Genomic DNA, 449,752 nt, shown 5'->3' on the forward strand with positions numbered 1-449,752 from the left:
CCCGCTCCGAAACACGCCGCAGAACGATAACGGCAAAGGGACCGAAGAGAATAACAGGTTCCGAAAGCAGCCGTACGATCTACAATTTCGTCGGCGACGCTTTTGCTCGGGCGTGCCTCGGCGTACTTGCTGTATTGACTTGGTTCGAACGGGCGCGTCGCTCCCGCACTCCATGAGCGTAGTAGCTAATCTTTCCTGGAACTGCCTGTTGGAAGCCAAGCTATTTTCGCATGATCGAACGGCGGGAGTGCCAAGCTCAGGGCATTCAACAGCCGACATGCAACACATGGCGTGCGACGTCGTATCAACTGATTAAACGCGGCAGCGAGCCGGCAGCGAGCCGGCTCGCCGTTCTTTTCACGCCAGCGTTCGTACGCCTGCCTCTCGCGCGTAGAAGCGCCGGCTCGCCGCCGCCACGAAGGCGTCGCCCAGTTCCGTCACACCGTCGTCCTTCTCAACCCCAGCTTTGTCAATCAGCGGTTGAGCGGCATCGCTGGCGCCGATGGCCTTCAGGTGGCCGAAAGCGTCCATCACGAACTGCACAGCCGCTGCTTCCTTCAGTAGCGCCGCGCAGCCTTCGTCGGATAGTACCACCGCGACAGCGTCGAAGATCTGGCTCGGTGACCCTGCAAGCTGGCCATCCGCCTTACGCTTCGATCCATCGGCAAGCGTCGTACCGCCAACCTTTGGCGCGACCAGCACGGCCTTACCCCCAGCGGCTTCGACAGCCGCGACCACAGCGTCGATCGCTGCACCGTCACTGCCGTCGTTGAACAGGACACCCACGCTGCGCCCCTTCAGCGTGTCTTTCATGTTCTTGTGGATCGACAAGGCATCGGAAGGCGCCATGTCGATCGGGTTGCGTGCCGCCGCAGCCTTCTGCGGCAGGTCGATGCCCAAGCCATCGGCGACGCGCTTCGCCAGATCTTCATCGACGTTGCGCAGGTTGGCGACCATGCGCGGCGGCACCTGATCGAGCACGCCGACCTTCGACAGCTCGAACACGAACGACGAAGCGATATGCGCCTGCTCGTTTTCGGTCTGGGACCGATAGAAGAGCCGCGCCTGGCTATAGTGATCCGCGAACAATTCCGCGCGGATGCGCAGCTTGTCGCCCTGCTCGTCCGGCCCGGTGGCGGCGTTCACCGTCGCGAAGCCGCGCTCGATGCTCTCGCGCGGGCCGCCGTCCTCGCCGTGCGCGGCGAGGCTGTTCGGCTCGTAGTTGGCACGGCCCTTCGGTACATGCGTCTGCATTTTCCCGTCGCGCTGAAAGTTTCCGAACGGGCACCGCGGCGCGTTGATAGGGATCTGGTGGAAGTTCGTCGTTCCCAGCCGCGAGTTCTGCGTATCCAGGTAGCTGAACAGCCGCCCCTGCAGCAGCGGATCGTTCGAGAAGTCGATGCCTGGCACGATATTGGTCGGCAGGAATGCGACTTGCTCCGTCTCGGCGAAGAAATTGTCCGGATTGCGGTTCAACGTCAGCGTGCCGATGATCCGCACGGGCACGTCGTCTTCCGGGATCAGCTTGGTCGCGTCCAGCACGTCATAAGGCTGTGCTTCGGCAAATTCCTGGTCGAAGACCTGGATGCCGAGATCCCATTGCGGGAACGATCCGGTGTCGATCGCTTCCCACAGATCGCGGCGCTGGTAGTCGTTGTCGGCCGCCTGGAGCTTTAATGCTTCGTCCCAGATCGTCGATTGAAGGCCGAGGCGCGGCTTCCAATGGAACTTGACGAAGCTTGCCTTCCCACCTGCATTGACCAGCTTGAAGGTGTGTACGCCGAACCCCTCCATCGTGCGGAACGACCGCGGCAGGGTGCGATCCGACATCGCCCACATCAGCATGTGGGTCGTCTCAGGCATCAGGCTCGCCCAGTCCCAGAAAGTATCGTGTGCGCTTCCCGCCTGCGGATAGGCGCGGTCGGCTTCCATCTTCACGGAGTGAACAAGATCGGGAAACTTGATCGCGTCCTGGATGAAGAAGACTGGGATGTTGTTGCCGACCAGATCCCAATTGCCTTCGCGCGTGTAGAATTTGACGGCGAAGCCGCGCACGTCGCGCGGCGTGTCGACCGAGCCAGCGCCGCCCGCGACGGTCGAGAAGCGAACGAATACCTCGGTCTGCTCGCCTTTGGTGAAGACGGCGGCCTTGGACAGGTCGCTGATATCGTCGGTCGCCTCAAAGACGCCGTGCGCGCCGGAGCCGCGCGCGTGCACGATGCGCTCGGGAATACGCTCGTGATCGAAGTGGAAGATCTTTTCGCGCAGGACGAAATCTTCGAGCAGCGTCGGGCCCCGCGCGCCGGACTTCAGGCTGTTCTGATTGTCGCTGATGGGCATGCCGTGATTGGTCGTCAGCACAGGCGCATCGCCCGCCGCACGCTGATGGGTCTCGCCGCCGTTGCCGGTAGCGGTGGTCATGTCGCTCATGCAGATTTCCTTCGTCGCCAGATTTGGCTCGTCATAGGAACGAAGCTGGACGCCGAAGGTCCCATGCACATTTTTTTGAAGGGGCAGGTGGATAGCCGGATGGCGGAGTTTGTTAGCCAGGCAAAGGTGGCAACGTCACACGTCGAACCGTCCTTGAGGTCGAGCGTGTCTGCAGAACCTGACTGTCCAACGTCGCCTATTATGGGCGTCCAACTGCAGAAGGTACGACGGCTTTCGATCCCCGGCCGGTAAACCCACTAGCGGGCAGGGCAGCTAATCTACCCGAACGCCCTTCCAAAATGCTATGCGACCGCGAATTTGGTCGGCCGCTGCTTTGGGTTCAGGGTAGTACCATGCGGCATCATGGTTCTCGGCGCCATTCACGCGCAAGCTGTAGTAATGAGCCGTCCCTTTCCACGGGCAGAAACTTGTCGTGCTGCTTGGCAGAAGGACTACCGCGTCGACGCTGTCGGCAGGAAAATAGTGGTTGCCTTCCACGATTACCGTATCATCGCTCTGCGCGATCAATGCACCGTTCCAACGTGCTTCGACCACATCCATTCTCCTACCGCCGACGCCGTAAGTCGGATTGCATCTTTCTCCCGTCAAGCAGCAACAAAGCGGTGAACGGACGTCTGCTTCAGGTAAGCACGATGGATGCCGTAACTGACCAGTGTTTTGGCCGAGATCCCTTAGGATTTGCCGTCCACGCTTTCTGCCGCTTTCGTCCACCGCAAAGGCGCGACAGCGGCGTTAGATTGATTGAGGTTACATAGAATTCGCGGAACGGGCGTCGAGTCGCCCTCGTTGGATCAGCATTCCCGAGGAGAAGGTAATGGCGGATCCAGCCCACACGACGTCGGCGGACGATGCGCCGCTCGCCACGTCGAAGCATCGCGCGGCGGCGGTGGCGGCGGCAACGAACGGCTCGATCGATGTCCCTGCGGACGGCGATGCGGATACGCTGGTCGCCCGCAGCGTCACGATCAATCGACCGCGCGACGAGCTCTACGCCTATTGGCGCAATCTGCCGCAGCTCGCCACCTTCATGGAAAATGTCGAGCGGATCGAGATGCTCGACGATCTGCGCTCGCATTGGGTGGTCAAGGCACCGGCGGGTCGCGATGTCGAATGGGTTGCGCAGATCACCGAGGATCGTGCGGGCGAGGTGATCGCCTGGGCGTCCGAGGAGGGAGCGGAGGTGCCCAACAGCGGTCGCGTCGAGTTCCGCGACGCCTCCGGTGGACGTGGCACGGTCGTCACCGCGACGATCCTCTATGATCCGCCGGCGGGCGCGATCGGCAAGCTGATCGCCAAGCTGTTCCAGCGTGAGCCCGCGATTCAGGCGCGGCGTGACCTGCGCCGCTTCAAGCAGTTGATGGAGACGGGCGAGATCGCCACCGGCGCGCGCAACACGCGCCTCCTAGAGGAAGGAAAAAACTGATGCGCGCGCTCACCTGGCACGGCAAGCACGACGTGCGCGTCGACACGGTCGACGATCCCGAGATCCTCAATCCGCGCGATGCAATCATCAAGATAACGTCGACCGCGATTTGCGGATCGGACCTGCACCTCTACGACGGATATATTCCGACGATGCAGTCGGGTGACATTCTTGGCCACGAGTTCATGGGCGAAGTGGTCGAGATCGGTGCCAAATCGACCTTGAAGAAAGGGCAGCGCGTCGTTGTGCCCTTCACCATCTCGTGCGGATCATGCTTCCACTGCGGCAAGCACCAATATTCGGCGTGCGACAACGGCCTGCCGGCGGATAACCAGGATATCGCACAGACTTTGTACGGCCAGCCGATGGCCGGCCTGTTCGGCTACAGCCACATGACGGGCGGCTATTCAGGTGGGCAGGCCGAATATGTCCGCGTGCCGTTCAGCGACGTCGGCCCGATCGTCGTTCCGGACGGCGTCGAGGACGAGAAGGTTCTGTTCCTATCCGACATCCTGCCGACCGGATGGATGGCGGCGGAGAACGCCGATATCGAGCCCGGCGATACCGTCGCGGTATGGGGCTGCGGGCCCGTAGGGCTGTTCGCGATCCAGTCGGCGTTTCTGATGGGTGCGGAGCGAGTGATCGCGATCGATCACTTCCCGCATCGGCTGGAACTCGCCAAGCGCTTCGGCGCCGAGACGATCAACTTTGAGGAGAGCGCGGCCTACGAAGCGCTGATGGAGATGACCGGTGGGATCGGGCCCGATGCCTGCATCGATTCGGTCGGCCTCGAAGCGCACGGCCTGTTCGTCGACAACATCGTCGACCAGATCAAGGCATCAACCTTCCTCGGTACCGATCGTCCGCACTCGATCCGTCAGGCGATCATCGCGTGCCGCAAGGGCGGACGCGTGTCGATGCCGGCGGTGTACGGCGGCTTTGTCGACAAATTCCCGCTCGGCGCCTTCATGGAGAAGGGGCTGACGCTCAAGACCGGGCAGACGCACGTCCAGCATTACCTACCGGGGCTGCTCGCCGCGATCATGGAAGGAAAGATCGATACGACCTTCCTCATCAGTCACACGCTGCCGCTCGAGAACGCCCCGGACGGATACCGGATGTTCCACGATCGCCAGAACGAGGTGACCAAGGTGGTCCTGAAGCCCGGCCTGGACCGTATCCAGCTCTGATCCACCAGCGAGGCGTGCCGCGGACGGTGCGCTAGGAGATATCATCATGGCCGACAAATTGGCGATTATCACCGGCGCATCGACCGGTATTGGGTTCGAGCTTGCCAGCATCGCGGCGCGCGAAGGCTATGACATCATCGTCGTCGCCGACGAGCCGTTGATCGATGCTGCCGCCCGCGATTTCGAACAATTCGGCACGAAAGTGCAGGCGATCGAGGCCGATTTGTCGACGATCGACGGGGTCGATCGCGTGCTCGACGCGGCGGCGGGGCGACGGATCGACGTCGTCTGTGCCAATGCGGCGATCAGCAAGGGCGGGCCGTTCCTCGACGAGAGCGTCGCCGATTGGCGGCGATCGGTCGACACCAACATCACCGGTACCGTCTACCTGCTGCAGCGCACACTGCGCGATATGGTGGCGCGCAACTCGGGCAAGATCCTCGTCACGGGATCGATCGCCGGATACATCCCGGGCGCTTTCAATGCGATCTACAATGCGACCAAGGCGTTCATCGACAATTTCACCGAGGCGCTGCGCAACGAGATCAAGGACGTCGACGGCGTCACGCTGACGACGCTGATGCCAGGGCCGACCGACACCGAGTTCTTCGCGCGTGCCGACATGCTCGACACGCCCGTCGGCAAAAGTGAGTCGAAGGCCGATCCGGCCAAGGTCGCGCAGGACGGATGGGACGCGCTGATCGCGGGCAAGGGGCACATCGTGTCCGGCCTGTCGAACAAGCTGCAGGTGATCGGCTCCGGGCTGCTGCCGCAGTCAGTCCTCGCGCAGATGCATCGCGGCATGGCGGAGCCCGAAGGCGGCGAGGAGTGATCTCGTAGCAGGTTACTAGGGCGATCGGCCCGAGCTTCCCTCCCGGGCCGATCGCCTAAGCCTGACCAACGTGTCAGGCTGCGTCATCCGAATGTCCTGCTAGGCGTGCAGCGGTGCGGCGATCGCAAGCGTGAAAAGTGCTGGCAAGCCGCAGCGGGCGTCGGCACACTCGCCGATGAACCATCGGGATCGCGCGCATAGCGCGGCGACGGGTGAGGGGAGGGAAGGATGAGCAACCTGCCGCCGACATTCGGCGAAGCGCTGGCGCGGCACGCCGTCGAACGGCCCGATCAGGTCGCACTGCGCTTCGAGGATCGCGTCACCGATTACGCGACATTTGATCGACATGCGAGCCAGATTGCCAACGGGCTGATCGCGATGGGGATGCGCAAGGGAGATCGCGTCGCCTATCTCGGAAAGAACAGCGATTGGGCGGTCGAGCTCGCACTCGGCGTTGCGCGCGCGGGGATGATCCTGGTGCCCGTTATCTGGCGGCTGGCGCCGGCGGAGGTCGACGGCATCCTCGCCGATTCAGGCGCCAGGACGCTATTCGTCGAGCCGGCGTTCAATCGCGCGTTTCCAATGGCGAACGTTGTCATCCTCGATGAAGGCTTCGCACGGTGGCGCGACGCGCAGGGCCCGGTACCGCCAGCGATTGCCGTAAACGAAGACGATGTTGTCCTCCAACTCTACACTTCGGGCACCACCGGCGCGCCGAAGGGCGTGATGCTCAGCCACGCCAACGGCATTCGCCAGCGCCAGGCGCAGCTCGACGCCCAGGTCGACTGGCTGCTCGCCAACCCGGGCGACGCGACGATTATCGCCATGCCCTACGGTCATATCGGCGGGGTCGGCGTCGCGCTCGGCGCGGTGAACAGTGGGCAGGAGCTCATTATCCACGCTGAATATGACGCGAGCGCGGTGATGGATGCGATCGCCGCGCATCGCGTGCGCCGGCTGTTCCTCGTGCCAGCGGCGATCGGGCTGATGCTGCAGCATCCCAAGGCCGCAACCGCCGATTTCTCGTCAATCGAGACGTTGTCCTACGGCGCTAGCCCGATCCCGCTGCCGCTGCTGCAACAGGCGGTGGCGCGTATCGGCTGCGGTTTCGTCCAGGTCTACGGTATGACCGAGACGTGGGGCTCGATCGTCGCGCTGCCGCCCGAGGATCACCTGCCCGGGCGCGAGCACAAGATGACCGCGGCGGGTAAGGCGCTGCCCGGCGTCGAGCTGCGCATCCTCGACGAGGACGGCAACGAGGTGCCGCCAGGGACGATCGGCGAGGTCGCGATCCGCAGCCCGAACAACACGCGCGGCTATTGGAACAAGCCCGAAGAGAGCGTCAAGGCGCTGGTCGGCGACGGCTGGCTGCGTACCGGCGATGCCGGCATTCTCGACGAGGACGGCTATCTCTTCATCCAGGATCGCATCAAGGACATGATCATCACCGGCGCGGAGAACGTCTATCCCGCGGAGGTGGAGAGCGCGATCTACGGCCACCCGGCGGTCGCCGACGTCGCGGTCATCGGCGTGCCCGATCCCAAATGGGGCGAGGCGGTGAAGGCGATGGTCGTCCTGCATCCGGGGGCCGATGCCGATGCCGCGGCGATCATCGGCCATGCGCGCGAACGCATCGCCGGTTTCAAATGCCCCAAGAGCGTCGACTTCATTGACGCGCTCCCGCGCAACCCGTCTGGCAAGATCCTGCGGCGGACGCTGCGCGAGCCATTCTGGGCCGGTCTCGATCGAAAGGTGAACTGATGGATTTCGCACGCACCGAAGAGCAGCGGATGCTTGGTGAGACGCTCGACGGGATGCTGACGGTGGCGAGCAGCGATTGGCGGATCGTCGACGAGGCGGGTCTCGGCGCGCTCGGCGTCGCGGCGCAGGACGATGGCCTTGGCGAGGAGGTGCGCGATGCCGCCGTCGTCGCGGCCGCCTTCGGTCGCGCCAACGTCACGCTTCCCTGGGCGGAGCACTGGATCGCGACGCGGCTCGGCGAGCGCGGCAATGACGGCCCCCGCGCGACCGATCCCGCGCGAGCGCTCGATTGCGCTGGCAATCAGCGGGCGTGGGCGGAGGACGCGCTGACGGTGCTGCACTGTGCGGAGATCGTCGGCTTGTGTCGTACCATGCTGCGCGATGCCGCGCGTTTCGCCAAGGAACGGCGTCAGTTCGGTGTCGCGATCGCCAGTTTCCAGGCGCTGCGCCACCGCATGGCAGATATGGCGATGCAGCTCGAACTTGCCGCGGCAATGACCGACGTCGCGATCGACGTGCTCGACGCGGACGCGGCTGAGCGCGTGAACGCCGTCTCCGCCGCGCGCGTGACGTGTGACGATGCCGCGCGACTCGTTGGCGAGGGCGCGGTGCAGATCCACGGCGCGATGGGGCTCACCGCCGAACTCGCGCTCGGCGGCTACTTTCGCCGCGCCCGTACGCTGGCACAGGGCGATGGCACCGCCCAGGCGCACCTGCGCCGCTACGCCGCTTGATCGGGGACGCTGCGGAACTGATGCGGATCAATGCCGTTGAATAGGTAAGCGGTCGCTTAAGCGGTCGCGCCCCTCGAACCAACGGAGCGCCATCATGGGTGAACTCACCGACAAGCTGTCCGCCGCGGGCAACAAGATCGCCGGCAACGTCAAGGAAGCCGTCGGCAAGGCGACCGACAATGAGCGTCTGGAAGCCGAAGGCGAGGCGCAGCAGGCGAAGGGCACCGGTCAGGACGTCAAGGGCAGCGTCAAGGGCGCGCTTGGCGACAAGATCTGATCGATTGACCGATCTGACGACTGACGGCCGCTCCCTCCCCGGGGCGGCCGTTTTCGTTTGGCCGTCAGGCGGCCTAGTCGACGACGACGCGCGCGATCAGATCGCGCTGGATCTCATTCGAGCCGGCGTAGATGCTGCTCGCGCGGTTGTTGAGATATTTGGGCATCGCGGTTACGATTGCGTCGGGCGCCTCGTCGAGCGGCCCGTCCCATCCGGCAGCGACGTCGAGTGCGAGCAGGTCGATCCGCTGCGATGCCTCGGTCCCCAAGACTTTCAGCATCGACGGGCGCACACTGTCTGCCGGCCCACGACCTTCGAGCACGGCGAGCTCGATCGCTCGCAACGCGTCGATCGCGATCGCCTCGCGCGCCAGCCGCTCGCGATTGCTGTCGTGATCGAGCCAGCCGGTCGCCTCGGCCGCCTCACGCACCAGCGCCAGATGCGAGGCCAGCCCCGGCGCGTAGCGGCCGCCACGCTCGAACGTCAGCAGGTGCTTGGCGACGGTCCATCCGTCGTTCTCCGCGCCTAACCTACCACTCACCGGCACGCGCGCGTCGTCGAAGAACACCTGATTGAACTCGTGCTCGCCGGCCAGCGTGGTGATCGGCGCTACGGTGATCCCCGGCGTGTTCATCTCGAGCAGGACGAACGAGATGCCCGTCTGCGGCCGCCCCTCCGTGCTGGTGCGCACCAGGCAGAACATGCGGTTCGCGAAATGCGCGTGCGTCGTCCAGATCTTCGAGCCGTTGAGGACGTAATCGTCGCCGTCGCGCACCGCGCGCAGCTTGAGGGAGGCGAGGTCGGAGCCCGACCCCGGCTCGGAATAGCCTTGGCACCAGTAATCGTCGCCCGACAGGATGCGCGGCAGCAGCTCAGCCTTTTGCTCCGACGTGCCGTAATGCATGATGACGGGGGCGACCATCTTCAGCCCCATCGGCGACAGCGACGGCGCATGCGCGCGGGCATATTCCTCCGCCCAGATATAGCGCTGGATTTCGTTCCATCCCGTACCGCCGTGCTCGACCGGCCAGTCGGGCGCGGCCCAGCCCTGTGCGTGCAGGATCTTCTGCCACGGCACGGCGATATCGGGGTGGAGGAACACGCTGGTCCCACGCCGCGCGCCGCGACGCAGCTCTGGCGTCAGCTTCTCGTCGAGAAAGGTGCGCACCTCGTCGCGAAAGGTGCGCGCGGCGGCGCTGTTCAGGCTCTCCATCGCGCCATCATGCGCAATGCCGCGCCGCTGTCCACCCTGACGCTCCTGCCAGGTCGGCCGCATCACTTACGCATCGGGGCCGAGGAAGCCGTGCCCGGTGGCGATCTGGATCATCCGCGCGCGCGTCGTCGCCCCCAGCTTCTCGGCGGCGTTGCGCAGGTGGAAACGCACCGTCGACACCGACAGCGTCAGGATCGTGCCGATCTCCGCGTTGGTCTTGCCCGCCGCCGCCCAGCGGACGCATTGCGCCTCGCGCGCGGACAGCTGACCAGGCTGCGGCCGGGCCCTGCTCGACGCCGCCTCGCGATGCGCCGCGAGGAAGCGGTAGGCCAGTGCGAACAGCCGCTCCGCCTGTGCGGTGAAGATCGCGGCGATATCGACCGGTTCGCTCGCGACCCACAGCACCACGCCGACCTGCCCGCCGGGCAGGTGGACGGGAACGATCAGCGCCGCAGCGAAGCCGAACTGCCGCGTCACGCCGGTGCAGTCGATCGCGGCGAGCGCGTCGGTCGGTCGCCATGAATGGAGCCGATCGTCGGCGAACCAGATCGGCTCGGCAAAGACGCGCGCGGCGTGAAGGAAGCTGGCGCGCAGCGCCAGGCCGCGGTTGAGCCAGTAATTCGGCGCGCTGCTCACCCATGGCATTCGCTCGGCGTAGGGGCGGCCGGCGCGATCGGCCATCGGCGCGGCGTCCCCGATATCGCTCTGCGCCGCGACGAATGGCAGGCCGATCTCGGCGCCGACGGCGACCACGGCCTGCGCCAGCCGATCCACTTCATCCCATGCCGCCATCGGCTAATCCGTCGCCCTGTTCGAACGCTCCGCCACGCCGCTACCGATCGACGGATCGGGCGGCAAGGCCAGCCTTGCGCAACGGGGCGGATCAGGGCATCGCGGCGCCGTAACTGATGTTATGGTAACAAAAGGGAGAGGGTGATGGCCGGTCGGTATGCAGGCAAGCACGTATTCGTGGCGGGGGCGTCGAGCGGGATCAACCTGGGCATCGCGCATGCCTTTGCCGCCGAAGGCGCCAAGGTAACCGTGCTGAGCCGCAGCGCGGACAAGATCGAGGCGGCGGCGGCCGGGATCCGCGACACAGGCGCGGAGGCGATCGGCATAGCGTGCGACGTGCGCGACTATCCGGGGCTGGAGGCGGCTTATACGCAGGCGACCGACAAGTTCGGGCTGATCGACGTCCTGATCTCGGGCGCGGCGGGCAACTTCCTCGCGCCCGCGGTCAAGCTGTCGGCCAACGCGTTCAAAACCGTCGTCGATATCGACCTGCTCGGCACGTTCAACGTGTTCCGGGCGAGCTACGATCACCTGGTGAAGCCCGGCGCGTCGCTGATCGCGATCACCGCCGGGCAGGCGGTTCACCCGTCGTCGTTCCAGATCCACGCCTGCGCCGCCAAGGCCGGCGTCAACATGGTGACGAAGTGCCTCGCGCTCGAATGGGGGCCGGCCGGCGTGCGCGTCAACGGCATCTCGCCCGGCCCGATCGGCGATACCGAGGGCATGAAGCGGCTCGGCGGCGATCCAGCGCGCGAGCAGCAGATCAAAGGCCGACTCGCGCTGCGCGACTATGGCACCAAGGCCGACGTGGCAGAGGCGGCACTGTGGCTGTCGAGCCCCGAGGCGAAATACGTCACCGGCGCGATCCTCAACGTCGACGGTGGCAGCGATCTGGGTGACGCGAGCGCCAACGCGCTCGGCTGACCCGCCTTCGATGGCCGGCGATCAGGTGGAGCGGTTGACGCCGATCCCCAGGTCCGCCGGCCCGAAGGCGTCCGGCAGCAGATCGGACAGGCGGTAACGCGCGATCGCGTCGCCCTGCGCGCCGACGCAATAGACGCGAACGTCGCGCCCGCCGATCTGCGCCGCCTCATTGATCACCTGGCGACAGCGGCCACAGGGCCGCACCACGTCCTCGCCGGTGATCGCGCCCGATCGGATCATCCCACCAACGACACCGATCGCGACGATGTCGCCTAGCCGGCCGCTTGCGCTCGCGGTGGCAATCGCCACCGTCTCGGCGCACAGCGACAAGCCGTAGCTCGCATTCTCGAAATTCGCGCCCGGCACGATCGTGTCGTCGGTGAGCAGCACCGCCGCGCCGACGCCGAAATTGGAATAGGGGGCGTGCGCGTGTCTCGCCGCCGCGCGCGCCGCCGCAATCAGCCGCGGCGCCTCATCGCCATGTTCCACAATATCGTTCATTGCGCCGCCACGTCCCAGTTGATCGTTCCGTCCACCCCGTCGATCCGCCGCCGGTCGCTTGCCCGCCACATCCGCCACGGGCGCGAGGCGTAATCGGGCGCAAAGAAATTGCCTTCTGCCCACAGCGGACGCGGAATCGCACTCGCCAGATCGTAGCGCCGCTCGATGGCGCGCGACACGCGCAGCATCACCGGCTTGCCGGTATGCGCCTCGATCATGCTCGCCGCCTGACGGACGGCGTCGACCAGCTGTTGCCGCTCGGGCTGGGCGTCGCATCCCTCGACCGCGTCGATGTCGATCGCGGCGGGCAGTGCCTCATCATCGCGCGGGACGACGGTGTTGAACGCATTCGCCTGCGCGACCGCCGGCTGGCACATCGACCAGACGTGAACCGCCCCGCGCCGCATGCCCGCGGCGGCGATCCCCTGCCAGTTCGCCTCGAATTGCCAATCACGCTGCACCGCGCCGTTGGTCGCGACGGCATAGGCGAAATCGGCGCCACCGCCCGCCACCACCGGCCACTCGACCGCGCCGTTCGCCTCGCTGACGTCGACGCCCTGCACTGGGTAAGTCTCGGGGGAGGGCCGCCAGTGCGCAGCATATCGCCATCCGGCGACGCCAAGCACCGCCACGGCGAGCGCGATGACGACGAAACGGCCGATCCCGTACATCGCGTCAGCCCTTGATGTGCAGCACGCAGATCAGCGTGAACAGCCGCCGCGCGGTGTCAAAATCGACGTCGATCTTTCCCGCCAGCCGCTCGCGCAGCAGCTCGGCGGCCTCGTTGTGGATGCCCCGCCGCGCCATGTCGACCGTTTCGATCTGCTGCGGGGTCGCCTGACGTATCGCCTGGAAGTAGCTGTCGCAGATCGCGAAATAGTCGCGGATCGGCCGGCGGAAGCGGCCCATGCCAAGGATGTGCGCCTCAAGCGGCGTCCCGTCCTCGCGCTTGATCTGCATCGCCAGCCGCCCTTCCTCGACCGACAGCGCCAGCCGGTACGGCCCGGCATAGCTGTCGGGGTGCTGCTTCTGCGGGGCGAAGTGATTGCCCTCGATCAGATCGAAGATTGCGATCCGCCGTTCCTGCTCGATATCGGCCGAGCGCCACAGGATCGTCCGTTCGTCCAGTTCGATGTCGATGATCCGCGGATCGGCCATCTGGTCGCGATAGAGACCAATCGTCGCTGCGACAATTCTCGTTATCCACACACGCCGGCGGTTCCCGTCCGTGCCGCGCGACGGTACAAGCCGGCGCCTGATGGCAACCCTGGCATTCCCGCACACGGCCCCGGCCGAACCCGTCCACCTGCCCCGCAACGTCGAGGCCGAAGCCGCGATGCTCGGCGCGATGATGATCGACAACCGGCTGGCGGACGACATCGCCGACCAACTCGATCCGCAGCATTTCTACGAACCGGTGCATGGCCGCGTCTTTGCGGCGATCAAGACACTGCGATCGAACGACATGCTCGCCACCCCCGTCACGCTACGTCCGATGTTCGAGGCGGACGAGGGGATGCGCGAGCTCGGCGGCCCGGCGTATCTCGCGCAGCTCACCGGCTCGGGCGCGGGGCTGATCGGCGCACGGCAATTTGCCAAGCAGATCTACGATCTCGCGATGCTCCGCGCGCTAGTGACGGTGGGTCGCACGCTGGTCGATCGTGCGATGGACACGTCGGAGGAGGTCAACCCGCGTGCCCAGATCGAGCTCGCCGAGGAGGAATTGTTCAAGGTCGCCGCCGACGGGACGACGGAGAATGCGATCAAGAGCTTCGCGCAGGCAACGAAGGTCGCGCTCAAGATGGCGGAGACCGCGCTCAACTCGGGCGGTAAGGTCTCGGGCATCACCACCGGCTTCGATACGGTCAACGGCCGGATCGGCGGCATGCACCGCTCGGATCTTATGATCCTCGCTGGGCGCCCCGGCATGGGCAAGACGTCGCTTGCCACCAATATCGCGTTCAACGCCGCGCAGCGCTGGATGATGGACATGAAGGCGGGCATCGCGCCGAGCGAGTCGATCGGCGCCAAGGTCGCCTTCTTCAGCCTCGAAATGTCCGCCGATCAGCTCGCGACGCGTATCCTCGCCGAACAGTCGCGCATCACGTCGGAGAAGCTGCGCCGCGGTGACATCAGCCGCGCCGAATTCCACCAGCTCGCAGCCGCGGCCGCCGACCTAGAAAGCCTGCCGCTGTTCATCGACGATACCGGCGGCTTGTCGATCAGTGCGCTGCACACGCGCGTGCGGCGCTTGCAGCGGCGGCACAACAACGAAATCGGCCTCGTCATCGTCGATTACCTCCAGCTCCTCAGCGGCAGCGGCAAGTCGAGCGATGGCAATCGCGTGCAGGAGATTTCCGAGATCAGTCGCGGGTTGAAGACACTCGCGAAGGATCTTCACGTTCCTGTACTGGCGCTGTCACAGCTCAGCCGTGCGGTCGAGCAGCGTGAGGACAAACGCCCGCAGCTCTCGGACCTTCGCGAATCCGGCTCGATCGAGCAGGACGCGGACATGGTGTGGTTCGTATTCCGCGAGGATTATTACGTCGCCGCAAAGGAGCCCAAGCGGCCGACTGAGGGCGACAATTCGAAGATCTTCGAGGATCATGCGGCGTGGGCGAGCGACATGGAGCGCGTCTACGGTCTCGCCGAACTCATCATCGCCAAGCAGCGTCATGGTGCCACGGGCAAGGTGACGATGAAGTTCGATCCCAGCGTTACGCGGTTCAGCGACTACGCCGGCTATTGATCGGAAGAGGTTCGTGTCGCTGCTGGACAGGCCTGAAGAGCGGTGCGTCTTCAGCCGCCACGCGGCGGATCAGAACGCCGGCTCTTCGCCCGGCTTCTCAGGCACGTGGATCCCGCATTCCACCTTGTCCCAGCCGCGCCAGCGTCCGGCGCGTGGGTCCTCGCCGGGCAGGACCTTCGACGTGCACGGCTTGCAGCCGATCGACGGATAGCCGTTCGCCTCCAGCGGGTGCCGCGGCAATTCGTGCGTGTCGAAATAGGCGTCGATCCGCGCCTTGTCCCAGTCGGCGAGGGGATTGAGCTTCAGCCGCCCCTCGTCGATCTCGAACCGCGGCAGTGCGGCGCGGGTCTTCGACTGGAACCCCTTGCGGCCGGAGATCCAGGCGTCGAACGGCAGCAGCGCGCGGCGCAGCGGCTCGACCTTGCGTAGGTCGCAGCAGCCGTCGGGATCGTAGGACCAGCGCAACCCGGTCGCGTCCTTCGCCGCCAGCAGCCGTGGATCGGGGCGATAGACGCGCAGATCAGTGAACCCGAGCTGCTCGGAAAGTTCGTCACGATATTCAAGCGTTTCGCCGAACATCTTTTGCGTATTGGTGAAGATGACCGGCACGTCCTTGTCGACCTGTGCGATCATGTGCAGCAGTACCGCTGATTCGGACCCGAACGAGGACACCGCCGTCACCCGCCCAGCGAGATCGCCGGTTAGCAGGATGCGCAGCATCTCCTGCGTCTCGACCCCCGCAAAGCGCGCCTCCATCGCCGCCGCGTCCGCCTGGGTGAAGGCGGGCGAGACGTCGATCGTATCGAGGCGCAGCGCGGCCTCAGCCATGGCGCAGCTTCCACACCGGCACGGCCGCGTCGGCGGCCGACTGATAATGGTAATCGTAGCGATCGAGGCTGCGCTTCAGCGTGTCCGGGTCGATCGGCGTCTCCGGGGCGAAGCTGTCGAACCCGCAGCGGCGCATGAACGGCAGCTGGTCGACCAGCACGTCGCCCGCGGCGCGCAGTTCGCCGGTATAGCCCGCCTCGCGCAGCACGCGCGCTGCCGAATAGCCGCGCCCGTCACGGAAGGTGGGGAAGCTCACTTCGATCAGCGCGAGCTGGCCGAGGTGCGGCAGCAGCGCGCGCGCGTCGTCGCCCGCCTCGATCCGCACCGCGCCGGCGTTGGTCTGCCCCTCAAGAAACGAATCGAGCGTCACCGCCGGCTCGTCGTGCGCCTCGTCGTCACGGAAGCGCAGCAGCGCGTCGGTGTTGCCGGCCAGATCAGCCATTGTAGATCGCCTCCTTGAACGCATCGAAGCCGACGCGGCGATAGGTATCGAGGAAGCGCTCGCCTGGCTCGCGCACCGCGACAAACTTGTCGGTGACGCGCTCGATCGCGTCGACGATGCCATCCTCGTCGAAGCCGGGGCCGGTTATCTTGCCGAGACTCACATCCTCCGCGCCCGAACCGCCGAGCAGCAGCTGGTAATTCTCCTTGCCCTTACGGTCGACGCCCAGGATGCCGATGTGCCCGGCGTGGTGGTGGCCGCAGGCGTTGATGCAGCCCGAGATCTTGAGCTTGAGCTCGCCCAGGTCGCGCTGTCGATCGAGATCTTTGAAGCGCGTCGCGATCTTCTGCGCGACCGGTATCGAGCGCGCGTTGGCGAGGCTGCAGTAATCGAGGCCGGGACAGGCGATGATGTCGCTGATGAGGTCGAGGTTCGCCTCCGCGAGCCCGGCGTCGGTCAGCGCCTGCCAAACGGCATAGAGGTCCGCCTTGCGCACGTGCGGCAGGACGATGTTCTGCGCGTGCGTGACGCGCAGCTCGTCGAACGAGTAGCGCTGCGCGAGATCGGCCATCACGTCGATCTGGTCGGCGCTCGCATCACCGGGAATGCCGCCCACAGGCTTCAGCGAAATGTTGACGATTGCATAGCCGGAGGCCTGGTGCGATTTCACGTTCTGGTCGAGCCACACCGCGAAATCAGGGTCGCTGCGGTCGACCGCGTCGGCCGCGCCTGCCTCGAACGCGGGCGGCGCGAAGAAGGCGCTGATCCGCTCGAACTCGGCAAGCGGGGGATCGATCCCCAGCGTCTTGACGTGTGCGAACTCCGCCTCGACCTGGCGTCGGTATTCGTCCGCGCCCAGTTCGTGGATCAGGATCTTGATCCGCGCCTTGTAGATGTTGTCGCGCCGGCCGTAGCGATTGTAGACGCGCAGGCACGCCTCAAGATAGCTCAGCAGATCGTCGGCGGCGACGAAGTCCTTGATCTCGGGAGCGATCATCGGCGTACGGCCCATGCCGCCGCCGACGAACACGCGTCCGCCGAGAACGCCGTCACGCTTCACCAACTCAATGCCGATATCGTGCAGCCGCATCGCCGCGCGATCCTCCGCGCTAGCGATGACGGCGATTTTGAACTTGCGCGGCAGGTAGCTGAATTCGGGGTGGAAGGTGCTCCACTGGCGCAGCAGCTCGGCCCAGGGACGCGGATCGGCGACCTCGTCCGCGGCGGCGCCAGCGTATTGATCCGAACTGATGTTGCGGATGCAATTGCCGCTGGTCTGGATCGCGTGCATCTCGACCGTCGCCAAATCGGCGAGGATATCGGGCGCGTCCTCCAGCTTGATCCAATTGTACTGGATGTTCTGGCGCGTGGTGAAGTGGCCGTAACCGCGGTCATACTTGCGCGCGATATGCCCGAGCATCCGCATCTGCCGGCTGTCGAGCGTGCCATAGGGCACTGCGACGCGCAGCATGTAGGCGTGAAGCTGCAGATAGAGGCCGTTCATTAGCCGCAGCGGCTTGAACTGGTCCTCGCTGATCTGCCCCGCCAGGCGGCGCTTCACCTGATCGCGAAACTCGTCGACCCGCGCGTCGACGATCGACTGGTCGTATTGATCGTATTTATACATCGCGACTTTCGTCCAAATCTGCGGTTCGCGGAAGGCCTGGAGCGGCGTTACGCGAGAAGGGAAAGCGGAAGGGCAGGGCGGCGTGGCAGCCCCACCCGACGAAACATCATCAAATCACCCAGCTGCCGGCATCGGCATCGGCGGGCTTCAGCGTCAGGTCGGGGCGGACGGTCGGGCCAAGCGCACGGATACGATCCTTGATGTGCGCAGGTCGCGGGCCTTCCGCGGTCGCCGTCGCATCGATGACATAGGGGCCGTTGACACGCCGCGCGCCTTCTTCGGCCTTTGCAATCGCCTCGCCCTTGTCGGCGACGTCGACGGCGTCTTCGACGTGGCGCGACCAGCCGTTGCCCGTCCACCACGTCACGTCGCCGGTCGGCAGATCGTTGCCCGTCAGCAGTTTCATGCGTTCATTCCCTCCGCGGCGCGCGCCCACGCGACCAGCTTGTCCTCGGCGTCGGACAGTTCGACGACCTCGCCGACGACGATGATCGCCGGGCTCGCCACCGCCTCGCGTTCCACCATCGGGCCCAGATCGGCAAGCAGCGTCTTGAGCGCGCGATGCCCCGGCAGCGTACCCTTCTCGAGCACGGCGACAGGCATGTCGGGCGCGACGCCGTCGGCCATCAGCTTGTCGGCAATCGCTTCAGCGGTCGCAACGCCCATGTAGATCACCAGAGTGCGACCCTGGCCGGCGAGCCCGGCCCAGTCCTGCTCGGTCAGCCCCTTGCACTGGCCGGCGACGAAGCTGACCGCGCTCGAATGGTCGCGGTGCGTCAGCGGCAGCATCGCCTCCGCCGCGCAACCGAGGGCCGCCGACACGCCCGGCACCACTTCCACCGCAAGGCCGGCGGCGCGCACCGCCTCGACCTCCTCGCCGCCGCGTCCGAAGATGAACGGATCGCCGCCCTTCAGTCGCACAACGATGCTGCCCGCGCGGACGTGCGCGACGATGAGCGCGTTGATCGCCTCCTGCGGCAGCGTGTGGCGCGCGCGCCGCTTGGCAACCGAGATACGGTGCGCGCCAGCCGGCGCGATATCCAGCACGCGCGGATCTATCAGCCCGTCGTGCACAACGACGTCGGCAACGTGCAGCGCCTCGACCGCGCGCACCGTCAACAGGCCAGGATCGCCGGGGCCGGCGCCGACGAGGATGACGCGCCCGCGCGCGTCCGGATCGAGAAGGCTGGTCATGCCCGAGGAAATGGGCGAGCCGCGGATGAGCGGCAACCGAGCGATGCTTCGCGTCGGCGTAGGTTAGCTATCGGTGGAGCGGCAGTCAGATTTGGCGGCTTCCAGGCATGTCGAGCCGGTGCCAACGCGCGCTACGAACAGGCGGCGATGCCGCGGGCGCGGATTACAGCTCGGCGAGAGAGGCGCCGACGGTCGCGCAAAAAGAAGGGGCGACCCGGGGGCCGCCCCTTCGACAGATCAGTTGCTGTCCGAATCGTCGTTGTCGTCGACGATGAGGTAGATGCCGCCCGCGATGATCAGCGCGCCGAGGATCGCCGGAACGATCGACACGCCGGCTAGGCGATCGGCCTTCGCGGTTGCGGTGCCCGCACGCGCCGACTTGGCGACCGAGAGCTTGGCGGCAGGCGAGGTCGCCGGCGCGGCCGAAGCGGCGACAGGCGCGAGGACGAGCGCAGTGGCGCTGAGGCTGGTCAGGAACTTGGTCATCATATCTTTTCTCCTGTTGATGCAGGCAGCGAGAGGCGCGAACTGCGAAGAGCGTATATTTGGACGCGACTTTGCCGCACTGCGACACCCCTGTTGTCCGACCCGGGCGTTTTTCGCGATGATTGTGCCATTTGTGCCACGCCGGGGGCCTGCTGCCTGATCGCCGCCGGTGGCGCCTTCAGCCGTCGCGCAACCCGATCCCGATAGAGGCACGCGCGGCGTCGGCCTCGTTCGAGACGACGGGATAGGCGCAATAGTCGGCAGCGTAATAGGCGCTCGGCCGGTGGTTGCCCGACCAGCCGATCCCGCCGAACGGCGCGGCGGACGAGGCGCCGTTGGTCGGCCGGTTCCAATTGACGATGCCTGCGCGCGCGCCGGCCCAGAAGCGGTCGTAGAGCGCCGGCGTCTGGCTGATCAGCGAGGCGGAGAGACCGTAGCGCGTGTTGTTCGCCTCCGCGATCGCCGCCTCGAAATCGGACAGGCGAACGACCTGCAGGATCGGCCCGAATAGCTCGAGATCGGGTCTGTCGGCGACGTCGGTCATGTCGATCAGCCCGGGGCTGAGGAACGGCCGGTCCGCCACCGGGCGTTCGAGATGCCGGATGACCTTGCCGCCGCGCATCAGCAGTGCAAGGAAGCTCTCCGTCAGCTGATCGGCGGTATCGTTGTCGATCACCGGACCCATGAACGGCGAGGGGTCGTCGTGCGGCGCACCGATGATCAGGCGTCCGAGCAGCCGGTTGATCTGATCGAGCAACGGCTCCGCCAGCCGCTCGTCGACAATCAGCCGCCGCGCCGCGGTGCAGCGCTGGCCCGCGGTGGTGAACGCTGATTGGATGACGAGGACGGCCGCGGTGTAGATCTCGGGCGTGTCCCACACCACGATCGGGTTGTTGCCGCCCATCTCCAGCGCCAGGATCTTCTCCGGCTTTTCCGCGAAGGCGCGATTGAGCGCGATGCCGGTGCGCGCCGATCCGGTAAACAGCAGCCCGTCGATGTCCGGGTGTGCGGCGAGCGCGCGGCCCTCGTCGGGTCCGCCGATCACCAGGCGGATGCACTCCTCCGGTACGCCCGCCGCGCGATAGCATTCAACCAGGAACGCGCCAGTAGCCGGCGTCTTTTCCGATGGCTTGAAGATCACCGCGTTGCCCGCAATCAGCGCGGGGACGATGTGGCCGTTGGGCAGATGCGCCGGGAAGTTATACGGCCCGAGCACCGCCAATACGCCATGCGGCTTGTGTCGCAGCGCCATGCGCGATCCCATTGGCGCGTCGAGCCGCCGCTGTGCAGTGCGATCGGCATAGGCCGAGACCGAGATGTCGACCTTGCCGATCACGGTGTCGACTTCGGTGCGCGCTTCCCACAGCGGCTTGCCCGTTTCGCGCGCGATGATGTCCGCCAGCGCGTCCTGCCGCTGGCGCACCACGTTGGCGAAGCGCCGCATCGTCTCGATACGATACGTCAGCGGGCGCGCCGCCCAGGTGGCCCAACCGCCGCGCGCCGCCGCCACCTCCGCATCGACGTCGCCGATCGGCCCGCGCCACAGTTCCGCGCCGGTCGCGGGTTCGAAGGAGACGATCTCGCTCAAGGGCAAACCTCTGGTACGCTGCCCGTACGCGATGGGCATTCGCCCGCCCTTACGAGACTTGCCCGGCGCGAGACAAGCCGCGGCCGCGAGCGCCGCATGAGCGAGCCGAACGGGCGTGTCGCTTGCGGGGTGAGCAACGCACGGCGATAGGGGCGCGACGCGACACGGGAGGACGGGCATGGCCGCGTGGCAAGATCTGTTTTGGTGGTCGGGAGACGGGCTGCGGCTGCACGCGCGCGACTATCCGGGCGACGGTGCCAGCGGCGGCGAGGCGTTGCCGGTACTCTGCCTGCCTGGGCTGACGCGCAACGCGCGTGACTACGACGCGCTTGCCCGCCGCCTATCGGGGCGCCGCCGCGTGCTCGCGATCGACCTGCGCGGGCGCGGTGAGAGCGCCTATGCCAAGGATCCGATGAGCTACGTCCCGCTCACCTACGCGCAGGACATCGCCGCGTTGCTCGCCGATCAGGAGATCGATCGCTTCGTCGCGGTCGGCACGTCGCTCGGCGGAATCGTGGCGATGCTGCTCGCCGGGATGCTGCCGGGGCGCATGGCGGGCGCGCTGCTCAACGATGTCGGGCCCGAGATCGAAGCCGCCGGGCTGCACCGCATCCGCGGCTATGTCGGCAAGTCGAGCGCCTGGCCGACATGGATGCACGCCGCGCGCGCGACGCAGGAGGCGAATGCCGACATCTATCCTGATTGGGGGATCGAGGAGTGGCTGGCGATGGCGAAGCGGCTCTATCGCCTCAACAGCGCCGGCCGCATCGTGCTCGACTATGACCTCAAGATCGCCGAGCCGTTCCGCGTGCCGGGGAACGAGGCGGGGCCGGACATGTGGCGCGCGCTCGCCTCGCTTGCATCCGCGCCCGTGCTGATCGTGCGCGGCGGCCGATCGGATATCCTGAGCGCCGCTACCGCCGACCGCATGGTCGCCGCGCTCCCGCAGGCCGAGCTCGTCACCTTGCCCGGCATCGGCCACGCGCCAACGCTTGCCGAGCCCGGCGTGCAGGGCGCGATCGACCGGCTGCTGGAACGCGCCGGCAAGGAACCGCCAAGCCGCTGAAACGTCGGGGCTTCGACCAGACGGGAGCCATGATGACCGACTTTTCCGACGCGCATACCGGCGCGACGCCGCTTGCCGGCCGCCGCGTCCTCGTCACCGGCGGAACGACCGGGATCGGCCGCGCGATCGCGGTGCTGCTCGCCAGCGAGGGGGCGAAGGTCTTCATCTGCGGCCGCGATCAGCAACATCTGGCCGACGCGCTCGCCCGCATCCGCGAGGTGGGTGAGGGGGACGGCCTATCGATTGACCTGGCTGAGGCGGACAATGTCGATCGGCTGTTCGCGGCGGCGACGGAGTATCTCGGCGGGCTCGACGTCGCCGTCGTCAACGCCGCGCGCCACGCCGAGGGGCTCACCGAAATGAGTGAAGCCGATCTGCGCTACGCGATCGGCAGCAACTTCACCGGCTATCTCCTGTCCGCACAGGCCGCCGCCAAGGCGATGGGCGCCTATGGTGAGGACGCAAAAGGCCAGGGCGACATCGTTCTCGTCGGTTCGATGAGCGCCTATGTCCTCGGGCCCGGCTCCACCGTCTATGCCGGGATCAAATACGGCATCCAGGGCTTCGCGATCGCGCTACGTCGCGAGCTCGGCAAGAAGGGCGTGCGTGTCTCGCTGGTCGAACCGGGCCTCACCGGCAGCGACATGGTGAAGGACGGCGAGGACCAGGTCGATCGCATCAACAAAGAAGAGATGCTGCGCGCCGAAGATATCGCGGTCGGCGTCCATTATCTGCTGACACAGCCGCGCCGCGCGGTCGTGCAGCAGATCACAATCTCGCCGCGCATGCAGGATCAGGAATGACGTTCCCGCTCGACCACCTCGTCTTTGCCCCCGACGATGTCGACCTGTCGCGCTCGCCGCTCGCCGGGCGGATCGACGAGGAGACCTACGTCCTCGGCGCGTTCAATCCGGGGATGACGCGGCTGCCCAACGGCAACCTCCTCTTGATGGTGCGGATCGCCGAGGCGCTGCGCACCCCGATCCGCGACGGTCACGTCCGCGCGATCCGCTGGGAAGGCAGTACCACCGGCGGCGGCTACACGCTCGACCCTTGGCCGCTCCAGCTCGTCGACACCGCCGATCCGCGCAAGTTCATGATGCGCGGCGGCGGGTGGAAGGTGATGGCGCTCACCTCTCTATCATGGCTGCTGCCGGTCGAGCTCGACCCCGAGGGGCGCCGCGTCGAGGCGGTCCACTACGACCATGCGATCGCGCCGCGCGCCGGCTATCAGAATTACGGCGTCGAGGATGCGCGCATCAGCCGCGTCGGCGAACGCTATTTGATGACGAGCTGCTCGGTCAGTCCGGAACGGCATTCGACCACGCTTTATACCAGCGCGGATGGCCGCGACTGGCAGCTCGAAGGCATCGTTCTCGATCACCAGAACAAGGACATGCTGATCTTCGAAGGAATGATCGGCGGCAAGTTCTGGGCACAGACGCGGCCGCTGGGCGATCTCTACTTCGCCTATCCCCCCGGCAGCGAGTGGCGCGCCGGCCCGTCGATCAACCTCGCCTCGTCGCCCGACGCCTTGCACTGGAAGCCGAGCGACCACCCCGGCATCCGACCGCACGCCGCCACCGTAGCGACGGCGCGGATGGGCGGCGGCGCGCAGCCGGTGTTGACCGAGGTCGACGGGCAGGAAGGGTGGCTGACGCTGTGGCACGGCGTCGAGCCGTCGGGCGTCGTCGGCATCTACCGCACCTATTGGACGCTGCTCGACAAGGACGAGCCGTGGCGCGCGCTCGCCACCAATCACACGGCGCTACTCGAGCCGAACCCAGCGTTGACCGAACCGCTGAAGCACCAGCTCTATCTCGATAACGTCGTCTTCACGACGGGGCTGGTCGACGGCGGGGATCACTGGATCGTGGCGAGCGGTGAGGCCGATCTCGCCTGCCGCATCACGCACATCCCCAAGACGGCGATCACCGCTCGCGGCTGATGCCCCCCGCCGCCGGCTCAGTCCAGCGGTGGTCCGAACACCGACCAGCCGGTCCGCGCGCCGAACATCTCGAGCGCGCGCACGCCGAGCATCGAATTGCCGTTCTGATCGAGATTGGGTGACCAGACCGCGATTGCGCCTCTCTCGGGCGCGACCGCGATGATGCCGCCGCCGACCCCGCTCTTCGCCGGCAAACCAACGCGTACCGCGAAATCGCCCGATCCGTCGTAATGCCCGCACGTCATCATCAGCCCGAGCAGCTTGCGCATCCGCACCGCGGTCGCCTCCGCCGCATCGTCGCTTCGCGAGCGACGGGTGCGCGCGAGGAACAGCCCTGTGCGTGCCAGTCCGCGGCAATCGAGCATGATCGCGCACTGATTGACGTACGCCTCCATCACCGCGTCGAGCGAGCCGTGGAGGTTGCCGTGATGGCGCATGAAGCTCATCATCGCACGATTGAGATCGCCGCCCTCATGTTCCGATGCCAGCACGTCCGGATTTAGCGGGACGGTGTCGCGCCCGGCATGATGGCGCACGAAATTGACCACTGCGCTCGCCTGTTCGTCGTCGCCGAGCTCTTCGACCAAGATATCGACGATCGCCAGCGCGCCGGCATTGATGAACGGATTGCGCGGGATGCCGTGCGTGCGCTCCAGATCGACGATCGAGTTGAACGGATCGCCCGACGGTTCGCGCCCGACGCGGTCGAACACCTTGTCGCCGATCGCGCACAGCGCGAGTTCGAGCGCGAATACCTTGGCGATGCTCTGTAGCGGGAAGGGTGTCGTCGCTTCGCCGGCGGAATAGATTTCGTCGTCAACGGTGGCGACGGCGATGCCGAACGCGCCGGGCGCCTTGCCTTCCTCCTTCGCATCGCCCGCTGCCTCGATCTCGGCGGCCTTGTCCGCGACCTCCGCCGCGATGTCGTCGACGATTTGCTGCACGCTCTTCTCCAATGGCTGACAACCCGAACGGGTGACGTCGGTCATGTGTCCGGCCGCCCGGGAACGCGGCTGACGCATGAATCGCGCTGGGTCTCAACGCGCGCGGCTTTTTCGCCTAGACGTCGCGGCGCCATGCCTCAGCCGATCAACATCCTGCACCTCCATTCCACCTTCGATCTCGGCGGCAAGGAGGCGCGCGCGGTGCGGCTGATGAACGCGTTCGGCGATCGTGCACGCCACACGGTCGTTTCCGGCATGGACGGCCACTATGGCGCTCGCGACCGCATCGAGCGGCACGTGAAGTACGAGATCGCGCAGGACCCGCCGCCCCTGCAGGGCCGCCCCTCGGTCCAGCGCTACGATGCGATTGCGCGCTACATGCGGTGCTTCGATCTGGTGCTGACGTACAATTGGGGCGCGATCGACGGCGTCATGGCGCGCCGCGTGTTCGGCCGCGGCGTGCCGCCGGTGGTGCATCACGAAGACGGCTTCAACGAGGATGAGGCCGGCGGGCTGAAGCGGGAGCGCAACCTTTATCGCCGCCTCGCGCTCGGCGCGGCGCGCGCGCTCGTTGTGCCCTCGACAACGCTCGAACGCATCGCGCTCGATACGTGGAAGCAGCCGCGCACCAGGGTTCACCGTATCGTCAACGGCATCGCGACCGATCTCTACACGCGTCGCCCCGAGCCGAAGGCGATCCCCGGCTTCGTCCGCAAGCCAAAGGAGATCGTGATCGGTACCGTTGCCGGCCTGCGCACCGTCAAGGATCTGCCCGCGCTGGTCCGCGCCGTAGGCGGACTTTCGGGCCGCTTTCGCCTCGTCATCGTCGGTGAGGGGCCCGATCGCATCAACATCGAGCGGACGGCGCTGGCGATGGGGATCGAGGATCAGGTCCTGCTTCCCGGCTTCCTCGACCGGCCGTATCGCTTCATGGGGCATTTCGATCTGCTCGCGCTGTCGTCGCGTTCGGAGCAATTCCCAATCGCGGTGATCGAGGCGATGGCGGCAGGGCTGCCGATCGTCGCGCCGCCGGTCGGCGACGTGCCCGCGATGGTCGCGCCGGAGAACGCGCCGTTCATCACCGATCATCCCGGCGAGATCCGCCTGCGCGACGCAATGCAGGCGCTGATCGCCGATTCCGATCTGCGCGCGCGTGTCGGCGCCGCCAACCGTCGGAAGGCGCAAGCTGAATATGACGAACAGCAGATGATCGCGCGCTACGCTGCGCTCTACGAGGCCGCGATGCGCCGGCCGGGCGCGCTGTCGTGACGCGCAAATTGCTCGCGCGCTGCAACCTTTCGGGCTAGGGCGCCTTATTCTGTCCACAATATAGGTGATCGACGCTCGTGGCATCCGCCGTGTTCAAAGGGCTTCAACCCATCAACTACGCCGGCCGCGAAGTGTGGCCGCTGGTGGAGGGCGGTAAGGGTGTGGCAGCGACGAACCACGCCTCGGCCGGGGCCTGGGCAGCGGCCGGCGGCATCGGCACGGTCAGCGCGGTCAACGCCGACAGCTACGATCCCGACGGCAAGATCATCCCGCAGATCTACCGCGCGCTCACGCGGCGCGAGCGTCACGAGGAACTGATCGCCTACGCCATCGAGGGCGCGGTGCAGCAGGTACAGCGCGCGTGGGACATCGCCGGCGGCAAGGGCGCGATCAACATCAACGTCCTGTGGGAGATGGGCGGCGCGCAGCGCGTGCTGCAGGGCGTGCTCGAGCGTACCAAGGGTCTCGTCGCGGGCGTTACCTGCGGCGCGGGCATGCCGTACAAGCTGAGCGAGATCGCCGCATCGTACAATGTCAACTATCTCCCGATCGTCTCTTCGGGCCGTGCGTTCCGCGCGCTGTGGAAGCGGGCCTATTCAAAGGTCTCGGAGCTGCTCGGCGCGGTGGTGTACGAGGATCCGTGGCTTGCCGGGGGCCACAACGGCCTGTCGAACGCCGAAGATCCGCTGAAGCCCGAGGATCCCTATCCCCGCGTCAAGGCGCTGCGCGAGACGATGCGCGAGGGCGGCATTCCGGACAGCACGCCGATCGTGATGGCCGGCGGTGTCTGGTACCTGCGTGACTGGAACAACTGGATCGACAATCCCGAGCTCGGCGCGATCGCCTTTCAGTACGGCACGCGGCCGCTGCTGACGCAGGAGAGCCCGATTCCACAGGAGTGGAAGGAACGGCTGATGACGATCGAGGAGGGTGACGTCCTGCTCCATCGCTTCTCGCCGACCGGCTTCTACTCCTCCGCCGTGCGCAATCCGTTCCTACGCAGTCTCGAAGCGCGTTCGGAGCGCCAGATCGCCTTCTCGACCCAGGAGGCGGGCGATCACGTTTTCCAGCTCGACGTCGGGGTCAAGGGCAAGAACTTCTGGGTCACCAAGGGTGATCTGATGCGCGCGCGCGAGTGGTTCGGCCACGGCTTCACCGATGCGCTGAAGACGCCGGACAACACGCTCGTGTTCGTCACCCCGCTTGAGAAGGCGGAGATCCGCAAGGACCAGGCCGATTGCATGGGCTGCCTCAGCCAATGCCTGTTCTCGAGCTGGGCGGATACGGAAACGAACTCGACTGGGCGGCTGGCCGATCCGCGCAGCTTCTGCATCCAGAAGACGCTGCAGGAGATCGCGCACGGCGGCGACACCGAGGCGAACCTGATGTTCGCCGGCCACGCGGCCTATAATTTCAAGCGCGATCCCTTCTACTCGAACGGCTTCGTGCCGACGGTGAAGCAGCTCGTCGACCGCATCCTGACCGGCGACTGAGCTGCCGGTCGGCGCGGCCGGCTATTGGTTGATCGTCCGGCGCCCTGGAAACGAGGCGTCGTCAGGGATCGCATCGGCGACGCCGCGATGATCCGCGCCACCATATGGAGCGCCTTGGACTCCCGCGCACGCAAAACGAGAGCCACAGGCGCGGGCGATCGGCACTGCCAAGGCTGACTTCTTGCCAGCACGCCGCGTGTACACTGAAGCAGCACCGTCGAAGCCTCGCAGTTCGATCGGTCTGGCGACGCAACGGCGCCAATCGGTAACGATCGGCGGCGTCCCCGATCAGGCCCAGCCTTCGAGCACCTGATCGGGCGGGCGATGGCCGTCGGCCCACATGCGGATGTTGGTGATCACCTTCTCGCCCGTCGCGAGCCGCCCCTCGTAGGTTGCCGAGCCCATGTGCGGCGTCATCACCACATTGGGCAGCGCGAGCAGCCGCGGATCGATCGCGGGCTCGTGCGCCCATACGTCGAGCCCCGCGCCGGCGAGGCGCCCTGCCTCGAGCGCGTCGACCATCGCCTCCTCGTCGACGATCCCGCCGCGGCTCGCGTTGATCAGGAACACGTGCGGTCGCAGCAGCGCGATGCGGTTCGCGTCGATCAGATTCTCGCTGTCAGCGTTGCGCGGCGTGTGGATCGTCAGGATGTCGACCCCGGCCAGCATCTCGTCGAGGTTGGGGTGCCACTGCGCCTGCAGTTCGGCCTCCACCACCTTGGGCAGTCGGTGACGGTTGTGGTAATGGATCGACAGGCCGAACGCGCGCGCGCGCCGCGCCACCGCCTGGCCGATCCGCCCCATGCCGACGATGCCCAGTGCCTTGCCGCCGATGCGATGCCCCAGCATCCCGCCGGGCGACCAGCCCTTCCACTCGCCTGAGCGCACCAATTTCTCGCCCTCCGCCAACCGCCGCGGGACGGAGACGATCAGCGCCATCGTCATGTCGGCGGTGTCCTCGGTCAGCACGCCGGGGGTGTTGGTGACGATGATGCCGCGCGCCCGCGCCGCCTTCAGGTCGATGTGGTTCACGCCCGCGCCGAAATTGGCGATCAGCTTCAGCCGCGGCCCCGCCGCCGCGATCAGCGCGGCGTCGATCGTGTCCACCACGGTGGGCACCAGCACGTCGCAGTCGCGCACCGCCGCCTCGAGCGCCGAACGGCTCATCGCCTGATCGCCGCGGTTATTGACCGTGTCGAACAGCGTATCGAGCCGATCCATCACGGCATCGGGCAGTTCGCGGGTGACGACGACGCGGGGCGTTGCCTTCGGCTTTGCGGTGCGCTGGCTGTCCATCGTGGTGCCGACTTGGCGAAGCGCCGCGCAAGCGTCAACGATCGGTTGAAGCAACGCCCCGCGCGCGGCTACAGCAGGCGCATGCGACGGGGGCAGGCAATGCGGCGAACAGGTAGCGTAATCATGGCATTGGCGGCCGCGACGCTGGCGTTCGCCGGCAGCGCCGGCAGTGCCGGCGCACAGGCAGGCAAGGACAAGCCCAAGCCGCCGTATTTCGCCTCGATCAGTGCCGGCAAGGCACGGATGCGCTCGGGCCCCGGGCGCACCTTTCCCGCAACGTGGCTCTACGTGCGTCCCGACCTGCCGATCCGCGTCGTCGACGTGTTCAAGGAATGGCGCAAGGTGGAGGATCCCGGCGGCACGCAGGGGTGGATGCTCGGCGCGCTCGTCAGCGGCACGCGCACCGCAATCGTCCAGGGCTCGGTCGTCGAACTGCGTGAGCGCCCGGCCTATGGTGCGCGCGTCCTGTGGCGCGCCGAGCCCGGCGTGGTCGGCCGCGTTAGCCAGTGCGCGCGCGGCTGGTGTCGCTTCGACGTGAAGGGGCAGGCGGGCTACGCCGAGGCTACGCGCCTGTGGGGCGTCACGCCCGACGAGACGCTGCCGTGACGGCGAGCCCCGGCTTCGATCAGGACGCCTTCGTCACCGCGACGCTGGCCGAGGATCTCGGCAACGCGGGTGACATCACCTCCGCCGCGGTAATCCCCGCCGACGCTCGCTTCGTCGCGGCGATGAATACGCGCGACGCGATCACCGTCGCGGGGCTCGCCGTCGCCGCCGCCTTCTTCCGGCGGCTCGATCCCGCCGCGGCGATCGACATACTCGTCAGCGACGGCACGCGGGCCGCACCCGGCACGCGGCTGATGACGATCGAGGGCAGCGCCCGTGCGCTGCTCACCGCCGAGCGGTCGGCGCTCAACACCGTCCAGCATCTGTCGGGGATCGCAACGCTCACTGCGCATTATGTCGCCCGGATCGCCGGCACCGGCGCGGTACTGCTCGACACGCGTAAGACGCTCCCCGGCCTTCGCCATCTGGAGAAATATGCGACACGCACCGGCGGTGCGCAGAACCACCGCATGGGCCTGTGGGATGCGGCGATGATCAAGGACAATCACGTCGCGGTCGCCGGCAGCGTCGGAGAGGCGGTGCGCCGCGCGCTTGCCGCCGGCATCGCCGAGGTGATCGTCGAGGTCGACCGCGTCGACCAAATCGAGCCCGCGCTTGCCGCCGGCGCGACGCGGCTGCTGCTCGACAACATGCTGCCCGCCGTGTTGCGCGGCGCCGTCACGCTGGTCGGCGGCCGCGTGCCGACCGAGGCATCGGGCGGCGTCAACCTCGATACGATCCGCGCCATCGCGGAGACGGGGGTCGATTTCATCAGCGTCGGCCGGCTGACGCAATCCGCCCCCGCGGCCGACATCGGCCTTGATTTCGCGCTCATCTGAAGGACCTGCGGATCGTGCTTCGCCCGCCATCGATCGTCCGCTTCGAGCAGCTGTATCTCGCTGCCGTCGTCATCGGCCTCGCCAATACCGGGTTCGGCTGGGCACAGTCGTTGCGCGGTTTCGCGCGCAACCCGATGCTCGCCGAGATGACGTGGCTGTTGCCCACGCTCGTCGCCGTCGGCCTCGTGCTTCGGCTGACGCTCTGGTACTTCACCGCGCGTCGACCGAGCCTCGTCGCCAAGTGGATCGTCGTCGCGCTCGCCGCGATCGCGGCTGTCGGGCTGCTGCTGCTCCTGTTTGCGCTGGCAAGCGGATCGTCGCCGTCGCTGGCGGCGACGATCACCGGTGCCCTGTCTGGCGTGCTTCACATCGCCGCGGCGGCCTATCTCTTCCGCGACGACGCGCGGCAATGGTTCGGCGAAGCCGCCGACGACGATCTGGAGAACGAAGAATGATCCGCGCCGCCTTTGCCGTGTCGATGCTGCTGCCGGGGGTGGCGACCGCGCAGGCGCTGCAATGTTCGGTATCGCCAAATACCGCGCTGTCGGTCCGTCCCGATCTGCCCAGCGAGCGCGAGCCGCAGCGGTTGCTGCCGATCGGCCATTACACGCTCGCGATCAGCTGGGCGCCGCAATATTGCCGCAACAAGCAGGACGATCCGCGCGCCAGCTTCCAGTGCGGCGGCGACAATCGCTTCGGCTTTGTCCTCCACGGCCTGTGGCCCGATGGCGTCGGCAAGGAGTGGCCGCAATATTGCAAATCCACGCCGCTGCTCTCCCCGGCGACGATCCGCACGAACCTGTGCGCCACGCCCTCGGCGCAGCTCCTCCAGCACGAATGGGCGAAACACGGCACGTGCATGGCGGGTGAGACACCGGAGAGCTATTTTGGGCGCTCCACCGGGCTCTACCGCAAGCTGCGCTATCCCGACATGATGGGTCTGTCGCGCCGCCCGCTCACTGCCGGGCGCTTCGCGCAGGCGTTCGCGCGCGTGAACCCCGGTATGCGCCCCGACATGATGCGCGTCACCACGACGCGCGAGGGCTGGCTCGACGAGCTGTGGATCTGCATGGATAAGAGCTTCCGCTACGCGCGCTGCCCGGCACACCAGGGCGGCGTCGCGCCGAGCGCCAAGCTGCGCATCTGGCGCGGGCGCCGCTGATCGGCGGCGCGAACCGCCCCCGCAACGCTAGCGGGGGCGAGCATCGGGGCTAGCGTTTGCGCGTCAGCTCGCGCATCGCATCGTCGAGCCCGGCGAGCGACAGCGGGTACATGCGGTCGTTCATCAGCTCACGGATCACCTTCACCGATTGCGAATAGCCCCATTGCGCCTGCGCGACGGGGTTCAGCCAAACCGCGGCGGGATAGGTGGTGGTCAGACGCTGCATCCACACCGCGCCCGATTCCTCGTTGAAATGCTCGACCGAGCCGCCGGGGTGCGTGATCTCGTACGGGCTCATCGAAGCGTCGCCGACGAACACCAGCTTATAATCGTGCGGGAACTTGTGCAGGACGTCCCACATCGGCGTCCGCTCGGAGAAGCGGCGCTTGTTGTCCTTCCACACGCCCTCGTACGGGCAATTGTGAAAGTAGAAGAATTCGAGGTTCTTGAACTCGCTGGTTGCCGCGGAGAACAGCTCCTCGCACAGCTTGACGAATGGGTCCATCGATCCGCCGACGTCAAGGAACAGCAGCAGCTTCACCGCATTGCGGCGCTCGGCACGCATGCGGATGTCGAGCCAACCCTGCCGCGCAGTGCCGTCGATCGTGCCGTCGATGTCGAGCTCGTCCTGCGCGCCCTCGCGCGCGAACTTGCGCAGCCGGCGCAGCGCGATCTTGATGTTGCGAGTGCCGAGTTCTTTGGTGTTGTCGAGATTGCGGAACTCGCGCTGGTCCCACACCTTCAGCGCGCGCTTCTGCTTCGATTCGCCGCCGATCCTGACGCCCTCGGGATTGTAGCCCGAGTTGCCGAACGGGCTGGTGCCGCCGGTGCCGATCCACTTGTTGCCGCCCTGGTGGCGCTTCTGCTGCTCTTCGAGCCGCTTCTTCAGCGTCTCCATGATCTCGTCCCACGAGCCGAGCGACTTGATCGCTTCCATTTCCTCTGGCGTCAGGAACTTGTCCGCGACCGCCTTCAGCCAGTCGGCCGGGATCTCGGCGCCCTCCTGCGCAAAGCTCGTCTCGATCCCTTTGAAGACCTTGGCGAACACCTGATCGAACTTGTCGAGCAGCCCCTCGTCCTTCACGTACACCGCGCGCGACAGATAGTAGAAATCCTCGGGCGTGCGGTCGATCACCTCGTGCTGCAGCGCCTCGAGCAGCAGCAGATGCTCCTTCATGCTGGCGGGGATGCCGGCGACGCGTAGCTCGTCGAGGAAGTTCAGGAACATCGGCTCTCCGCCCTATCGTCTGCTTTGACGACGGCTGATGCCAGAACCGCGCCGAAGCGGCCAGCCTGAACTTCGGGTATGGTGCAGGCAGTTCAGCGGCGGGCCGCGGCGGCGCCGGCGCCGGGCACGTAGGCGTCGATGAGTGCGCCGACGTAATCGGGGTCGCGCCCCGTCAGCTCCGCGGCGGGGCGGGCAGGGGAGTAGATGAAACCGTGTACGCGATACGTCGTCCCGCCCAGCCCGTCGGCATCGCGGTACCACACCTTCACCTCGCTCCAGTCGTTGCGCTTGCTGACGTCGAACACCGTCACGTCCTGCTCGGCATGGCCGCGCACGCCGTTCTGCCGCGACCAATTGGCGTGCGTCAGCATCAGCACGCGATCCTCGACGATCCGGCTGACAACTGCGACATGGCCGAGCGGCAGCCGCGCTTGCTTGGCGAAGGCGATGACCGAACCGACGACTGGCTTCTCACCGCGGCGATACTTGCCGTCAGCCTGGTCCCACCAGGTCCAGGCATCGCCGTAGATCTGGATGCCCGATGCCTGCCGCGCGAACGGCACGCACTGACCAACATAGTCGAGCAGCGATCGGGCCTGCGCCGGGGCGGAGAGCAAACACGCAAACGCTGCGACGATAGCGAGGGGGGAGCGCTTCATCACCCCGCGAACCTACCCCCGCCCGGCTGAGCGGCAGGTTGCGTGTCATGGTTAGCGAAGCGTTAGCGCGCCCTCGTAGGAGCGGCACCGCGAGCGTAACGATCGTGGTTTGCGATCAACGGGTTACGCGAATCGGTTGGCTGGGGGGGGGGCGGCGCGTCGATTCCCTGCGCCGCCCGCCGGTACGATCAGTTCTTGTTCGCCTGCCGCTTGGCCATGAACGCCAGCCGCTCGAACAGCATCACGTCCTGCTCGTTCTTGAGCAGCGCGCCGTGCAGCGGCGGGATCGCCTTGGTCGGATCGCGGTTCTGCAGCACGTCGAGCGGCATGTCCTCGTGCAGCAGCAGCTTGAGCCAATCGAGCAGCTCGCTGGTCGACGGCTTTTTCTTCAGGCCCGGCACGTCGCGCACGTCGTAGAAGATATCCATCGCCTTGCTGACGAGCATCTTCTGAATGCCGGGGAAATGGACGTCGACGATCGCCTGCATCGTCTCGCGGTCAGGGAATTTGATATAGTGGAAGAAGCAGCGGCGCAGGAACGCGTCGGGCAGTTCCTTTTCGTTGTTCGACGTGATGACGACGATCGGGCGCTCGGCCGCGCGCACCGTCTCCTTCGTCTCGTAGACGTGGAACTCCATCCGATCGAGTTCCTGCAGCAGATCGTTCGGGAATTCGATGTCGGCCTTGTCGATCTCGTCGATCAGCAGCACGGGCAGCTCGGGCGCGGTGAATGCCTCCCACAATTTGCCCTTGCGGATGTAGTTGCCGATGTCGTGCACGCGCTCGTCGCCGAGCTGGCCGTCGCGCAGGCGAGCGACCGCATCATATTCGTACAGGCCCTGCTGCGCCTTGGTCGTCGACTTGACGTTCCACTCGATCAGCGGCGCGCCCGTCGCCTTGGCGATCTCATAGGCAAGGACGGTCTTGCCGGTGCCGGGTTCCCCCTTCACCAGCAGCGGCCGGCGCAGCGAGACGGCGGCATTCACCGCGACTTTTAGATCATCGGTCGCGACGTAGCTCTGCGTACCTTCGAAACGCTTCATGCCCTCACCCCGTCTTCTTCGAATATCGGGTAGGGCGATGCGGGAATTTTGGCCGCGGTGCAAGCGGCGCTGCGTCGCCTGCGTCAGTCGGTGCGCGCACTCGCGCGGGCGTCGAGCAGGTGCCACAGCCCGCGATGCTGCGCGACGAGTTGCTGCGCGCCGAAGCGCATCGCGCGTTCCGCCGCCGGGGTTGTCGCCGCACGATCGGCGATGCGTGCGATATCGGCGAGCCGCGGCAGCGTGCTCGGCGCGATCGGCGTGCTGGCGCGCTCGGCGGCGGCGTCGAACATCGGGCGGATGCGCTGCCAGTCGGCGAGGAAGGCAAGCGCCGCGCCGACGGCGCAGCCCAACCGATCCGATCGCGCCAGCGTCGCCAGTGCGTGGCGTTGCCCGATAATTGCAGTCGTCGCCTCCGTCTGCCCTGGCGTCGATGGGACCGGCCCAATCGCGACGGTAAGCGCGATCAGCCGCTCGCGCTCCTGATCGAAGGCGAGCGCGGCGTCGCCGAGCCACAGGCGCACGTCCGCGTCAGCGGTCGCCGCCCGCGCCAGCGCGACGATGCTCGGCGCGGTGCCGTGCAGGCTGCAGAAGGCGTGAACTGCATCGGCGAGATCGCGTCCACTCGCGCCCGGCTGCATCATTCGCCGGGCATGCGCGGCGGAAAGGCTGCCGTCGTCGGTAACGATGTCGACGATCGACGGGCCCAGCGCTGTGGAACCTGCACTGGAAATCATCGACACGCCCATTTCCCCAAACCGGTGAGCGAGCGGTTTACAGGCAGGGGTGTAAAGAGGGAGTTTATGCCCTCCCGTCGTTCGGCACGATGACGGCGGACACCCCGGTGATGCGCCCGCCCGCGGTCAGCGGCACGAGCCCGATCGTCGACGGCGATATCGCGGCGCCGCCGACGAGGAGGGAGGCCGAGAGCGACATCGCTGCACCCTGCTCGATCACGGCTTCCAGCGCATCGCCGACGCGCGTGCGATCGGCGACCGCGATCAGCGATACCAGCCGGGCCGCGGCAAGCGCGTCGAGCGTCGCCCCGGTCAGCGCGGCCAGTGCCGGGGTGGGCTCCTCGATCCGGCCGCGAAGGTTGAGGCTGACGGCGGCCGACCGCGTCGCGGCGAGCGCGGCCGACAGCGCCTCGTGTCGCTCGCGCCAGCGCTGCCCCTCCTCGGTCGTCGTCGTGTCAGCGATCTGGACGACGCATCCCTCGGGCGTCGCGATCACGGTGCAGGCGAGGCGCCGGTCCGCAACGCGCGGCGAGCGGCACTCGATCGTTTCCGTCTCGCCCGATGCAAGGACGCGGCGCACGGTGGCGGGCAGTGTCGTATCGCCCGGCGCGGCGCAGCCGGTGATCGGCTGGCCCGCGCTCGCCGCGGCCCCGAAATAGCGTCGCGCGCCGCGGCTCGCACCGGTGATGACGAGGTCGCGATCCGTCACCAGCATGATCGTCTCGACGACATCGAGCAGCGTGTCGCCCGAGGTGTCGGCGGACGCGGCCGCGAAATGCGGCGTGCACAGGGCGTCCATCACGTCGAGCGACGTGAGCACCAGCCGCGGGCGCCCGCGATGCAAGATATAGACCGGCGCGCGCGTCGCCCGCTCCTGCCAGACGCCGAAATGGCGGACGAGATCGGAGGCGGTGACGCGCTGTTCGGCGCCGGGTTGCGCGGGCGAGAGACTGACCATGCGCCCGTTTCGCCAAACCCTCGTCACGGCGACAACCGATCAGCGTCGGAGCGGATCAACCCGCAGCTTTTAGGCCCGAAACGAAGGTTCCGATCACTAGGTGGCGTAAGACGGACGGCGTGATGGATCGCGCCGCCGCGCCTTGCCCCTTACTGGTCGAGGAAGCTGCGCATCTTTCGGCTGCGGCTCGGATGCTTCAACTTGCGCAGCGCCTTCGCCTCGATCTGGCGGATGCGCTCGCGCGTCACGCTGAACTGCTGGCCGACCTCTTCCAGCGTATGATCGGTGTTCATGCCGATGCCAAAGCGCATCCGCAGCACGCGCTCCTCACGCGGCGTTAGGCTGGCGAGGACACGGGTAACCGTTTCCTTGAGGTTCGCCTGGATTGCAGCGTCGACCGGGATGACGGCGTTCTTGTCTTCGATGAAATCGCCGAGGTGCGAATCTTCCTCGTCGCCGATCGGCGTCTCGAGGCTGATCGGCTCTTTGGCGATCTTCATCACCTTGCGCACCTTCTCCAGCGGCATGGAAAGGCGCTCAGCCATCTCCTCCGGGGTCGGCTCGCGACCCTGCTCGTGCAGGAACTGGCGGCTGGTGCGCACCAGCTTGTTGATCGTCTCGATCATGTGAACCGGAATGCGGATCGTGCGCGCCTGATCGGCGATCGAGCGGGTGATCGCCTGACGGATCCACCACGTGGCGTAGGTCGAGAACTTGTAGCCGCGGCGATACTCGAACTTGTCCACCGCCTTCATCAGGCCGATGTTGCCCTCCTGGATGAGATCCAGGAACTGCAGCCCGCGGTTGGTATATTTCTTGGCGATCGAGATCACGAGGCGCAGGTTCGCCTCGACCATCTCCTTCTTGGCGATCCGCGCCTCGCGCTCGCCCTTCTGCACCATGTTGACGATACGGCGGAACTCGATCAGCGCCATGCCGGTCTGCTGCGAGATCTCCGCAATCTCGGTGCGGATACGGTCGACCGCCGCCGCCTCGTTGGTGGCGAACGCCGTCCACTTCTTGTCGAGCCCGTTGACGCTCGCGAGGAACGTATCGTCAAGCTCATGGCCCATGTAGCGGTCGAGGAAGTCCTTGCGGTTCACCTTGTGGCGCTCGGCGAGGCGCAGCATCTGCCCGCCCAGCGCGGTGAGGCGCCGGTTGTAGCTGTAGAGCTGGTCGACGAGATACTCGATCTTGGCGTTGTGGAACTGGACGCTCTCGACCTCCGCGGTCAGCTCCTCGCGCAGCTTCTGATACTTGCGCTCGTCCGCCGCGGTCAGCTCGGTCCCGCCGCCCATCGCGTCGAGCCGGCCCTGCTGCATCTTGGAGAATTTCTTGTAGATTGCCGTGATGTTGGCAAACTTCTCAAGCGCCATCGGCTTGAGCGTCTCCTCCATCTGCGCGAGGCTGAGGGTATTGTCCTCTTCCTCGTCGTCCGACGGCCGCGGTGTGCGGCGCTCGGTCAGCTCGTCGTCCTCATCGGCCGACGCTTCCTCGGGCTCTTCCTCTTCCTTAAAGCTGGTGCCCGCGGTCTTCTCGCTGATCTCGCCGCTGTCCTCCTCGGCGCCCTCGACCTGCTCGGCGGACGGCCCCTTCGACAGCATCGCGTCGAGATCGAGGATCTCACGCAGCTGCATCGTGCCTTCGTTGAGCTGCGTCGACCAGTCGATGATCGCGTTGAACGTAATGGGCGATTCGCACAGCCCCATGATCATCGTGTCGCGGCCGGCCTCGATGCGCTTGGCGATCGCGATCTCACCCTCGCGGCTGAGCAGCTCGACGGCGCCCATCTCGCGCAGGTACATGCGCACCGGATCGTCGGTGCGATCAACGGTTTCCTTTTTCTTCTCGGGCGCGGGCGCATTATCCTGGTCCGCGTCGACGGTCTCGACCTCGTCCTCGGCCTGCTCTTCGCTCTCGCCGTCCTCGCCCGCTTCCTCGTTCTCGACGATATTGACGCCCATCTCGTTCAGCGCGGACATCACGTCCTCGAGCTGATCGGACGACATCTGATCCTGCGGCAGCGCGGCGTTCAGCTGATCATAGGTGATGTACCCGCGCTTCTTGGCACGAGCGACCAGCTTCTTTATGTCCGCGTCATTGAGATCGATCAGCGGGGCATCGGCCACTTCCGCGCCTTCGTCTGCACCGCTACCGTTCACCTTCGCCATCAATCGTCCTCGGCATCAAAAGCGCGGGCGTCTTCGTTCGACTGCACCAGATTTGCAAGTCGAAGCTCCAACGCCTGTTTTTCCCTCACCAGCGCGACTTGCCGTTCGAACGCTTCGTCGGTGAAGCGCGCCTGCATGGCACTTGTCGCGTCGGCCAACGCCGCATCCACTTCGGGCCGCGTGACGAGGATAGCGATCGCCTCGTCCAAGTCTTCCCTGGCGCGCGTCACATCCCCCGTCGGTTGGGTGAAGGAATAGGGCATCGTATCGGCTCTCAGCAGATCACGGGCGACTGCCTCGAAACCGCTTTGTGCCAATATGGTAACGAGGCGCGCGCTATCAAGCGTCTGATCCTGCAGCGCGCGATCCTCGAGTGCGACGTCGACCACCGCCTCGAACAATCGGCCGAGCGCGCCGTCCGCCATCCTGAGCGATCCGAGCACCTCGACGTGCCGGGCGATCTCCACCGGATGGCGGATCAGTCCGGCGAGCACCGCCTTGGCCAGCACGCGATCGATCCCTGCGGCGCGTACCTCCTTGGCGTCCTCGGTGACGGGGGGCGGGGGGGGCGACCATTTCTGCCCCGGCTTGCGCGGGACGAACGGCTGCCGCGGCTCGAACGCGCGGCGCGGCGCGGCGGCGAACTGCTCGTCGTACCGGCGGCGGAACTCGCTGTGATATTCCGACCGGACCACTGGGTCGCCGATCGATTTCGCCAGTTCGGCCAGACGCCCGCGCAGCCCGGCGCGCTCCTCGGGCGTCGTCAGCGGCTCGGCCGCCACCTCGTGCGACCACAGCCGATCGACGAGCGGCGTCGCCTCGCGCACCAGCGCCTCGAACGCGCCCGCGCCCTTGGCGCGCACCAGATCGTCGGGATCCAGCCCGTCGCGCAGCGTCACGAAGCGGAGGCTGCGACCCGGGGCGAGCATCGGGAGCGCACGGTGCGCGGCGCGCATCGCCGCCTTCTGCCCCGCGGCATCGCCGTCGAAGCAGAGCGTCGGCACGTCGGCGATCCGCCACAGCCGCTCTAGTTGATGCTCGGTCAGCGCGGTGCCGAGCGGTGCGACCGTCTCGCCGATCCCCGCCTGAGCGAGCGCGATCGCATCCATATAGCCCTCGACGACGAAGACCCGGTCCGACTTGCGCGCGGCGGGCAGCGCGCGATCAAGGTTGTAGAGCGTGCGCCCCTTGTCGAACAGCGGCGTGTCGGGGGAGTTCAGATACTTCGGCTCTCCGTCGCCGATGATCCGTCCGCCGAACGCGATCACCCGCCCGCGCTGGTCGCGGATCGGGATCATAAGCCGACCGCGGAAGCGATCGTACGGCTCCTTGCCGTCGACGCTGATCAGCAGCCCCGCCTCGATCAGCATCGCGTCGCCGAACTGTTTCAGCGCGGCGCGCAGCTTGCCGCGTGTGTCGGGCGCAAAACCGAAGCCGAAGGCGCGCGCCGTCGCGGTCGATATGCCGCGCCGGTCAAGCAATTCGCGCGCCGCGGCCCCCTCCAGGCCCCCCAATTGACCGGCGAACCACTCGCTCGCCGCCTGCATCACGCCGTGCAGCGACAGCGCTTTTTCCGCCCGCTCGGCCGATCTCTTGTCGGGCGCGGGCACGTCCATCCCCGCCGCCTGCGCCAGTTCCTTCACCGCATCGATGAACGGCAGCCCGCGCTGATCGGTCATCCAGCGGATCGCGTCGCCGTGCGCCGAGCAGCCGAAACAGTGGTAGAAGCCCTTGTCGTCGTTGACGTAGAAGCTCGGCGTCTTCTCGTTATGGAACGGGCAGCAACCCTTGTACTCGCGCCCCGCCTTAGTCAGCTTCGTCGTCTTGCCGATTAACGCGCTCAGCGAGGTGCGCGCGCGCAATTCGTCGAGGAATGCGGGGCTCAGCGACATAGACTGTCTGTTTCGGGCCGGTGCTCCACGGTCAGCCCGCCAGTGCCGCCTTCACCAGCCCGCTCGCCTTCGACATGTCGAGCACGCTGCCATGGCGCCCCTTCAACTCGGCCATGACACGGCCCATGTCCTTCATGCCCGCCGCGCCGATCTCCGTCTTGATCGCCTCGATCGCGGCGCGCGTCTCCGCCTCGTCCATCTGCCGCGGCAGGAACCGGTCGATCACTGCCACTTCGGCCTCTTCCGCCGCCGCCAGCTCCTCGCGCCCGCCCTTGCGATACATCTCGATCGATTCGCTGCGCTGCTTCTTCATCTTCTGCAGCACCTCAACGACGAGCGTATCGTCGTCCGGGGGCGTCGCCTGCGTACGCACTTCGATGTCGCGGTTCTTGATCGCCGCCTGGATCAGGCTGATCGCCGCGCGGGCTTCCTTGTCGCCGGCCTTCATAGCGGCGATCTGGGCTTGCTTGATGTCGTCTCGAATCATGGTGCGGCGGCCCATATCAGATTGACGCGGCGGGGGGGCGGGTTTAGCGCGCCGCTCTTAACACACATCGCCGATCACCCAGGAGTGCCCGCCCCATGGCCGACGCCAAGCCCTCGCACGCGCCTCAACCCGACGGCGCCACCGGCGCCCTCGTGCTGGCGTCCGGCGACGTTCTGTGGGGGCGCGGCTTCGGCGCGGAAGGGCAGGCGGTCGGCGAGGTGTGCTTCCACACCGCGATGACCGGCTATCAGGAGATTATGACCGATCCCTCCTTCGCCGGGCAGATCATCACTTTCACCTTTCCGCATATCGGCAACGTCGGCGCGAACCCCGACGACGTCGAGGCGGACGAGCCGCACGCGCTGGGTATGATCGTACGCGAGGACGTGACCGCGCCGTCGAACTTCCGCGCGGTGGAGCGGCTCGACGGGTGGATGAAGCGGCACGCGCGCATCGGCCTGTCCGGTATCGACACCCGCGCGCTAACGCGGCGCATCCGGCAGGGCGGCGCGCCCAACGGCGTCATCGCACATTCCGCGAGCGGCACGTTCGACATCGATTTCCTACTTGAGTTGGCGCGCGCTTGGCCAGGTCTCGAGGGCATGGACCTTGCCAAGCAGGTGACGCGCGAGACGCACGGTAGCTGGGGCGAGGATCGCGCGGGTGGCATCTGGCGGCTCGGCTTCGGCTACGGCGACAGCGTGGACGACGATCGCCCGCACGTCGTCGCGATCGATTACGGCAGCAAGCACAACATCTTCCGCAATCTGGCGCAGGCCGGCGCGAAGGTGTCGGTCGTCCCGGCGGAGGCGAGCTACGACACGATCATGGCGCTGCAGCCTGACGGCATCTTCCTGTCGAACGGGCCGGGCGATCCGGCGGCGACTGGCGAGTATGCCGTGCCGGTGATCCGCCAGCTTTTGGATACGGGCAAGCCGATGTTCGGCATCTGCCTCGGCCACCAGCTGCTCGGACTGGCAGTCGGCGCGCGCACGACCAAGATGTTCCAGGGCCATCGCGGCGCGAACCATCCGGTCAAGCGCCTCGCCGATGGCGTGGTCGAGATCACCAGCATGAACCACGGTTTCGCGGTCGAGCGCGAGAGCCTGCCGGCGAACGTGCGCGAAACGCATGTCTCGCTGTTCGATGGTAGCAACGCCGGGCTGGAGCTGACCGACAAGCCCGCGTTCAGCGTGCAATATCACCCGGAGGCAAGCCCGGGACCGCAGGACAGCCTGTATCTATTCGCGCGCTTCGTCGGCTCGCTGTGATAATGGAGGTGATGGCCGCCGGGCGAACCCGCCGGCCATCCACCAGTGATCAGAAGACGAAATCGCCCTCGACCGGTGCCGTGCTGGTGCCGGCGAACTGAATAGTGAAGTCAGCGACGTCATCTGCATTGGTGTCGACGCTGGCGAACGTTACACCACCGACCGACGAAAAGCTGACATCGTCGGCGGTGATACCGAAGGCGCTGAGATCGACCTTGTCGGTGCCGGACGCGAAGTCGAGGATCGTGTCGTTTCCAGGCCCAGTGGTGAAGACGAAGATGTCTGCGCCGGCGCCGCCGATGTGCTGATCGTTGTTCGCGCCACCGTTCAGCGTGTCGTTGCCGGCGCCGCCGACAAGGAAATCGTTCGCACCACCGCCGGTGATCGTGTCGTTCCCCGTACCGCCGTTGATGTAGTAGCTGATCGTCGCCGCGCTGTTGTCGAGCACGTCGTCGGCCTGCGTGCCAAGCTGTACCGCGGCGAATTGATCACCGCGTGCCGTGCCACTGACGAGGTCGCGGACATCGAACGTGACGCCGGCCGACGAGAAGAAGGTGATCCCCTCATCGTCGAAGCGGCTGATCGCGCCGGTGAGCGCCCCGACACCATCTTCCGCCTGCAAACGTACGGCGAGGCCGCCATCCTGATTGGCCGCCGTGCCCGCGTCCTCGGCGCTGCCGTTACCGACTTCCGCGCTGGTGAACGTCAGCCGAACCTGCGTCGTGCCGGCCGCGGCCGATACGTTGACGCGATCATCCCCGATGCCGAGGTTGACGGCATCCGCGCCGTCGGTGGACACGTTGAAGATCGCGATATCGTTGCCGATCCCGCCGAAGATCGTGTCGGCGCCGCCGCCGCCGATGAAGCTATCGTCACCGGCGGAACCGATGAGCCGGTCGGATCCTGCCCCACCGACGAGGAAGTCGTTCGCGCTGCCGCCGGTGATGATGTCGTTGCCCGCGCCGCCGTTGACGTAATAGCTGATGGTCGTCGCGCTGTTGTCGATCACCTCGCTCAGCGCGGTCCCGAGCTGCACCGCCGCGAACTGATCGCCGCGCGCCGTGCCGCTGACGAGATCGCGCACGTCGAAGGTGAGGCCGGCGGTGGAAGCGAAGAAGGTGACGCCTTCGTCATCGTAACGGCTGACACCGCCGGTAAGTGCGCCAGAGGCATCTTCCGCCTGGACGCGCACGGCAAGACCGCCGTCCTGGTCGGCAATCGCGCCGCCGTCGCTGGCATTGCCGTTGCCAACTTCCGCGCTGGTGAACGTCAGTCGCACCTGCGTCGTGCCCGCTGCAGCCGATACGTTGACGCGATCGGCGCCTGCGCCCAAGTCGACGGTGTCGGAACCGTCGGTCGACACGTTGAAGATCGCGGTGTCGTTGCCCTGGCCGCCGCTGATCGTATCGTTGAGCGCGCCGCCGATGAAGCTGTCGTCACCCGCGCCGCCGACGAGGCGATCCGCGCCTGCGCCGCCGACGAGGAAGTCGTTCGCGCTGCCGCCAAAGATCGTGTCGTTGCCCTGACCGCCGTTGACGTAATAACTGATCGTCGCCGTACTGTTGTCGATCACCTCGCCCTCGCGCGTGCCGAGCTGCACGGCGGCGAACTGGTCACCCCGCGCCGTGCCGCTCACCAGATCGCGCACGTCGAACGTCAGCCCGGGTGTGGTGGACAGGAAGGTAACGCCCTCATCGTCGTACCGGCTGACCGCGCCAGTCAACGCGCCTGTGCCATCCTCCGCCTGCATCCGGACGGCGAGCCCGCCGTCCTGGTTGGCGAGCGTTCCCGCATCGGTGGCGCTGAGGTTGCCGACTTCAGCGCTGGTGAACGTCAGCCGAACCTGTGTCGTGCCGGTGGCCGCCGCGACGTTGACACGGTCATTCCCCGTCCCGAGATCGACGCTGTCCGATCCGTCGGTCGAGATGTTGAAGATCGCGAGGTCGTCGCCTTGACCGCCGCTGATCGTATCGTCGCCTGCACCGCCGATGAAGCTGTCGTTGCCTGCACGCCCGCCGAACAGAATGTCATTTCCCGCACCCCCGACCAGGAAGTCGTCGCCCAGGCCGCCGTTGATGTCATCGTTGCCGCGGCCGCCGTTGATGTAGGTCGCAACGGTCGAGCCGCCTTCCGCATAATAGTCATCTCCGGACGTGCCGAGCCGGACGACACCAAACTGCGTGCCGCGCTCGACGCCGCTGACAAGATCACGCACGTCGAAGGTATAGCTACCATCCGAAACGAAGCTGATACCTTCGTCGTCGAACCTGCCGATCGGTCCGGTAAGCGCACCCGACGCGTCTTCGCCTTGCACGCGAACGGCAAGGCCGCCATCTTGATTGGCGAGCGTGCCGCTATCCGTTGCCGTTCCATTGCCGACTTCTGCGCTGGTGAAGGTTAGCCGCACCTGGGTGTAGAGCTGTTCGCGATTACCAAGAAAAACAACGTCGTAGCCAGCACCGAAATCGCGCGCCACGCCTGCGAGCGCTGCCAGGCTATACCCGGCCTGATCATCACGAACCCTGCTGCCGTTCACCGTTGCCATGTCCACTCTCCCTTCGATGTTCGGAGCAGCTACGAACAACTGCGTGGCAAGATGCGCTGTAACAAAAAGAATTAATCCAGTACTTACCATGGCGACTGGCGGTTGCATTGGCCCGGCGACGTGGCATAGGGCGCGGCTTCGATGCATCAGCGATACACCCCCTGGCGCGGCGCCGTCGCGCCCGTTCGCGCGCGAGCGCCTGGGGTAACTAGAAACGTTGATCATAAGCGCGGCGCGCGTGTCCTCCTGCGCGCCACCTCTCCATTGCACGAGCGCCGCCGGCCGATCCGATCGATCGTCCGGCTTGGCGGCACTTCCAGCGAGTAGACCCAGATGCCCAAACGCACCGACATCTCCTCCATTCTCGTCATCGGCGCTGGTCCGATCGTGATCGGTCAGGCGTGCGAGTTCGATTACTCGGGCACGCAGGCGATCAAGGCGCTCAAGGAAGAGGGCTATCGCATCGTCCTGGTCAATTCGAACCCGGCGACGATCATGACCGATCCCGAGCTCGCCGACGCTACCTATGTCGAGCCCATCACGCCCGAGATCGTTGCCAAGATCATCGAGAAGGAGCGACCCGACGCGGTCCTGCCGACGATGGGCGGGCAGACCGCGCTCAACACCGCGCTCGCGTTGTTCCGCGACGGTACGCTGGAAAAGTATGGCGTCGCCATGATCGGCGCCGATGCCGAGGCGATCGACAAGGCCGAGGACCGGCTCAAGTTCCGCAACGCGATGGACAAGATCGGCCTTGAGAGCGCCCGCTCGGCCGTGGCGCATACCGAGGCGGAGGCGCTGGAGGGATTGGAGAAGGTCGGGCTGCCCGCGATCATCCGCCCAAGCTTCACCCTCGGCGGCACAGGCGGCGGGGTCGCGTACAATCGCGAGGAGTTCATCGAGATCGTCCGCAAGGGGCTTGATGCCTCGCCGACGACCGAGGTCCTGATCGAGGAGTCGCTGCTCGGCTGGAAGGAATATGAGATGGAGGTGGTCCGCGACCGGGCGGACAATTGCATCATCATCTGCTCGATCGAGAACGTCGATCCGATGGGTGTTCACACGGGCGATTCGATCACCGTCGCGCCGGCGCTGACGCTGACCGACAAGGAATATCAGATCATGCGCAACGCCAGCATCGCGGTGCTGCGCGAGATCGGTGTCGAGACGGGCGGGTCGAATGTCCAGTTCGCGGTCAATCCGAAGGACGGCCGCCTGATCGTGATCGAGATGAACCCGCGCGTGTCACGGTCGTCGGCGCTGGCCTCGAAGGCGACCGGCTTCCCGATCGCCAAGGTCGCGGCGAAGCTCGCGGTTGGCTACACGCTCGACGAGATCACCAATGACATTACCGGTGCGACGCCGGCGTCGTTCGAGCCGACGATCGATTATGTCGTCACCAAGATCCCGCGCTTCGCCTTCGAGAAGTTCAAGGGCGCCGAAGCCGTCCTGTCGACGGCGATGAAGAGCGTGGGCGAGGTGATGGCGATCGGGCGCAACATTCAGGAGTCGATGCAGAAGGCGCTGCGCGGGCTCGAGACCGGGCTCAGCGGCTTCAACCGCGTCGAGCGTCTGATGGGCGCGCCGCGCGCGGAGATCGAGGCGGCGCTAGCCGTGGCGAGCCCTGACCGGTTGCTCGTCGCGGCGCAGGCGCTGCGCGAGGGATTCACCGTCGCCGAGGTTCACGCGATCGCCAAATACGATCCGTGGTTCCTGGAGCGGATCGCCGAGATCGTCGCGGCGGAAGAGGATGTGTGCCGCAACGGCCTGCCGATCGACGCCGCGGGCATGCGGCGGCTGAAGTCGATGGGCTTTAGCGACAAGCGGCTAGCGTGGCTGGCGCTGCAATCGGCTAATCTGCGCGGCATGCAGCGCGGCATCGCACGGGGCAGCGGGCTGATCCACGAGGCGGTCAAGGCGATGACCGGCGGGGTGACCGAAGAAGAGGTGCGCACGCACCGCGTCAAGCTGGGCGTACGTCCGGTGTATAAGCGGATCGATACCTGCGCCGCCGAGTTCGACGCTAAGACGCCTTACATGTACTCGACGTACGAGGGGCCGAGCTTCGGCGAGCCGGAGTGCGAATCGCAGCCGAGCGAGCGGCGCAAGATCGTCATCCTAGGTGGTGGGCCGAACCGGATCGGGCAGGGGATCGAATTCGATTACTGCTGCTGCCACGCCTGTTTCGCGCTGGCGGATGCCGGTTTCGAGACGATCATGGTCAACTGCAATCCGGAGACGGTGAGCACCGACTACGACACGTCGGACCGGCTGTACTTTGAGCCGCTGACGGCGGAGGACGTGCTCGAGATCCTGCACGTCGAGGCGAGCCGCGGCGAGCTCGTCGGCGTCATCGTCCAGTTCGGCGGGCAGACGCCGCTCAATCTTGCGCGCGCGCTGGAAGTGGCGGGCATTCCGATCCTGGGAACGTCGCCCGCCGCGATCGATCTGGCGGAGGATCGCGAGCAGTTCGCCGCGCTCGTCAATCGGCTGCGGCTGCTGCAGCCCAACAACGGCATCGCGCGCAGCCGCGACGAGGCGCTCAACGTCGCCGAGCGCGTCGGCTACCCCGTCCTGATGCGGCCGAGCTTCGTCCTCGGCGGGCGCGCGATGGAAATCGTCGACGGTCCCGCGCAGCTCGACGACTATATCCAGACGGCGGTGCAGGTGTCGGGCGACGCGCCGGTGCTGATCGACCAGTATCTACGCGACGCGATCGAGGTCGACGTCGACGCGATCTGCGACGGTGAGGACGTGGTGGTCGCCGGCGTGCTCCAGCATATCGAGGAGGCCGGTGTCCATTCGGGTGACAGCGCCTGCTCGATCCCGCCCTATTCACTGCCCGACGACATCATCGCCGAAATCGAGCGCCAGACCGAGCTGCTCGCGCGCGGGCTCGAAGTACGCGGCCTGATGAACATCCAGTTCGCGGTGAAGGACGGCGCGGTCTATCTCATTGAGGTGAATCCGCGCGCAAGCCGTACGGTGCCGTTCGTCGCCAAGGCGATCGGTGCGCCGATTGCCAAGATCGCGGCGCGCGTGATGGCGGGCGAGAAGCTGCGCGACTTGCCCGCGATCGATCGCCGGATCGACTATTTCGCCGTCAAGGAAGCGGTGTTTCCCTTCAACCGCTTTCCGGGGATCGATCCGGTTCTGTCGCCCGAGATGAAGTCGACCGGTGAGGTGATGGGGATCGACCGCGATTTCACCACCGCCTTTGCCAAATCGCAACTGGGGGCAGGGACGGTGCTGCCCGAGGCGGGCGCGGTGTTCGTCAGCGTCAAGGACAGTGACAAGGCTGCGATCGTTCCGGCGATCCGCGATCTTGCGGATGCGGGCTTCACGATCGTGGCGACGGGAGGGACGGCGGATCACCTGCAGCGCGCAGGAATCGATGTAGAGCTCGTTAATAAGGTGGCACAGGGTCGGCCGCATATCGTCGACCGGATCAAGGACGGCGGGATCGCGCTGATCTTTAATACCACCGAAGGCTGGCAGAGCCTGAAGGACTCGCAGCCGATCCGCGCGTCGGCGGTCAATCAGCGTATTCCCTATTTCACCACCGCACAGGCGAGCATTCAGGCGGCGAAAGCCGTTACCGCCGCTACGCGCAACCTTGAAGTGCGGCCGCTTCAATCCTATTATTCGCGGCTGCACAATTAATCCCCGGCATCGATGTTGAGATGTGCGGCGATCCGAAGAGGAGGATCGCCGGGGGACAGGGTTTCGGGAAGGAAAAGGCGCGATGGCGACGGTCGACAAGATGCCGATGCTGCAGGAAGGCTATGATCGGCTGACGGCTGATCTGAAGCGGCTCAAGATCGAACGGCCGACGATCGTCGATGCGATCGAGGAAGCGCGGGCGCACGGCGATCTTTCGGAAAACGCCGAATATCATGCCGCTAAGGAGCGCCAGGGCCAGATCGAGGCGTCGATCGCCGATATCGAGGACAAGCTTTCCCGCGCGCAGATCATCGACCCGCGCGATCTGTCGGGCGACAAGATTGTGTTCGGCGCGACGGTGACGCTGCTCGACGAGGACGACAAGTCGGTCCGTTACCAGATCGTCGGGCAGACCGAGGCCGATGCGAAATCGGGGCGCATCAGCTACAATTCGCCGATGGGGCGGGCGCTGATTGGGCGAAGCGTCGACGACGAGGTCGAGGTGTCGGTGCCGGCAGGCGAGCGCTACTACGTCGTCTCGAAGATTGAGTTCATCTGACCGCAGCGCGGTGGAGCGCCGATGTGCCGCCGCGATCGCCGCGGCACATCGTTGATCTGATTATTCGGACGTGCCAGGCTTGAGCAGGTCGGGCTCAAGCAGGCGGTGCATATGCACCACGACATATTTCATTTCGGCATCATCAACGGTGCGCTGCGCGGCACCGCGCCACGCCTTCTCGGCGGAAGCATAGTCCGGGAACACGCCGACGATATCGATCGACTTCAAGTCTGCGAAGTCGAGGGTGCGCGGGTCGGAAACCCGCCCGCCGAATACGAGATGGAGCTTGCTCATGCCGGCTCCTTACCGTGTTGGCGGACGGGTTTGAAGCGCCTTACTGCGGCGCCTTGATCTGTTCACGGCCGGCCTGCGCGGCGGCGGTCCCGGCATGCGACGCCGCCTTGGCGACGCCTTGGAACAGCGACTTCGCCTGATTGCGCGCGGCGTCCTTCGTGAGGCCGAGTTCATCGAGTTCACTGCGACCGACGTCCTTCGCCGCAGCGAGAGCCGCAAGCGCCGCGGCGCCGACGCGCTTTCCGACCGGCGCCAGCAGTTCCTTCTCACGCGCACTGCGCGGGACGAGCGCGCCAACAAGCGCGCCAACCGCAAGCCCGCCGACCAGCACGCCCAGCGGGTTATCCTGGACGACATCACCCGTCTGATGCGCCGCCTCGCGCAGATGCTCCTTGGTCGAGGTCGCGGCGTCCTCGGCACGCGCAAGCGCATTGTCGTAGGCGTGGGTCGCGCGATCGCGCAGCGTCTCGTGATCGGTCGAAGTGCGATTGTCGGTCATATCTCGTTCCTCTCGGCCTTTTCCGGCCAGTCACCAGGGATCGAACGCGCTAGCGATAGCGCGGTTTCGCCGGTCTTTTCAGTTGGGTTGCGCGGGCGCCGTTTGAACAGGCCGGCGATGCGACGACGGGCGAGCAGTGCGGTGGCAAGAGCCGTCGCCCATACGACGATCTCGGGATTTTGGCGCGCGGTCTCGACACCACTGCGCAATGCCTTCTCGCCACTTTCGGTCAAGCCATCGACCGCGTCGCGCACCACGACGCGCGGGTCGAGCTTGGTCTGCAACGCCCCGACAGTATCGCCGAAACGTTTGCGCGCCTCTGCGACGCGTGCTTCGGCACTGTGCACATCGGTCGGGTCGCTCATGCAGCTGTCCCCTGCGTCAAGCGCGACTTGCCGACTATCGCGAGCACACCGGCGATGACGAAGACGACGCCCACAACGGCCAGCGTGGCTAGACCCGGACCGATCAGCGTCGCGAGGCTCAGGATCAACCCGACAAGCAGCGCGATTAGCCCCGCGAGGCCGAGCACCGCCGCAATCGCGAAGAATATCGCGGCCGAGCGGTACCGCGTGATCGACGCGCTCGCGCGCGCTTTGACGAGACCGATCTCGGCCTGCGCCATTTCGCGCGCGTCGACGACCAGTTGCGAAACCAGTTGTCCGACGCCCGCCTCGCTATGACGTACGGGGGTACCCGTCACCGAAATCAGCCTTTGTCGCGCTGATCGAGACCGGCGGAGAGCAGGCGGGCGACGACGAAGCCGGCGGCGGCGGCAGCGCCGATCGCGACGGCCGGGCTCTTGCGTACCAGCGCGCGCGCGTCATCGAGCAGGTCGTCAACTGACCGTTCGTTGAGTGACGAGGAGAAGCCCTGTACGCTCTCGGCGGCGTTGCGGGCATATTGGCCGTATTGCGCGCCGAGCTTGTCATCGACTTGCGCGGCCGCATCGTTGAGCATTTGCGAGAGCTGGTCGAGCGCACCGCTTGCCCGAGCCTTTCCTTGGTCGGCGAGCCCGAGCACGCGGTCGGCGGCCTCGCCCTTAAGCTTCGTCACATTCTCGCTGATCGTCTGACGCGCGCCGGCCGATCCTTCTTCGCCGCTCGTCGCCTTATCTGCCTCGTTCACGGTAGCGTTCGCGCCATTCGACGATGATGCGAAATCGTCTCCAGCACTCTTCAGCGGGTCGGCCGGCGCGAAAGCGTCGGCGGCGGCGGGCGAGACATCCTGATCGGTCATTGGTTTGGGCGTTTCGTCGGCCATCACGTATCTCCTTGGTCGAACCCAGAAACCCCGCGGCGCTGGCCCCGGTTCCATCGTCATTTGCCGCTGGGGCATTGCGTCGTTATCGCACGCGTCGAACTCGTCACCCGCCATCGTAGAAGGATCGTTACGTGACCGCAATTATCGACCTGCAAGGCCGCCAGATCATCGACAGCCGGGGCAACCCGACCGTAGAGGTCGACGTGATCCTCGAAGATGGCAGCTTCGGGCGTGCGGCGGTGCCGTCGGGGGCGTCGACCGGCGCGCACGAGGCCGTCGAGAAGCGTGACGGCGACAAGGCGCGCTGGCTCGGCAAGGGCGTCGAGCAGGCGATCGACGCGGTGAATGGCGAGATCGCCGACGCGATCCGTGGTCTCGAGGCGGAAGACCAGATCGAGATCGACGCTGCGCTGATCGATCTCGATGGCACCGAGAACAAGGGGCGGCTGGGCGCCAACGCGATCCTGGGCGTCAGCCTCGCGGTGGCGAAGGCCGCGGCCGATGCGCGCGGCCTGCCGCTTTACCGCTACGTCGGCGGAGTCAACGCGCATGTCCTGCCGGTGCCGATGATGAATATCATCAACGGCGGCGAACATGCCGACAATCCGATCGATTTCCAAGAATTCATGATCATGCCCGTCGGCGCGGACAACATCATGGACGCGGTGCGCTGCGGATCGGAGATCTTCCATACGCTGAAAAAGGGTTTGCACGACAAGGGGTTGGCGACGTCCGTCGGCGACGAGGGCGGTTTCGCGCCGAACCTCGCGAGCACCACCGACGCGCTCGACTTCATCATGAGTTCGATCGAGAAGGCGGGCTACACGCCGGGCGACGATGTGATGCTCGCGCTCGACTGCGCGGCGACCGAGTTCTTCAAAGACGGCAAATACGTCATCTCTGGCGAGAATCTGACGCTGGAGCCCGGCGCGATGGCGGACTATCTCGCCGATCTCGTCGCGCGCTACCCGATCCTATCGATCGAGGACGGGATGGCGGAAGACGATTTCGAGGGCTGGAAGGCGCTGACCGACCGGATCGGCAGCAAAGTGCAGCTCGTCGGCGACGATCTGTTCGTGACCAACCCGGCGCGGCTGCGCGACGGGATCGCGCAGGGGCTCGCGAATTCGCTGCTCGTCAAGGTCAACCAGATCGGCACGCTGTCCGAGACGCTTGAGGCGATCCGCATCGCCGAGCGCGCGGGCTATACGGCGGTGATGAGCCACCGTTCGGGCGAAACCGAGGATTCGACGATCGCTGATCTCGCGGTCGCGACCAATTGCGGGCAGATCAAGACGGGCAGCCTCGCGCGGTCCGACCGGCTCGCCAAGTACAACCAGCTGATCCGGATCGAGGAAGAGCTCGGCTCGATCGCGATGTACGCAGGCCGTGACGTGCTGCGCACGCGCTGAAACCGCTTGTAACTAAGGGGGGCTTGGGCGAGAATCACGGCACGATGCGACGCAAGCCCTCTAATTTCCGATCGGTCATGAAGCGCGCCGCCTGGCCGGCGGTCGCGCTGGTCGTCATGGCGTTTTTCGGCGGCTACGCTGTGCTGGGCGCCAACGGGCTGCTCGCGTTCGGCGACTACAAGCGCCAGTTGGTGAAGCGCGAGCATTATTTCGCAGCGCTCGACCAGCGGCGCGAGATGCTGCGTAACCGCGTGGCGCTGCTCGATCCGCGCCACGCCAATCCGGACATGGTCGACGAATTGGTGCGCCGCGAGCTCAACGTCGCGCATCCCGACGAGGTGATCGTCCCGCTGCGCTGATTGGTCGTGATACGGGGCCGGGATCGCCGGCCCCACATGCGTCAGCGGAGGAAAGTCAGCAGATCCTGGGTCAACCGATCGCTTTCGGTCGCGAACAACCCGTGCGGCGCGCCGTCATATTCGACGAGTTGGCTAGCGGTGATCCCGGCCGCGGCGGCGCGACCCGTTGCGTCGATCGGAACGGTCTTGTCGCCAGTGCCGTGGATGACCAGCGTCGGCACGCGGAAGGCCGGCAGATCGGGGCGGAAATCGGTATGCCCAAAGCTGTCGGCGCATTGCAGCGTCGCGCGCAGCGATGCCTGCATCGCAAGCCGCCACGCCCAGTCGAGCGTCGCTTCGCTGACCGGACTAGTGACATAGCCGACGCCGAAGAAATCCTTGAAGAACGTGCGGAAGAAGTCCGGCCGATCCTTCTTGATGCCGGCGGCGATCTGCTGGAGCTGATCCTCCGGCACGCCGTTGGGATTGTCGTCGGTCTGGAGCATGTACGGCACGACCGATCCGACCAGCACCGCCGAAGCAACGCCGCGGCCCTCATGGCGGCTCATGTAGCGCGCCACCTCGCCGCCACCCATCGAGAAGCCGACCAGCGTCGCGTCAGCGCCGATCTCCGCCGCCTTCATGACGTCAGCGAGATCGTCGGTGAGCGAATCGTAGTCGTAGCCATCCCACGTCTGGCTCGATCGACCGAAGCCGCGACGATCGTAGGCGATGACGCGGTAACCCGCCTCGGCGAGTGCGACGGCCTGCGGATCCCAGCTGTCGGCGGAGAGGGGCCAGCCGTGAACCAGCACGACCGGCCGGCCACTGCCCCAGTCCTTGACGAAAAGGTCGGCGCCGTCGCGTGTCTTTACATAGGGCATCGTCATCTCCGGGCTTCGAAGATGCGAGAACGATGCTCGTTCGGCGGCGTTCCGATTGTCGACGACACCGCCCGGAAGCGTACGTTCAGCGCGGCTGGCGCAACGTCGGCACTTCGTCACGCACCTCTTCGACACTCGGATTGCGGATCGAGGGACGCAGCCGAGCGACGCTGCACAGCCCGGCGAGCAGCGCGAGGCCGGCAGCGACGAGCGGTGGAATCGCACCCGCGCCGATGCCCGCCGCCAGCAGCGCCGCAGCGAGCGTCGCGCCGATCGTCTGTCCAGTGAGCCGCACCGTCGACACGAGCCCGCCGGCCGCCGCAGCGCGCGCCTTCGGCGCCGATCCGACGATCAGTCGTGCATTGGGCGGAAGGTAGAGGCCGAAGCCCGATCCGCACAGCGCCATCCGCCACGCGACGTCGACATAGCTCGGATCTGCCGGCATCGTCGCGAGCAGCGCGAGCGCCACCAGCGTCACCGCCATGCCGAGGCCACCGAGTATGCCGGCGGGCACGCGATCGGACAGAAAGCCCGAGAGCGGCGCGACGATCATGTTGGTCAGCGGCCACGGAGCGATGCAGGCGCCGATCTGTGTCGCGCTGAAGCCGAGTGCCGAGAGGCGGAAGGGGGTGGAGACGAGAAGCGTCATCGAAGCGGTGAAGGCGGTGAGGCTGCCGAACGCCGACAGGGCGATGATCGGCCGTGCGAGCAGATCGACCGGCAAGATCGGGGCGGGCGCGCCTATTTCGCGCCGAACGAAGACCCAGCCGAGCGCGGCACCGGCAAGGATGATGGCGGCGCTGACCACCGGGCTGTCGCCGTGGACGAGGCTTTCGGCGCCGCCGATGATCAGCCCGAACATCGCCGCGCACATAATCGCGCCGGCGAGGTCGAGCTGCGCAAGCCGCGGCGCCGGATCGGGCAGCGCGCGACCAAGCGCGATGCTGATGACCGCGAAGGGAATGGCGCTGGCAAATACCCACGGCCAGGGCGCGACGGCGAGCACGAGGCCGCCGATTGTCGGCGCCGCCGCTGCCGAGCTGGTGACGATCACCGAATTGATGCCGAGCCCGCGACCCAGCTGCCGTGCGGGATAGGTCTGGCGGATGAGCGCGGAGGAGACGCTGAGCACGCCCGCCGCGCCGATCGCCTGTACCGCGCGGACGATCAGCAGGAACGGCAGGCTTTTGGCGAAGAAGCACAGCAGCGTCGCCGCGGCGAAAACCATCTGCCCGGCCTGGTAGGTGCGCTTCAATCCGATCCGCTCGCCTAGCCCCGCAAAGGGCAGCAGCAGCATCACCAGCATGACCTGGTAGACGGTGACGATCGACACCACCGAGCTAGGCGCCACGCCCAAGTCGCGCGCGATCGTCGGCAGCGCGACGTTGGCGACGCCGCCATCGATGATCACCAGCGCCGATCCGCATCCCAGCGCAGCGATCGCACCGTAGCGGCGGGGTAGGGGAAGGCCGTCCGACATCGCGGTCCGCCATACGCCCCACGGCGCACGCGGCAAGCATTGCCGATGCCCGGCGCAAGCGGCACAGGCGGTGTGACCTTCCAGTGGAGCGAAGCGGATGAGGCGGTTGGCGGTCGGGGCGGCGTTGGCTGTGCTTGCGGCAAGTGGCGGCATCGCGCAGACGGCGGCGATGACCGATGCCGCCCCGCCTGCCGCCGCCGATCCGCATATTTGGCTAGAGGACAAGGACGGCTCTGCAGCGCTCGCCTGGATCGAGGCGGAGAACAAGCGCACGCTCGCGCGGCTCGAGGCGGATCCACGCTTCACCACGTTCAACGAGGAGGCGCTGGCGATCGCCGCGGCCGACGATCGCATCCCGATGCCGGAGCTGATCGACGGGCGGATCATGAACATGTGGCGCGACAAGGCACACCCCCAGGGTATCTGGCGATGGACGAGCGAGGCGGATTATGCCGGCCCTGCGCCGCGTTGGACCACGCTGATCGATCTCGACGCGCTGTCGCGGGCGGAGGGCAAAAAGTGGGTCTGGAAGGGCGTCACCTGCCGGCAGCCCGACGAGAAAAGTTGTCTCGTCGCGCTGAGCGAAGGCGGGGAAGACGCGACTGAGCTGCGCGAGTTCGATCTCGTCACGGGGCGCTTCGTGGACGGCGGCTTTGTCCTGCCGGCATCGAAGCAGAATGCCGACTGGATCGATGCCGACACGCTGATCGTATCGCGCGATTGGGGCGCAGGAACACTGACGAAGTCGGGCTATCCCTTCGTTGCGAAGATCGTGAAGCGGGGCCAGCCGCTGTCTGCCGCGCAGGAAGTCTATCGCGGGACGGCCGAGGATATCGGCGTCTGGCCGTTCGTCGCCGTAGACGGACGTGGCAATCGCGCGGTCGTGATTACGCGTGCGAAGACCTTCTTCACGTCCGAGAACTTCCTGTGGGACGGCGCGGAGGCGCGGCGGATCGCGATGCCCGACAAGGCCGACATCAAGGGGCTGGTCGATGGGCAACTGATTGTCCGCGTCAGCGAGCCTTGGGGCGCGATCCCGGAGGGAGCACTCGCATCGCTGCCGCTTGATGCCGCCCGCATTGGCGAAGGAACGCCGACGCTGATCTTCGCACCCGGGCCGCGGCAGTCGGTCGAGCGCGACAATATACGCGTCACCGGCAACGCGGTGATCGCCGCGATCTACGACAACGTCCGCGGGCGCGCGATGGCGTTCCGCCGCGCTGGGGACGGGTGGCGCGCGACGACGCTGGCGCTGCCCGACAATCTCTCCGTCGATCTCGTCGCGACCGACCTGCGGCACGATCGCGGCTTCCTGACCGTGTCGGGCTTCACCACGCCGACGCGACTGATGGCGTTCGATCTCGCCGAGGATGCGGCACCGCGCACCGTGAAGGCGTTGCCTGCGCGCTTCGACGCGACGGGTTTGGCGGTCGACCAAATCGAGGCGGTCTCGTCCGACGGCACGAAGATCCCGTATTTCGTCGTCCACCGCGCAGGCGCTGCGACGGACGGCGCCACGCCGACGCTGATGACGGCATATGGCGGGTTCGAAGTGTCGATGACGCCTTATTATTCTGGCGTCACCGGCAAGCTGTGGCTCGAGCGCGGCGGCGCGTTCGTGCTCGCCAATATTCGCGGGGGCGGCGAGTTCGGCCCGGCGTGGCACGAGGCGGGGCGAAAGACCAAGCGCCAGCTGATCTTCGACGACTTCGCCGCGGTGGCGCGTGACCTGTCGCGGCGCGGCATCACGCGCGCAGACCGGCTCGGCATCTTCGGCGGATCGAACGGCGGCTTGCTGATGGGCGTCGAGCTGACGCAGCACCCCGAGCTGTGGGGCGCGGTGACGATTCAGGTGCCGCTGCTCGATATGCTACGCTACGAGGGGATCGCAGCGGGGGCGTCGTGGGTCGATGAATATGGCTCTATCGCCAATCCGGACGAGCGCGCGTTCCTCGCGCGGATTTCGCCGTATCACGTGCTGCGGCGCGACGGTCGCTACCCGGAGCCGTATATCTGGACCACGACCAAGGACGACCGGGTCGGCCCGCAGCATGCGCGCAAGTTCGCGGCACGAATGAAGGAGTTCGGCCTGCCGTACATGTTCTACGAAGACACCGCCGGTGGGCATTCGGGCGATGCCGACATTGCACAGGGCGCGCGGCTGCAAGCGTTGCAAACGGTGTATTTGGCGCAGAAACTGATGCCGGCGGCGGGCCAATAATGAGGAGGACGGGCGCCCTGCGACGACGCCGCGGGGTTGACGTGCAATTGCGGAACGATGCGTTGCATAAACGCTTATTGCTGCAACGCAGCGAGATTTGTTAATTGACGGGCATGGAACTGACAATGGACGCTGATCGGGTGCACGCGCCGCCATCGCCGCCGCCGGCCTCGATGCCGGTCGTCTTCGAGGCGATCGTCAAGCAGCAGGCGCTGGCCGCGACCTATAATCTCGGCTCCGTCACGCTCGCGCCGCACGTCGTGTACACCAAGCACGGTGAGTTCTACGTCGATGCCGTGACGCTCGAGCGCGACGGCAAGCCGCCCAAGGAGCCCAAGATCGGCGCGTTCAAGATCGCCGGTCTCGGCGGCATTCGCGTGACGCCGCGTCGTTTCACGCCAAGCGAACTGTTCGACCCGTCGGAAGCGCGATACGAAGGCGTGACGCTGCTGGCGATCGACCGGTAATCGACCAGAAGGCCGGTCGAGCTGGCGCGAAACCTTTTTGCGCCAGACTCCGTAAGGCAACGTCGACGTAACATGAGCGCTTTGGCGCCACCCGCCGCTGGTCGCCTTCGTCACTGCAACGGCCTGCCGTCAGGTTCGTCGCCTCGGAAAGGGCGTCCCGCGAGCGCCCTTCCGAGGTATGCAGATCTCGCCCTAGCGGCAGCGGATTTGGCTGTTCTGATCCACCGAGCGGCCGGCGAGCGCGCCTGCGGCACCGCCGAGCAACGTGCCGACGATCCTGCTGCGGCCGCCGTCGATGACGTTGCCGAGCACACCGCCCAGCGCACCGCCGACGATCAGCCCCGTCGTGCCATCGGATCGGCGGCAGTAATATCGTCCGTCTGATCCCGAATAGACGCGGTCGTTCGCCGAAAGTACGCGCTCCTGATAATTGCCTTGACGATAATAGCGCGAGGGATCGTAGTCGCCCTCGTCGCGCCACTGATCGTCATCGTAGCGCGTCACCGGGCCGGGCGCTGTACGCCCATCATCCCAGCGCGGATCTCGATAGCCGCCGCCGGGAACGCGCCGTACCGATTGGTAGCGATCATATTCGCTGCGAAAGATCTGCATCTCGCGTTCGAAGCGATCCTGCGCCGCCCGGAAGCGTGCGTCGTCAGCGCTCGACTGGGCGAACGCGGGGGATCCAACGGCGATGCCGATCGTGGCCAGGGCGATACCGATGCGACGGGTAAGCATGTCACTATCCTCTCACTGCCCGTAAGCGGGCAATGCTGGATACGGTTACGCTGTCGTATCGTTCCAGCATGATGACACAAAGCGATATCGCCGCCAGCACGGAAGGACGCGGTCGGCGCATCGCCCGGTTCGGCCTGATCCTGTTCTACGCCATCGCCGGCGTCGGGCATCTCATCTTCACCGACGCGATGGTGCGGATCGTGCCTGGTTGGGTACCGCAGCCGCGCCTCGTCGTGCTGGCGACCGGCATGGCCGAGCTTGCCGGTGCGGCGGCGCTACTGAGCGTGCGCACGAGACGGGCGGCGGGGTGGGCGCTCGCCGCCTACGCGCTGTGCGTGTGGCCGGCGAACGTACAGCACGCGATCATCGACCTCGGCAGCGGACGCGGCCTGCCGATCGCCTATCACGCGCCCCGCCTCCTGCTGCAGCCGCTGATCATTTGGTGGGCGTTGTGGGCGAGCGGCGCCGTGCCGCCGCGCCGCCGCGCCGCTCAGCCCTGATCGACCATCGCCGGCCCATAGGAGTCGATCGCCTCGAACAGCTGCGTCAGCTCCGCGCGCTCATCCGCGCTGATTTCAGGGCGCCAGATCTCGAACAGCAGCACGGTGCGGGTGCCGCTGCCCCGGTTCCACGCCTCGTGCTCGAACGAATCGTCGAAGATCACCAGCTGTCCCTCACGCCAGACGTGCGTCTCCGCGCCGACGCGCAGTGCGCAGCCATCGGGCACGACGATCGGCAGGTGACAGATAAGCCGCGTGTTGAGCAGGCCGTGATGCGGCTGGATATGCGTACCGGGTGTCAGGCGCGAGAACAGCGCCATCGGCGAGCGACCGGCGACGCGTGGGATCGGCAGATCGGCCAACGCCGCCATCGTGCGCGGGAAGTTGCGGGCGTTGTCCGCAACGATCTCACCGCCGCGCCACAGGTACAGCGCGCTCCAGCTCGGATCGTCCAGCAGCGGATTGTTGGGACGCGGGCGATCACCGCTGCCCTCGACATACGGGCGGAAACCCGCGCCGGCGGACGCCGCTGTCAATTCCTCGCGGATCGCGGGGGTGGCCGCTTCCAACGCTTCGGCCCAGTCGAATTCGCGCCGGTCGTAGAATGGCCGCTGCGGCAGGCCAGCGAAGTAGAACATCGTCGGCTGCTGAAGATACAATTGCCGGCGGCCGAGCAGCAGATCGACCGACTCAGCGACGCGCGGCGACACGCCCGAGCCGACGGCGCGGGTCAGATGATCGGCAAAGCGCGCGGAGGCTTCGGCGCAGTGGCTTTCCGCCTGGCGCAGCAGCGGGTGCAGCGCTGCCGGAACCTCGCGCATCACGCCCGCCTGATTGAGCGCGGCGCGATAGAAGGTGATCGCCGCACGGTCGTCGCCGTCACCGCGCTTGCGGTCGCCCATCAGCAGCAGTCCGGCGAGGTGCCGCGGTTCCGCCTTGAGCAGCGCATCGAGCGCGCGCGTTTCGCCGGCCGCGTCCGCCATCAGCCGGCACGCCTGCGCCAGCGCGAACCACGGTCGCGGCGCATCGGGTGCGTCGGCCAGGATCCGCTCGAACGCGCCGCGCGCCGCCGGGCCATCGCCCCGCCGCAACGCGTCGAGCCCCTGGCGGGCAAGCAGATCGGCGTCGGCACGGGACAGCGTCATCCCCGCTTCCTATCGCGCGTACGGGCGTGAGGTAAGAGCGGGGTTCAGGGCAGTGAAACGAAACTGTCCATCACACGCTTGCGACCGGCCTTCTCGAACTCGATCTCGAGCTTGTTGCCCTCGATCTCCGCGATCGTGCCGTAGCCGAATTTCTGATGGAAAACGCGCAGGCCGAGCGACAGATCGTCACGCCCCTTGTTGCCGAGGCTGACCGACGGGGCGCGACTTTCCACGATACGCGTCGGCTCGCGGCTGAAGGTGCGCGCCTGCCACTCGCCGCCGGGCTTGCCGCCCGCCGGCTGCGCGAGCGTGCCCGCCGCGCGCTGCCATCCGGGTCCGCGCCCGGTGCCGCGGCCGACATCCGCGAAGGGATCGGCGCGTTCGGACCAGTTCGCGCGCCACAGACTTTCGCCGCCCGACATCGTCGTCTCGGTATCGACATGGTCGGCGGGCAACTCGGTGACGAAGCGCGACGGGATCGACGACGTCCACTGGCCGTAGATGCGACGATTGGCGGCGTGAAAGATCACCGCGCGGCGCCGCGCGCGCGTGATCGCGACATAGGCGAGACGGCGCTCCTCCTCCAGGCTGCGCGTGCCGCCCTCGTCGAGCGCGCGCTGCGAAGGGAACAACCCTTCCTCCCAACCGACCAGGAAGACGGTCTCGTATTCGAGTCCCTTCGCGGCGTGGATCGTCATGATCGTTACCTTGGGATCCTCGCGCGTTCCCTCGTTATCCATGACGAGGCTGACGTGCTCGAGGAACGCGCCGAGGCTCTCGTACTCCTCCATCGCGCGGACAAGCTCGGTAAGGTTCTCGAGCCGGCCGGCCGCCTCCGCCGACTTCTCCGCCTGCCACATCGCGGTGTAGCCGCTCTCGTCGAGCAGCTGCCGCGCGAGTTCGGGATGCGGCAGCTCGCGCGCCATCTGCCGCCAGCGCGCGATATCGCCGACGAGGTTGCCGAGCGCGCGGCGCGCCTGCGGCGTCAGCTCGTCGGTATCGAGAATGCGCGCCGCCGCCGCCGTGAGCGGCAGCTGCTGCGATCGGGCGAGCTGGTGCACCTTCGCCACCGCCTTGTCGCCGAGCCCGCGCTTGGGCGTGTTGACGATCCGCTCGAACGCCAGATCGTCCGCCGGCTGGTTGACGACGCGCAGATACGCGAGCGCGTCACGGATCTCCTGCCGCTCGTAGAAGCGGAAACCCCCGACGATGCGATACGGCATGCCGATCGCGATGAAGCGGTCCTCGAACTCGCGCGTCTGATGCTGCGCGCGGACGAGGATCGCGATCTCGTCTAGCGACTTGCCGGCGCGCTGGCATGCTTCGATCTCGTCACCGACGCGGCGCGCTTCTTCCGGCCCGTCCCACACGCCGATTACGCGGACCTTCTCGCCAACGTCGATCTCGGTCCAAAGCGTCTTGCCGAGCCGCCCAGTGTTGTTGCCGATCACCCCGCCGGCCGCGCCCAGGATATGCGGGGTGGAGCGGTAATTCTGTTCGAGCCGGATGACCTTGGCGCCCGGAAAATCTTTCTCGAACTTGAGGATATTTTCGACCTGTGCGCCGCGCCATGAATAGATCGACTGATCGTCGTCGCCGACGCAGCAGATGTTGCGCCGCTCCTGGGCAATCAGCCGCAGCCACAGATATTGGACCGAGTTGGTGTCCTGATATTCGTCCACCATCACGTAGCGAAAGCGCTGCTGATAATGCGCAAGCACTTCGCGATCGGTCTTGAGGATCGTCAGTACGTGCAGCAGCAGATCGCCGAAGTCACAGGCGTTCACCGCCTTCAGCCGCTGCTGATACTGCTCGTACAATTCGCCGCCGCGGCCGTTGGCGTAGCGCTCACTCTCGCCCGCATCGATTTCGCGCGGGGTAAGCCCCTTGTTCTTCCACTCGTCGATCAGCCCGGCAAGGCTGCGCGCGGGGAAGCGCTTCTCGTCGATGTCCGCCGCGAGAATCAGCTGCTTGAGCAGCCGCAGCTGGTCGTCGGTATCGAGGATGGTGAAGTTGCTCTGCAGCCCGACCAGTTCGGCATGGCGGCGCAGCATCTTCGCGCCGATCGCGTGAAACGTGCCGAGCCACGGCATCCCCTCGACCACGTCGCCGACCAGCCGCCCGACGCGTTCGCGCATCTCGCGCGCCGCCTTGTTGGTGAAGGTGACGGACAGGATCTCGCTGGGATACGCCTTGCGCGTGTGAAGGAGGTGCGCGAGGCGCGCGGTCAGCGCCGCGGTCTTGCCTGTGCCGGCGCCGGCCAGCACGAGCACTGGCCCATCGGTCGTTAGCACCGCTTCACGCTGCGGCGGATTGAGGCCGCGCAGATACGGCGGGTCGGCAAGCTGGGTATCGGTCACCGGGGACAGGTAGGCAGGGTTGCACGATGGCGCAATCCATGAGAACAAAGGCGAAACAATAACGGGAGAGGATCGATGGCGACAACGGGAAGGTGCCATTGCGGGGCGGTGAGCTGGTCGGCCGAGGGGCCCTGCGAGCATCACGCGCTGTGCCATTGCAGCGATTGCCGCCGCTGGTCCGGCGCGCCGATGGTCGGCTGGATCGCGTTCAAGGCCGATCAGGTCACGGTGACGGGCACACCCGTGGTGTACCGATCGTCGGAGCATGGCGCGCGCGAGTTCTGTGGCGCCTGCGGAACGGGCCTGTTCTATCGCAACGAGGCGTTCCTGCCGGGGCTCATCGACATCCACTCGGGCACGCTCGACGATCCCGAGAGCCAGCCGCCGGGGGCGCAGATCATGGTCAAGGATCGGCTGAGCTGGACTTCGACGATGACCGAGCTGCCCCAATTCACGACCTATCCCGGCCTGGGCGAATGATGCGCGATCCGATCGATGCGTGGCACGGCTATATGGCGGCGCCACGCGCCGACCTGCTCGACGCGCTGATCGCTGACGAGTGCGTATTCCGCTCGCCCGCCGTGCATACGCCGCAGGCCGGCAAGGCGCCGACGATCAAGTATCTAACCGCCGCGGCCGAAGTGCTTGGAAAGGACGGCTTCCGCTACGTTGGCGAGTGGCGCGGCGAGCGATCGGCGGTGCTCGAATTCGTCTGTCGGATCGAAGGCGGGATCGACGTCAACGGGGTCGATATTATCGCTTGGAACGACGCGGGGCTGATCGTCGATTTCAAGGTAATGATCCGGCCTGTGAAGGCGCTGAACGGCGTCATCCCGCTGATGGGCGCAGTGCTCGCGCGGGAAAGCCGATAAAATCGGGGCAGCACGCAGATCGCGCGCTGCCCCGTAGTTCAGGGAGGTGCGGGCAGGGGGGAACCTGCCCGACAGACGACGCTCACAGGGGGGAAGAAGCGTCGTCGCATCCGATCTAGGCTCGCGATGTTGCCGTAGTATGTCAGGCGTGGGTGTTGTTGTTGCGCGCCGGAAACATTGACGGCGGCGGTCGGGGATCGGATGGAACGCCGATGTCGACTGCCGCATCCTCCAATTCGCACCGCCGCGTCCTGCTGGCGAGCTTCGTCGGCACCGGCGTCGAATTCTACGATTTCTATATCTACGCGACCGCCGCCAGCCTCGTCTTCGGCCAGATCTTCTTTCCGGTGGCGGCGCCGGGCATGCAGCAGATGGCGAGCTTCGCGACGCTGGCGGTCGCCTTCTTCGCGCGGCCGGTGGGGGCGGCATTCTTCGGCCACTTCGGAGACCGTATCGGGCGCAAGTCGACGCTGGTCGCCAGCCTGCTGACGATGGGCCTGTCGACGACGCTGATCGCCTTTCTACCGACCTATGCGCAGGCGGGCTGGTGGGCGCCGTTCATCCTCTGCCTGCTTCGGTTCGGCCAGGGATTCGGCCTCGGCGGCGAGTGGGGCGGCGCGGCGTTGCTGGCGGTGGAGAATGCCCCGCGCGGCTGGCGCGCGCGGTTCGGCTGCGCGCCGCAGATGGGCGCGCCGGCGGGGTTCATCGCCGCCAATGGCCTGTTCCTCCTGCTCGGACTGTGGCTGTCACCGGAGCAGTTCCGCGACTGGGGTTGGCGCATCCCGTTTCTGGTCAGCGCGCTGCTCGTCGGGCTGGGGCTCTGGATCCGTCTCAAGCTAACTGAGACGGCGGAATTTGCCGCCGCGCTGGCAGAGGCGCCGCCACCCGCGGTGCCGCTGGCCGAACTGCTGCGCCACCATGGCGCGGCGGCGCTTGCCGGAACGATCGGGGCGATCGCGTGCTTCGCGCTTTACTACATCGCGACCGCCTTCACGCTCGGCTACGGGACGAAGACGCTCGGCTATTCGATGCAGGCGATGCTGCTCGTCCAGCTCGGCGCGATCCTGTTCATGGCGATTGGCATCTACGCCTCGGCGTGGCTCGCTGACATGCGCTACGACGAGCGGCGGGTGTTGGCGGCCGGGTGCGTGGGCGTGATCGGCGCCGGTTTCCTCCTCGGACCGATGATGGGGTCCGGATCGCTCGTGCTGGTGTTCGCCTATCTGGCGCTGTCGCTGCTGCTGATGGGGTTCGTCTACGGCCCGCTCGGCGCGTGGCTGCCGGGGCTGTTTCCGCCGCGCGTACGCTACACGGGCGCGTCGATGGCGTTCAACCTCGCCGGCGTCCTCGGCGGCGGATTGACGCCACTGGTGGCGCAGGCGCTGGCGGGCAACTTCGGGCTCGGCGCGGTCGGCCTGTACGGCAGCGCCGCCGCCGCGCTCAGCCTGGTCGCGTTGATCGCGGTCCGGCCGGCGCCGCATACGCACGCCGTTGTGCTCGAGCCGTAGCGACTTGGGCGCGCCGCAGCGGCGCGATCAGGCGCGGCGCAGGATCGTGATCTTCGCCTTGCCGTAGATCCGCTCGGCGGCGATCGCGAAGCCGTCGACCGCTACGTCCTCCGTCCGGCCCGTCTCGACGCTTATCCAGGTGGCGGGCGACACCCAGCCCAACCGCGCGAGCTTGTCGAGCGCGACCGCGCCTGCGCCGCTCGCATAGGGCGGGTCCATCAGCATTACGTCGAGCGGCGCGCGTGCCGGCCCGAGCGCCAGGACGCTGCCCGCACGCACCTCGGCACCCGACGCACCCAGCGCGGCGACATTGGCGCGCAGCGCATCTAGTGCGGACTTGTCCTGCTCGACGAACAGGCATGAGGCTGCTCCGCGCGACAGTGCTTCGATGCCGAGCGCGCCCGATCCGGCAAAGAGATCGGCGACCGCCAGCCCTTCGAAGCTGCCGACGCGGCTCGCCAGCATCGAGAACAGCGCCTCGCGCGTCCGATCTGCGGTCGGCCGCGTCGCATCACCTTTTGGCGCGACGATCGGGCGACCGCGCCAATGCCCGGCGATGACCCGCATCAGCGTTTGCCCCGCGGGCTGCCCGGCCGCGGCTTGCCGGGCTTTGGCGTGCTTGGACGCGTTCGCGCTCCGGGGCGCGAACCGCCTGTGCCGGAGGCGGGGCGGCGGTCATTGTCCGCCGAGCGCGACCCTCCCGCGCGTACCGGCCTCTCGGTGTTGCCGCTCGGCGCGCTCCGATCGGTTCGACGGCCGGCTCCCACCCGCTGGTTGTCTTCCTGTTTGGCGTTCGATGTCGGCCGCTCGGCCGAACGCGTGGGGCGACCGCGCGATACGCCGGTCGTGCGACCGGCGCCGGCTTCGTCCCGAGATCTTGCGACCGGTATCGACGAGTGCGCGCCGCGCGCCGCGGCGGGGGGGCGATCGGCTTCGTCACCACGCGCTGCGCGGAACGAACGGGTGCGTGCCGATGGTCCCTTTGCGCCGCGCGTCGCGACCGTGCCGTCTGCCCGGCGGCGCGGCTCGTCCTTCGCGGGCGGCTTGCCGCCACGCGCTGGTTTGGCGACCCGCGATTTCTCGCTGCCCGCGGGCGGCGTCGGTTTGAGAACGGCATCGGCCGGCAGTTCGACCGGGGTCACCGCGCGACGGCGTGCGGGTTGCGGGAGGTCGCGGCGTACCGGATCGGCGCGGAAGCTCTCAACGTCGTGGCGCCGCACTTCGCCGATCTGGCCCGGCTGGAGATCGCCGAGCAGGAACGGCCCGTAGCGCGTGCGGATCAGGCGGCTGACCTGAAGCCCGAGATGCTCAAGCACGCGGCGCACCTCGCGGTTCTTGCCTTCCTTGAGGATCATCTCGATCCATACATTGGCGCCCGTACGGCGTTCGATATTGGCGTCGATCGAGCCGTAGCGGATGCCCTCGATCTCGATCCCGTCGATCAGCTCCTCAAGCTGCGGTTGGCTGATCTGACCGTAAGCGCGAGCGCGATAGGCGCGCTCGACCCCTGTCGCGGGTAGCTCGAGCTGCCGCTTGAGCTCGCCGTCGGTGGTCATCAGCAGCAGGCCTTCGGTGCTAAGATCGAGCCGCCCGACCGGCATTAGCCGCGGCAAGCCCTTGGGCAGCCGATCGTAGATCGTCGGGCGACCGGCGGGATCACGCTCGGTCGTCAACAGGCCGGGGGGCTTGTGGTAGAGGAACAGCCGCGCAGGTTCGGCCTCGGCGACGGCGTTGCCATCGACGGTGACGCCGGCCAGCGACGGCAGGATCGTCGCCGGGGTGTCGACTACCGCCCCGTGGAGCGACACGCGGCCTTCGGCGATCATTCGTTCCACTTCGCGGCGCGAGGCGACGCCCGCGCGGGCGAGCAGTTTGGCGATCCGGTGCGTAGCGGACCGATCGGGGGACGTCTTGGGCATGGCGCCTGATACATGCGATGCGCCGCGCGCGAAATTAAATGCGACCGGGAAGAGGCGGCAGCGTTATCGCTGCGCAGGCGTTACGATGCCGACGCATGGCTCGTACAAACAGGATGTTCGGATGATCTTCGGCCGACGGAAAAGATCGATCGTTCGGCTTCTCGTCGTCGAGGACGAGCCGCTGGTCGCGTTCGACGTCGAGCACATGCTGACCGAACAGAAGTTCGAGATTGTCGCGACGGTCGATCGCGTCGCCGACTCGCTCGCGATCATCGCCTCCGGCACCGATATCCATCTGGTGCTGGTCGACGTCGTACTGGCCGATGGTAGCGGCGTCGACGTGGCGCGCGCGGCGCAGGCGCGCGGCATCCCCGTCATGTTCGTTACCGGTCATTGTCCGGGGGAGGCGGAGGCCGTCGCGAACGGATGCCTCTCAAAGCCCTATTCGGATCGCGACCTTGTCGGAGCGATCCGCGCCATCGAGGCAAACCATGAAGGGCGAAAGCCTCCGCGACTGCCCGGTGGGTTCCGTTTGTTCGAACACGCAAGGGCTGCCGCCGGCAACGGCGCTATCGCCACTTAGGCGAAACGTCCGAGTGTCAGTCGATTAGGGGATCGCTGTCGGCTCCCGGCGCTAGGTCGACGTCGGCGAAAGGTGCCGACCCGCTGCTTCGATCGCCGGCGGCACCTTCGTCAGCGGCGTCGGCGTCGGCCCCTGCGGTCCGCGTGGCCGCATGCTGATCCGCCTCGGTGCGGGCCGCGTCGTCCTGCGCGGCAGGCGGGCTATCCGGTGCGACATCGCTGTCGTGCTCCGGCACGCTATCTGGATTGGGGTCGCTGCCGCGCTGATCCGTCATGTCGGATGCCGCCTCCTTATAAGCTTGGCTGACTTGGCGCGGGGTCGCTGCTCGGCGTGCCGGGTGCCGGCTGATCGATGTCGGGCGCGGGCGGCGTGATTTCCGGCGGCGGCGTGTCGGGCTGGCCGGGCTGCGTGGGCTGCGGGACTTCGTTGGGGGGGACGGATGCCATCGGTGGTGTTCCTCTCGCCCGCTCAACGCGCCGCGCGGATGCAAGTTGCCGGCGCGGCTTGCCGTGCGCTCGCGTGCGGTATAGAGGCCCGCGACCGGCGGTGCCTAGATGCGGGCGTGGCGGAACTGGTAGACGCGCTGGATTTAGGTTCCAGTATCGCAAGATGTGGGGGTTCGAGTCCCTTCGCCCGCACCAGTACTCCGCGGCATGTTCGCGGACAGGCACCATCCACGAAATTTCAGTTGAAGGCACGAAGATGCAGACTGTCGAGACGTTGAACGAGGGCCTGAAGCGCGCCTACACGCTGACCATCCCGGCCAAGGACATCGAGGGCCGGGTGGATGCGGAGCTGAAGCGCGTCGCGCCGCAGGTGCGCATGCCCGGCTTCCGCCCCGGCAAGGTGCCGGCGAACCTCGTGCGCAAGATGCACGGTCCGGCGCTGCTTCAGGACGCGCTCAACACCTCGATCCAGGAGGGCATCCAGTCGCTGATCGCCGAGCAGCAGCTGCGCCCGGCGATCCAGCCGTCGGTCGAGCTCGTCGAAGGATATGAGCCCGGCAAGGATGCCGAGCTCAAGATCGAGCTCGAAGTGCTGCCGCAGGTGCCGGCGCCGGCAATCGATGGGCTGAAGCTGGAGAAGCTGACCGTTCCCGCCGATGACGCGACGGTCGACGCACAGCTGCAGAAGTTCGCCGACCAGTCGAAGCGCTGGGACGATACCGAAGAGGGCTATGCCGCGCAGCCCGGCGACCTCGTCACCGTCGACTTCGTCGGCAAGACGATGGACGGCGTCGCCTTCGAGGGCGGTACCGGCAGCGACATGGCGGTCGAGCTCGGCGCGGGCCGTCTGATCCCCGGCTTTGAAGAGCAGGTGGTCGGCGCGAAGGCTGGCGAGGATCGGCAGATCAAGGTGACTTTCCCCGAGGACTATCAGGCGAAGGAACTCGCCGGGCAGGACGCGACGTTCGATCTGGTCATCAAGTCGGTGAAGACCGCCGGCGAGGCGACGGTCGACGAGGAATTGGCGAAGAACCTGGGCCTCGAGAGCCTGGAGCAGCTGCGCGGCCTCGTCCGCGGGCAGATCGAGCAGGAGCTCGCCGGGCTGACGCGCACCTACATGAAGCGCAAGCTGCTCGACCAGCTTGCCGCGGGGCACGATTTCGAAGTGCCGCCGTCGATGGTCGAGGCCGAGTTCCAGCAGATCTGGAGCCAGCTCGAGCACGAGGCGACGCACGAGCCCGATCCCAAGGCCGCGATGGAAGAGATGGAGAAGGAGCGCGACGATTATCGCGCGATCGCCGAGCGCCGCGTTCGCCTCGGCCTGCTGCTCAGCGAGATCGGCCAGGCGAACGGCGTCGAGGTGTCGAGCCAGGAAATGAACCGTCTGATCGCACAGGCCGCGCAGCAGTATCGCGGTGAGGAGCAGCAGCGCTTCATTCAGTACATCCAGCAGGAGCCGATGGCTGCCGCGCAGCTGCGTGCGCCGCTGTACGAGGACAAGGTCGTCGACTTCCTGTTCGACAAGGCCGAGGTAACCGAGCGCGAGACGACGCGCGAAGATCTGGAGGCGGCGATCGAGAGCGAGGACGGCTTCGCGACCGGTACGCACCATCACGATCACGACAACCACAAGCCCAAGCAGAAGGCCAAGAAGGCCGACGACGCGTCGTCGACGGACACCGACGCGGCAGCGGACGCGCCGGTCGAGGCAATCGAGGGCGAGCAGAAGCCGGCCAAGAAGCCTGCTGCCAAAAAGAAGGCGGCCGAGCCGCAGGACGGCGAGGGCGAAGCGGCACCGGTGAAGAAGCCGGCGGCGAAGAAGGCCAAGCCCGTCGCGCAGGATCAGAACGCGGCGGCCGAGGCTCCGGCAGGCGACGAGGCGGCCAAGCCCAAGAAGGCCGCCGCAAAGAAGGCGCCGAAGACCGAGGCCTGATCGCGTCACGGCCGTCCGGCGCGTGACCGGCGTCCACTGTTCCGCAAGAACCTTGTCGTAGAAGGCAGTGACAGTGGACCCGCGCGGCCGTTGCGCGGTGACGATAGGAAGAACCCGTGCCCGAGCCGACGATCGCCGTTCTTCTGCCGTGTTACAACGAGGAAGCGGCGATCGCGCAGACGGTCGCGGGGTTTCGCGCGGCGCTGCCGTCCGCGACGATCTACGTCTACGACAATAATTCGCGCGATCGCACGGTCGAAGTCGCGCGCGACGCGGGCGCGGTGGTGCGCACCGAGCGAACGCAAGGCAAGGGCGCGGTGGTGCGCCGCATGTTCGCCGATGTCGATGCCGACATCTACGTCATGGCGGACGGCGACGCGACCTACGATGCCGCGTCAGCCCCGACGCTGGTGCAGCGAATGGACGACGAGCAACTCGACATGGTGGTCGGCTGCCGGATCGGCGAGGCGGCGGCGGCGTATCGGCGCGGGCATCGGCTCGGCAACGCGATGCTCACCGGCATGCTTGCCCGGCTGTTCGGCCGCAGCTTCAGCGACATTCTGAGCGGCTACCGTGTCTTCTCGCGACGGTTCGTGAAGAGCTTCCCGGTGCTCTCGGTCGGTTTCGAGATCGAGACGGAGATATCGGTCCATGCGCTCGAATTGAAGATGCCGGTGGCGGAGATCGAGACGCCCTATTTCGCGCGTCCCGAAGGCTCGGTGTCGAAGCTCAGCACCTATCGCGACGGCTGGCGCATCCTTGGCACGATCGCGACGCTGTATCGCATCGAGCGTCCGCTGTGGTTCTTCGGCGCGTTCGGCGCGGCGCTGCTGCTGCTCGCCGTCGTGCTCGCGATTCCGCTCGCCATCACCTACGCGCAAACGGGGCTGGTGCCGCGCTTCCCCACCGCGATCCTCGTCACCGGGCTGACGATCCTCGCCGCTTTGTGCGGTTTCGCCGGGCTGATCCTTGACACCGTCGTACGCGGGCGACGCGAAGTTCGGCGCCTCGCCTATCTGGCCCATCCGGCACCGGGAAGCCGCTGATCGCAGCGCGCCGTTATCGTGCTGGCGGCTGCGTCTGACCTGGGCTAGCGTTGCCGCATGATCGTTCGTCTTACCCGCCCGCTTGCCATTGCATCGCTTGCTGCGATTGGGCTGTCTTCCCCCGTACAGGCGCAGGACGTGCAGCCGCCGCATCGTTACCGCGTGACGCTAGGGCCGCAGGTCGGGCCGCGCTATCCCGGGGCGGACGGGGCTAACATCACGCCGTTCTTCGATCTGGCGCGCGCACGCGGCGACGAGCAGTTCGTCTTTTCGGCGGCGGACGAGAGCTTCGGATTATCGCTGTTCCAGGCGAACGGCTTTGCTGCGGGCCCGGTGCTCGGGCTCGAGGGATCGCGGCGCAAGCGCGATGCGCTGGGCCTGCCACGCGTCGGCTTCACCTTTGAGCCGGGTGGCTTCGTCCAATATAACTTCGGCGAGCCGCTGCGCGCCCGCGTCGAGGTGCGCCAGGGCATCGGCGGGCACAAGGGGCTGACGAGCTACGCCGGCGTCGACTATGTCGCGCGCGATCGTGACGAGTGGCTGTTCGCGATCGGACCGCGACTGACGGTGTCGAACGGGCGTTATCAGCGCGCCTATTTTGGCGTGCCGGCCGACCGATCGATCGCGAGCGGGCTGCCCACCTATCGTCCTTCGGGTGGCGTCCAGGCCGTCGGCGGCACCGCGAGCTTCATCAAGCGCCTGACGCCGCACTGGGGCGTCTATACCTACGGCAAGTACGATCGGCTGGTCGACGATGCTGGTCGTTCGCCTGTCGTACGCGCCTATGGCTCACGCAACCAATGGTCGGCCGGACTTGCGGCGTCCTACACCTTCGGCGGCGGGAACTGACCGCGCGCAGGTCTTGAAGTCGCTCGTTGCGCGGGCGACATAGGTGACCTCCAGGGCATAAGAGAGACTTTCAATGCATAATCCGTTCGAGACCGGTGACTTTGCAGGGGCCCTGGCGCGTGCCGGTGTCGGCATGCAGCAGACGCAGGCCGGGCTCGTCCCCATCGTGATCGAGCAGTCGAACCGCGGCGAGCGCTCGTTCGACATCTTCAGCCGCCTGCTGCGCGAGCGCATCGTGTTCGTGACCGGCGGCGTCGAGGACGGCATGGCCAGCCTGATCACCGCGCAGCTGCTGTTCCTTGAATCGGAGAACCCGAAGAAGGACATCTTCATGTACATCAACTCGCCGGGCGGTGTCGTCACGGCGGGCATGGCGATCCACGATACGATGCAGTACATCCGGCCGCGCGTCGGCACGGTGTGCGTCGGCCAGGCGGCGTCGATGGGCAGCTTCCTCCTTGCCTCGGGTGAGCCGGGGATGCGCGTCGCGCTCACCAACTCGCGGATCATGATCCACCAGCCGTCCGGCGGCGCGCAGGGCATGGCGGCGGACATCGAGATCCAGGCGCGCGAGATCCTGCGCATGCGGCATTTCCTCAACACGCTGTACGCCAAATACACCGGCAAGCCATTGGAGGAGATCGAGCGCGCGATGGATCGCGACAAGTTCATGAGTGCCGACGAGGCCAAGGAATTCGGCCTGATCGACGAGGTGTTCGACAAGCGGCCCGCCCCGGCCGATGATGTGGCAGCGGCGGCCTGAGCCTCGTTAGCCTTTTTCCGGCATTGCCGGATCGAGATTGGCCGGGTTACCATGCCCGGCCGAAAAGGAAGTGATTGAATGACCAAGCTCAGCGGCGGTGACTCGAAGAGCACGCTCTACTGCTCGTTCTGCGGAAAGTCGCAGCACGAGGTCCGCAAGCTCATCGCCGGCCCGACCGTGTTCATCTGCGACGAATGCGTCGAGCTGTGCAACGACATCATCCGCGAGGAGACCAAGTCGGCGCTCGTGTCGAAGAAGGACGGCGGCGTACCGACGCCGCAGGAGATCTGCGACGTCCTCGACGATTACGTCATCGGGCAGAAGCAGGCCAAGCGCGTGCTCTCGGTGGCTGTGCACAACCACTATAAGCGGCTGAATCACGGCGCCAAGGGTGCCGACGTCGAGCTCGCCAAGTCGAACATTTTGCTCGTTGGCCCGACCGGCTGCGGCAAAACGCTGCTGGCGCAGACGCTGGCGCGCATCCTCGACGTGCCGTTCACCATGGCGGATGCGACGACGCTGACCGAGGCCGGCTACGTTGGCGAGGACGTCGAGAACATCATTCTCAAGCTGCTCCAGGCGTCCGATTATAACGTGGAGCGGGCACAGCGCGGCATCGTCTATATCGACGAGATCGACAAGATCAGCCGCAAGGCCGAGAACCCGTCGATCACACGCGACGTGTCGGGTGAGGGCGTGCAGCAGGCGCTGCTGAAGCTGATGGAGGGCACCACCGCCTCCGTCCCGCCGCAGGGCGGGCGCAAGCATCCGCAGCAGGAATTCCTGCAAGTCGACACGACCAATATCCTGTTCATCTGCGGTGGTGCCTTCTCGGGCCTCGAGAAAATCATCGGCGACCGCTTGCAGGGCAAGTCGATCGGGTTCGGCGCCTATGTCGCCGCGCCGGAGGAGCGCCGCACCGGCGAGATGCTGCGCCAGACCGAGCCGGAGGATCTCCTCAAGTTCGGCCTAATCCCCGAGTTCGTCGGCCGTCTGCCGGTGATCGCGACGCTCGAGGATCTCGACATCGCGGCGCTGGTGAAGATCCTGAGCGAGCCGAAGAACGCGCTCGTCAAACAGTATCAGAAGCTATTCGACATGGAGGAGGTGAAGCTTGGCTTCACCGACGACGCGTTGGTGACGGTCGCCAAGAAGGCGATCGATCGCAAGACGGGCGCGCGCGGGCTTCGCTCGATCCTCGAGGCGATCCTGCTCGACACGATGTTCGAGCTGCCGGGCATGGATTCGGTCGACGAGGTGATGATCGACAAGGACGTGGTCGACGGGCGCAAGGAGCCGATCCGCGTCTATGCCGACAAGAAAAAGGCGACCAGCGGCGCGGCGTGACCGTTTTCGCCACTTGAATCCTTACGGAGGGGCGTCGGGAAACCGGCGCCCCTTTTTGTTGCGCATCCGCGCGGACCCAACGCGCGCCCGCGACATTTGTCTTACGTAGCCCAACGGAGAAATAATGCCGGAACAAGCCAACAACGTCGACGCGATCGTGCCGCCTGCCACGCAGCGCGCGCTTTTGAAACGGCTCGCGCTGCCGTGGTGGACGATATTGTTCCCTTTCCTTGCCGCCGTCGCCGTGCTCGTATCGCTTTACACGATGGGCACCGTGGGGACGATCGGTGCCTCGGTTGTGCTGATCGGCGCGGTGCTTGCCGCCGTCCATCATGCCGAAGTCGTCGCGCACCGGGTCGGTGAGCCGTTCGGCACCTTGGTGCTGGCGATCGCGGTGACGGTGATCGAAGTGTCGCTGATCGTCAGTCTGATGCTATCCGATGCCGGCGACGCGTCGGCGCTGGCGCGCGACACCGTCTTCGCCGCGATCATGATCATCATCAACGGCATCGTCGGCCTGTGCCTGATGGCCGGGGGGCTCCGGCATGGCGAGCAGCGCTTCACGTTGCGGGGGGTGAGCGCGGCGCTGGCGGTGCTCACCGCAATGGTCGTCCTGTCGCTGGTGCTACCAAACTTCGTTACCAGCGCGCCGGGGCCGACCTACGCACCGCCGCAGCTGATATTTGTCGCGATCGTCTCGCTGTTCCTTTACCTGATGTTCGTCCTCGTACAGACGGTGCGCCACCGCGAATACTTCCTGCCCGACGAGGAACTGCCCGCCGACTCGCATGCGGAGCGACCGTCGGTGCTGACGACCTGGACGTCCGTAGGCCTGCTTCTCGTGGCGTTGGTTGGCGTCGTGCTACTCGCCAAAGGGCTATCGGGCATCGTCGAGCGGGCGGTGCTCGATGCAGGCTTGCCGCTGGCGATCGTCGGCGTCGTGATCGCGGCGCTGGTGCTCGCGCCGGAGAGCCTGGCTGCGTATCGCGCGGCGAAGCGCAACCGCTTGCAGACCAGCCTCAACCTCGCGCTGGGTTCTGCGCTGGCGACGATCGGGCTGACGATCCCGTCGGTGGCGATCGTCTCGCTGATCCTTGATCTACCGCTAGCGCTCGGCATCGGATCGAAGAACATCACGCTGCTGATCCTGTCGATGTTCACGATCACGCTGTCGCTCGGCACCGGGCGCACGACGATCCTCGGCGGTGCGGTGCATCTGGTGATCTTCGCCGCCTATCTGTTCACGACGATCGTGCCGTGAACCTCGTGCGGCTTGCCGGGAAGGCCGATCGCATGCGTGTCGCCGCGATGTTGGCGCGCGCGTTCGACGATGATCCCGCGATGCGCTGGATTTTCCCCAATGCGGAGGAACGCGCCCGCCGATTGCCGCGGCTGTTCGCGATTCTGTTCGACGAGGACGCCGCGGGGATGCGGCTGGTGGCGCCGCAAGCGCAGGCTGCGACGCTGTGGTGGGCGCCCGGCTGCGCGAGGACCAACGTGGTTCAAATCGCTTGCAGCTTGTGGTCTTACTGGCGCGCGCTCGGGCCCGGCATTCCACGCGCGCTCGCGCTGTCCGGGGCGATCGCGGCGCATATGCCGACCGGCGCCTTTTGGTATCTACACGTCGCAGGCTGCGATCCAGCGGCGCAGGGGCGGGGGCTGGGCGGCAACGTGATCCGCGCTGGCCTGTCGCGCGTTGCGGGGCGCTTCCCGGTGTACCTCGAAACAGCGACCGAGAAGAACATCGGCCTCTATCAGCGGTTCGGCTTCGTCGTCACCGATGAATGGCAGGTCAGCAGCGACGGGCCGGTCTTCTGGTCGATGCTGCGCCCGGCCGACTAGAAGACCTGTGTCATCGCGATTAGCGTCAGGCCGATTAGGCAGGCGGTGGACAGCACGAACAGGATGAAGCGCGGCTTCACCTTGTTGACGGTCGCCTGCACCAGGCTGTGGGCGATACGGATAAGCGTGTAGCCCCAGGCCAGGGCCACGCTGCCGGCGTGGTTCCCCGTACCGGCAAGCACCAGCGCGCCGCATACCGCATAGAACAGCGTCGGCTGCTCCATCAGGTGATTATAATTGTGCGCCTTCCACTGCGCGGCGGCGGGTAGCGAACGATCGGCGTGCGCCGCCTTGGTCCCGACCAATCCGGCCATGCTGATCCCCGCGTTGCGCAGCGCGGGCAGGCGAGTCGCGAGCATCCAGCCGAACATGACGAGCGTCCACGCGATCAGCGTGACGACGGGTTGGAGCAGCGCGATCTTTGCCATGGCGACAGGCTAGCGCGCCCGCTGCCGCATGTCAGGCGGATGTTTTACGGCAAAAGAAAGCCCTCCCGCAGCAGCGTCACCGAAGCGACGTGGCGCGGGAGGGTGATGGTTCAACCCGGTTGCAATGGATCAGGCGAACAGCTTCGCCCAGCCGCGCTTGGCGCGATCCTTCCAGTGGCCGCGGTGATAGGCGTCGGATGCCAGCAGCGGCATCACCGACCCCGCCTCGGCAAACACCATCTGTTCGATGCCGGTGTTCACCTTGCCCCAAGAGGCGGCCTCCTGCAGCGTCGAGGACGAACAGGCGCCGTCGCGCACGTCGGCGACGGTGATCTGCACCGCGTACTTGTGCACCTCGACGTCCTCATGGCCGAGGATCTCGGCGCAGACGACGGTGTCCTGGATGAAGTTCTTCGGCACGCCGCCGCCGATCATCAGGAGCCCGGTGGTGCCGGCCTCGATCTTGATCTGCGTCAGCTCACGAAAGTCGGCAATCGCGTCGAGCACCATATACGGGCGGCCCTCCTTGGCGGCGTCGACCTGGTGCTTCACCAGACCGAAACCGGCCGACGAGTCGACGAACGCCGGGCAGAAGATCGGCACATCATGCTCATAGGCGAGCTTGACGAGGCTGTTGTCCTTCTTGCCGTGTTCGACGAGATACTTGCCCATCTCACGGATGAAGGCACGCGAGCTGTACGGCTTGGGCTCAAGCGACTCGGCGATCTTGTTGATCGTGAAGTCGCAGTCCTGCAGCTGCTCCTCGTCGATGTACGTATCGTAGATGCGATCGATGTAGAGCGAGCGCAGCGTGTCGTCGTCGGGCACTTCGAGCGCCTGGTAATGCTTGTGGCCGAGCCCCTCGAAGAAATCCATGTCGACGATCGTCGCGCCGGTCGCGACGATGCAGTCGACCATGTTGTTGCGGACGAGCTCGGCATAGAGATCCATGCAGCCTCCGGCGGAGGTCGAGCCTGCAATCACCAGCACGACGGTGCAGTCCTTGTCGGCCAGCATGTCGTTATAGATCTTGGTCGCGCGGCCGAGATCGCGGCTGGTGAAGCTCATGTCGCTCATCGCGTCGACGATCGGGCGCGCGTCGAACGAGCGGATGTCGATATGCTTGACCTGCTTCGAGAGCAGTTCCGCCTTGCGGGTGTCGTTGATCGGCGCGTTCGCCGCTGCGGTCTTCGTGAGGGTGTCAGTCATGAGGATGCTCTCGCATGATTGCACAGTCGTTCGAATGGGGACGCGCTAACCCGTAGGTGCGGCGGCACCCGAGGGCGCCGCCGCTATTCGATGATGTAGGCCGTGCGTTACAGCTTTACGACGTTGGATGCGGCTTCGCGTTCCACGGTCGTGTACATCGAGACCATCGGTTCGTCGGCGACGATCACCGTCTCGTCCGATCCGAAGCCGTTGAAGGCGGTGCGCATCGCCGAGCCGTAGGCGCCGAGCATGCCGATCTCGAAATAGTCGCTGGTCTGGATGTCGGCCGGCAGCAGGAACGGGCCCTGCATGTGGTCGATATCGTCGCAGGTCGGTCCGTAGAACGAGAAGGGGTGATCGCGCACGGTCGACTCCGGCTCACGCAGCAGCGCGACGGGAAAGCGCCAGCCGATATGCGCCGCGTCGAACAGCGCGCCGTAGGCGCCGTCGTTGATGTACAGCTCGTTGCCACGACGCTTCTCAACGCGCACGACGATGCTGCTGTACTCGGCGCACAGCGCACGGCCGGGCTCCGCCCACAGCTCGGCCGAATAGCTGATCGGCAGGCTCTCGAACGCGCGGTGGATCGTCTCGAAATATGCCTCGAGCGGCGGCGGCTCCATGCCCGGGTAGGACGAGGGAAACCCGCCGCCGACATCGATCACGTCAACCGTCACCGCCGCCTCGACGATCGCCGCGCGTACGCGCTCCATCGCATCGGCATAGGCGTCCGGCGTCATCGCTTGGCTGCCGACGTGGAAGCAGATGCCGAGCGCATCGGCCGCCTGGCGAGCAGCGAAAAGCAGCGGCTTCGCCTCGTGCGGCGCAACGCCGAACTTCGACGCAAGGCTGAGCTTCGAGTGTTCCGACGACACACGCAGGCGGACACACAGCGTCAGGTCCGCCGCATTGCGCGTCGCGCGCATGATCTTCTCGAGCTCTTCGAGCGAGTCGAGGCTGAAGGTGCGCACGCCATGCGTGAAATACGCCTCGGCGATCGCTTCCTCGGCCTTCACCGGGTGCATGAAGCACAAGGTGGCGTCGGGCAGCGTGCGCGCGACGAGCCGCACCTCGGCGATCGAGGCGACGTCGTAATGCGTGATGCCGTTATCCCACAGGATCCGGATCAGCTCGGGCGAGGGATTGGCCTTGACGGCGTACATCGACCGGCCCGGGAACTTCTCCACGAAGAACCGGGCGGCGCGTGCCGCGGCGTGCGGACGCACGAGCGTGACCGGCTGGACCGGCTTGCCCTGTGCGATGTCGATGGCGCCCGAAACGGTCGGGACGTCGGTCGAGAGGGGCGCTAGCCCCAGCGCGCAATGATCCTGGTGCAATTCAAGGGACCTCCAATGCCAGAGGGCAAGCCCCCGGTCTTCAGTTGCGAAAACACTGCCTTGCGGTGGAAGTCCCATGGGGCAGCGGAGGCGCGAGTTAGGGTCCGCCGGGGAGCATGTAAAGGGTTTTTGATACCGCGCTCTTGGCGCTAGGATGAGATGTGACGATTATACGACAGCCGACCCGCGCTGGGGTGCGCGACGCCGCCGCCAAGGTAGCGGCGACCCTGCCGCCAACGCCGCTTTTCACCGCCGAGATCCACGGCAAAACCGTAGCGTTGAAGGCGGAATCGCTGCAGCCGATCGGCGCGTTCAAGATCCGCGGCGCGTGGCATCGGCTGACGGCGCTCGACGAGGCGACGCGGCGGCGCGGCGTGGTCGCTTTTTCGAGCGGCAACCATGCGCAGGGCGTCGCCTGGGCGGCGCGGCGGCTCGGCATGGCGGCGACGATCGTCATGCCGGCCGATGCGCCGCGCGCGAAGGTCGAAGGCACGTTGGCGCTTGGCGCCGAAGTCGTCAGCTACGACCGCGAACGCGAGTCGCGCGAACTGATTGCAGCGCGGCTCGCGGAAGCGCGTGGTGCGACACTGGTGCCGAGTTTCGACGATCCGTGGATCATTGAGGGGCAGGGATCGACCGGAATCGAGGCCACCACGCAGATGCAGGAGGCTGGTTTGGGCCAACCGACGCGGGTGATCGTGCCGTGCGGCGGGGGCGGGCTCGCGGCAGGGATCGCGCTCGCGCTACCCGACGCCGCGATCACGGTCGTCGAGCCTGAGGGCTGGGACGACATGCGCCGCAGCCTAGAGGCGAGCTGGATCGAGCCGGTGGGCGACTCGCCGCCGCCGACCGCGTGCGACGCGCTGCAGACCAAGATCGTGTCGCCGCTGACGTTCGACGTTCTCTCGCGGCGCGATGCGACGGGGGTGACTGTCAGCGAGAAGCAGATCGCCGCAGCGCAGCGCTGGGCGGCGGAGACGCTGCGGCTGGTGGTGGAGCCGGGGGGCGCGGTGGCGCTGGCCGCGGTGCTGTCGGGCGCGGCCCCGGTCACCGACGGGACGCTCATCATTTTGTCCGGCGGAAACGTCGACATCGCCGCCTATGCGCGCGCGCTCGCGGCACGCTAGGGCGCAGGCATGAATGACGCTTACACCGGCATCGCCGCCGCCGCCCCCGCGATCGCGATGATCGCTGCCTTCGCCTGTGCGATCGGCGGTGGCTGGATGATCGCGTCGCGGCGCGATGCGCGGAAGGGCTGGCTGCTGATCGTGATGGCGACGGTGCTCGTCGGCAACGTCGCCATCTGGAACCTGTGAACCGGCGTTCGCGTCAGCGGATCGGCGAGTTCGGGTCGAGCCGCATGTCGAGGTAATTGTCGACCGACTTCATCAGGTCGTCCATCTCGTGCTCGAAGAAATGGTTCGCGCGCGGGATCGTGTCGTGATGGATCGTGATGTGCTTCTGCGTGCGCAGCTTGTCGACGAGCTTCTGTGTCGCAGGCGGCGTCGCCACCTCGTCCTCGGCGCCCTGGATGATGATGCCCGACGACGGGCAGGGCGCGAGGAAGGTGAAGTCGTAGAGGTTGGCGGGCGGCGCGACCGAGATGAAGCCGCGGATCTCGGGGCGGCGCATCAGCAGCTGCATACCGATCCACGCGCCGAAGCTGAAGCCCGCAATCCAAGTCGTCGATGCTTCGGGGTGGAAGCTCTGCACCCAGTCGAGCGCACTCGCCGCGTCGGAAAGTTCGCCGACGCCGTTGTCGAACGTGCCTTGGCTCTTGCCCACGCCGCGAAAGTTGAAGCGCAAGGTGGCGAAGCCGCGGCGCTGGAAGGTCTTGTAGAGCGCCTGAACGATATGATTGTTCATCGTGCCGCCCGCCGTCGGGTGCGGATGAAGGATCATCGCGACCGGCGCGCGCGGCTTCGGGGCGGGGGCGAAACGCCCTTCGAGACGGCCTTCGGGGCCGGGAAAGATCACTTCGGGCATCGATACTCTTGTCGTTTTGCGCACGCCGGATGTGGCGCGGGAACTGCGGGACTATATAGGACGGGCTTTCGTTTAGGGAACGACTTTTGCCCGACCGGCTCTATCTCGACCATGCCGCGACCACGCCGATGACCGCCGCGGCACGTGCCGCGATGGCGCATGGCATCGATCTGTGGGCGAACCCGTCGTCGCCGCATCAGGAGGGCCGCGCAGCGCGCGCGGCGCTCGAGCAGGCGCGAGGGGCGATCGGCAGGGCCTATGGCTGGGAACGCGAGGTACTGCTGACGAGCGGGGCGAGCGAATCGCTGGCGATCGCGCTTGGGCGTGCGATCGTGACGCGGCAGCTGGTGTCGGCAGTCGAGCACGATGCTGCGATCCGAGCCGCGAGCGACGCGGCGGCGACGGTGCCCGTCGGGGCGGACGGAATCGTTGATTGCGCGGCGCTAGAAGCGGCGCTCACCGCGGAGGCCGGCGCGCGCGCGCTCGTGTGCGTGCAATGGTGCAACAGCGAGACCGGGGTGCGTCAGCCGATCGCCGCGATCGCCCGCATTGTTCACGCGGCAGGCGGCCTGTTGCTGGTCGACGCAGCGCAGATGCCCTCGTCGGCGGAACTGGCGGACCATGCCGATTTTGTCGCGCTCTCAGCCCACAAGCGCGGCGGGCCGCCGGGGATCGGGGCGTTGCTGGTGCGCGATCTGGCGACGCTTCGCCCGACCGGTGGGCAGGAACGCGGCTATCGGCCGGGTACCGAGAACCTGCCCGCCACGCTCGGCTATGCCGCGGCGCTTGCCGAGCCCGAGCCTGATCATGTCGGCTTGCGCGCGCGCCTTGACGACGCGATCCGGCGGTCGGGCGGCTACGTCGTCGCCGAGGTGTCGCCGCGCCATCCGGCGATCGCCAGCTACCGACTGCCGGGCACGCCGGCGAGCGCGCAGCTCATCCGGCTCGACCTTGCAGGTATCGCAGTCTCTGCCGGCAGCGCGTGCGCGAGCGGGAGTCTGAAGCCGAGCCACGTGCTGCGCGCGATGGGCTGGGACGAGGAAGCGACGCGCGCGGTGATCCGGGTGAGCTTCGGCCGCACGACGAGCGCCGCCGACGTCGATCGCTTTATCGTCGCCTGGCGCGACTTGGCGCGCGCCGTCCGATCGCTCGCCGCATGATCTACCTCGATTACCAGGCAACGACCCCGCTCGCGCCCGAGGTGTTCGACGCGATGGTGCCGTGGCTGCGTGACCAGTTCGCCAATCCACACTCGCCGAGCCGCATCGGCCGCGCCGCAAAAGCCGCGATCGAGGTGGCGCGCGACCAGGTAGCGGCGCTGCTTCCGCCCGGGGGACGCGTCGTCTTCACCAGCGGTGCGACCGAGGCGCTCAACTGGGCGATCAAGGGCACGCGCGGGTCGATCGTGTCGATCGCGAGCGAACATGCCGCGGTGATCGACACGCTGCGTGCCGAGAGCGCCGCCGGGCGCGAGGTGACGGTGCTGCCGGTGCGGCCCGACGGTCGGCTTGACTTGTGGGTAGCGCGACGCGTGCTGGGGCAGGGGGCGGGCCTGCTCGTCGCGATGCTCGTCAACAACGAGATCGGAGTGACGCAGCCGATCCGCGAGCTCGCCAGCCGCGCGCGGTCGGTCGGCGCGCTAGTGCTGTGCGATGCCGTCCAAGGGTTCGGCCGTGTGCCGATCCCCGAGCAATGCGACCTGATCGCGGTATCCGCACACAAGATCCACGGCCCCAAGGGGATCGGCGCGCTGTGGATCCGCGACGGCGTGACGCTCGAGCCGCTGCTGCACGGCGGCGACCAGGAGGACGGGCGGTCGGGCACGCTGAGCCCGGCGCTGTGCGTCGGCTTCGGCGTCGCCGCGCGACTGATGGCCGAGCGGCAAGATGCGGATCGGGCGCACGTGGCGCGGCTGTGGAATATCGCGACCGAGCGGCTGCCCGGCTGGACGCTCAACGGATCGGCCGAGCACCGCTACCACGGGAACGTCAACGTGCGACGCGCGCGGCTCGACGTGAACCGGCTGATGAGCGAGTGCCGCGACATCGCCTTCTCGGCCGGATCGGCCTGCGCGAGCGGATCAGGGCGGCCGAGCCATGTTTTAAAGGCAATCGGGCTGCTCGATGCCGAGGCCCGCGCCTCGATCCGGCTCGGGTTCGGCCGCTACACGGGCGAGGCGGAGTTGCGCGCCGGGCTCGACCAGATTGTCGCTGCGGCCGATCGGCAGGTCGTTCGATGAGGATCGTCTTTCGACAAGCGGACGGCGACGAGATCGTCGCCGATGGTGCGCCGGGCGAGCGCTTGCTGCACGTCGGCCAACGCCATGGGCTGCCGCTGGAGGGTACGTGCGAGGGCGAGCTCGCCTGCGCCACTTGCCACGTCATCGTCGATGCCGACGACTTCGCGCGGCTACCGCCGGCGCGCGAGGAGGAGGAAGACATGCTCGACCTGGCCTACGGGGCAACGCGCACCAGCCGCCTGTCGTGCCAGATCGTCCTCGACGAGACGCTTGCCGGGCTGCGCGTCACGGTGCCGCGCTGAAGGCACAGCCGGCGTTCATCTTGCGCTCCTTACCCCTTCGTCTTGTGCGAACGTGTGAAGGAGTAACGAGATGAAGCTGATCGCTCTCACCGCCGCTGGCCTGCTCGCTGCCAGCGCGCTGACCCCCGTTCCCGCCGATGCGCAGCGCCGCGGCTGGCATGACGATCGTGACTGGCGTGGCGATCGTGACTGGCGCGGCGACCGCAGGTGGCGCGGCGATCGGCGCTGGCGCGGGGATCGCCGCTGGGGCCGCGGCCCAAACCGCCACTGGCGCGGTGATCGCGGCTACGGCTACGGCTATCGCTACCGGCCGCGCTCGCGCGTCGTGTGCCGCGTCGTGCGCGGCTATTACGGGCCGGTACGGCGCTGCTTCACCATCCGCCGATAGGCGCACCGAGCCCTCTTGAACCCCGCCTCGCGCTCGGCCATATGGCCGCGCGGGAGTCGGGCGGACGTGGTCGTCGCCAACCTGGTCAGATCCGGAAGGAAGCAGCCACAACGATTTCGCCGCGGGTCGTTCCGGCTCCCACCGCGCCTCCTTTCCGATATCGATAGATTTGTGAGCGCACGCGCGACGGCGGTCGGTTATGGTCGCTTAACCGTCATCGCAGGCGTCGGGCGCGCGATACGGCTTCCGCGAAATCGCCCACTGACTCTGCGCGGTCCTGCGCCTATGTTGGCACGGTGCGTTACCGTTCCCTCCTAGTCACTCCGTCGATCCGGGTATGACCGATACTCTCCTCGGCCTCGACGAACCCGTGCAACCGGCGCGTGGCGGCGAGGCGTATCGCGTGCTCGCGCGCAAATACCGGCCGCAGACGTTCCAGGCGCTGATCGGCCAGGAGGCGATGGTCCGCACGCTGGAGAATGCGATCAAGCGCGACCGTATTGCACACGCCTTCCTGCTGACGGGTGTGCGCGGCGTCGGCAAGACGTCGACCGCGCGGCTGATCGCCAAGGCGCTGAATTGCATCGGGCCGGACGGGCAGGGCGGGCCGACGATCGATCCTTGCGGCGTCTGCGAACCGTGCCGCGCGATCGCCGAGGGCCGGCACATCGACGTGATCGAGATGGACGCCGCGAGCCACACCGGCATCGACGACATCCGCGAGATCATCGAGGCGTCGCGCTACGCCGCGGTCTCCGCGCGCTACAAGGTCTATATCATCGACGAAGTTCACATGCTGTCGAAGGCGGCGTTCAACGGCCTGCTGAAGACGCTTGAGGAGCCGCCGGGACACGTGAAGTTTCTGTTCGCGACCACCGAAGTGAGCAAGGTTCCCGTGACGGTGCTGTCGCGCTGCCAGCGCTTCGACCTGCGGCGCATTCCGGCCGAGAAGCTGGCCGAGCATTTCGCCGCCGTCAGCGTGAAGGAGAACGCCTCGGCCGAACCCGAGGCGCTGGCGCTGATCGCACGCGCTGCCGAGGGATCGGCGCGCGATGGATTGTCGATCCTCGATCAGGCGATCGCGCATGCCGATCTCGAGGGCGGCGGCGTCACCGCGGCGGCAGTGCGCGAGATGCTCGGGCTGTCCGATCGCGGCGCGGTGCGTGATCTGCTCGGCCTGCTGCTCGCCGGCGATGGGCCGGGAGCGCTCGCCGCAATGCGGCGGCAGTATGACTTCGGTGTCGACCCGCAAGGCGTGCTGCGCGCCTTGCTGGAGGCGGTGCACGGCGTGACGCTGGTCAAGGTCGGGACGGCAGACGATCCGGCGCAGCCCGCCGAAGAGCGCGCCGCGTTCCACGAATGGGCCGGCAAGCTCTCCTTTCCGCTGCTGCACCGCCTGTGGCAGCTGCTGCTGAAGGGGCACGACGAGGTCGCACGGGCCGCGCTGCCGATCGAGACGGCGGAGATGGCGCTGCTGCGCGTCGTTCACGCGCGCAGCCTGCCCGATCCGGCTGAGTTGATGCGCGCGCCGCCCGAGGCGGGGGCGCCCACGCCGGCGCCAGCAGCCGCACCATCTCCAGCGTCCCCGGCGCCGTCTCGCGAAGCGGTTTCGGCGCAGGATGCGCTGCCCGCGAGCTTCGCTGCGGTGGTGGAGCGGCTGGAGGCCGAGGGGCATCACCTGCTTGCGGTGCGGTTGGCGCATGGCGCGCGCGTCGTACGCTATGCGCCGCCCGAGATCGTCTTCAGCGGATCGCGCCCGATTGCCGCGGATACGCTGAACGATGCGACGGTCGCGCTGCGCGCCGTTACGGGCACGGCCTGGAAGCTGTCGATGATCGACGCCCCGGGCGAGCAGACGTTGAAAGAAATCGCCGATCAGGCGGCGGAAGCGGAGCGCCAGGCTATCCTGGCATCGCCGCTGGTCAAGGCGGCGATCGATGCCTTTCCCGATGCCGAACTGATCGACTGGCCACAGAAAAGGAACAACGCGTGAAGGATATCAACGAACTGCTCGCGGCCGCGCAGAGTGCGGCGGAGAACGTGCAGAAGCAGATGGATCAGGCGCAGGCGACGCTCGGTCAGATCGAGGTCGAAGGCGCGGCCGGTGGCGGCCTCGTCAAGATCAAAGCGACGGCGAAGGGGCGTATCCTGTCGGTGGCGATCGACGACTCCCTGATCGTCCCGGCCGAGAAGCAGATGCTCGAGGATCTTGTCGCGGCGGCATTCAACGACGCGCGGGCGAAGGCCGACGCCGTCTCCTCGCAGGAGATGGCGAAGATGACCAGCGGACTGCCGCTGCCGCCGGGCTTCAAGCTGCCGTTCTGATCGACCGCGGCAAACGGGCTCGGCGGCCTGCGGTCACCGCAGGCAGGCGTCGAGCCCCTCGCGCCTAACGGTGCCGACGTAGCGCGCGAGCGTGTTGCCATGGCGGCGGACGAAGCCGTGCGGCGCGATCGCCGCGCGCTTCTTGGGCAGCGGCAGGACCGCGGCGATACGCGCCGCCTCGGTCGCGGTCAGCCGGTCGGCCGAATGGTTGAAATAACGGATCGCCCCCGCCTCGACGCCATAGGTGCCGATCCCGGTCTCGGCGACATTAAGATAGACTTCCATGATCCGCCGCTTGCCCCAGATCGCCTCGATCAGGAACGTGAACCAGGCTTCGAACGCCTTGCGTACGTAGCCGCCGCCTTGAAACAGGAAGACGTTCTTCGCCGTCTGCTGGCTGATCGTCGAGCCGCCGCGGATGCGCCCGCCCTTGGCGTTGCGATAGGCAGCGCCGGCGATCGCGCGGAAATCGAAGCCGTTGTGGCTGCAGAAGCGCGCATCTTCGCCGGCAATGGCAGCGCGCGGCATATCGGCATCGATCTCGTCGAGCGGACGCCACTCCTTGGTGATCGAATGGCCGGACAGCAAGTCGCCCAGCATCGTGAAGGTGAAGGGCGGCGGCACGAAGCGCAGCGCCACGACCCACAGCAGCGATAGCGCCACGAAGATGATGACGACCTTCAAGCCGACACGAAGGAAACGCTTGCCGAAGCCGTGCCTGCTATGCCCAGGACGACGAGTACCTGCAGGAACCCTGGCCACCGGTTAAAGCCGATCAATGGCAGTTGCAGAGTGCGTGACTGCGTCCGTCGGCAATACGCCCTCAAAGATCGATGCGTAGCGAGCCGCCATCTGCGTAGGCGATAGAACGGGCGGGATACCGCCTTGCAACCGCTCGTAAAGGTTGGGATCGGCTGCCTCGGCAATACGATCCGCGAGATCGGCGGGATTACCGCGGATGAAGTGAAGCCCATTGACCTGATCGCCGACCTTCTCGGCCATCCCCCCGATATTGGTACACAGGACCGGGCGCCGTGCCTGAAATGCTTCCTGAATCACGACCGGCGAGTTCTCCCACCAAGTACTGGGAAAGACAACATAGTCACAGGCGGCCATCAACTCGGCCACGCTGCTATTATCGTACGCGCCGGCGTAACGCAGAAAAGGATAACGCTCGCACGCGGTATGGAAGCGTTCAATGAAGGCGGACGATTGGCCGACCATGTTACCGTGGATGACGATGCGGATAGTATCGGAGAGCGCTTCGTCGCGCACGATGATCGGACAAGCATCGAGTAGGACGTCCACGCCCTTGAACGGGTTGATCTGGCCGAAATAGCCGAAGGTCCAGAGCCGCCGTCGCGCGTTTGATCTCGCAATCTGCGGGCGGCTCTGCTCGACGCCGTTTTCGACGACGTGCATCCGCTCAGCAGGCAATCCATTGCGAACCATCGTGTCGGCCAGGAAGCGGCTGGGCGAAACGAAGGCCGCTACCGGCGCCAAGGCATCAGCGAAATACTGCTGGCGCACCGCGAATTGCTGACGGCTTTGCTCCGGATAGCAGGCGCGGCAGCCGGCAGGCGTGGGGCCGTCACACAATGCATTGCTCTGCCGCTTCACCAATTGCCCGTGGTTGTGGCAGATCGCGAGGAACTCGTGGATGGTGAAGACCACCGGTATCCCAGCTTCCGCGACGTCGCGAAAGATTCCGCCGCCGACATTGAGAAAGTGATGCGCGTTGAGCAGCGAAACTCGTTCACGCTGCAGCAGTGCGACGAGCGAGCGCCGAACGTCGATCGAGGAGAGATGGTAGAAGTGATCGTATAGCGCCCCGCGATAGGGCAGCGCGAATTCCTGCGGGTCGAGATCGATCCGGCCCAGCGCTTCTTCCTCGCACGCGCTGATCAGAATCGCGTCGATGCCGATCGACCGCAAACCGCGGAATAGCGTTCGCGCGGCAATTTCGGCGCCACCCTTTGTCAGCGACGGATGCGTATGACTGAAGATCGCCACGCGGCGACCGACGGCGGAAGCGATCGCCGGCGAGGATAGTGCGTCAGACATGAGCGAACCCCAGCGCCCGATCGATCCGTGCCGCGAGCGGTGAGACAGGCGGGCGGCCAAGCGATACCGCCGCCCCCCTAATAATGGGATGGGTGTCGGCTCGTATCAGCGGGGTTCGGGAGAACGCGCCTGCAGTCAATGAAGGATTGGCGGCAATCTCCGCCTGCCATGCAGCAAGCGCGGCAACGACGGCGTCCGCAGAGATCGTAGGCGCCGCTGTCGTGTCGGCCGGATCGTCGACCGCCAGCAGCGATATATCACTAGCCGGCGTGCCGGCTATCGACCAGCCCCGTTCGGTCAAGCGTACGTGCCCGGCGATGAACGCAAAGGTCGTGGCGCCGAGTGCCGTCGCGATGGGGTCGACAGCGTCGGATGTCGGACGGCTTTGCCCCGAAAAATAGAGGCTGCAGGGAAGGCCGCTGTGTCGTTGGAGTTCGGTGAACGACGAGAGCAGCAGCGACCGTTCGATATCGGCGCCGGCGACGAGAACGATACCCGTCGTACTTGCCACACGTCGTGCGTTGCGGACGATATCGTCGACGAGAAGCAGATAGTCGGATCTGGAAGACGGCACGACGAAGATCATCGCGTGCTCGACCGGCTCGACGGCGTGGGATCGCAGATCTAGTGCACGGGTACGATACGTCGTCGCTGCGTGGCGGGCGAAGCTCGCGAAAAACCGTTCTGCCTCGATCGCTGGATAGTAGCGTTCGACGGTCTCAATCGGCGCGGTGCGCCCGATCACGCGGACGGCTGTCGGAGCGATGGCGGCGGCGGTGCTCTTGCCGTCATTCCACGTTGTTTTGACGATCATCTCGTCGATCGACGCATCATCGAATGTGCCGCGAAACAGCGCAATGAAACCGGCCGGCGCGAGCGCCTGATCGACGTGTCGATACATCGCGTCGAGATCGGGGCGCCGGTAGCGAACGATGCTGCTCTCTTCCGCACGCGCGATCGTCGTTCCAGCCTTCAGCATGAAGCCATGCGCCGCCTTGCGCGGGCTGAGCGCCCAGCCGTTCACGAAGACACCGAAACCGGGCAAGACAGCGGCTTCATCGATCTGGACGCGCTCCGCACTGGCGCGCTCCTGATCGACAGACCAGCCGCCGTCGAAATGAAAAAGGGCGTGAAGATGCGCGCGGTGCGGCCCGGTGCTCTGATCGACGACGTCGCGCACGACCGGGGCGATCGTCGCCCGCGGCATTAGCCGAACCGGATCGAGCGATTGGAGGATACGTGCGCTGCCGTCCGCCATGAACATGCGGAACGGGGGCCCGGGGCGCGGACGCCACGCCGAATGGACGACGCCGGCGAACGCGAGGCAACCGACCGGCAGATCGTCACGCGGCGCGAGCGCGTAGGCAAAACTGCCAGCGTATTCCCCATCGTCGAGAATGACGATCGGGCGATCGGCGACGCCATCGTCGACCATCCAACCCGTCACCCAGATCAGCCCCGATTCATCGACACAAATCGCTTCGATGAAACCAGTCGCGTGCTGCGTCGCCCATTGCTTCGCAAGTTGGCGCGCACCTTCGGCCTCGCCGATCTGCTGTGACAGTCGTTCGAATAGCGCGTCGACGGTGGCGGGGCGACTTGTGGCGGCGTTGCGACGGACGGCCTCAAGTGACCGCGGCGGCGCGAACGACTGCAGAGTGATGGCCGGGTCTCGAACCCGTACGGACAGCTCGCCCTCGGCACCGCTAGCTGCAATATCCACGATCTGATCACAGACTGATGGATCGAAGCAGAAACCAGGCCGCGATACGATCCCGCGGTCGCGTGCAACGTCCGGTCGGTCGATGCCGCTGGTGGTGACCGCGATAATCTCACCGCCAGCCCACAGTTCCACGTCTAAGGCGCGCGATGGATCGTCCTGATCGAGCACCCAGCCTTCGGTGCCGAAAATCTCACCTAGCTTTTCGACATGGCCGACGATGGTGCCGTGCGACAATGACATATCGGCAACCATGAACGCGCTTATCCCGATGTACGAGACGACAGTAAACAGACACCATGTGAGCGATTGTCAACGCTGGTGGACGCGCCATCCGGTGCAGCTACAAAAGAAGAAGAGTAAGTGGTCGGGGAAAGAGGATTCGAACCTCCGGCCCCCACGTCCCGAACGTGGTGCTCTACCAGGCTGAGCTATCCCCCGACCAGGGGGCCAACCGGCGCTTCGGCCGGCGGCAGGTCGCGGTGTATAGCAGCCAAAATCGCCGCCGCAAGGGTGGATTCGCTCGGCGATCTCAGCCCGTTCGCGCGGCCAGCATTGCGTCGATCGCCGTGAATTTCTCACGCGGCGAGCCATCGCGCGCGGCGGCAATCTCGGCCTCCTCAATGCGCTTCCAGTCGCGGAAGGTGACGACGTCAGTACCGCGCGCCGCGAACAAGGCGTCGAGGCCGTCGCGACCCGCCTTGCCGCTGTCGTCCGCCGTCTCGCCGGCGATGCGCTCGGCGATCATGAACCCGTCGGGCCGGTTGGTTCCAATCGTGCCCGTGGGCCCGCGGCGCGCCCACCCCACGGCGTACAGGCCGTCGTCGATGCGCCCGTCGACATTGGCGAAGCGGCCGAGCTTCTGATCGTAGGGCACGCCGTCGATTGGCGGGGTACGATAGCCGATGCAGCTGACGACGAGATCGGCGGGAATAGTGTAGAGGTCGCCGCTGCCGATGGCACGCCCCTCCGTATCGAGCATCGTCCGCTCGATCGTCAGCCGTTCGACGCGGCCGTCGCCCTCGATCGTCGTCGGCATGGCAAAGAAATCGAACGTGATCGTGACCGGCTTATCGCGCTCGCCCGCAGCCGCGAAGCTACGCAGGTGCGCGACCGATTTGCGCATTCCGGGGTCGAGCTTCTCGTCTGCCTCGACGGGTGGCAGGTCCGCCGGGTCGACGCGCGGCAGGGCGCGGCCGAGATGCGCGAGCTCGCCGAGCTCCTTGGGCGTCATCGCAATTTCGTGCGGGCCGCGACGTGCGAGGATCGTGACCGAGATGATCCGATGCGTCCCGAGCGCGTCGAGCGCATGGCCGACGATGTCCGAGCCGGCGAACTCGCCTTGCGTCTTGGCGAGGATGCGTGCGACGTCGAGTGCCACGTTGCCCGCGCCGACCACCACCGCGTGCGGGCCGGCAAGCGGCGGGTCGAGATCGGCGAAGTCGGGGTGGCCGTTGTACCAGCCGACGAACGCGGCGGAGCCGATCACGCCGGGCAGGTCGTCTCCGGGGATGCCGAGCGGGCGGTCGGCCGGCGCGCCCGTCGCCAGGACGACCGCGTCGTAGAACCCGCGCAGCTCGTCGATCGTCACGTCGACGCCGACGGTGACGTTGCCGACGAAACGCACGTTGTCGCTGAGCGCAGTCGCCTCGTAGCGGCGCGAGACCGCCTTGATCGACTGGTGATCGGGCGCGACGCCGGTGCGGATCAGGCCATAGGGCACGGGCAGCCGATCGATGATGTCGACGCGGACAGCGTCGCCGAACTGCTTCTGGCACGCCTCGGCGGTGTAATAGCCTGCCGGGCCCGAGCCGATGATGGCGACGTGACGCATGTTCGCTCTCCCTCCCGTCACGCTAGCGGGTTGGCGCGCGGGGGCAAGCGCGGTTATCCGCCCCGGCATGTCGCACCTCGAATGGCTTGCCACCCTGCTGGGAATCGCGTGCGTTTGGCTGGCGGCGCGGCGGCATATCTGGACGTTTCCGACCGGAATCGCGTCGGTAACGCTGCTCGGCATCGTCGTCTTCGAGGCGCGGCTCTACAGCGACGCGCTGCTTCAGGCGTTCTTCGTCGCCGCCAATCTCTATGGCTGGCGCGAGTGGTTGCGCGCGCGAGGTGCCGCCGGCGAGGTTCGCGTCGAGATGCTGAGCGGGCGGTGGCGCGCCTTGGTGACGATCGCAATCATCGTGGCGACGCTCGGCTGGGGCGCGGCGATGCGGTTCCTCACCGACGCGTCGTTTCCGTGGTGGGACGCGGCGATCGCGGCGGCGAGCGTCGCTGCGCAGCTGCTGATGGCGCGGCGGCGGCTCGAGAACTGGCACCTGTGGATTGCGGTGGACCTGGCCTCGATCCCGCTCTACCTCGCCAAGGGATTGTACCTGTTTGCGGGACTTTATCTGATCTACCTTGCGCTCGCGATCATCGGCCTCGTGCAGTGGCGCCGCGCGCTGCACGCGGAGCATCTGGTTTGACGCTGCGGTCGGTCTGCCTGCACGGCCCCGAATCGACCGGCAAGTCGACGCTGGCGCCGCGGCTCGCGCGGCATTTCGATACCGAATGCATCGCCGAGTTCGGCCGTACCTATTGCGAGCGCTACGGCACCGATCTGTCGATGGCCGATCTGGTGATGATCGGGCACGCGCACGATCTGAAGATCCGCGCTGCGCTGGCCAAGGCGGTGCCGCCGCTGATCCTCGATACCGATCCGCTGATGACCGCGGTGTGGGCGGACATGATGTTCGGCCGGCGCGATCCATGGTTCGATCGCTGGACGAACACCGCCGACCTCTATCTCCTATTCGACATCGATCTGCCATGGGAAGCGGACGGCACGCGGATGTTCGGCAGCCCGGCCGCTCGCCATCGCTTCTTCGATCTGTGCCGCCGCGAGCTCGACCGCCGCCAGGTCCGCTGGGTGACGATCAGCGGGCAGGGATCGCAGCGCTATTTCGCCGCGGTGGATGCGATCCGATCGCATATGGCGTGATCGGCCGACTACGCATGGTAGGCTCCGCCTGAACAGCTTCGCGCTGCGCCATCCTTTGGCATCGGCCGCATCCGGTGCTAACGGCCGCGACAATCCCCTTTTGCTGGCAGAATTTCGTGGCGACCGAGCTTTCCAAGATCCGTAACTTCAGCATCATCGCGCACATCGATCACGGCAAGTCGACGCTCGCCGACCGGCTGATCCAGCGTACCGGCGGCCTGTCCGAACGCGAGATGAGCGCGCAGGTGCTCGACAACATGGAGATCGAGAAGGAACGCGGGATCACCATCAAGGCGCAGACGGTGCGCCTCGAATGGAAGGGCCACGTTCTCAACCTGATGGACACGCCGGGGCACGTCGACTTTGCCTATGAGGTGAGCCGCAGCCTCGCCGCGTGCGAGGGCGCGCTGCTGGTCGTCGACGCGGCCCAGGGCGTGGAGGCGCAGACGCTCGCCAACGTCTACCAGTCGATCGAGCACGATCACGAGATCGTTCCGGTCATCAACAAAATCGATCTTCCCGCCGCCGAGCCCGAAAAGGTACGTGCCGAGATCGAGGACGTGATCGGGCTGGACGCGAGCGGCGCTGTGCTGGCGAGCGCCAAGTCCGGCATCGGCATCGACGAGATCCTCGACGCCGTCGTCGAGCGTATCCCGGCGCCAAGGGGCGATCCCAACGCGCCGCTGAAAGCGATGCTGGTCGACAGTTGGTACGATCCGTACCTCGGCGTCGTCATCCTGGTGCGCGTCGTCGACGGCATGCTGAAGAAGGGCCAGCAGGTGACCTTCATGCAGGCGGGCACGCAGCATCTGGTCGATCGCGTCGGCTGTTTCCGCCCCAAGATCGAGCAGCTGGCGGACCTCGGCCCCGGCGAGATCGGCTTCATCACCGCGCAGATCAAGGACGTGGCGCAGGCGCGCGTCGGCGACACGCTGACGGACACCAAGAAGCCCGCCGCGGAAGCGCTGCCGGGGTTCAAGGAGGTGCAGCCGGTAGTGTTTTGCGGGCTGTTCCCGGCCGACGCGAACGATTTCGAGAAGCTGCGCGAATCGATCAGCAAGCTCCGGCTCAACGATGCGTCGTTCAGCTTCGAGATGGAGACCAGCGCGGCACTGGGCTTCGGCTTCCGCTGCGGCTTCCTGGGGCTGCTCCACCTCGAGATCATCCAGGAGCGGCTGACGCGCGAATATGATCTCGACCTCATCACCACCGCGCCGAGCGTGGTGTACGAGATCGAGCTGACGCACGGCGGCGGGCAGATCGAGCTGCACAATCCCGCCGACATGCCCGATCCGAACAAGATCGAGCTAATCAGCGAGCCGTGGATCGAGGCAACGATCTACGTTCCCGACGAATATCTCGGCTCGATCCTGAAGCTCTGCCAAGACCGCCGCGGCATCCAGAAGAACCTCACCTATGTCGGCGGGCGCGCGCAGGCGACGTACGAATTGCCCCTCAACGAAGTTGTGTTCGACTTCTACGACCGGCTGAAGAGCATCAGCCGCGGCTATGCCAGCTTCGACTATCACCAGATCGGCTATCGCGAGGGCGACCTCGTCAAGATGAGCATCCTCGTCAACAACGAGCCGGTCGATGCGCTGTCGATGATCGTCCACCGCGGCACGGCGGAGACGCGCGGACGGGGCATGTGCGAGCGGCTGAAGGACCTGATCCCGCGCCACCTGTTCAAGATTCCGATCCAGGCGGCGATCGGCGGCAAGGTGATCGCGCGCGAGACGATCGCGGCGATGCGCAAGGATGTGACGGCGAAATGCTACGGCGGCGACGCGAGCCGCAAGCGCAAGCTGCTCGACAAGCAGAAGGAAGGCAAGAAGCGGATGCGCGAGTACGGCTCGGTCAGCATCCCGCAGGAAGCCTTCATCGCCGCGCTTCGCATGGGTGACGACGCGTAAGCCAAAGCGCGTTGTTGAGGCGAGCGTTGGTCTCCGGGCTCAAGGTTATCTGCCGGATCGTGAGCCTGCCCGGTGCCGCCAACGCGGGGCGCCGGGCGGAGCGGATCAGCGCCGCTCGGCGGCCGTCTTCTGTCGAACCGACACGAATTCCGACGTTGGACGCCACGTGGGCCATGTGCCCGCCTTGGCCAGCCGCGCGCCCATTGCGTGGAACAGATCGACGTCCTCAGCCGCGCCGGTGAAGTTCCAGCTCGGCGCCCAGACGTCGCACGTCTTGTGGTAGCAGGCCATGTAGCCGTCGAGCCACTGCTGGCCGGCGGGGCGGCCGCCGACGCGCATGTCGCTCGCTCCCCCCAATGCCATCAGCTGGAGCGAGGGCACGCCGCGGCGGACGACCGAGAAATGGTCCGCGCGGTAGAACAGGCCGCGCTCGCTGGCGGTCTCTGGGGTCACCGTCCGTCCCTGCGCCCGCGCCGCCTCGGTGAGCAGGTCCTCGAGCGAGGACTGGCCCGCGCCGACGAGGATCACGTCCTTCGCGCGGCCCGCCGTTTGCAGGCTATCGAGCGTGAGGTTCGCGGCGGTGGTGGCGAGCGGCGTGACGGGATGCGCGGCATACCATTCGGAGCCGAGCAAACCGCGCTCCTCCGCAGTCCACAGCGCGAAGACGAGCGTGCGATCGGGGGCGGGGCCGGACTTGAACAGGCGCGCGAGTTCAAGCACGCCGGCGACACCGAGCGCGTCGTCGTTCGCGCCGGGGCGGATCGTCTTGCCGGCGGCGTCGGCCGGGCCCTCGCCATAGGCGTCCCAATGCGCGGCGAACTGCACCGTTTCCTGCGGCCGGGCGCGGCCGGTGATCTTGGCGAGGACGTTGGCGCTCTCGATCCGCTCGACGGTGACGGGCAGACGCGCCGAGAAGCGGGCCTTCATCGCGACCGGCTGAAACGACGCGCTGCGTGCCTTTGCGCGCAGATCGGCGAGGTCGAGCTTCTCGGCGGCGAACAGGCGGGCGGCGGCGTCAGCCGAGAGCCAGCCCTGCAGTGCAATGCGCGGATCGTCCGCGCCGCGGACGATGTCGTAATTTTCACCGTTCGAGGCGTTGGCGGTCGACCAAGGGTAGCCGGCACCGGCGGTATCGTGGATGATCAGCGCGCCGATCGCACCGCGTCGCGCGGCTTCCTCGTATTTGTACGTCCAGCGGCCGTAATAGGTCATGCGCTTGTCGCCGAAGCGGCCCTTGGCATCGTCACCCGCGACAGCTTCGAAATCGGGATCGTTGACCAGGAAGACTGCGACCTTGCCCTTCAGGTCCTGCCCCTTGAAATCGTCCCACTTCGCTTCGGGTGCGCTGACGCCGTAGCCGACGAAGACGAGCGGCGCGTCGGCGATCGCGACGGCGGGATCGGGGCGCACGGTGGTGAGCGCGACGTCGGTGCCCTGCGCGAGCTTGAGCGCGCCGGCCGATACCGGCCCGTCGCCGAGGCGCGTGTGGATCAGCGGCACCGCCTGCGTCCACGCGCCGTTCGGGCCAGCAGGTTCGAGGCCGAGCGCCTTGAACTGCGCGATCGACCAGGCGATCGTCTTCTTTTCACCCTCAGTGCCCGGCGCGCGTCCGCCGAACTCATCCGACGCTAGCGTCTTCACCATCTCCGACAGGCGGGCGGGATCGGTTTTCTGCGCGGTGGGGGCGGCGCGCTGCGCGGTAGCGGGAACCGCCAGCACCGCCGCCAGTGCCGCGGACACGAGAAAGCGGGTCATGATTAGTCCTTCCACCGAACGAATACCTGATTGTCGCGCCGGTCGATGTCGATCGAGGGGATCGCGTCGACGAGGTCGGAGAGACGCTTGTAGCCGTAGTTGCGCACGTCGAAGCTCGAACGGTTTGCCGCGCGCTGGCCGAGCGCGGAGAGGCCGACGAAGCCCTTCGCGTCGGGCTTCAGCGATTCGTACGCGTCGAACAGCAATTGCAGCAGTTCCGGGTCGTCGACGGTACCTGCGAGTGACTTTGCCGCGGCGGGCGGTGCTGCGCCAATCGATGGCGGAACCGATTGATCGATCGGCACGTCGACCTTCTTGACGCGCTTCGGCTTGCTCGTTTCGAGCAGCGCGTTGACGTCGATGAAGCGGGTGCACGCAGTGCGGAAGCCCTCGGGCGTATTGCCGTTGCCGAAACCGTAGACGGGCAGGCCGTCCTGCCGGATGCGCGTCGCCAGCGGCATGAAATCGCTGTCGGATGACATGATGCCGAAGCCTTGGACGCGCCCGCGGAACAGCAGGTCCATCGCGTCGATCGTCATCTTCATGTCGGTGGCGTTCTTGCCCTTGGTGAGATCGAACTGCTGCTGCGGTTCGATCCCGTGCTTCACCGTCATGTCTTGCCAGCCCTTGAGACCCGGCTTGGTCCAGTTGCCGTAGACGCGGCGCACGTTGACGCTGCCGAGCTCGGCAAGGACGGTGAGCACGGGATCGATGGCATGCCAGCTGGCATTGTCGGCATCGATCAGCAGCGCGATGTTGCGGGTGGGGAAGTCGTCGCTCATCCGCGCCGCATCGGCGCTGGATGTGCTGCCGTCAATCAGTCCGCGGCCAATCGCGCCCGCGCCGATCAGTCGTTGCCGCGGCGATCGCTGCGATACGCTTGGCCGGCATCGATGTCGTCCTGTTTGGTGGCGCGCGTCGTACCGTCCGGATCGTCGACTTGCTTGAGATCAGCGGCAGAGCCGATGTCGCGCCCGAGCGCGCCGCCGCTGGTACCGGTATCGGCGGCGCCGGTGGGGATCATGCCTTCGATGACATCCTTGTCGTCGTGATCGCGCGCGCTTTCGGTGCGGGGATTTTCGTCCATTACCTCAACTCCTTGTACGGGAAACCAAAGAACGGGCGGGCGGCGCGTCGGGTTGCGTTCAGGAAGTGGGATAGCTGACGGAGATCACCTCATATTCGCGCTCGCCAGCGGGAAGCGCGACGCGGCGAAGGTCGCCAATCGCGGCGCCGCGCAGCGCGCGCGCGAGCGGCGCGTTCCAGCCAATGCGCCCGGTGCCCGCATCGGCTTCGTCGTCGCCGACGAGCGTCAGCGTGCGATGCTGGTCGTCCTCATCGGCGATCGTCACCGTCGCGCCGAAATAGACGCGCGAGCGGTCGGGCGCCTGCGCGGGATCGACGACCTTCGCCGCCTTCATCCGGCGCGACAAGAAGCCGAGCCTGCGGTCGATCTCGCGCAGGCGCTTGCGGCCGTAGATATAGTCGCCGTTCTCCGACCGATCGCCGTTGCCGGCCGCCCAGGCGATCGTTTCGACGAGCGCCGGGCGCTCGGTGGCGAAGAGGTGGTCATATTCCTGGCGCAGCGCGGCATAGCCGGCGGGCGTGATGTAGTTCGGGCGATCCATCGCGTCGTTCTACGCGCTGCGTCCGCAGCCGTCATGCCGTGCGGTCGTCGCCGGGTCGCAAAGTCCCCTCGAGCCGGCTCCGCGCTGGCTTACCCCGTGCGATTGCGGCCGAGGTACCAGCTGAGGTTCGCCGGCCCGCGGCTGCGCGCGCGCGACGGGTTCATCAGATCGTAGACGACGGCATTCTCGAGCACGCGCTGAACGTAGTTGCGCGTCTCGGTGAAGGGGATCGCCTCGATCCAGTCGACCATGTCGACGCCGCCGATGCGCGGATCGCCGTTGGCGCGCAGCCACTTGTTCACGTTGCCCGGCCCGGCGTTATAGGCGGCGACGGCGAGCGGATAGCTGCCGTAGCTGTCGAACACGCGGCTGAAGTAGCTCGACCCGAGCTGCGCGTTATAACTCGTGTCCAAGATCAGCCGGCCGGTATCGTAGGGCAGGCCGATCTTGCCCGCCTGCTCGCGCGCGGTGCCGGGCATCAGCTGCATCAGCCCGCGCGCCCCGGCGGACGAAATGGCGGCGCGATCGAACTGGCTTTCCTGGCGGGCGATCGCGTGAATCATCGTCCACTGATTGTCATACCCCGATGGCACGGCGACGGTCGGAAAGGCGATCGCGCTGTAATCGGTGAGGCCATTCTGCATCGCGGCGCGACCCACCATCACCGCGAGGTCGGGGCGGCGGATCGTCCGTGACAATTCGTCGGCGAGGAAGTGGTCAGCATCGGAAGAGACCGATCCCGCAATCACCTTCACGAACGCTGACTGATCCTGATATTGCCCGATCGCGCCGAGGAACTGCGCCGCGCGGACGGTCTCGCGTGCGAAGAACGCCTGGCGCGTCGCAGGATCGATCGCGCGCGGGGCGAGCGGCGGCGGCGCCGCAAGCGGGCGACGCAGATGCTCGATCGCGAGCTGGCCGTAGAACTGATCGCGATAGCCGGCGGCGCGGTTGAAGAAGGCGTCGCGATCCGCCGCGCGCCCCGCCGCCTCGGCAGCGCGGCCGGCCCAGTAGAACCCCTTCGCGCGGGTCTGCGGCGACTGGCTCCCGCGCCCGTAGCGATCGAACATCGTCATCGCATCGGCGGGACGGTTCAGCTTGTTGAGCGCGGTCTGGCCGGCAAGCCAGACGAGGCTCGTATAATCGTCCCGCTCGCCATATGGCTTCTTCGACACGTCGGTGCCGAGCGGGTAGGCGTCGTCGACCTGACGCGCGATGTCGTAGGCGGTCTGATGCTGATTGTCCGACGCCGCGCCGCGCGCGTTGACGAGCAGCACCTCGTAGAATTCCTCGACATTGCCGGGCCTGATCATGCCGGGCGCACGGGTGCGGGCGAGCCAGCTGCGCGCGCTGGGCGAGGCGCCGCTGTTGCGCAGCCACACCGCCTTGTCGGCGACATAGCCCGCGTCACTGCTGCCGATCGCGTCGTTCGCTGCGGCAAGCGCGGAAGCGGTCTGGGCGCCGGTGCGGAACGCCAGCCGCGCCTCGAACAGCGATCGTCGTGCGGGCGAGGTGAGCGCGATCTGCCGCGCCGCGAGCCCGGTTGAGCCCTGCCACAGCAGCGCATCCATGCGCGCGTCGTGATCGTCGGGGCGCAGCGCGCCGGCGAAGCTCGTCAGCAGCGTGGATTCGTCGGTGGGCGACAGCGCGCCGCGGCGCCATGCATTGCGCGCGGCCTCATAGGCCTCGGCAGGCGCGCCGCTTGCCTGCAGCGCGCGCGCGAAGGCGACGCCGCCGGCGGCGGTCTGCGGCGGGAAGCGGCGAAAATAGGCGACGACGTTGCCGGGCGCGGCATAGCCGTTGCCCGCCTGTTTCTCGGCCGCGCGGCGGTTCGCCGCCTCGTTGGGCCAGCCAGGGTGCGCCATCAGGAAGCCGGCATAGCTGTCGAACGGCAGCGAATCGGTTTGCTGCAGCGCGCGCCACTGCGCGACGGCGGCGGCGATCGCGCCATTGTCGGTGTAGCTCGGCGTGGGCTGAACGTTCGCCGATTGCTGCCCGAGCAGGTTCGCCGCCCGCGTGCGGGCGGCCTCGTCCTGATCCTGCGCGACGAACAGCGCGCCGCCCAGCCCAAGAGCCATTCCGATGATCGCGCCCGATTTCAATCCTGTCACCATGTGGACAGAATAGCCGGCCAACCCGTATCTGTCCTGAACAGATCAACGCATCTATCCGATTTCAGGAGCATCCCCCATGTTTTCCGGTTCGATCCCGGCGCTCGTCACGCCGTTCGACGCCGATGGCCGCTTCGTCGAGGCGGCGTATCGCGAGCACATCGAATGGCAGATCGCGGAAGGATCGTCGGCGCTGGTGCCGTGCGGCACGACCGGGGAGGCGGCGACGCTGACCAAGGACGAGCAGTTCGGGATCGTGAAGGTGTGCGTCGATCAGGCGCGCGGACGCGTGCCGGTGATCGCGGGGGCGGGGTCGAACGACACGCGCGTCGCGGCGGAGAACATTGCGGCGGCGAAGGCGGCGGGCGCCGATGCGGCGCTGATGGTGCCGCCCTATTACAATCGCCCGTCGCAGGAGGGCATCTATCAGCATTTCGCCGCGCTGGGGCCCACCGCCGCGTTGCCGATCGTGCTGTACAACGTGCCGGCGCGGACGGTGACCGATATCCTGCCCGAGACGCTGATCCGCATCGTTTCCGTCTTTCCCAAGGTGTTCGTGGCGGTGAAGGACGCGAGCGGGGTGCTGCAGCGCGTGTCGCAGCATCGCGCGGCGCTGGGTGACGATTTCTGCCAGCTGTCCGGCAACGACGATCTGGCGCTGGCGTACAATGCGGTGGGCGGCGCGGGATGCATCTCGGTCAGCGCCAACGTCGCGCCGCGGCTGTGCGCGGATTTCCAGGCGGTGGGGACCGGCGCAGACGCGCTCGCGCTGCACGACAAGCTGTTCGCGCTGCATACCGCGCTGTTCACCGACGCGTCGCCGGGCCCGGTCAAATATGCGATGACGAAGGTCCGGCCGGGCTTCCCGGCCGGTTTGCGGCTGCCGATGACGTGGCCGGGGGAAGCGGCACGGGCGGCGGTAGATGCGGGCCTCGCGCGCGCCGGGCTGGCCTGACGCGGCACGCCGCAATGCCGCCGCAATAGCCGCGCAGCGTAGCGCCGGAAGCATGGCGGGAGGCGGCAGTGGCGGGTTGGGTGATGCTCGCGCTGCAGGTGGTCGCCGGCCCACCCGCACCGGTGCCGCCGCGGCGCGCATCCGAGCGGCCGTGTCCGGTCGCGCAGCCCGGTGAGGACATCGTCGTGTGCGCGCGGCCGAACGACGAATTCCGGCTGAAGCCGCTGCCCGACCGTTTCGTCGCCGAGCGCACGCCACCTAAGGCGGAGACGTCGATCGCCGGCGTCGGGCGGGTCGCGGCGGAAGTGGAGCAGGGGGCGGACGCGCAGGGCGGCGTGATCAACCGCGCCATGATCCGGCTGCGTATCCCGCTGGGCCGCGCCGCGCGCTAGAAGGACGCGGCTTCCCACGCGACATGCGACGCCCTACATCGCCCGTCCCATGTCGCGTCCCAAGCCAGCCACCTTCGACAAGAAGAAGATCGTCGCGGAAAACCGCCGCGCGCGTTTCGATTATGAGATCGACACCAAGTACGAGGCGGGGATCGTCCTGACCGGTACCGAGGTGAAGAGCCTGCGCTTCGGCGAGGGATCGATCGCGGAGAGCTACGCCGAGGTGAACGACGGCGGCGTGTGGCTGGTCAATTCGAACATCCCCGAATTCAGCCACGGCAACCGTTTCAATCACGAGCCTAAGCGGCCGCGTAAACTGCTGCTTCACGAGCGCGAGGTAAACAAGCTGCACGGCGCGGTGGCGCGCGACGGCATGACGCTGGTTCCGTTGATGATCTACTTCAACGGCCAGGGGCGCGCCAAGGTGGAGCTGGCATTGGCGAAGGGCAGGAAAGCGCACGACAAGCGCGACCATATCAAGGAGCGCGACTGGAAACGCGACGCGGCGCGAATCATGCGCGAGCGCGGCTGATGGCGGCGCGGCCGCCGTCAATCTGGCAGCGGTTCGCGGGTTGGTGTCACCGGAACCTGCCGACACGCGAATCGATGGAGCAGAGCCGGATGCTGCGCCCCGTGGCGCACCGCGTGCTCGCGCCGGCGCTGTGGCGCTTCACGCGGCGATCAGTGCCGCGCGGTGTCGCGCTCGGCATGGTGACGGGCATCCTGTTTCCCGTGGCACAGATCCCGTTCTCCGCACTGCTCGCGCTGCCGGTGCGCGCCAACATCCCCGCAGCGGCGCTGACGACGTTCATCACCAATCCGCTAACGACGCCGCCCTTGTGGGTAGCGGCTTATTACATCGGCAAATGGTCGCTGCGGCTCGATCAGGCACTGCCGGGCGATCCCGTCAGCAAGGCGGCGCACGATGCCGCGCAGTCGAGCTGGATGCAGTGGCTGATGTCCGATGCGGCGCCTGCGACCGCGCTGGGGTTGCTGATCGTCACGGTGGTCCTTTCGGCCGCCGGTTACGGCTTGTCCGCGCTTGGCTGGCGGCTGTGGATCGCGCGCAAGTGGCGGCATCGTCACATCCGCAACCACATTGACGAGGAGTCTTAAGCGGATAGAACACGCGCCTTCCCCAACGAAGGCATCGTATCCATGCGTTCATCGTACATCGTCGCGGCCATCCTCTCGACCACCGCCGTGGCCGCCATTGCCCAGACCACGACGCGGGCGTCCGCCAAGGCGCAGACCGCCGAGCAGACCGCGACCGTCGGCGAGGCAACCGCCGGCCCGGTGACGCCCGCCACCGCGGGCAAGCCGCAGATCGGCACCTTCGGCTTCGACATGGCGGGCCGCGACACCAGCGTCGCGCCGGGCGACGATTTCTATGACTACGCCAACGGTACGTGGGACCGCACGACGCAGATCCCGGCGGACCGCTCAATCTACGGCATGTTCCACGCTTTGCAGGACCTGTCGCGCGAGCAGACCCGCACGATCCTGGAGGAGCAGAGCCGCCAGCCGGGCAGCAAGTCGGGCGATTTCTACGCGAGCTTTCTCGACGAGGCCGGCGCGAACGCCAAGGGCGTGACGCCGGTGAAGCCGTGGATCGCAGCGATCAAGGCGGCGCCGAGCAAGGCGGCGCTCGCTGCAGAGGCAGGGCGGATGCAGCGGCGCGGCGTGGGCACGCTGTGGAGCACCTACGTCACCCAGGACGACAAGGCGCCCGACACCTACGCGGTAGCGTTCAGCCAGTCGGGGCTCGGGCTGCCCGACCGCGACTATTATCTGAAGGACGACGCCAAGCTCGCCGCCAACCGCACCGCGTACCAGGCGTATCTGGCGCGGATGCTGACGCTGGCGGGCGAGCCGAACGCCGAGGCGCGTGCCGCAGCGGTGGTCGCGATGGAGAAGGGGCTGGCGACCGCGCACTGGACGCGCGTCGAGAGCCGCGATGCGGACAAGACGTACAACAAGCTGAGCTTCGCCGATCTCAACACGCGCGCACCCGGCTATCCCTGGGCCGAGCATTTCAAGGCAGCGGGCATTCCGACCACCGCGACGCTGCTCGTCGCACAGCCGAGCGCGTTCACCGGCGAGGCCAAGGTGTGGAACGACACGCCGCTGCCGGTGCTCAAGGATCACCTGATGCTGCGCATGCTGTCGAGCTATGCGCGGTACCTGTCGAAGGACTTCGACGATACCCGCTTCGCCTTCTACGGCACCGAGCTTGCCGGTACGCCGCAGCAGCAGGCGCGCTGGAAGCGCGGTGTCGACCTCGTCAGCGACCAGCTGGGCGAGGATGTCGGCAAGGCCTATGTCGCGCGCTATTTCCCGCCCGAGGCGAAGGCAGCAGCGGATGCGCTTGTGCGCAATGTCATCGTTTCGATGGGCGATCGGCTGAAAAAGCTGGAATGGATGGCGCCCGAGACCAAGCAGAAGGCGCTGGCGAAGCTCGCCGCGTTCACGCCCAAGATCGGTTATCCCGAGACGTGGCGCGACTATTCGGCGCTTGAGGTCCGTCGTGACGACCTTGTCGGCAACGTCGCACGCGCGACGGAGTTTGAATTCCAGCGCAACCTGAACAAGCTCGGCCAGCCGATCGATCGCGGCGAGTGGTTCATGACGCCGATGACGATCAATGCCTACGCCAACCCGACGATGAACGAGATCGTCTTCCCGGCGGCGATCCTGCAGCCGCCGTTCTTCGATCCGAAGGCCGACCCGGCGGTAAACTACGGCGGGATCGGCGCGGTGATCGGCCACGAGATCAGCCACCACTTCGATGATCAGGGCCGCAAGTACGACGCGACCGGCAAGCTGACCGACTGGTGGACCGCGCAGGACGTCGCGCGCTTCAAGACCTTCACCGATCGGCTGGTCGCGCAATACGATGCCTATGAGCCGCTGCCGGGCCAGCACGTGCAGGGTGGGCTGACACTGGGCGAGAACATCGCCGATCTCGCGGGGCTGACGGTGGCGATCGACGCCTATCACCGGTCGCTGAACGGCAAGCCGGCGCCGGTGATCGACGGGGTCAGCGGCGATCAGCGTTTCTATCTCGGCTGGGCGCAGGTGTGGCGAACAAAGTATCGCGAGCCGATGCTGCGCCAGCTGCTACTTTCCGATCCGCACTCACCGGGGATGCGACGCGCCGACATCGTGCGCAATCTCGATCCTTGGTACGCGGCGTTCGACGCCAAGCCCAGCCAGAAGCTGTACCTGACCGATCAGCAGCGTATTCGCATCTGGTGATCGATCGATCCCCGCCACCCGCTTGACCGCGGGGCGGCGGGGGCGGAAGGACGGGGAAGCGATGGCGACGCTTCCCCCTCCCGAGCTGCACCGACTGACCCCGCGGGGGGCGCTTGCCGTCGCGCTCGGCGCTGGCATGATCGCCGCGCTGCTTGTCCTGTGGCTGGTCGGCGACGCGGTCGTCGCGCTCGGCTTCGTCGCGGCGGCGATCGTGCTTGGCGGCGGCGTGATCGCCCATCATCTGCTGGCGCCGGTCGCAGGGCCTGCCCCGGCCGAGATCGACTGGCATCTCGTCCGCGCGCTGGCGGAAGAAAGCGGCGACGCGATCGCGATCACCGACCGCGCCGGACGCCTGGTCTGCGCCAACGACCGCTACGAAACGCTGTTCGATGGGCTGCCGACCCCGCCGGCGCTGCCGATCGACGAGGCTGGGGTCGGCGCGCTGTCCGACATCGGGCGCGCGGCGTGGCGCGACGGCCGGGCGCGGCTCGACCGCATCGACGTCGGTACGCGCTCGGTAGCGATCGAGGTGGTGCGTACCGGGCAGCAGCAGGATCTCCTGCTGTGGCGCGCAGCATCGACTGTCGAGGCGGACGACAGCCGAGCGCTCGCCGCCGCGCTGTCCGGGCCGCTCGGGCGCCGCCTCGCGGAGGCGGGGATCATGGCCGCGCTGATGACGCCCGAGGGGCGGGTGCTGGCGGCGGATCCGGTGTTGCGCACCCGCGCCGCCGGGCGCGCCGATGCCGCATTGCTCGGCCAGGATTTCGCGCGCTGCCTGATCACCGACAGCCGAGGTCTGATCCGCTTCGAGCGCGAGGGGCTTGACGGCAATCCGCTTCGCCTCGTCCAGGTGCCGTTCGCCGACCGCCCGGACGCGCCGATCCTCGTCGCGCTGCTCGACGAGGAGGAGGCACCGCGCGCGATCGCCGGGGGGACGACCGACCATATCCGCACGCTGGTGCAGATGATGCCGCTGGGCATCGCGCTCGTTGATCGCGACGGCCGCTTCCTGGAGATGAACGACGCATTCCTGCGCGCTGCGTCGGTCGACAAGGCAGCACCACCGCTCTACCCCGGCGACCTCGTCATGCGCGAGGACAAGGCGGCGGTCGCCGATGCGGTACGGCGCTTCGCCGGCGGGGGCGCGGCGCACGCGGCCGACATGGCGGTGCGGCTGCGCGATCATCCCGACGAACCGGTGGTGCTCTCGATCGCCGGTGCGCGCGGGCTCGGCGAGGCGGCGGTGGTGCTGAGCCTCAAGGACAATAGCGAGGAGTCGCGGCTCAAGCGCGAAGTGGCGCAGGCGACGAAGATGCAGGCGGTGGGGCAACTAGCCGGTGGCGTCGCGCACGATTTCAACAATATCCTGACCGCGATCATCGGGCACTGCGATTTGATGCTGATGCGCCATTCGCCCGGTGACAGCGACTACGACGATATCCAGCAGATCCGAAATAATTCGAACCGCGCGGCGGGACTGACGCGGCAGCTGCTCGCCTTCTCGCGCCAGCAGACGCTGCGCCCGCAGGTGCTGCAACTGCCCGACGTCGTGTCGGAGGTGTCGAACCTGTTGAAGCGGCTGCTGGGCGAGACGGTGACCCTGGAGGTGCGCCACGGCCGCGATCTGGGGCCGGTGCGCGCCGATCCCGGGCAGCTCGAACAGGTGGTCGTCAACCTTGCCGTCAACGCGCGCGACGCGATGCTCGCCAAGCATCCGCACGGCGGCGGCAAGCTGACGATCCAGACGCGTTCGGCGACGATCGCCGAAGTGCGCCGACGGGGGCCGGACATCATGCCGGCGGGCGATTACACCGCGCTCGAGATATCGGACACGGGATCGGGCATTCCGCCGGATATTCTGCCGAAGATCTTCGAACCGTTCTTCACCACCAAGGAAGTGGGCAAGGGAACCGGGCTCGGGCTGTCGACCGTCTACGGCATCGTCAAGCAATCGGGCGGCTATATCTTCGCCGATTCGAAGCCGGGGCAGGGGGCGAGCTTCACCATCTATCTGCCGGTGCACGCGCGCGGTGAGCCGATCGCGCCGCGCAAGTCGGCGGCCAAGCCAAAGCCGGCAGAGATGTGGGGCACGGGAACGGTGCTGCTGGTCGAAGACGAGGACATGGTACGCGCGGTCGCCGAGCGCGCGCTGACGCGGCAGGGCTATACCGTGCTGACGGCGGAGAACGGAGAAGTTGCGCTGGAGCTTATCGCAGAGCATCCGCGCCCCGACCTGCTCGTCTCCGATGTCGTGATGCCGGCGATGGACGGGCCAACGATGGCGCGCCACGTGCGCGCCCGCTATCCTGATCTGCCGATTCTGTTCATGTCCGGCTACGCCGAAGAGCAGCTGCGCAAGTCGATCGATCTCGACAATGTCGCCTTCATCCCCAAGCCGTTCTCGGTGCAGCAGCTGGCCGCGGCGGCGCGCGAGGCGCTGTCGGCGCAATAGCCGCGGCAACTGCCCCGTATCGCGACGGATCGAGCCGCTAACGAGCCGTTGCGAGGATGGAACGGCGCCTTTAAGGGCGGGGCATGAATAGTCGCGTACTGCTCGTCGAGGATGAGCCGCTCATCGCCATGATGCTCGAGGATTTTCTCGAGGCGCTCGATCGGCAGTGTGCCGGAACCGCGGATAGCGTGTCGGCGGCGCTGCCGATGATCGAGGCGGGTGCGATCGACTGTGCGATCCTCGACGTCAATCTGCGCGGCGGCGAGAAGAGCTGGCCGATCGCTGCGGCGCTGGCCGAGCGCGACATCCCCTTCGTCTTCGCCACCGGCGGGGCGGACGACATGATTGCCGATGAATATCGCGATCGTCCGATCCTGCAGAAGCCCTTCACGATGGACGGCGTGGAAAAGGCGCTCGACGCGCTGGCGTAAGCGGCATAGGCGCTAAGGCGCCATGACCAACACGTTCGACAAGTCGCGGTTGCCGAGCCGCCATGTATCCGTCGGTCCCGAGCGGGCGCCGCATCGCAGTTACTATTACGCGATGGGGCTGAGCGAGGAGGAGATCGCGCGGCCGTTCGTCGGGCTAGCGAGCGCGGGGAACGACAGCGCGCCGTGCAACACGACGCTCGACGCGCAGGCCGATGCTGCGCGGCGCGGGGTGGAGCAGGGCGGCGGGATGCCGCGGCGCTTCAACACGATCACCGTGACGGACGGGATCGCGATGGGCCACCAGGGGATGAAGGCGAGCCTCGTCAGCCGCGAGGTGATAGCCGATTCGGTCGAACTCTCCGTGCGCGGGCATTGCTACGACGCGCTGGTCGGCTTTGCTGGGTGCGACAAGTCGCTGCCGGGCATGATGATGGCGATGCTGCGGCTGAACGTGCCGTCGATCTTCGTCTACGGCGGATCGATCCTGCCCGGCCGCTTCCAGGATCGCGACGTGACTGTCGTCGACGTGTTCGAGGTGGTCGGCCGTTACGCGGCCGGCACCTGCCCGATCGAGGAGGTGCACGCGCTGGAGAAGGTCGCGTGCCCCGGGCATGGCGCGTGCGGCGGGCAGTATACCGCCAACACGATGGCGTGCGTCGGCGAGGCGATCGGATTGTCGCTACCGAACAGCAACATGGTCCCCGCGCCGTACACGACGCGCGAGCAGATCGCCGTCGCAGCGGGCGCGCAGGTGATGGAACTGCTCGCGCGCAACATCCGTCCGCGCGACATCTGCACGCGCGAGGCGTTCGAGAATGCCGCGCGCATCGTCGCCGCGACCGGTGGCTCGACCAACGGCGCGCTTCACCTGCCGGCGATGGCGCATGAGGCGGGGATCGAATTCGACCTGTTCGACGTCGCCGAGATCTTCAAGTCGACACCCTATTGCGCTGACCTGAAGCCCGGCGGGCAATATGTCGCGAAGGACATGTACGAGGCTGGCGGCGCGTACATGCTGATGAAGTCGCTGCTCGCCGAAGGTCTGCTGCACGGCGAGTGCATGACGGTCACCGGCAAGACGCTGGGCGAGAATATCGATCAGGTGACGTGGAACCCCGACCAGAAGGTGATCTACGACGCGAAGACGCCGATCATGCCGACGGGCGGCGTCGTCGGCCTGCGCGGATCGCTCGCGCCGAACGGAGCGATCGTCAAGGTCGCGGGCATGCACCGGTTGGAGTTTGAGGGGCCGGCGCGCTGCTTTGATTGCGAGGAGGATGCGTTCGAGGCGGTCGAGCATCGCCAGATCCGGGAAGGTGAGGTGGTCATCATCCGCTACGAAGGGCCGAAGGGCGGGCCGGGCATGCGCGAGATGCTGTCAACCACCGCGGCGCTCTACGGCCTTGGCATGGGCGAGAAAGTGGCGCTGATCACCGACGGGCGTTTCTCGGGCGCGACGCGCGGCTTCTGCATCGGCCACGTTGGGCCAGAGGCGGCGGAGGGCGGGCCGATCGCGCTGGTCGAGGACGGCGACACGATCCGTATCGATGCCGAGGCGGGGACGATCGATCTGCTCGTCGAACCTGCCGTGCTCGAGCAGCGCCGCGCGGCATGGCAGCCGCGCGTGTCCGAATATGGGTCAGGCGCGTTGTGGCGCTATGCGCAGAATGTCGGGCCGGCGTACAAGGGGGCCGTCACCCATCCGGGAGCTGCTGCCGAACGCCATGTCTACGCGGATATTTGACGCACGGTTGCTCGTGCCGCTGGTGGCCGCGCTCGCGGCGTGCGGGCCTGCGAAGACCGACACCAAGGTGCTGGCGAAGGTGGAGGCCAACCAGGCTGCCGAAGCGGTCGACGACGGGCGTGTGCAATGCGCGCCGGCCGGCGCCGACGCCTTCGCGCGGGTGTGCGAGATCGAGCGCGCGGAGACGGAGCGCGGCATGGTGCTGACGGTGCGCCACCCCGACGGCGGATTCCGCAGACTGCTGGTGACCACCGACGGACGCGGCGTCGTCGCTGCCGACGGGGCCGAGCCGGCGCAGGTGACGCTGGTAGGGAAGGACGAGATCGAGGTGGCGCTGGGCGACGATCACTATCGCCTGCCGGTGACGACGCGGACGGTCGCCGCCAAGTGACGCGGATCGACGGGCAGCCGATCGTCCGTGCAGCGGAGATGCGCGCCGCCGAGGCGTCGGTGATGGGGGTAGGCACGACGGCGCAGGCGCTGATGACGCGCGCCGGGCAGGCCGCGGCCGAGCAGGTGCGGCGGCTCGCGGCCGGCGCCGAGGTGCTCGTGCTGTGCGGACCGGGCAATAACGGCGGCGACGGCTACGTCATCGCTACCACGCTGCGCCAAGCAGGCCTGCCGGTCCGCGTCGCCACCAGCGACCAGCCGCGAAGCGAGACGGCGATCGCTGCGCGATCCGGCTGGGTCGGCCCGATCGAGACCCTGGCTGCGGAGCCGGCACCCGTCGTCGTAGACGCCTTGTTCGGGATCGGTCTCACCCGGCCGCTCGACGATGCAATCGCGGCACCGCTCGCGCGGCTGCTGCGCGGTGCACGACTGTCGATCGCAATCGATCTGTCGAGCGGCGTTGCCACCGACGATGCGCACTGCCTGAACGATCTGCCGCCGGTCGACCTTACGCTCGCGCTGGGCGCGGCCAAACCGGCTCATGTGCTTCAGCCGGCCGCCGCGCGGTGCGGCACCGTGCGCGTGGTCGATATCGGCGTATCGGTGCCGGATTCGATCCGCGCTGCGGCCCGGCCGACGCTCAAAACCCCGTCCATGAGCGCGCATAAATATTCGCGTGGGATGGTCGCGGTGGTCGCGGGATCGATGCCCGGCGCAAGCGCACTCGCGGCAACGGCGGCGGCGCATGCCGGTGTGGGTTACGTCCTGCTGCTGGGTAGCGCGACCGATCGGCTGCCGCACGCGATCGTTCGGCGGCGCTTTTCCGCCGAGGCATTGGCCGACGCGCGGATCGGCGCAGTCGTGATCGGGCCGGGGCTGGGGAGCGGCGACGCGGCGCAGGCGCGGCTCTGCGCGGCACTCGAGAGTGGACGCCCGCTCATCGTCGACGGTGATGCGTTGCGACAGATCAACAGCAGGCGTTTCGACGGTCGAGCGATCCTAACGCCGCATGCGGGCGAGTTCGCGCATCTGTTCGGCGAGGATGGTGGCAGCAAGCTCGACCGGGCGCTCGCCGCTGCGCGGAAGGTGGACGCCATCGTCGTCTTCAAGGGCGCTGACACGGTCATCGCGGCGCCTGATGGTCGTGCAATCGTTCATGCCGATGCGCCGACTTGGCTATCGACCGCCGGGACGGGTGACGTGCTGGCGGGAATCATCGCGGCGCGGCTCGCCGCGGGCCGCGATCCGCTCGATGCGGCGAGCGAGGGGGTGTGGCTGCATGCCGAGGCTGCGCGCCGCGCCGGCGCGGCGTTCATTGCCGACGATCTGGCGCACCATTTGCCGGGAGCGATCGCCGCATGTCTGTAACCGATGCCGCAACGATCGTGCGTGTGGCCGCGCGCGGTGAAGGAATAACTGGCGATGGGCGACCGGTGCCCTTCGCCGCGCCGGGCGACCGAATCGATGCGGGAGGTGCGCTCGAATGGGGCGCACACCACCAGGTGCCGCCGTGCCGCCACTTCCCCGAGTGCGGCGGCTGCCAGTTGCAGCACCTCGACGACGTGAGCTGGAGCGCGTTCATTGTCGACCGGATCGCGGGCGCGCTCGAGGCGCAGGGGCTGTCGGCCGATATCCGCCCGCCGGCGCTGTCGCCGCCGCGCACGCGCCGCCGAGCGACGCTGCACGCCGAGCCGTCGGGCCGGATCGGCTTCTCGGTCGAGAAGAGCCACGCGATCGTCGATCTGCAGGAATGCCACGTGCTGGCGCCCGAGTTGTTCGCGCTCGTCGCGCCGCTGCGGCGCCTGATCCATGTGCTGCGTCCTAAGCGGCGGCTCGATATCCACCTGACGCTGGCTGATCAGGGCGTGGACCTCCTGATCATCGGGATTATGCCGCAAGGGCTGAAGGCGGCGGAGGCGATCACTGCCTTTGCCGAGGCGAACCGCCTCGCGCGGATCGCATTCGACGAAGGCTATGGCCCCGAGGTGCGCTGGGAGCCCGAGGCGGTGACGGTTACGCTCGGCGGCGTTCCCGTGCCTTTACCGCCTGCCTCATTCCTGCAGGCTACGCGCGAGGGCGAGGCGGCGCTGGTCGGGGCCGTGCGTACGATCGTCGGCGAGGCTGCAATCGTCGCCGATCTGTTCGCGGGCCTTGGCACCTTCGCGCTCGCGCTACCGGGGCGTGTCTATGCCGCGGAGGGCGGACGCGAGCCAGTCAGCGCGCTCAAGGCGGCGGCGGCGCGCGCGCAGCGGCCGGTATTCACGGAGCATCGCGACCTGTATCGCCGGCCGCTGACGGTTGCCGAGCTCGACCGGTTCGGCGCGATCGTCATCGATCCGCCGCGCGCGGGCGCGAAGGAGCAGGCGGCGGCGATCGCGGCGGCGCGTGGCCCGAAGCTCGCCTACGTATCGTGCAATCCGAGCAGCTTCGCACGCGACGTCAAGACGATGGTGGCTGGCGGCTGGGCGATCGACTGGATCCAGCCGGTCGGGCAGTTCCGCTGGTCGACGCATGTCGAGCTGGCGGCGAGCCTCAGCAAGCCTGCCTAATCGGGGTAGGTCGCGGCGATGAAATAGAGCCCGTCGGGCGGCGCGTTGAGTCCGAGGCGGGCCCGGTCGCGGGCCTCAAGCGCCGCGGCAAGATCGTCCGCACTCCAGCGTCCGAGCCCAACCTGCGCGACGCTGCCCACCATCGAGCGTACCTGATGGTGGAGGAACGAGCGTGCCGCCGCCGCGATCGTGATGCGATCGCCGGCACGCGTGACCGTTAGCCGGTCGAGCGTCTTGACCGGGCTCGCCGCCTGACAGTGCGCAGAACGGAAGGTGGTGAAATCGTGCAGCCCCACCAGCGCCTGCGCCGCGGTGTGCATTGCCGCGGCGTCGAGCGGCTGCGCGACGTGCCACGCGAGCCCCTTCTGCCAGGTGAGCGGCGCGCGGCGGTTGACGATATGATATTCATACGCGCGTCCGGTGCAGGAAAAACGCGCGTGCCAATCGTCGGCCACCTCGTTGCAGGCGAGGATCGCGACCGGGGCGGGGCGCAGCCGCGCGTTGAGCGCTTCGCCGAGGCGAAACGCGCCGATCGGCTTGGCGATATCGAGGTGCGCGCGCATCGCCACGCCGTGGACGCCGGCATCGGTGCGCCCCGCCGCGTGGACGGTCGTGCGCTCACCGGTAACGGCAAAGGCGGCGTCCTCGATCGCCTGCTGCACGCTGGGGCCGTGATCCTGCCGCTGCCAACCCATGTAGGGGCGGCCGTCGAACTCGACCGTCAGCGCGTAACGCGTCACAGTTGCGTGCCGATGGGGATCGCGAAGCCGCGCAGTAATTCGTCGACCGGCATCACACCGCGACCCGCGCGCTGCACAAGCGTCGGCCGGATGGCGCCAAGCGCGCAGGCGATGGTGAGACGCTCGTCGATTACGGTGCCGGGCTCGGTGGTGTCGCCGCTCGACGGCTCGACCGCGTCGGCGGCGAGCAGGCGAATCCGCTCGCCCGAAACGTCGATCCACGCGCCGGGCGGATTGAAGGCGCGCAGCTGCCGCTCGACCGCGGCGGCTTCCCGGTCGAAGGCGACCCGCAATTCCTCCTTGGCGACCTTGGCGGCATAGGTCACTTCTTCTTCGGGCTGCGCAACCGGCGGATAGGCATCAAGGTCGGCGAGCACCGTCACCATCAGCGCTGCGCCCATTGCGGCGAGCTCTGCGCTTAGCTCGCCGGTCGTCTTGCCGCCGATCGCGGTGCGGCCCTCGAGCCGTACCGGACCGGTATCGAGCCCCGCTTCCATCTGCATGATGCCGACACCAGTCTCGACGTCGCCGGCGAGCACCGCGCGATGGATCGGCGCCGCGCCGCGCCAGCGCGGCAGCAGCGAGCCGTGGATGTTGAGGCAACCGTGGCGCGGCGCGTCAAGAATAGGCTGCGGCAGGATGAGACCATAGGCGGCGACCACCGCGACGTCGGCGCCTAGAGCGGCGAACGCCTCCTGCTCCGCCGCACCGCGCAGCGACGTGGGCGTGCGAACCGGAATGCCGAGCGCCTCAGCGCGCTGATGGACGGGGGAGGGGACGAGCGCGCGGCCGCGCCGGCCACCGGGGCGCGGCGGCTGGCTGTAGGCAGCGACGATGTCGTGCCCCGCCGCGACCAGCGCGTCGAGCGCCGGCACAGCGAAATCGGGCGTACCCATGAAGACGATCCGCATGGCGCGCGCTTCAACGCGCTGGCGCGGCCCGGCGCAACCCCCTATCTGTTCCTTCGATGGCATCACAGGAGATCGAGGCGCTGACGGGCGCGCTGGCGCGGCTGCCTGGCCTTGGGCCGCGGTCGGCACGGCGCGCAGTCCTGCACCTCGTCAAGAAGCGCGAGGGCGCGTTGATTCCGCTGCTCGCGGCGCTTCAGGCGGTTGACGAGCGGCTCACCACCTGTTCGATCTGCGGCAACGTCGATACGACCGATCCGTGCGCGATTTGCGCTGATATGCGGCGCGACACGCGCGCACTGTGCGTGGTTGAGGAAGTGGCGGATTTGTGGGCGCTCGATCGCTCGCGCCTGTTCCCTGGGCGGTTCCACGTGCTCGGTGGGCGGCTGTCAGCGCTGGAGGGCGTGCGGCCGGAGGATCTCGCGATCGATCAGCTCGTCCGGCGGATCGAGGCGGGCGGGATCGACGAGGTGGTGCTGGCGATGAATGCGACGCTCGAGGGACAGACCACCGCGCATTACATCGCCGAGCGGCTCGAGCGCTTCCCGGTGCGCCTTACCCAGCTGGCGCATGGCCTGCCCGTGGGGGGCGAGCTCGACTATCTCGACGAGGGGACGCTGGCGCAGGCGCTGCGGGCCCGACGTCCCGTCGCTTGATTCGCCGGCGCGCGGCCAATATCTGGCGCGCATGGCCGTACTTTCCATCGTCGAGATCCCTGATCCCCGCCTTCGCCTCGTCTGCGCCCCCGTCGAGACGATCGACGATGAAGTGCGTCAGCTTGCCGATGACATGATCGACACGATGTACGACGCCCGCGGGATCGGACTAGCCGCGATCCAGGTCGGCGTCTCGCGGCGTGTGGTGGTGATCGACCTGCAGGAGCGCGTCACCGAGGACGAGGAGAAGCCGGAGGCAATCCGCGATCCGAAGGTGTTCATCAATCCGGAGCTCGTCTCGGTATCCGAGGAAACATCGCGCTATAGCGAGGGGTGCCTTTCGATCCCCGAGCAATATGCCGAGGTCGAGCGGCCCGCGAGCTGCCGCGTCGCGTGGCTCGATCTCGAAGGGGCGCGTCACGAGGAAGAGATGAGCGGGCTGATGGCGACGTGCATGCAGCACGAGATCGACCATCTGAACGGTGTTCTCTTCATCGACCATATCACGCGTCTGAAGCGCGACATGCTGCTCAAGAAGCTCGCAAAGATGCGCAAGAACGCCGCCTGATCGCGCTTGCCCGCGCGCTGAGCGGCGGGTAGGTTCGCGCTTCGTTCTTGTGCGGGGTGCGGTGTGGACTCGGTCGTTCTCGTTCTCGTGATCCTCGCGCTGCTCGCCGGTCTCGCGGCGGGTTGGTGGCTCGCGAACCGCGGCGTTGCCGTGCTGCGTGCCGAGCGCGATGCGCGCGCTGAGGAGGCAAAGCGCGCGATCGTCGATCTCGCCGGCGCGGAGGAGCGTGCAAGAACGGCCGACAGCCTCCGCGCCGAATTGGCGGCGGTTCGCGCCGACCGCGACGGCGCGCGTGGCGACGTTGCGCGGCTCGAGGCGGAGGCGCGCGGGTTCGATGCGCGACTGGCGGAGCTGCGCGAGGCGAAGGATGCGCTAGCGGCGCAGTTCAGCCAGGTCGGCCAGACATTGCTCGCCGAAGCGCAGGACCGCTTCCTGCAACGCGCCACCGAGCGGTTTCGCGAATCGGAGGAGACCGCCGGGCAAAACCTTCGCGCGATGCTTCAGCCGGTCAGCGATCGTCTGCAACGCTACGAGGAGGGCGTCGCCAAGGTCGAGGCCGAGCGGCGCGATGCGTTCGGGGAGCTGCGCGGCCAGATTGAGCAGATGCGCGTCGGACAAGAGTCGGTGCGCAGCGAGGCCGCCAAGCTCGTCAACGCGCTGCGCAATGCACCTAAGGCGCGCGGCCGCTGGGGCGAACAGCAGCTGCGCAACGTGTTGGAGAGCTGCGGGCTGTCCGAACATGCCGATTTCGCGACCGAAGTGTCGGTGACCGATGCCGACGGTGCGCGCTTCCGCCCGGACGTGATCGTGCGCATTCCGGGCGGCAAATCGCTGGTGATCGACGCCAAGGTGTCGCTCAACGCCTATCAGGATGCGTTCGGTGCGGTCGACGACGCCGAACGGCTCGCGGGATTGACCGCGCATGCGGCGGCGATGCGCGCGCACGTAAACGGACTTGGCGCCAAGGCCTATTGGAACCAGTTCGACGACGCACCCGACTATGTTGTGATGTTCGTGCCGGGCGAGCATTTCTTGTCCGCCGCGCTCGAGCACGATCCGGTGCTGTGGGACTATGCGTTCGAGCGCAAGGTGCTGCTCGCCACGCCGACCAACCTGATTGCGATCGCGCGCACTGTCGCAGCGGTATGGCGGCAGGAGATGCTGGCGAAGGAGGCGCGCGAGATCGCGCAGCTCGGCAAGGACCTGTATGCGCGGCTGGCGACGATGGGCGGGCACGTCGCGAAGCTCGGCAAGAACCTCGACACCGCGATGACCGCGTACAATCAATTCGTCGGCAGTCTCGAATCGCAGGTGCTGACGCAGGCGCGGCGCTTCGAGACGCTCAAGATCGATACCGCGGGCAAGAGCATCGAGTCGCTGCCGGCCGGCGAGCAGAATGCGCGCGCGCTGACCAAGCTGGTCAGCGGCATGGACGAGGCAGCGGAGTAGGGGGTCCTCCGATTCGCCGTCAGAGTGCCGACGGCGTCGACGGCAAGGGTGTTAGCCGCGCAACGCAGAGGCGGCGCGCGCCTTGGCCTCGATCTCCGCCGGCGTGCCGCCGGCGACCCAGCTGCCACCCACGCACAGCACGCGATCGAACGCGAGCCACGTCGCGGCGGTGTCCTCAGTGATACCGCCGGTCGGGCAGAAGCGGCATTGGTAGAAGGGAGCGGCGAGCGCCTTGAGCGCCTTCAGCCCGCCCGACGTTTCCGCCGGGAAGAACTTGAAATGCGTCAGCCCTAAGTCGAGGCCGCGCATGATGTCACCTGCCGTCGCAACGCCGGGTAGGTACGGGACACCGCTGGCGACGATTGGCGCGGCGAGCCGCTCGGTCAGTCCGGGCGATACGATGAATTCGGCGCCGGCGTCCATCACCGCCTCGAACTGCTCGGCCGAGACGACGGTGCCGGCGCCGACGATCGCGCCTGGCACGCGCTTCATCTCGCGGATCGCGTCAAGCGCGGCGGGGGTTCGCAGCGTCACTTCGAGTACGGGCAGCCCGCCGGCAACCAGTGCCTCCGCGAGCGGGCGCGCCGTCGCGACGTCGTCGATCACCAAAACGGGGATGACCGGCGCGGTGCGCATGATGTCGTCGATCGTGGTCATGCGCCATGCTCCTGCGCAAAGGCGGCTGCGGCCCCGAACAGACCCGGCTGCGGATGGGTGATGAGCTTGACCGGGATGCCGGCCATCATCGACTGGAACCGCCCCTTGGCAACGAAGCGCTGGTCGAAGCCCGATCGGATCAGCCGGTCCTTGATTCGCAGGCCGAGCCCGCCGGCAATGACGACGCCGTTCGCACCGTGCGCCAGCGCGAGATCCCCGGCGGTGGCGCCGAGCGCGAGGCAGAAGCGATCGAGGGCGGCAAGCGCGATCGAATCGGTGCCCTCTAGCGCCTCGCGCCAGATCGCCTTGTCGTCGCGCGTCGGCACGGGCCGCCCCTCCATCTCGGCGAGCGTCTCGTAGATTGCGACGATGCCGGGCCCGGCACAGATCCGCTCGGTGGACACGCGCGTGAAGGTGCGGCGAAGGCGCTTCAAGATCGCGTCCTCGATCGGATCGAGCGGCGCATAGTCGACGTGCCCGCCCTCGGTGGGCAGGACGTGGTAGCCGGCATCGATTCGGAAAACCTGCGCAACCCCTAGCCCGGTGCCAGGGCCGCACACCGTGATGACACCGCGCGCCGGAAGTGCGGTATCGGGGCCGCAAAGATGCTCGAAATCGTCGGCGGGTAATTGCGCCACCGCGTGGCCGATCGCGCCGAAATCGTTGACGATCGTGTAGGTGTCCGCGCCCAGCCGCTCGGGGATCAGCGATGGGCGGATCACCCACGGATTGTTGGTCATCCGGATGACGTCGCCAGTGATTGGCGAGGCGACCCCGATCGCCGCCGCGCGCGGTACGGGCCGGTCGAGCTTTTTCTCGAACGCCTGCCACGCCGTCTGCAGGCTGGCGTGTTCGGCCGTCTTGAGCGTGACCGGCTCGCCGAGCGCGACGACACGGCCGTCGGCTACTTCAGCGATCGCGAAGCGGGCGTGCGTTCCGCCGATATCAACCGCTATGACGTCCATTGCATCCCCTTTCGGTCTAAAGCGCCGCGCCGGCAAAAATGGCGGATGCGCCGCGTTCTGCCTCGTCCGCTTGTGCGCGGAACAGGCCGAACAGCTCGCGCCCGAAACCGTCGGCTGCCGCCGGAGCGGAGGCTGGCAGCCGGGCCGCCCACTCGTCGGCGTCGACCAGCGCATCGAGCGTGCCCGCGACCGCGTCGACGCGGATTATGTCACCGTCGCGGATCAGACCGATCGCGCCGCCCGTGCCATCGGCGCCGGGCAACGCCTCGGGCGACACGTGGATCGCCGCCGGCACCTTGCCCGACGCGCCCGACATCCGGCCGTCGGTGACGAGGGCGACGCAGTAACCCTTGTTCTGCAACACACCGAGTGGTGGCGTGAGCTTGTGCAGTTCGGGCATGCCGTTAGCGCGCGGGCCCTGAAAGCGGACGACCACGATCACGTCGCGATCGAGTTCGCCGCGCTGGAACGCCGCCAGCACCTCGGCCTGATCGGCGAACACGGCGGCAGGCGCTTCGACGATCCAGCGATCGCGCTCCACTGCCGACACCTTGATGCAGGCGCGGCCGATATTGCCGGCGAGGATGCGCATCCCGCCATCGGGTGAGAACGGATCGGCCGGGGTGCGCAGAATGGTATCGTCGCCGCTCGGGCCGGGATCGCGCCAAGCGAGGGTGTCGCCTTCCAGCATCGGCTTGGAGGCGGCGTCGGCGAGCGTGCCGCTGCCCGCCGTCAGGATATCGCCGTGCAGATGCCCGCTCGCCAGCAATTCGCGGATCACGAATGCCATGCCGCCCGCCGCTTCGAAGCCGTTCACGTCCGCCGCGCCGTTGGGATAGACGCGCGCGATCAGCGGCACTGCGCTCGACAGACGGTCCATGTCCTCCCAGTCAATTACGATCCCGGCAGCGCGCGCGATTGCGGGCAGGTGCAGCAGGTGATTCGTCGAGCCGCCGGTGGCGAGCAGCCCCACCGCGGCGTTGACGATCGAGCGCTCGTCGACGCAATGGCCGATCGGGCGATAGTCCGACCCGCGCCAGCCGAGCTCGGCGACGCGATGCACCGTGGCGCGCGTCAGCGCCTGGCGCAGCTTGGTGCCCGGATTGACGAAGGCGGCGCCGGGAACGTGCAGCCCCATCACCTCCATCATCATCTGATTGGTGTTGGCGGTGCCGAAGAAGGTGCAGGTGCCCTGCGTGTGATAGGCGGCGATCTCGCTGTCGAGCAGCTCCTCGCGGTCCGCCTGGCCGCTGGCGTAGCGCTCCCGCACCGTCGCCTTGGCCTTGTTCGACAATCCCGACGGCATCGGCCCGCCCGGTACCAGCAGCATCGGCAGGTGGCCGAAACGCAGCGCGCCCATCAGCAGGCCGGGGACGATCTTGTCGCAGATGCCGAGCAGTAGCGCGCCTTCGAACGTGCCGTGGCTGAGCGCAATCGCGGTGGACAGCGCGATCGTGTCGCGGCTGAACAGCGACAGCTCCATCCCGGCATAACCCTGCGTTACGCCGTCGCACATCGCCGGTACGCCGCCCGCGACCTGTGCCGTCGCGCCGATCTCGCGCGCCCAGACCTTCATCTGCTCGGGATAGCGATAATAGACCGCGTGCGCGGAGAGCATGTCGTTGTAGGCGGTAACGATGCCGATGTTCATCGCCTGACCGGCCTTCATTGCCGGCCGGTCCTCCTCCGTCCCGGCATAGGCGTGCGCGAGATTGGCGCAGCCGAGCATTGGGCGCCCGATCCACTGCTCGCGCTCGCGAGTGAGCAGGTCGAGGTAACGCGTGCGCCCCTCGCGCGAGCGCGCAATGATCCGATCGGTGACGGCACTGACAATGGGGTTCATCGTTCCCACTTCCGTTCACCCCGTTCGAACGCCGGATCAGGCCAACTGGTGCCCGCGGCGGCTATGCCTGGCGAGCGACCATCACTTCAGCCCCAGCGTGCCCGATGACGCAATGCGAATACGTATGTGCCGGCGTCGTCCTTCCCGTGCGTCACTCCGCCCAGTGGATGTCGACCGGCAGCTCGGCATCGGCCAGGACGCGGCCGATCGGATAGCGCGAGCCTGCGCCCTGCTTGATCGCATCCTCGATAACCTTGCGCTTGGCGGCGCCGGTGACCGCGATCATCAGCGCCTTCGCCGAGATGATCCCGGCCCGCGACAGCGAGACGCGCGGCACCGGCGCTTCCTGTGGCAGCGGATCGGGCATCACGCCGAGCGCGCGGCGCTCACGTGGGCCGTTCAGCGCTTCCTCGAAATCCGGTCCAGGGAAGATCGATGCGGTGTGGCCGTCGCCACCGACGCCGAGCAGGCACAGATCGAGCGGCCAGTGCAGGTCCTGCATCAGTGCATCGGCCGACCGGCCCGCCGCCTTGTAGTCGGCGGTCGCGGAAGGGACGATCGGCATCACACGTGCGCCCTTTGGGATGAACGTCTTGCCTATCATCGTCACGTTGCTGAGCGGATCGCCCAGCGCCACGATCCGCTCGTCGGTCGGCACGATGGTCACGCGCTTCCAGTCGAGCTTGGCGGCGGCGAGCTTCTGATAGATCGGCACCGGGGTCTTGCCCCCCGCGAGCGCGACTACCGCGGCACCGCGCGCTTCGATCGCGCTCTCGATGATGAACTGCACGTCACCCGCGACTGCCGCCGCCATTTCGGCCGCGTCGTCATATTCCCACCATTCGATCTCGTCGCTCATCACTCTGCTTTCAAAAAATCCGTCGGATCATGCGCTGCGAAGCGCCGGCACGTTCGAGCCTCAACGCTTCAAACGGCCGATCGCGGCGAAGGTTCGCTGGCTCAATCGTCCTGCCAGCTGACGCCGTCGCGCTCGGTGAGCGCGATCGAGGCGGCCGGGCCCCAGGTGCCGGCGCTATAGTGCTTCGGCTTCATATCGTTCGCCTTCCAGCCCTCTCGGATCGCGTCGATCCAGGTCCACTGCGCCTCCACCTCGTCGCGACGGACGAACAGCGTCTGATCGCCCTCGATCAGGTCGAGCAGCAGGCGTTCGTAGGCGATGCGGCGGCGCGTGCCGGCGAATTCGGCATCAAGGCTGAGGTTTAGCGGCACCTCGCGCAGGCGGATGCCGTCGCGGTCGAGCCCCGGCTCCTTCGCCATCACCAGCAGCTGGATATATTCCTCGGGCTGCAGGCGGATGACGAGCATGTTAGGTTGCAGCAGGCCGCCGCGCCCCGAGAACATCGAGTGCGGGACCGGCTTGAACTGGATCGCAATCTCGCTGCGCCGCGTCGGCATGCGCTTGCCGGTGCGCAGGTAGAAGGGCACGCCCTGCCAGCGCCAATTGTCGAGGTGCGCCTTGATCGCGACGAACGTCTCGGTGTGCGAATCCTTGCCGAGCTCCTCATCATAGCCCTTGACGATCTCGCCCTTCACCGCGCCGCCGAGATATTGGCCGATGACGGTGCTGCCGGGTACTTCCTCCGGCTTGAGCTGGCGCAGCGAGCGGAACACCTTGGCCTTCTCGTCGCGGATTTCGGTGACGTCGTAGCGCGCGGGTGGCTCCATCGCGATCAGCGCGACGAGCTGGAGCATGTGGTTCGCCACCATATCGCGGAGCGCGCCGGCGCCGTCATAGTAGCTCGCGCGATCCTCCAGCCCGACCGTTTCGCTGACGGTGATCTGGACGTTGTCGATGCCCTGCGCGTTCCACACCGGCTCGAAGAAGGAATTGCCGAAGCGCAGCGCGAGGATGTTCTGCACCGTCTCCTTGCCGAGATAGTGGTCGATGCGGAAGGTGCGCTCTTCCGGGAAGGCGGTGGCGACGGTGTCGTTGATCTCACGGCTGGAGGCGAGATCATAGCCGAGCGGCTTCTCCAGCCCGATCCGCACCGTCTCACCAGCGAGCCCGGCCTTGTCGAGGCCGTGGATCACCTGTTCGAACAGCGACGGCGCGGTCGAAAGGAAGATCGCAAGCCCGCCTGAGACGTCGCCAACCTTCGCCGCCAGCTGATCGTAGTGATCGAGATCGGTCGCATCGAGCGGCTGGTATTGCAGCCGCTTGAGGAAGGACGCGATCTTGCCCTTGTCCTTGCGGTCGTCCGGCAGGAATTCGTCGAGCGCGTCGCGCGCGAACTTGCGGTAGCTTTCGTCGTCGTGGTCCGAGCGTGCCGTGCCGGTGATCGTCAGCGCGTCTGGCAGCAGATTGTCGGCGTCGAGGCCGTACAGCGACGGCAGCAGCATACGCTTGGCCAGATCGCCCGTCGCGCCGAACAACAGAAGCTTGGCTACCGGATCGCGTTGCATGACTGCTCCTTAGGTCGTTCGATCAGGGTCGTTCGGTAGGCCGGCCACCATGGGCAGCGGCGTCAGACCACCAGCCCGGTCATCGGATCAGCGCCGATCATCAGGTTCAGATTCTGCACCGCCGCGCCGGCTGCGCCCTTGCCGAGATTGTCTAACATCGCGACGAGCCGCGCCTGTGTGCCGCCGGAATCGGTGAAGGCCCACAGGTCAAGCCGGTCGTTGGGCACGGCATGTTCGGCCAGCAGCAGCTCGTCGGGCTGATCGTCGTGGACGGTGACGAGCGGTGCGGCGTCGAACGTGGCGTGTAGCGCGCCAAGTATCGCGTCGCGCGACGGCGGAACGGGGAGGGCGGCGATCGGCAGCGGCACTTCGACGATCATGCCGCGGAACGCACGGGTGACATTGGGGGCAAACAGCGGCGGGTGGGTGAGCCCGGCGTGGCGCTGCATTTCCGGTATGTGCTTGTGCGCGAGTGAAAATCCGTAGCCGCGATAAGCGAGATCTTCCTCCGCTGCGAAGCGCGCGATGAGCGCCTTGCCACCGCCCGAATAGCCCGAGACGGCGTTGACGGTGAGCGGCCAATCGGCGGGCACGAGCCCCGCGCGAACCAGCGGCGCGACGAGCGCGAGAAAGCCGGTTGGGTAGCAGCCGGGATTGGACACGCGCGTGGCATTCGCGACATCGAAACCGAGTTCGGGAAAGCCGTAGGTCCACCCGTCGGCGACGCGGTGCGCGCTAGACGCATCAATCACGCGTGTTGCGGGATTGTTGATCAGCGCCACCGCCTCACGCGCAGCATCGTCGGGCAGGCAGAGGATCACCACATCGGCGTCGTTGAGCGCGGCGCGGCGCGCGTCGGCGTCCTTGCGACGATCATCGGGAAGCGTGCCCAGCGTCAGGTCCTCGCGTCCCGAGAGTCGCTCGCCGATCTCGAGACCAGTGGTTCCGACCGCTCCGTCGATGAAGACGCGCGTCATGCCGGCTGGCCGAGTGCGTCTGCGTCGAGATAGCCGACGAAACCGCTTGCCGGCGCCACGCCCCAAGCGATGGCGCCCGTCACGTCGAGCAGCTCGAACACGTCGCCGGCGTGCAGCGTCACGAGCACGCCGCCGTCGGGCTTGCGGTCCGCGCGCAATGCCGCGTCGTGGACGAGACGGAAGGGGACGGCTTCGGCATAGTGCGGCGCGAAAACTTTCTCGGCGAGCCGGACGTCGGCGATATCGGGGCGGATCGCCTCGCGCGTCGGATCGAAGGCGCGCGATCGCCCGGTGAGCGCGAACGACCTACGCGCTGGCGCGGCGCTGGGGAGCTTCCTCTCCCTCGCCGATGAACTGACCGAACTCCTCAAGAAAATCTGCCCCTTCGGATGTGCGTGCGACGAAGATGTTGCGTTTGTCGCTGTCGTCACGCTGACGCCGCAGATAGCCGAGCGCGCCGAGCCTGTTCAAGGCGCGAGTAACGACCGGTTTTGAGACGTTGAGAATACGCGCCAACCCGCGCACCGTGTGCGGCCCGGGTTTTAGGTAGACGACGAGCAGCAGCGCCATTTGACGGTTGGTCAGATCGGGTTCGCCGGAGCGGACGTAATCGACCAACGTCTTCATCCATGAGCTCAGCTCTGTATTCATGAAGCTCGCCACGGTTTATCTTCCGGGTTCGGGGCTCGGATGGTCCGGCCGTTCGCGAGAGTTAACGTCCTCCCGCGCCACTGGTTTCAGTCCCGTGACGAATTCGCGACCGGTTGCGGCAGGGCGCGCGCAGTGCCGGCGGGTCGACGGCGGCAGTTGATCGCGCGGGGGGCTCGCCCTATGTGCGCGCATCCGCTTCGGGCGGCCGGCCAACAATCGAGATTTGCATGTTCACCTTCCTTCTCGTCCTTCAGGCGATCATCGCCGCCGCTCTCGTGACGGTGATCCTGATGCAGCGGTCGGAGGGCGGCGGCCTCACTAGCGGTGGCAGCCCCTCGGGGCTGATGTCGGCGCGCGGTGCGGCCGATTTCCTGACGCGCGCGACGGCGGTCCTAGCGAGTGCGTTCGTGCTACTGTCGATCGGGCTGGCGGTGCTCGCCGCGACTCGCGGCGGTACCAGCGTCGATACCTCGCTTGAGCGGACCGTGCCCGTCGCCGCACCGGCGCCCGCCCCCAAGGCTGACGGCGCGCCCTTCGCGGGGGCGCAGGATGAGGCCGCGCGGGCCGCGGCGAATGCGACAACGCCGGCCGACAACGGCGTGCCGCTCGCCAACTGATCGTGCCGCTTCGCCGGTTTCGCGGCGCCTGCGGATGCGCAGGCGCTTGTTTCCCATGCCTGTTAAAGAGTAGTCCGATATCCCCATGGCGCGGTTCATCTTCATCACCGGCGGCGTGGTCTCCTCGCTCGGCAAAGGCCTGATGGCGGCAAGTCTGGCAGCGTTGCTGCAGGCGCGTGGCTATCGCGTGCGGATCCGCAAGTTCGATCCCTATCTCAATGTCGATCCGGGGACGATGAGCCCGTATCAGCACGGTGAGGTCTACGTTACCGACGACGGCGCCGAGACCGATCTCGATCTTGGCCATTACGAACGCTTCACCGGCGTAGCCGCACGACAGAGTGACAACGTGACGTCGGGCCGCATTTATCAGCAGATCATCCAGCGCGAGCGGCGCGGTGATTATCTGGGCGCAACGGTGCAGGTGATCCCGCACGTCACCGACGCGATCAAGGCGTTCGCCAAGGATCAGACCGACGATCTCGATTTCGTGCTGTGCGAGATCGGCGGCACGGTGGGCGACATCGAATCGCTGCCGTTCATCGAGGCGATCCGTCAGCTCAAGAACGAGGTCGGCCGCGGCAACGCGATCAGCGTCCACGTGACGCTGGTGCCGTATATCGCTGCGGCGGGCGAGCTGAAGACCAAGCCGACGCAGCATTCGGTGCGCGAACTCGCCGCGCTCGGTGTGCAGCCCGACGTGCTGGTTTGCCGCTGCGAGAAGCCGCTGCCGCCGTCGGATCGCGCCAAGATCGCGCTGTTCTGCAACGTGCCCGAAACCGCCGTCATCCCGGCGTTGGATGCAAAGAGCATCTACGCCGTTCCGCTTCAATATCATGGCGAGGGGCTCGATACCGAGGTGCTGCGCGCGTTCGGCATCACGCCGTCGTCGGCGCCCGACCTGTCGCGCTGGACCGAGATCGTCGATCGTCTGACCAATCCCGAGGGCGAGGTGACGATCGGGGTCGTCGGCAAGTATGTCGGGCTGCAGGACGCGTACAAGTCGCTCAACGAGGCGCTGGTGCACGGCGGCATCGCCAATCGCGTCAAGGTCAACATCCGCTGGATCGACGCAGAGCTGTTCGAAAACGACGATGCGGAGATCGCCGCGCATCTCGAGCCGTGCGACGCCATCCTCGTGCCCGGTGCCTTCGGCGAGCGCGGTGCGGAGGGCAAGATCGCCAGCGTCCGCTTCGCCCGCGAGCGCGAGATCCCGTATTTCGGCATCTGTTTCGGCATGCAGATGGCGTGTGTCGAGGGCGCGCGCGACCTGGCGGGGATCAAGGACGCGTCGTCGACCGAGTTCGGGCCGACGAGCGAGCCGGTCGTCGGGCTGATCACCGAGTGGATGGGACGCGACGGGCTCGAGAAGCGCGAGGCGGAGGGCGACCTCGGCGGCACGATGCGGCTCGGCGCGTACGAGGCGAAGCTCGACGGGAACAGCGTCGTCGGTTCGATCTACGGCGACACGACGATCTTCGAGCGGCACCGCCACCGCTACGAGGTTAACACCGGCTACAAGGAAGCGCTCGAGAAGGGCGGACTGGTCTTCTCCGGCATGTCGCCAGACGGCACGTTGCCCGAGATCGTCGAGCGACCAGACCATCCGTGGTTCGTTGGTGTGCAATTCCACCCCGAGCTGAAATCCAAGCCGTTCGACCCACATCCGCTATTCGCGAGCTTCATCGGCGCCGCGGTGAAGCAGAGCCGGCTTGTCTGACGACATCGACCTGCCGCCGTGGCGGGTCGAGGCGTCGCGCTACGTCATCGACGATCGGTGGTTGCGCGTGCGCGCCGACGATTGCGTGACGAGTGATGGGGTGCGGATCGCGCCGTTCTTCGTCACCGAACATCCCGATTGGGTGATCGTCGTGGCGATCGACGATGAAGGATGTTTGCTGCTCGTCGATCAATATCGCCACGGCTGGGGCGTTGTCTCGCGCGAGCTGCCGACCGGCGCGATCGATCCGGAGGATGCCGACATCGTCTCTGCAGGCCAGCGCGAGCTGCTCGAGGAGACGGGATATGGCGGTGGAGCGTGGCGACTTGTTGCGACGCTCGCTCCCAATCCCGCCAACCAGTCTAACCGTTGCCACGCGGTCCTCGCGACCGGTGTCACCAAGTTCGCGGAGCCCGAAGATGCGCCGACCGAGCGGCTGCGGTTGGTGCGGAGCGAGATTTCCACAGCCATGGCGCTCGGCAGGAACGGCGGCATCGTTCAGGCGATGCACGTAGCGGCGCTTGCGATCGCGCTACCTGATCATTGGTCGTCGGCTGGCGCTGTAACTGGGCGGCTATCGACATGACGAAGGCGCCCGAGCCGATCGGCCCGGACGCCCCACGACGCCTCTCAAGGGAGCAAAAAGGCGCCGAACCGTCGCGCCGACGTTACGCCGCCTGAGCGGTGTCCGTGTCGCGCTTGTCCTCGACCACCGTCGGCTTCTGCCCGGTCTTGATCGAGATGCTCTTGGGCTTCATCGCCTCGGGCACTTCGCGGACCAGATCGACGACGAGCAGGCCGTCATTCAGCCGCGCGTCCTCAACGAAGACGAAGTCGGCGAGCTCGAAGCGGCGCTCGAAGCTGCGCGTGGCGATGCCGACATGCAGGAAATTCGGACCGTTCGCCTTGTCGTCCTTCTTGCCGGCGACGAGCAGCAGATTCTGCTGCGCCGTGATTTCGATTTCATCACGCGAGAAGCCGGCAACCGCGAGCGTGATGCGGTAGCGATCCTCGGCGAGCCGCTCGAGATTGAACGGGGGATAATTTTCGGTCGTCGCACGGGTATTGGCTTCGATGAGGTCAAACAGACGGTCAAAGCCGATGGTCGAACGACGATAGGGGGTAAGATCCAGACGCATCTTCCAAGTCCTCCAATGAGCGAGTTGAAAAGCAGCAACGTGCACGGCGGCCCCGCTGCTGTCTGCGCGGCCCGAAGCAGCGCCGCACGAGAGGGATTTGGTACCGACAAAACCGTTTTCAAGGGTCGCGGCATGCCGACATCTGGGCTCGTAGGACGGGCGATGCCATCCCTCGGTTGATCAGTTGCCGATGGGCAAACAACGAGGTGGCCCCGCAAGAAGATCGCAAGCATCAGGAGGCAGGTACTGTCGGCTGCAAAAGCAAACGCCCGGGTCGTTTCCGACCCGGGCGCCTGCGTGACGATCACTCGTCAGCCCCCTTTATTGCTCCCGCCCGCACGCCTTTACAGGCGGAGCTGAAAGCTTTTTCCCCGAACCACGGCCGTTGCCTGTGTGCCAGTGGCTTGTTGCTAGGTCGGGGCTCTGCTCGTGTCCACCAAAATGAACGGGAGCTAAACCGAATGCGGCGAGCGTGTGACGATTCCGCAACAGCGCCGTTGCCAGCGAAAGGCGGCGTGGGTAGAGCCCGCGGCATGATCCTGTCGCGCTACGAACGAATGATCGCGCGGCGCTATCTGCTTCCCGGTCAGGGCGAACGCTTCATCGTTCTCGTCGCAGGCTTCAGCCTCGGCGCGGTGATGCTGGGTGTCGCGGCGCTGGTGATCGTGATGAGCGTCATGAACGGCTTTCGCGCCGAACTGTTCGACAAGATCGTCGGGCTGAACGGCCATGCGGTGGTGCAGGGCATCGGCGGCCGGCTGACCGACTGGCGCGACGTCGTGCGACAGGCGGATGCGACCCCGGGGGTGACGCGCGCGGTGCCGCTGGTCGAGCAGCCGCTGATGTCGACCTACAACGGACGGGTCGAGGCGGTGTTGGTGCGCGGCATGCGCGTGTCAGACATTCGCGGCAATTCGGCGATCGGCCGCAACGTCATCACTGGCAGTATCGCGTCGCTGACGCCGGGATCGAACCGCGTCGCGCTCGGCTCGCGGCTGGCAGAATCACTCGGCGCCACCGTCGGTTCCGAGATTACGCTGATCAATCCGGCGGGTCAGACGACGCCGTTCGGTACCGTACCTCGCTACGTCAACTATACCGTCGCCGCGGTGTTCGAGATCGGCGTCTACGATTACGACAAGGCCTATGTCATCATGCCGATGGAGGATGCGCAGACGCTGCTTCTGCTCGGCGACGCGGTGGGGATGATCGAACTCGACACGGTCGACGCCGATCGCGTCGGCCAGATCCTCGCGCCGCTGGCGGAGAAGGTCGGGCGGTTTGCGGTGGTGAGCGACTGGCGGCAGATGAACGCGCAATTGTTCGAAGCGCTGGCGGTCGAGCGTGTCGCGATGTTCGTGGTGCTGTGCATCATCATCCTCGTCGCGGCGTTCAACATCGCCTCGTCGCTGATCATGCTGGTCCGTGCGAAAACGCGCGACATCGCGATCCTGCGTACCATGGGTGCGACACGTGGCGCGATGATGCGGATCTTCATGTCGGTCGGCGTCGCGATCGGTCTGCTCGGCATCGTCGCCGGGCTCGCGCTCGGCGCCATCTTCCTGTTCTATCGCCAGGCGGTGGTAAATTTCGTCCAGCTCGTCACCGGGCAGAATTTGTGGGACCCCTCGATCCGCTACCTTACCGAGCTGCCGTCGAAGCCGGATCCGGTAGAGATCGTCGCGATCGTGCTGATCACCGCTTTGATGACTTTGCTTGCTACGGTGTATCCCGCGTACAAGGCGGCGAGCACCGATCCCGTTCAGGTGCTGCGCTATGAGTGAGCCGGTTCTCGCGACGCGCGGCCTGTCGCGCAGCTTCACGCAGGGGGGAGAGACGATCGCGGTCCTGCGCGGTGTCGATTTGGCGGTTCAGCCGGGCGAGATCGTTGCGCTGCTCGGCCCGTCTGGGTCGGGCAAGTCGACGCTGTTGCAGGCCGTCGGGCTGCTCGAGGGCGGGTTCGACGGCTCGATCCGCATTGCCGGCGCGGAGGCGGCCAAGCTCGACGCGCATGGGCGCACGGTGGTGCGGCGCGACTCGCTCGGCTTCGTCTATCAATTTCATCACCTGCTGCCCGATTTCGACGCACGCGAGAACGTCGTGCTGCCGCAGCTTATTCTCGGGGCTACGCGCGAGGCGGCAGAGGCGCGGGCGGCGACGCTGCTGACCGCACTTGGGCTGGGACACCGCCTGTCGCATCGGCCGAGCCAATTGTCGGGCGGCGAGCAGCAACGCGTTGCGGTGGCGCGCGCACTCGCCAATCGCCCGGCGCTGGTGCTCGCCGACGAGCCGACGGGCAATCTCGACGAGAATACCGCCGACCGCGTGCTCGCCGAATTCCTCCGGCTGGTGCGCGAGGAAGGCTCCGCCGCGCTCGTCGCGACGCACAACGAGCGGCTTGCGGCGAAGATGGACCGCGTCGTTCGCCTGCACGAGGGCGTGCTGCAGTGAGCGCGTGGCGTGACGCGCCCGTGCTCATCGGCCGTCACGTTCGCCTGCGTCCGCTCGCGGCGGCGGACCGCGACGCGCTTTCCGCTGCGGCCGCGGGGCTCACCGATCTGTTCTTCGCCAATGTTTCGGGGCTAGCGGACCCCGATCGCTTCATGGCGGCGGCGCTGAAGGAGCGCGACTATGGCCGCGCGATGCCCTTCGCCGTCGAGACGCCCGATCGCGCGATCGTCGGGCTCACGCGTTTCATGCGGATAAGCGAGGCGCACCGCCGCGTCGAGATCGGCGGCACCTTCTACGCTCCTTCCGTGCAGCGCAGCGGCGTCAATACCGAAGCGAAGCTGCTGCTGCTCGGCCACGCATTCGACGTGCTCGGCTGCAACGTGGTGCAGATCCGCACCGACTGGTTCAACCGCGCCTCGCAGCGCGCGATCGAGCGGCTGGGCGCAAAGCGCGACGGCGTGCTGCGCTCGCATCAGGTAATGAACGGGCGCGTGCGCGATATCATCGTCTACTCGATCATCGCGGGTGAATGGCCGGGGGTGCGTCAGAACCTGCAGCATCTACTGGCGCGGCATGAAGGGGAGGGGCGATGAGCGCGATCACCGATTTTGAAGTCAGAGCGGCCAACGGCAGCGCCGCCTCGCTGGCTGAATATCGCGGCAAGGTGCTGCTGATCGTCAACACCGCCTCGAAATGCGGGTTCACGCCGCAATACGCCGGACTGGAAGCGCTGCACCGCGACTATGCCGATCGCGGCTTCGAGGTGCTCGGCTTCCCGTGCAACCAGTTCGGCGCGCAGGAGCCGGGCGACGCGGCGGAGATCGCCAACTTCTGTTCGCTGACCTACGACGTGACCTTTCCTGTCTTCGCCAAGATCGACGTCAATGGCCCTTTGGCCGATCCGCTGTTCGAACGCCTCAAGGCCGAGGCGCCGGGGCTGATGGGATCGAAGGCGGTGAAGTGGAACTTCACCAAGTTCCTGGTTGATCGTAATGGGCAGGTGGTCACCCGCTATGCGCCGACGACCAAGCCCGAGGACATTCAGCGCGACATCGAGAAGCTGCTCTAGCGCCTTGTCCGCTCGGCGCGTCTGATCGGCACGCATCCGAGGGGCGCGCAACTCGCGCTAATCCACAGGCTTTGCGCGCCCGGCGCTGGCGGAATCAGCGGCAAGTCCCTAGCCTATGGGCATGTCGCATTCCGGGTTCGTGCCGCTTCGTATTTTCTCGTCCTACACTATGCTCGACGGTGCGATCGAACCGAAGGCGATCGCCAAGCAGGCTGCCAAGCTCGGCTTCCCCGCCGCCGGATTGACCGATCGCAACGGGCTGTACGCAGCGATGGCCTTCTCCGACGCGTCATTCGATGCAGGCGTGCAGCCGATCATCGGGACGATGCTGGGCGTGGCGCGGCCCGACATGCCCGAGGGCGTCGCACCGATCGTCGATTGGATCGCGCTCTACGCGCAGGACGCGCGCGGCTACGACAACCTCTGCGAATTGGTCAGCCGCGCGCATCTCGACCGGCCGATCGATCTCGCGCCGCACGTCGCATTCGAGGCGCTGGCGCAATGGTCCTCCGGCCTGATCGCGCTGACCGCAGGCGGGGAAGGCGGGCTCGCGCGCCTGTTCGCCGAGGATCAGCCCGATCGCGCGCAGCGCTATGCCGATCGGTTGTCCGTGATTTTCGACGATCGCCTCTATGTCGAATTGTCGCGGCGTGGCGAATTAATCGAGGAGCGAGCGGAGGCGGCGCTGATCGATCTCGCCTACCAGCGCGATCTGCCGCTCGTTGCGACCAACCCTTGCTGTTTCTCCGAGCGGGCATTCGGCGACGCGCATGATGCGATGCTGTGCATCGCCAATTCGACCTACGTCGAGAGCGAAGACCGGCCCCGCAGTTCGCCCGACGCGTGGATGAAACCGGCCGACGCGATGCGCGCGCTGTTCGACGATCTGCCCGAAGCGATCGAGAACACGCTGGTCGTCGCCCGCCGCTGCGCGATCGCTGCCCCCAAGCGCGCGCCGATCCTGCCGAGCCTGGCGGGCGATCGCGAGGGCGAGGCGGCGATGCTGCGCACTGAGGCGCACGCCGGGCTCGACGCGCGGCTGGCGCGGATCGCCGAGCTCGCGACCGAACCGCTCGCCGACGGGTGGCAGGCGGCATATCGCACGCGGCTCGATTTCGAGCTCGACGTCATCATCCAGATGGGGTTTCCGGGTTACTTCCTGATCGTCGCAGACTTCATCAAATGGGCGAAATCGCACGACATTCCGGTTGGCCCAGGGCGCGGATCGGGCGCTGGCTCGGTGGTCGCCTGGGCGCTGACGATTACCGATCTCGATCCGCTCCAGCTCGGTTTGCTGTTCGAGCGCTTCCTAAACCCCGAGCGCGTCTCGATGCCCGATTTCGACATCGACTTCTGCGAAACGCGGCGCGGCGAGGTGATCCGCTACGTGCAGGAGAAATACGGTCGCGATCAGGTGGCGCAGATCATCACCTTCGGTAAGCTCAAGGCACGCGCGGTGCTGAAGGACACTGGGCGCGTTCTGCAGATGAGCTACGGCCAGGTCGATCGTCTCGCCAAGCTCGTGCCCAATCATCCGACCGATCCCTGGACGCTCAAGCGCGCGATCGACGGGGTTGCCGAACTGCACCGCGAATACGCCAACGACAATCAGGTGCGCCACCTGCTTGACCTCGCGATGCAGCTCGAAGGGCTGCCGCGCCACTCCTCAACGCACGCGGCGGGCGTGGTGATCGGCGACCGCCCATTGTCGCAGCTCGTGCCGCTGTATCGCGATCCGCGCTCCGACATGCCCGTCACGCAGTTCGACATGAAATATGTCGAGGGCGCTGGGCTGGTGAAGTTCGACTTCCTCGGCCTGAAGACGCTGTCGGTTCTGAAGCGTGCGCTGCAACTGCTTACGAAACGGGACATTCACGTCGATCTCGATGCGCTGACGTGGGACGACGAAGCCGTCTACGCTCTGTTGCAGAAGGGCGATACCGTGGGCGTCTTCCAGCTAGAATCCGAGGGCATGCGCCGCACGCTGTCGGCCGTGCGACCGACCAACTTCGGTGACATCATCGCGCTCGTCTCGCTGTACCGCCCGGGCCCGATGGACAACATACCGGCTTTCGGGCGGCGCAAGCAGGGGACGGAAGCGATTGAATATCCGCATCCGCTGCTCGAACCGATCCTGGCGGAGACGTACGGCATCTTCGTCTATCAGGAGCAGGTGATGCAGGCCGCGCAGGTGCTGGCCGGTTATTCGCTCGGCGGCGCCGATCTGCTGCGCCGCGCGATGGGCAAGAAGATCAAGGCTGAGATGGACGCGCAACGTGCCACGTTCGTCGAGGGCTGCGCGGCGGCGAACCAGATCCCGGCCGATCGCGCCAACGCGCTGTTCGACTTGATCGACAAGTTCGCCGGCTACGGCTTCAACAAGAGCCACGCGGCCGCCTATGCGCTGCTCGCCTATCAGACGGCGTGGCTGAAGGCGCATTACCCGCACGAGTTTTTCGCCGCGTCGATGGCGTACGATATTCACCAGACCGACAAGCTCGCGATCTTCTGCGACGATATGCGAAGAATGCAGGTCAAGTGCCTGCCGCCAGACATCAATCGTAGCCAGGCCGACTTCGATGTCGAGGTCGACGCGGAGGGGCCGGCAGTGCGTTACGCGCTTGCCGCTCTCAAATCGGTCGGCGAGGGTGCGATGGAGAAGCTGGTCGCTGAGCGAGCGGCGAGCGGCGCGTTCGCGAAGCTCGATAATCTGGCGCACCGCGTTGATCCCCGACTGATCAACAAGCGCCAGCTTGAAACCCTCGCCGCGGCGGGCGCCTTCGACTCGATCGAGCCTAATCGCGCCGGCGTTTTCGCCGTGGCCGAAACGATGCTGGCGGTTGCGGCGCGGACGCACGATGCACGCACCAGCGGGCAGGGTGGGCTGTTCGGCGATGCCGAGCCAGCGGGAGATGCGATCAAGCTTCCCGCCTCGGCGCGCTGGACCATGGCCGAGCGGATGGAGCAGGAGAAGGAGGCGTTCGGCTTCTATTTCTCGGCGCATCCGGTCGACCGACACGCGCATCTCGCGAAAAGCCACGGCGCGCGCCTCTACACGGCGCTTGCCGAACTCGCGATTCCGGACGACGGAACGCGCGCCGGCGCGACGATGGCGGTGCTGGTCGAGGAAGCGCGCTGGCGCACCTCGGCGCGCGGCAAACGATATCTGATGGCGACGCTGAGCGACCAGAGCGGGCAATTCGTCGCGACGTGCTTCGACGATGCAGTGGCCGGCGATCTTGAGGAAGCGGCGCGGGCGGGGGGCTGCGGACTCGCGACCGTCGAGCTCGACCGGCGACCGGGAGAGGAAACGCCGCGCGTGACGGTGAAGCGTATCCAGCCGTTCGAGACGCTGGCGTCGCTCGCTCGCTTCGTCGTCGAGGTGGTGATCGATGCGCCCGTGGCGATGCCGGCGCTCGCGGCGATGCTCGAGCATCAGCGCGGCGCGCGTGGTGAGGTGATCGTACGCGCTCCGGTGGCGAACGGCGAAGCAACGGTGCTGCTCGGGCGCGACTTCCTACTCGACATCGAGCTGGTTCAGCAGATCGAAGGGCTGCCGGGCGTCACCGAGGTGACGCTGCGCCAGTCGGAGACGCGGCTCGCGCTGGTGAGCTGAAGACAGTCCGGTCGCCGCTCAGAACAGCTCGCCCTGCGGCCCGCGCGGCGGGTGGAAGAGATCGGTGCGCAGCTGCATCTTCTCGCGGTTCTGATCGATGCCGTGCTTGCGACGCGCGATCAGGAAGCGGGTACGCAGCAGGTCCGCCCACGGCCCCTGTCCGCGCATCCGGGTGAAGAAGCCAGGATCGTTGTCGCGTCCCCCACGCAGCGACTGGATCGTCGCCATCACCTTGTTCGCGCGATCGGGGAAATGCGTGTCTAGCCAGGCGCGGAACAGCGGCGCGACCTCCCACGGCAGCCGCACGGGGATGAACGAGACGCCGCGTGCTCCCGCCGCTGCGGCGCGTTCGACCACCGCCTCTACCTCGTTGTCGGTGATAGCGGGGATGATCGGCGCCATGTTGACGTAGACCGGCACGCCGGCGTCGGCGAGCGTACGCACCGCCGCCAGTCGGCGCTCCGGGTGTGGCGCGCGTGGCTCAATCGTCATCGCGATCCGCGGATCGAGCGACGTAACCGAGATCGCAACCCCGGCAAGGCCCTTTGCCGCCATCGGGGCGAGCAGATCGAGATCTCGCACCACCCGGTTCGACTTGGTGGTGATCATCACCGGATGGTTGCATTCGGACAAGATCTCGAGCAAATCGCGCGTGATGCGCCACGTTGCTTCGATCGGCTGATAGGGATCGGTGTTGGTCCCCATTGCGATCGGCGCGCAGCGATAACCCGGCTTAGATAGCTCGACGCGCAGCAATGCCGCCGCATCGGGCTTCGCGAACAGCTTGGTTTCGAAATCGAGCCCAGGCGATAGATCGTGGAAGGCGTGGCTTGGGCGCGCGAAGCAGTAGATGCAGCCGTGCTCGCAGCCGCGATAGGCGTTGATCGAACGGTCGAACGGTACATCCGGCGACGTGTTGCGCGCGATGATTGTCTTGGGCCGCTCTACCGTAACCGTGGTGCGAATGGGCGGCGGGGCGCCGTCGATCGCCTCGCGCTCATCGAGCCAGTCACCGTCCGCCTCGGTTTGCGGCAGGTTGAAGCGCGCGCTTTCCGCGTTCAGCGTCGCGCCGCGCGCGACTCGTTTGAATGGCTGCGCCATGCGCAGGAACGTATCAGGAACATATGTGGCGTCAACGCGAGTTGCCAGTCTCCATCCAGCGAAGCAGCGGCTTGAGTGGGGTAATCCACACGATGCCGGTGACGACGTAGAACACGAGCTGCGCGATCCAGTGCCAGCCGCCGATCACGTTGGAAAAGCTGACAATGACGATGCACCAGACAAGGATCAGCGTGAGGATCGCGAGCATGCCGACCGGTTTGCGCCACGATGGCGTCATGCTTCTATCCAATCGTTCTCGGTGATGATGGCGTGGAGCGGAACATCCCACGGATCCGTGGGGATGTGTTCGACGTGCTGTACGGCAAAGGCGATGCCGATCCGCCGGGCGTTCGGATAGGCCGCGAAGGCGCGATCGTAGTGGCCCGCGCCTTGGCCCAGTCGGGAGAGGCGGCGATCGAACGCGACGAGCGGGGTCAGAATGATATCGGGAGCGACGGGTGCCGCGCTGTCGGTCGGTTGGGAAAGCCCGAAGGGGCCGACACTGAGCGTCTGCCCGATTTGCCAGGTGAGGAAGCGCAACGGCGTCACCTTGTCCACCACATACGGTAGCGCCAGCGTGCAGCCAGCGGCCCGTGCCGCTTCGTGCAGCGGCGCAGGATCGGCTTCGCCGCCGATCGGCTTGTAGCTCGCCACCGTTAAATCCGGCGCGAGCAACGCCCGAAAGGACGCCGGAACGCGGAAGGCCGGGCGCTCGTCGCCCAGGGCGGCGCGTGCAGCGCGGGCCGCGCGTCTGATTGCCTGCTTGTCGATCACGTTCGGCTCAGCGGAAGAGGGTGACGGGACCGCCGTGGCCGTTTGCCGGGATATCCACTGACGCCCAATACGTCAGGTGGGGACCATGTACGTCGGACCAGGGTCCGGGCAGGGACAGCCCCCTAGGATGATGAATAGCCTCAGGGATAGTTGCTGGCTCGCACCGGGCAGTACCCGTCACGCACAATCTAGTCATTGTCGGGCAGATGCTCAAGGGCGGCGGCGAGCGCCTCGAGCCGATCGGCGACATAGGCGAGCGGGGCATCGTCCGTCGCCGGCGGCGCGCTCTTCGCGTCGTTCAGCTCGTCGGCGAGCATCAGCGCGATCAGCAACATCGCGCGCGCGACGTTGGCATCGCCGGCGGCGCGCTGCGCACGGTCCCACCGCGCCTCGATCATCGCGCCGAGCTTCTGCACCTGCGCTTCCTCGCCGTCGCGGCAATTGACCGGCCAGCGACTGCCGCCGATCTCGAGCGTCACGCGCGCCATCAGCCGGCATCCTTTTCGAACGCGGCGAGCGTCTGGTCGATCGCGGCGACGGTGGCGGTGACTTCCTGGCGCAGCGCTTCGTGCCGGGCGCGCAGCGCCAATTCGTGACGGGCACGCCGATCCAGCGCCGCCTCGATGCGCCTGATCGCGGCATCAATCCGCGTCACAGCGTCGTTATTTGTCATGATGTTGGATTACGGTGCTGCCACGGCGTCGGCAAGCCCCGATCCGGCAGCAGGGCAGGGGCGGCCTCGCGGGCGTGGTTGACGCGTGGCGCATCACTCGCGCAAAGGCGCGCCTATTATTCGGGACGAGCGGAGAATCGGGCGGCATGACGAAGGTTGCGATCAACGGTTTCGGGCGCATCGGCCGCCTGGTGGCGCGGGCGATGCTGGAGCGCGGCGGCGATCTGGAACTGGTGACGATCAACGATCTCGCCGACGCGAAGTCCAACGCGTGGCTGTTCAGCCGCGACAGCGTCCATGGCCGCTATCCCGGTACCGTGGTGGCGGAGGGCAACGATCTCGTCATCGACGGCAAGCACATCCGCGTCACCGCCGAGCGTGATCCCGCGAACCTGCCGCACAAGGAACTGGGCGTTGACTTGGTGCTCGAGTGCACCGGCTTCTTCACCGATCGCGCGAGTGCGCAAAAGCACATCGATGCCGGCGCGAAGAAGGTGCTGATCTCGGCGCCGGCGAAGGGCGTCGACCTCACCGTTGTCTACGGTGTGAACCACGACAAGCTCGAGGCGAGGCATGCGATCGTCTCGAACGCGTCGTGCACCACCAACTGCCTGGCACCCGTCGCCAAGGTGCTGAACGATGCGATCGGCATCGAGCGCGGCCTGATGACGACGATCCACGCCTACACCAACGATCAGAAGATCCTCGACCAGATCCACCCCGATCTGCGTCGCGCCCGCGCCGCGGCGATGAACATCATCCCGACGACGACCGGCGCCGCGCGCGCGGTGGGAGAGGTGCTGCCCGAACTGAAGGGCAAGCTCGACGGTTCGGCAGTGCGCGTTCCCGTCGCCGACGGCAGCCTCGTCGACCTCACCTTCACGCCGAAGCGCGACACCAGCGTCGAGGAAGTCAACGCGCTGCTCAAGGCCGCCGCGGAAGGCCCGATGGAAGGCGTGTTGTTCTATTCGGACGAGCCGCTGGTCTCGATCGACATCGTCCACACACCCTATTCGTCGACCGTCGACAGCCTGGAGACGGCGGTGATCGACGGCAAGCTCGTCCGTGTCGTCAGCTGGTACGACAACGAATGGGGCTTCTCGAACCGCATGGTGGATACCGCCGCGCTGATGGCGAAGCTGGGGTAATGCCGATTGGCCGCCTCGCCGGGATCGCGCGTCATGCGTTTCCGAAATCGCCGATGGAGGTGATTGAGGCGGCCGAGGTGACGCTCGAAGGCGGCATCGCGGGCGATTATCGCGGCGCGATGAAGGGTAAGCCGTACAAGCGGCAAGTGACGCTGATCGAGCGCGGGGACTGGGACGCAGCCATGGCCGACGTTGGCCATGCGCTGCCTTGGCAGGAGCGGCGCTCGAACCTGCTCGTCGACGGGCTCGATCTGCCGCAGGTCGCCGGTGCGCGGCTCCGCATCGGCGCCGACGTGATCCTAGAGGTGACGCGCGAGACCGATCCGTGCGAGCGGATGGAAGCACTCGCCGACGGGCTCAAGGCGGCGCTTGCGGGCGATTGGCGCGGCGGTGTGTGTACAAAGGTGGTGCACGGCGGCCGGATCACGGTCGGCGATGAGATCAGGATCGAGGAATCATGGCTAAGTCATTCCGCACGCTCGACGATATCGGCAGCGACATCCGCGGCAAGCGAGTCCTCGTCCGCGAGGATCTGAACGTCCCCTTCGCCGATGGCGTGGTGACCGACGACACGCGGCTGCGCGCGACGCTGCCGACGGTGCTCGAACTCGCCGACAAGGGCGCGATCGTGCTGATCCTGGCGCACTTCGGCCGTCCCAAGGGCGTGCCGACGCCGGAGATGTCGCTGGCGCAGATCGTCAAGCCGTACGAGGCGGTGCTCGGCCGAGCCGTCCGCTACGTCGACTGGGAAGGCGACGCGGCGAACGTCGCGACGCTTCAACCGGGCGATATCGCCGTGCTGGAAAATACGCGCTTCTTCGGTGGCGAGGAGAAGAACGCCGGCGACGTGATCGATCGCTTCGCCGTGCTGGGCGACTTCTACGTCAACGATGCCTTCTCGGCCGCGCATCGTGCTCACGCCTCTACCGAGGGGCTCGCCCACCGGCTTCCGGCCTTCGCGGGCCGCGCGATGGAGGCAGAACTCGATGCGCTGCAGAAGGCGCTTGGCGAGCCCGAACATCCCGTCGCCGCTGTCGTCGGCGGCGCCAAGGTGTCGACCAAGCTCGATGTGCTCAAGCACCTTGTCGGCAAGGTCGATCACCTCATCATTGGCGGCGGCATGGCCAACACCTTCCTCGCTGCGCGCGGCGTTAATGTCGGCAAGAGCCTGTGCGAGCATGATCTGACCGGCACGGCGGAAGAGATCCTCGATGCCGCCGATCGCGCCGGCTGCACGGTGCATCTGCCGTACGACGTGGTGGTGGCGAAGGAGTTCAGGCCGAACCCGCCGACGCGCACCGTCAACGTCCATGAGGTTGCGCCTGACGAGATGATCCTAGACGTCGGCCCCTCGGCGGTTGAGGCCTTGGGCGACGTGCTCAAGAATTGCCGCACGCTCGTATGGAACGGGCCGATGGGCGCGTTCGAGACGGCGCCGTTCGATACCGCCACCGTCGCGCTCGCCAAGACGGCGGCAGCACTGACGGTCGACGGCAGCCTCGTATCGGTCGCGGGCGGGGGCGACACCGTCGCCGCGCTCAATCACGCCGGCGTGGCCGACGACTTCACCTTCGTCTCGACTGCGGGCGGCGCCTTTCTCGAATGGATGGAAGGGCGCGAGCTACCCGGCGTCGCGGCGCTGGCGCGCTGAGCCGTCCGCGCACCGACTAGCCAAAGCGCCGTGCCCCGCGTACGAGGCGCCGCATACGTATGCATGATGCGAAGGGGACTGCCACGATGACGCCTGCCGAGATGACCGCCAAGATCGCTACCGGTGAAGGTTTCATCGCCGCGCTCGACCAGTCGGGCGGGTCGACGCCGAAGGCGCTCAAGGGATATGGCATCGAGGAAGGCGCCTGGTCGAACGACGAAGAGATGTTCGGCCTAATCCACGACATGCGCGCGCGGATCATCACCTCGCCGTCGTTCACCGGCGACAAGGTGATCGGCGCAATCCTGTTCGAGCGCACGATGGACGGCGAGGCCGGCGGCAAGCCGGTACCGCAGGCGCTGCAGGATCGCGGCGTGGTGCCGTTCCTCAAGATCGACAAGGGGCTCGAGGACGAAGCCAACGGCGTGCAGCTGATGAAGCCGATGCCCGGCCTCGACGCGCTGCTCGATCGCGCTGCCAAGCTCGGCATCTTCGGCACCAAGGAGCGCTCGGTGATCAACCTCGCCAATCGCGAAGGTATCGCCGCGGTTGTCGCGCAGCAGTTCGAAGTGGCGCAGCAGGTGCTCGGCCACGGCCTCGTCCCGATCATCGAGCCCGAGGTGAACATCAAGAGCGCGGAACGTGCTCAGGCGGACGAGATCTTGCGTGACGAGCTGCTCAAGGCGCTCGATGCAATGCCGGGTGAGGCGAAGGTGATGCTCAAGCTGTCGCTCCCGACCAAGCCCGATCTGTTCCTGCCGCTCGTGCAGCACCCGCGCGTGCTCCGCGTCGTCGCGCTGTCGGGCGGGTACGAGCGGCCCGAGGCGTGCGTCGAGCTGGCGAAGAACCAGGGCGTAATCGCCAGCTTCAGCCGCGCGCTGCTGCAGGATCTGCGCCACGGCATGAGCGACGCCGAGTTCGACGCGTCGCTGGGCTCGGCGATCGACGAGATCTGGCGCGCGTCGGCGCGCAAGGCACCCGTCGCCGAAGCAGCGTAACCGCGCGTGGTCGAGCGCAGAGCCGACCCTGATGAAGCATGGGCGGCGGTCGACGAGTATATCGTCGATCGCCTGATCCCCGACGATCCGTCGCACGTGCGCGAGGCGAATGCCGCGGCTGGCCTGCCGGATATCGATGTGTCGATACCGCAGGGCAAGATGCTGCATTTGATGGCGCTTGCGTGCGGCGCCCGTCGCGTGCTCGAGATCGGTACGCTTGGCGGTTATTCGACCGTATGGTTGGCGCGTGCCGTCCCGGCGGACGGAGCGGTCGTCACGCTCGAGATCGATCCGCATCATGCGGAGGTAGCGCGCGCCAACCTCGTCGCAGCCGGGCTCGCCGATCGCGTGAGGGTGGTCACCGGCGATGCGCATGCCAGCCTTGCCACGCTGACGGGCACGTTCGATCTGGTTTTCATCGACGCCGACAAGCCGTCGAACGTCGCCTATCTCACGGCTGCGCTTCGGCTGTCGCGCCCGGGCACGATGATCATCGTCGACAATGTCGTGCGCGAAGGCGACGTGCTCGATCCCGCCAGCGACGATCCGCGCGTCCAGGGAACGCGCGCGTTGTTCGATGCGATAACGGCCGAGCCGCGCCTCAGCGCGACCGCGGTACAGACGGTCGGCGCAAAGAAGTGGGACGGGTTCATCGTCGCGCTGGTGGACTGACCCGGTGATCGGAAAAGCGTGGAGCGGGTAACGGGAATCGAACCCGTGTATTCAGCTTGGAAGGCTGCTGCACTACCATTGTGCTATACCCGCGCACGGTGACGCTTGCCGAGCCCTGCCACGATCGCGCGCCCTTGGTCAACCGTGCTCAATCGGCGTCTTGCGCGTCCTCCTGGCGCTTCAACCGGCGCTCGAGCGCGCCGATTCGCCGGTTCATTGCGACGATCAGATCAAGCAGCGGCGCGATCGCGGCCGCAGGTGCCGGGGTGACAGCATCCGGCGCTGGTCCCATCCGGGGCGGGATAAGTTGCAGCCCGAAGTCGTTCGCGAGCGCGGCATTGGTATCGGCGAACGAGGCGACAAAGCCTGACCAGTCCGCGCCCTGCGGCAGCGTCGACCGCGGGTCGACATCGCGGTAGCGGCGTGTGGCGACCTTGTTGTCGCTTAGCGCGCGCTGCAGCGGATCGGGCAGCGCCTCGCCGTCAGCCTGCCCTTGATAGAGCCGGAACAGCGTCATCAGCGCCGGATCGGGCGTCTCATAGTGCCTCGTCGCGTCGCCACCCTGCGGCACGCTGCCGAGACCGGTGACGGCCAGGAAGTCAGCGACGACATCGGGCGCCTGATCGTAGGAGCGGAGGTGAAGGCGCTCGGCCCCGATAGCAGTCAGCCATGCTTCGATGACAGCGCGATAATCGCCGCCGCGCGCGTCCGCCAGCGGCAGCCACTCGGTGAACGCGCGAAGCGGCCCTGGGTAGGTCTTGTGCTTGACGCCCCATTGCAAATACGCCGACACGAGCCAGCTTGCCTGGTGGCGGAAATAGAGGATCACCTCGGCATCGCAGACCGGCCGAAGCCGTTCAACGACCCGCCCGACGACGCCTGCGTGGCGAGCGAGCGCGATCTGGCTCCAGATGAACGTCTGAACGCCGGGCCGCGCTTCGATCTTCTCCTGCAGCAAGCTGATCAGCCGATCCTCGACCTCAGCGTCGCCGGACAGTGTATCCTCTAGCGCTGCGGACGAGGCGAAGTCGTGCGGCGACGGTGTGCCGCGTTCAAGAAACATGCCCAGGTACGCCGCGCCGTGATCCCGCAACGCAGCCGAATTCTCACGGCAGTATTTCTGAATCGCCGACGAGCCGGATTTGCCGAGCCCTGCGTGGATGACCAGCCGCCTGCGCGGAGGCGGCGCTGTGCTGCTGAGGCCCGGTTCTGCCGTCATGCATGCCTTGTAGAGGCGCGAACTTGCCAAAGGAAAGATCTGCGGCGTTGTTGGGCGCTAAGCGCAGGAACCCTGCGCCGACATGCACGAAGGATCGCTAAAAAACACAGCGGCGTGACGGCGAGATCACGTCAAGGCGGCGAAAAGCCGTCCCAGGTCCGGCGATGTCACGCTGAACCCGTCGCGCAGGAATAGATGGTGGAAGGGACTGGATTCGAACCAGTGTACACTTGCGTGGGCAGATTTACAGTCTGCTGCCTTTAACCACTCGGCCACCCTTCCACAGGGCCGCTTTCGGAAGCGAGGGGGCCCAATGCCGAAGCGGGCGCCGCGTGTCAACGCGCTGTTGCACATCGCGTTCGCGGTTGCGCGCGCTTCCTACCGCGCATAGCAGCACGGCGACGATTTTGTCGCAGAGGTTTCGATGCAGGCACATCCGCAGCACGTCCGATCCACCACCGCCGGCACCCGGCTGGCAGCGCACGCAGGACGACGCTGATGGCGGGGCGGGGACATCGACCGAGCAAGGCGCCGGCGGGCCGTCCGCGTTTCTGGGGGCGGCACGCGGTGACGGCGGCGCTCGCCAATCCGGAGCGGGTCGTGCGCAAATTGTGGGGCACACGTGAGGCGTTGGCGAGCCTTTCGCTGCCGCCGATCCTTCCGGTCGTCTATGCGGAAGCGCCCGATCTTGGGCGAATGGTGCCGGCGGATGCGCCGCATCAGGGATTGGTGATCGAGGTCGATCCGCTCGAGGAGATCTGGCTGGGCGACCTGCTTGAACAGGGGCGTGACGATCGTCGGCCACTGGTAGTGCTCGATCAGGTGACCGATCCGCACAACGTCGGCGCCGTGTTGCGGTCGGCCGCGGCGTTCGACGCGCTCGGCATCGTCACCCAGGATCGCCATGCGCCGCCCGAATCGGGAGCGCTGGCGCGCGCTGCATCGGGCGCGCTCGAGACGGTGCCGTGGGTGCGGGTGGTGAACCTCGCGCGGGCGCTTGATGAAATTTCTGAGGCGGACTTCTGGCGAATCGGCCTGACGGGCCATGCGGACCAGACGCTGGGCGCGGTGATGGGCGAGGCGAAGGTCGCGATCGTGCTCGGCGCGGAAGGCGAGGGGATGCGCCAGAATACCGAGGCGCATTGCGACCAGTTGGCGAAGCTGCCGATCAGCGCGAAGGTTGAGAGCCTGAACGTCTCCAACGCCGCGGCGATCGCGCTCTACGCCGCGACCACCCGATAAGGCGTGCGGCTCCCCGGCGTTTGGCAGGGGAGCCGACCGATCAATCCTCCTCGGCGATCCGCACCTTTAGGCCGTCGAGTGACGCGTCAAAGGGGACCTGGCACGACAGGCGCGAATATGCGTCGCGGCTGCTCGACGAATCGAGCAGGTCGTTCTCGTCCTCGCTGATCGGCGACAGTTTGTCGGCAAAGGCGGGATCGACGTGAATGTGGCACGTCGCGCAGCTGCAGCAGCCGCCGCACAGCGCGAGGATCTCGTCGATCCCTGCATCGCGGATGACTTCCATCACCGACAGGCCCGCCTCGCCGGTGATCTCGCGTTCTTCCCCGTCGCGCAGCGTGACGATAAGCTTGGGCATGATGATCCTCTCGCAGATTCGCTTGCCCAATGCCTTCGATCGCGGCGTGTCGCAATGGGGCTGAGCGAGGCGCAACTGCGCGCCGATCTCGATGCGCTCACCGCGATCGAGCCGCTCTTCGCTGCCGCGGTGGAGCGCGTCGGCTATCCACCGACGCGGATACGGTCGCGCGGTTATGCGACGCTGCTGCGCACGATCGTCGGGCAGCAGGTGAGCGTCAAGGCGGCCGATTCGATGTGGCGCAAGCTCGACGCGGCGATCGGCGACGCCGGCGACCCGGCGCGTGTGCTTCAGGCGAGCGACGAGGAGCTTCGCGCGGCAGGGTTGTCGCGGCAGAAGTCCGGCTACGCGCGCAGTCTCGCCGAGGAGGTGACGAGCGGGCGACTCGATTTCGCGGATCTGCCGGCGGACGACGAGCAGGCGATCGCTAACCTCGTCCGCGTTAAAGGGATCGGACGCTGGTCGGCGGAGGTCTATCTGCTGTTCGCGGAAGGGCGCGGCGACATCTGGCCGGCTGGCGATCTGGCGGTGCAGATCGAAGTCGGCCGCATCCTCGGCCTCGAGGCGCGGCCGAGCGAGAAGCTGACGCGTGAGCTTGGCGAGCGGTGGCGGCCGTATCGCGGCGCGGCGGCGATCTTCACGTGGCACCATTACGGTGCCGGGGCGGACGCCGCGCCGGTTTAACGCACCGGTCGGTCGGCGTGCCGCTAATCAGCGGCCGCCTTACTCAGCGTGCAGGCTTCCAGGTCTGCGTCTGGCACAGGAAGGCGATACAACCCTTCACCTTGAGCGTGCCATTCGCCTCGCGCGAGACGATCGACTTGTAGCTCTTGCCCGTACGCGGATCGTAGATTCGACCGCGCCAATCGCTGCCCGAATCACTGAAGCCGGACAGGATGGGCAGGCCGACAATCGGCCGCGAGCGCAGCTTGGCGTCGGGATTGTTGGCGTCGGTTGTCGGCGCGCCGGGACGGGCCTTGAGCACCGTCTGGATCCGGCCGCAGGTCGATCCACCGCACGGCCCGACGAGCACCATCGCGCTGCCGTCTTCCGTCAGCCACCGCCCCGCGATTGGCTGCGCCGCCTGCGCAGTACCGGCGATGGTAAGGGCGAACAGGGCGGCAGCGGCGCGAGCAATGATCATGCGCGCTTCTGTAGGGGAGGATAGGTCGCGCGGGCAATGGAGGATCGCCGAGGAGGACCGGCCGGAAACGATCGTCCTGAACGGCTGCCTCAACGAAGTGCTGATCCCATCAAGACGGGGGAAGCGCGGCAACGGTTGAAAGCGCCCGCGTCGTCCCGCATGGCGGGGTGGATGAGCACGCCCGCACCCAACCTCATGCGATCCCTCCCGGAAGTGCACGGTTCGATCCGCGTGCCCGAAGGGGCGGGGTTCTGGCGGCGGTTGCTGGCGTTCGCCGGGCCCGGCTGGCTGATTGCGGTCGGCTATATGGATCCGGGCAATTGGGCGACCGACATCGCCGGCGGTTCGGCGTTCGGCTACACGCTGCTGTCAGTGGTGCTGCTGTCGAACCTGATGGCGATCGTGTTGCAGTCACTCTCGGCGCGGCTGGGCATCGGTGCCGGGATGGATCTCGCGCAGGCGTGCCGTCGTAACTATTCGAAGCCGGTCGTGATGGTTCTATGGGTGCTGTGCGAGGTGGCGATCATCGCGTGCGACCTGGCGGAGGTGCTCGGCACCGCGATCGCGCTGAAGCTGCTGTTCGGCCTGCCGCTGATCGCCGGCGTCTGCGTCACCGCGCTTGACGTGTTCCTGATCCTCGCGCTGCAGCGATACGGTTTTCGGCGGCTCGAGGCGTTCGTCGCGGCGCTGCTGGTGGTGATCGCCGCCTGCTTCGCACTCGAGCTGTTCTGGGCCGGCCCGGACTGGTCGGCCGCGGCGGCGGGGCTGGTGCCGTCGGCGCAGATCGTGACCAACCCGGCGATGCTGTACATCGCGATCGGTATCCTGGGCGCGACGGTGATGCCGCACAATTTGTACCTGCATTCGGCGATCGTGCAGACCCGGGCGGTCGGTGAGGGTGCGGCGACGAAGCGCGACGCGCTGAAGATGGCGACGATTGATTCGACTGTCAGCCTGGGACTCGCCTTCTTCATCAACGCGGCGATCCTGGTGCTCGCCGCCGCGACCTTCCACGTCGCCGGGCAGACCGAGATTGCGGACATCGAGGACGCGCATCGGTTGCTTGCGCCGATGCTGGGCGTCGGTGCGGCGAGCGCGGTGTTTGCGATCGCGCTGCTGGCGAGCGGGCAGAATTCCACCGTCACCGGCACGCTCGCCGGCCAGATCGTGATGGAGGGCTTTCTCGATTTGCGACTGCCGATGTGGCTGCGGCGGCTGATCACGCGCGGCCTCGCGATCGTGCCGGCGGTGATCGGCGTCGCGATCGCGGGCGACAGCGGCGCGACGCAACTCCTCGTGCTCAGCCAAGTGGTGCTCAGCCTGCAGTTGCCGTTCGCCGTGCTGCCACTCGTCGCCTTTACCGCCAATCGGCGAATGATGGGGGAGATGGCCGCGCCGCGCTGGCTCGCTGCACTTGCCTGGGCGATCGCGGCGGTGATCCTTACCCTGAACGGCTGGATGCTGTGGGGGCTGATCGCGGGTTAGGCGATCAGCCGTTCGCGCAGCGCCTCCCGGCGCGTCGCATCGACACCGAGCATCGCCTCGGCATAGGCTTCCGTAGAACCGAACCGATCGTTGATCGACCCGGTGGCGGTGTGGAGATACCCAGCGTCGACACCCACCAGCGCGACGATCGCGTCGTCGGTGATCTGCGCGCCGTAGCGTTCGCGGATCGATCCGCCGGCGGCGGCGATGCGTTTCTGCGGATCGCCAGCGGTATTGGTGAGGAGATAGTCCGCCATGACGTCGTCCTCGTGCACGCCGAGCAGCCGGTGGAGCAGCGCGACCCCGAGCCCGGTGCGATCCTTGCCCGCGAGGCAGTGCAGCAGACTGGCGCCGTCGCGCGTAGCGAGCGCCTCGAAATACAGCGTCAGCGATCGGACGAGCACGTCGCGGAACGGCATGTTGACGTAGAGCTTGGTCATCGCCGCGCGCGCCTCGTCCGCCGTGGTGATGCCGCGACCAGCTTCCTCGTGTGGTGCGAGCTCGGAACCTGCCGTCTCGCCCGGTGCGAACAGCACCAGCCCATCGAAGTCATCGTGGCGCAGGCACGGCATCATCTGCCGCTCGCTATCGCCGCGTAAATCGATCACCGTCCGGATGCCGAGTTCGGACACCGCCGCGAGATCCGCCGGGGTTGCGCCGCCATGCTGGCCTGAGCGCCACAGCACCCCCTGCTTGAGCCGGCCGTCGCGCGCGGCATAGCCGCCGTGGTCGCGAAAATTGTGGATGCCTTCGAAGGCGCGGACACGATCGTTCATGCGCGGCTGGTTAGCCCATCCATATGACGATGTCGCGTCGATTAAGCGATCGGGCTTAGTTGTCGCCGTCCTTGTACTTCATCTCGAGGAACCGGCCACGCGTCTCGAGCGAATCGAGATCGCCGCGCGCGAGTTCCTCGCTCATCTGGCCGATCTCGCGCTCGATCAGCTCGAGCCCTTCGACCAGCTGGCGATCGGGCGTCTTGCCATTGCGCTCGGTGCCGCGCAGCGCTGCCGGTACGCGCTGATAGTCGCGGACGAATTCGGGAAGCTGTTCGCCGACCAGGCGGCGAATGTCCGCGCCGGCGGGCGTATCGTCACCGACCGCCTGAAGTTGCTTGCCGAGCGTGTCGAGGCGCAGCCCGATACGGTCCGCCACCTGCACCGCCGGCGCGGGCAGGGCGGGGCGCTGCGCGTCGAGCCAGCGCGTCGTCTGCAGCGGCAGCGTCTTCAGGTCGCTGCGCGCGAGCTTCTCCTGCGTGACGGGACGGGGGCCGGGGGCGAAGGCGATCGCGATCGTCACTGCCAGCATCACCATCAGCACCGCGAGCGCTCCGAAGATGCCGAGCGGCACGACGGCAAGCCCGATCACCATCGCGGCAACGAGGACTGCTGCATTGGCGGCACCGATCGCCGCTAGCCGCTTGCCGAGGCTGCGCTGCGCCCGCGGGCGACGCGCTGGCGCTACGCTCTCAAAGGATTGCAGCCTTACGCGATCGAGCGCGCCGCGTGCGCTCGCCAGCGCCTGATCGGTATCGTGCGAGGTCACAGCGACTCCAGCTTGAAGGTCTCGGGCGCGGAGCCGATGCGGTTCTGCGCCGCGCCTTCGGCACGCGCGATATAGCCGCGTGACTTTTCGACCTCGGTCGACAGCGTCGTCACCGTCGTCTTCATCGAATCGAGTGCCTTAAGCTTGAACGTGTCGATCGCGTCCATTGTCTCGTAGATGTTCTGGAATGCGCGCTGCAGCGTTTCGACCGGGATCGCCGAGCTCGCCGCCTGCTCGTGGATACGCGCGGTATTCTCGCGCAGCAGCTTACCCGTCGAATCGATGATGTTGGCGGTGGTGGTGTTGAGCTGCGTGATCTGTTCGAGAACCAGCTTCTGGTTGGTCATCGCCTGCGCGACGGTGACGGCGGTGCGCAGCGCCGCGACGGTGGTGGTCGACGCGCGATCGACGCCCTTGATCAGCTCGACGTTGTTCTTCTTGACCAGATCGAGCGCGAGATAGCCCTGCACCGTTACGGCCATCTGCGTCAGCAGATCCTGCGTACGCTGGCGCGCATAGAACAGCGCACTTTCGCGGATCGCCTTGGCCTTCGCCGGATCGGTTGCATCGAGGTCGTTCGCTTTGTCCTCGAGCTTCTGGTCGAGCATCCGCGACATCTGGATCATCTGTTCGAGCTTGCCCATCGCCGACCATAGATTGGCGCGCTCGGTATCGATCGATGCATTGTCCATCAGCAGCTCGTCCTTGCCCGACGCGAGGCTCTTCAAGATCGAGGCGATATGTGTCTGGCTCGATTTGTAGCTGTCGAAGTAGTTGCGCGCCTTGTTGCCGAACGGGATGAGGCCGAACAGCTTCTGCGGCGCGGTGAGGTTGCCCTTCTTGCCCGGATCGAGATCCTCGACCACGCGGCGCAGCTGCGCCAGATCCTTGCCGACGCCGGTCTCCTGATCCATCGCGCGCACGGGACGATCGAGGAAGCGGTTCGACTGGCCGGCGGCGTCGCGGATCTCCTTCGCGCCCATGTTGGTGATCGCATCGACGACCTTGCCGAATTCGGGGCTGTTCGCATCGCGCTCGACGAGCTGCTGCACGGCATAGTCGGCGCGCTCCTCGAGCTTCGATTTTGTGCCCTCGTCGACCGGCACGAGACCGGCGGCGCGCTCGGCGGTGACGCTGGGCACCGGATCGGGCGGGGTCAGCTTCAACGCCGGTTCGGTGGCCGTGATCGTCTCGGATGTGGTCGCCATATATGTCCTCCAGCGTCGGCGCCACGATGGCGGCAGACGATGTTCGGTTCAAGTGTATCAGCTATATAATACGCTATCCCGGTCAAGCAAAGCGCGCGGGAGAGGGCGGTCGACCGGCTCTAGCCGCAGCGCAGCAAATAGGCTAACGGCGCGCGAACGCCGCGAGGACCGCGGCCATTCCAGGAACTCCGATGCAATTGCGCAATATCGCCATCATCGCGCACGTCGATCATGGCAAGACCACCCTCGTCGACCAGCTCTTCCGCCAGTCCGGCACCTTCCGCGACAACCAGCGCATCGAAGAGCGCGCGATGGATTCGAACGATCTCGAGAAGGAGCGCGGGATCACGATCCTGGCGAAGCCGACGTCGATCGAGTGGGAAGGCACGCGCATCAACATCGTCGACACGCCCGGCCACGCCGATTTCGGCGGTGAGGTGGAGCGCATCCTGTCGATGGTCGACGGCGTGATCCTCTTGGTCGATTCGTCGGAGGGCGCGATGCCGCAGACGAAGTTCGTGACCGGCAAGGCGCTGGCGCTCGGGCTGCGGCCGATCGTCGTCGTCAACAAGGTCGACCGGCCTGACGAGCGCATCCAGGAAGTGCTCGACGAGGTGTTCGACCTCTTCGTCTCGCTCGACGCGTCGGACGAGCAGCTCGATTTCCCCGTGCTCTACGCATCGGGTCGCAACGGTTACGCCAGCGAGGATCCGTCGCGCCGCGAGGGGACGCTGACGCCGATGTTCCAGAAGATCGTCGATCACGTGCCGCCGCCGGCGCTCGACGTCGACGCGCCGTTCACGTTTCTCGTCACGCTGCTCGACCGCGACAACTTTCTTGGTCGCGTGCTGACCGGGCGCGTCAATTCGGGTACGCTGAAGGTCAATCAGCCGATCCACGCGCTCGACATGGATGGCAAGGTGATCGAGACGGGTCGCGCGTCGAAGATCATGACGTTCCGCGGCCTCGAGCGCGTGCCGACCGACGAGGCGCGCGCCGGAGACATCATCAGTCTTGCCGGCCTGGCGGTCGCGACGGTGTCGAACACCATCGCCGACACGAGCGTGACTGAGGCGATCCAAGCGCAGCCGATCGATCCGCCGACGCTGTCGATGCGCTTCGCGGTGAACGACTCGCCGATGGCGGGGCGTGAGGGCAGCAAGGTGACGAGCCGCATGATCCGCGACCGCCTGTTCCGCGAGGCGGAATCGAACGTCGCGATCAAGGTAACCGAATCGGCCGACCGCGACAGCTTCGAAGTCGCCGGCCGCGGCGAGCTTCAGCTCGGCGTACTGATCGAGACGATGCGCCGCGAGGGCTTCGAGCTCGGCATCAGCCGCCCGCGCGTGCTGTTCCGCGAGGACGAGGACGGCAAGCGTACCGAGCCGTACGAGACGGTCATCATCGACGTCGACGAGGAATATTCGGGCACCGTCGTCGAGAAGATGAACCTGCGCAAAGCGGAACTCACCGACATGCGTCCGTCGGGCGGCGGCAAGACGCGCATCACCTTCTCCGCGCCGTCACGCGGCATGATCGGCTATCACGGCGAGTTCCTGTCGGACACGCGCGGCACCGGCATCATGAACCGGCTGTTCGAGAAGTACGGCCCGTACAAGGGCACGATCGAGGGCCGTAAGAACGGCGTCCTCATATCGAACGGCGCAGGCGAGGCGAACAGCTACGCGCTCGGCCCGCTTGAGGATCGCGGCATCCTGTTCGTCGGCCACGGCGAGGCGCTGTACGAGGGCATGATCATCGGCGAGAACGCCAAGACGGATGACCTCGAGGTCAATCCGATGAAGGCGAAGCAGCTGACCAACTTCCGCGCGTCGGGCGGCAAGGACGATGCGATTCGCCTGACCCCGCCGAAGAAGATGACGCTGGAGCAGGCGATCGCGTATATCGACGACGATGAGATGGTCGAGGTGACGCCCAAGACGATCCGTCTGCGCAAGCGCTTCCTCGATCCGCACGAGCGCAAGCGCCATCGGCGTACCGCCGAAGCAGCCTGATCATAGCGCGATTCCGACCGGCGTCAGTGACGTCGGTCGGGGTGGCCGTGAAGGGGCGTATTAGACTGGTCGCGCGCGCGCGCCGGTGCTTCGTATCAACGAGTGGCGATTGCGACGCGATCAGCTGGCAGCGGATAGGCCGCCCAGCTCCATAAGCACGTGCCATTCGTCTTCGCGTACCGGCGTTACCGACAGCCGGCTTTGCCGCAACACCTCAAGCGACGCGAGCCGCGGATCGGCCTTCATCGTTGCGAGGGGAACGGGCGTCGGCAGCTGGTCGAGCGGGCGCACCGCGACCGACGCCCACTCGCCCTTCTCGCCGTCCGGCCGCCAGGCGCGGGTGATCTCCATCGTCCCGACCGCGGCTTTCTCCTTGTTCGAATGATAGAAGATCGCGCGGTCGCCCGGCGTCATCTCCTTCAGGAAATTACGCGCGGTGTAGTTGCGCACGCCGTCCCATTCGGTGTCCCCATCCGCGATCAGGTGATCCCAGCCGTAGACATCAGGCTCTGATCGCAGCAGCCAATAACGCATCGAAAGTTCCTAAACGCCTCATGAACGCCACATTCCGGGCCGGTTCAGCCCGAATCGCTAAGACCGGGGCATACGCTCGCAGCCTCATGCGTTTCCCCTTTCGAGCGGACCGAGCGTAACTGTAAAGAGGAGGTTCGAGATGAACGGTCTTTTGATGAAGGCAGGGCTGGGAACAGCGATGGCGGCTACCGCGCTCGCGGCGGCGGCGCCGGCGGATGCGCAGCGCTGGCGTCACCGCGGCTATGATCGTGGCGGCGACGTCGCGGCGGGTGCGATCATCGGCGGCGTGGTCGGGCTGGGCCTGGGCGCAGCGATCGCGTCGAATAATCGCGGCTGGCGCGGCGGTTATGGCGGGTACGGCGGCTACGGGTACAATGGCTGGAACGGCTATTACGCACAGCCCTACTACAATGCGTATCGTCCCCGCTGGCGTGGGCCGCGCTGTTTCCGCACCTGGCAGTACGATCCCTATTACGGTGGGCGTGTGCCGGTACGCGTCTGCCGCTGATCGCGGCGGCGAAGCAATGAGGAGCGGCGTGGGAGATCTTCTCCCGCGCCGCTTTTTTGTTGGGGCCGGCCCGCGGATCGGTTAGGCGCGCCGGCCATGAACGACACGCCCAATCCCACGACGCCGCCCGATCACCTGGCGATCGATCCCGCAAGCCCGCATTTCGACCGATCCGCGCTCGAGCGCGGGGTCGGGATCCGTTTCAAGGGTGTCGAGCGGACCGATGTCGAGGAATATTCGGTGTCGCAGGGTTGGATCAAGGTTGCCCTAGGCAAGAAGGTCGATCGTCATGGTCGGCCGCTGACGATCAAGCTTACCGGTCCCGTCGAAGCCTTTTTCCACGACCGCGCCGGCGAGCCGGCGGAAACTGGCGACAACGAGAGCCACGAGGGCTGAACCGCCGTTCTTAGCCTTGCGCAGGCATCGACAAAAAAAGGGGCGGCCGCGGCCGCCCCTTTTCGTATCGGTAACCGGCCGGATCAGGCGGTCGGCGGATTATCGAGATAGAGCGTCCACAGCGAAGCGATATCGGCGCGCGGCGCCGTCTTGACCGCGGCGAACGCGGTCTTCGCGCCGGCCTTGTCACCCGAATTGGCGAGTGCGATGCCGAGCCGCGTGTTGACGGTGTCGGCGTCGACCCCGCCCTTCTGCAGCGCGACGCGATAGAGCTCGATCGCCTTGGCGTAGTTGTTCATGCCGAGATACGCGTCGCCGGTGTTGGCGGCGATACGTCCGTTCGCGCCGGCCTTCGCCTTCGCCTCGACGCCCGACAGCGAGCCTTCGGTTGCGATCGCCTGGTTGGCGACGCGCATCAGGTCGTTCGCCGACGCGCTACTCGCCGGGATCTTGCCCGATGCCTTGCCCTCTTCGAGCACTGCCTTGGTCTCGTACGGCAGACCGAGATCGTAGGTCCACTGCGCGTAGGTCTCGTAGTCATACTGATCGGCGAGCGACTTGGTCGCGCGCATCAGGCGATACATGTCGACCTTCTGGCCCTTGTCGAGCGTGACGGCGCTCGACTGCGTCATGCCGTAGGTGACAAGGCCATCGCGCCAGTTCTTCGCCGAGGGATAGGCGACGACGTACTTCTTGATCCAGCCGGCGGTCTGCGGGCCCATCTTCTTCTGGTTGGTCTTGGCGATCGCGTAGCGATAAAGGTCTTCCGACGGCTTCTGGCCAGCAGCGACCTGCGCGTCGATCGCCTTTTCGAGCTCGGCCGAACCACCGGCGACGTCGCCCGCGTCCATCTTGAGCTTCACCATCTGCAGCGGCAGATTGGGATCGTTGTAGCCCAGCTGCTGCGCGCGCTGGAAATAGTTGATCGCGCCGGCATTGTCCTTGGCGTTCGCCGCCATGATGCCGAGCTGGTAATTATACTTCGCGACGTCGACCGCCGGGGTCTTCGGATTGGCGATGAGCACCTCGAGCGGAGCCTTCAGCCCGGCTTCGTTCACCGGCTGGTTCGCGGCGCGCGCGTCCTGGATCTTGGTGGCTTCCATCTGCAGCTGGAGCGCGGCGACGATGTAGCGATCGTCGTCGGTCTTCGCGCCGGCCTGCGCGGTCGCGAGCTGCGTCCCGGCGGTGGCGAAATCCTTCGCCGCGATCGCGGCCTGCGCGGCGGCGGCGGCGCCCTGAACTTCCTTGCTGAGCTTGAGCGCGGGGCCCTTCTGCTCGGCCTTCTTTTCCTTGGCGATCGCGGGGGTCGAGACGGCAACGCCCGCCACGCCGGCCATCAGCGCGGCTGCCACCGCGACGCGGGAAATGGTCTTCATCGAAACTGCTCTCCTCATGGGGCGTCAACGCCTCGGCGACGCGCTTACCGCCGTACGCGGGCTCCATCAAGGAACGGCGCTGAACGGACATTGAACGTAACGCCCCACACGCCTAGCGGGTTCGCGCATGAAGACGGTCATCATCGGCGCCTCGGGCGGGATCGGCGGCGCGCTGGCGGACGCGATTGAGGAGGAAGGCGAGGCGGTGCTTCGCCTCTCGCGCCCGACACTCGACCTGACCGACGAGGCGTCGATCGCTGCGGCGGCCGCCGCCGCCGGGAAGATCGACCGCGTCGTTGTGGCGACCGGCGTCTTACACGAGGGGGAGCGGGGCCCCGAGAAGGCGCTGCGCGATCTCGATCCGGCCTGGCTCGCCCGGCAATATGCAGTGAATGCGATCGGGCCGGCGCTCGTCGCGAAGCATTTCCTGCCGATCATGCCGCGGACAGGCAGGTCGATCTTCGCCGTCCTGTCGGCGCGGGTCGGCAGCATATCGGACAATCGACTGGGCGGCTGGTACGGCTACCGCGCCTCCAAGGCGGCGCTCAATCAGCTGGTGCGGACGCTGGCGGTGGAGGAAAGGCGGCGCAACGATCGCGGCATCGTCGTCGCGCTGCATCCCGGCACGGTCGACACCCGGCTGTCGAAGCCGTTCCAGCAGGGCGGGCGCGATCTGTTCAAGCCCGATCGCGCCGCGGTGCAGCTGCTCGACGTACTCGACGGATTGCGCCCGCAGGACAGCGGCAAGCTGTTCGCGTGGGACGGCGCAGAGATTACGCCGTAGCCCTCAGTTATGCGGCACGGGTGGGCTGAAGCCGCCGGCGGGCGGCGCACCGGTGCGATCCGTCCGCCGCAACCGAGCGGCTTCGAGGAACAGGCGCTGCCCCTCGGCAAGCGATGGCGCGCTGCGTGCGCGGCGTTCGAGGTCGGCGATGAGGTCGGCGTTCTTCTGCATCGACTGGCTCCTGCTGAACGCCTGCCATCAAAGCAGCGCGCGAACGCCGGCGCATTCACCAGGGTTAGCTTTCCGCCACGTACACGTACGCGGGCATGACAATCGGCCTTCGCGCGCACGTACGCGCGCGTGACAATCGGGTTGCAGCGTCCTAGACCATTGCAACCGACAAATCCCATTTCGAAAGTGACGTTTTGACCGACGAGACCGTCCTCGCCGACCCTTCGGATATTCAGCCGATCTCGATCGTCGAGGAGATGAAGACCAGCTACCTCGATTACGCGATGAGCGTGATCGTGGCGCGCGCGTTGCCCGACGTACGCGACGGGTTGAAGCCGGTGCACCGGCGCATCCTGTTCTCCGCGAACGAGAGCGGCTTCACCTACAACCGGCCGTACCGCAAGTCCGCGCGCATCGTCGGTGACGTCATCGGTAAATATCACCCGCACGGCGACACGGCGATCTATGACGCGTTGGCGCGGATGACGCAGGACTGGTCGATGCGCGCGCCGCTGATCGACGGCCAGGGCAACTTCGGCTCGATGGATCCCGATCCGCCCGCCGCGATGCGCTACACTGAAGCGCGCCTCGCCAAGATCGCCGATTACCTGCTCGACGACCTCGACAAGGACACCGTCGATTTCCAGCCCAATTACGACGGCTCGGAAAGCGAACCGCAGGTATTGCCGGCGCGCTTCCCGAACCTGCTCGTCAACGGCGCGGGCGGCATTGCGGTCGGCATGGCGACCAACATCCCGCCGCACAATCTGGGCGAAGTCGTCGACGCCTGTCTGGCGTTCATCGATAACGGGGCGATCACCACCGAAGAGCTGATGCAGATCGTGCCGGGGCCCGATTTCCCGACCGGCGCGATGATCCTCGGCCGGGCGGGCGCGCGATCGGCGTACGAGACCGGGCGCGGATCGATCATCGTGCGCTCGCGCTACGTGATCGAGGAGGGGCGCGGCGACCGGCGCTCGATCGTGCTGACCGAAATTCCCTATCAACAGGGCAAGAACGCGCTGGTCGAGCGGATCGCGGAGGCGGCGCGCAAGAACGGCAGCGAGCCCGCGCGCGTCGAGGGTATCAGCGACATCCGCGACGAATCGAACCGCGAGGGCGTGCGGATCGTCATCGATCTGCGCCGTGACGCGACGCCGGAGGTGGTGCTGAACCAGCTGTGGCGGCACACGCCGGCGCAGGGCAGCTTCCCCGCCAACATGCTCGCGATTCGCGGCGGCCGGCCCGAGCTGCTCAACCTGCGCGACATCATCGCGGCGTTCGTCCAGTTCCGCGAGATCGTCATCACGCGACGCTCGAAGTTCGAGCTCGCCAAGGCACGCGACCGGGCGCACATTTTGCTCGGGCTGGTGATCGCGGTCACGAATCTCGACGAGGTCGTGCGGATCATCCGTGGATCGTCGTCGCCGGCGGAGGCGCGCGCGGCCTTGATGGCGCGCGAGTGGCCGATCGCCGAGATCGCGGGCTACATCAAGCTGGTCGAGGCGGTGGAGACCGAAGTCACGGGCGACACCTATCGCCTGACCGAGATCCAGGTGCGCGCGATCCTCGACCTGCGCCTCCACCGGCTGACCGCGCTCGGCCGCGACGAGATCGGCGACGAGTTGAAGACGCTCGCCGGTTCGATCGCCGAACTATTGGCGATCCTGGCGGATCGGGCCAAGCTCTACGCGGTGATGCGCGACGAGTTCACCGAGGTGCGCGCGCTGTTCGCCACGCCTCGCCGGACCGAGATCGCGGCGGCCGCCGACGGGATCGACGACGAGGATCTGATCGAGCGCGAGGACATGGTCGTCACCGTGACCATGCAGGGCTATATCAAGCGCACACCGCTAGAGGCGTTCCGCGCCCAGGCGCGCGGCGGCAAGGGCCGCAGCGGGATGGCGACGAAGGACGAGGATGCCGTCACCAGCCTCTTCGTCACCTCGACGCACACGCCGGTGCTGTTCTTCTCCACCGCGGGCAAGGTCTATCGCATGAAGGTGTGGCGCCTGCCCGAGGGCGGCGCGAACACGCGCGGACGTCCGATGATCAACCTCCTGCCGCTGCAGGCGGGGGAGACGATCTCCACCGTACTGCCGCTGCCCGAGGACGAGGGCGACTGGGGCAAGCTCCACGTCATGTTCGCGACTGCTAAGGGCAACGTGCGGCGCAACTCGATGGACGCGTTCACCAACGTGCCGTCGAACGGCAAGATCGCGATGAAGTTCGACGGTGAGGATGCCGACGACCGGCTGATCGGTGTCGCGCTGCTCGAGGAGGACGACGACGTGCTGCTCGCGACCCGGCAGGGCAAGGCGATCCGCTTCGCCGGCGACGAGGTGCGCGAGTTCCAGAGCCGCAATTCGACGGGCGTGCGCGGCATGCGGCTGGCGGCGGGCGACGAGGTGATCTCGCTGTCGATCCTGCACCGCGCCGGAATCACCGACCAGGAAGAACGCGACGATTATCTGCGCCACGCGCCATGGAAGGCCGAAGGAGTCGATCGCCAGCCGCGCGTGATGGACGATATCCGCTTCGCCGAATTGCGCGCGAAGGAGCAGTTCATCCTAACGGTGTGCGCCAACGGCTATGGCAAGCTGTCATCGGCGTTCGAATATCGCCGCACCGGGCGCGGCGGGCAGGGGATCACGAACATCGACAACATCGCGCGCAACGGCGCGGTGGTGGCGAGCTTCGCCGCGAGCAAGAGCGACCAACTGATGCTGGTGACCGATCAGGCCAAGCTGATCCGTATGCCGCTCGCCTCGCTGCGCGTGATCGGCCGCGGATCCGCCGGCGTGCGGCTGTTCAACGTCGCTGATGACGAGCACGTCGTCGGCTGCGCGCGGATCGACGAGGAGCCTGAGCCCGAGAATGCCGCCGAGGCAGCCGTGGCGCAAGAGCTTTCCCCGCCCGAACGCGAGGCCGATGCCGGGGCGACGATCGGAGATGACGCGGCGGCCGGCCCGGAGGATGGCGAATGAGCCGGCCGACGACCGCCTACAAGGTGCTGACCGCGGCGCAGATGGCGGCGCTGGAGCACGACGGCCGCTTCGCCGGCGCGCCGGTGGATCTTGCGGATGGTTACATCCACTTGTCGACCGCCGCGCAGCTAACCGAAACCGTCGACAAGCATTTCGCGGGGCAAGACGATCTACACGTCGCGGCGGTCGATCTGGACGCGGTGCGCGAGCAGGTTCGGTGGGAAGAGAGCCGGGGCGGGCAGCTGTTCCCGCATCTCTACGGCGTGCTGACGCTCGACGTCGTGGTGGCCTATGGGCCGCTCGAACGCGACGAGAGCGGCGCAGTGCGCCTGCCGGTGACGGGCTGATTGACCGTCAGACGTAGAGGTCGACGACGTCCATGCCGCTGCCTTCCGCCTCTAGCAGCAGCGTGCGATGGCAGTGGCAGGGATCGCGCTCGTAGCACAGCAGCGCGCTCGGCCTCTCGCCGGCGAGATCGCGCATCTTGGCGACTGCGGCTTGCGCCTCGGGTAGCTCGAGCTGCTCGTCGTACACCGCGCGCAGCGTCGCGACGTCACCCTTCTTGGCGGCATCGCGGCCGCGCTTCGGCGTGCCGAGCGCCTTCAGATGGACGTATTCGATCCCCGCGGCGGCGAGTGAGGCAGCGAGGATCGACTTCGAGAAGCCCGGACGGCGCGATAGTGGCAGTGCGCGCACGTCGATCACCCGCTCCACGCCTGCGGCCGTAAGCGCGGCCAGGAACGCATCCATCGTCGCGCCCTCGTAGCCGATCGTGAAGATGCGCCCGCTCACGAACTGTGATCCGTGATGATCTGCCACCCTGCCTTGCGCCGCTCGAAAACCAGCGTCGTCATACCGGTCTGTGGTGCGGCAGGGCCGGCCAGTGTCCACCGGGCGACGAGTATGACGTGCACGGCGCTCAGCGGGCGCCAGGCAATCGGCTGAAGGCGCAACGTGCCGCGGGTGTTCGCTCCCGCAGCGAAGCTCTTGACATAGCGCTGCGTGATCTCGGCCTTGCCGCGCGCCACCGTCGCGTCGGATACGTAGACGGCATCGTCGGCGTAGAGCGCCATGAAGCGATCGATGTCGCCGCTGTTCCAGCCGTTTGCGCTCGCCGTCAAAGCTTGCTCGATCGCTGCCTGCGGCGATGCGACGGTGGCGGCCGCAGCGACAATCGGGATCAGCAGTGCCGGCATCATCCGTCCTTCATTTCGATCAGCCGAGCAAGCTCGCGTTCGTCGAGCGGCCCCGCGCAGAGAAAGCCCTGATACAGATCGCAGCCCTCGTCGGCGAGCAGGCGGCGCTCTTCCTCGCTCTCGACCCCCTCCGCGATCGTTCGCAGGCCGAGCCCCGCGGCGATCGCGATGATGCCGCGTACGACGATCCGCCCGCGCGGCGCGCCGGCGATGTCCTGCGTCAGGCTGCGGTCGATCTTGAGGTAGTCGAGCGGCAGCGCTTTGAGATAGGCGAGGCTGGAATAGCCGGTGCCGAAATCGTCGATCGCGACGCGCAGCCCGGCGCCGCGAAGCGCGTCGAGCCGGGCGGCGGCGATCGGCAGATCGTCGACGAGTCCGCTCTCGGTCACCTCCGCCGTCACGCGCGACGGCGCGATCCCGGAACGCGTGACCAGATCAAGGAAGTAGCTGGGGAAGTCGCCGCGCGCGAGATCGGCGGCGGTGACGTTCACCGCGACGCGCAGCGCACCCATCGCACCGCGCCAAGTGGCCGCCCGGCGGAGCGCGAGCGCCTGGATATGCTCGGATAGCGCGGTCGCAAGCCCCGCGCGATCGGCTGCGGCGAACAGCGTTGCCGCGCCGAGCACGCCGTGCACCGGATGTTCCCAGCGCGCCAGCGCTTCGACGCCGAGCACGTGCCCCTCCCGCAGCGAGACCTGCGGCTGGAACAGAATGTCGATCTCGTCGCGGTCGATCGCGCGGTGGAGATCGGCGGCAAGCCGAACGTCGGACGCGGTCTGCGGGTGCGGCGCGATCCGCACCGCCGCGCCGTCGCTGCCGATGGCACGGTCGAGTGCCTCGCGCGCACGGCGGATCAGCGCAGCGCCGTCCTCGCTGCCCGCACGATGTGCGACACCGATGCGGACGCCGAGGCTCGCCTCCAGACCATCGACGACGAAGCGGCGGTTGAGCGCCGCCTCGATCGAGGCAATCCGCGCGGGAGACGCATGATCCTCGGCATCCATGCTAAATGCGACGATGAAGCGTGCGCCCTCGTCGCGTTCGATGACGCCGCGCGTCGGCAGCAGCGCGGCGATCCGCGCCGCGGCTTCGCGCAGCAATGCGTCGCCGACGTCGCGACCGAAGGCAACGTTGACGGTGTCGAATCGCGTGATGGCGATAACGGCTACGCTCGCGCTCTCCGCTCTGCCGAGCGTGGCGAGGAACCGGGCTGCCGCACCGTCGCTGATCTCGCCGGCGCGGCGGGTTCGGCCTGCGCCGCGCAGTCGGCGGGCGTAGCGCCCCGCAAAGGCCAGCGCATCACCGAGCGCCATGGCATCGGGATCACCCACCAGGATGTGCGTCGCGCCTCGGGCGTAAGCGGCGCTCGCGTCCGTCGCGTCGGGTATCAATGCGAGCAGGGCGGCACGATCGGCAACCGCGCGCGCCTCTTCGGCCGCGATCAGGGCGATGTTGGCACGCGCATCGACCAGGCGGATTTCGGCTAGTTCCTCACCGATTGCCCATCCGGCCGCGCGGACGCGATCCGCCAGCGCTCGCGCGCTGCTACCGCAGGCCACCGTGCCGATCTTCGTCGCTCCGTCGCTCACCGGCAGGTTGGTACGGCGGGTGTCGACCGGCAGCAACACCGCACGGGCCTTGCCGAGGGGATGAGCAGCGCCTAGCTGTCCCTCAATGGGAGTCTCGCAGGCCGCCGCGGATGATCTGGTCGACGGCTTCGGCCGGACGATCCGCTATCTGCGCATCTCGGTGACCGATCGCTGCGATCTTCGCTGCCGCTACTGCATGGCGGAAAAGATGACGTTCCTGCCGCGTGACCGGCTGCTCGCGCTCGAGGAGATCGCGATCATCGCGGAGCGCTTCATGGCGCTGGGCGTGCGCAAGATCCGCCTGTCGGGTGGCGAGCCGCTCGTCCGCCGCGACGTGATCGAGCTGACGCAGCGCCTTGGCAGCCACGTCGGCGGCGCGCTCGACGAACTCACCATGACGACCAACGGCACACGGTTGGCCGAGCATGCTGAGGCGCTTGTTGCGGCGGGGATGCGGCGCATCAACGTCAGCATGGACAGCCGCGATCCCGACAGGTTCCGCTTCATCACGCGACACGGCGATGTGGAGCAGGTGCTCGGCGGGATCGCCGCGGCAAAGCATGCAGGCCTTTCGATCAAGATCAACATGGTCGCGCTCAAGGGGCTGAACGAGGACGAGATCGCGCCGATGCTCCACTGGTGCGTCGCCGAGGGGCACGATCTCACGCTGATCGAGACGATGCCGCTCGGCGCGATCGACGAGGACCGCACCGATCGCTTCGTGCCGCTGACCGCCGTGTTCGAGCAACTGTCGGCACACTTCAATCTTAAGCGCGACCTCGCCGGCACGGGCGGCCCAGCGCGGTACTGGCGGGTGGGTGATAGCGGAACGCGGCTGGGCCTGATCTCGCCGCTGACGGCGAACTTCTGCGACGGCTGCAACCGCGTGCGACTGACGACAGAGGGTCGCTTGTACAGCTGTCTCGGCCATGACGATCAGGTTGATCTGAAGGCGGCGCTGCGTCAGGGCGGCGTACCCGCGCTCGACGCGGCGATCCGGCTCGGCATCGCGGGCAAGCCGGCGCGTCACGATTTCCGCATCGGCGTCGGCGAAGCGCCGGCGGTGGCGCGACACATGAGCGTCACCGGCGGATGACGCATTTCGCGCGGCGGGCACTCGTCGCCTCGCCTACCGCCCCGGCTCAGGCGGCGCGTGCGGCGCTGGCGGACGCATGGGACTGGTGCACGATCGACGAGGCGGATGTGGTGATCGCGCTCGGCGGGGATGGCTTCATGCTGCAGACGCTGCACACGATGCTCGATGCCCGCCGCGCCAACGTGCCCGTGTTCGGCATGAACCTTGGCACGGTCGGCTTCCTGATGAACGAGTGGCGGCGCTACGATCTCGACGAGAGGCTGTCGAACGCGCGCGCATTCAAGGTCACCCCGCTGCTGATGACCGCCACTGGGCAGGACGGCCGTGTGCACACGATGCCGGCGATCAACGAAGTGTCGCTGCTGCGCGAGACGCGGCAGACCGCCAAGCTGGAAGTGACCGTCAACGACCGCGTGGTGATGGACGAGCTCGCGTGCGACGGCATCCTGGTGGCGACGCCGGCAGGTAGCACCGCGTATAATCTCTCTGCGCATGGGCCGATCCTGCCGCTGGGATCGGCGATGATCGCGCTGACCCCGATCAGTGCGTTCCGTCCGCGGCGGTGGCGCGGTGCGATCTTGCCCGACAAGGCGCGGATCAAGCTGCGCGTGCTCGATCCCGCGAAGCGTCCGGTGTCCGCGGTCGCCGATCAGCGCGAGTTCCGCGAGGTGGCGGAAGTGGAGATCGCGATCGATCGCGCGCGCGAGCTTACGCTGCTGTTCGATCCCGAGCACGCGCTCGATGATCGCATCACGATGGAGCAGTTCGTCGCCTGATTGGCGCTAGAGCCGCGCGCTCGTAGCTGCGTTGCCGCCTAGCCTACGGTGTTGAAGGTCCCGCTGGCTCCCTGAGTAGGATTCGAACCTACGGCCGCTCGATTAACAGTCGAGAGCTCTACCGCTGAGCTATCAGGGAACGCTGCGGGAGGCGCGTCTTTAGCTGGATTTCGGGCGGGTGCAACCCCCGCCAAGCCGAAAAAGCCGCGGCAAAAGAAAAGGGGCAGCCGGAGCCGCCCCTTCTTATGCGGATGGCGCTTGTGCGCTCAGGCTGCGTCGAAGCGCTTGCCCGCCTCGTCCCAGTTCACGACGTCCCACCACGCCTTCAGATAGCCGGGACGATCGTTCATGTAGGTGAGGTAATAGGCGTGTTCCCACACGTCGTTACCAAGGATTGGTGTGCCCGGCTCCTTCGCGTCGTCCATCAGTGGATTGTCCTGGTTGGGCGTCGAGGTGACCTTCAGCGCGCCCGAACTGTCCTTGATCACCCATGCCCAGCCCGAACCGAACTGGCCGGCGCCCTTAGTGTTGAAATCTTCCTTGAGCTTGTCGAGCCCGCCATAGGCGTCGATCGCCTCGGCAAGCTTGCCCGACGGCTGAGTCGACCCCTTGGGTGCCATGATCTTCCAGAAGAAATCGTGGTTCCAGTAGCCGCCGCCGTTGTTGCGGACGAGCGGCGGAAGCTGCGAGATCATGCCCAGGATCTCCTCGATCGACTTGCCCTCGAGCTTGGGATCGGCGGCGACGCCCTCGTTCAGCTTGTTGGTATAGGCGGCATGATGCTTGTCGTGGTGGAAGGTCATCGTCTCCTTCGAGATGACCGGCTCCAGCGCATCGTAGCCGTAGGGCAGCGGCGGGAGTTCGAAAGCCATGGGATGCTCCTTCAGAGAATGCGCCTTGCGGAACGCGACGCTGCCCAAATGGCTCCGGCGAGATCGTTACGCAACCGCTCCGACGCCCGGGAACGCGTCAGCCGGTCGCGCCGATCATGTCGTGGCGCCGCAGGGCATGCCGCAGCTGATCGTAGCTGAGGCCGAGCGCGTCCGCAGTCGCGCGCTGGTTGAAGCGATTGTCGGCCAGCGCGCGCGACAATAGCTCCTTCTCGAACAGCGCCACGCGGCTCTTAAAATCGGACGGGCCGACGTCGCACGCGGCCACTTCGTCGCCGTCGTTGGGTGGGACCTGCGGTGTGGTGCGTGAGGGGTTTGTGGGGGCTGGCGAGGGGCTGGAAGCGGCGGCGCTGCCCGGCCGGTACGGCGACTGGAAGGGATCGAACTCGATCGACTCGATCGGGCCGTCATAGTCCCAGCGATACACCGCGCGCTCGACGACGTTGCGCAGTTCGCGCACGTTGCCCGGCCAGCGATATTCGCGGAGCGCCTCCTGCGCCTCCGGCGCGAACCCGGGCCAGCGATCGCGATGCAGTTCGGCCGCCATGCGCCGTCCGAAATGATCGGCGAGGATGACGATGTCGCTACGCCGCGCGCGCAGCGGGGGCAGGGTCACGACTTCGAACGATAGCCGGTCGAGCAGATCGGCGCGGAACTCGTGGCGATCGACCTTGTCGGGAAGATGCTCGTTGGTGGCGGCGACAATGCGGACGTCGACGCGGATCGGCCGCGACGACCCGATCCGGGTCACCTCGCCATATTCGACCGCGCGCAGCAAACGCTCCTGCGCGCCCATCGACAGCGTGCCGAGCTCGTCGAGGAACAGCGTCCCGCCATCGGCCTCCTCGAAGCGACCGACGCGCGCCTTGGTCGCGCCGGTGAACGCCCCCGCCTCGTGCCCGAACAGCTCGGCCTCGATCAGCGTCTCGGGCAGTGCGGCGCAGTTCATTACGACGAGCGACTGGTCCCAGCGCGGGCTCAGCCGGTGGAGACGCTCGGCGACGAGCTCCTTGCCGGTCCCGCGCTCGCCGATCACGAGCACCGGGCGATCGAGCGCCGCGGCGCGGCTCGCGCGTTCGAGCGCGTCGAGGAACGCGCCCGATTCGCCGATCACTTGTGTCGCACGTTCCGCCATGCCGCCTCGCTTCGCCTGCCCAAGCCTTGGCGCATTCTCCCAATGCTTGGCAAGGCGTGTGTAGCGCTCACATATCACTGAAGGCCAAAGGCACAAGCGGGCGACGCCGGTCTAAGTGACTGTAGTTAGGCCGATTCTATAAAGTCGCATGTCGCCACCATCCCGTCGCCAACCTTCCGCGAGACTTGGCACGCTGTCTGCAAAGCATTGAGCAACCCCGACAGACGGGGACACGCAATCAGATCGAGGAGACATCGCCATGAACAAGTTTGAAAACATCGGCCGCACGCTCGCCGCCATCGCCTGCACGATCGTCTTCAGCACCACGATGGTGCTCGGCGCGGTCGGCCCGGCGCAGGCGGGCACGGCCGGCGCCATCGCTCGCGCGATCGCGTGAGCGAGGCGGCCAGGGCGCGGCTTTCCCTCGCCGTGTCCCGGCGCCGAGCGTATAAAAGGGCGTCACCCAGGAGTTTTCGTTGATGGGCATCTTTTCCCGAACCCGCGACATCGTCGCTGCCAACATGGCGGAATTGATCGAGAAGGCGGAAGACCCCGCCAAGATGATCCGCATGATCATCCTCGAGATGGAAGAGACGCTGGTCGAAGTGCGCGCCTCGGCGGCGCGGACGATCGCTGACATCAAGGAGATGCGCCGCCACGTCGCCAAGCTGTCCGATATCGAGGCGAATTGGACCGAGAAAGCCGAGCTGGCGCTGTCGAAGGATCGCGAGGATCTCGCCAAGGCGGCGCTGATGGAGCGGCAAAAGGCCAGCGACATGATCGACCAGCTGCGTGCGGAGATCGGCGTGCTCGACGATTCGCTGCGCGGATCGGAGGAGGACATCGCCAAGCTGCAGAACAAGCTGCGCGAGGCGCGGACCCGCCAGAACAGCATCGCGACGCGGCTGGAGAGCGCGAACAACCGCACCAAGCTGCGCGAGATGTGGAACGGCCCGCGCACGCACGAGGCGTTCAGCCGCTTCGACATGCTCGAGCGGCGCGTCGACGAGGCCGAGGGACGCGCCGACGCACTGGGCCTGGGCGCGCTGCCCAAGAGCCTGGACGAGGAGATCGCCGAGCTGAAGGCATCAGACCGCGTCGATGCCGAACTGGCTGCGCTGAAGGCCCGCCTCAACAATCGCACCAACGGGAACAATTGAGATGGAAGACATCATCGTCCCGATCACCATCGTCCCGACCCTGTTCATCGGGTTGCCGTGGCTGATCATGCATTACGTGACGAAGTGGAAGCAGACACCCGGCTCGATGACCGCGGAGGACGAGACGCTGCTCGACGATCTGCACTCGCTGGCGCGGCGGCTTGAGGACCGGGTGAACACGGTCGAACGCATCGTTGCTGCAGACAATCCGGATTTCCGCCCCGGCATCGCCGATTACCGATCCGATCCCGACTACCGGCTCGAAGACCGGACCCAGAGGAGGAACTGATGGCCGACAACAGCCGCACCAAATTCTATCTCAACCGCCAGGAGCGCAAGTGGAAGGGCGTGTGCGCCGGGATCGCTGACTATACCGGGATCGAGGTGCTGTGGGTACGGATCGCGATGATCCTGCTGACGCTCGCCGGCGGGTTTCCGTGGACGCTGGTCGCGTATCTGCTGATCAACTGGATGGCAGATGATCGCCCGGCAGGGCTATACGGATCGGCCGAGGACGCCAAGTTCTGGCAGGGCGTGCGCTCCAATCCAAAGCGGACCACCGCCGAAGTGCGCAGTAAGTTCCGCGAGCTCGATCGCCGGCTAGCCGACATCGAGACGCATTACACCAGCCGCAACACGCAGCTCGCCGACGAGATCGAGCGCCTGCGCTGATCCCAATCCCGGGAGACATACGATGGATTTCCACGGACCGTATTTCGTCCTCGCCATCATCGCGATCTCCTGCGGTGCCTGGCTGATCAACAACTGGATCCGCGCCAAGCACGGCTATTCGATCAGCGACGACTGGGGCCGCAACATCGGCAAGGCGGACGCCCCGGCAAACCGGCAGGTCGAGCTGCTGACAAGCGAGAACGAGCGGCTGGCGGGGATGGTCAGCCGGCTGGAGCAGCGCCTGTCGGTACTGGAGCGGATCGCCACCGATCCTGCGACGCGCACCGCGCACGAGATCGAGCAGCTGCGCGACCGCTGACGAACAAGAATTCGAGAGGGAGGATAGGGCATGACTGCCGCCGAGAAGATCCAGTTGTTCAGCGCGCTCGCCCCGATGATCGGAACGCTCGGCGTCGCCGGGATGCTGGGATGGGTCGCGACGACCTGGATGCGCATCCGCAACGGCTATCCGCTCGACGGCCAGTGGGGACAGGCGCTGTATCCCAAGCGCGACGACGAGACGATCCAGCGGGTCAAGCTGCTGACGCAGGAGAACGGGCAGCTGCGGGCCGAATTGGGCGCGATGAAGGACCGGCTGCAAAACGTCGAGCGGATCGTCACCGACAGCGGTCACCTGCTCAGCCAGGAAATCGAACAGCTGCGCGATCGCGCGAATTGAGGGGCGCAACCGATGGATAAATATGGCTTCGTGATCGCGTTCTTCCTTATAGTCGTCGGCCTTCCGACGGTGTTCGGGATCGGCGGCGAGATGTTCAAGCGCTGGCTGAAGCACAAAGAGCGGATGGCCGAGGCGCTGAGCGCGCAGACCGCAGAAAAGGCGGCGCAATATGCCGCGCATACCGAGCGGTTGGAGCAGCGCGTGCGTGTGCTCGAGCGGATCGTCACCGACCACGGCGTGTCACTGGCGGCGCAGATCGAGGAACTGCGCACGCTGCCCGACGCGGGCGCGACACCCGCGCGGCCGAACTGAACCATCCGATCATTCGATCAACAGGAGTAATCGATGCCCTGGTCCGTCGTTTTCATGGTTATCGCGATCGTCATGATCACCTCGATCGCGCGCGTTTCGAAGGAAAAGTACCGCGCGATCGGTCGTGCCGAGGAGGGCGGGGCGCTGCCCGCAGACGCGATCGCCGGGCGCGAGGAAATCCGCCAGCTGAAGGAGCGGATCGCGGTGCTCGAGCGCGTCATCACCGACAATCACGGTAGCGCCGATCTGACGCGTCAGATCGAAGAACTGCGCAACCGCTAAGTGGAGCCGACGATCATGTCCGATCCGAGCCTTTACCTCACCATCACCACCGCGGCGCTCGCCGGCCTCGTTATCCTCGTCCAGGCGATGCTGACTGGGTGGCGCGGCTGGCTCCAACTCAAGCAGCAGGAGCTTCGCCACGAAAGCGATGCACGCGCCGTCACCCCCACCGGGACGACGGCGCGGATCGAGATTGCGGACCTGAAGGAGCGTATCCGCAAGCTCGAGGCGATCGCCGCCGGCGTCGACCTTTGATCGTGCCGGTTGCCGCGTCGTCGGCCAGTCGTTAGGCGCCGCGGCGATGGCCGACACCACCTCCGATCTCGCGGCACTGCGCGACGAATATGAATTCCTAGAGGTCGATGATCGCTATCGCTTGCTGATCGATCTCGGCCGGTCGCTCGAGCCGATGCCCGAGGCGCTGAAGACCGACGCGACTCTGGTGCGCGGATGCTCCGCCTCCGTCTGGGTCTATCCGACGCGGCGCGACGACGGGACGCTGCACTTCCTCGCCGACAGCAACGCCGCCATCACGAAGGGCATCATCGCGCTGGTGCTGCTGACGGTGCAGGATCGCAATCCAGCCGCGATCGCCGCGACCAACATCCCAGACGCGCTGGCGCCGTTCGATCTCAAGAACCAGCTTAGTTCGAACCGGACGCAGGGCATTCCCAACATGATCGCGCTGATTCGCGAAACGGCGGCGCGCTACCTCTAGGCCGCGATCATTCGAGCAGCTTGGGCGCTTCCTGCTGCAGCTTGAGCCGAATTTTGTCGGAAAACAGCGCCATGAAGGCGGGCAGCTCGAAGCTCGCGTGAACATTGGTCTCGCGGACGTCGAGCTTCACCGCGACGCGCTGGCCAAGCCCCTCGACCGTGAACAGCAACGTATCGCCGCTCCAGCGATGTTCGGTCACCGCGCCGCCGGGTACAAAATCGGCGAGCTTGCCGAAGCTGCCGGCGATCCGCGTCTTCGCCTGCGCGGTGCCGAGCTTGTGGGGGATGTCGATCTCGATCGGGGCGGTCATGCGCTGACCTCCGTGGCGAATAGCTGAGCGTCGTCCGCGAACGCCTTGAATTCGAGCGCGTTGCCCGATGGATCACGGAAGAACATCGTTGCCTGCTCGCCGGCCTGGCCCTTGAAGCGGATGTGCGGCGCAATGCCGAAGGGCACGCCGGCCGCCTCCACGCGCGTCGCGAGCGCCTGCCAGTCCGCCATCGTCAGCACCACGCCGAAGTGCGGCACGGGTACGTCATGGCCATCGACCGGGTTGCTCGATCCGGCGGGGCGCGCGGCGTCGTCGAGATGCGCGACGATCTGGTGGCCGCCCAGATCGAAGTCGATCCAGCGATCGCTCGAGCGCCCTTCGCGGCATCCGAGCACGTCGCGGTAGAAACCGCGCGCCGCAGCGAGATCATGAACCGGAAACGCGAGGTGGAAAGGGCGTAGTGTCATGGGCGAATGATACACCGTAGAAGGGCAAGCGTCACTATATGTCTTGCCACGGGCTTGTCGCCGCCGATGGGCTGCCGCAAGAGAGCCGGCGGTCGCCCGTATCGGGCGGGGCGCCGCGAACAGCGGGCGGGGCGATGAGGATGCGGTTGCCAGCGTTTGTTTCCGATCACCGGTCATTGTGGGCGTCGTTGCTGCTGGGCGCAGCGGCGGCGTGCGGGTTTGCGCCGCTGCAATGGTGGCCGCTGACGCTCGCCGCTGTCGCTGCCTGGATCGCGCTGGTGCATCGGGCGCCGACGATGAAGGCCGCACTGTGGCGGGGCTGGGTGTTCGGCGTCGGGCACTTCACGATAAATAACAACTGGTTCCAACACGCTTTTGACTTTCAGGACAAGATGCCGCCGGTGCTCGGCTATGCCGCGCCGCTTGCGCTGGCTCTGTACCTGGCGGTCTATCCAGCGCTCGCGGCGGGTGCCGCGTGGCGTGTACGACGGCGTGACGTGGACGGAGGGTTCGTGCTCGCCTTCGCCGCGGCTTGGATCGTCGCCGAGTGGCTGCGCAGCGTGATGTTCACCGGCTATGCCTGGGATCCGCTGGGCGTCGTCTGGGTGCCCGTGCAGCCCGTTGCGGCCATCGCCGCATGGATCGGCACCTATGCGCTGTCCGGTTTGACCGTCCTGCTCGCAGGGTCGATCCTGTTGGTGCCGCGGCGTTCGACGACGATCGCGGTTGGGGTGGTGGCGCTGGGCGCGCTGCTGTGGGCGCAGCAGGCCAGTTACCGCACCGTGCCGGCGGGCAACGCATCGGCGGTCCGCGTCCGCGTGGTGCAGCCTAACGTGCCGCAGGACGCGCGCGGGGAGAGCGACGGCGAGATGATGCTCGCCAAGCTTTCGGCGCTCTCGGGACAACCAAGTTCGACGCCGCGACTGGTTGTCTGGCCCGAAGGCGTGGTGCGCGACTATTTCGAGGACGGCTATCCGACGCAATATTATGCCACCGATCCGTTCTGGATCCGCTGGCGCATGGCGCGGCTGCTCGGCCCGCGCGATTTGCTGCTGACCGGCGGGACGGCGCTGCAGTTCGATCGCCGCGGCGAGCCGGTGACGGCGACCAATTCGGTGTTCGCGATTGATCCGCGTGGACGCATCCGCGGGCGGTACGACAAGGCGCATCTGGTGCCGTACGGCGAGTATCTGCCGATGCCGTGGCTGCTGAAGCCGCTCGGACTCGATCGGTTGGTGCCCGGATCGATGGACTTCGCCGAGGGGCCGGGGCCGCGTGCGCTCGACCTCCCCGGTTTCGGCGCGGTGGGCATGCAGATCTGCTACGAGATCATCTTTTCGGGTCAGGTCGTCGATCGGACGCAGCGCCCGCGCTTCCTATTCAACCCGTCGAATGACGCGTGGTTCGGTAAATGGGGTCCGCCGCAGCATCTGGCGCAGGCGCGCATGCGCGCGATCGAAGAGGGGCTGCCGATCGTTCGCGCAACGCCAAACGGCATATCGGCGGTGATCGCCGCCGACGGTGCACTGGTGGCGACCATCCCGCACGAGCGGGCCGGCGCGATCGAAGTGCCGCTGCCCCCGGCGCAACCGGCGACGTTGTTCGCGCGCGTCGGCAACTGGATGGCGGCGATCGCCGCCGCAACGCTGGCTGCAGCGGCCATTGCCATCCGCCGCCGCCGCAGATAAGGCATATAAAGCTATCTTTATATCGTTATCTCTTCAACAATTCTGCCGGAGCGATCATGCGCCAATCGTACCTCTTCACCAGCGAATCGGTCAGCGAAGGGCATCCGGACAAGGTCGCCGATCAGATTTCCGACGCGATCGTCGACCTGTTCCTCTCGAAGGATCCTGAGGCGCGCATCGCGTGTGAGACGCTGACGACGACGCAGCTCGTCGTGCTGGCGGGCGAGATCCGCTGCAAGGGCGTGTACGAGAACGGCGCCTGGGCGCCCGGCGCGGAGGAGGAGATCGAGGCCACCGTCCGCGATACGGTGAAGCGCATCGGCTACGAACAGGACGGCTTCCACTGGCAGACATTCCGCTTCGAGAACAATCTCCACGGACAGTCGGTGCAGATCGCGCAGGGCGTGGACGCGAGCGGCAACAAGGACGAGGGCGCTGGCGATCAGGGCATCATGTTCGGTTTCGCCTGCGACGAGACGCCTGAGCTTATGCCAGCGACGCTTTATTACAGCCATCGCATCCTGCAGCGCATGGCACAGGATCGTCACGCGGGCACCGCGCCGTTCCTCGAGCCCGACGCCAAGAGCCAGGTGACGCTGCGCTTCGAGAATGGCGTGCCGGTCGCCTGCACCGCGATCGTCGTGTCGACGCAGCATGCGAAGGGCTATGACGAGGGCGAGAAGGAGGCGCAGCTTCACGCCTATGTGAAGCAGGTAGTGGCCGACATCCTGCCCGCGCCGCTGCTGTCCGACGCGACTGTCTATCACATCAACCCGACGGGCAGTTTCGAGATCGGCGGACCCGATGGCGACGCTGGGCTGACCGGGCGCAAGATCATCGTCGACACCTATGGCGGCGCCGCACCGCACGGCGGCGGCGCGTTCAGCGGCAAGGATCCGACCAAGGTCGATCGTTCGGCGGCGTACATCACGCGCTATCTGGCGAAGAACATCGTTGCGGCGGGGCTCGCCAAGAAGTGCACGATTCAGCTCGCCTATGCGATCGGGGTCGCCAAGCCGCTGTCCCTCTACGTCGATACGCACGGCACGGGCACCGTCGCCGATGACCGGATCGAGGCGGCGATCGCCGGAATCGGCAAGCTCGGTGGCATGACGCCGCGCGGCATCCGCACGCACCTCGGCCTCAACAAGCCGATCTACCAGACGACCGCTGCCTACGGGCATTTCGGGCGCGCGGCGGAGGGTGACACCTTCCCGTGGGAGAAGCTCGACCTGGTCGAAGATCTGAAGGCCGCGCTCGACGCCTGATGCGACCGCGGGGCGCGTCCGTCAGCTCGGATGCGCCTCCGCCTCGGCCAACGCTTCGTCCGTCGTACCCGCTGGCCGTGCACGGCCCAGCATCTGCCCGGCGCCATCGATCAGCGCGCCGGCAGCTTGATCGGCGACGTAACCGATGACGGCGCCGACCAGCACGTCGCTGGGATAATGCGCGCCGCGCGGAAGCTGGAGCGCGGCGACGGCGAACGCACCGCCGCGCGCCGTTACCGCCAACTGCGGCTGGGTCGCAGCGACCGCCTGCGCGACGGCGACCGCCCCGGCGGTGTGGCCCGACGGGAACGAGTTGAAGTCGGTGTCGCCGCCGCCCTTGCCGGTGCCGGCGTGATGCTTACCGTCGCGCAGCGCGCGCTGCGGCCGCGTCCGATCGATCGACCGCTTGAGCATCGTCTTGCCGCCGGTGGCGAGTGCGTGCGCGAGGAGCATGCGCAGCCCCGTGCGCGCGACGGCGGGCCGACGCATCACCAGACCCGATCCCAGCGTGACGAGCGACAGCGCGACCATCGGCGGTTGATCGGCGACCTCGCTCGCCGCGCCGAGCAGCGCGACCGGCTTCATTCGACGCAGCGCCGCGACGTCACCGACCAGGCGGTGTTCGGTGCTGGCAGCCTTCTTGGCAACGTTCGCTTTTCCCATTCGGCTCGAACATTCGTGCACCGGCTTTGCTCCCGCCGATGCGCGCGGTATGCGCCCGCCCGCATGAACGACCCAGCTACCATCCGCCGCCTGTACGGCCGTCGACAGGGCCACAAGCTGCGCCAGGGACAGGCGGAGCTTGTCGAAACGCTGCTTCCGGCCGTCGAGGTGCCGGCGCAGGGCGCGATCGACGCGCCCAGCCTGTTCGGCGACAATCGCGCGTTGCGGCTCGAGATCGGCTTCGGCGCCGGCGAACATCTCGCGGCGCAGGCGGGGGCGGCTCCCCACGTCGGCTTCATCGGCTGCGAGCCGTTCCTGAACGGCGTCGTCGGCGCGCTCGGCCATATTCGCGATGGTGCGCTGGACAATGTGCGGTTGCACATGGGCGACGCGATCGACGTGATCGAGCGCTTGCCCGACGGCGCGCTTGACACGGTGTATCTCCTGCACCCCGATCCGTGGCGCAAGGCGCGGCACGCCAAGCGGCGGATGGTGAACCACGGCCCGCTGGACCTCATCGCGCGCAAGCTCCGGCCGCGCGGTGTCTTCCGGTTGGGGACGGACGATCCAACCTACTGCCGCTGGGCGATGATGGTGATGAACCAGCGGCGCGACTTCACGTGGACGGCAGGCGCGCCAGCCGGCTTCCTTGTCCGCCCCGACGACTGGCCCGAGACTCGATACGAGCGAAAGGCGAGACGCCAGGGGCACGAGGTGTGGTATTTCACTTATATCCGCGCCGGATAGCTGCCCAACAGACACCCACCGCGGCGAGATGTTCTTTGCGTCGACAGCACGTACGCGTTGCGCCGGATGGGCGGCTATGCAAAGCATATCGATAGTGACGTTCACCTTATTTCTTCGAGGCCCCATGCTACAGCGGTTGGCGTTGCTTTTCGGCTTTTTGTTGCTGACGGTCGGTTGTGCCGAGAAGGGGGACGGGCCGATCCTGTCTTCAGGCGATCGTTACGCCGCGGCTGATATCGCAGGCGACTACCGCCTGGGGGTCGGCGACAAGGTACGCATGACGGTCTATAACGAACCCAATCTGACGGGCGAGTTCTGGGTCAATCCGGATGGCACATTGGCCCTGCCGCTGATCGGCAGCGTGCCGGCGCGCGGGATGGTGGTCGCCGACATTGCCCGTGATGCGACCGCAAAATTTGCTGATGGTTACCTGCGCCAACCCAAGGTCAGCATGGAGGTCATCACCTTTCGCCCGTTCTACATCTTGGGCGAGGTGAGTGCGCCCGGCGAATATCCTTATGCGTCGGGACTGACGGCGCTAAATGCGATCGCCACGGCAAAGGGCTTCACGCCACGCGCCAACCGGGACGTGATCCGCATCCGTCGCCAGGGCGAGGCTAGCGAAGTCAACTACAAGTTGACGCCAGAACTGGTGATTTATCCCGGCGATACGATCCGGATCGGCGAGCGGTTCTTCTGATCTGCGCGAAGACGAGGCATAATGCCTTGCCTAGCATGGTGAATGGCGACACAACGCTTTGGTCTATGGGGGGCAGTTCACTCTTTGCGCGTGGTCGCGCCGGCCTGGTGGCTGTTGCGATCGGCGCTGTCGGCTTGCCGACGGTGTCGTTCGCGCAGAACGGGCTGGTCGTACAGGCAGCGGTGCCACAGGGGTTCGATCGCAATCGTAACGTTGGCGTGCTCCAGCGCTCGCGACCGTCGTACGATGCGCTTGGCATTAGCGTTGGAGGCCTGCTGTTCTTTCCCAGCGTCGAGGTCGGCGGTGGCGGCACAACAAATGCTTATTTGACGCGCGATAACGAAACTGCCGTTCCCTTCGTGTTCGTTGAGCCGGCAGTGACGATGCGCTCGATCTGGTCGCGTCACGCGATCAGCGCACAGGCTTCCACTGCGCGACGTGACTATATCGGTCAGTCGCGCCGGAACGAGCGGACGTGGGATCTAGGCGCCAGTGGCCGGCTCGACCTTGGCCGGACGATCGAGGTCACGGGCGAGGTGCAATCCTCGCTCGATTTTGAAAACCAGTTCACCGGTGAGATCAACTCCGCCGTCGCCGCCGTGTCGCGGTTTCGGCGCAACTTCATCTCGCTGCGTGGTGAATATACGTCGGGGCGACTGCGTGCGTTTGTCGTCGGCGATTACACCGACTTTCGCTTTCGGCCGCTGCCGCTTGGTGATGGAACGTTTCGCGACCAGAGCGTGCGCGATCGGAACCTCGCCCGCATCACTGCACAGGCGGAATATGCCCGGACGCCGAGCGTGTCGCTGTTTGCACAGCTCAATTACACGTCGACGAGCTTCGTCAATCAGCTGGCCGGCGTAGGCAGTCGCGATTCGCAAACGGTTCGCGCCAGCGCAGGCGCCAATGCCGATATTGCGGGACGGCTGCGTGGTTCAATCGCGATCGGTTACAGCATCCGTGACTATGCGTTTGCAGGCTTCGAGACGATCCGCGGGCTGGTTGCTGAGGGACGGTTGGATCTTTTCCCGTCCGAGCAGTTCACGATCACCGCGACTGCGCGTCGCACGATCGAAGATTCGACGTTCGGCAATCGCCAGCCCTTCTGGGACAATCGCTTCGGGCTTCGCGGCGACTATGAGGTGCGGCGCAACCTTATCGTTTCAGCTACCGGCGATTACGCCTTTCAGAACTACCTCGGTTCGGATCGCGAGAACTCCAGCTACCGCGCTTCGGGTGGCGCGCGGCTACTCGTATCGCGGCGCCTGTCGTTGGACGGATCGATCAGCTACGCGCGGCGGCGATCGAATGCCGATCGCGCGGCAAACAATTCGGACGAGGGCCGCATCCAGGCGGGCCTTACCTATCGTATTTAACGTATCGCGCTGCCGATCAGCGGCGAATCACGGGAAGTCAGACGAGCATGGAAGTCAGACACGAAGCCGATGAATATGAGGCCCGGCTCGCCGATGTGATCAGCATCGTGCGCGATACGGTGCGCCGGCGCTGGAAGATCATGGCTGCGGTGACGGCTGCGATTTTCGTCGCTGGCGTCGTGCTCGTGTCGCTGATGACCCCGCAATATACGTCGACGGCGAAGGTTCGCCTCGATCCATCGCGTAATCCGCTTGCGACCAACGCGAACCAGACGCGGGCCGAATTGACGCCAGAGGCAATCGAGACCGAGGTCACCGCGATCCGATCGCTCGATCTGGCGCGACTGATCGTTCGGCAAAATAAGCTCGACAGCGATCCCGAATTCGCCGGTAATCTGGATAAAAGTGGCGAAGCGCTGAACAATAGCGAGGCGCGCGCCAATGCGATCGCTGCCGCGGTCCTGTCACACCTGTCGGTCGATCGCGAAAAGCTGACCTACGTCCTCAACGTCCGCTTCACCTCGACCGACGCGTTGAAGGCGGCGAAGCTCGCGAATGCGTTCGCGGACGGGTACATCGCTACACGGACGACCAACAAGATCGGCAATGCCGAGCGGCAGAGTGCGTGGTTCGAGCAGCGCTTGAACGAGTTGGCCAACGAAGCGCGCCAAGCCGAAGCGCGCGCGGCCGATTTCCGCGCGAGTTCCGGCGTCGTTGAGAGTGCGGCCGCCAACAGTGCGGCCGGGACGGTTGTCGATCAGCAGGTCGCACCCCTCGCCGGAGGGCTTGCGGCGGCAGAGTCGGATGCCGCTGCAGCCCGTGCCAATCTGGAGGCCGCCCGCAGCCAGACACGTCGCGGCGGGCTCGACGCCGTCTCGGAAGTTCTCCGGTCGCCTACCGTCGTCCAGCTACGTGCCCAGCGAGCCGAGGCGTTGCAGAACAAGGATGCCGTCGAGGCGCGTTACGGGGAGCGGCATCCGGAAAGTATCCGTGTGCGCGAGCAGCTGAGCTCGATTGACGCACAGATCGATGCCGAAGCGCGACGGACAATCGGATCGTTGCAGGCGACGGCGGCGGCAGCCGACGCGCGCGCATCGAGCCTGCGCAGCTCCCTCAGCCAGTTGGAGCGCCAGCGCGAGCAGACCACCCGCGCGTCGGTGGCGGCGGACAGCCTCGAGCGCGAGGCGGCAGCGAAGCGTGCGCTGTACGACAAGATGTCGCAGATGTCGCTCGAGAGCATGCAGGCAGCGCGCCTGTCGATCGCGCAGGCAGAAGTGATCGATCGTGCCGAGCCGCAGAGCCGCCCGACCTCGCCCAACAAACCGCTGCTCTATGCCTTGTCGCTGTTGGTCGCGCTGGCGGCCGGCGCCGGTACGATTGCGGTGATGGAGATGACCAGTGGCGGGTTCCGATCGGTCGAGGACGTGCAAACCCAGCTCGGCGTGCCGGTGCTGGCTGTCGTTCCAAAGGTCGCGAAGTCGGAAAACCCGAACGATCTACTGCTCGAACGGCCGACATCGATGTTCTCCGAGTCGTACCGCATCGCGCGCGCGGCAATCCTCGGTGTGCGTGGAACGCGTGCGCCGAAGGTTATCGCGATCACCTCGTCGTTGCCCGCCGAGGGCAAGACAACGTCGGCGGTCGCGTTCGCGCGCACGCTGGCGACCGCTAACGCGCGCACGCTGCTACTCGAATGCGACATCCGGCGAGCCGCGGTTCGTCAGATGGTTCGTACTCCGGCACCGACTGTCGGCCTTGTCGAGGTGCTCCATGGCGAGGCCAGCTTGGACGAGGCGATCCAGCGGGGTGACGTTGCCAACCTCGACCAGCTGCTCGTCGTCAGTCCGTATTTCTCGGCGGAAAACCTATTTGGCGAGGGACGAATGGAGCAGCTCCTGACGACGCTGCGCGACCGGTACGATCACATCATTCTTGATCTGCCCCCCCTGATGGGGTTGGCCGATGGCCGGTTCCTCGCGGTTCTCGCGGATGCGACGGCACTTGTCATCAAATGGAACAGTACGCCGATCTCGGCGGCGCAATCCGCACTCAACTGGCTCAAGACTGACGGCAGCAACCCGGTTGGCGTCATCTATACGCAGGTTGATCCCTCAGCGCATTCGGTCGGCGGGCTATATTATTACTCCAAACAATATTCTGATTATTATCAGGCGAATTGATTTCGGGCGCGCCGAAGCGGCCAGGCGGCAAGCGCCAATGGTGAGAGGCGACGCCTTTTCACATCGATCAGCGTAACGGGCCCCGCTTCGGCCAAGGTATGACATCCCGCGCCGAACGGAGCGGCGCGGGATGGCGTGCTAAGTTCGGCGACCTTTTCCAAGCGCACCGAGGTTGGAGAGAGCGATTGGAAGCGCAGCAGGCGAAGGCCGCTGCCGTAGCTTCCCGTGCAGCGCTGCACCGGCAAATGGATCATGCCATCGTACATGATTGGCGTACCGCCAGGACGCGCGCCGGCCGGATCACGGAAGATCGGTCCACCGCCGTATTCGATCCACGGCCCCGCTAGGCTGTGGGCGTGCGCGGCATAGAGTGCCGTTAACCGTTCGTGCGCTGGCTCACTTGCGGCGTAGAACAGCCACCAGCGATCGTCATGGCGGGCGATCGTCGCATCGAGCGGAACGCGCGGTAACACGATCTCATGTGATCGGATCCACTGGTCGGGGAATGCCACCGCGCGATACAGCCAGCTAGTGCCTGAACGATGCGCTTCCGGCAGCATCCAAGTGTCGCCGTCGGCTTCGAAAACATACGGATAGGAGAGATGCCAAGGCTCGCGCACTACGGTTTTGCGCGACAGCAGAACGAAGTGCTCGTCAAATGTCAGCACGTCGATCTGCCCGACGCCGCCAATATAATCGTATTTTTCCACAAATACGTGAAGTCGACCGTCACGCCACAGTCCGAAAGGATCGGCTAGATAGGTGAGGCCGCGTGTTCCGGGCAGCCAACTTATTGCCAAGTGATCGAGCGAGCCGCGCGCGATGATTGATGCTGCATCCGCATGCACGATGCCGCAGCGCCAGAAATCCTTGATCCATTCCATTGGTACGACCTTTACATGGTTGGCAAGGCCGACGCGACCATTCCATGCCTGTCGATGCTGTGCGTCCAGCTTGCGATATCAACACCGCTCGCGTACCCGTGACGACAGGCTAATTCGGGGGCTATCAAGCGTCGAGGCAGGCTGCACGCGCGGTGCGTTTGGCACCAACCAGGGGGCTCGAACAACCGGTGGCAGGTGCTAGCAGATCGGGCTTCACGGTTCTCGCCGTCGCCTCGGGCGGTGGGCATTGGGAGGAGCTGATGCTGTTGCGCCCGGCGTTCGATGGTCAGGATATGGTGTTCGCGACCAACAACCGCGAACTGGCTGATCGCGAAGGTCTCACGCGCGTTCACATCCTGCCCGATGCCAATCGCGACGTGCCGATCCAAGCGCTGCGATGCATGGTCGCTAGTGCTAGGCTGATCTGGCGTCTCAAACCCCGCATGTTGGTGACGACAGGCGCTCTACCAGGCCTGTTCTGCCTGGTTTTCGCGCGATTGCTCGGTGCGCGAACAGTGTGGATCGACAGTATCGCCAATTCGGACCGGCCGTCGCTGAGCGGGATCTGCGCCATACCATTTGCAACGCAATGGTTCACTCAGTGGCAGCATCTGGCGACGCCTCGTCGTCGCTACGAGGGTGCCCTGCTGTGATCGTGGTGACCGTGGGCACGCAGCTACCGTTTGATCGCTTTATTCGCATCGTCGATGAATTAGCCCCGCTCGCGGGTGAGGAGGTGTTCGCCCAGACCGGTCGTGGGCAATATCGACCGGTCAACATGCGATGGCAGAGTGTCGTGCCGCCGATCGAGTTCGAGCAGATGATCCAGCGGTGCTCGCGGATCGTATCGCACGCCGGGATCGGAACGATCGTTATGGCGCAGAAGCATTCGAAGCCGCTTATCCTTTTCCCGCGACTGGGATCGCTCGACGAACATCGTAATGATCATCAGCTTGCCACCGTCCGAGCGCTGGACGGACGGGCGGGAATCTACACCGCGCTCGATCACGAGGATTTGGCAGCGTTGATCACACGGCCGCTTGCCGCGCCGGCGCCGGTCGAACGCCATCCGGAGCGGGATCGCTTACGCTCGGCGCTGCACGCGGTGTTGCAGGAAGAACGCGCGCGCTTGATCGGCCAAGCTCATCCGCTTGTCTAAAGAGGCGGGTGACGTGAACGATCTACCTGAAGAGGGCGGCGGGGCGCTGCTGCTCTTGGGCGGGTCGATGTATCACCCTGGTGGATTGGAGTCGTTCTGTCAGCGTGCTGCTGCCGCGCTGAATACGAACGGGGGACGCTGGCACGCCGATTGGTATGCGACCGACAACGCCTATCTCTCGCTGGTTCGCCTGCCACGCGCGATCCTGCGATTGGCGCAGAGCGTGAAGATGGCACGACGATACGACGTCGTATGGTTGCAATGGAGTACGCTGCTCGACCTGCTTTACCTGCCTCTGCTCCGCGCTCGCGGGGTGCCGGTGATCGTCACGCCGCATCTTGGTGCAAATGCGCGGCTGCAGAGGATAGCAATTCTGCGTGAGACGGCGCGCTGGCTGCTCGCCAGCGCCGATTGCCTCGCGCTTTTGTTTGCGGGGCAAAAGGAGGAGATCGCGCTTCCACGTAGCGTTCCTTGTACGACGATCCAGAGCTTTCTACCGGCTGCGGCGCTAACCGATGGCGGTATCGGTGAGCGCGAAGGCCCATTGCGGCTAATCCATGTCGGCCGGTTCTCCGAGGCGAAGGGCAGTTTCCGGGCGATCGCTTTGTGCGCTGCGCTGCAGGAAAGGGGCGTCGCGTGCAGGGCTACGATGATCGGCCGGGCCGATCGGGTTACCATGGCCTCGTTGCAGGACGCCGTTGATCGCGCGGGTCTGCGTCAATCGATCAGGTTTCTGGACTGGCTGAACGAGCCCGGCCTCATCGAGGCTTATGAAAAAGCGGATGTTCTCGCGCATTTGTCATTGAGCGACAGCTATCCCCTTGCCGTGCTGGAGGCGATGGCGCGCGGTGTCGTGCCAGTGGTAGGACCGATGCTTGGCGCCCAATCGATGGTGGACCGGTACGGAGGCTATGTCGCGGAGGGCTCGATGGTCGAGGCGGCGGCAGACTGGCTCACACGTCGTTCGATCGAAAACCTGCGCGGCCTGGGCGCTACCATCTCCACCGCTGTTCGTGCCGACTTCGCGTGGGACGCCTGTGCCGAGCGCATTAGCGCCGTTGCGGACTCCATACGGCGGCCAAGGACACACGAGCGGTGCGCGCGCGGAAGCGGTACAGCATGAAGGCGACTGATCGGCTCCTTGGGTTCGGAAGGCAATTCGATTACGCCAGGCGAGTTGGCGATGACTGGAAGAGAGTGAAGCGCGCCGATGGTTGACCCGTCAAGGACGCCAACCGTGACCATTGGCATCAAGGCACTCAACGAGGAGCGCCATATCGCGGCGGCGATCGAGAGTGCGATCGCCGCTGCCGAGTTGGCCGACGGTACCGTATTGCTCGCCGACAGTGGGTCTGACGATCGCACCGTTGGGTTTGCCGGCGCGTATCCGGTGCGTATCGTCCAGCTCGCCGATCGGGCAGCGCGATCGTGCGGCGCCGGCGCCCAACTCGCATTCCAGGATTGCGAGACCGAGTTCTTCTGCCTGATCGACGGCGATATGGTCTTGCAGCCGGCGTTTGTGCTCGCAGCGATCCGCTACCTGCGCCAGCATGGAGACATTGCCGGTGTCGGTGGCCGCGTGATCGAACGCAATCTGGAGACAGAGGAGTTCCGGATCCGTGCCGCCGCCATGGCGACTGAGCGTCACCGCAGGGAGGGTATCGTCGATCGGCTCGACGGTGGCGGCGTGTATCGCGTCGCTGCTCTCCGCTCGGTCGGTTATTTCTCGGATCAGAACCTCAAGTCGTTCGAAGAATATGATCTCGCGGCACGCTTGGCCCAGGGCGGGTGGAAGCTTGCGCGCATCAGTGTCGACGCCGTTGAGCACAATGGACACGGCGGAAACGGGTATCGCCTCTTGTGGCGGCGGCTACGATCAGGGCAGTTGAGTGGGGCAGGGCAGGTACTGCGCGGTGCGATTGGCCAGGGTCACCTGCCGATCGTGCTGCGCCAGCTGAAGCATCTGCACGTCGCAATGGCGATTTGGCTGTGGTGGGCGATCTTGGTGCTCACCGCGGTCGAGATGCCTGCCGCGTTGCTGCCGCTGCTTGTCCTGCCGGTCGCGTTTCTGGCCTATCGCCGCCGTTCAGTCGTACTCGGCATATTCTCGTTTGCGCTGTGGAATGCCACGGCGCTTGGTGTTGTTGCAGGGTTGTTCCGGCGCCGGGTCGACCCGCGGCGACGCTTGGAAGCGAGCGTACTGAAGTAAGCGTCAGAACGCGTTGCGGTGAACGACGACGCGCAACGTTGCGAACAGGATGACGATATCGCGGCGTAGGCTCCAGCCGTTGACGTATTCCAAATCAGCATCGAGCCGATTCACGAGATCTTCGCGCTGATGCGTCGCACCGCGGAAGCCGCGCACCTGCGCCAGTCCGGTTAGTCCCGGCTTGCAGACGTGCCGGTGATGGTAGCGGTGATCGACTTCCCAAAACAGTTTATCGCCAGCCAGTGAACCGATAGCGTGCGGGCGGGGTCCAACGAAGCTCATGTCGCCACGCAGGATGTTGAGAAGCTGTGGCAGTTCGTCGATGCTGGTCGCGCGGATGATCCTGCCGACCCGGGTAATCCGTGCGTCGTTCCGTGCGGTCGAAACGTGACCGTCGTGATCCAGCAACGCGTGATGCATGCTGCGGAACTTGAACATCGAGAAGAGTTGGTTGCCCTCGCCGACACGGCTCTGAACGAAGAACACAGGACCCCGCGAGTCGAGCTTGATCAGCAGCGCGACCACCGCGAGCAGTGGGGCGAGGAAGAATAGGGCGGGGACCACGATAGCCAGATCAAGCACTCGCTTTTGGATCCGGTCGCGCAGTTGCAGCCCCCCGGCCGAAACCAATACCGAGGCGATGCCGGCGAAATGCTTGTTTCCGATGACCCCGATCGTGTCGAGTTCCGGGATCAGCATTTCCGTTTTGACGCCGCCGCCCTTAAGTATCGTGGACCAGGTTGCTCGGCGGGCAGGGGGGCAGGCGACGAAGACCTCGTCGATTCCACGAAGATGGCGCGCCAGTCGATCGAGGGCGAGTGGGTGGATCGCAAGCTCGGTTTCCGCGAGCGGCTCGCACGCTACGATCTTTAGCCCGTCCGGTAGCGGGATATTGACCCCATCGACGATCAGCATCCGGCTGAGCGCCGATCCCCTGAACGTGCGATCACCCACCATGCCGATCACAGCGCGGCAGGCGAGCAGCAGCCCTGCGGAGCAGATGAACGCAATTACCGTGCTCAAGCGCGAGATCAACGAAACCTCTTTCAGGAAGAAGAGGACGAAGACCGTGAGGAAGAACGCGGTGACGAGGCCCGCCATCGCCCGCCACGCCGAGGCCCGCCACCGTTCTATCGCATCGGCGGTGAAGTTGCGCGTGCTGAGCAACAGATAGATAGGAACGATCGCGGCGAGCAGCGTGAAGCTCTCCGACGGCAAACCGCGCGCGGCCGCAAGCAAGCGACCCGCGGCAAACCCGATCGCCAGTGAGGCCAGATCGCAGATGAAGATCGCCAGGTAGAAGCGCAGCCGCAGTGCGCGCTTGCCTTCCGCTGGCGCGCTTGGCGTCGCGATCGGCGTCAACCATTCATGCGCTGCGGAGATATCAGCCATGCGCGCGCGCTCGTCCCTACTCGCTTCGTCTCGCCGGTACCGGCACCTTACACGATCCCCGTCGAGGAACCGTACTGCCGGCTCCTCGTCGTGCGATTTCTGCATGAAGCCAATATGGCGCGCCCTGCAATAGCTTGTTTTTGCAAGTCGGTCGAAAAGAAGCGAAAACGTCCTGCGCTGATGCGACTTTCCTTGACGCGGCGACGAAAGGTGAGCGTGTTGAAGCCGAACAGGATATTGCGCCGGATCGCTGAAGAGGGGAGTCACCAGATACTAAAGAACGTCTGCACCTATTCAGATGCGTCGGCCTTTTGCGAATGCCTTAACGTACTATCCCGTGGTCGAAATGCCTCTGTCAAAATATGCGTCACCATCATGCGATCTTCGCATCTTGGGTCGACGACGGTGTTGCCGCTAGTCGTAATGCCGCAAGAATCCCGCAGTGTGGCTTGAAGACCAACAGACAGTTAGATCTTGGTCTGGGAAGCCGGCGCCAATGCGCTGTTCTAAACCATCGATGTCCCGGCTAAGGCCGATCGCAACGTCGCGTCGCGCGCAAGCCGCCGAGTCGTGGCAAACAACACTGGCTGCTCGTCGTAGTAAGCGATGAGTTGATCGACATCTATCGGCCGTGCCGCCTTGCGGCCGAACATGAACATTCCCACCGACGCGTCGAGCGCTCGGCGATCCCAACAGAAGCGATCAAGAAGGCGTAGCGCGACGAACGGGAAGGCGGCGATTTGACCCAGTTTGGTGCTGCGCAGCAGTGATTGGAAGAGATAGCGGATGGCGAGCGCCGCCATCGTGCCTGGGCCGGTCGATTGGCCCGACGCGACTACTGTGAAGTCGCGAAACAGCCAGCGCAGGCCACTTGGCGACCAGCGATTGAAATCATACGCTCTCTCGCACAGAGGAAACATGAACGACGTATCGGTGAACATGAAGCCGCCCGGCTTCACGATCCGCGATGCCTCCGCAACGACCTGGCGCGGGTCGACGACGCACTCGAGCACGCCTTGCAGCCAGACACCATCGACGCTGGCGTCCTTCAGCGGAACGTTATGGGCATCGGCAACGAACGTGACCTCGGGTGAGGCGTAGATGTCGAACGCCACGATCCTTACATCCGCGTCCTCGTAGAGCGGTTCGGTTCCGTATCCTTTCTCTCCGGCACCAAACATCACGATCGTCTTCGGGCCCGAGCCCTGATCACGTTTCACGCCATCGAGCATCATGCGGGCAAACATCGCCACATAAGGATTCGTGCCATCTACAACGCGACGCATCACGGTACGCCACGAACCGCGCTCAACGACGCTGCTCGCTTCGCTCGCCAGCGTCGTTTCGCGATCGAGAACGCTCTGGTCGAAGTCGACGAGGACGTCCTTGCCGCCGAGCCGCGGCAGCACGAGAGAGTGCTCAGGGCAATGCTCGTCACCGCATCGGAATCGACCGATCGACGTACGTTCCATGTCCGCCCCACACCGTGGGCATGTAAGCAAATCTGCGATGTCGGCGATTTGCTCAACTAGCATCCATCATTTCCATTATTCGGCAGGGACACCGTACAAGACGTCGGCCGCTTTCGCTGCCGAAGCTCGAACAGCGTGGGATCAGGCGGTCGCGCTGTTGCGCAAAGGAGCGGCGGAGCGCAAGGGCGACCAGTGAAGAACGCTATCGGCCGTAGCGGGGCGGGGCACACCGCGGGAACTTGTCGACATAACAACCTCCTGTACCGCACAGACCTTACAGCGGATGTAGCGCCGATTGGCATCATGGTAAAAGCTGAAGAACTCAAGCAATGAAACATTACGATAAGCGTGGATAAGTTCGCCGTTCGCAATGCACGCAGAACCCGCTTTTCATTGTCGCAGGCTGTAGTGCCGGTCGTTCTGCGAGAGGGACCAGTTTGTATTATCTGCTGAAGATCAGGCGGTATGCGTTGGCCGGCATCGGACCCGTTGCGCTAGCGGGTACGCATTTCGCCTTGTCGTTTGTGATGCTGCGGCTCCACACACCTGCCGCGTTCGGTACCTTCACCTTTCTGTTCGTGGCTGCGCAATTCACCGTGGCATTGTCGAGCGCGCTTTTCGGCGCGCCGCTTCAATCCTTCGCATCGACGCGAATGAGTGGCGCGGATGGCCGGGGCGCAGCCGTTTTTGCGGTGGCAAATGCCCTGGCCATGGTGGTGGCAATGAGCTTCCTAGTGCTTGGTTTGGCGATGGAGCTGCCAGGCGCGGCTGCCGCTTGCTATGGCGTCTATACCGGTTCGATGATCGTGCGATGGTTGGGAAGGGCATGGTGCTATGCCGCTGATCGGCCGGGACGGGCGGCTTCGTCAGATATCGTCTATGCTGGGATAACGCTGGCCTGTCTGGCGGCCGCGACGACTGGCGATTTGCTGTCGGCGGACAGCGCCATCTACGCCGCACTGTCGGCTGGCGCGCTCACGAGCCTGCTGCCATTTGGTAAAGAATATTTCGCGTTGGCCTGGCGTCGGCCGACACGAAGGCTCTGGGAAACGTACCGGACCATCTGGCAGGACCATTCACGCTGGTCGTTACTGGGCGTGACGGCGACCGAGCTTGCCGCCAACGCGCACGTCTATCTCGTGACGCTGTTCGCGGGGACGAGCGCGGTCGCGCCGCTCGCGGCGGCGGCGCTGCTGCTTCGGCCGATGAACGTCGTTCAGAACGCGCTGTCGGAATATGAGCGGGCGCAAATGGCTGGCTTGCTCGCCGACCAGGCGTTCGCCGACCTGCAACGATCACGCCGCTTTTTTTTGGCCGTGCTGCTGCTGGCCTGGTGTGCCACCGGCGTGATTGCATGGACCATTCTGCACGTATCGCCTGAAATCGTCCTCTCCGGTCACTACGATGTGACGACGATTCGCTGGGCCGCTTTTGGATGGTTCGTCATCGCACTGCTAATCGTTCTGCAGATGCCGTCGAGCGTTATGCTTCAAGCCGCCGGTCGCTTTCGCGCGCTCGCAAAGGCGACGTTGTTTTCTTCTGCTACCAACGTGGCCGGTGTCGTGATCGTGCTGATGATCGCGGCTCCGATCTGGACGGTTGGCGTGATGGTAATCGGCTGGGGCGTCGAGCTTGTGCTTGTACGCCGCGCCGCCCGACGCCTACTAATCGAAGAGATCGGCGTGGCGACGGGCTGAACGACACGCAGAAAATATGCCGATGTGGTGCCCGTACGGTTCTACAGCACGGGGTCAGCGGGTGGCGGCAGGCGTTGCCAACACTTCGACTTCGGCGTTTTCGAGGTACACGGCGCTGAGGACGCCGGTAGCGTACGCTCCCGTATCGACACCGATACGATTACCCCGCATCTCGACGGCGGCCGAGATCGTATGACCGTGAACGATGACGGCGCCATGATCGCGCGGATCAGCAAGGAATTCTTCGCGGATCCAAAGCAGATTGCGGCGCTGCTGCCGGCGCAGCGCAACGCCGGGACGGACACCGGCATGGCAAAGGAAATAGTCGCCTGAAGTTGCTGTCAGCGGCCATGTGCGGATCCAGTCGAGCCGCTCCGGCGTCACTGCTGCGCGCAGCTGCTCGATATAGTCGCCGATATCGTCGCCGTCGAACGGTGGCAGCCCAAAGCTCGCAGCCGCTTCTACGCCGCCGTTGCGCAGCCAGTTCGAAAAGGTCATCGGATCACGCTCGCAGGCGCGAAGCAGCATCTCCTCGTGATTGCCGAGCAGCGTCATGATGCCTGGCACCTCGTGCCGCTTGCGATCGAGCCAATCGAGCGCCCCGCGCGTATCGGGGCCGCGATCGACAATGTCTCCGAGGAAGACGAAGTGAGTCGTGTGCGCAGGCGGGCGGGTGGCGTTGTGCGCCATGATCCGGGCCCAAAGCCCTTCGAGCAGCTCGACACATCCGTGCACGTCACCAATCGCGTAGATCCGCTCGCCACGGGCGGTGGCGGGAGCGCGGCTTCGGCGGCCAAGGTTGCGCAATGCCTTGAGGATCGGTCTGGCTCGCCATCAACGCGCGGCGGGGCGCCGCATCGGCGTGCGGTGCCACAAACCGCCGGCGCCGACAATCGGGTTAGGCGAGCAACCCCATCGCGCGCTGTGCGGCGGCGAGCGTTGGCGCGGCGAGGTCGCGCGCCCTGGCCGCGCCGCGCGCCAGGATCGTGTCGATCGCGCCGCGGTCCGCCAGCAATCGCACCATCTCGTCGCGGATCGGTGCGAGCTTGGCAACGGCGAGATCGGCGAGCGCCGGCTTGAACTGGCCGAACCCCTTGCCGGCAAAGTCGGCGACCACATCATCGGGCGTACGATCGGCAAGCGCGGCAAAGATCGTGACGAGATTGCGCGCCTCGGCCCGACCCTCCAGCGCGGCCCAGCTATCGGGCAGCGGATCGGGATCGGTCTTTGCCTTGCGGAACTTGTCGGCGATCGTCTCGTCGCTGTCGATCAGCTTGACGACCGATTGTTCGGACGGGTTCGATTTCGACATCTTCGCCGACGCATCGCGCAGGCTCATGATCCGCGGCGCGGCGGCACTGATCAGCGGATCGGGCTGGGTGAAGAGGTCGATCTCGTAATCGAGGTTGAACTTTGCCGCGATGTCGCGCGCAAGCTCGAGGTGCTGCTTCTGGTCCTCGCCCACCGGCACGTGCGTCGCATTGTACAGAAGGACGTCCGCCGCCATCAGCACGGGATAGTCGTAGAGCCCGACGCTGGCGCCCTCGCGGTTCTTGCCCGCCTTGTCCTTGAACTGCGTCATGCGGTTGAGCCAGCCGACGCGCGCGACGTTGTTGAGCAGCCAGGCAAGCTCACTATGCGCGGGAACGCGCGTCTGGTTGAACAGGATCGAGCGTTCGGGATCGATGCCTGCGGCGACCAACGTCGCGGTCATCTCGATCGTGTTGGCGGTGAGCTCGGCCGGCGCGATCCACTCGGTGAGACCGTGGAGATCGGCGATGAAGTACATCGTCTCCCCGCCGGCCGCCTGGATCTCGTCCTGCATCGCGACCCACTGCTTTACCGCGCCGAGATAATTACCCAGATGGAGATTACCGGTCGGCTTGATGCCGGAAACGACGCGCATGAACGATCCTATCGACGAACGAGGCTTCGCACGTCGGCGGGCCGGAACGCGCCGAACAGGAAGGTGGCGGCGACGTAGACCAGCGCGCCGGTGGTGACCAGCACCAGCATCGACCCCCAGCGTTCGAGCGCAGGGCCGGTGGTGTAGGGGCGGAACAGATCGGCGGTGAACCACATCACCGCGCCCATCAGCAGCGCGGCGAGCGCGAGCCGGCCCGCGCGGCGCTTCAGCTGCGCGTCCGCGACGAAATGGCCGCGCGCGGTAAGCGTGCGCCACAGCAGCGCGACGTTGACGGTGGAGGCGAGCGCGGTGGCGAGCGGCGGGCCGACATGGCCGAGCGGCACGATCAGCGCGAGATTGAGGACGAGATTGACGACCATCGATACGGTGGCGAACTTGACGGGGGTGCGCGTGTCCGAGCGGGCGTAGAAGCCGGGCGTCAGCACCTTGACGAGGATGTACGACGGCAGGCCGATCGAGAAGGCGGCGAGCGACTGGGCGGTAGCCGCTGTGTCCTCGGCGGTGAAGGCGCCGTGCTGGAATAGCGCCGCGACGATCGGCGTGCCGCAGACGATCAGCGCGACGGTAGCGGGCAGGGTGAGGAACAGCGCGAGCTCAAGCCCGCGGTTCTGCGTCGTCATCGCCGCCGCCTCCTCGCCGCGCCCGAGCTGCGCCGAGATCGTCGGGAGGAGTACGGTGCCGAGGCCGATGCCGATCAGCCCGAGGGGCAGCTGGTTCAGGCGATCGGCGTAGTAGATATAGCTGACGGACCCGGCGGAGAGCAGGCTGGCAGCGAGCGCGGTGGATACAACGAGGTTGATCTGAACCGCGCCGGCGCCTGCCGCGGCGGGCCAGATCAGCGACAAAAGCTTCTTCACCTCGGGACTGAGCGTCGGGCGCTTCAGACGCAGCGCGACGCCGGCGCGCCGGCAGGCCCAGATCAGCCAGAGCAGCTGCAGCGCGCCCGATATGGTTACCGCGAACGCCTGATTGCGCGCGGTGAACAGCGGCTCGTGATCGTGGAACAGCAGCAAGGCGGCGATCAGCGTCGCATTGAGCAGGATCGGGGCGGCCGCCGCGACCCAGAAACGGTGCAGCGAGTTGAGCATCCCGCCCAGCAGCGACACGAGGCTGATGAGCATCAGATAGGGAAAGGTGATCCGCGACAGATCGACCGCGAAGGCGAATTGCGCGGGGCTAGCCGCGTTGAAGCCGCCCGAGAGTAGCCACGTGACCGGCCAGGCGGCGAGCTCCATGACAACCGTGAAGACGAGCAGGACGGGCAGCAGCACCGACAATGCGTCGCTGGCGAAGGCCACGCCGTCAGGTAGGCCGCGCCCCCCCTTGTCCGCCACCTTGCGGTTGAACATGGGAATGAAGGCGGCGGAGAAGGCGCCTTCCGCGAACAGCGCGCGGAACATGTTGGGGAGGCGGAAGGCGATCAGGAACGCATCGGACGCGAAGCCCGCACCGACGAAGCGTGCGAACAATGAGTCGCGCACCAGCCCGAGGATGCGGCTGGCGAGCGTGAGCCCACCGACGGAGCCGAGCGCGCGCGTAAGGTTCATCGCTGTGTCGGCTTTCCGGTGGGCGTCACGCGCTCAGCGAAGCCTGCTTTTGCCCGCGCGTGGCGAGGCGGCATGACTTCGACGAACGCGCGACGAACGGACCGGGGCTGCTCTTACGCGTTGCCGAAATTGCCGGCGGCAAGCTGCGCGTCGCGCTGCTCGGCCTGCTGCATGTAGAGCGCGTTGAAGTCGATCGGCTCGAGCAGCAGCGGCGGGAAGCCGCCGTCACGGATCGTGTCGGCGACGACGCGGCGCGCGAACGGGAACAGGAGGCGCGGCCCTTCACCGAGCAGGAACGGCTGAAGCGCGTCCAACGGCACGTTGCGCACGCCAAACAGCCCGGCATAGGCCAGCTCGACGAGGAAGGTGACGCGGCCCTGCGTTTCGGCACGGACCTCGATCTTGAGCACGACCTCGTGCGCGTCGTCGGCGATCTGGTTCGCCGCGATATCGAACTGGACGTTGATCTCGGGACCCTGCTGGTTCTGGAACACGGCCGGCGCGTTCGGATTTTCGAACGACAGATCCTTCACATATTGCGAGATCAGCCCGACGGCCGGCGCATTGTCCTCGCCGTTCGGCTGCGGCGTCGTGTCGAAACCGGTGCCGGTGTTCTGCTCGTCCATCGTGCGTCTTTCCCTGAGAAGATGGTGGGCGCATGCGGAGCGCCGGACCGGCGCGCGCCTAGCAGGCGGCATGATCGGTTTCAACGGCGGCACCCATTTGAAACATGGGGCGTTGCGGACTATGTTGAGAGCTTAGCGTATCGGAGGCCTGGTGTTCTACATTATCGTGCTCGCCATGGTTGCCGCGTTCCTGGCGCTCCGGCTCTACTCGGTGCTCGGAAAGCGGACGGGACATGAGCAGCCCCTGCCCAAGCCCGCCGAGGATCGGGTGGCGCCGCAGCCATTGCCCCGCGCGGTGGAAAAGGTGGCCGAACCTCGTGAGCCGGTAGCAAAGCCGTTCGAAGGCAATGCCGAACCGGGCATTCGCGCGATCGTCGGGGCCGAGCAGGGTTTCGATGTGGCGCGGTTCCTCGACGGCGCGCAGGCGGCCTATCGCATGATCCTGGAGGCGTTCTGGCGCGGCGATCGTGCGACGCTCGACGATCTGGTCTCGCCGGACGTCGCCCGCGCTTTCGGTGACGCGATCGCTGCGCGCGAGGCGGCCGGCCACACGCTCGATAATCGTCTGGTGTCAATCGAGAAGGCGGTGATCACCGGCGCCTCGCTCAATGGCAAGGACGCGCGCATCACGGTGCGGTTCGACGCCGATATCGCGGCGGTGACGCGCAACGCCGACGGTGAAGTCGTCGCGGGATCGACCAGCGACGCCGTCGAGACGCATGACGTGTGGACGTTCGCGCGGACGCTGCGCAGCGCCGATCCGAATTGGAAGCTTTCGGACACCGACGAAGCGTGAGCCTGCGTTCGGGGGTAGTGGCGCTGGCCAGCGCGCTGGCGCTGTCGGCATGCGTCGGGGGCGTGGAGCCGCCGCGAACGTCATCAGTGCCGTCGCTGCCGTCCCGACTGCCCGTGCGCCAACCCGTTGCCGCGACGCCGATCCCGCCGGTTCCGGTGGCCGTCAACGGCAGCGCGACGACCGCGGTGGCGGCTGGGCTGATGGCCGGTCCGCCGGTGGCGAGCCTGCCGATCGTTGGCGACACGGCGGCGCGTGCCCTGGCGGCATTTCGGATCAGCTGCCCCTCGGTCGTACGGCGCGCCGACCCGACGGGACTGACGCGCGGCGAGGACTGGCGTGCCGCATGCGACGCGGCCGCCGGCGGCGCGGGCGATCCTCGCGACTTCTTCGCTCGGCATTTCGAAGCGGTGCAGGTGGGTGACGGAAAAGCGTTCGCTACCGGCTATTTCATCCCGGAGATCGCGGGTACGCGCGAGTATCGCGACGGGTACGCGCCGATCTACGCGCGGCCGAGCGACCTCGTCGATGTCGACCTCGGGCTGTTCTCGACCGACCTAAAGGGCAAGAAGATCCGCGGGCGTGTCGAGGGGACGAACTTCGTGCCCTATTACGATCGGACCGCGATCGAGCGCGACGCGCTGCGCGGCAAGGCGCGTATCCTCGGGTATGCGGTCGATCCCGTCGAGCTGTTCTTCCTTCAGGTGCAAGGCTCCGGCCTCGTCCGTCTGCCCGATGGCGAGGTGCTGCGGATCGGTTACGACAGCCAGAACGGGCGCGATTACACCGGGATCGGCAAGCTGATGCGCGACCGCGGACTGCTCGGGCCGGGGCAGGCGAGCATGCAGGGCATCGTCGCCTGGTTGCATGCCAATCCCGAGGAAGGCCGCGCGATCATGCGCGAGAACAAGAGCTACGTCTTCTTCCGCCTGCTCGACGGCCCGCCGCTCGGCGCTATGGGGCTGCCGGTGAGTGGAGGCGCCACGGTTGCCGCCGACACGCGCTTCGTGCCGCTCGGCGCGCCGGTGTTCCTGTCGATGGACCGGACCGACGCGACGGGGCTGTGGGTGGCACAGGACACCGGCGGTGCGATCAAGGGCACCAACCGCTTCGATACCTTCTGGGGCGCTGGCGACGAGGCGCAGGCGATCGCGGGCGGGATGAGCGCGCGCGGTACCGCCTTCGTCCTGGTGCCGCGCGGTACGCTGGCTCGGCTCGGTGTCGCGCAACCTCGCCCCTGACGAAGCCGCGCTGTGGGCGCGCGTGATGGCGAGCGTCCGCCCGCTGCGTGCGATCCGGCCGGTGGCAGCCGCCAAGATCGCGCCGGCGACGCTGCCGCCGCCCGGCACGCCAAAGGTCCGTGTCTTGCCCGTCCGCCCTGTCCCGCAGCCTAAGCCCGAGCCGCGCAAAGTGCCGCAACCCGGCGTCACGCTCGACGGGGGGTGGGACAAGCGGCTCGCGCGCGGGATGATCATCCCGGACGCGACGATCGACCTGCATGGGCACACGCTGCACTCGGCGCACGATCTGCTCGACGCGGCGCTTGATCGCGCGATCCGGCGCGGCGACCGCGTGATCCTGCTGGTGACGGGCAAGCCACCGCGGCCGGATAGCGAGCGGCCGCACGCGCGCGGCGCGATCCGTGCGGCGACCGGCGATTGGCTGGCCGCATCCCGGCACGCCGGCGCGATCGCGGCGGTGCGCGGCGCACATCCGCGCCACGGTGGTCAGGGCGCGCTGTACATCGTGCTGCGCCGCCCGCGCGGCTGACGCGCGGTCAACCGCGCGGATCGAGTGCGCGGCCGAGAATGTCGGCGTAGATATCGGCGAGCAGGTAGAGGTCGGCGACGGCGACCGCCTCGTCGAGCTTGTGCATCGTCGCATTGACGAGGCCGAACTCGACTGTGGGGCAGAGCGCAGAGAGGAACCGCGCGTCGGACGTGCCGCCGGTGGTCGATAGTTCGGGCACGATGCCTGTCCGGGCGGTGATCGCATCGGCCACGCTGGCCGATAGCGCGCCGGGCGGAGTGAGGAACGCCTCCCCCGATACCTTGCCCTCGACGCGGGTTTCGGGAGCATGACGCCGCACGACAGCGGTGATGCGGTCGATGAGCGCGGAACCTTGGTGGCAGTCGTTGAAGCGGATCGAAAGGCGCGCGGACGCCTTGGCGGGAATGACGTTGGTCGCCTGATTGCCGACCGCGAGATCGGTGATCTCGATGTTCGACGGCTGGAACCAGTCGGTGCCCTCGTCGAGCACGATGCCGTCGATCTCGGTAAGCGCGGCGACGAGGCGCGGGATCGGATTATCGGCGAGATGCGGGTAAGCGACGTGGCCCTGGCGGCCAGGAACGTCGATCCAGATATTGACCGAGCCGCGCCGCCCGATCTTGATCATGTCGCCGAGCCGCGTGGTCGACGTCGGTTCGCCGACGAGGCAGGCGTCGGGACGCAGCCCGCGCGCCGCCATTCGATCGATCAGCGCGCGCGTGCCGTAGGTGGCGGGGCCTTCCTCGTCCCCGGTGATGATGAGGCTGGTCGTTCCAGCCGTTTCCACCCGCGCGGCGGCGGCAACGAAGGCGGCGATCGCGCCCTTCATGTCGACCGCGCCGCGGCCGTAGAGGAGATCGCCGCGAACCTCCGGCGCAAAGGCGCCGCTCGTCCAGCCATCGCCCGGTGGCACCACGTCGAGGTGACCGGCAAAGGCGAAATGCCGCCCGCCGCTGCCGCGCACCGCGAGCAGATTCTCCACGGGGCCGTCGGGCGCGGCCCCCGCGACGAAGCGATCGACCGCGAAGCCGAGCGGTACCAGCGCCGCCTCGAGTACGTCGAACACGTTACCGCGCGCGGGCGTGACGCTCTCGCAGCCGAGCAGCGCGGCGGCGAGCGCGAGCGGATCGGTCACGGTGTGGAGCGGGCGGGGGCGGGCTGTTCGAACTGCTCGATCACCCATTCCTCCTCCTGCGCAGCCGCGATCCAGTCCTGCATGTAGGGATGCGTCAGCACCGCCTCGATGTACGGCCCCGCGAAGCGCGCGACGGGAAGCGAGTAGGTGATGATCCGCGTGCAGACGGGCGCGAACATGATGTCCGCCGCGCCGAAATCGCCGAACAGGAAATCGCCGTTGCCGCCGAAGCGCGCGCGGGCCTGTGCCCACAGCTCCATCATTCGTGAGAGATCGCGCAGTACCGCTTCGGAAGGCGGCACCGGGGGATAGATCTGGCGGATGTTCATGCTGTGCTCGCGCCGGAGCGCGGCGAAGCTCGAATGCATTTCCGCCGCCATCGATCGCGCCATTGCGCGTGCCGCCTCGTCTGCCGGCCAGAAACGATTGCGGCCGACCTTGTCGGCGAGATACTCGATGATTGCGAGACTATCCCACACCACGGCGTCGCCGTCCCACAGGATCGGCACCTTGCCCGACGAGGGCGCGAACTCGTCACCCTCGCGCCGCTTGTCCCAATCCTGGTCGTAGAGCGGCACGACCACCTCCTCGAACGGCAGCCCCGCCTGCCGGCAGGCAAGCCAGCCGCGCAGCGACCAGGAGGAATAGGCCTTGTTGCCGATGATCAGTTTCATGGCGTCGGGGGTAGAGGCCAGACACGGGGCGTGCAACCGCGCGTGCGTGACTGACCGTGCTTCGGAAACGAGCGGCATGTCTTTAGCTCGATAGGCCGCGCTTTATGCGGCAGGCGACGGGGACGATAAAGGAAGGCGGCTGAGAGCCGACGACCCGGGCAGTGCCGTCAGCCGATCGCCTCGATCACCGCGGCGCGCAGCTCGGCGATGCCCATGCCCTTTTCCGACGAGGTCGCGATGATCTCGGGATGCGCGGCGGGGCGCTTGCGCGCCTCGGCAATCGTTCGCTCGGTCACCTCGGCGAGCTCGCTCGCCTTGATCTTGTCCGCCTTGGTCAGCACCATGCGGTAGCTGACCGCGGCCTTGTCCAGCATCTCGAGGATTTCGCGGTCGACATCCTTGATGCCGTGGCGCGCGTCGATCAGCACCAGCGCGCGCTTCAGCGCCTGGCGCCCGCGCAGGAAATCGTTGACGAGGAAGCGCCACTTTTTGACGACGTCCTTGGGCGCCTTGGCAAAACCGTAGCCGGGCATGTCGACGAGGCGGAAGGCGAGCGGATCGCCGACGTCGAAGAAGTTAAGCTCCTGCGTCCGCCCCGGCGTGACCGAGGTGCGGGCGAGCGCCTTGCGCCCGGTGAGCGCGTTGAGCAGCGACGATTTGCCGACGTTCGACCGGCCGGCGAAGGCGACTTCGGGAACGCTGGCGTCAGGCAAGAACTGCAACGAGGGCGCGGACTTTAGGAAGCTGATCGGTCCCGCGAACAGCTTGCGCGCCGCCTCGATCTCCGCCTCGTCGCGGACCGTATCAGCGACGCCGGCGTCAGCGCCCTCAGCGGCGTCGAAGGAGGAAGCCTCGTCGCTCACTTGGCGGCCGCCTCCTTCAACGCGGGGTGGCGGGCGTAGAGCAGCCGCTGCTGGAGGATCGTCAGCACGTTGGAGGTGATCCAGTAGACCTGCAGGCCGACCGCGAACGGCGCCATGACGAACATCAGCACCCACGGCATCAGCGCGAAGACCTGCTTCTGCGTATCGTCCATCGGCTGCGGATTGAGTTTGAATTGGAAGTACATGCTGATGCCGAGCAGGATCGGCACGACGCCGATCGCCAGGAAGTGCGGCGGCGTGAAGGCGAGCAGGCCGAACAGGTTGACCGGCGTCAGCGGATCGGGCGCCGACAGATCCTTGATCCAGCCGACGAACGGCTGGTGGCGCATCTCGATCGTCAGCATCAGGACCTTGTAGAGCGCGTAGAAGATCGGGATCTGCAGCAGCGTCGGCGCGCAGCCAGCGAGCGGATTGACCTTTTCCGTCTTGTAGAGCGCCATAATCTCCTGCTGCTGGCGCGGCTTGTCGTCCTTGTAGCGTTCCTGGATCGCCTTCATCTTGGGCTGGACGGCGCGCATCTTGGCCATCGAGGCGAACTGGCGCTGCGCGACGGGGAACATCAGCAGGCGAATGGTGAGCGTGAGCAGGATGATCGCAATGCCGAAATTGCCGAGCATCACGAACAGCCAGTCGAGATAATAGAAAATCGGCTTCTCGACGATGCGGAACCAGCCCCAGTCGATCGCGTAATCGAGCCGGTTGACGCCTTCCTTGTCGGTGTAGCGGTCGAGCAGACGCACTTCCTTCGCGCCAGCGAAGAAGCGCGTGGTCTGGCTGAGCTGGCGGCCCGGCGGCAGCAGCTGCGCGGCGGCGGTATAATCGGCCTGATAGGCCTTGTTCGCGCCGGCGCGGAACTGACCGTCGAAGCTGCGTGCCTGATCGGGGATCAGCGCGGTGAGCCAGTATTTATCGACGAAGCCGAGCCAGCCGGCGCTGGTGGTGAAGCGCTGCGCCCCCTCATCGACATCCTTGAAGTCGACGTCGTAATCGGCCTTGTTGTTGTGCACCGCCATCGGACCGGTGTGGATCGTCCAGCTGTCGGGATCCTTCGACATGCCGGCGCGGTTGACGAGACCGTAGGCGGCGACCGGAACCGCGCCCGTGCCGCCGTTCGCCACCGTCTGCTTGATGCTGAACATATACCCGTCATCGACCGACAGCTCGATCGCGAAGCGCTGGCCGGTCGCGTTGGCGGCGGTGAGCGTTACCGGGCGGCCGGGGGCGAGCAGCTGCGACGAGGCGGTCCACGTCGTATCCGCGGCAGGCGGCGCAAGGCCTTCGTTGCGCCAACCAAAGGCGGCGAAATAGGCGTCGGCCGCACCGGCCGGCGAGAGCAACCGCACGGGAGCGGCGTTCTTTGCGATCGTTTCCTTGTAGTTCTTGAGCACCAGATCGTCGATCCGCGCGCCCCTCAGATTGATCGATCCCTGCATCGTCGGTGTGTCGATCCGCACGCGCGGCGCTTCGGCTAGAACGGCCGCACGGTCGCGCACCGCAGCGGGGCTGTCCGCCGTCGGATCGGCCGCGGGGTTCGGCACGACCTTGGTCTTGCCGCCCTCGATCTTCGTCACGGGCGGGTTGGCGGTGGGGAAGAACTTGTTCTGCACGACCGGCCAGCCGAACAGAATCAGCGCCGCGAGCACCGCGAACAGCACGAAATTCTGATTGTCTTTGTTCACGTGCGCCAACTTCCCTTACGGCACCGGATCATAGCCGTGCCCGCCCCACGGGCCGCAGCGCGCGATCCGTTTCGCCGCCAGCCAGCCGCCCCGCGCGGCTCCATAGCGGCGAAGCGCCTCGATTGCATAGGCGGAACAGCTTGGCTGATAGCGGCATGTCGGCGGCAAGATCAGCGACGGCCCAAGCTGCCAGCCGCGCGCGACGAGGATCAGCAGCCGCGCGATCATCGCGGCGCCGCGTCGCTCCGCGCTACCTTGCGCAGCGCCTTGCCGAGTTCTGTGCGCAGGCTGGCGAAATCGCGCTCGATCCCGCCGTTGCGCCCGATCAGAACGTGATCCGCACCCACGACGCCGTCCGCTGGCAGCAGTTCACGCGCGAGCGCGCGCAGCCGCCGCTTCATGCGGTTGCGGACGACCGAATTGCCGATCTTCTTGGTGACGGTATAGCCGATCCGCATCGTTGGATCGCCATCGTCACGAGGCCGCACCAGCAGCACGAAGCCGGGCATCGGTGCGCGCCGCCCGGCGTTCGCCGCCAGGAAATCCCGGCGGCGCGTCAACGTCCGGATTTCGGTCCGAATTAGGCCGACAGCTTCTTGCGGCCGCGCGCGCGACGCGCCCGGATCACCAGCCGGCCGCCGACCGTCGCCATCCGTGCGCGGAAGCCGTGACGGCGAGCCCGCACCAGGTTGCTCGGCTGAAAGGTCCGCTTCATCGTTCATTCCCGAATCTGAAAAAACAGGGCCGCCCCGCAGGACGGCCCGAATGGTGCGCCGCATAGGCGAGGGGGCATGCGAAGTCAACGCGAGGCGGCTCATCGCGCGCCGAGCACGCGGCGACGCGCGCGGCGGCGAAGCGCACTGCGCCGCCGCATCGCGCGGTGGACGAGATCGGCGACGCGCGGCCAGCGCCGCATCAGCCGCGTCCAGCGGATCTGCGCGCGGCGCGAGTTGCGCAGGATCAGGATCATGCCGCCGGCGAACAGGAAGATGCCGCCGGGCCCGGGCAGTGGGCCAAGCAGCGCCGCGCCGATGAGCAACAGGCTGCCCAACGCCAGCTGCGCGATACGGGCGACGGGGTGGCGCTGCGACATCTGCGGCATGTGGCTCCGGTGTGTTGGTTATGCAAGACGCCTGCGATAAGCGCCTGCATCGCTTGGGCTTTGCAGCGCTGGCAAAGCAGCTATGAACGCAAGCGTAACGACGGCGTAGACGGGCGGGGGGTGCATGGCGGCGATCGTTGCGACGGTGGCGTATCTCGGGCTGGAGGCGCGCGCCGTCGAGGTGCAGGTGCAGCTGATCGCCGGGCTGCCGGCGTTCAACCTCGTCGGGCTTGCCGACAAGGCGGTGGGCGAGAGCCGCGAGCGGGTGCGCGGTGCGATCGCGGCGATGGGACTGGCGCTGCCGCCGAAGCGCATCGCGGTGAACCTGTCGCCTGCGGACCTGCCCAAGGAAGGATCGCACTTCGATCTACCTATTGCGCTGGGGCTGCTCGCCGCGATGGGTGTCGTCGATGCCGAGGCGCTGGCGGATTACGTCATCGTTGGCGAGCTGACGCTCGACGGGCGGCTGGCGCCGTCACCGGGCGTCCTGCTCGCAGCGCTGCACGCGGCGGAGATCGGCAAAGGGCTGATCTGCCCGGCCGCGCAAGGTGCAGAAGCGGCGTGGAGCGGCTCGATCGAGGTGCTCGCCGCGCCCGATCTGCTCGCGCTCATCAACCACTTGAAGGGGCATGGTCAGCTCGCCGCACCGGCCGAAGGCGCGGTACAGGCGGCGGGACAGGGGCCCGATCTGCGTCAGGTCCGCGGGCAGGAGACCGCCAAGCGTGCGCTCGAGATCGCGGCGGCGGGCGGGCATAACCTGCTGATGATCGGGCCGCCGGGGGCGGGCAAATCGCTGATGGCGTCGTGCCTGCCGGGTATCCTGCCGCCGCTCGATCCCGGCGAGGCGCTGGAGGTGTCGATGGTGCAGTCGGTCGCGGGCACGCTCGACGGCGGGCGGCTGACGCGTACGCGCCCGTTCCGCGCGCCGCATCACTCGGCATCGATGGCGGCGCTGACCGGCGGCGGGCTGAAGGTGCGGCCGGGCGAGGTAAGCCTCGCACATCTAGGGGTGCTGTTCCTCGACGAGCTGCCGGAATTTCAGCGCGCGGTGCTCGACTCGCTGCGCCAGCCGCTCGAATCGGGCAACGTCAGCGTGGCGCGGGCGAATGCGCACGTCACCTTTCCGGCACGCGTCCAGCTCGTCGCGGCGATGAACCCGTGCCGCTGCGGCTATCTCGGCGATCCGGGGCTCGCCTGCGCGCGCGCACCGAAATGCGCCGCCGACTATCAGGCCAAGGTGTCGGGGCCGCTGCTCGACCGGATCGATCTGCACGTCGAGGTGCAGGCGGTGAGCGCCGTCGATCTGATGCTGCCGCCGCCGATCGAGGGCTCAGTAGAGGTGGCGGCGCGCGTCGCCGCCGTGCGCTCGATGCAGGCGGAACGATACCGCGACCACGCGGTGCGGACCAACGCGGAAGCGGAAGGCGAACTGCTCGAAGCGGTGGCGACGCCCGACGACGCCGGACGCTCACTACTTGCGCACGCGGCCGAGACGATGCGGCTGTCGGCGCGCGGCTATACGCGCATCCTGCGCGTCGCGCGGACGATCGCCGACATGGCGTGTAGCGACGCCGTTACCCGCATCCACGTCGGCGAGGCGTTGAGCTACCGTCGGCAGCCGCCGCGCAACTAGCCTGCACGTCGCTGGTCGGTGGCGTTCATCGCCGGCGCGCTGCCGAGCAGGCGGCGCTCGGCGAGCAGCCGGCGGGCGTTCGCACCGCTCATCGGCCGACCATAGAGATAGCCCTGGCCGCGCGCGCAGCCGAGCGCGCGCATCCGCGCCTCGATCTCCTTGTCCTCGATGCCTTCTGCCGTGACGGGCAGATTGAGGCTGGCCCCGAGGCTGGTGATCGCATCAACGATCGCCGCGCTGTCGGGATTGTCGGCGACCGCCTGGACGAAGCTCTTGTCGATCTTGATGCGATCGAACGGCAGCGCGCGAAGGTGGGCGAGGCTGGAATAGCCGGTGCCGAAATCGTCGAGCGCAATGCGGATACCCTGGTTCTTGAGGCTGCCGACGATCGATTGAGCGAGCGCGAGGTTCTCGAACAAGGCGCTCTCCGTAACTTCGATCTCAAGCCGCTGGGCCGGAAAGCCGGTTTCGAGCAGCAGCTTGATGATCTTCTGCGGTAGCCAGGCGTCGCGCAGCTGGAGCGGAGAGACGTTGATCGCGAGCGATAGCTCGGGGGCCCAGTCGCGCGCGGCGATGAACGCCTGGCGCATGATCGACAGCGACAGATCGGCGATGAGCCCGGTCTGCTCGGCAATGGGGATGAAGCGATCGGGCGCGATCGTGCCGTGAACGGGATGCTCCCAGCGCGCGAGCACTTCGAACCCGTGCAGGCGGCCGGTGGCCAGGTCGATCTGCTGCTCGAAGTACGGCACGATGTGCCCGGCGGGGATAGCATGGCGCAGGCCGTTCTCGAGCTCGTTACGGACATGCAGCGCGTGCGCCATCGCAGGATCGAACCAGACGTAGCGGTTCCGCCCGCCGTCCTTGGCGGCGTACATTGCGATGTCGGCGGCGCGCATCAGTGCGTCGATCGAGCCGCGTTCGAGATCTGAGCGCGCGATGCCGATCGAGGCGGAGACATGAATTGCGGTGCCGGCGACCTGAGCCGGCCCGGCGAGCCGGCCGACGAGATCCTCCGCGATGCGCTGCACCACCGAAGGCTGCCGCGGATCGAAGACGAACGCGCAGGCGAATTCGTCGCCGCCGAGCCGTGCAGCGAGCGCGGCGGCGGGCAGCACCGAGGTAATGTCCGCCGCGACGCGGGAAAGGACTGCATCTCCGGCGGCATGGCCGTGAAGATCGTTGATCGTCTTGAAGCGGTCGAGATCCAGCAGGAGCAGCGCTACCGCCTGACCACGGCGGGCTGCTTCCTGCAGCATTGACGCTCCCTCTTCGACTAGCGTGCGCCGATTGAGGAAGCCCGTCAGTGGATCGCGCGTGCTGAGCACGCGGACGCGTTCATTGCTTTCGACATGCTGCTCGAGCGCGCGGACGAAGTCGCGGTGCCGCCGCCAGCCGATCAGGATCAGCGCGATGTTGAGCATCAAGGCGATCAGCAGCGATCGATCAAGGGCCTCGGTGCCGCCGAACCATTGCCGCACGAGCGTGCTGCCGAGCGTACCCGCGATCGCAACGAAGAGCAGGATCGCGGCGCCGGTGACGAGCGTCGTTGCCGTAGCACGCCGGCTGCCGCATGCGTCCTCCGGCCTTCGGTTGCCCCGCTGCATCAGTAACGCCTCCACACCGGTGCAGCTGTGCGCGGCGGGAGTGTAGAAGGCGTTAAGAGCGCGGTGGGTTGCCCTGGACGGGCGATTGGCGTAGGGACCGCGCCACGTTCCGTGTTGAACGCTGAAGGAAAGCGCCCACGTGGTGCACGCTGGCCGGCGAGGTTTCGCCCGCCGGCGCTTTTGCGTTTGGCGCGGAAAGATGGAGTTTGATACGATGTTCGACAGCCTGAGCGATCGTCTTGGCGGCGTGTTCGACCGTCTGCGCGGTCGTGGCGCGCTGACGGAAGCGGACGTGCGCCAAGCGATGCGCGAGGTGCGCATCGCGCTGCTCGAGGCGGACGTGGCGCTGCCCGTCGCGCGCAAGTTCGTCGACGAGGCGACCGAGAAGGCGATCGGCCAGAACGTGCTGCGCTCGGTCACGCCGGGGCAGCAGGTCGTCAAGATCGTCAACGACGCGCTGATCGCGATGCTTGGCGGCGAAGATCCGCAGGCGGCCGAACTGAACCTAGGCGTGACACCCCCCGCCGTCATCATGATGGTCGGCCTCCAAGGGTCGGGCAAGACGACGACGACGGCCAAGATCGCCAAGCGCCTGTCGGCCGGGCAGACCGTGCTGGGCGGCAGCGGTGCGCGCGATCGCAAAAAGGTGCTGATGGCGTCGCTCGACGTCAATCGCCCGAACGCGCAGGAGCAGCTGGCGACGCTAGGCACGCAGGTCGAGGTGCAGACGCTGCCGATCATCGCCGGGCAGCAGCCGGTGGATATCGCGCGGCGCGCGTTGCAGGCAGCGAAGTTGCAGGGCTTCGACGTGCTGATGCTCGATACCGCGGGCCGCCTCCACGTCGATCAGGCGCTGATGGACGAGATGAAGGCGGTGGCGGAGATTTCGCGGCCGCAGGAAATCCTGCTCGTCGTCGACAGCCTGACCGGTCAGGATGCCGTCAACGTCGCGCAGAACTTCTCCGAGCAGGTGCCGCTGACGGGCGTGGTGCTGACGCGGATGGATGGCGATGCGCGCGGCGGCGCGGCGCTGTCGATGCGTGCGGTGACGGGCAAGCCGATCAAGTTCGCGGGCACGGGCGAGAAGATGGACGCGCTCGAGGCGTTCCATGCGGAGCGTGTCGCGGGCCGTATCCTGGGCATGGGCGACGTCGTCAGCCTCGTCGAGCGGGCCGCCGAGTCGATCCAGCAGGAAGACGCCGAGCGGATGGCGGCGAAGCTGTCCAAGGGGCAGTTCGACCTCGACGATCTGCGCAGCCAGCTGGCGCAGATGCGCCGCATGGGCGGGCTCGGCGCGCTCGCGGGCATGATGCCGGGCATGAAGAAGGCGCAGGCGGCGATGGCGTCGGGCGCGGTCGACGAACGCATCCTGCTGCGCATGGACGCGATGATCACGTCGATGACGCAGAAGGAGCGGTCGAAGCCCGAGCTGATCAACGCCAAGCGCAAGATCCGCATCGCAAAGGGCAGCGGCACGACGGTGCAGGACGTCAACAAGCTGCTTAAGATGCATCAGGAAATGTCCACCGCGATGAAGAAGATCCGCAAGATGGGTGGCCTCAAGGGCATGCTCGCGATGCTGGGCAAGGGCGGGCCGGGCGGCGGCATGGGCGGGATCGGCAATGCCATCGGCGGCCCCGAGCTGGGCGAGATGCTGGGCAAGGCGGGCGGCGGGCTGCCGGGGCTTCCCGGCGGCGGGCTTCCGCCAGGTTTTCCGAAGTTCAAGAAGTAAACGTTTTCATCTATTTGGAAGGAAGAGAATACAATGGCACTCAGCATTCGTCTGTCGCGTGGTGGCTCCAAGAAGCGTCCCTATTACCGCATCGTCGTTGCCGATGCGCGCAGCCCGCGTGACGGCAAGTTCATCGAGAAGATCGGCAACTACAACCCGCTGCTGGCGAAGGACGATGCGCAGCGCATCGTGCTCGATTCGGATCGTGCCAAGCACTGGCTGGGCGTCGGCGCGCAGCCGACCGATCGCGTCGCGCGCTTCCTCGATCTCGCCGGCGTGAAGGAGCGTCCCGCGCGCAACAACCCGAAGAAGGCCGAGCCGGGCGAGAAGGCCAAGGAGCGCGCCGAAGAGCGCGCCGAGAAGCTCAAGGCGCAGCAGGAAGCCGCCGCCGAGGCGAGCAATGACGGTGCGTCGAGCGAGGCCGAGACGACGGACGCGTCGGCCGAATAAGCATCCGATCGGGTTATGGCGCGTTGCTTTCCCTTGAAAGGAATTCGCCATGACCAACGATCCCGATCCCCGGACCGCGAATGACGACGACGAGAAAGTCGCCAGCAACGAAGGCGTCTCCGCGACCGAACCGGTCGAAGGCGCCGACGACACCCCCACCGGAGACGAAAACTCTCCCGAGGGATAGGACGCGCGTCGTCGTCGCGGCGGTTGCCGGGGCGCATGGCATCGCCGGCGAAGTGAAGCTGAAGCTCTTCGCCGACGATCTCTCCGCGTTCAGCACGTTCAACGACGGCGCGCTGACGCTGCGCGCGGTGCGTGGTAATATCGCGCGCTTCGCGGAGATCGGCGATCGCACCGCTGCCGAGGCGCTGCGCGGGACCGAATTGACAGTGCCGCGCGCGTCGTTGCCGCCGCTGGCGGACGGCGAATACTATCATGCCGATCTGCTCGGCCTGCCGGCAGTCTCCGATGCCGGCGACCCACTCGGCGAGGTCGTAGCGGTCGAGAATTTCGGTGCGGGCGACGTGATTGAGATCGAACGGCCGGGCGGCAAGCGCTTCATGGTGCCGATGTCGCCGCAGGCGGTTCCGGAGTGGAATGCCGAGCGCATCGTCGTATCCGCGGCATTCGCGGCGGATTGAGCGAAATCAGCGGCGCAGCGGCCTGCGCTCCGCGAGATCGTTGCGGATCGTCGTCGCCGCGACCCCGGCTTGCCCCATCGCGTGGCTGATCTGATCGAGCCCGCGCACCACATCCCCAGCGGCGTAGAGGCCAGGCAGCGTCGTGCGCTGATGCTCGTCGGTGACGATGCAGCCATCGTCGGTACCGCGTGCGCCGGCGGCTAGCGCTAGCTCTGAGCGGATGTGCGAGCCGAGCGCCGGATAGACGCTGTCGAACGCCATCCGCCCGCTAGCCGTGTCGACGGCCAACCGGTCGCCCTCGATCGCATAGCCGCCGCACGGTCCGTCGACGCGCGTCACGCCCGCAGCATCGAGCGCGGCGGCGCAATCAGGATCGAGCATGTGCGCGGCATCTGGCGCGATCAGCGTCACGTCGCGCGTGTAGCCGCGCAGGAACAGCGCCTCCTTCATCCCGTGCTGGCCGGTGCCGATCACGCCGACGCGACGATCGGTGACCTCGTATCCGTCGCAGATCGGACAGTAGCGCAGCTTTCCGGCCGCGAGCGCGGCGTCGTGCAGCGCATCGTCCATCTTCGGGCGGTTGTTGACGACGCCGGTCGCGAGAAGGATCGTTCGCGTCTCGAACCGTTCCTCACCGGCGTGAACGGTGAAGGCGTCTCCCGATTGCTCGATCGCCGTCACGGTGAGCGGTCGGCGATGGAGACCGAAGGTCTGCGCCTGCTCGCCCATGCGCGCGAGGAGATCGCGTCCGCTGATCCCGCCGGGATAGCCGGCGTGGTTGTGCGTGCACGGGATCAGCGCAGCGCGGCTCGATCCGTTGTCGAACAACGCGACATCGAGGTGAAAACGCGTCAGATAGATAGCGGCGGTGAGCCCGGCCGGGCCGCCGCCGATGATGATGCAATCCTTCATGCGCAGCGGGACGTTCGCCGCGGCGAACGGTTCCGAGAAGGGAGCGACAAGTGATTTGGCTGTTGATGACCATAGCTGCCGTTGCAGGTACGACTGCCGGCGCCGCGTATCTGATCGTCGGTCGGGGGATAGCGACGTCTACGATCGGACAGGTGCTGCTGTCGGCTGCTGCCTTCCCGATCGTCACCGCAATCGTCGCTGCGCTGCTGATCGCGGTGCAATTCGCGCAACGTACGCCGCAGACGCACGGCGGTAGCTTCGGCATGACGATCTTCGCCATCTGCATGTTCTGGTTCTACGGCGTGATGGCGAGCGCGGTGATCGGCGTGCCCGCGGCGGTGATCGCGGTGCGCACGTTCCGCGGTTGACGCCGGGTGGGGCGCGGCTAACCCGGCTGGCGTAGAAGGGATGCCGATGATCCGCGCACTGACTGCCGCCCTGATGATCGCGACACCGGTCGCGGCGCAATCGCCAGCCGCGGCCACAACGCCTGCCGCGGCGGGCGCCGCGTCGGGTGCTGTGTCGGTGCAGGCGATCGAGCCGCGGGCGACGGCGGTATTTGATGCGTGGATGCGCGAAGCGCACGTGCCCGGCTTGGTCTACGGCATCGTCAAGGACGGCCAGCTCGTGCTGGTACGCGGGCTGGGGGTGCAGGACACCGCAAGCAAACGGCCGGTGAAGGCGGACAGCCTGTTCCGCATCGCTTCGATGTCGAAGGCGTTCACCGCGCTCGCGATCCTGAAGCTGCGCGACGAAGGACGCGTGTCGCTGGAGGCGTCGGCGGAGACGTACGTGCCCGAAATGCGCGGCTGGCGATATCCGACGACGGACAGCCGGCGCGTGCGGGTTGCCGACCTGCTGCATCACAGCGCAGGCTTCGTCGAGGACAACCCGTGGGGCGATCGGCAGCAGCCGCTGTCAGAGGCGGGTTTCACCGCGATGCTGAAGGCGGGCGTGCCCTTTGCGCAGGCGCCGGGGCTAAGGATGGAATATTCCAACTTCGGCTATGCGACGCTCGGTCGGATCGTCAGCAACGTTTCCGGCCAGCGCTACCAAGACTATATCCGCAGCGAGATCATGACGCCGCTCGGCATGACGGCGACGGGCTATGACGTGCTGCGTGTCGCGCAGGCCGGGCGGGCGCTCGGCTATCGCTGGCAGGACGAGCGCTGGGTGCGCGAGCCAGATATGGCGGACGGGGCGTTCGGCGCGATGGGCGGCGTGCAGACCAGCGCGAACGATTACTGGCGCTGGGTCGCCTATCTCCTGTCGGGCTGGCCGGCGCGCTACGGCGCCGATGCGGGACCGGTGAAGCGTGCAACGCTGCGAGAGATCGTCGAGGGATCGAACTTCGTCACGGTGCAGGAGCGCCGCCGGGCGGACGGCAGCATCTGCCGCGTGCCGAGCGCCTATGCGATGGGCTGGTCCGTAGTGGAGGATTGCGATCGCGGACGCATCGTCCAGCACAGCGGCGGCTATCCCGGCTATGGATCGATCGTGATGCTGCTGCCCGACGCCGGGGTGGGCGTGTTCGCGTTCGCCAACCGTACCTATGCCGCGCCGTCGCAGCCGGTTTCGCAGGTGTTGCTGATCCTGCGCGAAGCCGGGCTGGCGGTCGATCGGACGGTACCCGTCTCGCCTGACCTGGCGCGTGCCTACGGTGTCGCGCAGCAAGTGTGGCGGACGGGTAGCCTCGACGCGGCACCGCTGGCGGAGAATGTTGCGCTCGATCGCGACCTCGCGCAGCGGCGGCGCGATATCGCCGAGCTCAAGCAGCAGGTCGGGACCTGTCGCACCGACGCGCCGATTGCGCCTGTCTCGGCGATGGAGGGTCGGTTCCGTTGGTCGTGCGAGCGCGGCACAGTGGCGGGACGGGTGCAGCGCGCGCCGATGCCGGCGCTGAGCCTGCAAGTGCTGGCGTTCGAGGCCGCGCCGCAGTGACCTTCGCCGCCACTGTCCTGACGCTCTACCCCGAGATGTTCCCGGGTCCGCTCGGCCATGCCATCGCGGGGCGCGCACTCGCCGAGGGGCGCTGGTCGCTCGACGCAGTCAACATCCGTGATTTCGCCACCGATCGGCACCGCACCGTCGACGATACGCCGGCTGGCGGCGGAGCGGGCATGGTGCTGCGTGCCGACATCGTCGCGGCGGCACTCGATGCGCAAGGGGCGGGGCGCCCGGTGCTGGCGATGACGCCGCGCGGGCGGCCGCTGCGCCAGGCGCGCGTGCGCGAACTGGCGGCGGGGCCCGGCGCGATCATCCTGTGCGGCCGGTTCGAGGGCTTCGACGAGCGGATCTTCGAAGCGCGCGCGATCGAGGAAGTGACGATCGGCGACTATATCCTGTCGGGCGGCGAGACCGCGGCGCTGGTGCTGCTCGACGCTTGCGTTCGGCTGCTGCCCGGCGTAATGGGCGCCGCTTCAAGCGGGATCGAGGAAAGCTACGAGAGCGGCCTCCTCGAATATCCGCATTATACCCGACCGCAACAGTGGGAAGGGCGCACGATCCCCGAAGTGCTGCGATCGGGGGATCATGCGAAGATCGCCGCTTGGCGCCAGCGCCGGGCGGAGGACGATACACGGCTACGGCGGCCGGACCTGTGGGAGCGCCATGTCGGCGCTCGGGTCGACCGCCCTCTGGCGCGCAGCGACGAACGGGACTGAGTTGACATGAACCTGATCCAGACGCTCGAAGCCGAGCAGATCGCGAAGCTGACCGCGAACAAAAAGCATCCGGAATTCCGCCCCGGCGACACGCTGAAGGTCGGCGTGAAGGTGGTCGAGGGTGAGCGCACCCGCGTCCAGAATTACGAGGGCGTGTGCATCGCGCGCGCGAACAAGGGCATGGGTTCCTCGTTCACGGTGCGCAAGATCTCGTTCGGCGAAGGTGTCGAGCGCGTCTTCCCGCTCTACTCGCCGAACATCGATTCGATCGAAGTCGTCCGCAAGGGCGCGGTGCGTCGCGCGAAGCTCTATTATCTGCGTGGTCGCACCGGCAAGTCGGCGCGTATCGCCGAGCGTCGCGACAACCGTCCGAAGGCTGCCGTCGCCGCCGAGTAATCGGACGGAAGATCGCCGGATAACGGAGGGCGCTGGCGGGAAACCGCCGGCGCCCTTCTCTTTTGCGGCTCAGGTGATGGCGGCGCCGCGCACGATCTCCACGATACGGTCGCCGGGTTCGACCCGCGCTGCCTCGGGCTGATCGTAGCCGATGCAGCGACCGGCGCGGAACAGGCGCACACCAAGGCCTGTGGCAAGCCCGGTGAGCGGGCGGCCGACATCCTCGGGCGTCGCATCGCGCTCGCGCAAGGCAACGCGGCCGTAGGCGGCGGCGAGATCGGTCAGGTAATCGGCGACATGCGGGCCGTCAGTCGAGCCGGCGAGGAGCAGGCCGGCGAAGCTCGCGGGATTGATGACGACGTCAGCGCCCGCCTGGCGTGCGAGCGGCTCGTTGTCGTCCGACCGGATCACCGCGCTGATCCGTACCTTTTCCGACAGACGCCGGGCAGTGAGGACGATCAGGATCGTCGTATCGTCGCGCCCCGCCGCGACCATCAGCGTGCCGGCCTGGGCGATGCGCGCGGCCTCGAGCGTCGCGTCGCGCGTCGCGTCGCCGTCCAGCACCACCGCGCCGCACTCCTCGGCATGGTCGAGCGCGTCGCGGCTACGATCCACGACGACGATCGTCGCGGGATCGACGCCGCGGCGGATGAGCTCGCGCAGCGCCTCGGTGCCGCTGCTGCCGTAACCGGCGATGACGACGTGGTCGGTCAAGTGGCGCTGGATCACCGACATGCGCCACCGCTGCCACGTGCGCCGAAGCAGGAAATCATAAGCGGTCCCCAGAAAGATGAGCCACACGAACAGGCGGATCGGCGTCACCACGAACGTGTCGAACATCCGCGCGCTGTCGGTGACCGGCACGATATCGCCGTAGCCGACCGTGGTGACGGTGATCATGGTGAAATAGAGCACGTCGGTGAAGCTGATGTGGCCGTCGATATTGTCGCGCAGCCCCTCGCGATCGAGCCAGTGCCCGCCAAGAGCGATACTGACGAGCGCCAGCGCCAGCACGACGCGCAGCGCGAGGCTCGCCCAATCGGGCAGGCGGCTGCGCCGGCGCAGGTGCAGATCGTGGCGAACGCGAAGGCGGCGCAGCATCGGGGTATCTTGCCGGCTCGCCGGGCGCGTGTCACCCGAAGACGCGCTTTGCGCCCGCGCGCGTCTCCAGCTAACCCCCCGAACCTTCACATCAGCCGGGACGAGTGAATGCGGATATGGGTGGCGGTGATCGGGGCGGGGCTGGCGATCTGGGCGAGCGGCGCGGTGGCTGAGCCGGGGACCAACCGCTCGGCCGGGGCAGCGGCGGGGCTGACGCTGGAACGCGTGTTTGCGAGCCCGGACCTGAACGGCGATCAGCCGCAGGCGCTGCGCCTGTCGCCCGACGGCACGCTGCTGACGTCGGTGCGGCCGCGCGCCGACGAGCGCAACCGCTTCGACCTTTGGGCGACCGACACGCGCACCGGCGCGTCGCGGATGCTGGTCGATTCACGCAAGATCGGCAGCGGGGCGGAGCTCTCCGAAGCGGAGAAGATGCAGCGCGAGCGCGACCGTTCGAAGACCGGCAAGGTCGGCATCCTCGACTACGACTGGTCACCCGATGGCCGGACGATCCTGGTCCCGATCGACGGCGAATTGTTCGTCGCGACGCTCGACGGTGCGGTACGCAAGCTCGAGGGGACGAAGGGCGCGCTCAACCCGGTGATCAGCCCGCGCGGCGGGCACGTGAGCTTCGTGCGCGACCAGAATCTGTGGGTGCGTGGCGCCGATGGCGGCGAAGCGCGCGCGATCACCACCGGCGGCGGTGGCACGGTCCATTTCGGCGAAGCGGAGTTCGTCGCGCAGGAGGAGATGGGACGGCGCACGGGCTATTGGTGGTCGCCCGACGATCGCCTGATCGCCGTCGAACGCTTTGACGAGGCGCCGGTGCAGGTGTTCACCCGCGCGTCGATCGGCGCGGCGGGGACGAGCATCTATCAGCAGCGCTATCCGGCGGCCGGCGCGGCGAACGTGCTGGTCGATCTGTTCGTTTCCAAGCCCGACGGCAGCGGGCAGGTGAAGGTCGATTTGGGGCCGGACCGCGACATCTATCTGGCGCGCGTCGATTGGCTGCCCGACGGGTCGGCGCTGCTCGTCCAGCGCCAGTCGCGCGACCAGCGGACGCTCGACATGCTGCGCGTCGATCCGGCGACCGGCAAGGCGACGGTGATGTTCACCGAGCGGGCAGGCGAGAAGAGCTGGGTGAACCTCACCGACGCGTATCGCGCGCTGCGCGACGGCAGCTTCATCTGGCGCTCCGAACGCGATGGCTTCGGGCATCTCTACCGCTGGAAGGCAGGGAGTTGGGCTCAGCTGACGAAGGGTGACTGGTCGGTCGAGCAATTGGTCGCGGTCGACGAGCAGGCGGGCCGGCTGTTCTTCACCGGCAATCGCGACGGCGTGCTTGAGCGTCACCTCTACGTGCTCGACCTTGATAGGCCGGAAACGATCACGCGGCTGACCGAGTCCGGCTGGTGGCTCGCCGGCGCGACCGCCGATGCCACGGGCACGCGCTTCATCCTCTCGCGCTCGAACCCAAATCAGCCCAAACAGACCTATCTGGCCGATGCGAGCGGCAAACGAGTGTCGTGGATCAACGAGAACTCGCTTACCGGTGCGCATCCCTACGCCCCCTATGTTGCGGCGCATCGGCCGACGCAGTTCGGAACGATCAAGGCCAAGGACGGCACGACGCTGCAGTGGCAGATGATCACGCCGGTGATGGAGAAGGGGCGCCGCTACCCCGTTTTCTTCCAGCATTATGGCGGGCCGCATAGTCAGGACGTGGCACGCGACTGGCCGGGCACGATGCCGCTGCGCCAGTATCTGGTGCAGCAGGGCTGGATCTTCTTTCAGATCGATAATCGCGGTTCGGCCAACCGCGGCAAGGCGTTCGAGGACGCGATCTGGCACGCGATGGGTTCGGTCGAGGTCAACGATCAGCTGGCGGGCGCGGCGTATCTGAAGACGCTGCCGTTCGTCGATGCGAGCCGGCTCGCGACCTATGGCTGGTCGTACGGCGGCTATATGACGCTGAAGATGCTGGAGGCGCATCCCGGCGTCTTCGCGGCGGGCATCTCGGGTGCGCCGGTGACCGATTGGGCACTGTACGACACGCATTATACCGAACGCTATATGGGCGATCCGACGCGCGACGCAGCGGCCTATGCCGCGTCGAGCGCGCTGCCCGATGCGGCCAAGGTCAGCGATCCGCTGCTGCTGATGCACGGCATGGCGGACGACAACGTGTTCCTCGACAACAGCACTGCGTTCGCGGCGCGGATGCAGGCGGCGAACCGGCCCTTCGAGATGATGCTCTATCCCGGCAAGGCGCACGGCGCGGCGCGTGACATCCATCCGTGGACGACGATGCTCGACTTCCTCGATCGCCACGTGAAGGCGAAGGGCACGAAGTAAAGCTTGTTGGCACCGCCGCCGCGGCGGCGGTAAGGCCGCGCACGATCTGAGTGAAGGACGGGTTCGATGGGTTACCGGGTGGTGGTCGCAGGGGCGACGGGCAATGTCGGGCGCGAGATGGTCAACATCCTCGCCGATCGCGAATTTCCGGCGGACGAAATCGCGCTGCTCGCCTCGTCGCGCTCGGTCGGCGAGCAGGTCGAATATGGCGACAGCGGCAAGATGCTCAAAGTGCAGAACATCGAGCATTTCGATCCCGCCGGCTGGGACATCGCGCTGTTCGCGATCGGCAGCGAGGCGACCAAGGTCTATGCGCCCAGGTTCGCCGCCGCGGGCTGCACCGTGATCGACAATTCGTCGCTCTACCGGATGGATCCGGACGTGCCGCTGATCGTACCCGAGGTGAATCCGGAAGCGATCGACGGCTACCGCGCGCGCAATATCATCGCCAATCCCAATTGCTCGACCGCGCAGATGGTCGTCGCGTTGAAGCCGCTGCACGATGCGGCAAAGATCACGCGCGTCGTCGTCTCGACCTATCAGTCGGTGTCGGGCGCGGGCAAGCAGGGGATGGACGAGCTGTTCGAGCAGAGCCGTAACATCTTCGTCGGCGACCCGGCCGAGCCCAAGAAGTTCACCAAGCAGATCGCGTTCAACGTGATCCCGCACATCGACAGCTTCCTCGAGGACGGATCGACCAAGGAAGAGTGGAAGATGGTGGTCGAGACGAAGAAGATCCTCGATCCGAAGATCAAGGTGACCGCGACGTGCGTGCGCGTGCCGGTGTTCGTCGGCCATTCCGAAGCGATCAACATCGAGTTCGAGAACGAGCTGTCGGCGGAGGACGCGCAGAAGATCCTGCGCGAGGCGCCGGGTATCATGCTGGTCGATAAGCGCGAGGACGGCGGGTACGTGACGCCGATCGAGTGCGTCGGCGAATATGCCACCTATGTCAGCCGCGTGCGCGACGATTCCACCGTCGACAACGGCATCGCTCTGTGGTGCGTCAGCGACAATCTGCGCAAGGGCGCGGCACTCAACGCGGTGCAGATCGCCGAGCTGCTGGGGCGGCGGCATCTGCAGAAGGGCGACTGAGGCCCGCAGGGGGCGATAGGGCGGGGGTACGGTGCCGCTTCGGCGGCGGCATCGCGCTACTCGCTGTGGACGACTTCGACCTTGCCCTTGGGCTTCTGGAGCAGGAGCACCAATGGGACGGCAGCGAACGAGATCCAGCTCATCAGGTAGAAATCGTCGAGATAGGCGATCATTGCCGCCTGCTTGTTGACCATACCATCGGCGAACGAGACTGCCGCGTCGGCGAGTGAGCCGAACCGGTCGAGCTGACCGAGGTCGAGGCCTGCGACGACGTTGCGCGTCACGTGCTGCGACAGATCGGCGTGGCTCGTCTGGATATTGCGCGCGAGCAGCACGGTAACCATCGAGATACCGGCGGATTGGCCGATCGAACGGAACAGGTTGAGCAGGCTCGCGCCGTCGGTGCGGTACTTGCCGTCGAGCGTCGCGAAGGCGAGCGCGTTGAGCGGCATGAAGACGAGCCCCATGCCAAGGCCTTGGACGAAGCCCGCCGTGACGACCGGCCAGTAATCCATCTCGAGCGAGTAGCTCGCCATCTGCCGCAGCGAGATCGCAAAAATGACGAGGCCGGTCATGATGACGAGCCGCGTGTCGACCTTGCCCATCAGCTGCCCGGCAAGCCACATGGTGAACAGCACACCGACGCCGCGTGGCGCCATCATCATCCCGGTGTCGACCACCGGATAGCCGAACAGGTTCTGCAGCATCGGCGGTAGCAGCGCCATCGGCGCCATCGTCGAGATGCCGACGACGAGCATGAAGAACAGCCCGGTGACGAGATTGCGGTTGTGAAACAGCGCGCGATCGAACAGCGGCCGTGGCGCAGTGGCGAAATGAACGATCGCCATCCAGGTGAAAGCAAGCGCGAGCAGCGCCTCGACGATCACCTCCCAACTGTCGAACCAGTCCTCGCTCTGGCCGCGGTCGAGCATCAGCTGGAACGCCGCGACCGCGACGCCGAGATAGACGAAGCCGGCGAAATCGAACGATCGGCGCGCCTTGGGCCGGCTCGGCAGCAGGAACCACAGGATCGCGAAGGTGAGGATGCCGACCGGCACGTTGACGTAGAACACCCAGCGCCAATTGTAGCTCTCGGTCAGCCAGCCCCCGAGCACCGGGCCCATGATGGGTCCGACCATGACGCCCATGCCCCACACGCCCATCGCCTTCGCTGCGCGCTCGGGCGGGTTGATATCCAGCATCGAGGTTTGCGAGAGCGGGTTGATGAATGCGGCAAACACGCCTTGGAAGACGCGGAAGACCACCATTTCTTCGAGGCTGGTAGCGATGCCGCAGAGCATCGAAGCGATGATGAAGCCACCCACCGCGACGAGGAACAGATTGCGGCTGCCGAACCGGTCGGACAGCCAGCCCGTCGCGGGCAGCGCGATCGCCGTCGCGACGATGTAGCTCGTCAGCACCCAGGTGACGGTGTCGACCGTCGCGCTAAGGCTGGTCTGCATGTGCGGCAGCGCGACGTTGGCGATCGTGGTGTCGAGGATCTGCATGATCATCGCACCCATGATGCCGATCGTCAGCAGCCCGCGGTTTTTCGTCGCGAGCAGTGGCTGCCCCAGCGCGGGGGCGGCTGGCGTCGCCGCGCGCGGCGTGGTGGAGGACGCGGCGGCGCTCGCCATGTCAGCGGGCTCCGGTGTCGATCTTAACGTCGGTCGACAGGCCGGCGATCAGCGGCCGCGCGGGCTTGCCCTCGATCGCGATCCGGACCGGCACGCGCTGCGTCACCTTGACCCAATTGCCGTTGGCATTCTGTGCCGGCAGGACCGAGAATTCGCTTCCCGTGCCCGCTCCGATCGACTGGACGCGCCCGCGCACCGTCATGCCGGGATAGGCGTCGAGGGTGAGCTCGGCAGGCTGGCCGACGCGCATGTGATCGAGATCGGTCTCCTTGAAGTTCGCCTCTACCCACGCCGCGTCGCTGACGACGAGGCTGAGCGCCGGAACGCCCGAGGGCGTGATGTTGCCGATCTGCAGCCGGCTGGTCTGGCTGACGACGCCGTCCTTGGGCGCGCGGACGGTGGTGCGCGCGAGATCGAACGCCGCCTTCTCACGCTTCGCCAGCGCGACCTGGATCGCGGCGGGCTGGCCCGAGCCACCGCCCGAGCCGAGCTGCTGCCGCGCGCGGGCGGCGGATGCCTCGGCGGTTGCGATCTTCGCCCGTGCCGCCGCGACATCCTGCACCGCGGCGTCGAAGCTGGCGCGCGTCGTGAAGCCGCGCTTCATTAGCGCGTCCTGCCGCGCATAGGTCGCCTGCGCGAGCGTCAGTTCGGCGCGCGCGCTCTGGATGTCGGCGGCGGCGCTGCCCGTGTCGGTCGCCATCGTCGCGACCTGGACCCGCGCGGTGGCGAGATCGGCGTCGGCCTGCGCGAGCGCGATGCGATAGGGCTCGGGATCGATGCGGAACAGGACGTCGCCAGCCTTCACCCGCTGGTTCTCGCGCACGTTCACCGCGACGATCCGTCCCGACACGTCGGGGCTGACTGAGACCATGTCCTGCTGCACATAGGCGTTGTCGGTCGAGATGTAGCGACCGGAGGTAAGGTAGAAGTAGCCGCCGAGCGCCGCGATCAGGATCGGTACCACGAACATCAGCGCGAGCCGCAGCCAGCGCCGGCGCGGCGGCGATGCCGCAGCGGCGACGGGATCGAGCGTCATCGGCTTGTCTGCGACGAACTCGCGGGTGGGATCGGCATCAGCCATTGGCAGCCTCCATCGCGTCGACCGGATCGATCAGGTTTTCGCGAATTTGGTTGAGCATCGCCGTCATCTCGTCGACCTTGGCAATCGGGATGCCACGCAGCGTCTGCTTCATCAGGTCGCTCGCCGTGGCGTGCAGTTCCTCGATCACGGGATGCGCCTTCTCGGTGAGGAACAGCTGCCAGGCGCGACGATCGCGCGGGTCGCGGCGGCGCTCGACGAGCCCAGCGTCCTCCATCCGGTCGATCAGGCGGCAAAGCGTGATCGGCTCCACCTCGAGCAGATCGGCGAGCCCGCCCTGATTGATCCCCTCATGCCGGCTGATGCCGAGCAGCGCCTTCCACTGCGCACGTGTTGCGCCATGCTGGCGCGCGCGCTCGTCGAAGCGGCGGCGTAGCAGACGCGCTGTATCACTAAGCAGGAAACCGAAGGTATCTGTCATGCGCCGACATATAATAAGCAGGCTTATCGAGGGAAAGAGGTTTGACGTTGTGGCGTGACCGTCGCAGCGTGGCGCGCGACAACAGCAGGGCAAGCGGAGAGCGGCGATGGTGGCGATGACAGGGGGGTGCCAGTGCGGCCGCGTGCGCTACACAGCCGACGTCACCGACGACGACGCGTATCTGTGCCATTGCCGGATGTGTCAGCGTGCGACCGGCGGCGTTTCGATCGCGTTCAAGAGCGTCCCCGCCGCGGCACTGCGTTGGGAAAGCGAACCCGACTGGTACCAATCGTCACCGATCGCCCGCCGCCCGTTCTGCGCGCGATGCGGCACGCCGCTGGGCTTCGCGTTCCTGGCCGACGCCGAGAACGTCGACATCACCGTCGGCAGCTTCGACGATCCCTCGCGCCTCCGCCCGACGCACCATTATGCCGCCGAAAGCATGCACGAGGCATGGATCGACACACGAGACTTGCCACGGACGCGTAGCGACGAGAATGTGGCCGTCAACGAGCGCTGGATCGAGGCCTGTGGCAGAATACCCGATTGAAAAGCATGTGTTCGCAAGCTTCGACGGTGTCGAGCTAGCCTGGCAGGAGATGGGGGCGGGGCGCCCCGTGATCCTCATCCACGGCTATTTCTCCGACGCGGACACGAACTGGATCCGCTACGGCCATGCGGCGGCCGTGGCGGCGAAGGGCTGCCGCGTCATCATGCCCGACCTGCGCGGGCACGGCGCGAGCGCCAAGCCGCACGATCCGGCGAGCTATCCGCCCGATGCGCTGGCGCGCGACGGCCATGCGCTCGTCGCGCATCTCGGGCTCCAGGATTATGATCTTGGCGGCTACTCGCTCGGCGCGCGCACGACGGCGCGGATGCTGGCGACGGGGGCAACGCCGCGCCGCATCGTCTTCTCGGGTATGGGGCTCGAGGGATTGACGATGGCGGAACGCCGCGCGGGGCATTTCCGCCATATCCTTACCAACCTCGGCAAGCACGAGCGCGGCAGCCCTGCCTGGCTGGCGGAAGCTTTCCTCAAGACGACTGGCGGCGATCCGGTGGCGCTGCTCGGCGTGATCGACACGTTCGTATCGACGCTGCCCGACGTCGTCGCCGGGTTCGATCGGCCGGCGATCGTGGTCAACGGTGTCGATGACGACGACAATGGTTCCGCCGCGGCGCTGGCGGCGCATCTGCCCGACGCCACGCTGGTCGAGGTGCCGGGTAACCATATGAGCGCGGTGGTGAAGCCCGAACTGGGGCAGGCGATCGCGACGTTCCTCGCGGGTTGACCGCTGATCACGGCGGTTCCAGTGTGTCGGCATAACGACACACCGAGGTTCTTCATGAAGCGTCACATCGTATCGGTCGCCGCACTCGCGGCGGCGCTCGCCGCGCATTCGGCGATGGCCCAAGGGCAGGAGCAGGCGCAGCCGGCGACCGCATCGCGGACGTCCGCGCCCGTCACGGCGGCGCAGGCCGACGCCTTCGTCGCTGCGGCGGAAAAGGAACTCGCCGACACCAGCGTCGAGCTCGCGCAGATCAGCTGGGTCAACGCGACCTATATCACCGACGATACCGACGCGCTTGCCGCCAAGGCCGGCGGCCGCTTCACCGAGCGGCAGGTCGCGCTGGCGACCGAGGCGGCGAAGTATCGCTCGGTGCCCGGGCTGTCGGCGGATACCGAACGAAAGCTGATGATCCTCGCGAGCGGCATCACGCTGCCCGCGCCGAACCGGCCGGGAGCGGCGGAGGAGCTGTCGACGCTGACGACGCGGATGTCCTCCGCCTATGGCAAGGGGCGCGGGACGCTCGACGGCAAGCCGATCAACGGCTCCGACATCGAAGCGGCGATGGGTGACAGCCGCGATCCGGCCAAGCTGAAGGAGATGTGGGTCAGCTGGCATGACAATGTCGGCGCGCCGATGCGCGGCGATTATGCCCGCATGACCAAGCTCGCCAACGAAGGCGCGGTTGGGCTGGGCTACCAGGACACCGGCGCGCTGTGGCGCGCGGGTTACGACATGAAGCCCGACGATTTCGCCGCACTGACCGACAAGCTGTGGGGCGAGGTGGAGCCGCTCTACAAGGCGCTGCACACCTATGTGCGCGCCAAGCTCAACGAGAAGTACGGCGATGCGGTGCAACCCAAGACGGGGCCGATCCGCGCCGATCTGCTGGGCAACATGTGGGCGCAGGAATGGGGCAACATCTACGATGTCGTCGCTCCGGCCGGCGCCGGCGATCTCGGCTACGACATCGGCGATCTGCTGAAGGCGAAGCAGTACGATCCGATCAAAATGGTGAAGACGGGCGAGGGGTTCTATTCGTCGCTCGGCTTCAAGCCGCTGCCCGAGACCTTCTGGCAGCGATCGCAGATCGTGAAACCCGCCGACCGCGAAGTGATCTGTCACGCCAGCGCGTGGGACGTCGACAATGTCGACGACATCCGCATCAAGATGTGTACCAAGGTGAATGCCGACGACTTCGTGACGACCCACCACGAACTCGGCCACAATTACTATCAGCGTGCCTACAATCAGCAGCCGTTCCTCTACAAGAACGGCGCGAACGATGGCTTCCATGAAGCAATCGGCGATTTCGTCGCGCTGTCGATCACGCCGGACTATCTGGTGAAGATCAACCTGCTCGATCCCGCCAAGGTGCCCGCGGCGGACAAGGATATCGGGCTGCTGCTGCGTCAGGCGATGGACAAGGTGGCGTTCCTGCCGTTCGGCCTGCTGGTCGACAAGTGGCGCTGGCAGGTGTTCTCGGGCGCGATCGCCGAGGGGCAGATGCAGGCGGGCTGGGACAAGCTGCGGCTGCAGTACCAGGGTATCGTGCCGCCCGTGGCGCGCGACGAGACCAAGTTCGATCCCGGCGCCAAATATCACGTGCCGGCATCGACACCGTACACGCGCTACTTCCTCGCGCGGCTTCTGCAATTCCAGTTCTACGAGGCGGCGTGCCGGCAGGCGGGCTGGAAGGGGCCGCTTCACCGCTGCTCGTTCTACGGCAACAAAGCGGTGGGTGCGAAGCTCGACGCGATGCTGAAGATGGGCCAGTCAAAGCCGTGGCCCGACGCATTGCAGGCATTTACCGGCTCGCGCGAGATGTCGGGCAAGTCGATGGTCGCCTATTTCGCGCCGCTCAAGACGTGGCTTGATCAGCAGAACAAGGGCAAGCCGAGCGGCTGGTGATTGCTGGACCAAAAAGCGTATAGGGGCGCCGAGACAAGGTGGGCGCCCCCGCGGGAATGACTGCGCGGCATCACGCGCGACGGTTTATTCCGGGATCGTATTCTCGTCGGCGATGCCGGCGTTGAACGACTTGGTCGCATCGGTGCCGTCGGGCGTGTGCGCATGATCAGCAGTGTTGTCGACCGGCTTGGCCTTTCCGCCATCCTTGCCCGCAGCCGTTGATCGCGGCGTCGATCCACGTAGCGACAGGAGCGCCGCTGTCGCCGCTGCGCCTACAGCGGCCAGGCCACCGGCGATCGCGGCCTTGTTCTTCCAGCCGGCGCTCTTCTCGGGCGTGGCCGCGGCTTTCGGGCGCGTGGGGCGCTTGGGGGCCGGGGTTGCGCGCTTGCTCGACCGCGGCTTCGGGGGCGCGACGGCAGTTTTCTTGGTCGTCGATGCCGTATCGGACGCGGCGGCTGCGGCAGGCTTGCGGCGCGGCTTCGGCGCGCTGGCCGTGGGCGTGCCGGCGGACGACGCCGTCGCTGGCTTGGCCGGGCTCGTCTTGCGCGGCGCGCGGCGGGCACGCGGCTTGGGCGTGTCGGCGGGCGGTGTATCTTCGGTATCGGCCATCACTTGCTCCCCTTTTCGAGCTTCGTCGGCGGGGTAACGCAACGGCACGGCGAAACGTTTCCTGCGGTGCGTGCGTGGGAACCATCCGCGCCCGCACCGCAAGGCCCGATCAGCGGAACGGCGGCTCGTTGAACGCGCGCAGCTTGCGGCTGTGCAGCTTGGCGCCCTCGCGCCGCAACTCCTCGCACGCCTGGATGCCGATCCGCATATGTTCGGAGATCGCGCGCTCATAAAAGCGGTTCGCCTGGCCGGGCAGCTTGAGTTCACCGTGGAGCGGCTTGTCCGATACGCACAGCAGCGTGCCGTAGGGGACGCGGAAGCGGAATCCCTGCGCCGCGATCGTCGCCGATTCCATGTCGATCCCAACCGCGCGGCTCAGCGAGAAGCGCAGCGCCGAGCGGCTATAGCGCAATTCCCAGTTGCGATCGTCGGTGGTGACGATCGTGCCGGTGCGCAGCCGGCGCTTGAGTTCATCGCCCGACTGGCCGCTCACCGCCTCCGCCGCGCGCGCCAGCGCCTGCTGGACCTCGGCAATCGCGGGCACGGGGATTTCGGGCGGCAGCATGTCGTCGAGCACGTGATCGTCGCGCAGATAGGCGTGCGCGAGAACATAGTCGCCGATCCGCTGCGACGGGCGCAGTCCACCACAATGCCCGATCATCATCCACGCATCGGGGCGCGTGACCGCGAGGTGATCGGTGATCGTCTTCGCGTTCGACGGGCCGACGCCGATGTTGACCAGCGTAATCCCGGTGCGATCGGGCGCCATCAGGTGATAGGCCGGCATCTGCAAGCGGCGCCACGCGGTATCATCGAGGATCGCGGGATCGTCGCCCGGCTGGAACAGCACGCCGCCCGGGCCCGACAGCGCTGTGAATCGGCTGCCCTCGTTGACCTGCGCCGCCGCCCAGCGGACGAACTCGTCGACGTAGCGGTGATAGTTGGTGAACAGGACGTAGCGCTGGACATGCTCGGGCGGCGTGCCGGTATAGTGGCGCAGCCGTGCGAGGCTGAAATCGGTGCGCAGCCCGTCAAATAGCGCGAGCGGGCGTGTGCCGTCGATCGAGGCCCAAAGCCCGTCGGCGATCTCGTCGCCGATATGCGCGAGCTCGGTCGCCGGGAAGTAGCGGGCAAGCTGCGCCGCCGATACTTCGTCGAGGCTGAGCGCATGGCCGGCGTCAAGCACGTAGGGGAAGGGGATCTCGGTCGCGCTCGGCGCGGCGGTGACGGTGACGTCGTAATCCTCGATCAGCAGTTCGAGCTGTTCGATCAGGTAATCGGCGAACAGTCCCGGCTTGGTGACCGAGATGCGATATTCGCCCTGCGTCACCAGCCGGCCGAACGAGCGAAGCGGGGTCGGCCGATCGTCGCCGCCGCGGAAGCTGAGCCGGATTTCCGGGTAAACGAACGAGCCGTCGCGCCGCATCTCGGCTGGCGGTGGGGTGCCGGTGGAGAGGTAGGTGTCCAGCGCGGCCTGGAGGCGCGACACGGCGCCGGTATACAGCCGATCGAGTTCGGCAACGATGTCCTGTGCAGTCATCGCGGATGGTTAGGTCGCGTCGATGACGCTGGCAAGACGCCGCTTCGCGCGCGACGGCGAAGCGGCGTCCGACATTTCCGGAGCGTTACTGTGCCGACTTAGGCTTGCTGCCGGGGCCGTCGTCGGCCGAACCGCCGAGCTTTGTCGCGGCATAGGCAGCACCGCCAACCGCGGCCGTAACGCCGGCGACGATCCCGGCGGCGGCATAGGGATGGTCCTTTGCCGCCTCGACCGTCGATGACGCTGCGGCGGCGACCTTCTCGCCGGCGCTGCTTGCCGCCTCGCGTGCACGCTCGGTCAACGATGCGGCGTCGTTCGCGCCACCGGTTTTCTGCGCGTTGGTCATGACTAAACTCCTTGCGTTACCGTCACGACCAACGCGCTCTTTCGTCAGAGGTTGCCGAGCAGGTGGTCGGCGGAGCTGACCTTGAACTCGCCGGGTGCCTCGACGTTGAGCTGCTCGACGACGCCATCGTTGACGATCATCGAGTAGCGCTGGCTGCGCTTGCCCATGCCGAACTTCGACCCGTCCATCGTCAGCCCGAGCTGCTCGGCGAAATCGCCGTTACCGTCCGCCAGCATGGTAATGTCGCCCGCGTTGCTCGACTTCGACCAGGCGCCGAGCACGAACGGATCGTTGACCGAGGTGCAGGCAATCTCGTCGATACCCTTCGCCTTCAGGTCCGCGCCCTTCTCGACGAACCCGGGAAGATGCTTGGCCGAGCAGGTGGGGGTAAACGCGCCCGGCACCGCAAACAGCGCGACACGGCGGCCGGCGAAATACTCTTCCGAGTCGATCGCTTCCGGACCGTTCTCGGTTGCCTTGACCAGGGTTGCCTTGGGCAGCTTGTCGCCGACGTTGATCGTCATATCGAAATCTCCTGAAGCACGCGAAGGTGCGGCGCGGGGTACCTCGCAAGGCCGGCGGGCGTTTTCAAGCGTGGCGACCGTGCGCAGGGCAACCTAGATGGAGGCAATGGAGACCGCGACCTTTCTTACCGGCCAGTTCCTTCTCGCGATGCCCGGCATCGGGGACCCGCGTTTCGCCCAGGCGGTGATCGCTATGTGCGCGCACGACGAGCAGGGGGCGCTCGGCATCGGCATCGGCGCGGAGATCGCCGGGCTTGGGCTGCACGACGTGCTGAAGCAGGTCGATATCACGCCGGGCGACGTGCCGAATGCGCCGATCCACTTCGGCGGCCCGGTCGAGACGCGGCGCGGCTTCGTACTGCACAGTCGCGATTGGGCCGGGCAGGACACGATCGACGTCGCCGGCAAATGGTCGCTGTCGGGTACGCTCGACGTGCTGCGTGCGATTGCGGACCGCAAGGGGCCGGCGCGCTGGCTGGTTGCTCTCGGCTATGCCGGCTGGGGCGCCGGACAGCTCGACGCCGAGATGACGCGGCATGGCTGGCTCAACGTCGACGACGACGAAGGCATGCTGTTCGACAGTGCGGCCGATGGCCGGTGGACGCGCGGCTTCGCCTGCGCCGGCATCGACCCGCGGCTACTGGGATCGGAAAGCGGACACGCCTGAGCGTCTAGCGTACTTCCCGAAAGCCGGTTTTCTCTCGCGCGCGCCGTATGATGATCGCTCTTGCGCGCTTGTCTTCGAAGTGACACACTCCCGTCATAAAACTGAAACCTCGACGTCACGAGGTTGTCATGTGGGAGATGTGGCATGCGCAAAATGGCACTGGCGGTGGCGATCGTTTCGGCAGCGGTCGCAGCACCGGCGATGGCAGCGGATCGGGCAGCGTATCAGGCGATCGCGGCCGGCGATTACGCGACGGCCGAGCAGGCGCTTACGACCGAGCGGCGCATTTTCCCGCGTCGGCCCGAACTGATGATCAACCTGGCGGCGGTTTATGCGCGTACTGGTCGCTCGACTGAGGCGGCGTCGCTGTATCGGGCCGCGCTCACCGCCGAGGACGTGGAGATGGCGATGCCCGATGGCGCGGTTGCTTCGTCACGCGCGGTCGCGCAGCGCGGGCTTGATCGTCTCGGCGGCGTGGCGCTGGCCGGGCGCTAACCCAGGATCGAGGGCGCGCGGCTTCTGCCGCCGCACAACCCGGGCGTCACAAGCGCGGCAACGTGACGCCGCGCTGGCCCATGTATTTGCCCGCGCGGTCAGCGTAGCTGGTCTCGCACGGCTCGTTCCCCTGAAGGAACAGGAACTGGCACGCGCCCTCATTGGCGTAGATCTTGGCCGGTAGCGGCGTGGTGTTCGAAAATTCGAGTGTCACATGGCCTTCCCAGCCCGGCTCCAAGGGGGTGACGTTCACGATGATGCCGCAGCGTGCATAGGTCGATTTGCCGAGGCAGATGACCAGCACGTCGCGCGGCACACGAAAATATTCCACGGTGCGCGCTAGCGCGAAGCTATTGGGCGGGATGATGCACACGTCGGTCTTGCGATCGACGAAGCTGTTGGCCGCGAAATCCTTGGGGTCGACCGTCGCCGAATCAACGTTGGTGAAGATCTTGAATTCGTCGGCGACGCGCGCGTCATAGCCGTAGGAGCTGAGCCCGTAGCTGATGCATCCGTCGCGCCGCTGCGCCTCCACGAACGGCTCGATCATGCCGTTGGCGAGCGCTTGCGCGCGGATCCAGCGATCGGATTGGACGGACATGATGGGCGGCTCCCTTTCGCCGCTCCTCTTCGCGATCCGTCGGTCGCTTGGCAAGCAGTGCCGTCAGCCGACCGCGCTGCGTCGGGGGAGCGCGATCGTCGCGGCGAGGCCGCCGCCTTCACGGTTGGCCAGCGTCACGTCGCCGCCGGCATCGTGCACGATCGCCCGTGCGAGCGCGAGCCCCAAGCCGATTCCACCGGTGTCGCGGTTGCGCGACGCTTCCAGCCGGGTGAACGGATCGAACACCGCTGCCAGCTTGTCAGGCGGAATGCCGGGGCCGCGATCGGCGATGCAGACGAGGACACGCGCACCCTCGTCCGCCACCGATACCTCGACAGCACCGGCGTATTTGACCGCATTCTCGATCAGGTTGCGCACGGCCCGCCGGAACAGCGTGGGCCGCAATCGCATGCGAAGCCGCGGCGCCTCGTCGAACGAAACGGCGGCGCCGAGATCGCGAAAGTCGTCGACCACGGCGTCCACCAGCGCGGCGAGATCAACCTCCGTCACCGCCTCGCTCGGCCGGCCGAGTCGCGCCAGCGAGAGGATATCGTCGAGCGTGCGGCTCATCTCCGCAATCGTATCGGCCATGCGCGCGCGATCGTCCTCGTCGTCGACCGATTCGATCCTGACGCGCAGCGCGGCGAGCGGGGTGCGCAGATCGTGCCCGATCGCGCCGAGCATGCGATCCTTTTCGTCGAGCATCGCGGTCATCCGCTGCGTCAGCGCGTTGAACGCGACGATCAGGTCGCGAACGTCGCCCGGCCCCTCGACGGCGAGCGGCGGCGGCGTCGTGCGCGGCGTGAACTCGCGCGCGGCGGTGGCGAGAGCGCGCATCGGGCGCGCGATGCGGCGTGCGATCCACAGGACCGGCACGAGGATCAGCGCGTAGATGATCAGCGTCTGCCCGAGCAGCACCCAGAACAAGCGCCCTTCTCCGCGTGGCCAGGGCGCGTTGGTGACAATCCAGCCGTCGGCGCGTTCGACCGCGATCATCAGCGTATCGCCGTTGCCATGCGACGGCCGGGGCGACGGGGCCGAGGACGATCCTCGAGCGGGCGGACGCCGGTATCGATCCGGCGCGCGCTGACGCCAAGCTCGGCGAGCTGGCGCCGGAGTTCGGCGGCGACCTCGGGATGACGCTCGAGCGAAGCGGGGATCGGGTTGGCGGCGCGACGGCGTACCCGCCCGCGATCGGGCGCGAGCGGGCGATCGCCGGCGCGCTCGATCGCGTCGGCGATCCTGATGGCGGCGGGCCGCGTCGCCTGCGCCAGCCGGAAATCGGCGCGGTCGCGCAGCACCAGCGCGAGGTTGATCGCCTGCGCGACGAATAGCGCGAGCGCGAGCAGAAGTGCGAGCTGCCCCGACAGGTTGCGGGGAAAGGGCAGCCTCACAACCGCGTGACTTCGGACGCCAGCGTGTAGCCGCCGCCCCATACCGTCTTGATGAGCTGCGGGTTCTTGACGTCGGGCTCGATCTTCTTGCGCAGCCGGCTGACCTGATTGTCGATCGCGCGATCGAACGCCGCCGCCTCGCGCCCCTGCGTCAGATCGAGCAGCTGATCGCGGGTGAGCACCTGCCGCGGGCGCGTGACGAGCGCGTGGAGCAGATTATATTCGCCCGTCGACAGCGGTACCGCCACGCCCTCGCGATCGACCAGCGTGCGCTCGCCGCTCTTCAGGACCCAGCCGGCAAAGGCGTAGGCGCCGCCCTCCGGCGCATGCTGGCGGGTGCCTCCGGCCTGGACGCGCCGCAGCACGACCTTGATCCGCGCCGCGAGCTCGCGCGGCGAGAAGGGCTTCACGACGTAATCGTCGGCGCCCATCTCCAGCCCGACGATGCGATCGGTCTCCTCCGTTCGCGCCGTCAGGAGGATCACGGGCACCTCGCTCGTTTCGCGGATGTGGCGGCACAGACTAAGCCCGTCCTCGCCCGGCATCATGATGTCGAGCACGACAAGGTCTATGGCATAGGCGCCGAGCCGCGTCCGAGCCGCCGCGGCATCGCCGACCTGCGTGACGCGAAAGCCCTGTTTGGTGAGATATTGTGCTAGCGGCTCACGGATCGAACGCTCGTCGTCGACGAGCAGCAGATGGGGCACATCGGTCATGGGATCGATGTCTAGCATGTCGCTTTCCCGCAGGAAGCGCCGGACGGCGCGGATGGCCGCCCGGTGCGATATGGCTCCTCAGAGCCCGGTATCGGCCGCTGCCGGATTCGCGCCGCGCCGTTGCTTCATGCGGTCGGTAACCGCGCCACGTTCGGCCTGATCGATGCGCCCGTCGCGGTTGGTGTCGATCCGGTCGAACATCGTCTGCGTCGCTGCTACCGCCTCTGCCTTGGTGATGACGCCGTCGCGGTTGGCATCCGCCATCATCAGCATGTGGCCACCGCCGCCGCGCATTCCGGGTCCGCCGCGCCGGCCGCCCTCGGCCATGCGCTTGCCGCCGCGGCCGCGAAGCCCGGCGCGCTCGCTCTGCTCGATCTTGCCGTCCTTGTTAACGTCGGCGCGATCGAAGCGTGCGACCATGCGCTGGCGCAGCTGCTCGCGCGTCATGTCGCCGCCGCGCATGTTCGGCCGCTCGCTGGCGGAGACGGTGCCGTCGCGGTTCTTGTCGAGTGCCGCGAAGCGGGCATCGGCCGCCTGCAGCACCTCCGCGCGCGTGATAACGCCGTCCTTGTCGAGATCGAGCGCCGCGCTGCCGCGCTGGGCGCGATCCGACGTGGCGGGCTGAGGTTGCGGCTGCGCGGCGGCGATGCCGGCGAGCGTGGTGCCGGCGAGCGCCGCAGCGAGCAAGAAGCGGTTCATGGACAGATCCTTCCGTGGTGGCGGGTTGATCCCCACCGTCACGTCCGCTTTTCTACGCCCGATGTCACGATATTGTGCCGTCCCGGCAGCAAAGTGTCGCAAATTGTCTTCGGATCGTTCCGGCTAGGCGAAGACCGCGACGGACTGCATCTGTTCCGCGACCATCTCGCCGCGGCTGTTCCAGATCCCCATCAGCTGCGACGAGCTGCCGGCGCGCGCGTAATCGGCGTTCGATCGCAACAGCCACCAACCGTCCTCCGTGGACGGCGTTGGGCCTAGGACGTTGAGGATCCAGGTGAGCGAGCTCATCGGCACGTTGCGGCCGATCAGGCGCAGCGCCGCGGGGGGCAGGCAATCGCCCACCGCCATCAGCTCGACGATTGGATCGAGCCCCTCGCGCTCGTTGAGCCGCGTCCAGCGCAGCCATTCGGCGGGCTGCAGATCGGGCCCGTCGCGGCGATCGAGGAATTCGAAGTTCTGCGTGAAGGCGACGTGCGGGTTGCCCTTGAACGTCTGCTCGCCGGGCTGCGGCTGCGCGAAATTAGGCACCGTCGTCACTGCATAATCCAGCTCGCTCTCGATCGCGCGCATGAACACGAAGGTGCAGCGCAGCCCGAGCCCCGCCTCGCTCTCGATATCGGCCTGGATGAAGGCGGCGTTCTTGCCGCGGCGCAGGCGGTGCGCGGTGACGAGGATCGGTCCGGCGAGCGGGCCGATGAAGCTGACCTGCGCCGAACGCAGCGGGGGCAGATCGGTGTCCGACTGCATCGCGCAGTGCAGCGCGATCGCGGCGGAGAGGCCGCCATAGCCGGTTCGACCCTGCAGCCACCCATCCGGGATGGTGCCGCGCCATCCTGGGCCGTCGCCGAGCGGCTCGAGCCCGTCGAGGATTTCCTTCAGGCTGGTCATGCAAATTCCCCCGCGGCGATGCGATCGCGCAATTCGCGCTTCAATACCTTGCCGATTGCGCTGCGCGGCAGTTCATCGGCGACGTAGAGCTTCGACAGGCGCTGCGTCTTGCCGAGCTTCGCGTTGACCGCGCTGCGTACCTCCTCCGCCGTTTCAGACGCGCCGGTGCGCGGGACGTAGAAGCCGACCGGCGTCTCGCCCCATTCCTCGCTCGGCACGCCAACGACGGTGCAGTCGGCGACGGCGGGGTGCTGCGCGAGCACGGCTTCGAGATCGGACGGGTAGATGTTGAATCCGCCCGAGATAATCATGTCCTTCTTGCGATCCATCAGGATCAGAAAGCCGTCCTCGTCGATCCGGCCGACGTCGCCGTGGCGAATGTAGCGATTGCCCTCGGCATCGTAATATTCGGCGTCGCGCGTGGCGGCCTCACGCCCGTGATAGCCCGTCATCATTGTTGGTGAGCGACCGACGATCTCGCCCATCTCGCCCGGCGCGACCTCCTGGCCGTCCTCGTCGATCAGGATCGCCTGGTGCCCGGGCGACAGCTTGCCGACGGTGTGGAGCTTATCGGGGAATTCGTCCGCGACGAGGATGAACGACGCGCCGCCCTCGGTCATGCCGTAATATTCGACGAGCTTGCCCGGCCAACGATCGAGGATGTCGCGCTTCAGCGTTGCCTTGAACGGCGCCGATGTGCACGTCTTGAAACGGAACGCAGACAGGTCGAAGCTGTCGAAGTCGGGCAGCGCCATGATGCGCTGATACTGCACCGGCACGAGCATGGTGTGCGTCGCGCGATATCGCTCGGCCAGCGAAAGATAGGTGCGCGCGTCGAACTTCTTCATCAGCACCACGGTGCCGCCCCAGGCCAGCGTCGGCAGGAAGCTGACGAGCGTGGTGTTTGAATACAGGGGCGTCGCGAGCAGCGTGACCGCGGTATCGAAGCCCGCGCCGGTGTTGCGCGACAGATGCTGCCAGCGCATCGCGTGGCTCTGCACGATCCCCTTCGGAATGCCGGTGGTGCCCGACGAATAGATGATGTTGAAGCCGTGCTCGGGCGCGATTTCAGCCGGCGCCGGCTCCGCGCCGGCAGCGGCGAGCCAGTCGTCGAGCGCCTCGAGCATCACGACGCGCGCGGCAAGCTGCTCGCCCTCGAGCGCTGCGGCGTTGGCGGCGTCGAGGAAGACGAGGTTCGCGCCACTGTCGCCGATCATCCCGGCGATCTGATCGGGCGTGGCCGACGGCTGGATCGGTGCGGCGATCGATCCGGTGCGTAATGCAGCGAGGAAGATCACCGACTGCGCGACGCTGGGGTAGCTCACCATCGCGACCGCCTGCTGCGGCTGTGTGCCGTCGCGCTGTAGCGCCGCGGCGGCGCGATCCATCAGGGCGTCGAGTTCCCGGTAGGTGACTTGCGCGTCGCCATCGGCGATCGCGATCTTGTCCGGCTGGACGGCGGCGTGGTGGCGGATCAGATCGGGCAGGGTGCCGAACGGTTCCGCCAGCAACTCGTCAATGCGCTTCATGAACCATGTCGCTAGCCGCCCGGTCCGGCAAATGCCATACGCGACCTTCGAGATTTAAGGAGCGTCAAAATGGACGGAGGGGTTGCGATCGTCACCGGCGGCGGGACGGGGATCGGTGCAGCGGTGGTGCGGCGGCTGGCGGCGCGCGGCGTGCGATCGGTGATCAACTACGCGCACAGCCGTGACGAGGCCGAGGCGCTGGCGGCGGAGGTCGGCAACGGATCGATCGCAGTGCGCGCGGACATCGCGGACGACACGGCATGCCGTGCGCTGGTCACCGCGGCGATCGACGCCTTTGGGCGGCTCGACTTCCTCGTCAACAATGCCGGCCGCACCAAGCATGTGGCGCACGAGGATCTTGACGGGCTCGAGGCGGACGACTTCCTCGACATCTATCGCCTGAACACCGTCGCCGCGTTCCAGATGGTACGCGCGGCGGCGCCGGCGATGCGCGCGGGGCCGATGAGCGCGGTCGTCAACGTCGCGTCGATCGCCGGGCTGCATGGGGTGGGCTCGTCGATTGCCTATGCCGCGTCGAAGGGCGCGCTGATCACGATGACGCAGAGCCTGGCGCGCGTGCTGTCGCCTGCGATCCGCGTCAACGCCGTCGCGCCGGGCTATGTCGGCACCGGCTGGTTCGAAAAAGCGCTTGGGGCGGAGGGCAAGCTGAAGCTCGACGCGACGATCGCCAAGCGGACGCCGATGGCGATGGCGCCGCAGGCGGAGGATATCGCCGGGCCGATCGAAATGCTGCTCGATCCCGCGGCGCGCGCGATCACCGGCGAGACGTGGCGCGTCGACGCCGGCTTCCACCTCGATACCGGGGGCAGCCGGCGGCCGGGACGCGAAGGCTAGCGGCGGTCGGTCGACAGGCGGGTGTGCGCCGTCACGCAAGCTGTCCGCGGCGCAGGACGACGCCGAACAGGAAGATTGAAAAGGTGACGACGCATAGCGCCGCGGCGAGCGAGAAGGCGCCGCCGCCGAACGACCGCTCTGCACCGAAGGCGAGCGCCTGCGTCATCGCCAATGGGCCGACGATCGCCGCAACGCTCGCAAGGCTCGCCATCCCACCCTGCAGCGCGCCTTGGTTCGATGCGTCGACGCGCGCGGACAGGATCGCATTGATCGACGGGAAGACGAGCCCGGTAAGCGCACCGGCCGCGATCAGTGCATAGATCTGCCACCCCTCGCGCGCGACCGCATAGCCGGCGAAGACGATCGCGCCGGCGGCAAGCCCGATCAGCACGGTGCGCTCCTCGCCGAAGCGCCGGATCGCGCGCCCGGTGAGGAAGATCTGCGCGAGCATCATCGACACGCCCGACGCGGCGAGCGACCAGCCGATCGCCCGCGCGTCCCACCCGAGCGCGATCTCGGCGAAGAACGACCAGGTCGAAGGGTAGACCATGTGCGCGATCTGCCACACCACCGCGCCGGCGAGTAGCGCTTTGGCACCGCCGGCGCGGAGCAGCGGGGCGAACGCGCCGATCGCATTGGCGCGTCGCCACTCGAACGCGCGACGGTTCGCCGGCGCCAGCGTTTCGGGCATGAAGGCGAGGATGACGAGTGCGTTGACGAAGGCGAGCGCGGCGGCCGCGACGAACGGCGCGCGCGCGCCGAAGTCGACGAGTAGCCCGCCGATCGCGGGGCCGATGATGAAGCCGCCGCCGAAAGCCGCGCCGAGCAGCCCGAAGGCCTGGCCGCGTCGTTCGGGTGGTGTGACGTCGGCGATCACCGCGTTCGCCGGACCGTAGGTCGCGCCCGCGACCCCCGCGATCGCACGGCCGAGGAACAGCCAGGCGAGCGTGGGAGCCACCGCCATCAGCGCATAGTCAATGCCGAAGCAGGTGAGGCTGATTAGAAGGACGCGGCGCCGACCGTACCGGTCCGACAGACTGCCGATCACGGGGCCGGCGAAGAAATGCGTCACGGCATAGACCGCCAGCATGTAGCCGCCGATCCGCGACGCTTCCGCGAGCCCGACGTTGCCCAGCTCGACGATCAGCGAGGGCAGGACGGGCAGGACGATCCCGAACCCGACCGAATCGATCAGCATCGCGATAAGTGCGATCGGTACGGCGCGGTGATCAAATCGCATCGGCTAATCTCCCCCTGGCATCAGCCTAGCCGATCGCCGCGATGTTGTCGCTTTGCTTCGCGTCCGGAATGTGCGATGGCGCGGCCATACCCGATCTTCAGAATCGGTTTCGGAGAAGCACCAGATGGCAACTGCCGCCGAACTCGACCGCCCGACCGACACCCTGGACACCTTCCGCCAGGAAGCGCGTGCGTGGCTTGAAGCCAATTTCCCGCAGAGCCTGCGCGGCAAGGACAATGCGATGTCCGCCGTTGATGGCCCGACCGACGAGACCGCCGAGCAGAAGCAGTGGCGCGAGGCGATGGGCGCCAAGGGCTGGGGCGTGCCGACCTGGCCGAAGGAATATGGCGGCGGCGGACTGAACCGCGCCGAGGCGCGCGTGCTGGGCGAGGAGATGATGCGCATCGGCGCCTGGAACCCGATCGGCGGCATGGGCGTGATGATGTTCGGCCCGACGCTGCTCGAATACGGCAACGAGGCGCAGAAGCAGCAGCATATCCCCGGCATCGTGCGCGGCGAAGTGCGTTGGTGCCAGGGCTATTCCGAACCAGGCGCCGGATCGGACCTCGCCTCGCTGCAGACCTTTGCTGAGGACAAAGGCGACCATTATGTCGTCAACGGTCAGAAGACCTGGACGAGCGGCGGACAGTGGGCGGACAAGTGCTTCGCACTCGTGCGCACCGACAAGACGCAGAAGCACGCGGGCATCAGCTTCCTGCTGATCGACATGGACGCCGAGGGCGTCGAGACGCGGCCGATCAAGCTGATCTCGGGCGCATCGCCGTTCTGCGAGACGTTCTTCACCAACGTGAAGGTGCCCAAGGAGAACCTCGTCGGGCGTGAGGGGCAGGGCTGGGAAATCGGCACGCGCCTTCTGCAGCACGAGCGCAACTCGCTGTCCGGTGGTGGCGGCTCGCAGGGCCGGATGAATCAGGGCGAGCCGATCGTCTCGATCGCCAAGAAGTATCGTGACGTCGATGCGGACGGCAAACTGGCCGACAGCGATCTGCGCACGCGCATCATCAAGCACGAGATGGATCAGCGCGCCTTCGCGTTGACGCTACGCCGTGCAGCGCTCGAGGCGAAGGGCAATGCAGGCCCGTCCGCGGCGACCAGCGTGATGAAGAACGTCGGCGCGCGCATCACGCAGGATCGTGCCGAATTGGCGATCGAGATCATGGGGATGCAGGGCCTCGGCTGGGAAGGCGAGGGCTTCAGCAACGAGGAACTGGCGCAGACCCGCACGTGGCTGTGGGGCAAGGCGGTGTCGATCTACGGCGGCTCGTCCGAGGTGCAGAACAACGTGATCGCCAAGCGCATCCTGGGCATGCTCGATCACCAGTAAGTCATACGAGATCATCGGTTAGGCGCGGCGCAGACACGCGTCGGAGAGGGCCGGGTCGAGGAGGAGCGCGCAACGACGCTCCTCCTCCCCGGCAAGTCCTTCGAAAAGGGGTTGGGTTACATGGCAGCGTTGAACGACGAACAGGTGATGCTCCGCGACATGGCGCGCGAGTGGGCCGATAAAGAATCGCCCACCACCGCGTTTCGCAAGCTTCGCGACGCGGCGCCGGCGAAGGGCTTCGATCCGGAAGCTTGGAGCACCATCGGCCAGATGGGCTGGGCCGGCGTCGTCATTCCGGAGGAGTTCGGGGGATCGGCGTTCGGCTATCTCTCGCTCGGCCTCGTCGTCGAGCAGCTCGGGCGCAATCTGGCGGTGAGCCCGCTGTCGTCCACCGCGGTCGCGGCGACGGCGATCGCGATGGGCGGCGTCGATGCGGCAAAGAGCGAGTGGCTGCCGAAGCTCGCCTCGGGCGAAGCGGTAGCGACGCTCGCGATCGACGAGGGTCCGATCCACGACGGCAAGGTGACGACGAGCGCCTCGGGCAGCACGATCAGCGGCACCAAGAAATTCGTGGCGGAGGGTGATGGCGCCGACGTGTTCGTCGTCTCCGCGACCGACGGGCTTTACCTCGTCGCGAAGGGTGACGGCGTCACTGTCTCCACCCGCAAGATGGCCGACAGCCGCAGTCATGCCGATGTTATCTTCAGTGATGCGCTGGGGCAGAAGCTGGGCGGGACCGACCTGACGCAGGCGATCGTCGATCGCGCGACCGCGGTGACGACCGCCGAGATGCTCGGCATGGCGGAGAGCGCGTTCGAGCAGACGCTCGATTATCTCAAGCAGCGCGTGCAGTTCGGCCAGGTGCTGTCCACCTTCCAGGCGCTGCAGCACCGCATGGCAAAGATGAAGACTGAGCTCGAGCTGATGCGGTCGGCGGTCGAGGGTGCGCTCGAGGCGATCGATGCCGGGCGCTCGGACGTCGATCAGGCGGTCAGCCTTGCCAAGGCGACTGCGAACGATACGCTTCGCCTCGTCAGCCGCGAGATGGTGCAGCTCCACGGCGGCGTCGGCATGACCGACGAATATGACGCCGGCCTGTACCTGAAGCGTGCGGCAACGCTTGAGACGATGTGGGGCACCGCGTCCTACCATCGCGATCGTTTCGCCAAGCTCAACGGTTACTGACACTCGTTTCATTAGGAACGGTATGGCGGCGGACATCGGGCGATGTCCGCCGCTTTTGCTGTTGCCGCCTGCAAATCGACACGAACCCGCTTGACGCGGCGAGAAGGCCATCGTCTATTCGAGGAACCGGTACGGCACGCATAGATGCTGATCGGCAACGGGAGAGTGATGATGGCGAAGGCGACTTTCGCCCGAGCGAGCGCGTCTGCTGCGCTTGCCTGGGCTCTGGCGATCGGCACGGCACACGCGCAGATCGGTGGTGATCCCCAACCGGCACAGGCTGCCACGGATCAATCCTCAAACGCCGACATCGTCGTCACCGGCACGCTGATCCGCGGTACGCCGGAAAATCTCGCGGTGCCGGTCGACGTTATCTCGAGCGAGGAACTGTCGAAGCAGGGCGCCCCGACTGTGGTCGACCTCCTCAAGAACCTGACCGTTGCCAATGGTACGGTGGGTGACGCGAACCAGTTCGACACTCGCGCGCAAGGTTCCGAAGGCGTTGCCTCGGTCAACCTGCGTGGCCTCGGCCCGCAGCGCACGCTGGTGCTGCTCAACGGTAAGCGCATGGTGCCGTCGGGTCTCGGCATCCCGATCGTCGACGTCAACATGTTCCCGGCGGGCGCGATCGGACGGGTCGAGATCCTTAAGGACGGCGCGGCGGCGACCTACGGCTCGGATGCGATCTCGGGCGTGGTCAACTTCATCACGCGCACCGATCAGGAGGGCTTCCTGGTCTCGGGCGACTATCGCTACATCGACGGCTCAAAGGGCGACTACGGCGGCGCGGCCTCGTTCGGGCACAAGCAGGACGGCTTTCGCGTATTCGGCGCGGTTGGGTATCAGCGTCGATCGGAGCTGCGCTTTACCGATCGCGACTTCGCCGTGCAGCCGTATCAGGCGAATCCGCAGGGCGCGTGGACTGGCGGCGGCAATCCCGGCAACTTCGACTTCAATGGCACGGTCGGCGGGATCAATCTGACCACCGATCTCGGCTGTACCGGTCTGGGCGGCTTCCGCAGCGCGCCGGGATCGAACACCGACCGCTGCTTCACCAATTTCGGCCAGTTCGACAATCTGGTCGAACCCGAAGAGCGGTTTCAGGCTTATCTTGAGACCGAGTTCGACGTGACCGACGACGCGTCACTGCGCTTCACCGGACTGTACTCGTTCACGAATACGCGGGTAACGAGCTCGCCGAGTTATTTGCCGACGTTGCCGCCGTCGACCAATGCAGCATTCGGCAACGGCGCCTTGTTCATCATCCCCGGCTACTCGCCCGCACTGCGAGACTATTGCACGCTATATGGTGCGCAGGCGGGATGCACACGGAACGCCGCCGGTGCGCTCGACAGCGCTGCGGGCCTGCCCGTGCTTTTCCGCCCATTCCTGCTGGGCGGCAATCCGCTGTTCGACAACGGCAGCAACGATCGCGGTTCGGCGGTATCGAAGCGTGATACGGAGGCGCTGCGCTTCACCGCGGAAGCCAACGTGCGGCTGACCGACAACCTCGACTTCTCGACGGGCTTCACGTTCAGCGAATATCTTCGCGACTACGACGGCACCGATACGTTCGGTGATCTTTTGCAGAACGCGCTTGCCGGTTTCGGCGGGCCGACCTGCGCCTATGCGTCGACAGCGTCCCGCGCGGGGCTCAGCGCGGCGCAACTCGCGGCACTGGCGGGCACCAACGGGTGCACGTACTTCAACCCCTTCTCGACCGGCGTGCCGCGCAACGCTGTCACCGATGTCGCAAACCCAAATTATGCTGGGACGCGCAATCCGGCCGGGTTCAACCTGGCGCCGGGGGCAGGGCTCATCAACGATCTTTCGACGATCGATCTTTTCTTCCGCACGCCCAACACGCAGATCCGCACGCGTCAGTTCGTCGGGGATTTCGCGCTGTCCGGGCGTACGGGGCTGCGGCTGTGGGCGGACAAGGATATCGGCTTCGCGATAGGTGCCCAATATCGCAAAAACACCTTCAGCACGCAGTTGAATGCTGACGCTAACCTTGCGACCAATCCGTGTCCGGGCACACCGCTCAATCCCAATGCGACGTGCAATCCGCTAACGGGCGCGCTCGGCTTCTTGGGCACGAACTTCCAGCGTTTCGCCCAGGCTGACGTCTATGCGCTGTTCGCCGAGTTGCAGGTCCCGATCATCGATGCGATCAATCTTCAGCTGTCGGCGCGTTACGAGGATTATCGCGGCAACGTGGGTTCGACCTTCGACCCACAAGCGCGCGTGAAGATCGAGCTCACCGATTGGCTCGGGCTGCGCGGCGGCGTGGGCAGCAGTTTCCGCGGCCCGCCGCCGCAGAACCTGTCGGGATCGGGCGTGTCGCTACAGGTGATCGGCACCGGCTTCCGCGCCGTCGAGGTATTCGGCAATCCCAATCTGGAGCCGGAGAGCGCGACGACCTACAATGGCGGCGTGCTGATCGACAGCGGCCCGTTCAACGCCAGCCTCGATTACTGGCGCTACGACTTCAAGGGGCCGATTGAATCGGAGCCGGTGTCGGGTCTTGCCACGGCGCTATTCGGCGCCAGCGGCACGGCCAATTGCGGCAATCCCGCGTTTGCTGCGCTGCAATCGCGTTTCACCTTCAACGCCGCCGGCTGCGGGATCAACAACGTCAGCCGCCTGCGCACGCAGGTCTTCAACAGCGCCAATGTGAAGACATCGGGCCTCGATTTCACCGCCAGTTACCGCGGCGAGCTGGGCCCAGCGCGTATCACTGTCGGCGGGGCCGCGACCTACGTCATCGATTATAAGATCGATGACCTGATCGTGGAGAACATCCTGGTGCAGCCGGCGTTCAACGCGGTCGGCCTGTTGAACTTCCAGACGACGGCGTATCCGATTCCGCAGTGGCGTGGCAATTGGTACGTCCAGGGCGATGCGGGTCCGCACTCGCTGCGCCTGCAGTTCAACTATGTCGACGGCTACACCGATCAGCGCGGCGCCGCGATCTACGGCCCGAACCTTGGCGCACTCGGCGGCGCGTCGGTGACGCGCGGCAAGGAGATCGGTTCGTGGCGGACGTTCGACGCGACCTATCGTCTCGCGCTCGAAAGCGGCACGACGTTCACGCTTGCGGCGGTCAACATCTTCGATCGCGATCCGCCGTTCGCGCGGCTCGATCCGAACTATGACAGCTTCACCGCGTCGCCGCTCGGCTTCACGCTGAAAGCGGGCGTGTCGCAGGCGTTCTAATGCGCGGGCGGGGCGGCATCGTGACGAAACGTTGCCGCCCCCTCGATGCATACTGACGATCGGGCGGGCCGCAGATAGGCTAGGCCGAACAAGACGTTGAGTTAGGAGAGATCGCATGGATGCCAGCACCACGTTGTCGCCCGAGGGGCGCGACGCGCGGGCGCTCCGCCGTCGCGGCTGGACCCTGGCGCTCCTGACCACCGCCTATTTCTTCAGCTTCATGGACCGGCAGATCCTCTCGATCCTGCTCGAATCGATCAAGGCCGACCTCAAGCTCTCCGACACGCAGCTGGGGCTGCTGTCGGGTCTCGTCTTCGCGCTGTTTTACGCGACACTCGGCCTGCCGATCGCGCGGCTCGCCGATCGGTCGAGCCGCAGCAACATCATCGCGATCAGCCTCGCGTTCTGGAGCCTGATGACCGCAGTGTGCGGATTGGCGCAGAATTTCGTCCAGCTGATGTTCGCCCGCATCGGCGTTGGCATCGGCGAAGCGGGGTTCGGCCCCCCGAGCCAGTCGATCATCGCCGACCTCTATCCGCCCGAGAAGCGGGCGAGTGCGATGGCGATCTACTCGCTCGGCGTGCTGCTCGGGGGCGGTCTCGGCATCGTCATCGGTGGGTTCGTCGCGCATTCCTATGGCTGGCGCGTTGCGATGATGGTCGTCGGGCTGCCGGGCGTGGCGCTCGCCATCATCATGAAGCTTTTCGTGGTCGAGCCGCGTCGTGGCTTGTCCGACGGGCCGGCGGCGGCGCCGATCGCCGATCAGCCGGCGGTGAGCCTGTGGCAGGGGATCGGCGAGATGTGGCGCAACCGCGCGGCGTTCCACCTGGTCGCGGCGATCACCGTCACCTCGCTGATCGGCTATGCCGTGACTGGCTGGGGCCCGAGCTACATGCAGCGCTCGCTCGGCATGTCGATGCTCGACGTGTCCAAATACGTCGCATTGCCCGCCGCCTTTGTCGCCGGCGGCTCGGCGCTGCTCGGCGGGTGGCTGTGTGACCGCGCGGCGAAGCGCCATGGCATCTTCGCGCAGAGTTACGTCGTCGCGATCATGAAGGTCGTCGCGTTCCCCTTCGCGCTCGCCTTCTACTTCGTCGATGACCTGTGGCTCGCGCTCGGCTCATACTTCATCGCCGCAATCTTCGCCGGCGCGTACATCGGGCCGACCTATGCGATGATCCAGCACCTCGCACCGCTGCGGCTGCGGTCGACCTGGGCGGCGCTGACGCTGCTCGCGACGAGCCTGCTCGGACTGGGGCTGGGGCCTTTCATCGTGGGGCAGGTCAGCGATATCCTGCGACCGACCTATGGTGCGGAGTCGCTGCGCTGGGCGATGTTCTCGGTCGCGATGCTGACGCCGCTCGGCATCTTCCACTATTGGCGTGCGGGCGTGCTGATGCGTCGCGCGAACGTCTGATCGATCGGGAGGCGGGCGGATCACCGCTCGCCTCGTTCGCACGCTGGCGAACCCTCGCCCGTACGGTGACTAGCCGTCGATCACGCGATCGTCGAACATGCCGAACGCCAATGTCGAGGCGTAGAGCGCGATCGCCCGATCGGTCGGCATGGACCAGGCCCATTTCCGCATGTCAAAGGCGGCGTTGAGGAACGCCATGACGAGCTGGCTCGCGACCAGCGGGTCGACCGCGCGCACCGTGCCCTCGGCAACCCCGTCGGAGATCGTACCGGCGAAACGGCGTGCGATACGGTTGGAGCGATCGACCATCGTCGCGCGCTCCGCGGTCGGCAGCCCGCTGAGCGCCGTCGTGCGCAGCAGCGGGCCCAGTTCGGAGAATTGCACGCCGAGCAGCGTCGCGAACATCGCGGACAGCCGTTCCCATTGGGTGCCGCCTTGCTCGTCTGCGAGACGCTGCGCCGCGGAGATCGTATCGAAGCTGCGCCGATAGCAGGCGATGACGAGATCATCCTTCGCGTCGAGGTGATGGTAAAAGCTGCCCTTGGTGACGTTGAGCGCGCTGGCGATCCGTTGCACCGATGCGCCGCGATAGCCTAGCTCGTTGATCAGCCGCGTAGCGGCGAGCAGGAAGGCATCGCGCCCCTCGGCGGGATCACGTGGCAGTTCGACAGGGCGGGGCGCCCAGCGCGCATTAGGTGTCGCAAGGCCGTGGCGGAACACTTCCATCACGCGCGCCTCGACACGGCCAAGTTGGTCAGGTTCGTAGCGCGGCAGCCAGACGGGCAGCCAGAAGGTGTTTTCCATCAGCACGTGCGCACGCGCACCGTTGAGATCGGTCTGCGCGCGGCCGTGCACTGGTCCCCATAGCCCGCGGGCGCGCCGGAATACCTCGCGCCAGCCGGCCATCAGCCGCCCGCGGACAGGTTCGTCCATGGCGCGCAGGTCGGACAGGCCGGCGATCTGTCGTTCCTCGCCGCGACGCACGCGTGCGAGCCGCGCCATATTGAGCGCCAGATACCGCTCGACGCGTGCCTCAGGCGTCGGCGCCTCCATCGCGGTGTCGAGCATGACGAGAAGGTAATCGAGCGTATGCTCGAATGCCGCTGCCGCCAGATCTTCCTTGCGCTTGAAATAATAGGTGACGCTGGTGGTATTCAGCCCGACGCGACGTGCGACGTCGGCGAACGTCATGCCCTTCGCACTTTGTTCGTTGATCGCGTCTGCAGCGGCGGCAAGAATGGCTTCGCGCTTCGCCCGGAAGCGGCGCGTGCCGATCTCCTCTCCGTCGCCGCCCGGTTCCCCCTGAGCCTGCATCGCGCGATCGTAGCAGTGATTTTTCGAAGAACCAGTCCCTTTCGCATGTGCTTGCGGCAAAGCGCTTGCCACGGCGATCTAGCCTAAATCAGGTGCTTTACCGAAGATGCGGTACGCTTTACAGCCGCGTCAAACAGCGAGCGGAGGGATGCCATGGATTTCACCCTGACCGAACGCGAGACCTATTTCCGGGATCGCGTCCGAGCCTTTATCGAGGCGGAAATCGCGCCGCGTCAGGCCGAATATCACGAGCAGGCGCATCATGGCGATCGCTGGAAGGTGATCCCGGTGATCGAGGAAGTGAAGGAAAAGGCCAAGGCCGCCGGGCTGTGGAATTTCTTCATGCCGCCGCATTCGGGACAGCAGCATGTCGACGACACGTTCGAGTTCGAAGGCACGCAGCTCACCAACCTTGAGTACGCACTGTGCGCCGAGGAGATGGGCAAGATCGGCTGGGCCAGCGAGTGCTTCAACTGTTCGGCGCCCGATACGGGCAACATGGAAGTGCTGCACCGCTACGGTACGCTCGAGCAGAAGGAGAAGTGGCTCCGCCCGCTGATGAACGGCGAGATCCGCTCGGTCTTCTTCATGACCGAGCCGGCGGTCGCCTCGTCCGATGCGACCAACATCGAGACGCGGATCGAGCGTGACGGCGATGAGTACGTCATCAACGGCCGCAAGTGGTGGTCGTCTGGCGTCGGCGATCCGCGCTGCAAGATCGGCATCCTGATGGGCAAGACGAGCTTCGAGGGCTCGCGCCACCAGCAGCAGAGCCAGATCCTGGTGCCGATGGACACGCCCGGCATCAAGATCGAGCGCATGCTGTCGGTCTACGGCTACGATCACGCGCCGCACGGGCACGGCGAAGTGAGCTTCACCAACGTCCGCGTGCCGGTGGAGAACGTGCTGCTGGGCGAGGGACGCGGCTTCGAGATCGCGCAGGGGCGGCTCGGGCCGGGCCGCATCCACCATTGCATGCGCACGATCGGCGTCGCCGAGGTCGGCCTCGAGAAGATGGCCAAGCGGCTGCTGAGCCGCGTCGCCTTCGGCAAGCGCATCTCGGACCATTCGGTGTGGGAGCAGCGGATCGCGCAGGGCCGCATCGAGATCGAGATGACGCGCCTGCTGTGCCTCAAGGCGGCGCAGACGATGGATCACGCCGGCAACAAGGCGGCGCTGCAGGAAATCGCGATGATCAAGGTCTTCGCGCCGAACATGGCGCTGCGCATCCTCGACGACGCGGTGCAGGCGCACGGCGGCGGCGGCGTTGCGGAGGATTTCGGTCTTGCGCACGCCTGGGCATCGCAGCGCACGCTGCGCCTCGCCGATGGGCCCGACGAGGTTCACGCGCGAACGATCGCGCGCAACGAGTTCGGCAAATACGGTGACTGGAAGGCCGAGATCGCCAACGATCGCGGCGCGCCGCGCACCGCGGAGGTGTCGAGCGGCGATATCGGCGTCTCGCGCTGAGCCGGAGGAAGTAAGCGCCGTCGTTCCGAACCGTTCAGCGACCTGCTCTTCCCGCTCATCGAGGCGACGGAGAGCAGATCGGCGGCAGGTTCTCTAGGACGGCTTCGAAGGGGAATGAGGGTGAAGGCCGCAGTAATTTTCGAAACCAAGGCGCCGCTTCAGATCGAAGACGTCGTCGTCTCCAAGCCCGGCCCGCACGAGGTGCTGATCCGCACCGTCGCGTGCGGCGTGTGCCGATCCGACCTCCACTTCGTCGACGGCGCCTATCCGCATCCGCTGCCGGCCATTCCGGGCCACGAGGCAGCCGGGATCGTCGAGGCGGTGGGCGACGAAGTGCGCACGGTGAAGGTGGGCGATGCGGTCGTCACGTGCCTGAGCGCGTTCTGCGGCCACTGCGAATTCTGCATCACCGGCCGCATGTTCCTGTGCGTCAGCGCGGAGACGAGGCGCGGGCAGACCAGCGAACCGCGCCTTCGCCTCGCGAATGGCGGCAACGTCAACCAGATGCTCAATCTGTCCGCCTACGCCGAGCAGATGCTGGTGCACGAGCATGCGTGCGTCGCGATCGATCCGGAAATGCCGCTCGATCGCGCCGCACTGATCGGCTGTGCGGTGACGACGGGGGCGGGAGCGGTGTTCAACACCACCGACGTGACGCCGGGCGAGACGGTGTGCATCGTCGGCTGCGGCGGTATCGGCCTTGCAGCAGTCAACGCGGCGAAGATCGCCGGCGCTGGCAAGATCATCGCGCTCGATCCCGTGCCCGAGAAGCGCGCCGTCGCCGAGAAGCTGGGCGCAACGCACACCTTCGATCCGATGGCGAACAACGTCGTCCAAGAGGTGGTGGAGCTGACCAAGGGCGGCGTCCATCATGCGATCGAGGCCGTCGGGCGTCCGCAATCGGCGCAGACGACCGTCGACGTGCTTCGCCGCGGCGGCACCGCGACGATACTGGGCATGATGCCGCTCGATCAGAAGGTCGGCCTTTCCGCGATGGAGTTGCTGTCAGGCAAGAAGCTCCAGGGGGGGATCATGGGATCCAATCGTTTCCCGGTCGATATCCCGCGGCTGGTCGACTTCTACATGCGCGGGCTGCTCGATCTCGACACGATCATCGCCGAGCGCCTGCCGCTTTCGCGGATCAACGACGCATTCGACGAACTGCGCAAGGGCGACGCGACGCGCAGCGTGATCGTGTTCGATCAATGACGACGGCGACGGCGCAGGACACCAGCCTGCAGACGGAGGTTAGCGAGCGCGATCGGCTGGATACCGATCGCCTGTCGGCATGGATGGCGGATCACGTCCCCGACTTCGCCGGCCCGCTGAGCTACGCGAAATTCGCGGGCGGGCAGTCCAACCCGACGTACAAGCTGATGACGCCGGATCGCAATTACGTGCTCCGGCGCAAGCCGATGGGCGAATTGCTGCCATCGGCGCACCAGGTCGATCGCGAATATCGCGTCATGGCCGCGCTTCACCCGACGGGCTTCCCGGTGCCGCGGCAGTACGGCCTGTGCGAGGACGATAGCGTCATCGGTTCGGCCTTCTACGTGATGGAGATGGTCGACGGCAGGACGATCTGGGACGGATCGTTCCCGGGCATGGATGCCGACACCCGGCGCGCGCACTATCACGCGATGATCGATACGCTGGCAGCGCTGCACAACGTCGATCTGAAAGAGACGGGCCTCGAGGATTTCGGGCGACCGGGCAATTACTTCGAACGGCAGGTGAGCCGCTGGACGAAACAATATCGCGGCGCCGAGACCGAGCATATGCCGGCGATGGAGCGGCTGATCGAGTGGCTGCCGCGGACGATCCCCGAGCAGACGCGCAGCACGATCGTCCACGGCGACTATCGCTGCGACAACATGAAGTTCGCGCCAGGGCTCGAGCCGCGGGTTGCCGCGGTGCTCGACTGGGAATTGTGCACCACGGGCGATCCGCTGGCGGACCTCAGCTATTTCTTGATCAGTTGGGTCACGCAGCCCGAGGGACGATCGGGCGTGATGGGGCTAACCGGACCTGAAACGGGCATCCCGACGGTCGACGAAGTCGTCGCGCGCTACTGCGAGAAGACCGGACGCGATGGCGTTCCCGATCTAAACTGGCTGCTGGCGTTCAACCTGTTCCGGCTGGCGTCGATCGTTCAGGGGATCCGCAAACGCTTCCTGATCGGTACGGCCTCCAGCGCGAGCGCCGAGGCAACCAGCGCGCGGGTGCCGATGCTCGCCGACGCCGCGTGGGACTCCGCGGTCAAGGCAGGCGCCTGAGCGGCAGGCGGGGGAAGGCGCAGCCTCGCACGGCGCGCCCGTTCCCGCGTCGCCATCCGTTACAATCAGCTAGGGAACAGGGTTGATGAGCCTATTCGATCTGACAGGCAAAGTCGTCGTCATCACCGGATCGTCGCGCGGGATCGGCAAGGCCAGCGCGATCGCCTGCGCCGAGCAGGGCGCGAAGGTGGTGATATCGAGCCGCAAGCAGGATGCGTCGCAGGCGGTGGCGGACGAGATCAACGCGCGCTTCGGCAATGGCACCGCGATCGCGGTCGCCGCGAACATCTCGGACAAGGCGGCGCTCCAGAACCTCGTCGACGAGAGCCGGCGCGCGTTCGGGCGGATCGACTGCCTCGTCTGCAACGCCGCGTCCAATCCCTATTACGGGCCGCAGGAAGGGATCGCGGACGAGCAGTTCCGCAAGATCCTCGACAACAACATCCTGTCGAACCACTGGCTGATCACGATGGTCGCGCCCGAGATGAAGGAGCGCGGGGAGGGATCGATCGTGATCGTCTCCTCTATCGGCGGCCTCCGCGGATCGACGGTGATCGGCGCCTATTGCATCAGCAAGGCGGCCGACATGCAGCTCGCCCGCAACCTCGCGCACGAATATGGCAAGCACGGCATCAGGGTGAACTGCATCGCGCCGGGCCTGATCAAGACCGATTTCGCCAAGGCCCTTTGGGAGGACGAGGCGGCGGTGGCCGAGCGCAACCGCACCACGCCACTGCGGCGCATCGGCGAGCCCGACGAGATCGCGGGCGCGGTCGTCTATCTCGCGTCCAAGGCGAGCGGGTTCATGACCGGGCAGACGCTCGTGATCGACGGCGGCGTGACGATCTAGCATCGGGCCGGCGCGGCGGGCGCGGGACAGAGGATCGGCGAAATGGAGGGTGGAATGGCAAGGTTCGAAGGCAAGTCGATCATCGTCACCGGCGCAGGGTCGGGCATCGGTCGTGCCGCCGCGACGCTGTTCGCCGCCGAGGGCGGACAGGTGATCGTCGCCGACAAGACCGGCGCCGAGGCGACGGCGGACGCGATCCGGGCGAGCGGTGGCGCAGCCCATGCGATCGAGATGGACGCCGGCAGAGAGGAGGATGTCGTACGCACCGTCGCGGCGGCGTGCGAGAAGTTCGGCGGGCTCGACGTGATGTTCGCCAACGCCGGGATTTCGGGCGGCATGGCCAACATCTTCGACACCGATGTCGCGCTGATCACCGAGGTGCTTCGCGTCAACGTGATCGGGCCGTTCCTGGCGATCAAGCATGCCGCGCCGCGGATCGCGGAGCGCGGCAAGGGCGCGATCATCCTCACCGCTAGCGTTGCCGGCATTCGGTCCGGCGCGGGATCACCGGCCTATTCGGCGTCCAAGGCAGGCGTGATCAATCTGGCGCAGGTTTCGGCGCAGCAATTGTCGGGATCGAACGTGCGGGTGAACGCGATCTGCCCGGGGCTGACCGAAACCGGCATGACCAAGTCGGTGTTCGACTATGCGCGCGATGCGGGGAAGATGGATCGCGTCGGTCGACTCAACCCGCTGCGTCGCGGCGCGCAGCCCGAGGAACTGGCGCGCGTCGCGCTGTTCCTCGCGTCGGACGAGGCGAGCTACGTCAACGGGCAGGCGATCGCGGTCGACGGTGGTCTGTCATCGAGCCATCCGGTGACGCGGCAGGAGTACGGTCGCACCACCGCCTGACCGCAACACGGGGCGGGTGATCGATCACCTGGCCCGGTTGCCACACGTTCGTGAAGGCGCCGTCAGCGCGCCTGTGACGCGACCCAGCGGTCCACGATCTTGCCGAGCACGCCGAGCGGCATGCCGCCCGCTTGCACCACAACGTCGTTGAAGCCGCGCACGTCGAAGCGGGCGCCGAGCCGCGCTTTGGCATCGTCGCGCAACCGATTGATCTCGTTGTGCCCCATCTTGTAGCCGAGCGCCTGGCCGGGCCACACGCAGTAGCGGTTCACCTCGGACCGCGCGCGGCTCTCGGTGAAGCCGGTCGCGGCCATCAGCCAGCGCGTCGCTTGGTCCGCGGTCCAGCGCTTGTGGTGCAGCCCGGTATCGACGACGAGACGTGCGGCGCGGAAGTTCATCGACTGGAGATAGCCAATCCGGCCGAGCGGATCGTCGGCGTAATAGCCGAGCTCGTCGCCGATCTGCTCGGCATAGAGGCCCCAGCCTTCCGAGTAAGCGTTGAAGCCGAGCAGCGTGCGGATCAGCGGCAGATCGAAGGTATATTCGCCCTGCCAGATATGCCCGGGGATGCCCTCGTGGAAGGTCAGCGAGGGGAGGCCCAAGCGCGGCCAGTTCGCCATGTCACGCAGGTTGATATAATAGATACCGGGCGTCGATCCATCGAGCGCGCCAGGGCCGGCATAGCCATTCGGCGCGCCGTTCTGGATCGCCGGCGGAACGCGCTTGATGACGAGATTGCCGCGCACCAGCTTGCCGAACGCCTGCGGCAGCCGTGGGCGAAGTCGCGCCACGATCTGTTCCAGATAGGCAAGCAGGGCGGCGCGCCCGTCGTCGCTGTCGGGGAATAGCAGATCGGGGCGCTGGCCCAGTGCGGCGAGCCGCTCGCCGGCGGTGCCCTTCGACAGGCCCTGCGCGCGGAGCAGCGGGTCGAGCTCGGCGGCATAGGCGCGGCACTGGTCAAGCCCCGACTGATGGATTTCCTCGGGCGTCCGCTTCGTAGTGGTGCTCGCCTCGACCAGCCATGCGTAGCGGGATGCGGCATCGGGCTGACGCCACATGCCGACATCGGCAGGTGCGCGGGCGCGCAGGGCCGCGATCGCGTCGGCCTGTGCCGCCAAGGCAGGCGCGATGCGGCGCTCGACGATCGTCGTGGCGCGTGCCTGCCAGTCGGAGCCGAGCCCGGCAGCGGCGGTCTTCTCGCCGAAGCTGCGGATCATGCCCTGCTCGCGTACCGGCTGCGCGGCGCCCGCGCGCAGCTGCGCGACGGTGATGTCGTTGAACGCCGCGGGAAGCAAAACGCCGCGCGCCGCATCGGCACGCACGCGCTCGGTCTCGTCGGCGAGCTGGACGGCATAGGCCTCGAGCCGCGCGATATAGGCCTCCGCATCGGCGCGGCCGGCGACCTGGTGCTTGTTCTCGAGCAGATCGGGCGTGTCGACGAACGCGCCGTTGCCCTGTGTCACGATATAGGGTGTCGAGCGGAAGTTGTTGTTCGACAGCAGCGCCATGTCGCCCACCGGCATCCGGCGCCAACCCTCTACCCCGATCTCGTGCGCGGCCATGACTGTCTCGACGTGAACCGCGACCGCGGGGCTGAGGCCGCGCAGGTCGAGCCGCCTGAGCTCTGCGAGCCGCTTCACCGCGCGGTCGCGTCGCGCGGCGTCGGCGCGCGCGCTGCGATCGGTAAGCTTCGCCTTGAGCGCGGCGCGCTTTCCGCTGTCGAGGCCGAGGTAGGCGGCGCTCTCGGGATAGTCCGCCAGCAGCGCCTCGGCGTGACGATCGAGTGCCGCCAGCGCCTTCGTATCGGCAGTTGGAGCGGCGGCCTGCGCGCCAAACGGCGTCGTCGCGGCGAGCGCTGCCGCGCCGCCGAGGAAGCCGCGTCGATCGAGGCTCATGCGCTCGCCTCGGGCTTGGGTGCGCGCTGGCGGATCAGCCCTTCCTGCGCGACCGTCGCGACAAGGCGCCCATCGCGGGTGAAGATCTGCCCGCGGTTCATGCCGCGCGCGTGGCCGGCCCAGGGACTGTCGGTGGCGTAGAGCAGCCATTCGTCGGCACGGAACGCCTCGTGCAGCCAGATCGAGTGGTCGAGGCTCGCGCTCTGGAAGCCGGGGGTCGTCCAATTGACGCCGTGCGGCAGCATGCACGTGCCGAGTAGCGCCATATCCGAGGCATAGGAGAGGATCGCACGGTGCATCGCGGGATCATCGCCGATCGGCGCGACGACGCGGAACCAGCTGTGCTGGATCGGCTCGGTCGGCGTCGGATTGAACCATTTGCGCGGATAGACCGGACGTATCTCGATCGGACGTGGGCGGGTGACCATGCGGCGCTGCTTCTCGGGCAGATGCACGGCGTCGCGCGCGCGCAGTTCCGCCTCGGTCGGTAGGCTCTCGGGCGCTGGCACGTCGGGCATCGCATCCTGGTGATGAAAGCCCTCCTCCGGCGTTTGCAGCGAGCAGGCGAGATTGAGGATTGGTGCGCCGCGCTGCATCGCGATCACGCGCCGGGTGGCGAAGCTTCGGCCTTCGAAATCGCGCACGACACGGTAGATGATCGGGAAGTTCTCGTCGCCCGGCCGCATGAAATAGGCGTGCAGCGAGTGCGCAACCTTTGGCTCGTCGGTCGAGCGCTGTGCCGCCTGCAGCGCCTGCGCGATCACCTGGCCGCCGAAGACCCGCCCGACGCCGCCGCGCGATCGGCGGCCGCGATACAGATCGGTGTCGATCTCTTCGACGTCGAGCAGGTCGACGAGATCGGCGGCGAGCGCCTCGACGGTGGGCGGCGTGTCGTTCAAGTCTTCTTCTCCCCGATACGGGGAGGGGTACCACGCGAGGCAGGGTGGTGGGGAGCCGCCACGAGCGCTTCGCCTGGGGACAGCCCCTCCACCGTTCCCTGCGACTGCGATCCTTCCGCCCGGATGCGGGAAGGAGGATCGATCACGATCAGTAGCCGGCAGCCTGTGCGAGGCGATCGGCGTGGTAATTGGCATCGCCGAACAGCTCGGCGAGCACGCGCTGGCGCTTCATGTAGAAGCCGATGTCGTACTCGTCGGTCATGCCGATGCCGCCGTGCATCTGAATGCCTTCCTGAACGCTGAGCATCGTCGCGAGCCCGGTCATCGCTTTGGCGACCGAGACAGCGGCATCGGCCTTGTCGTCACCAGCGTCGAGCAGCTGCTGTGCCTTAAGGACCGCGGCGCGCGCCACTTCCATCTCGCTGTAGAGGTGGGCGGCGCGGTGCTGCAGCGCCTGGAAGCTGCCGATCAGCGTGCCGAACTGCTTGCGCTCCTTGATGTAGCCGATCGTCATGTCCATCGCGCCAGCACCGACACCCAGCATCTCCGCCGCGGCACCCGCGCGGCCGGCGCGCAGCAGGCGATCGAGCGGATTGCGCCCGGCGTCGACCTCGCCGATCACCGCGTCGGCATCGACCTCGACGCCGTCGAACTCGATGCGGGCGGCGAGGCTCGCATCCGCCAGTCGCTCGGCGCGCGCCGTCATTCCGGCGGCGTCCTTGGGCACCGCGAAGAGCGTGACGCCGTCCTGATCGTCCGCCGCGCCGGCGGTGCGCGCGGAGACGATGACGAAGTCCGCAACATGGCCGTGGTGGACGAACTGTTTCGCGCCGGTGAGCTTGAAGCCGTTACCCGAGCGCTCTGCCTTCAGGCCGACCGAGGCGCGGAACTTGGCGCCCTCGTCGAGCGCGAGCGCCGCGACGGTCTCACCTGCGACAATGCCAGGGAACCATCGCTCCGCGTGCGGCGTGCCCTTCAGCGCCTCGACCGCGGCGACGGCGGTCTGCAGGAAGGGCGACGGCGAAAGGTTGCGGCCGATTTCCTCGAGCACCACGCCAGCCTCGACGTGGCCGAGGCCGAGCCCACCGTGCTCCTCACCGACGAGGATGCCGGTGAAGCCCATGTCGGCGAACTGCTTCCACAGGTCGCGGCTGAAGCCGGTCTCGTCCTTCGCATCGCGCAGCTTGCGCATGTGGCTGACGGGAGCGGCATCGGCGACGAAATCGCGCGCGGTGTCGCGCAACATGGTCTGATCGTCGTTCAGGAAAAGAGGCATCTCGCACTCCGAAAAAGAGAATGTACCAATCAGCCGTTCGTGCCGAGGAGGGCTGAGCGAGAGCGAAGAGGCGTCTCGAAGAACATGCTCTTCGAGACGCTACCGCGCTGCGCTCGGCACCTCCTCAGGCCGAACGGAAAAGTTCAGGCCCCTGGCAGCTCGAGGATGCGCTTCGAGATGATGTTGAGCTGCACCTCGCTGGTGCCGCCCTCGATCGAATTTGCCTTGGTGCGCAGCCAGTCGCGCGCCGGGGCGCCGCCGCGCGAACGCTCGCTCTCCCATTCGAGAGTGTCCGAGCCGCCCGATGCCATGATGAGCTCGTGGCGCGACTTGTTGAGCTCGGTGCCGTAATATTTCATCATTGATGGCTGGGCGGGATGCGCGCGACCGGCCTTGAGCTCGTCGATGAAGCGCTCGGACTGCGCCGCGAATGCCTTCGAGCGCACCTCGAACTCGGCGATCTTGGCGCGCAGCAGCGGATCGGCGAGCCGGCCATCGTGGTCGAGACCAATCGTGGCGATCGCGCCGTCGATTAGCGGGTTCTTGCCGCCGCCGCCGAGGCCCATGTTCGAGATCATCTCGCGCTCATGCCCGAGCAGATACTTGGCGACGTCCCACCCCTTATTGAGTTCGCCGACGAGGTTCTCCTTGGGCACCTTCACATTGTCGAAGAAGGTTTCGCAGAAGGGCGAGTAGCCGCTGATGAGGAGGATCGGCTTGGTCGACACGCCGGGCGTCTGCATGTCGAACAGGACGAAGCTGATGCCGTTGTGCTTGTTCGTCTTGTCGGTGCGGACGAGGCAGAAGATCCAGTCGGCGTAGTTGGCGTAGCTGGTCCACACCTTCTGGCCGTTGACGAGGAAGTGATCGCCCTTGTCCTCGGCCGACGTGGCGAGACTGGCAAGGTCCGAGCCGGCGTTGGGCTCCGAATAGCCCTGGCACCAGCGGATTTCGCCGCGCGCGATCTTGGGCAGATGCTCCTTCTTCTGCGCTTCGGTGCCGTATTTCAGCAGCGCCGGCCCGAGCATCGAGATGCCGAACGAGGAAAGCGGGTTGCGCGCGCGAATACGCGCCATTTCCTCGCGCAGCACCTTGGTTTCGGCCGCCGAGAGGCCGCCGCCGCCATATTCCTTGGGCCAATCGGGCACGGTCCAGCCCTTGGCGCCCATGGCGTCCATCCACTGTTTCTGCGCCGGCGTCATCGCGCTCTGGTCGCGGCCGCCCCACACGCTGTCCTTCTCGCTGCGGATCGGTTCGCGCATTTCGGGCGGGCAATTGGCTTCGAGCCAAGCCCGCGTCTCGCTGCGGAAGGTTTCGAGATCGCTCATTGGGTCGCTCCTTTTCGGGATGGGTCCCGTACGTACTGGATGAGTTCTAGCGTATGTCCCTCGGGGTCGTCGAGGAAGGCGATGCGCATGCCGGGCAGTTCTTGCGGCGGACGGACCGCGATGGCGCCGGCAGCGATCGCGCGGTCCCACGCCGCCTTGATGTCGCGCGTGGAAAGGCCGAGCGGGCCGTGCTGATCACCAGGCGCCAACGCGCGACCATCGGTGTGATGGTAGAGGACGAGCGTGAAGGGATCGTCGGGGAGGCCGATCATCACCTCCTCCATTCCCGGCAGCACGATACGGTTGCGCTCGACGAAGCCGAACGCCCGTTCGTAGAAAGCGAGTGCGGAGGGGAGGTCCGCCACGACAAGCTTGACGAACAGGATGCGTCCGACGCTCATCGTGCGTCACCAACGGCTGCGTCGTGCGCTGCGCGCGCCACGGCGATCGCGGTGCGGTCGGCGTAGAGGTCGGCGATCACCTGCACGCCGATCGGCATTCCGTCCGCATCGCGGCCGATCGGCACGCTGGTGGCGGGCAGCATTGGGAAGGTGGCGAGGCCGGGAAAGGCGAACTGGTGGAAGAATTGCGTGTCCTGCCCGTCGACGTCGAGCCGGCGGGTGGCGAGCGGCGTATCGTCGTGCGGGAAGGCGGTCATCCCGACGGTGGGGGCGATCACCGCGTCATAGGTATCGAACAGACGACGCCACTGTCGCTGGATGCGCGCCTGCTCGTCGTGGAGGTGGAACCAGCTTTCGAGCGGCGGCGGCTCCTGGCCGGGTGGCAGCGTGGCGCGGCGCGACATCGCGATGTTGAGCATCTGCCAGTAGCCGGCATGCTGGCGCTCGAGATCGGGCATTGCGTTGCTCGTCGTGTCGATCACGGCACCCTCCGCGGCGAGCCGCTGCCCGAGCGTCTCGAGCGCGGTGACGATCGCGCGCTGCACGCTCGCCATCGGGTGGCTCGTCAGTAGCAGGACGCGCCAAGCGTCGCCGTGCCGCTTGGCGGGGGCGAGCGGGTGATCGGCGACAAGGCCGAGCGCTGTTTCGAGATCGTCGGGATCGCGCGCCAACGGGCCGAGCACCGACAGGACGGTACGTGCGCTGTCCGTACCGGGAAAATAATGCCCCTCGGTCGGGATCACGCCCCAGGTCGGCTTGTGCCCCCAGACGCCGTTGAACGCGGCCGGCACGCGGATCGAGCCGCCGATGTCGGAGCCGAATTCGAGCGGCACCATGCCCGCGGCAAGCGCCACCGCCGACCCACCCGACGACCCGCCCGCGACGCGATCAGGGTTCACCGCATTGTTGGTGCGGCCGTAGACCGGATTGTTCGATTGGAGATCGGACAGGGCGGGCGGCACGTTCGTCTTGCCGAGGAAAACCGCGCCAGCCGCCTTCAGCCGCTGAACGACAACGGCATCCTCGCCTGCGACAAAGTCACGGTGCTCGGCGAAGCCGAACGTCGTCGGCAACCCGGCGACATCGTAGCTTTCCTTGATCGTCATCGGCACGCCGAGCAGCGGCGCATCGAATCCGTCGGCGATCCGAGCATCGACCGCGCGTGCCGCCTCGCGCGCGCGGTCGAAGTCACGCACGACGACCGCGTTGAGCGCACTGTCGCGCTCTTCGATACGCGCGATCGCCGCCTCGGTCTCCGCAAGCGCCGACGTGGCGCCACTGCGGATTGCCTCGGCGGTTTCAAGCGCGGTGCGTTCGGTCATGCAGCCGTCCCTTCTCTAACCGGCAGCCGCACGATCGCGCGTGGACCGGGGCGTACCCCGGACAGCGACGATCGTGCGGTGCCGCGGCAGATCACTTCAGCGCGGTGCCGCTCTCGGCGGCGCTCTTGAGGCTGTCGGCGACCTTGAAGCCGTGCTTCTCCAGCCCTTCGACGATCTTCTTGAGGCCGACTTCGTGCTGCGCCCAGAACATCGGGCCGCCGCGATACACCGGCCAGCCGTAGCCCATGATCCATACCACATCGATGTCGCTCGCGCGCTGCGCCTTGCCCTCGTCGAGGATCAGCGCGCCCTCGTTGACCATCGGATATAGCGTGCGCTCGACGATTTCCTGATCAGTGATCTCGCGCTTCGGCAGGTTCGACTTCGAGCGGAAATCCTCGATGATCTCGAGCGCGCGGGGGCTCGGCGTCGCGTTGCGCTTCTCGTCATAGTCGTAATAGCCGGCGCTCTTCTTCTGGCCCCAGCGTCCTTCGGCGGCGAGCGCGTCGCGAATGCTTTCAACGCGGCTCGGGTCACGGTGCCAGCCGATGTCGATGCCGGCGAGGTCGGCCATTTGGAACGGGCCCATCGGCATGCCGAAATCGAGGTGCACCTTGTCGATCTGCGCCGGAGTCGCACCTTCCATCAACAGCTTGTTCGCCTCGATCTGCCGCGGCGAGAGCATGCGGTTGCCGATAAAGCCGTGGCAGACTCCCGCAACGACCGCGACCTTCTTGATCTTCTTGGCGAGCGCCATGACGGTTGCGAGCACGTCCTTGGCGGTCTTCTCTCCGCGCACCACTTCGAGCAGGCGCATGACGTTGGCCGGCGAGAAGAAGTGCATGCCGACGACGTCCTCGGGCCGCTTCGTCACCGCGGCGATCTCGTCGACGTTAAGGTAGCTCGTGTTCGACGCGAGGATCGCGCCGGGCTTCGCGATGGCGTCGAGCCTAGTGAACAGCTCCTTCTTGACGTCCATGTTCTCGTACACCGCCTCGATGATGAGATCGCAGTCGGCGAGGTCCTCTAGGTTGAGCGTCGGGGTAACGAGCCCCATCGCCTTTTCCGGCGCGTCGGGCTTGATCCGCCCCTTGGCGGCCGACGCCTCGTAATTCTTGCGCATCACGCCGGTGCCGCGGTCGAGCGCCTCCTGCTGCATTTCGACGATCGTGACGGGGATGCCGGCGGACAGGAAGTTCATCGAAATGCCGCCGCCCATCGTGCCGGCGCCGATCACGCCGACTTTGTTGATCGGGCGAAGCGGCGTCTTGGGATCGACGTCGTCGATCTTGGCGGCCTGGCGCTCGGCGAAGAACAGGTGGCGCTGCGCAGCGGACTGCGTGCCCTCCATCAGCTTAACGAACTCGGCGCGTTCGAACTTCATGCCCTCGTCGAACGGCAGTTCGCTCGCCGCGACCACGCAGGCGATGTTCGCCGCCGGCGCATCGAAGCCGCGCATCTTGCGGCCATGCTGCTTCTTGAACGCCTCGACCGCGTCGGGATCGGGCGCCACTGTCTTGTCGCGCACGCGCGGGATCGGCTTCTTGTCGGCGACTTCGCGCGCGAACGCGATCGCATCGGCCTCCAGGCTGTCCTCGCCGACAACGCGGTCGACCAGGCCGACCTCGGCAGCCTTCTTCGCTGGTATCGGATCGCCGATCGCGACCATCTCGAGCGCGGCCTTCACGCCGACGATGCGCGGCAGGCGCTGCGTACCGCCCGCGCCCGGCAGCAGGCCAAGCTTGACTTCGGGCAGCCCCATCACCGCCGAGGGGACGGCAACGCGATAGTGGCAGGCGAGCGCGACTTCGCAGCCGCCGCCCAGCGCGGTGCCGTGAATCGCCGCGACGATCGGCTTCTCGCTCGAATCCATCATGTTGATGACTTCGTGGAGCGATGCACCCTTGGGCGGCTTGCCGAATTCGGTGATGTCGGCGCCAGCGAAGAACGTCTTGCCGTCGCAGCGGATCACCATCGCCTTGATCGCGGGATCGTTGATCCCCTGGCTCACGCCCTCGTTCAGCCCGTCGCGCACCCCCGCGCCGAGCGCGTTCACCGGCGGCGAATCGGAGATGATGACGAGGACATCGTCGTGGCGTTCGAAGCGGACGGGGGAGGTCATGTGGGTAAGTCTCCAATCAGATCGTCAGGGTCGCACCGCGCGCAGCCGTAGTCGGCCGGCGAGAGCGATGGTTTCAGGTCATGGCCGAGTAGATCATCGTCTTGAGCTCGCGGCGGATGGGATAGATCATGCTGGGTGACAGCTGGGTCATGAACACCATCGTCACGCGCTCGACGGGATCGATGAAGAAGGCGGTCGAGAACATCCCGCCCCAGTAATATTCGCCGACGCTGCCCGGCATCATCGAGCGCGCGGTGTCGATCGTGACGGCGAAGCCGAGGCCGAAGCCGGTGCCGGCGTTCTGCGTCTCGCTGAACAAAGACTTCGACATCGCGGAGAGATCCGCCCCGCCGGGCAGATGGTTCTGCGTCATCAGCTCGATCGTCTTGCGACCGAGCAGGCGCACGCCGCCGAGTTCGCCGCCATTGAGGCACATCTGACAGAACTTCTGGTAATCGAGCGCGGTAGAGACGAGGCCGCCGCCACCCGAAACGAGCTTGAACGGCGTCGACCACATGCTCTCGCTCGCGCGGTCGAACATCACGCGCCCCTTGCCGGGCACGAGCGTGTAGCAGTCCACCAGCCGGTCGAGCTTGTCGGCGGGAACGGTGAAGCCGGTGTCGTTCATGCCGAGCGGCGTGAAGATGCGCTGTTCGAAGAATTGCGGCAGCGTCATGCCCGACACGCGCTGCACGACGGCGCCGAGCACGTCGGTCGAAACCGAATAATTCCAGCTGGTGCCCGGCGAGAATTCGAGCGGCAGCTTGCCGAGCGCGGCGACAAAGCTGTCGAGATCGTGGTTGCCGTGCCAGTTCTCGAGCTTCAGCTCGCGGTGCGCGGCATCGATGTTCGACCGGTTCTGGAAGCCGTAGGTGAGGCCCGAGGTATGGCGCAGCAGATCTACCATCCGCATCGGCTCGTCGGTCGGCTTCGTCATGAACGGCACGCCCGCGCCGCCGCCGGCATAGACCCCGACTTTCTTGAATTCGGGCAGCACGTGATGGACGGGGGTATCGAGCGCGACCTTGCACTCCTCCACCAGCATCATGAACGCGACGGAGGTGATCGGCTTCGTCATCGAGGCGATGCGGAAGATGCTGCCCTCGTCGATCGTCTTGCCGCCGCCCTCGCGCGCGGATCCTTGCGACGAGAAGTGGACGATTTCGCCATCGCGCGCGACGAGCAGCTGAGTGTGCGGCAAATTGCCTGTATCGAGGTACCGCTCTTTCAGGAACGTATCGATGGCTGCCAGGCGCTTGCCGTCGAACCCGTGCTTGTCGGGTCTCGCGATCTTCATGGCCCCTCCGTACCCCCGTTTCTAATTCCGCGACTTCCCTATCGCTTGAGCGGCGGCAGAATCAATCCTAACATGCGGCTTCCGCTTGTTCGACTTTCCAGTCGTTCGACTCAAAAGCTCAAGAGAGGATCGCTGTGGCGACGCAACCTTCGGCCGCATCGTGGCCCGCGATGACCGTCAAGCAAGCCGAAGCGGCGCTTACCGCGCCCGGGGCCAAGTTCGAGATGGAAACGATCGACATTCGCGGCGTGCCGACGCGCGTGTGGAAGAACGCGCCGCCGCATATGGCTGCGCTGGTCGCCTTGTCGCGTACCCATGGCGATCGGCTCGCGACGATCTACGAGGACGAGCGCGTGAGCTACGACGCGCAGTTCCGCGCGATCGCGACGCTCGCCGCCGATCTCGCCGCCGGCGGGGTGGGGAAGGGTGACCGCGTCGTGGTGGCGATGCGCAACCTGCCCGAATGGATCGTCGCTTTCTTCGCCACCACCGTGCTCGGCGCGATTGCGGTGCCGCTCAACGCGTGGTGGACGGGTGAGGAGCTTGCCTACGGTCTCGCCGACTCCGGCGCCAGGGTGCTGATCGCCGACGAGGAGCGGTGGCAGCGGATCGCGCCGCTGCGCGATACGCTGCCAACCTTGGAGCGTGTCCTTGTCAGCCGCGCGGCGAGCGCACTCGGCGGCGCCGAGAGGCTGGAGGACGTAATAGGGACACCGCACGATTGGGCGGGGCTCCCGGCGGGCGACCTGCCCGTGGTCGGCCTGCTACCCGATGACGACGCGACGATCCTCTATACCAGCGGCACCACCGGCAAGCCGAAGGGCGCGCTGGGCACGCACCGCAACTTCATGACCAACATTCTGTCGACGGGCTATGCCGCCGCGCGCACGATCCTGCGTCGCGGCGATCCTTTGCCCGAGCCGACGCCGAAGGTCGCGCTGACGGTGATCCCGCTGTTCCACGCGACCGCCCTGTCCGCCGGGCTGATGGGGTCGATGGCGGGCGGACACACGATCATCTACATGCGCAAGTTCGAAGCCGTCCGCGCGATGGAGATCATCGAACGCGAGAAGGTTAACTCGACCGGCGGCGTGCCAACGATCGCGTGGCAGCTGCTCGAGCATCCCGAGCGCCACCGCTACGACCTGTCGAGCCTGGAGACGATCGGCTACGGCGGCGCGCCGTCGGCACCCGAGCTCGTGCGCAAGATTGCGGGCGAACTCAAGTCCGCGCCCGGCAACGGTTGGGGAATGACCGAGACCACGGCGACGGTCACGACGCACTCGGGCGAGGATTACATCAACCGGCCGGAGAGCTGCGGCCCGGCGGTGGCGGTGGCCGATCTCAAGATCATGGATGCCGACGGCAAGCACGAGCTTCCGGCGGGCGAGGTCGGCGAGCTGTGGGCGCGCGGGCCGATGATCGTGAAGGGATATTGGAACAAGCCCGACGCAACCGCGGCGACGTTCGTCGACGGCTGGGTGAGGACCGGTGACCTTGCGCGGCTCGACGAGGAAGGATTTTGCTTCATCGTCGATCGCGCCAAGGACATGGTAATACGTGGCGGCGAGAACATCTATTCGAGCGAGGTGGAGAACGTCCTCTACGATCACCCCGCCGTCACCGACTGTGCGCTGATCGGCATTCCGCACCGCACGCTGGGCGAGGAACCGGCGGCGGTGGTGCATCTCGCGCCGGGTACGACCGCGAGCGAGGCGGAACTGCAGCAGTGGGTGCGCGACCGGCTCGCGGCGTTCAAGGTGCCGGTCGCGATCCGCTTCTGCGATGAGATGCTGCCGCGCAACGCCAACGGCAAGATCCTCAAGCGCGATCTGAAATCGTATTTCGAGGATCGCGCCGCCGCCTGAAGCGTTGCAAGCGCGTAACGAAAAGGGATTGATCGTGCGAACCAGAGATTTCCTGCGCGGACGGCGTCGTTCCGAATTGTCGGAGGAAGAGCTCGGGATCCTGGAACGCGCGATCGAACGGACCGAGACGCTACCGGCGCGGCGCGTGCTGTCGCGGCGCGGCGAGGTATTGCGGCAGAGCACGCTACTGATCGACGGTTATGTCTGCCGCTACATGGATGCGCGCGACGGCTACCGCCAGATCCTGTCCTATCAGGTGCCCGGCGACTTCGTCGACCTGCACGGCTATCCCACGCGAATCATCGATCACGATATCGCGACGATCACCGAGGCGACGCTCGCCTATGTCCCGCACGAGCGGCTCGACGAGATCATGGCGTCGCATCCGCATTTGGCAAAGATGCTGTGGTTCAGCACGCTCCTCGATGCGGCGATGCACCGCGAGTGGATATTCCGCATCGGCCGGCTCGATGCCGTCGGGCGGCTCGCGCACTTCCTGTGCGAGACGCACGGCCGCATGCAAGCGATCGGGCGCGCAGAGGGCGGCAAGTTCGCGCTGCCGATGACGCAGCAGGATATCGGCGAGGCGTGCGGCCTGACCAGCGTCCACGTCAATCGCGTGGTTCGCCGGCTGCGCGAAGATGGCCTCGCGGCGGTCAGCCGCGGGATGGTCGATATCGCCGATCTCGAACGGCTCGCGCGCGTCAGCGAGTTCGATTCGAGCTACCTCTATCTGCAGGACGGGCCTTGGCAGGGTCAGATGGCGGCATGATCCCGGCGTAACGCGCGCTGGCGGCGCGAAACAAGCGCGGCTAGCATCGTTGCATGGCCGAAACTCCGCCCTCGGGCCCACCGCCGCTACCGCCCGTGATCGCGCCATCGGCCGATCTACCGCCGGAAGATCCACGCATCGCGCTGCGCCGCGATCGACTGCTCGCCGCCTTGACGCTGATTGCGGGTGCCGGGCTGACGGTCGGGCTGCCTTTCGCGCTCAAGTCCGGCGCCGAGTTCTTCGTGCCGACGACGACCGCACTCGTCGTGTCGATCGCGCTGATCCCACTGCTCGAGTGGCTGGAAGCGCGACACATACCCTCGGCGATCTCGGCGCTCTTCTGCGTCTTGCTCTTCCTTGTCGCCGCCAATGTCGCACTCGCGGCGATCGTCGTGCCGGCGACCGACTTCTTCCAGCTGCTGCCGTCGCGGATCGGGCGCATCCAGGACAATCTGGCGCCGCTACTTGATCTGTATTCGAACCTTGAACGCTACGCGAACCGGACGCTCCGCCAGCTCGCGTCGACGCCCGTCCGCCAGCCGGCAACCGCCGCGGTATCGCCGCCAAGCTCGATTCTCGAACTCGCCGCGACCTCCGCCCCCGCGGTCATCATTCAGGTCCTCTACGCCGTTCTCGTTACCTTCTTCTTCCTCTCGGGGTGGACGGCGATTCGCAAGAAGCTGATCACAAACCGAGAGAGCTTCGGTGGCGCGATGGCGACAGCGCGCGTCATTCAGGACGTCGTTGACGACGTGTCGAGCTATCTCGGCACGATCACCGCGATCAACATCGTCCTCGGGCTGGTTACCGCCGGGGCGCTTCATCTGCTGGGCATGCCGTTCCCGCTGATGTGGGGCGGGATCGTCGCGCTGTTCAACTATATTCCCTATTTCGGGCCGGTGATCGCTGCGGTGCTCGTCGCGGTCGGCGGGCTGATGACATTTTCCGACATCTGGACCGCACTTGCCGCGCCCGCGATCATGTACGGCCTGCACCTGTTCGAGGCGAACGTCGTGACGCCGCTGATCGTCGGGCACCGGCTCACGATCAATCCGGTGATGATCCTCGTCTCGCTCAGCTTCTGGGGATGGGTGTGGGGCACCGTCGGTGCGCTACTCGCCGTGCCGCTGCTGATCATCATCCAGACGATCATCAACGCGGCGGGCAAGCCAGACATCGCCGGCTTCCTGTTCGAACACGGCACGTTGGTGCGGCCGACACGCGGCCGTTTCGCCAGAAGCGAAAAAACCGACGGATCGAGCGTTGACAGCCCCGCGCCGGTCGCATAGTGGCGCGCCTCCACGATGATCCAAGCGATCTACGCGGGTGTAGCTCAGTTGGTTAGAGCGCCGGCCTGTCACGCCGGAGGTCGCGGGTTCGAGCCCCGTCACTCGCGCCACCCTTTACCAAAGGGTGGCGCATTTGGTGGTCAAATCTTCAATTGAACATGCCTTTTCGATGCGTACGGCGTGTCTCGTTGCATCTACAGCGCGTCGTTGATCGGGCTCCCGCAGGGGCTTACCTCAAACGATTTAGCCGCTAGGGTTTGGGCGTCGGGGCGGCGGGAGTTTGCGTATCATGGCCGATGCAGTGGCGCGGGGCGGGTTCGGCGCGACGGTGGCGCCGTACCTCAGGCCGCGGCCGGTCGCGGCATTCCTGCTCGGCATATCGAGCGGCTTTCCGCTGACGCTGCTGCTCGGCACGATGACCTTCTGGCTGGCGAAGGTCGGCATCGACAAGAAGACGATCGGCTTCGCGATCGGGCTGACGACGCCTTATACGCTGAAGTTCCTGTGGGCGCCGCTGATCGATCGCATCCGCCTGCCCGGATTGACCGCGCTTGTCGGGCAGCGCCGGGCGTGGCTGTTCGTCGTCCAGGCGCTTCTCTTCGTCTCGGTGTGGATGCTGGGCGCGAGCCAGCCCGAGCTGCATCTCGGTGTCTTCGCCTTCTGGGCGATTGCCACCGCCTTCCTGTCGGCGACACAGGACATCGTGATCGACGCGTACCGCATCGAGATCCTGCCTGACGCCGAACTCGCGCATGGCACCGCGATGAACCAGTTCGGCTATCGCACCGGAAATTTCATCGCCGGCGTGGGCACGATCGCGCTGGCGTCGTCGGAAGGCTTCGGGCTCGGCTGGGCGCTGGGATACGGACTGACGGCGCTGTGCGTGCTGCCGGCCATCCTCGCCGCGATATGGGCCGGGCCGGGGCTGCATGAGAAGGCCGTGCCGCGCGATCGCGCCGGATGGTTCGCCAACACGGTCGTCAGCCCGTTCCGCGAGTTCTTCCGGCGGCGCGGCGCGGTCCTGATCCTACTGTTCGTGCTGATCTACAAGCTCGGCGACGCGATGGGGCAGGGCATGCTCAACCCGATGATCGTCGAGCTTGGCTTCTCGGACACCGAGTTCCTTGCGATCAACAAGGTCGTCGGGTTGTGGGGGCTGCTGCTCGGTACCGCGCTCGGGGCGCCGTTCCTCGCGTGGCTGGGCATGGGGCGCGCGCTGTTCGTGTCGGGGGTGCTGATGATGCTGTCCAACGTCACCTTCGCGATCCTCGCCGCGAAGGGCCATTCGAACACCTGGCTGTTCATCGCGGTGGCGACGGAGCAGGTGACGAGCGGGATTGGCCTTACCGTGTTCGCGACGTATCTGTCCGGCCTCGCCAATCTCGCCTATACCGCGACGCAGTTCGCGCTGCTGACGTCCTTCGCCGCGGTGGGGCGGACGTGGTTGTCGACGCCGTCGGGCTATGTCGCGGAAGCCTATGGCTGGGTCGGATTCTGGGTGGTGACGATGATCGTGGCGTTGCCGGGGCTGGCGCTGCTGTGGGTGTTGTGGAAGCGCGGATTCGTGGTCGATCGCGCCCGGCAGGTGCCGGCTGGCGCCGGCGAGCGGGCGGCGGACGCGGACGCGCGCTAACCCACCCGAACGCTCAGGCGCAGATCGGCCGCCCCCCGTCGGCAAAGGCCACCGCGACGGCGGCGGCGCTAGCCAACACGCCGTCGACCCGGCGCAAGCCGAGCATGTCGCCGAGCAAGAAGCGCGCTGCCTCCGGCGCGGTCTCCACGCGGCTCAGGACCGTCAGTAGCGCGTCTTCGGCATGCGTCACGCGCGGGCAGCAGCACGGCGCGATCGCGATCGGATTGGCCGCCGCGCCGGCCATATCGGCCATCAGCGCGCGGATCAGCATCAGCGGCCGCCGAAAGCCCTCGCCGAACGCCGTGAACAAGGCGTGTGCCGCGCGCGCATCGGCGAGGCCGTGACCGCCCATCCGCCGGATCGCGAACAATGAAAGCCGCGCGTTGGGGCAGGCGGGAAGCGAATGCGGCAGGGCGCTGAGGCTGATGGTAGCCGGCATGGTCATGGGTCACTCCTTCGACGTAACCAATCATGCCCATGCGCTATTGCAAGTCAATCGCAACTTTCGTTAGGTCGGGATCTCGTCGTTCGCGGCGAGCACTTCGCCGGCAAGGTAGAGCGATCCGGCGATCAGCACACGATCTACGGCGAGGGTATCGACGAGACGCATCGCTTCGGTGATCGAAGATGCCGCCAGCGCCGATGCCGCTCCCTCGCTCCGTGCCAGGTGGGCGAGTGCGACGGGATCGTGATGGGCGTGGCGCGGCACGGGAATGGCGATGACGTGAACCTCCCGTGCGATGCGGGTAAGATGGCTCAGGACACCCGCGGCATCCTTGTTGGCGAGCATACCGAGAATGACGACCGTGGACCGCCCCACGGGCCAAGCAAGGGCTATGGCGGCGGCGGCCGATTCGTTGTGTGCGCCGTCGAGCCATATTCCTCTCGCCGGCGGGTGCGGCAGGAGGGCAGTGAGCGGCCCAGGCCGCAAACGCTGAAGCCGACCCGGCCAGTGCGCTATCTGTAGGCCCCGCCCGAACGCCTCGTCTTGAACACAAACGATCTGCTGCTGGCGAAACATCGCGATCGCGAGGCCGGCATTGTGTGCCTGATGCGGCCCAAGGAGCGATGGCAGGGGAAGCGCCAATCGTCCGCTGGTATCGGCGTAGGTGAGCGTCTCGGCACCCTCTGCGACGTGCCAGTCGCTGCCTTCGGCGATCAGCGGTGCGCCGCGCTCGCGGGCTACGGCAGCGATTGAGGCGGCGGGGACGTCCGAATAGCGCTGCGTCACGAGCGGTACGCAAGGCTTGGCAATCCCGGCCTTTTCGAACGCGATGCGCGCCATCGGCTCAACCGGCGTGCCTGCTTCCTCGGCAAGTAGAAATGCCTCATGATCAATGCCGAGACCTGCGATCCCCGTCACCAGCGGATGGACGACGTTGGTCGCGTCGAGCCGCCCGCCGAGCCCGACCTCGACAATGCAGGCGTCGGCCGGCGTGCGCGAGAAGGATAGGAAGGCGGCGGCGGTCGTCACCTCGAAAAAGCTGGCGCCGAGATCGCCCCCTGCGTCGAGCACTTCTTCAAGCAGCGCCGCCAGCGTCGGGTCGTCGATCAGCGTGCCGGCCACGCGGATACGCTCGTTGAAGCGGACGAGATGGGGGCTTGAGTAGACGTGAACGCGGCGTCCGTCGGCTTCGAGGATCGCGCGCAGGAACGCGCAGGTCGAACCCTTGCCGTTGGTGCCCGCGACGTGGAACACCGGCGGCAACCGATCCTGCGGATTGTTGAGCCGGTCGAGCAGCGCGGTGATGCGGCCGAGCCCAAGCACATCGGCGCCGGGCGATAGCGACCATAGACGGTCGAGTTGCCGCTGCACCGCGGCGTCGGTCGAGATCGCGTGATCGGGCATCAGCTCAGCTGCTCTAGTTCGACACGCCCCGGCGTGCTGTGCAGGCGAGGGAGGCTAGGCCGCCTTCCGCTCCCCGCACAGATAGCCGATCACCGTTGCAAGCTGGTCGCGCAGATCCTTGCGGTGGACGACCATGTCGATCAGTCCGTGCTCGAGATAATATTCGCTGGTCTGGAAGTCCTCGGGCAGCTTCTCGCGGATCGTGCTCTCGATCACCCGGCGACCGGTGAAGGCGAGCGTCGCGCGCGGCTCGGCGATGTGGATGTCGCCGAGCATCGCATAGGCTGCCATGACGCCGCCCGACGTCGGATCGGTCAGCACGACGATGTACGGCAGCCCGGCATCGTGCAGCATCTGGATCGCGACGGTGCTGCGCGGCATCTGCATCAGGCTCAGAATGCCCTCCTGCATGCGCGCGCCGCCGCTCGCGGTGAAGACAACGTAGGGCGCGCGATCGGCGATCGCAGCCTCGACGCCCTGGACAAAGGCTTCGCCGACCGCCTGACCCATTGAGCCGCCCATGAACGCGAAGTCCTGTACGCCGATCACGACGCGGCGATCGTGGATCCGGCCGCGGGCGTTGACGAACGCGTCCTGCTCGCCCGTCTCGGTCCGCGCCGCCTTAAGCCGATCGGCGTAGCGCTTCGAATCGCGGAACTTGAGCGGGTCTTCCGCAGCCTTCGGCGGCGTCAGGATCTCCGCACTACCGGCGTCGAGCAGCTGCTCGAACCGCGCCGCCGGGCCGATCCGCCCATGATGGTCGCACGTCGGGCAGACGGAGAGGTTCTCCTCCCACTCCTTGGTGAAGATCATCGCGCCGCAGCCCTTGCACTTGTGCCAGAGATTGTCGGGCGTTTCCTTGGTCGTGGGAACGACGAAGGACAAAGCGTTGCGAACGCTGGAAAGCCAGCTCATGCGTCTTCCTTCTGCGCGGCGCGGATGGCGGCCGCCAAGCTCTCAACATAAGCGCGGACGTGCTGCGGCGCATCCGCGCCGTGCGCGGCGACGAGCTCGACGATCGCCGAACCGACGACGACGCCGTCCGCCACCTGCGCGATCGCCGCGGCCTGATCTGGCGTGCGGACGCCGAAGCCGACCGCGATCGGCAACTGCGTCGACGCCTTCAATCGTGCCACCGCGTCGACGATCGAGGCCTGTGCCGCCTGCTGCAACCCGGTGATCCCGGCGACGGAGACGTAGTAGAGGAAGCCCGACGCCCCGTTCAGCACCTGCGGCAGGCGTGCCGCATCGGTTGTCGGCGTAGCGAGGCGGATCGGATCGATCCCCGCATCGCGCAGCGCCGGCCCGAGCGCGTCGTCTTCCTCCGGGGGCACGTCGACGCAAATCACGCCGTCGACGCCGGCATCGCGTGCTGCCGTGGCGAACCAGCGGGCACCGCGGCGAAGCATCGGGTTGGCGTAACCCATCAGCACGAGCGGTACGGCGGGATGGCGCGCGCGAAAGCCCCGCGCGATCGCCAGAATGTCCGCGGTCGTCGTGCCCGCCGTGAGGCTGCGGATGTTCGCCGCCTGGATTGCCGGGCCGTCCGCCATCGGGTCGGTGAACGGCATGCCGAGTTCGATCACGTCCGCGCCGCCCGCGACGAGCGCGTCGAGGACGGCGCCGGTATCGCCATCACCCGCCGTCACGAAGGTGACGAGCGCAGGCCGGCCCTGGCCGAACGCCGCCGCGAGCCGGCTCATATTGCGACGCCTAGCGCATGTGCGACGGTGAAAATGTCCTTGTCACCGCGCCCGCACAGGTTGGCGAGGATGATCTCGTCGCGGCCCATGTCGCGCGCCTTGCGCGTCACCGCCGCGATCGCGTGCGACGGTTCGAGCGCGGGGATGATGCCTTCGGTACGGCAGAGAAGCTGAAACGCGTCGAGCGCTTCGTCATCGGTGACGGCGGTGTAGGTAACGCGCCCGATGTCCTTCAGCCACGCATGTTCCGGGCCAATGCCGGGGTAATCCAGCCCCGCCGAAATCGAATGCGCCTCGGCGATCTGCCCATCGTCGTCCTGCAGCAGATACGTCTTGTTGCCGTGGAGCACGCCGGGAAAACCGCCCGCAAGGCTGGCCGCATGGCGCCGGTCGAGGCCTTCGCCGGCTGCTTCGACACCGAGCATCGCCACCGATGCATCGTCGAGGAACGGATGGAAGAGGCCGATCGCATTTGATCCGCCGCCGATCGCCGCGACGAGCAGGTCGGGGAGGCGCCCGGTACGCTTGAGCATCTGCTCGCGCGCCTCCCGGCCGATCACGCTTTGGAAATCGCGGACAAGCTCGGGGTAGGGGTGCGGGCCCGCGGCGGTACCGATGATGTAGAAGGTATCGTGGACGTTGGCGACCCAATCGCGCATCGCCTCGTTCATCGCGTCCTTGAGCGTGTTCGCGCCCGACGTCACCGCACGCACCTCCGCGCCGAGCAGCTTCATACGGAAGACGTTGGGCTGCTGTCGCTCGACGTCCTTCGCGCCCATGTAGATGACGCACGGCAGGCCGAAGCGTGCGCAGACCGTCGCGGTCGCGACACCATGCTGGCCCGCGCCCGTCTCAGCGATGATCCGCGTCTTGCCCATCCGGATCGCGAGCAGGATCTGGCCGATGCAATTGTTGATCTTGTGCGCGCCGGTGTGATTGAGCTCGTCGCGCTTGAACCAGACTTCCGCACCCTTCCTATCGTCCGCGTCACGCCGCAGCGCCTCGGTCAACCGCTCGGCGTAGTAGAGCGGGGAAGGACGGCCGACATAATGTTCGAGCAGATCGTCGAACTGCGCCTGGAACGCGGGATCGGCCTTTGCCGCGCGATACTCGCGCTCAAGATCGAGGATCAGCGGCATCAGCGTCTCGGCCACGTAGCGGCCGCCGTAATCGCCAAAATGGCCGCGATCGTCGGGCTGGGCCCGGAAGGTATTCGGAGCGTTCATGATGCGGCGACCGATTGCAGGAAGGCGGCGATCTTGTCCACGTCCTTGATGCCCGGCGCGGTCTCGAGCCCGGACGAAGCATCAACTAGAGGCGCGCCGGTGCGGCGGATTGCCTCGGCGACGTTCCCGGCATCGAGGCCGCCGGAAAGGCCCCAGGGCATCGTGTGTCGGTAACCGTCCAGCAGCGACCAGTCGAAGCGGATCCCCATGCCGCCGGGAAGGGTGGCATCGTCAGGTGTCTTCGCATCGAACAGGATCGCGCTTGCCGCCCCGTCATAAGCCGCGGCCTGCGCGACGTCGGCGCGCGTCTTCACCGCGATCGCGGCCCAGGTTTCAAGCCCGGTCGTACGACGAAGATGCGCAACGCGGGTGGGCGCGGCCTTGTGGATTTGAAGAGCGGTGAGGCCAGCTGCGGCGATCGCTCGCTCGACCAGTTCGTCGTCAGGATCGACGAAGACGCCGACGCGCCCGACATGGCCCGGTATCGCGCGACACAGGTCGGACGCCTGTTCGAAGCCGACCGCGCGCGGCGAGGGCGGGAAAAAGACGAAGCCAAGGTGCCGCGCGCCATTCGACACCGCCGCCGCGACCGTCGGATGCGTCGACAAGCCGCAGACTTTTGCCTGCGTCATCGACCCACCCGACCCGCCGGTTTTCTAGCAATCTCGCACATGCCGGTCGCCATGCGCCGACACGCGCGCGGCCGCAAGCATCGCGCTAAAGCGTCGCAGCGATCGCCCGTGCGGCGGCATCGGGATCGTCGGCTTGGGTGATCGGTCGTCCGATCACGACGATCGAGGCACCGCCATCGAGCGCCTCGCGCGGGGTGACGACGCGCTTCTGATCGCCGACCTCACCATCTGCCGGGCGCACGCCGGGGACGACGAAGAACCCTTTGGGCCAGATCCGGTGCGCCGCCGCGACCTCCGCGCCCGAACAGACGATACCGTCGATGCCCGATGCCATGGCCAGCTCGGTCAGCCGCAGCACCTGATCGTGCGCGCTGCCGCTCACCCCGGTCGAGCGCAGGTCGCCCTCGTCGAGACTGGTCAGCATCGTCACCGCGACCACCTTGGTTCCCGTCGCGGCTGCCGCCTTGGCATCTTCCAGCATTGCGCGCCCACCGGCCGCGTGGACGGTGAGGATTGCTGGTGCCAAGCCGCGAAGCGCCTGCACCGCCTTGGCGACCGTATTAGGAATATCGTGCAGCTTGAGGTCGAGAAACACGGGCAGGCCGAGCTCCGCCATTTCTCGCACGCCGTGGCGGCCGTTAGCGGCGAAGAACTCTAGCCCCAACTTGATTCCGCCGACGTGGTGTCGAATGCGCGTCGCAATTGCCTTGGCGCGGTCGAGATCGGGCGTGTCGAGCGCGACGTAGATGCGGTTCGACATCGTTCAGGCGACCCCTGGCGGCACCGCGATCGGCGCGGCTACCGGAGGCGGGGCTGGCGCCACGGCAACGTCGGTCACCGCCGACGATCGCAGATCGGCAACCGAGCGCTCCACAACGCTAAGCCTCTGTCGCAGCCGCCAACGGATCGTGCGCTGATAAAGGAAGGTCGGCACGAAGCCGAGGAGAAAGGTCACCAGCAGCAGCAGCGGCAGATTCACTTCCGCCACGAGGTTGCCGAACAGCTGAATCGGCACCCACTTCCAATTGCCGAAGGTAAAGACCGCGGCGACGAAGGCGATCAGCGCCCAGAAAAGGATCTTCAGGAACTGCATCAATAACGCTCCGCCATGCCGCCACGCTATCGCCGATGGACGGTTTTGGCCAGCCTCAGCCGATTTCGGTGCGCAGCTGCGCGATCAGCGCGGCCGCGGTCGACAGGCGCGGCTCTTCCTCGTCGAGGATCGCAACGAACGCCGCGCGCTTCGCCGCCGCCACCCGGCCCGGCCGCAACCGCATGTCGGCCGGCAGCGCGGAGACGATGATGTCGATCATACGCTCGGCGCCGTGCAGTCGGCCCCAGAGATAATCATTCTCGCGATAGGCGCGGCTGAAAAACGCGCCGAAGTTGCTGAACTGGATGCCCTTCAACGTCGCTTCCGCCCCGCCGCTCCTGATCGCCGTCGCGTCATCGGGCGAGATACGGTCGACCTTGATCGGATCATATTCGTCGATCCCTTCGCCTTGCAGCAGCGGCAGCGTGGCGAGGTCGAGGTAGGGAAAGCCGAGGTAGCGCAGCAGCAGGGCGCGTCGCGGGTGACGGGGCAACGCGGCGAGCGCAGCGGCGAGACGTTCGTCGGTTTCAGCATCGAGGCGGCTCAGGTCCATCGATGCGGCGAGGCGATCGAGCAATGCCGACATATCGCCGCCCCGCCGCCGCACGGCGCTGCGCAGTCGCTTGTGGCTCGAGGCGAGCTTGCAGTCGAGATACGCCGACAGCGACTGATAGATCGCGTCGCGGATCGGGCGCAGCGCCGCCTCGTCATGCTCGCCTTCGAGCTCGACCAGTCGGCGGGCGAGCAGGCGGAGGCGGCGGATGCGGAAATTGAGATCGAAGGTGCGCAGAAATGCGATCGACGCGTCGCTCGATGCATCGGACGGCTGCGCCTCGTCATAGCCGCGTACGAGCAACGCCGCCTCGATCCGTGTGCGGATGCCGCGCCACCGCTCGGGCCCCGGCTCACCGCCGATGGCGTGGAGCAGCGCGGTGACTGTCTCGATGACGCCATTGATCTTGAGATGCGCATATCCGGCATAGCTGAAGCCGGCGCGCTCGGCAGCGGCGATCTGCGCACGCCGACGCCACGCAACGAGCCGCGCGGCGGTTGGCCGATCGAGGAAAAAGGTGCGGCCGAACAGCGCCTCGACCTCGCTCTCGACCTGCGGGCGGATCGCAGCGGTGATCGCGCGCATCCGCTCGATGCGGCGCGAACGTGCGGCGATCGCCTCAAGATTGTCCCGGATCGGCTGCTTGCGCGGCAGCTCGCTGATCGCGCCGAGGATCGTCTGGAAGAAGCCGGGCGGCGCATCACCCCCGCTCGTCAGGCGGAACTTCATGCCGGGCGAGGGATCGACGTAGACGAACCGGCGATCGACTTGACGCCGCGCCGGGCGCTGCTCGAGCGCGTCGATCGCCGGGCGGAACGGCGCGTTGGCCAGCACCGACCCGTCGATTAGCACGGCCTTCTCCGCGGCATTGGCGGCGGCATGGCGCGGCAGGGCGGTGCGCAGAAACTCGCGACGCGATGGCCAGTTTCCATCGCGATCGGCAAGAACGCCGTCGAGCTCGGCGACGGTGAAGGCAGGGAAGGCACCGGGGAAGCTCGATGTCGCGCGCGCCGCAAAGGCGAGTTCGGGTATAGGCGCCAAGCTGTCGCTCACCATACCGTGATCACTGAACGACAGCACGACGCGGTGCTCGGTCTCGACGACTTCGGCGGGCGAATGAAGTTCGAGCCGTTCGGGATGGCCGGTGAAGTCGGTGACGGTGACGAACAGGTCGAGCGGTTGCCCGTCGGGTAGCAGGCGTGGGCCGCGCGGGGCGGCGGCCATCGCGTCGAATGCGTCGAGCAGCATCGCGGTGAAGCCGGGGCCGTCGAACGGCGGCTCGAACCAGCGCGAGCGGACGAAATGCGAAAGTTTGGCCCGCACTTCGTCGCGCGTCTGTTCGTCGAGTGTCTCGAGCTTGTCCGCGCTTCGTCCCGCCGCCATCCAGGCGATCGGAATCGCCCACGCCTTGGACAGGCGCGACGCCGGCGCTGCGTCGGGTGCGATCAATGCCTCGACATCGGCGCGCTCGAGCCACAGGTCGGTCAGCGGATCGAGCGACTGGCCGGCGCTGAGCGCCTGCGCGAGGAAGATGCCGTTGATCCCGCCCGCGCTAGCGCCGGCGATGATATCGGGGAGGAGGCGTAGACGCGCCGCACCATCCTCGGCGATGCTGTCGAGCAGCGCAGCGTAGACCTGTGCGCTGCCCGTTAGCGGCGTACCTTCGTGGCTGGCGCGGCTGGCGCGCGCGGCGTGCCATACCTCCTTTGTGATGCCGTGCATGTAGACGGCGAGGCTGATGCCGCCGTAGCAGACGAGCGCGAGCCGCAGTTCGATCTCGCGCATCATGCGGGCGACAGGTCGGCCCAGATCGGCAGGTGATCGCTGGCCTTGCGCGCCGCCGCGGTCATGTGCACGCCGCAGTCGACGATCCTTAGCCCGGACGACACCATGATGCGGTCGAGCCGACCCACCGGCCGCCGCGCGTGGAAGCTGGGCCCGGTATCGGCGAAGGCGTAGTCGCGCGCGAAATCGCGCAGGCATCCGGCCGCGCGAGTCCATTCGTTGAGATCGCCCATCATCACCGTCTCGCAGGGCCGCGTACACCCCTCGACGTGCGAGAGCACCGCAGCGGCCTGTTTGCGCCGCCAGAGCCCCGACAGGTCGAGGTGCATGCCAATCGCGCGCAGCGTGACGTCACCGACCTTTAGGTCGGCCGACACCGCCCCGCGTGGCTCCAGCGCGGGAAGGTGGATCGTCTGGCAATCGAGCACGGTCGACGATTTGCGGACGAGCAGCGCGTTGCCATGCCACCCCATCGAACCGTTCCGCATGCCGAAGGCGATCGCCTTCCAGTCGCTATGCTCGTCGAGAAGGTGCGGGGTGATCACCGCCGCGCGCGCGCCGAAGCGGCGATCGGCCTCCTGAAGCGCGATCACATCGGCGTCGATCTCGCGCAATACTTCAAGGATACGTTCGGGGTTGCGGCGGCGATCAGTGCCGATCGCCTTGCGCATGTTATAGCTCGCCACCCGGATCATTGTGACAGGAAACGCCGTCGCGGCTGGCTGGTTGCCGCGAGCCACAGTTGGGAAGACAGTCACCGGGCCGATGCTAGTGCGCTAGGCTGGTGATAGGGGCCGATGGGCAAGCTGGGTGGAGACAACAGTGCGGCTGGATTATTTTACCGGAGCGTCGGATCGATGGCGCACCGAAGCGAAGATCAGGGCGCGTCAGGTGATCGGCGACCATGCCGACGATCCGATGGGATATGTCGATCGTCGCCTCGGCATTGCGCGTTTCGGCTCGTTCGAACAACGACGGTGGCGGTACATCCGCACGCTGATCGCTGCGCATCGCGAGGCGGAGGCCCGGCGGCTCGCCCCGCCCTCGCGCAAGCGCTGATGGTGCCGGTTGCAGGAATCGAACCCGCGACCTTCGGTTTACAAAACCGCTGCTCTACCAGCTGAGCTAAACCGGCGCTGGGCGTGCCATGCGTCAGCCGACGCCGAAGGTCCAGCCTTCTGTTCGTCTGACCGCTTCGGTGAGCCCCGGCGGGTTCCACAACGCCTGATCGTTCGTATGAGCACGGAGCCAGGCGGCGGCTAGGATGGCGTCCGTAGCGTGATCGTCGTACGCTGACAGCGAGACGTGGGGTGCGCTGCCGAGTGCGGCAAGCGCCTGATCGAGCGCCTCGGCCGATCGCAGCTTGCTGCGTCCACGCGGCACCCCGGCGGCACGCGCCGCGATGGTGGTGTAGATCTCGACCAGTAGGGCGCCGGTGTCCGGGCGCGGATCGAACGGCCACACCGGGACACGGCCGGCGAGATGGTGAAGCAGCCGCATGCCGGCGAAGCTCGCCTTCGCCACCTGCGCCGCCCCGATCGCGTCATAGACCGAAGTCGGCTTGGTGGCGCCTTCCGTCACGAGCTCGCACATACGCCAGTGCAGGAAATCGCGCTTCACCCCGTCTGCCGCGCCAAGGTAGAAGTGCGTGCCGCGCCTTTGATCGAGAAAGGACGCGGCGCCGATATCGTCGTCGCTGCTGTGCGCATCGACATAGGCCCACAGTTCGCGCGCGCTAGCCGTCGTCGTTTCGCCCGGCAGGTGCGCACCGCGCGTAACAAAGGGCGCGGAGAAGCTGCAGTCGATGCCGATCAGCAGTGGCTCGTGCGCCCGGTCCACAAGCCAGTCGAGAACGGCACGGCGCGACCAGTAGCGGCCGGGCGGCGAGACGAGTTGCGGCGCGTCCGATCCCACCGCGCAGATCGCGACCGCAATCCCCTTGTGCGCATTTCCCTTGGCACCCGACCAGTCGATCGCGGCGAATTGCTCGGCATGGGTCACCGCTGCGGTCAGGGGCTTTGCCGCGTGATGACGGGCGACGGACCCAGATCGCGGATTACGTCGGCAGTGAAGCGCGCGATGTCGAACCGCGCGGTGCCCGGATCCTCGCCGCGCCGCACGACGACCAGGCGTTCGGACGGCACGACCATGACATATTGGCCGCGATTGCCCTGTGCGGAATAACTTCCGGCGGGCAGCTGCTGACCAGGCCCAAAGAGCCACAGCGTCGCGCCATAACCGGGCCCGCTCGGCGGCTGCGGCCCCGCCGGTGTGGTCATGTAGCGCATCCACCCGGCGGGCAGCAGACGCTTGCCCTGCCACACCCCGTCCTGCAGCCAGAACTGGCCGAGCCGCGCGAGATCGCGCGCCGTTGTCCAAACCTGGCTCGACAGCATGAAGTTGCCGCGCCAGTCGGTTCCGGCGGTCGTGTGGGCCATTCCCAAAGGGGCGAAAAGCTGAGAGGTCGGCCAGGTGGCGTATCGCGCGTCGTCGTTGAACGCGCCACGGATGGCACGGATGGCGAGCAGAATGTCGTTATTGGCGTAGCGGAAGCGGGTGCCGGGCTTCACCTCGATCGGCCATGCGGTCGCCTGCTCGGTGACCGTCGTCCCGCCGAAATACAGCGCGTCGGTGCGGTTGCCATAGTGATCGCTGTGCAGGCCCGAGCTCATCCGCAGTAGGTTGTCGAGCGTGATCGACTGGCGCGGATCGCCGGGCGCGCGCCATTCCGGCACGGAGGCTGGTCGCTTAGGATCGATCCGCAGGTCACGCACCGCAATGCCCGTCAGCGTACCCGCGATGCTTTTGGCGACTGACCAGGTGCGGTTGGGCACGAACGGGCCGAAGCCGTCGGCATAGCGCTCGCCAATGATCTTCCCGTCGCGCATCACAATGACGCCGATCGTCTCGCCCTTGCCAAAGCTCGTCCGATCGAACGCGCGCTGGATCGTCGCCGCGAGGGCGGGGGAGGGGCGCGGCGCGATGCCGGCATCACCCAGCGGCCAGTTCCGCGGATCGGGGCCGAGCGGCGTCTTCGCGTCCGCCGGCCGGACAGAGCCTGGCCGCGCCGGCTGACCGATCGGCGCCAAGACGCAACCGACGCGCGGTCGCCAGTCGGCGCGGCGCGGCGGCAGATCGGCGCCGAACGGAACGGTAACGGTGCGGCGCGAGCGATCAACCGTGGCGCGCAGCCGCGGCACGATCGCGTCATATTCGGGGTAGATGCCGCGCAGCTCGACCCCTGCGATCTGTGCCTCGCTGCGGCCTGCGGCGAAGATGCCTTCGCACAGGGTGAGTGCCTTGTAGCCGGCGGCGAGAGCATGCTGGTACGACGTCGACGTCTCGGCTGCGATCTGCTGCGCCGAGGCCGGCGTCGCTACCCAGGTCGCTGCGAGGCTAACCGCCGCTGTTCTTAGCAGCGCGCAGATCGTCCCAGTGCGCCATCCGCTCCGCGATGCGGTGTTCGAAGCCGCGCCCGGTTGGCGTGTAATAGGATTGCGGGGAAAGGCCGTCGGGCCAGTAGCGAGCGCCGGAGAAACCATCTGCATCGTCATGGTCATAGGCGTAATTCTTGCCGTAGCCGATATCCTTCATCAGCTTCGTCGGCGCGTTCAGGATCGCGGCGGGCGGCATCAGCGACCCCGTCTCGCGCGCGCTGCGCCACGCTGCCTTCATCGCGGTGTAGGCAGCATTCGATTTGGGGGCCGTCGCGCAATAGAGGCACGCCTGCACGATCGCGAGTTCGCCCTCAGGCGACCCGAGGAACTCATAGGCGTCCTTGGCGGCGAGGCACTGTTGCAGCGCCTGCGGATCGGCGAGCCCGATGTCCTCGCTGGCGAAGCGTGTGATCCGCCGGAGGACGTACAGCGGCTCTTCGCCGGCCGTCAGCATTCGGGCAAGGTAGTAGAGCGACGCTTGCGGATCGGAGCCGCGCATCGCCTTGTGCAGCGCGCTGATCAGGTTGTAATGCCCCTCGCGATCCTTGTCGTACACCGCGACGCGGCGCTGCAGAAAGGCGGACAGGCCGGCCGGATCGAGCGGTACGGTGATGTCGACCGAGAACAGCGTTTCGACCTGATTGAGCAGGAAACGGCCGTCGCCGTCGGCACTGGCGATCAGGGCATCGCGGGCTGCCTGATCGAGCGGCAAGGCGCGTCCGACCGCCGCCTCGGCACGGGCGATCAGTTCCGCCAAAGCCGCCTCGTCGAGCCGCCGCAGGATCAGTACCTGCGCCCGGCTGAGCAGCGCCGCGTTGATCTCGAACGAGGGATTCTCCGTCGTCGCGCCGACCAGCGTCACGGTGCCATCCTCGACATAGGGGAGGAAGCCATCCTGCTGCGCGCGATTGAAACGATGGATCTCGTCAACGAACAGCAAGGTGCGCCTGCCTGAACGCGCCGCGTCGCGCGCCTCGGCGAACGCCTTCTTCAGATCGGCGACACCGGAGAATACCGCAGAGATCGCGACGAAGCGCAGATCCACCGCTGCGGCGAGCAGCCGCGCGATCGTCGTCTTCCCGGTGCCGGGCGGCCCCCACAGGATCATCGACGACAAGCGGCCGGCCGCCACCATCCGGCCGATCGTGCCCTCGGGACCGGTCAGATGCTCCTGGCCGACGACCTGAGCGAGATCCGCCGGACGTAGCCGATCCGCCAACGGGGCGTCGGATGCCGGCGGCGGCAAAGGCGGTTCGAGCGCGGCGAAGAGATCGGCCATCGTCGGAAGATAGGCGACGGCAGCGATATTCATAGAACGGGATTGAAAACGGTGCGCTAAGATATATCTTGGATGCAACTAAGGAGACGAACATGAGCGACGAAACAGGCGATACGCCGCGCGGCGGCGGACGGCTCGGCGGGGCAGGCGCGGGTGTGGGCGCGGGCGGAGCACGTCCCGGCGGACCGCGTGCCGGCGGCCGAGCGGGCAATGCCGGTGCGGGCATGGCGGGTACTGCGAATCGCATGGGTCGCGGGCCCAGGGGAGGTGCCGGCGCCGGTACGGGCGCAGGGGCTGCCGCGCGCGCGGGCGCGGGCGCCAAGGCGGGTGCGATGGGGCTTGGCCGCGGGCCGGGTCGGAACGCTGGCGGCGGCGCGGCTAAGGCGGGTGCGGCGGCCGGCATGGCAGGCGCGGGTCGTGCGCGAGTCGGCGCCGGGCAGGGGCAGAAGCGTCCGGGCCAGGCGGGCGTGGCGCAGCGGCGTAAGCGCATGTTCGATCCGGGCGAACTGCGGCTCGTCCTGCTCAAGCTGATCGGCGAGGAGCCGCGCCACGGGTATGACGTCATCAAGTCGCTCGAGGAGCTGACGAGTGGCGGTTACGCGCCTTCGCCCGGTGTGATCTATCCCACGCTGACGATGCTGACCGAAATCGGTCATGTTTCCAGTGCGGAGGATGGCGAAGGCCGCAAGCGCTTCACCATCACCGATGCGGGGCGTGCGCATCTTGACGAAAACGGCGACGCCGTGGGCAAGCTCATGGCGCGGTTGTCGACGTTCGGCGAGCGCCATCAGCAAGGTGGCGGCATGACGGTGCGGCGCGCGATGATGAAGCTGCGATCTGCTGTGCAGGATCGGCTTGACCGCGGCAAAGCCGACGATCAGATCGTTCAGCAGATCGCTGCGCTGATCGACGACAGCGCTAAGAAGATCGCCGACATCGCGTGATCGGCAATGGCGCGGCGCTGCGACGCGCCGCGCTATTCCTGCGGCGGCACGGCCGACACCGCATCTGCCGGTTGGAGTCCGTGCCGCATCAGCATCGGCACGTTTGCCAACGCGAAGCCGAAGGTGAGCGGGATCGCGCCCCATAGTTTGAAGCCGACCCAGAAGTCCGTGCTGGTCGAGCGCCAAACCGCCTCATTGAGCAGCGCCATCGCGACGAAGAACAACGCCCAGTTGCGCGTCAGCTTGCGCCAGCCGGTCGCCGTCAGTCCCGGATAGGCGCTTTCGAGCAGCATCTGGAGCAGCGGCCGTCCCGTCGCCAGCCCGAACCCGAGCGTGGCGGCGAAGATGCCGTAGACGAAGGTGGGCTTCATCTTGATGAAGCGCTCGTCGTGAAACCAGATCGTCAGCCCGCCGAAGACGACCACCAGAACGGCGGAGATCAGCAGCATCGGTGGCAGATGCCGCGTTTTCCACCACGACAGGCCGAGCGCGGCTACCATCGCAACCATGAACGTCGCGGTGGCCGCGACGATGCGCGCGATCGCCGGCCCCGGCGCGAGGAAATTGACCGCGAAGAAGACCAGCAACGGCCCGTAATCGATCGCCAGCCGAAGGCCGGGCGACGGCTTGTTCGCTACGCTCACATCATACTCCGTTCGCCGTCTTGCCAGAACCATGCAGGGCGTCTGTCCGAACGATCAGGCCCCGCCCGGGTTCACCGGCGCTCATCGACCCCAGCGATGATCCGGCTGACCTCATTCGCATCGAACGGACGCAGATCGGTCATGCCTTCGCCGACGCCGATCGCGTGGATCGGCAGGCCGTAACGCTCGGCGGCCGCGACGAGGACCCCGCCGCGCGCCGTACCGTCGAGCTTGGTCATGACGAGCCCGGTCACCCCGGCGACCTCCTTGAAAACTTCGATCTGGCTCAGCGCGTTCTGACCCGTCGTCGCATCGAGCACGAGGACGACATCATGCGGTGCGGCCGGATTGATTCGGCCGAGGACGCGGCGGATCTTGGCGAGCTCGTCCATCAGCTCGCGCTTGTTCTGCAGCCGCCCGGCGGTGTCGACGATCAACACGTCGATGCCAGTCTCGGTCGCCTTCTTCACCGCATCCCACACCACGCCCGCCGCGTCGCCGCCCTCCGGTCCGGTGACGATCGGCACGCCGACGCGGTCCGCCCAGGTACGCAACTGACCGATGGCGGCCGCGCGGAAGGTATCCCCCGCGGCGAGCATGACGCCGTAATCCTGCTCCATCAGCAGATGTGCGAGCTTCGCGATCGTCGTCGTCTTGCCAGAACCGTTGACGCCGATGACGAGGATGACCTGCGGGCGGGGAAACGCCTCGATCTCGAGCGGACGCGCGACGGAGGCGAGCACCTTCTCCACCTCCTCGGCGACGACGAGGCGGATGCCGAGCTCTTCCATGTTCCGCTCGAAGCTGCCTTCCGACAAGCGCTCGCGGATCCGCCCGGCCGTCTGCGGGCCGAGGTCTGATCCAATCAGCGCCTCCTCGATATCGTCGAGCGTCTGCTCGTCGAGGCGCGCGGTGCCGAGGCCGGCGAGATTGCCGACGAGCCGGTCGGACGTGCGACGGAAACCGCCGATCAGTTTGTCGTGCCAGGAACGATTGTCGGTCATGCAGGGATTCCGATCAGGTGATCGTCGGCCGCCGCGACGATGCGTACGTCGGCGCAGGCGCCGATATGGGGAAGCGGGCGGGGCAGGCGGACCGCGGCGAATGCGGGGGTGTGGCCGCGATCGCCGGGCTTTTCCACCACGATCGTTTGCGTGGAGCCGACAAGCGTGTCGAGCCACGCGCGTCTGCGATCCGCCGCGTGGCTGCGCAGGGTGGTGGCGCGCGCCCGCACGATCGACGGATCGACCTGCGGCATGCGCGCCGCGGGCGTGCCCGCGCGCGGCGAAAAAGGAAAGGCGTGCGCGTGGACGATCGTGCAATCGTCAAGCAGCGCCAGCGTGTTGGCGAAGGCGGCCTCGCTCTCGGTTGGGAAGCCGGCGATCAGGTCCGCGCCGATCGCGATGTCGCGCCGCGCCTTCAGCCGCGCGACCATCGCGACCGCGTCGGCGCGCGCGTGCCGACGCCGCATGCGCTTGAGGATAAGATCGTCGCCGGATTGGAGCGAGAGATGGAGATGCGGCATCACGCGCGGCTCCCCCGTGATCAGGTCGAACAGACGATCGTCGATTTCGATCGTGTCGAGCGACGACAGGCGAAGCCGCGGCAACGCCGGCACTGCAACTAGGATGGACTCGACCAGGGTGCCCAGACCACCCTCGTAGCTCGTCAGATCGACTCCGGTCAGGACCACTTCCTGCACGCCGGCGTCGGCGAGCGCCGCTATCCGCGCCACCGCCTCACCCACAGGACTGGATCGGCTCGATCCGCGGCCGCGCGGAATGGCGCAGAAGGTACAGGCGTGGTCGCAGCCGTTCTGGACGCCGACGAAGGCACGCGCATGGCGACGCGGCGGCTGATGATTGGGAAAGCCGCCCCACGTCGCAGGAAGCAGCTTTGCGGCATTGGGGACGATGCGGTCGACCTCGGGCATCGCCGCGAACGCCGCCCGATCGATATCGGAGGCGCAGCCGGTGACCACGATTTCGGCGAGCGGGCGCTCGCGCCGTACGCGGCGCAGCGCCGCTCGCGTTTGCCGCATCGCCTCGTTCGTCACGCCGCAGCTATTAACGACCACCATGTCGCGATCGCCAGCCAGCGCGCGGATAGACTCGCTTTCTGCGAGGTTGAGCCGGCAACCAAGCGTGATCACATCGGTCGAACGGGAGGCGAGCATCGCGGCGATCTAGGGGTCGTGCGACCGTTAGTCCACGCCAGGGTGACGATCGCCAAGGGCGTCGAACGTCGCGCTTGTCGATCGCTGATACGGCAGCCGACCACTAGTCGGCTGAGTGGCGTATCATCGGCCGCGGAACACCGCGTCGCGCTTCTCGAGCAACGCATTCACGCCCTCGCGGTGATCGTCAGTCGCGTGGCTCACCGCCTGTGCGGTGGAGGCCGAATCGAGCGCCTGATCGTAGCTGCTCGTCTGCCCCTGGCGCAGCAGCGACTTGGTGAGGCGGAGCGAGTGCGGCGGTAGCGCGGCGATCTTGGTGGCGAGCGCGAGTGCCTCGTCCATCAGCGCGTCGTGCGGCACGACGCGGCTGACAAGACCCCAGTCCGCCGCCGTCGCTGCATCGATCACGTCGCCAGTGAAGAACAATTCCGCCGCGCGGCTCATGCCGATCGTCCGCGGCAACAGCCACGATCCGCCGTCGCCGGGGACGAGGCCAAGTTTGAGAAAGGTGACGCCGAACTTCGCCTTGTCCGACGCGATGCGAATATCGGCCATGCACGCGACATCGCAGCCGAGCCCGATCGCCGCGCCGTTGACTGCCGCGATCACCGGCATGTCGAGCGAGAAGAGGGCGCGCGCGATCCGGTGGATGTTGCGCTGATAGTGGCTGCGAATGCCGATCCCGGCGCCAGCGAACGGCCCTTCCGGATCCGCCATCTTCTTGACGTCGCCGCCGGCGGAGAAGGCGCGTCCTTCGCCGGTCAGGATGACACAGCGGATCGACAGGTCGGCGTTCAACGCGTCGCACGCGGCGCGCACCGCCTCACCGTCACCGTCTGCGCCGAGGGCGTTCATAGCATCGGGGCGGTTGAGGCGCAGGATCGCGATCGGGCCGCGGATTTCGGTAGTGACGACAGTCATTTGAATATCTCCGGATCAGCGAACCCCAAGCCCGCGGGCGATGATGCCGCGCAGGATCTCGCGCGTGCCGCCACGCAGCGAGAAGCTGGGCGCGTTTACGACGTTGTGGCCGAGCACGGCGAGGAAATCGGACGTCGCGGTATTGCCGGGCGCGGTATCGACCAGCGTGCGCGCGATATCGGCAATCTCCTGCTCGAATGTCGCACCCAGATCCTTGACGATCGCGGCATGGGTATTGGGGTTCTCCCCCGCCTCAAGCATCGTCGCGACCCCGCGCGACAAACGGCGCAAGGTGACGAGGTGGGCGGTCAGCCGCCCGATCGCGAGCTGCGCTGCCTCGCTATCGGTACCTTGCAGCACGCCGATGAGTTCGATCAGCAGTTGCATTGAGGACAGGAAGCGTTCGGGGCCGCTGCGCTCGAAGGCGAGCTCGCTCATCACCTGTTCCCAACCGGCGCCTTCGCTGCCGATCAGCGCGTCGGCGGGGATGAAGGCGTCTTCGAAATGCACCTCGTTGAAGTGATGCTGCCCGGCGAGATCGATGATCGGCCGGATGGTGATGCCGTCAGTCGCCTTCAGATCGACGAGCAACTGGCTGGTGCCCGCCTGCCGTGATTCCACGCCGCCACTCGTGCGGCAGAACAGGATCATATAGTCGGCGTGATGCGCGCCCGTCGTCCACAGCTTGGTGCCCGTGACACGCCAGCCGCCGTCGACCGGCACCGCGCGCGTGCGGGTGGCCGCGAGATCCGATCCCGAGCCGGGTTCGCTCATGCCAATGCAGAACACCGTCTCGCCGGCGGCGATGCCAGGCAGGATCGCCTCCTTCTGCGCTTCGGTGCCGTATTTGAGCAGGCTCGGTCCGCTCTGCCGATCGGCGATCCAGTGCGCGGCGACCGGCGCGCCAGCGGCAAGTGTTTCCTCAACGACGACGTAGCGCTCGAATGCGCTGCGCTCGTGCCCGCCGTAGCGCTTGGGCCACGTCATGCCGAGCCAGCCCTGCTGTCCAAGTTGACGGCTGAAATCGCGATCGAACCCGTTCCAGCTTTCCGCCCGCGACAAGGGGCCGCGGCTCGCCAGTGCGTCGGCGAGGAAGGCGCGAACTTCGCCACGCAACGCTTCGGCCGCTTCATGTCGCGGCGGACGGGGAAAATGCAGGTTCGTCATGCCGCCACCACCATCGGCCAATAGCCATCCCGTCCGCTACGAAAAGCGTGCTCGCCCAGCTTGAGCGTCCAGTAGCGCTGCGAGCCAAAGGCGTCGCGCCACGTCCACAGCGCCTTAGAGTAGCGATGCAACTGATGCTCTTGCGTGAAGCCAATCGCGCCGTGAAGCTGATGCGCGATATTGGCGGACTTCCCCGCTGCCTCACCGATCCGCGTACGCGCAACGGCGATCGCCAGTGAAAGGTCACGGCCGTCCTCGAGCGCGTCGGCCGCGTGGTCCGCAGCGGCGGAGGCTGCGGCCACCTCGCCGGCGAGCTTGGCGAGTTCCTGCTGGATCGCCTGGAACTTGCCAAGCGGTCGGCCGAACTGCTCGCGCGTCGACACGTGCTCGACCGTGAGGTCAAGCAGCCGCTCCAGCGCGCCCGCCATCTGCAGCGCACGGGCAAGCGCGCCATATTCACGTACCGTCGGGACGCCGGGCGTCATCCGGTGCGAACCGCCCTCCGGAATTTCGAGCTGATCGCTGGGTCGATCGGCGAGGTCGCTGCCCTTCTGCCGCATCGCCGGGCTGGCGACGCGGATCAGCCGATCACCATCCTCGATCACTGCGACTCGCGCGTGCCGCCCCCAGGCGATCGGCTCGCCCGCGAGACCGATCGCGGCTGGACCCTCGGCGAGCGGGAGGTTCGCCGCGGCAAGCAGCGCGTTGGCAACGATCGTATCGGCAAGCGGCAGCGCGAGCGCGTGACGGCCGGTCAGGCGGATCAGCGCGAAGGCGTCGTGCGCCGGAACGCCGAAGCCGCCGGCCGCTTCAGGGACCAGGACGAGCGGCAGGCCGCTCTCCTCGATCATCGCCCATGCGTCGTGAGGCCAATGCCCGTCACGCGCCGCGTGCTCGATTGTGTCGCCATGGGCGGTGAAAATCCGCTCGGCGGTATCCGCCAGCATCGCGCCGATATCGCTCATCGCCTTGGCGCCCGCTCGTCCGGTGTGCGCATGGTGTTCCTCTCCACTCCGCGAATGCCGCTAGAGCAGAAACGACCGCCTTGTCCACGCACGATCCCGCCGTGCGCGGCATCGTGCCGCTCGCGCGAGCTTGAGAGAAGGGGGTGGTGGACGCACTTGGGCTCGAACCAAGGACCCGCTGATTAAGAGTCAGCTGCTCTACCAACTGAGCTATGCGTCCGTGACCGGGAGGGCTGCTGCCCGCGATCGGGAGGCGCCGGGTACCATCATCAGCGCGCGATGCAAGTGCTTTTTTGCGCCTACCGTCGCCGATCGCCGCGATTTGCCCGATCGATCGACATCAGGATCCCGAGGCACAGGAACGTCGTCATCTGCGCCGAGCCGCCGAAACTGACGAGCGGGAGCGGGATGCCGACGACCGGCGCCAGCCCCATCACCATCATCAGGTTAATCGCGACGTAGAAGAAGATTGTCGTGGCAAGTCCCGCGGCGGCGAGCTTCGCGAAGCGGGTACGCGCGCGCATCCCGACGTCGACGCCCCAGCGGATCACCAGCAGATACGCACCGATGATGAAGAGGCCGCCGAACAGGCCCCATTCCTCCGCCATCGTGGCGAAGACGAAATCGGTATGGCCTTCAGGAAGATAGTCGAGATGGCTCTGCGTGCCGTTGAGGAAGCCCTTGCCGGTGACGCCGCCCGATCCGATCGCGATTTTCGACTGGCTGATATGGTAGCCGGTGCCGAGCGGATCGCTCTCCGGATTCATGAAAATGAGCACGCGATTGCGCTGATAATCGTGCAGCGCGAAATTGACCGCGAGCGGTATGCACACCGCGAGCGCTAGCCCGCCGCCGACGAACAGCCGCAGCGGTATCCCCGCAAGGAACATGACGGTGAGGCCTCCCGCGGTGATCATCAGCGCGGTGCCGAGATCGGGCTGGAGCATTACCAGCCCCGCCGGCAATCCGATCAGCAAGGCCGCCGGCCAGATCGCTCCGAACCGCCGGGTCTCGTTTGGCGGCAGCATATCGTAGAAGCGCGCGCAGGCGAGCACGATCGCCGGCTTCATGATTTCCGACGGCTGCAAGCGGATGAAGCCGAGATCGAGCCAGCGCTGGCTACCACCGCGCACAGCGCCGAGCAGCTCGACCGCGAACAGCATCACGACGATTACGACGTACGCGGGCAGCGCGCCCTGACGCCAAACGTCCTCGCGTACGCGCGACAAGGCGATCGCCCCGACGAAGAAGACGAGGAAACGGATACCCTGCGAGAAGGCCCACGGCCGCAGATTGCCGCCCGCGGCCGAGAATAGCACAACGAGGCCGAAGCCCGCGATACCGATTACGAGCAGCAGCATCCGCCACGGCAGCGCCGCGAGCGGTGCAGGGATGATGGAGGGTCGGCTCATAGCGGATCCGAAGGTTCGGTGGTGCCGACGCTCGCGGGCCCTGCGCCGTTGGCGATATCGCTCACGGTTGCTTCCTGCGTCGCGTTCGACGCGTCGGTCGCACTCTCGACCGCAGGCGCGCTGGTTGGCGCGGGTACATCCGTTTCGGTTGCAGCGGCCTGCGCGGGCGGCGGCGCTTCGGTCGCGGCGCGATACGCCGCTTCCTGCGCCGCCATGCGCGTGCGGATATCGCCGCCCCACGTCGGCTCGACCTCCTCGAGCGATTTCAGCGCCCGCGGCTTGTCGAACAGATATGTCATGATGTCGCGACCGATCAGCGGCGTATCAAGATTGCGCACCGTGTGGCCATTGTGCTCAAGGACGACGGCTGCCGCATATCGTGGGTTGTCCGCCGGGGCGAAGCAGACGAACAGCGCGTGATCGCGCAGCTTGAAGGGCAATTGCGCGTTGCCAAGCACACCCGAGCGGCGTTCCGCCATCGTGATCCGGCGAACCTGCGCTGTGCCCGTCTTCGCGGCGAGCTGAACTCCGGGGATTTGCAGCCGCGACGCGCCGCCGGTGCCTCCACCGTTGACGACCTTCCACATTCCCTCGCGAACGACGCGCAGATTGGCCTCGTCGAACGGAAGCGGCGGCGCGCCGCGCGGACGGCGATCCATCAGCAGGCTCGGCTTCAGCATGCGGCCGGAGCCGAGCCGCATCGCCATCACGGCGAGCTGAAGCGGATTGGCGAGAACATAGCCCTGGCCGATTGACGCGTTGAGCGAATCGGCCACGGTCCAGTTCGTCTTGTATTTCCGCTCCTTCCAGGCGCTGTCGGGCACCGTGCCGTAGCGTTGGGTCGAGAAGGGCAGATCGAACTTCTCGCCCAGTCCGACGGCGCGCGCGACCGGTGCGATCCGATCGTAGCCGAGCCGCCGAACCATCTCGTAAAAATAGATGTCGCAGCTCTGCGCGATCGCGCCGCGCAGATCGAGCGGCCCGTGGCCGCGCCGCTTGTGGCAGTGGAAGATTCCGGTGCCGACGCGCATCGCGCCGCTGCAATAGACGCGGTCGTTGGGATCAACGCCGGCTTCGAGCAGGGCAAGTCCGTTCATCGGCTTGACCGTCGATCCCGGCGGATAGAGGCCCTGCGTCACCTTGTTCATCAGCGGCACGTGGTCGTCGCCAGACAGCATCTTCCACTCGAAGTGGCTGATGCCGTCGGAGAAGCTGTTGGGATCGTAGGCCGGCATCGACACCATGCACAGCATCTCGCCTGTCTGGCTGTCGAACACGACGGCGGAGCCCGAATTGGTGCCGAGCCGGCGTGCGGCATATTCCTGCAAGCCGACGTCGATCGTTAGCCGCTGCGACTTGCCCGGTACGTCGGGCCGCGTCGCAAGCTCGGCAACCAGCTTGCCGCGCGCGGTTACTTCGATCCGCTTCGCGCCGGGTTGGCCGCGCAATTCGGTTTCCAGTGTCTTCTCAAGCCCGTCCTTGCCGAGCTTGAACCCGGGTGTCAGCAGCAGTGGGTCACGCGTTTTGCTGAACTGCTCCGCCGTCGCGCCGCCGACATAGCCGGTAAGGTGCGCCACCGCGGCGCCCGCCGGATAGTTGCGCGCAAAGCCGCGTGTCGGCGCGACCCCCGGCAACTCGGGCTGGCGGACCTGGACCGCGGCGAAGCGTTCCCAACTGACGTTCTCGGTCACCTTGACCGGCTGGAACCCCGCCGCATGCTTCAGATCGGCGCGGATACGCAAGATATCCTCGTCGCTTAGCGCAAGCAGCTGGCGCAGCGTGGCAAGCGTTTTGTCGGCGTCAACGATCCGGTCGGGGATCAGATCAACCCGGAAATCAGTGCGGTTGTCGGCAATCGGGTGGCCGTGGCGATCGAGCAGCCAGCCGCGGCGCGGCGGGATCAGCGTCATGTTGACGCGATTGCTCTCGCTCAACAGGTTGTAGCGCTCGTTCTCGGCGATCGACAGCCACGCCATCCGCCCTGCGAGGAGCCCGCCGACGCCGAGTTGCGCGGCGCCGAGCAGCCAAGCGCGGCGCGAGAAGGTGTAGCCCTGCTGCGCCTCCGTGGCGATCCGCGGCGGCCGCTTCATTCGGCGACGCGCTTGCGATCGATCCACGCGACGACGCGCGCGGCGAGGGGGAAGAGCAGAACGGTCACGATGATTTGGACCAATAGCACGGCGTCGACGTGCGCGCCGAGCGGCGTCGCAAGCAAGCGCCCACCGATCAGGCAAAAAGCACTGATCGCCGCGGCGATCAGCCAATCCTGAATGAAGCCACGCACCAGCGTGCGCTGATCAAACAGGTCGATGAGAAAGAAGCTCAGCGTCCACAGCAGCATCGCGCTGCCGAGCGGCTGGCCGCTGAGGCAATCGTCGAAAAGGCCGAGCAGCGCGGGTGCCCAGCGCCGCAGCGAGAGCGGGGCGAGCAGCCGCCAGGCGAGCAGCATCAGAAGGCCGCACGGCGGCAGAAGCGGGAGCGTCGCGCCGACCGGGACGACCGTCACCAGCGAACCTGCCATCACGCTGATCCACGGCAGCGCGCGCGCGCGGGCGGGGGGCAGGGGGGGCTGGAACGCCTTGCGGACGACGATCACGGCGTGATTCCTGCGGCGCTCGTTGACGATCTGGCGGAAGGCGGGGGCGGCGGCGGCGGAGGAAGGAAGGGGGCGCTGACGATTGCGAAGTCGAATGTGTCGGGGTGAGCCAGAGGCGCGGCGGGCGCGCTGTCCGACCCGGCTTGCTCGACCCGCGCGACAAGGACGCCGGGCGCGAAGATGCCGCCAGTGCCCGAGGTGACGAAGCGGTCGCCCGGCTTGAACGACGCGTTCGCGGTGCCGACCGAGCGGATTTCGACCATGCCGTCGCCGCGACCGGCGGCGAGCGCCGGCAGCCCGTCACCGATTCGCCGCACGGGGATGACGCTTTCGGGATCTGTAGCGAGCAGTACGCGCGCGCTGTTGGGGCCGGTTTCGATCACCCGGCCGATCAGCCCATCGGGGCCGCGCACCGGCATGCCGGGCCGAACGCCCTGCCAACGGCCCGCATTGAGGACGCCGAAGCGGCGCGTACTGGCCGCGCTTGAACTGACGATGCGTGCAGTGGCGACGATCTGCGGCGTTACGTCGCGCAGCTTGACGAGCCCGCGCAGGCGGCGATTGTCGCGCACGATGATCCGCGCCTGGACGAGCGCCTGATGCGTCCGCGCGACTTCGGCACGCAGCGCCGCATTCTCGCCGTGGACGCGGAAATAGGTGCCGATCGTTTCCGGAACCGCGGCAATCCCGCGAACCACGCCCGCCGCGCCGCTGGAAACAGGCGCGGTCAGCTCACTCGTCGCGGCGCGCAGCGCGGCGAACGCCGGCGGATTGAATTGCGACAGGACGAGCAACACCGTTCCCACGACCGCGCCGGCGATCGCCAGGATGTAGCTCAAGAAGAGCGAATATTGCGCCCGTCGCGAGAAACCCGGGCGCCGATCCCGCGACGCCGCCATGCGCTAGACCCCGATCAGCCGCTCTGCAGGACGCCGCGATACAGCGGATCCTCGAGCGCGCGACCGGTACCGAGCGCGACGCAGGTGAGCGGATCTTCCGCCACCGTAACCGGCAGACCGGTCTCGTCGCGAAGCACCTCGTCGAGCCCCTGGAGCAGCGCCCCGCCGCCGGTGAGCACGATGCCCTGGTCGACGATGTCGGCCGCGAGCTCGGGCGCGGTGTTCTCGAGTGCGACACGCACGCCCTCGACGATCGTCGCCACCGGCTCGGACAGCGCCTCGGCGATCTGCCCCTGGTTGATCTGAATCTCCTTCGGCACACCATTGACCAGGTCGCGGCCCTTGATGTGGATCGTCACGCCGATGCCGTCGAGCGGCGGCTTGGCGATGCCGACTTCCTGCTTGATCCGCTCGGCCGTTGCCTCGCCGATCAGGAGATTGTGATTTCGACGCACGTAACTGACGATCGCTTCGTCCATCTTGTCGCCGCCGGTGCGCACGCTGGTGGTGTAGGCGAGCCCGCGCAGCGACAGCACAGCGACTTCGGTCGTGCCGCCGCCGATGTCGACCACCATGCTGCCGATCGGCTCGGTCACCGGCATGTCCGCGCCGATCGCCGCTGCCATCGGCTCCTCGATGAGCCACACCTGGCTGGCACCGGCGTTCGACGCCGCGTCGCGAATCGCGCGCCGCTCGACCTTGGTCGAGCCCGACGGCACGCAGATCACGATCTCCGGCCAGCGCATGAACTTGCGCTGCCCGTGCACCTTGCGAATGAAGTGCTTGATCATCTCTTCGGCGACGTCGATGTCGGCGATCACGCCGTCACGCAGCGGCCGGATCGCCTCGATCGAGCCGGGCGTCTTGCCCATCATCAGCTTGGCGTCCTCGCCGACGGCCTTGACCTTCTTGATCCCGTTCACCGTCTCGACGGCGACCACCGACGGCTCGTTGAGCACGATGCCGCGGCCGCGCAGATACACCAGCGTGTTCGCGGTCCCGAGGTCGATCGCCATGTCGTGTGACATGAACTTGAAGTAACGCGAGAAGGCCATGTTCAGATAGATTCCGTCCCCGAATCGCCAGAGGCGATTACGCCACATTCATCCCGCGGCCTCGGCCGCAAGTCGCTTCTTGGGCGGGTATTGCTGCTATCACGGGGTCGCGGGATGGCGCCGATTGGGCTAGGGCACCGGCCGTGTCAATACGCCGCCTGCCCGAACAACTGGTCAACCGCATCGCTGCCGGTGAAGTGGTCGAAAGACCGGCCAGCGCGTTGAAGGAACTGGTCGAGAATGCGATTGACGCCGGCGCGACGCGGATCGCCGTGCGGCTGTCCGACGGAGGAGTCGGACGGATTGAGGTGGTCGACGACGGCTGCGGCATGGCGCCCGCCGACATGGCGCTCGCGCTAGAGCGCCATGCGACCTCGAAGCTGCCGACGGACGATATCGATGCGGTGGCGACGATGGGTTTTCGCGGCGAGGCGCTGCCGTCGATCGCGAGTGTCGCGCGGTTGACGCTGGAAAGCCGGGTGCGGAGCGCCGACGGCTGGTCGCGCATCGTCGACAACGGCGTGCTCGTCGCGGAGGGTCCGGCCGCGCTGCCGCCGGGGACGCGGATCCTGGTGGAGGATCTGTTCGCGCGCGTGCCGGCGCGGCGCAAGTTCCTGCGCTCTGCCCGCAGCGAATATGCCGCGTGCCTCGATGCGGTGCGCCGGCTCGCGATGGCCCGGCCCGACATCGTCTTCACGCTTGAGCACGACGGGCGGCGCGCGCTGGCCGCGTTGCAGGCGGAGGACCGGCCGGCGCGCGTCGCGGCGCTGACCGACCGCAATCTGCGCGACAATGCGGTGGCGATCGATCTCGAGCGCGCAACCGACGCTGGCACGGTGGTGCTCGGCGGCGTCGCCGGCCTGCCGACGTTCCACCGGGGCGTGGCGGATCACCAGTATCTGTTCGTCAACGGGCGGCCGGTGAAGGATCGCCTGCTGATCGGCGCGATCCGCGGTGCCTATGCCGAGATGATGCCGCGCGATCGGCACGCGGTGGTGGCGCTGTTCCTCGACGTGCCGCCCGCGCTGGTCGACGTGAACGTGCATCCGGCGAAAACCGAAGTGCGCTTCCGCGATCCCGCGATGATCCGCGGGATGATCGTGAGCGGGCTGCGCCGCGCACTTGATGCGGCAGGGCACCGGGTCGCGCATCGGGCGCCGGCGGATGCGCTCGCGATGTTCCAGGCCGAGCCGATAGCCGCCGGTGGGGAAGCAGCGACAAGCGGCTGGCCGAATGCCGCGGGCGGCGCATCGTTCGAACATGGCGAGCCGCCCCGCAGCGCATCGTTCGCAGCCGTGCACGAGCGCCGACCGAGTTTCTTCGCGCCCCCGCCGCAGGCACGCGCCGAGCCGGCCTGGGCGCCGCCTCCGACGAGTGTTGCGCATCCGCTCGGTGTCGCGCGCGGCCAAGTTGCGAAGACCTATATCGTCGCCGAGGCCGAGGACGGGCTGGTGATCGTTGACCAGCATGCGGCGCATGAACGGTTGGTGCTCGAACGCATGCGCGCGGCGCTCGCGGACGGGCGTGTCGCAAGCCAGGCGCTGCTCATTCCCGAAGTCGTTGAGCTCGACGAGCCGGCGTGCGACCGGCTCGACGGGCGGCTCGCCGAACTCGCTGATCTTGGGCTTGAGATGGAGCGTTTCGGGCCACGAGCGATGCTCGTGCGCGCGACCCCCGCGCTGCTGGGGGGCGGCGATCCAACGGGACTCGTTGTCGACCTGGCGGACGAACTGGCCGCCTACGATGATGCGCTGTCGCTGCGCGAACGGCTCGATGCGGTAGCGGGCACGATGGCATGCCACGGATCGGTACGCGCCGGCCGGGTGCTGTCGGTCGTCGAGATGAACGCGCTGCTGCGCGAGATGGAGGCGACCCCGCATTCGGGCCAGTGCAACCACGGCCGACCGACGTGGGTGAAACTGGCACTTGGCGATGTCGAGCGGCTGTTCGGGCGGCGCTGAATCACGGGGTTACGAGTTCGGCTCGAAGCCAAGCCATTCAGCAAGCGGAAACCTTCGAACGACGCGCTCGTTTGTTTCGCAACGTTTCTGCAAGGCCGTACCATGAAGCACATCGCCCCGCTCGTCTTCGCTCTGATCCCGCTCTGCGCCGTGGTCGGCGCCTGCGTGACGGTGCCATAAGCGCTTGAACCCCATGGCGGGGACCGCCGTGCCCGGAAAAGCGAAAGGCCCGCCCGGCGTGGTTGCCGGGCGGGCCTTGTCGTTACCGTCGGTATCGTCGCCCGCAGCGGGGAATCAGCCCTGCGCCGGCTCCTGACGATCTTCACGCTCCTCGGCGCTGGCGCCCGGCTCCGCATTCGGATCGAACGCTTCGACGAAGCCGCCTTGGTCGCGGCCTTCCTCGAAGACCTGCGCCATGACGTCGACGCCCTTGGCCTGCATGTCCGCCTCTTCAGGCGAGCGCGCGACGTTGACCTTGACGGTCACGGCGACCTCGGGGTGCAGCGCGACCTTCACGTCGTACACGCCGATCGCCTTGATCGGCTTGTCGAGCACGATCGCCGACTTGGCGACCTTGTGGCCGGCGTCGTTCAGCGCCTCGACCAGATCGCGCACCGCGACCGAGCCGTAGAGCTGGCCGACGTTCGACGCCTGGCGGATGATCGTGACCGACGCGTCCTTGAAGGACTTCGCTTCGACCTCGGCCTCGCCGCGACGGTTTGCGTTGTCGGCTTCGATGCGGGCGCGGTTGGCCTCGAACACCTTGCGGTTCGATTCGTTGGCGCGCAGCGCCTTCTTGTTCGGCAGCAGGTAATTGCGGGCGAAGCCGTCCTTCACCTTAACCACGTCGCCGATGGCGCCGAGCTTCTCGACGCGCTCAAGCAGGATGACGTCCATCTGCTTCTCTCCTTACTTAACGACGTAGGGCAGCAGGCCCAGGTGACGGGCGCGCTTGATCGCCTGGGCGAGCTCGCGCTGCTTCTTGGCGCTCACCGAAGTGATGCGCGACGGCACGATCTTGCCACGCTCGGACACGAAGCCCTGCAGCAGGCGCACGTCCTTGTAATCGATCCGGGGCGCGTCCTTCGCGGAGAAGGGGCAGCTCTTGCGGCGGCGGAAGAAGGGGCGGGCCATTATGCGTTCTCCTCTTCGCGGCGGCGACCACGCTCGCGATCGCGCTCCTGCTTGCGCATCATCACCGACGGGCCCGCCTCGTGCTCGTCAACCTTGACGGTCATGTAGCGGATCACGTCCTCGCTGATCGAATGCTGACGCTCGATCTCGGCGACGGTGTCGCCCGGCGCGTCGAACTCGATCATCACGTAATGCGCCTTGCGGTTCTTCGCCATGCGATACGCCATCGACCGCAGCCCCCAGGTCTCGGTCTTGACGACCTTGCCCTTGTGATCGGTGACGATCTTGCTGACGGCTTCCGCCATCGTATCCACCTGCGCCTGTGCCAAATCCTGGCGCGCAAGGAACACGTGCTCGTACAGAGCCATGTGCTTGTCCTTCCTTGGCCGATCGCTGACATGGCCCCGTGCCATGCCCCTCCGGCTGTCGTCCTCAAACGGCAAAGGGCGGGGAGACGCTGCTCCCCGCCCGTGCTGCCGGCTCCCATACGCGGGGGCCGGGAAAATGCAAGCCTTACCGCAGCGCGTTCGCGATGACGCTGAGGATCAGGCCGTTGTTGCCGATCAGCACCGCGTCGTTGCCCGAGCGGACCCACTGCTGCCCGCGGCCCGGCGCGTACAGGCGACGCTGGCGGTACTGGCGATAGTCGATCACGCGATAGTTGGTGGCGTAGCGGCGATCGAAGCGCTGGCCCTTGCGCCAGGCGCGGTAGTTGTTGCGGTTGACCGTCTGGCGCTTGACCACGGTCTTGCGCACCACCGTGCCGTTGGGCCGCTGCTTGACCGTCGTCACCGTCTCGCGGCGCTGCTGCGCCTCGGCGCTCGCGGCGATCATCGGCGTGGCGACGAGCGTGGCGGCGATGCCGGCCTGGATCAGCTTCTTGAACATTTCGTGGCTCCTTGATGAACTCGATACTGGCGGCGCCGTGACCGCGGCGTCGACAACCTATCTGGGGACCGGTTGTATCCGGCACGTGGCACAGACGCCGGCAAATGGTCGCGAATTGTCGCAAACGTCGCCCCGCGATGAACCGTGGTTCAGGAAGCAAGCATTTCTACACGTGCGGATGGTACGCCGCAGGCATGACGACCATGTATCACCCGACCCTGCAGTCTGATCCGGCACAACGCCTGCGGCTGCGCCGCGGGGGAGAGCGACCCGTTGCAACCTCAATGTGGCTCGCGATCGTGACGGTGGCGATGCTGGCGTCGCTCTACGTTGGCTGGGTCGGCTTCATCGCGTCGGACGATTCGCTCTACCATCAAGGTGCGATGCGCTGGCTGACCGATCCGCCGTTCGCCGGCAGCGATCATTGGTCGACGCGCTTCCCGCTGACGCTGACGTTTGCCGCGGTACTGGCGGTTCTGGGGCAGGGCTACGTCGCGTTCGGGGTGACGGCGATCCTCTTCTACGTCGTGCTGGTGGCGATCACGGGACGGTTCGCGGCGAGCGTCGCCGGCACGCGCGCAGGCTGTATCGCGGCGCTGCTGACGGCGACACTACCCGTCGTGGTGAGCCATGCGACCACCGTCAGCGTCGACCTGCTCGAAGCCGCGGCGCTGCTCGCCGGGGCGCTGCTGATCGGCCGAGCTGGGGACGATCGCGCCGGCTGGCTGCGCGCGGCGGCGGGCGGCGGCTTGTTCGGTGTCGCGATCCTGTGCCGCGAGACGAGCGTGCTCGCGCTCGCGATCCTCGGCCCGCTGCTCGTCATCGGACGACCCATCCCACGCCGCGTGCTGATCGCCTGTGCCGTCGGTGCCGGCGCCGTACTGATCGGTGAGGCGCTGTTCCAATATGTGATGACGGGCGATCCGCTGCGGCGCTACACGATCGCGTTCAATCACGACGAGCACATCGATCGTGCCGCCAACAAGGAAGGCAACTTCCTGCTGTGGCCACCGATCGATCCGCTGCTTGTGCTGATGGTGAACGACGACTTTGGCCTGCTGTTCTGGCTCGCCGGTGCCGCAATCGCGGGCGGTACGTGGCGGTCGATCGATCCGTCCCGCCGCCGTCCGCTTGCGCTACTCTTGTGCATGGCCGCGGCAGGTTTCGTGCTGGTATCGGTGCTCTATTCGAAGCTGGTGCTCAACCCGCGCTATTTCATGCTGGCGGCGCTCGCGGCGATCGTCGTGCTGGCGATCTGGCTTGATCGGCTTGAGGCGCAATGGCGCGCCCTGATTCTCGCCGCATTCGTCGCGAGCAACCTCTTGCTGATGAGCGTCGGCAACGCGCACCCGCGCTGGGCAATGGAGGCGCTGGTCGACGCTGCCGCACGGCATCCGGGCGAGACGGTGGCGGGCGAGGCGAGCGACGTGCGCCGCGCCGATCTGCCGATGGCGATCCTGAACCAGACGAACCTTCGCTCCCTGCCGACGGCGCCCGGCGGACTGGCGATCGTGCCCGCCGATGCCGCCCCGGCGCGCGGCGTGATCGCGCATTATCCGTCGCCGCCGACGCGGCTCGGCGCGCTGCTGCGCACGCTTGGGCTGGAGCCGCTCGTGCCGGCGCCGATCGCTAGGCGCATGTTCGCGCCCAGCCCGGAACAGGTGCTGATCCGCACGACGGGCGGTTGACCACGACGCATCGTCGCGCCTACCGCGCGCCTCTTTGCAATGGGAGAGGCCGGTGCGCGCGTTCATCTTTCCGGGTCAGGGCAGCCAGGCGGTCGGCATGGGCCAGGCGCTCGCCGCCGCCAGCCCGGTCGCTCGCGAAGTGCTGCAGGAAGTCGACGAGGCGCTCGGTCAGAACCTGTCGCGGCTGATGGCGGAAGGGCCGGCGGACACGCTGACGCTGACCGAGAATGCGCAGCCCGCGATCATGGCGAATGCCATCGCGACGGTGCGCGTGCTCGAGCGGGAGGGCGGGATCCGGTTGGCGGAAAAGGCCGACTTCGTCGCCGGCCACAGCCTTGGCGAATACACCGCTTTGTGCGCTGCGGGCGCGATCGACCTTGCGACGACGGCGCGGCTCCTGAAGCTGCGCGGGCAAGCGATGCAGGCCGCCGTGCCGGTGGGCGAGGGATCGATGGCAGCGCTGCTCGGCGCTGACCTTGCCAAGGCGCAGGCGATTGCGGGGGCAGCGGCCGAGGGCGACGTGTGCAGCGTCGCGAATGACAATGATCCGACGCAGGTCGTGATCTCGGGTACGACCGCAGCAATCGACCGCGCGATCGCGATCGCCAAGGATCACGGCGCGAAGCGCGGCCTCAAGCTACCCGTTTCCGCGCCGTTCCATTGCCCACTGATGCAGCCCGCCGCCGACGCGATGCGCGATGCGCTGGCGCAGGCGCGGATCGATGCGCCGCTCGTTCCCGTCTACGCCAACGTTATCGCGGGGCCGGCGAGCGACCCCGACACGATCCGGCGGCTGCTCGTGGAGCAAGTGACCGGCATGGTGCGCTGGCGCGAATCGGTGCTGGCGATGGCCGAGGCAGGCACGGGCAGCTTCGTCGAATTCGGCGGCAAGGTGCTGGGACCGATGGTGAAGCGGATCGTGCCCGATGCCGAGGCGATCAGCGTCGTCACGATGGACGACATCGAAGCGCTGCTGAAGGCGCTGTAATCCAAGCCTGCATCAAGGAGCATTAATGATGTTCGACCTTACGGGCATGACCGCGCTGGTGACGGGCGCGTCGGGCGGTATCGGATCGGCGATCGCCAAAGCGTTGGCGTCACAGGGGGCGCGGCTCGCCGTCTCCGGCTCTAATGCCGAGAAGCTTGACGCGTTTCGCGATACACTGGGCGGCGATCACGTCGCCGTGCCCGCCAATCTCTCCGACCCCGCGTCGGTCGATGCGCTGGTGCCGGCGGCGGTCGCGGCGCTTGCCGGGCGGCTCGACATCCTCGTCAACAACGCCGGGGTGACGCGCGACAATCTGGCGATGCGGATGAAGGACGACGAATGGTCCGACGTGATCCGCATCAACCTCGAGGCCGCGTTCCGGCTGGTGCGCGCCGCTGCCAAGCCGATGATGAAGCAGCGCTTCGGCCGCGTCGTCTCGATCACGTCGGTCGTCGGGCAGACGGGCAATCCGGGTCAGGCCAACTATGCTGCGTCGAAGGCGGGGCTCGTCGGCATGTCCAAGGCGCTCGCGCAGGAACTGGCGAGCCGCGGCATCACGGTGAATTGCGTCGCCCCCGGCTTCATCCGCTCGGCGATGACCGATGTGCTGCCCGACGCGCAGAAGGCCGCTTTGCTGACCAAGATCCCCACCGGTAACCTGGGCGCGGGCGAGGACATTGGCGCCGCCGTCGTCTACCTCGCATCGCGCGAGGCGGGGTATGTGACAGGACAGACGCTGCACGTGAATGGCGGGATGGCGATGATCTGATCAGGATCAGGCGCCTTGGCCGCGGGGCCGAACCACCCTTGTCACGAAACGAACCCCGTTCTACCTGCGTTCAGGAATACCAACCCCCCGATCGAAAGAGGGACTGATTTTATGAGCGAGACCGCCGACCGCGTTAAGAAGATCGTCGTCGAGCATCTCGGCGTCGAGGCCGAAAAGGTCACCGAGGACGCCAGCTTCATCGACGATCTGGGTGCGGACAGCCTCGACATCGTCGAGCTGGTGATGGCGTTCGAGGAAGAGTTCGGCGTCGAGATCCCCGACGATGCCGCCGAGAAGATCACCACTGTGCGCGACGCGATCACCTATATCGACGAGCACAAGGGCTGATCTTCGGATACGGGGCGTGCCGGCCAGCCGCCCCGGCCTGGATTTTGAACGGCTTCCCGTCCCCGGCTAGAGGGCGGGGAGCCGTTTCGTTTTCGATTGTTCATGGAGTAGCGCGATGCGCCGCGTTGTCGTCACCGGTCTTGGCCTAGTCACCCCGCTGGGGGCAGACGTCGAGACAGCCTGGGCCAATATCATCGCCGGCAAGTCGGGCGCCGGCCCGATCACGCATTTCGACGCGAGCGAGTATAAGTGCCGCATCGCGTGCGAGGTGAAGCCGGCGGATCACGCCTACGGCTTCGACCCGGGTAAGCGCGTCGACCACAAGATCCAGCGCCAGGTCGATCCGTTCATCGTGTTCGGCATCGACGCGGCTGGCCAGGCGCTCGAGGACGCCGGGTTGACCGAGATGAGCGAGGCCGAACGGCTGCGCGCAGGCTGCTCGATCGGATCGGGCATCGGCGGGCTGCCGGGAATCGCGAGCGAATCGATCGTTCTGCACACCAAGGGGCCGGGCCGCGTCAGCCCGCACTTCGTCCACGGCCGGCTAATCAACCTCATTTCGGGGCAGGTCAGCATCAAATACGGGCTGATGGGCCCGAATCACGCGGTGGTTACCGCCTGCTCGACGGGCGCGCACTCGATCGGCGACGCCGCGCGGATGATCGCGATGGACGACGCCGACGTGATGCTCGCGGGCGGCGCGGAAGGCGCGATCTGCCCGCTCGGCATCGCCGGCTTCGCACAGGCGCGCGCGCTCAGCACCAACTTCAACGACACGCCTGAGAAGGCGAGCCGCCCGTACGACCGCGACCGCGACGGCTTCGTGATGGGCGAGGGCGCCGGTGTCGTCGTGCTTGAGGAATATGAGCGGGCGAAAGCACGCGGCGCGAAGATCTATGCCGAAGTCATCGGTTACGGCCTGTCGGGCGACGCCTATCACGTGACCGCGCCGCATCCCGAAGGGTCGGGCGCTTACCGCTCGATGGAAATGGCGATGCGCAAGTCCGGGCTTCGGCTCGAGGACATCGATTATGTCAACGCGCACGGCACCTCGACGCCGCTCGGCGACGAGCTCGAGTTGGGCGCTGTGCGGCGCTTGTTCGGCGACCACCTCGGATCGATGTCGATGTCGTCGACCAAGTCGGCGATCGGCCACCTGTTGGGCGGCGCAGGCGCAGTGGAAAGCATCTTCTGCATCCTCGCGATGCGCGATCAGATCGTGCCCCCGACGCTCAACCTAGACAATCCGAGCGACAATTGCGTCGGCGTCGACCTCGTGCCGCACGTCGCCAAGAAGCGCGAGGTACGCGCCGTGCTCAACAACAGCTTCGGCTTCGGCGGCACCAATGCGTCGCTCGTCATGCGCGCGATCTGATTGATCGCGCGAACAGGCGTGATGCGCAGGATCGGGTGCCTCGGGCTGCTGATTGGCGTCGTGGCGGTCGCGGCGCTGTTCTGGGCGGCGCGCGATTGGTCGGGCGCAGGGCCGTCGAACAAGCCGGTCACGCTCGTCGTGCCGCAGGGCGCGAGCCTCGCGCGCGCGGCCGCGACGCTTGAGGAACAGGGCGCGATCCGCTCGGCGTGGCGCTTCCGCGGCTACGCCCGCGTGTTTGGATCGGGCACGCCGATCAAGACCGGCGAGTATGAGATACCGGCTGGCGCCAGCGCCGCCGATATCTTGGCGCTGCTCGAATCGGGCAAGGTTCGGCAGCGGCTGGTGCCGGTACCCGAGGGGTACCCGTCCGTCCTTGTCCACGATGCGTTGATGCGCGCTGAGGGACTGACGGGTACGGTTGCGGTGCCGCGCGAGGGCTCGGTACTGCCCGACAGCTACGCCTACCAGCTCGGCGACACGCGCGCCGCGGTGCTCGGCCGCATGCAGAAGGCGATGCGCGACTATCTCGCGGCGGCGTGGAAGAAGCGCAAGCCGGGCATCGCGGTGACGACGCCCGATCAGGCGATCGTCCTTGCCTCGATCGTCGAGAAGGAAACCGGCAAGCCGAGCGAGCGCCGCACCGTCGCCGCCGTCTATTCGAACCGGCTGAAACGCGGCATGCCGCTGCAGGCCGACCCGACCGTGATTTACCCGATTACGAAGGGGCGGCCGCTGGGCCGGCGCATCCTGCGGTCCGAACTTCAGGCGCGCAACGGGTACAACACTTATGCGAGCGCTGGGCTGCCGATCGGCCCGATCGCGAACCCCGGCCGCGCCTCGATCGACGCGGTGCTTGATCCGGCGGCTAGTTCCGCGCTGTATTTCGTGGCGGACGGGACGGGCGGGCACGTGTTCGCCGACACGCTCGACCAGCACAACGCCAACGTGCGCAAATGGTATGCCATCCGGCGCGCGCGCGGCGAGATGTGAGGATAAGCTGTTCCCTTTGTGGGGCGGCAGCGTAGAACAAAAGCGTTCGTTCACGGAAGCGCCCCGTCCTTGCTGACCACCCCCATGTTGATCGCTGCCGGCGTCGTTCTGCTGCTGCTGATCGTCGGCGCGGTGATGGCGTTGCAGCGCGGCCTCGCGGCACAGGGGGCGGCGGCGCGCGAGCAGCGCGCCAGGATCGAGGCGCAGGCGCTGCTCGCGGGCGCGCCGATGCAGGCGATGCTGGTCCGCGCCGATCGGCGGATCGAAATGCCGCCGCGCGTCGCCGATCTGTTCGGCCTCGTCCAGCCGGCGACCGATCTCGACGGCTTGAACGCCGGCCACTGCGGGCTTTCCGCGCTCGACGCCGGACGGCTGACGAGCGACGTCATCGCGCTTCAGCGCTCTGGCCGGCCATTCGTGCGGCAGGTGCGGCCACTCGGCGCGTCGCGCACGGTGACGCTGCGCGGCGAGCGCGCCCCGCTCGGCATGAGCAGCGGCGACGTCGTCGTATGGGTGAACGACGCCAGCGAGGAACATGCCGAGGTTGAGCGGCTGGCGGGGGAGGAGGCGCGGATCCGCGCCGCGTATGATTCGCTGACCGGGCTGATCGAGGCGGCGCCGCTGCCGATGTGGTACCGAGGTGCCGATCTTCGGTTGGCAATGGTCAATACGGCGTACGTGCGAGCCGTCGAGGGCAGCGACGCCGCCGATGTTGTCGGGCGCGGGCTGGAGCTGATCGAGGGGTCGGGGCAGGGCGGGCCGCTGGCGGGCGCGACCAGCGCGCGCGACGCTGATCGGCCGCAGGTACGCACGCTGCCAGCGACCATCGGCGGCGCGCGACGGACGCTGCAACTCCACGACGTGCCGCTGCCGAGCGGCGGCGTCGCCGGCTTCGCGATCGACATCGAGGAGCTGGAACAGGCGCAGGCACGCGAGAAGCGGTACGCCGCGGCGCAGCGCGCGATGCTCGACCGCCTGTCGGCCGGGGTGGCGCAGTTCGGGCGCGATCGCGCGCTCGTCTTCTGCAACCAGCCGTTCCGGCGCTTGTTCGCGATGCGCAGCGAGTGGCTGTCCGATCGACCGGAGTTCGACCGCATCCTGGAGCGGATGCGTGAGGCGAACCGTCTGCCCGAGGTGCGCGACTTTCCCGGCTGGAAGAGCGAGCGGCGCGACTGGTTCGTGCGTACCGACGTTGAGACGGAGGAGACATGGCACCTGCCGGGCGGCGCTTATATCCGCGTCGTGCCGCAGCTTCTGCCCGACGGCAGCTTGCTGCTGATTTTCGAGGATCGTACCGAACAGGTGCAGCTGGCGTCGGCGCGCGACACGCTTCTCCGCGTGCGCACGGCGACGTTCGACAACCTATTCGAAGCGCTCGGCGTATTCGCCGCCGACGGGCGGTTGCAGCTGTGGAACAATCGATTCCGCGCCTTGTGGGAGCTGGAGGAAGAGTTTCTCAGCGGCCACCCGCGTGTCGGCAGCGTCGCCGAGAAGATCGCGCCAAAGCTGCGCACGCCGGAACGGGCAAAGCTGATCACCGAACTCGTCCGATCGGCGACGACCGATCGCCAACAGCGTGGCGGGCGGGTAGCGCTAGCTGACGGGCGCCACTTCGAATTCGCCGCCGTGCCGCTGCCCGACGGCAATGCGCTTTTCACCATGCTCGACATTACCGACAGCCGCCGCGCCGAGCAGGCGCTGCGCGACCGGGCGGCTGCGCTTGAGGCGGCGGACAAGGTGAAGACCGCGTTTGTCGCCAACATGAGCTACGAATTGCGTACCCCGCTGACGTCAATCAGCGGCTTCGCCGAGATGCTCCAGGCGGGCTACGCCGGCAAGCTGCCGAAGCAGGCTGACAGCTACGTCGACGCGATCCTCGAGTCGGTGGGGCGGCTGGGGCTGCTGATCGACGATGTGCTCGATCTGACGCAGCGCGACGATGCCGCCCCACTGGCGCGCGTCGACGTCGATCTCGCGGCGACGGTCAAGGCGGCAACCGAGCGCCTGCGCGCCGTCGCCGAGCAGCGGCGCATCAACCTTGTCGTCGATAGCACGCCAAACGCCGGCAGCATGATCGGTGATGCGCGTCGCCTGCAGGAGCTGGTGGAGCACCTGCTGCGCCATGCCTTTGACGCCGCGGGCACGGACGGGCGCGTGCTGCTGCACGTCGAGGGTGATACTGCGCGGGTGCGGATCGTCGTGTCGGACGATGGGCCCGGACTGGACGCCGACACAGCGCGGCATGCGTTCGATCGCTTCGGACGGCACGGGGCCGATGCGCGTAGCGAGCGACCGACCGATCTGGGACTACCGCTCGCCAAGCAACTGGCCGAAGCGCATGGTGGTTCGATCTCGCTGGTGAGCGAAGTGGGTGCGGGATCGCTCGTCACCGTGGATCTGCCACGGCGATGAGCGGCGGTCTCCGGCTCGGATCGCTTGCCGACACGATGGCCTTCGGCGCACGCCTCGCCGCATTGGTCGAGGCAGGCGACGTCGTCACGCTTGAAGGCGCGTTGGGCGCGGGCAAGACGAGCATCGCGCGCGGTCTGCTAGCGGCGCTGGGCCTTCAGGGCGAGGCGCCGAGCCCGACTTTCGCGATCGTCCAGCCCTATGCGCCGCCTGAGACGCGTCTGCCGGTGCTTCACGTCGATCTCTATCGCCTCGACGATCAGGCGGAGCTCGACGAACTCGGCCTCGACGATGCCGGTTATGATTCGCTGCTGATCGTCGAATGGCCCGATCGCGCCGGCGGCGATGCGTGGCCCGACGCGCTGCGGCTCACGCTGGCGACCGAACCGGACGGCGCGCGGCGCTTGACTTGGATCGTCCCGGCGGCATGGGAGCGGCGATGGCCGTTTCGATGACCCCGCCCACCGGTATGGACGAATTTCTGGCCGGTTGCGGCTGGGGTAATGCCGACGTGCAGCCGCTGGCCGGCGACGCGTCGTTCCGCCGCTACTTTCGTGTCGCCCATGGGGTAAAGCGCGCGATTTTGATGGATGCGCCGCCGCCGCACGAGGATCCAAGGCCCTTCCTCGCGGTGGCGCGCTGGCTCATCGAACGCGGGTTTACCGCGCCCGCGATCCTCGCGGCCGATTCCGAACGGGGTCTCGTGCTGCTCGAGGATTTCGGCGACGCTCGGATGCGCGAGGCGATCGACGCCGACGGAGCGACGGCGCCTGGCTTCTATGCCGCAGCGGTGGATATCCTCGTCTCGTTGCGCGATCATCCGGCGGGCAATTGGCGGCCGTACGATCGCACCGAGCTTCAGCGCGAAGCCGCGCTGTTCGTTGATTGGTATTGCCCGGCGATCGGGCTCGCGGTCGATACCGATGGCTATCGTGCGGCATGGGACGCCGTTCTCGGCGAGGTGGATTCGGATCATCCCGTCACCGTGCTGCGAGATTATCACGCCGAGAATCTGATGCTGCTCGGCGACGAGCGCCGGCTTGGGCTGCTCGACTTCCAGGATGCGCTGGTCGGCCACCCTGCCTATGACCTGGTGTCGCTGCTGCAGGACGCACGGCGCGACGTCGATCCGGCAATCGAGGACGCGATGCTCGCGCGCTATCGCTCAGCGACCGGGGAGGGCGAGCGCTTCATGCGAGCCTATCACGTGCTCGGCGCGCAGCGAAACGCCAAGATCATCGGCATCTTCACCCGGCTGTGGCAGCGCGACGGAAAACCGCGCTATCCAGCGCTCTGCCCGCGTGTCTGGGCCTATCTCGAGCGCGACCTGAGCTTCCCCGTCCTCGCGCCGGTTGCGCGCTGGTTCGATGCCAACGTACCGCCCAAATATCGCGGCGACCCGCTGATCCTGTCCGCCCGATGACCAAACCGCGCGCCATCCGACCGGCGCCCGCCGCCGCCGTGCCGAGCACCGCGATGGTGATGGCAGCGGGGCTGGGCAAGCGCATGCGGCCGCTTACCGCGACGCGGCCGAAGCCGCTGATCCCGGTTGCAGGCAAGACGCTGCTTGATCACACGCTCGATCATCTACGCGCGGCGGGGGTGAAGCGCGCCGTCGTCAACGTGCATTATCTGGCAGATACGCTCGAAGCACATCTGCGCTCGGTCGACGGGCTCGACATCGCGGTGTCGGACGAGCGTGCCGAGCTGCTCGAGACGGGCGGCGGGCTGATCAAGGCGCGACCGCTGCTGGGCGACGCGCCGATCTACGTCGTCAACAGCGACAATTACTGGCTGGACGGTCCGGTCGACGCGCTCAGCCTGCTCGCGGCACGCTGGAACCCGGCTGAGATGGACGTGCTACTGCTGGTCGTGCCGCTAGCACGCGCGCATTGCCACCGCGGGCAGGGCGATTTTCACCTCGCGGCCGACGGTCGGATCGTGGGGCGCAGGCGGCACGGCCGCATGGCACCATTCGTCTATATCGGCGTTCAGATCCTCAATCCCGCGATCCTCGTCGATGCACCGGACGGGCCGTTTTCGACGATGTTGTTCTGGGAGCGTGCGATCGCCGCGGGCCGCGCCTTTGCCGTCGTGCACCAGGGCCTGTGGGTCGATGTCGGCACGCCGGAGGCGATTGCCCGAGCGGAGGCGCTGCGCCAGGATGGCTGAACCGCGCGGGCCGCGGCTCTACACGATTCCCGCGCACCGCGCCTTTGCCGATGCGCTGGTCGCGGGACTGATCCGACGCTTCGGCGACGAGCCGCTGGCGCTGGCACGCGGCCTGGTGCTGCTGCCCAACAACCGCGCGCGCCTCGCGGTGACCAACGCCTTCGTCCGCGCGAGCGGCGGCGCGCTGGTGCTGCCGCGCCTCGTCGCGATCGGATCGGACGATCTAGGCGAGGCGATCGGCGCCGCGCTCGATCCGATCGATGCGCCCGATTCGCCCCCGCCGGCGATCGCACCGCTCGCGCGACGGTTGCGGATCGCGCGACTGGTGCAGGCGGCGCAGCCATCGCTCGATGCGGTCGAGGCGGTGCGGCTGGCGGGCGAACTCGCGCGCGTGCTCGACCAGCTGATCGTCGAGGAAGTCGATCCGGCGAGGCTCGCCGATCTCGATCTGGGCGAGCTGACCGAACATTGGCGCGCGGCGCTGGCGCTGTTCCAGACGGTGATTGATCGCTGGCCGCGTGAACTCGCCGAGGCAGGCCTGATCGATGCCGCGTCGCGTCGCGCGTCCTTGCTGCGGCGCTTAGCCGGGCGCTGGCGCGACGATCCGCCCGCCGGCTTCGTCTGCGCGGCTGGCATCACCGATGCCGCGCCGAGCGTCGCCGCGCTGCTCGCGCGCGTCGCCGCGATGCCGCGCGGTCTGGTCGTGCTCGCCGGACTCGATCGATCGATGGCCGATGAGGAGTGGGACGAGCTCGGCCCACACGCGCCGGACCCGGTCACCGGCCGGACAAAGCGGGCGATCGAAGTGCACCCGCAGTTCCACCTCAAGCAATTGCTGCGACGCATGAACCTGCGCCGCGAGGACGTGTCGCTGTGGGCCGACGGCAGCGAGCATGACGCGTCCGCCGCGCGCGGACGGGCGATTGCCACAGCGCTCGCGCCCGCCGCCTATACCGCGCGGTGGACGCAACTGCGCCCGCAGCAGCGCCAGCTCGCCGGCGTGCGGATCGCGGAACTCGCAACGCCGGCACAGGAGGCGCAGACGATCGCGCTGGCGCTGCGTCAGGCGCTCGAAACGCCTGAACGCACGGCGGCGCTGGTCACGCCCGATCGTGCGCTGGCACGGCGGGTGGCGGCGCATTGCGCGCGCTGGGGCATCGAGGTCGATGATTCCGCCGGTCGGCCGCTCTCGATCACGCCGCCGGGAACGCTGCTGACAGCGATCGTCGACGCGGCGGCGGACGGCTTTGCGCCCTTGTCGCTGCTGACTCTGCTCAAGCATCCGCTGGTGCGCGCGGGTGAGCGGCGGGGCGCGTGGCTCGAAGGGGTGCGGCGGCTCGATCGGCGGCTCCGTGGCCCGCGGCCGGTTCCCGGCCTTGACGGTGTCGCCATGCGGCTGGGCGATCACGGCGGCGACTGGTGGTTGGAAGTCCGCACGCTGCTCGATCCGCTGGCAGCCACCTTCGATGGTGCTGATCGCCCGCTCGGGGCGCTTGTCGCCGGCGTGCGCGATGCCGCGAGTGCCCTGGCAGGCGACGAAGCTTGGCGCGGGGCGGCGGGGCGCGCCGCGGCGGATCTGCTGACCGAGCTGGAGGCCGAGGCGGCGAGCGGCCCGGGTGGCTTTGCGGCGGATAGCCTGTCGGCGCTGCTCCGGCTGCTGATGGACGGCGTGGCGGTGCGGCCGCCGCAGGGCGGGCATCCGCGTGTGGCGATCTACGGCCTGATCGAGGCACGGCTGCAATCGGCGGATCTGATGATCCTGGGCGGGCTCAACGAGGGCGTGTGGCCCGCGCGTGCGGCGCCCGATCCATGGCTGGCGCCGCGCATCCGCTCGGCGCTTGGCCTGCCAGGGCTCGAGCAGGCGATCGGCGTCGCGGCGCACGACTTCGGTCAGGGGCTCGGCGCGCCGGAGGTTCTGATCACGCGCGCGCGCCGCGATGCGCGCTCGCCGGCGATCGCCTCGCGACTATGGCTACGACTCGCCGCGATGGCCGGTGACGAGTTCGAGCGGGTGCGCGACACGGCGCTGGTCGACTGGTCGCACGCGATCGACGACGGCGGCACGCCGCAACCCGCCGAGCAGCCCGCGCCTAGTCCGCCGGCGGCGCTGCGTCCGCGCGAGATCTCGGTCACGCAGGTCGATCGACTGAAGGCCGATCCCTTCGCTTTCTATGCGCAACGCGTGCTCCGGCTGGCCTCGCTCGACGCGGTCGATGCCGATCCAAGTGCGGCCTGGCGCGGCGATGCGGTTCACAAGGTGCTGGAGGCGTGGGCACGGGAGGACGGCTGCCGTGTCGACGCGCTGCAGCCGCGTGCTGCGGCGATGCTGGGCGCGCCAACGACGCACCCCCTGCTGCGCGCGCTATGGCAGCCGCGGCTGTTCGCGGCGATCGCGTGGATCGCCGAGCGGATGCGCGCCGAAGGCGACGCGGGGCGCGCCGTGCTCGCCGCGGAAGGGTCGGGCGCGATCCAGCTCGCCGGCGTGACGCTGTCGGGGCGCTTCGACCGCATCGACCGCTTGGCCGATGGCACGATCGGCGTCGTCGATTACAAGACGGGCAAGGCGCCGTCGCCCGCCGCCGTGCGCAACGGCTTCGCGATGCAGCTCGGCCTGCTCGGCGCGATCGCCGTGGCGGGCGGGTTCGCGGGGATCGATGGCGACGCGACGGCCTTCGAATATTGGTCGCTCGCCAAGCAGCGCGACACGTTCGGCAGCGTCACCTCACCCGTCGATCCGGCGGGGCGGAACGACCGGATCCCGACGGCGGAGTTCGTTGGCCGCGCGCGTGCCGTTTTCGCCGAGGCGGCGGGCCGCTGGCTCACCGGAGACGCGCCGTTCGAGGCGAAGCTGCATCCGGAATACGCCCCCTATGCGGATTACGACCAGCTGATGCGGCTCGATGAATGGTACGGCCGCGATGGCTGACGCGTTGCGCCCGCTGCCGCCGCTGCGCGGCAATCAGCGCCGCGCGAGCGCCCCCGATGCGCACGTGTGGCTCTCCGCCTCGGCGGGTACCGGAAAGACGCAGGTGCTCGCCGCGCGCGTCTTCCGCCTGCTGCTGCGGGGCGTCGACCCGTCGGCGATCCTCTGCCTGACCTTTACCAAGGCCGGCGCCGCGGAGATGGTGCATCGCATCAGCCAGCGGCTTGCCGCGTGGGTGCGGATGAAGGACGCCGCACTGTTCGACGATCTCCAGGCGCTCGGTGAGCCTGCAGATCCCGTGCAGCGCGATCGGGCGCGCACGCTATTCGCGCGCGTGCTCGATTCGCCCGGCGGCGGCCTGCGCATTCAGACGATCCACGGCTTCTGTCAGAGCCTGCTGGCGGCGTTCCCGAGCGAAGCGCGGCTGACACCGGGCTTCCGGCCGATCGAGACGCGCGAGGAGGCGGTGCTGCTGCGGTCGACGCTTGCGGACCTGCTGGTTCAGGCGGAACGTGAGGGGCGAACGACGCCAATCGAGGCGATCGGCGAGCTGAGCATGCGGCTGGGGGAGGGCGGCGCGGAGCGCTTCCTCCAGCAATGTGGGCGCGCCGGGCGTGCGCTCGACGCGCTGCCGAGCGGCATCCAGCCGTGGCTGCGCCGCGCGCTCGATCTGCCGGCGGGCGATATCAACGCGCATGTGCGGGCGGCGTGTGAGGACGCGGCGTTCGACGTCGATGCGTTGCGTGGCCTCTCCGACCGGAACCGAGCGTGGGGGACAAAGAGCGGGATCGCACGCGCCGAGACGATCGGCGCGTGGCTCGCGGCCGACGCCGACGAGCGGGCGGCGACGCTGGCGCAGCTCCATCTCGTCTGGGCGAAGGCCGACGGCGAGCCGCGCTCGTTCGTCAAAGGACAGGCGCCGGCCGATCCCGACTATGCGGATCTCGCCGGCGGACTGCATACGCATTGTGCCGCGCTGCTCGCGCTGAGAACACGTGCGGCCTATGCCGATCTGCTCGCGGCGGGACTCGCCGTCGGGCGGGAGTACGCGCGCGCCTACGCCACGGTGAAGCATCGCGCGGGGCTGGTCGATTTCGACGATCTTATCGCCGCGACGGTCGATCTGCTCGAGACGCCGGGGATCGGCGAGTGGGTGCGCTTCAAGCTCGACCAGACGACCGAGCACGTGCTGATCGACGAGGCGCAGGACACCAACATCGCGCAGTGGCGAATCGTACGTGCGCTGGTCGACGAGTATTTCGTAGGCCGCGGCATCTACGCGCCTTCGGTGCGCACCCTGTTCACGGTGGGCGACCACAAACAGGCGATCTTCGGTTTTCAGGGCACCGATCCGATCTATTTCGCGGCCGCCGAGCAGCATTTCGCGGGCAAGGCGGCCGAAGTCGCCGGTGATGACCGGATGCCTGATGCCGAGCGCGGGCTGCCGTTCGAGCAATTGTCGCTCGTCTCTTCGTTCCGCTCAACCCGCCCGGTATTGCAGTTCGTCGACGCCGCGATCGAGGCGCTCGGCGGTGACGCGCTGGGGCTAGGCGACGACGCACCCGCGCACGCGAGCGAGGTGTCGGGGCCGGGCACGGTCGAGCTGTGGCCGCCGATCGCTTCGGGCGTGGCGGACGACGATGGCGGTGCGGAGGAGTGGATCGACGACGCCGTGCGCGCCAACGCTACGCGTATCGCGCGGCGGGTGCGTGCGTGGCTGGATCGCGGCGCGATGCTGGAGAGCCAAGGGCGGCCGATCAGGCCCGAGGACATCATGATCCTCGTCAAGCGGCGCGGGGAGCTCGCGCGGCTGATCGTCGCGCGGCTCTATGCTGAGGGCGTGCCCGTCGCTGGCGTGGACCGGCTGCGCCTCAACGCGCCGCTCGCGGTGCAGGATCTGCTGGCGGCGATCCGCTTCGTGCTGCAGCCGGACGACGATCTGAGCCTTGCCAGCCTGCTCGTGTCCCCGCTGATCGGATGGACGCAGGACGAGCTGCTGGCACGCGCCGTCCCGCGTGCCGGCAGCCTGTGGCGGCACCTGTCGGCGGAACATCGCGACCTGCTGGCGCCGCTTGACCGGATGCTCGCGCGCGCCGATTTCACGACGCCGTATCGCTTTCTGGAAGAGATCCTGTCCGGCCCGCTCGACGGAAGGCGCCGGCTGCTGGCACGGCTCGGTGAAGAGGCGCGCGATCCGATCGAGGAATTGCTGAGCGCGGCGTTCGAATTCGAGTCGACCGCGACACCCTCGCTCCAGCGCTTCCTCGACTGGTTCGATCGCGGCGAGGTGGAAGTGAAGCGCGAGGCGGAGGGCGCACACAATGCCGTGCGCGTCATGACCGCGCACGGCGCGAAGGGCTTGCAAGCCCCCGTCGTCATCCTCGCCGACGCGACCGCCGATCCCGACGCAACGCGCAGCAGCATCCTGATGTGGACGCCCGAGGATATGCCGCTGCCGATCCCGGTGTTCGCCGCGCGCGCCGCGGAGCGGATCGGGCCTATCGAGCAGGTCGTCGCCGATGTCGCCCAGCGCGAACGGCAGGAGCATTGGCGCCTGTTCTACGTCGCGGCGACGCGGGCGGAGGAGCGGCTGGTGATCGCGGGCTCGCTCGGGGTGCGGCATCGCGGTACGCCGCCGGAGAGCAGCTGGTATGCCGCCGCCGATCGCGCGTTCGGCCTGCTCGGTGTTGCGGGGGAGGGCGAGCGGGCGTTCGTCGGCGATCCGCCCCCGGATCCGGTGCGGATCGCGCGATCCGTGCCGGCTGCATCCGCGCCGCGGGCCGCGCTACCCGACTGGGTTCGCCAGCCGGCGCCGGAGGAGGCGCGGCCGCCGCGTCCGCTGGCACCGTCTGCGATCGGTGACGATGAGGTCGCCGATGCGCCGCCGACCCCTGCGATGCGCGCCGCGGCGGAGCGCGGGCGGCTGCTCCACGGTCTGTTCGAGCGGCTGCCCGCGCTCGCGCCGGCGGACCGCCCGACTGCTGCCGACCGCTGGCTCGCGACGGCGGGACGGCTAGCGGACGCGCGCGAGCGCCGGGCGCTGATCGACACGGCATGTGGCATCCTCGCCGATCCCCGCTTCGCCGACCTGTTCGGCCGCGATTCGCTGGCCGAGGCGCCGATCAGTGCGGTGATCGAGGGTGGGCTCGTCATCTCAGGGACGGTCGATCGCCTGCTCGTCGAGGAGGCGCGGGTGCGCTTCGTCGACTTCAAGACCGCGCGACAGGTGCCGGCGGGGATCGATGACGTACCCGCCTATCACCTGCGCCAGATGGCGGCCTACGGCGCCGCGCTCGGCGTGATCTTTCCCGGTCGCTCGATCGAGGGCGCGCTGCTGTACACCGCCGGCCCGACGCTGATCGCGCTGCCACCCGACGTGCTCGCCGCATACAAGCCCGCCTATCGCGGCGCGGAGCAAAGCTTGGCGGCGGGCCGTTGAGGCGGAAGCACCAGCCCCCTAGATTGGCGGCAAGAGGAGAATAGAGCGATGGCTACCAAGAAGATTACCGACGACAGCTTCCACACCGACGTCATTCAGTCGGACAAGCCGGTTCTGGTAGATTTCTGGGCGGAGTGGTGTGGCCCGTGCAAGATGATCGGGCCGAGCCTCGAGGAGATCTCGGACGAGCTCGGCGAGCAGGTGACGATCGCCAAGATCAACATCGATGAGAACCCGGACGCGCCGGGCCGCTACGGCGTGCGTGGCATCCCGACGATGATCCTGTTCAAGGGCGGCAACCCGGCCGCGACCAAGGTCGGCGCCGAGCCCAAGGGCCGGATCAAGGCATGGCTCGAGGGCGAGCTCGCTTGACCACGATCGGCGGCGTTTAGCTCCCGAAAACTGCCGCGGCGCGTGCCCAGAGTTCGGGCGACGCCGCGGCGAGCAGGCCGGTCGCGGGATCGTCGATGCGATACGGACGGCCGTCGAGCCGCGCCACCTTGCCGCCGGCTTCCTGGACGAACAGCGCCCCGGCGGCGTGATCCCACGGATAGACGCGTTCAAAGAGCGCGGCATCGTAGCGACCATCGGTGAGCGCGGGATATTGCGCGGCTGCGCATTTCATGCCGGGGCAAAGTTCGAGGATGCCTCCCGCGCGTTGCTCCAGCCGCGCCGACGTTTCCGCGTCCATCCAGTAGCGTGAAAATGTGGTCACGGGCAGCGCGCTTCCGGTCCCGGTAGCGCTGATCCCTACGCCATCGACGAACGCGCCGTCGTCTCGCGTCGCGTGGCACAGTCGGTCTGCGACCGGATCGTACAGCCAGCCCGACTCGACGACCCCATCCTCAACGAGCGCGACGATCATGCCGAAAGGCATGCGGCCGGCAGCGAAATTGTTCGTGCCGTCGAGCGGGTCGACCAGCCACAGGCGGCCGGTTCCGATATCGTCGAGCAGCGACGGGTCGAGCGCGCACGCCTCCTCGCCGATCACACGCGCGCCGGGATCTATCGCGCGCAATCCCGCTTCGAGCAGCGCTTCCGCCTCTCGATCGGCGACCGTTACCCAGTCGCCGGGTGACTTTTCCTCCCGCTCGGCGTCGGCGAGCAGGCCGAACCGCGGCAGGATCGCCTGACGCGCGACGTCGGCGAGCAGGGCACGGACCTGGACGTCAAGCGAGGTCAACTGCGGTAGTCGGCATTGATCGAGATGTAGCCGTGCGTCAGATCGCACGTCCACACCGTCGCGCGCCCGTCCCCGATGCCAAGATCGACGCCGATCTCGATCTCTTGCCCCTTCAGGTGATCGGCGACGGGGCGCTCGTCATATCCATCGACCGCCAATCCGTCGCGCGCCACCTGCGTCGCGCCGAAGCGGATCGCGAGCTTGTCGCGCTCGGCCGGTTCGCCCGCCTTGCCGACTGCCATCACCACCCGGCCCCAATTGGCGTCTTCACCCGCGATCGCCGTCTTGACGAGCGGCGAGTTCGCGATCGAGAGCGCAATGCGATGTGCGGAGCGATCGCTGTCGGCGCCCTCGACCGAAATCTCGATGAGTTTGCTCGCCCCTTCGCCGTCACGCACGACCAATTGCGCGAGCTGGTGACACAGGTCAGTAAGAGCGGCGGCGAAGGCGTCGGCGCCCGCTGCACCCTCGGAGAGAGGTTCGTTGCCGGCCGCGCCCGTGGCAAACGCGAGCACCGTGTCGCTCGTCGACGTATCGCCATCGACGGTGATGCACGAGAAGGAACGCGCGTTCGCGGCGGATAGCGCTGCCTGCAGATACGCCGGCTCGACCGCAGCATCGGTGAAGATGAAGCCGAGCATTGTCGCCATGTCGGGCGCGATCATGCCCGATCCCTTGATGATGCCGACCAGCGTTACGCGGCGCCCATCGACGATCGCGGTCGTCTGCGCACCTTTCGCGAAGGTGTCTGTGGTGCCAATCGCATCCGCCGCGTCGCGCCAGCTGCTCGGCGAAGCGGCGAAGGCGGCGTCGAGCCCGGCTTCGGCCTTGTCGATCGGCAGCGGAACACCGATCACGCCGGTCGACGCGACGAAGACGTCGGAGGGAAGGCAGCGGAGCCGCGCGGCGGTGCGCGCCGCGATCGCCTCCACCGCCGCGCGCCCGCGATTGCCGGTGAAGGCGTTCGAATTGCCGGCGTTGACTACCAGGGCGCGCGCGCGCCCGAGCACCAGCGCCTTGCGGCACCATTCGACTTCGGGCGAGGGGCATTTTGACTGCGTCAGCACGCCGGCTACCGCCGTGTCTGCGGGCAGGCTGACGAACGTCAGGTCGCAGCGATCCCAATCCTTATAGCGCGCGCGGGCGATACGCGGTTCGACCCCGGCGACGGGGGGAAGGTCGGGAAAGGGGAGGGCGAGCGGCGAGACAGTGGTTGACATGCCTCCCGCTTAGTTCGGCATCGTCGAACCACAAGGCCGTTCGGACGCGCCGGCCGCATCAACGCGGCGCGGCTTTGGGGTTGGCCCGCTCGACGCATCACCCTATGTCGGCGGCGATGAGCCTGTTGCTGCTTCTTTCTGCGCTGCTTTCCGCGCTGACCGGCGTCGGCGCGGGCGCGCGGGCGCCGGATCGGGCACAGACGGTCGCCGAAGCGTCGGTGAAAGCGGTGCAGGCCGCGACCGTGCGGCGTTCGCCCGCCGAACGTCCGCTCGCGGTATTGCCCTCGATCGTAGCCGTCGCCTCGCTGCGCGCAGCGTGTGCCATTCCAATGGTCGCTGCCGAGCCAATCTTCGCGACCCGCCGGCGCGAATAGCGCGCGTCGCTCCGCTTCGGGCGGACCTCCTTCGTTTATTCATGCGCGGTGCCGAATAGTGGCCGCGCGCTCTCTGTATCAGGAATCCGCCCATGTTCGGCAGCATCGCGAAATCGCTCTTCGGCTCGTCCAACGAACGCTACGTCCGCTCGCTTAACCCGATCCTCGCCAAGATCGCCTCGTTCGAGCCTGCTCTCCAGGCGATGGACGATGCGACGCTAGCCAACCAGACGGTGCTGTTCCGCGAGCGTCTGGCGAACGGCGAGAAGCTCGACGCCCTTCTTCCCGAGGGTTTCGCCACCGTGCGCGAGGCGGCGCGCCGCGTGCTCGGGCAGCGGCACTATGACGTCCAGATGGTCGGCGGCATCGTGCTTCACCGCGGCGAAATCGCCGAGATGCGCACGGGCGAGGGCAAGACGCTGGTGGCGACGCTCGCCACCTATCTCAACGCGCTTCCCGGTGAGGGCGTGCACGTTATCACCGTCAACGACTATCTCGCCGCGCGCGACGCCGAGTGGATGGGCCGAGTCTACCGCTTCCTCGGACTGACCGTGGGCGTGATCGTGCCTAACCTGACCGACGAACAGCGCCGCGAGGCCTATGCCGCCGACATTACCTACGGCACCAACAACGAATTCGGCTTCGATTACCTGCGCGACAACATGAAGTACGAGCGCAGTTCGATGGTGCAGCGCCCGTTCGCGATGGCGATCGTCGACGAGGTCGATTCGGTGCTGATCGATGAAGCGCGAACGCCGCTGATCATCTCCGGCCCGACCGACGACAAGAGCGACCTGTACATGCAGGTCGACGCGATCGTGAAGCAGATCACGCCCGACGATTACGAAAAGGACGAGAAGCAGAAGACGATCGTCCTAACCGAGGATGGCACCGAGCGCGTCGAGCGGTTGCTCGAAGCGGCGGGGCTGCTCGAGGGTGCGAACCTATACGATTTCGAGAACACGCAGGTGGTGCACCACCTGAACCAGTCCCTGCGCGCGAACGTGATGTTCAAGTCCGATATCGATTACATCGTCAAGGACGGTAAGGTCATCATCATCGACGAGTTCACCGGCCGCATGATGGACGGGCGGCGCTGGTCGGACGGTCTGCACCAGGCGGTAGAGGCGAAGGAGGGCGTGCAGATCGAGCCCGAGAATCAGACAATGGCGTCGATCACCTTCCAGAACTATTTCCGCATGTACCCCAAGCTCGCCGGCATGACGGGCACGGCGGCGACTGAGGCCGCCGAGTTCTTCGACATCTACAAGATGAACGTCGTCACCATTCCGACGAACAAGCCGATCCGGCGTGTCGACGAGGAAGACGAATTCTACAAGGATACGCAGGACAAGTTCCGCGCGATCGCCAAGCGCATCCGCGAACATGCCGAGAAGGGCCAGCCGGTGCTGGTCGGCACCGTGTCGATCGAGAAGTCCGAGCTGCTGAGCGAGTTCCTGCGCCAGGAAGGCGTCGACCATTCGGTGCTCAACGCGCGCTACCACGAGCAGGAGGCGCATATCGTCGCGCAGGCCGGGCGGCTCGGCGCGGTGACGATCGCCACCAATATGGCCGGTCGCGGCACCGACATTCAGCTGGGCGGCAACCTCGAATTCCGCGTCGAGGACGAGCTTGCCGGCATGCCCGAGGGGCCGGAGCGCGAAGCGGCGATCGCGCAGATCGACGCCGAGATCGCGGCAGAGAAGGCGCGCGTGCTCGAGGCGGGCGGCCTGTTCGTGCTCGGCACCGAGCGGCACGAGAGCCGGCGTATCGACAACCAGCTACGCGGCCGTTCGGGGCGTCAGGGCGATCCGGGGCTCAGCCGCTTCTACCTCAGCCTCGACGACGATCTGCTGCGCATCTTCGGGCCGGACACGCTGTTCGCCAAGATGATGCGCAATAACATCGAGGACGGCGAGGCGATCGGCAGCAAGTGGCTGACCAAGGCGATCGAGACCGCGCAGAAGAAGGTCGAGGCGCGCAACTACGACATTCGCAAACAGGTGGTCGAATATGACGACGTGATGAACGATCAGCGCAAGGTAATCTACGAGCAGCGCGCCGACATCATGGATGCCGATACCGTCGGTGACGTGGTGGAGGACATGCGCGCCGAAACGGTCAACGCGATCGTCGGCGAGGCGTGCCCGGTCGGCTCTTATCCCGAGCAGTGGGACGTCGAGGGGATGAAGGCGCGGCTTGCCGACGTCCTCAACGTCCAGCCGCCGATCGACTCGTGGCTGAACGAGGATGCGATCGATCCCGAACTGGTGACCGAACGCGTGCAGGCCGAGGCGGACGCGCTGGTAAACGGCAAGTCGGGCGAGCTCGAGCCCGCGACGTGGACGCAGATCGAGAAGTCGATCCTGCTTCAGAACCTCGACCATCACTGGAAGGAGCATCTTGCGACGCTCGATGCGCTGCGCCAAGTGGTGCACCTGCGCGCCTATGCGCAGAAGACGCCGATTAACGAGTACAAGCAGGAGGCGTTTGCGCTGTTTCAGCGGATGCTCGACAACATTCGCGAGGACGTGACTAAGACGATCGCGCACGCTGAGTTCCGTTTCCAGCCGCCGCCCGAATTGCCCGAGCTGCCCGACTTCATCACGACGCACTTCGACCCATTCACCGGCGAGGACAATTCGGCGGACGTCGATGCGGGCACGATGGGCCTGATCCAGACGCAGCTGCCCCCGCTGCAGATGGCGCCACTGACCGAAGCCGATCTCGGCACCGATCCGGCTGGATGGGAGGGACAGGTTAGCCGCAACGCGCCATGCCCGTGCGGGTCGGGGCGCAAGTACAAGCACTGCCACGGCGCGGTGTGACGATTCGGCGCGATCTAACGGTCGATAGATAAAACAAAGGCCCCGCTTGGTCGCAGCGGGGCCATTTCTCTTTGAACGCTGCGCGTAGGGTTTAGCGGCGCTGCTGCCCCGGCAAGACAATCGTCGGTCCGAGCCGCTCGGCCACGTCGCGCGCGTTGAACGCGCGAACCTCGTCACGCGGCGGCGTGCCTTTGCGCATCACCACCTCGGCCGATGCTTCGTAGCGGTCGACGGTGCGGACGTCGAAATCGTTGAAGCCGCCGCCCCAACCGCCCCAGCCACCCCAGCCGCCCCACGGACGACCGTAGTAGCGCCACGAGGGGCCCCAATAGCCGCCGAAGCCGCCGTAACCCCAGCCCGGCCCGAAACCGCCGCCGAACCCGGTGCCCGTCGAATAGGTGCGCGCCTGCCGGTCGGTCTCACGATCGACCATCACGAAATAATCGTAACCGTTCTGCAGCGTCAGCTCGGCGGCGCGGAACAGCAGGTACCGCTCGACCGTGTCGCGATCGGTGACGGTGTTGCCAGCGAAAGTGACCAGAAAGCGGTTTGCTTCGACCTGGCGCTCACTGAAGCCGGTTCGATTGAAGCCCGATCCGGTGGCGGGCCGATACGGCGTTTCAGTTGCGCAGCCTGATACTACTAGCGCGCCAGCAGCGGCCGCCGCCATCAACAGGCCGCGACCAGAACGGAAAATGCTCATCATATTGTCTCCGAGGCCGCCGATACGGCGGAGCGTGATCGCTTTAGAACACAGCACTGGAACGCCAGATGAACGGATTGGCTCCCGCACGCCTCGTTTCGTCGCAGTTCTAATGACTTACCCGATATTCGCCGAGTGGCTCTCCAGCACGTTGAGGTACGATCGCAGGACCACTTCGTTGATCGTGTCCCAGCGGTAGCCCGCGGCCTTGGCCGAGCCGGCACGTCCCATCGCGTAGCGCAGATCGTCGTCGGCGACGAGTGTCGCGATCGCGTCGGCATATCCCGGCACATCGCGCGGGGCGACGAGCAAGCCGGTCTTGCCTTCATCGACCAGCCCCACGGCACCCGACGCGCGCGCCGCGATAATCGGCACGCCAGCCGCCATCGCCTCTAGTGTCACGTTGCCGAACGTCTCGGTGACGCTGGGATTGAAGAACAGGTCCATCGACGCGACGGCGCGCCCGAGATCGTCGCCCGATTGGAAGCCGGCGAACACCGCCTCTGGCACCTGTTCGGTGAACCAGTCCCGTGCCGGGCCCTCGCCGATAACGAGCACGCGATGCGGAACACGGCGGCGCTTCAACTCGGTGATGACGTCGACGAAGATGTCGAGCCCCTTCTCCTTGACGAGGCGGCCGAGAAAACCAACTGCGACTTCGTGGTCGCCGATGCCGAGCGAGCGGCGCCAGCACAGGTCGCGGCGATGCGGCGAGAAGCGGGCATGGTTCACGCCGCGCGACCAAACGGTCACCGGCGTCATGACGCCCCAGTCGTGCAGTATTTCACCGAGCAGCGGACCGGGGACTAGAACGCGATCGGCGCGATTGTAGAAGCGCGTCAGCAGCCGCTCGAACACCGGCTCGATGAAGCCGAGCCCGTAATAGCGCGGGTAGGTCTCGAACCGCGTATGGAGAGAGGCGACGCGGGCGATGCCGTTGCGTTTAGCGTAGCTGAGTGCGCGATGCCCGAGGATATCGGGCGCGGATACGTGGACGAGGTTTGGCGCGAAGGCGGCAAGATCGCGCTTAATCCGGCGCGGCAGGCCGCGTGCGACGCGATACTCGCTCCGCCCGCCCGGCATCGGCAATGCCGGAACGTCGACGAGATCGCCTGTCGCCGGGAAGGCGGGGTTCGCGACGGTCGGCGAATAGACGCGGACCTGGACACCGCGGGAGAGGAGATGACCGACGAGCAGATTGAGCGCCTGGCTCGCGCCGTCGCGGATATAATTGTAATTGCCGCTGAACAGCGCAACGCGAATTTCAGACGGCAGCATGGTGGCACCGCGTAGCCACAGATTGGGGCGATCGCTAGGCAAAGTCGCACCGGCGTCGCGCGCGTGGCGGGGCATCAACATGGGCGGCATCAGCGATAAGACGCGCGATCACGCGTTTGGTGACAATCACCGCGCCGCCGTCATTACAGCGTGCCGAGTTCGTCCTTGCGTCGGATACGCCTGATGCGCGGTTCGCGGTCTAGCTCCGCCTGCGCGCGGATCGTCTGGCGCAACTCGTCGCGCTTCTCGTGGATCGAGGCAATCACCGGCCCCATCGCGACGCCGAGATCGACCAGCACGGCTTCCGACAATTGCAGCGAGCTCTCGAGCGTTTCCGGCACGGCGTCGGTCACGCCGGCGCGGTACAGTTCGGCGGCATGCGTCGCGTCGCGCGCGCGGGCGATGATCGGCAGCTCCGGCGCGAGCGCGCGGACGCGGCGAGCGAGGCGGACCGTCAGCACTGGATCGTCCATCGTCAGGATCAGCGCGCGCGCCTGGACAAGGTCGAGCCGGTCGACCAGCTCGGGTCTAATGACGTCGCCGAACATCACCGGATAACCTGCGGCGCGCGCCAACTTGACGACGTCGATGTCTGCCTCGACCGCAACGTAGGGGATCTTGTGCTTCGCCATCATGTCGGCGATGAGCTGCCCGACACGGCCGAAGCCGATGATCACCGCCCGTCCGGCGTCCGGCTCGGTCGCGATCGCTGGCTCGGCGCCGTACTCGATCCGGCGTGATAACGCGCTGCCGCCTTTTGCGAGCAACGGCGTGATCGTCAGCCCGATCGCGGTGACGGTCTGCCAGAAGGCGGCGGTCGAGGGCAGGATCAGTTGTGCCTGCGCGGCGGTCGCGAGTACGATGAGTGTCGTCTCCGACGGACTGCCCATCAGCAGCCCCGTTTCCGCCGCAACGCCGGGCCGGGCATTGGCGACACGAAGCAGCAGAAAGGTGACGACGGTCTTCACCGCGACGACGCCAGCGACGGCGAGCAGCAGCGTCGACCAGTTTTCCGCGATCGAGCGCAGATCGAGGCTCATCCCGACGGTGATGAGGAACACGCCGAGCGCCAGCCCCATGAACGGCGCGGTCATGACCTCGACTTCGGTGCGGTATTCGGTCTCGGCGATCAGCAGCCCGGCGAGCAGCGCGCCGACAATCGGCGAGAGCCCCGCCGCAGTGGTCGCGACGCTGGCGACGATTACCACTAGCAGCGATGCGGCGAGGAACAGTTCGGGGCTCTTGGTGCGCGCCGCCTGTGCGAACAGCCGCGGCAGGACGAGGCGCCCGCCGACGTACATCGCGACGACAGTCAGCCCACCGCGCAGCGCAACGAGGCCAATCGAGGCGCCGCCGTCGGCATTCGCGGTCGGCGCGAGCGCGCCAAGCGCGAAGATGATCGGCACGAGCGCCAGATCCTCGAACAGCAGCATTGCGAAGGCACCGCGCCCGACGGCGCTTGTGGTTCCGACCAGTGGCAGTACGAGCGCGGTCGACGAGAGTGCTAGCGCGAGCCCCAGCCCGATCGCGCCGGGCCAGCCCTGACCCAGCAGATGCAAGGCGGTGCCGATGATCATCGCGGAACCGATCAGCTCCGCAGGGCCGGTGCCGAACACTAGCCGCCGCATCGTCCACAAGCGGCGGAACGACAGCTCGAGCCCGATTGAGAAAAGCAGCAGGATGATGCCGAACTCGGCGAACGGTTCTATCGATTCGGGATCTGAGATGGTGACGTAGTAGAGCCATGGCGCAAGATCGACGTGGGCGCCGAGCCCCGACGGCCCGACCAGCAGGCCAACCAGGATGAACCCGATCACCGGGCTGACGCGGAAGCGCGCAAAGGCCGGGATCACCATCCCGGCTGCGCCCAGGATCACCAGCGCGTCCGAAAAGCCTTCATTGTCCAGTCGCAACGCCATGCGGCACCCTAGACGCGTTTGCCGCGGCTTGTCGCGGCTTGCGAACGGCGCTGCGCACGAAAAAGGGCGGCCGGATCGCTCCAGCCGCCCTGCTTAGCTTATGGCTTTGGTGACGTCAGGCCCAGTTCGCCATCTTGTTCTCGAGGTTCTGGCGGACCGCCTCGAAGAACTGCTCGGTCGTCATCCACTTCTGATCGGGGCCGATCAGGATCGCGAGATCCTTGGTCATGTCGCCGTTCTCGACCGTCTCGATGCAGACCTGCTCCAGCGTCTCGGCGAAGCGGGTGACATCGGGCGTGCCGTCGAACTTGCCGCGATACTTGAGCCCGCCGGTCCACGCGAAGATCGATGCGATCGGGTTGGTCGACGTCGCCTTGCCCTGCTGGTGCTGGCGATAGTGGCGCGTCACGGTGCCGTGCGCCGCCTCGGCCTCGATCGTCTTGCCGTCCGGCGTCATCAGCACCGACGTCATCAGGCCGAGCGAGCCGAAGCCCTGCGCGACCTGATCTGACTGCACGTCCCCGTCGTAATTCTTGCACGCCCAGACGAACTCGCCGCTCCACTTCAGCGCAGAGGCGACCATGTCGTCGATGAGGCGGTGCTCGTAGACGATGCCTGCAGCCTTGAACTTGTCGGCGAACTCCGCCTCGAAGATTTCGGCGAACAGATCCTTGAAACGGCCGTCGTAGGCCTTGAGAATCGTGTTCTTGGTCGACAGGTACAGCGGCCAGCCGCGGCCGAGGCTGTAGTTCATCGACGCGCGAGCGAAATCGCGGATCGACTGGTCGAGATTGTACATCCCCATCGCGACGCCGGCTTCGGGGAAGTCGTAGACGTCCTTCTCGATGACGGTGCCGTCCTCGCCCTCGAACTTCATGGTGAGCTTGCCCTTGCCGGGCACCTTGAAGTCGGTCGCGCGATACTGGTCGCCGAAGGCGTGACGGCCGACGACGATCGGGTGCGTCCAGCCCGGGATCAGGCGTGGGACGTTCTTGATCACGATCGGCTCGCGGAAGATCACACCGCCCAAGATGTTGCGGATCGTGCCGTTGGGCGACTTCCACATCTGCTTGAGGCCGAACTCCTCGACGCGCGCCTCATCGGGGGTGATCGTGGCGCACTTCACCGCGACGCCATACTTCTGCGTCGCGTGCGCGCTGTCGATCGTGATCTGGTCGTTCGTCTCGTCGCGCTTCTCGACGCCAAGATCGTAGTAGTCGAGCTCGATATCGAGATACGGCTTGATCAGGCGCTCGCGGATCCATTCCCAGATGATCCGCGTCATCTCGTCGCCGTCGATCTCCACAACGGGCGTCTTCACCTTGATCTTGGCCATGTTCGCTTGTTCCTTCGAGGGGAGGGTTGGCGCGGCGATAGGGGGAAGGGGGCAGGGGATCAACCATCGGGCAATTCCGAACGCGAGGATCGCGCCACCCTTTCGTTGTGCGCATGGGATCGCGCGGCTACACGCAGGGCCATGCCATCGCTCGAGAAGCCAGAGGCCGCCGGCCTTCCCGTCACCACCACCGTCAAATGGCGGTTCCCCGCCGTGCATCCCGAGGGGCAGAAGTTCGTCGCGATCGCGTTCGGCATCACGCTGCTGATGACGATCGTGCACAACGTGTTCTTCTGGCCGCTGCTCGGCATCACGATCTGGGTCGCGGCGTTCTTCCGCGATCCCATCCGCACCACGCCGCGCGGCGAGGATCTGATCGTGTCGCCGGCGGACGGCCTGGTGACGATGATTGCGGACGTTCCCGTGCCGCGCGAGCTCGTTGGAGAACTTGGCGACGGCCGGCTGACGCGCGTGTCGGTGTTCATGAGCGTGTTCGACGTGCACATCAATCGCGCGCCGATCGCGGGGACGATCCGCCAGGTCGTCTACATTTCCGGCAAGTTCCTCAACGCCGATCTCGACAAGGCGTCGGAGGACAATGAGCGCCAGCATTTCGTCGTCGAAGGGCATGACGGGCGCAAGGTCGGCTTCACGCAGATCGCAGGATTGGTGGCGCGGCGCATCATGGGCTTCGTCAAGGTCGGCGACATGGTCGCGGCGGGGCAGCGCGTCGGGCTGATCAGGTTCGGCAGCCGCGTCGATGTGTACCTGCCGACCGGCTATGCGCCGCAGGTCGCGCTGGGCCAGCGCGCGATCGCCGGCGAGACGATTCTCGGTCGCGTAGGCGTGGCCGCCGCAACGGGCATCGCGCAGTGAGGCGACCGATCCGGACGCGCCGGGGACTGCCGCTTCGCGCCGTCGCGCCCAACGCGGTCACCGCGCTCGCGCTGTGTTCGGGGCTTAGCGGGGTCCAATTCGCGATCAAGGCACGGTCGATGGAGAACGATCTGCCGCTGCACAGCGGCGTCGATCTTGTCGCGCTCGCCGAACGTGCCGCGCTGCACTGGCAACTCGCGGTCGCCTTCGTGCTGCTCGCCGGTGTACTCGACGGCATCGACGGTCGGATCGCGCGTATGCTGCACGGCGAAAGTCGGTTCGGCGCCGAGCTCGATTCGCTTGCTGATGCAATCTCGTTCGGGGTTTCCCCCGCGCTGATCCTCTATCTGTGGTCGTTGTCCGCGTTGCCGCGGTTCGGCTGGATCGCGTCGCTTATGCTTGCGGTATTTTGCGCGCTTCGCTTGGCCCGCTTCAATGCGGCGATCGACGCCGACGAGCAGCCACACAAGTCTGCCGGCTTCCTTACCGGCGTTCCCGCACCGGCGGGAGCGGGGCTCGCCTTTCTGCCGATCTTCCTGTGGTTCTGGACAGAAGAGCCGATCCTGCGCTCGCCATACGTGGTGGCGCCATGGACAGCGTTCGTCGCGATCTTGATGGTGTCTAGCATCGCGACCTGGTCATGGTCGTCGCTTCGCCTGCGCCGCAACATCCGCTTCGAAGCGCTAGCGGTGGTGGTTATTGCCGGTGCGGCAGCCGTGACGGCGCCGTGGCATACGACCAGCGCCCTCAGCCTCGGTTATCTCCTCGCGATCCCGTTCAGCATCGCGAGCTACGCACGGATCAAGCGGCTGCGCGCACTCGCGGTGCCAGGACGGGGCGAGACTGCGCCGCCCACCGCCTGACTGCAATACGCCGTTCGGCCTGAACCAACGTGGCGAGCGGGTGGAATTGCGACTGCGGCTGGCCACGTAGCGCAGCGACGATGCGGTCGAAGCGCGGCGCCACGGTTGCGGCGATTGCGTAAGCGGAGATGCCGAACGTTCCGGCGAAGACACCAAAGCTAACCAACGACATCATTGTTCGCCTTCCTTTTGCCGCGAACCACAACGCTGAAATCCGCCCAGCGAATTTTGGTTCCACTAAAATTCCGTCAACATTGAACCATTTACGCGTGAAAGCTGGAATAACCCTCGGTAGCGCTGACGGTTCATGTTCTGTTCCTAGGCTTGTTCCACTTCTGTTCGACCGCGTCAAGCGTTGCTTTCCCTAGGCAGTCTGCTATAGGCGCGCGCCTAAACTCCGCATGGGAAGCATCATTACCCGGTGCGCCGCCTTTCAGGCCCGCGTCATCCGCTTCCCAGAGGCATAACCGGAAGGAACACAGACTATGGCGGCACCTGTCGTCACGATGCAGCAGCTTATCGAAACCGGCGCGCATTTCGGCCACCAGACCCACCGCTGGAACCCGAAGATGAAGCCGTACTTGTTCGGTGACCGCAACGGCGTCCACATCATCGATCTGTCGCAGACGGTGCCGCTGTTCGCGCGCGCGCTTGAATTCATCAGCTCAACCGTCGCCGGTGGCGGCAAGGTGCTGTTCGTTGGCACCAAGCGCCAGGCGCAGGAGCCGGTCGCCGATGCCGCGCGCCGTGCGGGCCAGCATTTCGTCAACCACCGCTGGCTGGGCGGCATGCTCACCAACTGGAAGACGATCTCCAACTCGATCAAGCGTCTCAAGGCACTCGAAGAGCAGCTGTCGGGCAACACCGCCGGCCTCACCAAGAAGGAAGTGCTGCAGCTCACCCGCGAGAAGGACAAGCTCGAGATGAGCCTTGGCGGGATTCGCGACATGGGCGGCGTGCCCGACATCATGTTCGTGATCGACGCCAACAAGGAAGAACTGGCGATCAAGGAGGCCAACACGCTCGGCATCCCCGTCGTCGCGATCCTCGATTCGAACGTGTCGCCGGACGGCATCGCCTTCCCGGTGCCCGCGAACGACGATGCGAGCCGTGCGATCCGCCTGTATTGCGAAGCGGTGGCGATCGCCTCGACGCGCGGCAGCAACGAGCAGCAGCGCCGTGGCGGTGTCGATTTCGGCGCGATGGCCGAGCCGCCGGCCGAGGAAGCGCTCGGCAGCGATCCGGTCGTGGCCGATGCCGGCACCGAGGAATCGCGCCAGGTCGACGCGTAACTGAAACATGGCCGGCCTAACCGCCGGCCGCCAAGTTCCTTCGTGCCGTGCCGTCGATGCCCGCCTGCCGCTCACCAAGCGGTCGGACGCGCACCGGCCGGCATGGCACGAACCGATTCAGAGACAAGGATAGCGAAGATGGCCGATATCACGGCAGCGATGGTCAAGGACCTGCGCGAGAAGAGCGGCGCGGGCATGATGGATTGCAAGAAGGCGCTAGGCGAGACCGGCGGCGACATGGACGCGGCGATGGATTGGCTGCGCACCAAGGGCCTTGCGGCTGCCGCCAAGAAGTCGAGCCGCACCGCGGCCGAGGGTCTCGTCGGCGTCACCACCAGCGGCACCAAGGGCGCGGCGGTCGAGGTCAATTCGGAGACCGACTTCGTCGCGAAGAACGACCAGTTCCAGCAGTTCGTTCGCGAAGTGACGCAGATCGCGCTCGCGACGGGTGGCGACGTCGATTCGCTCAAGGCGCAGGCGATGCCGAGCGGCAAGACCGTCGAGGAAGTGCTGACCAACAACGTCGCGACGATCGGTGAGAACCAGTCGCTGCGCCGCACGAAGACGCTGGAGGTGTCGAAGGGCGCCGTCGTCGGCTACGTCCACAACCAGCAGTCGCCGGGCCTCGGCAAGATCGGCGTGCTCGTCGCGCTCGAGAGCGACGCGTCGGACGACGTGTTGCAGAGCCTCGGCAAGCAGCTCGCGATGCACGTCGCCGCCGCTTTCCCGAAGGCGCTGAACGAGGCCGACCTCGACGAGGCCGAGATCGAGCGCGAGCGCGCGATCGCCGCCGAGAAGGCGGGCGAGAGCGGCAAGCCGGCGGACATCATCGCCAAAATGGTCGAAGGCTCGATCGCAAAGTACCGCAAGGAGCATGCGCTGGTCAGCCAGCTGTTCGTGATGGACGGCAAGACCAAGATCAGCGACGTCGTCGCTAAGGCTGGTAAGGACGCCGGCGCGACGATCGTGCTCAAGGATTATGTCCGCTTCCAGCTCGGCGAAGGCATTGAGAAGGAAGCATCGGACTTCGCGGCCGAAGTCGCTGCCGCGTCGGGCGTGCCGCAGAACACGCAGGCTGTGCCGACTGCGTGATCCTGCGGCGGCTTGCGCCGCTTGAGGTTGAAAGCGGGTTCGGATCACATCGTCACACGCGCAGCGAACAGCGCGGTGTGGTGATAGTGGTTCGGATCCGCTTTTTCTCGTAGAAGGCGATCGCGACGATGGCCGCCATGTTACCGCCCAATGACCCGAACACCTGTTGCGGGCGCAAGGCCGTGTCCCTAAAGGTCTCCACCGCTTTACCTATCGATCGAGACGCATGACCGACCGGCCCTATAAACGCATCCTCTTGAAGCTGTCGGGCGAGGTGCTGATGGGTGAGGGGGGGCTCGCGATCGATCCCGCCGTCACGGCACGCGTGGCGGAGGAGATCGCCGACGTGAAGGCGCAGGGCTACGAGCTCTGCGTCGTCGTCGGCGGCGGCAATATCTTCCGCGGACTTGCGGCTGCCGCCAAGGGTTTCGAGCGCGCGACCGCCGATTATATGGGCATGCTGGCGACGGTGATGAACGCGCTGGCGGTGCAGAATGCGCTCGAGCAGATCGGCATCGACACACGCGTCCAGTCCGCGATCCCGATGGAATCGGTGTGCGAGCCGTTTATTCGCCGTCGCGCCGTCCGCCACCTGGAGAAGAACCGCGTCGTGATCTTCGCCGCGGGCGTGGGATCGCCGTTCTTCACCACCGACAGCGGCGCGGCGTTGCGCGCGGCGGAGATGAACTGCGACGCGTTGTTCAAGGGGACTAGCGTTGACGGCATCTACGACGCCGATCCGAAAAAGGTGGCCGACGCCAAGCGCTACGAGACGATCTCGTACGACACGGTGCTGTCCAAGAACTTGAAGGTGATGGACGCAAGCGCGGTGGCGCTATGCCGCGATTCGAACATTCCGATCGTCGTCTTCAACATCCGCGAACACGGCAATTTCGCTGCGGTTCTGAGCGGCGAAGGCGTGTCGACGATCGTCCAGGAACGAGCAGGAGACTAAGCATGGCCGCCTATGACAAGGCCGATCTCGAACGCCGCATGGCGGGCGCCGTTGAGGCACTGAAGGGCGATCTCGCTGGGCTTCGGACGGGGCGCGCTTCGACGGCGCTGCTCGATCCGGTGACGGTCGAGGTGTACGGATCGCACATGCCGCTCAATCAGGTCGCGACCGTCTCGGTGCCCGAGCCGCGGATGATCTCGGTGCAGGTGTGGGACAAGAGCAACGTCGGCCCGGTGGAGAAGGCGATCCGCTCGGCCGGCCTCGGACTCAACCCGATTAACGACGGCCAGACGCTTCGCCTGCCGATTCCTGATCTGACTGAAGAGCGTCGCAAGGAGCTCGCCAAGCTCGCCGGCTCCTATTCGGAGAAGGCCAAGGTAGCGGTGCGCAACGTGCGGCGCGACGGCATGGACAGCCTGAAGGTCGACGAGAAGAAGGGCGTGTTCGGCGAGGACGATCGCAAACGGCTCGAGACCGAAGTGCAGAAGCTGACCGACGCGACGATCGCCGAGATCGACGTCGCCGCGAGCGCCAAGGAAAAGGAAATCCTCGGCAAGTGAGCCGAGACTCGGCCTTCTGCCCGGTCGGGTCTTGGTCGCCGCGCCGCATTTGTGCCGCGTGGGGCGAACTGCCGCGCGGCGTGTCGGGCCGTGCTGTAGAAGGTACGCGAGGGTGAGCACGGCGCCGAAGCTCGTCGCGGGCGGGGGCGCGTTGCCGCGTCACGTCGCGATCATCATGGACGGCAACGGCCGCTGGGCGAAGAAGCGTCTGCTGCCGCGCGCCGCCGGGCACAAGGCGGGTGTCGAGGCGGTGCGGCGCGTAACGCGCCACGCGCGCGCGATCGGCATCGAAGCGCTCACCATCTACGCTTTTTCGTCGGAGAACTGGCGCCGGCCCGAGGAGGAGATCGGCGACTTGATGGGTCTGCTGCGGCTGTTCATCCGCAGCGATCTCGCCGAGCTCGTGCGCGAGAACGTCCGCTTACGAATCCTCGGCGATTTCCGCCGCTTCCCGGCCGACGTCGTCGCGCTGATCGACGACGCGGTGGCGCGCTGCGCGGGCAATAGCGGCCCGATCCTGGCGATCGCACTGAACTACGGCGCGCAGGCAGAACTAGTACGCGCGGCGCAAAGTGTGGCTGCGCGACTGGCGCCCGAGCAGATCGACGCGGCGTCGATCGAGGCCGAGCTCGAGACGCGCGACCTGCCGCCGCTCGACCTATTGATCCGCACGTCGGGCGAGCATCGCCTGTCGAACTTCTTGCTGTGGCAGGCTGCCTATGCGGAGCTGCTCTTCGTCGACACGCTGTGGCCTGATTTCGGCGCGGCGGATCTCGACGCAGCGGTGGCGGCGTTCGGCAATCGTCAGCGCCGGTTCGGAGGCTTGTGACGACGCCCGACGCCAAGGTGCGCACACCGTCGAACCTTCGCCTGCGGATGATCGCCAGCGTCGCGATGATCGTGATTGCAAGTGCGGCGCTGTGGTTCGGCGGGATCGCCTTCTGGCTGCTCGCGGTCGTGATTGCGCTGTTCATGATGGCGGAATGGTCCGATCTCCAGCATGCGCCCGCGCGGCAGAAGCGCATCACGCAATATAGCCTGTCGGTACCGCTCGCGGTGATGGCGCCGGCATCGCTGGTGCTGGTGGTGCACGATTTCTTCTCGCTCGGACTGCTGGCGGGCGCGGCGTTCTTCGCCGCGGCGGTGACGCGGCGTAGCGCGCTCGGCGTCGGCGTAGTCTATTGCGGGCTTCCCGTTCTCGCGCTGGTGTTTCTCCGGCGACAGGAGGAGGGGCTGCTCTGGGCGTTCTGGGCGCTATCGCTGGTGTGGGCGACCGATATCGGAGCGTTCTTCAGCGGTCGCTCGATCGGCGGGCCTAAGCTCGCGCCGCGGCTGTCGCCGAACAAAACATGGGCCGGCCTGATCGGCGGCGTGGCGGCGGCGAGCGCGCTCGCGGCGATCCTGCACGTGCGTTACGGTCTGCCGTGGAGGATGACGCTGGCGACGCCGGTGCTCGCGGTGATCGCGCAGGGCGGCGATCTTTACGAGAGTTGGCTCAAGCGCCGCGCGGGCGTCAAGGATTCGGGCAACATCCTGCCGGGGCACGGCGGTGTGCTCGATCGGCTCGACGGCGTCGTTCCGGTCGCGCCGCTCGCCGCGCTGCTCGTGGTCGCGCCCTACCTCTACCGATGAAGACGATCACCATCCTCGGGGCGACCGGATCGATCGGTACGTCGACGCTAGATCTCGTCGAGCGATCGCCTGACGCGTTTTCCGTCGTCGCGCTGACGGCGAATCGCGACGTCGATCGGCTCGCCGCGGCGGCGATACGAACGCGCGCCAAGCGCGCTGTCGTGGCGGACGAGACGTGCCTGCCCGCACTGCGGACGGCACTCGCTGGCACGGGCGTCGAGGCAGCGGGGGGCGAAGCGGCGGTTACCGAGGCGGCGGCGATGCCGGCGGATGTCACGGTCGCGGCGATCGTTGGTTGCGCCGGGCTGCGCCCGGCGATGGCGGCGGTGGAGCAGGGCAATACGCTGGCGCTTGCGAACAAGGAGGCGCTGGTCTCCGCGGGCGACGTGATGAACGCCGCGGTCGCGCGCCACGGCGCGACGCTGCTGCCCGTCGACAGCGAGCACAGTGCGATCTTCCAGTGCCTTGATAGCGCGCTTGCCGATCGTGTCAGTCGGATCATCCTGACAGCGAGCGGCGGGCCGTTCCGCGAGCGGCCGCTCGACGCGATGCGCGAGATCACGCCGGCGCAGGCGGTGGCGCATCCGAATTGGTCGATGGGCGCGAAGATCTCGGTCGATTCGGCGACGATGATGAACAAGGGGCTCGAGCTGATCGAGGCGTTCCACCTGTTTCCCATCGCGAGCGAGCAGATCGAGATCGTCGTCCACCGGCAGTCGGTAATCCACTCGATGGTGGAATATGTCGACGGCTCCGTGATCGCGCAGCTCGGCACGCCGGACATGCGCACGCCGATCGCCTGCGCGCTGGCGTGGCCCGATCGCATGCTGACGCCGGGTGAGCGCCTCGATCTCGTCAAGGTCGGGCGGCTCGACTTCGACGCGCCGGACCTTGAGCGCTTCCCTGCGCTCGCGCTCGCGCGTGCCGCGCTCGAGGCGGGCGGGGCACGCCCGGCGATCCTCAACGCCGCGAACGAGGTGGCGGTGGCGGCGTTTCTCGCGGGGCGGATCGGGTTCCTCGAAATCGCCGCAATCGTCGCCGATACGCTCGCTTGCTACGATCCGGCAGCACCGGATACCCTCGACGCGGTGTTGCACGTCGATCGCGAGGCGCGGGTGCTGGCGGATGAGCGTGTGAAGGAACGCGTTGCTTGATTGAAAACCCCGGCCTGCTGCTCACGCTGCTCGCCTTCGCGCTGGTGATCGGACCGCTCGTGTTCGTTCACGAGATGGGCCATTACCTTGCCGCGCGCTTCTTCGGCGTGAAGTCCGACGCCTTCTCGATCGGCTTCGGGCGCGAGATCGCCGGCTGGACCGACAAGCGGGGAACGCGATGGAAGATCGGCTGGATGCCATTGGGGGGCTACGTCCGCTTCGCCGGTGACATGAACGCCGTCAGCCAGCCGTCGGCCGAATGGCTCGCGCTGCCCGCTGCCGAGCGCGCACAGACGTTCCAGGCGAAGCCCGTTTGGCAGCGTGCGATCATCGTCGCGGCCGGGCCAGTCGTCAATTTCGTCCTCGCGATCCTGATCCTGTCGGGCTTTGCGCTTGCCTATGGCGACACGCGGACGCCGCCCGTCGTCGGCGAGGTCGTCGCCGGCAGTGCCGCGGCACGCGCGGGCGTGCAGGCGGGCGATCGCATCGTGCGGCTCGGCGATCGCGACATCGCGATCTTCGAGGACATGCTGTCCTACACGCGGATCCATCCCGGCGAGGCGATCGATGTTGCGCTGGAGCGCCGCGGCCAGCCGCTGACGCTGCCGGTGACGCTCGGTGTCCAGGAGCAGGTCGATCGCTTCGGCAACCGCTATCGCATCGGCATGCTCGGCATCGGGCGCGGCGAACGCGTATCGGTACCGGTCGGCCTGCTCGAGGCGCCCGTCGTCGGCGTACGGCGGACCGGCGAGATCGTATCGATGATGGTCGAGACGATCGGCCAGATCGTAAGCGGGCGACGCTCGGTGAAGGAGCTCGGCGGGCCGCTGTCGATCGCCAAGGTATCGGGCGAGCAGATCACGCTGGGGCCCGACGCGTTCGTCTTCCTCATTGCGCTGGTGTCCATCAATCTGGGGTTCATCAACCTGCTGCCAGTTCCGATGCTGGATGGCGGCCACCTGCTCTTCTACGCGATTGAGGCGGTGCGCCGCCGCCCGGTCGGCCCGGCGGTGCAGGAATGGGCGTTCCGCGGTGGGCTAGCCGCGATCCTTGCCCTGATGCTGCTGGTGACGTTCAACGATCTTGGGAATTTCGGCCTTTGGCGCAATCTCGCCCGCTTGATCGGTTGACGAATCAAGGGCAGGGCGCGCGCGCAGGGGCTTGTTTGGGCTTACCGGGGTGGGATTGGTGACTGTTTTGAACACTTCGTCTGCTCGTTCGCGCTCGGCGGCATTGCTGCTTGGCTGTACCATGCTCGCTGGGGTGCCGTCTGTTGCCGCTGCGCAGAGCGCGGCGCCGACTGCTTCCGCACCGGCGACGCCGTCGCCCGTCGCGCCGCCGGTGCAGCGCGTGATCCGCTCACTTCGCGTCGAGGGATCACAGCGCGTCGAGCCGGAGACCGCGCTCAGCTATACTAAGCTGCGGATCGGCCAGGCTTACACCAACGAGACGCTCGATCAGGCGATCAAGGACCTGTACGCGAGCGATCTGTTCGCCGACGTGACGGTGGCCGGTGCCGAAACGGGCGACATCGTGCTGCGCGTGCGCGAGAACCCGATTATCAACCGCGTGATTCTTGAGGGCAACAAGCGCCTCAAGGAAGACAAAATCACCAAGGAGATCAAGCTCAAGCCGCGGCAGGTGTTCACCCGCAGCGCGGTGCGCCAGGATGTCGCGCGGATCGTCGAACTCTATCGTCGTCAGGGCCGCTTCGCCGCCAGCGTCGATCCAAAGATGGTCGCGCTCGACCAGAACCGCGTCGACGTGGTGTTCGAGATCAGCGAGGGGCCAAAGTCCAAGGTCCGCCAGATCAACATCATCGGCAACGAAGTGTTCTCCGACGACAAGCTGCGCGAGCAGATGGTGACGAAGCAGGCGCGCCTGTTCCGCCTGCTGTCGTCGAACACGACCTACGATCAGGATCGCCTTGCCTACGACCAGCAGAAGCTGCGGCAGTTCTACCTGACCGAAGGCTATGCCGACTTCCGCGTGACGAGCGCCGTCGCCGAGCTGACGCCCGATAAAGAAGACTTCATCATCACCTACGTGGTCGAGGAAGGTCCGCGCTATAAATTCGGTGACATTACCGTCGACAGCGATATTCGCGACTTCGACGACAAGGCGCTCGCCAAGACGCTCGCGGTAAAGAAGGGTGATTGGTATAACGCCAAGATGGTCGAGGATACCGTCGACGGGCTGAGCCAGACGACGGGCCTGTTCGGTTACGCCTTCACCGAAATCAACCCGGAGTTCCAGCGCGACAAGGACGCGCTGACGATGTCGATCAACTTCCACATCGCGGAAGCCAAACGGTCGTACATCGAGCGGATCGACATTACCGGCAACACGCAGACGCAGGACAAGGTGATCCGTCGCGAGATCCGCCTTGCGGAGGGCGACGCGTTCAACAGCTTCCAGGTGAAGCGCTCGCAGGACCGCATCAACAGCCTCGGCTACTTCCAGGAGAAGTTCGAGATTAAGCAGACGCCGGGCACGACGCCTGATCGCGTCATCCTAGGCGCGAACGTCGAGGAAAAGGCGACGGGCGAATTGCAGCTGTCGGCGGGCTTCTCGAGCCTCGAGCGGTTCATCGTCCAGTTCAACATCACGCAGCGCAACTTCCGCGGCAAGGGTCAGGAACTACGGCTCGGCGTCAACTATTCGAGCTATTCGAAGTCGATCGAGGTCGGGTTCACCGAGCCGTATTTGTTCGACAAGAACATCGCCGTCGGCGTCGACGTGTTCCGCCGTGACTTCAACGCATTCAACTTCGTCAACAATAATCGCGAGACGACCTACAGCCAGGTCTCGACCGGTTTCCAGCTGCGCGCGGGCGTGCCGCTGACCGAGTTCTGGTCGCTGTCGGCGCGCTACGGCCTCTCGTACGACGAGGTCGGCCTCGATCGCGACACCTTCTTCCGTGACGGGCAGTGCGACCGTATTCTCGCCGGCCGCTATCTATGCGAGGCGTTGGGCAACCGGCTGACGTCTTCGGTCGGCTACTCGCTGATCTACGACAGCCTCAACAGCCGGCTTCGCCCGTCGTCGGGCCAGCGCTTCACCTTCAGCCAGGATTTCGCAGGCCTCGGCGGTGACGTGAAATATCTGCGCACGCGCGCCGATGCGGCGAAGTACTGGGGGCTGGGCAGCGGCTTCATCCTGTCCGCGCTGGCGGAAGGCGGCTACATTTTCTCGTTCGAGAGTGACCGCGGCGAAGGCGTCGATGCTGTGCGCATCACCGACCGCTTCTATCTCGGCGAGCCGCAGTTCCGCGGTTTCGACATTCGCGGCGTCGGGCCGCGCGTGCAGCGCCTGCCGTACACCACCGATGCGACCGGCAAGCAGATCCTGATCACCGATCGCCAGCAGATCACCGACGACGCGCTGGGCGGCAAGGCCTATTACCTCTCGCGGCTGGAACTCGAGATTCCGCTCGGCTCCGGCGCGCGCGAACTCGGGCTGCGGCCGTCGGTCTATGTCCAGGCAGGCAGCCTGTTCAACATTCGTCGGCCGCTGCCGACGGTGACCTTCCCGACGACGACAGATGCTGCGGGCAATACCGTCGTTCTGCCGCTGCCGGTTACCGATACGGCCGGCAATCCGCTGTTCTCCTACGCCAATGCACAGGGGCTGGCGGTGACGACGACCTGCGCCGCCGGCCTGCCCGACGGCAATGGCAATTGTAACGGCATCCTGCCCAACACGCCGCAGATCCGCTCGCAGCCGTTCCTCGAGCGGTTCCTGGGCGATTCGCCGACGCCGCGCATCTCGGTCGGCTTCGGCGTCAACTGGACCTCGCCGTTCGGCCCGCTGCGTATCGATATCGCGCGCGCGCTGAAGAAGCAGCCGGGCGACGACGACAAGCTTATCACCTTCAACGTAGGGACTCAGTTCTGATGACCAAGATCAAGACCATGCTGCTCGCCGCCGCGCTCGTCGCGCCGGCTGCCATCGCCGCCGGTTCGGCCAGTGCGCAGGTGTCGGGCATCGCTGTCGCGAACCCCGAACAGGCGGTCGCGAACTCGCGCGCCTGGACGACTGCACGCGGCCAGATCCAAACGCAGTACAAGACGCAGATCGATCAGGCGACCGCACGTCGCACTGCGATCGAGAACGAGCTGCGACCGCTCGTCACCGCCTATCAGACCGCGGCGCGCGCACCTGGTGCGAGCGAGGCATCGCTCCGCCCGCAGGCGCAGGCGATCCAGACCAAGCAGCAGGCCGCGCAGCAGGAACTCGGCCGCCTGACGCAGCCGGCGCAGCGCGCGGAGGCCTATGCGCTCGAGCAGATCAGCACCAAGCTGAACGACGCCGTGCAGGCGGCGGTGCGCGCGCGCAACGTGACGCTGCTGCTTCGCCCGGAAGCCGCGCTGTTCGCGCAGCCGGCGGCGGACGTGACGCCGGCGATCACTGCCGAACTCGACAAGCTCGTCCCCAGCGTCGGCATTACGCCGCCGGCAAATTGGCAGCCGGGCCAGCAGGGTCAGCAGGGCCAGGCCGCTGCCGCCCCGGCGCAGCAGCGCCAGCAGCCGCAGGGCCGCTGAGCCGTAACCGCATGAGCGAGACGACGACCAAAGCCGCCATCGGCTCGTTCGACGTGACGCGCGTGATGGCGGCGCTGCCGCATCGCTACCCGATGCTGCTCGTTGATCGCGTCGAGCGGCTGGTGCCCGATGAATCGATCACCGCGATCAAGGCGGTGACGATTAACGAGCAATTCTTCCAGGGGCATTTCCCCGGCCGCCCGATCATGCCGGGCGTGCTGATCGTCGAGGCGCTGGCGCAGGCCGCCGGCGTCCTCGCGGTCGAAAGCCTCGGGCTCGCGGGCACCGGCAAGCTCGTCTACTTCATGTCGATCGACGACGTGAAGTTCCGCAAGCCGGTGGAGCCGGGCGTTCTGCTGCGGTTAGAGGTGTCGTTCGTGCAGAAGCGCGCGCGCGTGTGCAAGTTCGCCGGCAAGGCCCTGATCGACGGCGATGTCGCCGCCGAATGCGCGTTCACCGCGATGATCGCGGATCCTCCCGCCGCGGCGTGATGGATCGGCTGACCGCGTTCGGGCTCGTCGCGGTCAGCCTGATGCTCGTCTGCTACGCACTGGAGGATCGATCGCCTTGGTGGGTGCTCGGCTTCGCCGGCGCTTGTGCGCTCGGTTCGACCTACGGCTTCCTGCAGGGCGCGTGGCCGTTCGGCGTGGTAGAGGCGATCTGGTCGCTGGTCGCGCTGCGCCGCTGGGCCACCTTGCGCTGACATTGCGTGCGTCACGCGGCTCTGCTAGGCGCGCGCCTTCCTTCTCGGCTGGTCGGTAACCAGCCATCTCGGAGACAGAATGTGAAGAAAGATACCCACCCCGACTATCACATGATCAAGGTGCAGATGACGGACGGCACCGTGTACGAGACGCGCTCCACCTGGGGCAAGGAAGGCGACACGATGACGCTCGAGATCGATCCGCTTGCGCACCCGGCGTGGACCGGCGGCAAGGGTCAGATGCTCGACAGCGGCGGTCAGGTCGCGCGCTTCAATAAGCGCTTCGGCGGCGGGCTTACGCTGCGTAAGTAATCATCGATTAACTACCGCGGGCGTAGCGTTCAGCTATGTTCGCGGCGGAATTCGAAACAGCGGAAATGAATGGCCGGCGCCGCAGCCCGCGCGCGCCGGTCTCGTTCGACGCAAGCATGGGGCAGGGCGGGCTCGGGCGCACCTTGTGCAAGGTCGTCGATATCTCGCTCCACGGCGCACGCATCCAGAGCTATTCCGCGCTACGTCGCGGCACGACGATCTGGCTCAATTTGCCCGAGATCGGCCCGGTCGCCGCCGATGTGCGCTGGGCGGATGATTTCACCGCCGGCTGCCAGTTCAAAAAGCCGCTCGACAAGGCCGCGTTCGAACGCCTCACCGAGCGCTAGATCGCTGGCGGATGGGGTGGGATTCGAACCCACGGTGAGCTTCCACCCACGACGGTTTTCAAGACCGTTGCCTTAAACCACTCGGCCACCCATCCGTGCAACGCCCTGTGCCGCGGTGCGATGATGCGTGCAAGCCCGGCGATGATTGGCGGTTCCGCGCGAGCCCGCCGTGTGTCACACAGCGCGGGTGAGGGGTATCAACACCATGTTCCGCCGCCTGCGTATCGGCATCGCCGCGTCCGCGCTCGCGCTCATCTCCGGATCTGCCGGCGCGCAGACCGAGGGATCGCGCAGCGAGGCAGGCTTTCAGGCGTATCTGTCCGAACTGCGCGCGCAGGCGCTGCGCGAGGGTGTCCGCCCTTCGACCATCGATGCCGTCCTGCCGACGCTTACCTATAATCAGCGTGTCGTCGACCTCGACCGGCAGCAGCCGGGCAACCCCGGCTCCACCGCGACCCCGCCGTTCGCCCCGTACAAGGCGCGTCACGTCGATGCGGCGCGGATCGGCCGCGGGCGCACCGCCTACGCCGCCAATCGCGCGCGCCTTGCGCGGGTCGAAGCCGAAACGGGCGTGCCCGAATCGATCATGGTTGCGATCTGGGGGCATGAGACGAACTACGGCAGCTACACCGGCAATTTCGATCTACTGCGCAGCCTTGCCTCGCTCGCTTATGACGGGCGTCGCCGCTCGCTGTTCGCGAGCGAGTTCGTCGCGACGCTCAAGATCCTCGATCGCGGTATTCCGCGCTCGACGCTGGTCGGCAGCTGGGCCGGCGCGACGGGCAATCCGCAGTTTCTGCCGTCGATCTACATCCGTCTTGCCAAGGACGGCGATGGCGACGGGCGGGCGGACATCTGGAACAGCCAGGCCGATACGCTCGCCTCGATCGGCAATTACTTCGTCAATGCCGGATGGCGGCCTGGTCAGCCATGGGGCATCGCCGTCAGCGTGCCCGCCGGCTTCGATCGCAGCGGGCAGGCCAATCGCCTGGTATCGCCCCGCTGCCCGCGGGTGTTTGAGCGGCACAGTGGGTGGCGCACCATGGCGGAGTGGCGCGCGCTCGGCATCGTGCCGCAGGGTGGCGGCTGGCCCGGCGACAATGTGCTCGCGACGCTGATGGAGCCGGACGGTCCCGGTGCGACGGCGTATCTCCTCACGGGCAATTATCGCGTGATCCTTGACTATAATTGCTCGAATTTCTACGCGCTCTCGGTGGGTTTGCTGGCGGATGCCGTCGAGCGCTGAGGTTGGCGGCGGCGCGGTGGCGCTGCTTTTGCTCACGGCCTGTGGCGGCGCGCCGAGCGTGCCGCTCACACCTGCCGCGGCAGTTGATCGCGCGGCGGCGCCGGTGCTGCCGACCGCCGTTCCCGCGGCGCCGGTCCGCTACGACGCGGTCGGCTATGCCAGCTGGTACGGCGAGGAACTGGCGGGGAACGACACCGCGTCGGGCGGCGCCTTTGATCCCGGCGCGATCACCGCGGCGCATCGCACCTTACCGCTCGGCTCGTTCGCCGAGGTGACGTCGCTAGACAGCGGGCGCACGATCCTGGTGCTCGTCAATGATCGCGGCCCCGGCCGACTGGATCGTGAGATCGATCTGTCGCGCGGCGCAGCGCAAGCACTCGGCACCAGCAATCGGGCGATGGCCCCCGTACGGGTGCGTGCCAGCGCGGCGACCGCGGCCGATGCCGCCTCGCTCGCTGCGGGCCGCTCGGCGAACGCACGCCTCGATGCGCCCGCCGCGCTGCTCGCCTCGCTTCGCGCCCGGCTGTCGACATACACGCCGCCGATCCAGCGCACCGCCGACGCGCGCCGATCGCCACGCGTCGCGCGCGCTGCGATCGGGGTCGACACGTTGCTCGTCCAAGTTGCCGCCTTCTCCAACGCCGCCCGCGCGCAGGCATTGGCCGATCGGCTGCGCGGCTCGGTGACCGCCGAGGGCGGCGTGTATCGCGTCCGCCTCGGCCCGTTCGTCGACCCCGTATCCGCCGAACGGGCACGTGACGCGGCGGCGCGGCGCGGCTATGGCGATGCCACGATCGTCGTCGAGCCGTGAGCGTCGCCGTCCAGCTTCCACCGTCCAGCCCCGAGTAGAGCGTCCATGTCCAAGCTTCTGTCGTATCTCGCGTTGCCCGCGATCGCGCTGTCGGTCGCCTATCCCTCCGCCGCCTCGGCGCCGCAGTTCCAGACGGTCGCGCCGGTCGCGTTCATGGAGGATCTGTCGTCGGGCGCGGTGCTCTTCGCCAAGGATGCCGACCGTCGCATGCCGCCGGCGTCCATGGCGAAGATGATGACGGTGTTCGTTGTGTTTGACATGATCAAGCGCGGCGAGCTCAAGCTCGACACCGAGTTCGAGGTGCGGCCGGAGACCTGGCAGCGCTGGCACGGCCCGGCGGCCGGATCGACGATGTTCCTGTCGGTCGGCGAGAAGGTGTCGGTGGCGAACCTGCTCTACGGCGTCGTCGTCCTTTCCGGGAACGACGCCTGCGTCGTGCTGGCGGAAGGAATCTCGGGCACCGAGGAAGCCTTCGTTCAGCGGATGAACGAGGTGGCCAAGCGAATCGGGCTCGACAACAGCCATTTCGGCACGTCGAACGGCTGGCCCGACAACGGCGTCACCTATGTGACGGCGCGCGATCTGGCGAAGCTCGCCGCCACGACGATCCAGGAGCATCCGAGCCTCTACAAGCAATTCTATTCGCGGCGTGAATTCACCTGGGGCAAGACGCTCGGCTCGGGCAGCGACATCACGCAGGCGAACCGCGATCCGCTGCTAGGCCGCGTCGCCGGTGCCGACGGGCTCAAGACCGGCCATACCGAGGAGGCGGGCTACGGCTTTACCGGATCGGCGGAGCAGAACGGACGCCGTCTCGTCATGGTGCTCGCCGGGCTCACCAGCTTCAACCAGCGCATCTCCGAATCGGTGCGCTTCATGGATTGGGGCTTCCGTGCGTGGCAGGCGAAGCCGATCGTGAAGCAGGGCCGCAAGGTGGCCGATGCCGAGGTTCAGCTGGGCGGCGCCTCGAGCGTCGGGCTCGTCGCGCCGCGTGACTTGAAGGTTGCGCTGCCGTCGGGCGCCGTGCCGGCGATGTCGGCAAAGGTCGTCTATCAGGGGCCGATCAAGGCGCCGATCAAGGCAGGCGCGCATGTCGCCGACCTCGTCGTCACCTCGCCCGGGCTCCCTGAGCAGACGCTGCCGCTCGTCGCCGAGGCGGATGTCGCGGAGGCGGGTTTCTTCGGCCGCGCCTGGGCCGGCCTGACGGGCATGTTCGGATGACGGGTCGCTTCCTCTCGCTCGAAGGGGGCGAGGGGGCGGGCAAATCGACCCAGGTGCGTGCGCTCGCGGCAACGATCGAGGCGCGCGGCGCTACTGTGGTGGTCACCCGCGAGCCGGGCGGCAGCGAGGGGGCGGAGGCGATCCGCAGCCTGCTAATGCATGGCGAGGTGTCGCGCTGGGATGCGCGCGCGGAGGCGCTGCTGTTCGCCGCCGCGCGTGCTGACCATGTCGAGAAGGTGATCCGTCCGGCGCTGGCGGCCGGTCACTGGGTGATCAGCGACCGGTATCTCGATTCGACGCGTGCCTATCAGGGGCTCGCAGGCGGGATCGATGACGCGGCGATTATGGCGCTGCACGCATTCGGCAGCGGCGGCCTGCTGCCCGATCGGACGATCGTGCTCGATCTGTCGGTGCAGGAAGGCGCACGGCGCGCAGCGCTGCGCGACCAAGGCTTTACCGACCGCTTCGCGCGGCGCGGCGAGGATTTCCACCACCGCGTCGCTGAGGCGTTCCGCAGCTTCGCCGAACGCGAGCCGGCACGCGTGCGCATCGTCGACGCGGCGCGGCCTCCGGAGGCGGTCACGGCTGCGATCCTCGTTGAACTGGCCGACCTGCTGCCGTGAGTACGATACGCGGCCATGCAGCGGCGCAGGCCGCCTTCGATGCGGCCGCCGCGAGCGGGCAGATCCACCACGCGTGGCTCCTCACGGGCGCGCAGGGCATCGGCAAGGCGGCCTTCGCGCGGGAGGCGGCGATCGGCCTGCTCGCCCGAAGCGCAGGCCATGCCGCCGACGATCGCACGCGATCGCTGATCAATGCCGGCGCGCATCCTGATTACCGCATCCTCGAACGCCTGCCGAAGGACGGCAAGCCCGACGGCGACCTCGCGCGTAGTATCACCATCGCGCAGGTCCGCAGCCTCCAGCCGCTGTTCGCGACGACCCCATCGCTTGGCCCGCGCCGCGTCGTGCTGATCGACGCGATCGACGATCTCGAGCGCGCCGGAGCGAACGCTTTGCTCAAGAACCTCGAGGAACCGCCGGCGGGCACTGTGTTCCTGTTGATCAGCCACGCGCCCGGTCGCCTGCTGCCGACGATCCGGTCGCGCTGCCGCCTGCTGCGGTTCGAGCCGCTGGCTGAACGCGACATGCGCACGGTACTTGCCGATCTTCTGCCCGAGGCATCTGTGGAGGAGCAGGACGCGCTGGTGCGTGCCGGTTGCGGTGCCCCGGGCCGCGCACTGCGCTTCGCCGGGCTCGACCTCGACAAGATCGACGCGGCGCTCGGCACGATCGCGCGTGACGGCGATCGCACCAACGCCGAGCGCGTCAAGCTGATGCGCGCCTTGTCGCTCAAGGCGGCGCAGCCGCGCTACGAGGCGTTCCTCGATCGCGTGCCGACGTTCCTCGCCGAGCAGGCGCCGTATCGCGCTGGCGAGGCGTTGCGCGACGCGCTCGACGCCTATGACGAGGCGCGCGCGATCGCCGCGAGCGCACGGTCGCTGTCGCTCGATCCGGGCGGCACGGTCTTCGAACTGGCAGGGGTGGTCGCGCGGCTCGCGCGATAGTAGAGGCGCTGCCCATGGGCGAGCCCTTCTATATCACCACCGCGATCAGCTACCCCAATGGCAAGCCGCATATCGGCCACGCCTATGAGGCGATCGCAGCCGACGCCATCGCGCGTTTCCAGCGCCAGGCGGGCCGCGACGTCCGCTTTCAGACCGGCACCGACGAGCACGGGCTGAAAATGGTGCAGACCGCGCGGGACCGCGGTGTCGCGGTCGCCGATCTGGCCGCGGAAATGTCGTCGCTTTTCCGCGCGATGTGCGACGATCTGGGGATTTCCTATGATCGGTTCATCCGCACCACCGATGCCAATCACTATCGCGCGAGCCAGGCGATCTGGCGCGCGATGGAGGCGGCAGGTGACCTCTACCTCGATCGCTACGAGGGCTGGTATTCAGTGCGCGACGAGGCGTTTTACGACGAGAAGGAACTCGTCGCGGGCGACGGTGACGAGAAGCTGTCGCCGCACGGAACGCCGGTGACCTGGACGGCCGAGGAGACGTGGTTCTTCCGATTGTCGAAGTATCAGCAGCCGCTGCTCGACCTGTATGGCAACAATCCCGACTTCATCCGTCCTGAATCGCGCCGCAACGAGGTGATGCGCTTCGTCGAGGGCGGCTTGTCCGACCTGTCGGTGTCGCGCACCAGCTTCGACTGGGGGGTGCCGGTGCCGGACAGCCCAGGCCACGTCATGTACGTGTGGGTCGATGCGCTGACCAATTATCTGACGGGTGCTGGCTATCCCGATAAGGCCGCGCCCTATTGGCCGGCCGATCTTCATCTGATCGGCAAGGACATCGTCCGGTTTCACGCGGTCTACTGGCCGGCGTTCCTCATGTCGGCGGGCATTGCGCTCCCCAAGTCGGTGTTCGGCCACGGTTTTCTGCTCCACCGCGGCGAAAAGATGTCGAAGAGCCTCGGCAACGTCGTCGATCCGGGCGATCTGGCGGACGCGTTCGGTGTCGATGCGCTGCGCTACTTCCTGCTGCGCGAAGTGAGTTTCGGGCAGGACGGCAGCTATTCCGCCGAGGCGATCGTGACACGCATCAACGCCGAACTCGCCAACGCGTTCGGCAATCTGGCGCAGCGCACACTTTCATTCATCGCCAAGAACCTTGCGGGAGAGCTGCCCGAGGCGGGGCGGGCGGATGACGCCGACGGTGCGCTGATCGAGGAAGTCATCGTCGCGGCAGCGGGGCTGAAGGCAGCGTTCGGCGACCTGATGCTGAGCCACGGGATCGAAGCGTGGATGCGCGGCGTCGTCGCGTGCAACCAATATATCGACGTGCAGGCGCCGTGGAGCCTGCGCAAGACCGATCCCGATCGCATGCATGCCGTGTTGCGGACGCTGGTGCGCGCGATCCGCATTCTTGCCATCGCCATCCTGCCCGTCGTGCCGAAGGGCGCCGGTACGATCCTCGATCAGCTGGGCGTCGAAGAGGGCGAGCGTGATCACGCGGCGGTCGACGATGATGACTGGTACGCGCGCCGTGCCGCCAGCGGCGTGCCCCTCGCGGCACCGTCGCCCGCTTTCCCGCGCCTCGAACTGCCGGCGGACGTCGCCTGATGCTCGCCGACAGCCACTGCCACCTCAATTACAAAGGTCTGGTGGAGGAGCAGCAGGCGGTGCTCGCCCGCGCCCGCGCGCGCGGCGTGACGGCGATGCTCAACATCGCGACGCGCGAGAGCGAGTGGGATGACGTCCTCGCCACCGCGGAGCGGGAGCCCGACGTCTGGGCGACGGTGGGTATCCATCCGCACGAGGCCGATCAGCATCCGCACGTCGATACGCAGCGCCTCGTCGCGCGCGCCGAGCATCCTCGCGTCGTCGGCGTGGGGGAAAGCGGGCTCGACTATTACTACGACCATTCCGATCGCGCGCGGCAGCAGGCGAGTTTCCGTGCGCATATCGCCGCCGCCCGCGAGGCTGGCGTGCCAATCGTCGTCCACACCCGCGATGCCGAGGAGGATACCGCGGCGATCCTTCGCGACGAACTGGGGAAGGGGGCCTTCACCGGCGTCATTCACTGTTTCACCGGCACGGGCGCCTTTGCTGACGTCGCGCTCGATCTCGGCTTCTATATTTCGCTGTCCGGTATCGTGACGTTTAAGAGCGCGCGCGATCTGCAGGAGACGGCAAAGCGGCTCCCGCTTGAGCGGCTGCTGATCGAGACCGACGCGCCGTTCCTCGCGCCCGTGCCGCATCGCGGCAAGCCGGGCGAACCTGCCTTCGTTGCCGATACGGCCAGCTTTCTGGCGACGCTGCGCGGTGACGAGCTCGAGGAATTGCATGAGGTTACAGCGCGTAACTTCCATACGCTGTTCAGCAAAACGGCGACGGCCCGCGGATGAAGGTGACGATGCTCGGCTCGGGGACGTCGTCGGGCGTACCGCGGATCGGCAACGATTGGGGTGCATGTGATCCCAACGAATCGCGCAATCGCCGCACCCGCGTATCCATTCTGGTCGAGACGGCGGATACCAAGATCCTCGTCGATACCGGTCCCGACATGCGCGCGCAGCTTCTAGCGGCGGGCGTCGGCACGATCGACGCGGTGATCTGGACGCACGAACACGCCGATCACGTGTTCGGCATCGACGACCTGCGGCAGGTTTATCATCTGCTCGGCCATCCCGTGCCGGGTTATGCGCGGGCGGCGACGCGGGAGCGGCTGGAAGCGATGTTCGGCTATGTCTTCCACGGTCGCAGCGGCTACCCGCCGACGGTCGCGCTGCATGAGCTTCCTGATCGGCTTCGTATCGGATCGATCGACATCAGCGTGGTCGATCAACCGCACGGGTCGATTACCTCCGCAGGCTTGAGGTTCGACTATCAGGGCGTCGCGGCCGGCTACGCGACCGATATCAGCGCGATGACAGCTGCGATGCGCGCGCACTATGCAGGGCTGGACTTGCTGATCGTCGATGCGCTTCGCGAGCGACCGCATCCGACGCATCCTGATCTCGGCCAGGCGCTCCGCTGGATCGAGGACTTGAAGCCCGGCCGCGCAGCGCTGACGCATATGGATCAGTCGATGGATTATGCGACGCTCGTCGCGAGGCTGCCGCGCGCCGTAGAGCCGGGCTACGACGGCCTAGCGTTCGAGCTATGATCGGCGGCGCACAGATCGCGCTTATCGCGCTCACGCTGGTATTGCCGCTAGCGGCTCTGATCGCGCGCCGGCCGCCGCTCGGCACGACGATCAAGCTTGCCGCCATCTGGATTGCGATCTTCGCAGTGGTCGTTGCGGTCGCTGCGCTGATCCGTAGCTAAAACCGCTACTCATGTATTCACAAGGAATTTAACATAATATATATTATCGGCGTAGTGTATGACTGATCGGGTGCCCCCCCTCAGCCGTCTGCTCGAAATCATGGTACGGCTGCGTGATCCGGTGCACGGCTGCGAGTGGGACCGAGAGCAGACGGTGCAGACGATCGCGCCCTACACGATCGAGGAAGCATTTGAGGTGGCCGACGCCTGCGCGCGTGGCAACATGGCGGATCTGAAGGACGAGCTTGGTGACCTGCTGCTCCAGGTCGTATTCCACAGTCGTATCGCAGAGGAAGCGGGTGCGTTCGACTTCGACGACGTTGCAGCGGCGATCGGCGACAAGATGGAACGGCGCCACCCGCACATCTTCGGCGAAGCATCCGACGGCGGGCATCATCTATGGGAAGCGATCAAGGCGGAGGAACGCGCGGCTCGCAGCGATCCGAGCGCGCTGGCGGGCGTTGCGCTCGGGCTGCCTGCGCTGATGCGCGCTGAGAAGCTCCAGAAGCGCGCGGCGCGCGTCGGCTTCGACTGGCCGGACGCCGATGGCCCGCGCGCCAAGATCGACGAGGAGCTAGCGGAAGTTGCTACCGCTTCCGGCGCTGCCGCCATGACCGAAGAAGTCGGCGATCTGCTGTTCGCCGTGACGAACTGGGCACGCCATCTTGGCGTTGATCCCGAGGCTGCATTGCGCGCCGCAAATGCCAAGTTCGAGCGGCGCTTTCGTGCGATGGAAGATGCTGCCGGCGGATCGATCGACGGTCGCGATCTCGCCGCGCAGGAGGCCCTGTGGCTGCGCGCGAAGCAGGCCGAGCGCGAAGCCGACTAAGCGCCGTGGATGTCGCGCTGCTCGCCGTGGCGCTCGACGAAGCGGCGATGATCCGCCGGTGACAGGCGCACGTCGTAATGCGCCCCTGCCTCGTCCACGCTGTGATCGATCACCTCGCCATGCTGATGCAGCCAGGCGGCAGCGGCGCCGTCAGCGGTATCGAGCGTCAGCGCGTAGCGGCGATGCCCTTGGGTCAGCCGATCGGCGAGCGTCCGCAGCAGCGTGTCGACCCCTTCCCCGCCGAGCGCCGAGACGGCGACGACATCCTCGCGGCGGGTCGCCTCGGCAATCATCTCGTCATGCGCCGCGGGGTCGAGCAGATCAACCTTGTTCCACGCCTCGATCATCGGCGTCCCCTCGGGAAGGCCGAGATCAGCGAGAACGCCTTCGACGTCGGCCTTTTGCGCCAGCGTGTCGGGGTGCGCGACGTCACGGACATGCACCAGCAGATCCGCCGAGACGACCTCTTCGAGCGTCGCCTTGAACGCGGCGACGAGCTGCGTCGGCAGTTCGGAGACGAAGCCAACGGTGTCCGACAGGATCGCCTTGTCGATGCCCGGCAGGCTGATCTGCCGCAGCGTCGGATCAAGCGTGGCGAAGAGGAGGTTTTCAGCCATCACGTCGGCGCCGGTCACGCGGTTGAACAGCGTCGACTTGCCGGCATTGGTGTATCCGACGAGCGCGATCACCGGCCACGGCGCGCGCTGGCGCCGCTCGCGGTGAAGCCCGCGGGTCCGCGTCACCTGCTCGAGTTCCCGGCGCAGCCGCGCCATGCGATCACGGATCAAGCGGCGATCGGCCTCGATTTGGGTCTCGCCCGGGCCACCGAGGAAGCCGAAACCGCCACGCTGCCGCTCGAGATGGGTCCAGCTGCGCACGAGGCGGCCGGCCTGATAATCGAGGTGGGCGAGCTCAACCTGCAAGCGGCCCTCGGCGGTCGCCGCGCGCTCGCCGAAGATCTCGAGGATCAGCCCGGTGCGATCGATCACCTTCGCTTCCAGAGCGGTCTCGAGATTGCGCTGCTGGATCGGCGAGAGCGATGCATCGAACACGAACAGCGAGGCTTCGTGCTGGCGCCCGAGCGTCGCGAGCTGCTCGACTTGCCCGGAGCCGATCAGCGTCGCGGCGCGCGGTGCACGCACGCGCACCGCCTGCCGCTCGACGACCTCGACGCCGATCGCCGCGGCAAGCCCGGCGGTCTCTTCAAGCCGCGCGTCATTGTCGCGCGACGAGCCGCCGAGGTCGGGGAAGACAACAACGGCGCGTGCGCCGCGCGAGAACTCCTCGCGGTCGCGATCGAATCCCTGGGTCAATCTTCGTCCGACCCGCTGGTCTCTTCGGCGAGATTGAGTGGCCGCGCCGGCTGAATCGTCGACACCGCGTGCTTGTAGACGAGCTGAGAAGTGCCGTCGCGCTGGAGCAGCATGCAGAACAGATCGAACGCGGCAATCTGGCCTTGCAGCATCACACCGTTGACGAGGAACATGGTGACCGAATCATCGGACTTGCGCACCGCATTGAGGAAAACTTCCTGTAACAGCGGCTGCTTCTTTCCCGTCTCGCCGAGCTGATCGACGATCGCGCCGACATCGATCTGCGCGCCTGGCATGATCGTCGAGATCGCGTGCTTGTAGATCAGCTGGCTCTGCCCGTCGCGGCGCAGCAGGACGGAGAAATTGTCAAACCAGGTGACGATGCCCTGGAGCTTGACGCCCTTGACCAGGAACAGCGTGACGGGGGTCTTCGATTTGCGCAGTGCGTTGAGGAACAGATCCTGAAGCGAGCTTTGCTTTTCGGCCATGCCGTGATGCCCTTCGTTCTTGGCGGGGTTTGCCCCGCGATGCGCCGGTACCCGGCGTCGGATTGCGGCCCTTGCGGCCTGCCGACCGCAATGTAGGAAGCCGGACCGTCCCGGTCCAGCACCCTCAATCGTCGCGCGTTTCAGTGATCCCAAGCAGCTTCAGCTTGCGGTGCAGCGCCGAGCGTTCCATTCCGATAAAGGTGGCGGTGCGCGAAATATTCCCCGAAAAGCGCCGAATCTGAACCTTCAGATACTCGCGCTCGAACGATTCGCGTGCCTCGCGCAGCGGCGCGCCCATGATCGCGTTGCCGCCCCCCCCGCTCTGCTGATCGCCCAGCACCTCGGCGGGCAGCAGATCGATGTCGATCCGACCGATGCGATCGCCCGGCGCCAGGATGATCGTGCGCTCGACGACGTTGCGCAGCTGGCGCACGTTGCCGGGCCAGTCGTACGATTGCAGCGCCACCATCGCGTCCGCCGCGATTTCCGGCGTCGGAACGCGGCGGTCGGCGGCGTAGTGCGCGACGAAATGCTCGACCATCGGCGGGATGTCCTCGCGTCGCTCGGCGAGCGAGGGGATCGTGACCGGCACGACATTGAGGCGATAGTACAGGTCCTCGCGGAACCGCCCCTCGGCGATCTCGTGCGTCAGATCGCGCCCCGTCGCCGACACGACCCGCACGTCGACCTTAACGACGCGCGTGCCGCCGACGCGAGTGAAGCTCTGATCCGTCAGCACGCGAAGGATACGCCCCTGCGTGGTGATTGGCATGTCGGCGATCTCGTCGAGGAACAGCGTGCCGCCGTGCGCCTGTTCGAGCAGGCCGGGGCGAACGAGGTCCCCCCCCTCCTCCACGCCGAACAATTCCTCCTCGACACGCTCGGGCGTCATGTTCGCGGCGCTCACGATCACGAACGGCGCCGTCGCGCGCTGGCTCCAGCCGTGCAGCAGTCGCGCCGCGACTTCCTTGCCGACCCCGGCGGGGCCGTTGATCATCACGCGGCTGCCCGTCGCGGCGACGCGCTTCAGCGTCGCGCGCACGCCGTTGATCGCGCTCGAGCTTCCAGTGAGATCTGTGTCGCGCCCGCTCGAGGCGCGCAGGCTCGCCACCTCGCGGCGTAGTCGCTCGGTTTCGGTCGCGCGCTCGACCATCAGAAGCAGGCGCTCGGCCTGGAACGGCTTCTCGATGAAATCCGCCGCGCCCTGCCGGATCGCGGCGACCGCGGTGTCAAGGTTACCGTGCCCCGAAATGACGAGCACCGCCACCGACGGATCGCGGCGCTTGATCTCTGCGAGTAGCTCAAGCCCGTCGAGCCGCGATCCTTGCAGCCACACATCGAGCAGCACGAGACTCGGCCGGCGCTCGGCGATCGCGGCGAGCGCCGCGTCGCTGTCCGCCGCGGTGCGCGTGTCATATCCCTCGTCCTCGAGCACGCCCGAGACGAGTTCGCGGATGTCGAGCTCGTCGTCGACGACGAGAATATCTAGCGCCATGATTATGCAGTCCGATTGCGAGTGAGTGCGGCGATCCCCCCACCGTCGCCGTCGGCGTGATTGTCATCGCGCCCGTCGAGCGCGGCGAGCATCGCCATGTCGAAGGCCATCGTCACCAGCGTCCCCCCTTCCGGACGGTCGGCAAAGGTGATCGTTCCGCAATGTTCTTCGACAATCTTCTTGACGATCGCGAGCCCGAGTCCCGTGCCGCGCGCGCGCGTCGTCATATACGGCTCGACAATCCGGTCGCGTTCCACCGGCAGGCCAACCCCAGTGTCGGCGACGGTCACGATCGCGCGCGCACCCTCCTCCGCGATCGTCATCGTCACCGCGCCGTTGCTGCTCCCGGTCGCCTCAATCGCCTCGACGGCGTTCTTGACGATGTTGGTCAGCGCTTGGCCGATCTGGCGGCGATCGCAGACCAAGGTCGGGCCAGGATCGTCGTGAACGATTGAGAAACGCACGCCGGCGTGCGCCACTTCGTGGAGAAACACGGTGTTGCGGGCGATATCCACCAGTGATTCTTCGCGAAACACGGGCTTGGGCATGCGCGCAAAAGAGGAGAATTCGTCGACCATGCGGCGCAAATCGCCGACCTGGCGGATGATCGTCTCGGTTAGCCGGGCGAAAGTCGTGTCGCCCGCCTCTACCTTGCTTCCGTAGCGCCGTTGCAGGCGCTCGGCGGCGAGCTGGATCGGGGTGAGCGGGTTCTTGATCTCGTGCGCAATACGGCGCGCGACGTCGGACCAGGCGGCGCGGCGCTGGTCGAGCAATTGCTGCGTGATGTCGTCGAAGGTCAGGATCGGTCCGGTGCCGTCCCGCGCGATCCGCACGGCAAGCGTTCGCGCCTCGCCGCCGGCAGAGATCTGCACGATCGCCTCGCGTGCGGCGCCGTCGAGCAGCGCGGCGAGCTCTGGGGCGACCGTCGCGAGCGGTTTGCCGACCGGCGGTTCGGGCAGCGCGAGCAGCGTCTCGGCCGAACTGTTGATGAGGCGGATGGTGCGGTCGGGCGCGATCGAGATGACGCCTGCCGACACCCCCGACATGACCGCCTCGATCAGTGCACGGCGGCTGTCGAGCTGCGCATTGGCGGTAACGAGCGCAGTATTCTGCTCCTCCAGCCGCTCGGTCATGCGATTGAAGGTGTTCGCCAGCGTGCCGACCTCATCGCGCTCCTTCGTCTCGGCAACACGCGCAGAAAGATCACCGCGCTCGACGCGCCGCGCGGCGTCGACCAACTCGCCCACCGGCCGCACCAGCCGGTCGGCCACCGCAAGCGCGATCCATACGGCAACGCCGACGATCAGCAGCGAGAGCAGCAGCAGCGCGGCGTTGAAGCGAATCTGGAGCACGCGCGCGCGCGCCAGCAGCGCGCGATAATTCGCCAGCGCTGCCTCGGCGCGCTCGGTCTGCGTCGTCATTTCCTTGGGATCGGTGACGCGCGCGGCATAGAGATAGACACGCGTCGAGCCGGGCAGCTGCGTCACCGTCTGGATGCGATCGCCGGTCACGGTCACGACGCTGCGCTGCCCGCGTCGCAATTGCCCGACCGCGTCGGCCGACACCTGCCGCGCGAGATCGAGATCGTACGGATTGACGAACGCCAGCGTCTGCAACTCGCCGCGTGGCGACATCTGGAACAGCAGCGCTTCGGAGAGGCTGCGGAAATAGGTCTGCTGGAATAGGAAGGCGCCGAAGCGCGGATCGTCGATCGGGCGGTCCTGCAGCTCGCGCGACACGTCGGTCGCCATCGTCACCGTCGCCTCTTCCCAGCGCTGCAGGATCTGATTGTACGACGCGCGCGTCAGTGTGGTGGCATTCTCGAACACGCCGCGCGCGCGATCCGAATACCAGAATTGCACGCCATACTGGAACAGCAACGAGGCGGCGATCGTCACCAGTACCATCGGGACCGCGGCGACGACCGAGAACAAGGCGACGAGGCGGACATGTAATCGCCCTTCCCCGCCGACGGGCGAATTGGCGGCGCGGCGGCGCGCGATGCGGCGGCCGAGCAGCATCATCAGCGCCACGCCGGGAACAAGGTTGGCGATGAGCAGCAGCGCGACGACGCCCGGTGAGATCAGCCCCTCTGGACGTCCGGTATGGCTCACCACCACATAGGTGCCGATCGCGACCGCTACCGCCGCAAGAAGGACGGCGAGTTCGATCAGCGGCGTCACGGAGAAACGGCGCGCCGGCAGCGAAAAGGCGGTGGCTGGTGCCGTACCGGCGTTCATCGAGATCGCTTTACAACAAAGGTGTTGCAGCGAAAACACATAATTACGTCGTTCGCCGTCCCTAGCGGACAGCCTGCCGTGCGATCGGATCGATCCCCAATGTGTCGAGCCGCTTGCGCAGCGTGTTGCGGTTGAGGCCGATCGCGCGCGCAGCGCGCAGCTGATTGCCGCCATGGCGCGCCAGCATCGCCTCTATCAGGGGCCGCTCGACCTCGGCGAGAAGGCGATCGTAGAGCGTGCCGTCGTCGAGCGCCGCAGGCTCCGATCTCGCCAGCCGGTCGACGAACGCGCGCACCGCAGTGTCGATCGCGATATCGGTAGGCTGCGCGGTTGATGCCGCCCCATCGCCAAGCATCTGCGCGATCTCGCCCGCGGCGATGCGATCGTCGCGCGATAGCGCGGCAAGGCGGCGCATCAAGTTTTCGAGCTGGCGCACGTTGCCCGGCCAGTCGTGCTGCTCGAGAAGCTCGATCGCTCCGTTATCGAGCGTCTTGCGCGGCAGTCCGGCCTCCGCCGCGCGATCAAGGAAGTGCCGCGCGAGCATCGCGATGTCGCCGCGTCGCTCCCGCAGCGACGGCAGCGTGATCGGCACGACGTTGAGGCGATAGAACAGATCCTCACGGAAGTGGCCGCTCGCCACCGCCGTCATCAGATCGCGGTTGGTCGCCGCGACGATGCGAACATCGGCGCGGATCGTGCGTACGCCGCCGACCGTCGTGAATTCGCCCGACTGAAGCACGCGCAGCAGCCGCGTCTGTGCCTCAATCGGCATGTCGCCGATCTCATCGAGGAACAGCGTGCCTCCGGCTGCCTGCTCAAAGCGCCCCGCCGCCCGCTGCGCCGCCCCGGTGAAGGCGCCGCGCTCGTGGCCGAACAGTTCCGCCTCGATCAGATCGCGCGGGATCGCCGCCATGTTGATCGCGACGAACGGCGCCGCGCGGCGGGGTCCGAGATCGTGGATCGCGCGCGCGACGAGTTCCTTGCCCGTTCCCGACTCGCCCGCCACCAGCACCGTCAAATCGTTCGACACCACGCGCGCGACGACGCGATACACCTCCTGCATCGCTGGCGAGCGACCGATCAGCGGCAGTGCGGGATCGTCGTCCAGCTCCGCCGCCGGCTGTGCCGCGGCCGCGCGCTGCAGTGCGGCTGCGACGGTTCGCGTCAGCGTCTCGAGATCGAACGGCTTTGGCAGATAATCATAGGCGCCTGCCTCATTCGCGCGCACCGCGGTAGTGAGCGTATTGCGGGCAGACAGCACGATGACCGGCAGCTGCGGCAGCTCGGCCGCCATGCGCGCCGCGATGTCGATGCCGTCGCCATCGGGAAGCACGACATCGGTCAGCAGGACGTCGGGCGTTGCCTGCCGTATCTCGCGCTCAAAATCGGTAAGGCTCGCTGCCGTACGCACGCTATGCCCGGCGCGGCGCAGCGCGTGCGCGATGACGGTGCGGATCGCGACGTCGTCATCGACGAGCAGGACGTCGCCCGTCGTCACGAGGCGCGCGGCAGCAGGATGCGGAACACCGTCTCGTTCGGCGTCCCCTCACGCGAATATTGCACGATGCCGCCCATGTCGCGCACCAGCTTGTCGACCAGCGCGAGCCCGAGCCCCTTCCCCTCCGGTCGGCTCGAAACGAAGGGGTCGAACAGATGTTCGGCGATGTCTTCGGGTGCGCCAGGGCCGGTGTCGACGACGCAGATCTCGATCGGCAACGGCGAGCGGGGACGGCCGGGTCCGGGGGCGACCGCCATGCCGTGGCGGTACGACGTGGTCAGCGTGATCCGCCGCTCGCCGCGCTGGCCAAGCGCGGTGGCGGCGTTCTTCATCAGGTTGATGAGCACCTGGAGCAGCGCGTCGCGGTTGGCCAGCGCGCGCGGCAACGACGGATCGAAGCGCTCCTGGATGTCGATCCCGCGCGCGAAACCGGCAAGTGCGGCATCGCGCACGTGTGCCAGCAGTGGATAGATGTTGAGCGGCTCGACCGTCAGCGGGCGCGTGTCGGTGAAATCTTCCATTCGATCGATCAGCGCGGTCACGCGATCGACTTCGTCGATGACGAGCGTGGTGAGATCGCCCGGTTCGGCGCCGTCGGCGATGAGCTGCGCCGCCCCGCGGATGCTCGACAACGGATTCTTGATCTCGTGCGCCAGCATCGCCGCCGCGCCGACAGCCGAGCGCGCCGCCGCTGCCCGGTCGGCGGAATGGCCGAGCCGCCGCGAATTCGCCGCATGGTGCAGCGTGATCGCGCGCCAGCCGGGATGATCGACGAGCTCGACGGCGGCCAAGTCCACCCGGATGCGCAGCCCGCGCGAGGTTTCGAGCGCGAGATCGAACGCCGTGAACGCCCGCCCCTCTCGGATCGCGGCTTCATCGGGCAGTGGCAGGACATCGCCGATCGAGCGCCCGCGCATCGCGCGTTCCGATAGGTTGAGCATCAGCTCGCACTCGGCATTCGCCTGCGCGATCCGTCCGTCCGCATCGACGACCATCACCGCGACCGGCAGCGCGGCCAGCAGTTCCGCCGGCTCTGGCCCCCGCCGCGCCAGCATCACGCAGCCTCGCGGCTGCGCCACGGGGCGTAGAAGTCGGCGAGCATCGCCTTGACGCGTCGCGCATCGGGCTCCTGGTTCACCGCGTTGCGAAACTCGGCCGACCCGATCAGCCCCTTGGTGTACCAGCCGATGTGCTTGCGCGCCATATTGACCCCGGTGACGGTGCCATAATGATCGAGCATCGCGTCGTAATGCTCTGTGATCACGCGATATTGCTCGTCCAGCGACGGATCTGATCGGGGGGTCCGCCCGGCAAGCGCATCCATCACCTGGCCGAGCAGCCACGGCCGACCGTAGGCGCCGCGTCCGATCATTACCCCGTCCGCGCCCGATTGATCGAGCGCGGCGCGCGCATCCTCGATCGAGCAGATGTCGCCATTGACGATCACCGGCACGCTGACGGCGGCCTTCACCGACGCTACGAAACGCCAGTCCGCCGACCCCTTGTACATCTGATTGCGCGTGCGCCCGTGCACGGTAATCATCCGCGCGCCCAGATCTTCGGCGATGCGCGCGAGTTCGGGCGCGTTGAGGCTGTCGTTGCACCAGCCCATGCGCATCTTGACAGTGACCGGCGCCTTAACGGCCTGCACCACCGCATCGATGATCGCGGCCGCGTTCTTCAGATCGCGCATCAGCGCTGATCCGGCGTCGCCGCTCGTCACCTTGCGTACTGGACAACCCATGTTGATGTCGACGATCGCCGCGCCCTTGTCCTCGGCGAGCTTCGCGGCCTCCGCCATCTCATACGGCGTGCAGCCGACCAGCTGCATCGACACCGGCTCTTCGGACAAGTGCCACGCGGCCTTCTGGATCGACTGACGCGTCTCGCGGATCGCCGCTTGGCTCGCGATCATCTCGGTGACGTTGAGCCCCGAGCCGTAGCGCCGAACGAGGACGCGGAACGGCTGGTCGGTCACGCCGGTCATCGGCGCGAGCACGACGGGTTCGTCGATCCGCACTGGTCCGATCTGTACGGGAGCGAGCATGCGCATGGGTGTTGCCTGAAAAAGAGGCAGATACCGCGCGCGCCGGGCGCTGGCAAGGCCGGTGCGATAGCGCTAGGGCGCGCGCGATGAGACACGTCGCGTTGATTGTCGCCGCAGGCCGTGGTGAGCGGGCGGGCGGCAACGTCCCCAAGCAATATGCCCTGCTGGCCGGCCGTCCGATGATCGCGTGGAGCTATGAGGCGCTCGCCGCACATCCGGTGATCGACGAGGTGATCGTCGCGATCGCCTCGGGCCAGGAAGATCTGTTCGCGCAGGCGCTGCCGAACGCCCGCTTCGTCATCGGCGGCGAAACACGTGCCGATACCGTGCGGCGCGCGATTGCCGAGGTCGGGCAAGTCGATCGCATCTTGGTGCACGACGCGGCGCGTCCGTTCGTGCCGGCAGTGGTGATCGACCGGCTGCTTGCCGCGCTCGACACCGCCGAGGGCGCGATCCCCGTCCTGCCGGTCGCGGACACGCTGGTCGCCGCGGATGGCAGCGCGGTGCCGCGCGAGGGCGTCTCGCGCGTGCAGACGCCGCAGGCGTTCCGCTTCCCGGCGCTGGTACGTGCGCACGCGACCGGTCATGACGCGATGGCGACCGACGACGCGCAACTTGTACGAGCGCTTGGCGGATCGATCGCGCTGGTGCAGGGCGATGCGATGCTCGAGAAGGTCACCTATGCCGGAGACATCGCCTTGGCCGAGGCGCGGATCGGATGGGACACGCGCACGGCGACGGGCTTCGACGTGCACCGGCTCGAAGACGGTGAAGAGCTGTGGCTGGGTGGCGTGCTGATCCCGCACCATCAGGGGCTGAGCGGGCACAGCGACGCCGACGTCGCACTCCATGCGCTCACCGACGCCCTGCTCGGCACGATCGCAGCCGGCGACATCGGCCAGCACTTTCCGCCAAGCGATCCGCAGTGGCGCGGCGCCGAATCGGGACAATTCCTGCGCCACGCCGCCGATCTGGTGCGCGCGCGCGGCGGCCAGATCACCTTCGTCGACCTGACGCTGATCTGCGAGGCGCCCAAGATCGGCCCGCATCGCGGCGCGATCCAGGCGCGGATCGCGGAACTTCTTGCGCTCTCGACCGATCGCGTCAGTGTGAAAGCGACGACGACAGAGCGGCTCGGCTTCACCGGTCGCGGCGAAGGCATTGCGGCGCAGGCGGCGGCGACCGTCCGCCTGCCAGGAAGTTTCGCATGAGGCGCCTAGCCGCGCTCGCCGCTGCGCTGCTCCTCCCAACGCAGGCGATGGCGCAGACGCCGTGCCTGACGACGGGCGAGGCGGAGGCGATCACGCTAGTGGCCCTCCCCGACGTCATCCTCGAGACGGGTCGCGTCTGCACCGCGCTCCCCGCCGGCAGCATCGTCCGGCAGACGTCGGGCGCGTTCTTGGCGAAATATCAGGCGGAGGCCGACCGGGCGTGGCCCGCCGCGCAGGGCGCGATCGCAAAGCTCAGCGACCCCCGCGTGTCGATGCTGCTGCTCCAGTCCGACTATGCGCGCCCGCTGATCACCGCAATCCTCGCGCCGCAGATCGTGGGGCGTATACAGCCGAGCGACTGCCCAACGATCGACCGCATCGTGACGCTGCTCGCGCCGCTGCCGCCGCGGAACGTCGCCGGCGTCGTCGTCGCTGGCCTGCAGCATCTCAAGGCGGAGAAGGCGCGCGGCAAGGCGGTCGTCGCCGACCTGCCCGATCTGCCGGTCTGCGCCGCGGGGCGCCGATGAGCGACAGTCTTCTTCCTGCCGAGCTCGTGGCGGCGGCTGAGCGCGTCATCACCGCGAACCGCGCCGCCGGGCGACGAGTCGCGATCGCAGAGAGCTGTACCGGGGGGCTGGTCGCCGCGGCGCTGACCGAAGTCGCGGGGTCGTCGGACGTCCTCGAAGCTTCGATCGTCAGTTATTCGAACGAGGCGAAGCACGCGCTGCTGCGCGTCTCTACCGATGTCGTGGAAACGTTCGGCGCGGTCTCGATCGCGGTAGCGTGGAGCATGGCGCAGGGCGCTCTTGAGGCGACCAACGCCGATGTCGCAGTCGCGATCACCGGCATCGCGGGCCCGGGCGGCGGCAGCGAGAAGAAACCCGTCGGTACCGTCGTCTTCGCCCGCGCGGAGAGAGGCGGCAACCCGGCCGACGTCGTTGCCGATCGGCGTCAGTTCGGCGATCTCGGCCGCGCCGGGATCAGGCTTCAGGCGGCGTTGTGTGCGCTCGAACTGCTGATGCCTGTCGAGCCGCTGCCGTAAAGCGCGCGCGCGCGATCCTCGAACGCGCCGATCATCTTGCGCAACGCCATGGTGAAGACTTGTCCTGCCAGCATCTCGAACATCCGATTCTTGAACTGAAAGTCGACGCTGAAGTCGACCAAGCACCCTTCTCCGTCGGCGCGGAAGCGCCAGTCGTTACGCAGATATTTTAGCGGCCCGTCGACGTAATCGACGTGAATTCGCTCGGACGCGTCCTTCTCGACGCGCGAAGTGAACGTCTCGCGCAATCCCTTGAAGCCTACGATCATGTCCGCAAGCGTCTCGGTCGGCTCGTCCTTGCGAACGCGCATCGCGATCACCCACGGCAGGAACTTGGGATATGCCTTAACATCCGCGACGAGGTCGAACATCTGCTCGGCGGAATACGGCATCCGCCGCGTCTCGCTATGCTTTGGCAAGCTGCGCCTCGCGTGCCGCCTTCATCCGCGCGAAATCGTCGCCGGCGTGATAGCTCGATCGCGTCAGCGGCGAGGCGGCGACAAGCAGGAACCCTTTGGCGCGCGCGATCGCGGCATAGGCGTTGAACGCCTTCGGTGCGACGAATTCCATCACCTTGGCGTGGCGCGGGGTCGGTTGCAGATACTGGCCCATCGTCAGGAAATCGATGTCGGCCGAGCGCATGTCATCCATCACCTGGTGTACCTCGAGCCGCTCCTCGCCAAGTCCGAGCATCACGCCGGACTTGGTGAAGATCGACGGATCGTGACGCTTGACGCTCTCCAGCAGGCGCAGCGAGGCGTAATAGCGCGCACCGGGACGAATCGTCGGATAGAGCCGCGGGACTGTCTCGAGATTGTGGTTGTACACGTCAGGTCGCGCTTCGACGATCGACTCGACCGCAGCCTGCGCCTTGTTGCGGAAATCGGGCGTCAAAATCTCGATTGTCGTCGCGGGGGTGTTGCGGCGAAGCGCCTCGATCACCTTGACGAATTGCGATGCACCGCCGTCCGGCAGATCGTCGCGATCGACCGAGGTGATGACGATGTGTTGCAGCCCGAGTTCGGCCGCGGCCACCGCGACGTGTTCGGGCTCGAGCGGGTCCACCGCGCGTGGCATGCCCGTCTTCACATTGCAGAACGCGCAGGCACGCGTACACGTGTCGCCCAGGATCATCACCGTGGCGTGCTTCTTCGTCCAGCACTCGCCGATATTCGGGCACGCCGCCTCCTCGCACACGGTGGCGAGGTTGAGCCGGCGCATCAGCTGCTTGGTCTCGGCGAAGCCGACCGACGTCGGCGCCTTGACGCGGATCCAATCGGGCTTGCGGATCCGTTCTGGCCGCGCGAGCGTAGTGAGGTCGTTCATGACCGCGGCGAGATAGCGACTACGGCCGTGTGAAACAACGTCACGGAGGATCGATGACCGTCTTTACCGACCTGATCGCCGGCTACGGCCGCTTCCGCGCGCACGGCTGGGCCGAGGAGCGCGATCGCTGGGCTTCACTGGCCGAAGGCCAATCGCCCAAGGTGATGGTGATTGCCTGTTCCGACAGCCGCACCGATCCCGCGACGGTCTTCGACACGTCGCCGGGTGAGATCTTCGTCGTGCGCAACGTCGCGAACCTCGTGCCGCCGTTCGAGACGGGTGGAGGACGGCACGGCGTGTCGGCAGCGCTCGAATTCGCCGTAACCCAGCTCAAGGTCCCCGAGGTCGTCGTGATGGGCCACGGCATGTGCGGCGGCGTCCATGCGGCGCTGACGCAGCGGTTCGGTGATGCTGCGCCCGGCGAAGGGGGATTCATCGCGCACTGGATCGACCTGCTTGACGGCGCGCGCGACCGGATCGTCGCCGAGCACGGCGAAGGTGACGAGGCGATCCGCGCGCTCGAGCTCGAGACGGTTCGCGTCAGCGTCGCCAACCTACGCACCTTCCCCTTCGTACGTGAAGCGGAGGCGGCGGGCACGCTGACGCTGCGCGGCGCGTGGTTCTCGATCAAGGAAGGCGTGCTGTACGTGATGGACGAGCGCGGCGAGTTCGCACCGGCCTGACGCGGATCAGGGGATGATTGCGGTCCAGCGCCGCGGGCGTAGCACCAGCAGGTAATAACCCGCGGCGATCGCGATCTGCACGAGCGTGGCGATGATCGCCGGGCGCCCCTCCTCGAGATCGAACCACGTCGCCCAGGTGATCAGCGCCAGAGCGATCAGCGTGACGATCGGCGCAAGCGGATAGAGCGGCATGCGGTAGCGCGCATGGCCGGTCGTGCCTTTGCGTCGGCCGACGATCGCCGCGACGGCAATACCGGCGTAGATCGCGATCAGCCCCGCCCCGCTCCACACTTCGAGCAGTCGGAGCGGCAGGAAGCAAAGCAGCATGCCGACTCCACCGACCATCAGCGTGCCGATCCACGGGCTCTGCCAGCGCGGATGGATTGCCAGCATCCACGCATCGAACGGGCGTCCCCACGAACCGTCGCGCGCCGTGCCGTAGAAGAAGCGCGCGCAGGCCAGCACCCAGGCAATGATCGCGTTGACGATCGCGAGCGCCACGCCGAACGCGATCAGCTGTCCCGCACGCTCCCCGCCGACGCGCGTCGCCAGTTCGCCGAATGGGTTTGACGAGGCGAGTACGGCGGGCAGATCGACTGCGCCCATCAGCGCGGCGAGCAGCGGCACGCCCTCGAGGAGCAGCGTCCAGACGAGCGCCCACAGGATCGAGCGCGCGATACGGTGCGGCGCCTCGTGCATTTCTTCGCCGAAGTAGACGGCCGCGCCGTAGCCGTTGAAGGCAAAGATTGCGATCGACGCGGCGACACCGATCGAGGTGAGCGATGCCGGAACCAGTGCGCCGCCGGCGCCGAGCATCTGCGGATTGGTGAGGAAGCCGAGCGGATTGGCGCCCGCCTCGACCAAGCCGAAGGCGGTGACGGCGAACAGCGCCGCGATCTCGATCAGCAGAAAGGCGCCGGTGACGATCGCGTTGATGCGGATGTTGAGCAGGCCGATCAGCGTGCACGCGCCGACGACGGCGATCGCGGTTGGCACCTGCGGCAGGCCAGGGATCACGCCCGCCAGAACCTCGCGGATGCCGAGCCCGGCGACCGGAAGAAAGATGAGGTTGTTGAACACGTTGATGCCGAGCATCACGAACCCCGCGAGCGGCCCGAGCGTCTGCGCGACCATCACATATTCGCCGCCCGCCACCGGCCAGGCGGACGACAGTTCGGCGTATATATACGCCGTCGCGACGCAGACGACCGCGGCGATCAGCGTCGCCCAGATCGCGCCCGTTCCGGCGACCTGAAGCATCCCCGGTACGATGACGAAGACCGAGGAGGCCGGCGTGGTGACCGACAGCGTCAGGAACAGCACGCCGGCCACGCCTAGGCTGCGCGCAAGCGGCGTCGGGGACGCGGGCTGCATCCGATCTTCTAGCATCACAACCCCCCTAGCCCCGGCGGCGTGATGACATGGTTAATCGACGGACGCTAGTTGACGGGAACCGGGCCGCATACGGTGGTGAGCAGCCACGCAAGCCGATGCTCGATCGCGCGATCCTGGGCATGGTTGGCGCCAAGCGCGGCGAGCATGTCGGGCGCTTCGTTGCCAGCCAGTGCCAGCGCGGTTTCGATCGAGACGATCTCTGCCGCCTTTGCCTTGCGCAATGCGCCGATCAGAGCGGTATCGAGGATAGCGCCGGGCAGATGGCTTCGCGCGTCACGATCGGCATCATCCAGGATACCGGCCATCCACAGGTTCGACGGCGGACGGGCAAGGTCCGCCAGATCGTCGAGCCGCGCGGCGTGCTGGCGCGCGTTGGCGCGATCGCGTTCGATCGTATCGCGCAAGCCAGGGTCGGTCGCGGCATCCGCGAGGTTGGGCAAACGGTCGATCAGCAGCGACTTGCCGGCGCGTAGATCCTGCAGAGCGACGTGGAGCAGCGCAGCGCGCGAAGCGGTAAGCGTCATCTACGATCAGCGCGCCTGCCGCCGCGAGGTTCCGGCGTGCGCCTCACCCCGCGTCGGGCGCGACAGACGCCGTGATGTCCTTGCCCGTATCGGCGGTGACGCGGATATTTAGTTCGCGCAGCTGCTTGGCTGTCGCGAAGTTCGGCGCCCCCATCATCAGGTCCTCCGCCTTCTGCGTCATCGGGAACACGATCACCTCGCGGATGTTCGGCTCGTCGGCGAGCAGCATGACGATGCGATCGATACCCGGCGCCGATCCGCCGTGCGGCGGCGCGCCATATTTGAAAGCGTTGATCATGCCAGCGAAGTTGGTGTCGACGTCCTGCTGGCTGTAGCCGGCGATCTCGAACGCCTTGTACATGATTTCCGGGCGATGGTTACGGATCGCACCCGAAGACAGTTCGATGCCGTTGCAGACGATGTCGTACTGATAGGCGAGGATATCGAGCGGATCCTTGCTCTCCAGCGCTTCCATCTCGCCCTGTGGCATCGAGAAGGGATTGTGGCTGAAATCGACCTTCTTGGCGTCCTCGTCATATTCGAACATCGGGAAGTCCACGATCCAGCAGAATTCGAACCGGTTCTTGTCGATGATACCGAGCTGCTCGGCGACGCGGGTACGCGCGAGGCCCGCGAGCTTCGCCGCCTGCGCTTCCTTGCCCGCGGCGAAGAACACGCCGTCGTCAGGGCCGAGGCCGAGCGCATCAGCGAGCGCGTTCATCTTTTCCTCGCCGTGGTTCTTGGCGATCGGCCCGCCCCACTCGCCACCCTTGCGCGTCGCATAGCCGAGCCCGGCGAAGCCCTCGCCCTGCGCCCAGGCATTCATGTCGTCGAAGAATTTGCGGCTCTTCTCGGCGGTCGCGGGCGCCGGGATGGCACGCACCACGTCGCCCGCCTCGACGATCGAGGCGAACCGGCCGAAGCCCGACCCGACGAACTGTTCCGATACGTCGGAAATCAGGATCGGGTTGCGCAGATCGGGCTTGTCGTTCCCGTATTTCAGCATCGATTCACGATACGGAATGCGCTTGAACGGCAGCGGGCTGACGGTGCGCCGCTTGTTCTGCCAGTTGGCGAACTCCTCGAACACGCCGTGCAACACTGGCTCGATCGCGGCGAAAACGTCGTCCTGCGTGACGTAGCTCATCTCGAAATCGAGCTGGTAGAATTCACCGGGCGAGCGGTCGGCGCGCGCGTCCTCGTCGCGGAAGCAGGGCGCGATCTGGAAATACCGGTCGAAGCCGGCGACCATCAGCAGCTGCTTGAACATCTGCGGCGCCTGTGGGAGCGCGTAGAACTTGCCCGGATGAACCCGGCTGGGAACCAGATAATCGCGCGCGCCCTCGGGCGACGAGGCGGTCAAAATCGGCGTCTGGAACTCGGTGAAGCCCTGGTCGACCATGCGGCTGCGGATCGACGAGATCACCTTGGACCGCAGCATGATGTTGGCGTGCAGCTTCTCGCGACGCAGATCGAGGAAGCGGTAGCGCAGTCGGATATCCTCTGGATAATCCTGCTCACCGGCGACGGGCATCGGCAGTTCCTGCGCGTGGCTCTGTACCGTCGCTCCACGCGCGAACACCTCGATCTCGCCGGTCGCGAGGTTCGGGTTCACCGTCGCTTCAGAGCGCGCCTTCACCGTCCCATCGATCGTCACTACCGATTCGACGCGCAAGCTTTCGAGTAGCGGGAGCGCGGGCGAATCGCTGTCGGCGACGATCTGGGTGATTCCGTAGTGGTCGCGCAGATCGACGAACAGCACGCCGCCATGGTCGCGCTTGCGATGAACCCAGCCGGACAGGCGGACGTCCGCGCCAACGTGATCGGCGTCGAGCTGGGCGCAGGTGTGCGAACGATAGGCGTGCATGTATGTCATCTCACAAGCACCACCTCGGCGACGGGGCCGGGGTCCAGCGGCGGGATGGCCCGATACTGAGCCCTGGCCGTAGCCAGGACGGTAGGTTTTGGATGGCTCGCGCCCTCCCCTCCCGCCCCCTCTTTGTCAACCCGCGCCCGCGCGGCTATGGGCCGGCGCTTATGCACGTACACCCGCTCATCACCGACAGCGCGACACTCGCCAATCTCTGTGCCCGCCTCGCCGACGCACCCTTCGTCTGCGTCGACACCGAATTCATGCGCGAGAATACCTATTGGCCCGAACTGTGCCTGATCCAGATCGCCGATACCGAGGAAGCGGCGGCGATCGATCCCAAGGCGCCCGGGCTCGACATGAAGCCGCTGCTCGATCTTCTGACCGAGAATGACGAGGTTCTGAAGGTCTTCCACGCCGGCGGGCAGGACCTCGAGATAATCTACAACCTGACCGGTAAGACGCCCTATCCGCTGTTCGACACGCAGGTTGCCGCGATGGCACTGGGGCAAGGCGAGCAGATCGGGTATTCCAATCTGGTCGACAGCTGGCTCGGCATCCAGATCGACAAAGGCGCGCGCTTCACCGACTGGTCGCGCCGCCCGCTTGACGATCGGCAGGTCGATTACGCGATCGGCGACGTTACGCATCTGTCGAAGATCTTCCCGCGCATGCTGGAACGGCTGAAGAAGACGGGCCGCGGCGCGTGGCTCGATCAGGAAATGGAGCGGCTGGGCGATCCGGCCAATTACGCCAACGATCCCGATCTCGCGTGGAAGCGCGTGCGCATCTCCGGTCGGCGCGCCGACGTACTCGGCCGGCTAAAGGCGATCGCCAAGTGGCGCGAACTCGAGGCGCGATCGAAGGATTTGCCGCGCGGCCGCATCGTCAAGGACGAGACGATCGCCGATCTCGCGGGCCATCCGCCCAAGCGCCAGGCCGATCTCGCCAAGGTGCGCGGGCTTTCCACGACATGGGCGAGCAACGACATCGGCAAGCGGCTGATGACCGCGATCGAGGGTGCTGCGCCGCTCTCCACCGAGGAGATGCCGCCGCGCGACGATCGCAAGCCCGGGCTTGGCAAGGAAGGCGCGTTGGTCGCCGATCTGCTCAAGTTGCTGCTCAAAATTCGTGCGCGCGACATCGACGTCGCGCCGCGGCTGCTCGCGCGCGGCGAGGAGCTCGAGGCGCTGGCGGCGGGCCAGCGGGGTGATCTCGCGATCCTCGGGGGTTGGCGGTTCGATCAGTTCGGCCGCGATGCACTCGACCTTGTCGAGGGGCGGCTGGCCTTCGCGGTCAGCGGCGGCAAGCTGACCATGACACGGACGGAGCGATTGGCATGAAGCGCATTCTGATCCTGGCGACGGCGCTGGCCGGCTGCGCCACCGCTTCAGGCACACCCTCGTCCCCGCCACCTGCACCGGCTCCGGCGACCTGCGACGCCGCAGCCGTGCAATCGCTCGTCGGCACGCCCGCCGCCGCGATCGTCGATGCGCAGGTGAAGCGCCAAACCGGCGCGGCGCTCGTCCGCCGCTACGCCACCGGCGCGATGCTGACGATGGACTATCGCGCCGACCGGCTGAACGTTGAGAGCGATGCCGCGGGGACGGTCGTCAAACTCTCCTGCGGCTGAGGCTTACGCTGCCGTCACGCGCGCCGGCAGGCCGAGCGCAATGCCTAGCGCTTTCAAACGCTTCTCCACTGCTTCTCCGGCAAGTGCGCGATCCTCGCGATCCCAGCGCAGCTCGATCGCGTCGGCGCGGCGGGCCAACGTCGTCCGCTTGAGCGGGGCCGCCACGCCGCCGGACAGGCGCTGCGCCAGGCGGATTGCCAAGCCCCAGCCGGTGGCACGGGCCAGGTCCGCCTCGGAAGCCAGGTGCGGTAGCGGCGCAGGATAAGGCGATTGTGCGCCAAGGCTTGCGGCGAGCGCCACAGCCATCATCGCGCGACCGCGGGCATCGACGCCGACCCAGTTGCCGTGAAGCGCGGTTTCGATCCCGAGTTCGACGCGAAACTCCGGGTTCGCGCGCCAGCTCGTGTCCGCAAGCAGGCTGGCCGCCTGGCGCAAACGCGCATCGCTTGGCGCATCGTTGGCAAACAGCGGTGCGATCCAGCGGTCGATGAGGTCACCGTGTTCGGGGAAACGGCCAAGCAAGCGCCCTTCCTCGCGCGTGGCGACGATGAGCGGATCCTGCGCCGCCTCTTCGAAAGAAAGCCGTCGGTGCAACAACCCCTCGCGAAGCCCGAACGCTGACACGATCGTCTCGGTCGCGCCGAGCACTGGCAGGATCGCTGCGAGGATGTCCGCGCCGGCGGACAGCGTCGGAATGCGTCCGCTGGACAGGTGCGGAATTACGCGAAGCGACGCCTTGTCGGCATCGGCCAGCCGCGCACGCAGGCTATCGATTCGCGCGCGTGACATACGATAGCCGTGCAGGATCGGGAGCGGATAGTGACAATCATACATGTCTACACGGGCGAGCGAGCGCCACGAGCCGCCGACGAGATAGAGCGGGCGCTCGACACCGGCGCCAGACCACCCTGCGTCGCTCAGTGCTTTGGCGATGCGCCGATCGAACCCGCCCTTCGCTTTAAGCGCCGCCAGCCGTAGCACCCCGAACGGAAAGGAAGCGTGCTGATGAACCGCGCCGTTCGCGACGCGAACGAGCTCCAGACTGCCCCCGCCGAGATCGCCAACGATCCCGTCCGCATCGGGAATGGCGGAGAGCACGCCGTGGCCTGCGGCATAGGCCTCGTCCTCGCCCGACAGCAATTCCACATCGAGCCCGGCTGCGGCTGCGCGCTCGATCAGGACGCTGCCGTTGCTCGCATCGCGCACCGCCGCGGTCGCGACGGTCCGTACCTCGTGGCAGTCCATCTCGCGCGCGAGGGCGGCGAAGCGGGTCAGCGCGGTGGTGGCGAGTGCCAGCGCCTGCTCGTCGATGCTACCCGTCTGCGCAAGACTTCGACCAAGCCCGGCGAGAACCTTCTCGTTGAACAGGATCGCCGGCAAACGGCGCGGCCCTTGATACACGACGAGGCGGATCGAGTTGGAGCCAATGTCGATAATCGCGGTGCGGGGGGTATCCACGCGCCTCAATCCCGCAGCGTCAGCGTCGGTACCTCGCCGCCGTCGGCTAGTGCCGCGCCGCGGCCCGACAGCGACGGGTTGGTCATGAAATAACGGTGGAGGTTGAAGGGCTTGTCGCCAGCTTCTTGACGTGTGTAGGAGCCTTGAGCGTCGAGATCCCAGCTCTGCTCATTATCGATAAGGTTCGCCACCATGACCTGGTCAAGCACCTGATCGTGCACCGCACCAGTGTCGAGCGGCAGCAAATATTCCACGCGGCGGTCGAAATTGCGCGGCATCCAGTCGGCCGATGAGATGTAGACGTGCGCATCGTCATTAGGCAGCGCTGCCCCGTTGCCGAAGACGGCGATGCGGCTGTGCTCCAGGAAGCGCCCGACGATCGATTTCACGCGAATGTTCTCGGACAGGCCGGGAAGGCGCGGACGCAAACAGCATATGCCGCGGATGATCAGATCGATCTGCACGCCGGCGGCGCTCGCCTCGTACAGCTTCTCGATCACCGCCGGATCGACCAGGCTGTTCATCTTGGCCCAGATCGTCGCCGGGCGACCGGCGCGGGCGTGCGCGATCTCCGCGTCGATCTCGTCAAGCAGGCGGGTGCGCAGCGAGCGCGGCGACAGGACGACGCGCTCCATGTCGTCCGGCTCGACATAGCCGGTGATGTAATTGAACATCCGCGCCGCATCGCGTCCGAGAACAGGATTGGCGGTGAAAAAACTGAGATCGGTGTAGATCTTGGCCGTCACGGGATGATAATTGCCCGTCCCGAAATGGCAGTAGGTACGGAACTGCCCTGCCTCGCGCCGAACGATCATCGATACTTTGGCGTGCGTCTTCCAGTCGATGAAGCCGTAGACGACCTGCACACCGGCGCGTTCCAGCGCCGACGCCCAAAACAGATTCTGCTCCTCGTCGAACCGCGCCTTCAACTCGACGACAGCGGTCACAGACTTGCCCGCCTCGGCCGCCTGGATCAGCGCGTTGATCACCGCTGATTGCTTGCCCGCGCGGTACAGCGTCTGCTTGATCGCGACGACGTCGGGATCATTCGCCGCCTGCTTTAGGAAGGCAAGCACCACGTCGAACGTCTCATACGGATGGTGGACGATGATGTCCTTGGCGCGGATTGCCGCAAAGCAATCACCGCCGAACTCGCGCACACGCTCGGGAAACCGCGGCGTGAACGGCACGAACTTCAGATCCGGGCGGTCCTCCTCGACGATCTGATCGAGATCGCCGATGCCCAGGAACGATCCGCTCTCGGTGATCAGCGCCTGCTCGCCGAGCTCGTCGCGCAGCTCGGTCGCGAGCGAGTCGGGCATGCCGATCTCGAGCTCCAGCCGGATCACGCGGCCGCGGCGCCGGCGCTTGATCGCATTGGCGAAGTAGCGGACCAGATCTTCGGCCTCTTCCTCGATCTCGATGTCGCTGTCGCGCAACACGCGGAATTCGGCGGCGCCCTCGATGCGATAGCCGGGAAAGAGGATGTCGGAGAAACGCTTGATCACCGATTCGACCGCGACGTACCGCGCGTTGGTCCCCGGCAGGCGCACGAACCGCGCCATGCCGGCGGGCACCATCACCAGTTCGCGGATCGGCTCCCCGTCCGTTGTGCGGACAAGATCGAACATCACCGCCAGCCCCTTATTGGGCATGAAGGGGAAGGGATGCGCGGGGTCGAGCGCCTGCGGGGTCAAGACCGGGAACAGCTGCTCGCGAAAATGCGTCTGAAGCCACGCGATCTCATCGGCGGACAGTGCGCCGTCGATCTGGCTTGATCCCAGCACCTGAATTCCTGCCTCGGCCAGCGCCACGCGGATGTCGCGCCACACGCCCTCTTGCGACGCCAGCAACTCATCCGCCGCATCGGTAATCGGCGCGAGCTGCTGCGATGGTGTCAAGCCATCGGCAGAGCGTGCCTCAACATCCTGCAACTGCTGGCCTTTAAGGCCGGCGACGCGGACCATGAAGAATTCGTCGAGGTTCGATCCTGAGATCGACAAGAAGCGGAGCCGCTCGAGCAGCGGATGCGCCGTGTTGCACGCTTCCTCAAGCACCCGGCGGTTGAAGGCGAGCCATGACAGCTCGCGATTGAAATAGCGCCCCGCGCCGCGCTCCTCGAACGGATCGTCGTCGCTATCGAGTCGGGCTTGGCGGACGGATCGGGTCATCAGGGCTCCGGCAGAGGGGGGATCAACGCCGCACTCGCCAGCGTCATCCGTGCCAGAGGAATGGACAGCCGCTTGCGACGTTCCATCACCTCCTGATCGAGTGCATCGACGGTTCGCATGACGGCCACGTGACTGCGTTCGATCCGCGTCGTCAGCCAATCGATCAGGTCTGGTCTGGCGTCCAGACCGCGGCGCGCGAACTCGCGCTCGAATAGCGCTGCAACGAGCGCATCGTCGGGCGGCTCGATCGCCGCGACCGGCGTCGCCGCGAGCCGCGATCTGAGGTCGGGAAGTGCGACTGGCCATTGCGGCGGCGCCGCCTCCGCGACCATCAGCAAGGGGCGGCGCTGTTCCTGCGCGCGATTCCAGGCGTGGAACAGCTCAGACTCGGGTCGGCGTTCGGCATCGTCGATGATCGTCCCGCCGCTTTTGGCCGCGAAGATCCGCCCGAGCAGACTGCGCCCCGACTTGCGCGGGCCGACGAGCAGTGCCGCGCGCACGGGCCACGTCGCCCAATGCTCGATCATGTGCACCGCCTTGGCGTTCGACGGGTTGACGACGAAAGCGTCGTCGCGCGGATCCGCGGGCCAGGTCAGCGGCAGCGCGATCTGCCTCATCGCCGGGCGATCGTCGGCCGCAGCGCGATCGTCCGCGCGGTTCTTATCCGGCGGTCGCATTGTCCGGTGCCAGATCCGGCGGCAGCAGGCGCGGCGCGCGGCGGATGCGCAGCGTCGTGCCCGAGCCGAACACCTGCCACCCGCGTGCTTCAAGCGCCGCCTTGAACGCGGCGGGATCGCCGGCATAGCCGACCGACATCACCGATATGCCGCCGAGCGCCAGGCTGCTCGTCGTGGCGGACGATACGCCCGGCACCGCGCGCATCGCACCCTCGCCCGCCGTCACGGCGCCGACGCCCGGCGTGTCGAATTGTACCGAGATCGCGATCGTCGGGGCGGCGGCAGCCACAGGCGCATCGGTGACGACGCTCTCGCCCACCTCGTCGTCGACCGCTGGCACCTCGCTCGGCGGCACGTAGGAGAGCCCAGGATCGCTACGCAAATAGCCAGCGCGAAGCGCCCCCTGATAGGTCTCGTCGAGCCGTTTTACCCCGGCATCGAGCAGCGCGGGGATAGCGCCGACTGATCCGACCCGCAGCGTGAATTGCGATAGGACGCGGTTGTCCGGCCCCTGCCGCGCCTGGAATACGCCGATCACCGGGCCGCCCGGCCACTGGCGGTAGAGCTTCACCGTCGGCACGAGCACGTCGCTGCCGCCGTACTGGTCGAGGATCGTGCGCCACCATCCGCGCCCGGGACGCTGCGTCTGCCCGAAGTTGAGCAACAGAGGATCGGGGCCGCTGCCCGAAGGCCTGATATAGTCTATCGCGCTGCCCCCGGTGCGGTAGCGCGCCCAAGCCTCCTGCCACAGCGTGCGCTGCTCGAACCCCGTCGCGACGCCGCCGGACCATACCAGCGGGATCACCACCATCGGCGGCGAGCGCAGCACATAGTTCGAAATTCCGAGGATCGCGCTTGCCCGATCGCGGTCGAACAGCACGCCGAGCTTGGCGACGTAGCGCGTCGGCCCGATCTGCTCGTTCTCGACGACGATGCCGGTGACAATCGAATCGAGCGTCGAATCGCCGACTGCCCCGCCCCCGGCACCGAGGCGGCGGGAGAGCTGCGCCCAAGCCTTGCGCTGCGCGATGCGCCAGCCGCCGAGCCGCGCACTGTCCGCGTCCTTTGCCGCGACGTCGACGGCGACGCCCGACACCTCATAGTCGCTCGAGCTGTCGACGGGCGCGACCCCGCCCCCGCTCCCCTCGATCTGAGCGACGCCGACACGCGCGGCGAGGACCAGCGCGAGGGCGGCGGGGACGAGGATGAGGGATTTGACGCGCATAAGCCGGCCGCCTTTTGGCGAAGCAGGCGTGGAAATCCAAGCGCGTTGTGGCTAGGCGACCGGCATGAGCACCGATCGCCGCAACGAACCCTACACCTATGCCGACGCCGGCGTGTCGATCGCCGCGGGTAATGCGCTGGTCCGCGCGATCGCCCCGTTGGCGCGCGGGACGCGTCGGCCAGGCGCCGACGCCGATCTGGGCGGGTTCGGCGGGTTCTTCGATCTGAAGGCCGCAGGCTTCGTCGATCCGCTGCTGGTTGCCGCTAACGACGGAGTCGGCACGAAGCTGAAGCTTGCGATCGAGCACGACCGGCACGACGGCGTCGGCGTCGATCTCGTCGCGATGTGCGTCAACGACCTGATCGTGCAGGGCGCGGAGCCACTGTTCTTCCTCGACTACTACGCCACGGCGAAGCTCGAAGCGGCCGTGGCAGAGCGGGTGATCGCATCGATCGCGCGCGGCTGCAGCCTGGCGGGCTGCGCGCTGATCGGTGGCGAGACTGCTGAGATGCCGGGCATGTATGCGCCGGGTGATTATGATCTTGCCGGCTTCTGCGTCGGCGCGGTCGAGCGCGACGCGGTCGTCACCGGGCAGACGATTGCGGCGGGTGACGTCGTCCTCGGGCTCGCCTCGTCGGGCGTGCATTCGAACGGCTTCTCGCTTGTCCGGCGGCTGGCGGCGGACAAGGGGTGGAAGCTCAATCGGCCGGCGCTGTTCGATTCCGAAATGCTGCTGATCGACGCGCTGATGGCGCCGACGCGCATCTACGTCAAAAGCCTGCTGCCGCTGCTGAAGCAGCACCGGATCAAGGGGCTGGCACACATCACGGGCGGCGGCCTACTCGAGAACATTCCCCGCGTCCTTCCCGAGGGGGCGCACGCGCGGATCGATGCCGATGCGTGGCCTCAGCCGCGGCTAATGGCGTTTCTCCAGGCGCAGGGCGCGATCGAGCCGGGCGAGATGGCGCGCACGTTCAACTGCGGGATCGGCATGGCTGTCGTCGTCGCAGCGGACGAAGCGGAGGCGGTTGCGGAGGCTTTGACGCAAGCCGGCGAGACGGTGTGGCGCATCGGCGCGATCGAGGCGGGCACCCGCGGGTGCACCGTCGTTGGTTCGGACGAGACATGGAGCGCGCGCGCCGCGTGGCACGCCACGCACCACGCATGACTGCCAAGCTCGGCATCCTCATTTCCGGTCGCGGATCCAACATGCAGGCGCTCGTCGCCGGTGCGGGGACGGCGTACGAGGTGGTGCTGGTCGCATCCGACAATCCCGCGGCGCCGGGACTCTTATGGGCGCGCACGCACGGCATCGCCACGTTCGCGCTTGCGCCGCGCGATGTCGGCAAGCCGGCGTACGAGGCTGCGGTTGATGCGGCGCTGCGCGAACGCGGCGCGACCCACCTCGCGCTTGCCGGCTATATGCGGTTGCTGTCGGATGATTTCGTCGCGCGGTGGCGCGAGCGGATTGTCAACATCCATCCCTCGCTGCTGCCGAAGTACAAGGGGCTCGACACGCATGCGCGTGCGATCGCGGCGGGTGACCGCGTGGCTGGCTGTTCGGTTCATCTCGTCACTGAGCAGCTCGATGCCGGGGATGTGCTGGGGCAGAGCGAGGTGGCGATCCTTCCGGACGACACGCCCGAAACGCTCGCCGCGCGCGTGCTGCGAGAGGAACATCTCCTCTATCCTCGCGTCGTGCAGGCATGGTTGACCCGATGAGCCCCGCTGCCGCCACCGCGCTCGACAAGGTGCGCGCGATCGCCGCCGCGCTGCCCGAAACCGCCGAACGCCTGTCGCACGGCTCGCCCGGCTTCCACATCGTCAAGGGGCGTTTCTTCGCCTACTTCTGGGATAACCATCACGCTGACGGCGAGATCGCGGTGCTGGTGAAGACGAGCGGGACCGAGGAGCAGGCGATGCTGATCGAAGCCGATCCCGACTGCTATTTCAAGCCGGCCTATCTCGGGCCCTCTGGTTGGGTCGCGATACGCGTAGGCGGCGCCGATACGGATTGGGACCGTGTCGAAGATCGCATCGCCGCGAGCTGGGAAATGGTCGCGCCGTCGCGGCTGCTCGAGATTGGCGGCCGGTGAGCGAGAGTGCCGATCAGGCGCGCACGCGCCGCCGCTGGATCACGCTGGCGGAGCTGGTCGCGGTATCGGGCGTAATCATCGCCGCACTCACTTTCTGGATGAATTGGTCCGATCATCGCGCGAGCGAGCGTGATCGGGCGGTAACCGAGGAAAAGACGCGCGCCGCCGAAGCGCGCTTCGCACTCCGCGCCGAGCTGGCGAGCGACGGCGACGAGGTCCGGCTGTCCGATCCACGCCACGAACTGCTCGACACCTCGGTGATCTTTCCTGCCGCGCTGAAGCTCACGGCGCGCACGCCGGCTACGGCGCGGATCGAGCGTGACTGGTTCGCCGATGCGGTGCTGAAGGCGACCGACGGCGGTGCGGACGAGCGAGAGGGGCGGCTACCCGTCCTCGTCACCGCGAGCTATCGCGTCGGCGAGGCTACGCGCACCGGCCGGGCGATCGTCGATCTCGTTTGGCGAACGCACGGCCGTATGATCGGTGGGCGGACACTGACGATCGAGGCGGCACGGGTGCGCGAGACCGGCGGCAGTGCCGCGCGGATCGATGCCCTATGGGCGGCCGAACTGAAGCGTCAGAGCGAGCGCGCGTAGATCACGTCGTCGTACCAGCCGGCGCCGACATTGAAGCGCCGCGTGCCGGCGAGCGCGAACCCCTGCCGCTCGTAGAAGGCGCGCGCGACATGGTTCGTGCCAAGCACGCCCAGCAACATCCGCTTCCCGCCGAGGCGCCGCGCGTCGAAGATCGCCTTCGCCATCAACGCATGGCCGAGCCCCGTTCCGCGGGTGATCGACAGCGCGTAGATCCGCCGCAGCTCCGCGTCATCGGGCGACAGCTCGATCGGCAGATCGGGCGCCGTCACCACCGCATAGCCGACCGGCGCTCCGCCATCGGGATGCTCAGCGATCGTCACCGCGCTACGCGCATGGCTCGCCCAATCGGCGAAGGTCTCCGGCGAACTCTTGCTCGAACAATGCGCGACGATGTCCGCGCCCGGAAGTATTCCGGCGAACGTCTCGAGGAACGTGGCAGCCGCGACCATCGCCAGCGCGTCGGCATCGGACGCCTGTGCCGGTCGAAGCTGCCACGCGGGCATCAGCTTAGCCGACGATCTCTTCGGGCTTGAAGAAATAGGCGATCTCGATCGCGGCATTCTCGTCCGAGTCCGAGCCGTGCACGGTGTTCGCTTCGATCGATTCGGCGAGCTCCTTGCGGATCGTGCCGGGCTCGGCGTTCGCGGGGTTGGTCGCGCCCATGATGTCGCGGTTGCGCTGCATCGCATTCTCACCCTCGAGCACCTGCACCACGACCGGGCCCGAGGTCATGAACGACACGAGATCATTGAAGAACGGCCGCTCCTTGTGAACGGCGTAGAAGCCCTCGGCCTGCTCCTTGGTCATCTGGATGCGCTTCGAGGCGACGACGCGAAGGCCCGCGTCCTCGAGCATCTTGGTGACGGCGCCGGTCAGGTTGCGGCGCGTCGCGTCGGGCTTGATGATCGAGAAGGTACGATTGGCGGCCATGGCGGTCGCTTGCTCCTGTATCTGAGAATGTGCGAGAAAGTGCCGCGCGCGTTAGCGGGGCGGTGCGCCAAGCGCAACCGTAGCGGGCGCGGCGCTAGGCCGCCTGCTCCCAGCGGCCGGCATCGTTCTGCTTCCAATAGCGCCGCTCGACGCCATCGCGATCGGCAAGCGCCTTCCAGGCGAGCCGGGCGGCGCGAATCGCTTCGTCGTCGAAGAAATGGAACGCACGCTGGAAGTCGAGCGCGTCGTCGCGCCACTCGCCATCGACGAGCGCGATATGCTGCGCGCCATTCGCCGCATTGACATCAGGCGCGATCAGCACCGGCTGCGCTCTGTCGTCGCCCGCCCCTAGCCGCGCATGCGGCAGGAAGCTTTCGGGCGTATAATCCCACAATACTTTGTCGATCGCCGCCCGTTGCGCCTCGTCGCGCGACACGACGAGCAGTCGTTCGCCAGCCGCCAGCACGCGCTCCGCAATCCGCGGTAGCGCGCGCTCGAGCGGCATATGCGTCAGGTGGTAGAAGTCGACCTGCATCAGCCCTCGTGCTGATCGGCGATGAAGCGGTCGAGCAACCTGACGCCGTAGCCGGTCGCACCCTTGCCCCACGTCGGGCCGTCCTTCTCCGACCAGACCATTCCGGCGATGTCGAGATGCGCCCAGGCGACGCCCTCGTCGACGAAGCGCGCGATGAACTGTGCAGCCGTGATCGAGCCGCCGCCGCGCGGGCCAACGTTCTTCATGTCGGCGATCGCGCTGTCGATCAGCTTGTCATAGGCCTTGCCCATCGGGAACCGCCACAGCGTGTCGCCGCTTGCCGTGCCCGCAGCGAGCAGACCTTGCGCCAGCGCCTCGTCGTTCGCGAACAGGCCGCCGTGCTCGTTGCCCAGGCTGATGATCATCGCGCCGGTCAGCGTCGCGAGATCGACGATCGTCTTCACCTTGTGCTCGCGCTGCACCCAGGTGATGCAGTCGCAGAGCACCAGCCGGCCTTCCGCATCGGTGTTGATCACCTCGATCGTCTGGCCCGACATTGAAGTGACGACGTCGCCCGGCCGCTGCGCGTTACCGTCGGGCATGTTCTCCACCAGGCCCATAACGCCGATGACGTTCGCCTTTGCCTTCCGCAGCGCGAGCGTCCTCATCGCGCCGGCCACCGCGCCTGCGCCGCCCATGTCCCACTTCATGTCTTCCATGCCGGCCGCGGGCTTGATCGAGATGCCACCGGTGTCGAACGTCACGCCCTTGCCGACCAGCGCCACCGGCGCTTCGTCGCCGCCGCCCTTCCAGTGCAGCGCCAGGATGCGCGCTTCGCGCCGCGAGCCCTGCGACACGCCGAGCAGCGCCCCCATGCCGAGTTCGCGCATCGCCGTTTCGTCGAGCACGGTGATCTCGAGCCCGAGGCCGTCGACCTCCTTCGTCACCAACTCGACGAAGCTTTCGGGATAGAGGATGTTAGGCGGCAGCGTGACGAGCGTCTTGGTGAGTGCCAGCCCTTGCGTCAGCGCGTCGCGCGCCTGCCACGCCGCGTCGGTGCCATCGGGCGCTCCGACGACGGTAATCTGCTCCAGCGTCGCGCGCGCTTCCTCGGCCAGCTTGGTGCGATACACGTCATAGCGCCACGCGCGCTGCGCCGCGCCGGCCGCGAGCCGCGCCGCCGCCTGCGGCTCGCCCGTTGCGCCCGAAAGGTCGACAGTCACCGCCTTGACGCCTGACGTCAGCAGCCGCGCGGTCAGTGCGCCGCCTGCCCGCTCGAAGTTCGCATCGTCGCCGCTGCCCACGCCGAGCAGCAACACCCGCTGCGCCACGCCATTGGCACTCACATAGGCCTCAGCCACCGTTCCTTCCGCCCCGGTGAACCGCTGGCCTGCCGCCGCCGCCGTCAGCGTGGCAAGCGCCGCCTCATCGAACCCGGCCGGTGCGAGCGCCGCAACGCCGTCCTTCGCCACAGGCAGCGCGAGAACGGCGGTATCGGCGGGACGGGAAGCGGCAAAGGTGACGTTCATGGGAGATCCTTCTGGTATGCGATCGCATGTAGGTGCTCGGTCGGCTGCTGGCAAAGCGTTGCAGGCTTGTGCGCACGATGCGATAGGGCCGGCTAGCGACGCGCCAATCCGGCTGCGAGGCGGGGGTATAGCTTTGCGGGTGACTGAGTGACGCGTCTCGACCTTTTGGCCGGTTGCGCGCTTCCGCTCGCCATGCTGCTCGCCCCTGAGGCCGCGGGACAGGTGCTGCAGGATCGTCCCGTCGCGCCGCCGCCCCCAGCCGCGACGCCGCCTGCGCCCGATCAGGTCGACTTCAGCGCCGGCTCGCTCGAATATGACTATGAGGCGGACGTCGTTACCGCGCTCAGCGACGTCAGGATGTTCCGCGCCGGCGAGCGGCTACGGGCCGACAAGGTCGTCTGGAACCGCAAGACCGGCAAGGTCGTCGCAACCGGCAACATCGCCGTCACCAACCCGCAGGGCGATACCGCCTACGGTGATTCGATCGAACTCACCGACTCCCTTAAGGACGGGATCGTCGACAACATGCTCGTCGTGCTTGATCGCGGCGGTCGGCTCGCCGCGGATCGCGGGACGCGGCGGGAGGACGGCACGATCTCGCTCGATCGCGCCGCCTATACCGCCTGCTCGGTCACCGATTCGGAGGGCTGCCCCAAAGAGCCGACCTGGAAGGTCACGGCGGTGCAGGTGCTGTACCGTCCCGATCGCGAGCGGGTCTATTATACCGGCGCGCAGGTTCACCTGTTCGGCCTGCCCTCGATCCCGCTGCCCAAGTTTTCGCACTCGGTTGGCGAAGGAAATGCGAGCGGGCTGCTGCCCCCCGTCATCCGTTACGACCGCGTCAACGGCGCCGAGCTCGCGACGCCCTATTTCTTCCGGCTGGCGCCGAACCGAAGCGTCACCGTCACGCCGCATATCTACTCGGCCGTGCTGCCGATGATTCAGGCCAATTACCAAGAGCTGAGCGAGATCGGCGCGTTCAGCATCACCGGCTACGCCACGTCGAGCCGGCGCAGCGACGATCTGTCGAGCGGCTTCACCACCACCACCGAGCGCGCCTTCCGCGGCTATCTGGAGGGGGTCGGCCGCTTTCAACTCGATCCCAACTGGAGCCTGTCGGCCTCGCTGCGGATGGTGACCGACCGCACCTTCCTTCGCCGTTACGATATCTGGGGCGGCGATCGCCTGCGGACGACGTTGGCGCTCGAGCGGATCGATCGCGACAGCTATTTCTCGCTTGCCGGCTGGGCGGTGCAAACCCTGCGCGTCGGCGAGCGACAGGGCCAGCAACCGGTCGCGCTGCCCGAACTCGACTATCGCCGGCGCTTCACCGAAGGGCTGCTCGGCGGGACCGTGCAGTTCCAGCTCAACTCGCTCGCGCTCGGCCGCAAGGCGGGTCAGGACACGCAGCGCGCATTCGGCAGCGCACGCTGGGATCTGCGCCGCCTCACCAATTGGGGGCAGGAGGTGACATTCACCGCTTTCGCCCGCGCCGACGCGTATAATACCGACGATACCGCGGCGACCGCGGTGGTGAACTATCGCGGGCTCGACGGCTTCCAGACGCGGGCGATCGGCGCCCTTGCCGTCGACGTTCGCTGGCCCTTCGTCGGCAGCTTCGCCGGCGGGACGCAGCGGTTGACGCCGCGGTTGCAGATCGTCGCCTCGCCCAAGGTCGCCAACCTGCGCGTGCCCAATGAGGACGCGCGCGCGATTGATCTGGAAGACTCGAACCTCTTCGCGCTGAACCGCTTCCCTGGATACGACCGCTGGGAGGATTCGAGCCGCGCGACCTACGGGCTCGAATGGGGCTTCGACCTCCCCGGCTTCACCGCCGCGACGGTGATCGGTCAGAGCTATCGCCTCGACGATCGCCCGACGATCCTGCCGCCGGGCACGGGCCTCAGTGATCGCTTCTCCGACATCGTCGGGCGCACGACAGTGCGGTTCCGCGACTTCGTCTCGCTCGTCCATCGCTACCGGCTCGACAAGGACGGGCTCGGCGTGCGTCGCAACGAGATCGATGCCACGATCGGCTCGCGTTCGTCCTACGTCCTGCTCGGCTATCTCCGTCTCAACCGCGACATCGACGAAGTCGAAGATCTGCAGGATCGCGAGGAAGTGCGCCTTGCTGGCCGTGTCCAGTTCAAGCGCTTCTGGTCGGCGTTCGCGTCGGGCGTGGTCGATCTCACCGACCGTAGCGAGGACATCTTCTCTCAGTCGGACGGTTTCGATCCGATCCGTCACCGTCTCGGCGTCCAGTACGAGGACGATTGCCTGACGCTGGGCGTGACATGGCGGCGCGACTATCGCACCACGGGCGACGCGCGCCGCGGCGACAGCTATCTCTTGACGCTGGCGTTCAAGAACCTCGGGCGCTAAGCCGCGGTTCAGCTAAATCGGGGCAGTGCCGTGCGGGGCGCGACGGCGCGCAAGATGGGATTCCGGAACACGTGAGCACGATGGGTAAGAAGGCGGCGCGGATCGCCCGTCTGTCCGGTATGGCCTTGGCGCTGGCGGGCGCGACCGCTGCGATAGGCCAGCAGGTGCCGCCGGCGACGGTGGCGGACCAGTCAGTGCCCGACAACGCTGGGCTCAACATTCCGCAAAACCTGCAGATCTTCGGGAAGGTCGATCCGAACATCCGCAAGGCGACTGCGATCGTCAACGATAACGTCCTCACCGGCACCGACGTCGACCAGCGGCTCGCGCTGATCGTAGCTGCCAACAACGCGAAGCTCACACCCGAGGAAGCCGATCGCCTGCGGCTCCAAGTGCTGCGCCAATTGATCGACGAAGTGCTGCAGATCCAGCAGGCGAAGAGCGCGGACGTCACCATCACGCCCGCGGAACTAACGCAGAGCTTCGATCGACTGGCGAAGAATTTCAATCGCACGCCCGAGCAGTTCCGTGCCTTCCTCGCTTCGCAGGGCGCGTCCGAACGCTCGATGCTGCGGCAGATCGAGGCCGAGCTCGCCTGGCAGCGCTATCTGCGGCGTCGTGTCGAGCCGTTCGTCAACGTCAGCGAAGAGGAAGTAAAGGGCATCCTCGACCGGCTCGAGGCGGCAAAGGGCGCGGACGAGTTCAAGCTCAACGAGATCTATCTCGCCGCGACGCCCGATCGCGCCGAGCAGGTCTATGCCAATGCGCGGCAGCTGATCGCTGAGATCCAGAAGGGCCAGGCGCCGTTCGGCTATTACGCGCGCAACTTCTCCGAAGCGTCGACGCGCGGCGTCAACGGCGATCTCGGCTGGGTTCGCGCGGCGCAACTGCCCGCAGAATTGGCGAGCGCTGCCGCGCAGATGCAGGTCGGCCAAGTGGTCGGCCCGGTGCAGGTGCCCGGCGGCTTTTCGATCCTCTATCTCGAGGACAAGCGTCAGGTGCTCACCGCCAACGCGCGTGATGCCCGACTCAGCCTCAAGCAGATGACGATCAAGTTCCCGGCCGGAACGACGCAGGCACAGGCGTCGCAGCGCACTGCCGATTTCGCCACCACGATCCGCAAGCTGCAGGGCTGCGGCAGCGTGGAAACGGTCGCCGCCGGCATCAACGCCGAAGTCGTCCAGAACGACGCGATCCGCGTGCGCGACCTGCCCGCGCCGCTGCAGGAGATCGTCCTCCAGCTCCAGGTCGGTCAGGCGACCCCGCCGTTCGGCAACCCGCAGGAGGGCGTGCGTACGCTCGTCATCTGCGGACGCGACGACGTGGCGACCGGGCAGCTGCCGGGCGCCGAGCAGATCCAGAACCAGCTCGAGCAGCAGCGCGTGAACCTGCGCGCGCAACAAGCGCTGCGCGATCTGCGGCGCGACGCGGTGATCGAGTATCGCTGAGGCATCCGCCATGCTGCCGCTCGCGGTCTCGATGGGCGATCCGGCGGGGATCGGTCCCGAAATCATCGCCAAATCGTGGGAGGCGCGCGGCGTTCGCGCGCTGCCCGCCTTCTTCGCGGTTGGCAATCCGGCGGCGATCCGCGCCGTGTGGCACGGCCCGGTCGCGGAGATCACCGACCTGGCGGACGTAGCCGGCGTCTTCGCCGACGCGCTGCCGGTGCTCGCCGTCGATTCGGGGGGCACTGTCACGCCGGGCACGCCCGACGTGGATGGCGCACGCTGCGCGCTCCATGCGCTTGAACTGGCGTCGGGGCTCGCCCGCTCGGGCGCTGCGCGCGCACTCGTTACCGGTCCGGTGTCCAAGGCACAGCTCTACGGCATCGGTTTCAACTATCCAGGCCAGACAGAGTTTGTGGCGGAACGCTTCGGCGTCGCGCGCGACAATGCCGTGATGATGCTCGCCGGTCCGTCGCTGCGCGTCGTGCCGATGACCACCCACGTGCCGCTCGCGCAGGTTTCCGCGCTGCTGACGGTGGATCTGATCGTCGCCAAGGCGCACGCGACCGCGCGCGGGCTGCAACGCAATTTCGGCATCGCCGCGCCGCGGCTCGCCTTTGCGGGCTTCAATCCACACGCCGGAGAATCGGGCGCGATTGGCCAGGAGGAGATCGACGTGATCGAACCCGCGGTCGCGCTGCTGCGCGATGCGGGGATCGATGCCACCGGCCCGTTTGCGGCGGACACGATGTTCCATTTGCGCGCACGCGAACGCTACGACGCGGCGATGTGCTGCTACCACGATCAGGCGCTCGTGCCGCTCAAGACGCTGCATTTCGACGAGGGCGTCAACATCACGCTCGGCCTACCCATCGTGCGCACCTCGCCCGATCACGGCACTGCCTTTGCGATCGCTGGGCAGGACCGGGCGGAGCCCGGCGCGATGATCGCGGCGATCGCGATGGCGGGCGAGGCGGCGGAGCGTCGCGCGGCGGCGTGCCGCCTCACGCCGTGACCGACCTGCCGCCGCTGCGCGAGGTCATCGCGCGGCACGGACTGACGGCGTCGAAAGCGCTGGGCCAGAATTTCCTATTCGACGCCGGCCTGCTCGCGCGGATAGCGCGCGTGCCTGGGCCGCTGGACGGCGCCGAGGTACTCGAAATCGGCCCGGGCCCAGGCGGCTTGACGCGCGCGCTGCTCGCCGCGGGGGCGCGGGTCTCGGCGATCGAGATGGACCGGCGCTGCATCCCGGCGCTCGCCGAACTCGCTGCGGCTTATTCCGGCGCCTTGACGGTGATCGAGGGGGATGCGCTTCGTATCGACGCACACGCCCTGTTCACCGGCCAGCCGCACGTCGTCGCCAACCTGCCGTACAATGTCGGCACCGCGCTACTCGTCGCGTGGCTGTCGGCGGAATGGCATCCGTGGTGGCAATCGCTGACACTGATGTTCCAGCGCGAGGTTGCCGACCGCATAGTCGCGGCGCCGGGCAGCGACGCGTACGGCCGCCTGTCCGTCCTCGCGCAATGGCGATCGACCGCTAAGATCGCGCTACCCGTCCACCGCTCGGCGTTCACGCCGCCGCCAAAGGTGATGTCCGCCGTGGTTCACATTGTCCCCGCTGCGCAGCCCGATGGGGTTCGGCTGGCGACGCTGGAGGCGGTAACGGCAGCCGCCTTCGGTCAGCGCCGCAAGATGCTACGACAAAGCCTGCGCAGCGTGCCCGGTGCGCTCGCAGCACTCGATGCAGAGGGGATCGATCCGACGCGCCGGGCGGAGACGGTCAGCGTCGACGAATATGTCGCGATCGCGCGCCGCCTCGATCGCTAACCCGGTCTATTCCTTGGCGGTGGCGGCCTTGGGCGGCACCACCTGCGCCGTTGTGACGGGCGGCCCTTTCGCGATCACCGCTGCCAGCGCATTCGCCTGCGCGCAGCCGCCCTTGCACAGCACCTTGACCCGCGCAAGGTTCTGCCGCGCGCGCGCGACCGCGCCCTTGGCGACCAGCGCTTCGCCCTGCCCTTGCAGCGCATCGACGTCATTCGGTTCGAGCAGCAGCGCCTCGCGGTAGAGCCGGATCGCCTTGCCGGGCAGGCCGCGCGCCTCGGCCACTTCGGCCATGACGATGAACGCCTGGCGATTGCGCGGATCGACCACGACGGCGCTTTCGAGCAGATCGGTCGCGCCCTCCAGGTTGCCCGCCGCGCGCGCCGCCTTGCCCTGCTGCAACAGCGCGAGCGACTTCTCGTTGATCTGATCGTCGGGGCGCTGGCCGTGAAGCGATGTCGAGATCGACACCATCGTCAGGGCAGCGGCGACGGCGACGGACGTATAGCGCATCAGGGGCTCCAGCTTCGGCACGGCGTCTAAATCGCTAGCATGGCGCCAAAAGCCGCGCGACGAAAAAACCGTCGGTCTGGTCGCGTGCTGGGGTGAGGCGCCGGCCCGCCCCGTGCGGCTCGCCGAACGACGGTACGATCGTGTCGGCGTGCCACCCTGCGTGCCGCGCGAGGAAAGCGTCGACCTGTCCGCGCCCCTCCTTGTCGAGCAGCGAGCAGACGACATAGACCAGCGCGCCGCCCGGCCGCACGAGTGGCGCGGCGACGTCGAGGACGTGCGCCTGCGTCTGCGTCAGCCGTTCGAGCCGCGACGGCGTCAACCGCCAGCGCGCCTCCGGGTTGCGCCGCCACGTACCCGTTCCCGAACATGGCGCGTCGACGAAGACGATGTCGGCGGCGGCGCGCAGGTCGGCGAGACCCACCATCTCGCGACCCGGATCGAGCAATCGCGTCTCGACGGTCGACAGGCCCGCCTGCTGCGCGCGCGGCGCGAGCCGCGACAGTCGCGCGCGATCGACGTCGCAGGCGATGAGGCGCGACGGCGGTGCTGCCGTTGCTGCCTCGGCTGCCTCGGCTGCCGTGATCGCATCGCCGATGGCCAGCGACTTGCCCCCCGCCCCGGCACACAAATCGACGATCGTCATGCCGGGCGCGGCCTGCGCGGCGAGCGCGACCATCTGACTGCCAGCGTCCTGGATCTCCGCCCGGCCGGCGAATGCTGCCATGTCGGTCCCGGGCGGCAGGCGCCAGCCGTGTTCGAGACCGGGGATGCGCGCCGCATCCGGCACCGCCGCGATCAGGTCGGCGGACGGCACATCGTGGCGCAGCCGAACGTCAAGCGGCGCACGCGAGACGAGGGCGGACCAAATCTCGTCGCCGATCCCCGCATCCCGAAGCAGCGCGCCGATCCATGCGGGGACAGCGGCTTCGGTCGCCACCGGCTCATCCGCGACGATCGGCGCTGGGGCATGAGCCGAGCCGTCGAAGGTTGCTGTCAGCGCCGCATCACGTCGCGCGAGCGCGACCATCGCGGTCCGCCCGCTCGGCGGCACCTCGCCGCACGCGCGGATCGCCGTGTAGACGAGGTCGCGCACCGCGCGCCGATCTTTCGATCCGGCGTAGCGGCGCGCGGCGAAATAACGCGCGATCAGCGTGTCCGCCGCTGCCCCGCCCTCGCGCGCCGCGGCGATGATCGCATCGAGCAGTTCGATCGCCGCCTGCGTGCGTGCCGCCGGCCTCATCGGTTGTCAGCGCGTCGGATAATTGGGCGCCTCGCGCGTGATCGTCACGTCGTGCACGTGGCTCTCCTTCAGCCCCGCGCCAGTGATGCGCACGAAATCGGCGCGCGCCTGAAGGTCGCCGATCGTCGCCGACCCGGTATAGCCCATCGCCGCCTTGATCCCGCCGACCAGCTGATGGATCACTTCGCGCGCCGGCCCCTTGTACGGCACCTGCCCCTCGATCCCCTCGGGCACGAGCTTGAGCTGATCCTTGATCTCGCCCTGGAAATAGCGGTCGGCCGAGCCGCGCCCCATCGCACCGACGCTGCCCATGCCGCGGTATGATTTGTACGCGCGCCCCTGATAGAGGAACGTCTCGCCCGGTGCTTCTTCTGTCCCGGCGAGGAGCGAGCCGACCATGCAAGTCGCCGCCCCGGCAGCCAGCGCCTTGGCGAGATCCCCCGACGTGCGCAGTCCGCCGTCGGCGATCACCGGCACGCCCGTGTCCTTCGCCGCCTCGGCGCAGTCGAGCACCGCGGTCAGCTGCGGCACGCCGACGCCGGCGACGACGCGCGTGGTGCAGATCGATCCCGGGCCAATACCCACCTTGATCCCGTCCGCGCCCGCGTCGATCAGCGCGCGCGTGGCGGCGCCCGTCGCGACGTTGCCGGCGACGACCTGCACCGAATTGGACAGCTTCTTCACCCGCTCGACGGCGCGCGCGACGTCGCGATTGTGGCCGTGCGCGGTATCGATGACGATCAAGTCGCACTCGGCGTCGACGAGCTGCTCGGTCCGCTCGAACCCCTTGTCGCCCACCGTCGTCGCGGCGGCGACGCGCAGACGGCCCGCCGCATCCTTCGTCGCCGAGGGATAGGTGACCGCCTTCTCGATATCCTTCACGGTAATAAGCCCGACGCAGCGGTACTGATCGTCGACCACGATCAGCTTCTCGATCCGGCGCTGGTGCAGCAGCCGGCGCGCTTCCTCCTGTCCGACGCCGGCGTGAACGGTGGCAAGATTGTCGCGTGTCATCAGCTCGGCGACGGGCTGCAGCGGATTCTCGGCGAAGCGCACGTCGCGGTTGGTAAGGATGCCGACAAGCTTGCCGTTCGCCTCCACCACCGGGATGCCGCTGATCCGGTGCTGCGCCATCAGCGCCTGCGCATCCGCCAATGTCGCGTTCGGCATGATGGTGATCGGATTGACGACCATCCCGCTCTCGAACCGCTTCACCTGCCGCACCGCTGCGACCTGTTCCTCAACGGTCAGGTTACGGTGAAGCACGCCCATCCCGCCGAGCTGCGCCATGACAATCGCCATGTCCGCCTCCGTCACCGTATCCATCGCGGAGGAAAGGATCGGGATGTTGAGCGCGATGTCGCGCGTCACACGGGTACGCGTATCGGCTTCGCTCGGCAGCACCTCGGAGGCGGCGGGGACGAGCAGCACGTCGTCGAAGGTGAGGCCGAGGCGAATATCCATGAGGTGCCGGGTTCCGTGTCGCGCGGGAGTGGCGGGCCATGTAACCGTGCCGGCGCCGATCCGCTAGGCCCCCCGACGCACACCTGCTACGCTGGCGCCCTGCAACGAATTGGAAAGCCGCGCATGATGCTTCTCTCGGCCGCCCTCGTCCTGCTGCTCGTGCTCGCCTATCTGATGGCCAGCATCAAGATCGTGCGACAGGGCTACAAATACACGATCGAGCATTTCGGCCGCTACACGACCACTGCGGCGCCCGGCTTCAACTTCTACCCCGCCTTCTTCTACCGCGTCGGCCGGCGGGTGAACATGATGGAGCAGGTGATCGATATCCCCGGGCAGGAGATCATCACCAAGGACAATGCAATGATCGCCACCGACGGCGTCGTTTTCTTCCAGGTGCTCGACGCGGCGAAGGCGGCCTACGAGGTGTCCGATCTGCAAGTCGCGCTGCTTCAGCTCACTACCACCAACCTGCGCACCGTGATGGGCTCGATGGATCTCGACGAGACGCTGTCGAAGCGCGACGAGATCAACGCGCGGCTGCTCAACGTCGTCGATCACGCGACGACGCCGTGGGGCGTGAAGATTACCCGCGTCGAGATCAAAGACATCCGCCCGCCGGCCGACATCGTCAACGCGATGGGGCGGCAGATGAAGGCCGAGCGCGAGAAGCGCGCCAACATCCTGGAGGCGGAAGGTATGCGCGCCTCCGAGATCCTGCGCGCCGAGGGGCAGAAGCAGGCGCGCATACTAGAGGCGGAGGGACGGCGCGAATCGGCCTTCCGCGACGCCGAAGCGCGCGAGCGCGGCGCGGAGGCCGAGGCGAAGGCGACGCAAGTTGTTTCGCAGGCGATCGAGACCGGCGGAACGCAAAGCCTCAACTATTTCATCGCGCAGAAATACGTCGAGGCGATCGGCAAGTTCGCGACCAGCCCCAACGCCAAGACGATCCTCTTCCCGGTCGAGGCGACGCAGCTGATCGGGTCGCTCGGCGGGATCGGCGAACTTGCGAAGGCCGCGCTCGGAGACGCCGCGGCGCCAGCGTCGCAGCCGGCGCAGACGCCCACGCCGCACGTTCCACGCGTCAAGGGCAGCGATCCGGCGTGAGGCGCGCGTGACGGACGCCGCCTACTGGCTGATCGCGGCGGTCGCGCTTGGCATCGCCGAATTGCTCGCACCCGGCGTCTTCTTCGTCTTTCTCGCGATCGCCGCCGGCGTCGTCGCCGCCACGCTGCTCGCGCTGCCCGATCTGCCGCCGGTCGCGCAGCTCGGCGCGTTCGGCGCGTGGAGCGTCGTGACGGTGCTGATCGGCCGGCGCTGGTATCGAGACTATCCGATCGAATCGGGTGATCCGCTGCTCAACGACCGCGCGGGCCGGATGATCGGGGCGTCGGTGATCGTCACCGAGCCGATCGTCGGCGGGCGGGGCCGGGTGCGCGTCGGCGACGGCGAGTGGCCCGCGACCGGGCCCGATACCGCCGCCGGCACAGCCATGCGGATCACCGCCATCGTCGATGGGATCGTGTCGGTCGAGGCGCTTTGATCAGGCGTTAGGCGTCGGCGGTGCCGGCAGGAGCATCAACGGCCAGCAGGCGACGGCGCGGCAACGCCTCGGGCATCTCGTCGCGGATGAATGCCAGCATCGCCTCGCGCAGATCGCAGCGCAGATCGAACGCGGTGCCGGCGTCCCGTGCGGTTGCTAGGACGCGAACCTCGATCGCGTCGGGCTTGGTGTCGGTCACCTGCAACACGAACGATCGGCCGTCCCAGCGCGGATTGGCGCGCACTAACTCTTCATAGCGTGCACGAAGCCGCGGAATGTCTGCCGTCGGATCGAGCCAGAAGAACGCGCTGCCGAGCAGCTGGCTCGTGTTGCGCGTCCAGTTCTGGAACGGCATCTCGAGGAAGCGCGACACCGGCACCACCAGCCGTCGCTCGTCCCACAGCGCGATCACGACATAGGTCAGCCGGATCTCCTCGACGCGACCCCATTCGTTCTCGATGATCAGCACGTCATCGATACGAATCGGCTCGGTGAAGGCGAGCTGGATCCCGGCGATGAGGTTCTTGAGCGCGGGCTGCGCTGCCGCGCCGACCGCGAGGCCCGCGAGCCCAGCGGACGCCATCAGCGTGATGCCGACGCTGCGGATGCTCGGGATCGAGAGCAGCATCAGCGCGACGGTGAGGACGCCGATCCCAATCACCACCACGCGGCCGAGGATTGCCGCACGCGTGCGCCGCCGCCGCGCACGCAGGTTGTCCGACACCCCGATGTCGTAGCGCAGTTCGACGGCGCGAACGTAGACCCGCACCACCGTGATCAGCAGCCAGCCGATTAGCCCCGGTACGATGAATCCGGTGGCGAATTGCCACAGGTCGTTCGACCATTCGGACAGATCGAGGAAGCGCCGCGCCGCCGCGAGCGCGACGGCAACAGCCACCCAGCGCAGCGGCCGCGCCGACAGTTCAACCACCGCATCGTCAACCGAATCAGGCGTTCGCGCCGCGATGCGCCGGCCGATCGCGAGCGCGAGTGCATGTGCGGCAAGCGCAAGCACCACCGCCGCCACAACCACGATGAGGTTCATCAGCGCGACCGGGACTTCCCAATCGCGCCACTCGGTCCAATCGAACGTCATGCCGCCATAGCGGCTGGCCGGTGCGCGGGTTCCGCGCTCCGGCCGTGCCGTCAGGCGGGCTGTGCCACCTTCGGGGCCGAGTCGCGCACGCCCTGGTCGACGTGCTCGGCGAACTGCGCGAAATTCTCGTTGAACAGGTCGACGAGCTTCGCCGCGGTCGTGTCGTAGCCAGCCTTGTCGGTCCAGGTCGCGCGCGGATCGAGGATCGCGCTATCGACGCCCGGCACCGACACCGGCACCTTGAAGCCGAAGTTCGGATCGGTGCGGAACTCGACGTCGTTGAGGCTGCCGTCGAGTGCGGCGTTGAGCAGCGCGCGCGTCGCCTTGATCGGCATGCGATTGCCGACGCCGTACTTGCCGCCCGTCCAGCCGGTGTTGACCAGCCAGCAATCGACCCCGCCCTTGGCGATCCGCTCCTTCAGGAGGTTGCCGTAGACCGACGGGTGGCGCGGCATGAACGGCGCGCCGAAGCACGTCGAGAAGGTCGCGTCAGGCTCGGTCACGCCAATCTCGGTTCCGGCGACACGCGCGGTATAGCCTGACAGGAAGTGATACATCGCCTGGTCCGGCGTCAGCTTCGCGATCGGCGGCAGCACGCCATAGGCGTCCGCCGTCAAAAAGATGATGTTCTTGGGCACGCCGCCCATATTCTCTTCGGACGAATTCGGGATAAAATCGATCGGATAGGCACCGCGGCTGTTTTCCGCGAGGCTCGCGTCGTCGAGGTCGAGCGTGCGCGTCACCTGATCCATCACCACGTTCTCGAGCACCGTGCCGAAACGCTTGGTGGTGGCGAAGATCTCGGGCTCGGCATCGGGCGAGAGGCGGATCATCTTGGCGTAGCAGCCGCCCTCGAAATTGAAGACGGCGGTGTCGGACCAGCCATGCTCGTCGTCGCCGATCAGCGTGCGGCTCGCGTCCGCCGACAGCGTCGTCTTGCCGGTGCCCGACAGGCCGAAGAACACCGCGGTCGACCCGTCGGCGCCCATGTTCGCCGAACAGTGCATTGGCATCACGCCGCTCGTCGGCAGCAGGTAATTGAGCAGGCCGAACACGCTTTTCTTCATCTCGCCGGCGTATTTGGTGCCGCCGATCAGGATCAGCTTGTCGGTAAAGTTGACCGCGATCACCGTCTCGCTGCGGCAGCCGTGACGCGCCGGGTCGGCGCGAAAGCTCGGCAGATCGATGATCGTGTAGTCGGCGACGAAATCCTTGAGCTGCGCCTCTTCCGGGCGGACCAGCATCGTGCGGATGAACAGGTTATGCCAGGCTAGTTCGTTGATGACGCGCACGCGCACCCGGTGGCCCGGCTGCGACCCGCCGAACAGGTCCTGGACGAACAGGTCCTCCTTCTCGCGCAGGCAGGCGAGGAAATCTTCCTTCAGCGCCGCGAAATGCGCTGGCTCCATCGCCTTGTTGGACTTACCCCACCACACCGTGTCGGCGGTTTCGGCATCCTTGACGATGAACTTGTCCTGCGCCGAGCGCCCGGTATGCGCGCCCGTCTCCACCACCAGCGGACCGTCCGCCGAAAGCTTGCCCTCGCCGCGCGCGACCGCGGCCTCCACTAGTCGCGCGGTGACGAGGTTCCAGTGCAACGTGGCGCGGGTCTCGATACCCTGCGTCTCGAGACCGGCGTCAGGAATTCGATCGCTCACGTCCATTTCCCCTAATTCAATCTGCGTGCGTCCGCCCTGCATACGTATGCGGCTTTCCTGTCCGCATATCGGCGAGGGATAAGCGCGTCAAACACCCGCGCCATTGAGCGCGTCCCGCCTTTGCACTAACTGCGCCGTGATGACGGCTACGATCGCGCTCGTCGATGATGATCGCAACATCCTCACCTCGGTTTCGATCGCGCTTCAGGCCGAGGGCTTCCTGACGCGCGTCTATTCGGACGGTGAGACCGCGCTGAAGGCGCTGGTCGATAATCCCGCCGATCTCGCGATCTTCGACATCAAGATGCCGCGGATGGACGGGCTCGAACTGCTGCGTCGGCTGCGCGAGAAGAGTCGCATCCCGGTGATCTTCCTCACCAGCAAGGACGACGAGCTTGACGAGGCGCTTGGCCTTGCGATGGGGGCAGACGATTATATCGCCAAGCCGTTCAGCCAGCGGCTGCTGATCGCCCGTATCCGCGCGATTTTGCGCCGTACCGAATTGACGCAGACGGCCGATCCCGCCGCAGCCGATGCACAGCCGCCGCTCGAGCGCGGTCGCCTTTCGATGGATCCGGCGCGTCACCGCGTCACGTGGAACGGCGAAGCGGTGACGCTCACCGTTACCGAATTCCTCATTCTCGAAACGCTGGCCCAGCGCCCCGGCATCGTGAAGACGCGCAACCAGCTGATGGATGCCGCCTATCAGGACGACATCTACGTCGACGATCGCACGATCGATTCGCACATCAAGCGCGTTCGGCGGAAATTCCGTGAGGTCGATCCCGGGTTCGATTCGATCGAGACATTATATGGTGCCGGATATCGCTTCTCCGAAGAGTGACGGCAGCGATCTGGCGCTGCGCTGGTCGGGGCGCGTCTCGCTCACGCGGCGGATCCTAGCGGTCAACATCTTCGCGCTGCTGATGCTCGCAGGCGGCTTCTTCTATCTCGATTCCTACCGCAGCCGGATCCTCGACAACCGCGTCGAGCAGGCGATGCGCGAGGCGCGACTGGTTGCCGAGGCGCTGAGCGCGGCGACGCCCGATCGGCGCGATCCGCTGATGCTCCGCCTCGCGCGCGACACCGGCGCCCGGCTGCGTCTCTACGCGCGCGATGGCACGATCATCGCAGATACGCGGGCAATGGGCGACCGCAGCTTCGTGCTGCGCGATCCAGACAAGGAGGGCTGGCGCAAACGCGTCGCTCGCTTCCTCGATGCCGGCATCGACACCGTGGTCGGCGCCGTCCGCGCGCCGCTCTATCGCGAGCGGCGCGGCGGCATGGCGTGGCCCGACGTGCGTACTGCCACGGCCGGACGCGCGTCGGGCACCGTATGGCGCGCGCCCGATCGCACGCCGGTGATCACCGCCGCCGCCCCGCTGGTCAACCGCGCCGGATCGGCGATGACGACGACCAACGCGCGCGACGTGACGCAGACGGTACGTGTCGAGCGCCTTTGGCTGGGCGTCGTCCTCCTGATCGTCACGCTGGTTTCGATCCTGCTGTCGCTATTCCTCGCGCGCACCATCGTCCGCCCACTGCGCCGCCTCGCGCGGGCCGCGGTTCGCGTCCGGCTCGGCCGCGCGCGCGAGGTCGTGGTGCCGCGCCTGCCAGATCGCGGCGACGAGATCGGCATGCTCGCGCGCGCGCTGTCGGACATGAGCCAGGCGCTGCGCGCCCGCATCGACGCGACCGAGGCGTTCGCCGCCGACGTGACGCACGAGCTCAAGAACCCGCTGGCGTCGCTCCGGTCCGCGGTCGACGTGCTCGGCTCCGTCGACGACCCGGCGCTGCGGGAACGGCTGCTGACGATCGTGCGCGATGACGTTCACCGGCTCGATCGGCTGATCAGCGACATTTCCGACGCGTCGCGCCTGGACGCACAGCTCAGTCGCGCCAAGTTCGAGCCGCTCGACCTCGCCGCGCTGCTCGCCGCGCTGGTGCGCGCGCGAATTGACCGCGGCGTCGAGCGCGATGTCCGCCTGCGCCTGGATATTACCGACGACCGCCCACTGACGGTCTTCGGCGACGGCGCGCGGCTGGAACGGGTTTTCGCCAACCTCGTCGACAACGCCATCTCCTTTTCGCCTGACGGCGGTACGGTGGCGCTCTCCGCGCTCAACAGCGACGCGGCGCTCGACGTGCGGATCGAGGACGAGGGACCCGGCGTCCCCGAAGAGTCGCGCGAGGAAATCTTCCGCCGCTTCCACTCGGTGCGGCCTGACGTCGAGGCGTTCGGCCGGCACTCCGGGCTCGGGCTGGCGATTGCACGCACGATCGTCGAGGCGCATGGGGGCGGCATTCACGTCGAATCGCGCGAAGATCGCCTGGGCGGCGCTCGCTTCGTCGTTCGGCTGCCGCTCGATGACCGGAGTTGACGTGCCTCTACGCGAGACGATCCATGCCTCGACGGTGGCGATCGGCGGCCGCGCCGTGCTGATCCGTGGCGCGTCGGGCAGCGGCAAATCGGATCTCGCGCTGCGCCTCATCGATCGCGGCGCGCAGCTCGTTTCGGACGATTATACCGTGATCGAGGCGCGCGATGGCCAGCTCGTCGCCAGCGCACCCGCGACGATCGCGGGACGGATCGAGGTGCGTGGACTTGGCATCGTGCCCTGCCCGCCCGCGGACCCAGCGGTGGTGGCGCTTGCCGTCCGCGTCGACGCGCCGCCGCAGCGCATGCCGGAGCCGGAGCAAGACATCATCGGCGGGATCGCCGTTCCCAGCCTCGCCCTTGATCCCCGCCCCGCCTCCGCCCCCCTGCTCGTCGAGCTCGCGCTGAAGCACCGCCTGCCATGAACGATTTGCCTGAGATCATGCTCGTCACTGGTTTGTCGGGCGCGGGCAAATCGACCGTCCTACGCACGCTGGAGGACATTGGCTGGGAGGTGGTCGACAATCTGCCGCTGTCGCTGCTCGACCGGATGCTCGGTACCGACAATCCCGCGATCGCTGGCGTCCCGGCGCGGCCGCTGGCGATCGGCATCGGGGCGGCGACGCGCGATTTCGACCCCGCGCGGATCATCGATCAGGTCGATCGCCTGCGCGACCGCGGTGATCTCGAGATCACCGCGCTGTTCCTCACCTGCGCGACAGACGAGCTCGCGCGTCGCTACGACGAAACACGCCGACGTCATCCCTCAGCGCGCGACCGCCCCGCACGCGAGGGTATCGAGTACGAGCGGACGCTGCTCGATCCGCTGTGTCGCTGGGCGACCTACCTGGTCGATACCAGCCGCCTCACCGGTGCCGATCTCGCGCACCGCATCCGACGTGATTTTACACGGCCGGGCTTGGGAGAGACCACGCTGTCGGTCACCTCGTTCGGGTTTTCACGCGGGTTGCCGCCAGATGCGGACCTCGTGTTCGACATGCGGTTCCTGCGCAATCCGCACTGGGACCCGGCGTTGCGGCCGGGCACTGGGCGCGATCCCGCTGTCGCCGCCTATGTCGCCGCGGATCCGGCATATGAGCCGGCGGTTGCCGCAATCGAGGACCTGCTGCTCCTTCTCCTCCCCCGCTACCGGGTGGAGGGAAAGGCCTATGTGACTGTCGCGATCGGCTGTACCGGCGGGAGACACCGTTCGGTGCACGTGGCGGAGCGGATCGCCAAACGGTTGCGTGAAGCAGGATTTTCGCCCACGGTCACGCATCGCGATTTGGCGGCCGTGCCGCATGATACGCTCGAGGGACAGCCGGACCGGCAATGAATGAATTGACGACGCAGATGATCGGGCTGGTGCTCGTCACGCACGGCCGGCTGGCCGACGAGTTCGTGACGGCGATGGAGCATGTCGTTGGGCCGCAAACTCAGGTTCGCACAGTCGCGATCGGCCCCGATGACGACATGGAAGCGCGGCGTGCCGACATCCGCACGGCGATCGCGGACGTCGATGCCGGGCGCGGCGTGATCGTTCTCACCGATCTGTTCGGGGGCACGCCGTCCAACCTCGCGATCTCACTGATGGAGCGCGGCCGGATCGAGGTGATCGCTGGCATCAACCTGCCGATGCTGATCCGGCTCGAATCGGCTCGGCGCAAGCTGGGTGTCGCGGCCGCGGTCGCCGCCGCGCGCGAAGCGGGACGCAAATACATCTCGGTCGCGTCCGAGGTGCTCGGCGTCGGCGAGGCGGCGGCGTGAGCGTCGTACGCGAGGTGCTTATCGCCAACCGGCGCGGGCTCCATGCGCGCGCCAGTGCGAAATTTGTGACGCTCGCGACGCAGCAGCCGATCCCGGTTCATGTCGCGAAGGGCGGATCGACCGTTACCGGCACGTCGATCATGGGCCTGATGATGCTCGGCGCGGCGAAGGGTGATACGATTACGATCAGTGCCGAGGGCGATGGCGCCGAGGCGGTGGTGGCGACGATGTGCGATCTCGTCGAGGCGAAGTTCGGCGAGGATTGATCGCAGCCAATGCCGCGGTCGATCACTGCCTATTCCAATCCGTTGGTGAAGCGCGTCCAGGGACTGCGCGACAAGCGGCACCGCCGCGAAGAGGGACTGTTCCTCGCCGAGGGGCTCCGCATTTTGACCGAGGCGCGCGAGACGGGGCGTGTGCCGGAACTGATGTTCTACGCCGCCGCGAGTGCGCGGCATCCGCTGGTGATCGCGCTGATCGACGCCGTGGAGGCGGCCGGGGGTGAGGCGATCGAGACGACCGAGGCGATCCTCTCCAAACTGTCGGGCAAGGACAATCCGCAGTCGGTGGTCGGCGCCTTCGCCACACTCGACACGTCGCTCGATCGGATCGATCGCACCGATAGTCCCATTTGGCTCGTCGCCGAACGGCTGCGCGATCCCGGCAACCTCGGCACTATCCTGCGTACCGGTGACGCGGTGGGTGCGGGCGGGCTGATCCTGATCGGCGACAGCGTAGACCCCTTCTCAACCGAGGCGGTGCGCGCAAGCATGGGCGCATTGTTCACCATGCCGCTCGCGCGCACGACGTGGGATGCTTTCCTGCCGTGGCTGCGCGGCGGGCCGGGTCAGCTCGTCGGGCTCAGCCTGCGCACCGATACCGATTATCGCGCAGCGACCTATCAGGCGCCCACCTTCCTGCTCACAGGGAACGAGGCGCAGGGCCTGCCGCGCGAGGCGGAGGATGCGTGCGACCTGCTCGTCAAGCTGCCGATGCGCGGCAAGGCGGACAGCCTGAACGCCGCGGTGGCGACTGCCGTGATGGCCTATCAGGTATTGAGCCAGCACGTGCCGCTATCAGGAGCGATAAGATGATCGAGCCGACCGACCTTCCTTATCGCCCGTGCGTCGGCATCATGTTGCTCAACCGCGAAGAGCAGGTGTTCGTCGGCCAGCGTCTCGATTCGACCCTTGAGGCTTGGCAGATGCCGCAGGGCGGGATTGATCCAGACGAGGATCCGCTCGCCACCGCAATCCGCGAATTGGGCGAGGAGACAGGGATCGCGCCCGAGCTTGTCGAGCTGGTCGCCGAGGCACCCGGCGAGTTCCACTATGATCTGCCGTCCGAGCTGATCGGCAAGGTGTGGAAGGGCAAGTATCGCGGCCAGGTTCAGCGCTGGTTCCTGTTCCGCTTTACCGGGCGCGATGCCGATATAGACATTGCCACCGCGCATCCCGAGTTTCGCGCGTGGCGCTGGGCCGCGCCCGAGGATCTCACGACGATCATCGTCCCGTTCAAGCGCGACCTATATGCTCAAGTGCTCGCCGCCTTCTCGTCTCACCTCGCCTAGGCCACGATCCGCCCCCGCCAGCTTCATCGCAACGCAGCGCTGGCGTAGCTTGCGGGCGTGCGCCTAGTCCTGCTCCTCGCCGCCCCCTTTCTGCCGTCCGACGAGGCGATGGTCGCCAGCGCGGAACCGGTCGAAGTACCCGCCGCGATCCGTGCCATGCTCGACGCCGCGCTCGCCTCAGGGAATGAGGGCGAGGTCGCAACGATTGTCAAATATGCGCGGACTGCCGATCCCGCGAGCGGCGACGCCGTCGCGCGGATCGCCGATGATTGGCGCGCGCGCCGCGCCCGCGAGCGCCAGACGCGGATCGAACGCGCCGGCCTGTTCGATCTGTGGACCGGCCGCGCTGAAGTCGGCGGCTTCGTCACCACCGGCAACACCGACAGCGCGGGCGTCACCGGCATTCTCGATCTGACGCGCGAGGGCCTCGAGTGGCGGCACAAGCTGCGCGCCCAAGCCGATTTCCAGCGCGCGTTCGGCATCACGACGCGCGAACATTATCTCGCGGCGTACGAACCCAACTGGAAGATCGACGCGCGCCAATATGTCTACGGCGCCGCGCAATATGAGAGCGATCGCTTCTTCGGCTATACCGATCGCTACTCGGCTTCGGCCGGTGCCGGGCTAACTGCGATCCAGCAGCCGTCGATGACGCTCAATCTCGAGCTTGGCCCGGCGTTCCGCCACACTGAATTCACCGACAGCAATGTCGAGAGCAGCATCGCCGCGCGCGGCAGCATCGATTTCGACTGGAAGCTGTCTCCAGGCCTGACGCTGACGCAGGATACGTCGGCCTATCTTCAGCGCTTCAACTCGACGATCAGCGGTACGACCGCGATCGCCGCGCGGCTGATCGGGCCGCTGTCGGCGCAGGTCAGCTATACCGTGCAATATGAGAGCATGCCGCCGATCGGCCGTGTCTCGACCGACACCACCAGCCGCGCATCGCTGGTCTATACCTTCTAGGCGGCAGCGCTGGCGCGGGCGTCAGCGCAGCCCGCCGGCCAGCAGCTTGTGTAGCTTCGAGTGCAGCCCATCGTTCGCGGCGAGGAATTCGTTGCGCTCGATCGCCCGATCGCCGCCGCGGAAGTCGGTGACGAAGCCGCCGGCTTCCTTGACGAGCAGCATCCCCGCCGCGACGTCCCACAGCTTAAGGTCCGATTCCCAATAGCCGTCGAAACGGCCGGCGGCGACCCAGGCGAGGTCGAGCGCGGCCGATCCGAGCCGGCGGATGCCTGCCACCTGCGGCGCGATCGCGCCGAAGATCCGCGTCCACTGCGCGAAATCACCGTGACCCATGAACGGGATTCCCGTCGCGACCAACGATTCGGTCAGTTCGCGCCGCGACGAGACGCGCAGGCGCTGGTCCTGCAACCATGCGCCGCGGCCCTTCTCGGCCCAGAAGCTCTCGTCGGTCAGCGGCTGATAGACGAGCGCCGTCGTGATCTCGCGCTTGCCGCTCGGCATCGGTTCCTCGACCGCGATCGACATCGCGAAGTGGGGAATGCCGTGGAGGAAGTTCGACGTACCATCGAGCGGATCGACGATGAAGCGCGGCTTGGACGGATCGCCAGCGATCTCGCCGCGCTCCTCCATCAGGAAGCCCCAGTCGGGCCGCGCCTTCGACAATTCCTCGTACAGCGTCTGCTCAGCGCGCTTGTCCGCCATCGACACGAAGTCCGCCGGCCCCTTTCGGCTGACCTGCAACTGCTGGACTTCGTTGAAGTCGCGGCGCAGCCGCGGCGCGGCCTTGCGCGCGGCGCGTTCGATGACGGAGAAGAGGCCGGAATGGGCTGGCATGGTGCTTACCTTCTGCCCGCCCGGTCAAAAGGCGGGGCGGGAAGCGGCGTCAATCGGCAGCCGCTTCCATAACAAGTCGAAATCAGTCCGCGCGACGGACGTAGGTCTGCTCGTACACGTCGACGACGATACGCGTGCCGCTGGCGATGTGCGGCGGCACCATTACGCGCACGCCATTGTCGAGCACCGCCGGCTTGTAGCTCGACGAGGCGGTCTGCCCCTTCACCACCGCGTCGGCTTCGACGATCGTCGCCTCGATCGTGTCGGGCAGCTGCACGCTGATGGCTTCCTCCTCGTAGAGTTCCATCACGACGTCCATCCCGTCCTGCAGGAAGGCGGCGGCATCGCCGAGCAGATCGCGCGGCAGCGTCACCTGATCGTAGGTTTCCTTGTCCATGAAGACGAGCCCGTCGCCGTCGGCGAACAGGAACTGGAAGTCCTTGGTGTCGAGCCGCACGCGCTCCACAGTTTCGGCCGAGCGGAAGCGGACGTTGTTCTTGCGACCGTCGCGCAGGTTCTTGAGCTCGACCTGCATGTACGCGCCGCCCTTGCCGGGCTGCGTGTGCTGGATCTTCACCGCGCGCCAGATGCCGCCTTCGTACTCGATAATGTTGCCGGGACGGATGTCCACGCCGCTGATCTTCATGGATCTATACCTGCTGGAAAGAGCGATCCGCGCCTCTAGCGGCGCGGCGCCAATCCGGCAAGCAGGGGGTAGGGATTGCGCGGCTCGCCCTGATACCAGCGGTCGCCCGTGCGCATCCGGCTGACACCGAAATGGAGGTGCGTATTCCCCGCCCCGGCGTTGCCGGTATCGCCGACGAAGCCGAGCAGCGTGCCCCGCTTGACGCGCAGCCCCTCGCGCACGCCCGGCGCATAGCCAGCGAGATGCGCATAGTAATAGCTCCACGCGCGATCGGGCGATCGGACGTAGAGTGTCGTCCCGCCGGTGACGCTGCCGAACAACTTTTCGACCGTTCCCGGCGCGGCGGCGACGACCGGCGTGCCGCCTGGCGCCGGGATGTCGATCGCCTGATGCGAGCGCAGCCCCCCTGCCCTGCTCTGCCCCCAAGTATCGACCAGCCCCTTGGCTCCGACGCCGGCCACCGGCACGGCGAGCGGGGCACCCTGGGTCGGCAAGGCCGGCGGCGATGCCGGTGCGACGCGCGCCTGATCGGCCTCACGCGACGCGGTACCGCCGCCGAACGACACCATCGAGGCGAAGCCGGCGAGGACCAGCACGATCAGCCCGAGGATCGTCGCACCGAGCCTGGTCACGGCATCACGCCTGGAAGATCACCGGCGTTCCGGATTTGACCATCAGCGCGACGCGCGCCGCATCCCAATTCGTCAGCCGCACGCATCCATTGCTCTCGGTGCGGCCGATCTTCTCCGGATCGGGCGTACCATGAATGCCGTAATGCTCGCGGCTGAGATCGATCCACACCACGCCGACCGGGTTGTTAGGCCCTGGCGGGATGATCTGCGCCTGCTTGCTGTCGCTGACGCGCTTCAAGATCTTGGGGTTCATCTTCCAGTCGGGATTGGGCGAGACGTGCAGCACTTTCCAGTTGCCGATCGGCAGCGGGTCGCTCGCCGACCCGATCGTCGCGCTATACTGCCCGATCAACCGGCCTTGCGCATCATAGGCCCGCAGCAGCTTGTCGGACTTGTCGACGACGATCTTCGCGGCCTTGGGCGCGGCGGCATCGACGTTAAGCTGCGCCAGCGTCTGGCGCCACTGCGGCGTGGCGTCGTCGGGATAGGCGCGCGACGTCGGCAGCGCATTGGGGAACACCATCTTCTGCCCCGCGGCCAGCCTGGTGCCCGGGTTGAGCGCGGCGAGTACCGCCGGCGTTGTGTGGAACATCTCGGCCAATTTCTCGACCGGCGCCGAATAGAACATGCCGTCGAGCTTGGCCTGCTCGGCATAATCCTTCGGAATCGTCTGGACGAACGGCCCCGCCAGCGCGCGCTGATCGATCGTCAGCGTCACCGTCGGCCGGACCGAGCGATACGGATAAAGCGCGCGTAGCGTCGCCTGATCCGCCTTCCCCGTTACCGGCAGCCCGCGAGACTGCTGGAAGCCCTTGAGTGCATTGACGAGCGACATGCCCCCACGCCCGTCAAGTACACCCGGTCCAAAGCCAAGCTTGTCGAGGATCACCTGAACATGAAGGATCGAGCGATCGATCGGCGGCGCCGGCGTCGCCTGCGGTGTAGGCGCTGCCGCATTGCGCTGCTCCTGCGCGGTCGCAACGCCGGCCACCAAGCCGCTCGCCGCCAACGCGATGACGAATTTCCTCATGCTCGATCCTTCACTGATACGCTGCGTCTCCAACGGCTTGCGCCGCAAGTGGTTTCGATGGCGTAGCGAATGACGGGCGCTTTCAGCCGAGCACCGCCCCGAAGGAACGGATCGCGGCCGCTTCGTCGCCCCCCCATACGGCGTTCGATACGGCGATGAAGTCCGCGCCCGCCGCCACAAGCGGCGCGGCATTGTCGGGCGTGATGCCGCCGATCGCGACACACGGGAGCTCGAACAGCGCCGACCACCACGAAAGGATCACGGGCTCGGGCCGGTGCTTAACCGTCTTGGTCACCGTGGGATAGAAGCTGCCAAAGGCGACGTAATCGGCGCCAGCGTCGCCCGCTTCCATCGCAAGGTGGCGGCTGTCGTGGCACGTCACGCCGATCTGCACGTTTGGCCCAAGCAGCGCCCGCGCCTCGCGCGGGTCACCGTCGTCCTGCCCCAGATGCACGCCATCCGCGCCGATCCGCTTCGCGAGGCTGGCGCTATCGTTGACGATGAAGGCGACGTCGCGATCGGCGCAGATGCGCATCAGCGGCTCGGCCAACCGCGCGGCATCGTGTTGGTTGACGTCCTTAACGCGAAACTGGAACGCCGCGACCGGCCCCGCGTCGAGCGCGCGAGCGAGCCGGTCTGCGAAGGTGCCGGTCACGTCGAGCGGTGAGACGAGATAGAGCTGGCACGGCGGGCGGCGATCATCGCGCCGGAACGAAGCGGCGAAATCAGGATCGAGCGGGCCGAGAGGATCGTCTGTCATCCCCTGCCGGTAGCCCCCCTGCGCGCCGTACGGAAGTCGCCACTTCGGGAGGCCGGCGGGTTCATCGCGCCGTCAGCCTTGGCCGGCATAACTGCCTTGATGCACGCGCGCCTTCTTATCGCAGTCCATTTGTCGGCTCTTGCGTTAGCTGCACCGGCCTCTGCCTTCGCGCGAGCAAGCTCTGCGTGGCCGGCATTGGGGCAAACGCGCCATGTCGGCGAACTCCGGGTAACCCCGCTTCGCGTGATTGAGGATAGCCGCTGCCCACCTCGAGTCGTTTGCGTTTGGGCTGGCCGGCTGATCGTCCGCACGCGCATCGAACGGCGCGGCGCGCGCATCGAAGGCGACCTGACGCTCGGCGCGCCGGACACGAACGCGCTCGGCGTCGTCCTAGACGAAGTCATTGGCGAAAGAGTTGGGAAGGGCAAGCAGCGGCCTCGCTATCGCTTTCACTTCGCTGCGAGCTCCCCGGCAGGGATAACCGGCACCGGATCAGCGACGGGGTGAGCAACTACACCGCTTCACCGGACGTACTACCGTCACACGATTGTTGGATGCGTCATGAACACCATTACCCGTAGCGCCACGTTCGGCCTCGCCCTCGTTCTGGCAGGCTGCGCGGCGGCGCCGTCCAGGCTGGCAACCCCTGCCGCGCCCGCCTTCATCCCGCCGGTCACGGCGCCTGCTCCGCTAAATGCTGCGGCTTCACTCGCCGCGGCGGCCGCGACCGTCACCAATCCGCGGGTTGGCGGCGCGGCGATGCTCGGCACGCGTACCATCGCCGACAATTGTGCCGCGGCCCCCAATCTGCGTACGCTAACGCGCGCGATCGCACCGACGGAGACGCGTGCGGCACTTGCCGCCACTGGGCCGATTACCGTCTTCGCGCCGACCGATCAGGCGTTCGACCGCCTGGCGGCAAACGTGGTCGAGCAACTGATGGCGCCCGCCAATCGCGCGACGTTGAACCGGCTGGTTGCCTATCATGTCGTTCCCGGCGCGATCACGCTTGATCAGCTTCGCGCGCGTGTCGCGGCGAGCGGCGGCGCGGCACGACTGACGACGGTCGAGGGCGACCCGCTCACCGTCACGCGCGACGGCGAGGCGGTGGTGCTCACCGACGTCAACGGCAACAAGAGCTTCGTCGAGACGCCCGATGTGCAGCAGACCAACGGCATCGTACACGTCGTGAACGGCGTACTGGTGCCGCGGCTCGGCTGATCAGCCGGCCCAGCGCGCGGCGGCGTCCGCGTCCGTCGCGCGCGGCTCGACCCAGCGGTCGGCGGTGCCCACAGTCTCGCGCTTCCAGAACGGCGCATCGGTCTTCAGCCGATCGATGAGATAGGCGCACGCCTCGAGCGCCGCGCCGCGATGCGCCGCAGCGGCCGCGACGAAGACGATGCGGTCGCCGGGCACCATCGGACCGACGCGGTGGATGAGGGTCACCGCGGCAAGCGACCAGCGCGTCATAGCCGCCTGCGCCAGCGTCTCCAGCGCCGCCTCGGTCGCGCCCGGATAGTGTTCCAGCGTCAGCACGCGGACGCCGTCGTCGGTGCGCACCAAGCCGGTAAAGGTCGCGACGGCGCCGCCTTGCTCGGCCAGCGCCATCTCGGCAGCGACATCGATCGGCGCCGGATCCACGCGAATGCGGATCATCCGCCCGTCACCGGTGGAAAGATAGCGATCTCGCGCGCACCGGCGATCGGCGTGTCCAGCGCGACGAACGCCTGATCGCGCGCCGCGCGCAGTCGCGCCCGGTCGGCGAACGCCGCGGCATGGCCTGCGCTGCGATCGGCCAGCCAGTCGATCAGCTGAGCTATCGTCGTAACGTTGGCGGGCGGCGATACGTCCTCCTCGCCCGTGCCGATCCGCTCGCGTACCCAGGCGAAATAGACCATCCGCATCATCAATCCATGTGCTTCAGGCCGACGCGCAGGTAATCCCACCCGGTCACCATCGTCAGCGCGGCGGCGCTCCACAGCGATACGAGCCCCGCGAGCTTGATCCATTCGAGTGCCGGCAGCGCGCCCGCCAGGATCAGGGCGCCGAAAGCGACGAGCTGCAGCGTCGTCTTCCACTTGGCAAGCTGCGACACCGGCAGCGACACCTGCAGCCCGGCTAGAAATTCGCGCAACCCCGATACCGCGATCTCGCGCAGCAGAATGACGAGCGCTGGGATGATGTGGATGCCCGTGATCGCCGCGACGTCGTCGTGCCGCGTCCCCACCAGCATCAGGATCACCGCCGCCACCATGATCTTGTCGGCGATCGGATCGAGAAACACGCCGAGCCGCGACACCGCGCCCTGCGCACGTGCCAGATAGCCGTCGAAATAGTCGGTGATGCCCATCAGGCAGTAGAGCGCGAAGGCGAGCGCGAATCCAGCCTCCCACGTCGGCCACCACAATAACGCCACCAAGGCCGGCACCGCGACGATGCGCGACAAGGTGAGCAGGTTGGGCAGCGTGAGCACGATCCGTGACTTAGCCACCCCGGCGATACGCGCAACCCCGGCCGCGCGGGGTTGGCAGTGCCGGCGGCGGCACGCTATGCCGCCCCGATACAGCCACAACCGGGCACATTTCCGTCATGATCAATGCCCTTGGGCTTCTTAAACGACGACATTTCCTGCCGCTTTTCGTCACCCAGTTTCTGGGCGCCTTCAACGACAATCTGTTCAAGACCTCGATGGTCCTGTTCGCGACCTATCAGATCTTTGCCGACGAGGCGCAGGAGAGCTTCTTCAACGCGCTCGCCGCCGCGCTTTTCATCCTTCCTTTCTTCCTACTCTCTGCGCTGTCCGGGCAGCTCGCCGACAGCACCGACAAGGCGAGAATAATCCGGATGGTGAAGATCGCCGAGTTCGGCATCATGGCGCTTGGCTGCGGCGGGCTGCTGCTCGCGCGGACCGGCCAAGTGACGCTACCGGTGGTGATGATGCTCGGCGCGGTCGTTGGTCTCGGTATCCACTCGACCTTCTTCGGCCCGATCAAATACGCCATCCTGCCGCAGCACCTCGGCGAGGACGACGTGCTGGGCGGCACCGGACTGGTAGAAGCGGGCACCTATCTGTCGATCCTGCTCGGCACGATCCTGGCAGGGTTCATCTACCATTCGATCGCCACCGTCGCCGCCGTGACCTTCCTCGTCGCGCTGCTGGGGTACATCACCGCGCGCATGGTGCCCCCCGCCCCGCGCCTCGGCCCGCCGCTGACGCTCGATCTTAATCCGTTTCGCGCCTCGTGGAACCTCATCGCCGCGACGATGCACATCCCGCGGCTGTTCCTCGCGATCTGCGCGATCAGTTTCTTCTGGACGATCGGATCGGTGCTGGTGGTGATCTTCCCGCCGCTGGTGAAGAACGTCCTCACCGCCGACGCCAGCGTCGCCAGTCTTGTGCTCGCGATCTTCTCGGTCGGCGTCGCGATCGGCTCGGTCGTCATCAACCTGATGCTGCGCGGCCACATCTCGGCGCGCTTCTCGCCCGCCTCGGTGATCGCGATGGGTGGTGCGGTGATTGCCTTCTGGTTCGTCGTCAACGGCTGGGAAGCGGCGCCTTCGGGCACGCTGTACGACATTCCGGCGTTCGTCGCGCACCCGGGCGCGCCGCTGGTGCTGCTCGCGCTGCTCTTCGTGGCGATCTTCGGCGGCATGTTCGTGGTGCCGCTCTACGCGTTCCTCACCACCACCGTCGCGAAGGATCAGACCGCGCGCACCGTGGCGGCGAACAACGTGGTCAACGCGGGCGCGATGACGATTGGATCGGCCGCGGTCGCTGGCGTCACCGCGATGGGCGCGACGGCGAGCCAGTTGCTGTTGCTCGTCGCTGGCATGTGCGTCGTTTCGGCATGGATTGCGCAACGCCTGCACCGCGCCTGCGACTGAGCGTCACATGATGAGCGTATAGAAGCAGACGAAGAAGGCGGTGAAGCTCAGAACGAACAGCTTCAGGTCCTGATCGTCGTTGCGCGCGACGGCGGGGGCCGGCGGTGGCGGCAAGGTGCGGCGAAGCGGGTGGCGGGCGGCGCCTTTGGCGGGAATCATCGAGTGCTTCATGATTTCGCGTTAACGACTTGTTTACGATTTCGCCCAGTGGATTTCTGCCCCAATCTGCCGCTGTCCGAAGATGGCACAGGAGATGACGATGCCCTTGTACGAACTCCGCGGTCAGCGACCGACCTGTCACGATACCGCCTGGGTCGCGCCGAGCGCCGACATCGTCGGTGACGTCCGCCTCGCGGAGGACACCAGCGTGTGGTTCGGGGCGGTGATCCGTGGCGACAATACGACGATCCCGATCGGTGCGCGCAGCAACATCCAGGAAGGCGCGATGCTCCATTCGGATCCCGGATCGCCGCTGACCGTGGGCGAGGATTGCACGGTCGGCCACCACGCGATCCTGCACGGCTGCACGATCGGCGATCGCGTGCTGATCGGCATGGGCGCGACCGTGCTCAATCGCGCGGTCATCGCCGACGATTGTATCGTTGGCGCCAATGCGCTGGTGACGGAGGGCAAGACCTTCCCGCCCGGGAGCCTGATCGTCGGCAGCCCGGCGCGTGCCGTGAAGCAGCTCGACGAGCGCGCGATCGCAAGCCTCAAGGTCTCTGCCGCGCATTATGTCGAGAATTCCCGCGCCGCTGCGAGCGGGCTGAAGCGGGTCGACTGACGCGGCTTTAACGATCGTTCAAATCATCGCCGAACCCGCTGGACAGGTCGGATCGCAGGCGACATAACCTTGATTATGTCCGTTCCCGCGATCCTCTCCCGCCTGCGTCTGCCGATCATCGGCTCGCCGCTGTTCATCATTTCCGGTCCCGATCTGGTGATCGCACAGTGCAAGGCGGGAATCGTCGGATCCTTCCCGGCGCTCAATGCGCGGCCGCAGGGGCTGCTCGACGAGTGGTTGCATCGCATCACCGAGGAACTGGCCGCGCATAACCGCGCCAATCCCGATCGCCCCGCCGCACCGTTCGCGGTCAACCAGATCGTCCACAAATCGAACGATCGTCTCGACGCGGATCTCGCGACTTGCGAGAAATGGCAGGTGCCGATCACGATTACCTCGCTCGGCGCACGCGAGGAACTTAATCAGGCGGTGCACGGCTGGGGCGGCATCACCTTTCACGACGTGATCGACGATCGGTTCGCGCGCAAGGCGATCGAGAAGGGCGCCGACGGGCTGATCCCGGTGGCGAGCGGCGCCGGCGGGCATGCGGGGCGGCTTTCGCCGTTCGCGATCGTCAGCGAGATCCGCCAGTGGTTCGACGGCCCCGTCGCGCTGTCGGGCTCGATCGCGACGGGCGATGCGGTGCTCGCGGCGCAGGCGATGGGTGCCGACTTCGCCTATATCGGATCGCCCTTTATCGCGACCGAGGAAGCAAATGCCGACGAAGGCTATAAGCAGGGCATCGTCGAGGGTCGCGCGTCGGACATCGTCTATTCGAACCTCTTCACCGGCGTGCACGGGAATTATCTGCGCGGCTCGATCAAGCGCGCCGGGCTCGATCCCGACAATCTACCCGAGGGCGACTATAAAACGATGAACTTCGGCCAGGGCGACAATGCGCCGAAGGCCAAAGCGTGGCGCGACATCTGGGGCTCGGGCCAGGGTATCGGCGCGGTCGAGAAGGTCGAGACGGTCGCCGACCGGATCGACCGGATGGAGCGCCAGTACAATGCCGCCAAAGCGCGGATCGGGCTCGCCGCCTGATCCGAGCCGATTATCGCGGCAGGTCGGCGCTCAGCGTGTCGACCAGCCGGGCGGCATCGTCCCCGTCCTGAACGATCAGCCACTGCCCCGGCCGCCGCGTATCAATCACCGCCACGCCGTGCTTCGGACATAGCCCGAGACACTTCGTCTCGAGCACACCGATATCCGCCTTGCGGCCCTTGCCGAAGCCCGGCTCGGCGCGCAGCACGGCCGCAAGCCGGTCGCGGCCCCTGTCGCCGAACCCGCCGCCCATCTTCTTCGAACATTTGCCGCATACCAGCAGCGCAGCGCGCCAGTGCGATCGCGCGTGCTTCACGCCGGCTTCCAGCTCCGTCGCTCTTCGGCGGTTCGCAGGACGTCATAGGCAGCCTGGATCGCCTGGAACCGCGTTGCGGCCTCGGCGTCGCCCGGTCGCACATCGGGGTGGTTCGACTTGGCGAGGCGCCGCCACGCCGTGCGGATATCCTCGAAGCTCGCATCGCTTTCGAGATCGAGTACCTCCAACGCGCGCATCTCGTCACGCGATCGCGTGCCGTCGCCCGCCCCGCCCCAGCCATAATGCCGCGCCTGTTCGAAGCCCGACGCATCGCGTCGCTCGTTCTGCTCGCGCGCGGCCGCCTCCTCGGCGTTCAGCCCCTCGAAGTAATTGTAGCCGCGATTGTACTCACCGGCGTGCTGCTGGCAGAAATACCAGCGTTCCGGGCTGTTGGGCGATTTGGGCGCCGGGCAATTGCCCGGTTCCTCGCAGCCATGCCGGTCGCACAGACGCACCGTCGTCGCCTCACGCTCCGCGCCATAAGGCCGCCAGCGAGGGAAACCCCAGTCGTTCGAACGGGAAGAACGCGTCATCGCGCTGTATCTAGCGATTGCGATGCTAAGGTTAAAGCGGCGCGCGGCCGGACGATGACACCAGAGGGCCTGTAAGCCGGGTTCTGTCCACCCTTTGCGGGGTTGGGCGACCATTCCTCTAGGCGCGCCGTTGCCGACGCGCTCAAGCAACCAACCCGGGCAACGGGCGGGAACACGCCCCGGAGCATGAAGCCCCATGTCGCCCCTATTCGGTCTTGCTCCCGGTGGGGTTTGCCATGCCGCCGCCGTTACCGGAAGCGCGGTGCGCTCTTGCCGCACCCTTTCACCCTTGCCCGGCCGAAGCCTTCATCCGAAGATTGGGCGGTCTACTCTCTGTGGCACTTTCCCTAGGGTCACCCCCGGCGGGTGTTACCCGCCACCGTCGTTCCGCGGAGCCCGGACTTTCCTCGGCGTGCGTTGCGGCACGACGCGGTCGCCCGGCCCTCTGGTGTCGGCGTCGCTGTAGCGCCCGGTTCGCTGCGGTCAATCGTCGCCCTGCGGCTTGGGCAGCAGCAGCGCGAGTAGGATCATGCGGCATTCCGCATCAATCTCGCCGTCGATCAGTTCGGGCCGGAAGCGACGCTGGAACGCGACGATCGCCGCCATCTTGTCCGTCACATCGTAGCCGAACCGCTCGAGTGCGAGCAGGAAGCCCGCCTCCGACCACATCGGGTCCATCAGGTTCTTCGTCGGACGCGGCAGCGCGAGCCGCAGCCGTGCGAGCTTGCCCCACGGAAACAGCTCGCCGGGATCGCGCTTGCGCGCCGGCGCAATGTCGGAATGGCCGACGATGTTGCCGCGGGTGATCTCGTAGCGGTCCTTCAGATCGTGGACGAGGCGGATCACCGCGTCGATCTGTTCGTCGGGGAAGGGGCGGTAGCCGAATTCATGCCCGGGATTGACGATCTCAATCCCGATCGACGCGGAATTGACGTCGGTGACGTCGCGCCAGTGCGATCGGCCCGCGTGCCACGCGCGCTTGTCGTCGGGCACCAGCCGCAGCACGGTGCCGTCCTCGGCCACGACGTAGTGTGACGATACCTTTGCCTCCGGATCGCGCAGGCGAGCGATCGCCGATTCGGCATCGACCATCCCGGTATAATGCAGCACGATCATCGTGATCGGCAGCGCGCGATCGTCGAAATTGGGCGACGGCGCCTCGATCGGCGTCATTGATGTTCCTTGGCGCGGGCGGTGCGGATGGTCACGATCGCCACCCCTAGCATCGCCACCCCGCCCCCGGCCAGCATGACCATCCCGAGCGGCGTGCCGAACCAGTAACTCGCCGCGAAGACCGACACGACAGGCGCGGCAAGCGTCAACGGCGTGACGGTGGAGACTGGGTGGCGCTGCAGCAGCCACACCATTGCCCCTTGCCCGAGCACGGTCGATCCGATCGCCGAGAAGGCGACCCAACCCAGTGTCGCGAGGCGGAGCTGCGGGATCGCGTGCATCGCGGCCGGCTCGGCCCATGCCGCCAGCCCGCCGAGTACCAGCGCGCCGATCAGCCCGACCCAGGCGTAGATCGTCAGGATCGGCACGCCGCGCAGCTGGCGCTGGATCAGCGAGCAGATCGCCCAGATGAAGCTGCCGATCGCGGTCAGCGCAATGCCCGGCCCCTCGCGCGCCGCGGCGGGATCGAAGACCAACAGGCCGACGCCGGCGAACGACAGCACGATGCCAATGATACGCGGACCATGGATCCGCTCCTTGAAGACAATGATCGCGAGCAGCATGGAGAAAGGCACGCCGAGCTGCCCGGCGATCGCCAGCGCGCCGACATTGTCGGCGACAACCAGCGACAGGTTGATGGCGACGTAAAACAGCCCGCCCGAAAGGAAGCCGAGCCCGAGCAACGCACGCATCCGACCTGGCACGATGCGCAGCGACCCTGCGCAGACGAGCAGCACGATCGCCTGGCGCAAAAATCCCGCTGTTAGCGGCGCGATCTCGCCCACCGCCATCTTCACCGCAACAATGTTGAAGCCCCACAACAGGTTCATGGCGACGACGACCAACAGGTCGCGCGGGCCGAAATGCGTGGGCGGGGCGGACGTCATCGCTGCCCCGGTGCGGCGCTCAGCCAGCCTTGTAAACCACGTTTGGGTCAGCAGGGGCGATTTCGTAGAGGCCGCGGAAGCGCCGACTGGGCACGAACGCGTCCGACTGGCCGATCACCGTTTCGCCCGCGCCGAGGATCAGCACGCCGTTCGGCCGCAGCGCTTGGGCGATCGCGTCGAGCACCTGCGCGCGCAGTCCCGGCGCAAGGTAGAACAGCACGTTGCGGCAGAAAATGGCATCGAATCGGCCGGGCGGCGGCAGGTCGGCCACCAGGTTCTGGCGTCGCCACGCGATGCGCTGGAGCAGGTCTGGGCGGACGATCCAATCGTTGTCGCGCTGCTCGAACCAGCGGATCAGGCGCCTGATCGGCAAGCCGCGCTGCACCTCGAATTGCGTGAAGCGCCCCACTCGCGCGCGCGCGATAGCGGCCTTCGATACGTCGGTTGCGACGATCTCGGGAACGACGCCGCCGCGTTCGACGAACTCCATCGCCAACGACAGCGGCTCCTGCCCGGTCGAGCAACCCGCGCACCAGATGCGCGGCGCCGGTGCGTCGAGAGCGGCGATCGCGTTGGCGGCGGCTTCGATCACGCCGGCATCGCGGAAGAAGGAGGTTTCCTGGTTGAGCATCGCGTCGATCACGCGATCGGCGAGCGCGGCGTCGCTGCCGTCGAGCAGCCGCGTCACCAGCGCGTCGACGTTGGGAAGCCCGCGTTCGAGCGCGATTGGGCGCAGCGCCGTATCAATGCGCCAAGTGCGATTGGCTGCGATCTGCTGGCCGGTACGCGCCTCGAGCAAGGCCGCAAGCACGTTGACGGTGCCTGGGCTCGCCTCGCCCGCATTGTCGCGCCGTGCGGTCATGCGACGCTTTCCGGCGGCGCGATGAGGCGGGCGATCGCGTCAGGGGGCAGTACGGCGTCGGCGAGCCCGGCGCGGACCACTGCGCCGGGCATGCCCCAAACGACGGAGGTCGCGGCGTCCTGCGCGACGATCGTGCCGCCGCAGGCCCGCACGCGCATCGCACCGTCAATGCCGTCGCGTCCCATCCCGCTGAGGATGACCGCGAGGAGGCGGGCGCCGTAACAATCGGCGAGCGAGGCGAACATCGGATCCACCGATGGTAGATTGCCGTTGGGAACTGGCTCGCGGCTCAGCCTGATCGTGGCGCGACCCCGCGGTAGCGGAACCGCGACAATATGCGCATCGCCCGGCGCAACGATGATCGCGCCGTCGATCGGCGCCATGCGATCGGTGGCAACATGGCACGGCCGGCCGGTTATGACGTGGAGCTGATCGGCAAAATAGGGGATGAAGGCGCGCGGCAGATGCTGCGTCACGACGATCGGCGCGTTGAACGTCCGCGGCAGCGCGCGCAACAGGCTGCCGATCGCATGAATGCCGCCAGTGGAGGCGCCGATCGCTACGAGATCGAAGCCACGCCGCTGCAACGGAAGGGCGCGCAGCGGTCGGGGCGCGCACTGGTCGGTCTCGGTCAAGCGAACGAGCTTGTCGATCAGCGCCCGTGCGAAGGCAGCGGGGCTGCGCCCCTGCCCTGGTTTCTCCAGCGTATCGGCCGCACCCAGCGCGAGCGCCTGGACGGTCGACGCGGCACCGTCTCCAGCAAGCGAAGACACGATCAGCACCTTCGCCCCCTGCCCTGCGGCAAGCAGCTCGGGCAGACCAGCAAGCCCGCCCACACCGGGCAGTTCGAGGTCGAGCAGGATCACGTCGACCCGCTCGGCGGCAAGGAATTCCAGAGCCCGGGCGACGGTCGACACGGCGCCGACAACCACGAACGAAGCATCCGCCGAGACCGCTCGCGCCAGCACGGCGCGCGCGACGGTCGAATCGTCGACGATCAGCAGGCGCTGCGGCGCGGGGCCGCGAACGGCCCGATTGATCGACGAGATCGCCACGACAGCGGTCAGGCGACGCCGACGATCTGCAGCTTGCTCTCGAGCGTCTCGCGATCGAACGGCTTCATGACATATTCGTCGGCCCCGGCCTCAATCGCGGCGCGAATATGCGCCATGCCGTTTTCGGTCGTGCAGAAGACGACCTTGGGCCGGCTGGGCAGCGCCGATTCGCGCAGGGCACGCAGGAAGTCCATGCCGCTCATCACGGGCATGTTCCAGTCGAGCAGCACGACGTCGGGCGGGCTGGCGACGCACGCTTCGAGCGCTTCGCGCCCATCAGCCGCTTCGGAGACGGCGAAATCAAGACCTTCCAGGATGTGTCGCGCCACTTTGCGGATCACCTTGGAGTCGTCGACGACGAGACACGATTTCATCACCCAACTCCGCAATTTCCTTACAGACCCGTCTCTTGCCGGATCAACGGTAAGCACGGCGTTAATCAGCGTGACTCATCGTTCGTACCAGCGCCGCGAGATCGACGATCAGGAGCGGTTCACCGTCGTGCTCTGCCGCGCCCGTCACCACAGCAGCCCATCGGGCTCCGAGCGGCACGCCCGCCGGAATGGGTTCAACGTCAAGGGCAAGGACGTCATGTAGCGCATCGACCTGGATCGCGTGATGGTGGCCATCGACGACCGTCAGGATTGCCCGTTCTGCATCAGCGGGTGCCTTCCCCAGACCGAGCAGATACCAGCTATCGACCACCGTTACGACGCGGCTTCGCAGCGCCGCTAGGCCCATGACCGCGGGATGCGCGCGCGGCGCCGGAACGATCGCGGTCACATCTACGACGGAATCGACCAGGTCGGCCGGAATGGCGATGGAACGGCCGCCGACACGCGCAAGCAGATGAAGCGCCTGTGTCACCGCGATCCTCCCGCTGCCGCATTCTTAGCCGGGCCGGCTGCCCCGCCTAATGCTGGCGCGGCGGCATCGACCCGATATCCAGCCGCCTCAATCGTCCGCCGCACAATGCTGTATTGCGCATCAGCCGCTTCGCCCTCGATCAGGCAAATCGGACGGTCTGTCGATGGTCGAACGGCCGTAGGTAAGAGCAAGCGCGGATCGACGATCTCGATCGGCTTTCCTTCGATCACCGCGACCCCAATCATCGCGCCGGGCGCGTCGATCGGGACAATCTCGCCCGCCACGTTGACGATGTCGCTCGCGGCACGGATCAGGTATCCCGTCGGCGCGGCCCTCTCATGAAGGGGATGCAGCAATAGCATCGACAGCGCTTCGGCCGGCGGTGGCGTGTCAACGATCAGCGGAATCGTCGCCGATTGATCGCTCGCCCACCAACGATCGCCGGCGTAACTCAGTCGTGAGACCGGAACCGGCTCGATCCGATCGACCGCGTCGAGCGCGATCAACCTGCGTTCGCCATCAAGCGCGACGAACATCAACGCCGACAGGCCCTGCGCGACGGCCTCTTCTTCCGGCTCGTCAGCGGTCACGACCGCATCGAACGCCACGCCGGCGACACTCGCCACACCGCTGCAATCGACGAGTAGCAGTGGCTCGCCGGTTTCGAGCAACATCTGTCCGGCATAGATGCCCGCCGCCATCACCGCCGGCGCCGCCGGCTTCACAACCAGCTCCTGTGCGTCGATCACCGCGTCGACGGCCAGTGCGAAGCTACCGCTCGGCAAATTGACGATCATCAGACGCGTGCCGAGCGCTGCCCCGACACCAATCACGGAATTGAATGAGACGAGCGGCAGACGCCGATCACGCACCGTCGCAAGCGAGCCATCGCCAAGCTGATCGATCCGTACCGTCGACGAGCCCACGGCGACGATCTCCTCGATCATCTGGCGCGGCACTGCGTATCGGCCGCCCCCAGCCTCGATCACGATCGCGGACAGGATTGAAAGCGTCAGCGGCACCGCGATCGTCGCGATCAATCCGCGGCCGACCGTGTTGGACAGCCGGATCGACCCGCCGATCTGCTCGACGTTGGTGCGCACCACATCCATGCCGACGCCGCGACCCGACAGCGCGGTCACCTCGTCGCGCGTCGAAAGACCGGGCTCGAAGACGAGCTCGAGCCGCTCGCGCTCGCCGAGCGCGTTCAGCGCCGCGGCGCGCGCCGGCTCCTGCACCATCCGCTTCGCCACCAGCCGCTCGGTATCGATGCCGCGACCGTCATCGGTGATCTCGACGATGATCTGGTTGCCACTCTGGCGCGCTGCGATGGTCAGGCGGCCCGCCTCGGGCTTGCCGCTGCGACGCCGCTCCTCGGGCGTTTCGATCCCGTGATCGATCGCATTGCGCACCATGTGGACAAGCGGATCGCGCAGCAGCTCGATCATCTCGCGATCGAGCTCGACGTCACCTCCGTTGACTGTGAGCGTCACCTTCTTGCCTAGCTGTGCGGCGGTGTCGCGCACCAGCCGCGGCAGCGGCGAGAACAGCGCGTCGATCGCCTGCATCCGCGTCCGCGTCACCGTGTCGCGCAACTCGGCCACCGTCAGCGACAGGCGATCGACCGCCGCCTCGAGCGCCGGATCACCGGTCTCGCGCAGGCGCCGCGCGAGGTCGTTGCGCGCCAGCACCATTTCCGACATGCCGCTCATCATGCGGTCAAGCAGGTCGACCGAGAGACGAATGCTGCGCACGGGCGCGCGCGGTGCAGCGCTCGGCGCTCTCTTCGCCTCGATCGGGGCGGTGGGTTCGCCAGCGAGCGCCGCGAGCAGCAGGTCCTCGGACGAATCGTCGAGCGCGACGCCCGCGTCGATCGCTTCGACGATCTCGCCGATCCGGTCGATAATTGCGAGGACGGCGTTGACGAGCTGCGTATCTGGCGCGCGATCGCCCGATCGCACCGATTGCAGCACGTCCTCCGCCGCGTGGCTCAACCGTGCGAGCCGCGGAAGGTCGAGGAAGCCGCAGCTGCCTTTCACCGTGTGAACGAAGCGGAAGATCGAATCGAGCCGCGAGCGGTCGGCGGGATCGGCCTCCCACGCGACGATTTCGCCCGAGATCGCAGCCAGCGTCTCGCGCGTCTCGGCGATGAATTCCTGCAGCAGATCGTCCATGGCCGCCGGCATCTGCACCGTCAGCGGTAAATACCACGTTTACCCGACGAACGGCAGGACGCGCAGAGTTACCGAGCGCGCATTGCGGCGCCAAACAGTAGCACGTTCTCTCCGGGCGCGCTGACCAGCACTTTGCCATCCGCGCCGGCGACCATCTCATGCACCAGGAACGCCGCTGCGGCGCGCGCCGTCACCGTCTCGCCCGCCGCGCCGTTGACCAGCGTTGCGCGCAACTCGTCGTCGAGCGTGATACGCGGCCCTTCTGCCTTCAGCACTATTTCGATCGCGCCATCGTTCGCCTCGCCGCCGATGTCGAGCGTGCCGCCGCGCACCAGCGCGTCGCCCGCGATCATCGCGAGGTTGAGCAGGACCTTGATCGCCGTCTTCGGCAGGAACTGCTCGTCGACCATCCAGTTGACCGTCAGCCGCTTCGTCTCGCCGAACAGCCCCTCGATCGCCTGCTGCGCCTCGCGCGTGTCGACCATTTCGCCGAACCCGCCGGCCGCGCCGAACGCGAGGCGGAAGAACTTGAGTTTCGCCGCCGAGGTTCGCGCGCTTTCCGCCAACAGCTCCATGCACCGCTCGCGCATCGCCGGATCGGTCTCGTCGGCGAGCAGCTCAAGCCCGTTGTTGAGCGCGCCGATCGGCGACAGCAGGTCGTGGCACAGGCGCGAGCAGAGCAAGCTGGCGAAATCAACGGGATCGATCGTCATGTCCGGTCCATGACGCAGCCGAGTCTAGCGTGCAATGGCAAGCGCCACCGGATCGAAGCGGCCGTGCACCGTCCCGTCGCGCACCGCGCGCCATGCCGCCAGAGCGCTACCCGCCGCGATGAGCCAGAAGGCGCCGTCGTCGGCGGCGGCCGCGGCATCGGTCCACGACGGCACGGTGCTGCCGGTTGGATGCGAGTGGTAATAGCCGATCACCGCCGGTCCGCCTTCCCGCGCCGCACGCAGCGCGCGGAACAGCGCCGACGGATCGACTTCGAAGTGAGTCGCCGGGGTTGGGTGCACGTTCGCGCAGGCGATCGCGTCGTGCACCGTGTCGTCGTCACCAAGCAGCAGGCCGCAGATCTCGGTGCGCGAACCCTTCGCCTCGGCAACGATCCGCTCCCGCAACGATCTTGAAATCTGCAGCCTGGTCTCCATCTAGGACCTACATGGACCGGGGGGTTTCCATCATTCAAGCGACGATCGCGGCGGCGGCCGATGGCTGGCGCCTCGATCGCGCGCTGGCCGACGTCGTGCCGACGCTGTCGCGCGAACGATTGAAGGTGCTGATCAACGCGGGTCAGGTAACGCGCGACGGCGTGGCGGTGCGCGATCCCGCGAAGCGGGCAAGCGCCGGCGAGCAATTCTCGGTTACCGTTCCCGCGCCTGCGCCGGCGCACAACGAGGCACAAGACATACCGCTCGTCGTCGCGTTCGAGGACGAGCATCTCATTGTCGTCGACAAGCCCGCGGGACTGGTCGTGCACCCCGCCGCAGGCAATCTCGACGGCACGCTGGTGAACGCACTGCTGCACCATTGCGGCGGCTCGCTTTCCGGCATCGGCGGCGTCGCGCGGCCCGGAATCGTTCACCGCATCGACAAGGACACGTCGGGGCTGATGGTTGCCGCGAAGACCGATCGCACGCACGTCGGGCTCGCGAAGCAGTTCGCCGACCATTCGATCGATCGCCGCTACAAGGCTATCGTCGCCGGGCGGCCGATGCCACCTGACGGGAAGGTCGATGCGCCGCTCGCACGGTCGCCGCACAACCGGAAGAAGGTGGCGATCGTCGCCAACGGCAAGCGCGCCGTCACCCATTTCCGCACTGAGCATCGGCTGCGCGAGGCCGCGCTAGTCGAATGCCGGCTCGAAACCGGGCGAACACATCAGGTGCGCGTGCACATGGCGTCGATCGGCCACGCCTTGCTGGGAGACCCGGCCTATGGTAGAACGAAACAAGTTCATAAGCGTACACTTGATGAACTGGCGTTCCACCGCCAGGCACTGCACGCGGCGCGGCTCGGGTTCGTTCACCCGATAACGAACGAAATGCTGACCTTCGACAGCGTCATGCCTGCCGACATGCAGGAACTGTTCAGTCAACTCGACGTATAGGACCAAAGCGTTTCGCTGCGACGCGGCAAACGCTTCTCCGGAAAGGGAGACGACGTACCATGGCAAGCGGAAACGTCCCAGCGACGATCCCCGCACTCGGCGGCGAGCAGAGCCTCAACCGCTATCTCGCCGAGATCAAGAAGTTCCCGATCCTGGCGCCCGAGCAGGAGTACATGCTCGCCAAGCGGTTCCAGGAACATGGCGATCCGGAGGCGGCGGCGCAACTCGTCACCAGCCACCTGCGCCTCGTCGCGAAGATCGCGATGGGCTATCGAGGCTATGGCCTGCCCGTGTCCGAGCTGATCAGCGAGGGCAACATCGGGCTGATGCAGGGTGTGAAGAAGTTCGAGCCGGATCGCGGCTTCCGTCTCGCGACTTACGCGATGTGGTGGATTCGCGCCTCGATTCAGGAATTCATCCTGCGCTCGTGGAGCCTCGTGAAGATGGGCACCACCGCGGCGCAGAAGAAGCTGTTCTTCAACCTGCGGCGGATGAAGGCGCGGCTCGACGCGTTCGAGGACGGCGATCTGTCGCCGGAGAACCTGCAGAAGATCGCGACCGACCTCGGCGTCAGCGAGGCGGACGTCGTCAGCATGAATCGCCGCATGGCGATGGGTGGCGACACGTCGCTCAACGTTTCGATGCGTGAGGACGGCGAGGGTCAGTGGCAGGATTGGCTGCAGGACGACGCGCCATTGCAGGATCAGGTCGTTGCCGAGGCGCAGGAAGCCGACGTGCGCCACGGCATGCTCGTCAACGCGATGGACAGCCTCAACGATCGCGAGAAGCATATCCTTACCGAGCGGCGTCTCACCGACGATCCCAAGACGCTCGAGGAGCTGAGCCAGGTTTACGGCGTCAGCCGGGAGCGCGTTCGCCAGATCGAGGTCCGCGCGTTCGAGAAGCTGCAAAAGGCGATGATGAAGCTCGCCGGTGACAAGCGCTTGTTAACTGCCTGATTTTCGGCGCCCGCGCTTGCCAGCCCCGCCCCGCCCGGCCATTCCCGCCGCGCAAGGCGGGGCTTTTCATGTGGGCTGATATCAGGCGTCTCTATCGCGATAGCGCGGCTTTCGCTCTGGCGCTGCCGATCCTCTTCTCGATCCCCGTCATCCTCGAATTCGCACAGCACGTGGTTGAAATCGATCTCGGGCTCTTCGACGGCAATCGCGTGGCAGCCTCGCTCGACCAGCGCCGCTTGACGCTCGGCTTCGCCAAGACACTCGCGTTGATCCTTCCGGGCTATTGGTTCGTGCGATATATGGCGTGGAACCGCGATGAGGCGCGCGCGAAGCGTGTCGCTTGGCCGGCGGTCGGACTGTTCGCCTTCCAGTTCCTGATACAAGCATCATTTCAATGGTATGCGCTGTTTGGTCCGTCGATCGCGACGCTGATGTCGATCGAAGGGTCTGCTGCGAACTATTTGTCGGTAGGGACAGTCGCGTTGGCGACAATCGGCGGCGTCTATCTGACCGCCCTGTTCGTCGCTTGGCCGCTGGGAAACTCGAGCATCGGTCCGCTCCGCTCGATTGCAATTATGACGGGCAGCTTCTGGCGCACGATCGGGTATACGATCGGCGGCGCAGTGCCGTTGATGGCAGTGCATTATGCGCTCAATTACGGCGCCATGGGCCAGCCGCGTGCCATCGTATGGGCAATATTGGGGCTCGATGCGCTCGTGGTTGGCTTTCTCGCACTGACGATGGTCGGCGCGCACTATCTCGCCGCGCGCTATGCCGCCGCACGCACGGGCGTCGCGTTGCTGCCGGCTGCTGAAAGCGATTGAGCGGCTGCGGCACGCGTGGCATCGACGCGCGCAGTCGGAGAGCAGGCAAACGTGGCATTCGGTGATCTTGGTAGCAGCGGATTGGCCGACTTCCTCGCCGCCGGCCGTTTCGTCGACGAGTTATGCGTTTTCATTCACATACCGAAGACCGCCGGCTCATCGCTGTCAGCGGAACTCGCGCGCCTGCGACCGCCGTATCACAATATCCACCGCCGCTATTTTGACGGTGAAACGGTCACCTTCACCTCGATGGAAGAGGAGATTGCAACGTTCGTCGCGGAGCCTGAATTAGCCGACGCGCGATCCTGCTCAGGGCATTTTACCTGGGAACAGGCGGCGCCGATCCGAGCAGCGCGCCCTGATGCGCGATTCTTCACCTTTCTGCGCGATCCGGTGCAACGCGTGATCTCGGACTATCGCTATTCCCGGACGCCGACGCACCCCACGTATCGCGAGACCATTGCACGCTTTCCGACGATCGAGACGTATGTTGAAGCGCGCGAAACGCAGGACAAGATGGCGCGCTTTCTACTGCCTGACGATGTTCGCACCCGTGATGCGATCGCAGCATTTCTGAATCAAAACTATGCGTTCGTCGGGCTGCTCGAGATGTATCCGCTTTCGTTCAACATCCTCTCGCGACTGCTCGGCGATAACCTGTTACCCTCAGAGCACCGGCGAAAAACGGAAAACACTCAGGACAACGAAGTAGCCGATACTCCCGCGCTACGCAGTTATATACTGGATCATAACCAGCGCGATCGCGATCTGTACGATATCGCCCATCAGCGGCTACTTGCAATTCGTGATGCATGGCGCACGCTGCGGGTCAGCGAAGTGGCGAACGAGCGATGATAACGATCGCTCGCTACTCCTCGAGATGGGAATGGAAACGCAGGTGAGGTTCGCGAATATAGATTGGGGATCGGATACGATCGTCTTTTTCGGCGCGATGCTCTTCGTCGTCCTGTTGGTTGCTGTTGCGCTGGAACGCCATTCACCGCGCCGCCAATCGCGACGACGCGTGCGGCGCGACGATCAGGACCAGGCGGGCGAACTGATCGACTGACGCAATCAGACGAACCAGCTGCCCGGACCAGCGGCGGGCGCTAGATCAAGCATGTCGCGTCGGATCCGCGGCGGAAGCGCCGGATCGTCTGACAACCACTCCTGCCAGCGGCTCAGGAACAGCGCGAGCTGTTCACCCGGTGGCGCCACCTCGCCGCGAGACTTCTTTTCGGAGTGAATCAGTTCGGCCACGGGATTGTATACGATGCGAAGCCCGAGCTGACGGATCTTGAGACATAGATCGACGTCGTTGAACTCGAGATTGAAGCGCTCGTCGAAGCCGCCCACCGCTTCAAGGACGCTGCGCCGGGTGGCGATCATCGCCCCCGTCACCATCGACAGTTCGCGCTGCGTCACCGCCCAGTCCATGTAGGTAGCCGCGCCGGCACGCCGGCCGAGCCACGCATGGACGCTCGTCCCCATCACCCCGCCATACACGCCGGCGTGCTGGATCGTGCCGTCGTCGAACAACAGCCGCGCACCGACCGCGCCCACGTCTCGATCGAGCGCGAACCCAACGAGTGCGCGCAGCCAACCGGATCCTGTCGCCACGATATCGTCGTTGACGAGCAGGACGATCTCGGTGTCGGCAGCCCTCCACAGTTGATTCATCTTGGCTGAGAAGTTGAACGGCTCTTCTGGCGCTCGCAGCGTCTCGATCCGCCGTACGGTGAACGGCCATGCCGCCCGCTCCCAATCCGGCTGACCGGCGACATCATCGCCGATCAGCACGGTCAGCCGATCGAGCGGCCAGTCTACAGCAACAAGGCTTTGCAGCAGCCGCTCGACATAGCTTCCGGTGCCAGTGCTCCCCTCGATTGCCGATCGGCGGGTCGGCACGCACAGCGTTACCGCTGGCAGCGTTCCGGTGAGGCGGGGCTCGAGCTGCAGGCTCTCGCCCGTCGGTCCATCGGCGACTTGGAAGCCCGCATAAAGCGGCGATTGCCCGATCAACTGCCGTCGCGCATCGCGCGGCGCCACCACCCGGTCGCCGCTGCTGACGACCACCACTTCGGCGATGCGATCAATCGATCGGCCCTGCTCCGCCGCGCGCAGCACGAGAGCGTACAGCGCCGCATCACCTAGGGTTGGGTCCCACCCGCCCAAATCGTGCAGCACCGAGGCGCGGACGAAGAGCGGCACGCCGATATAATCCTGCGCGGCGAACATCGTCTGATCGAAGTGTGGTTTAAGACGAACCTGCTCGATCAGGGTCGCCGCACCGAAAGCAGCATCGTCGGCGTAGAAGATCGCGACGTCAGGGCGTGCCGCGGCTCGGCGCATCAACAGGCGCTGCGTCAGCGGATGAAGGCCGCAGTCCTCAGGCGCGAACAAGATCCATTCATCCGCCGCGTCGGACAGCTTGCCCGGCCATTCCACCGCCGGCTGCAGCGTGCCCTTCTTAAGCGGGACGATCGATAGGCCTTCCTCGGGCTCAAACGCCGCGAGCGGAACGCCAGCCGCCCCCTCATCGATGCGCGGCGGCATACGCCGGATGTCGCGCGATTGCTGCACCACGGCATCAAGGCTACGCGCCACGGCGGCCCCGACCGTCTGCACTGACAGCGTCTCGGCGATGCGGGCGCGGCCGGCTTCACCGATCGACGTGTCGCCTGCATCGATCTTTTCTGCCGCGCGGATCAAGGCTTCGGCAAGAGCATCCTCGTCGACCCGGGCCCAGGTGCCGCCTTTGGTGTAATGGCCGAAGTCTCGGTCCAGCGTCCATGCGTCCGCCTTGACGGGATAGCCGCACGTATCGTCGAGGAACTGCGTTGTCCCGCTATAGTCTGTTGCCACCACCGCGCGCCCGGCTGCCATCGCCTCCGCCACGGTCAGGCCGAATCCTTCGGCGCAATGCGGCGAGGCGTAGATGTCGCCCGCCGTGACAAGGTCGGCGAGCTCGTGGTTATTGAGCGAGCGGTCGAGTAGGATCACCGCGTCGGTTGCCCCCGCCTGTTTCACCAGCGCCTCGCCGTCGCCAGGGCGATCCATGAGGTGCTTCGTCTTGAGCACGAGCGACCAACCCCGTTCGGCAAGCCCGCTCGCGGCAAAGGCGCGAAGCAGTGCGGCAGGGTTCTTCCGCACGAGGTAGCTCGCCCCGTCGAACACGTAGAGGATGAGGCGTCGGTCGGTGGGCAGACCAAGCGCCTGTCGAATTGCGGCGCCGCTATGGTTCGCGTCCGGCGTCACCGGCACGACGTGCGGCACAACGTCCACCGGCGCTTCGTCCTGCGCCCCGAACAGCGCGGCGTTGTACGCACTCGGCGCCCAGATACGATCGACGGAGGAGAAGTCACGCCGCCAGGCTGCCGGCAGATGCTCCATTTCCCACACCCAATAACCGATCCGCCTTCCGGCGCACGCGATCGCGCCGCGCTGGTCGTCGGTCAGCAAATGCCATGAATCCGGGTTGAGGTGCACGATCGCGATGTCGGCCGGGCCATCGAAGTCGATCACGTCGAGTGGCGGGGTAAGCGGCTTGTGCACATGAAACGGCTTATGGATCGGATGAAGGTTCAACCGCACGCCTGCCTGGCGAATAGCCGCGATGATCCCGCGGCTCGCCGAACCTAGACCGTTGTCGTAATTCCACGGCCCGTAGAACGCGACCTTGTACGGTTTGACGGGCAACGGATCGTCGTCGCCGCTGGACGGGCGGACCCGGGCGAGCAACGGAAACTCCCCGCCCGGCAACGGTTCGTCGGTTCCATAATCGAGTGTTGCCTCAAGCAGCTGGCGATCGAAGCCGGCACGCGCCAACGCTTTCTCCAGCCCCCGCGTCGAGATATGTGGGAACCGGCCACGCACCAGCAGCAGCTTGATGAAGGGGAAGCCAGCGTCGAGCAGCCGCCGCCACGCGAACAGTGTCGGATTACGCGCTTCGTCGACCTTGAACACTGCGTCCGCGGTGAACCCGGCGTCGCAGATGCGGGTCGTCAACGGCACCTCGAAGGCGTTGATGACCTCGTCCTTGTCGAGCACGACGTGCACCGAATTGACGAAGAGTTGAAACGCGTAAGACGATAGCAGCCGGGCGTTCACGCGCAGGAAGTAGCTTTGGATGTGCCAGCCCCGCTCCAACGTTTCGGTCAGGCCTGCGAGGTCCGCCGTGTTCGCGCGCAGCGCAGCGATCGCCTCGCTGAACGATGCATCGGTGGTTGGGCCGAAAATGCTGTCATTGACGATGTAGAGGGCGTCTGCGCCGTAGAGCTGCGGCGCCACGCGCAGCATGTGTGCCCACGCACCGAAATCATAGCCGCGATTTTCGCGGACCATCGCGCTCGCCACGCTGGCAAGCAGATCGTCGTCGAGCAATACCGGTCGGTCGGCGTTGACGACCAGCGATACTGCAATGCCTTGGTCTGCCAGTAAGCGAAGAAATCGGCGAACAAACGGCTGAAGGACCCCGGTTGGCGCGTAGGCGACGAAGATCGCATGCTCCCCGGCGATCGCTTCGAGCGGCTTGGCAAAGATGTAGCGCGCGCTGGTGATCCGCCGTGCGGCGATCTGCTCGCCCAGCGGCGGCAGCATGATCGTCAGTGGCGATCCCTCGAGTGGCTCGCCGGTCGACGCCAGCCGTGCTTCGACGGTGATCGTCTCGCCTGCCAGATCCTCCGCATCGAGCATCATCGTGAAACCGGCTGGCCCCTCCGTGATACCCGCGGCCACAATATCGGGTCGCTGCTGCGTCGCGATCGCGCGCCCAATCACCCGTCCCCCGGCAAGGCTCATCACGATGCGCGCGGGCTCACCGCTAGCGTCGGGCTCCACGGCCCAGCCACGAACCTCGTAACCATCGACACGGTCGATCACGCCGACCGGCGCGCCGCCTGATCGCTGCGCGACAACGGCAACATCGCGCGTCGGAGTGATGCCCAACGATTGTAGCTCCGCACGTGCGGCGTCGTTTCCATCCAAATCGAAGCTGCGACGATAGTAACGCTCGGCCTCTTCGCGGCGTTGTGAGGACTTCAGCAGGTGACCAAGATTGAGCGCAAGATCGGCATTGTCGGGTTCAAGCGCCTCCGCCCGTCGATAGGCTTGTTCGGCGCCGTCGAGATCGCCAGCCTCCTTCGTCGCATGCCCCAGTTGGACCCAGATCGGAAAAACAGACGGATCAGCCTCGAGAAAACGACGATAATGATCGATCGCGCCACGCCAGTCGCCTCGATCGCGCGCTTCATCGCCGAGGCGGCGATGCTTTGCGGGATCAACCTGTCCGGTCCCCACGCCGAACATGGCCGCCGCCTGCCTGATGAGATTGTTCGCCATGCCGATCAATTCCAGTCCGGAAATATCAGAAAGTTCGTTGTCGAGGGGCTCATGCGACGTGGATCTCGTCGGCATCGATGCCGAGCGGCCGCCACGGCATCGGCTGGACGCTGCGGTCGATGTGAGCGAGGATCTCGCGCATACTAGGCTCACGCAGCATTGCGAACGGAGCGACGCTGCGCTGCCAATACGGGCTCACACCGGGATCTTCACGCAGCGCCTCACCCCAGCGTTCGATCAAATCGCCGCGCTCGCCCTCGTCCCAAGCAATCGCGCTTTGGGTTCGGTTGACACCGCGCGTGGCACCTTCGGCATGGATCGCCTCGATCGCGGGGCAGTAGCGGACGACGAGACCACGTTGCCGTACCTTGAGACACAGATCGACGTCGCTGTGCGCAACCATCAGTCGGGCGGCATCGAATCCGCCGATGTCGTCGAAAGTCTCCCGTCGGACGGCGAGAAACGCTCCAGTGACCGCGGAAACGTCGTGCGCTTCGACGTAGCGTCCGCCGGGCCCGCGTTCATCGACTTTGGCGCCCCGCCCTTCGTGTTCGACGCCTGTCGGACCAAAGCCGAACACCATGCCGGCATGCTGTACCGTTGCATTCGGGTACAGCAGCCGGGCGCCTAGCGCGCCGACGGCAGTATCGCTCAGGGTCGCTGCGAGGGCATCGTCCCACCCAGCGGACAGCATTTCGATGTCGTCGTTGACGAAGGCCAGCAGCGGTGTTGTTCCTGCTGCTGCCCCCAAGTTGCACGCCAGAGACCAGTTGAAAGGCGCGTCGAGCGGAGTGACGCGAGCGACGCCGCTGCGGACCAAGTCGGTGAAGAGCGCCATCGACTCGTCAGCACGACTGCGATTGTCGATGACGATGAATTCCAGCCGTTCGGGCGCGCGCGCAGTGGACCGTAGCGAAGTGATCGCGCGCGACAAAAGTGCTGGCGAGTCCCGCGTGGGTATGACGACTGTTATCGCCGTATCGTCGCGCGCTGGGATCGCATCGGATGACGCTGTGTCAGCCGCCGTAGCGCTATCCTCCACCGCGCCCGCACGCGCGATCAGCGGCAGCTCCAGCCGCGTGGCAAGTACGCGCGGAACCGCGGCGATTGTGCCGGCCATTCCCGCCGTGGCGACCAACGCAGAGCGAAGCGTTGCACCGTCCGTCACTTCGCCGATCGCGCCGTAGATTGGCTGCATTGTAGCAACCAGTGGTGGGGAACCGTTTACCCTCAAAGTGGGATCGAAAATCCCGTGCAAGCCGGGATCGGCACGAAGGATGCGATGCACCGGATCGGTGACACCGCGATCATGATCGGCGATCGCGGCCGCGGCGCCGGTTCGCTGCAACGCAAAGGTCAGCCAGGCGAGCGCCTCGGGATCAATCGTCGTTCCGGCGTCAATCACGACAACATAGTCTGGCTGGTCTTCACGCGCAGATGGCGTGAGGCACTCGACGAACGACATCCGCCGATCGGTCGTCGCGAAAGCTCCAACTGGATGATCGCGGACTGTCGCGGGCGCTGCGACGATCGCCTGCCAATCGTGATGCGATTGATCCTGCAGGCTGCGCAACGTCTCCCGCAGCAGATAGGGCTGGGCCGTCAACGCATCGACGACCACCAATACCGATGCTCTGGAGACGGTGGTCTGCGGAGGCGGCGGCCGCACCGGAATATCGCGGCGAAAAAGGTCGTAGGCGGCAATTGGATAACCTGACGGCGCGGACGGGCGCCTGTCCGAGTCGCGCGCATCGGCGTGGGCTGCCGCCATCGTTGCGATTTGATGCCAACGATCCGTCGCATCTGATCGCGTTTCCCAATCGTCAGTCCATGGCGACGATTCAATCCGCGAACTACGCGGGGCTGGCCGCGGCAGTGCGGCAAGCGGCCTCAATGGCGGCATGGATGGTGTCGGCGCGGCGCGACGCGCGCGTCTACCCCAACCGATCATGCCGCCCCCAACATCGCGGCTGCATGGCGTAGCGCCTGCGCCGTGACAAGCCGTGTCGGCACGATTGCCAGCGGCGGCGGCGCTCGATTAGGGACAATTGTGATGGCTGTTATCCCGCCCCCCGAATCTTGGAACGCCGGCGATGAACGCACAGCGTCTTGATCCCTTCGGCTACTGGCCTGCGCAGCGTAGCCGCATCAGAGGATTGGGTGGGCCCCAGCGGTCCGCAGACGGCAATTATGTCTTCCATACACGCTATGTCACGCTGCCCGACGGCCCGTCCGTTGCGACAATCTCGTTCGAAGGTCTCTCCGCCGACAGCGGAATGATCGTGGTACGTATCTTCCAGCATCTGGAGGGCGGAACGCCGGCCGTCACGGAACAGGGGAAGCTTACCGCCCTCCTCCCCTCGATCGCAAAAACGGGCCGACCGCTTAGGATCCCCTTTCGCGCGCTCGCAGGTGCGCAGTACGCCGTCACCGGTTACGTCTTCGGCGAATGCGTCGCGACGGCGAGCGCGATCGCGATAGACATCAGCCCGCGCGCCGACGAGGGCGAAATCGCCTCATCAAGGCGTAGCGTGTTCGGACGGCTCCGCGCCCGACGCGTCGCGGCATTGGCCTCTGGCGATGCGCCGACGCTGTCCTGGCCGGTATCGCAGGCTTTCACACAAGAGCAGATTGAGGAAGCCGAGTTCCGGCAATTGATGGCTGGCGCACCTTCTGCCGATTTGCCCACTGATCAATGGGAAACCGCCTATATCTTTCGCGTTCTCGAGGTCTACGGGCGACTTGTCGAAGGGGCGCGCGGCCTCTCGATCGCGACCGCAAGCGATAGCGCAGCGATGTTGGTGCGTCAGGCGGGCTGCGATGTTACGTCTCTAAGCGTCTCCTCCGCGGCCGATGACGAAGCCGGCCTCTCAGCCGATCAACTCGGCCCGACTGATCAACTCTTCGACTTTGTCTGGGTACGCAGCGGCGTGCTGGTAAATGGGGGATCGTCGGGAGTGATCGGCGCGATCGAGGGGTTGCTCGATCGGCTGCGTCCGGGGGGACTGGCGATACAGATGGTGCGGCTGTCCGACGCGTTCGATCGCCACGCGATAAACCGCGTCTCGCTCGGCGTCGCTGCGCTCGGCCATATCGTCGCCCAGGTACGCCATGGCGAGATCACGGAACACGGCACACCGTTCGGCATCATCGTGCGCAAGTCGACCGACGACGACGGCGCGTGAAGGTGGTAGCGCGGGGCTTTGGGTGGCCGAGAACCGGGCCTGCGAGGTAGAATGATGCGCTTCCTGGATCAGCAGGCCACCCCAGCCGATGTCCGACGCCATAGCGAGGCGCAGGGCGCGATCTTTGACATCTGGTCGTTGCGCAGCGGTGAGCGGTGGCGCCACGAGGCGGTGATCCGCGGATTGTGCCACTCTGCCTATCTTGGGGAAGGTCGCGCGCTCTGCCGCGTGCTCGGCCGCTACAAGATGTACGTCGATACGAACGATGTGGGCATCGCAAGCCACCTGATGCTCGACGGCTATTGGGAGATGTGGAACACGGAGGCGATCATCTCGCTCGTCAAGCCCGGCATGACGGTGCTCGATATCGGCGCACACTGCGGATATTTCTCCGTCCTGATGGCTGATCTTGTCGGTGCAAGCGGCCATGTCCACGCCTTTGAGCCCAATCCACCGATTGCTGACCTATTGCGCTGGTCGGTTGCGGTGAACGGGTTCGGCGACCGCACGACGGTGCATGAGGTTGCGCTTGGCGACACGACCGGCGTAGCGGCGCTGGACGTACCGGCGAACGAGCCGAAGAACGCGCATCTCGTGCCCGGCGGCAGTGGTGGCTCGCTGCTTCAGGTGCCCCTCGCGCGTCCCGACGGTATTCCCGGGGCGCTTGCCGCCGACTTCATCAAGATCGATGCCGAAGGTGCAGAGGAAGCGATTTGGCGGGGGCTACGCGATATCCTGGCCACCGACCGCCCGCTCACCATTCTGCTCGAATTTACCTCGGGTCGATATGCCGATCCCGCCAAGTTCCTCGACGAGATTCTGTCGCACGGCTTCTCGCTAGGGATCATCGATCTCGAACGCGGGGTTGAGATGCGGACTGCGCATCAGGTGCTCGCGCACTCGCCTGTCGACGATCAGATGCTGCTGCTGACCCGCGACTGATCAACCGCGCCGGTCAGCAAGTTCGTCGACGACCTGAAGGACGGTGTCGATGTGATCACCCCAGCCGACCGGCGACCAACTGAGCAGGCGATCATATTGTGCGGCGCGACGGACCGAGTCAGGCGCGGCGTAATCGAGGATCATGTCGAGCCAGCCTAGACCGTCGAGTGGATCGAGATATTCGGGAGCATCCCCGCCAACCTCGCGAAGCGCCGGAATGTCGCTGGCGATCACCGGCACCCCTGCGGCGAGCGCCTCCGCCACCGGCATGCCATATCCCTCGGCGAACGATGGTAGCAGCACGGCGCGCGCCCCGGCCATCATCTCTCCGAGCCGTCGGTCATCGAGATCGGCGTGCTCGACCACGTGCCCCCGCAGTAGGGCGGAACGCTCGAGAACGTCGATGACGTTTTCGTTCTCCCACCCCCGTCTGCCGATCAGGACGAGCTGTGGCGCCGCCTCCCCCATCCGTTCCACCATGCGCCGCCAAACGTTGAGGAGCAGGAGATGGTTCTTGCGCGGCTCGATGGTGCTGATGCACAGGAAGTAGGGTCGCTCGTCGCTGCGTCCTTGTGGCAAAACCGGGCCATCGCCCCACTCGCAGCCCAGATGCGCGACACGCAGAATCCGGTTGCGGCGGGGGGTAAGGTGTGTCGCCAAGGCGTCCAGCGTCGATTGCGAGTTCGCGATGATCCCATCGGCAAAAGTGTCGATCGATCGTATGCGCCGGGCATGTTCTGCCGCCCCGTTGGGACGGGCGAACTCGGGATGGGTCAGCGGGATCACGTCGTGCACCAGCGCCACCATGCGCGCCCGCTCGGTCCGCAGGATGTTGCGCACCAGCTGCGTATCCTCGAGGTGATGCGGCGATGCCTGAAGATAAATGCGCGGCCCAAGGGCGACCGGTACGGCGCGGGGACGCAGCGCGAACAGGTGCCGGATCGCCTGGGCGCGAACATCGGCCGCAGCGTCACCGCGTGTCTGCCAGCGTGCTTGAGTGAACGCCAGAAACTGCCGCACCGCGCCGATCGGCAGGCGACCGTAATAGCCACCTGCCGGATGGACCGCGGCGAAGCGCAGGCGTTCGGGCACGCGCTTCAGCAGTTCCACGGCATAGGCGTATTCGACGCGATCTATTCCCGTCGGCGTCGTGAAATACGCACGACTCAATAGGCGCGATAAATCAAATACGATCGGCCGACGTGACCGCCGGTCGTGCCGCCCCGTACCTGGCAGACCCTTGCTGAACAGCATTTTCGCCGGGGCGCGAAACGGCCTTAGCGCCAACGGACGATCCGCGTCACATTGTCGGCGATCGAACGGACGGGGGCCGTTAGCCGCGGAATGGCGTTTTCGACCAGCATCGCCAGTCCCTCCTCGCTGAGGAAGCCGCCACGTATCAGGGATCGGTCGACGAAGACCCGCCGAACCGACGACCAGAGCGTCTCATCCGGGCGTGCCGGGGCCGGCCAGAAATCCTCCAGCGCGCCGCGGTGCACGACGCCGTCGACATCATAGACCGCGTGACCGATCACCGCGACAGGAATGCCGAGATTGAGCGCCAATGTGCCGACCGTGCTGTTTACCATCACAGCCCCTGCGCTGTGGGGGAGGATGGCATTCAGATCTCCGTCGCCGATATAGAAGACCCGATCAACGACCCCGTGACGGCGGGCAAGACGATTGGTGATCGTGCGCCACGGGATCAGACCGTTGTCCAGCGGATGCCGCTTTACCAACAGGCGCGCGTCACGCGGCGCTGCCTCGGCGAAGTTCTTGATGATGAAGCGCAGCGCCGCACGCATGTCGTTGAACGGCGAATGGACGCGCAACTGATAGTCGGAGTTGAGCTGTAGCGGTACGAGGAAGATAGGATGGTCGGCGCGCGCCTGCAGCACGCGATCCAACGTTCGCCGCGACCACCGTCGCTCGACCCCGCTATTCAGCGCCCATAGCATCCAGCCGATCGCCTCGATCAAGGGGCTGTACGGCCGATGCGTCCGGTAGAAGGGATAAAGGGGCATCAGGAACATCGTCGCCAGGAGATGGCGGATCGTTTCAATCGCGCGGCGGCGAAAGCTTGCGGGGATAGCCGGCGCCGGCGGCTCGGGCGGCAGGCGCTGTGCCTCCGCCCGGAACCATGCAGGGTCGCGCGGCAACCGCGAGTGGCCGTTGACCCCGCCCTCCTCCAACGTCACGTAATCCGGGCGGATGTACCCTTCTTCAAGGACATGGACCCGCAAATTGCGCACCTTCGCCATGCCGTGCGCGCTGGCGTGATGCGGGCGGCAGTCACCGAACAGCACGAGATCGGTGATTGCGTGCTTGACGATGAAATCATCGACGAAGACCGGCCATGAACGCAGCGTGCCACGATAATCGGTTGCCGGGCCGGGCCAGTCGAGCCGATCACCGCCGCACAGGTTGATACGATGCACCGTATGGCCGCGTGACGCCAAAGCGCCCGCAAGACGGGCGAAATAGGAACCATGGGGCCCCTGCAGGAAGAGAAAGACGCGCCGCTCAGTCTCCATCAGCCGCGGCCCTTGACCCGCTGCAGCACCCGCCGCGTCGCGCCGAGCGTCCGGCGAAAGCCGGTCAGCAGCGTGCTCGAGCGGCCGGCATCAGCCGCGAGCCGCTCGACCAATACCTCGACCGGACACGGCAGGAGCGTGACTGGATCGCGGTAGCGCGGCGCCAGGATCAGGCTGGCGGCAACTAGCTCGTCTATCGTCAAGCGGCGCGTCCGGCGCGGCGGTATCGGACCAAGGTCGTTCGTCAGTCCCCACCCGGCGTAGAATGGCGCGCCATGGACCGTCACCGGCACATCACGCAGCAGCGCCTCAAACCCGGTCAACGAGGAAACGACATGCACCGCATCGGCGCGATCGATCAATGACAACAGTGATCCCGTCGCAAGCGTCAGGTCGACGTGACGATCGCCAGACAAGGTACCGGCGCGCAGGCCGACGCTTACGTCAGGGTGCGGCCGATAAACGATGAACGCGTCCGGCTCGCACGCTCGCACACGCGCCATGAAATCGATCATGCCGTGCGATCCGCCGGCGTGCCTGACCGAAAGATCGTCCGTCACCTGCCCCACCGCCAGCACGATCCGCCGGCCCGTGGGCAACGATGGTCGTGGGCCTCCACGATCGATGCCGTATTTTCCAATACCCGCCGCAACGATGCGGCGGCGCAGCCGTGCCGCCCGATCGAGCAACGTGTCGTCGAACACGTGGTTCTGCAACAGTCGCTCAAGCGCGCTCTCGCGTGCCGGATCGAAGTGGATCCCGCCCGTGGTATCGACGATCACCGACATCGGCGGCCGACACTCGGCACCGAGGCCCGACGATCGGATGAAGCCATCCTCGACCTGCCACGCGCTTGCATCGGCTTGCCCGACCCGCTCGGCAAAGCCCGGCGGCACTCGGGACGGCCAGTAGGCGACGGCAGCACCGGGCGCGATCGCATCGGCTACCGCCCCCGGCGCGACGAATGCAGGCGAGCCGCGACCATGCCACAGGAACTGTCGCATCGCGTCGCGCTTCCATGGCGCCATGCCCACCGCGGCACCGATCCTGCGGTTCGTGTCGATCATTTGCCGCCAACCGGCCAGGATGCCGATCGCGGCGTCGACGTCGATCAACGCGCCGGTGAAGGGATCGCGATAGGCCGCCCCTTCCAGCGCAGCGACCGCCACGACCTCGTCACCCTCGCGGATAGCCTGCACGATCCGAGCGTCGGCGCCGTTGCTCGTACTTCGCCATGGATCATCGTCGGCCCAGAAGGCGCCACCGACCTGCGCCGTTCGAAGCAGCGCCAGCGTCCGGCCGGCGTTGTCGACACGCGAGTGTCCCGGGAAAGATACCGCGGCGGTCTGGCGCGGCACCCATGGGAACGGCGGTGACCGCAGGAAAAAAGATGGTGACGCCACCCGGCCAGCCTCGCTCGCCGTCGGTTACGCCGCGTGCTCGCGCACGCCAGCCGCGATGAGCCAGCCGATCGCGTAGATGACGAGCAGCGCGCAGAACACCGTAAGGACTGTCAGCGCACGTTTTGGGTAGAGCGACTTCACCGGCATGTTGGGCTCGACGATCCGCGCGACATAGAGCTGCTGGCGTACCGCGTTCTGCCGCGCCGCCTCGTAACTCGCACTGGCGGCTTCGTACCTTTTGGCAAGCAGTTCCTGCTGTATACGCAGTCGCTCGTAACCGCCGAGCCCTGCAGCGATCGTGCTCGATCCGCCCGTCAGCCTGCTGTTCTGCGCCGCGAGCTGACTTTCGAGGCTTCGGATCTGCTGCTGCAGCGCCTCGACCTGCGGGCTGTTACCGCCGATCAAGGCCTGTGTCGTCGCGAGCTGCGCGCGCGCTGCCGAAAGCTCCTGCGACAAGCGCGACACCAGCGCGATCTGCGCCTGCGCGGTGCCCGCCGGATCAACGTCGCGCTCCGATTGACGGAAACGCGTCATCTGCGTCTGCACTTGGCCAAGCGCGCGCTCGGCCTCGTCGAGCTGACGTCGCGACAGCGCGACCGCATCCGCAAAGCCGCGGATGTTGATTTCATTCACCCGCTGCTCGCCCAGCGTCAGCAGCGTACTGGTAAGGCGATACGCGTCGTCCGGGCGGAAAGCGCGCGCCTTCAGCGTCGTGATACCGGTATCGGTGTCATAGTGAACGTCGACCTGCTTCTGGTAGTAGCGCAGCAGATATTCGGGTGTGGGCGCCTCCACCGGCAGCCGGCTTCCGATATCCGCCTCGGGTCGCCGGAACAGCTTCACCAGATCGAGCCGCTTCTGCAACGTCTCGACCACATCGTGCGATGTCAGATAGTCCGACACGCTCTGCGCCTCTCCCGATGCGGCGCCGCCGGCCGCGCCGCCCAGTCCGAGAGCCGCGCTGATGCCGGTCGCCGGTGCCGCCGCGGTGCCGCCTTGCGTGCGCACCAGAAAATGCGCTTCCGATACATATTGGTTCGACGCCATCGCGTAGAGATAGGTCGCTAGCACCAGCGTCGGCGCCACCACGACGATAAGGAACCATTTGTTGCGACGAACGAAGCGCATCAGTCGCTCTGCCGGAGATACCGGCGGCGTGACCTGAACTTCCGCCGGCGTCATGAAACCGTGCACGTTGTTTTCCCCTCGTCCGCCCGCTCGTCGCCGCCGACGACGTGCCCTACGGCATATGAATACGCTGACGCACCGTCGAAATCAAAAGAAGTCCGATAAGCAGCGTGCCTAGGATCCAGCCCCCAAGATAAAGGCCGTCAATATATTCGGAACGTGCCGATTTGAACCAACCGTAGCGCATGATCTCGTAAATATGGGCAAGCGGTATCTTGAGAAAGAAGTCGCGCAACCCGCCCGGAAGAGCATTCATCACAAAAAAGGCGCCCGATAGGGGCATCATGATATAGACCATCGGGTGGATCAGTCGCCCGATCGCTGGTCGCTCATGCGTCAGCCCGCACACGATCAGCGATAGCGCAAACGACTGCAGGAACATCAACGCGACACCGACCAGGTAGATAAGCGGGCGCTCGGGCGGATTGGCGATCCCGGTGGCGACCGCCAACCCCATGAGGATCGCGAACGCCGTGAATGTCCCCGCCTGTTCGAGCAGGGAGCGCGACACCAGGATATCGATCGGTTTGATGATCCGATGGTAGAACAAGGAAAGGCTGCTCTCGAGCGCTCCGTCCGACCGGCTAACCATCGAGCGGAACGTCATGAAGTTGCAATAGCCGATCAGCGCCATCGGCACGGGCTTGATGTCGCCCGAGAAGTGGTTGGGCGAACGCGAATGGAGCAGGCCGATCGCGCTGGCCAACAGCAGCGGTTCGAGGATGAGCCAGAGGTAACCAATATTCTGCCGGCCATAGCGCGTGTGCAGATCGCGCATGATCAGCGCGCCGATAACACGGCGCTGCACACGGAAGCCCTGACGAAGCATGCTTGCGGTTCGCGGCGGATCGCCGATCACGCTCGCCATGATATCAAATTCCTCCCCGACGGTGGTGGGACGCTAGCCCATCGCGAGATCATCCGGAAGTGTCGTGCCGCGGCGGCGACGCGAGAACGCGAGAGTAAAGCGCGTGTAGCCGCCGGCGATGGGCATCGAAGTCAAATCGCTCAGCCTGGTCATAGCTGGCCGCGGAAAGGCGTGACCGCAGCGCCGCAGACGCGTCGATCCGCCGTACCGCCGCCGCAAGCGCGCCGACGTCATACGGATCAACCATGATTGCCGCATCACCGGCAACTTCGGGAAGCGAAGCCTTGTTGCTCGTGATCACCGGCACGCCGCGCTGCATCGCCTCAAGCACAGGAAGGCCGAACCCTTCGTATAGCGACGGAAAAAGCACTGCACGCGCATTCGCGACAAGATGCATCAACAGTCGTCGTGGCAGGTAATCGAGCTGGACGATCCGGGCACCGCGGGCCCCGCCGCGCTTCGCGATCGCCTCCGCCAAGCGCAGTTCGTCCGCCTGTTGCCATCCGCGCGCGCCGACGATGACGAGCGGCGCTGCGCTGTCGACCGACAGATATGCCTCGATCAGCCGCGCAATGTTCTTTTTCGGCTCGACTGCGCCGAAATACAGGAAGTAACCGCCGGGCGGTAAGCCGAACACGGCGGACACGTCGACGATGTCGTCGGCACCGTTCTGTGGCACCGGCGCATGCTGATACGTATTGGTGATCCGATCGGGATCGACGCCGAACAAATCGATTATATCACGCCGGCTCGACTCGGAGACTGTCACGACATGATCGCCCACCGCGATGCACTGATTGATCAGCCGATAATAGAGGCGTTTGCGATCAAGTGTCGCAAACGGCAATTTCAGCGGCACCAGATCGTGCAGCGTATAGATGTTGCGCGCACCTGCAATTCGCACCGGTACCGGATAGGTCCAATGCATGATCGTCGGAGGATCGGGCAGCTCAACTTCGAGTAGCCGATGGGTGCGACGAAAATAGCTTTCGGCGCGCTCGAACAGGAAGCCAGCGCTATAAAGCCGATCGAAGATGGGCAGCCGATCGGCAAAGCTCTGTCGCTCGATCGTACCGCTCTGTGCAATCTCGGCTAGAGGCAGTCCGCGCCTCGTTGTCCCACGATCGATCAGACCGCGGGCCCAGGCAGGTCCACGCCGCGACGGCAGGCCGCGACCGAGCGCCTCATAAAAGAGGATCTCACGAAGCTTCGGGTCACGCCCGACCGGAATGCCGAACACGCCGTATAGCGGCAGGTCGAGCGACCGAACTGCCTCCGCCACCGCCAAGCCATAGGTGGCGACCCCGGTGCCATTCGGCAGGATCAGATTATAACCGTCGATGCCGATCGACGGCACGTCGGCCGCACTGTCCCCCATGAATGCCACGCCTAGAGCGCCAAACGGGAATCGCCAGCGAATTCGCGGTGCAGTGCGCGCACGCGAGCACCGAAGGCCGCGGGCGTGAATCGAGCAGCGTTACGCGCACCAAGGTCGCTGAGTGAACGGCGCAAGTGCTGGTCACGGCTCAGGGCGCGCAGCCCGCCAGCGATGGCATCGATATGGAGCGGATCGACGAGCAGCGCCGAATCACCAGCAACCTCCGCCAGCGCGCCGCGATCCGATGCGAGCACCGGCGTACCGAGCGCCATTGCTTCGATTACCGGCAACCCGAACCCTTCTGCGAGCGAAGGCATCAGAAGCGCGCGAGCCTGCCGGATCAGGGTCACCAGCATCGCGCGTGGCTGATAAGGCAAAACGATCACGTCCGCCGGTATCGGCAAGCCCGCGAACGATGGCCCGACGAGCACGAGCCTTTCGGCGACGCCGCTCGCCCGCCACGCCGCCACCAGTCGCGGCAAATTCTTGCGCGCCTCCGCAAGACCGCAGAACAGGAAATATCGGCCCGCAACGAGTGGTGCCGGCAGTGGCTGTAGCTGATGCTCGAGATCACTCGCCGCAGCGCCCATGGCAACCACGCGATCGGCGCCGACGGCAAGTGCATCAATGATCGCGTCGCGTGCGTGTCCAGATACGGTAACGATGCGATCAGCAATGGCGGCGATCGCGTCCAAACGCTGTCGGAGCGCCGTCGCGTCGATCGGCGACAAGGCAGGATCGGTCAGCGGGATCACGTCGTGAACGGTGTAGAGATTGATCCATCCCGTGATGCGAGCGGGTATCGGATAGGTCCAATGGATGATGCCAGGGCGCCCCGACGCATGAAGCTCCAACAATTTGCCGGTCGCCGCGAAGCGCGCATGGGCGAGCCTGAACACGTCGCCCGCGAAAAGCATCTCGCCCTCGCGCCACAGGCGAACCTTGAGCGGCAGGTGAGCACGCAGCCGGCGCCAGACGATCTGCGGTAATGGGTTAGCTGCATCCAGCACCCCGCCCCGCGCATCACCGAGAACCATCGCCGCACGACCGGTCGCGGCGAGCGCCGCGCGCAAACCATGCGCGTAGCTTGCGACCCCGGTTGCCTTGGTCGCCGCGAGACGCCCGTCGACACAAACCGGCACCTTTTGCAGCTCGTCGCAATCCACTATCGTCGGCCGGCACAATCGACAGGCTCGCGATGATCGTCCTCGACAGCGTTTCCAAGGTATATCACGGGCACAACGTCGACAACGAAGTGCTGCGCGATGTCAACCTCGTCATTCGACCCGGCGATTCGTTCGGGGTGTTCGGCGCAAACGGCGCGGGCAAATCTACGCTGATGAAGCTGCTGGCTGGGGTAGAACGGCCGACGACGGGCCGGATCGCGCGAACAATGTCGGTGTCCTGGCCAATCGGCTACGCCACCGCCTTCCACCCAAGCCTGACGGGCGCAGACAACGCCAAATTCATCGCCCGGATCTACGGCGTCGACGAGCGCGAGCTCCTCGATTTCGTCAGCGATTTCGCGCAGCTTGGTTCGTACATGCATGAGCCGATCCGCACCTATTCAGCCGGCATGTCGGCGCGCCTTGCCTTCGGCGTGTCATTGGCGATCAAGTTCGATTGCTACCTCGTCGACGAGGTGACCGGCGCGGGAGACGAGCGCTTCAAGCTGAAGTCCGAGGAGGCATTGCACGAGCGGCGCGAGCGCGGAACGCTTGTCATGGTGTCGCACGATACCAGCACGTTGTTCCGCTACTGCCAGCGCGGTGCCGTGGTCTATGGTGGCAGCGTCACGCTTTACGACACGATTGAAGAGGCGGCGGACGTCCATCACCGTCTGCAAAGCCTGGGCGCGCGTGCCCGCCGCGGCGAGCGGGCAGCGGCGGCAGCCTAGTCGCCGCGCGCGAGGCGGATTGTCTTAGCCGCACCTACGCGATACTTGCGCAAACCAGCGGGATATTGGGTCGAGCAGACCCAGGGGTGGGGATTGTTTATGCGAATGGCCGAACTTTTCAGGTCGTCGCGCGCGGTGCTTGCCGCGCTCGCCGCCGGGCCGCTGCTGGCAAGCTGCTCGACGCTACCTAGCGCCGGGCCGACCGCGGCACAGATCAACCAAGCGCTGGTCGCGCATAACCAGACCGGCTTCACGATCGTCGATATCGACGCTCAGTCCGCGCCGGCGCTCGCCTTCGCTCCGCCCGCTCCTGGCGCGCTTGCGCGGCTCGCGCGGGAGGGGCGGATCGACACCATCGGTCCGGGTGACGTGCTCGACGTCAACCTCTTTGAAGTCGGCGTCACGCTGTTCACGGCGCAGACGACCGGCCCAGCGCAGGGCGGTACCTTCAATCCTTCGGCACGCGGCACGCCGCTTGGCCCGGTTCGCGTCGATGCCGCCGGCAATATCCAGCTGCCGTACATCGGCCGCCTCGCTGTCGGCGGCAAGACGCCCGGCGAGGTCGAAGGGATGATCGAGCGTGGCTTGCGCGGACTGTCGCAGCGGCCGCAGGCCCTGGTGTCGATCCGCACCAATGCGTTCAACGTGTTCTACGTTTCGGGCGATGTGCGCACCCCCGGAAGGTACGAGCTCGGCCTTCCGCGCGAGCGGCTGCTCGATGCACTCGCGCGCGCGGGCGGCACCGTCAACCAGCCGGACGATATGGTCGTGCGTATCACCCGCGACGGTGTATCGGCGGAAACGCGTCTGTCTGCAGTCGATGCGTCCGGTCCGCAGAACATTGCGCTTCTACCCGGCGACCGGGTCGAATTGTTCAACCGGCCACGCACCTTTCTTGTCTTCGGTGCGAGTGAAAAGGTCAGCCAAGTCGCCTTCGGTGCAAATCAGCTGTCACTTGCAGAGGCACTTGCGCGCGTCGGCGGCCCGAGCGAGCGGATCGCCGACGCCTCCGCCGTCTATCTCTTCCGCTACACGCCGGCGGGCACCGGAACGGAAGGCACAACCCCCGTCATCTATCGCCTCAACATGATCCGACCCGACAGCTATTTTCTGTCGCAGCGTGTCGGCATGCACGACAAGGACGTAATCTACATCGCTACGGCCCGTGCGAACGCGCCAGCGAAGCTCGCGCAGATCCTGGGGCAGCTCTTCTCGCCGATCCTTGCGGTCCGGGCCGTCACCAACTGATCGGGCCCGTTGCCGTGATTACCGGTTCGACATTTGGCTGCGTTGCGTGATGGAGCGGGTTTCACGAGCCTGGCATTTCTCGACCGCGGCGGGGCACGTTCGCTGATGGCGACGGTCAAGGATCCCGTCCGCCCCTCGCGGGCAAGAGGCAGCCGCCGCTCGGTCGCCTCCCGTACGGTGGCACTCGCGGTCGACGGGCTCGTCGCACTGGAGGCGGCCTTTGCCGACGCCGATTTCCTTGACCGGTTCGAGCAGCTCGTCAGCACGATCATTGAGGCGCCCGGGCGGGTCATCCTGGCTGGAATGGGCAAGAGCGGTATCATCGCGCGCAAGATCACCGCGACCCTCACATCGACCGGTATGCCCGCGATGTTCCTGCACCCGGCAGAAGCGGGACACGGTGACCTTGGCATGGTGACGGAGGGTGACGTCGTCGTCATCCTGACCCGCTCGGGCGAGACCAGTGAGCTCGCGGCGATCTTCGCTTATTGCAAGCGCTTCGCGATCAAGACGGTGACGATCACCGCCCGCCTCAATTCCACTGCGGCGCGTGCGGCCAACCTCGCTATCCGCCTGCCCGCGGTTCGTGAGGCATGCCCGATCGAATTAAGCCCGACGACTTCCACCACGCTCCAGCTCGTCTTCGGCGATGCACTGGCGATGACCTTGATGGCGCGGCGCGGTTTCTCGACCGACGATTTTCACAACTTCCATCCTGCCGGCCGGCTCGGTGCCCGTCTGTTGCGGGTGCGCGACGTTATGGCGCGCGGTAGCGACGTACCGCGGGTGGCGCCCGATGCGTCGCTGCTCGACGCAACGATTGAAATGACCCGGACGCGGCACGGCGCCACGGCCGTCGTCGACGGCGAGGGGCGGCTCGTCGGCGCTTTTACCGACGGCGATCTACGGCGATCGGTCAATCTCGAGCGCAGCCTCACCAAGCCGGTGAGTCAATTCATGAGCCCCAATCCGCTGTGCATCGGGCCGAACGAACTCGCCTCGGAGGCGCTTCGCCGGCTGCACGAGCGGAACGTCCTCCTTCTGTTCGTCAATGAGGGCGATCGGCTGGTCGGCGTTGTTCATATGCACGACGTGCTGCGCGCCGGCGTCGCCTGACCGCCGCGTGCAACGGCCATGAGCGTCCTCGTCGTCATTCCGGCCCGCATCGGATCGACCCGGCTGCCGTCGAAGCCGCTTCGGGAGATTGCCGGCGTCACGCTGCTCCACCGCACCATTGCGCTCGCTCGGCGCGGCATCGCGGGCGGCACCGCGACGCTCGTCGTCGCGACCGACGATACGCGCGTCGCCGACCATGCCGCCGTCGTCGGTTGTGCGGCGATCATTACCGATGCCACGATCTCGTCTGGCTCCGGCCGCGCGCTCGCCGCGGCGCTGACGCTACCGGCGCCCCCGGCGATCGTCGTCAACATGCAGGGGGATGCGCCGTTTCAGCCCATCGCCGCGCTTCCCCACGTGATCGCCGCACTGACAGATCCCGCGGTCGCGGTGGCGACGCCGGTGGTTCGCCTGTCCTGGACCGCGCTCGACGCGCTGCGTGCGCACAAACAGGTCACGCCATTCAGCGGGACGACGTGCGTCCGCGCGCCGAACGGCCGTGCGCATTGGTTTTCCAAGACAATCCTGCCGGCCATCCGTGATGAGGCCGCGCTTCGCGCGTCGGGCCAGCCATGCCCCATCTGGCGGCACGTCGGCCTTTACGGCTACCGCTTAGCCGCCTTGCAAACATTCGAGGCTGCCCCGCCCTCCGCGCTCGAACGCCTCGAAGGCCTCGAACAGTTACGCTTCTTCGACCTTGGCATCGCGATTGATACCGTCGAAGTCGCCCCCGCTGCCTTCGACCTGGGCGGCATCGACACCGAGGCTGATATCGCCCGCGCCGAAGCGTTGATCGCGCTGCACGGCGATCCGCACCTTTCATGAGGGCGATCATCGTTCGCCACGGGGATACGTTTCCACCCGGTGCCGAGCCGCGGCGGATCGGCGCGCGAACCGATCTGCCGCTGGTGGCCAGCGGGCGGGCGCAGGGGAACCGTCTTGCCGCAACCCTGTCTGGAACAGCGATCGACCGTTGCCTGACGTCCCCCCTCCTCCGCACCCGCGAAACTGCCGCGATCATCGCGCCGCATATCCAAGCGGCGACGGTCGACTGGCTACGCGAGATCGATCACGGTCCGGACGAAGGCTTGACCGAGACAGCAGTACGGGCACGGATCGGCGCTTCTGCGCTATTCGACTGGGACACTCGCGCCGTTGCACCGGCCGACTGGATCGTCGACGCTGCGACGCGCCTCACTGCCTGGCAGACGTTCTTTGCCACCGCGCAGGGTACGACGCTGCTCGTCACCAGCAACGGCGCCGCCAGGTTTGCGCTTCTGGCGCTCGGTCAGCCGCCGGCGAAGCTGCGAACAGGGGCATATGGAGAGATCGTCGACGGTCGTGTCATCGCGTGGGATGTACGCCCAGACGAACCCGTCCAGCGCTAGGACCGCTCCTTCGTTATCGCATCGATCCGCCGCAGCGACTCGATCAGCCCAGGCAACCATCCGAGCGGCAGCATGACCGGCCCGTCGGACGGCGCGTTATCCGGATCATCATGCGCCTCGGCAAACACTGCCGCGACGCCGACGGCCACCGCGGCACGCGCGAGCGCCGGGGCGAAGCGCCGCTCGCCCCCAGACGATTGCCCCATGCCGCCGGGTGCCTGCACCGAATGCGTCGCATCGTACATCACGGGATAGCCGGTACCGGCCATGATCGGGAGCGCGCGCAGGTCGCTAACGAGCGTGTTGTAGCCAAAGCTCGCCCCACGATCGGTCAGGATGATCCGCTCGTTGCCCGTCGATGCGATCTTCGCCGCCACCGCCGCCATGTCCCACGGCGCCAGGAACTGCCCTTTCTTGACGTTGATTGCCGCGCCTGTGCGTCCCGCCGCGAGCAGCAGATCCGTCTGCCGCGACAGAAACGCCGGAATTTGCAGGATGTCGACCGCCTGAGCCGCCGCGTCGGCCTGCTCCGGTGCATGAATATCGGTCAGCACGGGACAGCCGAGCAAATCGCGCACCTCCGCCAGGATGCGCAGCCCCTCGTCGATACCGACGCCGCGCCGCCCCGTCAGCGAGGTGCGGTTCGCCTTGTCGAACGATGCCTTGAAGACGAACGGGATCCCCGCCCCGCGCGCCATGCCGGCGATCGCCTCGGCCAGTCGCAGGCAATGATCGCGCCCCTCGATCTGACAGGGACCGCTTACTAGCACGAACGGCCGATCGTTCCCGAACGTCACATTTCCTACGGTGACGATAGTCATCACCCACGCGCCTTCACGAAGCGGCGCAACAATTGGCCACGCCAGGGCCACGGCGAGGAGTGGTAGTTCCAGAAGAACCAGCCGAACAAGAGACAGGCAAGATACGACGGTAGCGCCATTGGATCGCCGTTAGCACGCATCGTATGAAAGAATTGCCGATCGACCAACCAGCGTTGCCGTTCGCTACCGCCGCCATTGATGCCGTACATATTGTCGTGCCGGCGGCAGCCGGCATTGCGATTGTATTTGGTCGGATCGAGCAACAGGCAGTAATTCCGTTCCCGTGCAGCCATGCGATCGTGTAGGCAGGCGTGATGGCGGGGTTCAAGCGCAAAGTCTTCTACGTTGGCGGGTTCGACCCCCGCGGATTGCGCTTCTATCACGCGCTCGCTGTCGAGCAGATCGCCCGCTTCGCCGCCGTTACCGGCCGCCCCGCTATTGTTTCCACCCGTCGAACGACAAACGAGCACCGCACCGACTGGTCGATCGACGATCCATCAGTCGGAACACACACCGAGTACAGCTTCCTGCGCTGGGATGATCTTGTTCGCGCCGCGTGGATCAGAAATCCGCTCACGCTCGGGATGCGGGCGTGGCGCGCCTATCGCGCGAACTTGAAATACCTTGATTTCACCACCGGCAAGCGGCTCGGCAAAGGCCCACTCGTCACGCTTTTCTATCCCCCGATCCTCACGCTCGCGCTGCCCATTCTCCTTGCATTGCTGGTCTTTGCGATCGTCACGATCTGGTTGCCCACCACCGTGGCACTTATCATCGGCGTTATCCTGGGAATTGCCATGGCGGCACCGTTGCTGACGCGTTGGCACGCGCCATGGCTGCTGCGCTTCTTCGTCTTCAACAGCGAATTTGTCAGCGAACCGGCGCAAGCCAGTCTCGAAGCCCGGCTTGACGCCTTCGCCGACGAGATTTTGGCGAGCCTGTCAGGCGAGTGGGACGAAGTCCTACTGCTGACGCACAGCAACGGCTCGATCCTCGCCGTACCGCTGATGAACCGCCTCCTCGATCGCTGCACTGACGCGCTGCCCCCGGCGTTCGCACTGGTGACGATGGGGCATTGCATTCCGCTCGTTGCCTGCCGGCGCGATGCGACGCGCTTCCACGATCAGCTGCGTCGGCTGGCGGGCGCGCACTTCCGCTGGATCGATATCGGATCGCCCCCCGATGGAGCGGCCTATTTCGGCGTCGATCCGATGGCGATCGTCGCGCCCAATACCACCCCGCGCCTCGACCTGCTCAGCCCGCGCTTCCACCTGTTCTACGATCCCGCAACCTACCACAGCGGCTACGCGAACAAGTATGAGATTCATTTCGACTATCTGCGCATGGGCGATCGCGTCTCGCCACTCGACTTTCCCAGTTTGATGACCGCGGCGCAGCCGATCGATGCATCGGTCGCGGCGTTCCGCGCGATCGGCTGACCGCATGGCCTTGCCGAATATCGGTGGCGAGCATCGCGACGGCCGTTTCACACCGCCCTTCCCAGATCCGCATCCGAAGAAATCGTCGCTTTTCTGGCGTTTCGTTCGTGGATGGAATTCATGGATCCACGTTCTGTTCGCCAAAAGCTACACGATGAAGATGGGGGAAATCCACACCCCCGGCCTTCACATGTATATCGCGAATGAGTTGCCGCTGGTGAGGCGGATCATGGCGGACTGGCGCGCTTTTCCCAAACACCATCTGCTCGTGCGCACGCTCGGTCCGGCGATCGGCAACAGCGTGTTTTCCGCCAACGGCGACGATTGGGCGACGCAGCGTGCGATGATCAATCCTGCGTTCCAGCAGACCGCGCTCGGCCACACGCTGCCGATGATGCAGGCCGCGGCTAACGCGCTGGTTGAGCGGCTGCGCGCATACGATCCGTCGCGATCCGTCGATATCGATCCACTGATGACGCACGTCGCCGCCGACGTGATTTTCCGCACGCTCTTTTCGGTCCCGCTCGATGCGGCGGGCGCCCAGCGCATTTACCGCGGGTTCAACCGGTTCCAGCGCCATGCTCAGTCGGCGTCGATGATGCGGTTCTATCGGCTGCCCTCATTTGGCTTCTTCAACCGCTCGCGGCGCGCGGCGGCCGCGATCCACGCCGTTTTTCAACCGATCGTGCAGGCGCGCTACGACGCCTATCACGCGGGAGCCGCGGCGCCGGCCGACGATATCCTCGCCGCGCTGCTTGCCGCCCGACATCCGGAGAGCGGCCGCCCGTTCACCTTTGACGAGCTGATGGGCCAAGTCTCGACGATCTTTCTTGCCGGTCACGAGACATCGGCGAGCGCGATGAGCTGGACACTCTACTGTCTCGCAGAGGACCAGACCACGCAGGCTGCCGTGCGCGGCGAAGTGGAGGCAATTTGCGGAGACGGGCCGATCGCGGCGGATGCGATCCGGCGCCTCTCCCTCACGCGCAACGTCTTTCGCGAAACGCTCCGGCTCTATCCGCCCGTCGCCTTCATGCCGCGCGAGGTGACGTGTCCGACGCAGATGCGCGACAAGCAGCTCGCCCCCGGCGCGATGCTCGTCGTCTCGCCTTGGCTGATCCAGCGCAACGAGGACAATTGGGCCTGCCCCCACGCGTTCGACCCGACGCGCTTCGACGACGCGGCAAACCGTGCCGCGATGCGGGAGGCATGGCTGCCGTTCGGCGCCGGTCCGCGCACCTGTGTCGGCCAAGGCTTCGCCATGCAGGAGGCCGTAGTCATACTCGCCAGCGTGATCCGCACGTTCGATCTCGCGCCCGTTCCCGGCGACGTTCCGGAACCGGTGAGCCGACTGACGTTGCGCCCGAAGAACGGGATCCGTCTGCGCTTCACTCCACGCTGACCGGGCAGGTGGAGCGGCAGGCGCCGGCGTCCTATATCGCCCGCTGTGAGCGACCCGGTGCGCAAGATCATCCATATCGACATGGACGCCTTCTATGCGTCGGTCGAACAGCGCGACGATCCGGCGCTGCGCGGCCGGCCGGTGGCAGTGGGTCGATCGCGGGCGCGCGGAGTGGTCGCGGCTGCCAGCTACGAGGCGCGCGCCTTTGGCGTGCGCTCGGCGATGCCTTCAGTGACCGCGATCCGGCGGTGCCCTGACCTCGTCTTCGTGTCGCCGCGGTTCGACGTCTATCGCACTGTCAGCCGCCAGATCCACGCGATCTTCGCCGATTACACTGACCGCATCGAACCGCTTAGCCTCGACGAGGCCTATCTCGACGTGACCGAAGATCGCCACGCCCTAGGCTCGGCACGTGCGATCGCAGAGCAGATCCGCACTCGTATCCGGGAGGCGACCGGCCTCACCGCCTCCGCCGGCGTCAGCTACAACAAATTCATCGCCAAGCTCGCCTCCGATCAGAATAAGCCCGACGGGCTATGCGTGATCCCCCCTCGGCACGGCGCGGCTTTCGTCGCCGGGCTGCCGGTCAAGCGCTTCCACGGCGTCGGGCCGGTCACGGCGGAAAAGATGGCCAGGCTCGGCATCGCGACCGGCGCCGACCTCGCGGCGCATCCGATCGCTTTCCTGCGCGCGCATTTCGGCAGCCACGCCGACTATTTGTTCGGCGCCGCCCGCGGCGTCGACGATCGGCCGGTGCGCGCTCACCGTCAGACGAAATCGATCGGTGCGGAACGCACGTTCGAGGTCAACATCACCGACGCCGCGGAAGCGGCAGCGGCGCTCGCCCACGTCGCCGACGCCGCCTGGATCCGCATCGCGCGCAGCGGCGAGCAGGGCCGCACCGTCACGCTCAAGCTGCGAGACGCGTCGTTCAACACGCGCACCCGCGCTCGCTCGCTGCCCCGGCCGATCGCCGACACTGCCGAATTCCTAGCCATCGGCCAGGACCTCCTATCTCGCGAGCTTCCCGTCCCGGGCGGCATTCGGCTTCTTGGCCTGACGCTCTCGGGCATCCTCGATCACGTGCCCGCCGTGCAGCCAACGCTGCCGCTCTAAGCTGCGGCCTTCACCCCCCGCTGGACGCCGAGTCCGCGACGCGATAGCGTGGTTAACGGGGCGTTTAGGGGTTCAGGTCATCGACGATCCGTGGTTCTTCGTCGCGGTGGTGGCCAGCTTCGCGGGATATGCGATCTACCTTGCCGGTCTGCGCCAGCGCCTCGTCGAGCCTAACCGCGCGTCTTGGCTGATCTGGGGCACGTCGACGACGATCGAGGCGGTCACCTATGCGGCGCTCAATCCCCGCACGCCGCAATCCTACGTCTTTCTCCTTTCCGCCGCCGCCTGCCTCGGTATCGCGCTGGCGCTGTGGCGGCGCTCGCGCTGGAGCGCGCCCGACGCGGTCGAAAGCCTTTGCATGGGGGCCAGCCTCGCGGCGATCGTGCTGTGGCTCGTATTCCGCGAGGCGTTCTGGGCACACATGCTGGTGGTCGCGGTGGTGCCGGTCAGCTTCTGGCCGACGTGGCGCTCTGCGATCGCCGATCGCGCGCGCGAACGGTCCCCGGCATGGGGCTTGTGGACGATCGGCGACCTCGCCACGCTGCTGCTCGCGACGCGATCGGGCAGCCAGGACGTCGGCGAGTACGCCTATGTCTTCGTCGAGCTCGTCTGCCACGCCAGCGTCTGGTTCATCATCGGTCTCGCGACGATCAACCCGCTGCGCTCGTTCGGCTGGCGGGACGGACGCCTGCGCGTGCTCGATGCCTATGCCCCCGCGGTGAACCCGTTCCGCGTCGCGGAGAATCATCTCGGCAAGGCAGTCTATGCCGCGCAGGGCTTCGTCGCGGGCGAGCGGATCGTGCGCTTCGGCGGCCGGCGCGTCTCGGCGAAGCGGCTGCCGCGCCGACTTCTCGGCGAGCGTGACCGCTATCTGCAGGTCGCGCACGACGCGTATCTGGGGCCGTCTGGCGGGATCGACGATCTCGTCAACCACAGCTGTGCGCCCAACGCCGGCCTCCGCTTCGCCGCCGACGAGGTTGTGCTGATCGCGATCCGCGACATCGCGCAGAACGAGGAGATCACCTGGGACTATTCGACCACGCTGGCGGACGACAGCTGGACGATGGGGTGCCGGTGCGGTGCGCCGGCGTGTCGCGGCGTGGTGCGCGCCTTCGCCACGCTGCCGCCCGAGCGGCAGCGTTGGTATCTCGCGCGCAACATCGTCGCCCCCTACCTGCGCGGCAGCGACCAGGCGACAGCGGAGCGCGTCGCCTAAGCCGCCTGGGCGAGCGATGCCGTCGCCGGCGCGCGCAATGTCAGGATTGCCACCGCGCCGCGGCCGCGACCCTCGCTTTCGAGCCGCAGCGATCCCTCCATCGCGGTCATCGAATTGGCGCACCAGTGCAGCCCGAGCCCGCCCGACTTGTGCCGGCGCGTCGAGAAACCGCGTTGGAACAAGGTCGCGCCGGTGTCGGGGTCGAAGCCCTCGCCGTCGTCGCGGATCCTGACGATGACCGTATCGTCCGCCTCGCTCACCGATACCGCCAGCGATCCGCTCTGCCGCCCGGCCGCCGCGATCGCCTCCGCCGCGTTGGCGAAGAGATTGCCGATCACCTGGCTCAGGATCACGCGATTGGCGAGCACCGGATGCGGCTGCGCGGGGAAGCTGAACGCGATCGACGTGCCGTCCGAATAGCGCGCGATCGTCGCGTTCTGCGCGATGATGTCGGTCACGTCGCACGCCGCCAGCGCGGGTCGCTCGTGCGCGTGCGCCTGCTGTTCACCGATGATGTCGAGCACGTGCGCCATCGCCTCACGGCCAATCCCGAGCTGCTGCACCTGCTCGCGCCGCGCGGTGTCGAGCGCCTCGATCGCGGCGGCGACGAAAGCCACCAGCTTGGCGCGCCGTGCGGCCGGGATGTCATCGCGCGCCAGTTCGGCCGCCGCCCGGTCGAGCGTCGCGCGATCGATCGGTGCGGGTTGCGCGATCCCGCGCCCGATGATCGTCGAGATCGGGTTCAACGCGTTGCGCACATTGTGCATCACCGCCACCGCACTCTCCGATCGGCCGAGCGCGAAAGATTGTACCTCGACCTGCTCGCGCAGATCCTTGAGCTGGCTCAGCATCGCATTGAAGCTCCGCCCGAGCGAGCCGAGTTCATCGCGCCGCCCGTCGTCGTGGAGCAGCGTCATCGATCCCGACGCGCGAACGTGCAGCATATGCGTCTCAACGCGGTTCAGCGGCTTCAGGACCAGCCGCGCGATCATCCGACGAAGCACCACCAGCACGACAAGTAGCAGCATCGTCGAGCCAGCGACCGCGAGCAGCAGCATCCGCCGGCCTAGTACCGACACGTCGCGCGGCACGACGAAATGCGCCCGCGCCACCGCGCGCCCGTCGGCGCCGGTGATCGGAACCGCGATCGCCATCCGAGTCGCCGTGCTGCGCGCGGGCGTGGCCCCCGCGGCACCAAGCTCGATCCGCGCAGTCAATTGCAGCAATTCGCTGAGCTGTGCCGAAGTGATCTCGCGCGCCATCAGCACGTACCCGCGTGGCGCACCGGTTCCGTCGCTACGCCGCACCTGCGCCACGCCGACCGCGGCGACGACATCGCCAAGGCGCGTGTAGTAATAAGTGGCACTGCGCCCCTTCAGCAGCGCGGCAAGGTCAGTCCGCCCGATCTCGTCGACCAGTCGCCGCCGCAGCGCAGGGCGCTCCTCACGGCTATCGTCGATCCAGCGCGCGATCAGAATGCGGCGATCAGTGCCGACATAGGCCATGCCGTTGATGTCGAGGTTCGCCATCGCCAGCGGCGAGAAGCTTTCCCGCTCAAACGCGGCGTTCGGCGCGGCCATGTAATCGTAGCTGGCGTTCCAATCGCCATAGTCCTTGACCGCGCTCTCCACTTTGGAGGCGTATTCGACCAGCGCCGCGCGCGTACGATCGACGTGAGCTGCGACCGCGCGCTGCTCAAGCTCGTTGAAGCTCGGCGTGATGACGCCGGCGAGCAGGATCGTGATGCCCAACGCGCCGGCGATGCCGACCGCAGTCATGATGAGGACAAGCCGCGCGCCGAGCGACGACGGTTGACGCAGCCGATTGATCGTCGAAGCCATCGCGCTGTCCTCGATCAGCCGTGGGTGCCGGTCGCGGCCGCCTCCTCGTCGGCGGGCGGTCCGGCGACATAGCGGGCTTCCGCGATCACGCGCGCCTCCTCGGCGGCGACGGGACGCGAGAAGAGATATCCTTGAAGGTGGCTCGCCCCGGCAGCGCGCAACAGCGCGACCTGCATCTCAGTTTCGACCCCCTCGGCGATCACGCCGAGTCCGAGTGCACGACCCAGGTGAATGATCGAATGAACGATCGCCGCCGACTCCCGCTCGCGACCCATGCCGTCGATGAAGCTGCGATCGATCTTGAGGCTGTCGAGGGCGAATTTGCGGATGTTGTAGAGGCTCGAATAGCCGGTACCGAAATCGTCCAGCGCGATACGGAAACCCATCTGACGCAGCTTGTACAGCGTCTCGGCTGCACGCTCGGCATCGTCGAAGATCGCGGTCTCGGTGATCTCGATCTGCAGCCGGTGCGGCTCGACGCCTGCGCGCTGCACCTGCTCCATCACGTGTCCGACGAAGTTGTGCCGGCGGAACTGCCGCGGTGAGAAGTTGACCGACACATATTGTCCCGGCCACTGGCTGAGCACTTCGAGCGATTTGGCGAGCACCCAATCGCCGAGCTCGTGGATCAGGTTCGATTCTTCGGCGATGGGAATGAAGATCGCCGGGCTGATCGGGCCATGCTCCTTGGTATACCAGCGCAGCAGCGCCTCGAAGCCGACGATCTCAAAAGTACCGTTGGCGACGATCGGCTGAAATACCATGCCCAGTTCATCGCGCGCGATCGCCTGTGAGAGGCCGTTCTCGATCCGGCGGCGGATGCGAATGCCCTCGTCCATGCTCTCGTCGAAGAGGCGGGCGTTGTTGCGCCCCTGTCGTTTGGCATCGTTGAGCGCAAGATCGGCGCGGCGCAGCAGATCAACCGGATCGCGCGCCCCGTCGTCACCGGCGGTGACCACGCCTGCCGACGCTGAACCCTGCACTGAATGCCCGAGCACCTTCATCGTCGTGCCGCATGCTGCGACCACGCGGTCGCACGCCATCACCGCCGCTTCATCGCCCGCGGTATCGAACAGCAAGCCGAATTCGTCGCCTCCCAGCCGCGCCATCATCCCGCCCTCGGGCAGCGCCGCCTGCAACACCGAACAGATTTCGCGGATCAGCTCGTCGCCCGCCAAATGCCCGAGCGTATCGTTGACCAGCTTGAACCGGTCGAGATCGACCATCGCGACCGCGAACCGCCCCGGCCGCCGCACCCGCTCGCCCAACGCGCGCTGGAAGGCGAGCCGGTTGGGTGCGTCGGTCAGCGCGTCGTGGTTGGCAATATGCACCGCACGGCTCTCGTTCGCCGCAAGTTCCGCCGCCTGCTCCTCGAGCTGCACCACCTGCTGCGCCAGCACGGCGCGCGCTTCCTCGAGCTCGCGGTCGATCTGCCAGCGGCGCCCGAGCGCTGTTGCCGTCTGCACGATCTCGGCCACCTCGAACGGCTTGGCGACGTAGAAGATCTTGTCCGGAGGGCCAGCGACGCGGCTGATCTCGGCGGGCGAGAAATCCGAATAGCCGGTGACGATCACGATGTTGATGTGCGGATCGAGCGCCCGGATGCGCGCCGCGGTCTCCTTGCCGTCGATCCCCGGCGGCATGCGCACGTCGATGAACGCGACGGCGAAGGGCTGTCCGTCGCGCAGCGCTTCTTCGACCGCGCCGACCGCGTCGAGCCCCTGCATGTGGTGAACGCACGCGAATGTCGGGGTGTCCGCTGCCTGCTCGGCGTCGCCCGCTCCCTCACCGAACAGATCGCTCGCCATTGCCGACAGCGCGGATGCGGCACCGTCCGCGATCGGCGCGAAGCTGCGCCGATAGGATTCGTGCATCGCGGGTTCGTCGTCAACGATCAGCAAACGCATCAGCCATACCTCGAACGCCGGGCGACCGACCGCCCGAACCGATAGGCCATTCGTAAGTGGACGAGGTTACCGCTGCGTAAACGATATTCTTCCGCAGACTCGCGGCCTTTGCGTCAGGCGTGCGACAGCGCCTGCTGGCCAAGTACGATCGCCCCGAGCGGCCCTGCGTTGTTGCCCAGCGCTGGCGGCACGATGAACGTATCGACGTCTTCCACCTCGGGTATCGCGATATAGCCGCCAAGCGACTGACGCAGCGCGGCGCGCACGCGCGGGAACAGGAACTGGCTTCCCACCATCACGCCGCCGCCCACCACGATGCGGCGCGGCACGCCGGTCAGCACCACCATGTGCAGCATCTGCGCCAGCGCGTGCACCACGCCGTCCCACGCCGGATGATCGGGCGGCAGTTCCTCCCCCTTGATCCCGCTACGCGCGGCGATCGCGGGCCCCGATGCGAGTCCTTCGACACAGGCGCCGTGGAACGGGCACACCCCGCTCCAATCGTCGCCGGCGAGGCGTTGCGGGCGAACGTGGCCGAGCTCGCTGTGCGTCAGGCCATCGACGGGTCGCCCGTGCGCAACCAACCCTACACCGATTCCGGTCCCCACGGTGACATAGGCGAGATCGTCGAGCCCCGCCGCCGCGCCCCATCGCGCTTCGCCAAGCGCCGCGCCGACGACGTCGCTGTGGAACCTCGTCGGCACGCCGTATCGTGCCGCCAGCCTGCGCGCCACGTCGGTACCCGCCCAGCCCGGCTTGGGCGTCGAGCTGATGCGGCCATAGTCGCCCGCTTTGGGATCGATCGATACCGGCCCGAAGCTCGCGATGCCGAGCGCCGCATAGCCGCGCCAGCCGTCGATCACCGCTTCGATCGCCGCCAGCGTCTCGTCGGGCTTGGTCGTCGGCAGCTCGACGCGCTCGTGAACCGCCTCCGGCCCGCTCGCCAGGATGACGATGCACTTGGTGCCGCCCAGTTCGACCCCGGCGATCAGCGGCGCGTCGTCCATCGTCATTCCTCCAGCGCCGCGGCGTCGATCCGCCGCAGCATCGCAACGAAGCCGTCGAGTTCGGCCTTGGTGAAGCGCGCGAACACCTTCGCCTCCAGCTCGATCGCCTTCGGCGCGACGCTGGCGTAGAGGTCCCGCCCCGCGCTGGTCAGCGACAGATGGTGCGATCTCTTGTCGCCGGGGTTGGGCGCGCGCATCAGCAGCCCGCGATCGACGAGCGCGATCGCAGCGCGACTCACCGTCACCTTGTCCATCCGCGTCCGTTCGCCGATCTCGGCCTGGGTGATCGCCGCCGCCTCCGCCACCACCGCGACGAGCCGCCACTCGGGGATGGTCAGCCCGAACAGCGATTCGTAAGCGCGCGCGATGCGATCGCTGACGAGGTTCGACGTGATCGAGAGGCGATACGGCAGGAACCGGTCGAGCACGAGCTGGTTGGTCATGATGCCAGCGGTAGCATTTGACACGATCCGCTCAAGGCGCGATGATCGTTTCAAATGATACCAGATGAGGGTGCCGTCATGTCCACCGCCATTTCGCTCGACACGCCGACCGCCGATATCGCGCCAAACTCTTCGTCCAACCCGCTCGGCCTCAACGGCTTCGAATTCGTCGAATTCACCTCGCCCGATCCCGACGCGATGGCGCGACAGTTCGAGCAGCTCGGCTTCGTCGCGACGCATCGCCACCCGACCAAGAACATCACGCGCTACAAGCAGGGCCGCATCAACCTGATGCTCAACCGCGACGAGGCGGGCCGGGTGAAGCAGTTCCGCAACGAACACGGCGCCTCGGCCAGCGCGATGGCGTTCCGCGTCGCCGATCCGGCCAAGGCGGTCGAGTGGGCGGTCGCCAACGGCGCCGAGCTGACCGACGAGGACGATACCGTCATCAAGGGGATCGGCGGCTCGTACCTTTATTTCATCAAGGACGGCGTGGATCTCTATGCCAATTGGGCGGAATATCCGGGCTGGCAGGAGGCCGAGGCCAAGAACAACGTCGGGCTCGACCTGCTCGATCACCTTACCCACAACGTTCGCCGCGGCCAAATGCAGGTATGGAGCCAGTTCTACCGCACGCTCTTCAATTTCGAGGAGCAGAAGTATTTCGACATCAAGGGCAAGGCGACGGGCCTGTTCAGCCAGGCGATGATCGCGCCCGACAAGGCGATCCGTATCCCGCTGAACGAGAGCCAGGACGACAATTCGCAGATCGAGGAATTCATCCGCGAATATCAGGGCGAAGGCATCCAGCACCTCGCGCTGACCACCGACGACATCTACGACACCGTCGAGCGGCTGCGTGCCCGCGGAGTGAAGCTGCAGGACACGATCGAGACCTATTACGAGCTGGTCGACAAGCGCGTCC

Annotated in this window: 449 protein-coding genes, 9 tRNA genes, 2 other RNA genes and 1 pseudogene (1 of these 461 cut by a window edge); 232 read left to right on the forward strand and 229 right to left on the reverse strand. The window is 66.7% G+C overall.

Annotated elements, in window-relative coordinates:
- Positions 1-357: 357 nt before the first annotated feature.
- On the reverse strand, positions 358-2,430 hold the full coding sequence (locus B7L05_RS05840; RefSeq protein WP_085809785.1) for a catalase: 2,073 nt from the start codon (positions 2,428-2,430) through the stop codon (positions 358-360).
- A gap of 273 nt (positions 2,431-2,703) precedes the next feature.
- A complete protein-coding gene (locus B7L05_RS05845) occupies positions 2,704-2,985 on the reverse strand; it encodes a DUF427 domain-containing protein (RefSeq protein WP_144037182.1) in 282 nt (93 codons plus the stop codon).
- Between the two features lie 280 nt (positions 2,986-3,265).
- On the opposite strand from B7L05_RS05845, the gene B7L05_RS05850 reads away from it, so the two are divergent.
- The 6 genes from B7L05_RS05850 to B7L05_RS05875 all read left to right on the forward strand — a co-directional run bounded on the left by B7L05_RS05850 (position 3,266) and on the right by B7L05_RS05875 (position 8,668).
- Positions 3,266-3,874: an SRPBCC family protein gene (locus B7L05_RS05850; protein WP_085809383.1), complete on the forward strand. Its 609-nt coding sequence runs from the start codon at positions 3,266-3,268 to the stop codon at positions 3,872-3,874.
- On the forward strand, positions 3,874-5,064 hold the full coding sequence (locus B7L05_RS05855) for a zinc-dependent alcohol dehydrogenase (protein WP_085809384.1): 1,191 nt from the start codon (positions 3,874-3,876) through the stop codon (positions 5,062-5,064). Before B7L05_RS05850 ends, B7L05_RS05855 begins: the two co-directional genes overlap by 1 nt.
- A 46-nt stretch (positions 5,065-5,110) precedes the next feature.
- On the forward strand, positions 5,111-5,896 hold the full coding sequence (locus tag B7L05_RS05860) for an SDR family oxidoreductase (protein WP_085809385.1): 786 nt from the start codon (positions 5,111-5,113) through the stop codon (positions 5,894-5,896).
- A 228-nt stretch (positions 5,897-6,124) separates the two neighbouring features.
- A complete protein-coding gene (locus B7L05_RS05865) occupies positions 6,125-7,657 on the forward strand; it encodes a long-chain-fatty-acid--CoA ligase (protein WP_085809386.1) in 1,533 nt (510 codons plus the stop codon).
- Complete coding sequence (locus tag B7L05_RS05870) at positions 7,657-8,391, forward strand: acyl-CoA dehydrogenase family protein (RefSeq protein WP_085809387.1); 735 nt, start codon at positions 7,657-7,659, stop codon at positions 8,389-8,391. The genes B7L05_RS05865 and B7L05_RS05870 overlap by 1 nt, the downstream gene beginning before the upstream one ends.
- A gap of 94 nt (positions 8,392-8,485) precedes the next feature.
- Positions 8,486-8,668, forward strand: a complete 183-nt coding sequence (locus B7L05_RS05875; protein ID WP_085809388.1) for a CsbD family protein — start codon at positions 8,486-8,488, stop codon at positions 8,666-8,668.
- A 73-nt stretch (positions 8,669-8,741) separates the two neighbouring features.
- Here the strand turns inward: B7L05_RS05875 and B7L05_RS05880 are convergent, their stop codons facing one another.
- The gene (locus tag B7L05_RS05880; protein ID WP_307718256.1) at positions 8,742-9,944 is read right to left on the reverse strand and encodes an acyl-CoA dehydrogenase family protein; all 1,203 of its coding nucleotides are present in this window, start codon (positions 9,942-9,944) and stop codon (positions 8,742-8,744) included.
- A 3-nt stretch (positions 9,945-9,947) separates the two neighbouring features.
- Positions 9,948-10,673 carry a LuxR family transcriptional regulator gene (locus B7L05_RS05885; RefSeq protein ID WP_085809389.1) on the reverse strand — a complete coding sequence of 242 codons (726 nt, stop codon included), beginning with the start codon at positions 10,671-10,673 and terminating at the stop codon, positions 9,948-9,950.
- 144 nt (positions 10,674-10,817) lie between these two features.
- On the opposite strand from B7L05_RS05885, the gene B7L05_RS05890 reads away from it, so the two are divergent.
- On the forward strand, positions 10,818-11,597 hold the full coding sequence (locus B7L05_RS05890; protein ID WP_085809390.1) for an SDR family oxidoreductase: 780 nt from the start codon (positions 10,818-10,820) through the stop codon (positions 11,595-11,597).
- A gap of 21 nt (positions 11,598-11,618) precedes the next feature.
- Here the strand turns inward: B7L05_RS05890 and cdd are convergent, their stop codons facing one another.
- From cdd to B7L05_RS05905, 3 genes are read right to left on the reverse strand one after another with little or no spacing between them, the layout of a single operon-like run.
- Positions 11,619-12,098: a cytidine deaminase gene (cdd, locus tag B7L05_RS05895; RefSeq protein ID WP_085809391.1), complete on the reverse strand. Its 480-nt coding sequence runs from the start codon at positions 12,096-12,098 to the stop codon at positions 11,619-11,621.
- Entirely contained in the window at positions 12,095-12,769 is a 675-nt protein-coding gene (locus B7L05_RS05900) for a GH25 family lysozyme (protein WP_085809392.1), read from the reverse strand. Before B7L05_RS05900 ends, cdd begins: the two co-directional genes overlap by 4 nt.
- Positions 12,770-12,773: 4 nt before the next feature.
- Positions 12,774-13,256, reverse strand: coding sequence for a UPF0262 family protein (locus B7L05_RS05905; protein WP_085809393.1), 483 nt, complete (start codon positions 13,254-13,256; stop codon positions 12,774-12,776).
- A gap of 100 nt (positions 13,257-13,356) precedes the next feature.
- Here B7L05_RS05905 and B7L05_RS05910 point away from each other — a divergent pair, with 100 nt between their 5' ends.
- Positions 13,357-14,847 (forward strand): replicative DNA helicase, encoded by a 1,491-nt coding sequence (locus B7L05_RS05910; RefSeq protein ID WP_085809394.1) that lies wholly within the window; start codon positions 13,357-13,359, stop codon positions 14,845-14,847.
- Between the two features lie 69 nt (positions 14,848-14,916).
- Here B7L05_RS05910 and B7L05_RS05915 read toward each other — a convergent pair whose 3' ends face one another.
- The 7 genes from B7L05_RS05915 to astD all read right to left on the reverse strand — a co-directional run bounded on the left by B7L05_RS05915 (position 14,917) and on the right by astD (position 21,051).
- Positions 14,917-15,675: a phosphoadenylyl-sulfate reductase gene (locus B7L05_RS05915; protein ID WP_085809395.1), complete on the reverse strand. Its 759-nt coding sequence runs from the start codon at positions 15,673-15,675 to the stop codon at positions 14,917-14,919.
- Positions 15,668-16,117 carry a DUF934 domain-containing protein gene (locus B7L05_RS05920; RefSeq protein WP_085809396.1) on the reverse strand — a complete coding sequence of 150 codons (450 nt, stop codon included), beginning with the start codon at positions 16,115-16,117 and terminating at the stop codon, positions 15,668-15,670. Before B7L05_RS05920 ends, B7L05_RS05915 begins: the two co-directional genes overlap by 8 nt.
- Positions 16,110-17,744, reverse strand: coding sequence for a nitrite/sulfite reductase (locus tag B7L05_RS05925; RefSeq protein ID WP_085809397.1), 1,635 nt, complete (start codon positions 17,742-17,744; stop codon positions 16,110-16,112). Before B7L05_RS05925 ends, B7L05_RS05920 begins: the two co-directional genes overlap by 8 nt.
- 109 nt (positions 17,745-17,853) lie before the next feature.
- Complete coding sequence (locus B7L05_RS05930; RefSeq protein WP_085809398.1) at positions 17,854-18,150, reverse strand: DUF2849 domain-containing protein; 297 nt, start codon at positions 18,148-18,150, stop codon at positions 17,854-17,856.
- The gene (gene cobA, locus B7L05_RS05935; protein WP_085809399.1) at positions 18,147-18,938 is read right to left on the reverse strand and encodes a uroporphyrinogen-III C-methyltransferase; all 792 of its coding nucleotides are present in this window, start codon (positions 18,936-18,938) and stop codon (positions 18,147-18,149) included. The genes B7L05_RS05930 and cobA overlap by 4 nt, the downstream gene beginning before the upstream one ends.
- Positions 18,939-19,175: 237 nt before the next feature.
- Positions 19,176-19,427, reverse strand: a complete 252-nt coding sequence (locus B7L05_RS05940) for a hypothetical protein (protein WP_085809400.1) — start codon at positions 19,425-19,427, stop codon at positions 19,176-19,178.
- A 175-nt stretch (positions 19,428-19,602) separates the two neighbouring features.
- Entirely contained in the window at positions 19,603-21,051 is a 1,449-nt protein-coding gene (gene astD, locus B7L05_RS05945) for a succinylglutamate-semialdehyde dehydrogenase (RefSeq protein ID WP_085809401.1), read from the reverse strand.
- Between the two features lie 139 nt (positions 21,052-21,190).
- Here astD and B7L05_RS05950 point away from each other — a divergent pair, with 139 nt between their 5' ends.
- From B7L05_RS05950 to B7L05_RS05960, 3 genes are read left to right on the forward strand one after another with little or no spacing between them, the layout of a single operon-like run.
- On the forward strand, positions 21,191-22,078 hold the full coding sequence (locus tag B7L05_RS05950; protein WP_085809402.1) for an alpha/beta fold hydrolase: 888 nt from the start codon (positions 21,191-21,193) through the stop codon (positions 22,076-22,078).
- A gap of 32 nt (positions 22,079-22,110) precedes the next feature.
- Positions 22,111-22,881: an SDR family oxidoreductase gene (locus B7L05_RS05955; RefSeq protein ID WP_085809787.1), complete on the forward strand. Its 771-nt coding sequence runs from the start codon at positions 22,111-22,113 to the stop codon at positions 22,879-22,881.
- A complete protein-coding gene (locus B7L05_RS05960; protein ID WP_085809403.1) occupies positions 22,878-24,026 on the forward strand; it encodes a glycosidase in 1,149 nt (382 codons plus the stop codon). The genes B7L05_RS05955 and B7L05_RS05960 overlap by 4 nt, the downstream gene beginning before the upstream one ends.
- Before the next feature lie 17 nt (positions 24,027-24,043).
- Here B7L05_RS05960 and glsA read toward each other — a convergent pair whose 3' ends face one another.
- On the reverse strand, positions 24,044-25,015 hold the full coding sequence (gene glsA, locus B7L05_RS05965; RefSeq protein ID WP_218775993.1) for a glutaminase A: 972 nt from the start codon (positions 25,013-25,015) through the stop codon (positions 24,044-24,046).
- Positions 25,016-25,102: 87 nt separating this feature from the next.
- Between glsA and B7L05_RS05970 the strand changes: the two genes are divergently transcribed.
- Both B7L05_RS05970 and B7L05_RS05975 read left to right on the forward strand, forming a co-directional pair.
- Positions 25,103-26,239, forward strand: a complete 1,137-nt coding sequence (locus B7L05_RS05970; RefSeq protein WP_085809404.1) for a glycosyltransferase — start codon at positions 25,103-25,105, stop codon at positions 26,237-26,239.
- A gap of 89 nt (positions 26,240-26,328) precedes the next feature.
- Complete coding sequence (locus B7L05_RS05975; protein WP_085809789.1) at positions 26,329-27,732, forward strand: nitronate monooxygenase family protein; 1,404 nt, start codon at positions 26,329-26,331, stop codon at positions 27,730-27,732.
- Between the two features lie 288 nt (positions 27,733-28,020).
- On the opposite strand, the gene B7L05_RS05980 is transcribed toward B7L05_RS05975, so the two are convergent.
- Positions 28,021-29,028 (reverse strand): D-glycerate dehydrogenase, encoded by a 1,008-nt coding sequence (locus B7L05_RS05980; protein WP_085809405.1) that lies wholly within the window; start codon positions 29,026-29,028, stop codon positions 28,021-28,023.
- Between the two features lie 123 nt (positions 29,029-29,151).
- Here B7L05_RS05980 and B7L05_RS05985 point away from each other — a divergent pair, with 123 nt between their 5' ends.
- Genes B7L05_RS05985 through B7L05_RS06000 form a run of 4 tightly spaced genes read left to right on the forward strand, consistent with a single transcriptional unit; the run spans position 29,152 to position 31,635 of the window.
- Positions 29,152-29,634 (forward strand): SH3 domain-containing protein, encoded by a 483-nt coding sequence (locus tag B7L05_RS05985; protein WP_256926631.1) that lies wholly within the window; start codon positions 29,152-29,154, stop codon positions 29,632-29,634.
- A complete protein-coding gene (gene nadC, locus B7L05_RS05990; RefSeq protein ID WP_085809406.1) occupies positions 29,631-30,473 on the forward strand; it encodes a carboxylating nicotinate-nucleotide diphosphorylase in 843 nt (280 codons plus the stop codon). The genes B7L05_RS05985 and nadC overlap by 4 nt, the downstream gene beginning before the upstream one ends.
- 14 nt (positions 30,474-30,487) lie before the next feature.
- The gene (locus tag B7L05_RS05995) at positions 30,488-30,928 is read left to right on the forward strand and encodes a hypothetical protein (RefSeq protein ID WP_085809407.1); all 441 of its coding nucleotides are present in this window, start codon (positions 30,488-30,490) and stop codon (positions 30,926-30,928) included.
- Positions 30,925-31,635, forward strand: coding sequence for a ribonuclease T2 (locus B7L05_RS06000; protein WP_085809408.1), 711 nt, complete (start codon positions 30,925-30,927; stop codon positions 31,633-31,635). Before B7L05_RS05995 ends, B7L05_RS06000 begins: the two co-directional genes overlap by 4 nt.
- 49 nt (positions 31,636-31,684) lie before the next feature.
- On the opposite strand, the gene B7L05_RS06005 is transcribed toward B7L05_RS06000, so the two are convergent.
- The 8 genes from B7L05_RS06005 to B7L05_RS06040 all read right to left on the reverse strand — a co-directional run bounded on the left by B7L05_RS06005 (position 31,685) and on the right by B7L05_RS06040 (position 40,807).
- Positions 31,685-32,863, reverse strand: coding sequence for a VWA domain-containing protein (locus B7L05_RS06005; RefSeq protein WP_085809409.1), 1,179 nt, complete (start codon positions 32,861-32,863; stop codon positions 31,685-31,687).
- 92 nt (positions 32,864-32,955) lie between these two features.
- Positions 32,956-33,522: a CHAP domain-containing protein gene (locus B7L05_RS06010; protein WP_085809410.1), complete on the reverse strand. Its 567-nt coding sequence runs from the start codon at positions 33,520-33,522 to the stop codon at positions 32,956-32,958.
- Positions 33,523-33,710: 188 nt separating this feature from the next.
- The gene (locus B7L05_RS06015; RefSeq protein ID WP_085809411.1) at positions 33,711-34,565 is read right to left on the reverse strand and encodes a MoxR family ATPase; all 855 of its coding nucleotides are present in this window, start codon (positions 34,563-34,565) and stop codon (positions 33,711-33,713) included.
- Positions 34,566-34,648: 83 nt separating this feature from the next.
- Positions 34,649-35,299, reverse strand: a complete 651-nt coding sequence (locus tag B7L05_RS06020) for a DUF6975 family protein (RefSeq protein WP_085809791.1) — start codon at positions 35,297-35,299, stop codon at positions 34,649-34,651.
- Positions 35,300-35,363: 64 nt separating this feature from the next.
- Positions 35,364-36,257: a hypothetical protein gene (locus tag B7L05_RS06025; protein ID WP_085809412.1), complete on the reverse strand. Its 894-nt coding sequence runs from the start codon at positions 36,255-36,257 to the stop codon at positions 35,364-35,366.
- 149 nt (positions 36,258-36,406) lie between these two features.
- The gene (gene rpoD / locus B7L05_RS06030) at positions 36,407-38,428 is read right to left on the reverse strand and encodes an RNA polymerase sigma factor RpoD (RefSeq protein ID WP_085809413.1); all 2,022 of its coding nucleotides are present in this window, start codon (positions 38,426-38,428) and stop codon (positions 36,407-36,409) included.
- On the reverse strand, positions 38,428-40,320 hold the full coding sequence (gene dnaG, locus B7L05_RS06035) for a DNA primase (RefSeq protein ID WP_085809414.1): 1,893 nt from the start codon (positions 40,318-40,320) through the stop codon (positions 38,428-38,430). The genes rpoD and dnaG overlap by 1 nt, the downstream gene beginning before the upstream one ends.
- 31 nt (positions 40,321-40,351) lie before the next feature.
- Positions 40,352-40,807, reverse strand: a complete 456-nt coding sequence (locus B7L05_RS06040; protein ID WP_085809415.1) for a GatB/YqeY domain-containing protein — start codon at positions 40,805-40,807, stop codon at positions 40,352-40,354.
- Between the two features lie 95 nt (positions 40,808-40,902).
- Here B7L05_RS06040 and carA point away from each other — a divergent pair, with 95 nt between their 5' ends.
- Complete coding sequence (gene carA, locus B7L05_RS06045) at positions 40,903-42,078, forward strand: glutamine-hydrolyzing carbamoyl-phosphate synthase small subunit (RefSeq protein ID WP_085809416.1); 1,176 nt, start codon at positions 40,903-40,905, stop codon at positions 42,076-42,078.
- A gap of 49 nt (positions 42,079-42,127) precedes the next feature.
- Here the strand turns inward: carA and B7L05_RS17590 are convergent, their stop codons facing one another.
- Positions 42,128-44,623 carry a calcium-binding protein gene (locus B7L05_RS17590; protein ID WP_085809417.1) on the reverse strand — a complete coding sequence of 832 codons (2,496 nt, stop codon included), beginning with the start codon at positions 44,621-44,623 and terminating at the stop codon, positions 42,128-42,130.
- A gap of 333 nt (positions 44,624-44,956) precedes the next feature.
- Between B7L05_RS17590 and carB the strand changes: the two genes are divergently transcribed.
- Both carB and greA read left to right on the forward strand, forming a co-directional pair.
- Positions 44,957-48,286, forward strand: coding sequence for a carbamoyl-phosphate synthase large subunit (gene carB, locus B7L05_RS06055; RefSeq protein WP_085809418.1), 3,330 nt, complete (start codon positions 44,957-44,959; stop codon positions 48,284-48,286).
- Positions 48,287-48,368: 82 nt separating this feature from the next.
- On the forward strand, positions 48,369-48,845 hold the full coding sequence (gene greA, locus B7L05_RS06060; protein ID WP_085809419.1) for a transcription elongation factor GreA: 477 nt from the start codon (positions 48,369-48,371) through the stop codon (positions 48,843-48,845).
- A gap of 60 nt (positions 48,846-48,905) precedes the next feature.
- Here greA and B7L05_RS06065 read toward each other — a convergent pair whose 3' ends face one another.
- The 5 genes from B7L05_RS06065 to B7L05_RS06085 are packed head-to-tail and all read right to left on the reverse strand — an operon-like array spanning position 48,906 to position 50,901.
- Entirely contained in the window at positions 48,906-49,139 is a 234-nt protein-coding gene (locus tag B7L05_RS06065) for a DUF4170 domain-containing protein (protein WP_085809420.1), read from the reverse strand.
- 40 nt (positions 49,140-49,179) lie between these two features.
- Positions 49,180-49,638, reverse strand: coding sequence for a YqjD family protein (locus B7L05_RS06070; protein WP_085809421.1), 459 nt, complete (start codon positions 49,636-49,638; stop codon positions 49,180-49,182).
- Positions 49,635-50,003, reverse strand: coding sequence for a DUF3618 domain-containing protein (locus tag B7L05_RS06075; protein WP_085809422.1), 369 nt, complete (start codon positions 50,001-50,003; stop codon positions 49,635-49,637). Before B7L05_RS06075 ends, B7L05_RS06070 begins: the two co-directional genes overlap by 4 nt.
- On the reverse strand, positions 50,000-50,341 hold the full coding sequence (locus B7L05_RS06080; RefSeq protein ID WP_256926632.1) for a phage holin family protein: 342 nt from the start codon (positions 50,339-50,341) through the stop codon (positions 50,000-50,002). The genes B7L05_RS06075 and B7L05_RS06080 overlap by 4 nt, the downstream gene beginning before the upstream one ends.
- Positions 50,342-50,346: 5 nt before the next feature.
- Positions 50,347-50,901, reverse strand: coding sequence for a hypothetical protein (locus B7L05_RS06085; protein ID WP_144037162.1), 555 nt, complete (start codon positions 50,899-50,901; stop codon positions 50,347-50,349).
- A 131-nt stretch (positions 50,902-51,032) separates the two neighbouring features.
- Between B7L05_RS06085 and eno the strand changes: the two genes are divergently transcribed.
- A complete protein-coding gene (eno, locus tag B7L05_RS06090; protein WP_085809423.1) occupies positions 51,033-52,313 on the forward strand; it encodes a phosphopyruvate hydratase in 1,281 nt (426 codons plus the stop codon).
- 77 nt (positions 52,314-52,390) lie between these two features.
- Positions 52,391-52,672 (forward strand): septum formation initiator family protein, encoded by a 282-nt coding sequence (locus B7L05_RS06095; RefSeq protein WP_256926633.1) that lies wholly within the window; start codon positions 52,391-52,393, stop codon positions 52,670-52,672.
- 41 nt (positions 52,673-52,713) lie between these two features.
- On the opposite strand, the gene B7L05_RS06100 is transcribed toward B7L05_RS06095, so the two are convergent.
- Positions 52,714-53,535, reverse strand: a complete 822-nt coding sequence (locus B7L05_RS06100) for an alpha/beta fold hydrolase (RefSeq protein WP_085809795.1) — start codon at positions 53,533-53,535, stop codon at positions 52,714-52,716.
- An 85-nt stretch (positions 53,536-53,620) separates the two neighbouring features.
- Positions 53,621-55,015, reverse strand: coding sequence for an MFS transporter (locus B7L05_RS06105; RefSeq protein ID WP_085809796.1), 1,395 nt, complete (start codon positions 55,013-55,015; stop codon positions 53,621-53,623).
- 97 nt (positions 55,016-55,112) lie between these two features.
- Between B7L05_RS06105 and B7L05_RS06110 the strand changes: the two genes are divergently transcribed.
- Positions 55,113-57,236 carry a prolyl oligopeptidase family protein gene (locus B7L05_RS06110; RefSeq protein WP_307718257.1) on the forward strand — a complete coding sequence of 708 codons (2,124 nt, stop codon included), beginning with the start codon at positions 55,113-55,115 and terminating at the stop codon, positions 57,234-57,236.
- Positions 57,237-57,361: 125 nt separating this feature from the next.
- A complete protein-coding gene (locus B7L05_RS06115; RefSeq protein ID WP_085809798.1) occupies positions 57,362-57,703 on the forward strand; it encodes a hypothetical protein in 342 nt (113 codons plus the stop codon).
- A gap of 192 nt (positions 57,704-57,895) precedes the next feature.
- On the opposite strand, the gene B7L05_RS06120 is transcribed toward B7L05_RS06115, so the two are convergent.
- Positions 57,896-58,441: a glycine zipper 2TM domain-containing protein gene (locus B7L05_RS06120; protein WP_085809424.1), complete on the reverse strand. Its 546-nt coding sequence runs from the start codon at positions 58,439-58,441 to the stop codon at positions 57,896-57,898.
- Positions 58,442-58,473: 32 nt separating this feature from the next.
- Between B7L05_RS06120 and B7L05_RS06125 the strand changes: the two genes are divergently transcribed.
- On the forward strand, positions 58,474-58,941 hold the full coding sequence (locus B7L05_RS06125) for a hypothetical protein (RefSeq protein WP_256926634.1): 468 nt from the start codon (positions 58,474-58,476) through the stop codon (positions 58,939-58,941).
- Here the strand turns inward: B7L05_RS06125 and B7L05_RS06130 are convergent.
- Together B7L05_RS06130 and B7L05_RS06135 are read right to left on the reverse strand one after the other, a co-directional pair.
- Positions 58,932-60,086 (reverse strand): aspartyl/asparaginyl beta-hydroxylase domain-containing protein, encoded by a 1,155-nt coding sequence (locus B7L05_RS06130; RefSeq protein ID WP_085809425.1) that lies wholly within the window; start codon positions 60,084-60,086, stop codon positions 58,932-58,934. The genes B7L05_RS06125 and B7L05_RS06130 overlap by 10 nt on opposite strands.
- A 44-nt stretch (positions 60,087-60,130) precedes the next feature.
- Positions 60,131-62,413 carry an ATP-dependent helicase gene (locus B7L05_RS06135; protein ID WP_256926663.1) on the reverse strand — a complete coding sequence of 761 codons (2,283 nt, stop codon included), beginning with the start codon at positions 62,411-62,413 and terminating at the stop codon, positions 60,131-60,133.
- A gap of 141 nt (positions 62,414-62,554) precedes the next feature.
- Between B7L05_RS06135 and B7L05_RS06140 the strand changes: the two genes are divergently transcribed.
- The 3 genes from B7L05_RS06140 to B7L05_RS06150 all read left to right on the forward strand — a co-directional run bounded on the left by B7L05_RS06140 (position 62,555) and on the right by B7L05_RS06150 (position 64,826).
- On the forward strand, positions 62,555-62,926 hold the full coding sequence (locus B7L05_RS06140; RefSeq protein ID WP_307718258.1) for a GFA family protein: 372 nt from the start codon (positions 62,555-62,557) through the stop codon (positions 62,924-62,926).
- A complete protein-coding gene (locus B7L05_RS06145; RefSeq protein ID WP_256926635.1) occupies positions 62,926-63,318 on the forward strand; it encodes a nuclear transport factor 2 family protein in 393 nt (130 codons plus the stop codon). The genes B7L05_RS06140 and B7L05_RS06145 overlap by 1 nt, the downstream gene beginning before the upstream one ends.
- 212 nt (positions 63,319-63,530) lie before the next feature.
- Complete coding sequence (locus tag B7L05_RS06150) at positions 63,531-64,826, forward strand: MFS transporter (RefSeq protein ID WP_085809429.1); 1,296 nt, start codon at positions 63,531-63,533, stop codon at positions 64,824-64,826.
- Between the two features lie 27 nt (positions 64,827-64,853).
- On the opposite strand, the gene rsmD is transcribed toward B7L05_RS06150, so the two are convergent.
- Positions 64,854-65,393: a 16S rRNA (guanine(966)-N(2))-methyltransferase RsmD gene (rsmD, locus tag B7L05_RS06155; protein ID WP_085809430.1), complete on the reverse strand. Its 540-nt coding sequence runs from the start codon at positions 65,391-65,393 to the stop codon at positions 64,854-64,856.
- Positions 65,393-66,745: a pseudouridine synthase gene (locus tag B7L05_RS06160; protein ID WP_085809431.1), complete on the reverse strand. Its 1,353-nt coding sequence runs from the start codon at positions 66,743-66,745 to the stop codon at positions 65,393-65,395. The genes rsmD and B7L05_RS06160 overlap by 1 nt, the downstream gene beginning before the upstream one ends.
- A gap of 121 nt (positions 66,746-66,866) precedes the next feature.
- Between B7L05_RS06160 and B7L05_RS06165 the strand changes: the two genes are divergently transcribed.
- Positions 66,867-67,328, forward strand: coding sequence for a response regulator (locus B7L05_RS06165; protein ID WP_085809432.1), 462 nt, complete (start codon positions 66,867-66,869; stop codon positions 67,326-67,328).
- A 16-nt stretch (positions 67,329-67,344) separates the two neighbouring features.
- Here the strand turns inward: B7L05_RS06165 and B7L05_RS06170 are convergent, their stop codons facing one another.
- Together B7L05_RS06170 and B7L05_RS17380 are read right to left on the reverse strand one after the other, a co-directional pair.
- A complete protein-coding gene (locus B7L05_RS06170) occupies positions 67,345-67,602 on the reverse strand; it encodes a hypothetical protein (protein ID WP_085809433.1) in 258 nt (85 codons plus the stop codon).
- A 16-nt stretch (positions 67,603-67,618) separates the two neighbouring features.
- Positions 67,619-67,774, reverse strand: a complete 156-nt coding sequence (locus B7L05_RS17380) for a hypothetical protein (protein WP_179187137.1) — start codon at positions 67,772-67,774, stop codon at positions 67,619-67,621.
- 110 nt (positions 67,775-67,884) lie between these two features.
- Between B7L05_RS17380 and B7L05_RS06175 the strand changes: the two genes are divergently transcribed.
- From B7L05_RS06175 to B7L05_RS06210, 8 genes are all read left to right on the forward strand, one after another.
- Positions 67,885-67,969: transfer RNA gene (locus tag B7L05_RS06175), tRNA-Leu, on the forward strand.
- 61 nt (positions 67,970-68,030) lie between these two features.
- The gene (gene tig, locus B7L05_RS06180) at positions 68,031-69,707 is read left to right on the forward strand and encodes a trigger factor (protein WP_085809434.1); all 1,677 of its coding nucleotides are present in this window, start codon (positions 68,031-68,033) and stop codon (positions 69,705-69,707) included.
- 116 nt (positions 69,708-69,823) lie between these two features.
- A complete protein-coding gene (locus B7L05_RS06185; protein ID WP_085809435.1) occupies positions 69,824-70,753 on the forward strand; it encodes a glycosyltransferase family 2 protein in 930 nt (309 codons plus the stop codon).
- 57 nt (positions 70,754-70,810) lie between these two features.
- Positions 70,811-71,602: a MipA/OmpV family protein gene (locus tag B7L05_RS06190; protein WP_085809436.1), complete on the forward strand. Its 792-nt coding sequence runs from the start codon at positions 70,811-70,813 to the stop codon at positions 71,600-71,602.
- 73 nt (positions 71,603-71,675) lie between these two features.
- Positions 71,676-72,365: an ATP-dependent Clp protease proteolytic subunit gene (locus tag B7L05_RS06195; RefSeq protein ID WP_085809437.1), complete on the forward strand. Its 690-nt coding sequence runs from the start codon at positions 71,676-71,678 to the stop codon at positions 72,363-72,365.
- A 78-nt stretch (positions 72,366-72,443) separates the two neighbouring features.
- A complete protein-coding gene (gene clpX / locus B7L05_RS06200) occupies positions 72,444-73,712 on the forward strand; it encodes an ATP-dependent Clp protease ATP-binding subunit ClpX (RefSeq protein WP_085809438.1) in 1,269 nt (422 codons plus the stop codon).
- Between the two features lie 124 nt (positions 73,713-73,836).
- On the forward strand, positions 73,837-74,973 hold the full coding sequence (locus B7L05_RS06205) for a calcium:proton antiporter (RefSeq protein WP_085809439.1): 1,137 nt from the start codon (positions 73,837-73,839) through the stop codon (positions 74,971-74,973).
- On the forward strand, positions 74,970-75,554 hold the full coding sequence (locus B7L05_RS06210) for an N-acetyltransferase (RefSeq protein WP_256926636.1): 585 nt from the start codon (positions 74,970-74,972) through the stop codon (positions 75,552-75,554). Before B7L05_RS06205 ends, B7L05_RS06210 begins: the two co-directional genes overlap by 4 nt.
- On the opposite strand, the gene B7L05_RS06215 is transcribed toward B7L05_RS06210, so the two are convergent.
- The 3 genes from B7L05_RS06215 to B7L05_RS06225 form a co-directional block, all read right to left on the reverse strand.
- On the reverse strand, positions 75,551-75,982 hold the full coding sequence (locus tag B7L05_RS06215) for an MAPEG family protein (protein WP_085809440.1): 432 nt from the start codon (positions 75,980-75,982) through the stop codon (positions 75,551-75,553). The two genes, B7L05_RS06210 and B7L05_RS06215, sit on opposite strands and share 4 nt — an antisense overlap.
- Positions 75,983-76,111: 129 nt before the next feature.
- A complete protein-coding gene (locus B7L05_RS06220; protein ID WP_085809441.1) occupies positions 76,112-77,191 on the reverse strand; it encodes a deoxyhypusine synthase in 1,080 nt (359 codons plus the stop codon).
- 107 nt (positions 77,192-77,298) lie between these two features.
- Positions 77,299-78,528, reverse strand: coding sequence for a type III PLP-dependent enzyme (locus tag B7L05_RS06225; protein WP_085809442.1), 1,230 nt, complete (start codon positions 78,526-78,528; stop codon positions 77,299-77,301).
- 161 nt (positions 78,529-78,689) lie between these two features.
- Between B7L05_RS06225 and B7L05_RS06230 the strand changes: the two genes are divergently transcribed.
- On the forward strand, positions 78,690-79,655 hold the full coding sequence (locus B7L05_RS06230) for a threonine/serine dehydratase (protein WP_179187138.1): 966 nt from the start codon (positions 78,690-78,692) through the stop codon (positions 79,653-79,655).
- A 9-nt stretch (positions 79,656-79,664) separates the two neighbouring features.
- Positions 79,665-79,844, forward strand: a complete 180-nt coding sequence (locus B7L05_RS06235) for a hypothetical protein (RefSeq protein ID WP_085809444.1) — start codon at positions 79,665-79,667, stop codon at positions 79,842-79,844.
- A gap of 13 nt (positions 79,845-79,857) precedes the next feature.
- On the opposite strand, the gene B7L05_RS06240 is transcribed toward B7L05_RS06235, so the two are convergent.
- Positions 79,858-80,514, reverse strand: coding sequence for an alpha/beta hydrolase (locus B7L05_RS06240; protein ID WP_085809445.1), 657 nt, complete (start codon positions 80,512-80,514; stop codon positions 79,858-79,860).
- A gap of 86 nt (positions 80,515-80,600) precedes the next feature.
- On the opposite strand from B7L05_RS06240, the gene B7L05_RS06245 reads away from it, so the two are divergent.
- From B7L05_RS06245 to B7L05_RS06275, 7 genes are all read left to right on the forward strand, one after another.
- Positions 80,601-81,674, forward strand: coding sequence for a cysteine desulfurase family protein (locus B7L05_RS06245; protein WP_085809446.1), 1,074 nt, complete (start codon positions 80,601-80,603; stop codon positions 81,672-81,674).
- The gene (locus B7L05_RS06250) at positions 81,671-82,753 is read left to right on the forward strand and encodes a cysteine desulfurase family protein (RefSeq protein ID WP_085809447.1); all 1,083 of its coding nucleotides are present in this window, start codon (positions 81,671-81,673) and stop codon (positions 82,751-82,753) included. Before B7L05_RS06245 ends, B7L05_RS06250 begins: the two co-directional genes overlap by 4 nt.
- Positions 82,750-83,055 carry a 2Fe-2S iron-sulfur cluster-binding protein gene (locus B7L05_RS06255; protein ID WP_085809448.1) on the forward strand — a complete coding sequence of 102 codons (306 nt, stop codon included), beginning with the start codon at positions 82,750-82,752 and terminating at the stop codon, positions 83,053-83,055. Before B7L05_RS06250 ends, B7L05_RS06255 begins: the two co-directional genes overlap by 4 nt.
- A gap of 70 nt (positions 83,056-83,125) precedes the next feature.
- A complete protein-coding gene (locus tag B7L05_RS17385) occupies positions 83,126-83,443 on the forward strand; it encodes a hypothetical protein (protein WP_179187139.1) in 318 nt (105 codons plus the stop codon).
- Between the two features lie 48 nt (positions 83,444-83,491).
- An RNA gene (ffs, locus tag B7L05_RS06265) (signal recognition particle sRNA small type) lies at positions 83,492-83,589 on the forward strand.
- A gap of 191 nt (positions 83,590-83,780) precedes the next feature.
- Positions 83,781-85,436, forward strand: coding sequence for a DNA polymerase III subunit gamma/tau (locus B7L05_RS06270; RefSeq protein WP_085809449.1), 1,656 nt, complete (start codon positions 83,781-83,783; stop codon positions 85,434-85,436).
- A complete protein-coding gene (locus tag B7L05_RS06275) occupies positions 85,433-85,768 on the forward strand; it encodes a YbaB/EbfC family nucleoid-associated protein (RefSeq protein ID WP_085809450.1) in 336 nt (111 codons plus the stop codon). Before B7L05_RS06270 ends, B7L05_RS06275 begins: the two co-directional genes overlap by 4 nt.
- A gap of 33 nt (positions 85,769-85,801) precedes the next feature.
- Here the strand turns inward: B7L05_RS06275 and mtgA are convergent, their stop codons facing one another.
- The 5 genes from mtgA to B7L05_RS06300 all read right to left on the reverse strand — a co-directional run bounded on the left by mtgA (position 85,802) and on the right by B7L05_RS06300 (position 91,386).
- Positions 85,802-86,452, reverse strand: coding sequence for a monofunctional biosynthetic peptidoglycan transglycosylase (gene mtgA / locus B7L05_RS06280; protein WP_256926637.1), 651 nt, complete (start codon positions 86,450-86,452; stop codon positions 85,802-85,804).
- A gap of 81 nt (positions 86,453-86,533) precedes the next feature.
- Complete coding sequence (locus tag B7L05_RS06285) at positions 86,534-87,832, reverse strand: glycosyltransferase family 4 protein (protein ID WP_085809452.1); 1,299 nt, start codon at positions 87,830-87,832, stop codon at positions 86,534-86,536.
- The gene (locus B7L05_RS06290) at positions 87,825-89,807 is read right to left on the reverse strand and encodes a hypothetical protein (RefSeq protein ID WP_085809453.1); all 1,983 of its coding nucleotides are present in this window, start codon (positions 89,805-89,807) and stop codon (positions 87,825-87,827) included. The genes B7L05_RS06285 and B7L05_RS06290 overlap by 8 nt, the downstream gene beginning before the upstream one ends.
- 109 nt (positions 89,808-89,916) lie before the next feature.
- Positions 89,917-89,993 (reverse strand) — tRNA-Pro (locus B7L05_RS06295).
- 91 nt (positions 89,994-90,084) lie between these two features.
- Positions 90,085-91,386, reverse strand: a complete 1,302-nt coding sequence (locus B7L05_RS06300; protein ID WP_085809454.1) for an FAD-dependent oxidoreductase — start codon at positions 91,384-91,386, stop codon at positions 90,085-90,087.
- Here B7L05_RS06300 and pnuC point away from each other — a divergent pair.
- From pnuC to lepA, 3 genes are all read left to right on the forward strand, one after another.
- Positions 91,385-92,023: a nicotinamide riboside transporter PnuC gene (pnuC, locus tag B7L05_RS06305; RefSeq protein WP_307718259.1), complete on the forward strand. Its 639-nt coding sequence runs from the start codon at positions 91,385-91,387 to the stop codon at positions 92,021-92,023. The two genes, B7L05_RS06300 and pnuC, sit on opposite strands and share 2 nt — an antisense overlap.
- Complete coding sequence (locus B7L05_RS06310) at positions 92,020-92,538, forward strand: AAA family ATPase (protein ID WP_085809456.1); 519 nt, start codon at positions 92,020-92,022, stop codon at positions 92,536-92,538. Before pnuC ends, B7L05_RS06310 begins: the two co-directional genes overlap by 4 nt.
- A gap of 116 nt (positions 92,539-92,654) precedes the next feature.
- Positions 92,655-94,451, forward strand: coding sequence for a translation elongation factor 4 (lepA, locus tag B7L05_RS06315; RefSeq protein ID WP_085809801.1), 1,797 nt, complete (start codon positions 92,655-92,657; stop codon positions 94,449-94,451).
- A 105-nt stretch (positions 94,452-94,556) separates the two neighbouring features.
- On the opposite strand, the gene B7L05_RS06320 is transcribed toward lepA, so the two are convergent.
- The 5 genes from B7L05_RS06320 to B7L05_RS06340 all read right to left on the reverse strand — a co-directional run bounded on the left by B7L05_RS06320 (position 94,557) and on the right by B7L05_RS06340 (position 99,948).
- Entirely contained in the window at positions 94,557-96,206 is a 1,650-nt protein-coding gene (locus B7L05_RS06320; RefSeq protein WP_085809457.1) for a M28 family peptidase, read from the reverse strand.
- Between the two features lie 2 nt (positions 96,207-96,208).
- Positions 96,209-96,988: an NYN domain-containing protein gene (locus tag B7L05_RS06325; protein ID WP_085809458.1), complete on the reverse strand. Its 780-nt coding sequence runs from the start codon at positions 96,986-96,988 to the stop codon at positions 96,209-96,211.
- 65 nt (positions 96,989-97,053) lie between these two features.
- Positions 97,054-97,293, reverse strand: a complete 240-nt coding sequence (locus tag B7L05_RS06330; protein WP_085809459.1) for a hypothetical protein — start codon at positions 97,291-97,293, stop codon at positions 97,054-97,056.
- Positions 97,294-97,351: 58 nt separating this feature from the next.
- A complete protein-coding gene (gene greB / locus B7L05_RS06335; RefSeq protein WP_085809460.1) occupies positions 97,352-97,834 on the reverse strand; it encodes a transcription elongation factor GreB in 483 nt (160 codons plus the stop codon).
- A gap of 89 nt (positions 97,835-97,923) precedes the next feature.
- Positions 97,924-99,948, reverse strand: coding sequence for a lytic transglycosylase domain-containing protein (locus B7L05_RS06340; protein WP_085809461.1), 2,025 nt, complete (start codon positions 99,946-99,948; stop codon positions 97,924-97,926).
- A gap of 76 nt (positions 99,949-100,024) precedes the next feature.
- On the opposite strand from B7L05_RS06340, the gene dapA reads away from it, so the two are divergent.
- The 11 genes from dapA (at position 100,025) to B7L05_RS06395 (ending at position 112,116) form a co-directional block, all read left to right on the forward strand.
- The gene (dapA, locus tag B7L05_RS06345; RefSeq protein WP_085809462.1) at positions 100,025-100,900 is read left to right on the forward strand and encodes a 4-hydroxy-tetrahydrodipicolinate synthase; all 876 of its coding nucleotides are present in this window, start codon (positions 100,025-100,027) and stop codon (positions 100,898-100,900) included.
- Positions 100,901-100,968: 68 nt separating this feature from the next.
- Positions 100,969-101,292 carry a hypothetical protein gene (locus B7L05_RS06350; RefSeq protein ID WP_144037164.1) on the forward strand — a complete coding sequence of 108 codons (324 nt, stop codon included), beginning with the start codon at positions 100,969-100,971 and terminating at the stop codon, positions 101,290-101,292.
- Between the two features lie 49 nt (positions 101,293-101,341).
- A complete protein-coding gene (gene smpB / locus B7L05_RS06355) occupies positions 101,342-101,824 on the forward strand; it encodes an SsrA-binding protein SmpB (protein WP_085809464.1) in 483 nt (160 codons plus the stop codon).
- Positions 101,824-102,408: a DUF2062 domain-containing protein gene (locus B7L05_RS06360; protein ID WP_085809465.1), complete on the forward strand. Its 585-nt coding sequence runs from the start codon at positions 101,824-101,826 to the stop codon at positions 102,406-102,408. The genes smpB and B7L05_RS06360 overlap by 1 nt, the downstream gene beginning before the upstream one ends.
- 42 nt (positions 102,409-102,450) lie before the next feature.
- The gene (locus B7L05_RS06365) at positions 102,451-104,550 is read left to right on the forward strand and encodes a M13 family metallopeptidase (RefSeq protein WP_085809466.1); all 2,100 of its coding nucleotides are present in this window, start codon (positions 102,451-102,453) and stop codon (positions 104,548-104,550) included.
- Positions 104,551-104,611: 61 nt separating this feature from the next.
- Positions 104,612-107,002, forward strand: a complete 2,391-nt coding sequence (locus tag B7L05_RS06370) for a response regulator (RefSeq protein ID WP_085809802.1) — start codon at positions 104,612-104,614, stop codon at positions 107,000-107,002.
- Positions 107,003-107,085: 83 nt separating this feature from the next.
- Positions 107,086-107,433, forward strand: a complete 348-nt coding sequence (locus B7L05_RS06375; protein ID WP_085809467.1) for a response regulator — start codon at positions 107,086-107,088, stop codon at positions 107,431-107,433.
- Between the two features lie 22 nt (positions 107,434-107,455).
- A complete protein-coding gene (ilvD, locus tag B7L05_RS06380; protein ID WP_085809468.1) occupies positions 107,456-109,177 on the forward strand; it encodes a dihydroxy-acid dehydratase in 1,722 nt (573 codons plus the stop codon).
- Positions 109,158-109,568 (forward strand): hypothetical protein, encoded by a 411-nt coding sequence (locus tag B7L05_RS06385; RefSeq protein WP_085809469.1) that lies wholly within the window; start codon positions 109,158-109,160, stop codon positions 109,566-109,568. Before ilvD ends, B7L05_RS06385 begins: the two co-directional genes overlap by 20 nt.
- A complete protein-coding gene (locus tag B7L05_RS06390; protein WP_085809470.1) occupies positions 109,565-110,935 on the forward strand; it encodes an NAD(P)H-hydrate dehydratase in 1,371 nt (456 codons plus the stop codon). Before B7L05_RS06385 ends, B7L05_RS06390 begins: the two co-directional genes overlap by 4 nt.
- Complete coding sequence (locus tag B7L05_RS06395) at positions 110,926-112,116, forward strand: class I SAM-dependent RNA methyltransferase (protein WP_085809471.1); 1,191 nt, start codon at positions 110,926-110,928, stop codon at positions 112,114-112,116. The genes B7L05_RS06390 and B7L05_RS06395 overlap by 10 nt, the downstream gene beginning before the upstream one ends.
- Here the strand turns inward: B7L05_RS06395 and truA are convergent.
- Positions 112,113-112,856: a tRNA pseudouridine(38-40) synthase TruA gene (gene truA / locus B7L05_RS06400; RefSeq protein ID WP_085809472.1), complete on the reverse strand. Its 744-nt coding sequence runs from the start codon at positions 112,854-112,856 to the stop codon at positions 112,113-112,115. The genes B7L05_RS06395 and truA overlap by 4 nt on opposite strands.
- Positions 112,853-113,767: a methionyl-tRNA formyltransferase gene (gene fmt / locus B7L05_RS06405; RefSeq protein ID WP_085809473.1), complete on the reverse strand. Its 915-nt coding sequence runs from the start codon at positions 113,765-113,767 to the stop codon at positions 112,853-112,855. The genes truA and fmt overlap by 4 nt, the downstream gene beginning before the upstream one ends.
- 56 nt (positions 113,768-113,823) lie before the next feature.
- On the opposite strand from fmt, the gene recR reads away from it, so the two are divergent.
- From recR to rmuC, 3 genes are all read left to right on the forward strand, one after another.
- Positions 113,824-114,420 carry a recombination mediator RecR gene (gene recR, locus B7L05_RS06410; protein ID WP_085809474.1) on the forward strand — a complete coding sequence of 199 codons (597 nt, stop codon included), beginning with the start codon at positions 113,824-113,826 and terminating at the stop codon, positions 114,418-114,420.
- A 31-nt stretch (positions 114,421-114,451) separates the two neighbouring features.
- Positions 114,452-114,988, forward strand: coding sequence for a peptide deformylase (gene def / locus B7L05_RS06415; RefSeq protein ID WP_085809475.1), 537 nt, complete (start codon positions 114,452-114,454; stop codon positions 114,986-114,988).
- 63 nt (positions 114,989-115,051) lie between these two features.
- Positions 115,052-116,437 (forward strand): DNA recombination protein RmuC, encoded by a 1,386-nt coding sequence (gene rmuC / locus B7L05_RS06420; protein ID WP_085809476.1) that lies wholly within the window; start codon positions 115,052-115,054, stop codon positions 116,435-116,437.
- Positions 116,438-116,488: 51 nt separating this feature from the next.
- On the opposite strand, the gene eda is transcribed toward rmuC, so the two are convergent.
- The 8 genes from eda to B7L05_RS06460 all read right to left on the reverse strand — a co-directional run bounded on the left by eda (position 116,489) and on the right by B7L05_RS06460 (position 123,930).
- Positions 116,489-117,094 (reverse strand): bifunctional 4-hydroxy-2-oxoglutarate aldolase/2-dehydro-3-deoxy-phosphogluconate aldolase, encoded by a 606-nt coding sequence (eda, locus tag B7L05_RS06425; protein WP_085809477.1) that lies wholly within the window; start codon positions 117,092-117,094, stop codon positions 116,489-116,491.
- Positions 117,091-118,059 (reverse strand): glucokinase, encoded by a 969-nt coding sequence (gene glk / locus B7L05_RS06430; protein WP_085809478.1) that lies wholly within the window; start codon positions 118,057-118,059, stop codon positions 117,091-117,093. The genes eda and glk overlap by 4 nt, the downstream gene beginning before the upstream one ends.
- Positions 118,060-118,075: 16 nt before the next feature.
- Positions 118,076-119,902 (reverse strand): phosphogluconate dehydratase, encoded by a 1,827-nt coding sequence (gene edd / locus B7L05_RS06435; protein WP_085809479.1) that lies wholly within the window; start codon positions 119,900-119,902, stop codon positions 118,076-118,078.
- A 151-nt stretch (positions 119,903-120,053) separates the two neighbouring features.
- Positions 120,054-120,761 carry a 6-phosphogluconolactonase gene (pgl, locus tag B7L05_RS06440; RefSeq protein ID WP_085809480.1) on the reverse strand — a complete coding sequence of 236 codons (708 nt, stop codon included), beginning with the start codon at positions 120,759-120,761 and terminating at the stop codon, positions 120,054-120,056.
- 101 nt (positions 120,762-120,862) lie between these two features.
- Positions 120,863-122,326, reverse strand: coding sequence for a glucose-6-phosphate dehydrogenase (zwf, locus tag B7L05_RS06445; RefSeq protein WP_085809481.1), 1,464 nt, complete (start codon positions 122,324-122,326; stop codon positions 120,863-120,865).
- A gap of 62 nt (positions 122,327-122,388) precedes the next feature.
- The gene (gene argC / locus B7L05_RS06450; protein WP_085809482.1) at positions 122,389-123,303 is read right to left on the reverse strand and encodes an N-acetyl-gamma-glutamyl-phosphate reductase; all 915 of its coding nucleotides are present in this window, start codon (positions 123,301-123,303) and stop codon (positions 122,389-122,391) included.
- Positions 123,300-123,674, reverse strand: coding sequence for an SH3 domain-containing protein (locus B7L05_RS06455; protein ID WP_256926638.1), 375 nt, complete (start codon positions 123,672-123,674; stop codon positions 123,300-123,302). The genes argC and B7L05_RS06455 overlap by 4 nt, the downstream gene beginning before the upstream one ends.
- Positions 123,610-123,930, reverse strand: coding sequence for a MarR family transcriptional regulator (locus B7L05_RS06460; RefSeq protein ID WP_085809803.1), 321 nt, complete (start codon positions 123,928-123,930; stop codon positions 123,610-123,612). Before B7L05_RS06460 ends, B7L05_RS06455 begins: the two co-directional genes overlap by 65 nt.
- 251 nt (positions 123,931-124,181) lie before the next feature.
- On the opposite strand from B7L05_RS06460, the gene secG reads away from it, so the two are divergent.
- From secG to B7L05_RS06475, 3 genes are all read left to right on the forward strand, one after another.
- Positions 124,182-124,571 carry a preprotein translocase subunit SecG gene (gene secG, locus B7L05_RS06465; RefSeq protein WP_085809483.1) on the forward strand — a complete coding sequence of 130 codons (390 nt, stop codon included), beginning with the start codon at positions 124,182-124,184 and terminating at the stop codon, positions 124,569-124,571.
- An 85-nt stretch (positions 124,572-124,656) separates the two neighbouring features.
- Positions 124,657-126,291 (forward strand): CTP synthase, encoded by a 1,635-nt coding sequence (locus tag B7L05_RS06470; protein WP_085809484.1) that lies wholly within the window; start codon positions 124,657-124,659, stop codon positions 126,289-126,291.
- The gene (locus B7L05_RS06475) at positions 126,284-126,877 is read left to right on the forward strand and encodes an NUDIX hydrolase (protein ID WP_085809485.1); all 594 of its coding nucleotides are present in this window, start codon (positions 126,284-126,286) and stop codon (positions 126,875-126,877) included. The genes B7L05_RS06470 and B7L05_RS06475 overlap by 8 nt, the downstream gene beginning before the upstream one ends.
- Positions 126,878-126,959: 82 nt before the next feature.
- On the opposite strand, the gene B7L05_RS06480 is transcribed toward B7L05_RS06475, so the two are convergent.
- Positions 126,960-127,430, reverse strand: a complete 471-nt coding sequence (locus B7L05_RS06480; protein WP_085809486.1) for an Hsp20 family protein — start codon at positions 127,428-127,430, stop codon at positions 126,960-126,962.
- A gap of 533 nt (positions 127,431-127,963) precedes the next feature.
- On the opposite strand from B7L05_RS06480, the gene B7L05_RS06485 reads away from it, so the two are divergent.
- The 5 genes from B7L05_RS06485 to dnaE all read left to right on the forward strand — a co-directional run bounded on the left by B7L05_RS06485 (position 127,964) and on the right by dnaE (position 134,566).
- On the forward strand, positions 127,964-129,214 hold the full coding sequence (locus B7L05_RS06485) for a lipoprotein-releasing ABC transporter permease subunit (protein WP_085809487.1): 1,251 nt from the start codon (positions 127,964-127,966) through the stop codon (positions 129,212-129,214).
- Positions 129,207-129,881, forward strand: a complete 675-nt coding sequence (locus B7L05_RS06490; protein ID WP_085809488.1) for an ABC transporter ATP-binding protein — start codon at positions 129,207-129,209, stop codon at positions 129,879-129,881. The genes B7L05_RS06485 and B7L05_RS06490 overlap by 8 nt, the downstream gene beginning before the upstream one ends.
- Positions 129,878-130,474 (forward strand): GNAT family N-acetyltransferase, encoded by a 597-nt coding sequence (locus tag B7L05_RS06495; protein ID WP_085809489.1) that lies wholly within the window; start codon positions 129,878-129,880, stop codon positions 130,472-130,474. Before B7L05_RS06490 ends, B7L05_RS06495 begins: the two co-directional genes overlap by 4 nt.
- Positions 130,471-130,950, forward strand: coding sequence for a glutathione peroxidase (locus tag B7L05_RS06500; RefSeq protein ID WP_085809490.1), 480 nt, complete (start codon positions 130,471-130,473; stop codon positions 130,948-130,950). Before B7L05_RS06495 ends, B7L05_RS06500 begins: the two co-directional genes overlap by 4 nt.
- 121 nt (positions 130,951-131,071) lie before the next feature.
- Positions 131,072-134,566, forward strand: coding sequence for a DNA polymerase III subunit alpha (gene dnaE, locus B7L05_RS06505; RefSeq protein ID WP_085809491.1), 3,495 nt, complete (start codon positions 131,072-131,074; stop codon positions 134,564-134,566).
- An 18-nt stretch (positions 134,567-134,584) separates the two neighbouring features.
- Here the strand turns inward: dnaE and B7L05_RS06510 are convergent, their stop codons facing one another.
- From B7L05_RS06510 to B7L05_RS17390, 5 genes are all read right to left on the reverse strand, one after another.
- Positions 134,585-135,667: a PA0069 family radical SAM protein gene (locus B7L05_RS06510; protein WP_085809492.1), complete on the reverse strand. Its 1,083-nt coding sequence runs from the start codon at positions 135,665-135,667 to the stop codon at positions 134,585-134,587.
- A 31-nt stretch (positions 135,668-135,698) separates the two neighbouring features.
- Entirely contained in the window at positions 135,699-135,905 is a 207-nt protein-coding gene (locus B7L05_RS06515; RefSeq protein WP_085809493.1) for a DUF2842 domain-containing protein, read from the reverse strand.
- Positions 135,902-136,441, reverse strand: a complete 540-nt coding sequence (locus B7L05_RS06520) for a 5-formyltetrahydrofolate cyclo-ligase (protein WP_085809494.1) — start codon at positions 136,439-136,441, stop codon at positions 135,902-135,904. The genes B7L05_RS06515 and B7L05_RS06520 overlap by 4 nt, the downstream gene beginning before the upstream one ends.
- Positions 136,442-136,629: 188 nt before the next feature.
- Positions 136,630-136,929, reverse strand: a complete 300-nt coding sequence (locus tag B7L05_RS06525) for a cell division protein ZapA (RefSeq protein WP_085809495.1) — start codon at positions 136,927-136,929, stop codon at positions 136,630-136,632.
- A complete protein-coding gene (locus B7L05_RS17390; protein WP_085809496.1) occupies positions 136,929-137,114 on the reverse strand; it encodes a hypothetical protein in 186 nt (61 codons plus the stop codon). The genes B7L05_RS06525 and B7L05_RS17390 overlap by 1 nt, the downstream gene beginning before the upstream one ends.
- Before the next feature lie 146 nt (positions 137,115-137,260).
- On the opposite strand from B7L05_RS17390, the gene gap reads away from it, so the two are divergent.
- From gap to B7L05_RS06555, 5 genes are all read left to right on the forward strand, one after another.
- Positions 137,261-138,262, forward strand: coding sequence for a type I glyceraldehyde-3-phosphate dehydrogenase (gap, locus tag B7L05_RS06535; RefSeq protein ID WP_085809497.1), 1,002 nt, complete (start codon positions 137,261-137,263; stop codon positions 138,260-138,262).
- Entirely contained in the window at positions 138,262-138,798 is a 537-nt protein-coding gene (locus B7L05_RS06540; RefSeq protein ID WP_085809805.1) for an MOSC domain-containing protein, read from the forward strand. Before gap ends, B7L05_RS06540 begins: the two co-directional genes overlap by 1 nt.
- On the forward strand, positions 138,720-139,913 hold the full coding sequence (locus B7L05_RS06545; RefSeq protein ID WP_085809498.1) for a phosphoglycerate kinase: 1,194 nt from the start codon (positions 138,720-138,722) through the stop codon (positions 139,911-139,913). The genes B7L05_RS06540 and B7L05_RS06545 overlap by 79 nt, the downstream gene beginning before the upstream one ends.
- An 86-nt stretch (positions 139,914-139,999) precedes the next feature.
- Positions 140,000-140,911: a fructose bisphosphate aldolase gene (locus B7L05_RS06550; RefSeq protein WP_085809806.1), complete on the forward strand. Its 912-nt coding sequence runs from the start codon at positions 140,000-140,002 to the stop codon at positions 140,909-140,911.
- 6 nt (positions 140,912-140,917) lie between these two features.
- The gene (locus tag B7L05_RS06555; RefSeq protein WP_085809499.1) at positions 140,918-141,583 is read left to right on the forward strand and encodes an O-methyltransferase; all 666 of its coding nucleotides are present in this window, start codon (positions 140,918-140,920) and stop codon (positions 141,581-141,583) included.
- A 19-nt stretch (positions 141,584-141,602) separates the two neighbouring features.
- Here B7L05_RS06555 and B7L05_RS06560 read toward each other — a convergent pair.
- From B7L05_RS06560 to B7L05_RS06570, 3 genes are all read right to left on the reverse strand, one after another.
- Positions 141,603-141,676 (reverse strand) — tRNA-Gly (locus tag B7L05_RS06560).
- Between the two features lie 55 nt (positions 141,677-141,731).
- Positions 141,732-142,646 (reverse strand): hypothetical protein, encoded by a 915-nt coding sequence (locus tag B7L05_RS06565; protein WP_085809500.1) that lies wholly within the window; start codon positions 142,644-142,646, stop codon positions 141,732-141,734.
- 352 nt (positions 142,647-142,998) lie between these two features.
- Positions 142,999-143,084, reverse strand: a tRNA-Tyr gene (locus B7L05_RS06570).
- Between the two features lie 216 nt (positions 143,085-143,300).
- On the opposite strand from B7L05_RS06570, the gene rlmB reads away from it, so the two are divergent.
- Positions 143,301-144,044 carry a 23S rRNA (guanosine(2251)-2'-O)-methyltransferase RlmB gene (gene rlmB / locus B7L05_RS06575; protein ID WP_085809501.1) on the forward strand — a complete coding sequence of 248 codons (744 nt, stop codon included), beginning with the start codon at positions 143,301-143,303 and terminating at the stop codon, positions 144,042-144,044.
- 40 nt (positions 144,045-144,084) lie between these two features.
- Here the strand turns inward: rlmB and B7L05_RS06580 are convergent, their stop codons facing one another.
- Positions 144,085-144,402 carry a 2Fe-2S iron-sulfur cluster-binding protein gene (locus B7L05_RS06580; protein WP_085809807.1) on the reverse strand — a complete coding sequence of 106 codons (318 nt, stop codon included), beginning with the start codon at positions 144,400-144,402 and terminating at the stop codon, positions 144,085-144,087.
- Between the two features lie 54 nt (positions 144,403-144,456).
- Here B7L05_RS06580 and B7L05_RS06585 point away from each other — a divergent pair, with 54 nt between their 5' ends.
- Complete coding sequence (locus B7L05_RS06585) at positions 144,457-145,086, forward strand: DNA-3-methyladenine glycosylase (RefSeq protein ID WP_085809502.1); 630 nt, start codon at positions 144,457-144,459, stop codon at positions 145,084-145,086.
- A 43-nt stretch (positions 145,087-145,129) separates the two neighbouring features.
- Here the strand turns inward: B7L05_RS06585 and B7L05_RS06590 are convergent, their stop codons facing one another.
- A complete protein-coding gene (locus B7L05_RS06590; RefSeq protein ID WP_085809503.1) occupies positions 145,130-145,546 on the reverse strand; it encodes a DUF2147 domain-containing protein in 417 nt (138 codons plus the stop codon).
- 171 nt (positions 145,547-145,717) lie between these two features.
- On the opposite strand from B7L05_RS06590, the gene B7L05_RS06595 reads away from it, so the two are divergent.
- On the forward strand, positions 145,718-147,031 hold the full coding sequence (locus tag B7L05_RS06595; RefSeq protein ID WP_256926639.1) for an Nramp family divalent metal transporter: 1,314 nt from the start codon (positions 145,718-145,720) through the stop codon (positions 147,029-147,031).
- Here B7L05_RS06595 and B7L05_RS06600 read toward each other — a convergent pair.
- From B7L05_RS06600 to B7L05_RS06610, 3 genes are read right to left on the reverse strand one after another with little or no spacing between them, the layout of a single operon-like run.
- The gene (locus B7L05_RS06600; RefSeq protein WP_085809505.1) at positions 147,028-147,807 is read right to left on the reverse strand and encodes a tyrosine-protein phosphatase; all 780 of its coding nucleotides are present in this window, start codon (positions 147,805-147,807) and stop codon (positions 147,028-147,030) included. The genes B7L05_RS06595 and B7L05_RS06600 overlap by 4 nt on opposite strands.
- 55 nt (positions 147,808-147,862) lie before the next feature.
- Entirely contained in the window at positions 147,863-148,576 is a 714-nt protein-coding gene (locus B7L05_RS06605) for a hypothetical protein (protein WP_085809506.1), read from the reverse strand.
- A complete protein-coding gene (locus B7L05_RS06610; protein WP_085809507.1) occupies positions 148,573-149,784 on the reverse strand; it encodes a toxic anion resistance protein in 1,212 nt (403 codons plus the stop codon). Before B7L05_RS06610 ends, B7L05_RS06605 begins: the two co-directional genes overlap by 4 nt.
- Before the next feature lie 191 nt (positions 149,785-149,975).
- Between B7L05_RS06610 and typA the strand changes: the two genes are divergently transcribed.
- Positions 149,976-151,799, forward strand: coding sequence for a translational GTPase TypA (typA, locus tag B7L05_RS06615; RefSeq protein WP_085809508.1), 1,824 nt, complete (start codon positions 149,976-149,978; stop codon positions 151,797-151,799).
- A 120-nt stretch (positions 151,800-151,919) separates the two neighbouring features.
- Here the strand turns inward: typA and B7L05_RS06620 are convergent, their stop codons facing one another.
- Positions 151,920-152,333, reverse strand: a complete 414-nt coding sequence (locus B7L05_RS06620) for an EVE domain-containing protein (RefSeq protein WP_085809509.1) — start codon at positions 152,331-152,333, stop codon at positions 151,920-151,922.
- A gap of 139 nt (positions 152,334-152,472) precedes the next feature.
- Here B7L05_RS06620 and B7L05_RS06625 point away from each other — a divergent pair, with 139 nt between their 5' ends.
- Both B7L05_RS06625 and B7L05_RS06630 read left to right on the forward strand, forming a co-directional pair.
- The gene (locus B7L05_RS06625) at positions 152,473-152,841 is read left to right on the forward strand and encodes a hypothetical protein (RefSeq protein WP_085809510.1); all 369 of its coding nucleotides are present in this window, start codon (positions 152,473-152,475) and stop codon (positions 152,839-152,841) included.
- Positions 152,842-152,937: 96 nt separating this feature from the next.
- Complete coding sequence (locus B7L05_RS06630; RefSeq protein ID WP_085809511.1) at positions 152,938-153,237, forward strand: DUF3297 family protein; 300 nt, start codon at positions 152,938-152,940, stop codon at positions 153,235-153,237.
- An 83-nt stretch (positions 153,238-153,320) separates the two neighbouring features.
- Here B7L05_RS06630 and B7L05_RS06635 read toward each other — a convergent pair whose 3' ends face one another.
- Positions 153,321-154,613, reverse strand: a complete 1,293-nt coding sequence (locus B7L05_RS06635; RefSeq protein WP_085809512.1) for a hypothetical protein — start codon at positions 154,611-154,613, stop codon at positions 153,321-153,323.
- A gap of 127 nt (positions 154,614-154,740) precedes the next feature.
- Between B7L05_RS06635 and B7L05_RS06640 the strand changes: the two genes are divergently transcribed.
- Entirely contained in the window at positions 154,741-155,397 is a 657-nt protein-coding gene (locus tag B7L05_RS06640; protein ID WP_085809513.1) for an SDR family NAD(P)-dependent oxidoreductase, read from the forward strand.
- Positions 155,398-155,400: 3 nt separating this feature from the next.
- On the opposite strand, the gene B7L05_RS17395 is transcribed toward B7L05_RS06640, so the two are convergent.
- A complete protein-coding gene (locus B7L05_RS17395; protein WP_179187140.1) occupies positions 155,401-155,568 on the reverse strand; it encodes a hypothetical protein in 168 nt (55 codons plus the stop codon).
- Positions 155,569-155,762: 194 nt separating this feature from the next.
- Between B7L05_RS17395 and gyrA the strand changes: the two genes are divergently transcribed.
- Positions 155,763-158,555: a DNA gyrase subunit A gene (gyrA, locus tag B7L05_RS06645; protein WP_085809514.1), complete on the forward strand. Its 2,793-nt coding sequence runs from the start codon at positions 155,763-155,765 to the stop codon at positions 158,553-158,555.
- Positions 158,552-158,902, forward strand: coding sequence for a DUF952 domain-containing protein (locus tag B7L05_RS06650; protein ID WP_085809515.1), 351 nt, complete (start codon positions 158,552-158,554; stop codon positions 158,900-158,902). The genes gyrA and B7L05_RS06650 overlap by 4 nt, the downstream gene beginning before the upstream one ends.
- A 7-nt stretch (positions 158,903-158,909) precedes the next feature.
- Here the strand turns inward: B7L05_RS06650 and B7L05_RS06655 are convergent, their stop codons facing one another.
- From B7L05_RS06655 to B7L05_RS06665, 3 genes are read right to left on the reverse strand one after another with little or no spacing between them, the layout of a single operon-like run.
- A complete protein-coding gene (locus tag B7L05_RS06655; RefSeq protein WP_085809809.1) occupies positions 158,910-159,305 on the reverse strand; it encodes a DUF488 family protein in 396 nt (131 codons plus the stop codon).
- A 38-nt stretch (positions 159,306-159,343) separates the two neighbouring features.
- A complete protein-coding gene (locus B7L05_RS06660; protein ID WP_256926640.1) occupies positions 159,344-159,754 on the reverse strand; it encodes an SgcJ/EcaC family oxidoreductase in 411 nt (136 codons plus the stop codon).
- The gene (locus B7L05_RS06665; RefSeq protein WP_085809516.1) at positions 159,751-161,379 is read right to left on the reverse strand and encodes a bifunctional diguanylate cyclase/phosphodiesterase; all 1,629 of its coding nucleotides are present in this window, start codon (positions 161,377-161,379) and stop codon (positions 159,751-159,753) included. The genes B7L05_RS06660 and B7L05_RS06665 overlap by 4 nt, the downstream gene beginning before the upstream one ends.
- Positions 161,380-161,425: 46 nt before the next feature.
- Between B7L05_RS06665 and moaA the strand changes: the two genes are divergently transcribed.
- Together moaA and B7L05_RS06675 are read left to right on the forward strand one after the other, a co-directional pair.
- Positions 161,426-162,436 carry a GTP 3',8-cyclase MoaA gene (gene moaA, locus B7L05_RS06670; RefSeq protein ID WP_085809517.1) on the forward strand — a complete coding sequence of 337 codons (1,011 nt, stop codon included), beginning with the start codon at positions 161,426-161,428 and terminating at the stop codon, positions 162,434-162,436.
- Positions 162,433-163,212: an NAD kinase gene (locus tag B7L05_RS06675; RefSeq protein WP_085809518.1), complete on the forward strand. Its 780-nt coding sequence runs from the start codon at positions 162,433-162,435 to the stop codon at positions 163,210-163,212. Before moaA ends, B7L05_RS06675 begins: the two co-directional genes overlap by 4 nt.
- Before the next feature lie 64 nt (positions 163,213-163,276).
- Here the strand turns inward: B7L05_RS06675 and B7L05_RS06680 are convergent.
- The 3 genes from B7L05_RS06680 to pspF form a co-directional block, all read right to left on the reverse strand.
- A tRNA-Asn gene (locus B7L05_RS06680) sits at positions 163,277-163,351 on the reverse strand.
- 127 nt (positions 163,352-163,478) lie between these two features.
- Positions 163,479-164,084: a superoxide dismutase gene (locus B7L05_RS06685; protein WP_085809810.1), complete on the reverse strand. Its 606-nt coding sequence runs from the start codon at positions 164,082-164,084 to the stop codon at positions 163,479-163,481.
- 97 nt (positions 164,085-164,181) lie between these two features.
- Positions 164,182-165,237, reverse strand: a complete 1,056-nt coding sequence (gene pspF, locus B7L05_RS06690; protein WP_085809519.1) for a phage shock protein operon transcriptional activator — start codon at positions 165,235-165,237, stop codon at positions 164,182-164,184.
- A 259-nt stretch (positions 165,238-165,496) separates the two neighbouring features.
- Between pspF and B7L05_RS17400 the strand changes: the two genes are divergently transcribed.
- From B7L05_RS17400 to B7L05_RS06735, 10 genes are all read left to right on the forward strand, one after another.
- On the forward strand, positions 165,497-165,634 hold the full coding sequence (locus tag B7L05_RS17400; protein WP_179187141.1) for a hypothetical protein: 138 nt from the start codon (positions 165,497-165,499) through the stop codon (positions 165,632-165,634).
- An 82-nt stretch (positions 165,635-165,716) separates the two neighbouring features.
- A complete protein-coding gene (gene pspA, locus B7L05_RS06695; protein WP_085809520.1) occupies positions 165,717-166,397 on the forward strand; it encodes a phage shock protein PspA in 681 nt (226 codons plus the stop codon).
- 1 nt (position 166,398) lies between these two features.
- Positions 166,399-166,686: an envelope stress response membrane protein PspB gene (gene pspB / locus B7L05_RS06700; RefSeq protein ID WP_085809521.1), complete on the forward strand. Its 288-nt coding sequence runs from the start codon at positions 166,399-166,401 to the stop codon at positions 166,684-166,686.
- A complete protein-coding gene (gene pspC / locus B7L05_RS06705; protein ID WP_085809522.1) occupies positions 166,686-167,069 on the forward strand; it encodes an envelope stress response membrane protein PspC in 384 nt (127 codons plus the stop codon). The genes pspB and pspC overlap by 1 nt, the downstream gene beginning before the upstream one ends.
- Positions 167,070-167,091: 22 nt before the next feature.
- Entirely contained in the window at positions 167,092-167,388 is a 297-nt protein-coding gene (locus tag B7L05_RS06710) for a hypothetical protein (protein ID WP_085809523.1), read from the forward strand.
- A gap of 30 nt (positions 167,389-167,418) precedes the next feature.
- Positions 167,419-167,748: a hypothetical protein gene (locus tag B7L05_RS06715; protein WP_085809524.1), complete on the forward strand. Its 330-nt coding sequence runs from the start codon at positions 167,419-167,421 to the stop codon at positions 167,746-167,748.
- Positions 167,749-167,760: 12 nt separating this feature from the next.
- Positions 167,761-168,060, forward strand: a complete 300-nt coding sequence (locus tag B7L05_RS06720; protein WP_085809525.1) for a hypothetical protein — start codon at positions 167,761-167,763, stop codon at positions 168,058-168,060.
- 33 nt (positions 168,061-168,093) lie between these two features.
- Positions 168,094-168,342, forward strand: a complete 249-nt coding sequence (locus B7L05_RS06725) for a hypothetical protein (RefSeq protein ID WP_256926641.1) — start codon at positions 168,094-168,096, stop codon at positions 168,340-168,342.
- 15 nt (positions 168,343-168,357) lie between these two features.
- Positions 168,358-168,597: a hypothetical protein gene (locus B7L05_RS06730; RefSeq protein ID WP_085809811.1), complete on the forward strand. Its 240-nt coding sequence runs from the start codon at positions 168,358-168,360 to the stop codon at positions 168,595-168,597.
- A gap of 46 nt (positions 168,598-168,643) precedes the next feature.
- Positions 168,644-169,060, forward strand: a complete 417-nt coding sequence (locus B7L05_RS06735; protein WP_085809527.1) for a SufE family protein — start codon at positions 168,644-168,646, stop codon at positions 169,058-169,060.
- Positions 169,061-169,067: 7 nt separating this feature from the next.
- Here B7L05_RS06735 and B7L05_RS06740 read toward each other — a convergent pair whose 3' ends face one another.
- Positions 169,068-169,370 carry a polyhydroxyalkanoic acid system family protein gene (locus B7L05_RS06740; protein WP_085809528.1) on the reverse strand — a complete coding sequence of 101 codons (303 nt, stop codon included), beginning with the start codon at positions 169,368-169,370 and terminating at the stop codon, positions 169,068-169,070.
- On the reverse strand, positions 169,367-169,798 hold the full coding sequence (locus tag B7L05_RS06745; protein WP_085809529.1) for a VOC family protein: 432 nt from the start codon (positions 169,796-169,798) through the stop codon (positions 169,367-169,369). Before B7L05_RS06745 ends, B7L05_RS06740 begins: the two co-directional genes overlap by 4 nt.
- Positions 169,799-169,938: 140 nt before the next feature.
- Between B7L05_RS06745 and lnt the strand changes: the two genes are divergently transcribed.
- On the forward strand, positions 169,939-171,486 hold the full coding sequence (gene lnt, locus B7L05_RS06750) for an apolipoprotein N-acyltransferase (RefSeq protein WP_144037165.1): 1,548 nt from the start codon (positions 169,939-169,941) through the stop codon (positions 171,484-171,486).
- Between the two features lie 56 nt (positions 171,487-171,542).
- Positions 171,543-172,754, forward strand: coding sequence for a methionine adenosyltransferase (gene metK / locus B7L05_RS06755; protein WP_085809530.1), 1,212 nt, complete (start codon positions 171,543-171,545; stop codon positions 172,752-172,754).
- Between the two features lie 21 nt (positions 172,755-172,775).
- Here metK and B7L05_RS06760 read toward each other — a convergent pair whose 3' ends face one another.
- A complete protein-coding gene (locus B7L05_RS06760; RefSeq protein ID WP_085809531.1) occupies positions 172,776-173,417 on the reverse strand; it encodes a phosphatase PAP2 family protein in 642 nt (213 codons plus the stop codon).
- Between the two features lie 63 nt (positions 173,418-173,480).
- On the opposite strand from B7L05_RS06760, the gene B7L05_RS06765 reads away from it, so the two are divergent.
- From B7L05_RS06765 to B7L05_RS06780, 4 genes are all read left to right on the forward strand, one after another.
- Positions 173,481-174,164, forward strand: a complete 684-nt coding sequence (locus tag B7L05_RS06765) for a tRNA (guanosine(46)-N(7))-methyltransferase TrmB (RefSeq protein WP_085809532.1) — start codon at positions 173,481-173,483, stop codon at positions 174,162-174,164.
- Positions 174,165-174,288: 124 nt separating this feature from the next.
- Positions 174,289-174,864 (forward strand): polysaccharide biosynthesis/export family protein, encoded by a 576-nt coding sequence (locus B7L05_RS06770; RefSeq protein WP_144037166.1) that lies wholly within the window; start codon positions 174,289-174,291, stop codon positions 174,862-174,864.
- 107 nt (positions 174,865-174,971) lie between these two features.
- Positions 174,972-176,240 (forward strand): outer membrane beta-barrel protein, encoded by a 1,269-nt coding sequence (locus B7L05_RS06775; protein ID WP_179187142.1) that lies wholly within the window; start codon positions 174,972-174,974, stop codon positions 176,238-176,240.
- A gap of 47 nt (positions 176,241-176,287) precedes the next feature.
- Positions 176,288-178,420 (forward strand): AAA family ATPase, encoded by a 2,133-nt coding sequence (locus B7L05_RS06780; RefSeq protein ID WP_085809535.1) that lies wholly within the window; start codon positions 176,288-176,290, stop codon positions 178,418-178,420.
- Here the strand turns inward: B7L05_RS06780 and B7L05_RS06785 are convergent.
- On the reverse strand, positions 178,408-179,304 hold the full coding sequence (locus B7L05_RS06785; protein WP_085809536.1) for a hypothetical protein: 897 nt from the start codon (positions 179,302-179,304) through the stop codon (positions 178,408-178,410). The two genes, B7L05_RS06780 and B7L05_RS06785, sit on opposite strands and share 13 nt — an antisense overlap.
- Before the next feature lie 260 nt (positions 179,305-179,564).
- Here B7L05_RS06785 and B7L05_RS06790 point away from each other — a divergent pair, with 260 nt between their 5' ends.
- The 4 genes from B7L05_RS06790 to B7L05_RS06805 all read left to right on the forward strand — a co-directional run bounded on the left by B7L05_RS06790 (position 179,565) and on the right by B7L05_RS06805 (position 182,672).
- Positions 179,565-179,957 carry a hypothetical protein gene (locus tag B7L05_RS06790; RefSeq protein WP_085809537.1) on the forward strand — a complete coding sequence of 131 codons (393 nt, stop codon included), beginning with the start codon at positions 179,565-179,567 and terminating at the stop codon, positions 179,955-179,957.
- The gene (locus B7L05_RS06795) at positions 179,954-180,463 is read left to right on the forward strand and encodes a glycosyltransferase (RefSeq protein ID WP_085809538.1); all 510 of its coding nucleotides are present in this window, start codon (positions 179,954-179,956) and stop codon (positions 180,461-180,463) included. Before B7L05_RS06790 ends, B7L05_RS06795 begins: the two co-directional genes overlap by 4 nt.
- A 13-nt stretch (positions 180,464-180,476) precedes the next feature.
- Positions 180,477-181,586 (forward strand): glycosyltransferase family 4 protein, encoded by a 1,110-nt coding sequence (locus tag B7L05_RS06800; protein ID WP_144037168.1) that lies wholly within the window; start codon positions 180,477-180,479, stop codon positions 181,584-181,586.
- 87 nt (positions 181,587-181,673) lie between these two features.
- On the forward strand, positions 181,674-182,672 hold the full coding sequence (locus B7L05_RS06805; RefSeq protein ID WP_085809540.1) for a glycosyltransferase: 999 nt from the start codon (positions 181,674-181,676) through the stop codon (positions 182,670-182,672).
- Between the two features lie 3 nt (positions 182,673-182,675).
- Here the strand turns inward: B7L05_RS06805 and B7L05_RS17675 are convergent, their stop codons facing one another.
- Both B7L05_RS17675 and B7L05_RS06815 read right to left on the reverse strand, forming a co-directional pair.
- Positions 182,676-184,064 (reverse strand): sugar transferase, encoded by a 1,389-nt coding sequence (locus B7L05_RS17675; protein ID WP_256926642.1) that lies wholly within the window; start codon positions 184,062-184,064, stop codon positions 182,676-182,678.
- A gap of 506 nt (positions 184,065-184,570) precedes the next feature.
- Positions 184,571-185,536, reverse strand: coding sequence for a class I SAM-dependent methyltransferase (locus B7L05_RS06815; RefSeq protein WP_179187143.1), 966 nt, complete (start codon positions 185,534-185,536; stop codon positions 184,571-184,573).
- Between the two features lie 437 nt (positions 185,537-185,973).
- Between B7L05_RS06815 and B7L05_RS06820 the strand changes: the two genes are divergently transcribed.
- Positions 185,974-187,233 (forward strand): hypothetical protein, encoded by a 1,260-nt coding sequence (locus B7L05_RS06820; protein ID WP_085809543.1) that lies wholly within the window; start codon positions 185,974-185,976, stop codon positions 187,231-187,233.
- A gap of 54 nt (positions 187,234-187,287) precedes the next feature.
- Here the strand turns inward: B7L05_RS06820 and B7L05_RS06825 are convergent, their stop codons facing one another.
- From B7L05_RS06825 to secB, 4 genes are all read right to left on the reverse strand, one after another.
- Positions 187,288-188,040, reverse strand: coding sequence for a metallophosphoesterase (locus B7L05_RS06825; RefSeq protein WP_256926643.1), 753 nt, complete (start codon positions 188,038-188,040; stop codon positions 187,288-187,290).
- 91 nt (positions 188,041-188,131) lie between these two features.
- Complete coding sequence (gene trpS / locus B7L05_RS06830; RefSeq protein ID WP_085809545.1) at positions 188,132-189,139, reverse strand: tryptophan--tRNA ligase; 1,008 nt, start codon at positions 189,137-189,139, stop codon at positions 188,132-188,134.
- An 8-nt stretch (positions 189,140-189,147) separates the two neighbouring features.
- The gene (gene murJ / locus B7L05_RS06835; protein ID WP_085809546.1) at positions 189,148-190,707 is read right to left on the reverse strand and encodes a murein biosynthesis integral membrane protein MurJ; all 1,560 of its coding nucleotides are present in this window, start codon (positions 190,705-190,707) and stop codon (positions 189,148-189,150) included.
- A 113-nt stretch (positions 190,708-190,820) separates the two neighbouring features.
- The gene (gene secB, locus B7L05_RS06840) at positions 190,821-191,333 is read right to left on the reverse strand and encodes a protein-export chaperone SecB (RefSeq protein WP_085809547.1); all 513 of its coding nucleotides are present in this window, start codon (positions 191,331-191,333) and stop codon (positions 190,821-190,823) included.
- A 151-nt stretch (positions 191,334-191,484) separates the two neighbouring features.
- Here secB and B7L05_RS06845 point away from each other — a divergent pair, with 151 nt between their 5' ends.
- The 3 genes from B7L05_RS06845 to B7L05_RS06855 are packed head-to-tail and all read left to right on the forward strand — an operon-like array spanning position 191,485 to position 193,896.
- Positions 191,485-192,129, forward strand: coding sequence for a Tim44/TimA family putative adaptor protein (locus B7L05_RS06845; RefSeq protein WP_144037169.1), 645 nt, complete (start codon positions 191,485-191,487; stop codon positions 192,127-192,129).
- Positions 192,126-193,367: a murein transglycosylase A gene (locus B7L05_RS06850; RefSeq protein ID WP_179187145.1), complete on the forward strand. Its 1,242-nt coding sequence runs from the start codon at positions 192,126-192,128 to the stop codon at positions 193,365-193,367. The genes B7L05_RS06845 and B7L05_RS06850 overlap by 4 nt, the downstream gene beginning before the upstream one ends.
- 25 nt (positions 193,368-193,392) lie before the next feature.
- Positions 193,393-193,896: a Smr/MutS family protein gene (locus tag B7L05_RS06855; RefSeq protein ID WP_085809815.1), complete on the forward strand. Its 504-nt coding sequence runs from the start codon at positions 193,393-193,395 to the stop codon at positions 193,894-193,896.
- A 7-nt stretch (positions 193,897-193,903) separates the two neighbouring features.
- On the opposite strand, the gene dapE is transcribed toward B7L05_RS06855, so the two are convergent.
- The 8 genes from dapE to B7L05_RS06895 form a co-directional block, all read right to left on the reverse strand.
- Complete coding sequence (dapE, locus tag B7L05_RS06860; protein WP_375601248.1) at positions 193,904-195,031, reverse strand: succinyl-diaminopimelate desuccinylase; 1,128 nt, start codon at positions 195,029-195,031, stop codon at positions 193,904-193,906.
- Positions 195,028-195,705, reverse strand: a complete 678-nt coding sequence (locus tag B7L05_RS06865; protein ID WP_085809549.1) for a glutathione S-transferase family protein — start codon at positions 195,703-195,705, stop codon at positions 195,028-195,030. The genes dapE and B7L05_RS06865 overlap by 4 nt, the downstream gene beginning before the upstream one ends.
- Positions 195,706-195,872: 167 nt before the next feature.
- Positions 195,873-196,487 (reverse strand): ribosome biogenesis GTP-binding protein YihA/YsxC, encoded by a 615-nt coding sequence (yihA, locus tag B7L05_RS06870; protein WP_085809816.1) that lies wholly within the window; start codon positions 196,485-196,487, stop codon positions 195,873-195,875.
- Positions 196,488-196,564: 77 nt separating this feature from the next.
- Entirely contained in the window at positions 196,565-198,268 is a 1,704-nt protein-coding gene (gene yidC / locus B7L05_RS06875) for a membrane protein insertase YidC (protein WP_085809817.1), read from the reverse strand.
- Positions 198,269-198,283: 15 nt separating this feature from the next.
- Positions 198,284-198,496: a membrane protein insertion efficiency factor YidD gene (gene yidD / locus B7L05_RS06880; protein WP_085809550.1), complete on the reverse strand. Its 213-nt coding sequence runs from the start codon at positions 198,494-198,496 to the stop codon at positions 198,284-198,286.
- On the reverse strand, positions 198,493-198,828 hold the full coding sequence (gene rnpA / locus B7L05_RS06885; RefSeq protein WP_085809551.1) for a ribonuclease P protein component: 336 nt from the start codon (positions 198,826-198,828) through the stop codon (positions 198,493-198,495). Before rnpA ends, yidD begins: the two co-directional genes overlap by 4 nt.
- 20 nt (positions 198,829-198,848) lie before the next feature.
- A complete protein-coding gene (rpmH, locus tag B7L05_RS06890; RefSeq protein WP_085809552.1) occupies positions 198,849-198,983 on the reverse strand; it encodes a 50S ribosomal protein L34 in 135 nt (44 codons plus the stop codon).
- Between the two features lie 99 nt (positions 198,984-199,082).
- The gene (locus tag B7L05_RS06895) at positions 199,083-199,370 is read right to left on the reverse strand and encodes a hypothetical protein (protein ID WP_256926644.1); all 288 of its coding nucleotides are present in this window, start codon (positions 199,368-199,370) and stop codon (positions 199,083-199,085) included.
- Positions 199,371-199,494: 124 nt separating this feature from the next.
- Between B7L05_RS06895 and B7L05_RS06900 the strand changes: the two genes are divergently transcribed.
- Positions 199,495-201,003, forward strand: a complete 1,509-nt coding sequence (locus B7L05_RS06900; protein ID WP_085809553.1) for a YifB family Mg chelatase-like AAA ATPase — start codon at positions 199,495-199,497, stop codon at positions 201,001-201,003.
- Here B7L05_RS06900 and B7L05_RS06905 read toward each other — a convergent pair.
- Positions 201,000-202,610 carry a bifunctional diguanylate cyclase/phosphodiesterase gene (locus tag B7L05_RS06905; protein ID WP_085809554.1) on the reverse strand — a complete coding sequence of 537 codons (1,611 nt, stop codon included), beginning with the start codon at positions 202,608-202,610 and terminating at the stop codon, positions 201,000-201,002. The two genes, B7L05_RS06900 and B7L05_RS06905, sit on opposite strands and share 4 nt — an antisense overlap.
- A gap of 214 nt (positions 202,611-202,824) precedes the next feature.
- Between B7L05_RS06905 and ffh the strand changes: the two genes are divergently transcribed.
- The 4 genes and pseudogenes from ffh to rimM all read left to right on the forward strand — a co-directional run.
- Positions 202,825-204,342, forward strand: a complete 1,518-nt coding sequence (ffh, locus tag B7L05_RS06910) for a signal recognition particle protein (RefSeq protein WP_085809819.1) — start codon at positions 202,825-202,827, stop codon at positions 204,340-204,342.
- Positions 204,343-204,375: 33 nt separating this feature from the next.
- On the forward strand, positions 204,376-204,792 hold the full coding sequence (gene rpsP, locus B7L05_RS06915; protein ID WP_085809555.1) for a 30S ribosomal protein S16: 417 nt from the start codon (positions 204,376-204,378) through the stop codon (positions 204,790-204,792).
- A gap of 49 nt (positions 204,793-204,841) precedes the next feature.
- On the forward strand, positions 204,842-204,979 hold the full coding sequence (locus B7L05_RS17680) for a hypothetical protein (RefSeq protein ID WP_256926645.1): 138 nt from the start codon (positions 204,842-204,844) through the stop codon (positions 204,977-204,979).
- Between the two features lie 7 nt (positions 204,980-204,986).
- Positions 204,987-205,436: pseudogene (gene rimM / locus B7L05_RS06920) on the forward strand (ribosome maturation factor RimM); the annotation flags it as partial.
- A gap of 6 nt (positions 205,437-205,442) precedes the next feature.
- Here rimM and B7L05_RS06925 read toward each other — a convergent pair.
- Positions 205,443-206,348 (reverse strand): NAD(P)/FAD-dependent oxidoreductase, encoded by a 906-nt coding sequence (locus tag B7L05_RS06925; RefSeq protein WP_085809557.1) that lies wholly within the window; start codon positions 206,346-206,348, stop codon positions 205,443-205,445.
- A gap of 65 nt (positions 206,349-206,413) precedes the next feature.
- Here B7L05_RS06925 and B7L05_RS06930 point away from each other — a divergent pair, with 65 nt between their 5' ends.
- From B7L05_RS06930 to rplS, 4 genes are read left to right on the forward strand one after another with little or no spacing between them, the layout of a single operon-like run.
- Positions 206,414-206,716, forward strand: coding sequence for a hypothetical protein (locus tag B7L05_RS06930; RefSeq protein WP_144037170.1), 303 nt, complete (start codon positions 206,414-206,416; stop codon positions 206,714-206,716).
- A 46-nt stretch (positions 206,717-206,762) separates the two neighbouring features.
- On the forward strand, positions 206,763-208,289 hold the full coding sequence (locus tag B7L05_RS06935; protein ID WP_085809820.1) for a serine hydrolase: 1,527 nt from the start codon (positions 206,763-206,765) through the stop codon (positions 208,287-208,289).
- Entirely contained in the window at positions 208,286-209,011 is a 726-nt protein-coding gene (trmD, locus tag B7L05_RS06940; protein ID WP_085809559.1) for a tRNA (guanosine(37)-N1)-methyltransferase TrmD, read from the forward strand. The genes B7L05_RS06935 and trmD overlap by 4 nt, the downstream gene beginning before the upstream one ends.
- A 6-nt stretch (positions 209,012-209,017) precedes the next feature.
- A complete protein-coding gene (rplS, locus tag B7L05_RS06945) occupies positions 209,018-209,407 on the forward strand; it encodes a 50S ribosomal protein L19 (protein WP_085809560.1) in 390 nt (129 codons plus the stop codon).
- A 69-nt stretch (positions 209,408-209,476) separates the two neighbouring features.
- Here rplS and B7L05_RS06950 read toward each other — a convergent pair whose 3' ends face one another.
- Entirely contained in the window at positions 209,477-210,508 is a 1,032-nt protein-coding gene (locus B7L05_RS06950) for a TrkA family potassium uptake protein (RefSeq protein ID WP_085809561.1), read from the reverse strand.
- 108 nt (positions 210,509-210,616) lie between these two features.
- Between B7L05_RS06950 and B7L05_RS06955 the strand changes: the two genes are divergently transcribed.
- Positions 210,617-212,863 carry a DPP IV N-terminal domain-containing protein gene (locus B7L05_RS06955; protein WP_085809562.1) on the forward strand — a complete coding sequence of 749 codons (2,247 nt, stop codon included), beginning with the start codon at positions 210,617-210,619 and terminating at the stop codon, positions 212,861-212,863.
- Positions 212,864-212,929: 66 nt separating this feature from the next.
- Entirely contained in the window at positions 212,930-213,958 is a 1,029-nt protein-coding gene (locus B7L05_RS06960) for an aspartate-semialdehyde dehydrogenase (RefSeq protein ID WP_085809563.1), read from the forward strand.
- Between the two features lie 56 nt (positions 213,959-214,014).
- On the opposite strand, the gene B7L05_RS06965 is transcribed toward B7L05_RS06960, so the two are convergent.
- Genes B7L05_RS06965 through B7L05_RS06975 form a run of 3 tightly spaced genes read right to left on the reverse strand, consistent with a single transcriptional unit; the run spans position 214,015 to position 217,115 of the window.
- Positions 214,015-215,595 (reverse strand): DHA2 family efflux MFS transporter permease subunit, encoded by a 1,581-nt coding sequence (locus B7L05_RS06965; RefSeq protein ID WP_085809564.1) that lies wholly within the window; start codon positions 215,593-215,595, stop codon positions 214,015-214,017.
- Position 215,596: 1 nt separating this feature from the next.
- Positions 215,597-216,676 (reverse strand): HlyD family secretion protein, encoded by a 1,080-nt coding sequence (locus B7L05_RS06970; protein WP_085809565.1) that lies wholly within the window; start codon positions 216,674-216,676, stop codon positions 215,597-215,599.
- Complete coding sequence (locus tag B7L05_RS06975; RefSeq protein ID WP_085809566.1) at positions 216,669-217,115, reverse strand: MarR family winged helix-turn-helix transcriptional regulator; 447 nt, start codon at positions 217,113-217,115, stop codon at positions 216,669-216,671. The genes B7L05_RS06970 and B7L05_RS06975 overlap by 8 nt, the downstream gene beginning before the upstream one ends.
- 106 nt (positions 217,116-217,221) lie before the next feature.
- On the opposite strand from B7L05_RS06975, the gene B7L05_RS06980 reads away from it, so the two are divergent.
- The 3 genes from B7L05_RS06980 to B7L05_RS06990 are packed head-to-tail and all read left to right on the forward strand — an operon-like array spanning position 217,222 to position 220,315.
- The gene (locus B7L05_RS06980; protein ID WP_256926646.1) at positions 217,222-217,665 is read left to right on the forward strand and encodes a GFA family protein; all 444 of its coding nucleotides are present in this window, start codon (positions 217,222-217,224) and stop codon (positions 217,663-217,665) included.
- Entirely contained in the window at positions 217,646-218,407 is a 762-nt protein-coding gene (locus tag B7L05_RS06985; protein ID WP_085809568.1) for an alpha/beta fold hydrolase, read from the forward strand. Before B7L05_RS06980 ends, B7L05_RS06985 begins: the two co-directional genes overlap by 20 nt.
- A gap of 54 nt (positions 218,408-218,461) precedes the next feature.
- Complete coding sequence (locus tag B7L05_RS06990; protein WP_085809569.1) at positions 218,462-220,315, forward strand: M2 family metallopeptidase; 1,854 nt, start codon at positions 218,462-218,464, stop codon at positions 220,313-220,315.
- A gap of 84 nt (positions 220,316-220,399) precedes the next feature.
- Here B7L05_RS06990 and B7L05_RS06995 read toward each other — a convergent pair whose 3' ends face one another.
- From B7L05_RS06995 to B7L05_RS07010, 4 genes are all read right to left on the reverse strand, one after another.
- Positions 220,400-220,924, reverse strand: coding sequence for a hypothetical protein (locus tag B7L05_RS06995; RefSeq protein ID WP_085809570.1), 525 nt, complete (start codon positions 220,922-220,924; stop codon positions 220,400-220,402).
- A 109-nt stretch (positions 220,925-221,033) separates the two neighbouring features.
- Positions 221,034-222,464: an AMP nucleosidase gene (locus B7L05_RS07000; RefSeq protein ID WP_085809571.1), complete on the reverse strand. Its 1,431-nt coding sequence runs from the start codon at positions 222,462-222,464 to the stop codon at positions 221,034-221,036.
- Positions 222,465-222,549: 85 nt separating this feature from the next.
- Complete coding sequence (locus B7L05_RS07005) at positions 222,550-222,810, reverse strand: hypothetical protein (RefSeq protein WP_085809572.1); 261 nt, start codon at positions 222,808-222,810, stop codon at positions 222,550-222,552.
- 44 nt (positions 222,811-222,854) lie between these two features.
- Positions 222,855-223,334, reverse strand: coding sequence for a peroxiredoxin (locus tag B7L05_RS07010; RefSeq protein WP_085809573.1), 480 nt, complete (start codon positions 223,332-223,334; stop codon positions 222,855-222,857).
- Between the two features lie 106 nt (positions 223,335-223,440).
- Here B7L05_RS07010 and B7L05_RS07015 point away from each other — a divergent pair, with 106 nt between their 5' ends.
- Together B7L05_RS07015 and B7L05_RS07020 are read left to right on the forward strand one after the other, a co-directional pair.
- Positions 223,441-224,001: a YqgE/AlgH family protein gene (locus B7L05_RS07015; protein ID WP_085809574.1), complete on the forward strand. Its 561-nt coding sequence runs from the start codon at positions 223,441-223,443 to the stop codon at positions 223,999-224,001.
- A gap of 144 nt (positions 224,002-224,145) precedes the next feature.
- The gene (locus B7L05_RS07020) at positions 224,146-224,496 is read left to right on the forward strand and encodes a tetratricopeptide repeat protein (RefSeq protein ID WP_085809575.1); all 351 of its coding nucleotides are present in this window, start codon (positions 224,146-224,148) and stop codon (positions 224,494-224,496) included.
- Between the two features lie 46 nt (positions 224,497-224,542).
- On the opposite strand, the gene dcd is transcribed toward B7L05_RS07020, so the two are convergent.
- The 7 genes from dcd to B7L05_RS07050 all read right to left on the reverse strand — a co-directional run bounded on the left by dcd (position 224,543) and on the right by B7L05_RS07050 (position 230,344).
- Positions 224,543-225,097: a dCTP deaminase gene (gene dcd / locus B7L05_RS07025; RefSeq protein WP_085809576.1), complete on the reverse strand. Its 555-nt coding sequence runs from the start codon at positions 225,095-225,097 to the stop codon at positions 224,543-224,545.
- A 63-nt stretch (positions 225,098-225,160) separates the two neighbouring features.
- Positions 225,161-226,093: a HAMP domain-containing sensor histidine kinase gene (locus B7L05_RS07030; RefSeq protein WP_307718260.1), complete on the reverse strand. Its 933-nt coding sequence runs from the start codon at positions 226,091-226,093 to the stop codon at positions 225,161-225,163.
- Complete coding sequence (locus tag B7L05_RS17830; protein WP_307718261.1) at positions 226,093-226,491, reverse strand: hypothetical protein; 399 nt, start codon at positions 226,489-226,491, stop codon at positions 226,093-226,095. The genes B7L05_RS07030 and B7L05_RS17830 overlap by 1 nt, the downstream gene beginning before the upstream one ends.
- Positions 226,488-227,207, reverse strand: coding sequence for a response regulator (locus B7L05_RS07035; protein WP_085809821.1), 720 nt, complete (start codon positions 227,205-227,207; stop codon positions 226,488-226,490). The genes B7L05_RS17830 and B7L05_RS07035 overlap by 4 nt, the downstream gene beginning before the upstream one ends.
- Before the next feature lie 78 nt (positions 227,208-227,285).
- Positions 227,286-227,906: an EF-hand domain-containing protein gene (locus B7L05_RS07040; protein WP_085809577.1), complete on the reverse strand. Its 621-nt coding sequence runs from the start codon at positions 227,904-227,906 to the stop codon at positions 227,286-227,288.
- A gap of 123 nt (positions 227,907-228,029) precedes the next feature.
- Positions 228,030-228,815, reverse strand: coding sequence for a thioesterase family protein (locus B7L05_RS07045; RefSeq protein ID WP_085809578.1), 786 nt, complete (start codon positions 228,813-228,815; stop codon positions 228,030-228,032).
- Positions 228,812-230,344, reverse strand: a complete 1,533-nt coding sequence (locus B7L05_RS07050; protein WP_085809579.1) for a class I adenylate-forming enzyme family protein — start codon at positions 230,342-230,344, stop codon at positions 228,812-228,814. Before B7L05_RS07050 ends, B7L05_RS07045 begins: the two co-directional genes overlap by 4 nt.
- Before the next feature lie 69 nt (positions 230,345-230,413).
- Here B7L05_RS07050 and B7L05_RS07055 point away from each other — a divergent pair, with 69 nt between their 5' ends.
- Complete coding sequence (locus tag B7L05_RS07055; protein ID WP_085809580.1) at positions 230,414-231,199, forward strand: SDR family NAD(P)-dependent oxidoreductase; 786 nt, start codon at positions 230,414-230,416, stop codon at positions 231,197-231,199.
- A 31-nt stretch (positions 231,200-231,230) separates the two neighbouring features.
- Here the strand turns inward: B7L05_RS07055 and B7L05_RS07060 are convergent, their stop codons facing one another.
- On the reverse strand, positions 231,231-232,439 hold the full coding sequence (locus B7L05_RS07060; RefSeq protein ID WP_085809581.1) for an MFS transporter: 1,209 nt from the start codon (positions 232,437-232,439) through the stop codon (positions 231,231-231,233).
- 124 nt (positions 232,440-232,563) lie between these two features.
- Between B7L05_RS07060 and B7L05_RS07065 the strand changes: the two genes are divergently transcribed.
- The 4 genes from B7L05_RS07065 to B7L05_RS07080 all read left to right on the forward strand — a co-directional run bounded on the left by B7L05_RS07065 (position 232,564) and on the right by B7L05_RS07080 (position 239,605).
- Complete coding sequence (locus tag B7L05_RS07065; RefSeq protein WP_085809582.1) at positions 232,564-233,784, forward strand: acyl-CoA dehydrogenase family protein; 1,221 nt, start codon at positions 232,564-232,566, stop codon at positions 233,782-233,784.
- A gap of 120 nt (positions 233,785-233,904) precedes the next feature.
- Positions 233,905-234,969 (forward strand): acyl-CoA dehydrogenase family protein, encoded by a 1,065-nt coding sequence (locus B7L05_RS07070; protein ID WP_085809583.1) that lies wholly within the window; start codon positions 233,905-233,907, stop codon positions 234,967-234,969.
- 171 nt (positions 234,970-235,140) lie between these two features.
- Entirely contained in the window at positions 235,141-238,188 is a 3,048-nt protein-coding gene (locus B7L05_RS07075; protein WP_179187146.1) for a TonB-dependent receptor domain-containing protein, read from the forward strand.
- A gap of 115 nt (positions 238,189-238,303) precedes the next feature.
- Positions 238,304-239,605 (forward strand): MFS transporter, encoded by a 1,302-nt coding sequence (locus B7L05_RS07080; RefSeq protein ID WP_085809585.1) that lies wholly within the window; start codon positions 238,304-238,306, stop codon positions 239,603-239,605.
- Positions 239,606-239,674: 69 nt separating this feature from the next.
- Here B7L05_RS07080 and B7L05_RS07085 read toward each other — a convergent pair whose 3' ends face one another.
- Positions 239,675-240,919: a TetR/AcrR family transcriptional regulator gene (locus tag B7L05_RS07085; RefSeq protein WP_085809586.1), complete on the reverse strand. Its 1,245-nt coding sequence runs from the start codon at positions 240,917-240,919 to the stop codon at positions 239,675-239,677.
- 153 nt (positions 240,920-241,072) lie between these two features.
- On the opposite strand from B7L05_RS07085, the gene B7L05_RS07090 reads away from it, so the two are divergent.
- The 5 genes from B7L05_RS07090 to B7L05_RS07110 all read left to right on the forward strand — a co-directional run bounded on the left by B7L05_RS07090 (position 241,073) and on the right by B7L05_RS07110 (position 246,367).
- Positions 241,073-242,389, forward strand: coding sequence for an acyl-CoA dehydrogenase family protein (locus B7L05_RS07090; protein WP_085809587.1), 1,317 nt, complete (start codon positions 241,073-241,075; stop codon positions 242,387-242,389).
- Positions 242,390-242,503: 114 nt separating this feature from the next.
- Positions 242,504-243,598: a Zn-dependent alcohol dehydrogenase gene (locus B7L05_RS07095; RefSeq protein ID WP_085809588.1), complete on the forward strand. Its 1,095-nt coding sequence runs from the start codon at positions 242,504-242,506 to the stop codon at positions 243,596-243,598.
- Positions 243,595-244,665 carry a phosphotransferase family protein gene (locus tag B7L05_RS07100; protein WP_085809589.1) on the forward strand — a complete coding sequence of 357 codons (1,071 nt, stop codon included), beginning with the start codon at positions 243,595-243,597 and terminating at the stop codon, positions 244,663-244,665. The genes B7L05_RS07095 and B7L05_RS07100 overlap by 4 nt, the downstream gene beginning before the upstream one ends.
- Positions 244,666-244,750: 85 nt before the next feature.
- Positions 244,751-245,515 carry an SDR family NAD(P)-dependent oxidoreductase gene (locus B7L05_RS07105; protein WP_085809590.1) on the forward strand — a complete coding sequence of 255 codons (765 nt, stop codon included), beginning with the start codon at positions 244,751-244,753 and terminating at the stop codon, positions 245,513-245,515.
- A gap of 54 nt (positions 245,516-245,569) precedes the next feature.
- Positions 245,570-246,367, forward strand: a complete 798-nt coding sequence (locus B7L05_RS07110) for an SDR family NAD(P)-dependent oxidoreductase (protein WP_085809591.1) — start codon at positions 245,570-245,572, stop codon at positions 246,365-246,367.
- Positions 246,368-246,429: 62 nt separating this feature from the next.
- On the opposite strand, the gene B7L05_RS07115 is transcribed toward B7L05_RS07110, so the two are convergent.
- The 8 genes from B7L05_RS07115 to B7L05_RS07150 form a co-directional block, all read right to left on the reverse strand.
- Positions 246,430-248,262: a DUF885 family protein gene (locus B7L05_RS07115; protein ID WP_085809592.1), complete on the reverse strand. Its 1,833-nt coding sequence runs from the start codon at positions 248,260-248,262 to the stop codon at positions 246,430-246,432.
- On the reverse strand, positions 248,259-249,161 hold the full coding sequence (locus B7L05_RS07120; protein ID WP_085809593.1) for an acyl-CoA thioesterase II: 903 nt from the start codon (positions 249,159-249,161) through the stop codon (positions 248,259-248,261). The genes B7L05_RS07115 and B7L05_RS07120 overlap by 4 nt, the downstream gene beginning before the upstream one ends.
- 148 nt (positions 249,162-249,309) lie before the next feature.
- Complete coding sequence (locus B7L05_RS07125; RefSeq protein WP_085809594.1) at positions 249,310-250,437, reverse strand: acyl-CoA dehydrogenase family protein; 1,128 nt, start codon at positions 250,435-250,437, stop codon at positions 249,310-249,312.
- 143 nt (positions 250,438-250,580) lie between these two features.
- Positions 250,581-251,765 carry an acyl-CoA dehydrogenase family protein gene (locus B7L05_RS07130; protein WP_085809595.1) on the reverse strand — a complete coding sequence of 395 codons (1,185 nt, stop codon included), beginning with the start codon at positions 251,763-251,765 and terminating at the stop codon, positions 250,581-250,583.
- The gene (locus B7L05_RS07135; RefSeq protein WP_085809596.1) at positions 251,762-252,166 is read right to left on the reverse strand and encodes a VOC family protein; all 405 of its coding nucleotides are present in this window, start codon (positions 252,164-252,166) and stop codon (positions 251,762-251,764) included. The genes B7L05_RS07130 and B7L05_RS07135 overlap by 4 nt, the downstream gene beginning before the upstream one ends.
- The gene (locus B7L05_RS07140; RefSeq protein ID WP_085809597.1) at positions 252,163-253,488 is read right to left on the reverse strand and encodes an amidase family protein; all 1,326 of its coding nucleotides are present in this window, start codon (positions 253,486-253,488) and stop codon (positions 252,163-252,165) included. The genes B7L05_RS07135 and B7L05_RS07140 overlap by 4 nt, the downstream gene beginning before the upstream one ends.
- Positions 253,489-253,579: 91 nt before the next feature.
- Entirely contained in the window at positions 253,580-255,610 is a 2,031-nt protein-coding gene (locus B7L05_RS07145) for a 3-hydroxyacyl-CoA dehydrogenase NAD-binding domain-containing protein (protein WP_085809598.1), read from the reverse strand.
- Between the two features lie 73 nt (positions 255,611-255,683).
- The gene (locus B7L05_RS07150; RefSeq protein WP_085809599.1) at positions 255,684-256,907 is read right to left on the reverse strand and encodes a serine hydrolase; all 1,224 of its coding nucleotides are present in this window, start codon (positions 256,905-256,907) and stop codon (positions 255,684-255,686) included.
- Positions 256,908-257,077: 170 nt separating this feature from the next.
- Between B7L05_RS07150 and B7L05_RS07155 the strand changes: the two genes are divergently transcribed.
- The 5 genes from B7L05_RS07155 to B7L05_RS07175 all read left to right on the forward strand — a co-directional run bounded on the left by B7L05_RS07155 (position 257,078) and on the right by B7L05_RS07175 (position 262,469).
- Positions 257,078-258,775 (forward strand): class I adenylate-forming enzyme family protein, encoded by a 1,698-nt coding sequence (locus B7L05_RS07155; RefSeq protein WP_085809822.1) that lies wholly within the window; start codon positions 257,078-257,080, stop codon positions 258,773-258,775.
- A gap of 34 nt (positions 258,776-258,809) precedes the next feature.
- Complete coding sequence (locus B7L05_RS07160; protein ID WP_085809823.1) at positions 258,810-259,547, forward strand: Crp/Fnr family transcriptional regulator; 738 nt, start codon at positions 258,810-258,812, stop codon at positions 259,545-259,547.
- A gap of 53 nt (positions 259,548-259,600) precedes the next feature.
- On the forward strand, positions 259,601-260,836 hold the full coding sequence (locus B7L05_RS07165; RefSeq protein WP_085809600.1) for an AI-2E family transporter: 1,236 nt from the start codon (positions 259,601-259,603) through the stop codon (positions 260,834-260,836).
- 33 nt (positions 260,837-260,869) lie between these two features.
- Positions 260,870-260,946 (forward strand) — tRNA-Asp (locus tag B7L05_RS07170).
- Between the two features lie 179 nt (positions 260,947-261,125).
- A complete protein-coding gene (locus B7L05_RS07175) occupies positions 261,126-262,469 on the forward strand; it encodes an MFS transporter (protein ID WP_085809601.1) in 1,344 nt (447 codons plus the stop codon).
- A 13-nt stretch (positions 262,470-262,482) separates the two neighbouring features.
- Here B7L05_RS07175 and B7L05_RS07180 read toward each other — a convergent pair whose 3' ends face one another.
- The 10 genes from B7L05_RS07180 to B7L05_RS07225 all read right to left on the reverse strand — a co-directional run bounded on the left by B7L05_RS07180 (position 262,483) and on the right by B7L05_RS07225 (position 272,005).
- Positions 262,483-262,914, reverse strand: coding sequence for a DUF6628 family protein (locus B7L05_RS07180; RefSeq protein ID WP_179187147.1), 432 nt, complete (start codon positions 262,912-262,914; stop codon positions 262,483-262,485).
- A gap of 63 nt (positions 262,915-262,977) precedes the next feature.
- Positions 262,978-264,318, reverse strand: a complete 1,341-nt coding sequence (locus tag B7L05_RS07185) for a folylpolyglutamate synthase/dihydrofolate synthase family protein (protein ID WP_085809602.1) — start codon at positions 264,316-264,318, stop codon at positions 262,978-262,980.
- Positions 264,319-264,372: 54 nt separating this feature from the next.
- A complete protein-coding gene (accD, locus tag B7L05_RS07190) occupies positions 264,373-265,233 on the reverse strand; it encodes an acetyl-CoA carboxylase, carboxyltransferase subunit beta (protein WP_085809603.1) in 861 nt (286 codons plus the stop codon).
- Positions 265,230-266,021, reverse strand: a complete 792-nt coding sequence (gene trpA / locus B7L05_RS07195) for a tryptophan synthase subunit alpha (RefSeq protein WP_085809604.1) — start codon at positions 266,019-266,021, stop codon at positions 265,230-265,232. Before trpA ends, accD begins: the two co-directional genes overlap by 4 nt.
- Entirely contained in the window at positions 266,018-267,247 is a 1,230-nt protein-coding gene (gene trpB, locus B7L05_RS07200; RefSeq protein ID WP_085809605.1) for a tryptophan synthase subunit beta, read from the reverse strand. The genes trpA and trpB overlap by 4 nt, the downstream gene beginning before the upstream one ends.
- Positions 267,244-267,879: a phosphoribosylanthranilate isomerase gene (locus B7L05_RS07205; protein WP_085809606.1), complete on the reverse strand. Its 636-nt coding sequence runs from the start codon at positions 267,877-267,879 to the stop codon at positions 267,244-267,246. Before B7L05_RS07205 ends, trpB begins: the two co-directional genes overlap by 4 nt.
- 85 nt (positions 267,880-267,964) lie before the next feature.
- Positions 267,965-268,639 carry an orotidine-5'-phosphate decarboxylase gene (gene pyrF / locus B7L05_RS07210; protein ID WP_085809607.1) on the reverse strand — a complete coding sequence of 225 codons (675 nt, stop codon included), beginning with the start codon at positions 268,637-268,639 and terminating at the stop codon, positions 267,965-267,967.
- 3 nt (positions 268,640-268,642) lie between these two features.
- Positions 268,643-268,972, reverse strand: a complete 330-nt coding sequence (locus tag B7L05_RS07215; protein WP_085809608.1) for a hypothetical protein — start codon at positions 268,970-268,972, stop codon at positions 268,643-268,645.
- A gap of 55 nt (positions 268,973-269,027) precedes the next feature.
- Entirely contained in the window at positions 269,028-271,310 is a 2,283-nt protein-coding gene (locus tag B7L05_RS07220; protein WP_085809825.1) for a patatin-like protein, read from the reverse strand.
- Positions 271,310-272,005, reverse strand: coding sequence for an endonuclease/exonuclease/phosphatase family protein (locus B7L05_RS07225; RefSeq protein ID WP_085809609.1), 696 nt, complete (start codon positions 272,003-272,005; stop codon positions 271,310-271,312). The genes B7L05_RS07220 and B7L05_RS07225 overlap by 1 nt, the downstream gene beginning before the upstream one ends.
- A 127-nt stretch (positions 272,006-272,132) precedes the next feature.
- Between B7L05_RS07225 and B7L05_RS07230 the strand changes: the two genes are divergently transcribed.
- Positions 272,133-272,369: a hypothetical protein gene (locus B7L05_RS07230; RefSeq protein ID WP_085809610.1), complete on the forward strand. Its 237-nt coding sequence runs from the start codon at positions 272,133-272,135 to the stop codon at positions 272,367-272,369.
- Here B7L05_RS07230 and B7L05_RS07235 read toward each other — a convergent pair.
- From B7L05_RS07235 to B7L05_RS07250, 4 genes are all read right to left on the reverse strand, one after another.
- Positions 272,370-272,445 (reverse strand) — tRNA-Thr (locus B7L05_RS07235).
- A 17-nt stretch (positions 272,446-272,462) separates the two neighbouring features.
- Positions 272,463-273,311, reverse strand: a complete 849-nt coding sequence (locus tag B7L05_RS07240) for a hypothetical protein (protein ID WP_085809611.1) — start codon at positions 273,309-273,311, stop codon at positions 272,463-272,465.
- A gap of 8 nt (positions 273,312-273,319) precedes the next feature.
- Positions 273,320-274,801 (reverse strand): serine hydrolase, encoded by a 1,482-nt coding sequence (locus tag B7L05_RS07245; RefSeq protein ID WP_256926665.1) that lies wholly within the window; start codon positions 274,799-274,801, stop codon positions 273,320-273,322.
- Entirely contained in the window at positions 274,707-276,026 is a 1,320-nt protein-coding gene (locus B7L05_RS07250) for a replication-associated recombination protein A (RefSeq protein WP_085809826.1), read from the reverse strand. The genes B7L05_RS07245 and B7L05_RS07250 overlap by 95 nt, the downstream gene beginning before the upstream one ends.
- Before the next feature lie 92 nt (positions 276,027-276,118).
- On the opposite strand from B7L05_RS07250, the gene B7L05_RS07255 reads away from it, so the two are divergent.
- Entirely contained in the window at positions 276,119-276,970 is an 852-nt protein-coding gene (locus tag B7L05_RS07255) for a PadR family transcriptional regulator (protein WP_256926647.1), read from the forward strand.
- A gap of 32 nt (positions 276,971-277,002) precedes the next feature.
- On the opposite strand, the gene B7L05_RS07260 is transcribed toward B7L05_RS07255, so the two are convergent.
- The 12 genes from B7L05_RS07260 to B7L05_RS07315 form a co-directional block, all read right to left on the reverse strand.
- Positions 277,003-277,614 carry a septation protein A gene (locus B7L05_RS07260; protein WP_256926648.1) on the reverse strand — a complete coding sequence of 204 codons (612 nt, stop codon included), beginning with the start codon at positions 277,612-277,614 and terminating at the stop codon, positions 277,003-277,005.
- A gap of 71 nt (positions 277,615-277,685) precedes the next feature.
- A complete protein-coding gene (ftsY, locus tag B7L05_RS07265; RefSeq protein ID WP_085809613.1) occupies positions 277,686-278,618 on the reverse strand; it encodes a signal recognition particle-docking protein FtsY in 933 nt (310 codons plus the stop codon).
- Positions 278,615-279,790 carry a MiaB/RimO family radical SAM methylthiotransferase gene (locus tag B7L05_RS07270; RefSeq protein WP_085809614.1) on the reverse strand — a complete coding sequence of 392 codons (1,176 nt, stop codon included), beginning with the start codon at positions 279,788-279,790 and terminating at the stop codon, positions 278,615-278,617. The genes ftsY and B7L05_RS07270 overlap by 4 nt, the downstream gene beginning before the upstream one ends.
- A 123-nt stretch (positions 279,791-279,913) precedes the next feature.
- The gene (locus B7L05_RS07275) at positions 279,914-280,711 is read right to left on the reverse strand and encodes a crotonase/enoyl-CoA hydratase family protein (RefSeq protein ID WP_085809615.1); all 798 of its coding nucleotides are present in this window, start codon (positions 280,709-280,711) and stop codon (positions 279,914-279,916) included.
- Between the two features lie 15 nt (positions 280,712-280,726).
- Positions 280,727-281,878, reverse strand: a complete 1,152-nt coding sequence (locus B7L05_RS07280) for an acyl-CoA dehydrogenase family protein (RefSeq protein WP_085809616.1) — start codon at positions 281,876-281,878, stop codon at positions 280,727-280,729.
- Positions 281,875-282,843, reverse strand: a complete 969-nt coding sequence (locus B7L05_RS07285) for an acyl-CoA dehydrogenase family protein (RefSeq protein ID WP_085809617.1) — start codon at positions 282,841-282,843, stop codon at positions 281,875-281,877. Before B7L05_RS07285 ends, B7L05_RS07280 begins: the two co-directional genes overlap by 4 nt.
- 144 nt (positions 282,844-282,987) lie before the next feature.
- A tRNA-Lys gene (locus B7L05_RS07290) sits at positions 282,988-283,063 on the reverse strand.
- 79 nt (positions 283,064-283,142) lie between these two features.
- Positions 283,143-284,255, reverse strand: a complete 1,113-nt coding sequence (gene rodA / locus B7L05_RS07295; protein WP_085809618.1) for a rod shape-determining protein RodA — start codon at positions 284,253-284,255, stop codon at positions 283,143-283,145.
- The gene (gene mrdA / locus B7L05_RS07300; RefSeq protein WP_085809619.1) at positions 284,252-286,345 is read right to left on the reverse strand and encodes a penicillin-binding protein 2; all 2,094 of its coding nucleotides are present in this window, start codon (positions 286,343-286,345) and stop codon (positions 284,252-284,254) included. Before mrdA ends, rodA begins: the two co-directional genes overlap by 4 nt.
- On the reverse strand, positions 286,342-286,851 hold the full coding sequence (locus B7L05_RS07305) for a rod shape-determining protein MreD (protein ID WP_085809620.1): 510 nt from the start codon (positions 286,849-286,851) through the stop codon (positions 286,342-286,344). The genes mrdA and B7L05_RS07305 overlap by 4 nt, the downstream gene beginning before the upstream one ends.
- A complete protein-coding gene (mreC, locus tag B7L05_RS07310) occupies positions 286,848-287,690 on the reverse strand; it encodes a rod shape-determining protein MreC (protein WP_307718262.1) in 843 nt (280 codons plus the stop codon). The genes B7L05_RS07305 and mreC overlap by 4 nt, the downstream gene beginning before the upstream one ends.
- Before the next feature lie 74 nt (positions 287,691-287,764).
- Positions 287,765-288,805 (reverse strand): rod shape-determining protein, encoded by a 1,041-nt coding sequence (locus tag B7L05_RS07315; protein ID WP_085809829.1) that lies wholly within the window; start codon positions 288,803-288,805, stop codon positions 287,765-287,767.
- Positions 288,806-288,948: 143 nt separating this feature from the next.
- Between B7L05_RS07315 and mutL the strand changes: the two genes are divergently transcribed.
- A complete protein-coding gene (gene mutL / locus B7L05_RS07320) occupies positions 288,949-290,766 on the forward strand; it encodes a DNA mismatch repair endonuclease MutL (RefSeq protein WP_085809622.1) in 1,818 nt (605 codons plus the stop codon).
- A 294-nt stretch (positions 290,767-291,060) separates the two neighbouring features.
- Here the strand turns inward: mutL and rplI are convergent, their stop codons facing one another.
- From rplI to B7L05_RS07340, 4 genes are all read right to left on the reverse strand, one after another.
- Positions 291,061-291,663 (reverse strand): 50S ribosomal protein L9, encoded by a 603-nt coding sequence (rplI, locus tag B7L05_RS07325; protein WP_085809623.1) that lies wholly within the window; start codon positions 291,661-291,663, stop codon positions 291,061-291,063.
- A gap of 12 nt (positions 291,664-291,675) precedes the next feature.
- Positions 291,676-291,900 (reverse strand): 30S ribosomal protein S18, encoded by a 225-nt coding sequence (gene rpsR, locus B7L05_RS07330; RefSeq protein ID WP_007403456.1) that lies wholly within the window; start codon positions 291,898-291,900, stop codon positions 291,676-291,678.
- On the reverse strand, positions 291,900-292,268 hold the full coding sequence (gene rpsF, locus B7L05_RS07335) for a 30S ribosomal protein S6 (protein WP_085809624.1): 369 nt from the start codon (positions 292,266-292,268) through the stop codon (positions 291,900-291,902). The genes rpsR and rpsF overlap by 1 nt, the downstream gene beginning before the upstream one ends.
- Before the next feature lie 145 nt (positions 292,269-292,413).
- Complete coding sequence (locus tag B7L05_RS07340; RefSeq protein ID WP_085809625.1) at positions 292,414-292,788, reverse strand: RcnB family protein; 375 nt, start codon at positions 292,786-292,788, stop codon at positions 292,414-292,416.
- A 284-nt stretch (positions 292,789-293,072) separates the two neighbouring features.
- Here B7L05_RS07340 and B7L05_RS07345 point away from each other — a divergent pair, with 284 nt between their 5' ends.
- The 13 genes from B7L05_RS07345 (at position 293,073) to trxA (ending at position 310,261) form a co-directional block, all read left to right on the forward strand.
- On the forward strand, positions 293,073-294,476 hold the full coding sequence (locus B7L05_RS07345; protein ID WP_179187148.1) for a glycosyltransferase family 39 protein: 1,404 nt from the start codon (positions 293,073-293,075) through the stop codon (positions 294,474-294,476).
- Between the two features lie 52 nt (positions 294,477-294,528).
- Positions 294,529-295,464 carry an ACP S-malonyltransferase gene (gene fabD, locus B7L05_RS07350; protein ID WP_085809627.1) on the forward strand — a complete coding sequence of 312 codons (936 nt, stop codon included), beginning with the start codon at positions 294,529-294,531 and terminating at the stop codon, positions 295,462-295,464.
- A 28-nt stretch (positions 295,465-295,492) separates the two neighbouring features.
- Complete coding sequence (fabG, locus tag B7L05_RS07355) at positions 295,493-296,233, forward strand: 3-oxoacyl-[acyl-carrier-protein] reductase (RefSeq protein ID WP_085809830.1); 741 nt, start codon at positions 295,493-295,495, stop codon at positions 296,231-296,233.
- A gap of 111 nt (positions 296,234-296,344) precedes the next feature.
- A complete protein-coding gene (locus B7L05_RS07360) occupies positions 296,345-296,581 on the forward strand; it encodes an acyl carrier protein (RefSeq protein ID WP_085809628.1) in 237 nt (78 codons plus the stop codon).
- Positions 296,582-296,696: 115 nt separating this feature from the next.
- Positions 296,697-297,956 carry a beta-ketoacyl-ACP synthase II gene (gene fabF, locus B7L05_RS07365; protein WP_085809629.1) on the forward strand — a complete coding sequence of 420 codons (1,260 nt, stop codon included), beginning with the start codon at positions 296,697-296,699 and terminating at the stop codon, positions 297,954-297,956.
- 21 nt (positions 297,957-297,977) lie between these two features.
- On the forward strand, positions 297,978-298,946 hold the full coding sequence (gene mltG, locus B7L05_RS07370; protein ID WP_085809831.1) for an endolytic transglycosylase MltG: 969 nt from the start codon (positions 297,978-297,980) through the stop codon (positions 298,944-298,946).
- Positions 298,947-299,030: 84 nt separating this feature from the next.
- Positions 299,031-301,358 (forward strand): PAS domain-containing sensor histidine kinase, encoded by a 2,328-nt coding sequence (locus B7L05_RS07375; RefSeq protein WP_085809630.1) that lies wholly within the window; start codon positions 299,031-299,033, stop codon positions 301,356-301,358.
- Entirely contained in the window at positions 301,355-301,810 is a 456-nt protein-coding gene (tsaE, locus tag B7L05_RS07380; protein ID WP_085809631.1) for a tRNA (adenosine(37)-N6)-threonylcarbamoyltransferase complex ATPase subunit type 1 TsaE, read from the forward strand. The genes B7L05_RS07375 and tsaE overlap by 4 nt, the downstream gene beginning before the upstream one ends.
- Positions 301,807-302,778, forward strand: coding sequence for a phosphotransferase (locus tag B7L05_RS07385; RefSeq protein WP_179187161.1), 972 nt, complete (start codon positions 301,807-301,809; stop codon positions 302,776-302,778). Before tsaE ends, B7L05_RS07385 begins: the two co-directional genes overlap by 4 nt.
- The gene (locus tag B7L05_RS07390; RefSeq protein WP_085809633.1) at positions 302,775-303,527 is read left to right on the forward strand and encodes a nucleotidyltransferase family protein; all 753 of its coding nucleotides are present in this window, start codon (positions 302,775-302,777) and stop codon (positions 303,525-303,527) included. The genes B7L05_RS07385 and B7L05_RS07390 overlap by 4 nt, the downstream gene beginning before the upstream one ends.
- A complete protein-coding gene (locus B7L05_RS07395) occupies positions 303,520-306,453 on the forward strand; it encodes a PD-(D/E)XK nuclease family protein (RefSeq protein ID WP_085809634.1) in 2,934 nt (977 codons plus the stop codon). The genes B7L05_RS07390 and B7L05_RS07395 overlap by 8 nt, the downstream gene beginning before the upstream one ends.
- Complete coding sequence (gene addA / locus B7L05_RS07400) at positions 306,446-309,889, forward strand: double-strand break repair helicase AddA (RefSeq protein WP_144037172.1); 3,444 nt, start codon at positions 306,446-306,448, stop codon at positions 309,887-309,889. The genes B7L05_RS07395 and addA overlap by 8 nt, the downstream gene beginning before the upstream one ends.
- Before the next feature lie 48 nt (positions 309,890-309,937).
- Positions 309,938-310,261, forward strand: a complete 324-nt coding sequence (gene trxA, locus B7L05_RS07405; RefSeq protein WP_085809636.1) for a thioredoxin TrxA — start codon at positions 309,938-309,940, stop codon at positions 310,259-310,261.
- A gap of 16 nt (positions 310,262-310,277) precedes the next feature.
- Here trxA and B7L05_RS07410 read toward each other — a convergent pair whose 3' ends face one another.
- Both B7L05_RS07410 and argJ read right to left on the reverse strand, forming a co-directional pair.
- Positions 310,278-311,072: an inositol monophosphatase family protein gene (locus tag B7L05_RS07410; protein ID WP_085809637.1), complete on the reverse strand. Its 795-nt coding sequence runs from the start codon at positions 311,070-311,072 to the stop codon at positions 310,278-310,280.
- Positions 311,069-312,292: a bifunctional glutamate N-acetyltransferase/amino-acid acetyltransferase ArgJ gene (gene argJ, locus B7L05_RS07415; RefSeq protein ID WP_085809638.1), complete on the reverse strand. Its 1,224-nt coding sequence runs from the start codon at positions 312,290-312,292 to the stop codon at positions 311,069-311,071. The genes B7L05_RS07410 and argJ overlap by 4 nt, the downstream gene beginning before the upstream one ends.
- Positions 312,293-312,408: 116 nt before the next feature.
- Here argJ and B7L05_RS07420 point away from each other — a divergent pair, with 116 nt between their 5' ends.
- Together B7L05_RS07420 and secA are read left to right on the forward strand one after the other, a co-directional pair.
- Positions 312,409-312,666, forward strand: coding sequence for a hypothetical protein (locus B7L05_RS07420; RefSeq protein ID WP_144037173.1), 258 nt, complete (start codon positions 312,409-312,411; stop codon positions 312,664-312,666).
- 92 nt (positions 312,667-312,758) lie between these two features.
- Positions 312,759-315,494, forward strand: a complete 2,736-nt coding sequence (gene secA / locus B7L05_RS07425; protein WP_085809640.1) for a preprotein translocase subunit SecA — start codon at positions 312,759-312,761, stop codon at positions 315,492-315,494.
- A gap of 91 nt (positions 315,495-315,585) precedes the next feature.
- On the opposite strand, the gene B7L05_RS07430 is transcribed toward secA, so the two are convergent.
- The 4 genes from B7L05_RS07430 to B7L05_RS07445 form a co-directional block, all read right to left on the reverse strand.
- Entirely contained in the window at positions 315,586-316,197 is a 612-nt protein-coding gene (locus tag B7L05_RS07430) for a hypothetical protein (RefSeq protein ID WP_085809832.1), read from the reverse strand.
- A 117-nt stretch (positions 316,198-316,314) separates the two neighbouring features.
- Positions 316,315-317,475, reverse strand: coding sequence for a glycosyltransferase family 1 protein (locus B7L05_RS07435; protein ID WP_085809833.1), 1,161 nt, complete (start codon positions 317,473-317,475; stop codon positions 316,315-316,317).
- A gap of 143 nt (positions 317,476-317,618) precedes the next feature.
- Complete coding sequence (locus B7L05_RS07440) at positions 317,619-319,394, reverse strand: cation:proton antiporter (RefSeq protein WP_085809641.1); 1,776 nt, start codon at positions 319,392-319,394, stop codon at positions 317,619-317,621.
- A gap of 115 nt (positions 319,395-319,509) precedes the next feature.
- Positions 319,510-320,730: an NADP-dependent isocitrate dehydrogenase gene (locus B7L05_RS07445; RefSeq protein ID WP_085809642.1), complete on the reverse strand. Its 1,221-nt coding sequence runs from the start codon at positions 320,728-320,730 to the stop codon at positions 319,510-319,512.
- A gap of 141 nt (positions 320,731-320,871) precedes the next feature.
- On the opposite strand from B7L05_RS07445, the gene B7L05_RS07450 reads away from it, so the two are divergent.
- The 16 genes from B7L05_RS07450 to B7L05_RS07525 all read left to right on the forward strand — a co-directional run bounded on the left by B7L05_RS07450 (position 320,872) and on the right by B7L05_RS07525 (position 335,060).
- A complete protein-coding gene (locus B7L05_RS07450) occupies positions 320,872-321,606 on the forward strand; it encodes a phosphatidylserine decarboxylase (protein WP_085809643.1) in 735 nt (244 codons plus the stop codon).
- Complete coding sequence (locus B7L05_RS07455; protein ID WP_085809644.1) at positions 321,603-322,469, forward strand: phosphatidylcholine/phosphatidylserine synthase; 867 nt, start codon at positions 321,603-321,605, stop codon at positions 322,467-322,469. The genes B7L05_RS07450 and B7L05_RS07455 overlap by 4 nt, the downstream gene beginning before the upstream one ends.
- A gap of 485 nt (positions 322,470-322,954) precedes the next feature.
- Positions 322,955-323,761 carry a 30S ribosomal protein S2 gene (gene rpsB / locus B7L05_RS07460; protein ID WP_085809645.1) on the forward strand — a complete coding sequence of 269 codons (807 nt, stop codon included), beginning with the start codon at positions 322,955-322,957 and terminating at the stop codon, positions 323,759-323,761.
- A 138-nt stretch (positions 323,762-323,899) separates the two neighbouring features.
- Positions 323,900-324,853, forward strand: a complete 954-nt coding sequence (tsf, locus tag B7L05_RS07465) for a translation elongation factor Ts (protein WP_085809646.1) — start codon at positions 323,900-323,902, stop codon at positions 324,851-324,853.
- Positions 324,854-325,079: 226 nt separating this feature from the next.
- On the forward strand, positions 325,080-325,808 hold the full coding sequence (gene pyrH, locus B7L05_RS07470) for a UMP kinase (RefSeq protein WP_085809647.1): 729 nt from the start codon (positions 325,080-325,082) through the stop codon (positions 325,806-325,808).
- A 2-nt stretch (positions 325,809-325,810) separates the two neighbouring features.
- Complete coding sequence (gene frr / locus B7L05_RS07475) at positions 325,811-326,368, forward strand: ribosome recycling factor (protein WP_085809648.1); 558 nt, start codon at positions 325,811-325,813, stop codon at positions 326,366-326,368.
- A 112-nt stretch (positions 326,369-326,480) separates the two neighbouring features.
- Positions 326,481-327,197, forward strand: coding sequence for a polyprenyl diphosphate synthase (uppS, locus tag B7L05_RS07480; RefSeq protein ID WP_085809649.1), 717 nt, complete (start codon positions 326,481-326,483; stop codon positions 327,195-327,197).
- A 47-nt stretch (positions 327,198-327,244) separates the two neighbouring features.
- Positions 327,245-328,000 carry a phosphatidate cytidylyltransferase gene (locus B7L05_RS07485; RefSeq protein ID WP_085809834.1) on the forward strand — a complete coding sequence of 252 codons (756 nt, stop codon included), beginning with the start codon at positions 327,245-327,247 and terminating at the stop codon, positions 327,998-328,000.
- The gene (locus tag B7L05_RS07490; protein ID WP_085809650.1) at positions 327,997-329,154 is read left to right on the forward strand and encodes a 1-deoxy-D-xylulose-5-phosphate reductoisomerase; all 1,158 of its coding nucleotides are present in this window, start codon (positions 327,997-327,999) and stop codon (positions 329,152-329,154) included. Before B7L05_RS07485 ends, B7L05_RS07490 begins: the two co-directional genes overlap by 4 nt.
- Positions 329,151-330,284, forward strand: coding sequence for an RIP metalloprotease RseP (gene rseP, locus B7L05_RS07495; RefSeq protein ID WP_085809651.1), 1,134 nt, complete (start codon positions 329,151-329,153; stop codon positions 330,282-330,284). The genes B7L05_RS07490 and rseP overlap by 4 nt, the downstream gene beginning before the upstream one ends.
- A gap of 121 nt (positions 330,285-330,405) precedes the next feature.
- Positions 330,406-333,051, forward strand: a complete 2,646-nt coding sequence (gene bamA, locus B7L05_RS07500) for an outer membrane protein assembly factor BamA (protein WP_179187149.1) — start codon at positions 330,406-330,408, stop codon at positions 333,049-333,051.
- The gene (locus B7L05_RS07505) at positions 333,051-333,698 is read left to right on the forward strand and encodes an OmpH family outer membrane protein (RefSeq protein ID WP_085809652.1); all 648 of its coding nucleotides are present in this window, start codon (positions 333,051-333,053) and stop codon (positions 333,696-333,698) included. Before bamA ends, B7L05_RS07505 begins: the two co-directional genes overlap by 1 nt.
- An 11-nt stretch (positions 333,699-333,709) precedes the next feature.
- Positions 333,710-334,189 carry a 3-hydroxyacyl-ACP dehydratase FabZ gene (gene fabZ, locus B7L05_RS07510; protein ID WP_085809653.1) on the forward strand — a complete coding sequence of 160 codons (480 nt, stop codon included), beginning with the start codon at positions 333,710-333,712 and terminating at the stop codon, positions 334,187-334,189.
- Positions 334,189-334,401, forward strand: a complete 213-nt coding sequence (locus tag B7L05_RS07515) for a hypothetical protein (protein ID WP_085809654.1) — start codon at positions 334,189-334,191, stop codon at positions 334,399-334,401. The genes fabZ and B7L05_RS07515 overlap by 1 nt, the downstream gene beginning before the upstream one ends.
- A gap of 81 nt (positions 334,402-334,482) precedes the next feature.
- Positions 334,483-334,713: a 50S ribosomal protein L31 gene (rpmE, locus tag B7L05_RS07520; RefSeq protein WP_085809655.1), complete on the forward strand. Its 231-nt coding sequence runs from the start codon at positions 334,483-334,485 to the stop codon at positions 334,711-334,713.
- A gap of 65 nt (positions 334,714-334,778) precedes the next feature.
- Positions 334,779-335,060: a PilZ domain-containing protein gene (locus B7L05_RS07525; RefSeq protein WP_256926650.1), complete on the forward strand. Its 282-nt coding sequence runs from the start codon at positions 334,779-334,781 to the stop codon at positions 335,058-335,060.
- A 5-nt stretch (positions 335,061-335,065) separates the two neighbouring features.
- Here B7L05_RS07525 and B7L05_RS07530 read toward each other — a convergent pair.
- A tRNA-Ser gene (locus B7L05_RS07530) sits at positions 335,066-335,155 on the reverse strand.
- Positions 335,156-335,265: 110 nt separating this feature from the next.
- Here B7L05_RS07530 and B7L05_RS07535 point away from each other — a divergent pair.
- Genes B7L05_RS07535 through mazG form a run of 10 tightly spaced genes read left to right on the forward strand, consistent with a single transcriptional unit; the run spans position 335,266 to position 344,006 of the window.
- Complete coding sequence (locus tag B7L05_RS07535) at positions 335,266-336,306, forward strand: lytic transglycosylase domain-containing protein (protein ID WP_085809657.1); 1,041 nt, start codon at positions 335,266-335,268, stop codon at positions 336,304-336,306.
- Between the two features lie 16 nt (positions 336,307-336,322).
- Entirely contained in the window at positions 336,323-337,117 is a 795-nt protein-coding gene (locus B7L05_RS07540) for a septal ring lytic transglycosylase RlpA family protein (protein ID WP_179187150.1), read from the forward strand.
- 45 nt (positions 337,118-337,162) lie between these two features.
- Positions 337,163-338,338: a D-alanyl-D-alanine carboxypeptidase family protein gene (locus B7L05_RS07545; RefSeq protein ID WP_085809659.1), complete on the forward strand. Its 1,176-nt coding sequence runs from the start codon at positions 337,163-337,165 to the stop codon at positions 338,336-338,338.
- Positions 338,335-338,961 carry a dTMP kinase gene (tmk, locus tag B7L05_RS07550; protein ID WP_085809660.1) on the forward strand — a complete coding sequence of 209 codons (627 nt, stop codon included), beginning with the start codon at positions 338,335-338,337 and terminating at the stop codon, positions 338,959-338,961. Before B7L05_RS07545 ends, tmk begins: the two co-directional genes overlap by 4 nt.
- On the forward strand, positions 338,958-339,905 hold the full coding sequence (locus B7L05_RS07555; protein WP_085809661.1) for a DNA polymerase III subunit delta': 948 nt from the start codon (positions 338,958-338,960) through the stop codon (positions 339,903-339,905). The genes tmk and B7L05_RS07555 overlap by 4 nt, the downstream gene beginning before the upstream one ends.
- A gap of 14 nt (positions 339,906-339,919) precedes the next feature.
- Positions 339,920-341,470 (forward strand): methionine--tRNA ligase, encoded by a 1,551-nt coding sequence (gene metG / locus B7L05_RS07560; RefSeq protein ID WP_085809662.1) that lies wholly within the window; start codon positions 339,920-339,922, stop codon positions 341,468-341,470.
- Positions 341,470-342,255 (forward strand): TatD family hydrolase, encoded by a 786-nt coding sequence (locus B7L05_RS07565; protein WP_085809663.1) that lies wholly within the window; start codon positions 341,470-341,472, stop codon positions 342,253-342,255. The genes metG and B7L05_RS07565 overlap by 1 nt, the downstream gene beginning before the upstream one ends.
- The gene (locus B7L05_RS07570) at positions 342,252-343,016 is read left to right on the forward strand and encodes an MBL fold metallo-hydrolase (RefSeq protein ID WP_085809664.1); all 765 of its coding nucleotides are present in this window, start codon (positions 342,252-342,254) and stop codon (positions 343,014-343,016) included. Before B7L05_RS07565 ends, B7L05_RS07570 begins: the two co-directional genes overlap by 4 nt.
- The gene (locus tag B7L05_RS17405; RefSeq protein WP_179187151.1) at positions 343,013-343,177 is read left to right on the forward strand and encodes a hypothetical protein; all 165 of its coding nucleotides are present in this window, start codon (positions 343,013-343,015) and stop codon (positions 343,175-343,177) included. Before B7L05_RS07570 ends, B7L05_RS17405 begins: the two co-directional genes overlap by 4 nt.
- 58 nt (positions 343,178-343,235) lie before the next feature.
- On the forward strand, positions 343,236-344,006 hold the full coding sequence (gene mazG / locus B7L05_RS07575; protein WP_085809665.1) for a nucleoside triphosphate pyrophosphohydrolase: 771 nt from the start codon (positions 343,236-343,238) through the stop codon (positions 344,004-344,006).
- Here the strand turns inward: mazG and hflX are convergent.
- The 7 genes from hflX to dusB form a co-directional block, all read right to left on the reverse strand.
- Positions 344,003-345,319 carry a GTPase HflX gene (hflX, locus tag B7L05_RS07580; protein ID WP_085809666.1) on the reverse strand — a complete coding sequence of 439 codons (1,317 nt, stop codon included), beginning with the start codon at positions 345,317-345,319 and terminating at the stop codon, positions 344,003-344,005. The two genes, mazG and hflX, sit on opposite strands and share 4 nt — an antisense overlap.
- Positions 345,316-345,936 carry an RNA chaperone Hfq gene (gene hfq / locus B7L05_RS07585; RefSeq protein ID WP_375601251.1) on the reverse strand — a complete coding sequence of 207 codons (621 nt, stop codon included), beginning with the start codon at positions 345,934-345,936 and terminating at the stop codon, positions 345,316-345,318. The genes hflX and hfq overlap by 4 nt, the downstream gene beginning before the upstream one ends.
- On the reverse strand, positions 345,932-347,302 hold the full coding sequence (locus tag B7L05_RS07590; RefSeq protein ID WP_085809668.1) for a sigma-54 dependent transcriptional regulator: 1,371 nt from the start codon (positions 347,300-347,302) through the stop codon (positions 345,932-345,934). The genes hfq and B7L05_RS07590 overlap by 5 nt, the downstream gene beginning before the upstream one ends.
- 2 nt (positions 347,303-347,304) lie before the next feature.
- Positions 347,305-349,542, reverse strand: coding sequence for an ATP-binding protein (locus B7L05_RS07595; protein ID WP_085809669.1), 2,238 nt, complete (start codon positions 349,540-349,542; stop codon positions 347,305-347,307).
- Positions 349,543-349,603: 61 nt separating this feature from the next.
- Positions 349,604-351,040 carry a nitrogen regulation protein NR(I) gene (gene ntrC, locus B7L05_RS07600; RefSeq protein WP_085809670.1) on the reverse strand — a complete coding sequence of 479 codons (1,437 nt, stop codon included), beginning with the start codon at positions 351,038-351,040 and terminating at the stop codon, positions 349,604-349,606.
- Positions 351,037-352,095 carry a nitrogen regulation protein NR(II) gene (locus B7L05_RS07605; RefSeq protein WP_144037174.1) on the reverse strand — a complete coding sequence of 353 codons (1,059 nt, stop codon included), beginning with the start codon at positions 352,093-352,095 and terminating at the stop codon, positions 351,037-351,039. The genes ntrC and B7L05_RS07605 overlap by 4 nt, the downstream gene beginning before the upstream one ends.
- Positions 352,095-353,093 carry a tRNA dihydrouridine synthase DusB gene (gene dusB, locus B7L05_RS07610; RefSeq protein WP_085809672.1) on the reverse strand — a complete coding sequence of 333 codons (999 nt, stop codon included), beginning with the start codon at positions 353,091-353,093 and terminating at the stop codon, positions 352,095-352,097. The genes B7L05_RS07605 and dusB overlap by 1 nt, the downstream gene beginning before the upstream one ends.
- An 80-nt stretch (positions 353,094-353,173) precedes the next feature.
- Here dusB and B7L05_RS07615 point away from each other — a divergent pair, with 80 nt between their 5' ends.
- The 3 genes from B7L05_RS07615 to B7L05_RS07625 are packed head-to-tail and all read left to right on the forward strand — an operon-like array spanning position 353,174 to position 355,340.
- The gene (locus B7L05_RS07615) at positions 353,174-354,298 is read left to right on the forward strand and encodes a bifunctional 2-C-methyl-D-erythritol 4-phosphate cytidylyltransferase/2-C-methyl-D-erythritol 2,4-cyclodiphosphate synthase (RefSeq protein ID WP_085809673.1); all 1,125 of its coding nucleotides are present in this window, start codon (positions 353,174-353,176) and stop codon (positions 354,296-354,298) included.
- On the forward strand, positions 354,295-354,825 hold the full coding sequence (locus B7L05_RS07620; RefSeq protein ID WP_085809674.1) for a hypothetical protein: 531 nt from the start codon (positions 354,295-354,297) through the stop codon (positions 354,823-354,825). The genes B7L05_RS07615 and B7L05_RS07620 overlap by 4 nt, the downstream gene beginning before the upstream one ends.
- Complete coding sequence (locus B7L05_RS07625) at positions 354,822-355,340, forward strand: CinA family protein (protein ID WP_085809675.1); 519 nt, start codon at positions 354,822-354,824, stop codon at positions 355,338-355,340. Before B7L05_RS07620 ends, B7L05_RS07625 begins: the two co-directional genes overlap by 4 nt.
- On the opposite strand, the gene B7L05_RS07630 is transcribed toward B7L05_RS07625, so the two are convergent.
- Positions 355,286-355,759, reverse strand: coding sequence for a type II toxin-antitoxin system RatA family toxin (locus B7L05_RS07630; RefSeq protein WP_085809676.1), 474 nt, complete (start codon positions 355,757-355,759; stop codon positions 355,286-355,288). The genes B7L05_RS07625 and B7L05_RS07630 overlap by 55 nt on opposite strands.
- Positions 355,746-356,666 carry a lipoyl synthase gene (gene lipA, locus B7L05_RS07635; RefSeq protein WP_085809677.1) on the reverse strand — a complete coding sequence of 307 codons (921 nt, stop codon included), beginning with the start codon at positions 356,664-356,666 and terminating at the stop codon, positions 355,746-355,748. Before lipA ends, B7L05_RS07630 begins: the two co-directional genes overlap by 14 nt.
- 53 nt (positions 356,667-356,719) lie before the next feature.
- On the opposite strand from lipA, the gene B7L05_RS07640 reads away from it, so the two are divergent.
- Entirely contained in the window at positions 356,720-357,349 is a 630-nt protein-coding gene (locus tag B7L05_RS07640) for a carbonic anhydrase (RefSeq protein ID WP_085809678.1), read from the forward strand.
- Positions 357,350-357,355: 6 nt separating this feature from the next.
- Here B7L05_RS07640 and B7L05_RS07645 read toward each other — a convergent pair whose 3' ends face one another.
- From B7L05_RS07645 to aspS, 3 genes are all read right to left on the reverse strand, one after another.
- Positions 357,356-358,723 carry an APC family permease gene (locus tag B7L05_RS07645; RefSeq protein WP_256926652.1) on the reverse strand — a complete coding sequence of 456 codons (1,368 nt, stop codon included), beginning with the start codon at positions 358,721-358,723 and terminating at the stop codon, positions 357,356-357,358.
- A gap of 65 nt (positions 358,724-358,788) precedes the next feature.
- A complete protein-coding gene (locus B7L05_RS07650; RefSeq protein ID WP_085809679.1) occupies positions 358,789-359,268 on the reverse strand; it encodes a DUF892 family protein in 480 nt (159 codons plus the stop codon).
- A 43-nt stretch (positions 359,269-359,311) separates the two neighbouring features.
- The gene (aspS, locus tag B7L05_RS07655) at positions 359,312-361,135 is read right to left on the reverse strand and encodes an aspartate--tRNA ligase (RefSeq protein ID WP_085809680.1); all 1,824 of its coding nucleotides are present in this window, start codon (positions 361,133-361,135) and stop codon (positions 359,312-359,314) included.
- A gap of 170 nt (positions 361,136-361,305) precedes the next feature.
- Between aspS and rnd the strand changes: the two genes are divergently transcribed.
- Both rnd and B7L05_RS07665 read left to right on the forward strand, forming a co-directional pair.
- Positions 361,306-362,481: a ribonuclease D gene (rnd, locus tag B7L05_RS07660; RefSeq protein WP_085809681.1), complete on the forward strand. Its 1,176-nt coding sequence runs from the start codon at positions 361,306-361,308 to the stop codon at positions 362,479-362,481.
- Entirely contained in the window at positions 362,478-362,771 is a 294-nt protein-coding gene (locus tag B7L05_RS07665; RefSeq protein WP_085809682.1) for an I78 family peptidase inhibitor, read from the forward strand. The genes rnd and B7L05_RS07665 overlap by 4 nt, the downstream gene beginning before the upstream one ends.
- A gap of 3 nt (positions 362,772-362,774) precedes the next feature.
- Here the strand turns inward: B7L05_RS07665 and B7L05_RS07670 are convergent, their stop codons facing one another.
- From B7L05_RS07670 to B7L05_RS07685, 4 genes are read right to left on the reverse strand one after another with little or no spacing between them, the layout of a single operon-like run.
- Positions 362,775-364,229, reverse strand: coding sequence for a Ppx/GppA family phosphatase (locus B7L05_RS07670; protein ID WP_256926653.1), 1,455 nt, complete (start codon positions 364,227-364,229; stop codon positions 362,775-362,777).
- 5 nt (positions 364,230-364,234) lie between these two features.
- A complete protein-coding gene (locus B7L05_RS07675) occupies positions 364,235-366,400 on the reverse strand; it encodes an RNA degradosome polyphosphate kinase (RefSeq protein ID WP_085809684.1) in 2,166 nt (721 codons plus the stop codon).
- Complete coding sequence (locus tag B7L05_RS07680; protein WP_085809837.1) at positions 366,400-367,017, reverse strand: DnaA ATPase domain-containing protein; 618 nt, start codon at positions 367,015-367,017, stop codon at positions 366,400-366,402. The genes B7L05_RS07675 and B7L05_RS07680 overlap by 1 nt, the downstream gene beginning before the upstream one ends.
- Positions 367,018-367,060: 43 nt before the next feature.
- Positions 367,061-368,302, reverse strand: a complete 1,242-nt coding sequence (locus B7L05_RS07685; protein ID WP_085809685.1) for a hypothetical protein — start codon at positions 368,300-368,302, stop codon at positions 367,061-367,063.
- Positions 368,303-368,366: 64 nt separating this feature from the next.
- Between B7L05_RS07685 and purM the strand changes: the two genes are divergently transcribed.
- Genes purM through B7L05_RS07705 form a run of 4 tightly spaced genes read left to right on the forward strand, consistent with a single transcriptional unit; the run spans position 368,367 to position 370,994 of the window.
- A complete protein-coding gene (gene purM / locus B7L05_RS07690) occupies positions 368,367-369,470 on the forward strand; it encodes a phosphoribosylformylglycinamidine cyclo-ligase (protein ID WP_085809686.1) in 1,104 nt (367 codons plus the stop codon).
- Positions 369,467-370,024 carry a phosphoribosylglycinamide formyltransferase gene (gene purN / locus B7L05_RS07695; RefSeq protein WP_085809838.1) on the forward strand — a complete coding sequence of 186 codons (558 nt, stop codon included), beginning with the start codon at positions 369,467-369,469 and terminating at the stop codon, positions 370,022-370,024. Before purM ends, purN begins: the two co-directional genes overlap by 4 nt.
- Positions 370,021-370,398: an MmcQ/YjbR family DNA-binding protein gene (locus tag B7L05_RS07700; protein WP_085809687.1), complete on the forward strand. Its 378-nt coding sequence runs from the start codon at positions 370,021-370,023 to the stop codon at positions 370,396-370,398. Before purN ends, B7L05_RS07700 begins: the two co-directional genes overlap by 4 nt.
- Positions 370,395-370,994, forward strand: coding sequence for a hypothetical protein (locus B7L05_RS07705; RefSeq protein ID WP_085809688.1), 600 nt, complete (start codon positions 370,395-370,397; stop codon positions 370,992-370,994). Before B7L05_RS07700 ends, B7L05_RS07705 begins: the two co-directional genes overlap by 4 nt.
- Here B7L05_RS07705 and B7L05_RS07710 read toward each other — a convergent pair.
- From B7L05_RS07710 to B7L05_RS07725, 4 genes are all read right to left on the reverse strand, one after another.
- Positions 370,976-371,497, reverse strand: a complete 522-nt coding sequence (locus B7L05_RS07710; RefSeq protein ID WP_085809689.1) for a GNAT family N-acetyltransferase — start codon at positions 371,495-371,497, stop codon at positions 370,976-370,978. The two genes, B7L05_RS07705 and B7L05_RS07710, sit on opposite strands and share 19 nt — an antisense overlap.
- A gap of 4 nt (positions 371,498-371,501) precedes the next feature.
- Positions 371,502-371,924 (reverse strand): nucleoside-diphosphate kinase, encoded by a 423-nt coding sequence (gene ndk / locus B7L05_RS07715; protein ID WP_085809690.1) that lies wholly within the window; start codon positions 371,922-371,924, stop codon positions 371,502-371,504.
- 94 nt (positions 371,925-372,018) lie between these two features.
- Complete coding sequence (locus B7L05_RS07720; RefSeq protein ID WP_085809691.1) at positions 372,019-372,459, reverse strand: DNA polymerase III subunit chi; 441 nt, start codon at positions 372,457-372,459, stop codon at positions 372,019-372,021.
- Positions 372,459-373,928 (reverse strand): leucyl aminopeptidase, encoded by a 1,470-nt coding sequence (locus B7L05_RS07725; protein WP_085809692.1) that lies wholly within the window; start codon positions 373,926-373,928, stop codon positions 372,459-372,461. The genes B7L05_RS07720 and B7L05_RS07725 overlap by 1 nt, the downstream gene beginning before the upstream one ends.
- Positions 373,929-374,075: 147 nt before the next feature.
- On the opposite strand from B7L05_RS07725, the gene B7L05_RS07730 reads away from it, so the two are divergent.
- The 4 genes from B7L05_RS07730 to rsmA all read left to right on the forward strand — a co-directional run bounded on the left by B7L05_RS07730 (position 374,076) and on the right by rsmA (position 379,585).
- Positions 374,076-376,310: an LPS-assembly protein LptD gene (locus B7L05_RS07730; protein WP_085809693.1), complete on the forward strand. Its 2,235-nt coding sequence runs from the start codon at positions 374,076-374,078 to the stop codon at positions 376,308-376,310.
- An 80-nt stretch (positions 376,311-376,390) separates the two neighbouring features.
- Positions 376,391-377,758: a peptidylprolyl isomerase gene (locus tag B7L05_RS07735; protein ID WP_085809694.1), complete on the forward strand. Its 1,368-nt coding sequence runs from the start codon at positions 376,391-376,393 to the stop codon at positions 377,756-377,758.
- A gap of 10 nt (positions 377,759-377,768) precedes the next feature.
- Positions 377,769-378,770, forward strand: coding sequence for a 4-hydroxythreonine-4-phosphate dehydrogenase PdxA (pdxA, locus tag B7L05_RS07740; protein WP_085809695.1), 1,002 nt, complete (start codon positions 377,769-377,771; stop codon positions 378,768-378,770).
- Entirely contained in the window at positions 378,752-379,585 is an 834-nt protein-coding gene (gene rsmA / locus B7L05_RS07745; protein ID WP_256926654.1) for a 16S rRNA (adenine(1518)-N(6)/adenine(1519)-N(6))-dimethyltransferase RsmA, read from the forward strand. The genes pdxA and rsmA overlap by 19 nt, the downstream gene beginning before the upstream one ends.
- 6 nt (positions 379,586-379,591) lie before the next feature.
- Here the strand turns inward: rsmA and B7L05_RS07750 are convergent, their stop codons facing one another.
- The 3 genes from B7L05_RS07750 to guaB are packed head-to-tail and all read right to left on the reverse strand — an operon-like array spanning position 379,592 to position 382,799.
- Entirely contained in the window at positions 379,592-380,095 is a 504-nt protein-coding gene (locus tag B7L05_RS07750; protein WP_085809696.1) for a tetratricopeptide repeat protein, read from the reverse strand.
- 34 nt (positions 380,096-380,129) lie between these two features.
- Positions 380,130-381,335 carry an RsmB/NOP family class I SAM-dependent RNA methyltransferase gene (locus B7L05_RS07755; protein ID WP_085809697.1) on the reverse strand — a complete coding sequence of 402 codons (1,206 nt, stop codon included), beginning with the start codon at positions 381,333-381,335 and terminating at the stop codon, positions 380,130-380,132.
- A 6-nt stretch (positions 381,336-381,341) separates the two neighbouring features.
- Positions 381,342-382,799, reverse strand: coding sequence for an IMP dehydrogenase (guaB, locus tag B7L05_RS07760; protein ID WP_085809698.1), 1,458 nt, complete (start codon positions 382,797-382,799; stop codon positions 381,342-381,344).
- 123 nt (positions 382,800-382,922) lie between these two features.
- Here guaB and B7L05_RS07765 point away from each other — a divergent pair, with 123 nt between their 5' ends.
- On the forward strand, positions 382,923-383,906 hold the full coding sequence (locus B7L05_RS07765) for an SPFH domain-containing protein (RefSeq protein ID WP_085809699.1): 984 nt from the start codon (positions 382,923-382,925) through the stop codon (positions 383,904-383,906).
- 7 nt (positions 383,907-383,913) lie between these two features.
- A complete protein-coding gene (locus B7L05_RS07770) occupies positions 383,914-384,342 on the forward strand; it encodes an NfeD family protein (RefSeq protein ID WP_256926655.1) in 429 nt (142 codons plus the stop codon).
- Positions 384,343-384,349: 7 nt separating this feature from the next.
- On the opposite strand, the gene B7L05_RS07775 is transcribed toward B7L05_RS07770, so the two are convergent.
- Positions 384,350-385,438 (reverse strand): mechanosensitive ion channel family protein, encoded by a 1,089-nt coding sequence (locus B7L05_RS07775; protein WP_085809700.1) that lies wholly within the window; start codon positions 385,436-385,438, stop codon positions 384,350-384,352.
- Positions 385,439-385,488: 50 nt separating this feature from the next.
- The gene (locus B7L05_RS07780) at positions 385,489-387,102 is read right to left on the reverse strand and encodes a phosphoenolpyruvate carboxykinase (protein WP_085809701.1); all 1,614 of its coding nucleotides are present in this window, start codon (positions 387,100-387,102) and stop codon (positions 385,489-385,491) included.
- Positions 387,103-387,235: 133 nt separating this feature from the next.
- On the opposite strand from B7L05_RS07780, the gene B7L05_RS07785 reads away from it, so the two are divergent.
- Genes B7L05_RS07785 through B7L05_RS07825 form a run of 9 tightly spaced genes read left to right on the forward strand, consistent with a single transcriptional unit; the run spans position 387,236 to position 393,776 of the window.
- A complete protein-coding gene (locus tag B7L05_RS07785; RefSeq protein ID WP_085809702.1) occupies positions 387,236-387,940 on the forward strand; it encodes a response regulator transcription factor in 705 nt (234 codons plus the stop codon).
- On the forward strand, positions 387,909-389,477 hold the full coding sequence (locus B7L05_RS07790) for a stimulus-sensing domain-containing protein (RefSeq protein ID WP_085809703.1): 1,569 nt from the start codon (positions 387,909-387,911) through the stop codon (positions 389,475-389,477). Before B7L05_RS07785 ends, B7L05_RS07790 begins: the two co-directional genes overlap by 32 nt.
- Positions 389,464-389,898 carry an HPr kinase/phosphorylase gene (locus tag B7L05_RS07795; protein ID WP_085809841.1) on the forward strand — a complete coding sequence of 145 codons (435 nt, stop codon included), beginning with the start codon at positions 389,464-389,466 and terminating at the stop codon, positions 389,896-389,898. The genes B7L05_RS07790 and B7L05_RS07795 overlap by 14 nt, the downstream gene beginning before the upstream one ends.
- A complete protein-coding gene (rapZ, locus tag B7L05_RS07800; RefSeq protein ID WP_085809704.1) occupies positions 389,895-390,809 on the forward strand; it encodes an RNase adapter RapZ in 915 nt (304 codons plus the stop codon). The genes B7L05_RS07795 and rapZ overlap by 4 nt, the downstream gene beginning before the upstream one ends.
- A 17-nt stretch (positions 390,810-390,826) precedes the next feature.
- Positions 390,827-391,240, forward strand: coding sequence for a PTS sugar transporter subunit IIA (locus B7L05_RS07805; protein ID WP_085809842.1), 414 nt, complete (start codon positions 390,827-390,829; stop codon positions 391,238-391,240).
- Entirely contained in the window at positions 391,237-391,506 is a 270-nt protein-coding gene (locus B7L05_RS07810) for an HPr family phosphocarrier protein (protein WP_085809705.1), read from the forward strand. Before B7L05_RS07805 ends, B7L05_RS07810 begins: the two co-directional genes overlap by 4 nt.
- A 9-nt stretch (positions 391,507-391,515) precedes the next feature.
- Entirely contained in the window at positions 391,516-392,334 is an 819-nt protein-coding gene (locus B7L05_RS07815) for an RNA methyltransferase (protein WP_085809706.1), read from the forward strand.
- On the forward strand, positions 392,331-392,810 hold the full coding sequence (locus B7L05_RS07820) for an RNA pyrophosphohydrolase (protein WP_085809707.1): 480 nt from the start codon (positions 392,331-392,333) through the stop codon (positions 392,808-392,810). The genes B7L05_RS07815 and B7L05_RS07820 overlap by 4 nt, the downstream gene beginning before the upstream one ends.
- 57 nt (positions 392,811-392,867) lie before the next feature.
- Complete coding sequence (locus tag B7L05_RS07825) at positions 392,868-393,776, forward strand: YdiY family protein (protein WP_256926656.1); 909 nt, start codon at positions 392,868-392,870, stop codon at positions 393,774-393,776.
- Between the two features lie 21 nt (positions 393,777-393,797).
- On the opposite strand, the gene B7L05_RS07830 is transcribed toward B7L05_RS07825, so the two are convergent.
- From B7L05_RS07830 to thiE, 5 genes are all read right to left on the reverse strand, one after another.
- Positions 393,798-394,610 carry an inositol monophosphatase family protein gene (locus tag B7L05_RS07830; protein ID WP_085809708.1) on the reverse strand — a complete coding sequence of 271 codons (813 nt, stop codon included), beginning with the start codon at positions 394,608-394,610 and terminating at the stop codon, positions 393,798-393,800.
- Between the two features lie 82 nt (positions 394,611-394,692).
- On the reverse strand, positions 394,693-395,256 hold the full coding sequence (gene efp / locus B7L05_RS07835) for an elongation factor P (protein WP_085809709.1): 564 nt from the start codon (positions 395,254-395,256) through the stop codon (positions 394,693-394,695).
- Positions 395,257-395,291: 35 nt separating this feature from the next.
- On the reverse strand, positions 395,292-395,888 hold the full coding sequence (locus tag B7L05_RS07840; protein ID WP_085809710.1) for a M23 family metallopeptidase: 597 nt from the start codon (positions 395,886-395,888) through the stop codon (positions 395,292-395,294).
- A 4-nt stretch (positions 395,889-395,892) separates the two neighbouring features.
- Positions 395,893-396,918, reverse strand: a complete 1,026-nt coding sequence (locus B7L05_RS07845) for a L,D-transpeptidase family protein (RefSeq protein ID WP_085809711.1) — start codon at positions 396,916-396,918, stop codon at positions 395,893-395,895.
- Positions 396,919-397,000: 82 nt separating this feature from the next.
- Complete coding sequence (gene thiE, locus B7L05_RS07850; protein WP_085809712.1) at positions 397,001-397,678, reverse strand: thiamine phosphate synthase; 678 nt, start codon at positions 397,676-397,678, stop codon at positions 397,001-397,003.
- Between the two features lie 561 nt (positions 397,679-398,239).
- Between thiE and B7L05_RS07855 the strand changes: the two genes are divergently transcribed.
- Positions 398,240-398,899 (forward strand): fasciclin domain-containing protein, encoded by a 660-nt coding sequence (locus B7L05_RS07855; RefSeq protein WP_085809713.1) that lies wholly within the window; start codon positions 398,240-398,242, stop codon positions 398,897-398,899.
- Here the strand turns inward: B7L05_RS07855 and B7L05_RS07860 are convergent, their stop codons facing one another.
- From B7L05_RS07860 to pgsA, 3 genes are read right to left on the reverse strand one after another with little or no spacing between them, the layout of a single operon-like run.
- Positions 398,900-399,334 (reverse strand): molybdenum cofactor biosynthesis protein MoaE, encoded by a 435-nt coding sequence (locus B7L05_RS07860; RefSeq protein ID WP_085809714.1) that lies wholly within the window; start codon positions 399,332-399,334, stop codon positions 398,900-398,902.
- Positions 399,331-399,582 carry a molybdopterin converting factor subunit 1 gene (moaD, locus tag B7L05_RS07865; protein WP_375601252.1) on the reverse strand — a complete coding sequence of 84 codons (252 nt, stop codon included), beginning with the start codon at positions 399,580-399,582 and terminating at the stop codon, positions 399,331-399,333. Before moaD ends, B7L05_RS07860 begins: the two co-directional genes overlap by 4 nt.
- Before the next feature lie 2 nt (positions 399,583-399,584).
- Positions 399,585-400,151, reverse strand: coding sequence for a CDP-diacylglycerol--glycerol-3-phosphate 3-phosphatidyltransferase (gene pgsA, locus B7L05_RS07870; RefSeq protein ID WP_085809716.1), 567 nt, complete (start codon positions 400,149-400,151; stop codon positions 399,585-399,587).
- Positions 400,152-400,267: 116 nt separating this feature from the next.
- Between pgsA and B7L05_RS07875 the strand changes: the two genes are divergently transcribed.
- Entirely contained in the window at positions 400,268-401,563 is a 1,296-nt protein-coding gene (locus B7L05_RS07875; protein ID WP_085809717.1) for an MFS transporter, read from the forward strand.
- A 3-nt stretch (positions 401,564-401,566) separates the two neighbouring features.
- Here B7L05_RS07875 and B7L05_RS17410 read toward each other — a convergent pair whose 3' ends face one another.
- Positions 401,567-401,734, reverse strand: coding sequence for a hypothetical protein (locus B7L05_RS17410; protein WP_179187152.1), 168 nt, complete (start codon positions 401,732-401,734; stop codon positions 401,567-401,569).
- 88 nt (positions 401,735-401,822) lie between these two features.
- Here B7L05_RS17410 and B7L05_RS07880 point away from each other — a divergent pair, with 88 nt between their 5' ends.
- Together B7L05_RS07880 and B7L05_RS07885 are read left to right on the forward strand one after the other, a co-directional pair.
- Complete coding sequence (locus B7L05_RS07880) at positions 401,823-402,347, forward strand: gamma carbonic anhydrase family protein (protein WP_085809844.1); 525 nt, start codon at positions 401,823-401,825, stop codon at positions 402,345-402,347.
- 75 nt (positions 402,348-402,422) lie between these two features.
- The gene (locus B7L05_RS07885) at positions 402,423-403,391 is read left to right on the forward strand and encodes a nitronate monooxygenase family protein (protein ID WP_085809718.1); all 969 of its coding nucleotides are present in this window, start codon (positions 402,423-402,425) and stop codon (positions 403,389-403,391) included.
- 10 nt (positions 403,392-403,401) lie between these two features.
- Here B7L05_RS07885 and B7L05_RS07890 read toward each other — a convergent pair whose 3' ends face one another.
- The 12 genes from B7L05_RS07890 to B7L05_RS07945 form a co-directional block, all read right to left on the reverse strand.
- Positions 403,402-403,707, reverse strand: a complete 306-nt coding sequence (locus B7L05_RS07890; protein WP_085809719.1) for a hypothetical protein — start codon at positions 403,705-403,707, stop codon at positions 403,402-403,404.
- Positions 403,704-404,240: a J domain-containing protein gene (locus tag B7L05_RS07895; RefSeq protein ID WP_085809720.1), complete on the reverse strand. Its 537-nt coding sequence runs from the start codon at positions 404,238-404,240 to the stop codon at positions 403,704-403,706. Before B7L05_RS07895 ends, B7L05_RS07890 begins: the two co-directional genes overlap by 4 nt.
- Positions 404,241-404,296: 56 nt before the next feature.
- Positions 404,297-404,689, reverse strand: an RNA gene (gene rnpB, locus B7L05_RS07900) — RNase P RNA component class A.
- A gap of 34 nt (positions 404,690-404,723) precedes the next feature.
- Positions 404,724-405,413, reverse strand: a complete 690-nt coding sequence (locus B7L05_RS07905) for an N-acetylmuramoyl-L-alanine amidase (protein WP_085809721.1) — start codon at positions 405,411-405,413, stop codon at positions 404,724-404,726.
- Positions 405,410-406,300, reverse strand: a complete 891-nt coding sequence (locus B7L05_RS07910; RefSeq protein WP_085809722.1) for a DMT family transporter — start codon at positions 406,298-406,300, stop codon at positions 405,410-405,412. The genes B7L05_RS07905 and B7L05_RS07910 overlap by 4 nt, the downstream gene beginning before the upstream one ends.
- A 19-nt stretch (positions 406,301-406,319) precedes the next feature.
- Positions 406,320-407,162 (reverse strand): protein-glutamate O-methyltransferase CheR, encoded by an 843-nt coding sequence (locus B7L05_RS07915; RefSeq protein ID WP_085809723.1) that lies wholly within the window; start codon positions 407,160-407,162, stop codon positions 406,320-406,322.
- Positions 407,159-408,217 (reverse strand): chemotaxis protein CheB, encoded by a 1,059-nt coding sequence (locus B7L05_RS07920; protein ID WP_256926657.1) that lies wholly within the window; start codon positions 408,215-408,217, stop codon positions 407,159-407,161. The genes B7L05_RS07915 and B7L05_RS07920 overlap by 4 nt, the downstream gene beginning before the upstream one ends.
- Before the next feature lie 8 nt (positions 408,218-408,225).
- Positions 408,226-408,591 (reverse strand): response regulator, encoded by a 366-nt coding sequence (locus B7L05_RS07925; protein ID WP_085809724.1) that lies wholly within the window; start codon positions 408,589-408,591, stop codon positions 408,226-408,228.
- Between the two features lie 61 nt (positions 408,592-408,652).
- On the reverse strand, positions 408,653-409,084 hold the full coding sequence (locus tag B7L05_RS07930; protein ID WP_085809725.1) for a chemotaxis protein CheW: 432 nt from the start codon (positions 409,082-409,084) through the stop codon (positions 408,653-408,655).
- Entirely contained in the window at positions 409,081-411,258 is a 2,178-nt protein-coding gene (locus B7L05_RS07935) for a chemotaxis protein CheA (RefSeq protein ID WP_085809846.1), read from the reverse strand. The genes B7L05_RS07930 and B7L05_RS07935 overlap by 4 nt, the downstream gene beginning before the upstream one ends.
- Positions 411,259-411,326: 68 nt before the next feature.
- The gene (locus B7L05_RS07940; RefSeq protein WP_085809726.1) at positions 411,327-411,971 is read right to left on the reverse strand and encodes a histidine phosphotransferase family protein; all 645 of its coding nucleotides are present in this window, start codon (positions 411,969-411,971) and stop codon (positions 411,327-411,329) included.
- Positions 411,972-411,995: 24 nt separating this feature from the next.
- On the reverse strand, positions 411,996-412,406 hold the full coding sequence (locus tag B7L05_RS07945; RefSeq protein ID WP_085809727.1) for a Mov34/MPN/PAD-1 family protein: 411 nt from the start codon (positions 412,404-412,406) through the stop codon (positions 411,996-411,998).
- Between the two features lie 11 nt (positions 412,407-412,417).
- Here B7L05_RS07945 and B7L05_RS07950 point away from each other — a divergent pair, with 11 nt between their 5' ends.
- The 5 genes from B7L05_RS07950 to B7L05_RS17415 all read left to right on the forward strand — a co-directional run bounded on the left by B7L05_RS07950 (position 412,418) and on the right by B7L05_RS17415 (position 416,217).
- Positions 412,418-413,365, forward strand: coding sequence for an RluA family pseudouridine synthase (locus B7L05_RS07950; protein ID WP_085809728.1), 948 nt, complete (start codon positions 412,418-412,420; stop codon positions 413,363-413,365).
- Between the two features lie 59 nt (positions 413,366-413,424).
- Positions 413,425-414,324, forward strand: a complete 900-nt coding sequence (gene rpoH, locus B7L05_RS07955; RefSeq protein WP_085809729.1) for an RNA polymerase sigma factor RpoH — start codon at positions 413,425-413,427, stop codon at positions 414,322-414,324.
- Positions 414,325-414,392: 68 nt separating this feature from the next.
- Positions 414,393-415,148 carry a hypothetical protein gene (locus tag B7L05_RS07960; protein ID WP_085809730.1) on the forward strand — a complete coding sequence of 252 codons (756 nt, stop codon included), beginning with the start codon at positions 414,393-414,395 and terminating at the stop codon, positions 415,146-415,148.
- Positions 415,149-415,199: 51 nt separating this feature from the next.
- A complete protein-coding gene (locus B7L05_RS07965) occupies positions 415,200-416,003 on the forward strand; it encodes a sulfotransferase family 2 domain-containing protein (protein ID WP_179187153.1) in 804 nt (267 codons plus the stop codon).
- Between the two features lie 43 nt (positions 416,004-416,046).
- Complete coding sequence (locus B7L05_RS17415) at positions 416,047-416,217, forward strand: hypothetical protein (protein WP_179187154.1); 171 nt, start codon at positions 416,047-416,049, stop codon at positions 416,215-416,217.
- Positions 416,218-416,222: 5 nt separating this feature from the next.
- Here B7L05_RS17415 and B7L05_RS07975 read toward each other — a convergent pair whose 3' ends face one another.
- Positions 416,223-420,488 carry a rhamnan synthesis F family protein gene (locus B7L05_RS07975; RefSeq protein WP_179187155.1) on the reverse strand — a complete coding sequence of 1,422 codons (4,266 nt, stop codon included), beginning with the start codon at positions 420,486-420,488 and terminating at the stop codon, positions 416,223-416,225.
- Positions 420,489-420,537: 49 nt separating this feature from the next.
- Positions 420,538-422,259 carry a glycosyltransferase gene (locus B7L05_RS07980; RefSeq protein ID WP_179187156.1) on the reverse strand — a complete coding sequence of 574 codons (1,722 nt, stop codon included), beginning with the start codon at positions 422,257-422,259 and terminating at the stop codon, positions 420,538-420,540.
- A gap of 322 nt (positions 422,260-422,581) precedes the next feature.
- On the opposite strand from B7L05_RS07980, the gene B7L05_RS07985 reads away from it, so the two are divergent.
- Positions 422,582-423,673 (forward strand): hypothetical protein, encoded by a 1,092-nt coding sequence (locus B7L05_RS07985; protein ID WP_144037176.1) that lies wholly within the window; start codon positions 422,582-422,584, stop codon positions 423,671-423,673.
- Between the two features lie 51 nt (positions 423,674-423,724).
- Positions 423,725-424,615, forward strand: coding sequence for an FkbM family methyltransferase (locus tag B7L05_RS07990; protein WP_218775996.1), 891 nt, complete (start codon positions 423,725-423,727; stop codon positions 424,613-424,615).
- On the opposite strand, the gene B7L05_RS07995 is transcribed toward B7L05_RS07990, so the two are convergent.
- The 7 genes from B7L05_RS07995 to B7L05_RS08025 form a co-directional block, all read right to left on the reverse strand.
- Positions 424,616-425,902: a glycosyltransferase family 4 protein gene (locus B7L05_RS07995; RefSeq protein ID WP_375601249.1), complete on the reverse strand. Its 1,287-nt coding sequence runs from the start codon at positions 425,900-425,902 to the stop codon at positions 424,616-424,618. It lies immediately after the preceding gene.
- Entirely contained in the window at positions 425,893-427,149 is a 1,257-nt protein-coding gene (locus tag B7L05_RS08000; RefSeq protein WP_375601250.1) for a capsule biosynthesis protein, read from the reverse strand. Before B7L05_RS08000 ends, B7L05_RS07995 begins: the two co-directional genes overlap by 10 nt.
- Entirely contained in the window at positions 427,149-428,552 is a 1,404-nt protein-coding gene (locus tag B7L05_RS08005) for a hypothetical protein (protein WP_144037177.1), read from the reverse strand. Before B7L05_RS08005 ends, B7L05_RS08000 begins: the two co-directional genes overlap by 1 nt.
- Before the next feature lie 24 nt (positions 428,553-428,576).
- Positions 428,577-429,680, reverse strand: coding sequence for a lipopolysaccharide biosynthesis protein (locus tag B7L05_RS08010; protein ID WP_144037178.1), 1,104 nt, complete (start codon positions 429,678-429,680; stop codon positions 428,577-428,579).
- Positions 429,681-429,792: 112 nt separating this feature from the next.
- The gene (locus B7L05_RS08015; RefSeq protein WP_085809739.1) at positions 429,793-430,608 is read right to left on the reverse strand and encodes an ABC transporter permease; all 816 of its coding nucleotides are present in this window, start codon (positions 430,606-430,608) and stop codon (positions 429,793-429,795) included.
- A 49-nt stretch (positions 430,609-430,657) separates the two neighbouring features.
- Positions 430,658-431,986, reverse strand: a complete 1,329-nt coding sequence (locus B7L05_RS08020; RefSeq protein WP_085809740.1) for a glycosyltransferase family 1 protein — start codon at positions 431,984-431,986, stop codon at positions 430,658-430,660.
- An 11-nt stretch (positions 431,987-431,997) separates the two neighbouring features.
- The gene (locus B7L05_RS08025; RefSeq protein WP_144037179.1) at positions 431,998-433,059 is read right to left on the reverse strand and encodes a glycosyltransferase family 1 protein; all 1,062 of its coding nucleotides are present in this window, start codon (positions 433,057-433,059) and stop codon (positions 431,998-432,000) included.
- A 125-nt stretch (positions 433,060-433,184) separates the two neighbouring features.
- Between B7L05_RS08025 and B7L05_RS08030 the strand changes: the two genes are divergently transcribed.
- The 5 genes from B7L05_RS08030 (at position 433,185) to B7L05_RS08050 (ending at position 437,635) form a co-directional block, all read left to right on the forward strand.
- Positions 433,185-433,883: an ABC transporter ATP-binding protein gene (locus B7L05_RS08030; RefSeq protein WP_085809742.1), complete on the forward strand. Its 699-nt coding sequence runs from the start codon at positions 433,185-433,187 to the stop codon at positions 433,881-433,883.
- A gap of 105 nt (positions 433,884-433,988) precedes the next feature.
- Entirely contained in the window at positions 433,989-435,131 is a 1,143-nt protein-coding gene (locus B7L05_RS08035) for a polysaccharide biosynthesis/export family protein (protein ID WP_085809743.1), read from the forward strand.
- A 105-nt stretch (positions 435,132-435,236) separates the two neighbouring features.
- On the forward strand, positions 435,237-436,247 hold the full coding sequence (locus B7L05_RS08040; RefSeq protein WP_085809744.1) for an SIS domain-containing protein: 1,011 nt from the start codon (positions 435,237-435,239) through the stop codon (positions 436,245-436,247).
- A gap of 18 nt (positions 436,248-436,265) precedes the next feature.
- Positions 436,266-437,072, forward strand: coding sequence for a 3-deoxy-manno-octulosonate cytidylyltransferase (gene kdsB, locus B7L05_RS08045; protein ID WP_085809745.1), 807 nt, complete (start codon positions 436,266-436,268; stop codon positions 437,070-437,072).
- Positions 437,069-437,635: a histidine phosphatase family protein gene (locus tag B7L05_RS08050; RefSeq protein ID WP_085809746.1), complete on the forward strand. Its 567-nt coding sequence runs from the start codon at positions 437,069-437,071 to the stop codon at positions 437,633-437,635. Before kdsB ends, B7L05_RS08050 begins: the two co-directional genes overlap by 4 nt.
- Here the strand turns inward: B7L05_RS08050 and kdsA are convergent.
- Both kdsA and B7L05_RS08060 read right to left on the reverse strand, forming a co-directional pair.
- Positions 437,632-438,456, reverse strand: coding sequence for a 3-deoxy-8-phosphooctulonate synthase (kdsA, locus tag B7L05_RS08055; protein ID WP_085809747.1), 825 nt, complete (start codon positions 438,454-438,456; stop codon positions 437,632-437,634). The two genes, B7L05_RS08050 and kdsA, sit on opposite strands and share 4 nt — an antisense overlap.
- On the reverse strand, positions 438,456-438,719 hold the full coding sequence (locus B7L05_RS08060; RefSeq protein WP_256926659.1) for a hypothetical protein: 264 nt from the start codon (positions 438,717-438,719) through the stop codon (positions 438,456-438,458). Before B7L05_RS08060 ends, kdsA begins: the two co-directional genes overlap by 1 nt.
- A gap of 51 nt (positions 438,720-438,770) precedes the next feature.
- Here B7L05_RS08060 and B7L05_RS08065 point away from each other — a divergent pair, with 51 nt between their 5' ends.
- From B7L05_RS08065 to B7L05_RS08080, 4 genes are all read left to right on the forward strand, one after another.
- The gene (locus tag B7L05_RS08065; protein ID WP_085809749.1) at positions 438,771-439,895 is read left to right on the forward strand and encodes a hypothetical protein; all 1,125 of its coding nucleotides are present in this window, start codon (positions 438,771-438,773) and stop codon (positions 439,893-439,895) included.
- A gap of 4 nt (positions 439,896-439,899) precedes the next feature.
- A complete protein-coding gene (locus tag B7L05_RS08070; RefSeq protein ID WP_085809750.1) occupies positions 439,900-441,297 on the forward strand; it encodes a cytochrome P450 in 1,398 nt (465 codons plus the stop codon).
- An 81-nt stretch (positions 441,298-441,378) separates the two neighbouring features.
- Entirely contained in the window at positions 441,379-442,413 is a 1,035-nt protein-coding gene (gene dinB / locus B7L05_RS08075; RefSeq protein WP_144037197.1) for a DNA polymerase IV, read from the forward strand.
- A gap of 109 nt (positions 442,414-442,522) precedes the next feature.
- Positions 442,523-443,629: an SET domain-containing protein gene (locus B7L05_RS08080; RefSeq protein ID WP_256926661.1), complete on the forward strand. Its 1,107-nt coding sequence runs from the start codon at positions 442,523-442,525 to the stop codon at positions 443,627-443,629.
- Here B7L05_RS08080 and B7L05_RS08085 read toward each other — a convergent pair.
- The 4 genes from B7L05_RS08085 to B7L05_RS08100 all read right to left on the reverse strand — a co-directional run bounded on the left by B7L05_RS08085 (position 443,626) and on the right by B7L05_RS08100 (position 448,827).
- Positions 443,626-445,470 carry a CHASE4 domain-containing protein gene (locus B7L05_RS08085; RefSeq protein WP_085809753.1) on the reverse strand — a complete coding sequence of 615 codons (1,845 nt, stop codon included), beginning with the start codon at positions 445,468-445,470 and terminating at the stop codon, positions 443,626-443,628. The two genes, B7L05_RS08080 and B7L05_RS08085, sit on opposite strands and share 4 nt — an antisense overlap.
- A gap of 14 nt (positions 445,471-445,484) precedes the next feature.
- Entirely contained in the window at positions 445,485-447,377 is a 1,893-nt protein-coding gene (locus tag B7L05_RS08090) for a bifunctional diguanylate cyclase/phosphodiesterase (RefSeq protein ID WP_085809754.1), read from the reverse strand.
- Positions 447,378-447,490: 113 nt separating this feature from the next.
- Positions 447,491-448,384, reverse strand: a complete 894-nt coding sequence (locus tag B7L05_RS08095; RefSeq protein ID WP_085809755.1) for an ROK family protein — start codon at positions 448,382-448,384, stop codon at positions 447,491-447,493.
- 2 nt (positions 448,385-448,386) lie between these two features.
- Positions 448,387-448,827: a MarR family winged helix-turn-helix transcriptional regulator gene (locus B7L05_RS08100; protein WP_085809756.1), complete on the reverse strand. Its 441-nt coding sequence runs from the start codon at positions 448,825-448,827 to the stop codon at positions 448,387-448,389.
- 78 nt (positions 448,828-448,905) lie between these two features.
- On the opposite strand from B7L05_RS08100, the gene hppD reads away from it, so the two are divergent.
- Positions 448,906-449,752: the 5' portion of a 4-hydroxyphenylpyruvate dioxygenase gene (gene hppD / locus B7L05_RS08105; protein WP_085809757.1), read on the forward strand. The gene runs 239 nt beyond the window's last position; the window shows 847 of its 1,086 coding nt (coding positions 1-847); it begins with the start codon at positions 448,906-448,908; the stop codon falls past the right edge of the window.

The organism is Sphingomonas sp. TZW2008 (assembly GCF_002117915.1).
Lineage (GTDB): Bacteria > Pseudomonadota > Alphaproteobacteria > Sphingomonadales > Sphingomonadaceae > Sphingomonas.

Excerpts from the sequence above, each read along its gene's own strand:
- B7L05_RS05840 (WP_085809785.1), bottom strand. The coding sequence starts at position 2,430 with ATGAGCGACATGACCACCGCTACCGGCAACGGCGGCGAGACCCATCAG.
- B7L05_RS05850 (WP_085809383.1), top strand. The coding sequence starts at position 3,266 with ATGGCGGATCCAGCCCACACGACGTCGGCGGACGATGCGCCGCTCGCC.
- B7L05_RS05855 (WP_085809384.1), top strand. The coding sequence starts at position 3,874 with ATGCGCGCGCTCACCTGGCACGGCAAGCACGACGTGCGCGTCGACACG.
- B7L05_RS05860 (WP_085809385.1), top strand. The coding sequence starts at position 5,111 with ATGGCCGACAAATTGGCGATTATCACCGGCGCATCGACCGGTATTGGG.
- B7L05_RS05865 (WP_085809386.1), top strand. The coding sequence starts at position 6,125 with ATGAGCAACCTGCCGCCGACATTCGGCGAAGCGCTGGCGCGGCACGCC.
- B7L05_RS05870 (WP_085809387.1), top strand. The coding sequence starts at position 7,657 with ATGGATTTCGCACGCACCGAAGAGCAGCGGATGCTTGGTGAGACGCTC.
- B7L05_RS05875 (WP_085809388.1), top strand. The coding sequence starts at position 8,486 with ATGGGTGAACTCACCGACAAGCTGTCCGCCGCGGGCAACAAGATCGCC.
- B7L05_RS05880 (WP_307718256.1), bottom strand. The coding sequence starts at position 9,944 with ATGCGGCCGACCTGGCAGGAGCGTCAGGGTGGACAGCGGCGCGGCATT.
- B7L05_RS05885 (WP_085809389.1), bottom strand. The coding sequence starts at position 10,673 with ATGGCGGCATGGGATGAAGTGGATCGGCTGGCGCAGGCCGTGGTCGCC.
- B7L05_RS05890 (WP_085809390.1), top strand. The coding sequence starts at position 10,818 with ATGGCCGGTCGGTATGCAGGCAAGCACGTATTCGTGGCGGGGGCGTCG.
- cdd (WP_085809391.1), bottom strand. The coding sequence starts at position 12,098 with ATGAACGATATTGTGGAACATGGCGATGAGGCGCCGCGGCTGATTGCG.
- B7L05_RS05900 (WP_085809392.1), bottom strand. The coding sequence starts at position 12,769 with ATGTACGGGATCGGCCGTTTCGTCGTCATCGCGCTCGCCGTGGCGGTG.
- B7L05_RS05905 (WP_085809393.1), bottom strand. The coding sequence starts at position 13,256 with ATGGCCGATCCGCGGATCATCGACATCGAACTGGACGAACGGACGATC.
- B7L05_RS05910 (WP_085809394.1), top strand. The coding sequence starts at position 13,357 with ATGGCAACCCTGGCATTCCCGCACACGGCCCCGGCCGAACCCGTCCAC.
- B7L05_RS05915 (WP_085809395.1), bottom strand. The coding sequence starts at position 15,675 with ATGGCTGAGGCCGCGCTGCGCCTCGATACGATCGACGTCTCGCCCGCC.
- B7L05_RS05920 (WP_085809396.1), bottom strand. The coding sequence starts at position 16,117 with ATGGCTGATCTGGCCGGCAACACCGACGCGCTGCTGCGCTTCCGTGAC.
- B7L05_RS05925 (WP_085809397.1), bottom strand. The coding sequence starts at position 17,744 with ATGTATAAATACGATCAATACGACCAGTCGATCGTCGACGCGCGGGTC.
- B7L05_RS05930 (WP_085809398.1), bottom strand. The coding sequence starts at position 18,150 with ATGAAACTGCTGACGGGCAACGATCTGCCGACCGGCGACGTGACGTGG.
- cobA (WP_085809399.1), bottom strand. The coding sequence starts at position 18,938 with ATGACCAGCCTTCTCGATCCGGACGCGCGCGGGCGCGTCATCCTCGTC.
- B7L05_RS05940 (WP_085809400.1), bottom strand. The coding sequence starts at position 19,427 with ATGATGACCAAGTTCCTGACCAGCCTCAGCGCCACTGCGCTCGTCCTC.
- astD (WP_085809401.1), bottom strand. The coding sequence starts at position 21,051 with ATGCCCATCGCGTACGGGCAGCGTACCAGAGGTTTGCCCTTGAGCGAG.
- B7L05_RS05950 (WP_085809402.1), top strand. The coding sequence starts at position 21,191 with ATGGCCGCGTGGCAAGATCTGTTTTGGTGGTCGGGAGACGGGCTGCGG.
- B7L05_RS05955 (WP_085809787.1), top strand. The coding sequence starts at position 22,111 with ATGACCGACTTTTCCGACGCGCATACCGGCGCGACGCCGCTTGCCGGC.
- B7L05_RS05960 (WP_085809403.1), top strand. The coding sequence starts at position 22,878 with ATGACGTTCCCGCTCGACCACCTCGTCTTTGCCCCCGACGATGTCGAC.
- glsA (WP_218775993.1), bottom strand. The coding sequence starts at position 25,015 with ATGACCGACGTCACCCGTTCGGGTTGTCAGCCATTGGAGAAGAGCGTG.
- B7L05_RS05970 (WP_085809404.1), top strand. The coding sequence starts at position 25,103 with ATGCCTCAGCCGATCAACATCCTGCACCTCCATTCCACCTTCGATCTC.
- B7L05_RS05980 (WP_085809405.1), bottom strand. The coding sequence starts at position 29,028 with ATGGACAGCCAGCGCACCGCAAAGCCGAAGGCAACGCCCCGCGTCGTC.
- B7L05_RS05985 (WP_256926631.1), top strand. The coding sequence starts at position 29,152 with ATGGCATTGGCGGCCGCGACGCTGGCGTTCGCCGGCAGCGCCGGCAGT.
- B7L05_RS06000 (WP_085809408.1), top strand. The coding sequence starts at position 30,925 with ATGATCCGCGCCGCCTTTGCCGTGTCGATGCTGCTGCCGGGGGTGGCG.
- B7L05_RS06005 (WP_085809409.1), bottom strand. The coding sequence starts at position 32,863 with ATGTTCCTGAACTTCCTCGACGAGCTACGCGTCGCCGGCATCCCCGCC.
- B7L05_RS06010 (WP_085809410.1), bottom strand. The coding sequence starts at position 33,522 with ATGAAGCGCTCCCCCCTCGCTATCGTCGCAGCGTTTGCGTGTTTGCTC.
- B7L05_RS06015 (WP_085809411.1), bottom strand. The coding sequence starts at position 34,565 with ATGAAGCGTTTCGAAGGTACGCAGAGCTACGTCGCGACCGATGATCTA.
- B7L05_RS06020 (WP_085809791.1), bottom strand. The coding sequence starts at position 35,299 with ATGATTTCCAGTGCAGGTTCCACAGCGCTGGGCCCGTCGATCGTCGAC.
- B7L05_RS06025 (WP_085809412.1), bottom strand. The coding sequence starts at position 36,257 with ATGGTCAGTCTCTCGCCCGCGCAACCCGGCGCCGAACAGCGCGTCACC.
- rpoD (WP_085809413.1), bottom strand. The coding sequence starts at position 38,428 with ATGGCGAAGGTGAACGGTAGCGGTGCAGACGAAGGCGCGGAAGTGGCC.
- dnaG (WP_085809414.1), bottom strand. The coding sequence starts at position 40,320 with ATGTCGCTGAGCCCCGCATTCCTCGACGAATTGCGCGCGCGCACCTCG.
- B7L05_RS06040 (WP_085809415.1), bottom strand. The coding sequence starts at position 40,807 with ATGATTCGAGACGACATCAAGCAAGCCCAGATCGCCGCTATGAAGGCC.
- carA (WP_085809416.1), top strand. The coding sequence starts at position 40,903 with ATGGCCGACGCCAAGCCCTCGCACGCGCCTCAACCCGACGGCGCCACC.
- B7L05_RS17590 (WP_085809417.1), bottom strand. The coding sequence starts at position 44,623 with ATGGCAACGGTGAACGGCAGCAGGGTTCGTGATGATCAGGCCGGGTAT.
- carB (WP_085809418.1), top strand. The coding sequence starts at position 44,957 with ATGCCCAAACGCACCGACATCTCCTCCATTCTCGTCATCGGCGCTGGT.
- greA (WP_085809419.1), top strand. The coding sequence starts at position 48,369 with ATGGCGACGGTCGACAAGATGCCGATGCTGCAGGAAGGCTATGATCGG.
- B7L05_RS06065 (WP_085809420.1), bottom strand. The coding sequence starts at position 49,139 with ATGAGCAAGCTCCATCTCGTATTCGGCGGGCGGGTTTCCGACCCGCGC.
- B7L05_RS06070 (WP_085809421.1), bottom strand. The coding sequence starts at position 49,638 with ATGACCGACAATCGCACTTCGACCGATCACGAGACGCTGCGCGATCGC.
- B7L05_RS06075 (WP_085809422.1), bottom strand. The coding sequence starts at position 50,003 with ATGAGCGACCCGACCGATGTGCACAGTGCCGAAGCACGCGTCGCAGAG.
- B7L05_RS06085 (WP_144037162.1), bottom strand. The coding sequence starts at position 50,901 with ATGGCCGACGAAACGCCCAAACCAATGACCGATCAGGATGTCTCGCCC.
- B7L05_RS06095 (WP_256926633.1), top strand. The coding sequence starts at position 52,391 with ATGAAGCGCGCCGCCTGGCCGGCGGTCGCGCTGGTCGTCATGGCGTTT.
- B7L05_RS06100 (WP_085809795.1), bottom strand. The coding sequence starts at position 53,535 with ATGCCCTATGTAAAGACACGCGACGGCGCCGACCTTTTCGTCAAGGAC.
- B7L05_RS06105 (WP_085809796.1), bottom strand. The coding sequence starts at position 55,015 with ATGTCGGACGGCCTTCCCCTACCCCGCCGCTACGGTGCGATCGCTGCG.
- B7L05_RS06110 (WP_307718257.1), top strand. The coding sequence starts at position 55,113 with ATGAGGCGGTTGGCGGTCGGGGCGGCGTTGGCTGTGCTTGCGGCAAGT.
- B7L05_RS06115 (WP_085809798.1), top strand. The coding sequence starts at position 57,362 with ATGGACGCTGATCGGGTGCACGCGCCGCCATCGCCGCCGCCGGCCTCG.
- B7L05_RS06120 (WP_085809424.1), bottom strand. The coding sequence starts at position 58,441 with ATGCTTACCCGTCGCATCGGTATCGCCCTGGCCACGATCGGCATCGCC.
- B7L05_RS06125 (WP_256926634.1), top strand. The coding sequence starts at position 58,474 with ATGCTGGATACGGTTACGCTGTCGTATCGTTCCAGCATGATGACACAA.
- B7L05_RS06130 (WP_085809425.1), bottom strand. The coding sequence starts at position 60,086 with ATGACGCTGTCCCGTGCCGACGCCGATCTGCTTGCCCGCCAGGGGCTC.
- B7L05_RS06145 (WP_256926635.1), top strand. The coding sequence starts at position 62,926 with ATGCGCGATCCGATCGATGCGTGGCACGGCTATATGGCGGCGCCACGC.
- B7L05_RS06150 (WP_085809429.1), top strand. The coding sequence starts at position 63,531 with ATGTCGACTGCCGCATCCTCCAATTCGCACCGCCGCGTCCTGCTGGCG.
- rsmD (WP_085809430.1), bottom strand. The coding sequence starts at position 65,393 with ATGCGGGTCATCGCCGGGCATTGGCGCGGTCGCCCGATCGTCGCGCCA.
- B7L05_RS06160 (WP_085809431.1), bottom strand. The coding sequence starts at position 66,745 with ATGCCCAAGACGTCCCCCGATCGGTCCGCTACGCACCGGATCGCCAAA.
- B7L05_RS06165 (WP_085809432.1), top strand. The coding sequence starts at position 66,867 with ATGATCTTCGGCCGACGGAAAAGATCGATCGTTCGGCTTCTCGTCGTC.
- B7L05_RS06170 (WP_085809433.1), bottom strand. The coding sequence starts at position 67,602 with ATGACGGATCAGCGCGGCAGCGACCCCAATCCAGATAGCGTGCCGGAG.
- B7L05_RS17380 (WP_179187137.1), bottom strand. The coding sequence starts at position 67,774 with ATGGCATCCGTCCCCCCCAACGAAGTCCCGCAGCCCACGCAGCCCGGC.
- tig (WP_085809434.1), top strand. The coding sequence starts at position 68,031 with ATGCAGACTGTCGAGACGTTGAACGAGGGCCTGAAGCGCGCCTACACG.
- B7L05_RS06190 (WP_085809436.1), top strand. The coding sequence starts at position 70,811 with ATGATCGTTCGTCTTACCCGCCCGCTTGCCATTGCATCGCTTGCTGCG.
- B7L05_RS06195 (WP_085809437.1), top strand. The coding sequence starts at position 71,676 with ATGCATAATCCGTTCGAGACCGGTGACTTTGCAGGGGCCCTGGCGCGT.
- clpX (WP_085809438.1), top strand. The coding sequence starts at position 72,444 with ATGACCAAGCTCAGCGGCGGTGACTCGAAGAGCACGCTCTACTGCTCG.
- B7L05_RS06205 (WP_085809439.1), top strand. The coding sequence starts at position 73,837 with ATGCCGGAACAAGCCAACAACGTCGACGCGATCGTGCCGCCTGCCACG.
- B7L05_RS06215 (WP_085809440.1), bottom strand. The coding sequence starts at position 75,982 with ATGGCAAAGATCGCGCTGCTCCAACCCGTCGTCACGCTGATCGCGTGG.
- B7L05_RS06220 (WP_085809441.1), bottom strand. The coding sequence starts at position 77,191 with ATGACTGACACCCTCACGAAGACCGCAGCGGCGAACGCGCCGATCAAC.
- B7L05_RS06235 (WP_085809444.1), top strand. The coding sequence starts at position 79,665 with ATGAATGACGCTTACACCGGCATCGCCGCCGCCGCCCCCGCGATCGCG.
- B7L05_RS06240 (WP_085809445.1), bottom strand. The coding sequence starts at position 80,514 with ATGCCCGAAGTGATCTTTCCCGGCCCCGAAGGCCGTCTCGAAGGGCGT.
- B7L05_RS06250 (WP_085809447.1), top strand. The coding sequence starts at position 81,671 with ATGATCTACCTCGATTACCAGGCAACGACCCCGCTCGCGCCCGAGGTG.
- B7L05_RS06255 (WP_085809448.1), top strand. The coding sequence starts at position 82,750 with ATGAGGATCGTCTTTCGACAAGCGGACGGCGACGAGATCGTCGCCGAT.
- B7L05_RS17385 (WP_179187139.1), top strand. The coding sequence starts at position 83,126 with ATGAAGCTGATCGCTCTCACCGCCGCTGGCCTGCTCGCTGCCAGCGCG.
- B7L05_RS06270 (WP_085809449.1), top strand. The coding sequence starts at position 83,781 with ATGACCGATACTCTCCTCGGCCTCGACGAACCCGTGCAACCGGCGCGT.
- B7L05_RS06285 (WP_085809452.1), bottom strand. The coding sequence starts at position 87,832 with ATGTCTGACGCACTATCCTCGCCGGCGATCGCTTCCGCCGTCGGTCGC.
- B7L05_RS06290 (WP_085809453.1), bottom strand. The coding sequence starts at position 89,807 with ATGGTTGCCGATATGTCATTGTCGCACGGCACCATCGTCGGCCATGTC.
- pnuC (WP_307718259.1), top strand. The coding sequence starts at position 91,385 with ATGTTCGCTCTCCCTCCCGTCACGCTAGCGGGTTGGCGCGCGGGGGCA.
- B7L05_RS06300 (WP_085809454.1), bottom strand. The coding sequence starts at position 91,386 with ATGCGTCACGTCGCCATCATCGGCTCGGGCCCGGCAGGCTATTACACC.
- B7L05_RS06320 (WP_085809457.1), bottom strand. The coding sequence starts at position 96,206 with ATGACCCGCTTTCTCGTGTCCGCGGCACTGGCGGCGGTGCTGGCGGTT.
- B7L05_RS06325 (WP_085809458.1), bottom strand. The coding sequence starts at position 96,988 with ATGAGCGACGACTTCCCCACCCGCAACATCGCGCTGCTGATCGATGCC.
- B7L05_RS06330 (WP_085809459.1), bottom strand. The coding sequence starts at position 97,293 with ATGGACGAAAATCCCCGCACCGAAAGCGCGCGCGATCACGACGACAAG.
- greB (WP_085809460.1), bottom strand. The coding sequence starts at position 97,834 with ATGGATCGCCCGAACTACATCACGCCCGCCGGCTATGCCGCGCTGCGC.
- B7L05_RS06340 (WP_085809461.1), bottom strand. The coding sequence starts at position 99,948 with ATGGTGACAGGATTGAAATCGGGCGCGATCATCGGAATGGCTCTTGGG.
- dapA (WP_085809462.1), top strand. The coding sequence starts at position 100,025 with ATGTTTTCCGGTTCGATCCCGGCGCTCGTCACGCCGTTCGACGCCGAT.
- smpB (WP_085809464.1), top strand. The coding sequence starts at position 101,342 with ATGTCGCGTCCCAAGCCAGCCACCTTCGACAAGAAGAAGATCGTCGCG.
- B7L05_RS06360 (WP_085809465.1), top strand. The coding sequence starts at position 101,824 with ATGGCGGCGCGGCCGCCGTCAATCTGGCAGCGGTTCGCGGGTTGGTGT.
- B7L05_RS06365 (WP_085809466.1), top strand. The coding sequence starts at position 102,451 with ATGCGTTCATCGTACATCGTCGCGGCCATCCTCTCGACCACCGCCGTG.
- B7L05_RS06370 (WP_085809802.1), top strand. The coding sequence starts at position 104,612 with ATGGCGACGCTTCCCCCTCCCGAGCTGCACCGACTGACCCCGCGGGGG.
- B7L05_RS06375 (WP_085809467.1), top strand. The coding sequence starts at position 107,086 with ATGAATAGTCGCGTACTGCTCGTCGAGGATGAGCCGCTCATCGCCATG.
- ilvD (WP_085809468.1), top strand. The coding sequence starts at position 107,456 with ATGACCAACACGTTCGACAAGTCGCGGTTGCCGAGCCGCCATGTATCC.
- B7L05_RS06385 (WP_085809469.1), top strand. The coding sequence starts at position 109,158 with ATGTCTACGCGGATATTTGACGCACGGTTGCTCGTGCCGCTGGTGGCC.
- B7L05_RS06395 (WP_085809471.1), top strand. The coding sequence starts at position 110,926 with ATGTCTGTAACCGATGCCGCAACGATCGTGCGTGTGGCCGCGCGCGGT.
- fmt (WP_085809473.1), bottom strand. The coding sequence starts at position 113,767 with ATGCGGATCGTCTTCATGGGTACGCCCGATTTCGCTGTGCCGGCGCTC.
- recR (WP_085809474.1), top strand. The coding sequence starts at position 113,824 with ATGGCATCACAGGAGATCGAGGCGCTGACGGGCGCGCTGGCGCGGCTG.
- def (WP_085809475.1), top strand. The coding sequence starts at position 114,452 with ATGGCCGTACTTTCCATCGTCGAGATCCCTGATCCCCGCCTTCGCCTC.
- eda (WP_085809477.1), bottom strand. The coding sequence starts at position 117,094 with ATGACCACGATCGACGACATCATGCGCACCGCGCCGGTCATCCCCGTT.
- glk (WP_085809478.1), bottom strand. The coding sequence starts at position 118,059 with ATGGACGTCATAGCGGTTGATATCGGCGGAACGCACGCCCGCTTCGCG.
- edd (WP_085809479.1), bottom strand. The coding sequence starts at position 119,902 with ATGAACCCCATTGTCAGTGCCGTCACCGATCGGATCATTGCGCGCTCG.
- pgl (WP_085809480.1), bottom strand. The coding sequence starts at position 120,761 with ATGAGCGACGAGATCGAATGGTGGGAATATGACGACGCGGCCGAAATG.
- zwf (WP_085809481.1), bottom strand. The coding sequence starts at position 122,326 with ATGCAACGCGATCCGGTAGCCAAGCTTCTGTTGTTCGGCGCGACGGGC.
- argC (WP_085809482.1), bottom strand. The coding sequence starts at position 123,303 with ATGACGCGCGTCTTCATCGACGGAGCGGTCGGAACCACTGGTCTCGAG.
- B7L05_RS06460 (WP_085809803.1), bottom strand. The coding sequence starts at position 123,930 with ATGAAGACGTTGGTCGATTACGTCCGCTCCGGCGAACCCGATCTGACC.
- secG (WP_085809483.1), top strand. The coding sequence starts at position 124,182 with ATGTTCACCTTCCTTCTCGTCCTTCAGGCGATCATCGCCGCCGCTCTC.
- B7L05_RS06470 (WP_085809484.1), top strand. The coding sequence starts at position 124,657 with ATGGCGCGGTTCATCTTCATCACCGGCGGCGTGGTCTCCTCGCTCGGC.
- B7L05_RS06480 (WP_085809486.1), bottom strand. The coding sequence starts at position 127,430 with ATGCGTCTGGATCTTACCCCCTATCGTCGTTCGACCATCGGCTTTGAC.
- B7L05_RS06485 (WP_085809487.1), top strand. The coding sequence starts at position 127,964 with ATGATCCTGTCGCGCTACGAACGAATGATCGCGCGGCGCTATCTGCTT.
- B7L05_RS06490 (WP_085809488.1), top strand. The coding sequence starts at position 129,207 with ATGAGTGAGCCGGTTCTCGCGACGCGCGGCCTGTCGCGCAGCTTCACG.
- B7L05_RS06500 (WP_085809490.1), top strand. The coding sequence starts at position 130,471 with ATGAGCGCGATCACCGATTTTGAAGTCAGAGCGGCCAACGGCAGCGCC.
- dnaE (WP_085809491.1), top strand. The coding sequence starts at position 131,072 with ATGTCGCATTCCGGGTTCGTGCCGCTTCGTATTTTCTCGTCCTACACT.
- B7L05_RS06510 (WP_085809492.1), bottom strand. The coding sequence starts at position 135,667 with ATGGCGCAGCCATTCAAACGAGTCGCGCGCGGCGCGACGCTGAACGCG.
- B7L05_RS06515 (WP_085809493.1), bottom strand. The coding sequence starts at position 135,905 with ATGACGCCATCGTGGCGCAAACCGGTCGGCATGCTCGCGATCCTCACG.
- B7L05_RS06525 (WP_085809495.1), bottom strand. The coding sequence starts at position 136,929 with ATGGCGCGCGTGACGCTCGAGATCGGCGGCAGTCGCTGGCCGGTCAAT.
- B7L05_RS17390 (WP_085809496.1), bottom strand. The coding sequence starts at position 137,114 with ATGACAAATAACGACGCTGTGACGCGGATTGATGCCGCGATCAGGCGC.
- gap (WP_085809497.1), top strand. The coding sequence starts at position 137,261 with ATGACGAAGGTTGCGATCAACGGTTTCGGGCGCATCGGCCGCCTGGTG.
- B7L05_RS06540 (WP_085809805.1), top strand. The coding sequence starts at position 138,262 with ATGCCGATTGGCCGCCTCGCCGGGATCGCGCGTCATGCGTTTCCGAAA.
- B7L05_RS06545 (WP_085809498.1), top strand. The coding sequence starts at position 138,720 with ATGGCTAAGTCATTCCGCACGCTCGACGATATCGGCAGCGACATCCGC.
- B7L05_RS06550 (WP_085809806.1), top strand. The coding sequence starts at position 140,000 with ATGACGCCTGCCGAGATGACCGCCAAGATCGCTACCGGTGAAGGTTTC.
- B7L05_RS06565 (WP_085809500.1), bottom strand. The coding sequence starts at position 142,646 with ATGTTTCTTGAACGCGGCACACCGTCGCCGCACGACTTCGCCTCGTCC.
- rlmB (WP_085809501.1), top strand. The coding sequence starts at position 143,301 with ATGGCGGGGCGGGGACATCGACCGAGCAAGGCGCCGGCGGGCCGTCCG.
- B7L05_RS06580 (WP_085809807.1), bottom strand. The coding sequence starts at position 144,402 with ATGCCCAAGCTTATCGTCACGCTGCGCGACGGGGAAGAACGCGAGATC.
- B7L05_RS06585 (WP_085809502.1), top strand. The coding sequence starts at position 144,457 with ATGGGGCTGAGCGAGGCGCAACTGCGCGCCGATCTCGATGCGCTCACC.
- B7L05_RS06590 (WP_085809503.1), bottom strand. The coding sequence starts at position 145,546 with ATGATCATTGCTCGCGCCGCTGCCGCCCTGTTCGCCCTTACCATCGCC.
- B7L05_RS06595 (WP_256926639.1), top strand. The coding sequence starts at position 145,718 with ATGAGCACGCCCGCACCCAACCTCATGCGATCCCTCCCGGAAGTGCAC.
- B7L05_RS06600 (WP_085809505.1), bottom strand. The coding sequence starts at position 147,807 with ATGAACGATCGTGTCCGCGCCTTCGAAGGCATCCACAATTTTCGCGAC.
- B7L05_RS06610 (WP_085809507.1), bottom strand. The coding sequence starts at position 149,784 with ATGGCGACCACATCCGAGACGATCACGGCCACCGAACCGGCGTTGAAG.
- typA (WP_085809508.1), top strand. The coding sequence starts at position 149,976 with ATGCAATTGCGCAATATCGCCATCATCGCGCACGTCGATCATGGCAAG.
- B7L05_RS06620 (WP_085809509.1), bottom strand. The coding sequence starts at position 152,333 with ATGCGTTATTGGCTGCTGCGATCAGAGCCTGATGTCTACGGCTGGGAT.
- B7L05_RS06625 (WP_085809510.1), top strand. The coding sequence starts at position 152,473 with ATGAACGGTCTTTTGATGAAGGCAGGGCTGGGAACAGCGATGGCGGCT.
- B7L05_RS06630 (WP_085809511.1), top strand. The coding sequence starts at position 152,938 with ATGAACGACACGCCCAATCCCACGACGCCGCCCGATCACCTGGCGATC.
- B7L05_RS06635 (WP_085809512.1), bottom strand. The coding sequence starts at position 154,613 with ATGAAGACCATTTCCCGCGTCGCGGTGGCAGCCGCGCTGATGGCCGGC.
- B7L05_RS06640 (WP_085809513.1), top strand. The coding sequence starts at position 154,741 with ATGAAGACGGTCATCATCGGCGCCTCGGGCGGGATCGGCGGCGCGCTG.
- B7L05_RS17395 (WP_179187140.1), bottom strand. The coding sequence starts at position 155,568 with ATGCAGAAGAACGCCGACCTCATCGCCGACCTCGAACGCCGCGCACGC.
- B7L05_RS06650 (WP_085809515.1), top strand. The coding sequence starts at position 158,552 with ATGAGCCGGCCGACGACCGCCTACAAGGTGCTGACCGCGGCGCAGATG.
- B7L05_RS06655 (WP_085809809.1), bottom strand. The coding sequence starts at position 159,305 with ATGGATGCGTTCCTGGCCGCGCTTACGGCCGCAGGCGTGGAGCGGGTG.
- B7L05_RS06660 (WP_256926640.1), bottom strand. The coding sequence starts at position 159,754 with ATGATGCCGGCACTGCTGATCCCGATTGTCGCTGCGGCCGCCACCGTC.
- moaA (WP_085809517.1), top strand. The coding sequence starts at position 161,426 with ATGGGAGTCTCGCAGGCCGCCGCGGATGATCTGGTCGACGGCTTCGGC.
- B7L05_RS06675 (WP_085809518.1), top strand. The coding sequence starts at position 162,433 with ATGACGCATTTCGCGCGGCGGGCACTCGTCGCCTCGCCTACCGCCCCG.
- B7L05_RS06685 (WP_085809810.1), bottom strand. The coding sequence starts at position 164,084 with ATGGCTTTCGAACTCCCGCCGCTGCCCTACGGCTACGATGCGCTGGAG.
- pspF (WP_085809519.1), bottom strand. The coding sequence starts at position 165,237 with ATGGCGGAACGTGCGACACAAGTGATCGGCGAATCGGGCGCGTTCCTC.
- B7L05_RS17400 (WP_179187141.1), top strand. The coding sequence starts at position 165,497 with ATGAACAAGTTTGAAAACATCGGCCGCACGCTCGCCGCCATCGCCTGC.
- pspA (WP_085809520.1), top strand. The coding sequence starts at position 165,717 with ATGGGCATCTTTTCCCGAACCCGCGACATCGTCGCTGCCAACATGGCG.
- pspB (WP_085809521.1), top strand. The coding sequence starts at position 166,399 with ATGGAAGACATCATCGTCCCGATCACCATCGTCCCGACCCTGTTCATC.
- pspC (WP_085809522.1), top strand. The coding sequence starts at position 166,686 with ATGGCCGACAACAGCCGCACCAAATTCTATCTCAACCGCCAGGAGCGC.
- B7L05_RS06710 (WP_085809523.1), top strand. The coding sequence starts at position 167,092 with ATGGATTTCCACGGACCGTATTTCGTCCTCGCCATCATCGCGATCTCC.
- B7L05_RS06715 (WP_085809524.1), top strand. The coding sequence starts at position 167,419 with ATGACTGCCGCCGAGAAGATCCAGTTGTTCAGCGCGCTCGCCCCGATG.
- B7L05_RS06720 (WP_085809525.1), top strand. The coding sequence starts at position 167,761 with ATGGATAAATATGGCTTCGTGATCGCGTTCTTCCTTATAGTCGTCGGC.
- B7L05_RS06725 (WP_256926641.1), top strand. The coding sequence starts at position 168,094 with ATGCCCTGGTCCGTCGTTTTCATGGTTATCGCGATCGTCATGATCACC.
- B7L05_RS06730 (WP_085809811.1), top strand. The coding sequence starts at position 168,358 with ATGTCCGATCCGAGCCTTTACCTCACCATCACCACCGCGGCGCTCGCC.
- B7L05_RS06735 (WP_085809527.1), top strand. The coding sequence starts at position 168,644 with ATGGCCGACACCACCTCCGATCTCGCGGCACTGCGCGACGAATATGAA.
- B7L05_RS06740 (WP_085809528.1), bottom strand. The coding sequence starts at position 169,370 with ATGACCGCCCCGATCGAGATCGACATCCCCCACAAGCTCGGCACCGCG.
- B7L05_RS06745 (WP_085809529.1), bottom strand. The coding sequence starts at position 169,798 with ATGACACTACGCCCTTTCCACCTCGCGTTTCCGGTTCATGATCTCGCT.
- lnt (WP_144037165.1), top strand. The coding sequence starts at position 169,939 with ATGCGGTTGCCAGCGTTTGTTTCCGATCACCGGTCATTGTGGGCGTCG.
- metK (WP_085809530.1), top strand. The coding sequence starts at position 171,543 with ATGCGCCAATCGTACCTCTTCACCAGCGAATCGGTCAGCGAAGGGCAT.
- B7L05_RS06760 (WP_085809531.1), bottom strand. The coding sequence starts at position 173,417 with ATGGGAAAAGCGAACGTTGCCAAGAAGGCTGCCAGCACCGAACACCGC.
- B7L05_RS06765 (WP_085809532.1), top strand. The coding sequence starts at position 173,481 with ATGAACGACCCAGCTACCATCCGCCGCCTGTACGGCCGTCGACAGGGC.
- B7L05_RS06770 (WP_144037166.1), top strand. The coding sequence starts at position 174,289 with ATGCTACAGCGGTTGGCGTTGCTTTTCGGCTTTTTGTTGCTGACGGTC.
- B7L05_RS06780 (WP_085809535.1), top strand. The coding sequence starts at position 176,288 with ATGGAAGTCAGACACGAAGCCGATGAATATGAGGCCCGGCTCGCCGAT.
- B7L05_RS06785 (WP_085809536.1), bottom strand. The coding sequence starts at position 179,304 with ATGGAATGGATCAAGGATTTCTGGCGCTGCGGCATCGTGCATGCGGAT.
- B7L05_RS06790 (WP_085809537.1), top strand. The coding sequence starts at position 179,565 with ATGCTGTTGCGCCCGGCGTTCGATGGTCAGGATATGGTGTTCGCGACC.
- B7L05_RS06805 (WP_085809540.1), top strand. The coding sequence starts at position 181,674 with ATGGTTGACCCGTCAAGGACGCCAACCGTGACCATTGGCATCAAGGCA.
- B7L05_RS17675 (WP_256926642.1), bottom strand. The coding sequence starts at position 184,064 with ATGGCTGATATCTCCGCAGCGCATGAATGGTTGACGCCGATCGCGACG.
- B7L05_RS06815 (WP_179187143.1), bottom strand. The coding sequence starts at position 185,536 with ATGGAACGTACGTCGATCGGTCGATTCCGATGCGGTGACGAGCATTGC.
- trpS (WP_085809545.1), bottom strand. The coding sequence starts at position 189,139 with ATGCGCGTCGTTTCCGGCATCAAGCCGACCGGTAATCTCCATCTGGGT.
- murJ (WP_085809546.1), bottom strand. The coding sequence starts at position 190,707 with ATGAACCTTACGCGCGCGCTCGGCTCCGTCGGTGGGCTCACGCTCGCC.
- secB (WP_085809547.1), bottom strand. The coding sequence starts at position 191,333 with ATGGACGAGCAGAACACCGGCACCGGTTTCGACACGACGCCGCAGCCG.
- B7L05_RS06855 (WP_085809815.1), top strand. The coding sequence starts at position 193,393 with ATGGCGAGCGTCCGCCCGCTGCGTGCGATCCGGCCGGTGGCAGCCGCC.
- B7L05_RS06865 (WP_085809549.1), bottom strand. The coding sequence starts at position 195,705 with ATGAAACTGATCATCGGCAACAAGGCCTATTCCTCCTGGTCGCTGCGC.
- yidD (WP_085809550.1), bottom strand. The coding sequence starts at position 198,496 with ATGATCGCGCGGCTGCTGATCCTCGTCGCGCGCGGCTGGCAGCTTGGG.
- rpmH (WP_085809552.1), bottom strand. The coding sequence starts at position 198,983 with ATGAAGCGGACCTTTCAGCCGAGCAACCTGGTGCGGGCTCGCCGTCAC.
- B7L05_RS06895 (WP_256926644.1), bottom strand. The coding sequence starts at position 199,370 with ATGCCGCAGATGTCGCAGCGCCACCCCGTCGCCCGTATCGCGCAGCTG.
- B7L05_RS06900 (WP_085809553.1), top strand. The coding sequence starts at position 199,495 with ATGGCGGCGATCGTTGCGACGGTGGCGTATCTCGGGCTGGAGGCGCGC.
- B7L05_RS06905 (WP_085809554.1), bottom strand. The coding sequence starts at position 202,610 with ATGCAGCGGGGCAACCGAAGGCCGGAGGACGCATGCGGCAGCCGGCGT.
- ffh (WP_085809819.1), top strand. The coding sequence starts at position 202,825 with ATGTTCGACAGCCTGAGCGATCGTCTTGGCGGCGTGTTCGACCGTCTG.
- rpsP (WP_085809555.1), top strand. The coding sequence starts at position 204,376 with ATGGCACTCAGCATTCGTCTGTCGCGTGGTGGCTCCAAGAAGCGTCCC.
- B7L05_RS17680 (WP_256926645.1), top strand. The coding sequence starts at position 204,842 with ATGACCAACGATCCCGATCCCCGGACCGCGAATGACGACGACGAGAAA.
- B7L05_RS06925 (WP_085809557.1), bottom strand. The coding sequence starts at position 206,348 with ATGAAGGATTGCATCATCATCGGCGGCGGCCCGGCCGGGCTCACCGCC.
- B7L05_RS06930 (WP_144037170.1), top strand. The coding sequence starts at position 206,414 with ATGACCATAGCTGCCGTTGCAGGTACGACTGCCGGCGCCGCGTATCTG.
- B7L05_RS06935 (WP_085809820.1), top strand. The coding sequence starts at position 206,763 with ATGATCCGCGCACTGACTGCCGCCCTGATGATCGCGACACCGGTCGCG.
- rplS (WP_085809560.1), top strand. The coding sequence starts at position 209,018 with ATGAACCTGATCCAGACGCTCGAAGCCGAGCAGATCGCGAAGCTGACC.
- B7L05_RS06950 (WP_085809561.1), bottom strand. The coding sequence starts at position 210,508 with ATGCTGCGCCGCCTTCGCGTTCGCCACGATCTGCACCTGCGCCGGCGC.
- B7L05_RS06955 (WP_085809562.1), top strand. The coding sequence starts at position 210,617 with ATGCGGATATGGGTGGCGGTGATCGGGGCGGGGCTGGCGATCTGGGCG.
- B7L05_RS06960 (WP_085809563.1), top strand. The coding sequence starts at position 212,930 with ATGGGTTACCGGGTGGTGGTCGCAGGGGCGACGGGCAATGTCGGGCGC.
- B7L05_RS06965 (WP_085809564.1), bottom strand. The coding sequence starts at position 215,595 with ATGGCGAGCGCCGCCGCGTCCTCCACCACGCCGCGCGCGGCGACGCCA.
- B7L05_RS06970 (WP_085809565.1), bottom strand. The coding sequence starts at position 216,676 with ATGGCTGATGCCGATCCCACCCGCGAGTTCGTCGCAGACAAGCCGATG.
- B7L05_RS06975 (WP_085809566.1), bottom strand. The coding sequence starts at position 217,115 with ATGACAGATACCTTCGGTTTCCTGCTTAGTGATACAGCGCGTCTGCTA.
- B7L05_RS06980 (WP_256926646.1), top strand. The coding sequence starts at position 217,222 with ATGGTGGCGATGACAGGGGGGTGCCAGTGCGGCCGCGTGCGCTACACA.
- B7L05_RS06990 (WP_085809569.1), top strand. The coding sequence starts at position 218,462 with ATGAAGCGTCACATCGTATCGGTCGCCGCACTCGCGGCGGCGCTCGCC.
- B7L05_RS06995 (WP_085809570.1), bottom strand. The coding sequence starts at position 220,924 with ATGGCCGATACCGAAGATACACCGCCCGCCGACACGCCCAAGCCGCGT.
- B7L05_RS07000 (WP_085809571.1), bottom strand. The coding sequence starts at position 222,464 with ATGACTGCACAGGACATCGTTGCCGAACTCGATCGGCTGTATACCGGC.
- B7L05_RS07005 (WP_085809572.1), bottom strand. The coding sequence starts at position 222,810 with ATGACCAACGCGCAGAAAACCGGTGGCGCGAACGACGCCGCATCGTTG.
- B7L05_RS07010 (WP_085809573.1), bottom strand. The coding sequence starts at position 223,334 with ATGACGATCAACGTCGGCGACAAGCTGCCCAAGGCAACCCTGGTCAAG.
- B7L05_RS07015 (WP_085809574.1), top strand. The coding sequence starts at position 223,441 with ATGGAGACCGCGACCTTTCTTACCGGCCAGTTCCTTCTCGCGATGCCC.
- B7L05_RS07020 (WP_085809575.1), top strand. The coding sequence starts at position 224,146 with ATGCGCAAAATGGCACTGGCGGTGGCGATCGTTTCGGCAGCGGTCGCA.
- dcd (WP_085809576.1), bottom strand. The coding sequence starts at position 225,097 with ATGTCCGTCCAATCCGATCGCTGGATCCGCGCGCAAGCGCTCGCCAAC.
- B7L05_RS07030 (WP_307718260.1), bottom strand. The coding sequence starts at position 226,093 with ATGATCGCGGTCGAACGCGCCGACGGCTGGATTGTCACCAACGCGCCC.
- B7L05_RS07035 (WP_085809821.1), bottom strand. The coding sequence starts at position 227,207 with ATGACCGATGTGCCCCATCTGCTGCTCGTCGACGACGAGCGTTCGATC.
- B7L05_RS07040 (WP_085809577.1), bottom strand. The coding sequence starts at position 227,906 with ATGAACCGCTTCTTGCTCGCTGCGGCGCTCGCCGGCACCACGCTCGCC.
- B7L05_RS07045 (WP_085809578.1), bottom strand. The coding sequence starts at position 228,815 with ATGACCAGCCTGAAGGAAATCCTCGACGGGCTCGAGCCGCTCGGCGAC.
- B7L05_RS07050 (WP_085809579.1), bottom strand. The coding sequence starts at position 230,344 with ATGAAGCGCATTGACGAGTTGCTGGCGGAACCGTTCGGCACCCTGCCC.
- B7L05_RS07055 (WP_085809580.1), top strand. The coding sequence starts at position 230,414 with ATGGACGGAGGGGTTGCGATCGTCACCGGCGGCGGGACGGGGATCGGT.
- B7L05_RS07060 (WP_085809581.1), bottom strand. The coding sequence starts at position 232,439 with ATGCGATTTGATCACCGCGCCGTACCGATCGCACTTATCGCGATGCTG.
- B7L05_RS07065 (WP_085809582.1), top strand. The coding sequence starts at position 232,564 with ATGGCAACTGCCGCCGAACTCGACCGCCCGACCGACACCCTGGACACC.
- B7L05_RS07070 (WP_085809583.1), top strand. The coding sequence starts at position 233,905 with ATGGCAGCGTTGAACGACGAACAGGTGATGCTCCGCGACATGGCGCGC.
- B7L05_RS07075 (WP_179187146.1), top strand. The coding sequence starts at position 235,141 with ATGGCGAAGGCGACTTTCGCCCGAGCGAGCGCGTCTGCTGCGCTTGCC.
- B7L05_RS07080 (WP_085809585.1), top strand. The coding sequence starts at position 238,304 with ATGGATGCCAGCACCACGTTGTCGCCCGAGGGGCGCGACGCGCGGGCG.
- B7L05_RS07085 (WP_085809586.1), bottom strand. The coding sequence starts at position 240,919 with ATGCAGGCTCAGGGGGAACCGGGCGGCGACGGAGAGGAGATCGGCACG.
- B7L05_RS07090 (WP_085809587.1), top strand. The coding sequence starts at position 241,073 with ATGGATTTCACCCTGACCGAACGCGAGACCTATTTCCGGGATCGCGTC.
- B7L05_RS07095 (WP_085809588.1), top strand. The coding sequence starts at position 242,504 with ATGAGGGTGAAGGCCGCAGTAATTTTCGAAACCAAGGCGCCGCTTCAG.
- B7L05_RS07100 (WP_085809589.1), top strand. The coding sequence starts at position 243,595 with ATGACGACGGCGACGGCGCAGGACACCAGCCTGCAGACGGAGGTTAGC.
- B7L05_RS07105 (WP_085809590.1), top strand. The coding sequence starts at position 244,751 with ATGAGCCTATTCGATCTGACAGGCAAAGTCGTCGTCATCACCGGATCG.
- B7L05_RS07110 (WP_085809591.1), top strand. The coding sequence starts at position 245,570 with ATGGCAAGGTTCGAAGGCAAGTCGATCATCGTCACCGGCGCAGGGTCG.
- B7L05_RS07115 (WP_085809592.1), bottom strand. The coding sequence starts at position 248,262 with ATGAGCCTCGATCGACGCGGCTTCCTCGGCGGCGCGGCAGCGCTCGCC.
- B7L05_RS07125 (WP_085809594.1), bottom strand. The coding sequence starts at position 250,437 with ATGCCTCTTTTCCTGAACGACGATCAGACCATGTTGCGCGACACCGCG.
- B7L05_RS07130 (WP_085809595.1), bottom strand. The coding sequence starts at position 251,765 with ATGAGCGATCTCGAAACCTTCCGCAGCGAGACGCGGGCTTGGCTCGAA.
- B7L05_RS07135 (WP_085809596.1), bottom strand. The coding sequence starts at position 252,166 with ATGAGCGTCGGACGCATCCTGTTCGTCAAGCTTGTCGTGGCGGACCTC.
- B7L05_RS07140 (WP_085809597.1), bottom strand. The coding sequence starts at position 253,488 with ATGACCGAACGCACCGCGCTTGAAACCGCCGAGGCAATCCGCAGTGGC.
- B7L05_RS07145 (WP_085809598.1), bottom strand. The coding sequence starts at position 255,610 with ATGACCTCCCCCGTCCGCTTCGAACGCCACGACGATGTCCTCGTCATC.
- B7L05_RS07150 (WP_085809599.1), bottom strand. The coding sequence starts at position 256,907 with ATGAAGATCGCGAGACCCGACAAGCACGGGTTCGACGGCAAGCGCCTG.
- B7L05_RS07155 (WP_085809822.1), top strand. The coding sequence starts at position 257,078 with ATGACCGTCAAGCAAGCCGAAGCGGCGCTTACCGCGCCCGGGGCCAAG.
- B7L05_RS07165 (WP_085809600.1), top strand. The coding sequence starts at position 259,601 with ATGGCCGAAACTCCGCCCTCGGGCCCACCGCCGCTACCGCCCGTGATC.
- B7L05_RS07175 (WP_085809601.1), top strand. The coding sequence starts at position 261,126 with ATGGCCGATGCAGTGGCGCGGGGCGGGTTCGGCGCGACGGTGGCGCCG.
- B7L05_RS07180 (WP_179187147.1), bottom strand. The coding sequence starts at position 262,914 with ATGACCATGCCGGCTACCATCAGCCTCAGCGCCCTGCCGCATTCGCTT.
- B7L05_RS07185 (WP_085809602.1), bottom strand. The coding sequence starts at position 264,318 with ATGCCCGATCACGCGATCTCGACCGACGCCGCGGTGCAGCGGCAACTC.
- accD (WP_085809603.1), bottom strand. The coding sequence starts at position 265,233 with ATGAGCTGGCTTTCCAGCGTTCGCAACGCTTTGTCCTTCGTCGTTCCC.
- trpA (WP_085809604.1), bottom strand. The coding sequence starts at position 266,021 with ATGAGCCGGCTCGCGGCGGCGTTCGGCCAGGGCCGGCCTGCGCTCGTC.
- trpB (WP_085809605.1), bottom strand. The coding sequence starts at position 267,247 with ATGAACGCTCCGAATACCTTCCGGGCCCAGCCCGACGATCGCGGCCAT.
- B7L05_RS07205 (WP_085809606.1), bottom strand. The coding sequence starts at position 267,879 with ATGACGCAGGCAAAAGTCTGCGGCTTGTCGACGCATCCGACGGTCGCG.
- pyrF (WP_085809607.1), bottom strand. The coding sequence starts at position 268,639 with ATGTCGAACCGCATCTACGTCGCGCTCGACACGCCCGATCTCGACCGC.
- B7L05_RS07215 (WP_085809608.1), bottom strand. The coding sequence starts at position 268,972 with ATGCAGTTCCTGAAGATCCTTTTCTGGGCGCTGATCGCCTTCGTCGCC.
- B7L05_RS07220 (WP_085809825.1), bottom strand. The coding sequence starts at position 271,310 with ATGCGCGAGATCGAACTGCGGCTCGCGCTCGTCTGCTACGGCGGCATC.
- B7L05_RS07225 (WP_085809609.1), bottom strand. The coding sequence starts at position 272,005 with ATGATCCGGGTGGCGAGCTATAACATGCGCAAGGCGATCGGCACTGAT.
- B7L05_RS07250 (WP_085809826.1), bottom strand. The coding sequence starts at position 276,026 with ATGGCCGATCTCTTCGCCGCGCTCGAACCGCCTTTGCCGCCGCCGGCA.
- B7L05_RS07255 (WP_256926647.1), top strand. The coding sequence starts at position 276,119 with ATGAGCGACGAAACAGGCGATACGCCGCGCGGCGGCGGACGGCTCGGC.
- ftsY (WP_085809613.1), bottom strand. The coding sequence starts at position 278,618 with ATGACCGACAATCGTTCCTGGCACGACAAACTGATCGGCGGTTTCCGT.
- B7L05_RS07270 (WP_085809614.1), bottom strand. The coding sequence starts at position 279,790 with ATGCTCGCCTCCCGTTCGACCGATGTGATCACGCTTGGTTGCCGGCTC.
- B7L05_RS07275 (WP_085809615.1), bottom strand. The coding sequence starts at position 280,711 with ATGACTGTCGTCACTACCGAAATCCGCGGCCCGATCGCGATCCTGCGC.
- B7L05_RS07280 (WP_085809616.1), bottom strand. The coding sequence starts at position 281,878 with ATGACGAACCTGCATTTTCCCCGTCCGCCGCGACATGAAGCGGCCGAA.
- B7L05_RS07285 (WP_085809617.1), bottom strand. The coding sequence starts at position 282,843 with ATGAGCGATATCGGCGCGATGCTGGCGGATACCGCCGAGCGGATTTTC.
- rodA (WP_085809618.1), bottom strand. The coding sequence starts at position 284,255 with ATGAGCCGACCCTCCATCATCCCTGCACCGCTCGCGGCGCTGCCGTGG.
- mrdA (WP_085809619.1), bottom strand. The coding sequence starts at position 286,345 with ATGAAGCGGCCGCCGCGGATCGCCACGGAGGCGCAGCAGGGCTACACC.
- B7L05_RS07315 (WP_085809829.1), bottom strand. The coding sequence starts at position 288,805 with ATGGCCTTCTCGCGTTACTTCAAGTTCATGTCACACGACATGGCGATC.
- rplI (WP_085809623.1), bottom strand. The coding sequence starts at position 291,663 with ATGGACGTCATCCTGCTTGAGCGCGTCGAGAAGCTCGGCGCCATCGGC.
- rpsR (WP_007403456.1), bottom strand. The coding sequence starts at position 291,900 with ATGGCCCGCCCCTTCTTCCGCCGCCGCAAGAGCTGCCCCTTCTCCGCG.
- rpsF (WP_085809624.1), bottom strand. The coding sequence starts at position 292,268 with ATGGCTCTGTACGAGCACGTGTTCCTTGCGCGCCAGGATTTGGCACAG.
- B7L05_RS07340 (WP_085809625.1), bottom strand. The coding sequence starts at position 292,788 with ATGTTCAAGAAGCTGATCCAGGCCGGCATCGCCGCCACGCTCGTCGCC.
- B7L05_RS07345 (WP_179187148.1), top strand. The coding sequence starts at position 293,073 with ATGTGGCTCGCGATCGTGACGGTGGCGATGCTGGCGTCGCTCTACGTT.
- fabG (WP_085809830.1), top strand. The coding sequence starts at position 295,493 with ATGTTCGACCTTACGGGCATGACCGCGCTGGTGACGGGCGCGTCGGGC.
- B7L05_RS07360 (WP_085809628.1), top strand. The coding sequence starts at position 296,345 with ATGAGCGAGACCGCCGACCGCGTTAAGAAGATCGTCGTCGAGCATCTC.
- fabF (WP_085809629.1), top strand. The coding sequence starts at position 296,697 with ATGCGCCGCGTTGTCGTCACCGGTCTTGGCCTAGTCACCCCGCTGGGG.
- mltG (WP_085809831.1), top strand. The coding sequence starts at position 297,978 with ATGCGCAGGATCGGGTGCCTCGGGCTGCTGATTGGCGTCGTGGCGGTC.
- B7L05_RS07375 (WP_085809630.1), top strand. The coding sequence starts at position 299,031 with ATGTTGATCGCTGCCGGCGTCGTTCTGCTGCTGCTGATCGTCGGCGCG.
- tsaE (WP_085809631.1), top strand. The coding sequence starts at position 301,355 with ATGAGCGGCGGTCTCCGGCTCGGATCGCTTGCCGACACGATGGCCTTC.
- B7L05_RS07385 (WP_179187161.1), top strand. The coding sequence starts at position 301,807 with ATGACCCCGCCCACCGGTATGGACGAATTTCTGGCCGGTTGCGGCTGG.
- B7L05_RS07390 (WP_085809633.1), top strand. The coding sequence starts at position 302,775 with ATGACCAAACCGCGCGCCATCCGACCGGCGCCCGCCGCCGCCGTGCCG.
- B7L05_RS07395 (WP_085809634.1), top strand. The coding sequence starts at position 303,520 with ATGGCTGAACCGCGCGGGCCGCGGCTCTACACGATTCCCGCGCACCGC.
- addA (WP_144037172.1), top strand. The coding sequence starts at position 306,446 with ATGGCTGACGCGTTGCGCCCGCTGCCGCCGCTGCGCGGCAATCAGCGC.
- trxA (WP_085809636.1), top strand. The coding sequence starts at position 309,938 with ATGGCTACCAAGAAGATTACCGACGACAGCTTCCACACCGACGTCATT.
- argJ (WP_085809638.1), bottom strand. The coding sequence starts at position 312,292 with ATGTCAACCACTGTCTCGCCGCTCGCCCTCCCCTTTCCCGACCTTCCC.
- B7L05_RS07420 (WP_144037173.1), top strand. The coding sequence starts at position 312,409 with ATGAGCCTGTTGCTGCTTCTTTCTGCGCTGCTTTCCGCGCTGACCGGC.
- secA (WP_085809640.1), top strand. The coding sequence starts at position 312,759 with ATGTTCGGCAGCATCGCGAAATCGCTCTTCGGCTCGTCCAACGAACGC.
- B7L05_RS07430 (WP_085809832.1), bottom strand. The coding sequence starts at position 316,197 with ATGAGCATTTTCCGTTCTGGTCGCGGCCTGTTGATGGCGGCGGCCGCT.
- B7L05_RS07435 (WP_085809833.1), bottom strand. The coding sequence starts at position 317,475 with ATGCTGCCGTCTGAAATTCGCGTTGCGCTGTTCAGCGGCAATTACAAT.
- B7L05_RS07440 (WP_085809641.1), bottom strand. The coding sequence starts at position 319,394 with ATGGCGTTGCGACTGGACAATGAAGGCTTTTCGGACGCGCTGGTGATC.
- B7L05_RS07445 (WP_085809642.1), bottom strand. The coding sequence starts at position 320,730 with ATGGCCAAGATCAAGGTGAAGACGCCCGTTGTGGAGATCGACGGCGAC.
- B7L05_RS07450 (WP_085809643.1), top strand. The coding sequence starts at position 320,872 with ATGCCATCGCTCGAGAAGCCAGAGGCCGCCGGCCTTCCCGTCACCACC.
- rpsB (WP_085809645.1), top strand. The coding sequence starts at position 322,955 with ATGGCGGCACCTGTCGTCACGATGCAGCAGCTTATCGAAACCGGCGCG.
- tsf (WP_085809646.1), top strand. The coding sequence starts at position 323,900 with ATGGCCGATATCACGGCAGCGATGGTCAAGGACCTGCGCGAGAAGAGC.
- pyrH (WP_085809647.1), top strand. The coding sequence starts at position 325,080 with ATGACCGACCGGCCCTATAAACGCATCCTCTTGAAGCTGTCGGGCGAG.
- frr (WP_085809648.1), top strand. The coding sequence starts at position 325,811 with ATGGCCGCCTATGACAAGGCCGATCTCGAACGCCGCATGGCGGGCGCC.
- B7L05_RS07485 (WP_085809834.1), top strand. The coding sequence starts at position 327,245 with ATGATCGCCAGCGTCGCGATGATCGTGATTGCAAGTGCGGCGCTGTGG.
- B7L05_RS07490 (WP_085809650.1), top strand. The coding sequence starts at position 327,997 with ATGAAGACGATCACCATCCTCGGGGCGACCGGATCGATCGGTACGTCG.
- bamA (WP_179187149.1), top strand. The coding sequence starts at position 330,406 with ATGCTCGCTGGGGTGCCGTCTGTTGCCGCTGCGCAGAGCGCGGCGCCG.
- B7L05_RS07505 (WP_085809652.1), top strand. The coding sequence starts at position 333,051 with ATGACCAAGATCAAGACCATGCTGCTCGCCGCCGCGCTCGTCGCGCCG.
- fabZ (WP_085809653.1), top strand. The coding sequence starts at position 333,710 with ATGAGCGAGACGACGACCAAAGCCGCCATCGGCTCGTTCGACGTGACG.
- B7L05_RS07515 (WP_085809654.1), top strand. The coding sequence starts at position 334,189 with ATGGATCGGCTGACCGCGTTCGGGCTCGTCGCGGTCAGCCTGATGCTC.
- B7L05_RS07525 (WP_256926650.1), top strand. The coding sequence starts at position 334,779 with ATGAATGGCCGGCGCCGCAGCCCGCGCGCGCCGGTCTCGTTCGACGCA.
- B7L05_RS07535 (WP_085809657.1), top strand. The coding sequence starts at position 335,266 with ATGTTCCGCCGCCTGCGTATCGGCATCGCCGCGTCCGCGCTCGCGCTC.
- B7L05_RS07545 (WP_085809659.1), top strand. The coding sequence starts at position 337,163 with ATGTCCAAGCTTCTGTCGTATCTCGCGTTGCCCGCGATCGCGCTGTCG.
- tmk (WP_085809660.1), top strand. The coding sequence starts at position 338,335 with ATGACGGGTCGCTTCCTCTCGCTCGAAGGGGGCGAGGGGGCGGGCAAA.
- metG (WP_085809662.1), top strand. The coding sequence starts at position 339,920 with ATGGGCGAGCCCTTCTATATCACCACCGCGATCAGCTACCCCAATGGC.
- B7L05_RS07565 (WP_085809663.1), top strand. The coding sequence starts at position 341,470 with ATGCTCGCCGACAGCCACTGCCACCTCAATTACAAAGGTCTGGTGGAG.
- B7L05_RS07570 (WP_085809664.1), top strand. The coding sequence starts at position 342,252 with ATGAAGGTGACGATGCTCGGCTCGGGGACGTCGTCGGGCGTACCGCGG.
- B7L05_RS17405 (WP_179187151.1), top strand. The coding sequence starts at position 343,013 with ATGATCGGCGGCGCACAGATCGCGCTTATCGCGCTCACGCTGGTATTG.
- mazG (WP_085809665.1), top strand. The coding sequence starts at position 343,236 with ATGACTGATCGGGTGCCCCCCCTCAGCCGTCTGCTCGAAATCATGGTA.
- B7L05_RS07590 (WP_085809668.1), bottom strand. The coding sequence starts at position 347,302 with ATGGCGCTAGATATTCTCGTCGTCGACGACGAGCTCGACATCCGCGAA.
- B7L05_RS07595 (WP_085809669.1), bottom strand. The coding sequence starts at position 349,542 with ATGAACGCCGGTACGGCACCAGCCACCGCCTTTTCGCTGCCGGCGCGC.
- B7L05_RS07605 (WP_144037174.1), bottom strand. The coding sequence starts at position 352,095 with ATGCTGGCGCGGCGGGGGCCAGAGCCGGCGGAACTGCTGGCCGCGCTG.
- dusB (WP_085809672.1), bottom strand. The coding sequence starts at position 353,093 with ATGCGCATGCTCGCTCCCGTACAGATCGGACCAGTGCGGATCGACGAA.
- B7L05_RS07615 (WP_085809673.1), top strand. The coding sequence starts at position 353,174 with ATGAGACACGTCGCGTTGATTGTCGCCGCAGGCCGTGGTGAGCGGGCG.
- B7L05_RS07620 (WP_085809674.1), top strand. The coding sequence starts at position 354,295 with ATGAGGCGCCTAGCCGCGCTCGCCGCTGCGCTGCTCCTCCCAACGCAG.
- B7L05_RS07625 (WP_085809675.1), top strand. The coding sequence starts at position 354,822 with ATGAGCGACAGTCTTCTTCCTGCCGAGCTCGTGGCGGCGGCTGAGCGC.
- lipA (WP_085809677.1), bottom strand. The coding sequence starts at position 356,666 with ATGAACGACCTCACTACGCTCGCGCGGCCAGAACGGATCCGCAAGCCC.
- B7L05_RS07640 (WP_085809678.1), top strand. The coding sequence starts at position 356,720 with ATGACCGTCTTTACCGACCTGATCGCCGGCTACGGCCGCTTCCGCGCG.
- B7L05_RS07645 (WP_256926652.1), bottom strand. The coding sequence starts at position 358,723 with ATGCAGCCCGCGTCCCCGACGCCGCTTGCGCGCAGCCTAGGCGTGGCC.
- B7L05_RS07650 (WP_085809679.1), bottom strand. The coding sequence starts at position 359,268 with ATGACGCTTACCGCTTCGCGCGCTGCGCTGCTCCACGTCGCTCTGCAG.
- aspS (WP_085809680.1), bottom strand. The coding sequence starts at position 361,135 with ATGCACGCCTATCGTTCGCACACCTGCGCCCAGCTCGACGCCGATCAC.
- rnd (WP_085809681.1), top strand. The coding sequence starts at position 361,306 with ATGCACGTACACCCGCTCATCACCGACAGCGCGACACTCGCCAATCTC.
- B7L05_RS07665 (WP_085809682.1), top strand. The coding sequence starts at position 362,478 with ATGAAGCGCATTCTGATCCTGGCGACGGCGCTGGCCGGCTGCGCCACC.
- B7L05_RS07675 (WP_085809684.1), bottom strand. The coding sequence starts at position 366,400 with ATGACCCGATCCGTCCGCCAAGCCCGACTCGATAGCGACGACGATCCG.
- B7L05_RS07680 (WP_085809837.1), bottom strand. The coding sequence starts at position 367,017 with ATGAGGCAGATCGCGCTGCCGCTGACCTGGCCCGCGGATCCGCGCGAC.
- B7L05_RS07685 (WP_085809685.1), bottom strand. The coding sequence starts at position 368,302 with ATGCGCGTCAAATCCCTCATCCTCGTCCCCGCCGCCCTCGCGCTGGTC.
- purM (WP_085809686.1), top strand. The coding sequence starts at position 368,367 with ATGAGCACCGATCGCCGCAACGAACCCTACACCTATGCCGACGCCGGC.
- purN (WP_085809838.1), top strand. The coding sequence starts at position 369,467 with ATGACTGCCAAGCTCGGCATCCTCATTTCCGGTCGCGGATCCAACATG.
- B7L05_RS07700 (WP_085809687.1), top strand. The coding sequence starts at position 370,021 with ATGAGCCCCGCTGCCGCCACCGCGCTCGACAAGGTGCGCGCGATCGCC.
- B7L05_RS07710 (WP_085809689.1), bottom strand. The coding sequence starts at position 371,497 with ATGCCCGCGTGGCAGCTTCGACCGGCACAGGCGTCCGATGCCGACGCG.
- ndk (WP_085809690.1), bottom strand. The coding sequence starts at position 371,924 with ATGGCCGCCAATCGTACCTTCTCGATCATCAAGCCCGACGCGACGCGC.
- B7L05_RS07720 (WP_085809691.1), bottom strand. The coding sequence starts at position 372,459 with ATGCAGGTCGACTTCTACCACCTGACGCATATGCCGCTCGAGCGCGCG.
- B7L05_RS07725 (WP_085809692.1), bottom strand. The coding sequence starts at position 373,928 with ATGAACGTCACCTTTGCCGCTTCCCGTCCCGCCGATACCGCCGTTCTC.
- B7L05_RS07735 (WP_085809694.1), top strand. The coding sequence starts at position 376,391 with ATGGGTAAGAAGGCGGCGCGGATCGCCCGTCTGTCCGGTATGGCCTTG.
- pdxA (WP_085809695.1), top strand. The coding sequence starts at position 377,769 with ATGCTGCCGCTCGCGGTCTCGATGGGCGATCCGGCGGGGATCGGTCCC.
- B7L05_RS07750 (WP_085809696.1), bottom strand. The coding sequence starts at position 380,095 with ATGCGCTATACGTCCGTCGCCGTCGCCGCTGCCCTGACGATGGTGTCG.
- B7L05_RS07755 (WP_085809697.1), bottom strand. The coding sequence starts at position 381,335 with ATGAGGCCGGCGGCACGCACGCAGGCGGCGATCGAACTGCTCGATGCG.
- guaB (WP_085809698.1), bottom strand. The coding sequence starts at position 382,799 with ATGGATATTCGCCTCGGCCTCACCTTCGACGACGTGCTGCTCGTCCCC.
- B7L05_RS07765 (WP_085809699.1), top strand. The coding sequence starts at position 382,923 with ATGATGCTTCTCTCGGCCGCCCTCGTCCTGCTGCTCGTGCTCGCCTAT.
- B7L05_RS07775 (WP_085809700.1), bottom strand. The coding sequence starts at position 385,438 with ATGACGTTCGATTGGACCGAGTGGCGCGATTGGGAAGTCCCGGTCGCG.
- B7L05_RS07780 (WP_085809701.1), bottom strand. The coding sequence starts at position 387,102 with ATGGACGTGAGCGATCGAATTCCTGACGCCGGTCTCGAGACGCAGGGT.
- B7L05_RS07785 (WP_085809702.1), top strand. The coding sequence starts at position 387,236 with ATGACGGCTACGATCGCGCTCGTCGATGATGATCGCAACATCCTCACC.
- B7L05_RS07790 (WP_085809703.1), top strand. The coding sequence starts at position 387,909 with ATGGTGCCGGATATCGCTTCTCCGAAGAGTGACGGCAGCGATCTGGCG.
- B7L05_RS07795 (WP_085809841.1), top strand. The coding sequence starts at position 389,464 with ATGACCGGAGTTGACGTGCCTCTACGCGAGACGATCCATGCCTCGACG.
- rapZ (WP_085809704.1), top strand. The coding sequence starts at position 389,895 with ATGAACGATTTGCCTGAGATCATGCTCGTCACTGGTTTGTCGGGCGCG.
- B7L05_RS07805 (WP_085809842.1), top strand. The coding sequence starts at position 390,827 with ATGATCGGGCTGGTGCTCGTCACGCACGGCCGGCTGGCCGACGAGTTC.
- B7L05_RS07815 (WP_085809706.1), top strand. The coding sequence starts at position 391,516 with ATGCCGCGGTCGATCACTGCCTATTCCAATCCGTTGGTGAAGCGCGTC.
- B7L05_RS07820 (WP_085809707.1), top strand. The coding sequence starts at position 392,331 with ATGATCGAGCCGACCGACCTTCCTTATCGCCCGTGCGTCGGCATCATG.
- B7L05_RS07830 (WP_085809708.1), bottom strand. The coding sequence starts at position 394,610 with ATGCCAGCCCATTCCGGCCTCTTCTCCGTCATCGAACGCGCCGCGCGC.
- efp (WP_085809709.1), bottom strand. The coding sequence starts at position 395,256 with ATGAAGATCAGCGGCGTGGACATCCGTCCCGGCAACATTATCGAGTAC.
- B7L05_RS07845 (WP_085809711.1), bottom strand. The coding sequence starts at position 396,918 with ATGAGGAAATTCGTCATCGCGTTGGCGGCGAGCGGCTTGGTGGCCGGC.
- thiE (WP_085809712.1), bottom strand. The coding sequence starts at position 397,678 with ATGACAGACGATCCTCTCGGCCCGCTCGATCCTGATTTCGCCGCTTCG.
- B7L05_RS07855 (WP_085809713.1), top strand. The coding sequence starts at position 398,240 with ATGAACACCATTACCCGTAGCGCCACGTTCGGCCTCGCCCTCGTTCTG.
- B7L05_RS07860 (WP_085809714.1), bottom strand. The coding sequence starts at position 399,334 with ATGATCCGCATTCGCGTGGATCCGGCGCCGATCGATGTCGCTGCCGAG.
- moaD (WP_375601252.1), bottom strand. The coding sequence starts at position 399,582 with ATGCGGATGGTCTATTTCGCCTGGGTACGCGAGCGGATCGGCACGGGC.
- B7L05_RS07875 (WP_085809717.1), top strand. The coding sequence starts at position 400,268 with ATGATCAATGCCCTTGGGCTTCTTAAACGACGACATTTCCTGCCGCTT.
- B7L05_RS17410 (WP_179187152.1), bottom strand. The coding sequence starts at position 401,734 with ATGAAGCACTCGATGATTCCCGCCAAAGGCGCCGCCCGCCACCCGCTT.
- B7L05_RS07880 (WP_085809844.1), top strand. The coding sequence starts at position 401,823 with ATGCCCTTGTACGAACTCCGCGGTCAGCGACCGACCTGTCACGATACC.
- B7L05_RS07885 (WP_085809718.1), top strand. The coding sequence starts at position 402,423 with ATGTCCGTTCCCGCGATCCTCTCCCGCCTGCGTCTGCCGATCATCGGC.
- B7L05_RS07895 (WP_085809720.1), bottom strand. The coding sequence starts at position 404,240 with ATGACGCGTTCTTCCCGTTCGAACGACTGGGGTTTCCCTCGCTGGCGG.
- B7L05_RS07905 (WP_085809721.1), bottom strand. The coding sequence starts at position 405,413 with ATGACGCCGATCGAGGCGCCGTCGCCCAATTTCGACGATCGCGCGCTG.
- B7L05_RS07910 (WP_085809722.1), bottom strand. The coding sequence starts at position 406,300 with ATGACGTCCGCCCCGCCCACGCATTTCGGCCCGCGCGACCTGTTGGTC.
- B7L05_RS07915 (WP_085809723.1), bottom strand. The coding sequence starts at position 407,162 with ATGACCGCACGGCGCGACAATGCGGGCGAGGCGAGCCCAGGCACCGTC.
- B7L05_RS07925 (WP_085809724.1), bottom strand. The coding sequence starts at position 408,591 with ATGAAATCGTGTCTCGTCGTCGACGACTCCAAGGTGATCCGCAAAGTG.
- B7L05_RS07935 (WP_085809846.1), bottom strand. The coding sequence starts at position 411,258 with ATGGACGATCTGCTGCAGGAATTCATCGCCGAGACGCGCGAGACGCTG.
- B7L05_RS07940 (WP_085809726.1), bottom strand. The coding sequence starts at position 411,971 with ATGACGATCGATCCCGTTGATTTCGCCAGCTTGCTCTGCTCGCGCCTG.
- B7L05_RS07945 (WP_085809727.1), bottom strand. The coding sequence starts at position 412,406 with ATGGAGACCAGGCTGCAGATTTCAAGATCGTTGCGGGAGCGGATCGTT.
- B7L05_RS07950 (WP_085809728.1), top strand. The coding sequence starts at position 412,418 with ATGGACCGGGGGGTTTCCATCATTCAAGCGACGATCGCGGCGGCGGCC.
- rpoH (WP_085809729.1), top strand. The coding sequence starts at position 413,425 with ATGGCAAGCGGAAACGTCCCAGCGACGATCCCCGCACTCGGCGGCGAG.
- B7L05_RS07960 (WP_085809730.1), top strand. The coding sequence starts at position 414,393 with ATGTGGGCTGATATCAGGCGTCTCTATCGCGATAGCGCGGCTTTCGCT.
- B7L05_RS07975 (WP_179187155.1), bottom strand. The coding sequence starts at position 420,488 with ATGGCGAACAATCTCATCAGGCAGGCGGCGGCCATGTTCGGCGTGGGG.
- B7L05_RS07980 (WP_179187156.1), bottom strand. The coding sequence starts at position 422,259 with ATGGCGGCAGCCCACGCCGATGCGCGCGACTCGGACAGGCGCCCGTCC.
- B7L05_RS07985 (WP_144037176.1), top strand. The coding sequence starts at position 422,582 with ATGAACGCACAGCGTCTTGATCCCTTCGGCTACTGGCCTGCGCAGCGT.
- B7L05_RS07990 (WP_218775996.1), top strand. The coding sequence starts at position 423,725 with ATGATGCGCTTCCTGGATCAGCAGGCCACCCCAGCCGATGTCCGACGC.
- B7L05_RS08000 (WP_375601250.1), bottom strand. The coding sequence starts at position 427,149 with ATGGAGACTGAGCGGCGCGTCTTTCTCTTCCTGCAGGGGCCCCATGGT.
- B7L05_RS08010 (WP_144037178.1), bottom strand. The coding sequence starts at position 429,680 with ATGCGCTTCGTTCGTCGCAACAAATGGTTCCTTATCGTCGTGGTGGCG.
- B7L05_RS08015 (WP_085809739.1), bottom strand. The coding sequence starts at position 430,608 with ATGGCGAGCGTGATCGGCGATCCGCCGCGAACCGCAAGCATGCTTCGT.
- B7L05_RS08020 (WP_085809740.1), bottom strand. The coding sequence starts at position 431,986 with ATGGGGGACAGTGCGGCCGACGTGCCGTCGATCGGCATCGACGGTTAT.
- B7L05_RS08030 (WP_085809742.1), top strand. The coding sequence starts at position 433,185 with ATGATCGTCCTCGACAGCGTTTCCAAGGTATATCACGGGCACAACGTC.
- B7L05_RS08035 (WP_085809743.1), top strand. The coding sequence starts at position 433,989 with ATGGCCGAACTTTTCAGGTCGTCGCGCGCGGTGCTTGCCGCGCTCGCC.
- B7L05_RS08040 (WP_085809744.1), top strand. The coding sequence starts at position 435,237 with ATGGCGACGGTCAAGGATCCCGTCCGCCCCTCGCGGGCAAGAGGCAGC.
- kdsB (WP_085809745.1), top strand. The coding sequence starts at position 436,266 with ATGAGCGTCCTCGTCGTCATTCCGGCCCGCATCGGATCGACCCGGCTG.
- B7L05_RS08050 (WP_085809746.1), top strand. The coding sequence starts at position 437,069 with ATGAGGGCGATCATCGTTCGCCACGGGGATACGTTTCCACCCGGTGCC.
- kdsA (WP_085809747.1), bottom strand. The coding sequence starts at position 438,456 with ATGACTATCGTCACCGTAGGAAATGTGACGTTCGGGAACGATCGGCCG.
- B7L05_RS08065 (WP_085809749.1), top strand. The coding sequence starts at position 438,771 with ATGGCGGGGTTCAAGCGCAAAGTCTTCTACGTTGGCGGGTTCGACCCC.
- B7L05_RS08070 (WP_085809750.1), top strand. The coding sequence starts at position 439,900 with ATGGCCTTGCCGAATATCGGTGGCGAGCATCGCGACGGCCGTTTCACA.
- dinB (WP_144037197.1), top strand. The coding sequence starts at position 441,379 with ATGGACGCCTTCTATGCGTCGGTCGAACAGCGCGACGATCCGGCGCTG.
- B7L05_RS08085 (WP_085809753.1), bottom strand. The coding sequence starts at position 445,470 with ATGGCTTCGACGATCAATCGGCTGCGTCAACCGTCGTCGCTCGGCGCG.
- B7L05_RS08090 (WP_085809754.1), bottom strand. The coding sequence starts at position 447,377 with ATGCGTTTGCTGATCGTTGACGACGAACCCGCGATGCACGAATCCTAT.
- B7L05_RS08095 (WP_085809755.1), bottom strand. The coding sequence starts at position 448,384 with ATGGACGACGCGCCGCTGATCGCCGGGGTCGAACTGGGCGGCACCAAG.
- B7L05_RS08100 (WP_085809756.1), bottom strand. The coding sequence starts at position 448,827 with ATGACCAACCAGCTCGTGCTCGACCGGTTCCTGCCGTATCGCCTCTCG.